Genomic DNA, 453,875 nt, shown 5'->3' with positions numbered 1-453,875 from the left:
CAGGCCCTGGATGCGGCTGGCATCGAAGCCAGCGACCTGGCTGCGTTCGTTCCCCACCAGGCCAACATGCGCATCATCGACGAGATGGTCAAAAAGCTCAAGCTTCCCGAATCTGTTGTCATCGGCCGCGACATCGCCCAGGCGGGCAACACGTCTGCGGCATCCATCCCCTTGGCAACGCACCGCTTGCTCCAGGAGAAACCTGAGCTGAGCGGCGGTCTCGCCCTGCAGATCGGCTTCGGTGCCGGACTGGTGTTCGGCGCCCAGGTAGTGGTTCTCCCGTAGATCGGGACTCGTCCCGGCTACCACCAGCCAACTGAATACGACTTACAAACCCAGACCGCAACCCGCGGTTTGCCCCCTTTCCGGCAGTAGCCGGTACAACGAGAAAAGGAGCCAACAATGGCTAGCAACGAAGAGATCCTGGCCGGCCTGGCTGAAATCGTCAACGAAGAAACCGGCCTCGCCACCGAAGCCGTGGAGCTGGACAAGTCCTTCACCGAGGACTTGGACATCGACTCCATCTCGATGATGACCATCGTCGTCAACGCCGAAGAGAAGTTCGGCGTTCGCATCCCGGACGAAGAAGTCAAGAACCTCAAGACCGTCGGCGACGCCGTCAGCTTCATCGCCAACGCACAGGCCTAGTCCTGACACCAGCTGTGCCGGGCCAGGATTCCTATCCCTGCGCCCGGCACAGCCGCAGTAACACCCAAAGATTTTCTTGCCTCCCCTTGTGAACCGCGCATGCGGGACGGCTATCCGACAGAGAGTGATCGCATGGCACGCAAAGTAGTCATAACCGGTCTGGGGGCCACCACTCCCATCGGCGGCGACGTACCCACAATGTGGCAGAACGCGCTGAAAGGGGTCTCCGGCGCCCGCACGCTCGACGACGAGTGGGTGGCCAAGTACGACCTCCCCGTCCACTTTGCTGCCCGGTGCTCGACTCCGGCACTTGAGGTCCTGAGCCGCGTTGAGGCAAAGCGCATGGACCCATCCACGCAGTTTGGTGTCATCGCAGCCCGTGAGGCTTGGTCTGACTCCGGGATTGAAGAAATCGACCACGACAGGCTCGCCGTAGCATTCGCCACCGGCATCGGCGGAGTCTGGACGCTCCTTGATGCTTGGGACACCCTCAGGGACAAGGGCCCCCGGCGGGTCCTGCCCATGACTGTTCCCATGCTCATGCCCAATGGCGTGGCAGCGGCGGTCAGCCTCGACCTCGGCGCCCGCGCGGGAGCACATACTCCCGTTTCGGCATGTGCATCCGGTACTGAAGCCCTCCATCTGGGCTTGGACTTGATCCGTTCCGGCAAAGCAGACGTAGTGGTGTGTGGTGGCGCTGAAGCTGCCATCCACCCGATGCCGTTGGCCGCGTTCTCCTCCATGCAGGCCTTGTCCCGCCGCAACGACGAGCCGGAGCGCGCCTCCCGTCCGTACGACATCGACCGCGACGGTTTTGTCATGGGTGAAGGTGCCGGCGCCTTGGTCCTTGAGGCCGAGGAGCACGCCATCGCCCGCGGCGCCCGCATCTACGCAGAGCTCGCAGGAACGTCGGTGACCGCTGACGCCTACCACATCACGGCACCGGACCCCGAGGGATTGGGGGCAACCCGGGCTCTGAAGGCCGCCATGTTCGATGGCCGGATCCAGGCCGAGGACGTTGTGCACGTCAATGCACACGCTACGTCCACCCCGGTTGGCGACAAGCCCGAGTACACGGCTCTGCGTGCCGCCTTGGGGACCCACGTGGACAATGTGGCAGTCTCTGCCACCAAGTCGCAGATGGGCCATCTCCTGGGTGCTTCAGGGGCCGTTGAAGCCGTACTGACCGTGTTGGCCGTCTACGAGCGCAAGGCACCTGTCACCATCAACCTCGAAAACCAGGATCCCGAGATCCCCCTCGACGTTGTGACGTCCGTCCGTGACTTGCCCAGCGGCGACATCGTGGCGCTGAGCAACTCCTTCGGCTTCGGCGGTCACAATGCCGTCATCGCAGTCCGGAACGTCTAAGTCCGGCTTTTGCCGCCGTCTCATTGAGACATGAGAAGGGCCCCACCAGCAGGTGGGGCCCTTCTCATTGCTATGGGGAACCGTTTGTCAGCGCTGCTGGCCGACGCTGCTAACCGACCTGGTGCAACCAGCGCACGGGAGCACCTTCGGCTGCATGGCGGAAGGGCTCGAGTTCCTCATCCCACGCTTCACCGAGCGCCAAAGAGAGCTCGTGGTAAACGGCTGAGGGGTCTCCCGCGCCGGACTCGTAGGCGTAGCGGATGCGGTCTTCCGTCACCATGATGTTGCCGTGCACATCAGTGACGGCATGGAAAATACCCAGCTCGGGGGTGTGCGACCAACGCGCTCCATCCACCCCTTGGCTGGGTTCTTCGGTCACCTCGTAGCGCAAGTGGGCCCAACCCCTCAGAGCCGACGCCAATTGCGCCCCGGTACCGGGCGCCCCGGTCCACGACAACTCCGCCCGGAACATTCCAGGCGCGGCCGGTTGAGGGGTCCACTCAAGATCGGTTCGCTTATCCACGACCGATCCAATGGCCCATTCAACATGCGGGCAAAGCGCCGTTGGGGCCGAGTGCACGAACAAGACACCGCGGGTTGTTGCAACAGACATTCCATCCTCCATAGCTGTAGGTACGTCTTCCCCAACGACCTCTGCCTGGATGTTTGCTGTTGCTGCCGGATGCCATGAAACTCATGCGGGCCCTGACAGGCTATTTAGTTCTGTTATTACTAATGACGATATTGGCACAGATCCAACCCTCAACCGTAAATTGAAGGTTTCCCCGTGGTGCTTTCATTTTGCCGTACGCTGCCCGTTTCCGCCAGTGCGGCACTTGCGGGGTCTTGCTTAGGCCCTTGGGTGCGCTTGCTGGTAGCTCTTCCGGAGGCGGTCCACGGATACGTGGGTATAGATCTGCGTGGTTGCCAGGCTGCTGTGACCAAGAATTTCCTGCACGGCGCGCAAGTCCGCTCCCCCGTCCAGCAAGTGGGTGGCCGCGCTGTGCCTGAGCGCGTGCGGCCCGGTGGCAGATGTGTCACCCAACGCCTGCAGCAGCTCGCTAACCACTGCCCGGATTTGGCGCGGATCAACCCGGTTGCCGCGCACGCCCAGGAACAAGGCCGGACCGCTCATGGCTGTCACTACTGCCGGACGGCCCCGCCTGAGCCAATCGTCCACAGCCACGGCCGCCGGAACGCCGAACGGAACGGTGCGCTCTTTGTTGCCCTTACCCAGCACGCGGAGCGTACGTCGATCGGGATCAAGGTCATCGATGTCCAGTCCCGCTAGTTCGCCAACGCGGACTCCCGTGGCATACAAGAGTTCCACCATTGCCCTGTTGCGCAAAGCCATTGGGCTACCGTCAGCGGCTGCAATGTTCAGATCATCCACCATCCGGGACACCTGCTGTTGCTGAAGGACCCCTGGCAGGGACTTGTCCCGTTTGGGCGCCTGCAGACGGACCGCAGGGTCCGTCTCGATGAGTTCTTCCCGGAGTGCCCAGCCCATGAAAGATCGCGCGGTTGCGGCCCTGCGCGCCAGGGTGGCCCGTGCCATGCCAGCCTCACTCTGCGCTCCAAGCCAGCGCCGCAGGGAGCCCAACTTCAGTTGCCCAAGTTCCTGGACTCCCTCCTGCACGGCAAAGCCCAGGAGACTCTCAACATCGGCAAGGTAGGCACGGACTGTGTGCGCAGACCTGGCACGTTCGCCCTCCAAGTAGCGCCGAAAGCCGTCGACTGCATTTTGAAGGGGTGCTGGTAGTGATTGTGCGTCCACCCTTCCCACTGTGCCAGTCGCCAGTACAAACAACGCGTACCAACATGCTTTTACTTGCCAGGCTAGGCATTTTTGGCCCGTTTCCACCCTCCCCGTTCCGAGCTGGCCAAACCCAGCAACCTCAGCCTGCCAAGGCCCGCGCGCACGGCGTCCGTGCTCAGTCCTGCCACCACAGTCAGCTTCTCCACCGAGCTCGTTGACCGGAGAGGAAGAGCGTCCAGGAGGATGAGATCCTCCAGGGACAGGCCATCGTGCACCGCGGCGCCGGAGTCCTTTTCCTCGCTTGCGGTTTCCCCCATGGCCCCGGCAAGCTCGGCAATCTCGCCGACGTCGGTGACACAGACGGCTCCCCCGTCCCGGAGGAGGCGGTGACAGCCTGCCGAGTTGGCACTGTGGATGGGCCCAGGGACAGCGGCAACAACCCTTCCGTTGGTTTCAGCATGGTGGGCTGTGTTGAGGGCGCCCGATCTCCAACGTGCCTCCACCACCACCGTCACTGATGCCAAGGCGGCAATGATCCGGTTCCGTTGGCAGAAACTACAATTAGATGCATGACCCGTTTACACACCACGGCGGCGATGTACACCCGCCAGTCCGAGGACGTAGCGGAAGGTATCGCCAACCAAAAGAAGCGCTGCACAGCGCTGATCGAAGCCCGAGGTTGGTCCACCGGCAGAGTCTACGAGGACAACGACACGAGCGCCGCAAAGCGCCGGGGCCCCTTCGAAAAGGACCCCACCGTACGAATACTTGCAACGGGTCCCGTCCAGGACCAGTGCAACATTAACGGTGCTATTGAAAGATACGCGGAGCGGCCAAAGGGAGCCGAAGCAGCGGAGCCCCGACCGAAGTGCACTGATCACTAACCGACAGCAGCGAACACACTATCACGTGAGCGTTTCCAAGCTGCCTCAACGTCACGGTCAGGCACAGGGATGCGGATGACTGGCAGCAACCCAGCAGCGGGTATAGAAAGGTCTCTCAACGCGTCATAGAAGGCTCGATGCTTTCCCCGGCTCCTAAGCCCGAACGTGGGCGTGTATTTCCCTGCCCATGCAGTGTCGCCCTTTAGAGAATGCCTGCGGCACAGTTCCTTGTACTCGTCTACGTCGAACCCAAGCGGAGCGTCCGGTGGGTAGCCTTCTAACGTTTTCAACCGGTGAGAGGTGAAATGCTGGATCTCGTCCACTTCGATCACGACCCCAGTTTCCTTGTGCATCAGATCGGCTCGTGGCTTTTGGATACGTTTAGCCGTGCGCATCGCTTCTAGATCAGCACCAAGTGCAACAGCGATGGACATGACTGGATCGAAAACAGTGGAGTTATCCGGGAGTCCGTACGGCCCCTTAGTTCCGATCCATGCGAAGCTCGTTCCAGGAGACAAGTAGAGCCCGTCTTTCGCCGCTTCAACAGCGATGCCAACCTCACACTCACACGCCAAATTAGTTCCTCCGATGTAGCTTCTGCCCTCACGGCCTAATGAAACAGTGTGTTTCAAATCGGCGCTTCGAGATATTTATGGCAGTCTAAGCGAATGGGGCAGACAACAGACGCGCGGGTACCGGACGTCAGTATGGCCGGTATCCTGCACGCGATACCCCCTCTTGAGCCCGAAACAAGGCATCTCCCGCCGGGACGGTACAGAACCACTCTTAGCCACATCAAGCATCGGTTCGTCGATCATCCTGAATTCTCGGAATCAACAACCAGACAGGCTATATGGGAAGGCTTCATCAGCTACCTTCAAGCCTGGAAAGAATCCGAGGAACCCTTCGACCAGCCGATCCTTCACACCATCTGGATTGCCGGGAGTTTCATCTCTGATGAGATTGACCCGGACGATATTGACGTATCCCCAGTCTACGATGAAGGCGTAATCAGCGACCTCAATGGCACTCGGGGCATCGGTAAGGTGAAAACCCTGGTCGGTCACCGCAAGAAATTGGTCGAGAAGTACAAAGTGGAGCCCTTCCCGATCCCTTGGCGTAGCCTTGAAACAACGCTCCTACCGACAACACTGCTTGAGCATGAACAGAACTACCTGGCAAAACGAGGTGGACTGGACGACTGGTGGCAAAGGGTTCGGCCACCGGGTCCTAAGGCAGCAGCACTGGCCCCCGACGTAACGTCAGCGCGTGGATATTTGGAGGTGACGTGGTGAGCGAGAGCGTACGTAGCTACCTGGCCCAGCATGTCACTGCCGAAAGGGCTGAGGACGTTCATGCATTTCTGTCAGAGCTGCCGGAGCCTGAGGGCGATGTATTTGAGGTCTTCGAAGAAGCTGAGGACGCAGCCGCCCGCAGAATGCAGCCCGATCTTCCACCTTTCTCTTACCTTGTCATCAAGCTTTCTGGCGACTCCGTTAGAGATGGTGGAGTGAATCACGACATCGCCAACGACTTGCTTGGTCCTATAGGTGCCGAGCTACAAGCTGCCGCTGATCGACCGGCCGAGTCTGAACTGACTTTGGTGCGCATCACCCGAGGCAGCCTGGTACTCCACTACAAACCGAAGCTGCCCCTTACACCGCCTGCTGAGGGACAAGTTGAAGTTGATGTGTCGCCAGTTGATCAGGCTGTGCGCGACACTTTCGACCTACACAACATGCTGGAACGAGGCGAAGCGCCAGCAGCTATCGCGAAGAAGTACGGCGAGAAGAAGAAGCTTCTCAAAACTGCCCGAAAGCTAACGGAGGCACTCGACAAGCACGATCTGAATATGAGCGGAAAATGGCGTTCACCTACGGGCGGGCGCGTGCAATCCAACCTCACTGAGCGTGGCCGCACCTATGCCAAAGGACTCTTCAAGCAGATCGACAAGCCTGAAGAAACGATAGTGACGGGCAGAATCACCGGCCTTGATCTCGATGGCATCGTCACTGTTCAGCAGGTAAGCAAGCGTAAGCGGAAGGTTCACCTAGAAGATCCGGATGACATCACGAGCGGGTTTATCTTGGGCGCGGAAGTCAGTCTTCGAGTCGAAATCGTTGAGGCAACGGATCAGGTGGGTCTTCACGGCCGTGAACATCTGAAGTACATAGAGCACATCCATCAAGAAGAACTGGCTTTTCCTGAGGACGATTAACTAGAAGTAATAGATAATGCCCCGCACATGCAGTGAGGGGCATTTTCTATTCTTACTAGTGATGAACGTCGGTGTCCGACAGCTCTCCGTCTTCGTAAGGACCTAGGAAGCGAGAGCCGTTGAGGTGGATCATGTGGCTTGGTTCGTCTGCCGCCCACGCCTCAGTTTCCCACGCAAGGTCGCTAAGGAACTTACGCATCGTTGCTCGATCCGGGAAGCATGAAACATAGACCAAGCCAGCTGTTGACGATCCAAAGATGGCCTTGAGCTCGTCATAACGCTTGGCATCAACCGGACCGTGAGAGCTAGCTGCTTCCATCAAAATCAACCAGTTGCGGTCAGGCATGTAAACGATCAGGTCGGGGAACTTACCGTGCAGATCTAGCTCGACGCCGAGTCCTGCAAGCTGTTCCTGGTGAAAGATTCCCAGCTTGAGATCGGCATCTCCAATATAGAGAACATGCCCGCCCGGTGTGAACCGAGAACAGAAGTCCTCCACCATGCTCTTGATCAGGACGTTTTGGCCGCCAGCACTCAGCCGCAGCTCAGTGCCATCAGGCATCGTGACCGGCAGGCGTGTCATTTCACGCTCCGCAGCGTACTTGGCGGCAAGCCCTGGAGCACTGACCAAGTACTCCGTAAGAAGGTCCTCGTATTCAGGTGTGCCGTAGGCGCGGATGACTTCAAGGGCTTCAGGAGAGACGCGGTAGTTGTTGTTCTTCGAGTTCGGTGCGCGGTCAGGCATATCGAAGTTGTACTGCACCATGCCCGATGCATAGAACTGATGGAGCGTCTGACGCCGGAAGGTTTCGCGTGTGTTTGGCGCGTAGCGTGCATCATTCCGGTATTCTGCGTTCACCCAGTCGAGGAGCTCCGTCACGCCCATCATGGGATTCTTGGCGTTTGCCCATGAGTCGCTGGGCTTGATCTGCAGCAGCGCCAGGAGAATCGTTGCTGATCGCTCGTTATATTGGTACCTATTAAAACCGAAGCTTCTCAGAATAAGCTGGGCCTCAGCGAGTTTCTGTCCTCGGTCATCTGTGTAATTGAGGTCAATCATTCTCTCAACCAAGTTTTTTTATTCCCCCCAGCCAAGGATGGCCATCACCATCTGATCAATGACTTCCTGTTCCGGAAGCTCACAGGGTTGACCATACCCTAGCTTGCGGAGCTCCTCGGCTGTTGGATAGCGCATTTCACGAAGATCAGTTGCGTTCACTTGAGTGTGACCAGAAAAGGTTCTGAAGTACCGATCGACAGGACCACTATTGAGCCACAGTGAGAGGCCCACCGCAAGGTCACGATCAAGGCCTGCCCCCGCGTGGTGGATGTAATTCAACTTATTGTCGAACGCGACGGCCTTGCCCTTACTGGCTTCTTCCGTCCAGACGCCGGCTACGATTCGCCGCCGTTCTTCCTTCGAAGAGAAGCGCTTCACGAGAACATAGGTTCCGGCTGGAACCAACCAATTCAGATCATCAGGCTTGACGTCATTGAACCACTGGGGCTTCGCGTTCGGCTTTGGATGTTCAACAACACCCTTTTGGACGTTCGTTGGGTACACCATCGGATAACCAGCGGTCGCGTCAGCAAGAAGCATCTCTCGAGAACGGAAATCAACGACACGGCCAGTACTGATGGTCACGCCTAGATCCGCGGGCGTAGTAGGCAGGTCAAGCATCTTCCTGACAATGTCATCGTCTTCAGCACCGACTGGAATGCTGATGAACTGACGCTTGTCACCGGGACGGATAATGCTTGCGTAAGGGACTTCCTTTAGCTTGATCTCGTCCTTGTGGCCCACAGAGATAGAGATCGTCACCATCTCAGCAGGTTCAGCTTTGACGGCATTAATGATGACGTTCTCTTGAAGGACACCCGTGTCAGCGAAAACAGTAGAGCGACTATCGAAGACGTGAATGCGATCAAGAGCCATTGCTCCAAGGAAGAAGGCACGGAACGGTTCAAAGTAGACGCCGTTCATGAAGCTACGCGGGGTGATACCAACGAGCTGTCCACCACTCTTCAGTAGCAGCGCACCTTTACCCAAGAACGCGGCATAGATGTTGGGCGCCTGGACACCTTGCTTCGCCATGACAGCTCGGTGAGGAGATACCCGCGCCAGTTTGGCGTACGGCGGGTTCATGATGACGATGTCGAAGTCATCCGCGAACGGCTCTAGCGGATCAATGAAGTCATCCTGGACAAGCTGAGTGGTCACAGTCACGCCAGCAGCGGCGGCAGAAGTCTCGATGTCCTTGAGCGTAGAGCTCAGCGCTTCGCAGACCTGGATGTCGAGCTCGACCGCAACGAGATGCACTTTCAGCTCGGGTGCCTCCCGGATAATCCTGGCAACCAGCGAGGCGGCAAGCGATCCAGTGCCCGCGCCGGGGTCCAGTACCTTGAGAGTTCCTTCCCTAGGCAAAGCGGGAAGAGACGCAATGAAATCAGCAGCGGCATGGGGAGTAAAGAACTGCCCCAGCGTTGACTGAACCTCCGGGTCCAATTGGCGGATGACGGTCTGCCGTCGTTGTTCAGATTGGACCAGTAGTTCAGTTGCAAGCATGGGTTCCAGTTTACTGCAGACTCTTCAATTCGAACATATGTTCTAATCTTGGTTCCTATGAGACCCAAGCAAGACTCCACCGCCTTCGCCCGCATGATGGTGCAGATAGAAGCCGACACCAACCACCCCAAGCCGGACGACGGCAAGATCATCGAACTGGAGCCTGGCGCTCAACCGCTTGTCCGTGTTGGCGATATTTACGGTCGAGCGATCAAATACACGCGGACCTACGGACTCGTGGAGTGGATGGATGAACGGCGGATCTACCACGTCGAGTGGTTTCCAGCTGATCAGATCAAGCGAGTAGACCAGGAAGCATGGAGAGGGCGACGTATATAGAGAGTGCTCGACACTTCCAGTTGCGCACGGAATAGGGAGCAACGTCAGGCACGCCTTCATCCAAATGAGTCCTATAGGCTCATGTCATGACAACGGTTGGCTTCTTTGACAATGACGAGTTCCGCAACAGCGAAGCGATGCGGGCCATTCGAGAAATGGTTCAGGAGAGCATCGCTCCCGCCCTTGAAAGCATTCGTCAGATCAACGCAGCAACGACGGCACAGATGATGGAGACTCTTCAGCCTGTACTGTCCGCCATGACGGCAGAAGCAACGAAGTCGATCCGCCAGACCGTCCTCTCGGGTATACAGCTGCCGAAGTTTAGCCTCGACCTCGGTACATTGCGGCAGATACCGCTGGGAGACGCAGCGGCAAAAGAAACTGCGCGCTCAATCGACTACACCGGCGTCGCGGCAAGCGTTTCCACGGAACTTGACGAGCCTGCGCCCACGAAACCCGCTGGCCTCGACCCCGACACGATCACCGAACAAAAACTCGATGAGATGACGGCCGACCTCTTCCAGCGCCGGCCAGACCTCGCTCAGAAATTCTACGACGAGTCAAAGCTCACTACGCTAGATCAGACTCAGTTGAAAATCCTGGCGTGGCAGTGGGCGCTGATTGCCCTTTTTGGGATCGCGTTGCTCTTTGCCTGGGCCAAAGCCGATGGGAACATCGACTATGCCATGGACATAGCCTCTACGGCCACGCCGATAGCAGCTGCAGCGTACGTCGGCGCCAGGAAAGAACTTGGTGCCGACGATAAAGATGGCAAGCCAGACGACAAAAAAGAGGGAGCTTAGTTGCTCCCTCTACTTCTCCTGCAAGTCATAGGCCACCCCCGTCTGCACGACCATCATCTTGCAGCTCTCGCAATACCCAGACTCCTGTGCCCGACATATTCGACAGCTATGTTCCTTACGTCCGCATCAGCAATCTCGGTGTTTACGTTCTTATCGCGCAGGGTATACCGCTCATCGTGATTGCAGTTCCCACACCTCACCACAAACTCGAGATGGGTCTTTAGCTTGCTCATGACTTGAGCTCGCCTAGCATTTTGTCGTGGCGGGCTTTCATGGCCTCGTGTTGCTGAATTTCTTATGGGTTCCGTTATTGAATGCCGACCAGGCTGACCATCCGCTGCCCTGGTAGATCCGGTACGCTGCCGCAACGTTCGCCGTTGGGTTGAACCGCTCCTGGTCTCAAATGAGCCGGCCAATGTGCACGCTGTTGACTTGGTAAAGTCCGGCATCATTGCCGCCGTTCGCGTTTGCAGGGTTGCAAGCATCAGCTCGTCCCCCGATCTCCGCGCATGGCACACTGCTACGGCAGTATCGAGATCCCACTCGTACTGTGCGATCAAGTCTCGATAATGTACGCAGCCCCTAGCTTGTATTGGCCCTGTGGCGTCGCCTCGAGCACTCTAAGGCGTCTCTACGGTCTTCGCCGGCTCATTTACCGTCTTTGCTGCTACAACGCTAGCGACGGGCTTTAGCGTTGCCGGTCTTTTGACTGTGCTGCGATTCGGGCGGCCTCATGTTTGATCGTCTGTTCTAGCTGCTGGTTGGCGTGGAAGCCTGCGATGAAGCTTGAAACGATTGCCGCCAGCATGGTGACCGAGATGATGACCGTGCTTACTTTGATTGCCTTAGGTGCCTTTGGTTCTTGTACGCGTGAGTCCTTAGTTGCCTTTGTCATGCCTTGCCCTTTGCCCAAGTGGGCGTTATTTGTTTGTGTTGGCTCGATGAGCCACTTCCGTTCAGGTAAGGGTGGGCATCACCTGAACGGAAGTGGATTATCGAGGAATGGCACAGCTGCAAGGCTGCTAGTAGTAGGGAGTTTTCATCGTTGAGCACTCGCCTTCGACTTGTCTTGATGTCTCCCTTGCGGTGCGATTGCAATCGTTTCGCGCTGTTAAATCTCGCGCTTCAGCGCCCGCCTGATTACTAGCTGACTACACAAGCTCCAAGTGTGACCGATAGCCACTTCTCTAGCGATTCCAATTCTTATGTAGCCAGGCTGCGCACCAGGTAGTTGAAAACAGAAGAACCATTCGAAAAGATTAGTTAGTTTCCTGTTACGCCTGCGTGGTTACCTGGTTTAGAGCCTATGGCGCTAGCAGCAAGGACCTGAACACCGACATCATGATTTTCGTCGATAATAATCGCTTCACACTTGCAGGAAGGGGCCGTCCTCAGGTCTACGGAGCCTTCCGACGCTGTTACTACCAGCACTACTGCGCTCTAATTGTCAATGTGCCGCTCAATGGTCATTACCTAAACACCGTGACGCCATTTCGACTCTTACGTTATCGAGTCTTGGATCGGATCGAACGATCTACTAGGTGGGTTGTCCAGGTAAGGACTATCGAGACTTGATCTTGCCGCTTTGCTGTCCAGCCTTGTTTCGCTGCGCTTTTAGCATGTTTAGATAATAGGCTATTTTAGTTGAATGTTCAATAGTTTTCGTGTTGTGGAATAAGCATCATCAAGGCACCGAGCTCTATTCTGTCTGTAGTGATCAGTACAGTTGAACCATGAGCAACCCCATGTCAGTGCCGGAGATACCCAGCTGGATCAATGACGCCATTGCTGTCACCCCGAGCTCGCTGATGACCCTCGAACAACTTGGGGCCGACGTCAAGAAAATGATGGACACCGGCGGCAACTCGATCTTTGCCGGTATCGATCTCTACGGCGACACTTTCAGTAGCTCCATCGAGAAGCTTGGGCTCGACACCCTGGCTTCAATGGACACTTCGCTGGCTGGGCTGCGTTCTTTCATAGATCCATCACTTGATGTTGTCGGCCTAAACCTCGAGAACTCCCTCGCGGCCTTAGGTGCGGCGGTAGCTTCGACAGTCAACACGAGTTTCATGCAGGATCTGATTGACCAGGCCGAAGCCTTCCGCTCTGAGATCGGAGACTTCGACCTCGATGAACGTGCTGCAGATCTGAAGACTGTTCACCCTGACCTGGCAGCAGCCATCGAGCGTCAACCGTTCATGATCAGCCTCTCCCCGACGGATCGGAAGCTGGTTGCCTGGTTCGTCGGCACCGTTGTAGCTATCTACGTGACCATGGGGATCTTCAACATCAGTATGGACAACGAGGAGTTTGGGCAGCTGCTTAGTGCGTTAGGAGCCGCGGGGCCGCTGGCCGGCGGCGAAGCCGGTAAGGCAACATACAGGGTCTTGAACAAGCTTCCTAAGGCGGAGTCACCGGACGAGTAGACGGTCATGATGAGCAGGGCACCATCCAAGATGTGAACCCCCAGATCCTTGACCGCCAGGACGAGAAAAGCCCCAGCTATGATTGGCCCATGAGCGACAGGGATGGAGATTTGGAGGCCAGGGCAAGACGCATGGCAGAGTCCGAAGAGCGGATCACTACAGCCCGCGCGCGCGCTGAAGAAGCCGCCGCGCGTGCGGAGATCGAGCGAATTCGGGCGTTCGAAATGAAACATGCTCTACAAGACAAAGCGTCGCGAGCAATGGAAGAAATTGGCAGGGCCAAAGCCAGAAGCATCACAACGGTCTATTCGTTCGTGGGTGCATCTCTGCTAGCCATCGCGGTCTACACGCTGATCTCAGTGAGGGATGCACTCCCGACCACTCCTCTTATTGGCATATTTCTGCTCATCGCCTTCTTCGCAGCGTTTGGCACCATACTCTATGGATTCGTCCAGGCACGCCTTACTAGGGAGATAGCCAGTAGTGCTGACTTCCTAATGTCTCTGCAGGATGATGATCCACATGAAGACTCCATTGGTATTCGGCTCCCCCACTCTGGCGGTGAGTACCGCATCGTGACTGTGCCAGGATCGAAATCACGCTACAGCCAGTCTGGTAGTCACGTCGGTGGAAAGTGGACTGTACGGCGCAATGGCTAAGGGCAACCGTAACCGTCGAGAGTTCGACATCTCGAAGATAATGAAGCCGATCAACCCCAACCCCATCATCTGGTTCTTTTTGGTGGGTATTAGCGGCTCCGTAGGCGCTGGCGTTTTGGGCACCGATTTCTGGTCACCCGATTCAGACATCAAGTGTGACGTGGTCATCTCGAAGGCTATCGAGGAACAGAAGGCCGATCCTTTGGTGGATCTTCGATACAGCGGAGCCGCTGAGGAAAAGTGCGGCATCAACAACATCATTGATGAGTGGCCGTAATCTAGAAGTGGGAGCTTAGCTGCTCCCCTCTGGTTCTTCTTTGAATCTCAAAACTGATCGGCAGTTTGCATGCTTACCGTCTATCGATAGCTTCGTCGCGGCTACAACCATTTCTAGGACCGTTTGAAAATCAACATCTAGCATGGTCATTGTGCTCTCGATACGACGATGAAGAACCTGGATGTTTATCAGCACAGCTGCACTCTCGCCTTGTAGCAAGATAGTGTGGCTCATTGCTTTTCCTCCTTATCTTGTTCTTGGGGGCTGGTGAGGGTGGCGCGCACCACATGAACCAATTGCTTCACTGAGTACTCATCGCTAAAGGCGTCTTGCTCGATGAGCTTATTGATGACTTTCTCGGCCATCTCCGTCTCCCGCTGTACGTCTAAACAGGTCTGCGGGCCACTTCCCTGACCTGGTCGTTCTAGTGCCACCAACAAGGGCCAAAGACGGCCTGGGACACCTCCTATGCCCTGAGATAAAGCGAAGATCAGGCGGCACCGTCTCGGCTGTGCAGAAAGACTGGATAGCCGCTCTCAACGGGCTTGGCACTCCCAACATAGAGGCGCGGGTATGTAGAGGCGCTCAAGACGCAATGGACTTTGTGAACGAGCATCTAAAACCAGGACCAAGCTCAGTCTTCTGATCGCGGGGTGAACTCTGTAGCCAACCGGACACAGAGCACATTCCCACGATTAGGAAGTGATTGCAGTGTTCCTCGCTGTGCAAAATTCCCCAGGACGAAGATCGACCGCTTTACAAGGTTGCTATCGAGGGCCTATCAGGGATGAAAGCTGCCGTTGGTGGCTACATCCAGGTCGTTGACCTGACACCGCTCCACGCCTCTCGTCATGGACGAAGAGGGCAAGCTGGCTAGCAAGCCGATAAACCGTTGAGCAACCTTGCTTTTCTGGCTCTTTGTTTCCCAGTGTTCGCCACCGTGACGTAATTGTTGGTGACGCCACCATCGTCGGACTTCCCGACGAGCAGGGCCACACCACAGACGTTCCGGAAGCCGTCACCAAGCTCCTCTTTGCAACCGAGTCTTACAAGGCTGAGTTTCAAACCTATGACGACGCCAACAAGTTCAACGGCAACAGAATGCGGTTCGAGGCTTACTTCGTCGCCGCAAACTACGCACTGGGCAAGGCCGAACCTTGGTCAGCGGTTGAACGCTGCCGAGTAGTTCCGGCTGAGGAGTAGAGCCATGACCGGCGAAAGGCTTACAACGCCCCCACACTGGTGAGATCTCCTCCAGACGGCGCTAGAGCTGCCTGGACAAGCTGGAAGCACGTACAACCGCTTCAGGCGCTTCTCACTGGGCAACCAAGCTCTGCTGATGATGCAGGGCTCATGGAATCAGTGAACACCTACAAGGGCTGGCTTGCGCTGGACCGGCAGGTAAAGAATGGCAGCAAGGCCAAGGTGATCTACGTCCCCATGTTCCGAAAGGAGCTGAAAGATAAGGGCGAGGAAGAGAAACGGCTATCCGGCTTCAAGCTGGTGCCATCAATCTTCGGCGTCTCTGAAACTGAAGGCGAGGATCTACCCGAGTACGAGCCTCCTCACTGGAGCAAAGAGCTAGCGATGAGCAAGCTCAAACTGGTGCAAGTCCCCTACGAATCGCTGGAAGGCAACTCTCAGGCCTACTCCATAGCACGGACGTTCGCGATCAACCCGATTGCGGTCTATCCGTTCAAGACGACGCTGCATGAGTTCTCGCACATTGTGGCTGGGCATACCGTGCCCGACCAGATGGACGAGTACCGGACCCACCGCGGACTTTGTGAGTTCGAGGCGGAAGGTTCGCCCACCTGCTGATGAATGAGCTTGGTTCAACGGCCCAGTTCGATGCAGCAGAAAGCCGTTCCTACATTCAGACAGGGCTCCAAGGTGAAGAACCACCTGAGTCATCCGTGAAGCGAGTCTTTAGTACGGCGGACAAAATCTACCGTGCGGGACTGGAAGAACCGGAAGGAGATGAGCCCGTTGCCGAAAGGACTGTTGATTCCAGTGGACAACTCCAAGCCGCTTGAGGTCTGCGTGTTTGCGGATCTTGAGGAAGCTCTTGGCGGTTCCGTTGAGCGCTTCGCTATCAGTCGTCTGGACGCCTCCCTCATCCAGTTGGAGAGTGGGCCTTACCTTGATCTACCGACCAACCGAAGAGGAACGCTGATCCGATGGGCACATGCCACCTTCACCAAAGGCAAGCATGCAACTGTGGGTGATGTCGTTCTACTAGGGCGGTTCGACGACCAGGGTAACTACGAGGACGTGCCTGAGTGGTTCGAGAAGCTCCTGCTTGAGACGGAACACTTCATAGTGCACGCACAATTCATTGAGGACATGCTTTGGCGACAGCACGAGCGCGTCTTTGATGATTGGCAGCAGGCCTACACCTCAGTCCTTCTACATGCACAGAGGAACGCGTTCGTGAATCATGTGCGTGTCTCCTGCATAAGATCGTGGGATCAGCCTCACTCCCTCTGTGGAGCGGGGCTTTTCTCTTGTCCTGAGGATCATGGAGCAGCTCCTGCTATGGCACAAATGAAAAGACCCCCAACTGCGATAAGAATCGAGCAGTTGGACGGAGCGTGTTGGATGGTTTAGTCAGAGTTGGGCTTGAATCCGTTGCGACGGCCGCGAATATTGTCCGCGTTGGCCAGGACCTCAGCAGTGACAACCTTCTCGAAGTCGGACTTGCTGACAATAATCTCTTCACTCGTGCCGTCAGGCTGACGTAGTTCAAGCTCAACCACGTTCGTCACGCGCTTGAGCCCGGCCAGTTCTTCAGCAGAAGCGTCGAACAGCTTTCCAGCACTACGGACGACGACAGTGATCACCTTGTCGTCGGCCAGGATCTCACCACTGATATCGCTCGTGCGAATTGACTTGCATCCCACCTTTTTCAAGGTATAGGTGCTAGCAATCGCGTTTTGCGATCACTACTGCGCCTATTTATGAACGATGGGCTTCAATTAGTCATGAGAATTTTTATTATATAGAGATAAATGAATAGTTTTGATCTCAGCAACTACCTGAAGCGATCCACTTTTTCAAGCGAAGTTCCTCTTTTAGTTGCAGATCAAAATGCTCTCGCTCGAATAAAGGCGAGGATCAATCCCCAGTAGCCTTCTTAATAAGCCTAGGGCGATAGCCGACCTGCTTCTTCTTTATCCACTTCTTACGATGGCTTGGAACAGCCCGAAGAGGCATAACGCGCTCATTGATCACGACAGGCCAAGCGGCGTAGCCATGTTCCAAAAAGCTTCCATCTAGGCCACAGGATAGGAGAGTGTTGACAGTTGTCTCTTTGCGTACGTCGTCAAGGACAGTTGCACTAACAGCTGATGGGGTGTTGCCCAGGAAAGGTGGCGTCGATATGATCGACTCCCCACTGGCGTTGAACGTCCCTATGCCCTCAGTATTGTACATGAACACGAACGACTGGTAGGCAGAAGGACGGCCAAAATACTTTCGCTCCGCATAGGCGTAGGTAGAGGCACCGCGTGCTTCTATCTGTCCATCTGGCTTTTCTACTACTTCCGCAAAGTTTGTGTGACCAAGCGTTCCCTTGGTGAGACCGAAGGTTAGTTCGCCAAGATCTAACTTGAACTTGCGGTCCAAAACGGTAACGGACCAAGCGGCAACGGCTCCATCCTTCACGCGAGCGACGATCCAGGCATGGTTGGTCAAAAATAGATAGTCGGTCGATCCGCCTTCATATGGCGCGCCGTGTTGCATGATCGGTGTTCCGAACAGCGTTTTTAAGTGGTCGACGGTGACACCGACTGCCATCTTGGTTAGCCGACGCTTCAACTCCTTGCGACTCCCCCAGCTACGCTGGTATCTGTTCCTGATTGAGTTGGCAAAGGGACCAGCTGCAGCCACCGCAGCAAAGACTGTGGCAAATAGACCGAGTGCGTTCCAACCATCCATCAGAGTTTGAATACCTGACGCTTTGACGTATGCCGCCAGATGACGTGGTCAAGCTTCCGCGGCTCTGCGACGTAGAGGTCCGCGATGTCTGTAATCAGTTGTGCTGCCTCCATGGGACTGAGCCTGGTACGGAGCCCAAGGTGTTCGGTCATGAAGCGGATGACCATACGGTCTGGTTTGACTGATTGAAAGCCTGCGAGGATCAGAAAATAATTGAACGTCACGCCCGACGACTGGCTCGGAAGTTTCAGCCATGCCTTCTTGACCCGCTTCAGATGCGGATCTTTCGCGTGCTCCTCATGAATGTCTGCAGTCGTCAAAATGGGGCCACCTTCAAGCGCGCTCAGCGCCAAGACGGCTCGAAGTACGACTTCTGCCTTCAGCATCGCTCCTGGCTTCGTGTGGGCTGGCTTGTGGTTGTTCACGGCCTTAGCCCACCCTGTACTTCCTCCGAGCCTCTCAAATGATGACAGGAGCTCTGTGAAGCCATCTTTGTAGGGATCGGCACCCTCAGCGCGTCTCATGGCCACATAGGCCCGCACTACGTTGATGACGCTCTGATAGCTGGAGCCGGTCGAGAAGATGGAGTCGATCACGCACAGAGCCAAACTATGCGGATATCCGTCGGCTTCAATCCATGTCGATGGTGTGCCAAAGATCGCACGGCAAGCCTCAGTTAATCTCGGCAGCTCTTCGCTGTAGTCATTCCCCATGCTCGGACTCTAACAAGAACCGCTCCCACTCCGGATCACGGCTCAGATAGTGATACCAGCGCAGCTCATCCTGAGCCTTCGGGTTCATGGTAAAGCCCGTCTCAGGGTTGAAAGTGCACAGGGGTTCACTCCCCCACACCTCCAGCGAGTAGACGCCCACCTCTGCCCCGTTTTGAGGATCAGTCATCAATAGCGAGCCCGGGGTGCTTGAATCTCCATGTACCCGGAGTCCAGCTCCTCATGAAGACGTCGTCACCCTGGGTGGTCTCTAGCTCTCCGAGGTTGCTGGCCCTGTTTCTGCTCAGCGAGAGTTCGATAGTCAGCGGCTTCATCGAGTGCAGCACCTCCATAGTGACATGTACTTCCAGTTGGTCCGCTTCGGCCCACAGCTGCAGATTTTCCGGCTTAATCCCCCGGACTGCTAGTTGGTACGGAACTGCGCGCGGCGCTGTGACGGTAACTCCGTCACTTTGCCTCTGGTACTGGATTTGCGACGGACCGGTAGGCACTCTAGCAGCCTCCATTGGTGGCACTACTTGGAGGTCAAACTTGCTGTCTTGAATAGTGACCTGACCGCGCATCCCATGTGCCGGGAAAGTGACGCTGCCTTCACCGTTGTGTTCGACATAGATGCGCAGCTCGCCCGTGCAGTTGAATTCTTGGTTGTTCGGGTTCGTCGCTGGCGGGAAATACTCACCATGAAGACTGGCCTCCAGTACGACAATTTGCGGCAAGCGCACCGCAGGTATGAGTATGCGCAGGAGCTCGTCACGTCGAGCGCTCCTGGTACCAGTACCTTCACGCATAGGCACTTCTAGGCTTGGATTCGCGTTACCAGTCTTCACGACATACGGGGCACGGTCGGAAGCGAAAGCCACGGCAACAACATGTTCGCCGTTCTCCCCAACTGGAACTGAGATATGACGGATCATTTCTGGCGGAGTGTGGTCGAACCGAGGCATTATCTGCCCCCACCAGTCAAGGACGTCCGTACCAGAGACATCGAAAACTTCCGCTGTCTTCTCATCGATTCCGATGATGTAGACGACTGGATCACCGCCAGCTCGGTTAAGACTTCCGGCCAGCTGACGAGCTTTGCTGTCTTGCGGCCAGTCACGCTTGCACTCAATCAGATCGTGCTCAGCCAGCTGGCCAGCACGAATCCGGTCAACAGCGGTGATCACTCGGGACTCAAGGTCAATTGCGCGCATCCACTAACGCTACCTAAAAGCAGTGACGTTCCCGTCGCATCGTTGACTTGCCAGCGTGGTATGTCCTAAATTTGACGCCTCGTCCAGGAACAACACGCCCCGATGTGAACGAGAGGCCGCTCCGGGCCGAGGAAGCCCCGAGCCGCCGCCGAAGATTGCGGCGGCGGTGGCACTGTGGTGGGGATTTTCGAAAGGCGGCCTGCGGACGAGCCGCACCGTAGACGACTGGACAGCGGCCAACGATTGGATGGCCGTAACCTCCATGGCCGCTGTATCAGCTAAATCCGGGAGCAGGCCCGGCAAGCGTTCAGCCAGCATGGTCTTGCCTGCCCCCGGGAGTCTATGTGAGGGGTATGTTTTGGGCTCATAAACGAGGAGAAAAGATCCCTGCTAAATCAGCACAATCGGCCCCATCCCACTGCGATCACCACATGCTCACTAACTGTCGAGTTCCGACAGCACACGCGGGCCAAACTCGCCGTCGAGGGTGAAGGAAAGAGTTGGTGGTGCATCCGCGTAGGTTCCCGGAACTAGAGGCTCGTCCCTGGTTCGCCGCCGCCCGGATTTCGGTGGTGGTCACAGGAGGCTCACGGGCAGAGCGCTCCGATGCCGTTGCCTGCGGTTTTCCACATAGACCAAGACGCTTCTTCCCGAAGTATGGCCGGCCCCTGGTGTACGCACGAGGAGTGAAGTAGTGGGTCGCTACGACTCGAACATCGCCAACGCACGCGAGATGCTGGCAACTGCCGAGGCAGAACTCAGTAGTGCCGTGCAGTCAATGGCGACGGCTGCGTCTGGCGTGAGGGACTTCGTCATCAGCAACAAACAGCAGGCGGTTGACGAAGCCAAGAGCATGATCGAGACCTTCGAAAGGGCCAACGACTGACTAAGTAGGGGCGCAGCAATCATGAAGGCTGGGCCCCTACTGGTCCTGCTCCAAGACTGTCGGCCCCTGTCAGTAGAGTTGAATCATGACTGATGACAGCGCCACCAGCGCTCACCACGCCGCGAAAACCGCCTACTTCAACTTAGGACTTAATCCGGCAGCTGTGACCTCGGGAATCAGCAAGGCGTACTTTGATGCCCTGGCTCCCAGCGTTGGCTCGCTCGTTGGTCCTACGTTTGCAGCTAGCACGATGAACATCGGTTCAATAATCGCTCAATCGATCGACACGCCAGGTATCCGCTCCCACATCGCCGCGTCGTCGCCCTCTTCAATTATTGCCAGGCAGCTGGCACAGAGTTACGAGTCCTTTGGTAAGCAGTTCGCTCCATCCATCGCGCAGATGTACCCCGTGCTCCAGATGGCCGGCCTGATGGGCAGCGACGTCGAACTTCAGAAGACAATCTCATTGCTTACCAACACGGTGGCTCAGTCGATCAATACTTCGTTCGCACGGAATCTCCTGTCCCAAGCTTCGACACTCCGCGACGAGTTAGAGAGCGACGACTTCGATGACATCACCGCGGACTTCTTTGACCAACAGCCTGAGGTCGCTGCATCGATCGAGCAGCTTCCGTTCCTGGTCACCCTGTCAACGGCCGAGCGCAGGCTGATCGTCTGGTTCATCGGAACTATCGTGGCCATATACGTCACCATGGGAGTCGTGAATATCAGCCTGGATAGTGAAGAGTTTGACGCACTGCTGGGCGGTCTCGGGATCGCCGGCCCAGCTAGCGGAGTAGTGGCGGGCAAAGTAACGGGAAAGCTTCTGGATAAGTTGCCGCAAGCAGAGTCATCAGAAGAGCCTGACGATCTGTCCTGATTGTCGGAGGCTCACGCAATGATCCAGTGGTGAACAAGTTTGATCCCCACGGCTTCATCCGCAGAGGCGTTGGTGTAGTGAAGTAGTCAACTGACAGCCAGACCGCATGCTAGCAGGCAGGCCTGCGGTGGAATGAGACATCGATCACCGAAATCGTAATGTCCCAAGCCGCGCGCGCCGTCACCGTCGTTCTGTTCACTCAGCCAGCCGAAGCTCTCAGTGGTGCCGACTGGGTTTGGTGGTGGGTCGATGCCGCAGGTGCGTACGGAATGCTTGTCCAAGCGAAACGCGTGACCGTGACAGGAAGTGGGTGGAGCTTTGGTTTCGACTACCAATCGAAACACGAGACGCACCCACAACGCGAGATGCTCTCATCCGCTGCAAAGTCCGAGAGACGCCGCATAGGATAAGAACCATCGCGAGAGGACCCGACGTGGAAGCTTTCTGGGATATGCCTATTGAGGGTGCCGCACCTGTTCGGGAGGGGAATGAGGCGCATGCTGACGTCGACATGCCATTGATGCGTCGGGCTGCAAGAACACTTCCGCACCTTCAGCCCTCCGATATGAAACTGCTCATGGATGCGCTGCAGCAGCGGCACGGTGCCGAATATCGTATCTGGCAGGAAATCGCAGCGTTTGACCAGGCGACAGTTGAATTCCTGGACGACACTGAGCACAAACCAAATGGCGCGATTTTGGACATCGCCCAGCACATTGGGACAAGCCTTGACGAGATCTTGCGGATCGCCCAACGGGACGAGGAAGAATTTAGGACGCGTGCCCGGGTATCGAACGCCGCGTTCAATATGACAGACCTCGGCGCGCATGCACTTATCGGGCGGCACGCGTTTTACTCGACGGAAGAGATGAGCGAGGTCATTCTCTCCGGTGCCACGCGTGACATCCAACATCTGGCCCTGACACCCGCGGACTTGCCCTCACCACAGGGTTTCCTTTTCATGAGCCGCGCCGACGGGACAAGCGTTGCTCTCTGGTGGGCACCCGGACCGGACAACAGGGTATGGGTGGCAACGAAATCGAACAGGCTCCTCGAGAGATGGCTGACAGCGGAGCCGACAGACAACCCATACCCGCTCCACCCGTACGCCATGGCACAGCTCTCGGATCCCCTGTCCGATGAGGCTCCTGTGGTGCAGGACCTGTCGCTGCCGTTCGCCACACTTGATCCGGTCCCTGACGCAACGCCGTTTGACGACGCCAATGCCACGCATGTGCTTCCGATTCTTCTCTCTTTCGCCCACATGATCCGGCAGGACATCGCAGACGTAGGCACGGTGACGACAAGTCCAGCCCCTGTCATAGATAAGCGTGGCCGGAAACGGTACCGGAAGGACACGATCACCTACCTGTCCGTAAAGCGGCAAAAGGGGTACAAGGCCTCCCCTCCCGGCGGCCGCGAGTATTCCCACAAGTGGATAGTAAGGGGTCACTGGAGGCGCCAGTGGTATCCGTCAGAACAGCGGCATAAGCCAAAGTGGATCATGGAGTACATCGCGGGCCCGGCAAGCGCGCCATTGCTGGTCCGGGACAAGGTCACCTTCGTGAATCGTCCGGGCGACTAACAGCTCTCGTTCCCTGCAGAGGATTCGAACCTACAACTTTCCGGTTCCAAAGACCGGCGTGCTGCCAGTTACACCAACGGGGACCGGCAGTTAGACCGTTGCCGCCTCCAGCTTGGCCGGGGCGGCGCTTGCGAGGTAGTGCTCGACGCTTGGGCTGCGACGCAGCCGGAGGCCGCCGCCGTGATGGCCTGGCGGTATGTGGGATCACACGACGTCGGCCACTGACCCCGACGCAAATTGACGAAGCAGTGCGCCTATATGATTCTGGGGCATCCCTGGCTCGGGTTTCCCAGGAAATCGGGGCGGCTCCAAGAACGATTCAGCTGAGACTGAGGCTGAGGGAGCGGGGGGACCCAGACCGGGATAGGACTGGGCGCAACCGGTAACCCTCACCAATCCCCCGAAGGTGAACTTCGGGGAGATGCTGGACATTGCACTCCGCTCACTTGTCCGGGCCACGGCCAGGCCAGCGTAGGCTATTCGAGCTATAAGTGCCTGACTTTCTTGGTTGGCCAGTAGAGTCATCTTTAGGCCACGAGATCGTCGACTTCGAGGAGCAGATTTGAGGATGGGGGCCAATGTCTGATTTCCAGACCGGCGGGTCTGCGCATCAAGTGCCGGGTCTCCAGCAACCCAGCCTCCTTTCGGGCAAGACGGACGCACTCGCTGAACTCACGTCAGACAGATCTGGGTACGAGACATTTTCAAGATACCGCTGGCAAGCAAAACAGTCAGTGTGGCAATGGCTAACCTGCCTGAGTTCAGTTGATCCGCCCGCGGCAATTGTTTGTGAGCACGTCGAAGACATAGTGATCGTCTATAACTCCAAGCTTCGTTTCGCGCAGCTCAAGACCCGTGACAAGGGATCGTGGAGCGCCAGTAGGGTGTGTTCAGAAGGGCACGGTATCGACGCCTTGATCCGTTCGTTTCTGGAAGCCGAAACGCACGGCCTACACGAGGTGAGTACCTTTGAGCTCTGGCTGGAGGGACCAATGGCCGAGGCACGGGAAACTGTCAGTTTCTTCTCCGCCCCGCCGGTGGCCGGCCCCAAGCTCCGCAGGAAGATCATGGAACTTGGAATGCCTTCCAAAAAACTGGATAGCTTCCTTGACCGACTTGTCATTAAGCCCCAACAGCCGACTCGCCTCCACATCGATGCCGTGATCTTGCAGTACATTGGAGCCCTTTGGCCCACCCTTACGACGCCCGAGCGGGAGAACCTGTTCAGTACGCTTCTTGTGACCGCACAACAAGCTCAAGCTAACGAGCCAAGTCTGTCCAACGTCGTGGCTCGTCTTGCCGAACAGATCCATGATTTACCGGCGAATGCCCGCGACTCCGCGAGCATCGAAATGTTGGGGTTGGGAGCCCTCACTAATCAGACATTAACAAAAACATCCCTTATGTCTATCGTTCCGCCTCTTCCGGACAGTTCTCGAGAGGACCTCCTGACAAGGATCAGAAACGGGGAAGTGACGTCTGCCCTGGAATTAAAAATGCGGGCTGCCGGTGTCTCCAAGCAAAAGATCGATATGGCCCAAGGACTACGCGCGGATGCTGAGATAGGTCGCCAAGAAATCCTTGGAAGTCGGCCGGACGGCGGTGCTGTTCTCGCGGGTCTGGAGAAACGAGTTCTTCAAACGGCCGAAGCAACCGCTGCGCGGGCAAAATTGATGGCCGGGGGCAATCCTGCAATCGCAGCACAGCCTGGGGAGTATGTCGTTGCTGAGCTCTTGAGCCAACCGATGCATCTCGCTTACCTCGACAGCGACAGGATTTTTCAATCGGACAGTAGCCTAGTGTTCGGATTTCTGTGCCACCTTTCTGATACCTGCAAGTATTGGTGGCAAGCATCGTGACCGAAAACCAAGAACCACACCTCGATGAATCGCAGGCAGGCCCGGCCTCGAGGTGGCAGCAGTTCCGCGCAACCCCTGAATCAGAAGCACGCCTACTCCTGCTTATCGACGGATTCAGCAGGAAGACGACGGGCCCTCGGACACTAGAAGGACGAGTAAAACTCGCGAAGCTTGACTTCCTCCTTCGATATCCACACCACCTTGCACGGGTCCTGGAGCGACGAAACGTTGACTCGAGGACGCGAACGGAAGTTGTCGATGTCGAGGACACCGCACCAATAGACAGCCGAATGATGCGCTATAGGTACGGTCCATGGGACCCGGCCTACTACGCACTATTGGGGGCGCTGATAGGACGGAACTTGATTCAGGCCCTGCCCCTGTCGGGAAGCAGCGGATTTGGCTACCGTACGACCGCCGAAGGGGAAAGGGTAACCGCAAATCTAGCAGCGGATGATTGCTTCGGCGAGCTCAACGCTCGCATCAAGATTCTTCGTCGCCATCTCGACTTGTCCGGAACGGCCCTCAAGAACCTGCTCTATGACCTGCCCGAGGTTGCAGATGCCACATGGAAGGAGGACATACAGTGAACACGGCCCCAAGCGGTAACACTCGTGACTCGACGTCCACAGCAGTTTCCGCGTCGAAGGATCATCGTCTACGCATTGTCGAGGTCGAGTTGCTGGGCGGCGGCCGCAATATTCAGCTGTATCCATCTTTGAACTTCGTTCGCGGAGATATCACGACCGGTAAGACAACCTTTGTTCGATTGCTCCGGGCCCTGCTGGGCACAGTGCCAGACGTTCTGCCACCTGAAGTAGGACTCGTCCGGGCGCTGCGAGGGACAGTCCAGCTTCGCAGGAACACTTGGCAGGTCTATCGTCCGCTGGTAACCACACGGACCGCGCCTGTTGAGGTCGCTCGCTTTGATGTCGACGACGACACTCTCTCACAAGAGGCGGTCCGCCTGCCGGCTTCAGGCGCCGAAGCATCCTATAGCCGGTTTCTCCTTGATCAACTGACTCTGCCCGCTGTGAGCGTCCCCGAGGCTCGAACCGACCCCACCTCGAGGTTGTCTGCAGTCAGTATGACCGATTGGCTGGGTTACTGCATCGTCACCGGTGATGAACTGGATTCGGATGTATTCGGTCACAAGGACCGCTTCAAGAACCAAAAGCGACGGTGGATCTTCGAATTAGCCTACGGTTACTACGACGTCGAGCTGGCCGACTTGATCGCCAGGCGACGAGGGGTGGAACTCCGTCTGGACAGCCTTGATAGAGAGGCAGAAGTCATCCGGCGTTTCCTGGAAGACACGCCTTTCTCCGACGAGACCGCGATTCAGCGGGCAATTGCAGACAAGGAACGAGTACGCAATTCTCTCGAGGAGCATCAGTGGACAGTGGCTCAGGAAACCGTAGACGCGGCCGAAGTCGGCGATCTCCGCAAAGCTGTTCTGGAACACCGGAAGGCGCAAGATAACTTACAAGCTGATGAGGCATTCCTCACGACCCAACTTGCCGATCTGCAGGAACTGAAACGTCAACTTATCAGCCAATCAGCGCGTTTGACCCGCGCCATCGTTGCCGACGAATGGCTGGTGGACTTCGACTTTGTCGTCTGTCCGAGATGCGGCAACAGCGTCGAATCGCACCGCGGCAAGGAAGGGCACTGCTATCTATGCTTGCAGCCAGAAACCTCGACGACGTCCCGCGAATCGCTTCTAACAGAGCAAGCCAGGGTTATTAGTCAGGTTTCCGAGACTGAACGTGTTCTGGAATTGCGTCAGCTGTCGCTCGAAAAAGTGCGGGCACATCTCCTATCCAACGAAGCCGTCCTGCATCGCTTGTCCGCTGAGTTGGACCAAAGAACAGCGGCATTTGTTTCCGACGGTGCTGCCATTATTCGTGCGCAAGCCCGAGACCTGGCTACGGTCAGTGTGGAGATCGAAAAACTCAAGGACTACGCCTTACTCGTTTCGCGTCACCAAGATCACGCTCAAGTTCGGAGGGAACTGGAAGAGGAACGTGACGACATCAGCCATGCAATAGACAGCCGGGAAGCCAGCCAGCACGAAGCCGATGAAAACCTGCAAGCGCTTGAGAAACGAATGCTCGACTATTTGGAACGACTACACATTCCACAGTTGGGAGACCTTCTCACGGTCAGGATCAATCGAACGACATACCTACCCGAAATTAGCGGCAGATCGTTTGATGAGCTTTCCAGCCAAGGGCTTAAGACGCTGGTGAATGTTGCTCATGCACTCGCCCACCACACGGTCGCCATTGACAGAGGCCTAACTTTACCCGGGTTGCTCGTACTCGATGGAATCTCAGCCAATGCCGGTCGCGAAGGGTTCGATCGCGATCGGATAGGCGATATGTATCGATTGCTGATTGAAGTCGGCGAGGAGTATAAGGACCACCTCCAACTAATCGCTGTAGACAATGACATACCCGCTTCAATAATCGACGATGTCAGGGATCGTGTTGTTCTCGAACTCAGCCAGCAGGACAGGCTAATCCGCATCGGTCCAATCAACGAGAGCTAACACGGTGGGAAGTTCCGAATCGAGGTCGTCGAGCATGGACCCCGTGCTTGTAAAGCGGCTCTTCGCGGTTCCTCCGCGAACGTCGTGTGCAATCGTTGCGTGGCACGGTTCAGCCGCGGCGAGGTGGGCCCGGCAAAGGTTTCGGTGTGGCAACGCCTGGTCCACACTACATTGACCGTCCCGGTCACCGGGATATCGCGCACGCGCTGGCGGCGTAAATGCGCCTCGGCCGGCCAACACACCGCACTCCGGGCAGCCAGGCGGGAACTGCTCGCCGCCGCCGAAGCGCCAGGAGACGACCGAAAGCACCCGGAACGGCCGAGGCGGTCTTGCGCGAGTCCCGATCCGTCAGTTAAGGTTGCGGACTATTTGACTACCTCAACCTGAACGTCAGTTTGCCGGTCGATGCCAGCGTAGTTGAGATAACCCCTCAGCTCCGGATTGTCCCCCAACTCTGCAAAATGGCTTGATGGGTACGGTGTCAGAATTTGGTGAGCATCCTCGGTCGCGTGGATATAGTCAAAGTTCTCCTGTTTCGCAATGTTGTGATCAAAAACGAAGTATGCCGCCCTGTCACCATCGAGAAACTTGATACCAAACTGGCGCAAGACTTCGCCGCCCCGGCTCTTCCCATGGATTCCTACCAGGAAGGTGTCTTCCTCTGGGACGGGGCCACTCAACTCATATTTCACGAGCACGGATCCGCTGCCTTCGAAAATGGTGACAGCGGTAAGTGTCGGTACAGGGATAGTCATGCTCACAGCCTAACCTTGGAAAGCAGCTGTCATTCCTGCCCCAAGCGCTTCAACTGCAGCTGATGCCCAATCAAAGGCCATGTCGCCCGCACCCTCAGAAGCTCCCTCTGCGGCTCGGGTAAGCAAAGGGGCAAGAAGCCCCTTCACGTAGGTAACGGATCGCTTGATAACGCCCTGGTCCGGCTGCTCCTTGACCACCTCCGCCAAAATCTCGTTACCGGCTTTCTCAACTTCTTCAATGTCACCGAGGTCCAGACCCGACGAACGAATCTCCCGCAGGATACTGACCACAGCCTGACTGAGTGGTTCGAAGCCTGCTGCGATGTTGCCGGATGAACCCATACTCGTCTGATTGACGCTTTGGTTATCCCATGCAAGCTGGGCGTTATCGCCGTTGATGTTGATGATGGGCCCGTGGTAGGTGTCGCCGCTCAGTTTGAGGTCAGGATTATCTGCATTGACGGGAACGCTGATCGGGTGCTTATCAAACTCTTTCTGGATGTCCTTCATCAACCTCTCGACGCCGGACGGGTTTACGCCGTATCTGCTGGCCATGATGGCCTTCCTTCTTGAACTGATGATTTCCCATCATTCTTCCAGTCGAGGTACCCAAAGTGGTGCATAGCCGCACTGACTCTCAGAGCAGGAACACGGAATTTTGGTGACGGACTCCGTCCATCGAAATGTCGCTCACTCCGGTACAGCCGGTTTGTCTCTGAACGAGGCCGATATCCGCCCCTGTTGCAGTGTCAGGGGTCTTGGACAGTGGCATCGTCATTTCGTCTGCCGCTCCAGTGCGCCTAACAGCGGAGGTGATCATATCCCTCACCCGAGAAATCATCGTTGAAAAGTTCTTCAGTCAGAGATAACGCCCATGTTTGACAATAAGCCAGCCACCGCTCGTATGCCTTCACGCATACATAGTTAAGGACATAGACCCGGTGGCCCGGTCAGCAACATGTGGTGACCCCCGGCGGCAGCTACCTCCAGGGCACGTCGCGCCTCTGATTGCCCGGAAACGTCGGAAAGATCAGGCACGATGCCCGCGGCAACGTCATTCTCATCCTCGGGATCACCGCCGGGCGGGTCGTAGTCAAGGGCGAGGTCTTTGGGGTCCGCACCGAAGTCGTAGGCGAGCCGGGCGAGAGTCCTGTATCCCCTGACCCGCGCCCTTGGCACCAGCGCTGCCTCGGCAACGTTCGCTTCGGCTACCACGGTCTCCGGATAGCCAGCCTGAACAGCGGCCATCACGGCAGGAAGTATGCCACGTACCGGCCTCAACCTGCCGTCCAGGCCGAGCTCCGCTATGAACACAGTTCCGCCGATTTCACGGATGTCATCGGCTGCTCGGAGCACAGCCATGGTGATGGCGAGATCGAATCCGGAGCCCCGTTTGGGCAGGGATGCCGGTATGAGGTTGGCCGTGATCTTCCGTCTGCTCAAGGGAATGCCGGAATTCTGGGCGGCAGATCGGATACGTTCTTTGGCTTCGTTCAGGGCTGCATCGGGTAATCCCAGGATTACGAAGTTCGGCAGAGTTTGGCCAATGTCGGCTTCGACCTCCACGATGTAGCCGTTGAGTCCTACCAGGGCAACGCAGTAGCTTCGCCCGACACCCATCAGCCCACACCCCGCAGATGCTCCAGCTGCGGTTCGCCGACGCCGCTGTCAATCACGGACACGACATCAATGCGCCTTCGCGGGGCATTGAGGTCATGCTCCCGGCACCACGATGACGACAGCCGCTGTAGACGGGCCAGCTTGGCCGCGCCCACCGCCTCAAAGGGATGTCCGTAGTCCAGGCTCTTCCGGGTCTTTACTTCGGCAACAACCAAGGTGTCGCCCTCGATCGCCACAATGTCGATCTCGCCGTCCGGGCACCGCCAATTGCGATCGACGATCCGCATTCCCTGGCTCTCCAGAAAATCGGCCGCCAGCGCTTCGCCGTTTCGGCCAAGCAGGTCTTTTGCTCTCATGACCACCACCTCCGCTCACCAGCTTTCAGGCTGGCGGAGTGCGGCGGCAGAGGGTTACGACGCTATGTGCGTAAACCGGAACATATCAGTGCTGTGGAGGAATACTCAGGGCTAAGGCAGCCGCTAGTTACCGAGATCTCCCAAGTCCCCCAGACCGCCATCCTTCGGCAAGGCCAGTTCCTCATTTCGCGGCAGTTCTTCTACGTTGACGTCCTTGAACGTGATAACCCGGACGTTCTTCACGAAGCGGGCCGAGCGGTAAACGTCCCAAACCCAGGCATCTTGCAGGGTCAGGTCAAAGTAGACTTCACCGTCCGCACTGCGGGCCTGCAGATCCACATGGTTGGCCAAGTAAAACCGCCGCTCGGTTTCCACTACATAGCTGAACAGACCGACAACATCCCGGTACTCGCGGTAGAGCTGAAGCTCCATGTCGGTTTCATAGTTCTCAAGGTCCTCGGCGCTCATAGTTCCATCTTGCACTATCAGCCGGGCAGCAAGCGCCATGGGGGCAGCAGCGCCAGTCGGCGGCTGACGTCAGACCAGGTCGGGCCCAGTGAGGTTCCAGCTTGTCCGGTGGTGTGCGCTTGGGCCCTGCAGGCGGATTACGTCCCGGTGGGCAGAGGTGGCGTAACCCTTGTTCTCGTTCCAGCCGTAAGCAGGAATTTCCGAATGCAGGCCCACCATGATGCGGTCGCGGGCAACTTTGGCCAGAACACTGGCTGCGGCAACACTAAGGCAGCTCATATCGGCTTTCACCTTGGTATGGACAGGGGCTTCACACCAAGGTCCCGAGTCGGGTGTGTCGAAGAGAGAGGCTTGAACGTCAGGTGACAACCAGTTATGGCTGCCATCCAGCAGCACAACATCAGGCGTGATGCCGGCGGCCAGGATCTCAAACCATGCCCGGGTACCGGCCAGGCGCAGTGCCGCAATGATGCCGATCTCATCAATCTCCCGGGACGACGCGTGCCCTACGGCGGAGGCGACGGCCCACTCACGAACAAGTGGTTCGAGCCTGTCCCGGTCCTCGGGTTTGAGCAATTTGCTGTCCCGGACGTCTGCCAGCAAGCCGTGGTTTTCGAGGTTGACCACTGCGATTCCCACGCTGACGGGACCAGCCAATGCTCCCCGACCAACCTCATCCACGCCGGCCAACAACCGTACTCCGGAGGACAAGAAGGATCGTTCGACGTCAAGGGTGGGGAAACCCACCAGGCTCTTGGCCTTTGTGGTGGATTTAGCCTTCGTCTTGGCCTGGGCCTTGACCTGCGTCTTGCCCTTGGAGCCGGTAGCCGTTGTTGCCATTACTTTGCCGGGGTGCCTTCAGGGACGTCGCGGAAAACGTCCTGATAGTTATCGAGGATGGTCCAACGGTTGATCGGCCAGGCAATGACGGTGGCTTTGCCTTCAACATCCTCAATGTTAATGAAACCACCGTTGACTTCCTGGTGCGCCCGGGAGTCCTCTGAGTGGTTCCGGTTATCGCCCATCACCCACACCTTTCCTTCCGGGACAACGATGTCGAATGGCATCGGCGAAGGCACTTCTGCCGGGTTGATATAGGTCTCGTTGACCGGAACCCCGTTGATAGAAAGACGGCCCTCTGCATCACAACAGGAAACCCTGTCCCCCGGGAGTCCGATGATGCGCTTAACAAGGTGTTGCTCATTGTCATCAGGAGCCAAACCTACGAACTCCAGACCGTCACCCACCCAGTCCATTGGTCCGGCCGGCTTCTTGGCCACTGGCGGCAACCAAGCCTGAGTATCCTTGAAGACCACGACGTCCCCGCGCTCAAGATCGAATGGCCCGGGAACCAGGAGATTGATAAAGATGCGATCGTTGACGTCCAAAGTGCTTTCCATGGACTCGGACGGAATATAAAACGCCCTGAACAGGAACGTCTTGAGAAGGAAGGACAGCACCAGCGCAATCGCCACCACAGTGACGATCTCCTTGACCCACACGAGCACGGGGTTTTTGCGCGGCTTCTCTGCGGCGTGGGCGCCACCTTCAGAATCACGGGAGCGGGGCTCGTCCGCGGCATCGCGCGAGCCGGAGGTAACGCCGCCAACCTGCCGCGGCTCAGCCACTCCGGCGGCACTTGCCGTTCCGTCCGAGAGCCGGGCGTCGTCGTCGTACCGCTCGGGATTCTCAGGAGCTTTGTCCGGCATTTACTGTCCGTTCTTCGATGGTGTTTCGGCCTGCGCTGAGCGAGGCATCTCTGCAAATCTATCAAGTGGCCAGACGATCTGGACCGGTCGGCCGAGAACGCGGTCGACGGGGACCATGCCGCCGCCCGGTGCTCCCAGCAGTCCACGGGAGTCAGCCGAACGGGAACGGTGGTCACCCATGAGCCATAGGCGGCCTTTAGGAACTACGACGTCGAATTTCTGCTTGCTGGGTTCGTCACCCGAATACAGATATGGTTCCTCAAGAATCTGACCATTCACCGTGAGATGCCCTGCTGCGTCGCAGCACTGGACGTGGTCGCCCCCGACCCCAATGACCCGCTTTACGTATGTCGTGTCACTGCCGGTGAGCCCGAACCATTGGCTTGCAGCTGACACCGCGTCAACGAACGGGCCCTGTCCGCTGCTCAAGGGGGCGAAGGAACCGCGGCCATCGAAGACCACGACGTCTCCGCGGCGGATCGGCTCGGAATTGAAGGCCGTCCGCGAGACCAGGATCCTGTCCCCTTCTCCGAGGAGGGGCTCCATGGACTCGGACGGAATGTAGTAGACATCCAGCCACAAGGACCGGACCAGGCCGCTGATCGCGACGGCCAGCACCAGTGCGAGCAAAACAAAACGCCAGCCCTGTTTCCGGGGCTGGCGTTCTGATGTGTCCATGACTCGTATCCCTGTTGCGTTGCGGATTGCTCCGGAACTACCGGGCACGAATCCTGGACCCGTTACGTAAGTCGCAGGACTTACTTGGCGAAGTCGCGCTTTTCCTTGATCTTCGCAGCCTTACCGCGCAGTGCGCGCATGTAGTAAAGCTTCGCGCGGCGGACGTCACCCTTGGTGACGACCTCGATCTTGTCGATGATCGGGGAGTGTACCGGGAAGGTACGCTCTACGCCGACACCGAAGGAAACCTTGCGCACGGTGAAGGTTTCGCGAACGCCGTCACCCTGGCGGCCCAGGACGAAGCCCTGGAATACCTGGACACGGGAGTTCTTGCCTTCGATGATGTTGACGTGAACCTTGAGGGTGTCGCCCGCGCGGAACTCCGGAACATCGTTACGCAGCGAGGCTGCATCTACGCTATCGAGGATGTGCATTAATCCACTCCTGGTGAACGCCACAGGTCATTCACTTTGGGTTACGGCGGACAAGCCCGGGGCACGAAAGCCAACCGGAAATCTCCGCCGAAGTTTCTTAGTGTCCAACTCCGCCACTGATTGGCGTCGCCGGGTTGTCCGACTGTTGGCTGAACTCCCCCTGTGGCAGGTGTCAGCCCAGCAGACACAAGGGTTAATTCTGCCATAGTCGCCACCATCCGGCCAACTGCCGGGACTCCCGCAACCTTCGACGGCGGAAAGTGGACTTAGTTTTCGACGTCGCCGACCGGCTTGGCACGGAGGCGGCCGTCAACGACGTCGTACCCAAGGTCCGCGAGGGCCATACGGTCCGCGCGACTCAACACACCGGCGTCGAGCCCTTCCATAAGGTCCGGCCTGCGCTCAGCCGTCCGGCGGAACTGCTCGTGGCGCCGCCACTGTGCAATCTTCCCGTGGTTACCGCTGAGGAGGATCGGAGGGACGTCGTGTTCCCGCCACGCCGACGGCTTGGTGTACACGGGATACTCCAGGAGGCCATCGGAGTGGGACTCCTCTACCAAGGACTCGGGGTTGCCAACCACGCCGGGAAGGAGGCGGCCAATGGCCTCGACCATGGCCAACACGGCCACTTCTCCGCCGTTGAGGACGTAGTCACCGAGGCTGACGGGCCGGACCGTGAAGTGTTCCTGCGCCCAATCGATGACGCGCTCGTCGATGCCTTCGTAGCGTCCGCAGGCGAAGACCAGCTGCTCTTCTTCGGCTAGCTCATAGGCCAAGGCCTGGTTGAACTTCTCCCCTGCCGGCGAAGGGACAATCAGCACCGGTTTGGAGCCTTCGCGGGCGGCGGCAACCGATTCGAGGGCCTGCGCCCAGGGCTCCGGTTTCATGACCATTCCAGCGCCGCCACCATACGGCGTGTCATCTACAGTCCGGTGCTTGTCCGTGGTGAAGGTGCGCAGATCGTGGACGTTGAGCTCCAACAACCCGTCCTGGCGGGCCTTGCCGATGAGCGAAAGCTCGAGCGGGGCGAAGTACTCAGGAAATATGCTGACGACATCGATCCTCATTCAGGCATCATCCCCGGCGTCGTCCTTGGGCTCCTTGGGGTTCTCGTCGTTGATCTCAAAGAGGCCCGTGGGCGGCGTGATAAGGATGTACCCTCCCTCGACGTTGACCTCCGGCACAATTTCCTCAACGAAGGGAACCAGGATTTCCTTGCCGTTGTCGGCCTTGACCGTCAACAGATCCTGAACGGGCAGTGTAGTGAGGGCGGCAACCTTGCCCACCACTTGCGAACCTACCCGGGCCTCCAGGCCAACGAGCTCGTGCTCGTACCAGCCCTCATCATCGTCTTCGTCGTCGAGTTCCTCGGTTTCGATGAAGAGCTTCGCTCCACGAATGACCTCGGCGGCATTGCGGTCGGCAATTTCCTCGAAGCCAAGCAGGAGGATGTCCTTGTTCCATCTGGCGCTGCGGATGGTCAAAGGTCCAGCGGAGGCGGGCTCAACGACGAACTCCGTTCCGGCGACGAAGCGCTCGGAGGGGGCATCGGTGAGTACCTGCACCGTAACCTCGCCGCGGATGCCATGGGGTTTGCCGATCCGGGCCACCTGGAGCTGCATGGGTTCCTCTGAATTCTTGTAGTGCCCGCGCCACCGGGCGGCAACGGACAGGAAAATGTGGATAAAGCAATCCGGCCCCTCCACCATATTCGGTGAAGGGGCCGGATCTAAGACAAGTAGTGCTGAGCGCGTTACCGGCGACGATCGGTGTCGACGACGTCGACCCTGACCTGCTCGCCACCAGCCAAGGCTGCAACCACAGTGCGCAATGCACGTGCGGTGCGCCCCTGGCGGCCGATCACCCGTCCGAGGTCCTCCTGGTGAACACGCACCTCGAGGGATTCCCCGCGGCGGTTGTTCTTGGCACTGACCTTGACATCCTCAGGGCTGTCAACGATCCCACGGACCAAGTGCTCGAGCGCTTCTGCCAGCAACTTACTCAGCCTCGGTGGTCTCTGCTTCAGCCTCGGCCGGAGCTTCGGCTTCGTCCTTCTTGGCCTTCTTGGTGATGGCTTCCGGAATGATGACGGAACCCTTCTCCGGAGCTACGAAGGCTTCCTTCGGAGCTTTGGTCTTCAGGGTGCCTTCCTGGCCCGGCAGGCCCTTGAACTTCTGCCAGTCACCGGTGATCTTGAGGATCGCGGCGACCTGCTCGGTCGGCTGGGCACCAACGGAAAGCCAGTACTGGGCGCGCTCGGAAGCGACCTCGATGTACGACGGCTCTTCGGTGGGGTGGTACTTGCCGATTTCTTCAATGGCACGGCCATCGCGCTTTGCGCGGGCATCCATGACGACAATGCGGTAGTACGGTGCGCGCATCTTACCGAAGCGCTTAAGGCGAATCTTTACGGCCACTTTTGTGGTCACTCCTGTTTCTGAAACGAGGTTGAACCCGACGTTCTGCACCCGTGGGGCGGGCCATACTTGACGGTTCGAAGGACAAGATACGAGCACGGAGAGAGGGGCCGCACCGATCGAGTACCTGTCTATTGTGCCAGATGCCCGAAGCAAATACGACTCAGGCCACGTCGAGCGGCGTGTTCTTGCCCACTCCCCAGGGTTAAACGTGCCGCGTTGTCCGAATCAGTGCCTCATTCAGACCAGACGTAAAGCCCGGAGCGCTCCACCTTTTCGACGTCCGTAGCGAGGGCGGCCAACTGCTGGACATACTGGCGCGATTGGTCGGCGTCGAAGGGCATATCGTCCTGTGCAGCCCAAGCAGCAGCAACGTCGTCGAGAACGTTTGCGTCACCTTCGCTCTCATAAGTGAGCAGTTCGGCCAGGGCCCGCACCATGGCTTCCGGCACACCCAAGAGCGCATCACTTGTGACATCAACCAGGGCAAGCTCGTAGTCAGCTCCGGCGGCGTGGACAGCTTTTCCTGCGAGGTCGCCCAGCTGTTCGAATTCGAAGTCGGTAATACCGTCGATCCTCACGGCGGGGCCGGTCACATCCGCACCCTTGTCCAGGGCGGCTGCCCGCTTGAGTGCTTCATCGTGGGTGGCTACAAAAATTTCGGCAAATCCCATGGAAAGTACTCTCATTCCTTCGTGCTGACGGGGCGGCGGCACGAAATCCGAATGGCTCCGTGCCGCACTGCCAAGCCTAGTGCAGGAGAAGCAGCAAGCTGCTAGCGGACGGCAACTCGCAGCTTGTTCCGCCAAGGGTCCTCAAACTGAAGCTCAGCTCCGGTGTGATGATTCTGCACTCCAGCAGTTTTCAGGCGATCCGCCAGCGCAGCTACGTCGTCACTGGCGGGGACTTCGATCAGCACTTCCCCCAGGCCGAGCGTGTCCTTTCGGGGGCCGGCCCCGCGGCTGTTCCAGACGTTCATGGCCATGTGATGGTGGTAGCCGCCGGCGGAGACGAACAGCGCCTGGCCATGCCAGCCCGCGGTTCGCTCGAAGCCGAGGGTTTCCACGTAGAACTTTTGCGCAGTCGCGACGTCGCCCACTTGCAGATGCACATGCCCGACGCCGGCAGCGGCCGCGCGCTGTCCCGTCACTGCCGCTTCACTCAGGTGCTGCTGGAGGAAGCGCTGCGGAGGCAAGGCCACGTTGTCCATCACAACATTCTTGCCGTCCCACTGCCAGAGCTCGCGCGGCTTGTCGTAGTAGAGCTCAATTCCGTTACCTTCGGGGTCAGTGAAATAGAACGCTTCGCTGACCAGGTGGTCGGCACTGCCCGCAAAGGCGCGGGGGTCGTACTCAGCGGCGGTGGCGATGGTGGCAGCCAATGAGGGCTGGTCCTGGAACAGGATGGCTGTGTGGAACAGGCCAGCCTCACCCCTCCCCGGAATCTGCAGGCCGGCCGCCGGGGCAAGGTGGACCACGGGCTTACCCACACGCCCCAGGTAGAGCCCTCCGTCCTGCTCGGCCACGACTTCCAGGCCAAGGGCTCGCTGATAGTAGTCGCTCATGACCTTCATGTCGCCCACCTTGAGCATGACGGTGCCCATGGTGAGTTCGGCAGGCAGAAGATCCTGGCTGAATGATGAGGTCATGTGAAGCTCCCGGTTCTGAGGTGGCCGCGCATCGGCACCTTCCTACCAATCTAAATTACTTGAAGCTTCAATTTATTCCTAACGGACGACATTACCCCTGAGCACGACGTGCTTGAGCGCCGCGATGGTACCCGGATGACGGCGCGGATCGTCACTGCACAGCACGACGTCGGCACATGCGCCTTCGCTGATGCCCTCGACTCCCAGCCACTCACGGGCGCCCCACGCGGCGGCGTCCAGGACCGCCACTGGCGGCAGGCCGGCGTCGTGCAGTTCTTTCATTTCGTCCGCAATCCTGCCGTGCTTGATGACGCTTCCGGCGTCCGTTCCCGCGTAGATGGCAACCCCGGCCTCGAAGGCCTCCAGCACGCGCTCACGACGCCGCTCCCAGAGACGGACCATGTGGTCCGCGTAGTCCGGAAACTTCGGCGCTGCCTGGGCCGCGATATCCGGGAAGGTCGCAATGTTGACCAAGGTGGGGACAATGGGCACTGACTGTTCGACCAAACGGGGAAGGTGCCGCGGAAGGAGTCCGGTGGCGTGTTCGATGCAGTCGATGTTGGCGTCGAGCATGTCGTCGATGGTGTCCTCGCCGAAACAATGCGCGGTGACCCTAGCACCCTCATCGTGGGCCGCTGAAATGGCTTCCTTGACGGTCTTCGCAGGGAACGAGGCAGCGAGGTCTCCAACGCCGCGATCGATCCAGTCGCCCACCAGTTTCACCCAGCCATCGCCGTCGCGGGCTTCCTTCCGGACCGTTTCCACTAGTTCCCGGGGCTCAATTTCATGACCCAAACCGCGGAGATAACGCCGACTCCGGGCGATATGCCGACCCGACCTGATTAGTCGCGGCAGGTCCCTTCGTTGCTGCACCCAGCGAGTGTCGGCGGGCGAACCGCAATCGCGGATCAGCAGCGTTCCGGCGTCGAGGTCTGCTTGGGCCTGGGCGAGCGTGGCCTGTTCGTCCACGGCTCCTCCAACGCCGAGTCCGATGTGACAGTGGGCATCAACCAACCCGGGCAGGATCCAGCCATCCAACACCCTGTCCGGCGTCGCAACGGGACGCTCAAACGTCAGTATGCCGTCTACGGACCAGAGCCCATGGCGCTCTTCGTCTGCCGATACGAGCACAGGTCCGCTGAATTCGATGATGTTGGCCATGGCAAAAGCGTAGCGGGGGGGGTGGTGCGTTGGAGCCTGTTGCATGCATGTGACTGGGAGCGCGTTGGGAGCTGTGGTAGCTTCGTCTACGACCACACGGGGGCCCCTGCAGGGGCTGAGATCGGACTAATGCAGTCTGCGACCGTTGAACCTGTCCGGGTAATGCCGGCGAAGGAAGTGAGTATTCCCTTGAGCACCACGGAAACACAGCACAACCCTGCCCAAAACCAATCCGCCGCTGGCGTAAACGCGGCTGAAACCGCCACACAATCGTTGAAGTCCCACTCCTTGGCGTGGCTGGAAGATCCCGAGAACGGCATACGGGTCCCCGTCACGGAGATCGCGTTGGAGCCCTCCCCCAACGGCCAAGCAAACCAACCTTTGAAGGTGTACCGAACAGCAGGCCCAGGCAGCGATCCCGTGGTGGGGCTGGAGCCGTTCCGTGCACCATGGATCGAAGCCCGCGGAGACACGGAGGCGTATTCGGGCCGGGAACGGAACCTGCTCGACGACGGCAAATCGGCGGTTCGGCGGGGAGCAGCGTCAGCGGAGTGGAAGGGCGCACAACCGGTGCCGCGCCGCGCCGTCGTGGGTAAGACCGTCACGCAGATGCACTACGCGAAACAGGGTGTCGTGACTCCGGAGATGCAGTTTGTCGCGTTGCGGGAGAACTGCGATGTTGAGCTTGTCCGCAGCGAAGTCGCCGCAGGAAGGGCAATTATTCCGAACAACATCAACCACCCCGAATCCGAGCCGATGATCATTGGCAAGGCATTCTTGGTCAAGATCAATGCCAACATCGGAAACTCGGCAGTCACCAGCTCCATCGCCGAGGAAGTGGACAAACTACAGTGGGCAGCCCAGTGGGGCGCTGATACGGTGATGGACCTCTCCACAGGTGACGACATCCACACCACTCGCGAGTGGATCATCCGTAACTCCCCTGTTCCCATAGGAACAGTCCCCATTTACCAGGCCCTGGAGAAGGTGAACGGCGAGGCCAACAAGCTGACGTGGGAGATCTTCCGCGATACCGTGATCGAGCAATGCGAGCAGGGCGTGGACTATATGACCATCCACGCCGGCGTACTTCTGCGGTACGTGCCACTGACCGCCAACCGGGTCACGGGCATCGTGTCCCGCGGCGGTTCGATTATGGCCGGCTGGTGCCTGGCGCACCACAAGGAGAACTTCCTCTACACGCACTTCGATGAGCTGTGTGGGATCTTCGCCAAGTACGATGTCGCATTCTCCCTGGGTGACGGGCTGCGCCCTGGTTCCATCGCAGACGCGAACGACGCCGCGCAGTTCGCCGAGCTGGATACGCTCGCGGAGCTGACGCAACGGGCGTGGGATTTCGACGTGCAGGTCATGGTGGAGGGCCCCGGGCACATTCCTTTCCATATGGTGCGCGAAAATGTGGAGCGCCAGCAGGAACTGTGCAAGGGTGCCCCGTTCTATACGTTGGGGCCGCTCGTCACCGATATCGCCCCAGGCTATGACCACATCACCTCGGCCATTGGCGCTACGGAAATTGCACGCTACGGCACGGCAATGCTGTGCTATGTGACCCCGAAGGAGCATCTGGGGCTTCCCAACAAGGACGACGTCAAGACGGGGGTCATCACTTACAAGATCGCGGCGCACGCGGCCGACCTTGCCAAGGGCCACCCGGGGGCGCACGAACGTGATGATGCCCTTTCAAAGGCACGGTTCGAGTTCCGCTGGAGGGACCAGTTCGCTTTGTCCCTGGACCCGGTCACGGCGGAAGCCTTCCACGACGAGACCCTGCCCGCTGAACCAGCGAAGACCGCCCATTTCTGCTCCATGTGCGGACCAAAGTTCTGTTCGATGCGCATCAGCCAGGACATTCGTGACGAGTACGGTTCGGCGGAATCACAGGCGGCAATCGCAGGACTATACAACGGTATGCGCGAAAAGAGTGAGGAGTTCCTGGCTTCAGGTGGAAAGGTTTACCTGCCGGAGCTTCAGGTCCCGGCGAACCAAGGCGGCAGCACCTCAGGAGGCCTTAACTGACAACGCCCTGCTGACATCCGCAACAAACGATCGGATAGCCTGATCGCCATCAGAGGAATCCTGGGGCCGGTGTCCGCCCGCTGCTACGCGGCGGAGGGCACCGGTCTCCTGGAGGTAGACCGCGATTTCCTCGTACAAAGGTTCCCAACCACCCGTGAGAACCAGTGTGGGGACGCCCGGCACAATGTGAAGCGGGGCCTCCCATGGCGGTGCCTGGAACCGGAGCCTGCGGGCTGACCGCCGGGCCTCGGGAGTGTCCAGCCCGCCGGTCTCGGCAGAGAAAGCACGCCGGTAGAATTCGCGCTGGTAATCGGCGTCGTTGAGCTGGTTTCGCACGTCGAACAGCGGTTCCATCAGGGCCCGGTAGGAAGCAGTCGCCGGAAGCTCAGCGGTCAGGGATAAGCAGGACGGCTCTACCAGAGAGAGTGAGTGCACAAGATCAGGGCGCTCCACTGCGGCAAGCATGGCCGAAATTGCGCCTTGTTCGTGGGCAACGATGTGACCGCCGCCGGAATCGGCCAATGCATTGATCACTATTGCGACGTCAGCAGCAACGTTGGACTCCACCGGTTCAGCAATGGCGTCAAAGCCGTGCCGCCGAAGGAAGAGTGCGTCATAGGCAAGGGCCATGCCATGTTGCTTTGGCCATGCCGCAGCACCGAAACTGCCCAGACCATGGACGAAGACTACGCGCTGCTTATGCATTCGTTCAGCCTATTCCACGGCTCTGACATCCCAACTGCGACGCGGTTGGGATGTCAGCAACGGCTACTTGCCGAGGAACTTGTCGAAGCCCTTGGGCAGGTTGAGCGACGACGGGTCGAAGTCTGCCGCACCTTGACCGAAAGCCGCGCCAGTGGGTGCTGCCGAGGCTGCGTTTGCCCGCTTGGCCTCGGCATCTCGCAGCTCTTGGGCCGCCTTGGCAGGGTTGCCCGAGCGCGCCTTCTTCTTCGGGGCGTTCTTGCCACCCTTGCGTCCGCCGCCGGGACCACCGAGGCCGGGCATGCCCGGCATACCCGGCATGCCGCCACCCTGCGCCAGCTTCTTCATCATCTTCTGGGCCTGGGCGAAACGCTCCAGCAGGCCGTTGACCTCGGACACGTGGACACCTGAACCCTTGGCGATACGGGCGCGGCGTGAGCCGTTGATGATCTTCGGAGCCACACGCTCGTGCGGAGTCATGGAGCGGACGATTGCCTCGACGCGGTCGATCTCTTTTTCGTCGAAGTTCTCAAGCTGCTGGCGGATGTTCTGCGCACCCGGCATCATCATGAGCATCTTCTTCATGGAGCCCATGTTGCGGATCTGCTGCATTTGGGCGAGGAAGTCGTCCAGGGTGAAGTCTTCCTGGTCGGCGAACTTCTTCGCCATCCGAGCTGCTTCGTCCTTATCCCACGACTTTTCAGCCTGTTCGATCAGGGTGAGGACGTCACCCATGTCCAGGATGCGCGAAGCCATGCGGTCCGGGTGGAAGAGTTCAAAGTCGTCCAGGCCTTCACCTGTGGACGCGAACATGACCGGCTTACCGGTCACTGACGCTACCGAGAGTGCGGCACCGCCGCGGGCGTCGCCGTCGAGCTTTGACAGCACAATGCCCGTGAAGTTAACGCCTTCATCGAACGCCATCGCCGTGTTGACGGCGTCCTGGCCGATCATGGAGTCGATCACGAAGAGAACTTCGTTGGGGATGATCGCCTGACGGATCCGGCGGGCCTGGTCCATCATCTCGGCGTCAACGCCGAGACGGCCGGCGGTGTCAACGATCACGACGTCGTGAAGCTTCTGGCGCGCTTCCTCTACACCGGCCTTGGCTACGGCCACAGGGTCGCCGGCAGGGTGCTCAAGCTCGGAGGTCGCACCCGGGTGCGGGGCGAAAACCGGGACGCCAACGCGCTGACCAACAACCTGGAGCTGGGTCACTGCATTGGGGCGCTGAAGGTCACAGGCCACCAACATGGGGCTGTGGCCTTGGGCCTTGAGCCACTTGGACAGCTTGCCGGCGAGGGTGGTCTTACCAGCACCCTGGAGGCCGGCGAGCATGATGATGGTGGGGCCGGTCTTAGCCAAGCGGATGCGGCGGGTCTCGCCACCCAGGATCTCCTTGAGTTCCTCGTTGACGATCTTCACGATCTGCTGGCTCGGGTTCAACGCCCCCGATACTTCGGCACCCAAGGCACGTTCGCGGATGCGGCCAGTGAATTCGCGAACCACGGAGACGGCAACGTCCGCATCCAGCAGGGCACGGCGAATCTCCCGGACGGTGGCATCGACGTCAGCCTCGGTGAGGCGGCCCTTGCCACGAAGATTCTTGAAGGTTGCTGTCAACCGGTCAGAGAGTGAATTGAACACGCGCCGTGCACTTCTTTCGATGGTCTACGAATGGCGGCCAATGCGGCACGCCAGAGTCTTGACGTTTGCCCCAACAAACATGTCTCAACCCAACAAATCTGAATCGACTAGGGGACTCGACTATCTAGGGTACCAAGTCGCACCTGCAAGATGGCATGCTGGCACAGTGACCAGCAAAACAACTGTAAAAACGTTGCTCATCCTCGGCGCGTCCGGGGACCTCACAGGCAGGCTGCTGCTTCCCGGAGTCGCCGGGCTATTGGCTTCAGGCCGGGCGCCCGGCCTGAAGCTGGTAGGCGCAGGTTCCGATCTCTGGTCGCCGGAACAATGGCGGGAAAGGGTCTATGGCGCCTTTGAGGCAGCCTCAAGCGCAGCCGACGCCACCGGGCGTGCCGCTCTGGCTGCCGTAGCGGAAAGCACTAGCTACCACCAGATGGATGTCACAGCGGACGGTCCCTTGGCCGAGTTGCTGACGCAGCTGGGGGGACCCATTGCCATTTATTTCGCACTGCCACCGCACGTCAGCCAGAAAGCGTGCGAAGTCCTGCACCGGGATCAACTGCCCGCCGGGACACGCCTGGTGATGGAGAAGCCGTTCGGTTCAGGCACGGAATCGGCACATGAGCTGAACAAGACGCTGGCCGCCTTGGTCCCGGAGGACCATATCCACCGTGTGGACCACTTCCTGGGCAAAGCCACGGTGCTCAACATTTTGGGGCTTCGGTTCGCCAACAGGTTCCTGGAGCCGGTGTGGAACCGCGAACACATCGAAAAGGTGGAGGTCATTTTCGATGAGGACCTTGCCCTTGAGGGCAGGGCGCGCTACTACGACACCGCCGGGGCTCTTCGGGACATGATCCAAAGCCACCTCCTCCACATCATGGCATTCCTCGCCATTGATGCTCCAGCCACCATCGAGGAACGGGACCTTCGTGACGCCGTGGCCACCGTTTTGCGGGCCAGCAGCATCAAGGCCCCGTACGGCGACTCCACACGGCGCGCCCGCTACACAGCGGGAACCCTCGGCGAAAGGACTGTACCGGACTACGCCGCCGAGGAAGGCGTGGACCCGGCCCGACAAACCGAAACCCTCGCAGAAGTGCAGGTGGAGATCGACAACTGGCGGTGGAAGGGAGTTCCCTTCATTCTTCGCTCCGGCAAGGGCATGGGGCGTAGACGCAAGGAAGCCGTCATCACCTTCCGCCCTGTCCCCCACCTGCCCAAGGGTTTCTCCGGCGTGGACTCCCCCAATCAGCTACGGATCGGCTTTGGTCCGGACGTGCTCCAGCTCGACGTCGATGTGAACGGCCCGGGCGACATCTTTTCCTTGGACCGCGCCAGCCTGGTGGCCGAGCTCAACGCACCCGGAATGCTGCCCTACGGAGAAGTCCTGGAAGGCATCCTCACCGGCGACCCCCTCCTGTCCGTTCGGGGCGACACCGCCGAGGACTGCTGGAGGATCGTCGAGCCGGTCCTGCGAGCTTGGGAAGCCGGTACCGTCCCGTTGGATGAGTACGACGCCGGCAGCGACGGGCCGGCGGGCTGGCCCACCGCCGTCGTGGACTAAGGACAGGGCGGACTAAAGCGACAGCGGCAACGCCACAGCGGGCCGGGTACCTTGACTGGTACCCGGCCCGCTGTTCTGCGTCAGGAACTAGATCGCGGCAGCGCCGCGCTCACCGGTCCGGACCCGGACCGCTTCGTAAACATCCACAGTCCACACTTTGCCGTCACCGGCGCGGCCGGTGTTGGAGCTGGCGATGAGGACATCCAGGATGTCGTCTGCCTGCTCATCAGTGGCGAGGACCTCGATGCGGATCTTTGGTAGCAGATCAACGTTGTACTCGGCTCCGCGATACACCTCGGTGTAGCCGCGCTGACGACCGTAGCCGCTGGCCGCGCTGACCGTCAGTCCCTGGACCCCGTATGCTTCGAGGCCTTCCCGGACTGCTTCAAGCTTTTCGGGACGGACGATCGCTGTGATGAGCTTCATGCCTGGACACTCTCCTTACCTTCTGCGGGGGTCTTGGCTGTGGCGGACTCGGATTTTCCGGTCATCGCCTCGTGAAGTGGCTGGAAGCTTCCGCCGTGGCCGTTGACACCGAACTCGTAGGCCGTCTCAGCATGGAGGCTAAGGTCAACGCCAACGTTCTCCTGCTCGGTGGAGACCCGGAAGCCCATGGTCTTGTGGATTGCGAAGGCAATGATGGCTGTCATGATGGCCGAGAAAGCGATGGCGATACCGGCCGCTGCGAGCTGTGCCCACATCTGGGCCATGCCGCCGCCGTAGAAGAGTCCGCCGCCGACGCCTTCGGTGGGAAGGGCGATGAAGCCCAGTGCCACGGTGCCGATGATGCCTGAAACAAGGTGGACGCCTACAACGTCCAGCGAGTCATCGAAGCCCCAGCGGAACTTCAGGCCTACTGCCAGCGCGGAGGCCACACCAGCAACTACACCGAGGCCGAGGGCACCGACGGGGCTGACGTTTGCGCAAGCCGGGGTGATGGCGACCAGGCCGGCAACCACACCTGAGGCTGCGCCCAGCGAGGTCGGGTGTCCGTCACGGATACGTTCGGTGATGAGCCAGCCGATCATGGCGGCTGCAGGGGCTGCGAGGGTGTTGATCCAGATCAGGCCACCCTGTTCAGCGGTAGTTGCTGCACCGCCGTTGAACCCGAACCAGCCGAACCAAAGGATTGCAGCGCCGAGCATCACAAACGGGATGTTGTGCGGGCGGTGGTTCGGGTCCTTGCCAAAGCCACGGCGGTTACCGATGATGAGGACCAGGACCAAGGCCGCGACGCCAGCGTTGATGTGGACTACAGTGCCGCCTGCGAAGTCAATGGCTGGGCCAAGGGCCTTGCCGATAGCGCCTTCCGGACCGAAGAGCCCGCCGCCCCAGACCATGTAGGCAAGCGGACAGTAAACCAGGGTGACCCAGACCGGAACGAAGATGCTCCAGGCGCCGAACTTGGCGCGGTCAGCGATCGCTCCACTGATGAGGGCAACGGTGATGATGGCGAAGGTGGAGGCGTACCCGACCTTGATCAAGCCATCCGGGGTGTCAATGCCTTCCAGGCCGAAGGTGGCAAACGGGTTACCCACGATCTGCATGAAACCTTCGCCGGAGCTCATCGAGGCGCCCCACAGCACCCAGACAACGCCGACGATGCCGATGGATATGAAGCTCATCATCATCATGTTCAGAGCTGCCTTGGCGCGTGTCATGCCGCCGTAGAAAAATGCCAGACCAGGTGTCATGAACAGCACAAGCGCCGCCGCCACCATGACCCATACGTGACCTGCGGTAAGTTCCATGGTGCACGTTCCTCTCTTGCTAGATCTGCGGTTCAACCGCTGTCCTGACGCCGTTTGCGTCCTGCTTAAGAGTTTTGTGCCGCCGTGTTTCACCTGCGCGGGTTTTATATTGCGGGCCGGTTACAACAACCTCCCCAACGTAAATGGTGCATATCTCCGGTGTTACGGATATGTTTCAGGCGTCGGACTTCACTGGAAATACCCAGTTTTGGCCAACACCCACCCCAGTAGCCCCGGCATTACCAAACAGAACCCCCATCTGAAGGACCAGCACCGTATGACCGAGTCGCCCAGATCCGTCAAAGCCCCGAGGATCCGGCCGGAGAAGGCTCCCCTCCCGCGCGACATCAAGGTGATGTTGGCTGCAGCGTTCCTGATCGCCCTGGGCTTTGGCTTGGTGGCCCCGGTTCTGCCGCAGTTCGCCACAACGTTCGATGTTGGCGCCACGGCCGCTGCGGTGATTGTGAGTATCTTCGCGTTCATGCGGTTGGTCTTCGCCCCTGCGGGCGGCGCCCTGATTGGACGCTTCGGGGAACGGAACGTCTATGTGTCCGGCCTGCTGATCGTGGCCGTCTCCACCGCGGCGTGTGCTTTCGCACAGGACTATTGGCAACTATTGATCTTCCGCGGCCTCGGCGGGGCCGGCTCAGTGATGTTCACGGTTGCTGCCATGGGACTGCTCATCCGACTCGCACCACCCGAACGGCGAGGACGGGTATCCGGTGCCTACGCCTCAGCTTTCCTGATCGGCAGCGTCTTGGGACCAGTAGTGGGCGGTTTACTGGCGGGCTTTGGCCTCCGGGTACCCTTCCTTGCCTACGCCGGAGCGCTGTTGGTGGCCGCCCTGGTGGTGCGCACCATGCTCAGCGGGGAAGGCAACGCGGCGGAGGACGCCACACCTGCCCCGGCCATGACGTTGAAGGAAGCACTCGCCGACTCCGCCTACCGCGCCGCCGTATTTTCGAGTTTTGGCAACGGCTGGGTGACTTTCGGCGTCCGGATGGCCACCATCCCGCTATTCGCCGTTGCAGTCCTGGAGTCTGCGCCTGAGACAGCCGCTTGGGCGCTGGCCATTTTTGCCGTGGGCAACGCCCTGGCGCTGACATTCAGCGGGCGGCTCGCAGACGCTTTGGGACGTAAGCCCCTGCTGATCCCCGGCCTGGTCATCACTGGTGCGGCCACCGGCGTCATCGGACTCACCACGGACCTGACGGCATTCCTCATCGCTTCCGCAGTGGCGGGTTTCGGCTCCGGCTTGCTGGGCCCGGCGCAGCAGGCCGCCGTCGCTGATGTCATCGGCCGCGGACGCTCGGGAGGGAAAGTGCTCGCCATCTTCCAGATGGCGGCCGATACGGGAGCGATCGTCGGTCCGATCGTGGCCGGATTGCTCGCTGACCGCCTCGGCTACGGCTGGGCGTTCGGCATCACCGGAGGCGTGCTCCTGCTCACCGCCGCGGCGTGGCTGTCGGCACGCGAACCGCTTAAACCCAAAAACTGACCGACAGCAGTAGTTGCCCTGAGTGGTCAGAACAACCGCTGCTGCCGGCCAGTTGTGTGCAGCGCTAATTGAGAAGAGCGTCCACGAAGCTTTCGGCGTCGAACGGTGCGAGGTCGTCCGGGCCTTCTCCCAAGCCTATGAGCTTCACCGGAACACCCAGTGACTTCTGGATGGCCACAACAATGCCGCCCTTGGCGGTTCCGTCCAGCTTGGTCAGCACGATGCCGGTGATGTTCACTACCTCCGCGAAGACGCGGGCCTGATTGAGGCCGTTTTGTCCGGTGGTGGCGTCCAGGACCAGCAGTACCTCATCCACTTCGGCCAGCTTCTCGATGACGCGCTTGACCTTGCCGAGCTCATCCATCAGGCCAGTCTTGTTCTGCAGGCGTCCTGCGGTGTCCACCATGACCACATCGACTTCCTGGTCGATGCCGGCCTTCACGGCCTCATACGCCACGGAGGCGGGGTCGGCGCCGTCGATGTCGGACTTGACGGTGGGCACCCCCACACGCTGTCCCCACGTGGCCAACTGCTCGGCAGCAGCGGCTCGGAAAGTATCAGCGGCGCCCAAAAGGACGTCCTTGTCTTCGGCTACCAGCACACGTGCCAGCTTGCCCACTGTGGTGGTCTTGCCAACGCCGTTCACACCAACAACAAGCACGACGGCGGGACGGTCGCCCTTGCGCTCGACGTTCAAGGAACGATCCATGGAAGGATCAACCAGCTTGATGAGCTCCTCGCGGAGCATCGCTTTGACGTCCTCGGGGCTGCGGGTTCCCAGCACCTTGACGCGTTCACGCAGGGCATCAACCAGTTGCATGGTGGGTTCGGTGCCGAGGTCGGCCAACAGGAGGGTCTCTTCGACCTCGTCCCACACGTTTTCGTCGATCTTGTCACCCGACAGCAGAGCCAGGAGGCCCTTGCCGAGAATGTTGTTGGACTTGATCAGGCGGGCGCGAAGGCGGGTGAGCCTGCCTTCCACCGGCGCCGGTGTATCAATGGCGATGGTTTCGAGCCCGGCGGCGTCATCCGGGACATCCGTATCCTCCACCGTACCGTCGAAGGTCGGCGCCGGAGCCTTCACCGCATCCGGGCGGTCCTCCACAAGGGTTCCGCCGCCTGCTGCCGATGACTGGACGGGATCGTTCGCGTCGCGTGTTCCGGGGTACTTGGCGCCGGTCTTCCGGGCTTTCATCAGTACCGGCACGAGTCCGCCGACCACTACGAGCGCAGCGAGAATGGACAGAATTATGGGTAGGAAATCGTTCACTCCCCTACCTTCTCATAAAGCTATGCCCCGGCATCGAGCCTCTGGCTGATGACGGTGGAGACGCCGTCACCCCTCATCGTGACTCCGTAAAGTGCGTCTGCCACTTCCATGGTGCGTTTCTGATGGGTGATCACGATCAACTGGCTGGACTCCCGCAGTTCCTCGAAGATGGTGATGAGCCGGCCCAGGTTGGTGTCGTCCAACGCCGCCTCCACTTCGTCCATGACATAGAACGGCGACGGACGGGCTTTGAATATCGCCACCAACAGAGCCACTGCCGTGAGTGAGCGCTCCCCGCCGGAGAGCAGCGAAAGCCTCTTGATCTTCTTACCCGCGGGCCGCGCCTCTACTTCGATTCCCGTGGTCAGCATGTCGTCAGGATCCGTGAGTACCAGCCTGCCTTCGCCGCCGGGAAAGAGCCGGGAAAAGACGTGATCGAACTGGGCTGAAGTATCAGCAAAAGCCTCGGTGAACACCTGCTGGACACGGTTGTCCACCTCTTTGATGATGTCCAGAAGGTCTTTGCGGCTGGATTTGAGGTCCTCGAGTTGTGAGCTGAGGAACTGGTGCCGCTCTTCCAGTGCGGCGAACTCCTCCAACGCGAGCGGGTTCACTTTGCCCAGCGCCGCGAGTTCGCGCTCGGCCTTCTTCAGCCTCTTCTCCTGCTCTGCCCGGACGAACGGAATTCCCTCAACGATGGCGTCGCCGTTCTCATCAACGGGCGCCCGAAGTTCAGCCCACTTATCTGTGCTGGTCCCGGCAGGCAATGGAACAGGCTGATCGGGGCCGTAGTCTGCAATCAGCTGCTCGCCTGAGAGTCCCAGCTCCTCGATGGACCGCGTTTCCAGGGCCTCGATGCGGAGCCTCTGCTGTGTACGGGCCATTTCATCCCGGTGCACCGAATCGGTCAGGTCAGCAAGTTCCCGGGCCAGGGCCTCATTACCGGAGCGGACCTCGGTCAGCTCCTTCTCCAGCTGCTCCCGCTTCAGTTCGGCAAGGTCGCGATCATAGCCAGCCAAATCCACCGAAATATCGATGAACCCGAGGGTTTGCTCCACCGCTGACGCGACTGCCGCCGCACGTTGCGCATGGCCGCGTCGGCGCTGCGCCCGACGTGCGGCCTCTTCCCGGGCGCGGCGTTCGGTGGCTGCTGCCCTTTCGAGCGATGCCGCCCTGTTAGTGATGGCTCCCAACTGCTCCTCGGAAGTCCGAAGGGCGAGCCGGGCCTCCGTCTCCAATGACCGGGCAGTTCTGGCTTGCGCGGCGAGTTCGTCCCGCTTGTCCGTGGACGGTTCCTCGTCAGGGGCTTCCTGGGCCGCAGCAAGGCGTTCAGCCGCGACTTCAAGGTCCAGTTGGGCTTCAGCAATGTTGGCTTCAGCCTTGGCCATGGACGCAGCGAGCCTTTCGCTTTCGCCAACAGCGCTGCGAAGAACCGAGTTAAGGTGGCCCAAGCGCTCAGCTACCGCCGCAAGGCGGGCATCCGATTCGTGCAGTCGCTCCAACGCGGCGTCGGCGCGCTCCTGCGCTTCGGTGCGGCGCGATTGAGCCCCGGCCAAAGCGAAGCGTCCACGTTCCAAACGGGCCGTGACCTCCTGGAGCCGGGCAACGGCGTCGTCCACTGCTGCCTGGACTTCAAGCAGTGAAGGCGCGGTCGCCGAGCCTCCGGTGATGGTCAGGGCGGTAAGAATGTCACCTTCACGGGTCACTGCCCTGAGGTCCGGATGCTCCGCGATGAGAGCTGCCGCCGCTTCCACATCATCGACGACGGCGGTCCCGCCCAGGAGGGTCAAGGCACCTTGGGCAGCTGGTTCGGAAATTTTCACGACGTCTACGGCCCAGCGGCAGCCCGCGGGAAGCTCCAGGTGGGTGGCCGCATCGTTGCCTGCTGTGGAACCGTCGGCCAGAAGCAGTGCTGCCCGGCCGGCGTCGTCCTCTTTCAATGTCCGGATGGCGGCCACGGCACTGTTGATGTCAGCAACCACCAAGGCGTCCGAGGCACTCCCCAAGGCGGCAGCTATGGCAGCCTCGTATCCCGGCTCGATGGTGACCAGCGCGGCCAATGGTCCAAGAACCCCCTCGGCCGTCAGAAGACTTCCAGACCCGTCCTTGCGGTTGAGCCCAAGTTGAAGGGCATCGCGTCGTGCCGTCAGGGCGTCTCTTTCGCGGACAGCCTCCCGTTCAGATGCTTTGAGTTCCTCAATCTCGGCAAGGACTGCATCCAGGACGTCGTTGGCGTCCTCGTAGTCTGCGTCGAGGCTTTCTTCGCCATCTTCAACGCCCGCCACTTGCGATTCGAGGGCAGTGAACTCGCTCTGCGCCTTGCGGCGCCGTTCATCACCCGCAGCGAGAGATTCCCTGAGGCGACCACGTTCGGCCTCGGCAGCCTCAGCCCGGGATCTGGCCGCCGCCACTTGGCCTGCCAACCTCGCCAGCCCTTCCCTGCGATCGGCGGCTGCCCTCAGCATGGCCGTTAAACGCTTGTCCTCCGCAGCTGCGAGCGCCTCCGCCGAGTCCTTCGCAACTGTGGCTTCCAGGAGTGCCGCTTGTTTGGCGAGGATGTCGTGTTCGAGGGCAGCCTGTTCCTCACGGACCCGCGCGGCCTGGCGTTCGAGTTGCTCGGGGTCCCGTCCGGTATCCGGGGCGGCCTCCGAGGAACCCAGGAGCCTCCTGCGTTCGGTGGCCAAGGATCCGAGGGAGCGGAGTCGTTCCCTGTTTGCCGAGAGCCGGTACCAGTGGTCGCGTGCGGCGTTGAGCCGCGGCGTGGCTTCGGCGGCCTGCTGCTCCAAGGCAGCTTGGCGTCGCCTCCCCGCACCTAGCTCTGCCTCAACCACCTGGCGACGCTCCTTGAGGGCTGCTTCGTCTGCAACGTCCTTCTCAAGGGTGGTTGTCAGTTGCACGAGGTCATCCGCCAAGAGTCGGGCGCGGGCATCCCGGACGTCGAACTGAACTGTCTGGGCGCGGCGGGCTATCTCTGCCTGCTTCCCCAAAGGAGTCAATTGCCGCCGTATTTCCGCCGTGAGGTCACCGAGCCGCGCGAGGTTGGCCTGCATGGCTTCCAGCTTGCGGACAGTCTTTTCCTTGCGGCGGCGGTGCTTAAGGATTCCTGCGGCTTCTTCGATGAAGCCGCGGCGGTCTTCGGGGGTCGCGTGGAGTACTCGGTCCAGCTGGCCTTGTCCCACGATGACGTGCATTTCACGGCCGAGGCCGGAATCGGAGAGGAGTTCCTGTATGTCCAGGAGCCTGCATGGTGCACCGTTGATGGCGTACTCGGATCCACCCGTGCGGAAGAGAGTCCGGGAGATGGTAACTTCGCTGTACTCGATGGGGAGCGCGTTGTCCGCATTGTCGATGGTCAAAGCGACATGGGCGCGGCCCAGGGGTGGCCGGCCTGAGGTACCAGCGAAGATGACGTCTTCCATCTTGCCGCCGCGAAGCGTTTTGGCGCCCTGCTCTCCCATGACCCAAGCCAGGGCATCCACCACATTGGACTTGCCAGATCCGTTGGGACCGACGACGGCAGTGACGCCCGGCTCAAAGTCGAAGGTCGTGGCCGACGCAAACGACTTGAATCCTCGGACAGTCAAACTTTTCAGGTGCAAGGCGCTTCGGTTCTCCTGGGTGGCCCGGGTGTCTGTATCCCCCCAAATCTACTGCGGTTTGTGCGAAATCCCCGGATCTGAAGGCGGAAGCCCTTGCCGGCGGCATTCCGCACTCCTACATCCCCTAGCCCGCTGTAGTTTGCAGGCTGCCCAAAAGTTGGAAGCGGGAGCTGCCGGTACCTGTCGCCGACACTGAAACCGTCACAGTGTCCGTGCCCCGCACGAATCGTTCGGCCAGTGCGCCGTCCGCGGCGGGCACCGCCTCGGACCAGAAACCGTGGGCCGCCAACGCCTTGCGGAAGGACGCCAGCACCTCGCCTTGCGGTTTGGAGATAATTCCGTCCGCGGTTACTTGGAGGACATCGCCCGACTTCGATACTGACGTGGATCCGATTGTTGTTCCTTCGGGCAACGTCAGGAAATCGGCAGGCCATCCGTCCCCTACTTCACCGGCCGCGCTCCCCGGCTCGGGCAAAGTGCCGGTGATCGGAGGCACGGTGGCGCCGGTGCTCGGGCTTGGACTGGACGACGTTGTGCTCTGGGCAGCAGACGGTCCGGGCCTCACTGCCATCTGGTCCAGCACTACGGCTACGATGGCGATCAGCACAGCGAGGCAGATGCCCGCAATGACCAGTCGTCGCGCCATCATGGCATGCCCCTGGTGACTGGTTTGCCGAGGGGTTGGCAGGCCTTTTCACCAAGGACGGCGGATAAGACTTACGCCACCCACTTTGTGGTGGCGCCAGACCGCGCGATGGCGATTCGAAGCGCCAAGCTGCTCATGGGGACAGTCTGCCATCGCGATCCTGATTCCGGAACAGTTTTGGCCCTACCAACGTCCATTCCGCGGCCGCGGTTGGCACACGGGGCAAGTATAGGAAGAACGGTTCATGAACTGCTCCCGCTTCATGATGCTATGCAGGCCATTTGCCTCACAACGGTCGCACAATTCGCCAGCGCGTCCGTAGGCATTGAGCGACCTGGCGAAGTACCCGGAATCGCCGTTGACATTGACATAAAGGGAATCGAAGCTCGTCCCGCCGGCCGCAAGGGCGGCGTTCATGACGTCCTTGACAGCCTCTACCAGTCGCTCGGCATCCGCCCGTCGAAGCGTGTCTGTAGCGCGGGCATAGTGGAGGCGGGCACGCCACAGGGCTTCATCGGCATAGATATTGCCGATGCCAGAGATCACTGACTGGTCCAGCAGCGCCCTCTTCAGTCCTGTCTTGCGGGCCTTGACCTTCCGGTAGAACGCGTCAAACGAAAAATAGGGGTCAAGCGGATCCCTTGCAATGTGGGATGCTTCTTCGGCGATTTCCGGCAGGGGCGTTTCACCTAAGCCGCCCGGGCCGCCGTCGGTAGTTGGCACCAAGGCAGTCACGAACAAACCGCCGAAAATGCGCTGGTCCACAAACCGCAACTGCTCCGGCATACCGTCCACGGGGCTGAGGCTGATTCTGACCTTCAGGTGTTTCTCATCCGGCACCACGGGGTCCTGCATCAGCAGCTGCCCGCTCATTCCCAGATGTGCCATCAATGCCACGTTGGGCAATCTCCCGCCGTCGGCCAGCATTTGGGTCTCGAGAGAGTCGGACATGGCAAGGGGCATCCAGAGGAACTTGCCCCGACGGACAACGTCCAGCACGGTGGCATGCTCAAGATTCCCGACAAAGTCTTCTGTGCCGAGGGCATGGCGTCGGATGGAGCGCGGATCAAGGACATCAACGCCGGTGATGGTACGGCCACGTACCCAACGGGCCAAGCCGCGGCGGACCACCTCTACCTCGGGAAGTTCAGGCATGAGTGTTCAAGCGGAAGCAGGACCGGCAGTAGTGGGATCCAAGGCAGTCAGAGCACGCCATGCATCAGCGGCGGCTTCCTGTTCGGCTTCTTTCTTGGAATGACCCGAGCCCCGGCCGTAGGGAGTTCCGCCGATGTTCAGTACTGCCTCGAACGTTCGGGCATGGTCCGGCCCCGAGCCTTCCACGGCATAGTGTATGGCGCCCAGTTGCCGGCTAGCCGTAAGTTCCTGGATGCTCGTCTTCCAGTCAGTTCCTGCTCCAAGTGCGCCGGCATCCTTGAGAAGCGGGCCCACCAGGCGCATGACCAGTTGGCGTGCGGTCTCGATATCGTTCGAAAGATACGTGGCCCCGATCAGGGCCTCCATGGTGTCAGCCAGTATGGAGGCCTTGTTCTTGCCGTCGGTCAGCTTCTCGCCTTGCCCGAGGTAAATAAACTCGCCCACGCCGATCTCCCGGCCAATACCGGCCAAGGCGCGCGTGCTTACGACGGCGGAGCGCCGCTTGGCGAGCTCACCTTCGGGCAGCGAGGGGTTCTCACGGTAAAGGGAATCGGTAACCGAGAATCCCAGGATGGAGTCGCCAAGGAACTCAAGGCGCTCGTTGGTGGGAATCCCGCCGTTCTCATAAGCATATGAGCGATGCGTGAGAGCAAGACGAAGCGTCTCGGTGTCAATCGAGACACCGAGACGCTTCAGAAGCTCTTCAGTTGAAGACATCCTTTGTCAGCCTGTACGGCAGATTAGGCGTCTGCGACCTTGCGGCCCTTGTATTCAAGGAACAGCGCGGTGCCGGCAGAGTCAGTGACGACCTTTGCCTGGTGCGGCAGGCTGTAGGTAACCTGACCGTTTTCGATGGTCTTGACCAAGTTGGGGGCAGTTGCCTTCCACTGGGCACGGCGGGCGCGTGTATTTGCGCGAGACATTTTCCGCTTGGGAACAGCCACGGCTATCTCATTTCTCTCTTAGACGAACACTTACTAATCGGTTTGCCGGTCAGTCTTAGCCATATCAGCTAGGGCAGCCCAGCGAGGGTCAATGACCTCGTGGTGGTGCCCCGGCTCGTCTTCCAGGCGCGCTCCGCATTCGGAACACAGGCCCTGGCAGTCTTCCCGGCACACCGGCTGGAACGGCAGCATAGTGACAACCGCGTCCCGCAACACCGGCTCAAGATCGATTAGATCGTACTCGACTCGACGTTGCTCTTCATCGTCTTCTTCACCTGAAAGCTCAACGCCTTCATAGAAGAAAAGTTCTTGCACATTGACCTCAAGGTCATACGCAAGGGGATCCAGGCATCGACCGCACTCGCCGGTTACTTCGACGACTACGGTTCCAGATACCAGAATTCCTTCGTGTACGGCCTCAAGACGAAGATCGAGCTCGATATCCGAGCCTTCCTTTACGCCAATGAGCGCCACACCAAGGTCACTTGGCGCAGGTACATGCTCGTTGAGTGTCCGCATGGTCCCTGGACTGCGTCCAAGGTCCTTGACTACCAGCGCCAAGGGCGAACTTGCATCTCGCTTAATGAGAACTCCTGTAGAACATATGACCGACGTACCATCTTAGCCTGATCACGCTTGAGGACTCAAACCGACACCGGGGCGCGCGTAAATGCACGATGGTTTCAGCTTGGGGCACTCCGCATAAGGGCGCGAGGTACCCGTCAAGACTACCCCTTACGGGGCGCTTCGGTTGTCGCCTCGCCAGCGAGGAGTCTTTTCAAGACCGATTTGGGGACGAAATCAGAGATATCGCCACCCAGGACGTTGACCTCTTTGATCAAGGTGGATGAGAGGTGGACATAATGCGCTTCCGCCGGGAGGAAGACGGTTTCGACGCCGGTCAACTGGCGGTTCATGGTGGCCATCGGCAACTCGTAGTCGAAATCCGAGGACGAACGCAGGCCCTTGACTATGGCTGAGACACCCCGGTGGCGGCAGTACTCCGCCAGCAATCCTTCTCCCATGGGTTCCACGATGATCCCGCGGAGTGAAGCCAGGGTCTCGCGCGCCATCTCCATGCGGTCCTCAAGGCTGAACCTGTACTTCTTGGCGTAGTTGGTGGACACGGCCACGATGACTTCGTCGAACAGCCCGGCGGCCCGGGCGATGACTTCGAGGTGTCCATTGTGGATGGGGTCAAAGGATCCTGGGCATACCGCGCGTCTCATGAAACGAACCTACCCCATAGCTTCATCGGGATACCATGACTCCCATGGCATCCGCAGGCAGCAGCACCCCAACCACCGAGACCCAGGCCGGCACCACCGCAGGTACCAACGCGACGCCTTGGCAGCGAGCCGCCCTTGGAGCCAACCTTCTATCGCCTGCCGGAGAACTGGGAGTGACCATCTTCGAGGAGATGACCGCCCTGGCGATCTCCACGGGCGCCATCAACCTCGGCCAAGGGTTTCCGGATGAAGACGGTCCCGCTGAGATCAAGGCCGCAGCCCAGGCCGCCATTGCCTCGGGAGCCAACCAATACGCACCCGGCAAGGGCGTTCCCGCGCTGAGGGAAGCCATCGCCGGGCACCAGCAGCGCTTCTACGGACTGAATCTGGACCCCGACAATGAAGTACTTGTCACAACAGGCGCAACAGAAGCGATCGCAGCCACGTTGCTCGCCTTCATCCAGCCCGGCGATGAAGTCCTGACCTTCGAACCCTTTTACGACTCCTACGGGGCCATCATCGGTATGGCCGGAGCCAAGCATGTTACAGCTCCCCTGCTGGCCCCGGATTTCCTGCCCGACCTCGCGGATCTGGAAAACTCTTTCAGCAGCCGCACCAGAATTGTCCTCCTGAACAATCCGCATAACCCCACGGGTGCCGTCTTTCCGGAACACGTCCTGGCCAGGATTGTGGAACTGGCTGCAAAGTACGGCGCCATCATCGTCAGCGACGAAGTCTACGAGCACCTCACATTCGGCGTACCTCACATCCCGATTACGTCGCTGACTGGCGCCGCTGAACGCACCATCACCATCTCCTCCGCCGGTAAGACGTTCTCATTCACCGGGTGGAAAATCGGCTGGCTCAGCGGACCAGCACACTTGGTGGCGGCAGTGCGCACAGTGAAGCAATTCTTGACCTACAGCTCGGGGACCCCCTTCCAGAGCGCCATCGCCGTGGGTCTTGCTCTTCCCGATGAGTTCTATAAAGGCATCGCCGATACCCTCCGCCACAAACGCGACATCCTCGCCGAAGGCCTCCGCGCCGCCGGCTTCGGCGTCTTCAACCCGAGCGGCACGTACTTCATCAACGTCGACACAGCACCCCTGGGCATCCGCGATTCGGTTGACCTTGCCAGGCGACTGCCCGGGCTCGTTGGAGTGGCAGCCATACCTGTCCCGGTGTTTTGCCACCCGGAAGGAGCCGAGCGCACCCGCAGCCTGCTGCGTTTCGCCTTCTGCAAGAAGACGGACGTCCTGGAAGAAGCCGCCGAACGCCTTGCGACGCTGAAGGACCGGCTCTGAACCCCACAGGCTCCGGCCAGCATCAGGCCACACGCTTCCTCCGAGCCACAGGACAGCACGCCACCATCGAGACGGACACCCTCATTGAGGGCGGCTTCATCCTCAGCATCGGCGGCGCCGAACAATCGCACGTGAACCTGGCCGATCCCTCGGAGATCTTCTACGAGTACCTCCGCAGGATCGGGCACGTGGTGGACTTGGCTGCCGAACCCGGAATACCCATCAGCGCCCTGCATCTGGGCGCCGGCGCCCTCACCTTGGCGCGCTATATCCAAGCCACGCGTCCGGGCTCGGAACAATACGCGGTTGAGCTTGAGCGAGAACTTCTGGACTTCGTACTTCAGAAGCTGCCCATGCCGGATGGCACCACGTTGACCACCCACATCGGCGACGCCCGCGACGCGTTGGGAGAGCTTCCCGTCCAAGTGATGTTCGACGTCGTGATTCTCGATATCTTCTCCGGCCCGGAGGCCCCTGCCCACATCGCCTGCCGGGCGTTCTACGAAGAAGCAGCAGCGCGGCTGCGGCCCGACGGGGTGCTGATCGTCAACGTGGGCGACGAACCTGCGCTAACGCTCGTGCGCAGCCAAGTGGCCGCCCTGCGCCAGGCCATGCCGGACGTCGCCGCGTTCGGTGAAACGGGGATGTTCTCCGGCCGCTACCCGGGCAATATCGTGCTGGTAGGCACCCGCAAGCCATGGTCCCCGGAATGGACAGCGCAGCTGCTGGCCCGCGGACCCCACCCTGCCACCGTCCTCACGGGCGTGGAGCTGGACCGGATTACAGGCTAACGACTCGGCAATCGTGATGCCCTGTTGGGTCGGATCAGCGTTAGGCCGGCTCAGCGAACCACAGCTTGGTCTCGCCGTACTTCTTGTCGGCGAAACATTCCAAGGCCTCGGGCCACACAGGTTCAGGGCTCCGCGAACTCCGCTCCACGATCACCACGGCTGCGTCGTCCAAATGCGGCGCCAACTTTGCAAGCACGGCACTGAGGGCAGGCTCATCCAAGGGATATGGCGGATCAAGGAAGACCAAATCCCACATGTCTGCTTCACCCGCACGCTCCAGGAATGACTCCACCTTGGAACGATGGACCGAGACCCTTTTGCCGCCCAGGAGTTGGTTCACCAGATCCGCATTTCGCTGGCAAACATCGCTTGCCTTGGCATCAAACTCCACCAGATCCACGGTCCGGGCCCCTCGGCTGGCACTCTCAATGCCCAAAGACCCCGAGCCAGCATAGAGATCCAGGGCACGGGCATCGTCAATGACGGCCAACGATTCCAAGCGGGAAAACAACGCCTCCTTGACCCGGTCCGTGGTGGGACGAGTGGCCGTTCCGGGAACGCTGGCCAGCGGGTTCCCGCCACCAACTCCGGCGATGATCCGGCTCACAGGGATTGTCCCTGTTCGCGAATCCATGGATCTCTAACCGCGTTCAAGGAACGCCTCCTTCTCCGGGTTCAAATATTCATCGATCGCGGCGGCAAGAGCCGGCTGGTGGTGCAGCGCCGGGTCTTCCGACACCAGACTTTGGGCGTCCGCACGTGCACGGGCAATGATGTCTTCGTGCTCAAGTACACGGAGCAGCTTCAGTGTGGAGCGTCCGCCGGACTGCGAGGCACCCAAAATGTCGCCCTCACGGCGGAGTTTCAAGTCTTCCTGGGACAGCTCAAACCCGTCCGTGGTTGAAGCAACGGCATCAAGCCGCCGACGACTCGGGTGCCCAGGTTCCAACGTAGTCACCAGCAGGCAAGTGCCCGGCAATCCTCCACGGCCCACCCGGCCGCGCAACTGGTGGAGCTGTGAGATCCCAAAGCGGTCCGCGTCGAGGATCACCATGAGGGTGGCGTTGTGGACGTCCACGCCCACCTCAATGACGGTGGTCGACACCAACACTTTGGTGTTGTTGGCTGCGAACGACGCCATAGTCTCGGACTTGACCTGCGGATCCTGCCGCCCATGAAGCGGCGCCACCGGAACACCGGCCAGTGCCGGCTCCTGCAGGAGGCTTTCGACGACGGCGGTCACCGACGCGAGCTCCCGCGCCGGGCCTTCGTCCGCGAGGTCGGCCTCGCTGGGTTCCGCTTCGCCCGGACTGAAGTCGCCGTCGTCGTCCGAGCCGATCTTGGGGCACACCACGTACACCTGATGACCCGAGTCGACTTCTTCGCGCGAACGCTTCCAAATGCGCTCCACCCAGCCCGGATTTTCCGCGAGCCCCACCACGTGCGTCGAAATCGGTGCACGCCCGGCTGGAAGCTCATCAAGGATGGAGGTCTCAAGATCACCGAACACCGTCATGGCCACCGTGCGAGGAATCGGTGTGGCTGTCATGACCAGCAAATGTGGAGGCCGCTGCGCCTTGGCCCGGAGGGCATCGCGCTGCTCCACGCCAAAGCGGTGCTGCTCATCTACCACAATCAACCCGAGGTCCTGGAAACTGGTTTTGTCACTTAGCAAAGCATGCGTGCCAATGACGATTCCAGCGTTTCCAGAGGCCGCATCCAGCATTGCCTGTTTGCGCGCCGCGGTGGGCATGGAACCTGTCAGGAGGGTCACTTGCACGGCTTCCTGGGTGGAGTCACCGCCAAGCATGCCCATGCCGCCAAAGATGTGGTCACGGGCCAGCGCGCCCAGAGTCTTGCGTATGGAATGGAAATGCTGGGCCGCCAAGACCTCCGTAGGTGCCAGGAGCGCAGCCTGGCCGCCGGCGTCCACTACCTGCAACATGGCCCGCAGGGCGACGATCGTCTTGCCCGAGCCCACTTCACCCTGCAGCAGCCGATTCATGGGAGTGTCGCGCCCAAGCTCTTCAGCCAGCGTCTTCCCGACGGCGGACTGGCCGGCAGTCAGCGTAAAGGGCAGGTTGTGATCAAACGTCGTGAGCAAACCGCCCGCGCGCGGACGGCGCGCAGTGGCTTCCTCCGCAGCCAGCTGGGCGCGCCTGCGTGCCAGAGCCGTTTGCAGCACAAGGGCTTCCTGATATCGGAAGCGTTCCTGGGCGCGTTGCCAATCCTTGGCAACCTCCGGTGAATGGATCAAGCGGTATGCCTCAGCCACACTGAGCAGCCCGTCCCTTCGGACGATGCTTGCCGGAAGCGGATCTTCCAAAGAATCAAGGTCCATGGTTTGGATCAAGGCGGTGATCACTTTGTGGATGGACCAACTGGTCAGCTTGGCCGTTGCAGGGTAGACGGGGATGGGCATGGCAGCGAGCTTTTCGGGATCCACGGCACCCTCGGCCTCCGGGTCCTCATCCAGCAGGAGGAAGTCCGGGTTGGTCAAGCCGAGGGCTCCGCCGTAGCGGGTCACCTTGCCCGAGAACATGGCCCGTCGACCGGCCAGGAGTTCTGCCTTCGCCCGGAACCCGTTGAAGAAACTGACCTTCAACGTTCCGGGAACGCCGCTACCACCAGCCTCGTCCGTCACTACGACATCCGTGATGGAACCTCGCCGGGCCCTCATTTGGCGCGTGCTGTTGGACAGCACGCGGGCAATAAGCGTCACCTCTTCATCCAGCGGAAGGTTGCTGATGGGGGTCAACTCTCCGCGGCTCAAATATCTGCGGGGAAAGTAGTTCAGCAACGCCCCGGCCGTTTTGAGGCCCAAGTGCTTATCGATGACAGCTGCAGACCGTTTGCCGATCCTGCGTTCAAGGGGCAGTTCCAGCTCAGTATTCATGCCGTGACTGGCCCGAGACATTGGAGGCTTCGTTGATACTGGTGGTTTCGCTGGCCGCCGGTGCTTCGCTGGCCGGTTCTTGTGTGGTCGGTTCCTGCTCGTTGTCACGGGGTATCGCCAGCTGGCTTACGGCGATATCAGTCGGTTCCCCCAGCGACCGAATCAGTGCGACGGCCGGCTCCGGATCCGGGACATGCACATGAACGCGCCAACGGTAGCTGACTTCCACGCCGGGTTCGTCGTCGTCATCATCATTGCCTTGGGCACCGCCTACCTGGCTCATGATGACGGAATCGCCCATCTCGTCCAGGCGTTGCCGGAGGATGGCCGCGTTCAAGGGTGAGAGGTGGATGGTACACATGACTTCCACGCCGTCGTCGGCCGGCATGTGCTCATGGATGTGGGGATCCTGCAGTTTGTAGCCGTGGAGGCCATCAAGCAGTTCGTCTTGGAGTTCCTCACCGAGGACTGCAGCACGGAGGCAATCGAGCACCAGCAGCATGCCCACGCCCCCTGCATCCACAACATGTGCTTCATGGAGCTGTGCGAGCTCATCCTCCGTCCGGACAACGGCTTGGTAGGCGGCCTCCACCATGGCGTCGAGCGAGAGCCCCAATGCATGGTTGCTGTCGTCGCCACTTTGGGATGCATCCACCGCTTGTGCAGCATGAGCGGCTGCTTCCAGGACCGAGAGCATGGTGCCTGCCACAGGCTCACTCAAGGCAGACCAGGCCCGAATCTGCGCCCTGTTCAGCGCAGTGGCAAGCAAGGGCGCGCTGAGGCGGGACTTTCCGGCCAAGGGCTCAGCCGCTGCGCACAGGAACACCGCAAAAAGTGTGCCCGAGTTGCCCCGCGCTTGCTCCATGGCTGCCTGCCCGGCGCGGGACAGCACCGCACCGACGTCGTTGCCGGTTTCGGTGGTGTCCGGCGCAGCTCCGCCCAGGGCAGCGACTGCTGCCCGAACAGTGAGATAAAGGTTGGTTCCGGTATCGCCGTCAGCGACAGGGAAGATGTTGATCGCGTTGAGACGGTCGCTGTGGTTGCCGAGAACCACCTCCGCCTTGCCGAGCCAACGCTTCATGGCGTGCGCATTCGCGGCGATCTTAGTCTGCAAAGTGATCCCATCCAACGGTGTCAGCAGTTTGCCCGGCAATCCGGACGCCACTGCCTGGCGGCTCGACAACGGCTTGCACCGAGCCTATCGCAGTGAAGCCCTGCGGCAGCTGAATTCCTGCTGGGAACGTAGCAAGCAGTCCGTGGTCCTCTCCCCCGCCAAGCACCCACCGCATGGCTTCCCCGCCCAAAAGCGCAGCTGCTGGTTCCAAAGGGACCGCGTGAATCTTCAAAGCCACTGGATCGAAATCAAGTACCACGCTGCTGGCTCCGGCCAAGCGGCTGCCATCGCGCAGCAGGCCATCGGAAATATCCAACATGGCCGTGGCACCCGCACGCGCAGCCAGAGGCCCCGCGGCCAGTGGAGGCAGTGGCCGGCATTGGTTGTCCACCAAACTCCGCAACTCAGTTGACAGGCTGTCCAAGGGAAAGTCGCTTTCCAGCAACGCCCAGCCGGCAGCTGCCCTTCCCAGCGTCCCTGAAACGGCCACGATGTCCCCCGGGTTGGCCCCGGACCTCAGCACCGGCGCAACACCGGCAAGCGTTCCGACGACGGCGACCGTCACGGCCAGCTCGCGGCCCCTACCGAGGTCTCCGCCGGCAACGGAGCAGTCCGGGGCGCCCAGTCCAGCAATCGCCGCCGTGAGGCCATCGGCAAACGCTTCAACCCATTCGACAGGCGTTTCCGGTGGCATGGTGAGGCTTACCACCAGACTCGTGGCGCTGCCGCCCATGGCGTTGATGTCGCTCAGGTTCTGTGCGGCAGCCTTCCAGCCGACGTCGTAACCCGTGGTGCGGTAGCCGTTGGGCCACTCAAGCCTGAAGTCCTGGTCCTGCGTCTGGGTGTCGATGGAAATGAGCATCCTGCCATCAGGCGCAGCTATCAGGGCGGCATCGTCACCAGGACCCAGAAGAATGCCGGGGCTCTGGTGAAGGCGCGGAAAGATCCGGGCGAGGAGTTCGGACTCCGAAAGGTCTTGGACGGTCAACTGCTCTGCTGGCACTGCTCTCAACTCTTCTCCTGGCACTGCGCCCGACTCTTCTTATGGCACCGCTCCACGCTATCGCGATCCACCGACAGAATAATGCGGCACTCCGCACGGCAGTTCCGCCCGGGTATGTGACCAGGGCAACGCGAATCTGCCTGCCGGCGCTTGCGGGATAGGCTGGATGAATGCACCGAAAGACCCTCCGCCGGACCGCTCTGGCCATCGCCTTGGCCTCCGCATCCGTCACAGTTTTGTCGGCCTGCGCGCCTGCCGTGGACGTCACGGCGGCTGCCGACGCCGCCAATCCCGCCTGCGCACCAATGATGGTAGCCCTGCCGGACCAGATTGGTGATGCTGCCCTCCGCAAAACCAACAGCCAGGCGACAGCTGCCTGGGGAGACCCCTCGCAAGTCATTCTCCGATGCGGCGTTAACGTTCCCGGCCCCACCACGGACCGTTGCGTCAGCGTCAATGACATCGACTGGGTCATTAAGGAAGGCGACCCCGTCTACACCCTGACCACGTTTGGCCGTGAACCAGCCACGGAGATCTTGATTGATCCGGTCAAACTGGAGGCTGCGAACATCAGTTCAGCAACGGTCCTGACCGAGCTGGCAGCCGCGGTTGGCAAGATCAAGGCAACCGGTAAGTGCGTGGGCCAGGAAGATCTGCAGAACCTGCCTTCCGCGCAGTAGTGCTTTAGCGCAGCCCCGTCTTGCGGGTCAGGGCAAGATGGATCAGTTCGTCGATCAAGTCGCCGTAAGCCAAACCGGATGCCGCCCACATTTGCGGGTACATGCTCTTCGGCGTGAAGCCCGGCATGGTGTTGATCTCGTTGATGATCAGCTCGCCGCCCGGGGTGTAGAAGAAGTCCACACGGCTGAGGCCTTCTGCGCCCACGGCGTCGAAAGCTACGGCGGCGAGTTCACGCACGCGCGCAATTGCCTCATCCGGCATGTCAGCCGGGCAGCTCAGGGCAGCAGCCCCGTCCTCGACATACTTTGCAGCAAAATCGTAGAACTGGTGCTCACCGGCGGCCACCGCAATTTCACCCGGCATTGAAGTGCGGGGCGCATCCGTGCCGCGCCCCTGAAGGACAGCGCACTCGATTTCGCGGCCCACGATGCCTGCTTCAATGACCAGCTTCAGGTCGTGGCGGCGGGCTTCATCGATGGCGGCGTCCAATTCCTCCATCGAATCAACCTTGGAGATTCCCATGGAAGAGCCCGCACGGGCAGGCTTGACGAACACGGGGAAGCCAAGCTTGTCCACGCGCTTACGAACAGCCTCGGCGTCGGTACTCCATTCGCGATCCGTGACGGCCACGTACGGGCCCACGCTCAGTCCGGCGGATTCAAACACCACCTTCATGAAGTGCTTGTCCATCCCGACGGCCGAGGCAAGCACACCGGCGCCGACATAGCGCGTATCTGAAAGCTCCAGGAGACCCTGGATGGTCCCGTCTTCGCCCCATGGCCCATGAAGCAGTGGGAAGACGACGTCCACTGAACCCAGCTCCTGGGGAACGGCATTAGGCTCGGTCACGATGAGCTGATGCTCACCGCCCACTTCTGCCAAGGTCACGGTCCTGCCCGACGGTGCCACCTCGGGAAGCGCAGCCGAGCTCAAGGACCATTCGCTGGTGTCCCCCGAGGCGAGTACCCACTGCCCCGACTTGGCGATGCCAATCGGTATGACCTCGTATTTGTTCTTGTCGATCGCTCCCATGACACCAGCCGCGGTGACGCAGCTGACCGCATGTTCGCTGGAGCGCCCCCCAAAGAGAATCGCTACACGGGGGCGGCCCGTCACGGGGGTGGATTGGTCAGTCACCATCAGTAGTCGCCTTCGGACTTCAGTGCCCGGGCCAACAGTCGCGGCCCCAGGTCATCAACGGACATTCTGCCTTCAAGCACCGCCACAACGGCAGCCGTAATGGGCATTTCAACATTCAGCTTGCCAGCGAGCTCGTGTACAGCGGGGCCCGATTTGATGCCCTCTGCCGTTTGTGTCATCTCTTCGGCAACTTGTTCCAGGCTGAGACCTTCGCCGAGCAACCTGCCAGCGGTGTGGTTGCGTGAGAGGGCTGAAGAGCAAGTAGCAACAAGATCGCCGAGTCCGGCAAGGCCGGCCATGGTATGGGCTTCTCCGCCAAGGGCCAGCGCAAGCCGGGACGTCTCCGCGAGTCCGCGCGTGATCACGGAAGCCTTGGTGTTGTCGCCCATCTGCCGGCCTTCACAAATGCCCACAGCAAGAGCAATCACATTCTTCACGATCCCGCCGATTTCCACCCCTACAACATCAGTGCTGGTGTAGGGCCGGAAGTACGGTGCCGTGCAGCACAGCGCTATGGCAGCAGCAGTGTCGGCGTCACTGCAAGCAACAACCGACGCTGTTGGTTGCTCCCTGGCAATCTCCATCGCCAGGTTAGGGCCCGAGACCACTGCTACGCGCGAAGCGGGAAGACCCAACTCCTGGGCAATGACTTCGCTCATCCGCGCGTCCGTGCCCAATTCCAGTCCCTTCATCAAGGAGACCACCACGGCGTCCGGGGCAAGCAACGGCTTCCACTCACCGAGCTGCGGCCGCAGGGATTGGGCTGGCACGGCGAGGACCACCAGCGTGGCATCTTTAAGCACCTCTGCAACATCCGTGGACGCTGTGACGGATGGTGGAAGCTCAATGTCTTTGAGGTACTGCTCGTTGCGGTGCGAAGAGTTGATCTGCTCCACGACTTCACCGCGACGTCCCCAGATCCGGATGCTGCGCTCGGATCCGGTAGCCGCAGCAGCGTCGGCCAGGACCTTGGCAAACGTGGTTCCCCACGACCCGGCCCCCAAAACAGCAACGATATCCGGGGTGGTGACAGTGCTTTCCACCGCCGTCATTTGCTGTCCTCCCCTTCGTGAGCATCAGGAGAGCCACCTTGAATGAAGCGGCCGTGTTTGGACTGTTTGTGGACAGCCGGATCCCAGCGTTCAGCCGGAGCATCTTCGTCTCGAAGAGTCTCAAGGAGTTCCGTGATGGCGTCCATGATGACTCCCGTAGCCGCGTTCAGCGTTGCGCGATCCAACGGCCGGTCACGGAACGCACTGAGATCCACGGGCTTCCCAACAAGCACACGGACCGTTTTTCGCGGGAATACATGGAAGCGCTTGGCATACCGCGGGAACACCTCGTGTGCACCCCAGTGCGCCATGGGCACCACCGGGGCTCCGGTCAGCAGGGCAAGCCTGGCGGCCCCGGTGTGGCCCTTCATCGGCCACAGATCTGGATCCCGGGTCAGGGTACCCTCGGGATAAATAATGATGGCACCGCCGGCATCCACCACCTCTTTGGCGACTTGAAGCGAGCGGTTCGCTCCCGCCGTCGAGCGTTCAACCGGAATCTGCCTTGTGGCGTGCAACAAGGCGCCCAGCACGGGGACTTTGAAGAGGCTGGTCTTCGCAAGGAAGTGCGGTGGCCGCTTCTGGTTGTACACCAAGTGTCCGATCACGATGGGGTCGATCTCGGTGCAGTGGTTTGGCACTGCGATGAAGCCGCCGGCCGGAAGGTTCTCAGTACCCTCCCACTTCTTGGACATCAGGATGTTCATCAACGGACGTGCGAGGCCCGCCAGCAGCATGAACGTTGCACGGCTCTTGGCCGATTCCTTCAAAGGATCCCCCGCTACTTGATGGTGGTGATGTCGAAATCGGCGCCCAGCCCGGCCAGCTTCTCGGTAAAGCGCTCGTAACCGCGGTTGATGATGTCGATGCCCGTGACCCGTGACGTTCCCGTAGCGGCCAGGGCTGCGATGAGGTGGCTGAAACCGCCGCGAAGGTCGGGAATGTCAATGTCGGTACCCCGGAGCGGAGTCGAGCCTGAAATTACGGCGGAGTGCAGGAAGTTCCGTTGTCCGAACCGGCAGGGAACACTCCCGAGGCATTCGCGGTGCACCTGAATGTTCGCACCCATTCGCGCAAGGGCCTCAGTGAATCCGAAGCGGTTTTCATAGACGGTCTCGTGGACGATGGAGACGCCCTCGGCCTGTGTCAGGGCAACCACCAGGGGCTGCTGCCAGTCGGTCATGAAGCCAGGGTGGACGTCCGTCTCCAGGACGAGCGGGGAGAGCTTGCCGCCCTGGTGGTAGAAGCGGATGCCGTCGTCGCCGATGTCCATGCCGCCGCCAACTTTGCGGTAGGTATTCAGGAACGTCATCATGTCGCGCTGCGAAGCGCCCTCAACGAAGATGTCGCCGCGGGTAACCAATGCAGCAGAGGCCCAGGACGCGGATTCGTTGCGGTCCGGGAGTGCTCGGTGGTTGTAGCCACGAAGGTCCTTGACGCCCTCAATCCGGATGGTCCTGTCAGTCTGGACGCTGATAATGGCGCCCATTTTCTGCAGGACCGCAATGAGGTCGATGATCTCGGGTTCCGTGGCCGCGCCAATGAGTTCGGTGATGCCCTCGGCGCGCGTGGCACTCAGCAGCACTTGCTCGGTGGCTCCAACCGACGGATACGGGAGCGAAATTTTGGCTCCATGCAGACCGTTCGGGGCTGAGATATGAATGCCGCCCGGGCGCTTTTCCACGACGGCACCAAATTGGCGAAGTACGTTCAGGTGGTAGTCAATGGGCCTGTCGCCGATCTTGCAGCCACCCAGGTCAGGGATGAAGGCCTCGCCGATCGCATGGATCAGCGGTCCGCACAGCAGGATTGGAATCCGCGAATCGCCCGCGTGCGCATCAATTGCCGTGCTGGAGGCCGTCTTTGCATCTTTGGGATCCAAGGTGAGGTCGCCCGTTACCGGATCCTTCACGACGGTCACGCCATGCAGCTGCAGCAGGCTGGTGACAACCTCGACGTCCTTGATTTCCGGCACGTTCCTCAGCACCGATGGTTCGCTGCCCAGCAACGCCGCCACCATGGCCTTGGGCACCAGGTTCTTGGCACCGCGAACGGTCACTCGTCCTGTTAACGGGACGCCACCGCGGATTGTCAGAACACTACTCATCTATACCGGTTTCCTCACGACTACTCGCCCCCCAAACTTACAAAGGCTCCAGCTAAGCATAGAAGCTCGCTTTACCGATCCGAAATGGAACCGCCCGACGCCCCGCGTATCGGGCTTCAGCCGGACGCCGACAAAAAAGGACCGGCAGGGCCCCTCGAAGGGGCCCTGCCGGTCCGATATCCGCAGAGATGCGACCTCGCGTCAGGGGCTACTGGGCTTGAACTTGCGCGGGAAGCGTCTTCGGCTTGAAGGAGGGGCGCGTGGCCTCGTAGGCCGTGATGTCTGCCTCATGCTGAAGGGTCAGGCCGATGTCATCGAGGCCTTCCAGGAGGCGCCAACGGGTGTAATCGTCAATCTCGAAGGGCGCCACCACATTGCCGCACTCAACAGTCTTGGAGACGAGGTCAACTTTGACTTCAGTTCCGGGGTGGTTCTCCAGGACCTTCCAGATGAGTTCGATGTCGTCCTGCGCCAATTGGGCCGCCAACAGCCCCTGCTTACCGGAGTTGCCCCGGAAAATGTCGGCGAATCGGGAGGACAGTACGGCTTTGAAACCATAGTCCTTCAACGCCCAGACAGCGTGCTCACGGGATGAACCCGTACCGAAATCCGGACCGGCAACCAGTACGGAGCCGGCATTGAACGGTGCTTGGTTGAGGATGAAAGACTCGTCCTTCCGCCAAGCGGCGAACAAGGCGTCCTCGAAGCCAGTGCGCGTGATGCGCTTGAGGTACACAGCGGGGATGATCTGGTCGGTGTCCACGTTGCTCTGGCGAAGGGGAACGCCGATGCCGGTGTGGGTAGTGAATGCTTCCATGGGATCCTCCTAGACTGCGGTTCCGGTGAGTGTGCCTGTGGCAGCGGACGCGAGGTCCGACGGTGAGCTCAGCGTGCCTCGGACAGCTGTAGCTGCAGCTACGACGGGTGAGACCAGGTGCGTGCGGCCGCCCTTGCCTTGGCGCCCCTCAAAGTTGCGGTTGGATGTTGAGGCGCAGCGTTCCCCCGGCTCCAACTGATCCGGGTTCATGCCCAAGCACATGGAACATCCGGCGAAACGCCATTCCGCCCCAAACTCCTTGAAGACCTTGTCCAGGCCTTCTGCCTCTGCCTCAAGGCGGACACGGGCTGAGCCCGGAACCACCAGCATGCGGACGTTGGGATCCTTGGCACGGCCACGGATGATGTCGGCTGCAGCACGCAGGTCCTCAATGCGGGAATTAGTGCAGGATCCCAGGAAGACGGTGTCCACACGGATATCCTTCATGGGCGTGCCGGCTTCCAAACCCATGTACTGCAGGGCGCGCTCGGCAGCTGCCTTGGCATTCTCGTCGCCGAAGTCCTCGGGCGCCGGTACCTTGGCGGACAGGGAAACGCCCTGACCCGGGTTGGTACCCCAGGTCACGAACGGCTCCAGGGTGTTGGCATCGAGGTCAACCTCGACGTCGAAGGTAGCGTCGGCATCCGTGTTGAGCGTGTTCCAGTACTCGACGGCGGCATCCCAGTCGGCGCCTTCCGGCGCGTGGGGGCGGCCCTGCATGTAGTCGTACGTGGTCTGGTCCGGAGCCACCATGCCGGCGCGGGCACCGGCCTCGATCGACATGTTGCAGATGGTCATGCGGGCGTCCATGGACAGTGCCCGAATGGCGGAGCCACGGTATTCGAGGACATATCCCTGGCCGCCGCCGGTCCCGATCTTGGCGATGACAGCGAGAATGATGTCCTTGGCCGTAACGCCGGGACGCAGGGTGCCTTCCACATTGATGGCCATGGTCTTGAAGGGCTTCAAGGACAGCGTCTGGGTAGCCATGACATGCTCCACCTCGGACGTGCCGATACCCATGGCCAACGCACCGAAAGCGCCATGCGTGGACGTGTGGGAGTCGCCGCAGACCACCGTCATGCCCGGCTGGGTCAGGCCCAGCTGCGGCCCAACGACGTGCACGATCCCCTGTTCCTTGTCACCGAGGGAGTGCAGGCGGACGCCGAATTCCTTGCAGTTGGCGCGCAGGGTTTCAATCTGGGTCCGGCTGGTCAAGTCCGCAATTGGCTTGTCGATGTCCAGCGTGGGGGTGTTGTGGTCCTCCGTGGCAATGGTGAGGTCGACGCGGCGCAGGGGCCGGCCAGCCAGGCGCAGGCCCTCGAAAGCCTGCGGGGACGTCACTTCGTGGACGAGGTGCAGGTCGATGAAGAGAAGGTCTGGCTGGGCATTGGCTCCTTCGCCTTCCCCCTTGCGCACTACGTGCGCGTCCCAGACCTTCTCGGCCAGTGTCTTTCCCACGGCCTTGCTCCCTTCACTGCGGTTGGATGGTCACATCCACTGAATTGTTCGTGATCCACTGATCTCTTCATCTACTGAAGCAGCACGGCCGCAAAATAGGCCAGTGAAACAACTTGCATCTCAGATATTGAGACGGCAATATCATTACATGGACAATTCTAGTGGAGTCGGTGTCATTGATAAAGCGGCCCAGGTACTCGATGCCCTCGAGGCCGGGCCCACGACACTCGCGCAACTCGTAGCGGCCACGGGCCTTGCCCGGCCTACAGTTCACCGGCTCGCGCTGGCGCTGGTTCACCACCGGCTGGTGAGCCGCGACATCCAAGGACGCTTCGTCTTGGGTAGCCGCTTGGTGGAACTCGCATCCGCCGCCGGCGAAGACCGACTCATCGCTTCAGCAGGCCCTGTGCTTATTCAACTCCGCGACGCCACAGGAGAAAGTGCACAGATCTTCCGCCGCCAAGGCGACTGGCGTGTTTGCGTGGCCTCGGCGGAGCGCCCCATCGGGTTGCGCGACACCATTCCGGTGGGCACGCAGCTCTCGATGAAGGCCGGCTCTGCCGCCCAGGTACTGCTGGCGTGGGAGGACCACGACCGCCTCCTCGACGGGCTGCAAAACGCCCGCTTTACACCCACCGTCCTGGCAGGAGTACGACGCCGGGGCTGGGGTCAGAGCCTCGGCGAACGCGAGCCTGGGGTCGCCTCGGTTTCAGCCCCCGTTCGCGGACCGTCAGGCAGGGTCATCGCGGCAGTGTCGATTTCAGGTCCGATCGAACGCCTCACCCGCCAGCCGGGCCGCCTTCACGCCGAAGTGGTTTGCAACGCCGCCCGGGTTTTAACCGAAGCCCTGCGCAAGAACAACGACTAGCATGAACAGCTACGCCGTATTCCTCCGTGGCATTAACGTGGGTGGCATCAACATCAAGATGGCCGATCTCGCATCAGCCCTCAAGGACTACCCGTTTACCAAGGTCAAGACCCTCCTGGCCAGCGGAAATGTGGTGCTTCAAAGTGAACTCAGCGCCAACGACGTCAAGGCGCAGTTCGAGAAGTGCCTACGGGAAACCTTTGGTTACGATGCCTGGGTGGTTGTCCTCACCGCCACACGGGTAGCGGAATTGGTGGACGCGTGCCCGTACCCGGCGGACGACAAAACCACGCACAGCTACATCACCCTCACCTCCGATACAGCCATGCTCGATGAACTCTTTCAGGCAGGCGAAGCGCTGGACGGCGTGGAACAGGTACGGCTGGGTCCGGAGGCATCGGCTTGGCTGGCACCCGCCGGCGGCACCTTGGACAGCCCCTTCAGCAAGCTCTCCGCCAAGGCACGCTACAAAAACAGCACGACTACAAGGAACCTGCGCACGCTCATCAAAGTAAGGGACGCCGCTTCAGCCCTGTAAACTGCACGGCCTTAACCGGAGCGTGCGGCCTTCAGTGCCGCGTTGAACGCCTTCAAACGCGTAATTTCCACCTCGACGGGCTCCACGATCCGCTGCTCGGCAACCGCTGCAACGGCGGCCTTCAACCTCTTTGCTGCCCCGGACGCGCGGACACGGGCTGCCCAACCACCGAGGATCCGTCCGGCAATCGCCAGGACAATACCCAGCACTACTCCCCCGGCAACCATCAGGGTAGGCCACGGCCACCCTTCTGTTCGGGGCACCTCAGGCACTGGCATTTGGAAGTAGCCGAGTACGGCCAACACACCGAGCCACCCCAGGCCGCCAACTGCAAGCAGAAGAGCAATCCACTGAAGGGCATTGAAAAGGATCCACCACAGCGGACGCTTGGTAGCCTTCAGGTCAGTGCCTGCAATGGCTTGGTCCAACGCGTCAGGCAGCTGCTCCCGGCCGTCCCTGGCCACACTGCGGATAGCTGCACGCCAAGGACCGGGGGCGCCAGCGGAAGCATCATCCGCAAAGTCCCTGACGGCGGCATCCGTCCGTGCCCGCTCGGGCGCGCCCGCAGGAGGCAGCGACGTCCGGCTCAGCTCAGGTCTGGTGTCATCCCGGCCCAGGTTCAACCTCCGCAACGGGTCGGGTCGGAAACGCAGCAGCCACCGTGTGACGGGCCACCCCGTCCTCTTGGCCGACTCTCTCTTGAAAGATCGCTGTACGGCGTCAACCACCACCGGCACATTTGCCGCCGTCGACAGTTCAGTCGCGAGGCGGGCTTTCGCGCTTGCCTTGATGCCGCGCGCTTCACCCTCGCCGGAAGCCCGGGCAAGTTCAGCGGCAGCCTTCGTCACGTCCGCTGCCAGGCGTTGTGTTGTTGCCTCCCGCTGGACCACGACGTTCCTGATGACCCCGCGGAGAGTCGGGACGCCGTCGCCGGTTAGCGCTGAGGCACTGAGGACTCGAACCTTGCCCAGTCCGTCCCGCATCAGGATTCCCTCCAACGACTGCATTACCGCGGAGGCGTCGGCTGCACTGAGTTTGTCCACCTGGTTCAGGACAACCAGCGTGACGGCACCGTGGGTGGCCATGGGTCGAAGGAAGTCATTATGCACCGCAGCGTCGGCGTACTTTTGCGGGTCCAGAACCCACACCAGGACATCCACCATGCCGACCATGCGCTGGACAATCTCCCGGTTTTCCACCCTGGTGGAATCGAAGTCCGGCAAATCCAGGAGCACCAGGCCGGTGTGCTCATCTGCGAGCCCGGGAACCGGCGGCAGGGTATGGCGCTCTTTGACATCCAGCCAGTCAAGCAGCGGTCCGCTGCCTTCTTCACCCCAGATACCCGCCAAAGGTGCAGAGGTCGTGGGGCGTCGGGCGGCGGCAGTTGCGAGCTCGCTGGCGGATACAGCATTGAACAACGACGATTTTCCGCTACCGGTCGCCCCGAAGAACCCGACAACAGTGTGCCCTGCGGACAATGATCGCCGCGAAGTGGCGCGCTCCAAGACCTCGTACACAGATTGCAGATCCGGGTCCGGGAGGACGCCTTCGGCCAGTTCCCGCGCAGTGTTGAGCGACTCAAGCCTTCGCTGCAGCTGGGACGACTCGCGGACTTGGCCGTGGCGGCTCATGCGGCTCCTGCCAGGCGGCGCAAGGCCTGGGCATGCCGGGCGATGTCGTCGCCGGAGCTCGGACGGGCCTCCTCAAGGCGGTTGAGGAAGCGCTGCCTCTCGTCGTCCAGGAGCCGTTGGCACTGTGTGTGCAGATCGTCCCTGGCCTGCTGGGCCAGGCGACGTACTGCGTCCTCACCGAACACCGCTTCCAGCAGCTTCTGGCCAACAACGGCCGTTCCGCCGGCAATGCCGATCTCCAAGCCACTCAGACCGGCAGTCATGGAGAACACCACCACCATGAGCGCAGCGCCGAGCCCGTTAACGCCGAAGGACAACCACCGGGCCTGGGTTCGTTTTCCTTGACCCTGCGTGCGGATCATCTCCATCAGTCCTTCCTGCCAGGATCGAATAGCGGCGGCGGCCTTCGCGTCGAAGCCCTCGCTGGTACCCGAGAGATCCTCGGAGCCAAGCAGGTCCCGACCAGCAGCGTCCGAACGCCAGCGCCTGTCCACGTTTTCGGCTGCGTTCGCGGCTTCGTCCAGGATCACCGCCTGCAACCCGGTCTCGATGGCGGTTTCAACCTTCACAGCCGGAGCAGGTTCGCCGCGGAAGAAGGCCCCTGCACGGTCACGCATCCGGCCGATGTTCTGCTCGAGTGCCCGGAAGAACTCCCCGGTACCTACGAAGTCCTGCCAGCGCGCCAACACTTCGCCGCGGAGCAAAGCTCCATCCTTGGTGGCCTCCAGAATGCGCGAGAGAGCTTGCTCATACTCAGCAACACACGTTGCTTTGAGATTGTGGGCAGCGGCATCCTGCGCCGCAGCGGCGCCCGCGATTCCCTCCAACCGGACGCTGACAGCCTTGACGGCTCCATTAAGTGTCCGCCTGGCGACATCCGCCCTTCCGGCTGCATTGGCGGCCAAGGCACCCAGCCAGTGGCGCAAGGGGATCACCGACTCCTTCGGAAGCATCCCCAGTTCATCCAAGGCACTCTCCGGAACGACGAAGAGCTTCGCGTCAGCCAGCCCCTGCCGATCCAGCATTGCCTGGAGGTCAGTCCTGACTTCCTCTTCCGCGGCAGCGGGCACGCGGTCCAGGACTACGGCCACGGTGATATCCCGGGAAGCTGCGTCCAAGAGCAGTCGCCAGGGAACGGCGTCGGCGTAGCGGTTTGCTGTGGTGACAAATACCCATAGGTCAGCGGCAGCAAGCAGCTGACCGGCGAGCCTGCGGTTGTCATCGGAAATCGAGTCGACATCGGGGGCGTCCAGGAGGGCGATGCCCTGTGGTACGCGATCATGTCCCACCAGCACCAGAGACGTGATGGCCTGCGCGTCGGGAGCGGCACCTGCCTGATGCGCCGGCAATGGACTCCTTGGCACAGTACCCCGGATACGGTCCAGGCTCGGGAGTATCCGGTGGCCTTCAAACCATCCTGCGTCCAGAGGATGATGCAGGAGGATGGGCTGGCGCGTGGTGGGCCTGATAGCACCGGCGCGGGTCACCGGATAGCCGATCAGCGCGTTGACCAGCGTGGACTTCCCTGCACCGGTTGAACCGCCGACGACGGCCAGCAGTGGAGCGTCCAGGCTGCGGTAACGGGGAATTACATAGTCGTCGAGCTGGGCAATGGACTCGCGGATCCACTGACGGGCTTCCCGGACGTCCGGCACGGCGAGCGGAAGGGCTGTGGCTGCAAGTTCGGCACGGGCAGCTTCCAAGGTCTCCACGGCGTCTGCCGCACCTTGGGTAACGGGGGTGGCCCGGGGTGCTGTTTCATCATCGTTTGCGGTCACAGCATCATCATGCCAGCCCGATCCCGGTCACAGGGCGGGGGCAGGCTCAGAGGAGAAAAAGAAATCCCCCGGAACCAGGGTTCCGGGGGATTTATTTGTGACCCCAGCGGGATTCGAACCCGCGTTACCGCCGTGAGAGGGCGGCGTACTAGGCCGCTATACGATGGGGCCTTGCACTTTTTGTCACCGTTTCCGGCGATCAAGCTGAATGAGTATTTCATACTTTCAGCTTCACTCCAAATCGACTCAGCGACTTGAAACTTCCGAATTTCCAGCGTGATGACACGGATTTTCAGAGCTGGGATACCAGGACTCGAACCTAGAATGACGGTACCAGAAACCGTAGTGTTGCCAATTACACCATATCCCAAAGTGGCTTTTGGACCGGAGTTCCGCGCTTTGGTTTCCCTTGGCTTTTCCCTCCGTGCCCCTCAGCACGAGTAATGACTCTACCGGAGTCTTGCCACCTGCACAAATCGGAAAGCCGTTACCTGCATCACATGATTCTCACGCTGCAGTAGGAGCCTTAACCAGCAACCGGGACAGGGAGTCCACTTGGTGTCCCGTGAACTCCTCCACCACTTCCCCGGTCCTGTTGAGCCACACGCCAATCAGCCCTGCCGCTGTGGCACCGTCCGCATCGAGCAGGCGGTTGTCTCCTACATAAAGGGTCTCCCCCGGACCTGTGCCGAGCAGGCGCACGCCTTCGAGGTAGATCGCCGGATCCGGCTTTGGCACACCTACTGTGTCAGTACCCACCAGGATCTTGATCCTTGAGAGACCTGCACCATCCAGTTTTGCCCGCTGGTAATCATGCACATTGTTGCTGACGGCGCCGTAGGGGATTCCCGCAGCATCGAGTGCGTCGAGCACGCCTTCAACGTCGGCAAAGGCCCGCACATACGCCGTTTGGCGTTGATGGTACTCAGTTACCCAGGCCTGGGATTCCTCGCCTTCATTGAGCTCCACCCCAAAGTGGCCCAAGGCAGCCCTGCCGCGAAGGAGTCGCTGCTCGTTGAAGGTCAGCTCGCCCGCCAGGTAGCGGTCGTAGAAGTGCGTGGTTTCGTGCGTGAAGATGCGCCCGAACTTCACCCACCCGGCCTGGTCCAGGCCGGGCAGGAGATGTTCGCTGACATCGCGGAGTGCCGTTGTCATGGCGTACTCAAGGTCCACCAAGGTGTCGTCTATGTCGAAGAGGACACCGCGGATGGTGCCGAAAGTGCTTGAGATAGCCATGACTGCTTCCGTTGTTAGCCGCGGAAAGCGCGAATACGTGCGAGTGAGGAATCCCTGCCGAGGATCACCATCGACTCGAACAGCGGTGGGGAGATGCGGCGGCCGGAGATGGCGGTGCGCACAGGCCCAAAAGCCGCACGCGGCTTAATACCCAGGTCCTCAACCAGTGCTTGCTTGAGCGCGGTCTGGATATTCTCGGCTGTCCACTCCCCGATGGGCTCCAACGCCGCCAGGGCAGCGTCCAGTACTTCCTCCAGATTCTGCGGAAGACCCTTACGGGCATCATCCGCAACGTCAATGGCGTCATCTGCCTTGAACAGGAAGGCCAGCATCTCGGGAGCTTCGCCCAAAAGTGTGATGCGCTCCTGAACCAGCGGAGCTGCCTCCGCGAGGATCTCCTCCTGCCGCGGAGTGAGGATCTCCCCTACGAAACCTGCAGCGCGGAGGTATGGAACCAGCCGTTCCTTGAAGTCTTCGGGTGCGAGCATCCGGACATGGGTTCCGTTGATGGCTTCGGCTTTCTTGATGTCGAAACGTGCCGGGTTGCCCAGGACATCGTGGATGTCGAAGTTAGCCACGAGCTGCTCCACGGTGAAGATGTCCTCGTCCGCGCTCAGGGACCAGCCAAGCAGCGACAGGTAGTTGAGCAAGCCTTCGGGGATGAAGCCACGTTCGCGGTGCAGGAACAGGCTGGACTCGGGGTCGCGCTTGGAAAGCTTCTTGTTGCCCTGTCCCATGACGTACGGCAGGTGGCCGAACTCCGGCATGTACTCGGCCACACCGATGGCGTAGAGCGCGCGGTACAGTGCGATTTGGCGCGGGGTGGAGCTCAGCAGATCCTCACCACGCAGCACATGCGTGATCCCCATGAGCGCGTCATCCACCGGGTTCACCAGCGTGTAGAGCGGTGCACCGTTGGCGCGAACCACCGCGAAGTCGGGAACGGAGCCGGCCTTGAAGGTAATCTCACCACGGACGAGGTCGTTGAACGTCAGGTCCTCGTCCGGCATGCGGAGACGCAGGACGGCCTCGCGTCCTTCGGCCTTGAACTGTGCCAGCTGCTCATCCGTCAGGTGGCGGTCGAAGCCGTCGTAACCCAGCTTCGGGTCGCGGCCGGCTGCCTTGTGGCGGGCTTCGATCTCATCAGGCGTGGAGTAGGACTCGTAGATGTGCCCCCCGGCCCGGAGCTTGGCGATGACGTCCTGGTAGATGTCGCCGCGCTGCGACTGCCGGTAAGGCTCGTGCGGTCCGCCAACCTCTACGCCCTCATCCCAATTGATGCCGAGCCACTTCAGGGCATCAAGCAACTGGTGGTAGCTCTCCTCGCTGTCGCGGGCAGAGTCGGTGTCCTCGATGCGAAAGATCAGCTTGCCACCCGTGTGGCGCGCGTAGGCCCAGTTGAACAGGGCAGTGCGGATCAGGCCAACGTGCGGCGTTCCCGTGGGTGACGGGCAAAAACGGACGCGGACCGGAGTCTCGGCGTTGACGGCAGGGATGGCGCTGGAGGCAGCGTTCGACGCAGAAGCAGTAGTCATAGTGGTTCCAACTTTACCGCTTGGCACCACTTCGGTTTCCCGGCTGGAAACGCTCGACGGCGGCACGCACCTTTCGTGTGAAAGATGCGTGCCGCCGTCGAGGTTTTAACGTTCGGCTGGGATCCTAGCGGCGGACCACCGGGTTGGAGAGCCGGCCGATGCCTTCGATCTCCACTTCAAAGCGGTCGCCTTCGCTGACCAGGCCGACGCCGGCTGGAGTGCCGGTCATGATGACGTCGCCCGGAAGCAGGGTGAACGCGTGCGAAACAATCGAGACGAGCTCGCGCACGCCGCGGATCATTTGGTTAGTGCTGCCGTCCTGGCGAAGTTCACCGTTGAGCCGGCCTTGGATGGCCAGGTCCTCGTGGTCCAGCTCGGTTTCAATCCACGGGCCAAGCGGGGCGGAAGTGTCAAAGCCCTTGGCGCGTGCCCACTGAAGGTCAGTTTTCTGGACGTCGCGGGCGGTGAGGTCGTTGCCGCAGGTGTAGCCGAAGATGACATCGTCCGCGCGGTCCTCGGGAACGTCCTTACAGATGCGGCCGATGACTACGCAGAGCTCAGCTTCGAAGGAAACTTCCTCGGAGAACCCGGGAAGGATGATGGGATCGTTCGGGCCGATCACCGAAGTGTTGGGCTTCAGGAACAGCAGCGGTTGCTGGGGAACCTCGTTGCCGAGTTCAGCGGCGTGCTCGGCGAAGTTCCGGCCAACGCCGATGACTTTGCTGCGGGGAATGATCGGGGCGAGGAGCCGCACGTCCTCCAGCTTGTGCTTCACATGGGTACGTTCGACGCCATTGAAGAAGGGGTCGCCATTGATGACAGTGATTTCCTCACTGCCAGGCTCGCCTTCAACAACGCCATAAAGGGGATCAGAATCAACTACAAACCGGGCGATACGCATGGGCTCAAGCCTACAGTCCGGGTTCAGCTTCGGAGGTAATCCAACTGGGCTGCAACGGAAGTCTCCGCCGCCCACCTGACTGAAGGATCGACGTCGGGATACACGGCATCAGTGACCGCCGCAATCGATGCCTCACTTCCCAGCTGTTTCAGCGCTGCCCTAATCTGGTCAAGCCGCTGCTCGCGGTGGTCTCGGTACTCGCGGCACTTCTCGTCCAGTGCTGGGAGCACGGGGCCGTGGGCCGGCAGGAGGATTGCGGCGCCGAGGGATTCGAGGCGGTCCAAGCTAGCGAGGTAGTCACCCAATCGGCCATCCGGGTAATCCAGCACCGTGGTTCCACGGCCCAGAATGGTGTCGCCTGTGAGAACGGATCCGGTGGGGCCGTCATCCGGGAGATGGAAGCAGAGGGAGTCCGATGTGTGACCCGGGGTGGCCACCACGCGGATCTCCACGCCGCCTGCCGTCAGGACTTCGCCGTCCATCAGTGGCTCGCCGCCGTGGCAATACTCTGCGGACGCCGCCCGAACGGGAGCACCGGTCAGCTCGTGGAACCTTGCCGATGCCTCTGTGTGGTCCGCATGCCGATGCGTGATGAGAACTACGTCCACAACACCTGCCGATGCCAACACAGCCAGATGCTGTTCGTCTTCAGGGCCCGGGTCTACTACAGCCACGTGGCCGGAGCTCGGCGCGCCGATCACGTAGGAGTTGGTGCCGTCCAGGCTCATAGGCCCCGGGTTGGGGGCGAGACGGAAGCGGGTCAGCTCACTGCTGCGCTGCAGGGAACTGTCATGGGAGGTCGCCGTTGATTCTGAAGTCACTGTCCCATCTTGGCACTGAACGGATGCTCGTTCACATCCCTAGCCCTTCCCACCAACGCCCTCTCACGTCCCTAGCCCTTCCCACCAACGCCCTCTCACATCCCTAGCCCTTCCCCCGAGAGGTGAAAGAGCGTCCGCCCCAAACCCGAGTGACCTGATAGAGCGTCCGCCCCAAACCCGAGTGACCTGCGAGAGCGTCCGGGGAAGCAGAGCGGCGGCCCTTCCGCTTGTTGCCAAGTCGAAGGGCCGCCGTCGTGCGTTCTGTTGTGCCGAAAACCTAGACCAGGCGGGTCAGCCAGCCGTGGGTATCCTCGACTGTTCCGGTTTGGATACCCAGGAGCTGTCGGCGGATGGCCATGGTGGTTTCCCCGGCCTTCGCGTCCTCGGAGCCGATGAACTCGGTGGCGTCCTTGAGGACTCCGATCGGTGTGATCACAGCTGCGGTGCCACAAGCGAAGACCTCGGTGATCTCGCCGGAGGCAACGCCGTCTCGCCACTCGTCAAGCGTGATCTTGCGCTCGGTCACGTCGCGGCCCATGTCCTTGGCCACCTGGATGACGGACATACGGGTGACGCCCTCCAGGATGGTGCCGCTGAGGGCGGGAGTTACCAGGGAGCCATCCTTCATGACGAAGAAAACGTTCATGCCGCCGAGTTCTTCCACGGCGTCATCGTTGAAGTGGTCCAGGAAAAGTACCTGCTTGCAACCGTTCGCTTCGGCTTCCTGCTGCGCGATCAGGGAAGCTGCGTAGTTGCCTCCGCACTTGGCAGCACCGGTTCCGCCGCGGCCAGCACGGGCATATTCGCGGGAGATCCAGATGGAGACGGGCTTGAGCTCGCCGCCGAAGTAGTTGCCGGCAGGAGAAGCGATGACGCGGAAGGACACTTCGCGGGCGGCACGAACACCAAGGAACGCCTCCGTGGCGATCATGAACGGGCGCAGGTAGAGGGCTTCACCATCGCCGGAAGGAACCCATTCCTTGTCAGCCTGAACGAGTTCCCGGATGGCCCCGAGGAAATACTCCTCGGGCAGCTCCGGTAGGGCGAGGCGACGCGCGGACTTGTTCAAGCGCGCGGCGTTGGCTTCGGGCCGGAAGGTCCAAACGGAGCCGTCAGCGTGGCGGTAAGCCTTGAGGCCTTCGAAGATTTCCTGGCCGTAGTGCAGAACCGCAGCCGAGGGGTCCAGGGAGATGGGTCCGTAAGGCTCGATCCGGGCATTCTGCCAACCGCCATTTCCGTCGGCGTCAACCTTGTAGTCGACGACGGCGGTGTGGTCGGTGAAGTAGTCGCCGAAGCCTGGGTTCGCCAGGACGGCTGCACGCTCCTCAGCAGACTTCGGGGTATCCGAATGCTGCTGGCTGAATTCGACGCCATGGGCAGTCTGAGTCATGTTTCCTCCACAGTCAGCTACCTGGCAGGGCGAACCGGGCCCCCAAAAAAGGGTGTGGTTCAGCGATGGACCAGGGAAGCAGGTAAATAATTCAACACAAGCTTACGCCTGAGAAATGGGCCTAAAGTGCGGCCGCAATGGCATCGCCAATAGCAGCCGTGCTGCGTGGCTCACCGGTGCGGGTTTCGACGTCGGCGACTACTGCCGCTTCAATCTTGCGGGCCGCCGTGGTGTAGCCAAGGTGGTCCAGGAGGAGCACTGCGGAGAGGATGGCCGCGGTGGGATCGGCTTTCTGCTGTCCGGCGATGTCCGGAGCTGAGCCGTGGACGGGCTCGAACATGGACGGTGCGGTGCGGTCCATGTTGATGTTGCCCGATGCCGCCAGGCCGATGCCGCCGGTGATGGCAGCGGCGAGGTCAGTGAGGATGTCGCCGAACAGGTTGTCGGTGACGATGACATCAAAACGGGAGGGATCGGTCACCATGAAGATGGTGGCGGCGTCAATGTGGAGGTAGTCGTGGGTGACCTCTGGGAATTCCAAGGCCACGGCCTCGACCGTACGCTTCCACAAGTGCCCGGCGAAGACCAGCACATTGTGCTTGTGGACGAGTGTGACGTGCTTGCGCGGACGCTCGTTGGCACGGCGGAAGGCATCGCGGACGACGCGCTCCACACCGTGAGCTGTGTTGAGGGAAACTTCCGTGGCCACTTCGTGGGGTGTTCCGCCCCGCAGGGTGCCGCCGTTACCCACGTAGGGACCTTCGGTACCTTCGCGGACCACGATGAAATCGATGCTGCCGGGGTTGGCCAACGGGCTGCCGACGGTGCCGTACAAGCGGGATGGGCGCAGGTTCACGTAGTGATCCAGGCTGAAACGAAGCTTGAGCAGCATCTCGCGTTCGATAATGCCGGAAGGGATGCGGGTATCACCCGGGGCCGCGCCCACTGCTCCAAAGAGGATGGCATCACGCGTGCGCAGGTCTTCCAGGACCTCGTCCGGGAGGGTCTCGCCAGTCTCAAGCCAGTGCTGGGCACCGAGCTTGTAGTTGGTCAGCTCGAGGGCGACGCCTTCGGCGGCGACAGCCTTTTCGAGGACCTTGACGGCTTCGGCGATGACCTCAGGGCCAATGCCGTCGCCAGGGATGACAGCGAGATTGATGGACGTTGCACTCATAGCTCTATCTAGCCAAGCAATCCACATGCTGGTCAAAATTGTCTCACTCCTCGAACACTGGCCGCGCCCGCGACTTGGGTAAGACTCAGACCACGGCATGATGCCCGCGCCGGGAGCGAGCACATAGAGTCATAGCGTGGATAGAAGGCACGAGATATACGAATGGTTCCGGATCAACCGCTTCAAAGTTGATATGACGGCCACGTGCCTCCTCATCCTCCTCTTTGGTCCCGTATATCTGGTCGCGGACCGCCCTTGGCTGTTCCTCTTGTCCTGCAGCCTCCTGCTGCCCCTCGCCTGGCGACGCACCCGCCCGGCCGTGGCGGCCGGCGTCGTCATCCTGGTGTGCCTCATCCAATGGGCAGCTGGCGCTGAACCCGTGGCTGGCCAAATCGCCGTCCCGCTGGTCATTTACGCTACGGCGGCTTATGGGCCCGCGTGGGCGAGCCGGACGGTTCTTCTGGCCGGACTGTTGGGTGGGGTCATGCTCACTACCCGGCTCTTTTCAACCACAGCTGAGTCCGGCATCCTGGGCCTCACCATCGGTGCGCTCTACACCGTGCTTATATGGATGCTGGTGCTGGTGAGCTGGACGCTGGGCGACCTCACACGCGTACGCCGGCTGCAACTTCAGGCTCTTGAGGATCGCACGCGGAGGCTTGAAGTGGAGCAGATGCAGGAGCGCAAGCTGGCCGCCGCCGACGAACGTTCCCACATTGCCCGGGAAATGCACGACATCGTGGCGCACTCGCTGTCCGTCATCATCACCCAAGCGGACGGAGCCCGATACGCTGCCGCAGCGAAACCCGAACTCGCAACCGAGGCTCTGGCCACAATTGCGGCCACGGGCAGGGATTCGCTGGGCGAGATGCGAAGACTGCTGGGCGTGCTCCGCTCCGACGACGACTCCCCTACCCGCCCTCAACCCCGGCTTTCCGATCTTGACGAACTCCTCCTCGGCTTCCGCGCCGCAACACTGCAGGTGGCGTTCGAACAGCGTGGAGTACCCCGCAGGGCCCTACCAGTCGGCGCGGAACTCACTGCTTATCGAATCATCCAGGAAGCCCTGACCAACGTGATGAAACACGCAGGACCGAAGGCGACGGCGAGTGTCACCCTGACGTGGCAGGCCCGCGGCCTGCAACTGGACATCATCGACGACGGCCGGGGCGCCGCTGCTGATCCCCCAACGGCAGGGGGCGGTAACGGACTATTGGGAATGGGTGAGCGCGTCTCCCTCTACGATGGTTCCTTGACCGCAGGCCCGGAACAGGGCGGCGGTTTCCGTGTGTCCGCATTTATCCCTTATTCGGAGGCCTAATCCATGCCTGAAGTTCCCGCACCCATTCGTGTGGCACTCGTTGATGACCAGCAATTGGTCCGATCGGGTTTTGGCATGCTCATCAATTCACAGCCGGACCTTCAAGTGGTGGCCGAGGCCGGTAATGGGATCGAGGCCGTCCAAGCCCTGAATGCCACTGCTGCCGATGTGGTCCTGATGGATGTCCGCATGCCAGGGATGGACGGCATTGAAGCGACCCGCCGCATTCTGGAACAGGCAGCGGCACAGCCCACGGGTTCTCAGCGGGCGGATGTCAAAATCGTGGTCCTCACCACCTTTGATCTTGACGAGTACGCCCTTGCTGCAATCCAGGCAGGCGCCAGCGGATTCCTCCTGAAGGATGCACCGCCGGAGGAACTGCTCGAGGCCATCCGCACCGTTTACCGCGGGGACGCCGTGATTGCCCCTTCCACCACCAGACGACTGCTTGACCACGTGGCGCCACTACTGAGAACTCAGACGCCGGAGCAGACCGAGCATGCCGCCGCCGTCGAGCGCCTTACAGCCCGCGAGCGCGAAGTGTTCCAGCTGATCGCGCAGGGACAATCGAACCCGGAGATCGCGGCGGGGCTGTTCCTTTCCGAGGCCACGGTCAAGACCCACGTAGGGCATATCCTGGCGAAACTTGGCGCACGGGACCGCGTCCAGGTGGTGGTCATCGCTTATGAAACCGGCGTTGTAGCCCCTGGCACCTAGCCGGAACGTAGCTTCCTCATACCGCGAGGGCCGCCGGACTCAGACCACGGTATGAGCAGGCTCCCGGGATAATGGGCCCGCGGCCCGATCCAGCAGGGCTGCCCTGAAACATAGCGTGGAACCATGACAACATTCACGCCTCTCCCCCGTCCGTCAGGAAGCAACCGTCCCGCAGGTTCGGACGTAGCCCAGGCGCGTCCCGCCGTCGAGGCATTTGGGCTGTCCAAGAGTTATGGACGTGCTGATACGACCGTCACTGCCCTGAACAACGTGTCCGTGAGCTTCGACGCCGGAAAGTTCACTGCCATCATGGGACCGTCCGGTTCCGGCAAGTCCACTTTGATGCACTGCCTTGCCGGCCTGGATACGGCCGATTCCGGACGGATCGTTCTGGGCGGCACCGAATTGACGGGGCTCAATGATCGTCAGCTCACCGCGCTCCGCCGCGAGAGGATCGGCTTCGTATTCCAGGCATTCAACCTGGTGCCCACCTTGACTGCCGAGCAGAACATCACGCTTCCCCTCGCCTTGGCAGGAACCACCGCCGACGCCGGATGGCTGGATACCGTTGTCACAACGCTTGGGCTGAAGGATCGTTTGAATCACCGACCGCATGAGCTTTCCGGCGGCCAGCAGCAGCGCGTGGCTGTTGCCCGTGCGCTGCTGACGCGTCCCGACGTCGTGTTCGGCGATGAGCCTACCGGCAACCTGGACTCAAGGGCCGGCGGGGAGGTCCTTGCGTTGCTGCGCCGGAGCAGCCAGGAGATGGGGCAAACCATCATCATGGTCACTCACGATCCCGTGGCCGCCAGTTACGCGGACCGCGTGGTGCTGATGAGCGACGGAGGCCTGGTGGGAGAGATTCACGATCCCACAGCAGACTCGGTGCTGGCCGCCCTCGGCAAGCTGGGGGCCTGACGCATGTTGCGTGTTGCCCTTTCCCAATTGACCACCCATTTCCGGCGGTTCGTCGCAATCGGGCTTGCCGTCATGTTGTCTGTCATGTTCCTCTCGGCCACACTCATGGTGGGAGCGAGCACCAATGCGTCACTGGGCGCGAGCATCGGCGAGGCCTATCGCAACGCGGACGTCGTGGCTACGTCCAAGGGCGGGGAACCGTTCACCCAGGCAGCGGTGGACGCGGCGGTTTCCTCCGCCGCAGTGCAGGACAGCTATGCCGAGCGTTCCACCTACGTTACTTTCGAGGCTGGTGGCGGTGAGCAGTATGGACGGCTGCGGAACGTTGCCCCGGCTTCATTGGAAGGTTCTGTCCTCTCCTCCGGTTCAATGCCAGCCAATGCCTTGGAAGCCACCATTGATGTCAAGACTGCCGAGCATCTTGGCCTCTCCGTCGGCAGCACGTTGGAGTTGCGTGGAGCGGGACCGGTCAAGAACGCAAAGGTGAGGATTTCGGGACTGACGAAGGCCACCAATGATCCTTTCTCCTCGTCGGCGGCCCAACTGGTGGGTTCCGAATCAGTACTGAACGCGGTCCAGGACGCGGGCGCCGGATACTCCGGGTTGCAGTTCGCACTTAAGCCCGGTGAAGACGTCGCCGCGGCCAAGGACTACATCGCACACCGCATGGAAGCCGCAGGTGCGGTTGAGCCCGTGCTGGAAACGGCGCAGGAGAAGGTCACCTCAACAGTGGCCATGCTGAGTGCCGGCCAGGACCAGTTGACGGTGGTGTTGCTCGCCTTCGCAGGCGTCGCCATCCTCGTCTCCACTTTGGTGGTTGCCAACACCTTCTCCGTCCTGGTGGCACAGCGGACCAGGGAGCTTGCTCTCCTGCGCTGCCTTGGCGCCGGACGCTCGCAAATCCGGGGGTCAGTCATGCTCGAAGCCCTCGTGGTCGGGTTCATTTCCTCGGTGGTGGGCGTCCTTGCCGCGACAGGACTGATGACGGCGTTGATTGCCTGGGCGAAGTCCCAGCCTGAGCAAGCGTTCGCTACATTGGCGGTACCGCCGTCGGCCATTATCGCCGGCTTGGTGGCAGGGACGTTGCTGACGATAGTCGCTGCGCTGGTACCCGCGAAGGCCGCCACCGCCGTCGCACCTCTTGCCGCCCTCCGCCCAGCCGACGACGCCTCAGTAGGCAACCGGCGCGGCAAGGTGCGCCTTGTCCTGGGGTTGGTGGCGCTACTGGGCGGGACCGCCTTGCTGGTGTACGGGAGCATTACTGTCTCCTTGCTGGTCGCGATGCTCGGTGGTGCTGCCTCGTTCGTGGGCATCCTGCTGTGCTCCACCTTGTTCATCCCCTCCGTGGTGGCCTTGGCAGGCCGGTTGGCCGCACCGGCAGGTGTGCCCGGCAAGCTCGCTTCCGTCAACGCGACGCGAAACCCTGCCAGGACCTCCGCTACTGCCGCTGCGCTGCTGATCGGCGTCACGCTGGTCTCCCTCATGATGACCGGGGCCGCTACCTCCAGGCACGCATTCAACGACACGTTGGCGGAAAACTACCCGGTGGACCTATCCGCCCTGACCACAGTGGACGGCTCCGGCGATCACTCCCAAGCTGTGTCCCGGATTAAGGCGCTGGACGGCGTCAGCGCTGCCGTGCTGCTGCAGCCCGTGGGGACGCTCAGCGATACGACCACGCCCGACGGCGGCAGTACCATCTACGGGCTCTCCGCCGGTGACGCCGCATCAGTGCTGCGCGACAACAACCTCAAGCCGACGCCGGGCACTGTTTACCTGCCTGAGGACTCCCCCGAAGGCCCGGCAAGCATCACGACGGCGGCTGGCAGCGTTACGCTCGATGCCAAAGTCCTGCGTACCCGCCATGTGCCTGCCTTCGTGGAAAGCTCCAGCATCTCTGCCGGTACGCTGCCGGAAATGCCCGGCATGGTGTGGGTGAAACTGGACGATTCCGTCTCGGGAGATAGGGTTCAGGCCATCCAGAAAGAGGTCGCCTCAGCGTTGGGCGTGCATGAGCGCACGGTCAGCGGCGCCGCAATTGAGCGGGTGACGTTCAACAGCATCATCGACGTCCTCTTGCTGGTGGTCACCGGACTTCTGGGAGTTGCGGTGGTTATCGCGCTGATCGGCGTGGCCAACACGTTGTCGCTTTCTGTCCTCGAACGGACGCGCGAGAACTCCTTGCTCCGTGCCTTGGGGCTGACCAAGGGCCAACTCCGCGGGATGCTGGCCATCGAGGCCGTGCTTGTCGCCGGTGTGGCCGCGATCATGGGTGTCGGCATGGGCATCGTTTACGGCTGGCTCGGCGCGCAGGCAAGCTTGGGCGGCGTAGCCACTGTTGTTCCGGCGGTGCCGTGGCTTCAGCTGGCGGCTGTCTTTGGGGTCGCCGTGGTGGCCGGACTCTTGGCTTCCGTGGTCCCTGCCCGGCGCGCGGCACGCTTGTCGCCCGTTGAGGGTCTGGCCACCGCCTAAGTTGCTCTCTCAGAACACCACCAAACGAGATTCGCTCTCTCACTTCCTTCGGTCAAACCGACGGGAAGTGAGAGAGCGATTCGGGTTTAAGGCTGTTATGTGAGAGTGCCCCTATGTTTTTCGTCAAGGGGTTGTGGGTGTCGGGGGTTTGTAGAGGGTGCCGTCGCGGAGCATTGCGTAGAGGGTGTCGCAGCGTCGTCGTGCGAGGGCGATGAGTGCTTGGTTGTGGCGTTTGCCTTCGGCTCGTTTGCGGTCGTAGTAGGCCCGTGAGAGTGGGTCTTTGAGGGCTGCGAAGGCTGAGAGGAACAGGGTTCGTTTGAGGACTTTGTTGCCTTTTCTGGAGGAGTGGTCCCCGCGGATGGAGGATCCGGATCGCCAGGTCACGGGGGCCAGTCCTGCGTAGGAGGCCAAGTGCCCGGCGGTGGGGAAGTCTTTCCCGGCGACTTCGGTGAGGATTCGTGCGGCGGTCCTGATGCCCACGGCCGGCAGGGACATCAGGACCGGGTGAAGAGGGTGGGCCTCCACGAGAGCTTCGACCTGGGTCAGGACCATGGTGCGGCTTTCATGGAGACCGGCCAGCATGGTGGCGAGTTGGGGCAGCACGATGGTCGCGGCGTTCGTGCCGACAACAATGACTGTTTGCTGGCCCAGGGCCTCGATGATCTCATCGGCCAGGCGTTCGCCCATCCGTGGCGCGAGTTTAGTGAGCCGGTTCCCAATCTTGCGCCGGCCGGCGTGGCGGAGCGCTTCGGGGGTGGGCCAAGTCCGCAGCAGATCATGGACTGCGGGGTGGTCCATGTAAGGTCCCAGCACCCTTTCCAGGGCGGGGTGGATCTGGGTGAGCAGCCCACGGATCCGGTTCGAGGTCGCCGTTGCCTGTTTGGCCAAGTCATCATCGAACCCGCAAAGCATGCTCAGTTCAGCGAGCTGCTCATCGGCTAACCGGACCGAGCGCAGTGTATGGGGCATCGTCCTGGCGGCCTCGGCAATGATGAACGCGTCCCGGGCATCGGTCTTCGCCTCTCCAGGATGCAGGTCCGCGATCCGGCGCATCGCCAGCCCAGGCAGGTACCCGACCAACACACCCGCGTCCTGGGCCACAGCCACCGGCAACGCCCCGATCGTCGCGGGCTGGTCAACGACCAACAGGACCCGCCCGTTCTGCGCTAACCCGGCGAGGATGTCCCGGATACCGGCTTCATCGTTCGGTAAACGCTTGTCCAGCAGCTTCTTCCCGGCCCGGTCCAAGGCAACAGCGTGATGGACGCCCTTGCCCACATCCAAGCCAACGAAAATCTCTGCAGCGTCATGGTCCTTGATCACCTTCGGCACCTCCAACTCAGCGGACTCATTTCCAGCTGGCCTGCCACGGTGTCAGGACCCGGCACCCACGTTACGCACGACGATCACACTGTCCTGCCCCTATCAGCGGTCTCCCGGCACCTACCAACCCCGGTGACAACACTCTCAAGATCATCGATCAACAGAGGGACTCAACCATGCCAGGATCAGCAGACCAGCACACCCATATCCTGCACCAGGAAACAGGCTACGAAAAAGGTAACGAGGGATTACGCCTCGGCGGGCTCTTCGTAGCGTGGGAAGATCGGCGCGGGGGCCGGCAGCTCCGTGCCAGGAACGATCGGTGTGGCGACGGCAGCGAACTGACGCGACTTGCCTTCCGGCTGGCCGAGAACCCCAAGAAGCTTCGCGGACGACGACGGCATGACCGGCTGTGCGAGGATCGCCACGATCCGGACTACCTCCAAGGTGACGTAAAGGACCGTGTTCATGCGCTCAAGGTCAGTCTTGCGCAGCACCCACGGAGCCTGCTCGGCGAAGTAGGCATTGGTATCACCCAACACAGTCCAGATTGCCTCAAGTGCCCGGCTGAATTCCTGCTTGTCGAACGCGGCACGGGCAGTGTCCAGCAACCCGCCGGCCTGCGCCAGCAAAGCATTGTCCTCGGCCGTAAATGCGCCGGGAACCGGAACCTTGCCTTCACAGTTCTTCGCCACCATGGACAGTGAACGCTGTGCAAGGTTGCCGAAGTTGTTGGCCAGGTCCGAGTTCATCCGGCCCACGATGGCTTCGTGGTTGTAGTTGCCATCCGCACCGAAGGGAACTTCGCGGAGGAAGAAGTAGCGGCACTGGTCCAGGCCGTACTGCGCCACGAAATCCTGCGGAGCCACAACATTGCCCAGGGACTTGGACATCTTCACACCATTGTTGGTGAGGAAGCCATGGATCATGACGCGCTTGGGCAGTTCCAGCCCGGCGCTCATGAGGAACGCGGGCCAATAGATGGCGTGGAAGCGTGAAATATCCTTGCCGATGACATGGACGTCTGCCGGCCAGAACTTTTTGAAGGACTCGGATTCCACGTCCGGGTAACCGATGCCCGTCAGGTAGTTCGTCAGGGCGTCAACCCAGACGTACATGACGTGCTTCTCATCGCCCGGGACCGGAACACCCCAGTCGAAGGTAGTGCGGCTGATGGAAAGATCCTCGAGGCCGCGCCTCACAAAGCTGATGACCTCGTTGAATCGGGACTGCGGCGCGCCGAACTCAGGCTGTGCCTCATACAGGGCAAGGAGTTTGTCCTGGTAGTTGGAGAGCCTGAAGAAGTAGCTTTCCTCGGCCGTCCAGGTGACCAGGGTGTCCGTCTCCTTCGAGTAACGGAGCCCGTCCTCCTTCACCACGGTGTCGTCCTCGACGTAGTATGCCTCGTCGCGGACGGAGTACCAGCCTTCGTACTTTGACAGGTAGATGTCGCCGTTGGCTTCCATCTTCTTCCAGATGGCTTGGGAAGCGGCGTAGTGGTCCTGATCCGTGGTGCGGATGAAGCGGTCGTGGGAGATCCCAAGGTCCTGACTCATCTGCTTGAACGCAGCCGAGTTGCGGTCGGCGAGCTGCTTGGCAGTGATGCCTTCCTTCTCGGCCGACTGCTGCATCTTGAGTCCGTGCTCGTCCGTTCCGGTCATGAAGAACACCTCATGTCCGTCAAGGCGCTTGAAGCGCGCCATGGCATCAGTCGCGATGACCTCGTAAGCGTGGCCGATGTGGGGCACGCCGTTGGGGTAGCTGATTGCGGTGGTGATGTAGAACGGGGATTTCTCTGGAGACGTCACTCTAAGAAGTTACCTTTTTTTGGGATGAAATAGCTTAGTTAAGTTCGGTCAGCGTATCGCTGAGCCGGACCAGCTCATGGTCGTGGGAGGCAACCAGGACGGCAATGCCATCGCTGGTGGTGTCCTTAAGAATGCCGATGATGCGGTTGGCCGCGGCGCGGTCGAGGCTCGCCGTGGGCTCGTCCACCACCAGGACACGGGTTCCCAGGATCAGGGCGCGGGCAATAGCTACACGCTGGCGTTCACCACCGGACAGCTGGGCGGGGCGGTGACGCATGCGGCGTCCGAGGCCCACCAGGTCCAGGAGGTCCTTCGCCATTTCGGTGCGCTGTTCCACTTCGCCATCGGGCACGGCGGGAAGCAGCACGTTCTCAAGGGCGCTCATGCCGTCGATCAAGGCGCCGCCCTGGTCCACGTACCCGATCAGGGCACGGCGGCGGTCCGCGATTTCGTCGTCGCCCATGGTGTCCAGCGGCTGGCCCTCCCAAAAGACCTTGCCCGACGTCGGGAGTGTAAGTCCCGCGCTGACCGTCAGGATGCTGGTCTTACCGGAGCCGCTTCGTCCGGCGATACAGTGCATCTCACCGGCGTGCAGGGTGAGGTTGAAGTCGTCCACGACGTCAACTTCCTCGGCTCCGCCTTTGTCGCCACCGTAGTGGATGGTGACTCGGCTCAGCTCCAAGGGAGTTGCGTGGTCGGTGGCCCTCACGATGGTGTTGGCGCGGGTCTGCAGCGACTCGTCCGTGGATTCCGGGGTGGCCTTCAGCTCGGGGTTGAGTTTGTCAGTCATTTGACTACTTTCGTTGCAATCGGAATCCAGCAAATTACGGCCAGCAGACCGGCCAGCCCGGCCCAAAGAGCCGCATAGGGGGCAAGGAGCAGTCCCAGCCCCAGGGCACCAAGGACTCCCAAGGGAAGTGCCACTGTGCCTACAAGTGCGTTTTCGAAGAATCGGACCTGACCCAGCATGTCCGGGTTCCAGCCCATGGCACGCAGGGTACCGAGGTACTCACGTTTGGCGTGGAGCTCGAAGCGACCTGTGACAAGGGTCAGGAGGAGGCCAACAACCACACCAAAGACCGCGAGGATGACGCTCGGCAAGGCGATGCTCGCTGCGGCCAGACCGCTCAACGCGCTGGCGCCTGCGGCCCGGGGAATATCGATCAGGAGTGCGATCAGTGCGCCCACCGCGGCTCCGAACACACCGACTGCCACGGCCAGCGAGATCGAGTTGAAGCGGTTGGTGGTGAGCTGCCTGTTGGCAAACGTCAGGGGCGAATCCACGGTCACCAGGCGTTCATCGTGCTGCGGTTCCTGGTCAATCACCACGCGGTGGCGCAGCTGCTGGGCAGCCAGCAACGCGGCGCCACTGTAGATGACGAGCATGGTCACGGAGACGATCACAGTGGCGACATTCCAGCTCAGCAAGCTGAGGATAATGCCAGCTGCGGCGAGGGCTGCGGCACCCACGGCGAACTCCTCCAGGACCCAGGATCGGATCCGTTTCTGCGTCCAGCCCATGGCCCGGAGGATTCCGGCTTCGCTCCTGCGCTGGCGGATGTAGCTCACGGTGGAAGCGCCCGTCAGGAGCGAGGCGCCCAGAAGTGTCAGGAAGAGCAAGGTGATGTTGGTTCCGGTGAGGGAGCCTGAGACGGCGTCAGCCGCGTCCTGGCGTACCCACGACTGCTGGACGGTGCCCAGGGGTGATTCCTTGCCGGCGTCGTCCTTGCTGTAGCCGGGGACAAAGATATTGGCGTCTTCACGCGCGGAGCCCGCCACGACCGTGGCCTCAAGGCCGAGTTCGCGGATCTGGGTGGCCAGTTTCTCCACCTCGGGCTGTGCAGTCTTCCAGTTGCCGGTGGCTGACGCCTTGACGCGGATGGCGTCAATCACGTCGGCGTTGGTGTCATAACCACGCGCTGCTGCGAGACCGTAGTAATCGGTGATGGCGCCGGCGGACTGGCTGACCAGACCGGTGGCACTGAGTGAGGGCTTCAGTTCCGTACCCTCTACCTCTTTGCCCTCAGAGTCCTTGCTGAGCGTCATTGGGGTGGGGTCATAGCCGCCCAGGGGAAGCTTGTTGACGTCCCCGGCTGCAGACTGAACGTCTGCAGGGTCAAAGGTGCCGTACACCATGGGCAGCGGAGTGGCTGGCTTCTTGCCTGTTTCAAGGTCTTCCCGGTAGGAGCGCTCCTCAACCGGCTTTCGCTGCGTCTGGTCCACGGCGGCCCCGAAGGACGACTTCTCGGGCAGACGGTTGACCGTTACCCAATCCCCTGGTGTGGCACTCTTTTCCGATGCTCCGTTGGCGGCTTCGTCGCCGTCCTGGTACTGCGGCGCGGCGGCAAATGCTGTGCTCCACGTTGCCGGGTTGTACAAGCCTTGGCTGAAGGAGGCGGTGCTGCCCAGCAGTTTGCTGTGGTCAGTGGAACCCGGCCATTCGAGGGCAAACGGGGACTTGGACACGAACGGAAGGTAGTCCTTGTCCAGGGACCGGGTCACGGTGCCCACCTCATTGACCACCTTGCCGCTTGCGTCAAGCTCCTCGATCTTCACCGAGTACTGCAGGTCAAGGGACGTGCCGGAACGGACAATCAGCGGAATTGCCTGGGAGTCGTCAGTCAGCAGGCCGTCGCGCTTTGCCTGCTGGTACTGCGTCATCAGCGGAGCCCAGTGCTTGAGCTTGACGCCCAGGAAATCCGGGCCTTCTTCCAACTGGTCCATGCTGAGGCCTGTGGTGAAGAGACTCTCGAAGTGGCGGCCGATCGCGCCCGCGTCACGCGCATCTGCTGGCGGAGCCTTCTCAAGCGGAGCCAGGAAGTCGCCTGCTGCGCCCAGCAGTGCCCGCTCAGCGGCCGGGTCGACGGCGACGACGGACTCTGTCACCTCAGGCGCCAGGGGAAGCGCTACGGAGAGATTGAAGAGGTTGTGCTCTGAGCCCAGGGCGGGAGCGGGGAACTTAACACCTGTCTCGCCTTCGGGACCGGCGATCCGGACGTTGGTGCCGCCGGCTGTCTGTTCCTGAATCAGGCGGCCTTTGCCCAAGGTGCCTTCAGCGCTGGTTTTGAAAAGGGTTTTCTGGTTAGCTCCGTCCGAGCTCGTGGCCGAGGCAGTCAGGCGGTACTTCTTGGGGGAATCGGACAGGACGGATTCGGCGGCTGGCCACTTGCTGGAATCCATGGCAGAGGGGTCCCCCGCCGTCACTGCGCCGGCAAGGCCTGCGTTGTACCCGAGGTAGTCCATGGCGTTGAGGCGGGGAGCTTCAAGGTTCTGCGATACACGCGAGACCAGGCTGATGGGTGCGGCCACGGCCGTTTGGCCCATGGTCCGGATCTTTTCCAGCTGCTCAAAGCTGATGCCACCTTGGCCGTTGGCGATTTCCGGCTGGATCAATGCACCGCCTTCGCCATCTTGTGATTGGTCAGGCTTTGCCTGGACCAGGATGTCGTAGAGTCCCCGCGAGTTCTCGTCCACTGTCCTGTTCAGAGCCGCCTGTGACTGGCTCTGGACGAGGACGGACAAGCACATGGCGACGATCAAAATGGCCGCGGTCAGCAGCAGCACACGGCTTCTGATGAACCTTTGGACGGCGTTCATTGGGCTCCCTGAGACCTTGATTGCGGGCGCGCACACACGGTCCGTGATTCCTCAAAAGACACAGAGGAATACCGGGCTGTATGTGCAAAAAAGTTGTGGCCGGCCTGCTGCCGGGTCCGAATCCCGGACCCAGCCATTGTAAGCAGACCGGCCACTCCTGCGTGCCAAGGTGTGTCGCCGGCACGCGAACCTAGCTGATAAGGATCAGTCCTAGTCCTCCAGATCCACTTCACGAACCATTTCTGCGCCGATACCAGCCTTGATGGCTTCCAGTACCTGCTGCGGAACAGAGCTGTCGATGGTCAGGAGCGCCAGCACCTGACCGCCTTCGGTCTGGCGTGCCACCTGCATCCCGCCGATGTTGATGTTGTTCATGCCCAGGATGTGTCCGATGGTGCCAATCACGCCCGGACGGTCGGCGTAAGCCACCACCACCAGGTGTTCGCTGATGGGAATTTCGACATCGTACCCGTTGACGCCCACAAGCTTCTCCACCTGCTTGGGACCGGTGAGGGTACCGGCAACAGAGATCTGGGAACCATCGCTGAGCGCACCACGGATGGTCAGGACATTGCGGTAGTCCTCAGCGTCCGGGGTGGTGATCAGGCGGGTGTTGATGCCGCGCTGTTCGGCGATCACGGGAGCATTCACGTAGGAGACCTGCTCGGTGACCACATCGGCGAAGACGCCCTTCAGCGCGGCCAGTTCGAGTACCTTGACGTCAAGTGCGGCAATTTCACCAGCAACCTCGACGTCGATCTGGGTCAGGGATGCATGGGTCAGCGCAGTGAAAATCCGGCCCAGCTTCTCGATCAGCGGTATGCCCGGGCGCACGTCCGGGGCGATGACCCCACCGGCAACGTTCACGGCATCGGGCACGAGCTCGCCGGCCAGGGCAAGGCGAACCGACTTGGCGACTGAGACGCCTGCCTTCTCTTGGGCCTCATCTGTTGACGCGCCGAGGTGCGGAGTGACAACCACGTTGTCGAGTTCGAAGAACGGCAGGTCGGTACTGGGCTCTTTGACAAAGACGTCAACTCCGGCGCCGGCAATCTGGCCTTCCTTCAGCGCGGTGTAGAGGGCTTCTTCGTCCACAAGGCCGCCGCGGGCCACGTTGATGACGTACGCCGATTCTTTCATCTTGCGGAACGCGTCAGCGCCCAGCATGCCAACAGTCTCCGGTGTCTTGGGCATGTGGATGGTGATGAAGTCGGAATTTTCCAGAAGTTCATCCAGGGTGACCAGCTTGACGCCCAGCTGGGCCGCACGAGCTGCCGTGATGTAGGGGTCATAGGCAAGGATCTCGGTTTCGAAGCCCTGCAGGCGTGCTGCCACCAGGGCGCCGATGCGGCCCAGGCCGATGATTCCGATCTTTTTCTCGAAGAGTTCGATGCCGGTGTACTTGGAGCGCTTCCACTCGCCGTTCTTCAGCGCGGAGCTGGCCTGCGGAATGTGGCGCGCGAGGCTCAGGATGTGGCCCACCGTGAGCTCTGCTGCAGAGACGATGTTTGACGTCGGGGCGTTGACCACCATGACGCCTGCCTGCGTTGCGGATTTGATGTCCACGTTGTCCAGGCCCACGCCTGCACGCGCGATGACCTTAAGGTTCTTGGCCGCAGCGATGGCTTCGGCATCCACTTGAGTAGCCGAACGGACCAAGATGGCGTCGACGTCGGCAATGGCGGACAGCAGCTGGGAACGGTCGGCGCCGTCGGTCTGTCGGATTTCAAAGTCCGGGCCCAATGCCTCGACTGTGGCGGGCGAAAGTTCCTCTGCGAGGAGGACGACGGGTTTGCTGGCTGACACGGGGTGGCACCTTACTTTGGACAACTTTGGACAGAACTGGACAAGGAGCGGATGCGTGGCCCGGGTACGGCACCGGGACCAGCCCAGAATATCGAATCAGGGCAGGGATTCCGGTGCCGGGGAGGGATGTTACGGCCGGACCGGTAGCTGTTGTGAAGAAGTTCACAACCCATGTGGCTGAGCAAATCGGTGGAGAAACGATGGTCAAACGACGACGCCCGTCCGGCTGTTTTCGCCGGACGGGCGTCGTAGCGCGCGGGCCGTTAGGCCAGCACCGAAGGATCAGCGGGCTGCAGAACCTTCAACGTAGTCAGCGTCCTGCTGCTGCCAGGAGAACAAGGAGCGCAGTTCGCGGCCGACCTCTTCGATCGGGTGCTGCTCTGCCTTGGCACGCAGTTCCTTGAACTCGGTACCGCCGTTGTCCTGATCGTCGATGAAGCGCTTGGCAAAAGCACCGCTCTGGATGTCAGCGAGGACAGCCTTCATGTTTTCCTTCACCTCAGGGGTGATGACGCGCGGGCCGGAGACGTAGTCGCCGTACTCTGCGGTGTCGGAAACGCTCCAGCGCTGCTTGGCAATGCCGCCCTCCCACATGAGGTCAACAATGAGCTTGAGCTCGTGGAGAACCTCGAAGTAGGCGATCTGCGGCTGGTAGCCGGCTTCGGTCAGGGTTTCGAAGCCGTACTGGACGAGCTGGGAAACGCCACCGCAAAGGACGGACTGCTCGCCGAAGAGGTCGGTCTCAGTCTCTTCAGTGAAGGTGGTCTTGATGACGCCGGCGCGGGTTCCGCCGATTGCCTTGGCGTAGGACTTCGCCAGGTCCCAAGCGGAACCGGATGCGTCCTGCTCAACAGCGATGATGTCAGGGATACCGCGGCCGGCTTCAAATTCGCGGCGCACGGTGTGACCCGGAGCCTTGGGAGCGATCAGGATGACGTCAACGCCGGCCGGAGCTTCGATGTAGCCGAAGCGGATGTTGAAGCCGTGTGCGAAGGCAAGTGCCTTGCCCTCAGTCAGTTTGTCCTTGATGGAGTCGTTGTAGATCGAGCGCTGGTGCTGGTCCGGTGCCAGGATCATGATGACGTCTGCCCATTCGGCCGCGTCCGCAACGTTCTTGACAGTGAAGCCTGCATCCTCTGCCTTGGCGGCCGACTTTGAGCCATCCTTCAGCGCGATAACAACCTCGACGCCGGAATCGCGCAGGTTGAGTGCGTGGGCGTGGCCCTGGGAGCCGTAGCCAACGATGGCTACCTTGCGGCCCTGGATGATCGACAGGTCTGCGTCGTCGTCGTAGAACATTTCAGTCACTTGCGTAACTCCTCTTGAGTGGTTTTTCGTAGATATTGATAGTGGTGCTGCGGTACTGGACGCAACGCTCACGCGGAGCGGAGCGCCCTGTCACTCATGGAGCGGGATCCCCGTCCAACGGCCAAGGTGCCGGACTGCACGATTTCACGGATGCCGAACGGCTCGAGCACTGAAAGCAGCGCGGCGAGCTTCTCGGGGGTACCGGTTGCCTCAATCACCAACGAGTCTGTGGACACGTCGACGACGGCGGCACGGAACAGGTCTGCAGCCTGGGTAACCTGCAGACGTGTCGCGGCATCCGCACGTACTTTGACCAGGATGTGGTCACGTTGTACGGAAGATTCAGAGGTCAGCTCAACGATCTTGATCACGTTGACCAACTTGTTGAGCTGCTTGGTGACCTGCTCGATCAGGTCGCCGTCGGCGTCGACGACAACCGTCATGCGGGACATGCCTGGAACCTCGGTGGGTCCCACAGCCAGGGAATTGATGTTGAACGCGCGCCGGGCGAAGAGACTGGCCACGCGGGTCAGCACACCGGGCTTGTCTTCTACCAGAACGGACAGTGTGTGGCGGCTCATGCCTAGTCCTCCTCTTCCCATTCCGGGGTCATATTGCGGGCAACCTGGATCTGGTCGTTGCTGACGCCCGAGGGCACCATCGGCCACACCATCGAGTTGGGGCTGACGACGAAGTCGATGACCACCGGGCGGTCATTGATTTCGAGTGCCTTCTGGATGGTGGCGTCGATGTCTTCGTCGCGCTCACAACGCAGTGCTGCACAACCATAGGCGTCGGCCAGCTTCACGAAGTCCGGAATCCGGATGGTGTCGTGGCCTGTATTCAGATCCGTATTTGAGTAGCGGCCCTCGTAAAACAGCGTCTGCCATTGGCGGACCATGCCCAGCGAGGAGTTGTTGATAATGGCGACCTTGATCGGGATGTTGTTGATGGCGCAGGTGGCCAATTCCTGATTGGTCATCTGGAAGCAGCCGTCTCCGTCGATGGCCCAGACCACGCGATCCGGTTCACCAACCTTGGCGCCCATGGCTGCCGGAACCGAGTATCCCATGGTTCCTGCGCCACCGGAGTTCAGCCAGGCATGCGGCCGTTCGTACTTGATGAACTGGGCGGCCCACATCTGGTGTTGCCCCACGCCGGCTACATAGATCCCTTCGGGACCCGTGAGCTCGCCGATGCGCTTGATCACGCGCTGCGGGGCAGTGAGCCCGTCTTCGGGCTCCGTCCAGCCCAGCGGATACGTGTCCCGCAGGTTACCTAGGAAAGCCCACCAGGAATCCAGGTCCGGGGTGCCGCTCAGCTCGAACTGCGTTTTCACAGCCTCGGTCAGTTCAGGAATGATCTCTTTGACCGAACCGACGATCGGGACATCGGCCGTACGGTTCTTGGAGATTTCCGCGGGGTCGATGTCTGCGTGGATGACCTTGGCAAACGGGGCAAAGGTCTTCAGCACGCCGGTGACGCGGTCATCAAACCTGGCACCGAGGGTGATCAGGAGGTCGGACTGCTGGAGCGCAGTCACGGCGGAGACGGACCCGTGCATGCCGGGCATGCCTACGTGCTGGGGGTGCGAATCGGGGAACGCACCCCGGGCCATGAGGGTGGTGACGACGGGAGCGCCGGTGGCCAGCGCGAGCTCCATGAGCTCTGCCGACGCATGGCCCTTGACCACACCGCCGCCCACATAGAGGACCGGCTTACTGGCTGCGGCGATCAGCTTGGCAGCCTCGCGGACCTGCTTGTTGTGGCCTCGGACCACCGGACGGTAGCCCGGCAGATCCACCTTCGGCGGCCAGGAGAAGGTCATCTGACCAACCTGGGCGTCCTTGGCGATGTCCACCAGGACAGGGCCCGGACGGCCGGTGGACGCGAGGTGGAACGCCTCCGCCATGACGTGCGGGATGTCATTGGGGTCAGTGACCAGGAACGAGTGCTTGGTGATGGGCATCGTGATTCCCACGATGTCCGCTTCCTGGAAGGCATCGGTGCCGATGACTCCACTGGAAACCTGGCCGGTGATGGCCACCATCGGCACGGAGTCCATGTGGGCATCCATGATGGCGGTAACGAGGTTGGTGGCACCGGGTCCCGAGGTGGCGATGCAAACGCCAACTCGTCCAGTAACCATGGCGTAGCCTTGCGCGGCGTGGCCGGCTCCCTGTTCGTGACGGACCAGGATGTGATTCATGCTGGAGGCCATCAAGGGGTCGTAGGTGGGCAGGATCGCGCCACCGGGCAAACCGAAAATATCGTCCACGCCGAGTTCTTCGAGCGAACGGACAATTGCTTGCGAGCCGGACATCACCGTTGGGGGTACAACGGTGTTCGGCCCAAGTACAGGAGAGAGAGGTGCAGCAGCGTCGACGACGACGGCCTCAGCCGTGCGGTCGACCTTTTCCGGAGCTTTGTGGGCTCCAGCGGACTTTGCAGCCATCAGCGAGGGGCTGATCGGCGATCCTTTGCTCATCGGACTCTTCCTTAGTGGATCTTCAATAGATGGGTCTTGCTTCGGGGAATAAAAAAACCCCTCAGCCTTCCGGCTCTTCGAGGGGTTTGCGCGTGACAGTTCGTTACCAGTCGGGCTAAGCCACGCGCTTGGTAAGGACGACGACGCCGACGGTAACGAATGTGATCATGCGTTCAGTGTTCCCTCTAAGTGAGATACGTGTCAATTGGCCACAATCGTATCTCACTATTTGGACAGTGATGTCCGCCTGCCGGACTCCGCCCGTCTCATGACAGCCGGAGTCCGGAGCAGGAATCAGCCGCAGTAAGCTCCTGTGGAGGCACTGTGGACCAGCTTGGCGTACTTGGCCAGGACACCCTTGGTGAACTTGGCGGGCAGCGGCTCCCAGCCCTCCCTGCGGGCTTCGAGCTCTGCTTCGTCCACCAGGAGATCGAATGAGCGCGCGGCGATGTCCACACGGATCCGGTCGCCGTCCTTCACGAAGGCGATGGGTCCGCCGTCGACGGCTTCAGGCGCAACGTGACCGATGCACAGGCCGGTGGTACCGCCCGAGAAGCGGCCGTCAGTGAGCAGCAGGACATCCTTGCCAAGGCCCGCGCCCTTAATGGCTCCGGTGATGGCGAGCATTTCGCGCATGCCCGGACCTCCCTTAGGACCTTCGTAGCGGATGACCACGACGTCGCCCTTGTGGATTTCACCGTTGTCCAACGCGTTGAGGGCGCCCTGCTCGCGCTCGAAGACGCGCGCAGTCCCTTCGAAAACATCGGCATCGAAGCCGGCGCTCTTCACCACGGCGCCTTCAGGAGCCATGGAACCGTGGAGGATGGTGATGCCACCGGTCTTGTGGATCGGGTTGTCCAATGCACGGAGGATCTTGCCGTCGAGGTCCGGCGGGTTGATCGAGGCAAGGTTTTCGGCGAGCGTCTTGCCGGTAACGGTGAGGCAGTCGCCGTGCAGCAATCCGGCGTCGAGCAGTGCCTTCATGATGACCGGCACGCCGCCGATCTTGTCGACGTCGGTCATCACGTAGCGGCCGAAGGGCTTGAGGTCCCCCAGGTGCGGGATCTTATCGCCGATGCGGTTGAAGTCGTCCAGCGTCAGCTCAACTTCTGCTTCACGGGCGATCGCGAGCAGGTGGAGCACAGCGTTGGTTGAACCGCCAAAAGCCATGGTGACGGCAATAGCGTTCTCGAAAGCCTTTTTGGTCATGATGTCGCGGGCCGTGATGCCAAGGCGCAGCAGGTTTACTACCGCTTCGCCGGACTTGCGCGCGAAATCATCACGACGGCGGTCTGCCGACGGCGGGGCGGCTGAACCCGGAAGGGACATGCCCAGGGCTTCGCCAATGCAGGCCATGGTGTTGGCCGTGTACATGCCACCACAGGCGCCTTCCCCGGGACAGATGGCCTTTTCGATGCGGGTGAGGTCTTCCATGCTCATCTTGCCGGCGGCACAGGCACCGACGGCTTCGAAGGCATCAATGAGGGTGACTTCCTTCTCCGAGCCGTCCTCAAGCTTGACCCAGCCCGGCATGATGGAGCCGGCGTAAAGGAAGACGGATGCGAGGTCCAGGCGGGCAGCAGCCATGAGCATGCCGGGAAGGGACTTGTCACAACCGGCCAGCAGCACCGAACCATCGATGCGCTCGGCCTGCATCACCGTTTCCACGGAGTCGGCGATGACCTCGCGGGAAACAAGGGAGAAGTGCATGCCCTCGTGGCCCATGGAGATGCCGTCCGAAACGGAGATGGTGCCGAACTGCATCGGGAAGCCACCGCCAGCATGGACGCCTTCCTTGGCTCCCTGTGCAAGGCGGTTCAGGGAGAGGTTGCAGGGGGTAATTTCGTTCCACGAACTGGCAACGCCAATTTGGGGTTTGGCAAAGTCGTCATCGCCCATGCCCACCGCGCGGAACATGCCACGGGCAGGCGCCGCGTGAATGCCATCGGTGACCACCCGGCTGCGGGGTTTGATGTCCGGGGCGTTGTCTGTCGCAATTCGGGTGGTGTCACTCATGGTCCAAAGTCTATGTGTTCCGGGCAGCTACCAAGGTTGTCGCACGCCGGGTTAAGCCCAAACCTTCGAATGTTGCGAAATTGCGACCATCCTGCCCGGCAACTATCGCCTGGGTCTCAAATGGTCTGCCTCTCATATGGTGAGGTGAGGCGTGATTCGTTGAGTTCCTTGGCAATGGCTGCAGCCTCGCTCTTGAGCATGTCCAGGACGATGGAAATGGTTGCCCGCGCGGCAACCTCCTGCCGTGACAAGGCAACAATGCTCCTGCTCGCTTTCACCTCTGTGAGCGGCCGAAGAACCAGCCCCCGCCGGGCGCTGGCCCGGGCCGTATAACGCGGCAGGAGACATATGCCGTGCCCCGCGCCAACCAGGGCCTCAAGCACCCTGAGATCCGGATACCGTTGCCCCCTCAAGGCCTGCCTGCCCGCGTGCAGCTCGATCTGGCGAAGGACAGTATCGAAAGGGAACCCCTCAGGGACACCGATCCAGGGGAAATCAACAACGTCCTGGGGACTCAGCCGTTCTTTGGCGGCCAAAGGATGTCCGGAAGGCATGGCGACGTCCAGCGCTTCCTCCAAAAGGGGCACCACCGTCAAGCCCCTCCTGGCGAAAACCTCAGGTCCATCCACGCTGTGCGCAAGCACGATGTCGTAATCCGCCACCAGGGGCGCGAAGTGGGCGGTTCCCGGATCCTCGAAATGGGCATCGAAACTCAGCCCGTCCACAGAGGCAACCCGATGCAGCACTCCCGGAAGCAGCATTTCCGCCGCGCTGGGGAAGAAGGCTGCGGAGACGCGCGTTTGCCAACCCTTCCGGTAGGTGTCGATGGTGGACTCTGCCCGCGCCATGGCAGTGGCAATATCCGAGGCTGCTGCTGCCATGGCCAGCCCTGCTTCAGTCAACTGGACGCCCCGGCCAACCTTCTCCACCAATACAACGCCGATTTCCGCCTGCAGCGTCTTCAGCTGTTGTGAAACCGCCGAGGCTGTGACATTCATGGCCTCCGCGGTGGCGCCAACACTTTGCCGGTCTGCCAATTCGCGCAGAATCTGCAGCCTTTTGAAGTCCATGGAGCCAGACTAAGCGACTCAAGGGAATTACTTGCGCACGGAATATTCCGCCCTCCAAATTAGTAAGGAGGCTGAGAATTTTGCGCGAACCAGCAGGTCAAACGCTGGACAGCCCAATAGCAGGCACGTAACGTCAGGATTATCACGAGCTGCACCCCAGTGAGCAGAAGGGCCACCACCATGGACTGGTTAATTTGGGTCATTGTCATTGTTTTGGTCGTCGCGATTGTTTGGTGGCTAATGAAGCGCAAAAAGGCGGGGAGCACAGCCTCAAGCCAAGCGCCCGCTGATGATCGCGTCGCCGCCACCTCCGGCCGGCCCGCGTCGGCTCCCCCGGCAGCGACGGCGCCCGGCAACACAGCCTCCATACCCGATCCCGGACTAGCCGCAGCAGGCGTGGCAGGGTTGGCGGGGGTAACCAATCTCGGGAAGGCAGCAGCCGAGGGCAGCGGCCCGACCCCCGAGGAACCCAGCGTCACCGAGGACAGCGCCCGGATTGGCGAGGAACCCAGCGTTCCCGACGAAGCACATGGGGCATCCCCTGCCACGAGCGACATGCAGGCTGAGCCGCGTACCGCCGTCGACGATTCACGAGCGGTTATCGCATCCGACGTTCAGCCGGCCGAAACGCCCGGATTGACCGTGACGGAACCAGTCATCGCATCCCCCGCGGTGGACGAACCCGTGGTCGATGAACCCGTGGTGACCGAACCGGTGGTGGACACGGATGCAAAGGTCCACGCGGCTGACGCCGGCGACGTTGACGACTGGGATACAGGTTCCCCGGCAGCAACCTCTGGAACGAATGCCGATGAGGCAGCGGACTCCGATGCGGCAGCAGACAAGGCCGAGTGGGAGTCTTCTTGGACAGATGAGGGCGGCACCCCGGTCCATCGCCACGAGTACACCAACGCGCATTCACCCACCCTGCCCGGCGCCGAGTCCGCGGCCGCCGAAGATTCCGGGGCGTCAGGTCATCTGGCCGTCGAGCACCCTTACGGTACGGGCTCCTCCAGCGCACCAGGGGACGCCTATCCCGTCAAAGCCAGCGCGTCGGCCATGACATACCACGACGAAGACACCGTCGGGTATGACCAAGCTGATGCCGATGTATGGTTCGAATCGTCCGCACATGCCGAAGCTGCCGGCTTCCGGCCGCCCCGCCGCAGCAGGCACTAAGTCCAAGCCAGCGGACAGAACAGCGGCAGGCAAGAACATGGGCAGGCACTCTTCGGAACAGCGCGTGCGCCTGGTGCCTGCCTCTGCGCTTGCGCTGATCCTGGCGCTGTCGGGATGTACGGGCAGCCCATCGTCACCGGGCACAGCCGCGACACCCAACACGGCGGCGACATCGGGAGGGACTGCCTCACCGGCGGCCTCCCGCCCCGGAACCGGCCAGGGGCCGCCCGGTTCATCTCAAACACCTGAACTCGCCCAAAAGCTCGACGTCGGATTGCAGCTGCCCTGGTCGGTCGTCTTCCTGCCGGACGGCACCGCAGTGGTGTCCGAGCGCGACTCTGCGCAAGTCAAGAGCATCCGAAACGACCAATCCACCACCATAGGCGAGGTGTCCGGCGTCGATCCCGGCGGGGAAGGCGGGCTGCTGGGTTTGGCCCTGTCACCTGACTTCGAATCGGACCGCTGGCTGTACGCATACTTCACCTCGCCAAGCGACAACCGGATCGCGCGGATGAGGCTGGCCGAGGATGCAGGCGGTGAGTTGGCCCTGGGCGAGGCCGAAGTGATCTTCTCCGGAATGTCCAAGGCCTCAACACACAACGGCGGCCGGATCCGCTTTGGCCCGGATGGATTTCTTTACGTAGGAACTGGTGACTCGCAGCGCCGGGAGCAACCGCAGGACACGAACGCCCTCGGCGGAAAGATTCTTCGGCTTACACCGGAAGGACGCCCCGCGCCGGGAAATCCCTTCGGCGACAACCCTGTCTACAGCTACGGACACCGGAACGTCCAAGGCCTCGCTTGGGACAGCGAAGGACGACTCTGGGCCAGCGAATTCGGTCCGGACGTGGATGACGAACTCAACCTCATCACCCCGGGAGGCAACTACGGGTGGCCCACCGTAACGGGCGCACCCGGGCGAAGCGGCCTGATCGACGCGAAGGTGGTTTGGCCATCAACGTCAGATGCCTCACCAAGTGGGCTCGAAATTGTGAACGGCGTTGCTTACACGGGAGCGCTTCGCGGCCAACGACTGTGGGCGGTTCCGCTCGACGGCGAGAATGCCGGCACTCCTGTGGCCCATTTCACAGGAGAATACGGGAGGCTGCGGGACGTTGCCCGCGCTCCCGACGGCACTCTCTGGGTCCTCAGCAACAACAGAAACCCTGATTTTGCGCTGATCCTGAGGATTGGGCCCTGAGGTCACAGGCGGCAAGCTGCCGATTTCGTACTTCGGCGGAAGTCGTGTAGAGTTACATGTCGTTGCGGAGATCGCCGGTGAAGGAAAAGCTTCCCGGTCTGATCAAAATCAACAGCTGCACCTCTAGCTCAACTGGCAGAGCAATTGACTCTTAATCAATGGGTTCCGGGTTCGAGTCCCGGGGGGTGCACCAAGGAGAAGGCCTTGGAGTGAATTCACTCCAAGGCCTTCTTTGTTGTTTAATAATCCATTCAAAGGCAAAGCAAATGGCGTCCATCACGCATTGCTCTTTGTGGTCGGCAGCAGTCGAAAAGTGGTGTAGAGTTATTTGTCGTTGCGGAGGTCAACGAGGAATGCGAATTCCCCGAATAGGCCGAAGCAATAACCGCACCTCTAGCTCAACTGGCAGAGCAATTGACTCTTAATCAATGGGTTCCGGGTTCGAGTCCCGGGGGGTGCACCAAAGCGAAAGGCTCCGGATCGTATCTACGATCCGGAGCCTTTCGCGTTTCCAGGTCAGCGTTTCCCTAAGGGAAACCCTGGCCACAGGCTTTGGTCAGACTTGAGGCAAGTCGGTGTCAACCTCATGGGATTCCTGCTCCGGTGCCGGCAACCCAGCCAGGCCCCGAACAACGATCCGGAGTTCCTCGCGAAGACGGGCGGTGTCCACGGCAACGGGCGACAAAACATCCTGCTCAAGCTTGACTGCTTCTGCAAGGGCTGCAATGCCGGCCTCGGTAAGGGTCACCACATGACTTCTGCGGTCGGAGTCACTGCGTTGGCGGGTAACGTGCCCGTGCAGCTCAAGCCTCGCAAGAGTGGTGCCCATTGTCTGGGCCTTGACCCGCGCAACTTCGGCCAATGCCGCTTGGGTAATGGCCCCCTTGGCGGCAAGCACTTGCATGGCAATGACTCCCGCATGGGTAAGGCCGATTGACTTCAATTTTTCGTTCCACGAGATTTCCACCAGGCGTGCAGCTGTCGAAAGCAATCGGGTGGTGGGCCATCTCTCCATATCTGGCATGCCGATAGTATATGCGCGTAAGCGGTGAGGTCGTGGCTTCTCCCCACTAAACTGGGAAGTCGCGATCACTGGCAAGGAGCAAATTTTGGCTGAACGACTTATCCCGGGAGACATCGCCCCGGACTTCACACTTCAGGATGAAACCGGCAAAAGCGTGAGCTTGTCGGACCTCCGACGGCGGAAAACCATCCTCTATTTCTACCCGGCGGCCTCCACGCCCGGCTGTACCAAGGAAGCATGCGATTTCCGCGACACACTTGGGTCCCTACAGGCGGCAGGGTACGAGGTTGTGGGCGTCTCCCCCGACCCCGTCAAGGCACTTGCCAAGTTTGCTGAGGAAGAGCAACTGACATTCCGGCTGCTCTCGGACGAAGACCACTCCGTAGCTGAGGCGTATGGTGCGTGGGGCGAGAAAAAGAACTATGGCCGCAGCTACATGGGGCTAATCCGATCAACCTTTGTGGTTGACCCCGACGGAAAGCTTTCCCTCGCGCAATACAACGTGCGCGCCACCGGCCACGTAGCCAAGCTGCGGCGGGATCTCAAGCTGGACAAGTAGCGGGTACACTGGAGGCCGGTATATGGCAGCTGCCGTCCAACGAGGCGGTCCGGTTGCCAGCCAGCGCGAGTGGTGAAATTGGCAGACACGCAGGATTTAGGTTCCTGTGCCTTCGGGCGTGGGGGTTCAAGTCCCCCCTTGCGCACTGCTGATATCGCAGCCTGAATATGGCAGCACAGTGGCTTGGAGCCATCTGGAATACCCCCGGTTGCAGAACCGGGGGTATTTTTCCCTTCAGCAGCCGGGGGGCTCCTGAAAGCGCCCTGGGAAGTGCACTCAGGACGTTCAACTAGACTGGAATGCGGTCTGGCCGAAGCCGGCCATAGCACTTCCAACCGGCTTGAGGGGACAAGAGTGGCAAGCAGCAAAATGCGGCGCCTAAGCATGCAGTTCGGAGCTGCCGTAGTGGCTGTGGGCCTGGCAGGGTGCACGGGAACACCAGGCCCCGCACCATCTTCATCAGCCAGCAGCACTGCCACCGTTGAGCCCTCGGCAACATTCAATTTCGGCACAGCGTCCATGCCCTTGGGCCTCGATCCTGCCATGACCGCGGATTCCGAGTCCTACCGTGTCACCCGCCAGGTCCTGGAAGGACTCGTGGGGGTAGATGGCGAGACAGGGCAGACGACTCCCCTCCTGGCCACGGAGTGGAAGGACAGCAACAACGGGCTGAGCTACGACTTCACCCTCCGCTCCAACGTGACCTTTCACGACGGTACTCCACTGGACGCGGCAGCTGTTTGCGCCAACTTCAACCGCTGGTTTACTTTCCCCGAGGACCTCCGAAAGCAAGCGCCCGGGATTTCGTTCCAAAGCGTTTTCAAGGCTTATTCGGACCAGCCAGTGTTCTCCATCTTCAAAAACTGCAAAGTGGTCTCGGCCAGCGACGTCCAGATCAATCTGACGCGCCCCTTCACCGGATTCCTTCAGGCATTGACACTGCCGGCCTTCGCAATATCTTCCCCGGCAGCTCTGGAAGCACAGCAAGCCAACGTCCTGAACCAGATCCGGAATGGCCAAGCCGTGTCCAGCTACGCAGGGCATCCCGTGGGAACTGGCCCGTATGAGTTCAGCGGGTGGGACGAGAAGAAGGTGACCCTGTCCAGCTACGACGCCTATTGGGGCAACAAGGGCCAGATAGCAACCATCAACTTCATCCCCTACGATCGCGCGGAAACGCGCCAGCAGGCCCTGCTGGACGGCAAGATCGATGCCTATGACCTGGTGACTTCCGGGACCTTTGACCAGTTGGTCAAAAAGGGCGTCCAGATCATCCAGCGCGACCCGTTCTCGGTGATGTACCTCGGCATCAACCAGGCTGTTGCCCCCTTGGAAAAGCCTGAGGTCCGCCAAGCGATTGAAATGGCGATCGACAAAGAAACACTGATCCGCAAATTCTTCATCGACAACACAGCGCAGGCGTCACAGTTCGTGCCGCCCAAGCTCAGTGGCTTCAACAACAACGCCCCTTCCCTGGGTTACAACCCGGAGAAAGCAAAAGAGCTATTGAAGAAGGCGGGTTACAAGGGCGAAGAGCTGAAGTTCTACTACCCGCTCAACGCCACTCGCGCCTATATGCCCACCCCGGAAAAGATCTACGCCGAGATCAGCCGCCAGCTCGTCGCTGTCGGATTCACCATCAAACCGGTGCCTATCGATTGGGAAGACGGCTACCTCCAAAGGGTCCAGTCTGCAGGGGATCGTGGCTTGCACCTGCTCGGCTGGAACGGCTCTTACGCGGACGCGGACAACTTCCTTGGACCACTGTTCGGGGAAACCCGCGCCGAGTTCGGATACGCCGACTCGGAAGTCTTCCACAAGATAGAACGCGCACGGGCCATGCCGGAAGGAGACGACCGCAACGCCCAGTATCAGGCCATCAACGCAGAGATCGCGGCGTCGGTACCGGCTGTGCCCATTGCCTTCCCCATCTCGGCGCTGGCGCTGTCCAACAGGGTGGAAAGCTACCCGGCTTCCCCCGTCCTCAACGAAGTTTTCACAAACGTCCGCCTAAAGCCTTGACGATTACCCGCAATTTCAGTATTGAGTCTGCGCGGGGATATTCTGTGACAGCCAGTGCCGCCGCTAACGGAGATTGATCGTGACCTTCATTTCCAAGACTCAACATGCCGACGTCGTCCTTATTGGCGGTGGAATCATGAGTGCCACCCTCGGTGCGTTCATCAAGCAACTTGAACCCACCTGGACCATCTCCCTGTTCGAACGACTCGACGAAGCAGGGCTCGAGAGCTCCGGGCCATGGAACAACGCCGGCACCGGACATGCCGCGCTGTGTGAGCTCAACTACTCGCCGGCAGCCAAGGACGGTTCCGTAGACCCGTCCAAGGCCTTGCACATCAACGAACAGTTCCAACTCTCACGGCAGTTCTGGTCCCACCTGGTGGACAGCAAGGTCATTGGATCACCCAAGGGCTTCATCAACACCGTTCCTCACATGAGCTTCGTCATTGGCGATGACCACGCGAACTTCCTCAAGACCCGGTACGAGGCCCTTAAGCCCAACACGCTGTTCCGCAGCATGGAGTACACCGAGGACCAAGACCAGATTGCCAAGTGGGCTCCGTTGATCGTCAAGGGCCGCGACCGCAAGCAGCGCGTTGCCGCAACCCGCGCAGCCGAAGGCACCGACGTCGATTTCGGCGCCCTGACCCGTGAACTGACCGGCTACCTGCAAAGCAGCGGCGCCGAGGTCAACTACGGGCACGACGTCACCAACATCCACCGCGCAGCAGGCGGCGGCTGGGACCTCTCCATCAAGCACCCCAAATCGGGCGAGCACGGCCGCATCCACGCGAAGTTCGTCTTCGTTGGAGCCGGCGGCGGTGCGCTCCACCTGCTTCAGGCCTCCGGCATTCCTGAAAGCAAGGGCTACGGCGGGTTCCCGGTCTCCGGCCAGTTCTTCCGCTGCACGGACGACGCCATTACGTCGCAGCACAGCGCCAAAGTCTACGGTCAGGCTTCCGTCGGCGCGCCGCCCATGTCCGTCCCCCACCTGGACACCCGCTACGTAGACGGCAAGCGCTCCCTCCTCTTCGGCCCGTACGCCGGTTTCTCCACCAACTTCCTGAAGACCTCCAGCTACCTGGACCTCCCGCTGTCCATCCGTCCGGGAAATATCATCCCCATGCTGGCCGTGGCCAAGGACAATATGGACCTCACCGCCTACCTCATCAAGGAGGTTGCCAAGCGGCACGAGGCCAAGGTGGAAGCCCTGCGCGAGTACTACCCCGAGGCAGCCGGCGGCAATTGGGAGTTGATCACGGCTGGCCAGCGCGTTCAGATCATCAAGAAGCACCCGCAGAAGGGTGGCGTCCTCCAGTTCGGCACGGAGGTCATTGCTTCCCGCGATGGTTCCATCGGCGCGCTGCTCGGCGCTTCTCCGGGCGCATCCACTGCCGTGCCCATCATGATCGAACTGCTGCAGAAGTCCTTCCCCAAGAACTTCAAGGGTTGGCAGTCCAAGCTCAAGGACATGATGCCGGGCTACGGCGTCAAGCTCAACGAGAACGCCGACCTGGCTGCCGAGTTGGAAGCCAGCACCGCCAGGTCCCTGCAATTGGAAGTGGCCAACGCCGTCCAAAGCTAGGCCACACCCGGGGCTGCGGCCGGTTCCCGTCAGCCGAATCGTTACGTAGACCGCAGGAGTCAATGCAATGTTCCGCTTGGCCAAACTGTCCCTGGGAAACCGGGCCCTGATCGCGCTGATCACCGTCTTTGCGGCGGTGTTCGGCGTGATCACCATGGGGTCACTCAAGCAGGAACTCATTCCCTCCATCGAGTTTCCGCAGATCACCGTTGTGACGTCCATGCCGGGAGCCTCTCCGGAGGTTGTGGACAAGCAGTTGAGCCAGCCGCTGGAAACAGCGCTGAATAGCGTCGAGGGGCTTGAGTCCACCACATCTACGTCCCGCAACGGCGTTTCCCAGATCACCATGGTGTTCACGTACGGCTCCAACCTGGACCGGGCACGCAACCAGATTGACCGGGCGATTTCCAACGCCAAGCGGGTGCTGCCGGCCGACGTCGAACCCCAGTCCATCGCCGGCAACATCAGCGACTTCCCGATCGTCTATTTGGCGGTCTCATCGGACAAACCGCTGAGCGAGCTCAACGCTGATCTCCTGCGACTCAGCGTTCCTCGGTTGCAGAAGATCGACGGTGTCCGCGGCGCCGACGTGACCGGCGGCTCCAGCCAGCACATCCTGATCCAGCCCCGTCCCGCGGATCTTGCCACCACCGGGACTTCTGTCCAGTCCATCAGCAATACGCTGAAGAACAACGGAGCCTTGGTTCCTGTCGGCACCATCGAGGATCAGGGCAAGACTTTGTCCCTCCAGCTGGGCAGCCCCGTGGATTCCCTGGACATCATCAAGGGACTTCCTTTGGCTGGCGCAAAGAGTTCTGCAACCATCGGGGCCGTGGCCGACGTCAGAATCGAGGACGACGCCCCTACCTCCATCACGCGTACCAACGGCAAGCCCACTCTGGCGCTGTCCGTCACGAAGAAGCCTGAGGGCGATACCGTCGCGATTTCGCATGCAGTGCGGGACGCCGTCGGACCTATGGAAGACGAACTCGGTAATAACGCGGCCTTCACGCCGGTCTTCGACCAAGCACCATTCATTGAGAAGTCCATCAAAGACCTCACCACGGAAGGGCTCCTTGGCCTGGGCTTTGCGGTGGCCGTTATCCTGGTGTTCCTGATGTCCGTACGCTCCACTTTGGTCACGGCCGTCTCCATCCCGCTGTCGCTGCTGATCACTTTCATCGGCATCTCCGCCACAGGCTATTCACTGAACATCCTGACCTTGGGTGCCCTCACCATTGCCATCGGGCGTGTAGTTGACGATTCCATCGTGGTGATCGAGAACATCAAGCGGCATCTCAGCTACGGCGAACACAAGCTGACAGCCATCCTGACGTCCATTCGGGAGGTCGCCGCGGCCATCACGGCTTCCACCCTGACCACTGTGGCCGTGTTCCTCCCCATCGCTTTCGTGGGCGACCTTGCCGGTGAGCTGTTCCGTCCCTTCGCCCTGACTGTGACCATCGCCCTGTTGTCCTCACTGCTGGTTTCCCTGACGATTGTTCCCGTCCTGGCGTACTGGTTCCTGTCCTCCCATCGCAAGGGCGCTGAGGCACAACCATCAGCCAGAGAAGCAGCCGAAAAGGCTCGCGAGGCGGAACAGCGGAGTCGTCTCCAGCGCGGCTACCTTCCCATTCTCGCGAAGACGCAAAAACACCCGGTCATCACGTTGTCCGCAGCAGCGCTGGTGCTGGTGGCAACCATCGCCGTCTCGCCACTTCTGGCCACCGACCTGCTGGGCCGCTCCGGCGAGAACAGCATGACGGTACGCCAAGTCCTTCCGACCGGCACCAGCCTGCAGGCCACCAGCGATGAAGCCTCAAAGATTGAGGACTCCCTCCAGGCCGTTGAAGGTATTAAGGACGTGCAGGTCACCTCCGGAAATGCCCAGACGGGCTTCGCCGCCCTAACGTCAACTGGTTCGTCCAACTCGACTTTCACCATTGTCACCGACGAGAAAGTGAACCAAACCAAACTCCAGGACGAGGTACGCGCCAAGCTGGAAGGGGCTGCCGGGAAAGTCACGGTAGGATCCCAGCAAGGCGGATTCGGTACGTCCTCCACGGTGGACATCACCATCAGGGCCTCGAACTCCACAGACCTGCAGACAGCGAGCGATGCCATGGTGAAGGCCATGGAAGGCGTCCCTGGCAGCTCCGAAGTCGCCACGAACCTTGCTTCCAAGCAGTCGGTGGTCCAAGTCCGCGTTGACCGCGCCAAGGCTGTAGCGGCAGGCCTGACCGAAGAACAGGTAGGTGCCTTCCTGGCATCAACGGTCAGCCCTGTCCCAGCCGGTACAGTCAGGATCGAAACCAACGACTACCCGGTTCAAATCGGCGAGGGAACGCGTTTCACCAGCATTGCCGCGGTGCGCGCGCTTCAGCTCCCGACGACTCGCGGTGGCGTCGCACTGGAGACGATCGCCGCCGTCGAGCAGGTTGACACCCCGGTGTCCATCACCAGCAGCAATGGCCAGCGGACCGCGCGGGTGACCGTGACGCCGTCGGGCTCCAACCTGGGCAGCGTCAGCACCGCGGTCCAGGAGCGGCTCGCATCCGTTGAGCTGCCGGCCGGGGTCACGGCCACCATCGGCGGAGCCACCACGCAGCAGGCTGAGTCCTTCCGGCAGCTCGGGCTGGCTCTCCTGGCCGCCATCGCGATCGTCTACGTGATCATGGTGGCCGCTTTCAAGTCGCTCGTGCAGCCGCTCATCCTATTGGTCTCTGTACCCTTCGCGGCAACCGGCGCCGTGGGTCTTCTGTTGGTGACAGGCGTTCCGCTGGGACTGCCTTCGCTGATCGGCATGCTGATGCTGGTGGGCATCGTTGTCACCAATGCCATTGTGCTCATCGACCTCATCAACCAGTACCGCAAGCCCCATGATGGCAGGCCGGGCATGAACGTTGCCGACGCCATTACGCACGGCGCACGCCAGCGCCTCCGTCCCATCCTCATGACAGCGTTGGCCACGGTGTTCGCGCTGACTCCCATGGCCCTGGGCCTTACGGGTGGCGGCGGGTTCATCTCGCAGCCGCTTGCGATCGTAGTCATCGGCGGCCTGGTCTCCTCCACCGCACTCACGCTGGTCCTCGTCCCCGTGCTTTACAAGTTGGTGGAGGGGCGCCGGGAGAAGAAGCAGTTGCTGAAGGACTTGCAGGACAAACCGACGCCGGAACCTGACGACGGCGCCGGCGGCCCCGGCGGAGCGGACGAGTTCCAGGACTGGACCACAGGGATGATTCCCCGCGTTACTGGGCGCCGCGCGGCGCACAATCCCGCGGAGTAGCGCACTTAGCAACAGACTTTCCATAGATAGGCAGGGCCGGGAACAATTCCCGGTCCTGCCCTGTTACAGATGTCGATACATGCAAATGCATCTAGTTTGAGATACACTGTTTACAGAGCCCGGGACCTCGGGCAGGGAGAAAGGCACATCATGCAGATCGGCGTATTCAGCGTCAGCGACATCACCACTGACCCCACCACGGGCCGCACGCCCACGGAGAACGAACGCATCAAGGCGTCCGTTGCCATCGCCAAGAAGGTCGAAGAAATCGGCATGGATGTCTACGCCCTCGGCGAGCACCACAACCGGCCCTTCTTCTCCTCCTCCCCCACCACCACGCTGGCCTACATCGCAGCCCAGACCGAACGCATCACGCTCTCAACCGCCACCACGCTGATCACCACCAATGATCCGGTCAAGATCGCCGAAGACTTCGCCATGCTCCAGCACCTCTCCGATGGCCGCGTGGACCTCGTCCTGGGTCGCGGCAACACGGCGCCGGTGTACCCGTGGTTCGGCAAGAACATCCAGGACGGCATCGAACTCGCGATCGAGAACTACAGCCTGCTCCGTAAGCTGTGGGACGAGGATACGGTCAACTGGTCAGGCAAGTTCCGCACACCGCTGCAGAACTTCACGTCCACCCCGCGGCCGCTCGACGACGTTGCCCCCTTCGTATGGCACGGCTCCATCCGCACGCCGCAGATCGCTGAGGTCGCCGCGTACTATGGCGACGGCTTCTTCGCCAACAACATTTTCTGGCCCAAGGAGCACTACCAGCAGCTGATCGGCCTTTACCGTGAGCGCTATGAGCACTACGGACACGGCAAGGCGGACCAGGCCATTGTTGGCTTGGGTGGCCAGTTCTTCATGAGGAAGAACTCGCAGGATGCCGTGAAGGAATTCCGCCCGTACTTCGACAATGCACCGGTATACGGGCACGGACCGTCGCTGGAGGACTTCACATCGCAGACGCCCCTGACCGTGGGCAGCCCCCAGGAAGTCATCGAAAAGACACTGACGTTCCGCGAGGCTTTCGGTGACTACCAGCGCCAGCTGTTCTTGATCGACCACGCCGGCCTTCCACTGAAGACAGTGCTGGAGCAACTGGATCTCTTCGGCGAGGAAGTCCTTCCTGTCCTGCGCAAGGAATACGCTGCCATGAAGCCCGCCCATGTCCCGGACGCTCCGACACACGCTTCGCGAGTTGCCGCAGCACTGGAGGCCAAGGTCAGCGAATCCGCAGCAGCCGGTGCCGCGGGGCAGGACGCCTGATGTCCAGCCCGTCGGCGTCCTCCGCCGTCCGCCTCGCCGCCGAAACCTGGGAGTCGTTGTTCCGCTCCCAGGTGGCGGTGATGCGGAAGTTGCAGTCCGGGCCGGCGTTCAAGGCCCTTCCGGTCAAGGAATACGACGTCCTGTTCACGCTGTCCAGGTGCCCCTCGGGCCAACTCCGCTTGAATGAAATCAACGACAAAGTGTTGCTGAGCCAGTCCAGCTTGAGTCGCTTGGTGGACCGTTTGGAGAAGCGCGGTTTGGTGGAGCGCACAATAGCGCCCGACGACGGCCGTGGAGTCCTTCTGTCACTCACCGAAGCGGGCCGCGAGCTTCAAAAGACCATCGGCCGCGAACACGTGCGCGACATCGCCCATTTGGTGGCGCCGGCGCTCACCGCCGAGGAGCAGCGCGAGCTGTTGCGCCTGACGGAGAAGCTCCGCGCCTCAGTGGCGGGACACTAACGCAGGCTGACGAGCTCCCGGGGATCTTCCACCGGGAGCTCGCCATTGATCGAGGCGCTGACCTTGAGGGTCTTCAGGGACAAGCTGCCGCCCACCGTGGACAGGAATGCTGTGTCCGAGGAGTCGCGTCCGGCAGTGATGCGAAGCATTGATTCGCGGGGCGCCAAGCCAGTGGGGTCAATGATCTGCCACCCACCGTCAATGTAGGCCTCAGCCACGGCGTGGAAGTCCATGGGACTCAGGCCCGGCGCGTATACGGCAGCAAGGCGTGCGGGCACATCCTTTGACCTCAGCAGCGCAATGGCAAGGTGGGCAAAGTCGCGGCACACGCCTTTCCGGTGAAGCAGGGTTTCCACGGCGCCGTCAGTTCCCCGCGACGAACCGCTGACGTAGCGGAGTTCCCCATGCACCCAGTTGCGCACGGCTTGGAGCAGTTCGGCTCCCTGCAGGCTGCTGAATTCGGCGTAGGACGTGGGCAGCAGCCTGTCCGACTCGGCATACCGGCTGGGCCTGACGTATCGGATGAGTTCCATGGGGCTCGACGTAACGGGCGTGGCAAAGCCGTGAACAGTGGCCCGGTAATCCACCGTCACCTCACTCGGCTCGGTGAACTCCAGGTAGTGGAATCGGCCACCATGATGGTCGCTCAGTTCAGCAAAGGGAACCTCAACACCTGCGACGGTGATGGACAGGTTTTCAGTCACTGAGTCGTAACCGGGGTTGCTGGCCACGGCAATGGCCATGGCCACCTTCGTGTTGGCCACAGTCTTGAAAACAAGCGAGGCAGCAACGTTGCGTTCCATTGATCTCCGGGTGGGTTGCGGCGGGCAGCCCCCATGCCGCCGTATGGTGTACCAGCCAATCGCAGGACTACAGATTGACCTTCAGAGACAGTAGCATCCGCTGGACATTGGCGAATTCAGAACCATGGACCACGTACTTCGCGGCCAGGTCCAGAGTGTCGAACGCCTTGGCTGGCGCCACCTTCTCATCAGCGGCGAAGGCGTGGATTTCCGGGACATCCCCGAAGGAAATGTCTCCCTTTCCAGCCGGGCCCTGAACCCTGTTCCTGAGTTCGCAGGATTGCCCGTCCTTACCCGCCACCATGTTGGTAATGCCATAGGAGCCGAAGAACTTATATCCCTGGATCACGCGGAAAACCACTCGCGGATCAATAGTGTCCGGGCCGTCGGACTGGGGGACGTCCAAGGGCACGCTGCTGATCACCACATAGGGACGCGGCTGCCCGGCAGGGCAAGCAAGAGGCGCCGCCGGTGGAAGTCCCGTTTGGAGGGTAGCGATATAGCGCCCTTCACCATCCTTGACCTCCACTTTCACGGCCTGGCCCAGCGACCCGGCATCCGGCGTTACCGACTGGGCAATCCACTCCTGCGGCAGCTCGAAGCTGACGGTTTTGGCGGAGTCCGTGTAGGTTTTCCAGGAAACCGCAGTTGCCGCCGGCGTTGGTCCGGAGCTGGCTGAAGCACTCGTCGTGGATCTTTCGCCTGGGCCGGGTGTTGCGGACGGCGAGCCAGCCGCTGAGGCCGTTGCCGGCGTCGTGCTTTCCGGGGTTCCCGTGCCCGATTCCGAACTGTTGGGCTGGGAGCCGGCCGTCGACGTGACTTGGGGGCCTTTGTTTTCGGCGGAGCAGGCTGCTGTGGCTGTGAGTACGGACCCCGCCAGCGCCAACGCAGCGAGCCGCATCGGAATGCAGTGCAGGTTCAGGATGCCCTTCATGAGCACAGCCTAGCGGCGCCGATACCGCGACACGCACAGGACTAGGCTGAGGGTATGGCTCCCGAACAGCACAATGATTTCGAGGACATCCTCCCTACCGTGTCCGCCGTAGATGTAGCTGACTGGCGCCTGCGGACGTTCGCTCTCTACGACAAAGTGCGTCAGCTGGCAGCCACCAACCCGTTCGACGCTCACGTTTTCTGGCGTCAGGAGAGGGACCTGATGTTCGCCACTCATCCTGCGTCCGCCCTGACTGAGGGTATGAAGGCCTCTTTTTCCGGGTTACGCACGGCCGATTATGATCCCGCGTACAGAATGTTCGCCGCATTGTCGCCGGAAGGCGCCGGGCAGGAAATGAATGTGGAGACCGGTACTGACGGCGTAGTGCCGTTTGTACGCCTCGGAACGTTTGAGCTGCCCGGACTCGGTTCGCTGGCGGCTTGGCGGTTACGCAGCTACGGTGGCGGAATCTTCGTGCCATTCCGCGACGCGACGGCCGGCAGGGACGGTGGAAGCTACGGTGCCGGAAGATATCTTCTGGACACGGTCAAGGGCTCCTTCCACGGGACACGGGACATCGGCATGGAGCGGGAATTTGTCCTTGATTTCAACTTTGCGTACAACCCGTCATGCGCCTACAACGAAGCGTGGGCGTGCCCGCTGGCAGGCCCAGCCAATAGGTTGTCCGGGGAAGTGCCCGTGGGCGAGCTGTACAGGTAAGCAGACGGTAAGCATTGGAGCCCCCACGGCGTCCCCTCGAAGCCTAGCCTTGGACCATGAACCGAATCCGGAGACTGATCCGGGAACACAGGATACTTGCGGCTGTGGCAGGGGTAGTGGTCCTTTCACTCGTAGTGGTCGGGGCCTCCCTGTTCCAGCCGTGGCGGCTCTTCACCAGCAGCAGCCTCAACGAAGGGTTGCCAGTTGCTCCAGCTTCGGCGAGCGTGTCTCCTGAGGGTGCGGCCGCAGCGGTGGAAGCCCCGGCACCCTTAGCACCCACACCCCGAGGACCGGTGATTGTCCGCTCGGGCACCTTCCAGTCCCAGGAACATGAGACCACTGGCACGGCCCAGTTGCTGAAGCTCCCGGATGGAAGCCATCTGCTCCGCGTGGAGAATCTGGCAAGCAGCGACGGACCTGATGTAAAAGTGTGGCTGAGCAGTTTGGAAGCCGGTGGCGACTGGTTCAAGTACCGTTCAGGACGCTATGTGGACCTGGGAGCCATCAAAGCAACTCATGGCAACCACAACTACGTCATCCCGGCAGGAACCGACGTGGCGGGCCTGACGTCCGTGGTCCTTTGGTGCGACAGGTTCAGTGTGGCGTTCGGATCGGCCCCGCTCGCCTGACGCGTTGCGAGGCCTGCTCTGCGCGCTAGGGACGGGTCTTAGGGCGTAAAGCGGGCCTCACAACCCGTGGGAGGACGTAGGATGTCATCATGACCTCGTCCCTGCCTCGTCGCATCGCCCGCGTGCGCCCCACCTCGCCCCAGTCAACGGACGAGCAATTCTTCGTGGCGAATGATGCTGAGGACTTCGCAGCTGATGCAGGCAAGGAATGGACTATCATCGACTCGCCCTTTCCAAGTTCACGGGCTAACACCGGCAGTCCCGCTCGCAGGGGCTGGGAGACAGGCGCCTTAGTCAACCAGGACTCCTTTACCTTTTTGGCTCCATCCGTGCCGGTCAATGTCTTCGGCATGGCCCACAACACCGGGCAGCCTGGCCGGGACCTGCCGCCGCAAGCCTTCCACAAAGCCGCGTCCAGCGTTATTGGACCCGGCGAAGCAATCCAACTGAGCTCTACCGTGGGTTATGTAGACCCGGAAGCTGAACTGACCGTCGTCGTCGGCCGTGCAGCGCGAGGCTTGACCCTCGAAACGGCGAGGTCGGCAATTCTCGGATTCACCATCGGCAACGACGTCTCCGCCCGTGACCTCCAGAAGACCGACGAACTCTGGATCAGCGCCAAAAGCCAGGACACGTTCACACCCGCAGGTCCGTGGATGGTCACGGACCTGAATGATTCGGACTTGGAGATCGGAATCGTCCACAACGGCAACGCCCTCAGCACAGCGAGTTCCGCTGACCTCGGCTGGAAAGTGGACGAGATCATGGTCTATTTGACCTCGTTCATGACACTCCGGCCCGGCGATCTTGTGCTCACGGGGTTCCCAGCCGAGTGTGCGCGAATCCAGCCCGGCGATACCGTAGTGTGCCGTGTGGAAGGCATCGGCGAGCTTCAGAACCCCGTCGCCAGCGCATCCTGGGAGGAACTCCCCGCGTAATGTGTCAGGCTTAATGGCATGGAGACAGCCGCGGACGCCACTGAGCTGCGCCCGTCTCCCTCCCCGAAACTCCCACGCAAACGGCACCGCGTGGTCCTCAAATATCCCGTGATGCGGCAATTGCTGCGTTTCACGGGTGTCGGAGTTGTGTGCACGGCGAGTTCGCTGGCGATCTACGCGTTGCTACGTCCTTGGATCGATCCCCAACTGGCCAACGCGATCGCCCTGATTATCACTTCGCTGATGAACACCGCTTTGAACCGCCGATTGACGTTCAAGATCACGGGCAAGAAGAAACGCACCAAGGATCACCTGAGTGGTGTGATCGTCATCGCCATAGCCTTGATCATTACGGGCGGCAGCCTGGGCGTGCTGCATGTTTTCCGACCCGACGCCACGGTCACTGAGGAGCTCTGGACCACTACCTTGTCCGGGTTCGTCGCTACAGCCGTCCGGTTTACCCTGCTGCGCCACTGGATATTCCGGCGCGCACGGCACGTGTAGCTAGCCAGGCTGCGGGGACGCCAGGTTTCGGACACGCCCGACGGCGGTTCCCACGGCTGCGGCGGCTTGTTCCAGTTCGGCGACGGTGACGCTGGAGGTGAAGCTAAAACGAACAGCTGTCTGGGCCGTTTCCGTGGCAATGCCCAAGGCAACCAGCACCGGCGACGGCGCGTCAGATCCGGCAGCGCATGCCGAGCCACTGGAACACATCACGCCGAGCCGTTCGAGTTCCAGCAGTACCGATTCCCCGCTGGTACCAGGGAAGCAGAAGGACGCCACTGAGGGCAGGCGTTGCCTTCGGTGGCCGGTGAGCATGGCATCCGGCACGGTAGCGAGGATGTCGCCTATGAACCACTCCCGCAGCGCCGCAACTCGTGAAGCTTCCTCCGGCTCCTCCGCGTGGGCCAGCGTCAGGGCCGTGGACAACGCCACCGCTCCTGCAACGTTCTCCGTTCCGGAGCGCTTCCCCCGCTCCTGCCCTCCGCCATGGACCAGTGGTTCAACGCGCAAGCGCCCCTTGGTGAACAGCACACCGGACCCCTTGGGCGCACCAAGTTTGTGTCCGGAAATACTCAGTGCATCGACGCCAAGCGCTTTGACGTCCAGCGGCAACCATCCTGCGGCCTGCACCGCGTCAGTATGGAAGGGCACGCCGTGCTCCCGTGACACCGTCGCTAAGGCAGCAATCGGCTGGATGGTTCCGATCTCATTGTTCGCGTACATGATGCTTACCAAGGCTGTTTCGGGCTTTATCACGGCCCGGAGACCGTCAATTGAGACCAAGCCCTCTCCATCGACCGGCAGCACGTCCACGGCGAACCCGTGCACTCGCTCCAGGTAGCGGGCCGACTCTTCAACGGCGGGATGTTCGATCGCGCTGATGACCACGCGGTTAAGCGAAGGATCAGCCGCTTGTCTGGCTAACGCGATGCCTTTGACGGCAAGGTTGTCCGCTTCCGTGCCTCCGGAGGTGAAGGTCACCTCGCCGCCACGGCAATTCAGGGCCTTCGCGACGCCCGAACGGGCCTGAGCGAGCGCAGCTGCTGCCGATTCGCCCAGGCTGTGGTGGCTGGAGGGATTGCCGAACTCGCCGCTCAAGTACGGCCACATGGCCTCAAGGGCCTCACGGCGAACTGGAGTGGTGGCTGCGGCGTCGAGGAAGATCATGGCGGTGGCGCCTTCAGTCCTGTGTCGGTTTGAGTTCGATGTCGAGACCGAGATCGAGCGCGGTCACGCTGTGGGTCAGGCCGCCGATGGAGATGACGTCCACGCCCGCCGAAGCAATTTCGGTGACGGTGTTGACGTTCACGTTGCCGCTGGCTTCCACGATGGCCCGCCCGTCCACCTGCTTGACTCCGGCCCGTAGCCCCTCAATCGAGAAGTTGTCCAGCATGATGGTGTCCACACCGGCCGCCAGCACGGGTTCGATCTGCTCGGCCCGGTCCACTTCAACCTCAAAGTGGGTTGTGTGGCCGAGCTGCGCCTTGGCGGCAACCAGCAGTTCGGTGAGCTTGCTGGAGTCGCCTCCGGTCATGACGGCCAAGTGGTTGTCCTTGGCCAGCACGGCGTCGGAAAGGCTGTAGCGGTGGTTCGCTCCCCCACCACAACGCACGGCGTAACGTTCCAGGACACGGAGGCCGGGCGTGGTCTTGCGGGTATCGGTGATCCGCGCACGCGTCCCTTCCACGAGCTTTACGAATTCTGCGGTCTTGGTGGCAATGGCGCTCATCCGCTGCACCAGGTTCAGGCCCACCCTTTCGGCAAGCAGCACTGAGCGGGCCCTGCCACTGACCCGCGCGAGGTGGGTTCCGGCGTCGAAGGCTTCACCGTCGGCGAGCAGCAGCTCCACCTCGGTATCCGGGTCCACGAGCTTCATGGCGTCGCGGAAAACGGTACCGCCGCTGAAGACTCCGGGGACGCGCGCGTTCAGCACGGCGGTCGCCCGGGCATCGGCGGGGATCAGTAGTTGCGAGGTGATGTCGCCGCTGGGTGCGTCCTCCGCGAAAGCCCGTTCCAGGATGTCCCGGACGGGGGCTGCGGGGAGGGTCAAGTTAGTCATGGACGAGGCTCGCTTTCCGGCTCATGGTGTATCGCTTGTCAAAGTCGTCGACGGCGGTGGGTTCCGTCACGCTGTCACTGCGGTAATGCGCCCCCAGCGATTCGCGCCGCTCCCGAGCCGCATGGACGAGCAGCTGCGCCGCCAACAGCAAATTGGAATCCTCATGCTCCCGGGCATCGAGGGAATCAGGAACATCCAAAGGCACGACGTCGCTCTCCCAAGAAGCCAAAGAGACACCAGCCTCTCGAAGCAGGCCGCCATTACGCAAAACCCCGGCCTTTGCAGTCATCAACCGCCGCAAAGCCCCCCGCGAAAACACCCCCGCCTGCCCAAAGGACGTCTCCCGAACACCCGGCCCCGGCAAAGACTCAAACTCCCAGGAAACCGGAGCAGGCGCGGGATCCATTTCCAAGACCGAACCCAGCAGCGGCGCCGGAGGCCCCGACAGCGCCGTTGTCGCGTGAGCGCCCGAACCGGCCGCCGAGCTTGCGAGGCGATCGCCGGTACGAGGCGCGAGCGCAGGCGCCAAGGGGCCTGCGGCGTCGCGGTCACCAGAGTCGCGGTCACCAGAGTCGCGATCACCAGCGAGGAACGCCTCAACAGCCCGCCGCCCGAACACCAGGCCTTCGAGCAGGGAGTTGCTGGCCAACCGGTTGGCACCCTGCACACCAGTACAGGCAACCTCACCGGCAGCCAGCAGCCCTGGAATCGACGTCCGGCCGTACAGGTCGGTGACCACACCGCCCATCCAGTAGTGGGCGGCGGGTGCTACGGGAACGAGTTCCCGGGTCCAGTCGACTCCGGCTTGGCGGGTCCGTTTGCTGAGGGTGGGGAAGCGCCGGGCCAGGAAGCCCTTGCCTCGCCGTTGCTCGATCACGGTGGCGTCCAGGAAGACGTGGCCGTTGGGGTCGCCGAGTTTTGCGAGGTGCAGGGCGATGCTGCGGGAAACGACGTCCCGGGGGGCAAGCTCAGCATCAGGGTGGTAGTCGGGCATGAAGCGGTGCCCGTTGGCGTCCAGGAGGATGGCACCTTCGCCTCGCACGGCTTCGGAGATCAGGAGCGGGTCAGTGTTGCCTTCAGCTTCGAGGGCCGCAGCGGGGAGCACCATGCATGTTGGGTGGAACTGGAAGAACTCAAGGTCTGCAACGGCGGCTCCAACGCGCCATGCGAGCGCCAAACCATCTGCTGTGGCAACGGGGGGGTTGGTGGTTTGGGCGAAAAGCTGCCCGGCTCCGCCCGTGGCGAGGAGGACGGAGTCGCCGTGGACGCCGAGGTGATGTCCGTCGTGGAGGAAATTGGCTCCCAGCACGCGGCCACCCTGCTGTCCGCCCAGCAAGAGCGATGTCACTTGGGCGTGTCCGATCACCTGGATTTTGCCTGCGGCTTGGAAGTCCAGTACTGTCCTGATCAGCGCCGCGGCCACTCCGGCGCCGGTGGCGTCGCCGCCGGTGTGCAGGATACGCGGAGCCGAGTGGGCGGCTTCGAGACCCAAGGCGGGGTTGCCGTCGTCGTCGAGGTCGAACCGCACGCCGAACCGTCCAAGCCCGGCGATGTCCAGCCGCGCCTCGGCGCACAACACCCGTACTGCTTCTTCGTTGCAGTGGCCTGCCCCTGCTTTGAGGGTGTCGGCGATGTGCGCAGCCACCGTGTCACCGGGGGCTGGCTCGTCCAGCACGGCGGAGATCCCACCCTGGGCGTAGTTCGTGTTACTGTCCGCGAGCGCACCCTTGGTCAGCAATACCACTTCCGCGCCGGCTTCCGCGGCAAGCAGCGCGGAGTACAGTCCTGCAATTCCGCTTCCGACGACGATCAGCCGCTTGGGGGCAGGCCCTTCAGCAACGCTCGCTGTAGTCATGTGAGGCTCGATTCGGCTAGTCCGGGGTGAAGTGCCTGATGAGGTGTGCCGACTGGCTTAGGCCGGCTTGGCTGCCAGCATGCGCTCCAGCGCAATCTTGGCGTTTTCCTGCACGGAGTCGTCCACGGTGATCCTGTTGACAATGCGTCCTTCCACGAGCTCCTCCAGCACCCAGGCGAGGTAGCCGGGGTGGATGCGGTACATGGTGGAGCACGGGCAGATGACGGGATCGAGGCAGAAGATGGTGTGCTGCGGGTTTTCGGCGGCGAGCCGGTTCACCATGTTGATCTCGGTGCCGATGGCGAACGTGGTGGGTTCGGTGGCGGCGGCGATGGCCTTCTTGATGAAGTCGGTGGAACCGGCGGAGTCGGCGGCGTCCACTACCTCCATGGGGCACTCGGGGTGGACGATCACGTTGACCCCCGGGAAGTCCTGTCGGGCTTTTTCGATCTGGCCGACGTTGAAGCGTTTGTGGACTGAGCAGAAGCCGTGCCAGAGGATGACGCGGGAGTCCAGGAGCGCTTGTTCGTCGTTGCCGCCGAGTTCCTTGCGCGGGTTCCACATGGGCATCTGTTCCAGCGGGACGCCCAGTGCTTTGGCGGTGTTGCGGCCCAGGTGCTGGTCGGGGAAGAACAGCACCCGCTGACCGCGCTCGAAGGCCCACTCCAGGACCACCTTGGCGTTGGACGAGGTGCAGACGATCCCGCCGTTCCGGCCACAGAACGCCTTAAGCGCAGCAGAAGAGTTCATGTAGGTGACGGGGATGACGGGTACCCGGCCGGATGCGTCCGGGTCCGTGCCGAAAATTTCCTCGAGCTGCTCCCAGCATTCCTCCACTGAGTCTTCGTCTGCCATGTCCGCCATGGAGCAACCCGCGGCGAGGTTTGGCAATATGACCGCCTGTTCGGGCGTCGAAAGGATGTCTGCTGTCTCGGCCATGAAGTGCACGCCGCAGAAAATAATGGCCTCGGCGTCCGGCTTGGTCAGCGCTGCGTTGGCCAGCTGGAATGAGTCGCCTACGAAGTCTGCATACTGGATGACTTCGTCACGCTGGTAGAAGTGGCCCAAGACGACGGCGCGGTCCCCGAGTGTCGCTTTGGCGGCCCGGATCCGGGCGTCAAGTTCGGCGTCGGTGGCTTTCTTGTAGTCTTCCGGCAGCTGGCCCTGGCGGGGTGTGGCCTTGGGCGCGACGTCGCTGCTCGAGGCGCCGGGGCCGTAGGCGGGCTCACCGGCGAGGGACTCGGCAAGGTCGTACTCCCATGGGCCCCTGGCCAAGGCCGGGCTGCACGTGGACCCTGCGCGGGAGAGGCCCTTTTCGGCTTCTTCGCGAGTGATCAGCTGGACGGCAGTGTTGACGCTGCTCATGGTGTACTCCTGTTATCTGGCCCGAGGCCGGGCGTGCCGGTGAAGCGGTAGAGGCGTGGTGGACGGTGTTTTCCGCCTTGGAGGTATTCACCGGTTTCTTCGATTTCCGGTGTTGCCTTGACGTGCCTGCGGAAGTTCGCGGGATCGAGCTGGCGGTCGAGCACGGCCTCGTAGACTTCGCGGACTTGGGCGAGGGTGAAGAACTCTCCCAGCAGGTGGTACGCAATGGACCCGTAGGCCATCTTGTTGCGGAGCCGCCATAGGGCGTAGTCAACGATTGCGTTGTGGTCGAAGGCCAGTTCGCCGAGCCGGTCTGCCCGGAACCAGCGCACATTCTCGGATTCGTCCGCGAGGGCAGCTTCGGTGGGTTGCACGAGGGCCCAGTACACGATGGAGACGACCCGCTGGGTGGGCGACCTGTGGAGGCCGCCAAAAGCGTAGAGCTGCTCGAGGTATTGGGGTGCCAGGCCCGTTGTTTCGCGGAGGTTCCGTGAGGCCGCGTCCTGGAGCGATTCGTCGTGGGCCAGCGGTCCGCCCGGGAGGGCCCACATGTCTTTGTAGGGCTCGCGGATCCGACGGACCAGCGGCAGCCAGAGCGTGGGGCGCCCGGACTTTTCGCTGGGACGGAGGGCGAAAATCACCGTTGAGATGGCCAACGACGGCGGCGCAAGCCGCCTCTCGGCGACGTTTGCTGAGTTGGTGTTCACGGCGTTCACCTCGCTTCGTCGCCCCCTGAAGCAATCCCCACAAAGTGGAAAGCTAGTTAAAGTCATCTTGACTAGAACTAATGGTACGACTCAACGCGTGCTTGGCAAAATGCTTTACGTCACAATGGCTTTGCGGCCGCTTCCATCAGCGGCAGCGTGCGGCCTTGGATGTGGCTGTTCAAGACAATCACCGACGAGCACCGGACCACGGACTTCGTTGCGATCATGGCATCAAGTACGCGCTGCATGTCCGGGTTGGACCGCGCCGCAATCCTCACCATGAGATCCGAGTTTCCCGTCACTGTATGCACTTCGATAATTTCGGGGATGGCACTCAGGCTTTCGATGATGGCGTCATGTCCAATCTCCTGCGTGATGGTGACCGAGCAGAACGCCACGACGGGAAAACCAAAATTGGCGGGATCCGGCTGCGGAACCCAGGAACCAATGACCCCGTTTTCAATCATTCGGTCAATCCGGGACTGCACCGTGGCCCTGGCGACCCTCAGCACGCGGGAGGCCTCCAGCACCGAGGATCGTGGCGAATCCGTGAAGAAACGTACAATTTTTGCATCAAGCGCATCGACCAGCATCAAAGTTCCTGTCCACGGGGATCCGTACCCATCACATCGCTACAGCTAAAAGTGATGTATCTTACAAACTGCGAGAATTATTCCACGGCTCTTGCTGCGTCGTCGACGCCCGCGTGCCAGGCCCACCCGGCCAGCACGCCAAACCAGCATGTAATCCATAGAAGGTAGACACGTATGACAACGAAGTCCATCGCGGCTCCTGCGCCAACATCCGGCCTCGGCCATTCGCTCAAAACGCGCCAGCTCACCATGATGGGGCTCGGCAGCGCGATCGGCGCGGGCCTCTTCCTGGGCTCAGGCGCCGGCGTACAGGCTGCCGGTCCGGCAGTCCTCATTTCCTACCTTGTCGCCGGTACGCTGATCATCCTGGTCATGTGGGCCCTCGGTGAGATGGCAGCTGCCAACCCCAATAGCGGCGCCTTCTCCGTCTACGCCGAAAAGGCCATGGGCAAGACCGCCGGGGGAACCATCGGCTGGCTGTGGTGGTTCCAACTGGTGGTGGTCATCGCGGCCGAAGCGCTGGGAGCTGCCGGCCTCCTGTTCTCCATCTGGCCGGTCATTCCGGTATGGGTCCTCGCCCTGGTCTTCATGGTGGTCTTCACCGGAATCAATCTGGTGGGCGTCCGCAACTTCGGCGAGTTCGAGTTCTGGTTCGCCATCCTCAAGGTCGCAGCAATCGTCATCTTCCTGCTCATCGGCGCAGCCCTGCTCTTCGGGTGGTTGCCCAATGTCCCATCGCCTGGCTTCTCAGCGTTCGGCGACTTTGCCCCCAACGGCATCGGCGGCATGGCTGCCGCACTGTTTGTCGTGATCTTCGCTTTTGGCGGCACCGAAATCGTCAGTGTGGCAGCAGCTGAAACCGAGAACCCGGCGCACAGTGTGGGCAAGGCCATCCGCACGGTGGTCTGGCGAATCCTCGTCTTCTACATTGGCTCGGTGTTTGTCATCGCCGCCGTCCTTCCCGTGGGCTCTGAAGGCCTGAAGTCCCCCTTCGCCGGGGTACTGGATGTCGCGGGAATCCCCGGCGCCGGGACGGCCATCACCCTGGTGGCCGTGGTGGCGCTGCTCTCAGCATTGAACGCCAACCTCTATGGCGCGTCCCGGATGATCTTCTCCCTGTCCGAGCGCGGGGAGGCTCCCGGCCTCCTGTCGAAGTTGAGCGCCGCCAAGGTGCCCGTGGCCGCCGTCGGGATTTCAGTCGCCTTCGGCTTCATCGCCACGGTCCTTGAACTACTCTTCCCGGAGCAAATCCTGCCCGCACTCCTGAACCTGGTGGGTTCCACATGCTTGGTGGTCTGGGGCACCGCGCTGGTGTCGCAGTTCATCCTGCGCCGCCGGGCAGATCGGGATGGCGTCGAGCTGCCGCTGCGCATGAAGGGCTTCCCCGTCCTCACCATCGTGGGCCTCGTATTGCTGGGCATCATCTTCGTGGTGGGCTTCGCCAACCCGGAGAGCGCCGGGCAGCTGATCGGAACATTCATCCTGATCCTGGTCATCGCCGCCGGCTGCTTCATCAACGCCAAGGCCAAGGCTGCCAAGCAGTCCACGCCCGTCGAGTAACTGGCTGCACACCATCGCCAAGAAGCCCTGCACAGTTTGTACTGTGCAGGGCTTCTTCATGTGCCCAAATTGTACAAAGTGTTTCGTTTGAACTGAGCTGATTGCGTACACCCCGAGTGGGTGACTAGGGTCACAGCCATGACTACCAATCCTGTGCTGGCCGCCGTCGATGATGACGCGGCGCCGCTCACCCACCAACAGCTACGTGAGCTATACACCCTGATGGCAGCCGTCCGCCACCTGGACACCTCAGCCGTTGCCTGGCAGCGCCAAGGCATCATCCCGGGCTATGCCCCGGAGCTCGGGCAGGAGGCCGCGCAGGTAGGCAGCGGCTATGCCGTTGACCGGACCCGGGACTTCGTCTTCCCCACCTACCGCGAAATGGGCGTTGCCCGGGCGATGGGCCTGGACATGGTGGGCTATATGTCCACCCACAAGGCCACGTGGCATGGCGGCATGTACAACCCTTTGGAATCCAGGTTCGCACCCATTCAGGCCGTGGTTGCGGGCTCAGTGCTGCACGCTGTCGGCTGGGCCCACGGACAAACCCTTGCCGGCCACGCCGCGGGTGATATGGGCGTAGCGATGACGTACTTCGGCGACGGCGCCTCCTCCCAGGGCGACGTCCACGAAGCCATGAACTTCGCCGCAGTCATGAAGGCCCCCGTAGTCTTCTTCATCCAGAACAACGGCTGGGCCATCTCCGTCCCCACGGACCGCCAAGTTGCCGGCGGCTCCGTCGCGGCGCGCGCTGCCGGGTATGGCATCCCCTCCCTGCAGGTGGACGGAAATGACGTCGTAGCTGTTTTTGAAGCCACTCGTTCCGCTTTCGCCCACTGCCGCGCCGGCAACGGACCCGTGGTAATCGAGGCCATGACCTACCGCCGCGGTCCGCACTCCACTGCGGACGATCCCGGCCGCTACCGCACGCTGGACGAGGAACGCCTTGATGCCGGCGAGGATCCGCTGGAGCGATTCAAGCAGCGACTCCTCGCGGATGGAGTGGCCGACGAGGCCTTCTTCGCGGAGGCCCACCGCTTGGCAGCAGAAGAGGAAGAGGCAGTCCGGACGGGCATAGCGGACCTGGGCCCCAGGCCCGGCGCTGAAATGTTCAGCCTGGTCTTCCAGGAACCAACGCCCGCCCTTCAATCCCAGGCCACCGTGTGGCGCGAGGAGTCCGAACATGTCTGAGACCATCACCGATCCGCGCATCACTGACACCAGCACGGATACCGGCACAGAGGCCGTTCAACAGCTGTCCATGCAGCAAGCACTCAACCGGGCACTCGACGAGATCCTGGTTGAGAACCCCAAGACCGTCATCTTTGGCGAGGACTGCGGCCGACTGGGCGGCGTCTTCCGCATCACCGACGGTCTCCAGGCAAAACACGGCGAGGACCGCGTCTTCGACACGCCGCTTGCCGAGTCCGGCATCCTCGGCATGTCCGTGGGCCTCGCCATGGCCGGCTTCCACCCCATTCCCGAGGTCCAGTTCGACGGTTTCGCCTACCCGGCCATCAACCAGATCGTCTGCCAGATCGCCCGAATGAACTACCGCAGCCGAGGCACCCTGCCCATGCCCATCACCCTGCGTGTGCCAAGCTTCGGTGGCATCCGCGCGCCCGAGCACCACGGCGAAAGCCTGGAGGCGCTCTTCGCCCACGTCCCGGGGCTCAAAGTGGTCTCACCGTCCAACCCGCACGACGCCTACCACCTGCTGAAACACGCCGCCACCCGGCCGGACCCGGTGATCTTCATGGAGCCGAAGTCCCGCTACTGGCAAAAGGGACCGGTGGACGTCACCACTGCGGTACCCGGTCAGGAAATGCACGACGGCGACGGGGCCCACGGTGGCAGCCTCACCGGCGCCCGCGTGGCCAGGGAAGGCCGACACCTTACCCTCGTGGCGTGGGGTGCCATGGTCTCCCGATGCCTGCAAGTTGCTGAGCTGGCGGCCGAGGACGGCATCGAGATCGAGGTCCTGGACCTGCGCTGGCTGAAACCGATTGACGCAGAAGCCTTGGCGAGGTCCGTCGGAAAGACGCGCCGCGCCGTCGTCGTCCATGAAGCGCCGCTGACCTCAGGCCTGGGTGCCGAAGTGGCCCAACTCATCACGCAGAGCTGCTTCGCAACGCTCAAGGCGCCGGTGGAGCGAGTGACCGGCTTTGACGTTCCCTATCCCTCCGGGGACCTGGAAGACGAATACATCCCCAACATCGATCGCATCCTCTTTGGGATCCAACGCGTACTGGAGTACCGCCGTGGCTGAAATTTCCTTCCCCCTCCCCGACTTGGGCGAAGGCCTGATTGAGGCAACCGTGCTGGACTGGTTGGTGGAACCCGGCCAGCAGGTGGAACGCAACCAGCCCATCGTGGAGCTCGAAACCACCAAGTCGGCCCTCGAATTGCCCAGCCCGCAGGCGGGTAAAGTGGTGCGTATCCACGGGGCGCCCGGTGACACGATCAACGTTGGCGAGCCGCTGATTGTGTTCGAGGTTCCGGATGACACCGCCGGGATCGTGGGCACTGTTCCTAAAGACGAAGCACCCAAGCGCCGGGTCCGCCTGAGCGCCGTACTCGATGAGGACTGACATGATGACCGGCAGGCACACCGTGGAACAGCAGCGGCACACAGTCGAGGGCACGGACCCCGGGCTGTTCGTGGAAGTCCATGAGCCAGCCACCGACGCCGGCCTGCGCCCCGTCCTGCTGATCCATGGCTTCTCATCCTCCAGCAAGCTGAACTGGGTGGACAGCGGCTGGATCACCACCCTTCAGGACGCGGGCCGCCGGGTGGTCACCGTGGACCTGCCAGGTCACGGACGGAGCCACTCCCCCGAGGACCTGGACTCGTACACGCCCAGCCGAATCCGCGCTGACCTTCTCCAGATAGTGACCGACGCCGGAGCGCGGCCCCTGCGCGACGGTGACCCGTCCACAGGACTCGACGTCATCGGCTACTCGCTGGGTTCGCGGCTGGCTTGGGAATTTGGCGCCACCCAGCCGGACCTCGTTCACCGCATCGTCCTGGGCGGGCCAAGCTCAGCAGATCCGCTGGCAGCTTTCGACCTCGTGGCCGCGCAGCGACACCTGGCCGACGGCACTCCCATTGAGGACGCGTCCACGGCCGGGCTGCTGAAGATGGCCCAGATGCTTCCAAGCAACAATCTGTTCGCCATGCTGTCACTCATCGAGGCCATCAAGGGCGAACCTTTTGATCCCGCGGAGGCCGCCCCGCACATGCCTCTATTGCTCGTAGCCGGCGAGAAAGACGAACGGGCAGCCACCATGCCCGAACTGGCATCCATTGCGGGCAGGCGTGGCGGGATGGTGGAGACACTTGTTGTCCCGGGACGAACCCACACCAACGTGATAACCAGCCGGGCATTCAAGGAAGCTGCCGTCGACTTCCTCGGGGTGTAAGAGAGTCCGGGTGTAGGACTGTAGTCCGTTTTGTGGGCGGCTGGCACTCCTGACTGACGTCAGCGGGCCAGCCGCTCCGCGTTAAGGCTCATGCGCTCCAAAACGCTCAATGCGGTCGCATACTCGTCAATGCCGATGCCCATGGACAAATCCTGACGCGCTTCTTCCACCAGCCGTTGGGCCTCGTGGCATTTTTCCCGGCCGCGCTCGCTCAGCGCCAGCCTGTCGTCGATCATGGTGATCATTCCATGCCCTACCAACGCCGCAAGTTCGCGCTCGCGCAGACGGGCATCGCCGCCCCATAGTGGCTGCAGGACGTCCTCCAGGTGATCAGGCAGCATGGCGCCCTCTGAAAGGGTGGTTAACGTGTGCCATTGACGCCTGGTGAGTTTGATCCGGGCAAGGGTGGCGTCGAGCTGGACCTCCAACGCGGCGTCGAGCCTCTTGATCCAATATCCGATGGGCTTATTCACAAGGCCATGCTTTCAGCGGGGGCGCCGCCGGGCAAGATGTGGACGGTACGCTTGGGAGTGCAACGAATTACGTGGAAGTGGAGCAGATGGGCATGCGTTTCAAGGACCGCGCGGAAGCCGGTCGACGCCTGGCTGAAGGACTCCCCCAGCTGAGGGAACGGCCGGACACCATCGTCTTGGGCCTTGCCCGTGGCGGAGTCCCGGTGGCCGCAGCCGCAGCCTCCGGGCTGTACCTGCCGTTCGGCGCTGTACTGGTCCGCAAGCTTGGCATCCCGGGCCGTGACGAGACCGCTTTCGGGGCGCTGGCTTGGTCGCGCGGCGACGTCCTTCGGATCGTCAACAAGCCCCTGAAGGAACTCATCCTCGCCCACGGTATTTCCCAGTCTGCCTTGGATGCCGTGGAAGCCCATGAACGCGCCGAGCTTCTTCGCCGCGCCCGGAGATACCCGGGCATTGGCCACGATCTTCGCGGAAAAACAGTGGTGCTGGCCGACGACGGACTCGCGACAGGAGCCACAATGCGGGCAGCGGTGGAGGCAGTCCGGGCGGGCGGTGCCAGCACCGTCGTAGCAGCAGTACCGGTTGCGTCCCTGGAGGCCTCCACATCGCTCGCCCGGGTCTGCGACTTTGTGATGGCATTGCACACCCCTGGCAAGTTCCATGCTGTTGGCGCTTTCTACGAACGCTTCGAGCAGTTGTCCGACGACGACGTCGTAGGCCAACTGGAAGGTGCCGGGGCCGGCGGACGCCAGTAGCCGTCGTCGTGCATAAACGCGAAAGACGGGTGCGGCCCCGCTGGACCGCACCCGTTTTTTCTACTGTCTTTCCTACTCCGTAGCGGCTTCTAGTGGTGGACGCTGTAGCCCAACGGCCGGCCACGGGTCTCCTTGGCGAGAATCACGCCAATCGCGGAGATGATGCAAAGACCCATGATGTAGAGGCCCACTGAACCGGACCACTTGGTGGTGTCCAGGAGCGCCTGTGCGATCAGGGGAGCGAAGGCGCCGCCCAGAATTGCACCTAGCGCGTACCCAATGGAAATTCCCGAGTAGCGGACCTGGGCCGGGAACATCTCGGCGTACATCGCGGACATCGGACCGTAGGACAGGCCCAACCCGATGGTGAGGACGAACAGTGCAGTTCCGTAAAGCAGGATGTCCTTGGAATCGATCAGCACGAACATGGGAATCATCCAAGCAAAGACCAGTCCATAACCGATCAGGAACGTCTTGACGCGCCCAATCTTGTCCGACAACCAGCCGCCCACCATGGTGAAGATGAGCCAGCCGAACGACGCGATGGTAGTGGCCAGCAGGACTTGCGGCGTGGGCATCTTCAAGGTGCGTGTGGCATAGGAGATGAAGAAAGCAATCAGTAGGTAGCCCGCGGCGTTGTTAGCAATGAAGATCAACGCGGCGAGGACAACTTCCTTCTTGTTCTTACGGAACAGTTCGCCTAGTGGCGCCTTGCTTTCAGCCTTTCGCTGGGCAATTTCCTTGAAGACGGGGCTCTCGCCAACTGCGCGACGGATAAGGTAACCCACCACAATGAGGACCACTGACAGCAGGAACGGCACGCGCCAACCCCATGCGGCGAAATCTTCCTTGGACATGCCCGACTGCAGGAGGAACAGGAGGCCGGTGGCCAGGATCATGCCGATCGGAACGCCGATCTGCGGGTAGGCGCCGAAAAGTCCGCGCTTCTGGAGGGGCGCATGCTCCACAGCCATGAGTGCGGCACCGCCCCATTCCCCTCCGGCAGAAAATCCCTGGACAACGCGCAGGGTAATCAGCAGGATGGGGGCCCAGACGCCGATGGTGGCGTACGTGGGGAGCATGCCAATCAACGCCGTGGCAGCACCCATCATGACCAGTGTCATGACGAGCACGGCCTTACGGCCCATCCTGTCACCAAGGTGCCCGGCAACGAATGCACCGAGCGGACGGAACAGGAAGCTAATGCCAATCGTGGCGAATGACAGGAGCTGGGCGACTCCCGGGTTGGACTTCTCCAAGGGGGAAAGGAACAACGGCGCCAGCAGCGTGGCCGTCAGTTGGGCAAAGATGAAGAAGTCGTACCACTCAATGGTGGTGCCCACCAGTGTCCCGGCCAGAACCCGACGCTCTTCGCGCTTGGTGCTGGGTCCTGACGGTGAGTCGACAGTGGAAGTTTCGGTCATTGGAACTCCATGGGGTGAGAGTGACTGGTCGGCACTTGACTTGCATTAACCGACAGAACGGTCAGTTAGGAAAGAATACTACAACCTGTGACTCAAAGCACAGACCCCTGCAGTGTCGGCCACCATAGAATGGTTCGCATGAATCCCCGCAGCGACGTCAAAGGTCCGCCGGAAGCAGCAACGCAGGTTCCGCCGTCGCAAACCCTCTCACGCGGAATCCGTGCGCTGGAGATTCTCGCCGCCGCCGAACGCCCCCTCAGCATTGCCGAACTCACGGAAGCCCTCGGCGTCCACCGATCCGTGGCCTATCGAATCCTGCGGACACTGGAAGACCATTCGTTGCTGGTGCGTGACGACTCCGGCCGCGTTCAACCCGGCCCGGGATTGTCTGTCCTTGCTCGCGGCGTGTCGCGGAACCTTCAAACAGCCGCGCTGCCGGAGCTCACCCAATTGGCGAACACGCTGCACATGACCGCTTTCGTCGCCGTCTGGGACCATCAGGAATGCATCAACCTGGTCACCGTTGAGCCGCGACACTCAGGTGCCGCCCTCGCCCAGCACCCGGGGAACCGGCACCCCATCGCCACCGGCGCCCCTGGGATCGCCATCCAATCAACAATGACCGAAGAGCGCTGGCAGCAGGTAGGAGCAGGAAACCCCTATAGGGCCGAAGCTCACGAGGCCCGCCGTCTGGGCTATGCAACCAGCCATGACGAAGTGATCGCCGGCCTGTCCTCCATCGCGGCCCCCATCCGGGTTCCGGGCGGGCGGCCAGCAGCGATCGCCGTCGTCTATATCCGTTTGGACCAGGACTCCGACGCTGTGGGGAAGGCACTGGCCGCCAGCGCTGCCCGCATCGAAAGCCAGCTGGCCTGAACCCTTCCTTCCACGCCAAGTGACGTGCCCCACCACACAAGACGCCTGCCGCAGCAACCCGAATACTCGAAGAAGGACCGGACACACCGTCCGGTCCTTCTTTCGAGCACGAGAAGGAACCCATGAGCCTGAATCTCCTTGACACCTCCAACTGGCTGCCATTGGACGGCCTGGCCCCCGGCTTCGACGCCAATAAGGCCCCAACTGTGCAAGACCTGGCAGGACAACAATTTTCCGTTTGCAGTGACGGCGCACCCATGACGTTCAGCTTCGACGACGAAGAAGTCCAATGGGCTGCCGCCAGCCACGCCGGAACATCCACCTACGAGGCTTTCCTGGTAGCCGAAGAGTTGTACTACGCCCAATGGCAGAGTCCCCAGGACCCGGAACTCGCCGTTTCCCTGGTGTTGGACCTCTTACACGGCCGGGCACTCTACATTGGCGCCACGCTCGGCAGGGCAACCCTCTCCAGCGTGGCCGTCCATCACGATTTCCGCCCAGGGACGCTCGATGGATACCGCGCCACGGGGACGGAAATCTCCGAAAGCCGTGCCCTCATCGGCCGCCGCGTCGAATGGGTCTACAGCGAAACGCATGCTTACGAGCACGTCTACCTCAGCCCCACTTGGTACACGTGGCAGTGCTTGGCAGGTCCGGAGCGCGGATTGGCAGACACGGACTCCAACACCGTATTTCAGGTCCGCCCCGGAATTTTCGTCTTCACTTGGCGCGAGAAGGTCATACCCTGCGGCTCGGTCACCGTCGCCGACCACCGGGATCCCTACGCCATCAGGTCCCATGGCAGCCTCTTCGGATGGGACGAGGCAGGAACGGAACCCGTGCACTTCACCTTCGGTGCACACGGCCGCCTGATCAGCATCACCCAGCACAGCCCGGAACTTGATCCGGCAACCGCGACCTAGCCCGGGGAAGGGACGGATGAAGCCCCGGTAAGTGGGAACTTACCGGGGTTTCATCTATGTTCCGCGGGTTATCAGTCCTCCGAGCCGTGGCCGATCCGAGCGTACAAGGCAGGCTGCGAGCGCCGGAGGCGCAAGCCCCAAATGACCCCCGCAACCCCGGGCAGCAGCACCAGCAACGGCAAGACGAACGTAGCGGCCGTTGACTCGGGCTGTCCCAGCAGGACGTTGAAGTTGGCCGCGATGAGTACAAAGACGACGGCCAGGAGCACGAACCCCAGACCTGGAGCGATCACCCTGACCCACAGGCTTGCCCCGTGCTGCTGCCGGCGGAAGAAGCCGATCACAGCTACCGACACCACGGTCATCAGCAGCACCAGCCCCAGGGCACCGCTGTTGGTCAGCCAGGTGAAGATGGTCAGTACGGGGTACAGTTCGCCGAGTTCGGAACCCGAACCTGCAATGGCGAAGCCAAGCGTTACGGCGACGGCGATCACCGTTTGCGCCAGCGAACCGGCGAACGGTGCCCCACTTTCCGCCCGCCCCTTGGCGAGCGCCGACGGCAGGACGCGCTCGCGGCCGAGGGAGAAGAAATAGCGAGCTACGGCGTTATGAAAACTGACGAGTGCGGCGAACAGGCTGGTGACAAAGAGGACCTGGGCGATGTCGCTGAGGAGCACGCCCCCGTGGGCGCCAAGGAAGGCGAAGATCAAGTCCGGACCATTGGTGGTAGCGGCCTCAATCACGGCGGACGGTCCTGCCCCTACGGTCATGGCCCAAGCGGAGACGGCATAGAACACGGCAATGATTCCCACAGCGGCAAACGTTGCCCTTGCAACGGTTCGTTTGGGGTCCTTGGATTCCTCACCGTAAATGGCGGCGGATTCGAAGCCCATGAAGGCGGCTATTCCAAAGGAGAGGACTGCTCCGATGCCGGGAACAAACAGGCTTTCGGGGCTGAAAGTCACTGCGCTGATGCCTTCCGGCGCCACAGCCAGGCTGACGATGTCGTAGACGATCACAACCAGGAATTCGAGGGCCACCAGGACACCAAGCACCTTTGCGGACAGGTCCACCCTGTTCACACCCAGCCACGCGACAACCGCGATGCACAGCAGCACGGGAATCCACCAGGGAACGCTGATGCCAAGCCGCGCGGACAGGAGCGAGGAGACCGTGAAGCCGAACAACCCGTAGATGCCCACCTGCATCAGGTTGTAGGCCATGAGTGCAATGAGCGATGCGCCCACACCAGCCGGTCTGGAGATGCCCTGCGCTATGTAGGCGTAGAAAGCACCCGCGTTGGTGACGTGGCGGCTCATTGCCGCGTAGCCCACGGCGAACAGCGCCAGGATTCCACCGAGGATCAGGAAGGACAACGGCACGCCGGTCACGCCTGTGACCGCAAAGGTAGTGGTCACACCTCCCGCCAGCACGGTCAGCGGCGCCGAGGCCGCGATAATCATGAAGGTTACTGCCGGTACGCCGAGCCGCCTTTTGGTACCGACGGTTCCGGCGGTCCTGCCCTTGACGGGGTTATCCACGCTCATAGTGTGCTCCTGCCTCGGTGCCGCGGAGATTGCTCGGCACGATGTCTGTCATTCCGCAATCTTCCACCGCAGGGAGCGTGCGTGACTTGTCTCACACGGCAGGGTATTTGTCGCTGCACGCAAGCACGGCGGCACGTGGGCCCCGGTGTAGAATCGTGGGCAAGCTCACGTCCGCGTTATCGGCATACCGGCCCCGGAGGCGGCGTCGCCCGCGGGCCATTGAAAGGGAGTTTGATGACCGTCGCGACTGATACGGGCCCCGCAACCGTGGAAACCATCGTGGCGGAGTCGTTCCAGGAGTGGAGCAGGGCAATCTCCACCTCTTTCGTGCCCCTTCTGGCAACGGGCCCCCGTAACGCAACTTTCCACGGAACCATGCGTGCTCGCGTGCTGGGGCAGATCTCCGTGGTGGAGATTACTGCCGGACCCCATACCGTCCTGCGCACACCGGAGCTGATTGCCACGTCCACGGGGCGCTTTTTCAAACTCAGCATCCAGCTCGCTGGATCGGGTCGCTTGGTTCAGGACGAACGCGAGGCCGTGTTACGTCCCGGCGATCTCTCCATTTACGACACCTCCCGCCCTTATCAGTTAACGTTCGACGACGACTTCCGCACTTTGGTGCTGATGTTCCCGCACGTCTTGCTGGACTTGCCGGCCGAGGCCATGGGCCACGTGACTGCCTTGCGGATTCCGGGTGACGAGGGTCTCGGCGAACTCATCAGCCCCTTCCTGGTGAAACTGGCCGACAACCTCGAGGCCCTCTCGGGTACCAATGGGCTCAGGCTGGTCCACAACGCCCTGGATCTGGTCACCACGCTCTTCAACGGCGAACTCGACCAGCTGATCGAGACAGGCCGGGACCCGCATCTCCTGCTGTTGGGCCGCATCCACGATTACATCGAAGCCAACCTCGGTGACCCTGAGCTCTCCCCTGGGACCATCGCGTCCGCCCACTACATCTCCACCCGGCACCTGCACGATCTCTTCCAGGAAATAGGCACCACCGTGGCCTCCTCCATCCGGCAACGACGACTTGAGCGATGCCGGCGCGACCTCCGGGACCCGGTTCTGGCTGATCGGCCGGTCACTGCCATCGCAGCGCGGTGGGGGTTCACCGACGCCGCACATTTCAGCAGGATCTTCCGGGCAGCGTTTGGTAACTCCCCTACCGGCTACCGCAACAGTGTGTAGTACTTATATCTGAGGCCGGCGCTTCATCACCAGCGAAGTGACAGCACCCAGCAGCAAAAGGCCGGCCGCAGCCGCCATTGAAACGACGAATGCCGCACCCGGGCCTTGCGTTTCAGCCAATTGCCCTGCCAGGTAGGAGCCCAGTGCTGTTCCAGCCACGATCCCGCTGGCGAGCGCCGTCATCACCGTTGCCATGCGCCCTGCCGGTGCCACCACTCCGCCGATGCTGAAGACCGTGACCATCACCGGCCCCACGGGAATGCCCAGTATCAGCAGGACAAAGATCATGGGCCAGATACCTGCCGGGAGAAGCAGTAAGAGCGACAAAACGGACATCGCCAACGCTGCGGCAACCCAACGGGACGCCAAGCTGAACCGTTGCGGCCAGAATGCCACGGACAGCGCCGCCACGGCTGAGCTGAGGCCCATCACCGCGTACAGAAGTCCAGCGATCTCGGCTGTGGCGTACTGCGCGGAGAACGCGCTCAGCGCGTTCTGCGTGGCACCGAAGAAGGTGCCCATGCACACCATCGCCACCACCGGCACGGCCACCACGGCGCCTGCCCAACGGCTGCGGCGCGACGGGGCTGCCTGCATGCCCTGCTCTCCGGAAACCACGACGCCGGCAGCCGCCTTGCGCGGCGCCGGCACCACGGCATGCTGGCTGGGGTGGACGGCGAACGCGGGGACCAAGGTGATGGTCATGACAGCAGCAAGCGCGAGCGGCAACCACGGTGCCACCATGCTGGCCAGCACGCCCACCAAGGCCGGGCCAAGAACAAAGGTGACCTCGTCCGCAGTGCCCTCGTAGGACAGGGCGGTGTCCAAGTCCGCCCGGTTGGCGGCGACGCTTTTGCTTCCGCCAGGGACGCTCGGAGACAGGTTACGGGTGGTCAGCGCCATCCAGCGCACGCGCGCCATGGGACCGACCTGGGGGCAGCTGGCGCCTGCGAGGAAGGCTGCGATCAGGACGCCTGTGGCATCGGCCACGGAACTGTAGCCGGGAGTTACATAGGCCGCGGCCAGGAGTCCGGCAACAGCCAGGGTATTGATGACCGCGGCGACGAGCAGGACGATGCGCTGCCCTGCGCGATCAGCCAACGAGCCAAGAACGGGTGCGCCCAAAGCCGAGCCGATGCCGACCGCTCCGGCAGCCATGCCGCCGATTGCATACGAATGACTGACTGCTGTCACCAGCGTCAGAGTGCCAACGGTCAACATGGCCAGGGGAAGCCGGGCGAAGAGGCCCAGCGGCAGGAAACCAGGTCCTGCAAGTTCCGGAAGGCGTGCGAAACGGCCTGGCAGGCGTGAAGAGCGTGTAGGCGCTGATGACAAGGGCTGGGAGGCCACAGAAGATTTTTCCATTAATCCGGTTCGCTAAAGAGTGCGCATCGTCCCTCCTCCCGATGCGCGCGACCCGGTGTAACGGGTTAAGTCTATCGGATACCTGTCAGACCGGAACTGCTTCGGCAATCCGCACGCTGGAACCGTGCCGTCCTTTGACCACTTGAAGCTGGTTGGTGATGCGTTGCTTCATCTCCGCGACGTGACTGACCAACCCCACTACCCTGCCGCCGTCGCGCAGTCCTTCCAAGGCGTCCATCACTTGCTCCAGCGCTTGTTCATCCAGGCTGCCGAAGCCTTCATCGACGAACAAGGTCTCGATGTCGACTCCTCCCACTTCCTGCTGGACAACGTCAGCCAGGCCGAGGGCCAGGGCCAACGAGGCCATGAAGGATTCGCCGCCGGACAGGGTGGACGTGTCGCGCCGTTGGCCGGTCCACTCGTCCACCACCTCCAGGCCAAGCCCGGATTTTTGGTTCCGTGCCGCCCGGGCGTCGGTGTGTTGCAGCGTGTAGCGGCCGTCGCTCATGGCAACGAGCCTTTCCGAGGCTGCGAGTGCGACCTGTTCCAAACGGGCCGCCAGCACATAGGCGTTCAGGCTCATCCGGTAGTTGTTGTCCCCGGCACCCCGAACAGTGTCAGCCAGTTCGGCCAGGATGCGAGCCCGGTTGCGCGGCTCCCTGCCGGCCTCGGCCAAGGTGTTGTACTCGTCACGGAACCGGACAACAGCCGCGGCCGACTTGCCGGCAAGCGCCGCCGCCACAGCTGCGGCCCGCGCCGCGTCCGCCGCGCTGGCCGCGTGAAACTTCGCCTCCGCGAGTTCAGGCTCGGGCAACGGGAGTTCGCCGATATGCACTTCCTTGGCTGCCAGGACCAGGTCCTCACTGGCAAACAACTCATCCAACCGAGCCGTTTCAGTATCGAAATCAGCCACGTCTTTCTCCAGGCCAACCACATCGGCCGGTGGAAGGAGTTCCCGGCGCGCTTCCTCGGCCGAGCCGAACCCGGAGTCAGGCAAGGCGCTCTGGAGCGATACGGCGGCGTCGGCCTGGGCTTGCCCTGCCCGCTCGAGTTCCCGGTCAGCATCAGCTGCCGATTGGAGGAGCTTGCGCTCGGCGGAGAGGGCGTCCAAACGTTCACGCAGGCTCGGGAAATCCTCCCGCAAACCGGCCAGGTCTGCCTGAAGGGCGTCATGCTGCTCCTGCAGGTGAAGGACTGCCGATGACGCCCGGGCAGCTGCGCCGGCGTCCTCTGCGTGTTGCTCCTGCACTTGTGCGAGCCTCTTGTTAATGACCTCCTGCTTGCCCCGAAGCTGTTCCAGGGTCGCTGATGCCTTTTTCGCGGCAGAGGCAGCCGCTTGGGCAGACGCCAGCCGTGAATCCGCCTCTTCAGCATCCAAGGTGCCGCCCTGGGCCGCCAATCCGGCAAGGACCTGGGCTGCTGCAGACATTTGCTCAGCAAGGATCCCAAGGGCCTTCTCGCTGGCGTCGAACCGCTCCCTGGCTTCTTCCTCTTCCTGGGCCAAGGACAGGGCTGACCGTACCGCAGCGGCGGGGTGCGGGTGGTCCACGCTCCCGCACACAGCGCACGGCTGACCGCTCTCCAACGCCGCAGCCAGCTCCCCCGCCGCGTTGGCCAGGCGGAGCTCGCGAACGTCAAGCCATTCCTGGCGGTGATCCTGTGACGTGGCGCGGGCGTGGAGGTGCTTCGCGGAGATCATTTCCAACTCATGGGCTGCCATGGCGTGGCGGGAAACGATGCCTACCAGCTCGGCAGCTGCGGCTGTTTCGCGTTCCAGTTCGGCGAGCCCATCAGCTACCGGTTCCAGGGGTTCGATCAGGCCGCTCACAACTGACGCTTCTTCACGCAGCCGTTCCATCGTGGCCACGGCCTCATCCGCGGATGCTTCATGGTCTGCCTGCTCGCCACGCTTGGCGGCAAGGCGGGCAGCCATGTCCTCCAGGCGCTGTTCGTCAGGAAGACGGGCCTCGAGAACCGCATACGTGGCTTTGAGGCTCTCAAGGGATGCGGTGGGGGTTGCTGCGTCCAAGCCCGCTGCTTCGAGCCTCCCCCGTATCTCCTCAACCTGTGCGACGGCTGCCTGGTACTTGCGTGCGGAGGACTCAACGGCATCAAGCTGGCCGCTCAGAACAGAAGCCCGGCGATGCCTCCCCAGTTTGTCCTTGTTTTCGAGTGCCCGCGGCGCGGCCAGTTCAAGGAGGACGCGCCTCTGCATTGCGGCTCCAAGCCGACCATGCCGCAACGATTTTTCCTGAGCTTGTTGTACCTGTTCAGCAAGGCGCGAGGACAGGGACTCGGCGTGGCTTGCCTCGTCTTTCCTCCGCGTCCATTCAGCGCTCACCATGGCTTCCACCTGGGCCAGCCATGACTCAGGCTCCTCGCCGGCAGCGGTTCCAGCATCCGTATTTCCAGCGCTGGTGCCACCGTCTTCCAACTCAGCGCCGTCGAGCCCCAACTGCTCGCGTTCTGCAGCAACCCGGTCAAGCAACATCTTGAGTTCCGACGCGTTCTCCTGCACGGCACGGGCGGCTTCCGCCGCCTGACGTGCGATCTGGCGCTCGACGGCCTCGAAGCGTTGTGTGCCGAAGAGTTTCTGCAGGAGTTCCAGGCGGTCGTTGGCCTTGGATCGAAGGAACGCCGCAAAGTCACCTTGGGGAAGCATCACCACGCGGGTGAACTGCTCCCTGTCCATTCCCAAAACGTCCGACAGTTCCGCGCCAACCTCGTCGTTCCTTGAGGATTTCTCCTCCCAGCTTCCATCGATCCGTTCCCGAAGGAGGGTCTTCGCTTGCTGGGTGGTGAACCCCTTCCGGCCCCGCGCACTCGGGCGTTCCCATGCGGGCGACCGCGTCACTTCGAAGCGCCGGCCGCGTGCCGAGAATTCACATACGACGCGTGGTTCGGCCGAGGGTGCGGCATGATCGCTGCGAAGCCGCTTTCCTTCCTGGCGTGCGCCGGGCACGGCTCCATACAGGGCAAAGCAGATGGCATCAAGGATGCTGGTCTTACCTGCTCCCGTGGCGCCGTTGAGGAGGAAGAGTCCCTGCGCCCCCAAGTGATCGAAGTCGATGTGCTGGGCAGTGGCGAACGGGCCGAAAGCTTCAATCTCCAAGCGATGGATTCTCACAGTTCCGCCTCCTCCAAGCGAACGGCTTCGAGTGCTTCACGAAGCGCAGCTTCTTCGGCATCCCCGGCGCTACGGTCCCGGACATGCTCCAGAAAGCCGCAGCAGACGCCGAGATCGTCCCGAGCCTCGGCGAGGCGATCACTGTAGCTCGTCGTGGTCCGGGTCCCGGCACCTTCGGGATCGAAGGCCAGGACCAGGGTGTCCGGGAAGCGTGTCCTCAGTTGCTCCATGGCTTGGTTAGGCCGCTGCGCATCAGTAAGCGTGATCTGGCAGTAGGCCCCTTCCGCCCAGGCATAATGGTCGGATCCCAGGAGGTCGTCCAGCGTGCCGCGCAGCACGGCGAGGTTTTTGGGCGCTTCCCACACGAGTTCCCGGACGTCGATCTCGCCAGCTGTACTGATGTCCACCAGCCAAGCACCCTTGAGGTGTTTGGCTTCGGAAAAGGAATAGGCCAGCGGCGAGCCTGAGTAACGGACATTGGCGGCCAATTGCTGCCGGCCGTGAAGGTGGCCCAACGCCGTATAGGTGAAACCTTCAAAGAGGTCCAGGGGCACGGCACCAAGCCCTCCGATGCTGAGGTCCCTCTCGCTCTCCGACGTGATGCCTCCGCTGGCAAAGGTGTGTGCCAGGACCACCGGATAAACGGGCCGGGCTTCGCGCCGATGCTCAACATCGCGCCTGATCCGCTCCACGGCTTCCTGCGTGACGTCGAAGTGGCTTGCGTTGTCCACGCCCAGCCGCTCGGCCACCAGCCTGGGTTCAAGATACGGAACGCCATAGATGGCCACCTGGCCTTGGCTCTCCCCTTCCGCTCCAACAGGGAAAACCACTGGCACGTCCAGATCCTCCACGTGCGTGCGCAAGTGCACTCCCCCGCGCTCCAGCAGGCGGGAAGCGAAACCCAACCTGATGGCGGAATCGTGGTTACCGCTGGTGAGCACCACGCTGGCGCCGGCCTGGGTAAGGCGCACGAGGGCATCGTCCAGCAGTTTGACGACGTCCAAGCCCGGCAGGGCGCGATCGTAAACGTCGCCCGCGATCAGGACGACGTTCACCGAGTTTGCTTCGACGAACGTCACCAACTGGTCCACAAAGTTGCGTTGGGCTTCGAGCATGCCAACGCCGTGGAACGATCGGCCCAGATGCCAATCCGATGTGTGGAGTAACCGCATAATTCCAAGCTAACCGGGGCCACCGACAATAAAGCGCAGACAAGCCGCCAGACGTCGACCCTAGCCGGTTGCTAGCCCTTCTTGCCGTCGAAAAAGTCGCGTGCGTCATCCTTGGCGGGCGCAGCCGGTGCAGGCAACACGGCCTCGGATTTCGGCGTTGCATCCTTGGCCTCGATGTCCTCCGGCAGGTCGTCGGCGTCATCGAAGGCATCGTTGACGCCATCGCTGCTGCCCGGAAGGTCGCCGGTTTCGGCGTCATTGGTCGAGGAAAGGCCACGGAATCCCCGGAAGGCGAGTCCGGCAAGTGCGGCACCCATCAACGGTGCCACCCAGAAGAGCCACAATCCGTCCAACGCCCAAGACGGGCTGAAGAAGGCCTGGGCGGTTGCGCGTGCGGGGTTGAAGGGAAGATTGCCGAGGACCTGTCCGAACTGGAGCAGCACAGAAACCGACAGTCCTACAGCGAAGGGAGCCAAGGCCGGAATGGCTCGGCGACCGGCTGTCGCACCGAGGAACACGGCAACCAGCAGGGCCGAACCCACCACTTCAACCAGCAGGACGCCTGCCATTTGCGTCTGGGCCGCCGCATGCTCGCCGAACCCCGGAGCCGTGGAACCGAAGGCCGCCCGCGCGTCCGTGAGGACCGGTACGGTCATCACCACAAAGTAGACCAAGGCCGCGGCCACCACACTGCCGAGAATCTGCGCCGCGATGTAGGCCAGGGCAGCGATGGCCCGGATGTGGCCCGCGATCAGGTTGCCCAAAGTGATCACCGGATTGAAGTGCCCTCCGGAGACGTAGCCGAAGGCCAACATGGCCACTGTTACCGTAAGCCCCGTTGCCAAGGCTGCCGGCAGTGGCGCACCTGAGGGGTTCGAGAAGATTGCCACACCCACAGCTACCAGCACAACGAACATCGATCCCAGCGCTTCAGCCGACAACCGGGCGATGAGCCCCGGTTGTGGATCGGAAGTGGCCTGCACAGGTGTGGTCATGTCGAAAGAGTCCTTACGGTTGGTTGAAGCCGGCGGCGTAGCGCGCTGCACATGGGTGGGCTCTGGGGATGCCCGGCTTGAGCGCCCAGGCCCCTGAGCATTTTGGCAGCCGAGTCTGGACGGTTGCTGAATCCCGCCTCCGAGCTTAGCCGCCCAGGGCGATGGCCGCGATGGCGGAGGCGCCCAAACCCATCACGGCAAGGGTGCTGACCAGGACCAGCCGCGCGGAGGCGGCCGCATTTCCGGCGTGGAGCTGCCGTGAGCGAACCCACACTACGGATGCGAGGACAACAGTGGCAGCTGCGGCCATCAGGGCACAGATCCCTTGGTAGTCGAGCCCCGGAAGGCCTGCAACGATGTTTCCCGTCGATGGCTCTGATGTGAGCCAGCTCCGCCAGATGAACAAGTCCACCACCACCAGGGAGATCAGTGTCCGGCGCCAAGCCAATGTAGTGCGCTCGGGCTGCAGGCCGGGATCACGGACATCCATGCTCATCGGGGCACTCGGCTCAACGGGCCACCAGGATCAGCACGGCGAAGGCGAAGGCTGCGATAGCCACCACGATGGTCATGAACAGCATGACCCTTGAGAACGGCAATGCTTGGTCGTTGCGCATCGCAGCTTCCATCTGCCCCCAGCGGCGATAGGACAATGCGGCCAGGCCGGCGCCGACGAGGGCCAGCAGGACGCACAGGACCAGCCGGACGGGTGTCGGAGCGATATTCGGAGCTAGCTGGTCCACAGCAACTGCGCCGGCGAGCAACGCCAGGGATGTGCGGATCCACGCAAGGAAGGTACGCTCGTTCGCCAGCGAAAACCTGTAGTCAGGAGTCTTGCCTGTCCGTCGCCAAGCAGGTTCACGCACGTTGTGTCTCCAAGGGTTTGGTCAGTGGCAGGCAGCTTCCCCACCATACCAGCGGCCCCTCACGGGCACGGTAAGTTACTGGCATGAGTGTTGAAGCTTCCTCCCCCGCTGCCCCGTCCTTCGAGTCCCGCGTCCGTGGCTCTCTGTTGGGCGGAGCGTTGGGCGATTCCCTGGGCTACGCCGTGGAGTTCGACTCCATCGCGGCGATTCGCGCACACTACGGCGCCGCCGGGCTGACGTCCTTTGGACAGCTCGACGGCCTCAGCCACTTCTCGGACGACACGCAAATGACGCTCTACACGGTTGATGGCCTTGTAGAAGCCCTCGAATGGGCCAACGACGGTGTAGCGGCGGATGAGATTGCTTGCCTTTGGCTGGCCTACCTGCGTTGGCTCGCCACCCAGGACGTCGCTGTTGCCTCCTCCGCTCCGGTGCCGCAACCGCGCTGGATCGACACCCAGGAAGTCCTGCGTCACCGCCGTGCGCCCGGAAACGCCTGCCTCAGTGGTTTGGCAACGGGCGAGATGGGGACGGTGGCCCGGCCCGTCAATCCCGATTCGAAAGGCTGCGGCACCGTGATGCGCTCAGCACCGTTCGGGCTCATCCCCCACATCTCTCGGGAAGCTGTCTACAAACTCAGTTCCGACGCTGCCTCGTTGACCCACGGACACCCTTCGGCACGACTCAGTGCAGCGGCTTTCAGCCTGTTGATCCACAACCTTGTTGCCGGCAGCGATATCCGCAGCGCCGCCACGGAGGCCCAGGCCTACGTGAACAACGTCCCCACAAAAGCAGCGGAGCTTCCGGAGCGGCTGGAAGCTGCACTGCAGCTGTCCGCGCAGCCCACCGTGCTGGGTCCGGAAGAACTGACGACAGCGCTCGGCGAGGGTTGGGTCGCCGAGGAGGCACTCGCCGTCGGGCTTTATGCCGTCCTGTCCACCAGCGGCACTGAACCGACGGAGCATTTCCGCCGCGCCATTGCCGTGGCCATCAACCACAGCGGCGACAGTGATTCCACGGGATCCATCGCCGGCAACATCCTGGGGGCCTACTACGGCGAGGAGTGCCTGCCGGCTGACTGGCTTGAAGCCTTGGAAGCACCCGAGGTCATTCGCGGCATGGCGGACAGCTTGCTTGCCGTCACCACCGGCTGATGGACCTCAAGCGCTGCGAAGCGTGATGTTATTGCACGCTTCGCAGACCTCAGCCGGTATGAGCCCCCGGCGCTGCAGGAAACCAAAGATGGCGCAGCCAAGGCAAAAACCGACGAATGCTTCCAGTGAAGCAGCCACGATGAGAAGGCCCAGCAGGACCCAAGCGGCTGGCTGGTAACCGATGAAGAACAGCACGACGGCGGCACTCGTCAGCGCGGCTCCGATACCTTGGGCGAAGCGCTTGGGAGGACCGGCGACAAGCTTGGCGTGCCCGATCCTGGGTGCCAGGACCTTGACGGACAGCAGGGCCAGCGGAGAAATCCGGGGGCCGAACAGCACACGCAGCCAGAAACCGACGGCCAAGGCGACCAGCCCCCATGCCCACCCGGTCAGAAGCGTGGCAACCGCCAGCACCACTACCAGCCCGGCGGTGATCCGGGCTGCATATTCATTGACGGGGTTGGGGAACGCGAAGACACTCCGCCAGTCAACCCCACGGTTCACGGGAGCATCCGCTGGCTGGCGCACCGGTGCTGGGGGAAGAGAGGGCTTGGTCATGTACCAAGGCTAGGAGCGCGGCTGATCCGGCGGGAAGCATTGTTGCGCAGTATGACCACATGACACTCTGGTCGGCGGTTATGCGCCGCCCACCATCTGCAGGAACTCGCCCTCGGAGACAACCTCGATTTGTTGGCCCTTGGAATGCAGTTCCAAGACTCGCTTGGCTTTGCCTGTGAGTCGGCCGGCGCGAAGGTCGCCTGCCACGAAGCCATCACCGACGATCAGCACAGTGGTCCGCGCTGTCACCCGGCTTTCCGGGCGTGCCCCCATATCTGCGGCCCGGGATTTCGCCTCCGGCCTCGTGATGGCGAGGTCCCCCGTGAACACCACTGTCTGGCCGAAGAGCGGGTGTCCGGGTTCCGCGGCGGGGTTCGGCAAGGGGTTGGGCCCTTCCTCCGGCCAGGCCGACCAACCGCTGCGGCCGCCCACGGCTCGTTCAAGTGCGCGTTCGGCGGAGCTTCCGGTCCTGGCTGAGAGCGCGGATATGGTCGCTTTTGAGAGGCCTTGCGCAGGATCGAATGCCGGTTGCTTCGGCAGGTCGAGGCCAAGCGAAAGATAGAGTTCGGCGATGCTGTTGGCGTTGTTCCGCCGGGCTATGTCCACCAGGATGCCGGCGCAGGCACGGGCATCTTCTGCGGCGTCATGGTGGTTGACCAGGGGCACTCCGGCCTCTTCGGCGGCATAGGGCAAGGAGTTGGACACCAATGAATAGCAGCGGCGGGACAGCATCACGGTGCAGACATAGTCATAGGAAGGTCCGGCAAGACCTGAAACTTCCAGGCCAGACCGAATAACGCCGAGGTCGAAGGCGGCATTGTGGGCAGCGAGTACGTCGTCCCCGATGAAGGCACCGATTTCCGGGAAGAGCTCCCCGAACCGCGGGCGATCGGCGACGTCTTCGGCACGGATGCCGTGGATACGCGTGTTGTGGAACTCGAAGTGGTCGTGGTTCTCGGGCGGGCGCATGAGCCAAGAGGCTTCCTCCACCACTACTCCGCCGCGGACTTTGCTGAGGCCCACCGAACACGGCGACCCCCGGAAGCCGTTGGCTGTTTCAAAGTCAATCGCCGTAAAGTCCAATGCCACTGGACAAGGTTACAGCCGGAAAAGGCCGCCGCTGCCGATTTCCGCGGCGGGGCGGCCCTTCCGGCCTGCATTGTGGTCAACGCTACATTTCGGCGCCTACGGGGTTGCCCTGCGAAGGGTTGTGTAGGAACCGGCTGCGAGTACGACGCACAGTAGCGCAGCCCACCCGCTGATGCTGAGCGGCGTCTGCTGGACGAACCAGCTTCCAACATGCCCCCATCCTTGGAGCAACGTTGTGAGGGCGGCAATGCCGATCAAGGCTACTGCCGTTCCCAAGGTTGAGACCAGGGTTCCAGTGGTGCCCCAGCGCTTGAAGATGGTGGCGAACCAGAACCCAACGATGAACATGAACATCATCACTACGAAGAAGAACGCGGCTGTGGAGTACCAGGGACCATCCGTGACCCACGGGATATTGAAGAAGTAGCCGTAGACACCCCAGCCGTTGGTTGCCCGTTCGATGACGCCACCCAGCATGTAAAGCCCGGTCATCCCGACCGCGATCAGCGAGAAGAGGCCCAGGGTTCCCAGGTAGAACGCACGTCGGCTGATGCTCAGGCCTTGGGAGAAAGGGAACACAAGGGTCATGCTTTGGATCCCAAGGACCAGGAAGTACCACAGGGGCGCCTGGCTGCCGCCACCATTTTTGCCCTCGGTGACGGGAATGAGAGCGAAGATAGCGAGCGACATCAGGAAGGATGCCGCCAGGATGGTCAACGGCCATCCGATGTACGTCCACTTGTTGATCAGCTGCATCCGGGCAACTGCCAGCGTCCTGCTCATCGCTTTGCCTCCATCGTGTCATCGGCGAAGTCTCCGGTATTTGATGAGAGGCCGGCTTCGGTACCGGCCATGGTCTTCCGCACCACCAGCTGCTGCAAGGAAACCGGCGATAGTTCAAGGCCCAATTCTTGGGCTTCGGTGCGTTCGCGGCCGCTTAGAACCTCGTCCACCGTGACGGAGGCCAAGGAGCCCAACGTTTCGCGGTGCAGGATCCTGCGGCCGGCCAGGAAGGCGTCCACCTTTTCTGCGGAACCTGAAACAGTGACAGCCGAACCCCGGATCTCGTCGGCATCGGCGTCCATGATGATCCGCCCCCGGTCGATCACGATGACGTGTTCAAGGAGGTTCGCTACCTCGTCGATCAAGTGTGAGGAAAGGATGATGGTGCGGGGGTGTTCGGCGTAGTCCTCCACCAGGCGGTCGTAGAACAGTTGCCGTGCGACGGCGTCGAGCCCCAGGTAGGGCTCATCGAAGAACGTCAGTTCTGCGCGCGAGGCGAGGCCAATGATGACGCCGACGGCGGATAGCTGACCACGTGAGAGCTTCTTGATCCGGCGCTTGACGGGAAGCTGGAAGTCTTCGGCGAGGCGGTCAGCGAAGCCTTGGTCCCAGTTCTTGTAGAAGAGCGCCGCGGAGCGGAAGGCGTGCTGCGGCTGGAAGTCGTCCGGGTATTTCTGCGATTCACGGATGAAGCAGATCCGGGACAATACGGCATCGTTCTCGTAGGTGCTGGCGCCAAAAACCAGGGCTTCGCCGGAAGTGGCGAAGGCTTGGGCGGTGAGGATTGACATCAGCGTGGTCTTGCCCGCACCGTTGCGTCCCAGCAGGCCGTAAATGCGGTTCGCCGAGAGGCTGAGGTTAACGTTGTCCAGAGCGTTGAGGTCTTTGTAATGCTTGATCAGGTTACGGGCCTCGACGATGGTGTCGTTCACAGGGCCGCGCTCCTTTCCTTGTCTGTCCCGGTTTCCGGTGCAAGCCCGGAGCTGCGTTCAATCATCGTGTTCAGCTGCTCTGTTGAGATGCCCAGCTTTCGGGCCTCCATTGCGAGCGGCTTGACGTACTGCTCGAAGAATTCCTCGGTGCGGCGTGCTACCAACTGGGCGCGCGCTCCTGTGGCGACGAACATCCCTATCCCCCTGCGTTTATAGAGAATTCCTGAATCCACCAGCAGATTGACGCCCTTGGCGGCAGTCGCCGGGTTGATGCGGTGGAAAGCGGCGAACTCATTGGTGGAAGGAACCTGCGACTCTTCAGCCATGGTGCCGTCCACGATTCCGTTTTCGATGAGTTCGGCGATCTGCATGAAGATCGGCTTGCTGTCATCAATCATGAGCACCACCGCCTTACTGGTTCATTACTCATGTAACTAACCATACAACCAGCAAACCAGCAGTCAAGGGATACCGGGAAAAATTCGACGACGGCCGTCAAGTAGGCTTGATGGGTGATCTTTTCTGCGATAAGCGACCTTGCCGTATCCACATTCGGGGGCGCGGGACCGGTTTCGCCGCCTATGGCTTCGTTCCTGCCGGACTGGCTGAACCCCGATGTCTTCCTCCGCGATTCACCTTTGGGGCCCTGGGTGGTTCTGCTGGTCTGTGCCATTGTGTTCGCAGAAACAGGCCTCTTGGTGGGGTTCTTCCTGCCCGGTGACTCCATGCTGTTTACGGCGGGACTCCTGGTTTCCACCGGCGCCATCGAGTTCAATCTCTGGGCCATGTGCGCCATGATCATCGTGGCTGCCATCATCGGCAACCAAACCGGCTACCTCATCGGGTCCAAGGCCGGCCCGGCAATCTTCAACAAGCCGGATTCACGGCTGTTCAAGAAGGAAAACGTGGAGAGCGCCCACGCGTTCTTCGAAAAGCACGGCGGCAAGGCCTTGATCCTGGCGCGGTTCGTTCCCATCATCCGCACTTTCGTACCGGTGATCGTGGGTGTTGCACAGATGGACAAGCGCAAGTTCTTCCTCTTCAACGTCATCGGCGCAGTCCTCTGGGGCGGCGGCGTTACCTTGCTCGGTGCATGGCTTGGCCAGTTCGAGTGGGTTGGCAACAACATCGACATCATCTTCATCGTCATCGTCCTGATCTCCGTCATCCCGATCTTCATTGAGATCGGCCGTGGATTCATGGCAAAGCGCAGGGCCGCCGCCGAAGGCACAGACCCCGTGGAGGAGTTCATCGAGGAACACGAGGGCGGCAAGCACAGCGAGCACTAGGCTCCCGCGACCCTCAGGGTACAAAAAGGCAAGTACAAAAGGCACCCCGCATGGCGGGGTGCCTTTTTGCATAGTGGAAGAAGCTACGTGGCGTTGGCCTCGGACAACGAAGACACAATCGCGGGAAGCAAAGCACGGAACGCCTGTCCGCGGTGGCTTATGGCGTTCTTCTCTTCTGAACCAAGTTCCGCACAGCTGCGGTCCATGCCGGCGGGTTGCAGCACGGGGTCGTAGCCGAAGCCACCCTCGCCGCGGGGTGCTCGTAGCAGCGTCCCTTCCAGCTGGCCGTACTCCACGGTCTCGTAGGCAATGCCGTCCGGACCGGGGACTGCCAGCGCAGCCGCACAAACGAACGCAGCTCCGCGGAAAGGGTCCGGAACATCCGAGAGCTGCGCCAACAGCAGGTTCAGGTTGGCCACGTCATCACCGTGTGTACCGGACCAACGCGCCGAGAATATACCCGGAGCCCCGCCCAGAACGTCAACAGCCAATCCCGAGTCATCGGCGATAGCCACCAGTCCAGTCGCCTCCGCTACAGCCCTGGCCTTGAGGAGGGAGTTCTCAGCAAAGGTGACGCCGGTTTCGGCAACATCCGGGGCACCTGCCGCAGCAGCGTCCACCACCTGGGTGTCGACGTCGAGCCCAGGGACCTGGCCCCGGAGCAATTCGCGGAGTTCCTTCAGCTTGCCCTTGTTGTGTGTTGCCAGGACGAGGCGTGGAGCCCCGGAGGTCGGTGCGCCGCTCACGGAGCTTCCGCCAGCGTCTCGCGCTGGATGGCGGACAGCTGGGTGGTGCCAAGCAGCGCGAGGTCAAGCAGTGCGTTGAGCTCGTCGCGATCGAAGGGAGCGCCTTCAGCTGTGCCCTGGACTTCAACGAACTTGCCCGAACCAGTCACTACAACGTTCATATCCGTTTCCGCCCGGACGTCTTCCACGTAGGGGAGGTCAAGCATCGGGACGCCATCGATGATGCCCACGGAGACTGCCGCAATGGTGTCCACCAGGGGCTCTGCGTTGCGGGCAATGAGCTTGTTCTCACGGGCAAAACGGATGGCTTCAGCCAGCGCCACGTAGGCGCCCGTGATCGCGGCGGTGCGCGTGCCGCCGTCGGCCTGGAGGACATCACAGTCCAGGACGATCGTATTCTCACCCAGAGCCTTCGTGTCGATGATGGAGCGGAGGGAGCGGCCGATAAGGCGCGAGATTTCATGCGTGCGTCCGCCGATCTTGCCCTTAACGGACTCGCGGTCGGATCGGGTGTTCGTGGCACGGGGAAGCATGGCGTACTCGGCCGTTACCCAGCCCCGGCCTTCGCCCTTGAGCCAGCGGGGCACACCCTCGGTCAGTGAAGCCGTGCACAGAACCCGGGTATTGCCGAACTCGATCAGAGCCGAACCCTCGGCCTGCTTTGACCAGCCGCGGGTGATGCTGATGGGTCGCAGTTGGTCGGGGGTCCGGCCATCGGCGCGGATGACGGGAGTGGCTGTTGCTTCAGAAGTCATGGTTCAAGCTTAGCCAAGCCAGCAGCACTGCCCGACGCCGGGTAGGGCTAGATCGTGTAGTGGACTCCGGCAACAGCTACAGCGACATCTCCGGCGAAGACCGGCTTGGCCTCGGACAACACCTTGGTCTGCGAGGTCCACACCGGAATATGCGTCAGGAGAAGGCGCTTTGCCCCGGCATTCGTCGCGGCCTCGCCTGCACGCTTCCCTGTGAGGTGCACGTCCTTGATATCGTCGTCCCGGCCTTCCTCGAAGGCTGCCTCGCACAAGAACAGATCTGACTCCCTGGCCGCGTCTTCCAGCCCCTGGCATGAGTCGGTGTCCCCTGAGTACGTCAGGATCCTGGTAACTGGAACGCCGTCCTTGCCCGGCTCCGTGGCAGTCACGCGCAGCGCGTACGCTTCTTCCACCGGGTGGTTGACAGCGTACGGGGTCACTGTGAACGGGCCCACAGCGACCGGCTTGAGCTCGGTCCAGTCGGTGAAATCGAACTCCTCATGCATGCCCGGATCCAGGTCCAATCCGTAGGCGGTGGCCATCCTGTCCGCGGTAGCCGCGGGACCCCAGACCGGAAGTCGCTCCCGACCCCACCCACCCGGCTTCCAACGGACCGCGACGTGGAGGCCACAGAGATCCATGCAGTGGTCCGGGTGCAGGTGCGTGAGGAAAATGGCGTCGATATCTTCCAGGTCCGTGTAGCGCTGGATGGCACCCAAGGCTCCGCTGCCCAGGTCCATCACGATCTTCCACTCGCGCTCACCGTCGTGCGCTGTCACCAAGTAGCACGACGCCGGCGAACCAGGACCGGGGAAAGAGCCCGTACAACCCACAATGGTCAGCTTCACAGGTCACGCCCCATGGTTGCGCCGCTGCCGTTGTTGAAGGTGTCCCCGGGCTGCACAAAGTACGAGCGGCGGGACAACCCGGTTCCCGAACGTGCGGCTTCCAGCATCTCGGGGGTGATGCGGGCCAGACTGCCTGTGGGGTACTGGGCCGCGACGTGGTCCACATGCTTCACCGAGAGGACTTCCGGGCCCAGGAAGCGCCGAGCGAGGGTCTCGAACTGGGTGGCATCGCCAGTGGCAATGAATTCATGGCTCGGCGCTTGGGCCTCCGTACGCTGGATGCCGTGGTTGGCCAAGGCCCGGTAGACGTCCTTGGCAGTCTCTTCAGCACTGGAAACAAGCGTGACGTCCTCCCCCATGACGAAAGAAATAACGCCGGTCAGCAGCGGGTAGTGGGTACAGCCCAGGACCACTGTGTCTACTCCGGCGTCCTTGAGGGGCTCCAGGTATTCATTGGCGGCGGCCAGGAGGTCGGGGCCGGTGGTGATTCCGGCCTCCACGAAGTTCACGAACGCCGGACAGGCCACGGATGTGATGGAGAGGTCCGGAGCGGCAGCAAACGTATCCTCGTAGGCTCTCGACCCCACAGTGGCGGAGGTTCCAATGACCCCGATCTTGCCGGAACGAGTAGCAGAGACTGCACGCCGGACCGCCGGTTGGATAACCTCGATGACCGGGATGCCATAGCGGGCGGTATAGCGTTCCCGCGCATCGCGGAGCACCGCGGCAGATGCCGAATTGCAGGCAATGGTCAACAGCTTCACGCCTGAATCCACCAATTCATCCATGACGCCCAACGCATTGGCACGGACTTCGGCTATTGGCAGCGGACCATAGGGGCCGTTTGCGGTGTCGCCGACGTAGAGGATTGATTCATTGGGGAGCTGGTCGATGATGGAACGCGCCACCGTCAACCCACCCACGCCCGAATCAAAGATGCCGATGGGACGCGTCCCTATGAGTTCCCCGTTGCTGAGAGGGGCGCCACTGCCGAACGCGACGCCTGGTGAACCCGATGCTGAAGTCATAATTATTCGAGAATAAGGCTTCCCGAGGTGTGCGGCCATTACCTGTGCTCTCCGCCTCGTGTCTGATTTGTCACAAGGTAAGAGCAGCAACCCGCTGTCCGGATCAGGATTTCGCCTGCCGTGCGGCCATCATCGCCTGCACCAACGACTCCTGGAGCCACGTGGTGAAGTTGTATACCAGGGCCAGGTAGCTCTCAACGTCCTCCGCCTGGCTCCAGTCCTGCATGCTGTGGATGTGCTCCGCGTCCGCTTCGTCCTGAATGTCCAAGCGTTCGGCCAAGACGAGCCGGACGTCATTGAGCGCCATCGACCAGCGGGTGGCGTCCTCCGCGGTCAGAACGAGTTCGCTCTTGTCCAGCCCCAAAGCTGCAGCTTTCAAGGCACCAATTTTGTTTTCCCGAACAGAGCGTTCGGTGAGCTGCCGGAACTCCAGCGAGCCGCCGTCGTCGTCCTTCATAACGTTCGGCAAAAGCCGGAGCAGCGCGCGGTCGCTCGGCTGCTTGACATCCATGTCCAAACCGATGAGCGCCGCCAACGGGTCTTCGTTCTCCCGGACGTCGGATTCCAGCATCGAAATGACATCGTCCAATAATCCGCGCAGGAGGTCGCGCTCGGCGGGTTCGAGGTATCCAATGATGCCCTTGAGACCGTACTTGAATGCCTTAGCCACGCTGGCGGCCGCCCTTTCCAGGTGTTTCGGTGCCGCTGGCAGCCTTCTCCACCGTGGCCCACAAACCAAATCCGTGCATGGCCACTGCGTGCTGCTCCACTTGTTCCTTGCTGCCGTGGGCAACAATGGACCGGCCCTTCTTGTGGACCTCCATCATGAGCTTGTGGGCTTTGGACTCCGAGTAGCCGAAGTAACTCTGGAACACATAGCTGACGTAGCTCATCAGATTCACGGGATCATTCCAGATCACAAGGTTCCACGGGATATCAGGGGCTGTCAGGACATCGGTGGACGACTGCTCTGCAGCTTTCGTCCGCTCATCGATGTCCGTGCCATACGCAACGCTAGGGCTCATCTGTCCATTCTATGGCGGCTCGCACTAGAGTGAATTCGTGAGTAGAGCCTCGTCGTGGGACCACCCCGCAACTTCCTTGTACACAGACCACTACGAACTGACCATGCTTCAGGCAGCCTTGCACTCGGGCGCCGCGCATCGCCGTTCGGTGTTCGAAGCCTTCGCCCGGCGACTGCCGGACGGCCGCCGCTATGGTGTGGTGGGCGGCACAGGACGCCTGTTGGAGGGCATTGAAGATTTCAGGTTTGGCGACGCCGAGCTCGCGTTCCTTCAACAAAACAAGGTGGTTAACCAGGAAACCCTGGACTACCTCGCCGACTACAAATTCAGCGGAGACATCTGGGGCTATGCCGAAGGTGACGCTTACTTTCCCAACTCCCCCATCCTCATTGTCGAATCCACGTTCGCCGAGGCCTGCATTTTGGAAACCTTCATCCTGTCGGTCCTCAACCACGACAGCGCCATTGCTTCCGCGGCCTCAAGGATGACCTCGGCGGCCGGCACCCGCCCCTGCATCGAGATGGGCTCCCGGCGCACCCAGGAAGAATCAGCGACGGCGGCAGCCCGCGCTGCCGTGATTGCCGGCTTCGCCAGCACATCCAATCTGGAGGCCGGCCGGCGCTACGGCATCAAAACCGTCGGCACAGCCGCGCACTCCTTTACGCTCCTTCACGACACCGAGCGGGAGGCCTTCGAAGCACAGATCGCCGCGTTCGGTCCTGGCACATCGCTGTTGGTGGATACCTACGACGTCGAGACAGCGGTGCGTACCGCCGTCGAGCTGGCCGGTGACAAACTGGGAGCAGTCCGGCTGGACTCCGGCGACCTCATTGCGCAGGCACAGTGGGTTCGGCAACTGCTGGATGACCTCGGAAACGTCAACACCCGCATCGTGGTCACATCCGACCTCGACGAATTCGCCATCGCAGCCCTCCAGTCAGCCCCGGTGGACTCCTACGGCGTTGGTACGTCCCTCGTCACCGGATCCGGGGCTCCGACCGCCAGCATGGTCTACAAACTGGTCAGCCGGACCAACGAGGCCGGCGAGTTCATCTCGGTTGCCAAGGCCGCCAAGAACAAGGCGAGCGTCGGTGGACGCAAATACGCCCTCCGCAAGCTCAACGACCGCGGCCGGGCCACCCAGGAAATCGTGGGCATCGGCCACCGCCCGGAAGATGATGGCAACGACCGCGCCCTGCTTCACCAGTTCGTCAAGAACGGCGAGGTGCTGCCTGGATGGACCGGACCTGAAGGTGTCATTCGCGCCAGGGACCGGCACGCGGCCACTATGGCCGAGCTGCCCGCCGTCGTGAACCGCCTGCAGCGCGGCGAGGCGGCCATTCCCACCATCTACGAGGAGAACTGATGTCCAGGGCCCTGATTATCGTCGATGTACAAAACGACTTCTGCGAAGGTGGAACGCTCGCTGTCAAAGGTGGCGCAGCCGTAGCAGGTGCCATCACCGAGTATGTGGACGCCAACCAGCAACACTTTGACCACATCGTGGCCACCCAGGATTGGCACATCGAGCCCGGCGACCACTTTTCGGATGACCCGGACATGGTTGACTCCTGGCCTCCGCACTGCAGGGCAAGGAGCAAAGGTGCCGAACTCCACGAAGACCTTGATCCCGAGTACATCCAGGCTTACTTCCGGAAAGGACAGTTCACCGCGGCCTACTCGGGCTTCGAAGGCGTCCTGGCTCCTGAAGACGATGTCCCCACCGGCGACCTGAAGGCGGGCACCACCGTAGCCGAGGTCCTCGATGAAGACGCGATCGGGCTCGACGACTGGCTGCAGAGCCACGACGTCGAGGAAGTGGTGGTGGTGGGCCTCGCGACGGACTACTGTGTCAAGGCCACAGCGCTGGATGCGGTCCAGGCGGGGTACAACACCACGGTCATCGCAGAGCTCACAGCCGGAATAGCCGACGACCTCTCCGACGCCTACGACGAAATGGAAACCGCCGGCGTCGAAGTCGAACGCGGCTGACGCTGAATCGGCTGGATACACGGGAGGGCGCCGCAACCGCGGCGCCCTCCCGTGTTTCTGCTGACGTTGGAACAGCTTACTGCCTGCCGGTTACCCAGCTACTTCCTGCCGATGAACCAGTCCTGAAGCTTGCGCAGCCGGGCCTGCAATTGCTCCTCGTTCGCCTGTGCCACAGCCGGACCGCCACACACTTCACGGAGTTTGGTATGAACCACGCCGTGAGGGGTGCCGGTGCGGGCGGACCAGGCGGCCACGTTCTTGGCCAGCTCGTTGCGCAGGTCCATCAGCATGCGGTGGTCAGGTACCGCAGGAGAAGCAGCAGCTGCCAATGGCGACTGGCGCTTCTTGCGCGACTGCTGTTCATGCTGGCGCTGGCGCAACAGCGTGCCAACTTGTTCGGCGTCGAGAAGCCCCGGAATTCCCAGGAAGTCCAGCTCTTCATCCGAACCGATATCCGCACCCGTGCCGAACTCGCCGCCGTCGAAAAGAACACGGTCAAAAGAGGCCTGGGAATCCAAAGCTTCGAACTTGCCCTTGGTGAGCTCGTCCGAGGCCTTGTCCTCGCGGTTGGCCTCCGCCATGAGGTTCTCTTCCGGGCTGAAGAGGCCGTCGTCGTCCTTTTCGGGGCGGTCCAAAGCGTGGTCGCGTTCGGCCTCCATGGTGTTGGCCAGCACCATCAGCGGGGGTACGGACGGTAAGAACACCGACGCCGTCTCGCCCCTTTTGCGGGCACGCACAAAACGGCCTACTGCTTGGGCAAAGAAAAGGGGCGTTGAGGTAGAAGTGGCATAGACGCCCACCGACAGACGTGGAACGTCAACACCTTCGGACACCATCCGAACGGCCACCATCCAGCGTTGGTCCCCGGCGGAGAACTCCTCGATCTTGCTGGATGCCTTGGAATCATCGGAGAGAATAACCGTGGGCGACTGTCCCGTAATCTTCTTCAGTTGACCGGCATAGGCACGGGCGTCGTCATGATCCGTGGCAATCACCAGCCCACCGGCGTCCGGCACGGTTCGTCGAACCTCGCCGAGCCGTTTGTCTGCAGCAGCAAGGACGGCCGGGATCCACTCACCCGTGGGGTTCAAGGCAGTCCGCCAAGCCTGCGAGGTGATGTCCTTGGTTACAGCCACCTCCCCAAGGGACGCCGCCATCTCGTCACCGGCGCTGGTCCGCCAGCGCATCTGGCCTGAGTAGGCCATGAAAAGGACGGGACGCACCACGTGGTCCCGCAGAGCGTTGCCATAGCCGTAGGTGTAATCGGCCTTGGAACGGCGTATGCCGTCGCGGTCCTCGGCGTATTCAACGAAGGGAATCGGCGACGTGTCCGAACGGAACGGAGTACCTGTCAAGGACAGGCGCCGCGCAGCAGGATCAAAGGCCTCACGCAGGCCATCTCCCCATGAGAGCGCCTCGCCACCGTGGTGGATTTCGTCCAGGATCACCAAGGTTCGGGCCGCTTCAGTCTTCGCGCGATGCAGCATGGGTTTGCTTGCTACCTGCGCGTACGTGACCGCAACACCCACGAACCCTCGGCCGTGTTGGCCATCGGAGTTCTTGAAGTTGGGATCAATGGCGACTCCCACTTTCGCTGCGGCATCTGCCCACTGCCGTTTCAAGTGGTCAGTAGGCGCCACGATGGTGATGCGGTTGACCACCCCGCTATCCAGCAGCGTGGTGGCGATGCGCAGCGCGAAAGTCGTCTTACCAGCGCCGGGCGTTGCCACAGCGAGGAAGTCCTTCGGATTCCGGGTCATATAGAGGTCAAGCGCCTCTTGCTGCCATGCGCGGAGCTTGGGGGCTGTGCCCCAGGCGGCGCGCTCCGGGTACGCCGGAGGCAGGGATGGTCCACCAAAAAGTGTTTCTGTCATGCTGACTCCCCCGGCCTGCTGGCAGCGACGACTATCTCCGGCCTTCCGGGCACGTCAAAGCGGACCGTAAGCCGGTGATGATCAGATAGGGCCGGTGTTCTCTTCCCACCCACTACTTGGAGTTGCCCGGGCCGCCGTTTTTCCCACCGTCATTGCCGGGGCGGAGGCCTTCGTAAATCTCCTTGCACTCCGGGCAGACCGGGAACTTCTGGGGATCGCGCCCCGGCGTCCAGACTTTGCCGCACAGGGCAATGACGGGCTCGCCGGTCAGGGCCGACTCCATGATCTTTTCCTTGCGGACGTAATGCGAAAACCGCTCGCGGTCGCCGGGTTCCACTTCCTGGCGCGTTTCTTCGCGCTCAATGGTGGCAGTGGACGTTCCGGCTCCGGAAAGCTCGCGCATGGGGTCGTTTTCGAATGGATCCGGAGGAAGCGTAGTCATGCCAAACATCTTACCGTCTACAGGCCCTGCCACTCCGGCTTGTTGTCATAGGTGTGCCGATAATAATCGGCCAGTTTCAGCGACGACGCGGCCGCCTCATCCACCAAAATCGTGGCGTGCGGGTGCATCTGCAGGATGGACGCCGCGCAAATGGCAGCCACCGGCCCCTCCACGAAGTCCCGAACAGCCTGGGCTTTCTGTGCACCTGTTGCGACCAACACCACATGCCGGGCGTCCATGATGGTTCCGAGGCCCTGGGTGACTACGTGATGGGGAACGTCGTCGATGCTGTCGAAGAAACGAGCGTTGTCCTTCCGGGTCTGCTCGATCAGCGTCTTGATGCGCGTACGGGATGCCAGGGAGGAACCGGGCTCATTAAAGCCAATGTGCCCATCCGTCCCGACGCCCAGGATCTGGAGATCTACTCCGCCCACGGCCTTGATGGCGTCTTCATAGGCTTGGCACGCTGCCTCAAGGTCCTCGGCCGCGCCGTCCGGTCCATGGACGTTTTCAGGCTTGATATTGACCCGGTTGGTGAACTCGCGCCGGATGACCTCGCGGTAAGACTCCGGGTGCCCTGCTTCGAGCCCAACATACTCATCCAAGGCGAAACCATGCGCCTGGCTGAAGTCCAATCCCCCGGCTTCGTACCGGCTGGCCAATTCGTCGTAGATCGGCAGCGGGGAGGACCCCGTAGCCAGACCCAAAACTGCGTTGGGCTTCCGGCGTACCAGCGCTTCGATGGCATCGGCTGCAAGTCCACCGATCTGTTTAGTGCCAGGGAGAATGACAACTTCCATCGTCAAGGCCTTTCTACGATATGATCTGCGAGCTATCTGACAAAGACGTTATTCCATGTCCCACCTATGGGCACGGTTGTTACGCGGCTATCGGTTCACACTGAGTTGGGCGAACATCTCCGGACCTCGGGCGTCCAGCCATTTTCCGCCCCCACGGATGCCAACCACGAACAGGATGACGCCCAGCAAAGGACCAACTGCCAGGTTGATCCAACCGGCCTCGGGTCCGCCGCTGAACGCTTGGACAGCCACCAGTGCAAGCTCCGGAAGAAGCAGGAGCGCCAGGAGGCCCATACCGACGGCCTGAACTGCCAGCGTCTGGGCGACATTTCCCGGGGGCTTCTTGAAAGGGCTGTCCCCCGGCAAAGGAACGGCAATGTTATAACGGGCCGATATCACCGACGAGAGCCCCAGGCCCGTAAAGAGAGTGCCCAGTGACAAGCCCAGAAGGTTGGGGAGCCATTGCCAGTCCCCGGTGACGAAAAGTGGCCCTACGGTGAACACCAGCACCACCGGAAGTGAGATCGCCAAGCAAGCCAAGGCCCGGCCGAGGCGATCGTCGATTCCCCGGACGCCCGCCGCAAGGTGGAGCGCAAAAGCTGTGTTGTCATACGAGACATCGGCGCAGATGGACCACGCCATCATGAAGGCTGTCAACGGCCCCAGGATCATCAGCAGGCCGTAGCTGCCACTTTGTGAACCGCTGAAGAAAAAGAGGACGGGAAACAAGGGAACAATCACCAGGGATGCCGCATACCTTGGATCCTTCATCCAATAGATCAAAGCCCGTGCAGCAACTGCCCCCGCGGGCGTCCCGGGGAGGAGTCCGAACAGTCCAAGTTTTCCGCCCTTCCTGGCCGAGCCTCCGGAGTACGGGGGCGTCACCAAAGCGCGCTGCAGCAGAACATGCCAGCACAGGAGGAGGCCAGCAATGGTTGCCGCTGAGATCAGGAATTTGAGCCCTGCGGCGCCCATGTTGCCGGACTCAAGGTCGCCGCCCAAGGACCAGGCCGCACCAAGCGGCGTCCAGGACACAGTGCGGGCCAACACGGGCAGGTAATCGGCACTGCCGCGAACGCCGTCGACGATTCCCACCATGATCGGCCCCAGCAGCATCAGCGGAATGAAGACGATGATGCTGCTGACGTCCTTGAATCGTCGCGAGGAGGCAAGACCGGCCGTCGCCGTCGTTACCACCTTGGACAACACCACGCACGTCAGCACCCCAAGGAGGGCACCCAACAAAGCGCCGGCCACAGCCGGAACACTCCGCCACCAGGTTCCAACAGTGCCCAAAGCGGCGAGCAAGGTGGCCAGTCCCGGAATACCAATGAACGCTGCCAGTGCCAGCCCAGCCAACAGCTGCCTCGGCGGAATGGCGAACGTGGTGAACCGAGCGGGATCCAAGGTCATGTCCGCAGCGGAAGCGACGAGCGGAACGATGGCCCATCCGAGCACGGTGGCCGCACCGCCCAGCACCACCACCGTGTGGGCAATCTCAGCGTCAGCCCAACGCAGTGCAATGAGTCCGCCGATCAGAAGAGACAGGACGCCCAGGGCATAGAGCAAGCCGAGAGCCATGCCCACCAACTGCCATGGGCTGCGTTTGAATCCGTTAAGTAGCAGGCGCCACTTCAGGCTCAGAAGGTGCGCAACCATTCCAGCCCCTCCGTTCGGTGTCCGCCGCCCACCAATTGCACAAACCGCTCTTCCAAGGTGGAGCCGTTACGGACCTCGTCCACGGATCCTGCCGCCAGCACCCGCCCGCCGGCAACCACGGCGACGTGGCTGCACATGCGCTGGACCAGATCCATGACATGGCTGGAAACGATGACAGTGCCACCGGAGGCCACGTAACTCTCCAAAATGCCCCGGATGTTGGCAGCGGACACAGGGTCCACAGATTCAAAGGGCTCATCCAGGACAAGGAGACGGGGTGCATGAATCAGCGCTGAAGCCAGGGCGATCTTTTTGGTCATACCCGCCGAGTAGTCAACAACCAAGGTGCCGGCGTCTGCCTCGAGATCCAGGGCGGCCAACAATTCAGAAACCCTGGAGCCAACCACGTCGCGGTCCATGCCGCGGAGCAGGCCGGAATAAGTGACCAACTGTTCGCCCGTCAGCCTGTCAAACAGGCGCACGCCATCGGGCAGGACGCCCATGAGCTTCTTGGCCTCCAGGGGGCGCTCCCAGACATCCACGCCATGAACCAGAGCCGTGCCAAAGTCGGGCCGCAGCAGACCGGTAGCCATGGACAGCGTTGTAGTCTTGCCGGCACCGTTGGGGCCAACCATCCCATAGAACGAACCCGCAGGAACCTCCAGGCTCACGCCATCGACGGCGATCTTCTCACCGAATCGCTTGGCCAGGCCGCGAATGGACAGCGCAGCCAGCGGCGCGCTCTCAGGAGAACCTTCGGAAGCTAGCGGCAGGGTGCCAGGCAGTGAGTAGTGGTCCTGTGGCAGTCCGGAGGCGCGTGGCGTTGCTGAAGCTTGTGGCTGCGCGGACGCTTGTGGCTGCGCGGAAGTGGGCGTGGTTTCATGGCGTGGTTCCGTCATGAACCCAGCCTAACCTTGCCAACACGAACCTGCGGAGGTCCTAGAAGCCGTGGCGGGGAATGGCCCGCTGGTACTGCGGAACCCACGGAATGTCGTGGCCTAGTTCGTAGGCAGCCCTGAGCCACCAATGCGGATCCCGCAAGGCGGCACGGGCCATGAAAACGGCATCGGCCCTGCCGTTGCCCACAATATCCTCGGCCTGCGTGGCGCTCGTGAGCAAACCAACCGCACCGGTGAGGACGCCGGCGTCGTTCTTTACCTGCTGGGCGAAACCTGCCTGATAACCCGGCACAGCCCTGATCCGTTGATGTGCTACTGCGCCGCCGCTGGAGACGTCCACCAAATCAACGCCACGTTCGGCAGCGGCGCGGGCCAGGCGCACAGAGGCCTCGACGTCCACACCACCGTCAGCCCAGTCCGACGCGGAGATACGAAGCAGAAGCGGCATCGAGTCGGGAATGACTTCCCTGACCGCATCCACCACGGCGAGCATGAGCCGGTTTCGACCCTCTTCGCTTCCACCCCAGCTGTCCGTTCGGGTGTTGATGAGAGGGCTTTGGAACTGGTGCAGCAGATACCCGTGAGCTCCGTGGATCTCCACGGTATCGAAGCCAACCGCCACGGCGCGGCTGGCGGCGGCGGCAAAGTCAGCCACCACGCCGTGGATGTCCACTTCGCTCATGGCTCCTGGCTCAGCATAGCCATCAAACGGATCGCTGGTTGGCCCAACGGTGACCCATCCGCCGTCGGATTCCGGAACAGAGCCGGAGCGATCGGAAAACGGCCAATACGTTGATGCCTTGCGCCCCGCGTGGGCGAGTTGCGCCCCTATCTTGCAGTCGACGGCGCCGTGCCGGTGGACGAACTCCACCATCCGTTCCCATCCGGCTGCCTGCGCGTCGGAGTACAAACCGGCGTCCAGTGGGCTGATCCTCCCCGCCGCGTTCACCGCCGCTGCCTCGCTCAGGATTAACCCGGCGCCGCCGGCGGCAAAAGAGCCCAAGTGCATCAAGTGCCAGTCGTTCGGGACGCCTTCTCCGGTCTCCGGGTGGCAGCTGTACTGGCACATGGGCGATACCCAACCACGGTGCGGGACCGTGAGGGAGCGCAGCCGAAGCGGTGTGAACAGCGCGGACGGCACTAAAAGAGAACCCTCGCCAGTCCCTGACGGGCCTTTGCCACCCGCTCGTCCTGGGTTCCGACAACCTCGAACAGCTCAAGAAGGCGTACGCGGGCGGTCTCACGCTCGGGCCCGAAATTCCTGCCAATGAACGTGATGATGCGATGGAATGCGTCGTCGATGTGACCGCCGGAGATGTCCAGGTCAGCCACACCCAACTGGGCCTGGACATTGTCCGGTTCTTTGGCGGCGAGGTCGCGGAGGCTCTCAGCCTCGGGGGCAGAGAGCTTGTCCAACCTTGCCATCAGCTCGACCTGGGCCAAACCGGCCTTTGCATCTGTGTCTGCAGGCTGCTCGAGGAGCGCCTGTTTGTAGGCTGCGGCTGCTCCGGCGTAGTCGCCGGCCTCGATCGCGTCAATGGCTGCTTGATGAAGTGGTGGAAGTGGTGCGGACTCCGCGTCCTCACCCGCCGCGGCGTCACCTATGTTTCCGGTGACCCCGTTGGCTGCAGCAACCTTGAGAAGTTCCTCCACCAGGTTTCGGATCTGTTCGTCATCCGCGGGTCCCTGGAAAAGCGGGACGGGCTGTCCCTTAACCACAGCAACTGCTGTGGGAACAGCCTGAACCTGGAAGGCCTGCGCCAGTTGCGGGAAGGTGTCCACATCGGCGGCCGCAAGCACCAGACGACCCCCGTAGCTTTCAACAACGCGTTGGGCGGCATCAAGGACGGCGGGTGACTCGGGCGCATAGCGCGACCAAAGAAGGAAAAGCACGGGGACCTGCGCAGACAATTGCACAAGATCCTGGAAATTTGACTCGGTGGCATCAACTCGGAGTGGTGCCATGCCGGTTTCGCCCCTTGGGGGCGTGCCATCCGCAGGCGATCCGCCCTCCACCGAAGCAGAGGCGGGAGGCGCCGGCGGGGCGGCCGGGCGGCGCAGCGACGACAGGTCAACGGCACCGCGAAGATTGAGCTGGCTGGCAGCGGCTGGAGTGGGTCGGTATCCGGGCGAACTCATACCGTCCACTCTAGCCGCTGCCCTGCCATGGGCCTGCCTTACTTGAAGCTGGCTCCGACCAACCCGCGGGTAGCTGCCACCAGCTTCATCGGGTCGGCAGAACCTGCAGGCGGAATGTAAACGGCCACGGATTCGGCGAAGTTCAAAACCATGCCCGTGGTGGTTTCCTTTCCACCGGCGAAGACAGCGGAATCGTCCTCGAGGAGGAGCTTGTCACCGGCGGCCTTTGGGGTGCCTTCAAAGGAGAAGTCCAAGCGGCCCACAACCAATGCACCGCCGTCGGCAGTTCGCAGCACCACCGTCTGGTTGGTGACGGGGGTGTGCGTGAACTTGAAGTTGGCGCTTGTTCCGTTCTTCACGGTGTCCGCTTGGTAGGCCAGTGCCCCTGCGATGTACGGGGAAGACTGACCATCGGCCAGTTTGCTTCGGTTGGGCGACTCAGGGTTGGTCAGCATTTCACTCAAGATATCCAAGGCCTGGTTACCGCTGTAGGCCAGGCCTGTGCTGTCACTCGCCGGTACAGGCTCGGTACCCTTGCGCGGAATCGGGAATGAAGGGAAGTTGGTGCCCGGCTGAAGCGGCGCACTGCCCCACAGCTTGTAGTTTTCACGAGGCGAAAGCTGCACGAGCGTGAGCACCTGCGGCACGACGTTCCCTTCGCCCTCCGTGAGGGCGAAGACCGTACGGGGCCAGTCGCGCTTGGTGCTGATAACGCTGCTCTGAAGCTTTGTGGCACGGACCGGCATGCGCGGCTCGTAGGCAGAGACTGTGGACCGGATCTTGTAGTTCTGCGTCCGGATCTGAAGTTCCATCTTGTCTACGCGGGGAGCCAGCTTTGCCGCGTCCTTGGCGGCGTCGGCTGCATCCACGGTGCTCGCAACCTGCTCAAGGATCCTCTGCAGCTGCGATTCCAGCAGGACAGGCGTCCCGCCGTCGGCAGTAGCTGCAGCAGAGGGGGTAGACGTTGCCTCGGGCGTCGTAGTGGCCTGGGCGGCGATGGCTGTCCCACCGACCATGACGGCTGCCAGGGTGGCAGCGAGTGCGGTGACCCGGAGGGCCGGACCCTCGTTTCCGGCACCACGACGGCGGCCTTCGTCACCCGCAGGGGACTGAACCGGGAGCGCGGTGGTTTCTCCGTCGTCGTGCGGCTCGTCGTCTTCGCCGTCCTTGCGGCGGTTCCTGAGCGCTTTGGCGATGAACGGCAATGCCGCTCCCGCCAGGATGATGATGATGCCCAGAACAATCAGCGGCACTGCCCAAGGGGTGGTGGCGTTGTTCGGGAACGTCATGGAAATCGACGACGGCGCAGGTTGGGTTCCGTCGCCGGCAACCAAAAGGGACCACTCGCCATCAGCGGGCGGGTTCCAGATGTAGTCCAGGTCGCCACTGGCGTCCTCGGTGCTGACCCACAAATCGGATCCAGCCGGGGAAGGAGCCGTGGCCTCGCCGTCTGCAGAGGACACCTCCAGCGACTTCTGGTCCGCAGAGACACCGGTCAATGTGTTGTGGGCAGTCTCGCCGACCCAGGCCTCGACGTCGTCCGGGCGTCCCGTGGCGACGATGAAGTTGCCTTCACCCTGGATCTTGATCTTTACCGGCCCGTCATGGAGGGCGACCAACTTTTGGTCGATCACAGTCAGCGGGGCAGCTTTGGTATCGCTGGGAACCGAAGCCGTCACGGTCTCGGAGGGGGCCCAAAAAGTCAGCTGGCCAATACCGGCCAGCATCGTCAGCAGGCCCAGCAGCACCAGCAAGGCTGCAGTCTTCAAACGCACAGGATCACCTATCATCAGCGGTCGTTGAACTTCAAGGGTAACCGTTTTGTTATCACAGAGTCAGATCGAGGTGATCTCCCCGACATCCCGAAAAGCCCATCACCGCGCCGCTGCGGCGTCATTCCGCGCTCCTGATAGTGTGGCGATGATCATGATATCCGGGCCTTCCAACGCCTGAGTCCACCCTGTACCACCACTGAAAAGGCAGCCAAACCGCGTGAAAGACCACATGGAGCCCCGTCCCGCCGATGAGCCCGGGTCAAGTGCGGTGGATGCCCAGTCCGAGGGCACTCCTGCGACGGTTCCTGTCCGCACCGGACGCCTGGCGGCCCTCAGCCGCAGGCTCAGGCAGCCCATCCCCGGAGCCCGGAACCGCGTCCGCTTCGAGATGCCCCCCGAAGATGAATCCGGCGAGGGCCGCGAAGGATTCCGGCCCGAGGACGATCACGGCTTCGGCGCCCCCGGCCCGCGGATGTCATCCCAGCACCCTGTATATGTCGGATTCATGGGTACCGCCGGCGTCGGTGTTGCCTTGGCCGTGTTCTACATCGTCAGCAACACCACCCAGCTCATTTTGTGGATCGTGGCTGCACTCTTCATCGCCTTGGGACTCGATCCCGTGGTCCGGTGGCTTGAAGGCCGCAAAGTCCCCCGGACCGCCGGCATCCTCATATCCGTCTCCGCGCTTGTGCTCGCAGTGGCCGGATTCTTCGCAACGCTGATTCCCACCATCGTCGAACAGGTAACTGAAATCGTTCGCCAAGCCCCGGAATGGATCCGCGGCTTCCTCGACTCGGACTTCTTCCGCACCGCAGACAGCCAATTTGGCGTACGGGACCGCATCACCACTGAGCTGGACAAGTTCGTCAAGGATCCCGAGGCAATGGGTGGCATCTTCGGCGGCGTTGTCGGTTTCGGTTCCACGGTGGCCAACGGCCTGTTCGGTTCCCTGATCGTCCTGGTCCTGAGCCTCTACTTCCTCGCAGCCCTGCCATCCATGAAGAAATGGGCTTACCGCCTCGCTCCCCGGTCCCGCCGTCCACGTGTTGAGGCGCTGTCCGAAGCGATCACCGATTCCGTGGGTAATTACGTCATTGGCCAGGCCTGCGTTGCCCTCCTGAACGCGATCTTCGCTTTCATCGTCATGACAATCCTGGGCATTCCGTTCAGCGTCCTGCTTGCCTTCGTCGTTGCCCTGCTGGCATTCATTCCCCTGGTGGGCGGCATGATCGCTGCCGTCGTGGTCATCCTGGTAGCACTCACCGCCGGTTGGCAGACAGCCGTGATCTACGCGATCGCATACTTCGCCTACCTGCAGTTCGAGGCGTACTTCATATCACCGCGCATCATGCAGCGCGCAGTGGCCGTTCCGGGCGCTGTAGCAGTCATCTCGGTTATCGCCGGTGGCAGCCTGCTCGGCGTGCTTGGCGCGCTGATCGCCATTCCGACGGCGGCAGCCATCATGCTGCTGATCAAGGAGGTCTTCATCATCCGGCAGGACAGGCACTGACCCGCCGGCACTCGCGACCGGACTAGGCAGTCGCGACCTGGCCCGCCCACTCTCGGGGCAGGCCGTCCACCCCTGCACCTGCCGGAGTGACGTCGTCGACGATTTCGTCCAGGACGCGCGCCGCGTACTTCTCGCCCACCCAGAGGTGTTTGGCGCCGTCGACGCCGACAAGCCGGGCCTGCGGCACAAGACTGAACCGCTGGGCTGCTTCGGCGGGCTGCAGGTAGTCATCGTGTTCCGGCACGAGAACCGTTAGCGGCTTCCCGGACGCGGCCCACTCCTTGAGGTGCACGTCCGTGGCGCGGTGCAACGGCGGCGACAACAACACAGCACCTTCAATCTGAGCGGCCACGGGCTCCACTGCCCCGTACATCAGGGCGAGCTCGGTGCCGAAGGACCAACCCACGAGCCAGCGGTTCGGAAGGCCACGTTCCACGGCAAAACGGACAGCTGCTTCCACGTCGTAGCGCTCACCAATGCCTTCCTCGAACTGGCCATCGCTGGTGCCGCGCGGCGACACTGTGCCCCGCGTGTTAAAGCGGAGTACTGCAACTCCCGCCAGCGCAGGCAATCGGTAGGAGGCCTTGCGGTACACATGCGAATCCATAAACCCGCCATGCGTGGGCAGCGGGTGGAGGGTGATCAGGGTGGCGGTGATATCCCCCGATGCCGGGAGCGCGAGCTCGCCCAGCAACACCTTGCCGTCCTCGGTGGTGAACTCCACATTCTCGCGCCGGGCGGGGAGGACCGTGGAAGCACGAATCTCCGATGGCGCATCCTGTGGGGTGAAAACGAAAGAGGCGGGGTCGAAAGTCATGCATCCAAGCCTAAGGGAATCAGCGGTAGCGGTACGTTCGGGATACCCAGCAGTTGGTATGCCAGTGCCTGCGTTCCGCGAGGCCTGCGGCCTGGCCGAACAGGTGGCTGTCGGACCAGACCACCAAATGGGCTATGCCGGGCAGGATCGCGGTAGAGCAGCCCGGGCAGATGTATTGCTTTTCCGCCTTTTTGGCCGTAATGGTCCGAACCATCCAGTCGCCGTCCGGCGCACTTTCCCGCCGGGCAATACCGCCGCGTGCCCGCTCAAGGTCCAGCTCCGGCGTCGGTTCCGCCCACTTGCCACGGGCGTTGCCGGTGCCTGTGCTGGACGCGTTGCGACGAGGGCGGTTGGAGCGGGGCATGCTTCCATTCTGCCCCAGCCACCCTGTTGTAGATGGTGAGACGGTAATGTGGGGCGGGTGCGACTCGTCATAGCCCGTTGTTCTGTTGATTACGTTGGCCGCCTCAAGGCCCATCTTCCCCTCGCTACCCGGCTCCTGCTGGTCAAAGCGGATGGTTCGGTGTTGGTGCATTCCGATGGCGGCTCCTACAAGCCGCTGAACTGGATGAGCCCCCCTGCGAGCCTTCGGGTGACCTCACCGGAGGAGACCGAGGTGGAGGAGGGCGTGGTTGAACAGTGGACTGTCCAGTCCGCCAAAACGGATGATCGCCTCATCATTAACATCTACGAGCAGTTGCACGACACCTCGCACGAGCTCGGCACCGATCCCGGCCTGATCAAGGACGGCGTCGAAGCAGATCTTCAAAGGCTTCTGGCCGAGCAAATCGAGCTTCTGGGGTCCGGTTACTCCCTCATACGCCGCGAGTACTTCACCGCTATCGGCCCTGTGGACATCCTGGCCAGGGATGCTGAGGGCGCCACGGTTGCCATTGAGCTGAAACGGCGCGGAGACATCGACGGCGTCGAACAGCTCACGCGGTATCTCGAACTGCTCAACCGTGACCCCCTGCTGGCTCCCGTGAGGGGGATTTTCGCGGCTCAACAAATCAAGCCCCAAGCGAAGGTACTGGCCAACGACCGCGGAATCGATTGCGTCACGCTGGATTATGACGCCATGCGCGGCGTGGATGACAGCGAGTCACGGCTCTTCTGAGTTTCCCCCTTCGGGAGACTGTGCCGCAGGCCACTAGAATCAGAATCATGACTGTCGCATCCGGTTTTCCCTCTTCCTCCGCTCCGAGCCATCAGATCATCCGAGGAACGCTTGTCAGCGATGGCGAGGTAGTGGAAGACGGCCTGGTTGCCGTCGACGGGGACAGAATTGCATACGCGGGGCCGGCCAAAGGCTTCGATCCCGAAGATTTTGAGGGTTTCCAGAGCGCAATCCGCTTAGGAATTCCCAGCGGCAGCTACCTCTTCCCAGGACTCGTGGACGTTCATTGCCACGGCGGCAACGGTGGCGATTTCCCCGGCGGCGAAGAAGACTCGGCGCGCAGGGCAGTGGAGTTCCTTCATCGCTCAGGAACCACCACTTTCCTTGCAAGCATGGTCACCGCTCCCCGGGCAGATCTCCTTCGAGGCATCGAGCTGTACGTGAAGCTAGTGGATGAAGGCCTTGTGGCCGGCATTCACTTGGAAGGCCCTTTCCTTTCCCATGCCCGTTGCGGGGCCCAGAATCCGGATTACTTGCTGGACCCGGACCTCGAGCTCATGGACGAACTGGTGGGCGCCGCGGCCGGTAAGCTCGCCACCATGACTTACGCCCCGGAGCTTCCGGGAGCAGCTGCCTTGGTGGACCTGATGACTTCCCATGGCGTCACCCCATCCTTGGGTCACACGGACTGCGACGACGCCACGGCCGCGGCGTCGCTGGCTGCCGCCCGCGAGGGACTTGAGTCAGCAGGGTTCGACGGCGTCAGTTCACTCCCTACGGTCACGCACCTTTTCAATGGGATGCCGCCCATGCATCATCGCGCCCCTGGTCCCGTTGCGGCGTGCCTGCGCATGGCCCAGGAGGGAAAGGCAGTCGTTGAACTCATTGCCGACGGAACCCACCTGGATCCCAGCACGGTGGCTACTGTCTTCCAGCTGGTGGGAGCCAGCAATATCGTGCTGGTAACGGATTCCATGGCTGCAGCAGGACTGTCCGATGGAAGCTACATGCTCGGCCCATCCCCCGTCACTGTCAGCGATGGCGTGGCCACACTGGATGCCACCGGATCCATCGCCGGAGGCACCTCCACACTCCTGGAGGTCGTCAGCAAAACGGTGGCAGCCGGCGTCGCGCTTCCCGATGCGATTTGCTCGGCGACGGCGGTCCCGGCCGCTGTCCTGGGACTTTCCGACGAAATAGGCGGGCTCCGCCGGGGACTGCGGGCCGATGTCGTTGTAACAAACGAGGACCTGGAACTGACGGGCGTAATGCGCAATGGGCAGTGGCTGTCCTAGTTGCACCGGAAAAGGTCCTGGGTGAATTCCAGAAGCTGGCGTTACCTTCTTTTTACCGAAAATTTTCCTGAATTGCCCTAAACACCGTTGACCTCCGGCAGAGCTCATGAAAGTGTTGTAGCAGTCTTTGTGTAGGTGGTTTTCATGCTCGCAAGACCAGTTGCGAGCGTGAAGCTCCTGCGAATCAACCAAGCCCCGGCTTGGGCGGTATTCAGGTCTTCTCGCGGAGTAACAAACCCGGTACGAGGTGTATCGGACTGATGTTCCACAATGAGGAGAAATACATGGCACTGGGAACCGTCAAGTGGTTCAACGCTGAAAAGGGCTTCGGCTTCATCACCCCGGATGACGCGGATGGGGACGTTTTCGTTCACTACTCCGAGATCCAGACCGGTGGCTTCAAGACCCTCGACGAGAACCAGCGCGTTCAGTTCGAGATCGGTCAGGGAGCCAAGGGCCCCCAGGCAACCGGCGTTACGGTCGTCTAGTCTTACTCGTTGATCTCTGCTTGTTGCAGATACAACAAACACGTTGACCCTGGCTTTCGAGCCGGGGTCAACGTGTCTTAACATCGGGAACACCAGCCAAATATACGGCTTGTCAACAACGCCTGTTACTAACCGTGAAGAAATACCAAAAGGGCCTTCCGTATGGGTGTTGACAATTTAACCAACCAAGCTCCGGAGCAGCCGCGCAGAATGCCGGACTGACAATCCTGGAAGGTATGCCCTGCTGAGCGCGCGCCCTATTGCAGGAAGGTGCAGCGGGTCTTGGTAATACATGTACAACGTTCTGTATTCGGGTTGGAATCTCGACTTAAAAGATGCCAACGACCTGAATCCGTAAACAGGCTCCAAAGCCTGCCCGACCACCTCCAGTATCCCTGCCAAGCCTTTCGCCCGCTGCTCGATTTCACCCTCTTCCCGGGCCAAGGGCGATCCGGACAAGGAAATCAGCTCCACGGAATCCCGCAAGTGCAAAACTGCGGAAGCGATCAGGAACTCCATGACCCCTGGGAAGGCATCGCCTCGCCGCCGCATGAAGTCCAGCGTCCAACTGACAATAATGCCGTCCTCGTAAACGGGAAGCCAGCTGGTCACACCATAGACAAACCCCGTGTCATCCACAGCAACGCAGCACAGGACGTCGTCGTCATCCAACTCGTCCAGGCCGCCCATGGTGAAACCCATTTCGGGGATCTTTTTCTGGGCCGCCCACTCCTCCGAGACTTCACTCACCTGGGCACGCACCCCATGCGGGAGTTCGGAGTAGCGCCCCCAGCTGGCCGTGATCCCCATCTTCGCGGCACGGTTGAGGGCTGTTCTGACGTTCTGCCACTCCTTGCCCCTGAATTCCAGGCCCCTGATCCGCAGTCTGGTCTCTTGGGCAACCGACACCCGGCGGAATCCGCGTAACTGCAGCAGGGGCCAGAGCTCGTCTGTGCAGGAATAGAGGCATGGCGTCAATGCATGCTGGGAGCAGTACTCCAGGAACCCCTTCGCAGTAGTCGCGTGATGCTGCCGTGCGCCGAAGGGACCGGCCAACGTCAACGCCACGTGGCTGTGCTGTTGGTAGGCCACTCCCCCTGTGCCGTCAGGAGTGAACCAATATTTATTCGGCTCCCACAGAGCCATCCATGACAATGAATCCCCGCCCCGCTTCACCAAGGCACGGGCCCTCTGGCGCGCCTGACGGTCAAGTCCGCCTGTGTGATGTCCGCGGATCAGCAGTACCCACACGCCAAGCAACGCCACGAGCCAAAACACCGTGCCCGAGTAGGAAAAGAGGAAAACTTCCAACACATCACGCTCGGCGAAGACCTTACGGTAAACGCCAGGAAGTGGAACGGGGAGATACTGCCTGGCCAGCTCAGCCACCAAACCCAGGATGCCGCCGTCGCGAACCAAGCCGCCCGAGGCCAACCACACCACTGTGTAAGCGAGGGCAAGCCCTCCTCCTGTGAGGCCGACCAGCCAGAACACCTTCCGGCGGAGATGATCAGAGGTCACCACCCTGAAATGGCCGCGATACGCGAAAAGTAGAATCGCCAAGGCCAAGGGGACCAGCACAAGCGGAATAATGTGAACTACAGCCGAGTTGAGCATTCCCCCATGCGGGCGCCCCGTGGGCCGCGGCATACCGGCAAAGAGACCAAGGTAGATCGTGGACAAAACGACCACCACCAACTGCACGCCGATGGCAATTCCCAACGCCAACCGGCGTCCGCGCCTCATGCCGTCGGCACAAATGAGGAGCAAGACGACCGGCACGACGGCCAAGGCCAAACCGAACGGACCTGTGTAGCCTTGCCGGGCCATCTCGAGGCAAGCGACGTCGATGGTACCCCCGCAGTTGCTTTCCAGTTGGCTGAGGGTGGGTAGCGGGTTGAGGATGACGTCCCGCAGCAATGCCAAGGGACCGGATGGACTCTTGGCTGCCGCAGTCACGATAGGACCCACGGCGAAAATTGCCATGGTCAGCGAAAGGAGGTTCCGGATTTCCCGGCTGGTTGACCGGTGAAGGTGGAGATGGCCCTGGCTGCTTTGCATCCACCACCCCGCGAGCAAGCCAACGAGCGTGCCCAGGAAGCCAACCACCGTCTCTGCGTGTCCTACATAGAGCACCAGCAGCAAGGAGGTGGAGATCCCCACTGTGCGCAGGCGCCGCTGCCACAACGTGGGCAGGAGCGCACTCGCGGCCAAAGCGGTAGCAAGCACTGCGCCGTAAGGCCCGATCAAGCGCGTATCAGCCATCCCGGAGAGCCACCCGTCGTCGGCGTACTGTGCCACCTGGGTAACGAGGAGGACTGCTGATACACAGGCGAACTGGCTGCCTAGGAACACTCCTGCGGTTTTTAGGGAACCCAGGTGTCGCTCTGCCAGGCCGAGGAGGAACAAGATCATGAGGACGGCCGTGGCATAGGCCAACGGATTGGTGGTGAAGAACAGTGACGTCCAGATAGACCACCATTCCCCCGCCCGCAGCCCTTCCAGCGAGACACTGGCCACTGGAAGCCACAGCTCAGGCGGACCCGTCAGGAAGCTCCCGGAGACCAAAGACAGGACCACAAAAAGGGCAAGAACAAACAGTGTGAACGGCGTTGACCGCAGGTGTCGGCCTGCCTGCCCTATCGCTGGCTCGATCACACCTTTCAGGGCAAGGCTCACCGCGGCAACTCCCACCGGGTGGCCAGGAAATCGAGTCCACCGGGCATTCCACGAATCACTGCGTCCCAGGAGTGCCCGGCCTGAGGAATGGAATGTTCTTCGGTTTCAAAACCCGCTCTTCTTGCCGCGTCGGCAAGCTCATGCATGTAGTCGGTGAACTCGTGGTCCGCCTCACCTGAGACCAAGTACACCCCGCTGCCCTCAAAGCTGCGCTGCTGCATTAACACCAAAGGTGTCCTGGACTCGAACGCTTCGACGTCGCCGTCGAACGAGTCCGAAATGGTCTTGTTTCTATCCTTGGCGAGGGCAGGTTCCCGCTCTGCAGCGAAGGGAAGAATGGATGCAAACAGGTCCGGGTGGGAGGTTCCCATCTGCATGGCGCACGTGCCGCCAAAAGAGAAACCGCCAACAGCCCACTGCTTGTGATCAGTCGCGACATCCAGAGTCTGAGTGATCCAGGCCGGGACATCCTTCGAAAGATAGGTGTCCACCAAGGCAATGTTGCTGTCCATGCACATGGTGTTGGCGTTGGCTGAGCCGTTGGGGTCGACCACCACCGTGACAGGGGCAATACCGTGATGATTTTCAGCGAACTGGTCCAGGAGGGAACGGAGCTGACCGCCAGTCAGCCAGTCCGCCGGACCACCCGGCTGCCCGGCGAAGAGCACCATCACGGGCAGGCTGGGACGGGATTCCGTCTGGTAGGCGGGTGGCAAGTAAATATATGCTTCCCGTGCGTTAAAGCCGGAGACCGTACCGGGGATGTCTGCTTTGCGCAGGACGCCGTTTCGGGGCATGGAATCCGGGGCGTTCCATGCAGAGGGGGCCGGACCGGGCTTTGCATCCGGGGCGCGTTTGAGGCTCGCTTCGAGTGGCTGTATGCGCGCCACTGCAGTACCCAGCAGGTCCGAGACCGTGTTGTTCAGTCCGAAATAGAGATTAATCTGGACCACGCATAAGAGCACAACGCCGAGCATCGCCACCACACTGAACGAGCGGCCGCGCCAGGAGTTTCGGGGGAAGCGTGCAGCGCACAGGAGAAGGGCCGCGACAGCGGGAACCGCCCAGGCCAGGGTCGGAAAGGGCAGGTTCTCCGAGAACGTGGCCATGAGGTCCACCAGAATCCAGTGAATCAGCGCGACCACGCCTACGGCCACCAGCAGGCTGCTCGCAACGAGCAGCGGCCAGGAACGTCGTCGACGCCATAGAAGATAGGCCCCGCCGGCCGCGCCACAGGCGATACTGAACCAGAGGAACGGCCCATCAACCAGACTGACGTCCGAAAGAAAGTCCATGGCGCCTAACGCCAGGTTCCGACGCCGATGACCGGCCCGGCTTCGAGCCATGAGGACAAACCCGCGTAGGCGTCAAAATTCATGGCGAGCATGAACTTACTGCCTTCGTACTGCAGTTCAACCACAACGACGCCGGGTTGTATCCTGACGAGTTCATCTTCCGTGGGCTGTCGGCGGCCAAGCAGTTCAAGGGAGCTGCGTTTGAACTTGTGCTTGGGGATGACGCTCAGGGACATCAACCGGAACCACTCGAGCTCGTTGTCCTGATAACGACAAACCCCCATCTGCCAGCTGTTTCCAGCCATGCAAATGGAGGCGTCGACCGTGCCCAGGGCGCGCCGCAGATTGAAGCGGCGCACCCCGAAAAGGCACAGTGAAATGATCAGCAACGTAAACGCTGTTGCCAGGGCGATGAACGGAATAAGGGAATCGTCCATCAAGGTCGTGCTATCGGATCCCCGCTGTAGCCGCTTCGCCCAATTTGGCGTTGTCAGCAACAATGACCACGCGATCGTTGTCGACGGAGAAGAATCCGCCGTCAACAACTACTGCAATGCGATCACCGGAAACCGGCTGGATTGCCAGCTCGCCCGCGGCCATGATGGCCAGAAGGGGCGAGTGGCCCGGCAGGATTCCGATTTCACCATCGCTGGTGCGGGCCTTCACCATCTTGGCCGCGCCGGACCACACGAAGTGGTCCGCTGCGACAATCTCAACCTCGAGCTCAGCCATACTACTTGGTCTGTTCCTGGATCTTGGCCCACTGACGCTCAACGTCATCCAGGCCGCCGACGTTGAAGAACGCCTGCTCTGCGATGTGGTCCAGCTCGCCGTCACAGATGGCCGTGAAGCCCTCAACGGTGTCCTTGATGGACACGGTGGAGCCCTCGACGCCGGTGAACTGCTTGGCAGTGTAGGTGTTCTGGGAGAGGAACTGCTGGATACGACGTGCACGAGACACGACGATCTTGTCCTCTTCAGACAGTTCGTCAACACCGAGGATGGCGATGATGTCCTGAAGTTCCTTGTTCTTCTGCAGGATCTGCTTGACACGGACAGCCGTGTTGTAGTGATCCTTGCCGATGTACTGGGGATCCAGAATACGGGAGGTGGACGTCAGCGGGTCAACGGCCGGGTACAAACCACGGGAGGCGATTTCACGGGAAAGTTCCGTGGTCGCGTCGAGGTGTGCGAAGGTCGTTGCCGGAGCCGGGTCGGTGTAGTCATCAGCCGGCACGTAGATGGCCTGCATCGACGTGATGGAGTGACCCTTGGTGGAGGTGATGCGCTCCTGGAGCAGACCCATCTCGTCAGCAAGGTTGGGCTGGTAGCCCACAGCGGACGGCATGCGGCCGAGCAGTGTGGAAACTTCCGAACCTGCCTGCGTGAAGCGGAAGATGTTGTCGATGAAGAGCAACACGTCCTGGTTCTGAACATCGCGGAAGTACTCCGCCATGGTCAGGGCAGACAGGGCCACGCGAAGACGCGTTCCCGGCGGCTCATCCATCTGGCCGAATACAAGGGCGGTGTCCTTAAGAACGCCTGCCTCTTCCATTTCAACCCAGAGGTCGTTACCTTCACGGGTACGCTCGCCAACACCGGCGAATACGGAAGTACCACCGAAGTTGCGGGCAACACGGGTGATCATTTCCTGGATCAGAACGGTCTTGCCCACGCCGGCGCCGCCGAACAGGCCGATCTTTCCACCCTTGATGTACGGGGTGAGAAGGTCGATGACCTTGATGCCGGTCTCGAGCATCTCCGTGGAGCCCTCGAGGGAAGCGAAGGACGGAGCCTTGCGGTGGATCGGCCAGTAGGCGTCTGCCTTGATCTCGGACTCTTCGACGTCCAGCGGCTTGCCGAGAACGTTGAAGATGTGGCCCTTGACGCCGTCGCCGACGGGCACGGAGATGGGAGCACCGGAGTCCCGCACAGTGGTGCCGCGGACCAAGCCGTCGGTTGCCTGCAGGGAGATGGCGCGAACGAGGTTGTCACCCAGGTGCTGGGAAGTCTCGAACGTGATGGTTTTCGTCTGGCCGTTGAGAGTGATCTCAGTGGTCAGAGCGTTGTAAATCGAGGGGATTGCGTCAGCCGGGAATTCGACGTCGACAACCGGACCAATAACACGGGCAATGCGGCCGGTAGCACCGGCCGTAGCTACGTGTTCGGTAGCAGTGGCAGTCATCTCTCTCACTTCACTCAGTAGATGGCGTGGGTTTAAGTTTATCTGTTTGGTGCAGGTGCGGCTTCGAGCCGAATCCGTTGGAGGCTAGGACGCGAGGGCGTCTGCGCCGGCCACGATTTCGGAAAGCTCCTGCGTAATCTCGGCCTGGCGGGCCGTGTTGCGAAGGCGCGTGTACTTCTTGATCAAGTCGGTAGCGTTGTCACCGGCCGACTTCATAGCGCGCTGGCGGGCTGCGAGCTCGGAAGCTGCGGCCTGCAGCATGGCTGCGAAGATGCGGGACTCGATGTAACGCGGCAGCAGTGCGTCAAGCACCTGCTCTGTTTCCGGCTCGAACTCGTACAACGGCAACAGCTCGGATTCCGAGGCTGCTTCCTCTTCGACGACCTCCAACGGGAGCAGACGGATAACCGTCGGCTCCTGCGTCACCATGGACTTGAAGCGGGTGTATACAACGTGGATCTCGTCCACGCCGCCCTCTTCGAAGTCAGTGGAGAAGTCTTCAAGAAGTGCAGCTCCGACTTCCTGCGCGGTTTCGAATTCCGGTGCGTCCGTGCCCCCAGTCCATACGCGGGCGTAGGACCGGTTGCGGAAATCGAAGTACGCCTGGGCCTTACGGCCAACCAGGTACGCCTTGACTTCCTTGCCTTCTGCGTGAAGAAGCTCGGTGAGACCTTCAGCCTGCTTGAGCACGCTCGCGGAGTACGATCCTGCAAGGCCACGGTCCGAAGTAATGATCAGGACTGCGGCGCGGCGGATCTGCTCCGGCTCGGTGGTCAGCGGGTGGTCGATTTCGCTCTGAGTTGCGACAGCAGAAACGGCGCGGGTAATCGCGTTCGCGTAAGGCAGTGAAGCTGCTACGCGGGCGCGGGCCTTACCGATGCGCGAGGTAGCGATCAGTTCCATCGCCTTGAAGATCTTGCGCATCGACGTCGTCGAGCTGATCTTCTGACGGTAGACCCGAATCTGGGCTCCCATACTTATCCTTTCCTATGTTCCCGATGTGCTGTCCTGCCGGGGCCCTTGCGGACCCCGGCAGGACAGATAATCGGAACTAGCGCTTCTGCTTGACGATCTTTTCCTGGTCGACGTCGCCGCCGGAGATCGCTGCGTGCTCTTCGTGGCCGGCGCCAACCAGGTGGTTGTCGCCCTCGCCGAAGAAGCCCTTCTTGAAGGAAACAATTGCTTCCTTCAGAGCTGCAGCGGTGTCGTCATCCAGGACGTTGGTCTGCGCCAGCGTGGTCAGGATGGAGGACTGGTGCTTAAGGTGCTCCAGGAACTCGGACTCGAAGCGGCTGATGTCTTCAACCGGAACGTCGTCCAGGTAACCGTTGGTGCCGGCCCAGATGGAAACAACCTGGTTCTCAACCGGGAACGGTGAGTACTGGCCCTGCTTCAGCAGTTCCATCAGGCGTGCACCACGGGTCAGCTGCTGACGGGAAGCAGCATCCAGGTCAGAGGCGAACATAGCGAACGCCTGCATGTCGCGGTACTGGGCCAGATCCAGCTTCAGGGTACCGGAGACCTTCTTCATGGACTTGACCTGTGCAGCGCCACCAACGCGGGAGACAGACACACCAACGTCAACAGCGGGACGCTGGTTGGCGTTGAAGAGGTCCGACTGGAGGAAGATCTGGCCATCGGTAATGGAGATCACGTTGGTCGGGATGTAGGCGGAGACGTCGTTTGCCTTGGTCTCGACGATCGGAAGACCGGTCATCGAGCCGGCACCGAGCTCGTCGGAGAGCTTGGCACAACGCTCCAGCAGGCGGGAGTGCAAGTAGAAAACGTCACCCGGGTATGCTTCGCGTCCCGGCGGACGGCGCAGCAGCAGGGACACTGCGCGGTAGGCTTCGGCCTGCTTGGACAGGTCATCGAAGATCACCAGAACGTGCTTGCCGCCGTACATCCAGTGCTGGCCAATGGCCGAACCTGCATACGGTGCCAAGTACTTGAAGCCGGCGGGGTCAGATGCCGGCGACGCCACGATGGTGGTGTACTCCAGCGCGCCGTGATCCTCGAGGGTCTGACGGACGGCTGCGATGGTGGAAGCCTTCTGGCCAACACCAACGTAGACGCAACGTACCTGCTTGGTGACATCTCCCGAAGCCCAGTTGGCCTTCTGGTTGATGATGGTGTCCACGGCGATGGCAGTCTTGCCGGTCTGGCGGTCACCAATGATCAGCTGACGCTGGCCACGGCCGATCGGAATCATGGCGTCGATAGCCTTGAGGCCGGTCTGCATCGGTTCGTGAACCGACTTGCGTTCGGTTACGCCCGGAGCCTGAAGTTCCAGTGCACGGGTGGCTTCGGCTTTGATCTCGCCGAGGTCGTCGATGGGCTGACCCAGGGGGTCTACAACGCGACCCAGGAAGGCATCGCCAACCGGAACGGACAGGATCTCACCGGTACGGTGAACTTCCTGGCCTTCTTCAATACCGGTGAAGTCACCGAGGATAATGACACCGATCTCGCGGACGTCAAGGTTCTGGGCCAGGCCCAGCGTGCCATCTTCGAAGCGAAGCAGCTCGTTCGCCATGACCGAGGGAAGACCCTCAACACGGGCGATGCCGTCACTTGCGGTGGTCACACGACCAACCTCTACGCGCTCTGCGTTACCGGGTTCGTAGGACGCCGCGAACTCGTTCAACGCATTACGGACGTCGTCGGCGTTGATGGTCAATTCGGCCATCTGCAGTCCCTGCTCTCCTGTTTTCGTGATCATCGTTGCTCACGATGACCGGGTTTTATATCAGTTAAGTTGTGCTTTGTCTTCGCTAGCCAGCGAGCTGGCGGCGGAGTTCGGTCAGGCGGGCGATAACCGAAGCGTCGAGCACTTCGTCACCAACCTGGACGCGGATTCCACCGATCAGTGCGGGGTCAACATTGACGTTGACCTTCAGTTCGCGGCCGTACAGGGCATCCAGCCCGGCCTGCAGACGGCTGGCCTGCGTTTCCGTCAACGGACGGGTAACGCTGACAGTTGCAATCCAGCGCTGCTGACGCTTGGCTGCAAGCTTGGCGAATGACTCGACGAGCTTGCTCGGCTTGACACCGCGCGGCTGCGTAACTGCCTGGCTGATGAGAACCTTTGCTTCCTCGCTACTGCCAGGAACAAGCTTCTCGGCCAGTGCAATCTTCGCCGCGGGGGATGCCTGCGGCTCAGACAGAGCACGTTGTACTTCGTGGCTGGAGGCGACGGCCTGGTTGAAGGCAAACAGGTCGTTTTCCAGCTCTTCCAGCCCCGTGATACCGGAGGCAGAAACGGCCGACTTGTTTTCAGCTACGGCAATGACAACCGTGGCGGCAAGCGTCTCGAGTGCATCGCCGATATCGCGTGCCGATGCCCAGCGCGAGCTGGCCAATCCGCCTGCAATCTCAGCAGCATCAGCGGAGACTTTTCCGCCAACCAGCTGCTTGACCAGCGCCGACTTCTCGTCACCGGAACGGGACGGGTCAGTCAGGGCGCGGCGCAAGCCAGCCGAGCTGTCCACCGTTCCCAGGATTCCGAAGAGGTCCTTAGCCAACTGCAGCGAGGCGAAGGGAAGCTTGGCTTCCAGTTGCGCCAATGCTGTGGTCAGCGATTCGCTCGATATACCTGCCATTACTTAGCTGCACCTGCGCTCTGGGTCTCCAGATCTGCCAGGAAGCGGTCCACGACGCGTGCGGCGCGCTGGTCGTCGGTGAGGGCTTCGCCAACGATGCGGCCGGCCAGCGTAGTGGCCAAAGTGCCAACCTCGGACCGAAGCGAGACAACAGCTGCCTGGCGCTCCGATTCGATGGCAGCGTGTGCCTGCTCGGTGATGCGTGCAGACTCGGCTGCAGCCTTTGCCTTCAGGTCCGCGAGGATCTGGGCGCCCTCGGCGCGTGCTTCTTCGCGGATACGGTTGGCCTCGGCACGGGCATCAGTGAGCTGCTGCTTGTACTCTTCGAGAGCTGCAGAAGCTTCTGCCTGGGCCGCTTCGGCCTTTGCAATGCCACCTTCGATTGCTTCGGCACGCTCTGCGAAGGTCTTCTCGAACATCGGGACAACAAACTTGACCACGATGTACATGAGGACCGCAAAGCCCACGAGGACTACGCCCATTTCCCAGACGTTGGGAACGAGCGGATTAGCCTCCGCAGCGCCTTCAGTGGCGGCTGAGATGATCAGCTGATTCATATTTCACCCGTCCTATCTACTCGTGCTTGGATTCGCTTGGTTCTTAGGACTAGGAAAGAACGAAAGCGAAGACCAGGCCGAGGATGGCAAGAGCTTCAGTCAGAGCCAGGCCAAGGAACGCGATCGGCTGCAGCACGCGCTGAGCTTCCGGCTGACGTGCAACACCGTTGATGTACGCGGCGAACACGAGACCCACACCGATACCACCGCCGATGGCCGAGAGACCGTAGCCGATGAGGTTGAGGGAGCCGTTGATGGTGCCTTCCATTTTTTCTTCCTTTCAAGATGCCGCCCGTGCGGCAGGTTGTTTGGGTTGCTTCATCCCCGCGAGGGGAAGTTTTGGGAGCCTTAGTGGCTGTCGGCGTGCAGGGCGCCTTCGATATAGATCGCGGTCAGCAGTGTGAACACGTAAGCCTGCAGGGCCATGATCAGTGCCTCAAGCATGTACATGGCGATGGCACCTACAAGGACCAGAACCGATGCGCCCTTGAGCAGCACGTTCTCCTGCATGACCAGGAACTCAATGCCGGAGCCGGCGAGCATCACGATCAAGTGGCCGGCCAGCATGGTCGCGAACAGACGGAGGCTGTGCGTGACTGGACGGACCAGGAAGTTGGAGATGATTTCGATCGGAACAACGATCGGGAGGATGTACCAAGGGACACCTGAGGGAACGGTGGCAAGCTTGAAATACTTGAGACCGTTCTTCTTGATGCCGATGATGATCCACGTGAAGTACACGATGCCGGCCATGACGTAGGCGCCGCCGACGTGCGAGAAGCTTGGCAACTGGATCACGGGGATGGCGCCGTAGATGTTGTTCACGAGAATGAAGAAGAACAAGCTGAACAGCAGCGGGACGTACTTGATGAAGTCCTTGCCGCCGATGATGTCCTTGGCGATGCTGTTGCGGACGAAGCCGTAGGCCATTTCGCCTGCAAACTGCAGCTTGCCGGGAACCAGCTGCTGCTTACGTGCAGCGAGGATGAAGAATGTAGCGATAATGACGACCGAAAGGATCACCAGCAACATCTGCTTGGAGAAACCATCGTACGCACCCCAAGGCAGGATTGCCGGCAGGTGCATTTCGTCGATTCCGGGTGGGGTGAATGACCCCGAATCCTGGGCGGGGAGCGCAAGCGCGATCAACGCGTTTCCTCTCTGCTGTGTCCATCATTGGGCATTGGTTGGAAGCCGGACGCGTTGGACGCATCTGTATTCCATGTGAAATTATTTGGCATTACTGTCCCCGTCCGTGGACGGACCGCTGTCTGCGTTGCTCTCGCCAGGAGAGGAGCTTTGCCTGGTGAGGCCGTGCATATGGGAAAGATAGAACCCTCCTGCGGCTCCCAGCAGAGCGCCAAGGAGCACAATCCAGCGGGTCCCCCACAGATTATCCAGACCCCAGCCTATCAAACTCCAGACAATGATCCCGCCAATGATGTAGCTGAAGACGGCGATGCCGGCGTTGTATCCGCCGTCGTTTCCGGCTTCTGCGGATTCATTGCGACTGGCAGCTTGCTGAGCATTCGGGGCCGGGCGTGAATAGCGCTTACGCGGAGACATCCGGGCCACCTTTCTGCTCGGCAGGATCGTTGTAGATCTGCAGGCGCGCCTTGCTGAAGCCGTAGATTTCAGCGGCCTGCCAGAAGACGACGGTGACCACGGCGCCAATAAGGAACCAACGGTCATGGAGCCAATCCGGAGCGCCGAGTACAAGCAGCACAACAGCGAATCCAACCACCTTGATGAAATACGTAGCAACAAAGAGGCCGACCGCGCCGGAGGGGTTGTTACGGCCAACGAAGTGACCGATCAGGAGGCTGATCCCAAAGAAGAGCATGACCAGCGAGGCACCGAACGCTGCTGAGAGCGCGCCCTCCCCGCCATTCATGAAGGCTGCGATCACGCATGTAACGGCAGTCGCCGCCAATGCTGCGGCAGCGCTCAGAAGAAGCAACCCGAGCCATATCGAGGATGGCTGACCAACGGATCCAACACCACGTTTACCGGACGGGCGTCCGGTTTCGGCGTTGGATGTCATGGGGATACCAATCCTCGTGGCACGGGTGCCATATTCTCAAAGTGGGGTTACGGGCGAGTGACTGTCCGCAGAAAGAATTCTACATGAGATAGAACTGTGACCATAACCGGCTGTCACAACTACTCCCCCGGCCGCGTCGAGTTCCGGGTGAAGTAGGGCCACGCAGTCACAGCAGCCATAACGAGCGCTGCGGCTATTACCACGATGAGCACAATTTGCCATGGAAACACGGCGAAGGCGACGCCACCGAAGGCAAGAATGCACGTCCACACGTAAAGCATGACGACGGCGCTGCGGTGCGAGTATCCGAGGTCCACCAACTTGTGGTGGAGGTGCCCGCGGTCAGCCGACCAGGGTGACTGGCCCCTGGCTGTTCTCCGGACAACGGCCATCCCCAAATCAAGAAGGGGAAGGGACAGAACGGCAAAGGGCAGCAATATGGGAACGATCGTGGGGATACCGTTGGCACGGTCATAGAGGCCGGAGCCGATCTGCCCTGTGGCCACGACACCGGCGGAGGCCATGAGCAAGCCGATAAGCATGGCCCCGGAGTCTCCCATGAAAATTTTGGCGGGAAACCAGTTGTGTGGCAGGAACCCGATGCAGCTGCCCACGAGGATGGCCATCAGTAGTGTCGCGAGGTCTGAGTTGTCCGTGGACGGGTTGTTCCGGTGAACCCAGTACGCAGTGAGGAAGAAGGCCCCGCCACCAATGATGGCGACTCCGGCTGCCAAACCGTCTAGTCCGTCAATGAAGTTAACGGCATTCATTGTGGTGACAATGAGACCCGCTGTTAGCACGATCTGGACAACTTCGGACTCAAGGAAAATCGGTTCCGGGATGAAGGGCACCACAGACATCCGCACACCCCAGATGGCCACGATAAAGGCTGCTGCAGCCTGTCCCAGGAGTTTGATCCACCAGCGGATGTCGAGGATGTCGTCCGCGACCCCCACCGCGACAATCACTACGGCACCAGCGAGGATCCCCCAAGGGGCATCGTTGTGCCTGAAGATGTCCTTGACGAAGAAGGAGTTGCTCGCGACCACCAACGCGGCGAAGAAACCCAGAAAGATGCCCAGTCCTCCGAGTTTGGAGATCAGGGCTGAGTGCATGTCGCGGCTACGGATGGGTTGGTACAACCGCAGCTTGTTTCCCACCACGCGGGCGCCCCAGGTCCCGGCGTAGGCCACAACGGCAGCTGTGAGGGCCATCAGCATGTACATGATCATGACGCGGCCCCGGAAAGCAGCCTGCACACCAGTCGGGAAGAAGCGACCATCGAATGCAGCCGGCGGGTTTGAATGCCGTCTGGTTGTGGGCAGCTCAAGGTGTGGAATTCTGTCTTTGGATAAATGGAACTACTCCGTCGCCATGCCTGCACCGGCTGTGCCGAATGTTGCGGGATTTCTGTGGACTCTAGTCACGATACTAATGCCAACGGTCGTGACCACCCTGTGACGCAGCCGCCAAGCCCCAGCGTGTTTGGCTGAGGTTATGCCGCGTGGCTCTCTTACCGAACCGGCTCCTGCACATCGCGCAGTGCGTAGATCCCATCGAGCACCTGCGCATTGGAGCGTGGAGCTTTCAGGCTGTGGCGCAGGGCCTTAAAAAGTCCGACCAACAGCACTTTTCGATTCGGAGAGGCGGCAATGGTGCGGGTCCAGTTGCGCAGCGAAGCGCCGGTGAACAAGATCTTTTCCCACGGTGCCAAGGCGTTCGATCGGGTATAGACCCAGAGCTTGTTTCGCACTTCATAGTAGAAGCGCGGGCCGGGATCCGCTCCAGCATCGCCAAAGACCTTTGTGTGGTGGTTGGCAACCGATGCGTTGGTGGTCAATGCGATCCCCCGACGGGAAATCCTGGCGGTGTACTCCAAGTCGTCGTTCCAGATGAAGTAGTCCGCAATCGGCAGGCCATGCTTTTTGATCTCTTCAGCGCGAATCAGCACCGACACGAAGGAAGCACTCCGGATTTGGGTGGCTCCCAGCCGGGCAGCAGCACTGCGCCCGTTCTGGCTCGCTCCCATGCGCGGCCGCATACGATTCATCGGGTGGTCGCGGCCATCAGTCCACACAACACGACTTGCGATGAAGGCCGGGGCATCCCCTGTTTCATGGTGGTAGGACTCAGAGACGTCCAATGCTTCGCGAAGGGCCTCCGGCTGCGGTTCCGTGTCGTCGTCCATGATCCACACGTAGTCAGCCCCGTGGTCCAGTACGGCCCGCTCCATGCCGACAACGAAGCCTCCGGCACCGCCCACGTTCGTGTTCAACTTGACCACATCAGCGGTTACCGGGCCTTGATACTGCTGCAGGAACTCTGCGGTTCCGTCCGTGGAGGCGTTGTCCACGATGACGACCGCGTCCGGTACTTGGGTACCTGCGGCGATGCCTTCCAAAGTGGTCTGGAGGAGTTCACGCCGGTTATAGGTCACTACAACTGCGACCACGACAGGGTGGGACGTCATTTACTTGCCTTTGGTCTTGGATGGTTGGAAACGGCGCCGAGTCAGCAGGCCTGCCAGCTTCCAAGGTTCAACAAAAACTCTGTAGGCCACGCGGCCCGGGTGAAGGACCAGGCGCCAGGCCCATTCGAGCCCTAAGCGTCCGAGCCAGCGTGGCGCCAGTTTCTGGATGCCTGCAACTTGTTCAATGGCGCCACCAACTGCGCAATAGAGGGCAGGCGGCAATTGTGCGAGCCTACGGTGCAGGACTTTTTCCTGCAGGGGCATGCCCAACCCAAGCAAAACCACCTGGGGTCGGAATTCGCTAAGCCAGTCCACTACGGCATCTTCAAGGGCCTCGTCCCAACCCTCCCCGGGCATACCGTCGACAGTGGCTCCGGGAATGATGGACCGTAACCGGGCGATTGCTTTGGTGTTGGCCTCTCGTCCTGCGCCGATGACTGCCACCCGTTGCAGTCCAGGGACTTTGCCAAGTTCCGGGATCCAGTCCGTGGAACCGAGCCGGTACGCCATGGGTCCTTCGCTGAGCGGCGGTCGTCGTCGCATGCGGTCCAGGCCCCAGAGCCAGGTCGCAGGGGCCCCGTCCAGCAGAACAATCGTGCTCGCTTGGTAAAGCGCACGAACATCCGGACATGAATGGAAAAGAGTAATGCTGTGGAGATTGTGCCCCAGCACGGTACCTGTGGACCCGGCAGCGATGAGTCCGCCCATGGCGTCAATGAGTTCATTGACGCGCATCGGAGTGGCGTCAACGTCAAGGACGGGGACGCGTTGGCGCTCCGGAATCATTCGGGCTTGGCTTCGCTTGAGGCCTCTGGCTTCACCGTTTCCCGGTTTGAATCCTCGACGGCGTGGGCTTCCGTTACTTCGACCGGCGCATCATCCGCTGTTGTGGCCTCTTCCTGCGGCGTGACGGCAGCATAATCCGCGGGCACATCGATGGTTTCGCCAAGGCCCAGAATGGACGGAACGATCTCGCGGAGCCGCTCCAACTCAATGGCTCCTTGGCGCACTACCCGGAACGGGGTGGAGGTGGCGTCAACAATCGTGGAGGGCAGGGCAGCAGTCCCTTTGACCGGTCGGAAGCCGCCTTCAAGGTAGACCTCAACGGACTCCGCCAGTTGCAGTCGCGCTTCCGAGGCTGTCTGTGCTGCTTCCTGACCCGTCCGGTTGGCGGAGGAAACCGCCAGCGGACCTGTAAGCCCCAGGAGTTCCAAAGCGATCTGGTCATCGGGCATCCTGAGGGCGACGGTGCCCTTGGTTTCGCCGAGGTCCCAGTCCAAAGACGGCTGAGCATGCAGGATCAGTGTCAGACCACCAGGCCAGAAGGCCTGAGCCAGCGCCCGGGCATCGGCAGGTACGTCGGTGGCCAGCCCGTCCAAGGCGTTGACCCGTGGAATAAGGACTGGAGGCGGCATCTGCCGACTGCGACCCTTGGAGGCCAGCAACATGGTAACGGCCAACGGCGAGAAGGCGTCAGCGGCAATGCCGTAGACGGTGTCCGTTGGCAGCACGATGCACTTCTTTTCGCTGATGGCACGCTGGGCATGCTGGAGCCCCTCAGTCCGCTGGTCATCGGAAGTGCAGTTATAGGTTGTGGTCACAGCGCTATTCTTTCACTCATCAGGAGTCGGGCTTGCCAGGACAGCACTGGTGGCTCGTTCCTTGCCATTAAGGTCACAGTGCGTGGCGACGTCTTTCCAACGTCCGGTTCGTTGCAGCATGCCGGCGATCCATTCTGCTTGGACTTCCGCATGTTCCATCACAAAGTAACCACCGGGCTTAAGGAGGCGGGCCGCTGAGCCCGCTGCCGCCGTCGGAAGTTCCATGCCGTCCGCTCCCCCACCGTACAGTGCCTCCGGCGGATCATGGAGGGCAACTTCAGGCTCTGTGGGGATCGCTTCGGCCGGGATGTAGGGCGGGTTGGATACGACGACGTCGAAGGTTCCGTTGTGTTCGGGGAGGGCATTCCGCAGGTCGCCTTCAATGAGAATGACACCAAGCGGTTCGAGGTTCTTCGCAGCCCAGGCGTGCGCAAACGCACTGTATTCCACGGCATGAACTTCAGCGCCCGGAACCTCGTGGGCGATGGAGCCGGCAATAGCACCGGATCCTGTGCCGAGGTCCACCACCTTGGGTTTCTGCATTCCTGCGACGTGATCGATGACCAGTTGCACCACCGATTCCGTTTCAGGACGCGGAATGAAAACGCCCGGCCCCACACGCAACGCCAGGTGTCGGAAATATGCGACGCCTGTGATGTGCTGCAGGGGGACGCGACCGGCGCGTTCCTCCACCAGTTCCCGGTAACCTTCGGGAGCGGGGGTGTCGCCGAGCAACATGGCGCGGAGGCGGCCAAGGCCGACACCGAGCAGGTGTTCGGCAAGCAACTCGGCGTCGACACGCGGGCTGGGCACCCCGGCGTCGGATAAGACGGCAGTAGCCTCGCGAACAGCGTCCGCGAGGCTCTGGCCTTGGTAAAACGTCATGGATGAACTCTGCTGTGGTTGTTGTCCGGCAGCGCTATTCGCCGATGGCGTCCAGGCGTGCCTGCTCGTCAGCTTCAATGGCTGACTGGATCACGGGTTCAAGATCGCCGTTCATCACGGCATCGAGGTTGTAGGCCTTGTAGCCGGTGCGGTGGTCCGCAATGCGGTTTTCCGGGAAGTTGTAAGTTCGGATGCGCTCCGAACGGTCCATGGTGCGGATCTGCGACTTGCGCTGTTCAGAGTTGGCAGCGTCGATTTGTTCCTGCTGGTGGGCCAGAAGACGTGCGCGGAGAACGCGCATACCGGCCTCACGGTTCTGCAGCTGCGACTTTTCGTTTTGCATGGCCACAACGATGCCCGTTGGCAAGTGGGTAATGCGGACGGCGGAGTCGGTGGTATTCACGGACTGGCCACCCGGTCCGGATGAACGGTAAACATCGATCTTGAGGTCGTTCTGGCTAATCTCAAGTTCTTCGGGCTCATCAACTTCGGGGAGCACCAGCACGCCGGCAGCCGACGTGTGGATGCGGCCCTGCGACTCAGTGACGGGAACCCGCTGGACGCGGTGCACGCCGCCTTCAAATTTCAAGCGGGCAAAAACGCCCTGTGCGGGGTCGTTGGAATTGCCCTTGATGGCCACGGCGACGTCTTTGTATCCACCAAGATCGGATTCGGTGGCGGAGATCATTTCGGTCTTCCAACCCCGCGACTCGGCGTAACGCATGTACATCCGCAGAAGGTCGCCGGCGAACAATGCAGCTTCGTCGCCACCTTCGCCGCCCTTGACTTCAAGGATTACGTTGCGGGCATCGTCCGGATCACGCGGGATCAGAAGACGGCGCAGACGCTCCTGTGCCGCAGGAATCTGCTCCTCCAACTGCACAACTTCTGCAGCGAATTCGGGATCTTCGTCTGCCATCTCTTTGGCAGCTTCCAAATCATCATTGAGCCCGCGCCACTTGTTGTAAGCCTCCACAATGCCCTGAAGCTGAGCAGACCGCCGCCCCAACTTCCTTGCAGCAGACTGATCGGCATAAACGGCAGGATCGCTCAACTGCGCCTGAATAGCAGCATGCTCATCAAGCAATCCCTGTACGGACTCAAACATTTTCAAACCTCTTTCGACTCGCAGACAAGTCTAGTTGCGACGATTGGTGACTTAACGACCAACCGCTCAAATAAGCCGGCCAGCGAAGGTGACGGCAACGCCCAAGGTGACCTGACCGCCGTCGAGTAATTTTGCCGGCCCGGGAGTGGCATCGGGCCTGTCGTAGCGTTGCTGCCGACGTACGCAGTACGTCAGCAGCAACGCGAAGGGGCGGGGCCGGCAAAATTACTCGACGGCCCCACCCCAGATAACGCTATTTGTCGTTGTCCGACTTCGCTCCGAGCGTCGTCTTCTGAACCTGCATGAGGAACTCGACGTTGCTCTGCGTCTCCCGGATCTTGTTGGTCAGCAGCTCAAGGCTCTGCTGCTGCTCCAAGCCGGAAAGGACGCGGCGCAGCTTCCACATGATCTTGACTTCTTCAGGCGAGAGCAGGTTCTCTTCGCGGCGCGTACCGGACGCGTTGACGTCCACTGCCGGGAAGATGCGCTTGTCTGCCAACTGGCGGGACAGGCGGAGCTCCATGTTGCCGGTGCCCTTGAACTCTTCGAAGATGACTTCGTCCATCTTGGAGCCGGTCTCGACGAGCGCGGTTGCAAGGATGGTGAGCGAGCCGCCGTTTTCGATGTTGCGGGCTGCACCGAAGAAGCGCTTGGGCGGGTACAGTGCTGCGGAATCCACACCACCGGACAGGATGCGGCCGGAGGCCGGTGCTGCCAGGTTGTAGGCGCGGCCCAGCCGTGTCATTGAGTCCAGGAGGACCACTACGTCCATGCCCATTTCCACCAGGCGCTTTGCGCGTTCGATGGAAAGCTCGGCAACCGTAGTGTGGTCGTCGGCGGGACGGTCGAAGGTGGAGGCAATGACCTCACCCTTGACGGTGCGCTGCATGTCCGTGACTTCTTCGGGACGTTCGTCAACCAGCACCATCATGAGGTGGACCTCAGGGTTGTTGGTGGTGATTGCATTCGCGATGGACTGCAGGATGAGCGTCTTGCCGGCCTTCGGCGGGGAGACGATCAGGCCACGCTGGCCCTTGCCGATCGGGGCCACGAGGTCGATGACACGCGGACCGATCTTCTTGGGATCCGTCTCGAGGCGCAGGCGCTCGGACGGGTACAGCGGTACGAGCTTGGCGAACTCGACGCGATCCTTGAGTTCATCCGGCGTCTTGCCGTTGACCGAGGTGACGCGGACGAGCGCGTTGAACTTCTGGCGGGCCGACTGCTGGCTGCGGTCTTCGCCATCACGCGGTGCGCGGATGGCGCCGACGACGGCGTCGCCCTTGCGAAGGTTGTACTTCTTGACCTGTGCCAGGGAAACGTAGACGTCGTTTGCACCGGGGAGATATCCGGAGGTCCGAATGAACGCGTAATTCTCCAGAACGTCCAGGATGCCTGCTACGGGAAGCAGAACGTCGTCTTCGGTGACCTCGACGTCGTCAACGTCCGGCCCCTGTGCGCGGCCACGGCGACGCTCGTTGCGGTCACGGAAGCGGTCGCTGCGAGTGTTGCCATCACGGCTGTCCTGGCCGCCGCGGCGGTCGGTCTGCTCGTTGCGGTCACGACGGTTGCGGCGGTTCCGACGGTTGCCGGTATCGTCGCCGTCGTTGCTGTCTTCACGGCGTCCGCGAGTGTTGTCGCGACGTTCGCGCTGCTGCTCGCCCGAGTCGGACTGTTCGCGCTGTTCGGTGCGATCGGCACGCTGCTCACGCTGCTCAGTCCGGTCGGCACGCTGCTCACGCTGCTCAGTCCGATCGGCACGCTGCTCACGCTGCTCAGTCCGGTCGGCACGCTGCTCACGCTGCTCAGCGCGGTCGGCACGCTGCTCACGCTGTTCCGTACGCTGCTCGGCTGCTGGTGCTTCTGCTGCTTCGGCAGGCGCCGCGGCAGCTTCGCCGCGGCGGCGGTTACGCGTACGCGGCTGGCGACGCTCAGTAGCGGCCTCGCCGGTCTCGACGGCTGCCGGAGCTTCGGCAACCGGTGCGGCTGCGGGCTCGGCAGGCGCAGCAGCGGCTTCAGCAGCTGCTACCACTCCATCGCTGGTGGCGCGGCGGCTGCGACCGCGACCACGTCCGCGCGGTGCTTCCTGGGCCGGGGCCTCGACAGCTGCATCAGCAGGTGCGCTGCTTTCCGCGGCGGCCTTTGGCTCTGCAGCCGGGGCTTCCTTGGCCGCAGTTGCCTTTGCCGTGGCCTTGGCGGGCGCCTTGGTAGTGGATGTCCCGGCACGATGTGCCGAAATAGCCGTTACCAAGTCCCCCTTGCGCATACGGGATCCCCCGGAAATGCCCAGCTGGCTCGCGAGAGCCTGAAGCTGGGCGAGCTTAAGGCCTGCAAGGCCGCTGCTCTTAGTGGTTGCTGCCGTTGACGACTCAGCAGCAGAAGATGTTGTGTCCACAGCTGAAGCCAGCTCAGTGGTTTCTGTCACGAAGGATCCTTCCCCCTCGACGGCGTCCAGAGCGAGAGCTGGACGCGATGATTTGTTCTGGGCTGCAGTTCAGATCTGCAGCCGGTGATTTGGGCCGTGCCTGAAGGATTGTGGCCAACAGGGCCGGATACTGATCGTCATCACTGAATCCAGTTGCCCGGACAGCCGGCGTAGTGTTCAGGGAACAGAGAGATTTCTGCGGCACCTGAGACAGGCCGGAAAGAGACGACACCACCAACGTTGGCACAGTTGACGAAAGGTACGGCGAAACACCGAGATCCAAAATCAGGGAACTGCCCGCGGCTTTACCGGCGGTGCACTTCCACTCTAGCACCTTGTACGTCCACAGCCAGCGTCATCACACGCCAACCGACGGCGGGTGTGTTGAGCTCCGTGAATGTCCCGATGAATTCGACAATCGTGGCGGCTTCGTCGGCACCATTGGCCAACACCATAACGGTGGGGCCTGCGCCGGAGACAACAGCTGCATGGCCCGCAGACCGAAGAGCTGCGATGAGATCGGCGCTGGGGCGCATGGCCTGGGCGCGGTAGCTCTGGTGAAGATAGTCTTCCGTGCCTGGCAACAGCAACGTGGGATCCGCAGTGAGAGCGTGAATCAACAAGGCTGCACGTCCGGAATTCATTGCTGCCGCGTGATGACCAATGGATGCGGGGAGCAGTCCGCGTGCAGTTTCCGTGGATAGCTCATAGTCCGGGACCGCCACCACGGGAATGACCGACCGTGTGACGTCAGCCCGGGTGCTGCTGTACTGCTCGCTGTCCTGCCATGACAGCGCCAGTCCGCCGAAAATGGCGGGAGCGACGTTGTCCGGGTGTCCTTCCATCTCGCTGGTTAGCTGCAGGATCCAGTCGCGGTCCTGCCGGGATTCCGCCGGAACCAGAGCGTTGGCGGCCATAACAGCGGCAACCACTGCGGAGGCTGAGGAGCCCAGCCCCCGCCCATGGGGATTGACGTTGTCCGCAGTGATTTTTAGGCCGGAGTGGCGGAAGCCAAGCCGGTCCAGCGCGAGGTCAATTGCGCGTACTACCAGGTGGTTGGCATCACGCGGGAGAGTGTCAGCACCCTCACCGGAGAGCTCGAACTCGAGCTCTCCGGTGCTGAGCGTTTCCACTGTCAAGGTGTCGTAAATGGACAGGGCCAAGCCGAGGCTGTCGTAGCCGGGGCCCAGGTTGGCACTCGTACCGGGGACCTTGACGGTCAGCCGCTGGCCTGCCGCGACGAGTGCACGATCGGTCGCGGTGGGCTGCGTTGATTCCACTCTTAGTTTTCTTCCAGTCCCAGTTCTGCGGCAACGGTGACGACGTCGTTCGGCACCTTGACGGGCTGGACGTCGCTGCCGTCTTCGGTGCGGAGGGCCCACTGGGGGTCCTTGAGTCCGTGGCCGGTGACCGTGATGACGATGGTTTTGCCGGACGGAACCTCGCCTGCGGCGTGCTTCTTGATCAGGCCTGCGGCACCGGCAGCGGAGCCGGGTTCAACGAAGACGCCTTCCTTGGCGGAGAGCCAGCGGTGGGCGGCCAGGATCTCATCATCGGTGACAGCCTCGATCAATCCGCCCGACTCGTCACGGGCAGCTACGGCAGTCTCCCACGAGGCCGGGTTGCCGATACGGATGGCGGTGGCGATCGTGTCGGGCTCGGTGATGGGGTGCCCTGCTACGAACGGCGCGGCCCCTGCAGCCTGGAAGCCCCACATGACGGGGGTCTTGGTCGAAACAGCCGGAAGTGTTCCCTTAGCGGTCTCGAAGGGCGCGGAGTACTCCTTGTAGCCCTTCCAGTAGGCGCTGATATTGCCTGCGTTGCCCACTGGCAGTACGTGGATGTCAGGGGCGTCGCCCAGGGTGTCCACAACTTCGAAGGCGCCCGTCTTCTGGCCTTGGATGCGCGCCGGGTTGACGGAGTTCACCAGGAACACCGGATAGGCTTCGCCGAGCTTTCGGGCGATGTCCAGGCAGTTATCGAAGTTGCCATCAACCTGGAGCAGGGTAGCGCCGTGGGCGATGGCCTGGCTCAGCTTGCCCATGGAGATCTTGCCTTCGGGTACCAGCACTGCACACTTGAGGCCTGCGGCCGTGGCGTAAGCCGCAGCAGAGGCGGAGGTGTTGCCGGTCGAGGCGCAAACTACAGCCTTGGCACCGGCCTCTACAGCGGCCGTCATGGCCATGGTCATGCCGCGGTCCTTGAAGGAACCCGTGGGGTTCATGCCTTCGACCTTCAGGTACACCTCTGAGCCAGTCAGCTCGGAAAGCTTCTGCGCGTGGACGAGCGGCGTGCCGCCCTCGCCGAGGGTGATGACCTTGGTGGCTTCCGTTACAGGCAAACGATCAGCGTATTCGCGGATTACTCCGCGCCATTGGTGAGCCACTTAGACCCCTTCTACCCGCAGTACGGATGTTACGGAATTGATGACGTCCAGGCCCTTGACGGCCTCGACGGTTGCCGCGAGTGCAGCTTCGGACGCGCGGTGCGTCACGATTTTCAGCTCAGCCGACTCAACGTTCGAGGCTGAGTCGCGGTGGATTGTTTGGCGCATGATTTCGATGGAGACGCCGTTCTCCGCAAAGATGTGGGCAATCCGGGCCAGCACACCGGCTTGGTCAGCGACGTCCAAGCCGATGTAGTAACTCGTTGTGGACGCATCGATGGCCAGTGCCGGGACGTGGCCCGTGGTGGTTTCCGTGCGCCCGGGGCCGCCCAAAACCAAGCGGCGGGCAGCGGACACGAGGTCACCCAGCACAGCGGATGCGGTGGGCGTTCCACCTGCGCCTTGTCCGTAGAACATCAGTTCGCCGGCGTTTTCCGCCTCAATGAAGACGGCGTTGAAGGCACCACGGACAGCGGCCAGTGGGTGTTCGCGCGGCAGGAGCGTGGGGTGGACGCGGACAGAGATGCCGCTGCCGTTGTCCGATGAGTCGATCTTCTCGGCAATCGCGAGCAGCTTTATAACAAAGCCGGCTTCCTTGGCGGAGGCGATGTCCGCAGCGCTGACCTTGGTGATGCCTTCGCAATAGACATCGTCCAAAGAGAAGCGCGTGTGGAAGGACAGTGACGCAAGGATCGCGGCCTTCGCTGCAGCGTCGTGGCCTTCGACGTCGGCAGTGGGGTCGGCTTCCGCGTAGCCGAGGCGCTGTGCTTCGGCGAGGGCGTCGGCAAACTGCGCGCCGGTGCTGTCCATCTGGTCAAGGATGAAGTTGGTAGTGCCATTGACGATGCCCAGCACACGGGTGATGCGGTCTCCGGACAGGCTGTCGCGGATAGGGCGCAGGATGGGGATGGCTCCGGCGACGGCTGCCTCATAGGACAACTGGACCCCGGCTTTGTCGGCCTCCTCATAGAGAGTGGGACCGTCCTGCGCGAGCAGCGCCTTGTTGCCGGTAACAACGCATGCGCCATTCTGGATGGCGGTCAGGATCAGCGAGCGGGCAGGTTCAATGCCACCCATGAGTTCGATGACGAGGTCCGCGTCCTTGACCAACGTATCGGCATCGGTGGTGAACAGTTCACGCGGCAGCTCGACGTCACGCGGGGAATCAATGTTGCGCACGGCGATGCCGGAAAGTTCCAAGCGGGCGCCGCTGCGGGCAGCGAGGGCTTCGGCGTCGTCAATCAGAATCCGCGCAACCTGGGCCCCAACGTTGCCACAGCCCAACAGGGCCACCTTCAAGGTTCGCACTTCAGACATTCGCCACTCCCATGTCGCGGTTCAAGAGATCTTCTTCGGTTTCCCCGCGGACAATCAGCCGGGAGGCTCCGTCGCGTACAGCGACAACGCCAGGCCGGGCCAGGTAGTTGTAGTTGCTGGAGAGGGCCCAGCAGTAGGCGCCGGTACCCGGTACTGCGAGCAAATCACCGGCTGCCACGTCCGCGGGCAGATATACATCTCTAACAACTATGTCGCCGCTCTCGCAATGTTTGCCCACTACTCGGGACAGCTGCGGGGCCGCATGCGAGTCCCGGGAAGCCAAAATTGCCGAATAATCCGCGTCGTAAAGCACCGGACGGGCGTTGTCACTCATTCCGCCGTCCACCGACACATAGCGACGCGGATACGTAACGTTCTTTTGCCCTTCTTCACCCTCAGTAGCGTCAACGCGGACGGTTTTGAGCGTGCCAACTTCGTACAGGGTGAAGGTTGTGCTGCCCACAATGGCACGTCCGGGTTCGATGGAGATACGCGGTGGCGTGATGTTCAGTTCAGCGCACTTGGAGCGCACGACGGCGGCCATCGCCTGCGCGATCTCCGCCGGCGGGCGGGGCGTATCCACCGGGGTGTAGGCGATTCCGTAGCCGCCACCGAGATCCAGTTCGGGCATGACGATGGAGTACTTGGCTTGCATTGCGGCGAGGAAGCCCAGGAGCTTCTCTGCCGCGACGGCGAAGCCGTCGGGCTCGAAGATCTGCGAACCGATGTGGCAGTGCAGGCCCAGGAGCTCGATGCTGGCGTAAGAGGTTGCTGCAGCTACTGCTTCCTCGGCTGCGGACAATCCTGCTTCCTCGGTGGAGTCTTCTGCCATGGAGAGGCCGAACTTCTGGTCCTCGTGGGCCGTGGCAATGAACTCATGGGTGTGGGCATGCACGCCAGGGGTCAACCGGAGCATGACCTTGGCGGTTTCGCCCCGGCCGGAGGCGATCTCGGCTACGCGCTCAAGTTCATCGAGGCTGTCCACCACGATCCTGCCGAGCTTCATGTCCAGGGCGCGGTTGATCTCGGCGTCGGACTTGTTGTTGCCGTGCAGGCCAAGGTTGGGTCCTTCAATTCCCGCGCGGGCGGCAACAGCCAGCTCGCCGCCCGAACAGGTGTCCAAGCGAAGGCCTTCCTGAGCCACCCAACTGGCCACTGCAGTGCACAGGAATGACTTTCCGGCGTAGTAGACGTCCACTCCCCCGCAGATGTCCTCGAAGGCGGCATCAAAGGCGTCTTTGAACGCCCGGGCACGGGAACGGAAGTCCGATTCACTCATGACGAACAGCGGGGTTCCGTACTGTTCCTTGAGATCGCTGACGGACACACCATCAATGGTGACCTCACCGGCGTCGTTCTTTTCAACCCCGGCAGCCCACATGGGAGCCTGCAAGGCGTTGAGGTCTTCGGGAACGGCCAGCCACCCGGGTGCGAGCGGAGAAGCATGTGCAGTGTATGTGTCCATTCCCTACATCCGTTCCGGCGCAGAAACGCCCAGCAGTTCGAGTCCGTTGGCGAGCACCTGACTGGTGGCGTCATTCAGCCACAGGCGCGTGCGGTTGACGTCTTGTACTGGTTCCTCGCCTTGCGGCGAGACGCGGCAAGCGTCGTACCAGCGGTGGTAGGCACCTGCGATGACTTCGAGGTGCCGTGCCACGCGGTGCGGCTCACGCAGTTCGGCGGCCTTCGCCACGATGGACGGGTAGCTGCCTAGGTAGGAGAGCAACTCGTTTTCAGTGGCGTGATTCAGCAGCGATGCGTCAAAGACAGAACGCTCCACCCCGGCCTCGGCAGCATTGCGGGCCGTGCCGCGGGAGCGGGCGTGGGCATACTGCACATAGAACACCGGGTTCTCGTTGCTGTGTTTCTTCAGCAGTTCCGGATCCAGCGTCAGCGGCGAATCGGCCGGGAAACGAGCCAGGGAATACCGGACGGCGTCCTTGCCGAGCCAGGAAATAAGGTCCTTGAGCTCGATGATGTTGCCGGCACGCTTGGACAACTTGGCGCCATTCACGGACACAAGCTGGCCGATAAGGACCTCGATGTTGGCTTCGGGATCATCGCCCGCGCACGCGGCAATGGCCTTCAAACGGTTGATGTACCCGTGGTGGTCCGCGCCGAGCAAGTAGATCTTCTCGGTGAAGCCGCGGTCCTTCTTCGAGAGGTAGTAGGCAGCGTCGGCAGCGAAGTAGGTGGGTTCGCCGTTGGCGCGGATCATCACGCGGTCTTTGTCGTCGCCGAAATCGGTGGTGCGCAGCCAGACGGCACCGCCGTCGTCGAACACGTGGCCCTGCTCGCGAAGGCGGGCGACGGCTGATTCGATCGCACCGGCGTCGTGCAGTTCCTTCTCGGAGAAAAACACGTCGAACTCGACGCCGAACTCGGCCAGTGTGGTTTTGATGTCTGCCATCTGTGCCTCGTAGGCAGCGGCACGGATAACGGGCAGGGCTGCCTCGTCCGTCAGTTCGCGGATGCCCGGGTGGGCCTTCAGGACTTCGTCGCCGAGTTCACGGATGTACTCGCCCGGGTAGCCACCCTCAGGCACGCCACGGCCGTGAAGGCGTGAGAGGACCGAGTTGGCAAACACGTTCATCTGCGAGCCGGCGTCGTTGATGTAATACTCGGCGGTGACGTCAGCACCCGAGGCACGCAGGACACGGGCAATGGCATCGCCAAGGGCAGCCCAACGTGTGTGGCCGATGTGCAACGGACCGGTGGGATTCGCAGAAACGAACTCCATGTTGACAACGCGTCCTGCGAGCGCCTGGTTGGTGCCGTAGCTGGCTCCAGCCTCCACAATAGCCTTGGCGAGGGCGCCGGCTGTGGCAGCATCCACGGTGATGTTCAGGAAGCCGGGACCGGCGATTTCGACACCGGTAACACCGGGAATGTCCTGCAAATGATTGCTAAGGATTCCTGCGAATTCGCGGGGGTTCATCCCTGCCTGCTTGGAGAGTTGCAGGGCTATGTTGGTGGCCCAGTCTCCATGATCCCGGTTCTTGGGTCGCTCCACTCGCACGGCGTCGGGCACGGTAGATTCCGTCAAGGCGATTTCGCCGCTGGAGACGGCGTCCTTAAGACAGGCGGATATGGCAGCAGAGAGTTCTTCGGGAGTCACGCTTCTAGCCTACCGGGGGCCCGCAAAGTCGCGGAATTGAGGCTCCCTTATGTGGATACCGTGGACACAGCCCACTCACAGGAACGGTTATCTGGCGGCACAGGCTGAACCATTACGCTGAATTCAACGTTGTGAACACGTAGGAGGTGGCCTCGATGGTCATCCCGGTACATGCAGTATCCCCTTGACGAAAATGACCATTGACGAATTCTTGTCCAGCTGAAACGAGCAGAACCATGACTACGCCACTCCGCAAGAGCCTCTACGTTGGTTTCGCCGGCCTATCCATCATCGGAACAGCCGCGGCATGCGCCCCCACCACACAAGCCCCCGGCACCCAGACCCCGGCTACCCAAGATGGAGGGCAGGCCGCAGCCAGCAGCCCAACATCTGCAAGCACTTCATCGTCAACGGATGTCGCTTCCACCGGTGCGTCCACCTACAAGGATGGGACCTACAGTTCCGACGGAACTTACACCTCGCCCAACGGCCAGGAAACGGTAGGTGTTGAACTCACGCTAGCCGGGGACACAGTGTCCGCCGTGAACATCACGGTCCACCCCTCCAACCCCAACACCAAGAAGTTCCAAGGCGAGTTCGCCAGCGGCATCGCCGCACAGATCGTGGGGAAGAACATCGACGAACTCAACGTCTCCAAGGTGGCTGGCTCTTCCCTGACATCCGGCGGCTTCAACGAAGCCGTGAAACAGATCAAGTCCCAGGCCAAGTAGCAGCCGTGCCGCACCCTGGCTGGAGCAACTTCCGCTTTGAAGGGATCGGTACGCAGTGGGAGATTTCGACGCCGGAGTGTTTGGTACCCGCTGTCACGCACCAACTGCTCGAGACAGTCGCGGCTTATGACAAGACATGGTCGCGGTTCAGGCCGGATTCCTTGGTGTCCGGCCTGTCCCGTGGTCAAGGCAGCATCACGCTGCCGGAGCATGCAGTCGCCCTCCAAGGGCTATATTCCACGCTGTATCGCCTCAGCGATGGTGCCGTGACGCCCCTGATTGGCAGCAGCCTGGAGCGCTTGGGTTATGACGCCGCATATGCCCTTATTCCGTTGGGAACTCCCCTCGCCCCACCCCGATGGGAGGACGTCCTTGACTGGTCCGGCAGGAAGCTTTCCGCGAAAGCGCCAGTGGTCCTGGACGTTGGAGCCGCCGGGAAGGGCCAATTGGTGGACCTCTTGGGAAAAGTCCTGCAAGAAACGGGTCACACAGACTTCCTGGTGGATGGCAGCGGCGACATGCTGCATGTCGGAAACCACCCGGTCACCGTTGCGTTGGAGCATCCCTATAACCCCCGGGAGGCAATCGGCACTGTGGAGCTGGACAACTCCGCGCTGTGCGCCTCGGCCTCCAACCGACGCGCGTGGGGTGACGGTCTCCACCATGTTCTGGATGGAACCACGGGCAAGCCCATACACACCACGGTGGCTACGTGGACCATGGCTGCCAGCGCCTTGGTGGCAGACGGGGTGGCCACGGCAATGTTCATGATTGACCCCGCTCCGCTGGAGGAGGAATTCGATTTCTCATGGCTGAGGGTGTCGTCGAGTGGTGCTGCCGACTTTTCGAGCGGTTTTGAGGGGAGACTGTTCACATGATTGCCGCTAAGTCCCGTTTGGATACCTGGTTGGGCCGCTTCACCATGTACCGCTTGATTCTTTGGGTTCTGGGCGTGCTGGCGGCCTACAGCATGGTCCTCAACATCCTGGGATGGTTGACCTTTGGCCTGCCCGAGATGCTGGTCCACCTGGTGCTCTGCTTGGGCGTGACCTACGCGTCCAGCCGATTGCTTGCCTTGCTCTTCCGGGTGAAGCCGCACACCGAGTCGTCCCTTATCACCGGATTGCTGCTCTACTTCCTGTTCTGGCCCGCGTTCGGGGTCATGGACATGGCGGGGGTTGCTTTGGCTTGCGTGCTGGCCAGCGTGTCCAAGTATGCCCTGGCCTTCCGTGGACGCCATATCTTCAATCCAGCCGCGGCCGGAGCGTTCGTCACGGGCCTGACGGGGCTGAACATTGCCACGTGGTGGGCTGCCACGCCTGCCATGCTCTGGCTCCTGGTCCCGGGGGTGCTGGTTGTCCTGTACCGCACACGGAAAATGCTGATGGCCACCGTTTTCCTGGTGGCTGCCACAAGCATCATCACCGTAGAGCTGCTAAGCCGCAACATGACGTTGGGTCAGGCCTTATGGCAGTCCCTGGCGCAACGGCCGCTGCTGTTTTTCGTGGGCTTTATGCTCTCGGAGCCTCTCACCTTGCCTCCCCGTCGCTGGCAGCAGCTGGCGCTTGCCGCCGTCGTGGGTGTTGTTTTCGCGGTTCCTTATAACTTCGGTTTCGTTGCCAACTCCCCGGAACTCGCGCTGTTGCTGGGCAACCTCATTGCGTTCTTCCTGGGGCAGCGAGGAGGCGTCCACCTGACGTTCAAGGGCTCGCGACCCCTCACTCCCGCCAGCACTGAATTCAGGTTCGAACCACAGCGGCCAGTACGCTTTGCGGCCGGGCAGTTCATGGAGCTCAACCTGCCACATTCCGGTTCCGACGGTAAGGGTCGTCGACGGGTCTTCAGCATTACCAGCCCACCCGGGGCGGCCGAGGTTACGTTCGGCGTGGGTACGGCCGAGCCGCTGTCTACGGCTAAGAAGGCACTGCTTGCGCTTCGGCCCGGGGACAGCGTTACTGCAACGGCCGTGGGCGGCGACTTTGTTCTACCGCACGACGCCGGGAAACCGGTCCTGCTGATCGCTGCAGGAATCGGCATCACGCCTTTCCTGTCGCAACTGGCGGCCGACGACGCCGTACGCGACACCGTGGTGGTGTACCTCGCGAAGGGTCGCAAGGAGCTGGCTTGTGTAGAACAGCTGGAAGCCTCCGGGGCAAAGGTGATCGCCCGCCTGGCGGACGGTTCCACTCCCCCGGAGTTCATGGTGGACGCCGGTACCTCCAGGATCGATGCCGCGCGCCTAAAGGAGCTGGTTCCGGACATTGGGGATCGGGAAGTGTTTGTCTCCGGCTCCCCGGCGAGCGTGGACTCCCTGCGCGCCGCAGCACGCGGCGCAGGTGCGCGTCGGGTCCATGTCGACTCGTTCGCAGGCTACTGATTCGCAAGGTCCGGACCGGGCTCGCCGCCGCGGCGCCGGGTTTTCATTTGCGGCGCCGGGACTGCTAAGCTCTAGGACGTCCCACCGGCAACGGAGGGAACCCTGGATGCCCTCGTAGCTCAGGGGATAGAGCGTCTGCCTCCGGAGCAGAAGGCCGTAGGTTCGAATCCTATCGAGGGCACTACGAATACCCCGCCAGCCCTGCTGGCGGGGTATTTTTGTGTGCCGGATACCCACTATCAGTTCGGGGCTTGCCGGGCCTGCACCGCAATATTGTCGGCGCCTGCTTCTAGGCTGATTTCAGTTGGTCATACCGATAGCCAAAAGGGGTTTTGCCGTGATGTGTTCAATCGTCCCGCCGTATATGCTGCGCAGGATTGCTGCCCGGCACGAACCACGGCTCCGCGCGGTTGCCCGAGCCGCCAAGGAGTCGTTGCTGCACATCAAGGATCTGCAGGCCATCCGCACCGCCCCCATCCCCGCTGCACCACCGAGCGCGCGCCAAGCCAAACCGGGCCCGCCAAAGCGGACCATCTTTGATGCCGGGTCCTCGGAAGCCCTGCCCGGCCGCATCGTCCGCAAGGAGGGTGCTCCACCCATCGGCGACGTTGCAGCGGACGAGGCCTATGACGGCCTCGGAAGCACGCATCGCCTGTATGGGGACGTGTTCGGCAGGGACTCCATTGACGACGCGGGGCTCGCCCTCGACGCAACAGTTCACTATGGGAAGCTCTACGACAACGCCTTTTGGGACGGGAGCCAGATGGTCTTCGGTGACGGCGATGGCCAGATTTTTCAGCGCTTCACCAAGTCCGTGAGCGTCATAGGCCATGAACTCGCCCACGGGGTTACGCAATACACGGCCAATCTGGCTTACCGGAACCAAGCCGGAGCACTCAACGAGTCCATGTCGGACGTCTTCGGCGTCCTCGTGGAGCAGTACCTGAAACACGAGTCCGCCGGGGAGGCCACTTGGCTCATCGGAGAGGGCCTTTTCACCGATCAGGTCCAGGGCGCTGCCCTGCGCTCCATGAAAGCACCGGGGACAGCCTACGATGACGATGTTTTGGGTAAGGACCCCCAGCCGGACTCCATGGATACGTACGTACGGACGAGTGCTGACAATGGTGGAGTACATATTAATTCCGGCATCCCGAACAAGGCTTTCTACGTGGTCGCCGCAGAACTCAGTGGCAATGCCTGGGAGGCACCGGGCCAGATTTGGTACGGCACATTGACCAGCGGATCCCTGCCGGCAACCTGCACGTTTGGAAAGTTTGCCAGGACTACTGTCGCAACCGCTGAGGAACTCTTCGGTACCGGATCAGCTGAGCATGACGCCGTCCTGAAGGCGTGGGAGACTGTGAAGGTCAAGGTTTAGTCGGGTGGCGGGACCGGACAATTTGGTTCGGTCCCTGCCGGTTGACTGACCACGGAACGTCGAACGAGAAGCAGCCGGTCATGAAGATCACCGTTCAACGCAGTGGGGGAATCGCCGCGATGACACGCGTCTGGAGCGTGGACGCTGTGTCCCCCGATGAAAAGGAACGATGGGTTCCGATCGTTGAGGCCTGCCCGTGGGACGAAGCCAAGAGTCAATCCCGGACTCCCAATGAACCGGACCGGTTCATGTACTCCATCCGCGCCGGGCAACGCCGGGCCACCCTGCCCGACCGCGCCGTCACCGGACCCTGGCAGGAACTGGTGGAGTGCGCCAAGGCCGAAGGCTCAGAGTCACGAGGCCGGCTCGGCAGCCGGCGATAACGCAGCATCCTAGATGGCTTCGGCCAGCTGACCACGGAACGCTCGCCGGTAGCTCTGCGGACTCGTGTCCAGCACTTTGGTGAAATGGTGGCGCAGCAGGACTGAATGCCCGAACCCTGCAACACGAGCGATCTCGTCTATGTTCAGCTCCGTGGTTTCCAACAGTTCCTGGGCGCGCAGCACGCGTTGCGAGTTCAGCCAGGCCGCTGGCGTCGCCCCGGTTTCCGCGCGGAAACGACGCGCGAACGTTCTGGGAGACATGTGGAGCCGTGAAGCCAATTCGTTCACGCTGTGCTCCTCGTCGAGGTGTTCAACCATCCAGCGCAGCAGTTCCTCCATCGGTGCCGAACCACAGCGGGGCATGGGCCTGTCGATGAACTGGGCTTGGCCGCCGTCGCGATGTGGCGGTACCACCATGTCGCGTGCGATCGCGGCAGCCACGTTCGCCCCTAACTCCTCACGGACAAGATGGAGGCACGCGTCGATGCCGGCGGCCGTACCCGCGCTGGTAATGATGGTTCCGTCCTGCACGTAGAGGACATTCTCATCCACGATCGCGGACGGGTATCGGCTGGCCAGGTCCTGCGAGTAGTGCCAGTGCGTAGTGCAACGGCGTCCGTCCAGCAAACCGGCACGGGCCAGGGCATAAGCCCCTGAGCAAATAGACATCACCCAAGCGCCCCTGGCATGTGCTGCACGCAAGGCGTCCATGACCGACTCGGGGACCTCCTGGTCCCGACCGAACGGCGCCATGATGACGAGGTCTGCATCGGCCGCTGCTTCGAGGCCGAGGTTTACGTGAAGGGAGAGGCCGGACTTCATGCGGACATCACCCGGCTCCGGGGTAACCACACGGAAATCGAAAGCCGGAACCCCGGCACCACGGTCCGATCGGTCGATGCCGAAGACCTCGAACGCCGTACCAAATTCGAAGACCGAGAAGTTGGGAACAACGATCACCGCCACTGATTTCAACATATCTCCAGTGTGGCAGAAAATTATCTAAATGGGGCATTTCTGCCACTGTTTCTTCTAGTGCCACAAGAGCAGGCTTGAGGCATGGAAATCTTCGGAATCATCCTCTTCATCGTCCTCCTCACCGCCGTCGCCGCTACTGTTTCAGCCCTGTTGAAGGATGGTCGCGGTCACAACCCGCCCATCAACTCCAAGGAACCCTGGAGCGCCTTCGACGCTCCGAGCAGCCCGTACTGGAATCCCCGCATCTACTAGGGGCATGCCAGTCCACTGCAAAGTCCGCCACGCCACATCCAACTGACGCCCGTCCGTTCAAAGAATTCTGCAGGATTCCCGGAACGGCGGGCGTCCCTGTGTCACCGCCGGCCTCCACATCGAGGATGCATGGGCTAGATTCACTTGCATGATCCAAACGTCTGCCCGGCTCCTCCAGCTGTTGTCACTGTTGCAGGTGCGTCGGGAATGGACGGGTCCGGCACTCGCCAACCGTATGGGTGTGACCGAGCGGACCGTCCGGCGCGACATCGACAAGCTGCGGAACCTTGGCTACCCCATCCATGCCTCCCCCGGCACTGCCGGCGGCTATCAGCTGGGGGCGGGCGCGCAGTTGCCGCCGCTGCTCTTGGACGACAATGAAGCGCTGGCCGTCGCCTTGGGTCTGAATTCGGTGGCAGCAGGGCCAGTGGCAGGCATCGGCGAGGCATCTGTCCGCGCTCTGGCAAAGCTGGAGCAAGTCCTGCCGTCGAGGCTACGCCCCAAGTTCGCCATGCTGAAAGCTGCCGTCACCACCCTTCCCAGCAATGCAGCCACTGTTGATCCCCAACAACTGACCGTCGTCTCGGCCGCGATATCGGACCGGCGCCAAATCTCTTTTGACTACGTGAAGTCCGATGGTGAATCCGCACGCCGGCTGGTGGAGCCATACAGGCTGGTGGACACTGGCCGCCGCTGGTATCTGGTGGCGTGGGATGTCGAGCGGGAAGACTGGCGAACCTTCCGGGCTGACCGGCTTGCTTCCCTGCCCTCGGAACGTAAGAGATACACGCCAAGGCCACTGCCCGCAGAGGACCTGGCTGCCTACGTGCAGGAGTCCATCACCCGCTCACCGTACAGGTTCGACGTCGTTGTGCGGCTCCGCGCGCCACTCGCCGACGTGGCCGCCGTCGTCAATTCCCAGTACGCGACGCTGACTGCCGACGGCCCGGCAGCCACCATCCTGCGGTCCGGATGGGACAACCTGGCCGCCCCGGCAGCGTACCTGGCCGCCATGGACATGGACTTCGAGATTCTCGAGCCTGCTGAATTCAAGTCCTACGCCATTGAACTCTCGCACCGGCTGAGTGATGCAGCGGGGACTGTGACGGGCACAGCGGACGTGGAACCGCAGCCACAGTAGACTGACAGCAGCCATGACACTTCATATTTCCTACCCCGCAGAGCTGCCCGTCTCCGAGCGCCGCGAGGATCTGATGGCGGCCATTGCCGCAAACCAGGTGACCATCATCGCCGGTGAGACCGGTTCGGGTAAGACCACGCAGATCCCCAAGATGTGCCTTGAACTTGGACTTGGAGACAAGGGCTTGATCGGGCATACCCAGCCGCGCCGGCTCGCAGCCCGCACCGTGGCCGAACGCATCGCGTCGGAACTCGACGTCGAGATTGGCCAGGAGGTGGGCTTCCAGGTCCGCTTCACCGGTGAAGTCAGCGCGTCCACCAAGATCAAGCTGATGACCGACGGCATCCTCCTCGCGGAGATCCAGCGTGACAAGCTGCTGCGGAAATACAGCACCATCATCATCGACGAGGCCCATGAGCGCAGCCTTAACATCGATTTCATCCTGGGCTACCTCAAGCGCGTCCTCCCCCAGCGCCCGGACCTCAAGGTCATCATCACTTCGGCCACTATCGATCCCCAACGGTTTGCCAAGCACTTCGGCAGCGAAGAAGATCCAGCGCCGATCATCGAAGTTTCCGGCCGCACCTACCCGGTGGAGATTCGCTACCGCCCGCTGTCGCAGCCCGCTGGTGCGGACGAGGACAGCTCGGACGACGAACTGGAAGAGGACCGCGATCCCCTGGATGCTGTCTGCGACGCCGTGGACGAGCTCGCCAAGGAAGCTCCGGGCGACATCCTCATCTTCTTCTCAGGCGAGCGCGAAATCCGTGATGCCGCGGAGGCCATCAACGGCCGAATCCAATCGAACCGGCGCCTGGCCGGAACGGAAGTGCTGCCGCTTTTCGCACGATTGAGCCTTCAAGAACAACACAGGGTCTTCAACCCCGGCGGCAAGCGACGCATCATCCTGGCCACCAACGTGGCAGAAACCTCCCTGACGGTGCCGGGCATCAAGTACGTGATCGACACTGGCACCGCCCGAATTTCGCGGTACTCACACCGGACCAAGGTCCAGCGGCTTCCCATCGAGCGCGTCTCCCAGGCATCGGCCAACCAGCGCTCGGGTCGCTGTGGACGCGTGTCCGAGGGCATCGCGATCCGCCTGTACTCGGAAGAGGACTTCGAGTCGCGTCCGCAATTCACGGACCCGGAAATCCTCCGGACCAACCTGGCTGCGGTCATCCTGCAAATGACCGCCATGGGCGTTGCCCGCGGACCCAAAGATGTAGAAAACTTCCCCTTCGTGGAACCGCCGGACTCCCGGGCCATCAACGACGGCGTCACGCTCCTGCGCGAACTCGGCGCCTTGAGTTCGCCCAAGGCTGCCGACGCGGGTGGCAACGGTCGCAGCGGCAGTGGCCTGACCGCCGTCGGGCAGAAACTTGCCCAACTCCCCGTGGATCCGCGGCTGGGCCGCATGATCGTGGAGGCGGGCAAGCGCGGCTGCGTCCGCGAAGTCATGATCCTGGCGGCTGCCCTTACCATCCAGGACCCGCGTGAACGGCCAACGGACAAGCAGCAGCTAGCCTCGGAAAAGCATGCACGTTTCCGGGATGAGCTCTCGGACTTCACCGGCTTCCTGAACCTGTGGAACTACATCCAGGAAAAGCAGCGCGAGCTGTCCTCCACCCAGTTCCGCAAGCTGTGCCGCAACGAGTTCATCAACTACCTGCGTGTCCGTGAGTGGCAGGACCTCTTCACCCAGCTCCGGCAGTTGGCCAAACCCCTCGGTATCGCGCTGGACAACAAACGCGAAGCCGATCCCGTAGGAAATTACGAGGGCATCCACATCAGCTTGCTCTCCGGGTTGCTGAGCCATATCGGCCTCCTGGATGAGCGCAAGCGTGAATACGCCGGTGCGCGAGGCAGCCGTTTCGCTATCTTTCCTGGTTCAGCGCTGTTCAAGAAATCGCCGACGTTCGTTATGGCTGCCGAGTTGGTGGAAACCAGTCGTCTGTGGGCCCGTGTTGCCGCCAAGTTCGATCCCCTGTGGGCCGAGCAGGTGGCGCCGGACCTGGTGAAGCGGTCTTACAGTGAACCACATTGGTCTTCGCGGCAGGGGGCCGTCATGGCCCATGAGAAAGTGACGCTGTACGGAGTACCGATCATCCCCAACCGGCGGATCAATTACGGGCGCGTCGATCCCGAGCTGTCACGCGAACTGTTCATCCGCCATGCCCTGGTGGAGGGCGAGTGGAAGACGCATCATAAGTTCTTCCACCGGAACCGCGCCTTGCTCCAGGAGATCGAAGAACTCGAAACCCGCATGCGGCGCCGTGACATCCTTGTGGACGATCAGACACTCTTCGAGTTCTATGACGCCCGCGTGGGCAAGGACGTGGTCTCCGAGAGGCACTTCGATAAGTGGTGGAAAGACGCCCGCCAGTCCGACCCCGACCTGCTCGACTTCGACCAATCGCTGCTGATGAGCGAAGACGCCGAGGCTCTGGACGACTCCGCATACCCCAAGAGCTGGCTGCACAAGGGATTCGAACTCCCACTCAGCTACGAGTTCCATCCCGTGGCACCTGGGTCCGTCCCTAATCCGTCCGACGGCGTTACCGCTGAAGTCCCGGTGCTGTTCCTGAACCAGCTGGACGACGCTCCGTTCCGTTGGCAGATTCCGGGTCAACGGGTAGAGCTGGTCACAGCGCTGATCAAATCACTGCCCAAGCAGGTGCGGAAGAATTTCGTACCGGCCCCGGACGTCGCCCGGCAAGCAACGGCAGCCCTGGAAGCAGATTTTGATCCCGCCACCGACGAACTTGAGCCCTCCTTGGAACTGGTCCTTCGCCGGCTGCGCGGGCACGTCATCCCCCCTGGATCCTGGAACCGGGACGCAGTGCCGCCCCACTTGCGGGTGAGTTTCAAGGTGGTGGACAGCAAGGGCAAGGTGCTCGACGAAGGCAAGGACCTCGCTGAACTCCAGGAAAAGCTGGCACCGGCCACGCGCCGCGCCATCGCCGAATCGCTCGGAGCTACACCCGCGACGACGTCACGCGCCAAGGGTGGCAAGCTAACCGGCCCATCGGGCGCGCCCAATGGTCAAACTCCGGCGCCCGGCGCAGCTCCAGCCGGCGATGCAATTATTGCCGAACGGGGCGGCATTACCACGTGGGACTTCGGCACCGTGGAGCGTCAGGTCACCCGGACGGTCAAGGGCCATGCCGTCACCGGTTTCCCGGCGATCGTGGACGAAGGCAAATCCGTGGCCCTCCGGGTGTTCCAAACCCGGCCAGAGCAGGAAGCGGCCATGCGTGGTGGTGTTATCCGGCTGCTCGCCCTGCGGATTCCCTCCCCCGACCGCTATGTACTGGAACACTTGAGCAACACGGAAAAGCTGACGTTCAGCCAGAATCCTCATGGATCCGTGAGCGCCCTGATCGCTGACTGTGCGCTTGCCGCCATCGATAAGCTGACCCCGCAGGATCTGCCGTGGGACAAGGAGTCGTTCGATGCGTTGTACGAAGTAGTCCGTGCGGAACTGATCGACACAGTGTTCATGGTGACGGCCGTCGTCGAACGTGTCCTGGCCAGCACGCGGCGCATCCAGAAGCAGCTGAAATCCAACGCCAGCCTGCATCTGATCAGCGCCCTCAATGACATGAAGAGCCAGCTGGAGCAGCTCGTGTTCCCGGGCTTTGTGGCACAGACGGGCTACGCGCAGCTCAGCCAGTTGCCGCGGTACCTGCAGGCGATCGAAAAGCGGTTGGAGAAGCTCCCGGGCAACGTCCAACGGGACAGCCTGAATATGGCAATCGTGCAAGCGCTGGAGGACGACTACGACGACGCCGAGGCGGCGCTCCTTCCGGGACGCAGGGCGGGCACCGAGTTAACCCGGGTGCGCTGGATGATCGAAGAACTGCGGGTGAGCCTGTTCGCTGTTGAGCTTGGCACGGCCTACTCTGTTTCGGAAAAGCGTATCCGTACCGTGCTGAACCAGGCACTGGCCCCGGCCTAGCCCTGCCACCAACGGGAAACCCGGCGGTGCTGATTCAGCACCGCCGGGTTAACTCTTCGCCGGAATCAGTCCTCCGGGATTGCATCCCCGTGGCCAGCCGTCCGGAGCGCGGCCCGGAGTTTCACCGCCGTGGCATCCATGACCGCAGGGTCCGGATTGTGGTCCACATTGTGAATCTCAAAATCTGCCGTGGAGTAGGCGGGCCATACGTGGACATGAAGGTGGTCCACCTCGAAACCCTCCATCAGGACGCCCACGCGCTTGGCATCAAAGAGCTTTTCCTGGACTTTTCCGATGCTCTGGGCAACGCCCATGACCTTCGCCAGCAACTCAGGGCTTGCGTGCGTCCACGAGTCGACTTCTTCGCGCGGCACCACCAAGGTGTGCCCTTGGGTGATAGGCGAAATGGTCAGGAAAGCCACCACCTCCTCGTCCTTCCAGACAAAGCGGCCCGGGATCTCCCCATTGATGATCTTGGTGAACAGTGTGCTCATGCGTCTGCCCTTTCGGATGGTTCCTGAAGTGTTGCGGTGTCCAGTACGAAACGGTACTTCACGTCGCCGGCCACCATCCGGTCGTAAGCTTCATTGAGCTGTTCGGCGCCGACAACCTCAATATCGCTCACAACCCCGTGTTCCGCACAGAAGTCCAGCATTTCCTGTGTTTCCTCTATGCCACCAATTAACGAACCCGCATACGCGAGCCGTCGGCGGATGAGCAACCCCGGGCTGACCGGCGGCATCTCGCCGGCGGGAAGGCCCAATTGGAAGAGCGCACCGTCCAGGCGAAGGGTCCGGAAATAGGGGTTGAGATCGTGGGGCGCGGCGACGGTGTCGATGATGACGTCGATGCTCCGGTTGGCTGCCTCCATGGCTTCGGCATCCTTGGAGAGGACCACATGGTCGGCACCCAGTTCGCGGGCGGCGTCGAACTTGGATTCGGAGGTGGTGAAAACGGTGACGTCTGCACCCATGGCCTTGGCGATCTTGACGGCCATATGGCCCAGGCCACCCAGCCCCACAACACCTACGGAGTCGCCTTCTTCGACGTCGAAGTACCGCAGTGGAGAGTACGTGGTGATGCCTGCACACAGCAGTGGCGCTGCTGCCGCCGGGTCCAGGGCATCGGGCACGCGCAGTACGAAGCGCCGATCAACCACCACCGACGTCGAGTATCCGCCTTGGGTGATCGAGTCGCTGTTCCGCGGGTCTGCAGCGCCGTAGGTGCCGATGTTGCCCCGCTCGCAGTACTGTTCCAGTCCTTCGAGGCAGCTCTCGCATTCGCGGCAGGAATCAACCAAGCAGCCAACGCCCACACGGTCCCCGGGAGCGAAGTCCTGTACCGCGGCGCCTACGCGGGTCACGCGCCCAACGATCTCGTGGCCGGGGACCAGCGGGTAAGGAGGAACTCGCCACTCTCCGCGTGTTGCGTGCACATCCGAGTGGCACAGGCCGCAGAACTCAATGGCGATCTCCACGTCATCCTCTTTGGGTGCACGGCGAGCCACAGTCAGGGGTACCAGACCACTGTCCGGAGACGTGGCACCGTACGCGGCAGCCAGCGTGGTTCCGGTCCGGGACTCACTGGTGTCCAAAGTAATGGGCTTGGCAAGGGGCGGGGGCACGGGGCGTCCGGGAGTCATGGTCCGACGCTACTCCCGGCAGCCGCGCTTGTGCCACTTGGGCCGCCACCGTCCCCTTCGAAAGGCTCGCTGCCCACAGCTACGTCATTGGCAACATTGTTGGACCATTGCGAGAACGATCCCGGAAACAGTGCCGCACGGTATCCGGCGATCTCCAAGGCAGCGATCTCATGGGACGCCGTCACTCCGGAGCCGCAATACACCGCAACGTTGGACGACTTATCCAAACCCAACTCTTCAAAGCGCTGCCGCAACTCCTCCACCGGCAGGAAAGTTCCATCGGTCGCGACGTTTCCAGTAGTCGGGGCGCTCACTGCCCCTGGAATGTGCCCCGCCCTGGGGTCAATGGGCTCCACCTCCCCGCGGTATCGCTCCCCCGCCCTGGCATCCAGCAAAACTCCTTTGCGGTGCCACAGTGCCGCTTCCTGCTCGGTGATGGCCGGCATGCTGCCCTTGCCCAGCGCGATATTTCCGACGGCGGGACTTACGTCACCGGACTCCACCACGTAGCCGGCCGAACGCCAGGCGGCCAGACCGCCGTCGAGAAGGTAGACAGAATCAACACCGGCGTCCCGCAACATCCACCAGACGCGTGCTGCGGCCATGCTGCCGCTGTTGTCGTACGCAACCACGGTGTCGCCGTCGTTGATCCCCCACGAGCGCGCGGCGTCCTGGAAACGTTCTGTTGATGGCAAAGGATGGCGTCCGAGTCCGGGCTGGGCGTGGTCGGCCAACTGTGTGGGGAGATCGACGAAAACAGCGCCTGGAAGATGCGCTGCAACGTATTGACTGTGCCCGTCGGCCCGGCCGAGGACCCACCGGACGTCGAGGAGCACGGTCCGCTCCCCGGATTCGAGCCGCTGGTGCAGTTCTGACGCACTCATCAATGTGGCCATGGGTTCTCCTTCATTCGGTCGTCCGGTCTTCCTGAACAGGTTCCAGTGCTTCCGGTGCCCGAATTCCAGCCTAGGCTTATCCGGTGAGCAATTCGTGTATTCAGGACAGGGCATGGGCCAGTGAGGCCATCCGAAAAATCGAGGCCGAGAACAACCGCTCGGCCGACACCCACCTTTACGCGGTTCCACTCCCGGACCATTGGGGAGTCCAGCTTTACCTGAAGGACGAGTCAACCCACAGGTCCGGCAGCCTCAAGCACCGTTTGGCGCGATCCCTGTTCCTTTACGGCTTGGTCAACGGTTGGATCACCGAAGGCACCACCATCGTTGAGGCCTCGAGCGGCAGCACAGCCGTATCCGAGGCCTACTTTGCCCGCCTCATCGGATTGCCCTTTATCGCGGTCATGACCAAGACCACCAGCCCGGAGAAGATCGCCCTGATTGAGGAGTTCGGCGGCGCGTGCCTGCTCGTTGACCACGCTTCGGAGGTCTACGCCGTGGCAGAAGAAACCGCCAGGAAATCCGGTGGTTACTACATGGACCAATTCACCTATGCCGAGCGGGCAACGGACTGGCGCGGCAACAACAACATCGCCGAATCAATATTCGAACAGCTCTCCTTGGAAGAGCACCCGGTTCCGGAGTGGATCGTGGTGGGCGCCGGTACTGGTGGCACCAGCGCCACCATTGGCCGTTACCTCCGGTACAACCGCTACAGCACACGCCTGGCCGTGGTGGACCCGGAGAACTCGGCTTTCTACCCGGCGTGGCGCGATGGCAACGCAGCCGCAGCTACCGGCTTGCCGTCCCGTATCGAAGGCATTGGCCGCCCCCGGTCCGAACCCAGCTTCGTGCCGGCGGTTATCGACCATATGATCCAAGTCCCCGACGCCGCCTCCGTTGCGGCCATGCGGCACCTCAGGCAACTCACCGGCTTGCACGCAGGCCCTTCGACGGGCACCAACCTCTGGGGCGTCTGGCAGTTGGTGGCCCGCATGGTGGCAGAGGGGCGTAAGGGCAGCATCGTTTCGCTTATGTGCGACGGCGGCGACCGCTATGCAGGCAGCTACAACGACGCCGGGTGGCTGGCCGCGCACGGCCTGGATCCGGCACCGCATGAGGCAACGCTCCAGCGGTTCCACGACACCGGGGTGTGGACCGGCTAGACCTCCACGGATTCCCGGGCTGCCAGCCGCGAGTAACTCGTACCATAGCGGGCTCCGATCCTGGTGACGTGTCCCTCGACGATCCCTCGGCCCAGTTCGTTGAGCAGCCCGTCGTGGACGGGGAACGCCTTGGGAGCACGGACGGCGATAACGAAGTCCACTACCTCGCCCACCTTGGACCACGGGGCATGGAGGGGGACCAAGAGGGTGTGGACGTTTATCCCGTCAGGGATAACGAAAGAATCTCCCGGGTGGAACACGTTCTCATCCACCAGGTAGCCGATGTTCGCCACCACCGGGATCTGGGCGTGGATAACGGCGTGCTGCCCACCAAAAGTCCGGATGCTGAACCCTGCGGCTGCAAAGACGGATGCAGGCTCAGCACTGTGCACGCGTGCGGCGACCTCACGGTCTGCTTCCCTCAACGCCGCGGCAACACCCTCCGGCGCGTGGACCTCAAGGCCGGTGTTGCTCCTCATGGCTGCGAGTACGGCGGGACGGTCGATGTGGTCATGATGCTCATGCGTGACAAGTACGGCGTGGGCTCCCGTCAACGCTTCCTCTGCCTCGGAGAATGTCCCGGGATCGATAACCAGGACTTTCCCGTCCTTCTCCAACCGGACACAGGCGTGCGTGTACTTGGTGAGCTTCATGGAGACAGCCTATGGGCGCCCGCTGACAGTTTCCAAGCTCCCCCTACTGGTAAAATTAGGGTTTGCCAGCATCCCCAGGGAAGTGAGTCATTCAATGCCACAGGGCACCAATTCCGCCACGACCGGCAATGCAACGCCGGCCACCAGCGGTGTCAAGGAGCAGCGCGTCACCAAGCAACGCTTGGCAGTCAGCGCCGCCTTGGACGAATTGGATGACTTTGTCAGCACCCAGGAGCTCTACCGCCTGCTACAGAACAAGGGCATTTCCGTGTCCTTGGCCACCGCGTACCGCATCCTGCAGTCCCTGGCGGACGACGGACTCATTGATGTCCTCCGAAACGGTGACGGCGAAGCCGTCTACCGTCGCTGCGCAGTCACAGGACACCACCACCACCTGCTATGTCGCAACTGCGGCAAGGCAGAAGAAGTGGAGGCACCCGCCGTCGAGACCTGGGCTGCCCGGACCGCTGCTGAACATGGATTCACCGAGGTGGCCCACACCGTGGAGATCTTCGGGCTATGCCCGGAGTGCACTGCGAAGAAAGCAGCCGGAAAGCTCTAGAGAGCCCCTGCGGGCTGATCACGCGATACACGACCGTTGAGGCCCCTGTTAGCTCGGACCCGTCCGATCACCCTGCACACCACGTAGATCAAGAAGGACAAGGTGGTGACGTACGGGCTGATGGGAATGCGGCTCCCGAGGGCCAGGAGGATGCCACCCACCGTCGCTGTCATCGCGAATGCCACGCTCAAAAGCACCACTAACCGGGGCGACGTCGTGACCCTCAAAGCGGCAGCCGCTGGCGTGATCAGCAAGGCAAGCACCAGCAGCGCCCCAACGATCTGGATGGATAGCGCCACGCTGACCCCCAGCAGCACCATGAAGCCGATCGCCAGTGTACGGACCGGAACACCCCGGGCCTCCGCCATTTCCGGGTCCACGCTCGCGAAGCTGAGGGGGCGCCAGATGGCGGCCAACGCGACCATCACCACCACCGCTGTTCCGGCCAGAACCTGAAGCTGCACCGTGTCAACGGAAACAATCTGACCGGTCAGCAGACCGAACTTATTCGCCGCGCGGCCCTCGTACAGCGCCAGGAACAAGATGCCCAGACCCAAGCCGAACGGCATGATCACACCGATGATCGAGTTCTTGTCCCGTGCCCTCACCCCCATGAAGCCCAGGAGCACTGCCGCAGCCACCGAGCCGATCAGGGAACCGAAGATGATGTCGGCTCCGATCAGCAGGGCAAACGCCGCACCGGCGAAGGACAGTTCGGAGATGCCGTGGACGGCGAAAGCAAGGTCCCGCTTCATCACAAACGTGCCAACAAGGCCACCCAGAAGCCCCAGTACGGCCCCGGCCCAGATGGAGTTCTGGACGAGGACCAGCAACTCGCCATAGTTCTCGAAGTTGAAAATGGTCTGCAGGATGTTCCCGAGGTCCATCTAGAACTCCTCTCCGGCGGTTGCATGGGCATCGTCGTGGAAGTGCGTGGTTGCGTCGGGAAGACCCACGACGACGATCCTTCCGTTGGTGTGGATGACCTCCACATGGCTGTCGTACAGCTCGGACAAGACTTCTGTGGTCATAACCTCTTGGGGCGTCCCTACCCGGAACTGGCCTCCGGCAAGGTAGAGGACCCGGTCTACGTAGTCGATCACTGGGTTGATCTCGTGGGTCACGAAAACCACGGCACTGTTCCGCTCGTGGCACTGCCTGTTGATCAGCGAACTGACACCCTGTTGATGATGCAAGTCCAGGGAAAGCAGCGGTTCGTCACACAGGAGGACCTGCGGTTCCGTAGCCAGCGCTTGCGCCACCCTGAGCCGTTGTTGCTCTCCACCTGACAACTGCCCTACCGGCACCTTGGCATAGTCCGAGGCGCCCACCTGCTCCAGCAGCTCGTCGATCCGTTGGTTGACCTTGCCGGATGCGAATCGCATTCCCCAGCGGTGCCCGTCAATGCCCAAGCCCACCAGGTCGCGGGCCCGCAGGGGGGTGTCCGGCGCAAACGACTTTTGCTGCGGTATGTAGCCGATCCGCTTGCTTCCACGTTCCACCGGGTGGCCACCCAAGGACACGGTCCCGGAGTGAAGTTCCTGCAATCCGAGAAGGACTTTCAGGAAACTCGTCTTGCCACTCCCGTTAGGCCCCAGAACGGCAAAGAACTCGCCTGGGTTGATGTCGAGGTCGAGATCCCGCCAAAGTGTCCTCTTGCCGAACTGCAGGCTGGCTCCGCGGAGGCTCACTACCGGTGTCAAAAGTTGTCCTCGATCCATGCGCCCCTTGGAACGCAGTTGTTGTACCGCTGGTGTTCGCGACTGTGGTGGTGGCAGGCAAAAAGGCCCCGCGGCCATCCTGAATATCTTAGGACGTGTACGGGGCCCTTCACCGCAATTGGGTGTCGGTAAAGCTACTTCTTGAGTGCTGTCGAAATGGATTCCACGTTGTCCGTCATCCACTGGAGGTAGTCTTTCCCATCAGGCAGCGTCTCGGTAAAGTTCACTACCGGCACGCCGGCAGCTTCGGCGGCGCGCTTGACGGCCTCGGTCTGAGGCCCTTCAGTCTGCTGGTTATAGGCCAGGAACCGGACTGACTTGGCGCTGACGAGGTCAGTGGTTTCCTTCAACACAGCTGCCGGGACATCGGTTTCCTCTTCGATGGCGGCACTGTAAGCCTCAGGAGTCTTGTTTTCCAGACCTGCTGCTTCCAGCAGGTACAGGGGAACGGGCTCAGTGACAGCCACGGGAGCGTGATCGTTCATCGACTTGACGGCAACAAGTTTTCCGTTGAGTTCGGCGAGCTTGGCCTTGAAGGTGTCCGCGTTGGCCGTGAACGTGGATGCGGATCCCGCGTCGAGGCTGCCGAGCTTGCTTGCAACGGCGTCGGCGAGCTTGCCCATGGTGTCCAGGCTGTACCAAACGTGCTCGTTGAAGTCGCCGTGGTTATGGGTGTGGCCCTCTTCGCTGTGTGCTTCCCCGCTGTGGCCCTCTTCTTCCGGAGCGAGGCCGGAAAGCTCGACGGCGCTGATCATATTCTCGTGGCCAACTTTCGTCTCGTCAGCAATTTTGTGGAGAAACTCGTCGTAGCCTCCGCCGTTCTCCACCACGAGTTTGGCTTTGGAGATCACCAACTTGTCCTGGGCACTTGCCTCGTAGGAGTGCGGGTCCTGGCTTGTCTTGGTGATGATGGCACTTACGTTGACCTTCTCCCCGCCAATGGCCTTCACGACGTCCCCGTAGACGTTCGTGGAGGTGACCACCTCAATGGCGCCGGACGACGACGCATTGTTGGCTCCGGCCGTACCGGCACAGGAAGAAAGCAGGAGGGCAGCAAGGGCTGCTGAAGCGGCCACGGACAGGCGGGCGGCGGAACGACGCACGAAGACCTCGGATCTACTCAAAATGAGAATCAAACACAATTACTGGCAGATTCCAGTGTAACTATAAATGGGAATGATTCCTATTTAGACAAGTCTGGCGTCGACCGAATTGGGTCGACGCCAGACTGGATTCACTGTTTTCTACTGCACTTGCTGGCCTCCGTAACGGCGGATGCCGGTTGCCTGGGTGGCATCCCGAATCTCACCGACCAGCTGTTCGATGACATCCTCCAGGAACAGGACGCCCTGAGTCTCGCCGCCTGCTCCGACAACACGGGCCAGGTGCGAACCTGTGCGTTGCATGACTGACATTGCCTGCTCGATCTCGTCATCCGGCGCAAGGTTGGCCAATGACCGGATGCGGCCCTCGGCGATAGGATGGCGTCGGCCCTCGTCCGGAATGGACAGGATGTCCTTCACGTGCAGATAACCAGCGAGTTCGCCGTCGTCGTCGACCATCGGGAACCGTGAGAATCCGGTGCGTCTGACCGCTTTCTCCAGATCCACCGGAGTGGAAGCAGTCTTCAGCACCACCAGCTTGTCCAAGGGAACCATGATGTGCGACGCCGTATGCTCCGAGAACTCCAAAGCGCCGCTCAGCAGGCCCGCTTCGTCATCCACCAAACCATGGCGCGTGGATTCCTGAACAATCGACTGCACCTCCTCGAGCGTGAACGAAGAGGACACTTCATCCTTGGGTTCGATCTTCATCAGCCGCAGGATGTGGTTGGCCAACCAGTTCAGCGTCCAGATGATCGGGTTCGTCAGCCGGGCGATGAACATCAGTGGCGGCGCCAACAAGAGGGCAGCCTTGTCCGCAACCGAAACCGAGATGTTCTTAGGCACCATCTCGCCAAAGGTGACGTGCAGGAACGTGACGAACAGCAACGCGATGGCAAACGCGATGATGTCTGCCAGTTCAACCGGAACACCAACCAGTTCAAGGGGCTCAGCCAGCAGGTGGTGGATTGCGGGCTCGGCAACTTGGAGGATCAGGAGCGAGCAGACGGTAATGCCCAACTGTGCACAAGCGAGCATCAGCGAGACGTTTTCCATGGCGCGCAGTGTTGTTTGCGCGCGCTTGGATCCGGCTTCGGCCAGCGGCTCGATCTGGCTGCGACGCGCCGACATGACTGCGAACTCGGCACCCACAAAGAAGGCGTTGCCAATCAAAAGCACAACGAGCCAAACGATTCCTACCCAGTCGCTCATACGGCACCTGCTTCATGGCGTGTGCTTCCGGCGTCCGCTGGCAGTGACTCGTCCGTCTCCACGTGATGGAAACAGATCCTGTCAATTCTCCGGCCGTCCATCCTGGTCACGGTCAGCGTCCCGCCGACGGTGTCCACAACGTCACCCGCCTTTGCAATGCGGCCAAGCTGGCTCATGACGTACCCACCCACAGTCTCGTAGGCAGATTCGTCAGGAACAGTGAGGTTGGGGATCTGCTCGGACACCTCGTCCGGCCTCAGCAATCCCGGGAAGTACCAGTCGCCGGATGCACTTTGCAGCACTCCCGGCCGGACCTTGTCATGCTCGTCTGCGACTTCGCCCACGATCTCTTCCACAAGGTCTTCCAAGGTTGCGATGCCCGCCGTGCCGCCGTATTCATCGAGCACGACGGCGAGTTGCAGGTTGCCTTCGCGCAATTCAGAGAGGAGGGCATCCAAATGGATTGTCTCGGGAACCTGCAGGATGTCCGTCATGATCGCGCCCGCCTCAAGCTTGGCCCGCCGCTCCGCAGGAACGGCCACAGCCTTCTTGACGTGGACCACGCCCCGGATATCGTCCGTGGAATCGCCAATGACCGGGAACCGCGAGTAGCCGGTTCGCCGCGCGGCGTCCAGGACGTCAGAGACGGGCTGGTCGGCGTCGATGGTTTCCATGCGGATGCGGGGCGTCATGACGTCCGCTGCCGTACGGCCGGAGAAGTTCAGGGTGCGGGCAACGAAGTTGGCCGTCCCGGCGTCCAAGGTTCCCAGTTCGGCCGAGCGCCGCACCAAGGATGCAAGCTCCGCAGGGGTCCTTGCTCCGGAGATCTCTTCCTTGGCTTCGAGGCCGAACAGGTTCAGCACCTTGTTCGAGAAACCGTTCAGGACCACGATCGCCGGCTTGAACACGGCCGTGAACATCAGCTGGGGGCGGGCCAGGCGTTTGCCCAAAGGGAAAGCGAGGGCGATGGCCATGTTTTTAGGGACCAGCTCGCCCAGAAGCATCGACAGGAGCGTGGCGAATGCCATGGCAACAATCAACGCGACCGAATGCGCCAGCTCGGGGGCGAGGCCCAGCAGTCCGAGGGGCCCTACGAGTAACTGCCCAACAGAGGGCTCCATCACGAAACCTGTCAGCAGCGTGGTCAGCGTGATGCCCAGCTGACAACTGGAGAGCTGCGTGGAGAGCGACTTGAGGCACTTCAGCAGCGGAGCGGCAGCGTGGTCGCCGTTGTCGACCGCGCGCTGAACGCTTGCTTGGTCCAGAGCAACAAGGGAAAACTCAACTGCTACGAAGAAGCCGGTGCCAAGAATCAAGGCAAAGCCGGCAAGGAGAAGAATCCATTCCACTTAGCGCATCACTCCAAGAGTGGGCGCCTGCAACGGGGAAGATGCCTTCGGCGCGGGAATTCGCCCCGGCGGAGGCTGGTCGGGTCCCGCGGACGCATGGTCTGCGGCACCACCGGCTGTGAGGGCCGGCGCGTGATGGGCATGTGAACGGGTGTTGCCGGCTCGACGGGCGCGCTGTGCGGGGTTGCCAGTTTGGCTCCCCCGACAGTTCCCAGGCCGGCACCTAGATTTACTGTCCATAAGAATTTCAGTCTACAGTCCACCCGGCCGGGCCGCCTCGCTGGCGTCACGTGCGCTTACATGAATGAGGGACATACTCATTAAGTCAGCCGCAACATGATTTAGGTCACCACTATTGGCAGTTAACCAACGATCCTAACTAGACTGACATGGGTCTGAGTTCGCGGGACCCGGACCCTGGCCCATCGTTGTGGAGAGCATCTGTGGCCAGCGGGAAAACAACACTCATGGAAGAGGCGTATTTCAAGTGCCAGAGCAGCCCAGCCACCGTCTACCAGAGGAATTTGGCGGAAACGAGTGGCTCGTTGACGAATTGTACGAGCGGTACCAACAGGACAAGAATTCGGTCGACGCCAAGTGGTGGCCACTCTTCGAGTCCTTTGCTTCCGGTGACGGCACTTCTTCCAACGGATCCTCCGCAGCTGCATCAGCTGCCAATCCCCCCACCCAAGTACTTCCCGTGGTAGCTCCGGCTGCAGCGGCACCGGCACCGACGCCGGCCGCTCCCCCAGCTGCCCCCGAGGCTGCACCGGCGGCGCCCGCCCCGGCGAAAAAAGCACCCGCCACGGTTGCCCGGGACGGAGCAAAGAAGCCCGTTGCCGGCACCACGGCCCAGCCCATCCCGGCGCAGCTGCCTAAGAGCACCAAGGCTCCCACAGCACCTGAGGAAGACGTCGTTTCCGTCCTCCGCGGCCCGGCCAAGGCCATTGCCACCAACATGGTGACCAGCTTGGAAGTGCCCACCGCCACGAGCGTCCGGGCAGTTCCTGCCAAGCTGCTCATCGACAACCGAGTGGTCATCAACTCAAACCTTGCCCGCGCCCGCGGCGGCAAGGTCTCCTTCACCCACCTCATCGGTTACGCGGTTGTCCGCGCGCTCTCCCAGTTCCCCTCGATGAACGTCTACTACGACGAGATCGACGGCAAGCCGAGCGCCGTGCAGCCGGCTCACGTCAACTTCGGCATCGCCATTGACATGCCCAAGCCCGATGGCACCCGCCTCCTGATGGTTCCGAACATCAAGAAGGCCGAGACCATGGACTTCGCCGAGTTCTGGCACACCTACGAGGACCTCATCAAGCGCGCCCGCAACGGCAAGCTGACTGCTGACGACCACGCAGGCACCACGGTCTCCCTGACCAACCCCGGCGGAATTGGTACGGTCCACTCGGTGCCGCGCCTTTCCAAGGGCCAAGCTGCCATCATCGGCGTCGGCGCCCTTGACTACCCCGCCGAGTTCCAGGGCGCGAGCGAGAAAATCATCGCCCAAAACGCCATCAGCAAGATCCTCACCCTGACGTCCACCTATGACCACCGGGTCATCCAGGGCGCAGGCAGCGGCGAGTTCCTCAAGCTTGTCCATCAGCTCCTTCTCGGCGCGCAGAACTTCTACGACGAAATTTTCGAAGCCCTGCGCATCCCGTACGAGCCTGTGCGCTGGAGCCCGGACCTCCAGGTTGATCCTGCAGACGAGATCAACAAGGTTGCCCGCATCCAGCAGCTGATCCACTCATACCGCGTGCGTGGCCACCTCATGGCTGACACCGATCCCCTGGAGTACGTGCAGCGCAAGCACCCTGACCTTGACGTCCTGACGTATGGCCTGACCCTCTGGGACCTGGACCGCGAATGGCCCACCGGCGGGTTCGGCGGCAAGCCACAGCTCAAGTTCCGCGACATCCTTGGCGTGCTGCGTGACGCGTACTGCCGCACCACGGGCATCGAGTACATGCACATCCAGGAACCGGCGGAACGCAAGTGGTTCCAGGATCAGTTGGAACACCCGTACTCCAAGCCCAGCCGTGAGGAGCAACTGCGCATCGTCTCCAAGCTCAACGCTGCGGAGGCATTCGAGACCTTCCTTCAGACCAAGTTCGTTGGCCAGAAGCGCTTCTCCCTTGAGGGTGGCGAGTCGCTGATTCCGCTGCTTGACGCCGTTATTTCGGACGCAGCCGACGACGGCCTGGACGAGGTTGCCATCGGCATGGCCCACCGTGGCCGCCTGAACGTGCTGACCAACATCGCCGGCAAGACCTACGCGCAGGTCTTCCGTGAGTTTGAGGGCACCCAGGACCCACGCTCGGTCCAAGGTTCCGGTGACGTCAAGTACCACCTCGGCACCGAAGGAACCTTCACGTCGGACAACGGCAAGCAGACCAAGGTCTACCTCGCCGCCAACCCGTCCCACCTGGAAGCAGTGGACTCCGTCCTGGAGGGCATCGTCAGGGCAAAGCAGGACCGCCTTGACCAGGGCGAGTCGTTCCCGGTCCTACCTATCATGGTCCACGGTGACGCCGCCTTCGCCGGCCAGGGTGTTGTGGCTGAGACCCTCAACCTCTCGCAGCTGCGCGGTTACCGCACCGGCGGTACTATCCACGTGATCGTCAACAACCAGGTTGGCTTCACGACGGCACCGTCATCCTCACGTTCGTCCACGTACTCCACGGACGTAGCCAAGATGATCCAAGCACCGGTGTTCCACGTGAACGGCGACGACCCCGAGGCCGTAGTGCGCGTTGCGCAGCTCGCCTATGAGTTCCGTCAGCGTTTCCACAAGGATGTCGTCATCGACATGGTCTGCTACCGCCGTCGTGGCCACAACGAGGGAGACGACCCCTCGATGACCCAGCCGCTCATGTACAACCTGATCGAAGCCAAGCGCTCCGTTCGCAAGCTGTACACCGAGTCACTCATTGGCCGTGGCGACATCACCGAGGAAGAAGCGGAGCAGTTGCTCCGCGACTACCAGGAGCGCCTTGAGCGCGTCTTCGCTGAGACGCACGCTGCACAGACCTCGCCGATCCCGATCATCACGGCGGACTCTGCTGCTGTCTCGGACATCGAGCGTCCCATTGCCCAGCAGGCTGACTTCGGCACCAATTCCCCGGCGTCCACGGCGATTTCCGCTGAGACCCTTGCCCGCATCGGGAAGGCGCACCTGGAAATTCCGGAGGGCTTCACCGTTCACTCCAAGCTCAAGCAGCTCCTGGAGAAGCGCGAGCAGATGTCCCGTGAAGGCGGCATCGACTGGGGCTTCGGCGAAATCGCAGCTTTCGGCTCGCTGATCATGGAAGGTGTGCCTGTTCGTTTGGCCGGCCAGGACTCCCGCCGAGGCACGTTCGTGCAGCGTCACGCCGTGTTCCACGACCGCGCCAACGGCAACGAATGGCTGCCCCTGGGTAACCTTTCCGACGACCAGGCCAAGCTGTGGATCTATGACTCCCTGTTGTCCGAATACGCAGCCATGGGCTTCGAATACGGCTACTCTGTGGAGCGCCCCGACGCCCTGGTTCTCTGGGAAGCCCAGTTCGGTGACTTCGTCAACGGTGCCCAAACCATCATTGATGAGTTCATTTCCTCGGCCGAGCAGAAGTGGGGCCAGCGCTCCTCGCTGGTGCTCATGCTCCCGCACGGCTACGAAGGCCAGGGGCCGGACCACTCGTCGGCACGTATCGAGCGGTTCCTGCAGATGTGCGCCGAGGACAACATGATTGTGGCCAACCCCACCACCGCTGCCTCGCACTTCCACCTGTTGCGCCGCCAGGCGTACAGCCGTCCGCGGAAGCCATTGATCATCTTCACGCCCAAGCAGCTGCTCCGCCTCAAGGGTGCCGCTTCTGCGGTTGAGGACTTCACCACGGGCGGCTTCAAACCTGTCATTGGTGATCCGGAAGTACAGCCGGCCAACGTGGACCGCGTCATCCTGGTGTCGGGCCGTTTGTACTACGACCTCCTGTCCAACCGCCAGAAGTCCGGCGATACCTCGACGGCGATCATCCGCGTAGAGCAGCTGTACCCGCTGCCCAAGGCAGAGATTGATGCCGAGCTCGCCAAGTACCCGAACGCTGACATCGTTTGGGCACAGGACGAACCCGCCAACCAGGGCCCGTGGCCGTTCATGGGCCTGAACCTGGCACCGGAGCTTGACCGCAAGCTTCGTCTCGTGTCGCGTCCGGCTTCGGCATCCACGGCTGCCGGTTCCATGAAGCGCCACGCCGTTGAACAAGATGCCCTGATCAAGCAGGCGTTCGAACGCAAGTAAGCGAAACTGCCCGGCCTGAGGAGCGATGAGCGCGCCTCAGGCCGGGCAGTTCTGTTTAATGGGACAAGTACCCGGTTCCCGAACCGGCCGATGATCCGGAAACCGTGCAAGGACCGTAACGAGTGTGAAGAGGTAACCGTGGAAGACAGGAAGCTGCGCATCGCGGCTGTAGGAGATGAACTGCTCGCGGGCCTGGGGGATCCCCGCGCATTGGGTTGGCTCGGACGAGTGCTGGCCCGCACGCCCCAGGACGCCGTCGTGGTTGAGAGTTTCCCGCTCCCCTGCCCCATGGAAGGCACTGAGGGCCTCGCCGCCCGCTGGCAGGATGAAGCCGGCAGGCGCTTCAGTGATACGCATGAGAATCGATTGGTCATCGGCCTTTCGGGACGCGACCTCGAGTTTGGCCTGTCTACGGCGCGTAGCCGCTTGAATCTTGCCAACATCCTTGACGGTGCTTCGCACAGCAGCGTGGAAGTCTTTGTGGTGGGCCCTCCCCCCACTCTTGATCCCGCTCGCAACAAGCGGCTTGCCGAACTGAATACTGCATTTGCCGATGTCACCACCCGGCGGAACCATCACTACGTTGACACGTTCTCCCCGCTGCTCAATCATGAGCAGTGGAGGACGGACCTCGCAGCCAATGGGGGAACACCGGGCCAGGCCGGCTACGGATTGATTGCGTGGCTTGTTCTGCACCGCGGCTGGTTCCAGTGGCTTAATATCGCTCAACCGGAGTAGCGGCGCTTAGGCGCTTCCGCCCCTCTCGCCTTCAAAGCATTGCCTCCGGGCTAAACGCGATATATCGTGTTGATTATCAACGCGATATATCGCAATCTGGAGGGATCATGTCTGACGAACTATGGACCGTGACGGGCCCGCAAACCATTGATGTAGAGAATGTCCGCTCTCTCAAACTGGGCATCGTAAAGGGCCGCTTTGATGTCGTGACCCACGACGAGCCTTTCGTCCGCATCGAAATCAGCGAGATTACCGGCGACCCGCTGACGGTCACACTGGTTGACGGAAGGCTTGAAGTACGCCACCAACTCCAAGGACCGCAGGGCTGGTTCCGCAACCTGATGGGTACCGTCAACAACACGAGCACCAACTCGGTGATCGTCGGCATTGCGCTGCCGCCCGGCGTCGATGTCGAGGCAGGAACGGTAAGCGGCGACGGCATGGTCTCGGGCATCAGCGGCCGCACCCGACTGAACACGGTTTCCGGTTCTGTCCTGGCGGACGGCACCAGCGGCGAGCTGCACGTAAACACAGTCAGCGGCGAGGTCATCGCCAGAAACCACGACGGCGTCCTGACCGCCAAAAGCGTCTCTGGCGAAGTTACCGCCTCGGGCAAGTTCAAGAACGTCCGGGCGAGCACCGTGAGCGGCGACCTCAGCTTCGATCTCCAGGACTACACCAACGACCTCGGAGCCAACTCAGTCTCCGGCGACCTCACCATTCGCCTTCCGCACGATGTTGGCTTGGACATTGTGGCAAAGTCGGCCAGCGGGACCGTGGTGATCGATGACCAAATGTACGCCCAGCCTGGCAGCAACGTTCACACCATCGTCGGCCCCGATGAAAAGCTGATGCTGGTGCGGACCAACACCGTATCGGGCAAGACCTACATCATTCACGGTTCAGCGCCCGCACCGGAAAACGGCCACCCTGTCCCCGGGGAAGCGGGTCTCTGATGCCTCCGGTGTTCGCGCATGGCGCCCTGCGGCTGTACCTGCTTGCGTTGCTCGAGGCAGGTCCGAAGCACGGTTACGAGCTGATCAAGGCATTGGGTGAACGCTTCGGCGGCACTTACTCCCCCAGCGCCGGAACCATCTACCCGCGCCTGGGCAAGCTGCAGGAGGAAGGCCTCGTCGCCACCGAGACCGAGGGACGTCGCACCAAGTACCTCATCACGGATGCCGGCCGCGCCGAGCTGGACAGCCGTCGCCAGGAGCTGGCCGACGTCGAAGACACCATATCGGCCTCCGTCAGGCGGCTCGCCGACAACCTGCGGGAGGACATCAGGACCAATATGCGTGGCCTACGGGCAGATCTCGCGGCCACCGCTGAGGCTGCCCGCACCAGCGCATCTTCGGCTACGTTTCGGAGCAGGACAGCGGGCTACACTCCCGAAGGCCAGCGCATCCTCAAGGAAGCGGAATTATTGGTTCAGTCGTTCAGGGACGACATCCGTGTTGAGTTACGACACCACGGAGCCTCGCACCCACTGACTCCCGTAGCGCTTGAAACCGTGCGTACTGTGTTGGACCAAGCCCGTATCTCGATCAGGAATTCTCTGCAAAGCTAACCACCTGGCTGGCTCCGAAATACCCCAATACCCGCCCGGTTCGCGGCGCAGCACCCGGATGTGCGAAACTGAGGGGCAGCTTTATTGAGTATCAATCCTTGAAGGAGGCCAGCTATGAGCAAGCGTGCACGTAAGCGTCGTGACCGTAAGCGCGGCGGCGCTAACCACGGCAAGCGTCCCAACACCTAAGCCATCGGCTTAGCGTTACAGGCTTAAAAGCGAAGGCCCCGGAAACCATGCGGTTTCCGGGGCCTTCGATGTTAAACCTGAATAAGTGGAATGGGAGCTGGATCAGGCATCCACAGGTTTGATGGAGTGAATCCTGTCAAGGATGGAATTTTTCAGGTTCTCCGGCGCAGACTCCGTGCAGGACCGCTTGACCATGGTGCGGATGAGGCACTCAAGGTCATACTGCTCGGCACATTCCTCGCAGGAGTCCAAGTGTTGCTTGATCTCAGTTAAATCCTCGCGGGTCAACGCGCCATCGAGGTACTCGTAGATCCGCTGCATTCGCGTATCGTCGCAATCGCCCAATCCCTGGCAGTCGCTCATTTCTCTTTCTCCTGATTGTTGCTTCCGGCCGCGGCCTGATCTTCGGTATGGGCCCTGAAGCCCCGTTCGGCGGCGTAATCCGCCAGCATGTCCCGCAACATCTTCCTGCCGCGGTGCAACCGTGACATGACCGTGCCGATCGGGGTATTCATAATTTCTGAAATCTGCTTGTACGCGTAACCTTCGACGTCCGCGAAGTAGACGGCCAGCCGGAACTCCTCCGGGATCGACTGCAATGCGTTCTTCACGTCGGAATCAGGGAGGTGGTCAAGAGCCTCGGTCTCCGCGGACCGTAAACCAGCCGAAGTATGCGACTCTGCCTTGGCCAACTGCCAATCCTCGATCGTGTCCGAGTTGGACTGCAGCGGCTCACGCTGCCGCTTCCGATAAAGGTTGATGTAGGTGTTGGTCAGGATGCGATACAACCAGGCTTTGAGGTTGGTCCCCGGCTTGTACTGGTGAAAAGCAGAAAACGCCTTGGTGTAAGCCTCTTGAACCAGGTCTTCAGCATCGGATGGGTTGCGTGCCATCCGCATGGCTGCCGAATACAGTTGGTCCACGTACTGCATGGCGTCGCGTTCAAAGCGCGCACGCCGCTGTTCTGGAGTTTCCGTAGCAGGATCGACGTCGGTTACAGCCGCCGCGTCGTCGGCGCCGGTTGCCTGGTACATGGCCGCTGCGGCCGGTTCAGTGGTGCTCATCGTTGCCAAGTCTACTGTCAGCTGCCGGGATTCCGGCTGCATCCCATACGCAGGCTCCGGTGGAACCACCCGGTCCTTAACCAAAGTCAAAAAACCAACTCCGTTCAACAGGCGGCAAACACGATGCCGCAGTCCGGTCTCCACCGCACCTGAAGTTCACAACGGCTGCTGCTGGGTAAATATTCCGCAAAAGTGCAAGACTAGAGCAGACTGCACCCCTTGAACACAACACTTATCGAACTATTGTGGCAAGCCATCCAGGAGGCAAGACATGTCTGTTATCCGTTTTCTCGCACGTCCCATGCTCGCGTCGAGCTTCGTCGTCGCAGGGCTGGATAAGCTAAGGAACGCGGACGACACAGCGAAGCAACTCTCGCCAGTCCTTCGCCGTGCCTCGGAATCCCTTCCCTTCAAAGCTGATGAAAAGACCCTGGCGCGCGTCATCGGCGGGGCGCAGCTGGGCGCCGGAGCCTTGCTCGGACTCGGCAAGCTCTCCCGTTTCGCCGCCACGGTCCTGGCTGTGACATCGGCATTGAACTCCTACGTGGAGTGGCGGTCCGCCGATATCAGCACTAAGGAAGGCCGAAGTGCCCGCAAAGCCCAGTTGCTGAAGAACATTTCCCTCACGGGTGGTGTGCTTCTGGCCTCTGTTGATACCGCGGGCCAGCCCAGCATCGCCTGGCGGGCGGAGCACCTGGCTGCCGATGCCAAAAAGGTGACGGGCAAGCAGATCAAGCGTGCAGACAAAGCAGTTCGCAAGGCCGTTGACAACGCAGTTGGAGCATAAGGAAGCATGACCGGTACCACCGCCGCAAACACCGAATCAACCAAAGCCGCCACCATGCTGCCACTGTGGCCCGCCCCGTACGCCAAGGGGCCCGTGGACGCAACGGTGACGGTCCCTGGTTCAAAGTCGCTGACCAACCGGTTCCTGGTGTTGGCCGCACTGGCGGATGGTCCTTCACGGCTGCGGGCTCCCCTTCATTCCCGCGACTCTGCGCTCATGATCCAGGCCCTCCGACAATTGGGGGCAAGCGTCACCGAGGTATCCGGGGACGGCTCCTTCGGACCGGACCTGGAAATTACGCCCATGGATCCCGCCGCAACAGGGGCTGAAACGGCAATTGACTGCGGGCTGGCCGGAACTGTCATGCGGTTTGTTCCCCCGCTGGCTGCGCTACGCAACGGCGCTACAGTCTTCGACGGCGATCCCCACGCCCGCAACAGGCCCATGGGAACCATCATCGAAGCGTTGATCGCCCTCGGCGTGCCAGTGGCAGCAGACGGCGGCAGGACGCCGTCGTCCCTTCCCTTCGCCGTAGAGGGTACCGGCCAGGTCCGGGGCGGCCACCTTGTGATCGACGCCAGCGCCTCATCACAGTTCGTTTCCGCGTTACTGCTGGTGGGTGCCCGCTTCGTTGATGGCCTGCACCTGGAACACGTGGGCAAACCCGTGCCCAGCTTGGACCACATCACCATGACCGTTGAAGTCCTCCGGAGCGTCGGCGTCGTCGTGGACGATTCCGTGCCCAACCACTGGCGGGTCTCTCCCGGACCCATCCGCGCTTTTGACCAGCGGATCGAACAAGATCTTTCCAATGCAGGGCCTTTCCTCGCCGCTGCGCTGGCCACACGCGGCACCGTCCGCATCCCCAATTGGCCGGCCGGGACCACACAAGTGGGCGACCAGTGGCGAACCATCCTGACCACCATGGGAGCAGAAGTAACCTTCCAGGACGGAACACTGACAGTGACCGGCGGGGCAGAAATCAAGGGTGCCGACTTCGACGAAACAAGCGAATTGGCACCCACTGTTGCCGCGCTGTGCGCATTGGCCAGCAGCCCCTCCCGGCTGACCGGTATTGCCCACCTCCGCGGGCACGAAACGGATCGGCTCGCCGCGCTGGTTGCCGAAATCAACGGCCTCGGGGGCGACGCGGAAGAGACCGCCGATGGCTTGGTGATCCGCCCGGCCGCCCTGCACGGCGGTGTGGTCCACAGCTACGCCGACCACCGCATGGCTACTGCCGGTGCGATCCTTGGGCTCGCCGTCGAAGGCGTACAGGTTGAGGACATCGCTACGACGTCCAAGACCATGCCGGAGTTCCCACAGATGTGGGAGGCAATGTTGCAGCCAACCGATGCCAATGCCGACGCCGATGAGGCCAGCAACTGACCATGGGCCGTGACGCACGTTCCTGGGACGAATCCGACGTCCGGATCCGTCCCAGCAAAAAAGGTTCCAGGCCCCGTACCAAGGATCGCCCCAGCCACGATGACGCCGTCATAGGCAGGATCATCACAGTGGACCGCGGACGGTACAGGGCAATTGTTGGCGAAGATTCCGCCGACGAACGGATAGTTATCGCAGCCCGCGCCCGCGAACTGCGGCGCAACCCCGTTGTCCCCGGCGACTTTGTCGCCTTGGTGGGTGACGTCTCCGGGTCTCCCGATACCTTGGCGCGCCTGGTCCGGGTGGAAGAGCGGAAGACCCTCCTTCGCCGGAGTGCCGACGACACGGACCCCATCGAACGGGTGGTCGTGGCCAACGCCGATCAGCTCGTGGTGGTCGTTGCGGCGGCCAACCCGGAGCCACGCACCGGATTCATTGATCGCGCCTTGGTTGCAGCGTATGACGCCGGCATCGAGCCGTTGCTGCTCATCACCAAGGCGGATGTGAAGGACCCGGCGGAACTGCTGGCCAATTACCTGAGTTTGGATTTCCCCGTGATCATCAGCCGCACGGCTGACTCCGAGGCCGGCGGCATCGATGCCCGCTCCGATGACGGACTCTCCGCCCGCCTGGACAAGGACGCCGTATCCCAGCTCCGCTCACACTTGGGTGGCAAAGTCACCGTCATGCTCGGCCACTCCGGTGTAGGTAAATCCACCATGGTCAACGCCCTGACAGGGGCGGAGCGCGCCACTGGTGGCGTCAACGCCGTAACGGGCCGCGGCAGGCACACGTCATCCTCGGCTTTGGCGCTGAAGCTGGATGACGCTCCGTCCGGCAGCTGGATCATCGATACTCCCGGCATCCGGTCCTTTGGCTTGGCGCACGTGGACCCGGACCGGATTCTGCATTCATTCCCGGACCTTGAGCCCGGCACGGAGACCTGCGACCGCGGCTGCAAGCATGGTGCCACCGCCACGAATTGCGGCCTGGATGCATGGGTGAACGATGGCCATGCAGGTTCGTCAGGAGTGGCGCGACTGGCCTCCTTGCGCCGCTTGCTGGGTGCAGACCCAAGGCTCGAAGCGAAAGAGACCAAGGAATTGGGCACCGTCAACTGATCGTTGCCGGCTTCACGTCCCCACTGCAGGGATTGATTCAGGATAGTTTGGTGGCATGACCCATCCCGTTTCCACCTACAACGATGACCTGCGCCTTGCCCACGTCCTCGCTGATTCAGTCGACGCCCAGACCATGGATCGCTTCAAGGCGCTGGACCTGCAGATCGAAACCAAGCCCGACCTCACGCCTGTCACTGACGCTGACAAAGCCGCTGAGGAAGCAATCCGCGGTCAGTTGTCCCGCTCACGTCCGCGGGACGCCGTCCTCGGCGAGGAGTTCGGGAGCAGCGGTCACGGTTCACGTCGTTGGATCATCGATCCCATTGACGGCACCAAGAACTTCGTCCGCGGCGTCCCGGTGTGGGCAACGCTGATCGCCCTCGTTGATGAAGGCGAACCTGTGGTGGGCGTTGTGAGCGCTCCGGCCTTGGGCAAACGCTGGTGGGCCGCCAAGGACATGGGCGCTTACATGGGCCGTTCCCTCGCTTCGGCAACGCGGCTCAAGGTATCCAATGTTTCCCGCTTGGCCGACGCCTCCATGTCGTATTCCAGCCTCACGGGCTGGAAGGAGCGCGGCAACCTGGATGAATTCATGGGGCTCTCGGAAGACATCTGGCGTACACGGGCATACGGTGACTTCTGGTCGTATTGCCTCGTGGCCGAGGGCGCGGTGGATATCGCGTGCGAGCCCGAGCTGAACCTCTACGACATGGCAGCACTCGTTCCCATCGTTACCGAAGCCGGCGGACGCTTCACGTCGTTGGAGGGCGAAGACGGCCCGTTTGGCGGCAACGCGCTGGCTACCAACTCGATCCTGCACTCCGAGGTCCTGAAGCGTCTCAACCCCGGATTGGACGACCTGCTCTAAGCTTGTTCCCTCGCCTTGCGCACCAAGCGGAGGGCGGAATTTTCGACGGCGGAGGCCCCCGTTAGGGGGGTCTCCGCCGTTTTTTATTCGACATAGCGGGCGTTTCGCAGTCGACGTAACAAAGGACTTAACAAAAGGCGACGGCTTTGGACGGACCCCCGGACGTGCCTTAGCCTTTTTTATAGGTCACGAGTGCCAGTGCTAAACCCCGGTTAGCTGGCCGGCAACCCTCCATTCGCGGCGGGGTGCCCCGGGTGACGACCCGGCCGGTCCGGAACGGATACGGCAAGCGCGGATCCCCCTTTGGGGGTCCCTCTTGAGTGAGGTCCCATGAGCACTATCACGTTCAACTCCAACATCATTCCGTCCTATGTTGAAGATTCCACAGCAGAAACAGCCGCCGCTACGCGTCCGCTTGCGGCGGTCACTGGCGCTGAGCTGCAGGCTCCGCTGATCCAAGGTGGCCACGTCCGCTACGCCAACTTGGACTACGGCGCATCGGCTCCCGCATTGACCATCGTTTCGGCCTACCTCAACGAGGTCCTGCCCTACTACGCCAGCGTTCACCGAGGCGCCGGGTACGCCTCCCAAATCAGCACGTCGGTGTACGAAAACTCACGGAACATCGTCCGTGAATTCGTCGGCGGGCGGGCTGATGACTCCGTGATCTTCACCCGGAACACCACAGACTCCTTGAACCTTTTGGCCGGATGCCTCCCGCACGTGGATGGCGATGTTGCCGGTGAGGTCTTGTACTTGGACATCGAGCACCACGCCAACTTGCTTCCGTGGCAGGGAGTCCCCCACCGCAGCGTCATCGCCGCCACAACCTTGGCCGAGACGCTGGACAAGCTCCGCGTGGAACTCTCCCAGGGTGGAGTGAGCCTGCTCGCAGTCACCGGCGCCTCGAACGTGACTGGCGAGATCCTTCCCATCGCCCAGCTCGCTTCCCTTGCCCACGAATACGGTGCACGGATCGTGGTGGATGCGGCCCAGTTGGCTCCGCACAGACGGATCAACATCGCGGAGGCAGACGTCGACTACATTGTGTTCTCCGGACACAAGCTGTACGCCCCGTTCGGCGCCGGCGTCGTGGTGGGTCGCCCGGATTGGCTCGACGCCGGCATTCCCCATCTGGCAGGCGGCGGCGCTGTTCGTGAAGCCCGCCTGGATTCGGTCAGCTGGGCCACTGGCCCGGCACGGCACGAGGGCGGCTCCCCCAACGTCCTGGGAGCGGCGACCCTGGCGCGCGCCACGCAGGTCCTCGCGGGACTGGACCAGGAAGCCTGGCACGCCCACGAGGCCGCTATCCGCTCTTATCTCGTGGAAGGCCTCGAAGCCATCGACGGCGTGACAGTCCACAAGATCTTCACTGACTCCGTAGACACCATCGGTGTGGTCAATTTCTCCGTGGAAGGATTCGACGCCGGATTGGTGGCCGCTTACCTGGCGGCGGAACACGGTGTGGGCCTGCGTGACGGCCGCTTCTGCGCCCACCCGCTCCTCAAGCGCCTCGGACTCCCCTCAGGGTCCTTGCGCGCCAGCTTCGGCGTCGGCTCCCGGTTGGAGGACGCCACAAGGCTGCTTGCAGGCATCGAAGGCCTCAAGCGCGACGGGCTGGGCTGGGACTATGTGGTGGACGAGGGCCGCTGGGTTCCCGCCAATGACCACCGTAGATACCCGGAGTGGGCGCCCAACACTCCAGGAACTGCGGGCGCAGCGCCCTGCACCGTCGACTAGAAACACTGCGGTAAATTCATAGGGTACTTTTAGCGACCCTGTGAAGGAGCTTTCGTGGCCCTGCGTTCTCCGGCTTCCTCCAGCGGACAGCCACGTACGCCCGGACCAGCCGGGCCGCGTGGTCCAAGGCTCCTTGCGGCCCGCCGGCATGAACTCGGTCAGAGCTTCCAAGACGGCGGAGAACATTATGACCGCGTGCGTCCGGGCTACCCCGCGGATTCCGTGGCCTGGCTGGTTCCTCCCGGGGCGCAGTCCGCGGCGGACCTCGGCGCAGGCACTGGCAAGTTCACGGCCCTCCTGCTCGGCCACGGACTTGAGGTGGCCGCCGTCGATCCTTCCATGGACATGCTGGAGCAATTGCGAAAGACCTACCCCCACGTCAATGCGTTGGAGGGAACGGCCGAGGCAACAGGGCTGGCGGACTCAGCATTCGACGTCGTCAGCGTTGCCCAGGCCTGGCACTGGTGCGAGCCCATCGCAGCGAGTACGGAGATTGCCCGAATCCTGCGGCCGCAGGGAGTGTTGGGGCTGATCTGGAACCAGTTGGACACTTCTGTTCCCTGGGTTCATCGCCTCTCGCGCATCATGCACGCAGGCGATGTCCACAAACCGGGATTCCGGCCAGTTATCGGACCGGAGTTTGAGGGCTTGGAAAGCCACCTGACCAAGTGGCATGACCCATTGTCGCCGGAAGACATCATGGAACTTACCAAGTCGCGCAGCTACTACCTCCGTGCCAACGAGGCCACCCGGGCGAAAGTCATGGGCAACCTCGAGTGGTACCTCTACGAGCACCTCGGGCACACAGCGGGTGAAACACTCCTGGTGCCGTACATGACGCAGACTTGGCGGGCGTTCAAGATCGACCCCGCCGCGCCACGGTAGGCTTGGTGTGTGAAGACCAGTACGCCCTCCTCCTCGATTGAGGACTACGTCAAGGTCATCTACTCCTACACGGAGTGGCAAGACAAGCCGATTACGTCCTCACAGCTTGCCCAGCGACTGGGCGTCGCCAATTCTTCGGTGTCTGAAATGGTCCGCAAGCTCAAGGACCAGGGCTTGGTTGACCACCAGCCCTACAGTGCCATCAGGCTGACACCCGAGGGCATGCGCCTTGCCTTGTCCATGGTGCGCCGGCACCGGCTCATCGAGACGTACTTGGTGAACGAACTCGGCTACAGCTGGGACGAAGTCCACGACGAAGCCGAAATGCTGGAACATGCGGTGTCCGATACTTTCATCGAACGCATGTCCGCCAAGCTTGGCCATCCGGTCCGCGACCCCCATGGGGACCCAATTCCTTCTGCCGATGGCACTGTTGAATTGCCGCATGCTTACCGAATGATCGAGCTCGATCAGGGTCACTCGGGCCGCATCACGCGGATCAGCGACGAGAATCCGGACCTCCTGCGATACCTGGCCGCGGAGGAGATCGCGCTTGACGCACCGGTGGAAGTGGTGGGTCGCAAACCCTTCGGCGGAGCCTTGGTAGTACGCATCGGCAGCGGCGCCCAAGGCCGCGAGTTCGACCTCGCGGACGAGGTCACTTCAGCTCTCTGGGTTCAAAGCGCGGAGACGCACGAAGGCTGCGTTCTTCCCGCCCGCTAACCGGTGCCCCACCCAAGGTCAGCTACGCTGCCCGGCTGCACCGCCGTCGTCGGACGCTGCATCAGGTTCGCTGACAGCGGCGGCCGCCGCCTCGCGGGGCTGGTTTCGGATCCCGACGGCGGACGCCACCGCCCCGATCAGGAACAGTCCCGCTGTGACCACCAAGGCATTGTAGAGGCCCTGCCGGGTAAAGACGGGCCCCACAATCACACCCGCGAAGGCAATCGAAATGAGTCCGGCGATACGGGCTACGGCGTTGTTCACCGCGGAACCAATCCCGGCTTCCTCAGGTGGGACTGCACCAAGGATTGCGGCCGTGAGGGGCGCCACGAGCGTCGCCAAGCCGAGGCCGAAGACAATCTGTCCTGGCAGCACCTGGGTCCAGTAATTGAGTGGTTCCTGAACCGACAAGGACATCAGGAAGCCCGTGCCGCACAGCAAAGGCCCGATCGTCATGAACCATCTAGGGCCGTACTTGCCTGCCAGGCCGCCAAAGTAGGAGGCACTCACCATCAGGATGACGGTGGCCGGAAGCAGCGCCATGCCTGCCACCGTGGCGCCCATGCCGCCCACCTGCTGCAGGTAGATACCTAACACGAAGAAGCCAAGTGAGATGCCGGCATAGATGGCCAGAGTAGAGAGATTACCCCACGCAAAATTGCGGATACTGAAGAGTCTCAGCGGCAGCATGGGTGCGGCAGTGCGGGCCTCGTGGATCAGGAACAGAACCATTGCAACTACGCCCACCGAGAGTGGGGCCCACACTTGGGCGCTTCCCCATCCCATCCTGCCCTGTTCGATGAAGGCATACACCGGCCCGCCCAAGCCGACCATCGCCAGGAAGGCGCCAAGGTAATCAATGTGCTTGCTCTTGTCCCTCGCGGCGTCGGACGCCCGGAGGCCCGCGAGCACGGGCCAGATGGCCACGGCAGGGACGACGTTGATGAAGAAGATCACCCGCCATGAGAGCAGGTCAACAGCGACGCCCCCGATCAGCGGGCCAACAATGGCCGCAGCGCTTGTCCAGCCGGACCATTGCCCAATGGCCTTCGACTGTGCCGGGCCGGAGAACGACGTGATGATCATGGCGAGCGAGCTCGGAACCAGGAGGGCACCTGCGATCCCTTGAAGCGCCCGGGAGACTACCAACACTTCGCCCGTCCACGCCAGCCCGCACATCACCGAGGTAACGGCAAAGCCGGCAAGGCCCCATTCAAGGATCCTTGCCCTGCCGAAATGGTCAGATAGTGAACCGGCAACCAGGATCAATGCCCCCAGTGTGAGCAGGTAGGCGTCCACCACCCACTGTTGGATGACCAGGCCGCCACCCAGTTCCCGCCCTATGGCCGGAAGTGCGAGATTCACCACAAAACCATCAAGGATTGCGATGAAGGAAGCCACAATTGCCACCACCAGCACGCGTTTCTGGAGAGGTGTGCTCGGCGGCAGGACCGCAGCGTCAGTCATGTGCACAGCCTACGCCCGGGAAGTCCCGTATCGTTGAATGGTGATTAGCAGACGTGATGCCGCATTGGCCCTTGATATTTCGATGGAAATGGCCCAACGCCACGGCATTCCGTCCCGCCTCTCCGAGGCCGAACTCCGGGACATCCAGGACAATCCCCCGGCGTGGTTGGTTCAGTCCAGGGCCAACCGCACCGGCAAGCGACCCGTCTGGGTACACCTGACGTGTGCTGTCTGCGGATACACTGAGGCCGTTCGCCCCAAGAAATGGTGGCCGGACTTTTCCTTCGTCTTCTGTGGCACCCACCGGAACAGCGAACTTCCCGAACTGTTCCTCGGCGATGTCCGCAGCGAATATGAAGGCGTGGGAAGCCGTTTCATCGGCGTTGTAGACGTTCGCGAGGGCTAGGCCAGCTGGCTCATTTCGGATGGCACGGCAGTCAGCTTCAGTACTTTGCCTTCCCGGAGCACCGTCAGCGGGAACGGCTGGCCGATAGCCTCGGCAAACAGCAATTTCTGCAAACTTTCAGCACTGGACACCGCACGATCCTGCGCACGCAGCACCACATCCCCCGCTTGGAGCCCGGACAACTCCGCCGGTGAGCCCGGAATGACCTCCACTACTCGCAGGCCTTCCTTCTGCCCTGTCCGCACCACTGCACTGGCATCCAGTGGTATCGGCGTGCTCACCAGGCCCAGGTAGGCGCGGCGCACGCGGCCGTCCCTCAGCAGCGCCGCGATGATGCGCTGGGTTGTGGTGTTAATAGGTACCGCCAGTCCCAGCCCAAGACCCGCAACGGCGGTGTTGATACCCACGATGCGTCCCCTCGTATCAGCCAGTGCACCCCCGGAGTTCCCGGGATTGAGCGCAGCATCGGTTTGAATGACATCCTCGATCACCCGCCTGTGCTCGCCCGCCCTGACGGGGATGGAACGCCCCAACCCGCTCACCACTCCAGCGGTTACCGAACCGGCCAAGCCGAGCGGATTCCCCACGGCGATCACCAGTTGGCCCACCCGCAAGGTATCCGCGTTGCCCAACAACGCCGGTGGCGGGGTGGACTTCAAGCCACGGACGACGGCGAGGTCGGACAGAGGATCTGCGCCCACCAGCTCCACATCAGTGTGCTTGCCATCGGCGAACACTGCCCGGCCGGTCTGGATGCCTGCCACCACGTGGGCGTTGGTCAGCATATACCCGTCGCCGGTGAAGACCACAGCTGAACCACTTCCTCCGCGGACCCGTCCTCGCCGGTCTGTACTTGTCATCTCGATGGCGGCAACGTGGGGCGTCACTGACTCAGCAACGCGTATGACGATCTGCGAGTACGCGTCCAAGGCTTCGTCATCTGATGCCTGTTCTTCGAATGCCGGATTCGTACTCATCACGTGCCTCCTGCCAACTACCTGCCACGCCTTACCTCTAACCTGCGGCAAGGCCCTAACCAGTACAACTGCCAGGCAGTTGCCTGTAGTCCGGAAGTCGCTACGCCGTGGGTGAACGCTCGTGTGTCACGGCAAAAAGAAAGCCCCCGGATCACGAGGATCCGAAGGCTTTCCGGGGTGGAGATGGGGGGAATTGAACCCCCGTACGGCTATGTTTCGGCGCATCTGTTAGGTCTGTACTCCGCATGTTCTAGAGGTTCCTTAGCGATCCTCCCCCGATCCTGCTCTGCCCTTGTTGGCCAGCGCCAACAATAGTTGGCAGCAAAAAGCCCCATCCTCCGCGCTGGAAGATGGGGCTGCTTTTCGGGTTGCTAGTCGCTGTCATCATCGTCATCCTGATAATCAGGATCGCCTACCGTTTCGACATAGTGCGCGGCCTCCCGCATCATCTCGCCAAAGTTGCCTGGCATATTTCCTCCACGCTTGGCCACCGCATCTCCTGCGTCCGCAAGCTCGCGTAGCGTCTGTGAAGCCGAGGCCAAGGCCTGCTCTACGCCACGCCGGCGTGCAGCTTCTAGATCCTCGGATGGTTCGCGCTGAGTGTTCTCTTGGCTCATGGATACCTCGGGCCCCTAGTTAGTCGTCAGAGTTCTTGGCGGCTTCGATAGCTGCGGTGAAGAAGGTCAGAGCGTCCTCCCCCAGCGCGGCGCAAACCGACTCCAGGTCATTGATGGTCATTGGCGCGCCATCGCGTAGACGTTTCCCAAGGTAGCTCTCTGTTAGTCCTGCACGTGAGGCGAGCTCCTTCACTGATATTCGTTGTCGTGCGAGGGCTGCGCGGACTTCTGCCGAAACCGCCCGCGCAAGCGTCCCCGATTCCGGTATTCTCCCAAGTGCCATAAGTTCCATGCTAACTGCTCCCGACACTCAATGTTCGCAACAGGCACCCTCGTGCCAGTCTTGTACATTCTAGCGCGTATATACGCGCTGGGCTTCTATTTTTAACTGATAGATCACTCCATACGATCTATCGTGGCGATTTAAACATGTAGACCCTATGCGACTATGTTTAACACCAGACGATGGCTTAAGCAGAAGGCCACCCCGCCAAGCATGCTCGTAACATGTCGGTGGGGTGGCTTATCGTCTATCTATAGAACATATATTCGAACCTACTACTGGGGGCTACACCTTGAACCGAGAGCAGAACCACCCGCCGTCAATCCGTGACGCCATCAACCTGGAGACAATGACGATCCGGGAGATTGGCGACTTAGCAGAGGCCTATGGAATGAGACTACTGGACGTTTTTACCCTCTAGCCTGCGCTCGGCGCGCTGGATGAGTTCAGTGATGGGCAGATCCAGCGCGTCAGCCATGCTGAAAAGTACGGGTGCGGGGATATCCCTCTCGCCCGAGAGGTAGCGGCTCATGGTGCTGGTCTGCATGCCGATGGCCTGAGCCATATCCTTCTGCTTCATATCCTGCGCAGCCATCTCAGCCTTGACCTGAGTGACGAGAGCGGCCTGGATGTCTGTTCCGTAATTTCCCATGTCCACAATCTAGCGCCCATTTGTGCAGTTAACAAGTCAGTTCGGGAAATTATCTACCAAACTGGGATTCTGGGTGATATTTGCGCGCATACACGCGAGCGCGCAAGTACCACGTAGCAGGACTACTTGGTTTCATCAAATCAGTACTCAGTTTTCGACATACGACTACTTGCACGATTCCCAAATGGGAGCTAAGTTCGATGCATGGGAACCGATCCAGACCGCATCAGCGCGGCGATAAGAACCAACATCGAGAAGGCCCGCGACAACAAGGGCATCACTAAACACGAACTATCCGAACTTACGTGCATACCAAAGAGCACCTTCTACAGGAACATGAAGAACCCCGCAAGGTTCACCATCCTAGAAACAGGCCTGATAGCAGAAGCCCTAGACGTAGGCCTGATTGACATCCTCAGAGTGGAGGACAAGTCATGACAGACCAAGTCTTCCGCACACCAGAGCAAGTAGCCCCAGAGTTGGGGATGAGCAAGACCGAGCTCCGCAACTACTGCCGAATCTCCGGCATCCACACCAGACTCAGCAAGAACCGAATCATGCTACACGAGGACGACGTAACAGCCCTCATCGCATGGGTTCGCGAGCGTAAGAACGCCGCAGCCGACTGGACCAAGGAACCCGAGCAAGACCCCTTCGCCTAAATGGCACCGCCGGCCGCCGGCACGCCGCCCCATTGTCTGGGCAAAACCACACCCCGCACTATTCCCGCTCCAAGGTTCGCCTCGGACGAAGAAACAGGGCGATTTGTTGCGCCCGGAAACAGGTTCGGATGACCATCACCGGCTATCAGAAAAAGATTATGGAAGCCGCCCCGCAGGTGGGCAAGAACAAGGCTGAACGGCTCGCTATCAAGCTCGTCAAACGCCAAGAACGGATGCAGGAGACGTTCGACTTCTACGAATCACTCCGCATCTTCGGCGTCATCACAGACACAACCCCTCGAGACGCCATCCGCAACATCGAACGGCAACAAGAAAAGGAAGCAGCATGAAAACCAATGAGTGGTTCGTACTAGAGGAAACCCCGGCAAGGACGATTGAGATTCGGGCGTGGTCTCCGGGTGACGGGCTGTCTTGCTCAAACCGGACGGTGCGGTCCAAGGTCTACAAGGTTGTCGGCATCACCACCGAAGCGGACAAGGAAGCGCGAGAAGCTGTCCTCGCTGCTCACTGGAACGAGTACCAGGAAGAGCTTGCTCGCCGTGTGAAGGAGAAGAAGGAAGCCCAACTGAGCAAGCTTCCGGAGTCCTTGCGGGAGTCGTTCGTCAAGGCTGCTGAGGCTTCATCCGATGACTGAACTCGCACCCCTTTACAGCCTGATCGATGGCGCAACAGATGAGTACCTGCATGGCAGTACTGACCTTGACTGGATACTGGCCCAGCATGAGGCGCATCCCGGTTCTGTGATCATCATGAAGCGCCGGACCCCAGCCAGTCCGGCAGAGATCAAGGAACGCGACGAGAACTTTGTACCCGGCGACCTAGTGCAAATCTCCGTCGATCATCCTCAGGTTTCCGAGTTCAACGACAGGCAGGGAGTCGTCACCTTTGGGCCTGATGATGACGTTACGCCTGGCTGGATAGTCAGCACCGCGCTTGGTGATATCCGCTGCATAGCCGAAGAGCTCACGATGGTCACCACCCGCGAAAACCGAAGCTGGCCCAACTGATGGCGCATCGTCCCGACGCTATATGCGGAAACAACGATTGTCCTTGCGCCGTCCCTGGCGATGTCTGCGATGAGTTTATCGATTACAGCCCGTCGCCCTATTGCGCCCGGTGCAGTTGGGAGCAGATAGACCACCAGCGCAATCCGCAACATCGAAAAGGAGAAGGCGGTCACCATGCCCGGTGACCGCCTTCAGCAAAACCCATATCAAGGAGAACTTCAATGACGACTATACAAGAGGCTGAGCGCGACGGACTAGCGGCGGTCATTTACGACACTTATTTGAACAACATGGGTGCTGGGCCAAGGGTGTCGCTGAAGGTGACGAACACTGACCTTGCCGAGTCCATTCTTGAGGCTGGTTACCGGAAGCCTCGCATCGTGAGAACTCCGGAGGACCTGGAAGCGCTCCCGTTCGAAGCCGTCATCCGTGACGCTGAGGGGCATGTGCTTGAGCGGTGGGGTGACGCTGCGCATGTGCTGTGGTCAACGCCGGGGTGTAAGTGGTTCGTGCCGGCCACCGAGATCGCCTTTCCGGTGACGGTGCTGTACGAGGTGCAGCCATGAGCCCGAGCCGAGTCCAGCGGAAGCGGACAAAGGGATGGCGGATGCCTGAGAACACCGTGAGCGTATGCCGTCCGGGCCGCTGGGGAAACATCTTCCAGATTGGGTCAACGAACTGGATCCCCGTAGACAGTTCCGGCGCGTGGAGCAAAGAACCTCACCCGCCGCTCACTCGCGAACAAGCCATCCAGTGCTTCCGATACTGCATGGAGTTCAGCCTCCGCGATAACCCGAACTATCTGGAACCGCTGCGAGGCAAGAACCTCGCCTGCTTCTGCCCGCCCAACGTTGCCTGCCACGCTGACGTGCTGCTGGAACTGGCCAGCGCTGAGGACTGGATGACAGTTGGGCGGGAGGTCCTGTACTGGCCTGGCGTCCGGTCCGAACACTACGTACCGAGGCGCGGAACGATCATCGAGGGCGGAATAGCGCTCTTCGGTGGGACGGCATGCGTGAGGATTCGCACCCAGCAGGGACACAGCGACTACATCCAGCTCTCACACATCGAGGACCAGCCATGAGGGCGATGGCGTTTGAGCAGGATAAGGATGCGTGGTTGGAGGATGCGGTGGCGACCATCATCGGGATTGCCGAGAAGCAGGAGACGTTCACGGCTGATGATCTGCGCCGGGAGATGCGTGAGCCGGATGATTCGCATTGGCCTGGGACGGCGTTCACAAAGGCCCGCAGCTTGGGCTACATCGAAGGCTTCGAGGACCGCTATGTGAAGTCAACAACCCCTAGCCGCAATCACAGCGCACTCAAGCTGTGGACGAAGAAGAAGGAAGAGGCAAGGTCGTGATCATCATGATGCTCGCGTTTGTGTGTGCTGCTGGCCCGCTCATGATCCATAAAGCCATGCAGCATGACGCCCGCCTGGAACCTGTGGTGCCGGTGGACTGGGACGCCATCGAAGAAGAAACCCAGACCCGGCATGAGGACGACGCGGATTCCGCGAGAAAGGGCGAGCGATGAGCCGCGCAAGACAACGCATCACAAAGGCGGTTGAATCTCGCGGGTACAAGGTCAAGGAACTGACCTGGGAACCGATCTACAACGCCGGTGAGATGTCCGGGCTGGCTGGCGGCTGGGACCTCGTCCTTGACCGGCCATTCCTCGAACGAACCTTCCCCGGTGATGACATGGGCGCGTTGTCCGTGGAAGAACTGCTGGCGAATATCGACTACTGGCTACGGCCTGCCGACCCATGTGACTGCGACCGTGAGCATTCCGCGATGACTGCGGCCGGGTTGATCAACGACCCACAGAAACCTACGCATGATTCATCTTGCAAGTGGCACATCAAGTACCGGCTGCGTTGGTGGTCGAAGTGATCCGCAACCCTCGCCGCGCCCCTCACATCCGTCAGCGTCCGGCTGAGGGTATGCCGCCAGGTGGTTGGGCTGCGGCTGATTTGAACCTTCCGTGCTGGTGGTACGACCAAGTAGCCAGATGCGCGACCGGCTGCGAATACCCCATCAGCGGCGACCGGCCAACGAACAAGGAGAAGCCATGAGCGACTTCTGGGCACCGAAGAGCTGGCCAGTAGCTCGCAAGCAGCACCAATGCGTGACCTGCTACCGAGCGATTGACCCGGGCGAAAAGTACTGCCGCGGCTTTGGCATCTACTACGGGCAGCCGAACGACTGGAAGCAATGCGCCCACTGTGAAGCGATGCTCCCGTATATCGACTACGACGACACCTACAGCGAAGACGATTACGTGTGCTGGGAACCCGGCAATCTTGAGGAACTACGGGTTCGCGTGCACCTCAATAAGAAGTGGCGCGACAACGCGGGCAACCTCTACCCGATCCCATTCCAGCGAGCCACACCATGACCCCGGATGAACTTGCCGCACTCGCAGTGACATGCCCGCACCTTGCAGCCAAAGCCCGCAACCCCTTGCAAGTTGAACTTGCAACAATCCTCACCAACGCAGAGAAAGAGCAGAGCAAATGAGCAATTGGACGCAGGAGTGGCATGCGAGGATCCATGCGCAGCACGCCGCCGAAGTCGCCGAAGGCTTGCATGACGAGCAATGTGAATGGCGGGCTGTTGGGCATTTCCTTTGCAACTGTTCACCCCGTAAGCGCAAGGCTGAAGGTTACACCGAGCCGCCCGGCGCTTTGGAGTTCAGTAACCCGTCATGCCCTCGCTGCTACACCGAAGTGCAACACGACGGCGACAGCTACCGATGCGATTCCTGTCAGGCGATATGGCCCGACCCGCACGCGCAGGCTGAGTTCTACGACGATCACGGCGAACTCGAAAACATGGATGTCTGGAACGAACGGCAAGCAGCCTACGACGCCGAGCATGCCTGATCTGCTCCCGGGGATGGGCGCGGGCTTCTGGCAACGACAAACCAACCAGTACCCGGGATGTGCATGCCCGCCATCCCGCTACGATCCCCGCACACCCCGCCCCACCAACCCAACATGCCCACAACACGGAGACACCAATGACACATGAACTCAAGTACGAAGTATCCGAACTAGGCGAAGACGGAGACGCCTGGATCGTCAGCCCCGGAAAAGGATGGCTCGGTGGATCCGAAGAGTCCGCCAAGCTCGCCGTCGTGGAATGGCTCCACGAATGCGTGGGAGACGACGCCAACGCACTCGGATACCACGTCGCTGAACTCCTGAAAGTACCGACCACACATTGCTCCCACTGGGCATGGCACACCAACCACGAGGACGATGACCCCGAACTAGTCCGATTGGACAGCGGCCACACCAAAATCGAAACATTCGCAGGCTGGCTATTCTCAGCAACCATCCCAGCCAAGCAGGACACCGGCACCTACCTCGCACGAAAGCAAGCAGCCGATGTGTAGCCTCCAAGAACACACCGAACGCGACACCCGACAACAAACTGCCAAACGGTTAGAACCCATATATGCAGACCTCGCCAAAGAACGAGGCATCCCATACCAAGGCCCCGAACAGGGGCCTTCTTCATTTCCATGCCCGGAAACCCAAGGAGAACAATGAGCACTCACACCTACCCCGAGCTCGAACAAGGCAGCGAGGAATGGCTCCAAGCACGCTGCGGCATCCTCACCGCATCCGTAATCGGCAACCTTGTTTCCTCCCGCCAACCAACAGCAGCCGAAACCGACTGCCCCGAATGCGGCGCCGAAGCAAACAACCCATGCATTGGGAAGCGCTCACCAGAACCGATCAAGACACTCCACCCAGTCCGTGCAGCAGCAGCCCGCGAACTGGACAAGGTCATCACCGCGGACACCACCAGTGAAACAGCGCTAGGCATCATCATGACCCTGGCAGCCGAACGCATCACCGGCTTTGTTGAACCTGTCCAAGTATCCCGAGCGATGGAACGCGGAAGCCTGGATGAGCCGTACGCACGAGACGTCTACTCCACCCACCACGCTCGCGTCACGGAGCTTGGCTTCATGGTGCGCGAGTTCGATGGGTTCAAGATCGGCTACTCACCCGATGGGCTGGTTGGTGACAACGCCCTCATCGAAATCAAGTCACGCGCCCAGAAAGCACAACTCAAGACAGTCCTTGCTGATGAAGTACCCGGCGAGAACATGGCCCAACTGCAAACGGGCCTGCTCGTCTCCGGCCGGGCATGGATCGACTACGTTTCCTACTCCGGAGGGATGAAGCTCTGGACCAAGCGCGTAGACCCGGACCCGAACTGGGGATACGCCATCATGCAGGCCGCCAACCAGGCCGAAACCATCATCGCCAACATGGTCAGCGACTACCTCGAAGCGACTGCCGGCCTGCCCGACACCGAACGCATCGACCACTTCCCAGAGATCGTGATCCACTGATGGCCGGCGCAATGGGATCACACCAATCCGCCCGGGCTGACACCACAACCTGGCTCACCCCTCCATTCGTCCACCAGGCACTAGGGTCCTTCGACCTCGACCCATGCGCCGCACCAAACTGGCCCACAGCCAAACGGCACATCATCCAACCTGACTGCGGAATGATGGCGGACTGGGAGGGCCGGGTTTGGCTCAACCCGCCGTATAAGTCCCGGAGGGACGAACCGTGCCCGGGGATGTGTCCACGTGGAACGCACGGCAATGACGCGTGGGATTGGCTCGCGAAGCTCGCCGAGCATGGGCAGGGCACAGCGCTCATCTTTGCCCGCACCGAAACGGCCGGGTTTGTGGAACAAGTCTGGAAGAAAGCCACGGCCGTCAAATTCCTCTGGGGACGTCTGCATTTCCACTACCCAGACGGCACGCGGGCACCGGCCAACAGTGGCGCACCCAGCGTGCTCGTGACATACGGCCCAGAAGACGCCGCCCACCTCGCCAAGTCCGGGCTGGCAGGCACCTACCTACGAATCAGGGAGTAATCCATGGACATCTCGAAGGCCCTTGTGGCCAAGTCCGACCAATTAAACGCCTCGGACCTGAGTGGCGCGCCCATCGTTGCGACCATCGAAGCCGTGCGCCAAGGCGACGCGGCCAAACCAGTAATTGTGGAGCTCGTAGGCATGAAGGGCAGGCCATGGAAACCATCCAAGGGCATGCTGCGGGTTATCGCCCACGCTTGGGGTGTTGAGTCAGACGCCTGGGTTGGCCGCCTCGTGAAGCTCGTCAACAACCCCGAGGTCATCTACGCCGGCGAGAAGGTTGGCGGCGTGGAAGTTGTTGCTATGTCGCACATCGCCGCTGACTTCACCATCCCCGTCCGCATCAGCCAAAAGAAGGTCAAGCAACACACCGTGACCGTCCTGGCCGAACCGCAGACCGAACCGTGGCGGGCCCAATGGCAGGCAATCACCAACGCACTAACCGCCGCCGGATACGAAGGTGACGGACCCGCCATGCTCGCCACCGCCGGGCAAATCATCGGCACCACATGGGAACACCCCAACAAAATCAGCCCCGAAGACGCACAAAAAATCCTCGCAGCAGTCCGAGAAGACAACCACCAGGAGCCCACCGAATGAGCAAGATCAAAGAAGAAGGCCTCGTGAGCGTCAGTATCCACGCTGGCGAACTGGTAAACACCGGCCACGCAAACGATGACACCCACCAATTCCGTATGGGCTACACCAACTTCATCCACATCACACCCGAAACCGCCCAACAGTGGATCGACACACTCACCACCATCACAAAGGAAGCCTGCGAATGAGCGCTTTCGAGGTCAACAGCGAGGTGACCATCAACCATGCCGAGTTGGGCAGTGAAGTCTGGGAATGGGGATCTGACGAACAAGCAGCGTTCCTCATCAGCCTCGCCTACGCCTTCCGCGCCGACCCGGGAAGCAGCCTCATCCAGTTGCACTACGTCGCCGACGAGATCCGCAAGAGCCCGGGTGGCCTCGGAGCTGTCCGCTGGTTCAACGACCACCTCACCGAATATCTGAAGGACACCGGCGCCCAATGGCTGAAGTAATCATCACCGGCAACCTTGGCAATGACAGCGAGCTGAGGTACACCCCCAGCGGATCCCCGAAACTCACCTTCAGCGTCGCCGACAAGAAATCGAAACGCAAAGACGACGGCTCATGGGAGGACGTCTCCAAGCAGTGGTTCCGCTGCGAATGGTGGGGCGGCATGGCAGAACAGTTCGCCAACGACCTACTCAAAGGCGTCAGGGTCAAGGTTTACGGTACCTACCACGACCGAGCGTATGAGCAGAACGGCGAAAAGCGGATCTCCAAAGACGTCAAGGTGTCTGCTGTCGAGATCCTGACCAGCCTCAAGGATCGGCAGAAACTCGCCAGCCAGAACCAGCCGCCCGAGCAGCCTGACGGCGGCAACTGGGGCACACCACCTGACGTCGAACCGCCCTTTTAGACCCACCACCCAAGGAGAAACATGAAGCAGACCACCAAAACAGTCCTTGCCATCGTCGGCGTCATCGTCGGCATCACCCTCATCGGATGGGCAGGCTGGGCAATCAGCGTCGCAGTGTCCGGGCCGAAAGGTCAGGGTGACGCCATCAAGACCAAGAACAGCGCCGAGAACTGGACCCGCGCACAAGCCAAGTTCGAAGAGCTCCACCAAAGCATCCAGTCCGCGGACAAGAAGACTGAGCTCGCCGCCGAGCGCCTGAAGGTCAACCCGAACGATCTGACCCTTCAGCAGCAGCACGCCGGCGTCCAGTCCGGATGCATCGGTCTCGTCGCCGAGTACAACGCCGAGTCCCGCAAGTTCCTGTCCGAAGACTTCAAGTCCATCGATCTCCCGTACCAGATCGACACAACCGCCCCCGCATTCGACTGCAAGTAGGAGACACCATGAAGACCATCGCAAAAGCAGCAGCACTCGCCCTCGTCGCCGGCCTCGCACTCACAGGCTGCACCGGCACCGAGAACCAGGAACGCAAAGCCGCCCAGCAGGCAGCACAGATCAAAGACTCACTGGAGAAGAAGAACCTCGAAAAGAAGCGGGCCCGCGAGGAAGACCCCGACTCCATCCGCTACCTGTACCTGATGAACTTCGGCCAGATCGTCGGCTACTACGTCACCAAGGGCAAGATTAGTTCCAACGGATCCCAGATAGGACCGGAAAGCGAGATCCTTTACGCCCACAGCGCCCCGAACGTTGTGGACTCTGCGAAGGATGACGGCACGTATGGTGCTGGCGACCCGGGCATCTTCTTCTTCACCACGGATGACGTCATGGTTGAGACCAGCCTGGACTACATCCAGTCAGACCAGCCGCTTGCCATTGACGTCCCCCGCCTCCGCAAATGAAAGCCTGGCTTTGCCGGCGTGGATGGCATGGATGGGACACATGGCTTTGGTGGACCGGTCATCGGTTCATCGTCCGTAAAAGAATGCGCACGCTCTGACTGTGACGCAGTAACCAACAGTAACTAACTCAAGCCGCCAGTGAGCGGCTTTTTTGATGCCCCGCGGCGCCCGGTCATCACAGCCGGGCGCCGCACCGAAAGGACCCCATTGAACATCGCTCAACAACTCATCGCCCAGCACCAAGTCTCCGTCATCCTCTTCTCCAAGCCGCGCTGCGTCCAATGCAACGCCATGGCTAAGAAGCTCGAGAAGCACGACATCCCGTTCCACAAGGTTGACGTCAGCCAGGACCCTGCAGCGTTCGAGTTCGTCAAGTCCCTCAACTACGCACAAGCCCCGGTCACCTACACCAGCGGCGACGAGCACTGGGGCGGTTACAACCCCGCGAACGTCGAAGCCCTCGCTACACCAGCAGCCGCATGACCCGGGCGACGTCCACCGCTTGCTGCTTTCTATGCCGCGGCCCACACGGCCTCTGTCTCAACCACGGCTGCGAACACCACGTCATCGCGGACAAGCAAGACGAAGCCAACGAACGCGCACGCCGCACAGTCCGCCGCCCCACCGAAGACCAAGCCATCAACAACGTCATGCGCGCCCAACGACAACGCACACCGAAACGCCCATTCAACTACCCCAAGGAAGAACGATGACAAACCAACGACTTCAACAAGCAACCCGGGAAGCCTGCACCGACGACCGCCACGGCAAACCAAGCCCAGGCTCCGGACGACACAAAACAATCGACCGTGACAAAGTCCGACAACTCACTGAGCAAGGCCGCACAGCCGAACAAATCGCCGAACAACTCTGCTGCTCAACCAGCTCCATCAACCAAATACGCAAACAACTCGGCATCACACACCCCCGAATGCTCACCCCCGAAAAGCTCGCAGCAATCGAAGCCGCCCTCCAAGACGGCTGGTCACACGCCGAAATCGCCCGCACCCACGGCACCACCCACGAAACCATCGAACGCCATTACCCAGGCACCGCATGGACCACCGAACAACGCGCCGAACACATCCGAAACCTACGCACCGCACGCGTTGACCACTGGGGCGCGCTAAGGAAATCGGCATGAGCGAACCACCAAGAAAGGAGTAAGCCGTGGCGAAGGACAAACGCCCATACTTCACGATGACGAATGAGTACCCGAGACATCGGAAGATCCGGGGGTTGTCAGATGCCGCCTTCAGGCTTCACGTGACCTTGATAGCTCTTGCGAACGAAGAAACACGAGACGGACTTGTGAGCGATGGGGATCTGCTGGCCAAAGGCACCAAGGCCAAGAAGGAGCTCATCACTGCCGGTCTGGTAGTTGCTTTGCCTGATGGGACGTACGCCTTGCACGACTACCTGAAGCATCAGAACTCGGCCGAGGAAATAGCACGCTACCGAGCCGAACAGAAGGAGCGCGGGCAACGTGGAGGCCTCAAGTCAGCACACACTAGGCATCACGTGAACAAGGGCCGCATCGACCCGAATTGCGCTCTTTGCCCTGGCGCTGAACCACCCGAACATGAGCCCGAAGAGCTAAGCGAAATCTAAGCGGCGGCTTAAGCGGGCGCTTACGTTTTGCTTACCAAAAATCTAAGCGGAATCTAAGCACCATTTAACCATTAGTAACTCACCTTCTTTTTTCGGTTGGCTCTTAAAGAAGGGGGTGAAAGTTCTCAATCAATCGTCCAGTAAGTTACGCGAGCCACCGGGACATTTGATTGAAGGAAGGACCCAACATTGATCACCGAAAACCAGGCCAAAGCGCTGGCCACCCTACTCCATGAGCTCAGGCCACGCTGGTCCACCCCGGCAATGCTCAAACTCCTAGAGAAAAACGCGCAACACCCCGCCCAGTTCGCTGACATCACGGTGGCCGCAGTCAACGCAGCCCGTGACCCCAAAGTCGAAACACCCGGCGCCATCTTCATCGACCAACGCTTCTGGCCAGACACCATCAAAGCCATCCTGCCGAAACCACCTCCATGCAGCCTGCACATCGGGCAGTACGCCCACAACTGCATCTGCTGTGCCGCCGACCGTAAAGCAGAACCACCACCCACCCACGAAAGCGAGAACGAGCAATGATTACCGAAAACAAGACCGGAAAGCAGGCCCTAGTAACCATTGAGTGCGAGTGCATACGGACAACCGGAGAAGCGTGCGACCGAGTCATTGACATTCGATTTGACCCGCACCACCCGGTCACAGGCAAGACCTTTACGAAGATCCAGCGCGTAGCCCACGCCCGAAAGCTTGCCAAGGAGAAAGGTTGGCAGACTCCCCGGGGTGTTGATGAATGCCCCCGAGTCCACGGCTTTGTCCCGCTACCCGCTCCAAAGCCTGCCTCGTGAGCAACTAGGCGGCCTCGATCCGGGCCCGATGCCCTGAGCCCACCCACCGAGCAAGAACCCATACCCGAAGCCCCGGCAAACGCTGGGGCTTAGTCATACCCAAGGAGAACGCAATGACCACCATCAACAACATCACCGTCATGTCCCTCGGAGCACTGCAGAACACCTGCTGGCAGAACTCCGAGGACAAAGGCTTCCACGACAACGAGCCAACCGACCCAGCAGAGCTCGCCATCTACAACGGCAACCGACTCATGCTGATCGTCTCCGAGGTCGCTGAAGCCCTCGAAGAGATCCGCAGCGGCAGGGCAGCCAACGAGACCTACTACAACTCGTGGAAGCTCCCCCACTCGCTCGTCGCGGAAGTCGGCGTGCAAAAGGCCCAACAGCTAATTGACCAGGACAACGAGGGGAAGTTGAAGAAGCCCGAAGGCGTCCCGTCCGAAATCGCGGACATCGTAATCCGCTGCTTCGACTTCGCAGGATCAAACGGCTTCAACCTCGGCCAGATCATTCAAGAAAAACTCGCATACAACAGCACCCGCGAACCCATGCACGGAAAGAAGTTCTGATGAAGTTCCGACTGGGCGAGTCCGTCCGGGTGATCAACGACAAGAGCCGCTGGTTCGATCAAGTCGGCCGCGTCACCACCATTGACAAAAGCCAACCCTGGCTCCCCTTCGCGATCACCGGCCTAGCCGCCACCCCCGTCTGGTACGGGCCCGAAGAGCTCATCCTCGCCGAGAAAGAAGACAACCGATGATCCGCAAAGAAGGCAAAGCACGCTGGGTGTATACCTGCGAGCCATGCAACGAACGCATCGAAGCCGTAGACCAGTTCCGAGCCATAGAAGGCATGCACCGCCACCAACGCGGCAACATCACCCACCTGCAGAACGCTCTTGCAGAGGCTATGAAGCCGGTCGTTGACTTCTTCAATCGAATGGCCACTCAGGCGGAGGACTTCAACAACTTCCTCAACCAGCCAGCGAAGAACCTCCCGCATGATCCCAGCCTCCTGAAAGACCGCCGGAAATGGGGCGGACGATGAGTCAGAAGCGTCGAATGCTGGTCGAATACCCACCTGCCATGCACTTCATGCGCGGAGCAATCGCCGGTGTGCTGCCCGAGGTCATCCAAGCCATCCCACCCGCCGCTGACGTCACCATCACCGAAACCCGGGATGCAACCGGCAAGAAGGCACTCACCATCACCGCCACATGGAACGAGGACCAATGAACCCGCTCAGGATCATCGCCCATGGTGCACCCGCCACCCAAGGCAGCAAGAAAGCCTTCATCCGAGGCAAGAAGGTTGTCCTGGTGGAGATGGACGAGAAGCTACCCGCCTGGCGTGAAGCTGTCGAAGCAGCGGCACGGTTAGCGGCCGGACCCAACTGGGAGACCATCGATGGCGCCGTGAAAGTCAGCGGCGAAATCAGGCTACGCAAACCGGCGACAACCAAGTTCCCCGACTACCCAGCAGGACCGCCTGACTCAGACAAGCTCATGAGGGCTGTAGGCGATGCCCTCACGAAGTCAAAGGTCATCACGGATGACGCACGGATCGTTCATTGGGATGTCAAAAAAGTCTGGGCAACCGACGTGCCCGGAATGGACATCACCATCACCGCAAAGGAGACGCCCCATGCCGTGCTATGACGACGAAGACGAACTCTGGGTAGTCGAATGCCAAGTCTGCACCTACCAAGCCAGCGGCCGAGTCGAACACCGCATCAACGACCGTGCCGACGCCCACGAAGCAGACACCGGCCACAAGACCGACGTCTTTAGCGAGGACCGATGACCGCCCCGCACATCTCGGACACCACGCACGGCGCTATCCGTTGGTTCCAAGGCAAAGGACCCATACCAGTCCAGCCATACCAAGGCGACTGCCAACACTGGGGCCAAACCGTCATCGCCTGGGGCTGGGACGAAAAACACTACGAACTAGTCACATGCGACCTCACAGCAAACGGACAACCCGGCTGCGGATCCCGCGCATGGACCAACCCACGCGGCACAGCAACCACACCATGGATGCAACCCAAGGAGGACAAAATGACCGAGCAAGAACACCACCACCACCTTGAGTTGGACGTCCACAAAGGCTGGAAGTGCACCCTCTGTGGCGAAGAATTCCCACTCGACTACCGAGGCGGTAAACCATGAGCCATGAGTGCACCACGGACGGCTGCCTCAACCACACAGACACCTACCTCTGCCCGCAATGCGTACGGGACCTGCAAGCATGGCTAGACAAGGTCCCCACCCTCATCACGGCACTCACGGTCACCATCGCCAAACTAGACCACGTACGGCCCGTAGGAGGCGGCTGGAACGGCGGCGGCAAACCAGGATCAGCCGCACCACTAAACCTCGACGCCCTGCAGCTACAAGAGAACCTCAAGAGCGTCGGGACAAGCGCCAAGGACTACGCCCATGACGAACGGGCAGCAGGGTTGGCATGGCTCATCCAAGACTGGGTAACCAAAGCCGAACTCTTGGTGTCCGGCCCTGAAGCGGAGATGGTGGACCACGCAGCCAACAAAGCCAAACTCAAACAAGCAGACCTCCAACCCATGCCCACACGGCAACTACTCCCATGGCTCCGAGAGAAAGCAGGAGTCCACCTCATCAGCCAACGGATCCGCGACTGGGTACGAGACGGACACCTCCGAGCAGCCAGCAACGACGGCCAACCCACCTACCACCCATCCGAAGTCATCGACGTCTGGCAACGCATAGGAAGGAAATGACACGTGATAGCCGGTGATCGCATGTGATTGCCGAGCGTTGTAGAAGCTGTTAAAGTGTGGGTAGAGCACGGCACAGCTGGCTCCACACACAGGTTCCACCACACGGTGGGACCTTTTTTGTTTGTCCTCTTCCCCCAGGAGGTCAGCATCTCCCGCGCAGGGTCAAGCGCACAGCCGCTCGTCGTGACGACGCCGGCGCAAGGGGTAGACGCTCAACGGGAGCAGCAACACGAAGGCGCATTCGTGGCGGCAAAGCAGCGGTTCGAATCCGCACTACTCCACTGATCGAAACGCACGCCGACTAAACCATTGAGGACCGCGGCCTCGCAAAGTAGATCACCAACTCAAACACTTGACCGTCCAACGGTCCGGCCCGGCGCCGATCCCGGGAGACGAGACGGCAACGCTGGGCGGCGGTTCGGTGCACCTGCCGCCGTCTGGCACTAATGACTTCAGAAGGAGCGCGCAATGGAAGCCAAGGTACTCATCCAATTAGGCGATAGCGAACCCATTGAGGTTGGCACTATCGACTTCGATCTTGTGGTCAACGCCAAGCCAGACGCCCGCAGCAACGAGATCCGCGTGGTCCTAGACACGCCAGCCACCATGGCCAACGCAGGCGAACAAGTAGCCAAACTCGGCAACGCATTGGCACTGTCCGCTTGTTGAAGCCGTAGCAAACAGCAGGAGGTATGCGATGGGTGATGGGCAAACCTCACGCCGCTACCGCAAGCAACGCCTCGACTTCCGTGGACAAGGGCAAGACAACAACGAACCCTGCTGGCTCTGCGGCATGGACATCGACTACACCCTCGCATGGCCCGACGAGCAAGCATGGGAACTCGATCACCTCTACCCACGCAGCACACACCCGCAACACGCAGAAGACCCCGCAAACTTCCGCCACAGCCACTCGCTCTGCAACAACCGCAGATCAAACCGCATGCCAGACGCCGACCTCGGAGAACCCAGTGAGCAATGGTTCACATAGGGGCAGAGGGGGCGGTCAAATCACCGGCGCCCCCACACCCCGGACAGGTCCTCGCCGCTCCTGTCCTCTCCCCCCGTTCTTCTGAGAGGGGGTCGCGCACGCGTGCGCGTGTAGCAGGCCCTTGAGGAGGCAGCGTGAGCGTCTATGAGGCCACTGAGAGATCTGTGGCGCAGGCTATCGCTTCTGGGGCCTTAGACGCTGATTTGAGCGCTGGCCCTGTGGCTGCTGTTCTTGCGCTGGCCCGGAAGATTGATGGTTGGGATGCCGTGGTTGAGGCGGCTATGGAGGGTCGGGAAGACGGCGCTAAGTTGCCGATCCCCCTGCATGACAACACGTCGATTCCGACGTATCTGAGGTATTGCGAGGCGCTGCAGTTGACGCCTTCCAAGATGCCGGCCAAGGCCGCTGCGGAGGTTGACCCGATTGACGAACTCAAAGCGAAGCGAGGCAAGCGCGCCCAGGCTGGGTAAGACTGAGCCGAGGTTGTGGACTCAGCCGTTGCGTGAGTTGACGCCGGAGACTTCTCTGGGGTTTGAGGCTATTGAGTCTGCCCGCATCGCAGGCCGGCATCTGCATCCTTGGCAAGAGTGGTTCCTGATCCACTCCCTTGAGCTGGCCCTTGGTTCCTTCTCGACTGACGATTTCCCGGTGCTGCGGTTCAAGACTGTGTTGCTGTTGGTGAGCCGTCAGAACGGCAAGAGCTTCATCATGTCCACTCGTCTGTTGTGGCGGATGATGATGTGGGATGGCCCTGAGGCTGAACCTGCTTTGATCCTTGGCGCCGCTCACAAGTTGAATGCCGCCGAAGAGATCCTGGACCTTTCCGCTAAGGCGCTGCAGCGTTCCGCCGGCCGGAAGTACATTGCCCACAAGTCCAACGTGAACGGCAACAAATACCTCGAGCTGACGAACGGGACGCGCTACAAGTGCGAGGCGGCATCCGATGACGGCGGCCGTGGCCTGTCCGTGACAGACCTTGCCTTTGATGAGCTCCGCCAGCAGCGCGACTGGGAATCTTGGTCCGCGTTGACGAACACCACGAACGCCCGCTTCTCTTCACAGATCATTGCGGTTTCGAATGCTGGCACGTCCAAGTCTGATGTGCTGCGCGGTCTCCGCAAGCAGGGTCTTGACCGTATCGCGGACTGGGAAAAGTACGTCGAGTCTGGGATCTCCTCCATTGAGGAGTTCGCGAACTCGCACGATACGACGATGGGCCTTTTTGAGTGGTCCGCCCCTGACGACTGCGATATTTGGGACCGTGACGGCTGGGCTCAGGCTAACCCCTCCATGGGTTACGAGGATGAGAACGGCATCGCGTACGTCACTGAGGCGATGCTTGCGTCTAAGGCTGCTCTCGTTGGTGTCGGTACGGCTGAGGGTGTGCCTGAGCATGTTTTCCGTACTGAGAACCTTTGCCAGTGGGTTGCGCTTGCTGCTGAGGGCCCGTTTGGTCCTGGCGTGTTTGAGGCCTGTGTTGATCCGGAGTCGCGGATCGCGAAGGATTCCCCGCGGGTCTTGACGATTGACACTTCCCATAACCGGGCGTACACGTATCTGGCTGTTGCTGGTTGGCGTGATGATGGGTTGCCTCACTGTGAGGTCATTATGAAGCGGCCCGGCACTGAGTGGGTTGTGGATGCGGTCAAGAACAAGCTGGCGTTTACTCCTGACGCGGTGATCGTGCAGGGACGTGGTGCTCCTGCCTCATCTCTGATCGAGTTCCTTCGTCTCGCTGACATTGAAGTGACTGAATGCCAAGGCAATGACCTTGGCAGCGCTCACGGCCAGTTCAACGACCGTGTTGTGGGTAAGTCCATTCGCTTCCGCGACCAGGGCACGTTGACGCTGGCGGCCGCTGACGCGGTCAAGAAACCTTTGCAGGAAGTCTGGGTGTGGAACCGGGCTAAGTCTCCCGTGGATGTCGCGCCTTTGTGCGCTGTGACGTTCGCGCTGTGGGGCTTGGAGATGTTCAAAAACGGTGCTGTCACTCAGACGGCCTATGGCGATGATTACGAGAAATGGTGGTGAGTACGTGGGATTCCTGAACTCCATCACCAGAGCCATCCTTGGCGGCTATCCGTCTAAGCAGACGTTCCGCATTGATTCCGAGCACACTGGAACTTTTCTGTTGCACGGTAATGGTGACGCGAACAGTGTGGAGGGAATGAGCCCCGCGGCGATGTGGGCTTCTCAGCCGCATCTTCGGACGGTGATTGACTTCCGCGCCCGTAACTGCGCGCAGCTTGGTCTGCATATGTTCAAGGCTGAGGGTGAGCAGAATGTGCGGGTCCGCGGTTCTGTGGCGCATGGGGTTCTGAAGAAGCCCAACACGCACATGACTGGCCCGGAGCTGGTTTATGACTTGGTTGCTACCAGCTCTCTGCATGATGTGGCCTACTGGCTCATTTTGTCGCGGACTGACGGTGTTGCCGGCAAGCAGATTCAGCCAGTCCCACCGGATTGGGTGACTCCCGGGGATCCTGTTGAGTTCGAGATCCGCGAATGGACTGTGTCACCGCCGTTCACTGACAAGTACATCAAGGTCCAGGCCGATCAGATGGTTGTCTTCCCTGGGTGGAATGCTTTGTCGCCGTTCACGGCTTCTTCGCCTGTAGAGGCGCTGCGCTTGATCCTCGAGGAGCAGCACCACGCTCGCGTCCACCGCAAGCAGTTGTGGAAACGTAACGGCCGGGTGGGGACGTACATTTCCCGCCCGAAGGATGCCCCGTCTTGGGACGGGACTGCACGCAAGCGCTTCAGTGAGATGTTCGAGGCGTTCACCGGTGACAAGGGTGAACGTGCCGGCGGTTCTCCGCTCATGGAAGACGGCATGGAGCTCAAGCGTGTTGGCTTCGCTTCCGCTGATGAGCAGTGGTCCGATTCGGTCAAGCTCTCGCTCGAAACCGTGGCGCAGGTCTACCAGGTAAACCCGACGATGGTCGGTGTTCTGGACTCGGCCAACTACTCGAATGTGCGGGAGTTCAACAAGAGCCTCTACACGAACACTCTTGGCCCGATTCTGCGTCTCATTGAGGCCAGGCTGAACGCGTTTGTTCTGCCGCTGATTGGTGCCGCCGAGGGCGAATTTGTGGAGTTCAACGTTGAGGAGAAGCTGCGGGGTTCCTTCGAGGAGCAGGCGGCCATCATGTCAGCTTCCGTGGGTGGACCGTGGATGACCCGTAACGAGGCCCGCAGGATCCGCAACTTGGCCCCAATTGATGGCGGTGACGAGATCATCACGCCGCTGAACGTCCTTGTGGGCGGGCAAGCTTCACCCCAGGACGGTGGTGAGCCTGTTGTTGAGGCTGAACCAAAGGTCATTGCCGAGGTGTGGCGCAAGACGCTCATACGTCAACAGGCAGTGGTCCCTGGCAAAGGCTGGGAAACCGAGCGCTGGGACCGGGAGCTGACTGCGGACCTGACTGCGGCAGGAGTTCCTGGCGCCGAGAAATTGGCATCTCACCTCAACGCCAAAGTAAACGCCATCTGGCATGACGAGGGCGTGACTCCCATGGAGCTCGTTGCGCGTCTCGACCAAGGAATCATAAAGCCCGATCTTGAAGGCATTGAGGAGTAACCGTGAAGCTGAAAACCAGCCCCGTGACCATCAAGGCCGCCGGCGTCGATGACGGCTTGGAAGAGGGGCAGTTCACCGGGTACGCCTCAGTGTTCGGCAACAAGGACTCTTACGGTGACGTCGTCGTGAAGGGCGCATTCGCTGAGTCCCTGGCCGCGTATGGCGAGAAGGGCGCTGGCGTTCCGGCGTACTGGTCTCACCAGATGCAGGACCCGGACATGAACATCGGCAAGACCGTCGAAGCCTACGAGGACGATCACGGTTTGTTCGTGAAGGTCCAGCTTGATCTTGAGACTGCCAAGGGCCAGCAGGTCCACCGGCTGATCAAGGATGGCCGCGTCTCTCAGATGTCCTTCGCCTATGACGTGCTTGAGGGTGCGTGGGTTGATGAGAAGGACGCTGACGGGAACTACAAGGGCCACTACGAGCTCCGCAAGATGAAGCTCCACGAGGTGTCTGTTGTCCCTGTGGGCGCGAACCAGGAAACCGAACTGCTGGCCGTCAAGGGCGGGGCAGTTGAAATCTCAGGTACGGGCAATGACCTGCACCTGAGCCTGAAGCTTGGCCGTGCAATATCGGCCAAAACGGAGTCCAAGATCGTCGCGGCGCGGGATGCGCTGAACGAGATTTTGGAGTCCACCAAAGAGTCTGACGAATCGGAAGTCAGCGACGAGGAACCGAAGAGTGGCAAGCCTGAGGAGCTGGAAACGGCCAAGGGTGAGGACCGCACGGAGGTCAAGGCGCGTAACGGCAACCCTGACGTAGCACTCGCAAACCTTTCACTACTCGACATCTAAAGGAGATGCCATGAATTTGAAAGCACAGCGCGAGACTGCGGCTAAAGCTGCACGCGCAATCGCTGAAGGCGCGAAGGCCGCAGAGCGCGACCTGACCGCTGACGAGGTCACCAAGATCAACGGTCTGGTTGAAGAGGTCAAGGGCCTTGATATCCAGATCAAGGCTGCCGAGGAAGCTTCGGCGCTGCTGGACACCATCGGCACCGGCCCGGAGGTCAAGCAGACCCCCGCCCAGACCACCGCAGCAAAGTCCCTGGGTGAGCACGCCGTCAAGGGCTTCGGCGAACAGCTCGCCAAGGTCAAGGGTAGCTCCGAGCGCTTCTCGTTCGGCACGTCCGAATACAAGGCTGCAACGGACTCCCACGCCCGCGCTGACGGCGGCGCACTGCACGCACAGATCGATGAGACTGTGGTGCAGGGCTTCCGTGAACGCCCGACAGTGGCTTCCTGGCTGGGCAGCGGCACCCTGACCGCTGCGTCCATCACGTACTACGTGGAAGCGCTGAAGGAAGGCGCGTTCTCGGCCGTAGCTGAAGGTGGCCTCAAGCCGCAGCTTCACTACACCTACGACCAGGTCAACGACGCGCTGACCAAGATCGCCGGCCGCGTCAAGATCAACGACGAAATGGCAGAAGACCTGCCGTTCCTCGTCTCCGAGATCAACGGGCGACTGCTCTACGATCTGGTCATGTTCGAGGAAGCTCAGCTCCTCAACGGCAACGGCACCGCCCCGCAGCTCCGCGGACTCCTGAACCGCTCCGGCGTCCAGGTTGAGGCGTCCACTGCTGCTGCGGACAACGCTGACGCCGTCTTCCGTGGCATCACGAAGGTCCAGACGGCCACAGGTCTGACGGTTGATGGCATGGCCATCAACCCGCTGGATTACCAGAAGTTCCGCCTGTCCAAGGACGCCAACGGCCAGTACTTCGGCGGCGGTATCTTCACCGGCCAGTACGGCAACGGTGGCATCCCGCAGCAGCCCGGTCTCTGGGGCCAGAACACCATCGTTACCTCGGCAATCGCCGCGGGCACGGTGCTGGTTGGTGCCGGCAAGCAGGCCGCAACCGTTTACCGCAAGGGCGGCGTGCGTGTTGAAGCGACGAACTCCAACGAGGACGACTTCAACTACAACCGGATCTCCATCCGGGCAGAAGAGCGCATCGCTCTGGCCGTCCGTAAGCCTTCCGCTTTCGTGAAGGTCACCCTTTCCAACCTGTAGGCACTCGCTGATGGTGGCGCGTTCATCACGCGCCACCATCGCTTTCCCTGAGGAGGGGACATGGAAGTTTACGAAGTGTTGATTAACGGCATCCCGCATACTGTCCAGCTGGATAAAGCGCCCAAGGATGCCAAGCCTGGCAAGGCTGGCACGGAGGACCCCAAGAAGTCCGAAGAAGCTGCCAAGGCTAAGGAAGAGGCAGAAGCGAAGGCGGCAGCCTCAGCAGCGGCGGCCGCAAAGAAGGAAGCGGAAGAAGCTGCCAAGGCTGCCGAGTCCGAGAAAGCCAAGCAGCCAGCCAACAAAGCATCTACTCCGGCCGCGAAGTAGCCACAAAGGAAGGGAGTTGCCATGCCAATACCACCCATCGTGGAACTGACTGACGGCTCCCTTCCCAAGGGCCCACAGTTCTGGCTGGATGCAGCCACAGCCCAAGTCCGCCGCTACTGCGAATGGCACATCACCCCCGAAGTCCAAGAGGAACTGATCCTTGACGGCTCTGGCACGCGGTCACTCCTGATCCCGTCCGGGCATGTCAAGAGCCTTGTCTCCTGCACTGACCAAGGGGTTGATGTCCTTGCTGACGTTGATGTCTCCGAAAAGGGAGTGTTGACGCGCAGGTCCGGATGCTGGTCTAAGCGGAACGGTAGCGTTCGCGTCACTGTTCTGCATGGCTTTGAGTCCGCCCCGGATGTGGCCGGCGTTATCGCCGAGGTCGCGGCCCGCGCTGCAACCTCGCCGGGAAACGTCGTGCGACAGAACACAGGGCCCATGGGCGTCGGATACGCAACAGTTGGCGGGGCTCCTATCAGCCTGCCGTTATTGCAGTCCGAAAAGGACATCCTCGCGCCGTACAAACTCGTTTGGGGGCCATGACATGGGCATTGTGAGCAGCTTCCCAAGGACTTGGCTCACCGACGTGACCGTGTTGCGCGGTGGCGGCCGTGACCCAAAGGGCAACCCGTTGCCGGTGACTGAGATTCCCGTGTCTGACTGCATCATTGCGGCCCGGGCGACGTCGGAACCCACTGACCGGGCGGACCTGATCGCAAGCACAGCGGTTCTGTACCGCGACCCTGACCCAAGCTTCTCGTTCCTCCCGAAGGATCGTGTGCGTGTCCCTGTTGGCGCGCTGATGGCTGGTGAGTGGTCTGTTGATGGCTTGCCGGGTGAGTGGCCGCTTGGTGTTGAGGTTGGGTTGGTGAGGCCCTGATGGCGCTGCGGAGGCTCCGCGGTTCGAAGAGCTATTCGGCTGATGATGCGGGGCTGAGGGAACTTGGTTCGACGCCGAAGGTTGCGGCTGCTGCTCTTGAGGCTGGTCAGCGTCTGGCTGGGAATGCTGAGGCTGTTGGCCGTGGGACGTATGAGGCTAAACCGGCGATTGTCACGGTTGGTTGGCAGAACGAGAAGCGTGCTGGTGCTGTGGTTCGGGAGGTTGACCCGGATTTCAGGGATGCGCGTGATTCGATTCTGCTCCGTGTGATGGCGTCTATGAAGGCGGTGTCCGGTGATTGATGGTCTTGTCTTCCCTGATGTTCGTGAGTGCCTGACTGACCTTGTGGACGGCACAGAGCATCTGGATCAAACAGTCCGGATGGTCTGGCATTTGCCGGCTGATAAGTACGGAGCGCTTGAGGGACCTTTCCCGGTTGTGCTGGTGTTCACGAACGGCGGCACCCAAGGGTTCATTGACCGCGTGGACCGGGTGACGCTGGAATGCTACGCACCAGGCACGCAAGCCGTGAACACTCTGGAATCCATCAAAGCTTTCATTTGCGGCACTGACATTGAGACAGATCACGGCTACTTGGACAGCATCGAGTCCGACCAGGTCCCCGAGGATGTCCCGTACACCTCGGACACCTTGAATAAGGCGACGGCGACTTTCACGGTCACGTCCCGCCCCCTCTAGCCCCTACTGGGGACAAACAATTCACATTGCCCTTGAAAGGGGTTCATTGCCATGCCAACATTCCAGACAATTCAGCAGGAATCGGATGAGCGCGCTCTTATCCGCAAAATTCAGCGAGCCATCGGCTTCATTGCCCCGACGTCGGTAGATCTTCCGGACACTCTTTTCACCGGCGCCGGCGCGCTGGTGGATCTGAAGGCCGCAGGGTTCCTCCCCATCGGCATGGTCACACCAGACGGCTGGGAATTCGGCCGAGACGTGTCCAAGGAAGACGTGGCCGCTCTCGGCTATGCCGGGGCTGTCCGCTCCGACGTGACAGAGGTTGCCCGCTCGGTGACCGTGACCGCGTTGGAGTCCGGCCGCAAGCACATGCTTGAGCTCACCTACGGCACGGACCTGACCGCGACGACTCAGGAAAATGCCACCGGCGAGATCGTCTTTGACGAGCCTGACCTTCCCGTTGGCCAGGAGTACCGGTTGCTCGTGATCGGCTCTGACGGGCCGGCTGCTGAGAACTGGATCTTCGGCCGGGGGTTTGGCCGCGTGAAGCTGTCTTCGACGGATTCCCAGAAGTGGGGTTCCAGCGATCCTGTGTCCAGCGCGTTGACGTTCGATGTCTTCACGGATGACGAGATCGGCACGCCTGTCCGCCATTACATGGGCGGCACTGGTGCTGTGCTGCACAAGACGGTCCTGGGCTTCACCGCAGTCACGCCGTAACCAATAGACCGCGGGCCGTGCCACTTTTCCGGGTGGTAGTGGCGCGGCCCGCTTCAAGCCTTCCAACCACCCGCATTGCACGAGAGGGATAGATCATGCCCCGATTCATTTCCAAGGACGGCCAGCACGCCGTTGAGACGCCTGTTCCCCGAGAAGCTGCTGAGCTTCGCTCCCAGGGGTTCACGGAGCAGAAGGCCAAGACGGCCGCTGTGAAGGAATCCGACGCGGCCAAGCCCGCAACCACGCCCAGCAAGTAAACCAAACCACCACCACCCGGAGGTAACACCATGACTGACACCCCGAAGATCAATCTTGTACTCGCTGACCTTGAACAGGAGATCGCCAAGCCTGAACCTTTCACGGTTGTCCTGTCGAAGAACAAGCGGATCACGTTCAAGGATCCGTTCGGTTTCAAGCTCTCCGAGCGTGCCGAAATTCTGGGGATCTACGAGGCAACGCAACGCGGGGAAGCTGATGACCTTGATCTCCTAAAGAAGATCCTGTCCCCGGCTGACTTCGAGAAGTACATTGCCGAAGATTTGCCGATGCGGACACATGAGGCGCTGACCCAACGGGTCATGGCTCACTTCCAGGGCTCTCTGGGTAGCGCGGAAAAAGGCAACGCCTCTGCGGGCTCCTAGAGCGCTACCTCCGCGAGATCCGCTGTGACCTGATGCAGGTTTATGGCGTTGATCTTGCGGCTTGGTACGCCGCTGGCCGGTGGGTGGCCTTGCTCGATTACATCGACGGGCTGCCCGCCGCTAGCCGGCTCAACGAGGCGATAGCGAATGACCCTGAAGCCGCTAAGGCTATTGCAGCCGCGCATCAGGGTAAAGACAGTGAACCGTGGGCGCCGCGCACTGCTGAGTGGGATCTCCACGCGTCCATTCTCAGCCGGATCGCAGACGGCATCCAAGTGCTAACGGCGGCGACTATCAAGGTCAACGGTGGCAAGCCTGGCGATGTTAAGCCGTTCCCCACCCCGAAGTCTGAGATTCAGGCGGCCATGAAGGCTGCCGAGCGTGAATGGGCTGTGCAGTTCGCCAGCCAGTTTGGTTTCTCCGCGGAGGACCTGTGACAACTCAATAGGAGGCCCCATGCCCGTCATCGGCGTAGCTGAAGTATTGGTCAAGCCCTCTTTTCAGGGCGCTCAGCAGGCCGTTGGGCGAGAGCTTGACAGTATCGCAGTTATCGAGGGCGACAGGGCCGGCAAGACCATGGGCCAGCGTCTCGGCGGTGCGCTAAAGGTTGGTGCTCTGGCTGTCAGTGGGGCAGCGATCAGCGGACTTGGCGTGGCTTTGACGAAGGGGTTCGGCCGGCTTCAAGCCATCGAGCAGGCCAAGGCCAAACTGTCAGGGCTGGGCCACGATGTGCAGTCCGTGACAACGATCATGAATGACGCGATGGCCGCCGTGAAAGGCACCGCGTTTGGGATGGATGAAGCGGCCACCGTTGCCGCTGGCGCCGTGGCTGCTGGCGTGAAGCCGGGCAAGGAACTTGAGCGGACGCTCCGTCTGACCGGCGATGCTGCAACTATTGCCGGCGTTGGCATGTCTGATATGGGCGCCATTTTCAACAAGGTTGCGTCTTCCAACAAGGTCCAGGGTGACGTCATTGCCCAGCTCAACGACGCGGGCATTCCCATTGTGCAGTTGCTCGGCAAGGAATTGGGTACCACCGCAGAGCAGACGCTGAAACTTGCTTCTGAGGGCAAGATCAACTTCGAGACCTTCCAGAAAGCAATGGATGCTGGCCTTGGCGGCGCAGCACTTAAGTCTGGCGATACGCTCCAAGGCGCTTTCAAGAACGTCATGGCCTCGGTTAGCCGTATCGGCGCGAACCTGCTCTCTGGCGTGTACCCCATGTTCACTAAGTTCTTCCAAGGGCTCATCAAATGGATGGAGCCGCTGGAAGCGACAGCGAAGGTTGCTGGTGTCGCTATCGGGCTGTGGATGCAGTCCGCCGCGGACAAGCTCGTGGGCTTGCATGATGTCCTTATCAAGGGCGACTTCACAACCGCGTTCAGGGAAGCATTCAACGTCGAGGAAGATTCTGACCTTGTCGGCTTCCTGTTCGGGCTCCGTACCTTCTTCATCGATACCTTCACTGAGATGCGTGGCGGGCTGTCCGCGTTCGGCGCTGCATGGCGGGCGAACGATGGAGACGTGACATCTTCCGGCTTTCCAGGCTTCATGGAACGGGCGGCTTACTTCACTCACCAACTGGTGGACGCTGCCAGGCAATTAGACTTCAGCTCCGTCGAAGGGTTCTTTGCTTCATTGAGCACGGCCGGCGGAACGGCTGGTGGTGCTTTTGCGAGCATCGGCGACTCTTTGCAGGCGCTGACTCCGGCGTTTCAGGAGTTCTTCAAGATCCTCCCTGAGGTCAGTTCGGCTATGACCAAGGTGGCAGGCGTGGCACTGAACGTCCTCGTGGGCGCGCTGTCATTCCTCGCTGATCACGTTGACACGATCATCGCGTGGATGCCTGCCATTGTCGCCGGATTTATCGCGTGGCGTATAGCTCAGAGTGCCCTGACTAGCGGCACGCTGGCGATGCAGGGGGCCCAACTTCTGATGACGCCTGTCATCACGTTGAACAACATCCTGCGGATCGCCGCTATCCGGTTGGAGAACCAGCAGACACAGGCGACTATCGCCAACACGCTTGCTCAGAGCTCTAACAATGCAGCCGCAAATACGGGTGTTTTAGCTCAGATGCGCGGTGCTCTTGCATCTGCCGCGTTGCGAGTCAGCACGGTTGCTTCCACAGTCGCTATGTGGGCCCAGACTGCGGCGCAACGAGCACTTAACCTTGCGATGTCAGCGAACCCTATTGGCCTCGTTGTCGTCGCTATCGCGGCCTTGGTGGCTGGGCTTGTTTGGTTCTTCACTCAGACGGAGCTTGGCCAGCAGATCGTTCAGAACGTGTGGGGCGCTATCCAGACGTTCATCGGCGGGACTGTGGCGTGGTTCCAGACGTATGTGTTGCCTGTCATCCTCACCGTCTTCCGGAACGTCGGCGCTGTGTTCGAGTGGCTGTGGCTCAACATCATTCAGCCGGTCTTCGGGTTCATCGGCGCCGTGATTGGCGCTTGGTGGACTGTCACTGAGTGGATTTTCAGCGCGCTCGTAGCGGTCATACAGAGAGTCATCGCCCCGGCCATTATGTGGCTGTGGACGAACGTGTTCCAACCCGTTTTTGGGTTCATCGGGGCACTGATTTCAACGTGGTGGAACTTCATCGTGAAGCCGATCTTCGACGGTGTTGTGTGGTTCGTGAACAACGTTCTGGGGCCGGCATTCAACTGGCTGTACCAGAACGTGATCAAGCCTCAATTCGAGGCTATTGGCGCGATTATCAAGTGGGTGTGGGAGAACACCATCAAGCCGGTGTTCGACTTCCTCAGCGATGCCATCACGAAAACCATCCCGAAAGCCTTCGAAGATGGCGTGAATTTCATCAAGACGCACTGGGACAAAATCCAAGACATCGCCAAAGCTCCGGTGAAGTTTGTCGTGGACACGGTCATCAATAAGGGCCTAATTGCAGGGCTGAACGGGATTGGCTCTTTCCTTCAACTCCCAAAGCTTCCTGACGTTTCGCTCAACGGATTCGCTAACGGCGGTTACACGGGCCCGGGCGGGAAGTACAAGCCGGCCGGTATCGTGCACGCCGGCGAGGTTGTGTGGTCGCAAGATGACATATCCCGCTGGGGCGGTGTCGGTGTCGTGGAAGCGCTCCGCAAGGCTAAGGGCTACTTCACTGGTGGCCTTGTACACCCACTCCCGGGGAGCGTTGTTTCGCAGCCGTTCCATGGCGGTCACAACGGCATGGACTTCGCTGCGGGGACCGGCACGCCTATCCGGGCTGCTGGTCCTGGCCGTGTGTCTTCTGCTGGCTGGTCATCGTATGGCGGCGGTAATGAGATCCATATCGATCACCCGAACGGGTTGCAGACGTGGTACGCCCACTTGTCGTCGTTCGCGGTGAAGCTGGGCCAAATGGTCACGGGCGGTTCCAAGATCGGCGAAGTCGGCTCTACAGGCAACTCCACCGGCCCGCACTTGCACTACATGGTGCTGAACGGTGGGTGGCCGAATTACCGGAACCCGGCGGAGTATCTGGCGGGAGGTGGTGCTGGTGGGGATGGCGGCTTCAACCCCATCGCTGGCATCGTGGATGGCCTTGTTGACCAGTTCAAGAAGGCATTCCCGGGTGCTGGGATGTTCGCTGACCTCGCTATCGGGGCTGGCAAGAAGATCCTGGACGGAGCCGTTGATTTCGTCACCGGTCAAAGCGGCAAGGACAACATGGGCGCCACAGGCCTCCCGTATCTGCATGATCAGGGCGGCATCCTGCCTCCCGGGTTGTCGCAGGTTGTGAACCGCACCCGCAAGCCGGAGTACATCCTCAACCCGCAGCAGTGGAACGACATCCACAGCTTGGCGTCTGCGGGCGGCCGCGGCGGGGTCAACTTCAACGGCCCTGTGCATGTCCGCGATGAGAACGAGCTCGCGAGGATTCTGCGGACTTCGGAGCTCGACGCAATGGCGGTCTACCACTAGGCAAGGAGTCTCATGGGTATCAGTTATGCGACGCCTTACCGGCCTCCAGCGCCGGCCGCTAGCCCTTGGAAGGGTGCGGCTATGACGTGGACCGCGAAGGGTGTGACGTGGCCGCTGACTAGCCCGGCATCGGGGTTGTTCCTGATGCCGGGCGTGCGTGGTCTTGGCTCTATCGCCACGGAGCGTCATGCTACGTCGTCCCCGGCTGTTGCTGGGTCACGGCATGAGGGCAACTCGGTGCTTGACCGTGAAGCTTTTTGGCCGGTTCACATCTTCAGTGATGAGAGCTCCGCCGCTTGGGTGCTGCGTGACCGGGCGTTCTGGCAGGGCATGGACCCTGACGACACGGGCGTCTGGGAGATCACGTTGCCGGATAGCACGAAACGGCGGATGCGGTTGCGTTTCCGGAGCGACGGCGACCACACGGTGACATATGACCCGATGAAGCACGGCTGGCAGTCGTACGGGATCACGTTCGTTGCTGAGCAGCCGTTTTGGGAGGGTGACCCGGTTGTTAGGTCTTGGAAGAACGCGGAGTATCAGCCGTTCTTCGAGCCGACTGGGCCGCACATGTTCAATATCGGTTCTGGTGCGGATGTTTCGACGGCGACTATGGATAACCCTGGCGATGTTGAGTCTTATGCTCAGTGGTTCATTGATGGTGAGACAACGGCGGCTGCGGTTGGTGTTGGCGGGCTTGTGGTTGAGGTGCCGTTCAATGTGCCGGCGGGTAAGTGTCTGTTGATTCATTCGGATCCTGATCTGATCGGGGCGACGATGTACGACATTGTTCCGGGGTCTGAGGGTAAGAAGCCGTCTGAGCGTGTGCTTGGTTTGGACATGGTGAACCCGGTGGATCGTTCGGCGGACCTTGGTGAGGCTGATTTCGCGCCGATCCCGGCTGGTTCGAAGGTGAAGCTTTCCTTGTCTCTGACTGGTTCGGGCGTGGTTGAGGCTCTTCTGCCTACGTTGTTCAGGAGGGCTTGGTGAGTATCTTCCGGATTGGCGTGTATGACAAGGACCGGTTGTTTCGCTGCCAGATCGGTAACCCTTCCGCGTTGTCGGTGACTGTGCGTCATAACCTTGTGGCCACGATGGGCATCACTGTCCCGTTGGCGCATATCCGGATGTCAGAGCTAATGAAGGATGGCACCCGGTTGAAGGTCAGCTTCAAGGGTGGTCACCTGATCTCCGGCCCGATTGTGTCCGATGGGGGCGAATCAGACGGAGTCGCAGGACATGTGACATTCAACGTGGAGGATGACTTCCGCATTCTACGGAAGATCCTGGGCTGGCAAGTGCCGACTGCGGTACCTGTGGGTGGCTTCATTGACCAGTCAGCAGCCGAGTACCGGACGTACACGGGGGACGCTGAGACGATCATCAAGACGGCAGTCGCGGAGAACGGTGTGAACCGCTCGGCAATCCCCGGGTTGACTGTGGCGCCCAACTTCCACCGTGGCGCTGTAGTCCCGGGTGGCGTGCCGCTCCGCATGCACCCACTCACGGACCAGATGTTCCCGGCCCTTGAAAAGGCCGGTATCGGCGTGACCGTGAAGCAGGTCGGCGCAGATCTGGTCCTTGATGTTTACGAGCCCCAACTGTACCCCCGGAAACTGTCGGTGAAGGGTCGAACCCTGAAGAAGGCCTCGTGGACAAGGGCAAGACCCGATGTATCCCGCGTTGTGATTGGCGGCCAGGGCGAGGGTGTGGCTCGGAAGTTCCGCCAACTCATTGATACCGAACGCGAAGACCAGTACGGAGTGTGTGGTGAGGCGTTCCGGGATGCCCGGGATGACAACACTGATTCGGTTCTGGATGCACGTGGCCGGGAAACCTTGGACGAGAACGGCCCCAAGAACGGCCTGGCACTCGACCTTGTCGGAACTGGCATCTTCCAGTACGGCGGCCCGGACGGGTTCCATGTCGGCGACCGTGTCCCCGTGGATCTCGGCAACGGGCTCATCATCACGGAGACCATCCGCGAAGTCACCCTCAATTGGGTGTCGAAGGATTACGCCCAGATCAATCCGGCCATCGGAGAACTCACTAACCAGCCTGCGCGCATGTTCGCGCAGCGTATTGCCGCCCTTGCTAAGGGTGTGCGGAATCAGGAGCGTCGCTGATGCCTGTTGAATTCATTTCTCGCGGTTATGACACGACTCCGGAGAAGCCTTATGGGGAGGGTGCGTGGGCGAACGCTCACCCGTATATTGGTTCGGCCAAGTATGGGGTGGCTGGCGCGGATGACTGGAAGGTGTCCATTGTTGCCGGCGCTACCCGTACTGTGTCCATCTCGGCCGGTGTTGGCTGGGGTTGTGGTGTCACGGACACGACGACGGAGAACGAGACGCTGCAGTTTACGCCGTCCGCTTCTGGTACTCGTTGGGACACTGTTGCTGTCCGCCGTGATTGGACTCCCTCGGCTGGTTTGTCGAAGTTCGTTGTCATCCCGGGCGGATCCACGAAAGCCATTTCGGGGTCACGCCAGGCTGGTCCGGGAACGATCGATGAACAGCCCATTGCGTTGGTGCCGATTGTTGAGAACCAGTCACAGCCCGGCCCGATTGTGGATATTCGTTGTTGGGCGGCCAGTGGTGGGGTGTTCGCTAAGGACATCAACGCGTTGGCTTATCTGGCGCGGGTGGGCGCGATGGTCACTGTTGGTTCTGAGCAGTGGCAGTATGTCCTGATCGACAACGATATGCCGGACTGGGTGAGTGTTGGCGGTGTCCTCCGTGGGCCTGTGACGCTTGGTTTTGATTCGAATGTGTATCGGCAGATGGGGACGTGGATGGGTAACCCGGTCAAGGATGCCGCGGTGTCCAGGATCGGGAAGCGTGTCTCTTTGCAGGGTGGCTTGTCGAATAAGGTCACCATCCATTACGACACTCGGGACCCTGCCAAGCCTTTGACTGAGTACACGTTGGCTACTGTGCCTGCGGAGTTCGCGCCCAAGGAAAAGAGCGAACCGCTCACCCCGTTGCTGGTCAACGCGTATCAGTGCGACCTGCGAGTGAACACCTCGGGTGAAATCAAGATCAGCTTCCAGTCCGGCGTCCCACCGCAGACGGTCGGCAAGATGGTCTTCCAACTCGGCGGACTGGGGTGGAACGTATGAGCGTGAAATCCACCCTGCACGAGATTTGGCTGAAGGTCCAAGAGCCGCGGGCCCTGTCCGTGATCTATTTCTTCGCTTATCTGGCCATGGGGCTACTCGGCATGTTCGTGGCAACAGACCCGCCAAGGAACGTCGCATCAAGCCTGGGAACGGGCCTGTTCACGTTCTGGGGCATCCTGCTACTCGCGGGTGGCGCCCTCGGCTCGTTCTCTGTCTTGCCGGGCATTTGGTGGCTGGAACGTGCGGCAACCCTGATGTGCATGACAGCAGTCAGTATCTATGGGGTCACGATGGCAGCCGCGCCCGTAACTCAGCTGAGTCTTCGTATGGCCTCGCTCTGCTTTATTGCTTTCTCGATTCTCGCTTTCGCTGCCCGTCTGGTGAAAATACGGCATTACGCCTACGACCCTGAAAAGTAGGCCACCCATGGACACAACCCAACTGATCGTGACGCTTGTTGGGGCTGGTGGCGGTGGTGCTGCGCTGCTGGCCCTGATCAACGGTGGCGTCAAGTACCTGAGTGGTTCTGCTGGTCGGGAGCGGATCCGGAACACGACGTTGAAGGATCAGCGGAATGAGGCGTGGGCGGACGCGGAGAAGGAGCGTGCCCGTGCTGATCGTGAGCAGGCGCGTGCTGACCGTGAGGCTAGGAACCGCAGGCTGACTGAGGAATACGCATCCCAGCTTCGCCGGGACTGCACCGAGCATGGCATGGCCCCGCAGTCGCTCCGACCTTGGCCGCACCTTGAAAGTGACCCACCCAAAGGAGACACATCATGACTCGTCAGCTACGGATGCCGAATCCGAACATTCCGTGCAGGCCGGGCTGGTGCCTTCAGTACGTGCGGGAGGCGTTCGGAATCTACCCGGGCGTGTACCCGTCGGCTACGTCCGGATGGGCCAACGCGCAGTACAAGCACCAAGACCATAACTTCCCCAATGCGTGGGTGCCGCTGTGGTTCTTCATGGCTAACGAACCGCTGGGCCACGTGGTGCTGCGTGCCCCCAATGGCTCTATCTATTCGACGTCCGACCCGTCCACGGTGCCACACCATCACCCGAACCTTGCCGACCTGATGGCGTATTACGCCTACTGGGGTCTGCCGCTCACTTATCTCGGCTGGTCCGAGGATATCGAGACCGTCCGCGTTGTGGAGCTCAATGACTCCATCGAGTACGCCGGCGACACCAAGCCGACTCCCGTTTACACCGCAGACCAGTTGGTGCTGGTCAACCTTGGCATCCCTCTCCCGTAAAGGAAAAGATCATGAGCAAACTCCCCGCAGGCATGAGCAACGAACGCTACTTGCGGTTCACTCCGGAAGCGTTGGTGGAGGGTGGCCCGGCAATGAAGGGCGGCCTGTCCATTGAGCAGCAGATCGAGAAAATGCCTGTCGATGCTCTGTGGAACCCTCAGATTGACTGGGGCAAGTACAAGACCAGCGCCTACGGGCAGCTCGCTTTCAACGCCCAGGCACTCGCCCGGATCGAGGCGAATCAGCGGGCGGACCGCGCCATCCTGCAGCAGATCCTGGCGGCCACCGCGTCCGGCGCGGCAGTGGTCATCGACTATGACCGAATTGAGAAGGCCATCGCGGACAACATGCCCACCTTCGAAATCGTCCCAGTAACCAAGGAGGACTAGGCCATGGCTGAGCATCGTGCCCTGTCTACTCAGGAGCGTAACCCGCGTTCTGCTGTGCTGCGGACTGTCCTTGTGGCGGCTGTGGCGTTGTTCCCGCTGCTGAATGTGGCTCTCAAGATCGTTGTTGAAGAGCTCGAGCCGTACCGGGTGTACCTGCCTGAATGGCTGTTCGCTGCCCTGAACGTTTCGATCACGGTTGTGGTGGTGCTCATCGGCGTCTTCACCCGTGTCATGGCGATCCCGGGCGTGAATGAGTGGCTGCGGAAGTACGTGCCACTGTTCGCCCCCGAAGACGACAAGGGCGGCGAATTGCCGTCTGGTCTTGTGCGCGTGCAGAACCTTACTGGTCGCAGTGAGGCTGTCCTGACTGCGGATCAATGGGACGACGTAACCAAGACTTCCCGCTCTGACCCTAACGACGACCCCAAGCACAGCGCCTAACCACCCACCTGTTGCGGGGCGGACCTTACACAAGGGTCCGCCCCTTCACTTTTAAGGAGTCGCCACCGTGACTGATTACCCCTTTGAGATGGGCTTGGTTGTTGACCCGGACAACCCCGCTAACATCTCAGCTGGCGGCTCCGTCGCCATTTACGCCCCGGATGACCTCGCAGGCAACACGCTCCTGCCATTGAAGGACGCTAACGGGTTCGGGCTCGCTAACCCTTTGACGTCCAACGCCAACGGTTACATCCCGGCTTTCGTGGCGCCACACCCGCAGGTTCGTTGGCAGTCCGGCGACTTCTCCGGGTTCTTCAACTCCTTCACTGGTCTCCGGAACGAAGCAGTGGCCGCGAAGAACGCGGCAGAAACGTCAGCCGCCGCTGCTGAGGCTGCCGTTGAGTTGGCCCAAGCACCCACCGACGAGCAGGTAGACGCGGGGATCTCCAGGGCCAACATCCCCGGGCAAGTCGGAGCTGTCGTGCCTGGCTTGGTCAACGCACAAGTTCCGCCGCTTGTTGGGCCGCTCGTAGCCGATGCTGTGGCCAACGACCCCACAGTGATCAGCTCAGCCGCGAACATGGCACAATCCACTGTTGGCCTCGTGCCAGTCTGGAAAGCCAACACGGTGTACACGGCAGGGCAGAAGGTCATCGCGCCTGATGGTGATGTTGTGTCGGCTAAGGTCAACTTCACCAGCGCAGCGACCTACAACGCAGCAAACTGGAACCCATCCCCCAACGGCTCAACGCTGGCAACGATGTTCGGTCGCGAACTTCCGGACCGGGGCCGGGCAACAGTAGCAACCCACGGCAGCGTTGATAACATGACAGCGAACGGCATCTATCAGGTCACCCTATCCACTGACGCCAGCGGGTTGGGGCTACCATCCCCCAACGCAAGCGAAGTGAAGGTCTACAACGTTGGCACCATCGTCCACCAAGTACAAACAGTTCTTGGCGCGTCCTGGCAAACGTTGTACAGGCGCCGTGCAGGTGGCGTGTTCTCAACATGGGTTGACCCTCTGGCGACAGTCAACAACGCATTGAGCAACCGCATCGCGCCTTTCGAGGCGACAACCAAAGCCTATGTTGCCCAGTCCCGCTCTGCCGGAACCGCGTACTTCCTCAATGGGCCCCTGGCGATTACACAGCGGCAGCCGTTCCGCACGGGTGGCAATTGCAAGAGTTTCCGTCAGTGGTTTCAGAACTACGACGAGCGATCCAACACGCCCTACACAGGACAATGTGATATCACTGGTGTCTGGGTTGGAAAGGCAGCACTGGACTCGTTCGGAATACCCACGGGTCAGTTTGCATCCGCGCCAGTCCAGGTCAGCGGGGCGATAACGGGACCTACGGATGGTTCGCCGTTCTGCACCTCCCTTATCTTCCCGGCAACCATCGCCATTGACCCGACTGCCATGTACATCAGCAGCTACGGGGTGGTCACCGCCACGGGCATCCAGCACCGCACTCAGGGGATATCGTGGTCAACGGCATCCACTGCCAATGCTGGCCAAACCACAACTACCGCAACGCTCACGCGCAGCAACTTCTCCGCGTTGAACAGCTGGATCGAAGTCAACACCACGTCTTCCATCGTGGCCCAAGTCGGAGACTCCCATGTCGCCTGCGGAGCTGCGGACATGGCCGTCTATGATTCGGTCATCAACAAGTTCTGCTTCGCCAACGGCATGGTTCCAGTGAACATGGGGGCCGGCGGTTCCACCTTCGCAGAGTGGTCCAACATCGCCGAGCGTCGGTGGCAGAGGTACCTGACCAATAACGTCAAGCCGGATGCCTGGATTCTGTCGCTTGGACAGAACGATATCTACAACGCCGGGCTCACCTTCGAAGCGCTAAAGGAAGGCTTCTACGCGGTGGCGGCTATCGGGCGGCAGGTACTCGGCCCCAACATGTACCTGACCACGGTCAAACCGAGGAATGGGGAGTTCCAAACACCAGCGCAGAACGCTGTCCGTATCCAGTTCAACGACTGGCTTCGGACCCTGCCAGGCGGTGCTGTCGGGCTCTTCGACCTTGCGGCAGCAGTGACAGATGCGACGGGGGACAACCTCGATCTGCGTTACGTCACGGGCGACAAAGTCCACGCGCCTACAGCTGGCACTGACGCTGAAGCGAAGTCCATCAACCAGCGCATCGGATCTAAGAACGTCTAGCAACAGAAGAAGGCCCCTGCTCTCGTGTTGAGAGTGGGGGCCTTCTTTTCGTGGTTAACCGAGGTTTGATGCTGGCAGTGTCACTCTAACTTCGACTTCGAAGTCCGTCTCCGGCTGGCCAGTGAGGGCAACGACAGCGGCAGTGACGGCGTCCCGAATGTCACCGACATGCTCAACAGCCACCGAAACTTCAGGCATTTCTTTTGTGCTGGCATGCCACTGCATGTCCTCGATCCACCCGTAGGCTGAAATTGTCTGTCCCATGCCCCGTATCTTATCGCGAGCTACGTGGATGGTTCGGCGGCAGCGAGCACGTCCGCACCGTAGAACAACGTGTTTGGTCCATAGAACGGCCACGTCGCGGCGCAAACCCACTCGACCCCGTCTTCATCCACGCGGCGACCTTCAGAGTCGATATGGTTTGGGCAGTCACAACAATCGCAGCGGTGTAGCCCATTGTGGCCCTGCTCAAGGTCACAACCATGAGTGCCCCAGTAGACTTCGCAGCCTGTCATGTTCGCCATTTATCCAGTCTGGCACATCTTGGCATGATGGTTGGCATGAATATCCTCCCGCCGACGTCGTTCCTGCTCGAGGGCGTCACGTACGAGTTCATCCACCCGGAACGTGTAGGGTCCGTGGAGGACGTCCGCTCATGGGAGATGAGCAATCGGCCCAAGGTTCACGCACAGATACCACTGAAGGCAGGCGGCGTGGTTGCTGTCTACGCCCACGCAACACGCTGGAACCAAACCCAAATCAGCGTCCAATGGTACGACGACGACAACAACAGCCTCACCGCCTGGCTACCCAAGAACGACGTCCGGCCAGTCACCGAATCCGAATGGGACATCGACCAATACAACCGGTGCCCCGAATCGCTACGTGGCGTGCGATGGGGCAATAGATTCCCGGGCTTCCTGCCAGAGTGAGCTATCCCAACGCTTCAGCAGCAGCAAGGCCGCTGTTCTTACCGATCCTGGCGTAGATCTTGAGGGTGGTTTTGGGATCCTCGTGGCCCATGCGTGCTTGGACCTCATGGACGGGGATGTTCTTCTCAAGGAGGTGGGTGGTGTGAGCTGCCCGGATGTCATGGATCCGCGGCTTGCGCTCTAACTTTCCCTCATCAATGAGGCGGGCCATGAGTGGCTGCCAGTGCTCTTTGTGGAACCACGAGTTCCGTAGGTATTCGCCGTTCGGCCGGCTAAATAGTAGGTCGTCGCGTTCAAGCTTGGCCATGTGTTCGACCAGCTCTTCCGACAGGCTCATAGAGCACGGAATGTTGCGGACGGCCTTCTTGGACTTCGGCGGCCCCACAACCTCGCCTATGCCGGTACCGCCGTCCTTCCATGCGCGGGTGATGCGGAATATGCAGCGGCCATTGTCAGCCACCCGGACGTCTCGCTTACGGACAGCGGTCGCCTCGGCGTAACGCATGCCCGTCAATCCCAGTGTTCGGATGAAGAGCTTGTACTCGTCCGCGATTTCTCTCACGAGCATCTTTAGGTCATCCTCAGAGAGGTAGACCATATCTTCTTCGGCCTCTTCTGTGTCTGCCTCCGCTAGGCCGCGGGCCGGGTTGCTGCGCATGCGGTTGGCGGCCACAGCCGTTTTGAACGCATCCGAAAGCAGGGCATGTATGTTCGCTTTGGACTTCCGAGAGAGCGGTTGCCCGGTCGCCTGGTTGGCCCGTGGCATGGTCACAAGCCCGTCCATCCACAGGATGACCGCTTCGCGGTCCACGCGGTCCACAGGGGTCTTGCCAAGGTCACTGGAAGCAATGTGGTTGGCGAGGTGTCGGCGGTACTTGCTGATGGTGCCTGGCTGAGGCTTACGCAGCAGGTTGATATGGTCCTCAACCACTTCAGTCACAGTTGGTGCTGTAGAGTCCTTGCGCGTCTTGGCTTTGGCGGCCAGCTTGAAGCTGTTGCCGTTGGAGTCTAGGAAGTCCTTGAGTTCCACGGCTTTCGCTTTGGCCTCCCCTGGCGCGTAGTCCACGTCTTTGAAGGTGCGGGACTTCAGGCCTTGCTCGGGGTCCCGCCATGCCACAGTATGTGAGGCGCCCTTCTTGAGCTCACGCGTACGGATGCTAGCCACGGGCCCAAGCCTCCTGGTAGTCCGGGTGGTCAGAGTAGACGGCGGCGAGAGCGTAGAGCACGGCACTGCCAAGCTCAACTGTGTCATCGTTGCGCGTCAATGAGTCTTCGTGGTCTTCACGGCACTCCGCGATGATCGCCCGTTTCGCGTCGCACTCGGCAAGAACGCGAGCAGGGTCGTGGCGAACAATATGTTCAGCGACGATCTCGGGGCTATCAACATGCAAGCCGTCTACCCAGAAGGCATCCTGCCCGCTGGCCACGCAGGTTCCGTCATTGCCCCACACCCCGCCACTCATCATTGCGGCCGCGGCGTGGGCTGCCTGCTCATCCTCGGCAATCCTGGCTTCAAGGAACTCCGTGATGCTAGGCACTGGCCATCACAGCCTCGTGCGCGGCGTTCACTGACTTCTGCGCGTCCTTGAGTTGCGCCCGGTAAGTAGCCACGGAAACTGTCTTGTCTGGGTACTCGATGAGGAAACTGAGCCACTGCTGCGCTCCCTCGTACTGTTCCACCGCTTCTGCCCTGTCCTGTAGCTGAGCCAACTCGATACCCTATCTATGCCGTTTCTCGCCAACAAAATCGGGGTTCTGGCCAACAGCCAAAAAGAAAACCCCGGAAACACAAGGCTTCCGGGGCTAACTATAGTGGAGATGGGGGGAATTGAACCCCCGTCCGATGTCGTTTTGTCAGGGCTTCTCCGGGCGCAGTTCGCGTCGGATTTTCTCGGCCCCAGCCATCCTGCGAACAGGTGGCTGATCCGGGCCCAGTCATCTAAGAGTCCCGTTTACCTCAATGACGAAGGCAAACAGCAGTGGCTATCTAAATGACGCCAGGAACCGGGGCGATAGCAACCCCGGGCTGACGGACTGTCTTACTGCTTAGGCAGCGAGAGCGAAGTCAGTGCGCTTAGATTCGGCACTTATTGGTTTGCAGACAGCGTTTACGAGATAATTCTGCATCCTCGGCCCGCTTCACCTGTCGCGACTAACATCGTCGAAACCGATCATCCCCGTATTTTGTTACCAAACCCGCCAAGAGCCTTTCAACTCCTGTCGGACTACTTATCATAACGCATTCAATCGGCGAGTGATTCCCACCTGGTCCTAGCGTCGGTTGCGCTCCCGCAGCTCACGCAGGGATTCACGCTTGTCCTGCTGCTCACGGAGGGTCTGGCGCTTGTCGTAATCCTTCTTACCGCGGGCGATTGCGATTTCCACCTTGGCCCGGCCGTCCAGGAAGTAGAGCTGAAGGGGCACAACAGTGAACCCGGACTCGCGGATCTTCTGCGAAATCTTGTCCAGTTCATCGCGGTGCAGCAAGAGCTTCCGACGGCGACGCGCAGCGTGGTTGGTCCAGCTCCCCTGGTGATACTCGGGGATGTGGATGCCCTCCATCCACAGTTCGTCGTTGTAGAAGGTGCAGAAGCCATCAACCATGGAGGCATGGCCTTCACGGAGGGACTTCACTTCTGTTCCCATGAGGGCAATGCCTGCCTCATAGGTGTCCAGGACATGGTAGTTATGCCGGGCCTTCCGATTGGTGGCCACTACCTTACGGCCACTTTCCTTGGGCACGGTAGAACTCCTTGTTAGATGCGGATTTCAACTAGTGTACGCCAGCACCGGGTATTCCCCGCGCACTTCCCTGCGCGCTAGAGAAGGTTCATGGGATCCTCGGCAGCGCCGTTCAACCACGTTTCGAAGTGAGCGTGGCAACCCGTCGAGTTACCTGTGCTGCCCGAGTATGCGATGAGCTGCCCCGCCGATACCTGCTGGCCGTTCGCCACCACAATGCTGCTGTTGTGGTAGTAGATGGTGGTCAGCGAGTTGCCCTGCACCACACCATGGGAGAGTTTGACTCGCCATCCGCCGCCGTCGGCCGAGTTCCATCCCGAGTTGAACACCTCGCCCGCGGCTGCCGCGTAGACGGGGGTTCCGCACGCCGCTCCGAAGTCGATGCCGGTGTGCATGTAACCACCCGTGCCATAGAAGTCGATGGTGCCGGGCGGTGTCGCACGCCAGCCGAATCCGGAAGTGATGGGGACATAGCTTGCGAAGGGGTGACGAAGACCGAACGCTGACGGCGAACCAGCCGCCGGAGGTGAATATGGGGGCTCCGGAGGTGCCGGGCGTCCTTGGGCGGCTGCTGCAGCAGCCGCCGCAGCAGCAGCTTCTTCGGCGATCCGACGTTGTTCCGCTTCCCAGGCCTCCCTCAGCTTCCGGTCACGCTCAACGATTTCGGCGGCAACCGTACTCTGTTCGGCCTTCACCCGGGCAAGGTTGGCTTCGATACCCGGCTTGGCGGCCTGCAATTGTCCGTTGAGGCGGGTGGTGTCCTCGATCAGCTTGTCTACTTCGGCTTTCTTGCTCGCTGCCTCGTCCCTTGCCGACTTTTCGCGTTCAAGTGCGGCGTCCGCCTTGGCCTTCAGGTCTTGAATTTCTTCCTCGACGGCAACAAGCCTCGCCTGGGAGTTCACGTTGGTGGCGTTCTGCTGGGTAAGTTTGGTCATCGCAGCGTTCTGGCTGCGCATGGCCTGGTCAGCCAAATCCATGGACTCGGTCAGGCTGCCGGACTCACTGGACCCGAACAAAAGCGCAATATTGGTTGGAACACCGCCGGATTTGTACGCCTGGGAGGCGATTTGGCCGATCAGCTTCTTCGTGTCGGTGATCTTCTGCTTATCACTCTCCAACTGCTCGGTGATCTTGGCCTTGTTCTGCTGGGCAAGCTCAACCCTGGCAGCAAGTGCCTCGACTTCCTTGACTGCACTGGCCACCCGCCCCTGCGCCTCGAGCAGTGCCTGCTGGGCTCCAGGAAGCCGGCCTTGGTAAATCACCAGGTCACCCGCAGCCTTTGCGATGTTTGAGTCGACAAATTCGAGCGACGCCTGTACCCGGGCCGCTTCTGCTTCCAGCGCCGCTTGCTGATCCTCCAGGTTGTCGGCTTGGGCAACGGGGACGCCAGAGAGGAGACTGACAGCCAGACCCACAGCAAGAACCGCCCCCAGAATCCGAGCATGGCCTGACGCAAGGCGCCGGCGCAGGGGGTTCGGGTCCAACGTGGTCATCAGGAGTCCTTTTCGCTTGTCAGCATGGTTGTTCGTTGAGTCCAGGCCATCATGGCTAGACCTTCAGGTAACGCCGGAGGGTCAGTAGGGAAGATATCCCAGCGAGGCCGGCGCCAAGTGCAATCAGCACCGGTGCAATCACCAGGACCTGGGTGGACGAGATGAACGGTGTGTTCAGGAACTGCCTCGACAGGTCTCCGTTGAGCCAGAAGTGTGCCATGAGCCAGAGGGTGACGGAGGCCAGCAACGCGCCCACAACGGCAGCTATGACACCTTCCAGGATGAACGGCAGTTGGATGACTGTCTTTGACGCGCCCACGAGTCGCATGATCCCTGTCTCCCGCCGTCGACTGAACGCCGACAGCCGGATGGTGGTGGTGATCAGCAGGACCGCGCAGAAGATCATCACCGCGGCCACACCCATGGCTGCAACCGATGCCCCGTTCATCCAGGAAAAGATGCGTTCCAGCACTTGCCGTTGGTCACTGACCGTCTCAACACCCGGTTGCGAGGAAAACGTCTCGCTGATGATTTCGTACTTCTCGGGGTTCTTCATGTTGATCCGGAAGGAGGCCGGCAACTGGTCTTCAGACACCGAATCCACAATGGGCGAATTGGAGAACTGCTCTTTGAAGTGGGTGTACGCCTCGGCTTGGGACTCGAACTGGAATTCGTTGATGTACTGCTTGACTGCCGGGGATTCGAGCATTGCCTGAAGGTTCGCCTGCTGTTCCTTGGTGGCCGAACCCGAAGCGCAGCCTACCGCCGTCGAGCCGTCATTACAGAGGAAGACCGCCACCTGGACTTTGTCGTACCAATAGCCCTTCATCTGGTTGATCTGCATCTGCAGCATTCCAGCCGCACCGACGAACGTCAGGGAAACAAAAGTCACGAGGACCACGGAAATCACCATTGAGAGGTTTCGGCGCAGACCGCTGCCAATCTCCCCCAGGATAAACAAGAGCCTCACAGCTGTGCCCCCTGCGCACGGTTGAGTTCCTCGCCGCTGGCGTCCCGCAGTCGGCGCGATTCGCCAACCACGGGGATCATCGACGTATACAGCGCCTTGGCTTCGTCGCGAATGACCTTGCCGTTCTTGAGTTCCACCACGCGGCGGCGCATTTCATTGACGATGTCGTCGTCGTGGGTTGCCATGACCACTGTGGTGCCGTTCTGGTTGATTTTGTCCAGGACTCCCATAATTCCCATCGAGGTAATCGGGTCCAGGTTTCCGGTCGGTTCGTCCGCCAGCAAAATGCCGGGGCGGTTCACGACGGCGCGGGCGATTGCCACGCGCTGCTGCTCACCACCGGAAAGTTCATGGGGCATGCGACGTTCCTTGCCCTCAAGGCCAACCGTCTTCAGGACCTCGGGCACGGTCTCCCGGATAATGGAACGGCTCTTGCCGATCACCTGCATCGCGAAAGCTACATTCGCGAAGACGTTCTTCTGCGGGAGCAACCGGAAGTCCTGGAACACAACGCCGATTCCACGCCGGAGCTTTGGGACGCGCCAGCTCGAAATGTTGGCAACATTCTGGCCCGCGACGTAAACGGATCCGGTCGAGGCTTTGTCCTCTTTCAGGATCAACCGCAGGAAGGTGGACTTGCCTGATCCTGAGGCACCCACCAGGAAGGTGAATTCGCCGCGGTTGATCTCAAGGCTCACAGAATCGAGCGCCGGTCGGGCATTCTGCTCGTAGACCTTGGTGACATTCTCAAATCTGATCATGGCCCTTTAGAACCCCGCCGGACATGACATAGTCGCCCAGTCCAACAGCCGGAGCGCGGGCTTTCGTTGGGGGAAGTGAGAGCACCGGCCACTCGACTATACGCACGGGCCAGCCGCTATTCCGCGGCTTTCAAGGGCGTGTCGCGGAATCCGAAGCCTCAGGTGACCCGGGCCACTTTATCGGGTTCCTAGTTGGCCGCTGCGTTTCGGTTGCCGGTACGCCAGCGAATGCCGGCGTCGATGAAATCATCGATATCGCCGTCAAGCACCGCCGAGGTGTTGCCCACCTCGTGTTCCGTCCGCAGGTCCTTGACCATTTGGTAGGGATTGAGGACGTAGGAACGCATCTGGTCGCCCCAAGAGGCTTTGACGTCTCCGGCCAACGCCTTCTTTTCCGCGTCCTGCTGTTCCTTCTTAACCAGCAGCAATCGGGACTGGAGCACCCGCATGGCGGCTGCCCGGTTCTGAAGCTGCGATTTCTCATTCTGCATCGAGACCACAATGCCCGTAGGGATGTGCGTCAGCCTCACTGCGGAGTCAGTGGTATTGACCGACTGGCCGCCCGGACCCGAGGAGCGGAAGACGTCGACGCGGATTTCGTTGTCCGGGATCTCGATGGAATCTGTCTGCTCGATCAAAGGGATGACTTCGACAGCTGCGAAGGATGTCTGGCGGCGCCCTTGATTGTCGAAAGGACTGATGCGGACCAGCCGGTGCGTGCCGGCTTCGACGCTCAATGTGCCGAAGGCGTAGGGTGCCTTGACTTCGAACGTGGCGGATTTCAGGCCTGCTTCTTCGGCATAGGACGTGTCCATCACAGTGGTCGGGTAGCCATGGCGTTCAGCCCAACGCAGGTACATCCGCATCAGCATCTCGGCGAAATCGGCTGCATCAACGCCGCCGGCTCCAGCCCTGATGGTGACAACAGCTTCACGTTCGTCATACTCGCCCGACAACAGCGTTGTTATTTCGAGCTCAGCGAGTGCTTTGCGAATGGAGGAAAGTTCTTTCGCCGCTTCCGCCATTGAGTCCTCGTCGCCCTCGTCCTGGCCCAGTTCCACCAGGACTTCGAGGTCGTCAATCCGGGAAGCGAGCTTGGAAAGGCGCTCTACTTCGGACTGCCGGTGCGACAACCGTGAGGTGATCACCTGGGCAGAAGCAGGATCGTCCCACAGGTCCGGGGCCCCGGCCTGCTCGCTCAGTTCAGCGATCTCAGTCTTTAGGGCATCAACATCGGTGACGTTCTCGATGGAGCTGTAAGTTGCTCGAAGTGCGCGGATTTCCGCGGGAAAATCAATTTCAGCCATGATCATCCCAGCGTACGCTATCCGTCGCACTCCCCGATGGCTCCCCCTCCCCTGCCTGTGGGGGCTCTCCTTACGGGGCCAGCTCCTTACTGGGTCAGTCGGGACCTGGCCGTTGACCTCGCCTCTATGAGAATCCCATCGGGCAGCAGAAAGCTGATCACGGGAGGATGAGCCACGGCCGTGAGGACTACCACCGCAGTACCGCCAGGCTCGCTGCCCGTACCCGCAGCGAGGGCCAGGTGGTCATGCCGGGAAAGGGCATTACTTGCATCGAGGTAGGATCGGGCGGCAGCCAGCACCCTCGCATCCACCAGCGACGTGGAAGGAAGACTGCTTCCCCCGACATCCCCCACCGTGTAGGAATCCGCGGCTGCGAGCGCCGCCCCGTCGGCCAAAGACAGCAGTTTCTTGTGCTCCAGGTAGACAGCTGAAGCAGCAATGACCACTGAAGCCAGGAGGAGGGACAACAACACGAACCCGACGATGAGAACAGCTATTTGGCCTTCTTCGCGTGGGCGCTTGTTCGATGGCACCACCGTCATTGGTACCGCCCCACGACCTGCGATGCCGACGCACTTAATCGGCTGGCGTTCAGTTGCAGCAAGTCCCCGAACGGCATCAATGGCAAGGGAACGTCCAGACGCACAGTCACAGTCACCGTTGTGCCGGCGGACAAACAACTCGCTCGATCACACTCAATGGTGACGCTGGCCAGCTCAGGTGAATGACCATAGTCCGTGAGGGCAACAAGCACACTGTGCTCGGCCGCAATCCTTGCACTGGCTGGGTCCTGCTGCGTCACGAAGACTTTAGCTGCTTGATCGGCAGCACCCACCACTGCAAACGACCCGCCCTGGATTTGGCCTACGGTCACGACGAAATAGACCACGGGGACCATGAGAAGCAACGCCAGAAAGGCGAATTCCACCACGGCGCTGCCCTTTTGTGCTTCAGGAGTTGGCGCGCAATCCGTTACTTTGCCAGCCGACCCCGCCGGTAAGCACAGCGCCTCGCGCACCCTTTGCCGGACCGCGGTCAGCAGTGGCCTTGGCGCGTCAACCAAGGAGATCTGCATGGCCCTTGACCTCCAATAATTTGGCGGGCCCGATCAGACCCACAACCGGCAGTGGTGCCTTTACTGTCACTTCCAAGGCTCGGATCCCATCGATGGTGACTTCAGTCGAGGTGACATCGCGGGAAAAATCACCGTTCAACGCAGCATCAATCAACTCCGCAGTCCGGGCCCGGGCGTCCATGGACGTGCGATCCGCCAATGCCCCGTACCTCGCTCCCGAAGCGGCGGCATCAATGAGCGTGTTTCGAACGTGCAGCACCACCGTGAGTTGAACCATCGACATAAAAAACAAGGTCAGCAATGCACCAACCAACACGAAGTCGACCACAGCAGATCCGCGCTCGTTCGCGATTCTCGCAGGCCCTGAAGGAGGAGAGCCGTCTACGATGCAGCAATGGAGCATCCCGTGTCCTACTTACCCACTTTGCTCATTGCTTGATTAAAAAGGTCGCCCAACGCCGGCGTCGCGATGGCCAGAAGTCCTGCTACGAGGATCGCGGACATCAACGTGATCATCACCCATCCAGGTACGTCACCGCGCTCTCGCTCTTCCCTCGGGGGCATCGCTCTGAGGGCAATTGCCACGAACAACCACGCGGAGCAAAGGAAGAGCCTAGAGACAGCGGACAGTTGGTTTTCAATTCGTTTCATGGTTTTCCCCAATGTATTTCGAGCGGGTGCTGACGTAGCGTGGCTGGTTGAATGGACTTATAGGGCGGTTCGATGTGTGGGAGTTAAAGGCTCATCTCCAAAGCCGCAATGGCAGGGAAGGCCGCGAAGACTACGGTCAGGGGAAGCACGCCGAAAACGAGCGGGACCATCATGGCAATCTCTTTTCGGCCTGCGGATTCCATGAGGTCACGTTGTGCGGCGTCGCGGACGTCCGCCGCCTGCGCCCGGAGGACGTCTGCCAAGGGCGTCCCGCGTTCAACAGCGACCACCAGACCGTCAATGAACCTGACCAAGGGCGGCAATTCCGCCCTTGATGAAAAGGTCTGGAGTGCTTCCGTCAGCGGTTTCCCGGACCGTGTATCCGCCAAGATTGTGGCGAACTCCCTTGAGAGTTCACCATTCGAGCTGCGGCTAACCCTGTCCATTGCGCCCATTGCGCTCTCTCCCGCGGCAACAGCGAGCGCCATCAACTCCGCGAGGCTGGGAAACTCGGACAACATCCTTGACTCCCGCCGTTTGATCCTCAACCCCAACACAAAGTCGCGAAGCAGGTAGCCGCCCAGCGCGCTTCCAAGGACTGAAATACATGACGCGACCGGACTGAACTGGCCGGCGGTTGCGCCGGCGACAACCACAAGGACAGCAAGCACGAAAGCGGCGCCAGCCCACAGAAGCTGCTCTGCCCTGAAATCCAACGTTGATTTTGTCGAACCGGCGCGGGCAAGCCGTTTGCCTAAGGCAGTGGAGCCGACGTTGAAGCGGGACATGGACGTGATTGCATCCCGGAGGATGGGGCGGAGTATTCGTTCCAACGGTCCAAACGGCGTGAGATTGTGCGTTGGGGCGCGGAGTAGGCGCGAATCGAGATTCAGCGCCTTCAACTGCGGTTCAATGCGATCTGAGAATCCCGTGCCCCGCATAAACGGGAGTCGCACCAGGATCAACCAGCATCCGGCGCCCAGAAACAGGCCGCACAACAAGGCGAAGGCAGTGGATGTGTTCATCGAAGAACCCGTTCGTCCTCTGGCAGGGCGCCAACGCGAAGCATCACGGAGTAGCAGAAAACTGAGATCAACAGGCCTCCGAGCAACACCACAGCGCCCATGCCGGAGTTGAATGCCAGCATGGCTTCAGGCCTGCTTGCCATAACCACCAAAACTATCCAGGGCGCAGCGACAGCGAGCCGGGCAGCATTTATGGTCCAAGACTGCCGGGCCTCGAGCTCACTGCGCGTCCGTGCGCTGTCACGCAGGAACCCTGACAGGGTACCCAGCATGCGCCCGAGGTCGGAGCCGCCCACTTCGCGGGTCATTCGCAGGGCCTCTATGATGCGGTCGGCCACCGGATCTGCCAGGCGGTCTTTGAGTCTGTTCACTGCAGCCTCAAAGTTCCCGGCGGCTCTGTAGTCGGCCCCAAAATCCAGGAACAATTCCCTTAGCTCTTCCGGTCCATTGTGTCCCAGTTGGATCAGTGCCTCCGGCAGTGCGAGGCCGGCACGAATTGCTGAGCGCAAGTGGTCCACTACGTCCGGCCACAGCTGCCGTAGCGCGGTCCTGCGCTTCCGTGCCCGCCAGCGCACGGTCGCGAATGGAATCCAGGAACCGAAAATGGCAAAACACGAGGCCACCTGCGGCGATCCGGTCAGAACGTAGAACGCCAGCAGCGCAAACAGCCCCAAGCCCACGCAGGTGGCAAGCAGTCCGGCCCCCGTCACTTTCTCGATTCCTGCTGACATAAGGAGGAGGTCCAAGCGGCGGGGCTTGCTTCTTTTTGGTTCAGCCGCTGGCTGGGCCCATGCAGACCACCACACGAGGAACACCCCCAAACCACACACGATCCCAAGTAGTGGCCCCATCAGTTCAGCTCCAGGAGGGCAGCCACATCAAAGCCTGCACGGGCAAACTTTTCCGCTGCCGGCATGGAGTTGGCTCGAGGCTGCAACTGCCCTGCAACCATGCCGAATACCCCTGAGGATTCGATGATCCCGTTTTCCACCCTGCGCCCCAGGGAGAGGATTTCGGTCACCTGCCTACGCCCGGTTGAATGGCGGCCGCAGTGCACCACAAGGTCGATACAGGACGCCACTGTCGGCACTACGAAAGCACTGGAAATATTTGCCCCGGCCAAGAGAGGGAGGGTGCAGATCTTAGTGACGGCGTCGTGGGCAGAGTTGGCGTGCACTGTACACATCCCGGGCAAGCCCGAGTTCAGCGCAATGAGCATGTCGAGGCTTTCCGCTTCGCGGACCTCTCCCACCACCAAGCGATCCGGACGCATGCGAAGCGCCTCCTTGACAAGCCGCCGCAGCGGAATTTCGCCTTCACCTTCGAGATTCGGTTGGCGGCACTGCAACCCGACCACGTCACGCAGCGGAAGCTGCAATTCGAAGATCTCCTCAACGGTGATGACCCGTTCCCGGGACCCGATGCTTGCGGCCAAGCAGTTCAACATGGTGGTCTTCCCCGCCTGGGTGGCTCCCGAAACCAAGATGTTGAGACCGCTGGCTACCGCCGCACCAAGGAATCTGGCCGCTTGGGGCGTCAGGCTTCCAAGCTCTACGAGGTGTTCCAGCCGGCTTGCCCTCGCGATGAATTTCCTGATGTTGACAGCCCAGTGCTTCCGGGTGATGTCCGGGATGGCTACGTGCAACCTTGATCCGTCCGGCAGGGCAGCGTCCACGAAAGGGGTTGAGAGATCCAATCGTCGCCCCGAGCTCTTGAGCATCCGTTCAACAAGGTCGCGCACCTGCTGCTCGCTGAGAGTTATGGCCGTCAGCTCGGATTCCCCATTGCGGGCCACGTAGATCTCGTGTGGCGCATTGATCCATACCTCTTCGATTCCGGCATCATCCAGGAGTGGCTGGAGTGGCCCAAACCCCGCTACTGCATCGAAGATGTGTTGTCGGGCGGTCTCAAGGTGTCCGAGAGAAGGGAGGGAGCCCAGAAGCGCCCGTTCATCGTAATCGTTGACCGCCGCATCTACGAGAAGCCGGACATCCCTTGTTTGTTCCAGCGGATCCAGCCCGCGGCGCCTTATGAGTTCCCGGACTTCTCCTTCGACGATTTTTACAGCATCCACGTCTCTCCCCATGATCCCGAGCCCGTAAACGAGAGGTGCATCTCGAGTCATTCACGCTAGGCGAGCGGTTTCTGTGCCTCAAGTCCATCGGGACCACATGTGGATAACCCCCATCATCAGTCACGCCAGCACCGTCAATCCCACTAGTCACTCCAGTTTCGGAATGTTAGGGTAAGCCCGTTAGGAGCTGGCCTTTGGTCCCATGCGCAGGCGCCCGCCCCGGAGCTTGCCCGCAAGCCACACCATGTGCCGCTGAGCCGCGGTACAGGGCCGGATGTGAAAATGAAAAGTAATTCGATGGACCCGGTCCGCCGCATCCCGCTCGCACGTGCAGCCCTGGCGCTTACCATCGCACTGGTGGGTGGCAGCTGCCTTGGAGCGCCCGCGTGGGCCCAGACTTCCGGACCGCTACCCGCCCCGCATTCGGAGACTCAGGAACAAACGCCGTCGCAGGGTCCCCGGCCAGCCGGAAACGGCTCGGGTTCGGCTGCCCCCGGCAGCGAGTTGCCGACGGGGGCATCGGTACCCCAGCAGCAAGAACGGCCGCCCGCCGTCGAACTCTCACCCACAGACGCGCCGCTGCCAACCGCAAAGGCCTCAGGACAGGCCGAAGCCCAAGTCCCAAAGACTCAAGCGATGCCGGGCAACGCCCCCGACGCCGAAGCTATGAAGGCGGCTATGCGAGCCGCCATTCCGGCCGGTGGCGCTGAAATGGGGCAGCAGTCGCCACGAGTAGTGGCAACGAAGCAGCAGAGCGCGGCTTCCCACCCTGCCGAAGCCAGGGCAACCGGCGGAGCAGCGGATTCAGCGGTCCCCATGGCAGCCGACCCGGGGCACTGGCGCCCAACCATCGGCATCGCCGGACAGGACGTCAGCGCCCACCAGCCCAACATCAACTGGCAAAGCCAATGGAATCAAGGTTCCCGATGGGCATACGTCAAGGCCTCTGAAGGCAACTACTACCTCAATGAGAACTACACACAGCAGTACAACGGATCCCGCAACGTAGGCATGGTCCGGGGCGCCTACCACTTCGCTATACCCAACTGGTCATCGGGTGCGGATCAAGCCCGATATTTTGTGGCAAACGGTGGTGGGTGGACGGCCGACGGGTACACGTTGCCTCCCGTCCTGGACATCGAATACAACCCCTATGCAGGCCGCACCATCAACGGGTTTTACTTCGGCAACACGTGCTATGACATGTCTAAAGCGCAGCTCGGACAGTGGGCCGCCGACTTTGGCAACACAGTCAAGGCCCTAACCGGCCGCTTCCCAGTGATCTACAGCACTACGGACTGGTGGAATACCTGTGTGGGAAACTCCACCTTCGGAAGCTACCCCCTGTGGATCGCGTCCTACTGGAACAACCCAACCAACTCCCCGGGTAACCTGCCGGTCAGTTGGGGCAACTACACCATGTGGCAGTACAGCAGCACCGGCCCCTTTGAGGGCGATTCAAACATTTTCAACGGCACCTATGACCAGCTTCGGACATTTGCGCGTGGAGTCCCCCGTCCATCCAGCCCTTCCATCCGGTCCGGGGCTGACGTGCTCGCTGCCATGCCCTCCGGACGCCTGGACAATTTCCCGGCAGACGGCCAAGGCCGCATCACGGGACCGGTAACGATTGGGGCCGGTTGGGGAACCGCGCAATCCGTCCACGTCGTTGACTGGAACCAGGACGGGGTCCAAGACATCCTCGCCCAGTGGCGGGACGGCTCGCTCCAAGTCTTCCGCGGTGCCTCCGGCGGCGGATTCCTTTCACCCTTGCTGGTGGGAACCGGGTGGCAGGAGATGTCGCTAACGGTTGGGTGGTGGAACTCGAGGGACGGTTATCCGGGTGTCATCGGCCAGGATGGCAAAGGAAACCTTTACCGGTACACGAATGCGGCAGGAGGTGCCCTCAGCGGAGGTGTGATGATCGGAACCGGATTCGGAGGGCACCAATTTAACCAACTGGACTTCGACGGCGACGGCAACCAGGACATCGTCTCCCGGACGGCCGACGGCATCATGCGTCTATACCGCTCCAACGGTGTGGGATCGTTCCTCGCCGAATCGAGCCGCGTGATTGGCAACGGCTGGTCCGGCATGACATCAGTCAGCTCCGCAGCGGGTTTCAACGGCTCCGGTTCGCAAGGGCTCCAAGCCCGGACTGCCAATGGTGACCTGTACTACTACCCGGCTGTCTCCGGTTCCTGGGGCAACCGCTTCCTCATCGGAGTGGGATGGAATGACGCGAACGTGATCAGCGGCGCACCCGTCAACGTAGAGACCACGCTCGGGGTGGACGCGCAGGACGTCGTGGCCGCTCGTCAAGACGGCAACCTGTACCGTTACCCCGGGTCGGGGTCTACTTCCTTGCTACCAGCCGAGCTTATCGGCACGCAGTGGACCGGCCTTAAGGCCGGTTTCCTCGCAGACTGGAACAACGACGGCGCCTTGGACATCGTTGCGCAGTGGACCGATGGGCGGCTTAGCGTCTACCCGGGATTCAAGGGCAGAGGCTATGGGGCTCCGATCAGCCTTGGTACAGGTTGGAAGGACTGGACCCTCACAGTCGGTTCGTGGAAAAAGTCCGATGCCCGGCCGAGCATCGTTGGTTACGACTCCGCGGGTCGCTTGTTCCAAATCAGTAATCCGTCCGGCACCGGCTTAGGCACCCGTGTCCAGATTGGCACAGGCTGGGGTGGTCTGGACATCGTCCAGATGGACTTCGACAAGGACTCCAACATGGATCTCCTGGCGAAGAACGCCGTCGGCGATTTGGTGCTTTACCGGTCAAATGGTCGCGGAGCCTTTGTGCAGGAAGCACCCGACACCGTGGGGATCGGTTGGAACGTCGTCAACAGTTATGGAGCCATCCATGGATTCGCTGGAGCCGGATCAACAGGAATCCTGGCGCGGACAACTGCCGGCGATCTGCGCTACTACCCGGTTGGGCTGAACCGCAGCTGGGGTTCGCCCATCAAGGTTGGCACTGGCTGGGGCGGGCTGAGAATCCTCGCTCCCGCCGGAAGTTAGACCCGGACGGGCTGCGACTCCGAAATTCGCCAAGGGCCTGCACACTCTGAAAAGGAGTGTGCAGGTCCTTTCACATTTGGCAAAAACTACGTAGAGGAAACAAATAATGTTTATGCCAAGGGACAGGTCTAAATCCCGGGATTGCGTGATCTAATGAAGGTGGTCTCACGTATTGGCTGTCAGCGCATTCGGGAAACGGACTTTGTTTGGGGGCAAGCGAAGGTCACCAATGCGCACAATCAAGGAGTGATCTTTCATGGCGTTTACCGTTTCAACGGCCAAGGTCAGCATTTCGCCGCCGCTTGATGTCAATCCCTACATGGCGGGGTACGGGACCCTCGACGGCGGCCGGGAGGCTACCAGCAGCGCCCCCTACGAATCACTATGGGTTCGGGCGATCGTGCTTTGGGAAAACGGGTCCCCCAACCTGATCATGAGCGTGGACATTCTTGCCCTGCCCAGATCCATCCACCAGCGGGCCAGGCAACGGATCTTGGAGTTGGCGAGCTGGTCCAACGGCGACATCCTGATCCAGTCCACCCACACCCATAACGGCCCAGCCATCGTGGACACCCTCCATCCGTTCATGTGCTACGGACTGTCGGATTTGTCGATGGTGGAGACTTACAGCCAGCACTTGGAGAACGACCTTGTCGATGCTGCCAGCGAAGCGCTCAACGCAGCCCAGACCGCCGTCGCCCTGGATTACAAGGTCACAACGGCCAGCATCGCGTACAACAGGGTAGGTCTTCCCTACCTTGAGAACACCGTCCCAGTCATCGTGGCACGCAAGCCAAACGGAAACGCCGCGGCGGTGATATTCAACTACGCATGCCACCCGGTCGCGGCGGGCATGCGCACACTTTTCGACGGCGATTTTCCGGCCGGGGCATGCAACTACATCGAAAACACCAACCCCGAGTGTTTTGCCTTGTTCCTGCAAGGAGCGGCTGGCGACCAGAATCCCATGGGAGTACCCAGTTGGGAGTTGAGGGACGAGTACGCGACCAGGCTGGGCGCTGCTGTTGACAGGGCAATGCAGACCCCCGGAAGGTCGATTGGCAGCCCCCTCCAGACCAGCTACCGGGAAGTGCAGATCCCCTTGGACATCACGCCCACAGCCGGAAACATGGCCGCTGTACGCGCCGCCTATGTGTCCCGGCTACCCAACCTGGACGGCAATCCCGCCTGGTACGGACGCCACGCCCAAGTCATGATTGGGCGGATTGACAGCGGCAGTTATGAAACGTCGGTCGCCTGTCCTTTCCAGGTGTGGAAATTTGGAGGCAGCCCTCAACTGCGGATCGGAATCGTGGGCGGCGAGTTGGTAAGCGGCTACGCGGCGTACTTCCGCGCAAGGTTCGGCGGTGCGAATGGCGTGATCGTGGGTGGCTACGGAAATGAGTCGTGCTACTACGTGCCTAGCGCACAGTTCCTGCCGCCATATTCAGCCGGGGGTAGCTACGAGGGCGGCTGGGACCCGGACCATCCCGGCATCGCGGGTGGCTCCATGACCGTTTATGGACACATCGGTCATTTCCGGGGCGGAACAACGGGCGTGGAAGCCACCGTCATCAACACCTTGAACTCGATGTTCGCCTAGGGACCGTCAACATCGAAGGCCTTGGTCCTGGACCAAGGCCTTCGATGTTCGGGCATCACCATTTTGTAGCGGTATCGATACCTGATTAGCAGTCAATTTCATTGACCGGCATTCTGGTTTTGACAACCATGGAGGTGGAGGTCACCATGCGACACCTGTACCCGGCCGCTGCGGCGCTGCTACTGCTAATTTCCGGTTGCTCCGGTACAACGACACCTTCGACCTCGGCAACCTCCGTTCCCTCCGCATCAGCAACTCCCACCACAACGCCTTCATCATCGGCCACATCGACTCCGGAACCGACGGCGCCGGGCGAGGGCAGTGGGCAGGGTGCCGGTGCGATTGATGATTCAGGCCGGTTCTCGTACGTATGCTCCAGCCTTAATGAGGCCGTTCCAGACGTTACGTACACAAGCCTCGCGGAGGTTTGGGCTTCCACGGGATATGTCCGACTGGCTTCCTGCACGGCAAACTACGAGGGGCCCGTCCCGTTCGAGCCCACCGAAGATGAGGCCAGGATTATCTCCATAGCTGAGCCGGGCGTAACACCATCCCAAGGACTCGACGCCTACTTGACTGCGTTGACCCTCTGCACCCGCGTCAGCGACGAAGCCGCTTCCGAGCTCTTCGGACGCAGCAGCCGGCAGATGCTGCAGGCCGCCAGTGATCTATGCCCCAGGGCGCCACAGGGAAGAATCATTGGACTGTGGGCGTCCGGCGAAAGAGCCGGGGACGGCGAGTATGCGGTGACCAACGGTGCCTTGGTTCCCGGAAAGTTCCATCTCCGGAAGACCCCGCCAGAGGGCTGCACGTGGTCGGTGTCGGCTTCTGACGGCAGCACGAAGGCCAACGGCGGCGCAGCTGAAGGTCAATCAGGAATACTCCTTGAAGAAAAAGACGTACTAACTAGTGACAAATGCGGGATTTGGGAGAAGATAGAGTAATGCAGCCGGCAACGGCTGGGGCGAAAATCCAACTGCATGCGGAGCTGGGGAGCATCCGAATGAAGTGGGGATCCCTCGGTGGACATGCCAAGACGCGCTATCGTCCAGCTTGGCCTAGCCGGTCTCGTTCTTACAGGCTGCTCGGTCAAGGTCGTTGAAAATGTTGAGCCATTCAGGCTGGGCGTGACGAATGCCGGCGATGTCGACAAACCACGCGTCGAAAGACCCGAACCAGTAAAGCGCTACCAATTCGAGTGCCGCGGAGCGAATGGAAATCCGCTCATCATCTTGTCGAGCCTTGAAGAGGTTTGGGCAAACACTCAATATAAGAAATTCGCAGATGTCGTTGTGACATATGTGGGTCCTCAGCCCCAGGTGTTGGCAGCGGAAGAAAATGCCGCGGTTAATGTCGCTATAGAAGCGGGTGCCGTTGGCACGCGCAATGATATTTGCCTCGCGATTATCAAAGCCTGCACCAGAAACAATCCACCCACCATCAGTACGGCACTTTATGGGCTTGGCGGCGTTCCCATCGTCAAGGGAGCGCTCACGCTGGCGCCCATGGCGCCGCAAGCCGCAGTCCTGACCAAGTGGCTGAAGGAAGTGGCGTGATGGAACAGCAGACACGGCGCGACGCCGGTAGGCGGCTTCGCGGACACAGGATCACCACGGCCCTGGCGGCGGTTCTTCTAACGGTTGCAGGCATGACAGCGGTGGTCTCCAGCACTCCCGCCCATGCAGACCAACAGAAACAAATCATAGGTATCGGGCTCACCAAACCGGCTGGAGCGGTTCTGGACCCCATCGGCAGGATGTGGGTTTCAGACAGCGTGGCCGGATTCTGCCGGATGTCCGAACCAGTTAATGGGAACGCGGGCACTATTGAGGAAGACACGTGCTTGGGCGGAAGTCTGCCGGGAGCCGGACCGGGTCCCAAAGTGCCCGGGGTTTCAATCGTGCTCGATCCGACGCCGGGCTCCATTGGTAGCGGCGACGAAACAGCCTTCATCCCGGACTCAGCTGTTGGGAGTTCTCATCTTGTACGGGCCGTATGGAATCCACCGCTGGACCTCTTCGAATACAGCAGCACGCTGACGGTCCTCGATGGCGACGTCCGCCCGAATGCAGTTTCGGACGGCCCGGACGGTAACATCTATCTGTCGTTCGCCAATGCCCGCTCAATCATAAAAATCGTTGATCCGACCATCATGCACCCAAGCATCGAATCCATAGCATCGGTCACCACCCGTGCGCTGGGCCTTGTAGCAGCGGGCTGGGACAGCAACGGGCATGTCAGTGTCTATGTCCTGGAAACCACTGGCCTCAGGGCGTTCTCTGCCCCGGGCAATGGCGAAATGACAGACTACGTGCCGCTGACGTCCTACAACGTAGGCATCGCCTCGTCGATCTTCTACGACTACGACGCCCACGTCATTTATACGGGGACGAACAGCGGCACGACAGCGGGCACAGACAAGGTTTCACGCCTGAACCTCACAACTGGTGCAGTAGACAACCAGTGGGCTCTGGGCTTCAGCAAGATCAGCGGCCTGGGTATGCGCGGCGGCCAACTGCTGGTCCTGGATGATCCCGGCCAGTTGGGCTCCACTCCGGGAAGCGGCCGGGGCAGTATCAGCATCCTTGGCGGTGCTGTTGCCAAAATTACTTCCGGCCCCACTCTGGCCAGTGGTGCACAAGCTCCCAACCCCGAATTCACCAACGACACCACTCCAACGTTCGGTGTGGCCGCTGAACCGGCCGGGAGCGCTTTGGAATGCTCCATGGGCGGCGCTTGGGTGGACTGCACTGGCGGAACCTACACGTCAACTCCACTGACCAACGGCCCGCAGACTTTCTCCGTAAGGCCTGCCCCCGGCGGGATTCCCGTTTCAAGGAGCTTTACAGTGGACACAGTCGCACCTGCGGTGCCGGTGTTCACCTCTCCGAACAGTGGGCAAGTAGTCAACGGCAAACCTGTCCTTGGTGCCACTTTTGAGACAGGAACAACACTCAGCTGTTCAGTTGACTCCACTGTCAATGCCGCATTCCAGGTCTGTGTACCGGGTGACACATTCACGCTCACCACGGCTGGTGTGCATACATTGAGGATCCGCAGCACAGACTCCGCCGGGAACGTCGGTCCTGCTGCTGCACAGACCGTAACAGCCGATCTGACGGCACCACAGGTGGCCATCACGGCACCGGCCAGTGGGGCCACCGTGGGAGCCGGATACCAGTTCCAATTCACCTCCACCTCTTCGGATGTGGCGGGATTCCGCTGCCGATTGGGAACCGATGCGTTCACCGCATGCACCTCACCAAAGGTCTATGCTGACATCGCCAATGGTCCAAACAGGTTCGAGGTAGAGGCCCGGGATGTTGCAGGCAACTCCACCGTTGCAGGCGTCAACTTCACGGTCTTCGTAGCTGACACGACACCACCTACAGTGACAGCCAGTCCTGTCGGTGGAACGTACGGTCCTGCAACCAAGGTCACTCTGACGCCGAATGAGGCCGACGCCAAGATCTACTACACGGAGAATGGCACGACTCCCACCACGGCCAGTACGCTCTACACCGGCCCAATCGCCATGGGAAGCAAGACCGTGAGGTACATTGCCGTGGACGCAGCCAACAATGCCTCCGCACCCCAATCCCAGGTGTACGTGTTGGACAATGTTGCGCCCACCGTGACGGCAAACCCACAGGGTGGAAACCTCACCCTTGGGCAAAAGGTCACTCTGACAACAGAGTCCGGGGCGAAGATCTACTACACCACGAACAACACGACACCAACGGTTTCCAGCCCGACCGGCACCACAACGGTGACGGTGACACCGACGACGACCACAACCGTCAAGTACTTCGCCGTTGACGCGGCAGGAAACCAATCAGCTGTAGCCTCGCAGACATACACCTTGCCTGCGGCGCCAGCCAATACCTGGAAGGACTTCAACTCCGACGCCAAGAATGACGTCCTGGCCCGCGACGCGGCCGGTACATTGTGGCTCTACCCGGGTAACGGCGTGGGCGGGTGGCTAGGCAAGGTCAACACCGGCACGTCGTGGAACAACTACAACCTGATCGTCCCAACGCGGGACTTCAGCGGCGATGGACGAAGTGATGTCCTGGCCCGGGATGCGGCCGGGCAAATGTGGCTCTTCAAAGGAAACGGCATGGGCGGGTGGCAGCCTGCAGTGGTTGCCGGCAGCGGCTGGAGCGGAATGACATCCGTGATCGCACCCGGCGACTTCAGCGGGGACGGCAAATCCGATGTCCTTGCCCGGGATTCCTCTGGAGTTCTGTGGCTCTACAAGGGCGACGGCCTGGGCAAGTTCAGCACTGGTCGAACACAGGTCGGAGCAGGGTGGAACGTCATGAATGCCATATTCAGCACCGGTGACTTCAACGGCGACGCGAAGACCGACGTGATGGCCCGCGATACAGGGGGTGCCTTGTGGCTCTACCCTGGCAATGGCAGCAGCGGCTGGGGCAGCCGATCCCAGATCGGAAGCGGCTGGAACGGCATGACGGCGCTGCTTGGACCGGGCGATTTCAACGGAAATGGCAAAGCTGATGTCCTCGCCCGGGACGCCAGCGGAAATCTGTGGCTCTATCCCGGCAACGGTTCCGGGGGTTGGCTCGCTTGGGGCCAGGTAGGCAACGGATGGCAAGGATTCACTTCGCTCCCCTGATAGGGACCGGACGTAGCTTGCCGTTTCGAGGGGTGCATCGGAGAATTACCGGTGCACCCCTTTCGTCTGCTGCCAGCGCTGAAGCTGCTGCCCTTCCACAGAAGGTGTCCAACAATGAACTAGACTGAGGGTTTGCAAGGAACTCGTGACAACAGCGTTGCGGGCTGCGGCTGGCGTTCAAGAATTCGTCGGCACGAACTACCGAGGAGAGTCTTGACTTTCGACCAGGCAGGCCAACCGGATCTCTCCGTTGTGATCCCGGTCTATAACGGAGAACGGATTTTGGCGGCCACAATGGCCCGTCTTTCCGACTACTTGACCAGTGGCACCTCCGAGATCATCATCGTGGAGAACGGTTCTTCCGACAAAACACTTGAGGTCGCCCTCAAGCATGCGGTGGATACTCCCAACGTGACGTTCCAGGTTCTCCAAAGCCAAAAGGGCATGGGAAATGCCTACCGCAGGGGCATCGAAGCCAGTTCCGGCCGCAGGGTACTTCTCACGGCGGACGATCTTCCCTTCGGCACGGACGATCTCGACGAAGATAAAAAGCTTGAAACCAAACCGCACGTTGTCATCGGTTCGAAGGCCCATAAGGACTCGATCACCGAGCGCAGTGCGATCCGCGGAATTACCACCTACGGTTTTAAGACTCTGCGACAGGTAATCCTTGGGTCCAAGGTTGGCGACTCCCAAGGAACCTTGATTGTCGACGGCGACTGGCTTCGGAGTATGGTTGACCGCTTCGATGACCCCGGGTTCCTCTTCAGCACCCAAGTCGTCTACGCCGCTGAAAAGCAAGGCTTCAAGATCGTCGAAGTGCCCGTCACGCTGGCTCCCGACGACGAACCGGGCGAAACCACAATCCGGACTGCCGACGTCGTAAAAATGTTCAAAGGACTGGTGGCCATGCGCCGCCGCCGGAGTGAATTCGCCGTGGCACCCAGCGCGGGAACGCACGCCTCATGACCGGTTCAATCGCGGAAACACCTTCGAACGACAATGATGTCAATCAGGAACAGCCGCCCGTGAAGAGCACCAAGGCCAAGCTGGTTGACTTCGCCCGGCGCGCCTTGGTGGTGATCGTGTTCGCCGCCGCCGTGTACTTCATTGCCGTCCAATGGCCACAGGTCCAAGCCACTGTTTTCGCCTTGCAATGGTGGCAGGTCCTGCTGTCCCTGCTGGCGCTCATCCCTGGCGTCCTCCTCGGGATGTACATGTGGCGGGTCGTCATGGCGAGCCTGCTGAGGTCGGTAGACGTTGAACCCCAAGGTTTGGTGCTGAACCAGATCTACCTCGTCGGCCAAATCGGCAAGTACCTGCCCGGTTCCGTGTGGGCGTTCGTGCTTCAGATGGAGCTAGGCCGCAAGAACGGCATTGCGCGTGCACAGGTCTTTGTAGCGTCCCTCGTAAGCACCGGAATCACTATTGGCGCAGCTCTGGTGGTTGGGGCTTCAGCTCTTCCAATCCTGGTCCAACGGCAGCCCAATCTGCAGTGGCTTTACGTCATACTCCCGGTCGTGATCCTGGCGATGAACCCGAACGTCGTGACGTTCCTCGTCAACATCGTCCTGAGAGTGTTCCGCCGCCCACCGCTTCCCGAACGTATTCAGGCCAACACCATGGTGAAGGCCTTCATCCTCGGCGTCCTGATGTACCTGTGCTTTGGCCTGCACCTGTGGATCCTGGTTGGCCACGAGGCGACACTGGACCTCGCAACGTTCCTTGTCTTAACTGGTGCGTTGGCTCTTGGGATGACGCTGGGAGTGCTGGCATTCCTGCTTCCCGCTGGCGTTGGTGCCCGCGAAGCCATCTTGATCCTGGCTCTGGCGGGAATGATGAGCGCCGGTGCTGCGACGGCAATCGCCGCCCTTTCAAGGATCATGTTCACGATCGCTGATCTGCTGTGTGTTGGCATCGCTTACGTTCACTTCCGGTGGCGGCAACAGTCCTCTTCCAAGAACTCCGTGGATTCCACTTCCGAGGCCAATTAGCGGGTGATGGCTGGCGCCCCCGCCTTCCCCGGAATCCCGGCAGTCTTTCAGGCCAATATTCATACTTATGCCGCGCGCTAAGGAGCAAGGTACGACCATGACAGCAGGAACCTCCGGGGCTACTGCCCAGCGCCCGCCGGTGACCCGACGGCGCTACTTCATGCAGCACGACTGGCATTGGGGCATTGTTACTGCCGCAATAGCAGCCGTCGCCTCCATCATTCCCCGACTGTTCAATCCCACGTTCTACTACTGGGACGACATGATGCAGTCCTTCCTCCCCTTGTGGCGGCACATGGGTGAGGAGATACGATCAGGCCGATTCCCGTTAATGGAACCCGGTGGCTGGGTGGGCGGCAATATCGTGGCCGAGGTGGGTTACGGTATTTTCAACCCTGTCAACATCGTCAACTCTGTCATCGTTTCGAACTTCGAGAACCTGTCTCTGGCAAGCTATTTCATCATCGTCCAGTTCATCGCGTTGCTGGCGTTCGGTACGTTCATGCTTGCCCGCGACTACGGTTCCAACAGGCCGCTCGCCCTGGCCGCCGGTGTAGCCATCCCCTTCAGCGGCTTCACGCTGTTCTACGAGGCTGCACGCTGGCCAGGCGGCCTGATGGCCTTCGCTTGGATTACCGTTTTCTGGTGGTCTGTCCGCCGCTATGCGCGTCGCAACACGTCGCCGTTCCTGCCGTTCCTGTTGGGCTTCCTCACGATGACTGCCGGAAACCCCTACGGTGCCATTGGCGTCATCTTGGTTCTCGCGGCCGTCGCCGTCGAGTTGATGCTTATGAGGCACTGGCGTCGGCTTATTCCGATCGTCATTGTCGGTGCGCTTGTGGGTCTGACCGCTGTCCTGGTCTATTTCCCCTTGCCCCTCAGCTCAGCCGTTACAGTACGGCAGCAGAACGAGATCCTGAATGACCTCTTCCTTTCCCCGGATATGTCGTCGCTGCTGACCATGAGCACATCGTCCATGACGCCTCGGATTAACAACTTCTGGGCCCCCATCGACAACGTCCCGTCAAGTTACCTGGCGTGGTTCGTCCTGCCGTTGCTTCCTTGGCTTGATTTCCGAAGCTTCAGGAACCGCTCGCGTCAAATATTCAGCATCTACATCATCACGGGAATCTACTTCCTGCTGACGTTCGCTCCTTCCCAGGTGCTCGTTTTCCGCTGGCCCATCCGCCTCATCGAGTACGTGTACCTGGGCGTCATCGTCCTCGTCGCAGTCGTTGCCTCTGCGGGCTTGAAGACCACATCGTGGAAGAAGCGGCTGTTTATTACCGTGGCCATTCTTGGGTTCGGAACCTACAGGGCATGGTCCATGGTGCCTGGAGGCGGCAAATGGCAGGTCTTCACCTTGGCCGTAACGTTGGGCCTTGTGGGTCTGGCCGTTTTTGGCTGGAAACGCTTCGGTTACCGGGGCCTCGCAGCGGTGATGGTGATCGGAACCATTGCCACCCTGGGAATGCAATCCAGGCAGTTCGTCCCCAACAATGCCGTTGCCGGGATCGGTTCCCCCGTGGATGCGGACACGCTCCGCGACTCAACCAGCAGCTACAGGGGTAACACCATTCAGATCTTCAACACTATGAAGATCACAGGACAGGAATTCACTGAGGGCCGCCTTCTTTATGGCAATCAGATCCTCAATGCCGACGTCAACAACAGCATGGGCCGGTACAGCGGGATCAGTTTCACCACGTACGTCAACGCTCTGTGCATGAACTATCGCGGGGAGACTTGCCCGCTGGCCTACACCGAGCTGTTCAAGCAGGCGTCCGGGGAAATTGACGTTACTTTAGCAGATGTCCTCCAAGTCGAGACTGTCGCCGTCCAAAAGACGTTGATCGCCCCGGACCAACTCACCGTAGCCCCTGGCTGGTCGATTGTGGCCTCGGATGAGACCAGGACAATCCTTCAGCGGGAGGACCCGCTGCCCTACCCTGGCACTGTTTCCTGGGCCTCCGCCGGCATCTCCGTGCAGGATGCGGTCCGGAACGGCAACGATGAACACATCACGCTGTCCGGCGATGGCAGCGCCGGGAAACTGACCCTCGCCCGTCTCGCGTGGCCCGGCTACACCGTTACGGTTGATGGAGAACCGCAGAAGCTGACGCAGGGCCCAGCAGGAGTAATACTGGTGGATGTTCCGGCCGGCGCAAAGTCTGTGGACGTAACGTTTACGACGCCGGGCCTCACCATGGGCCTCGGTGCTCAAGCGGCCGCGTGGTTCGGAATCTTGGTGTTCACTGTTTTCCATTATGTTCGTCGGCAACGCCGCACCAAGTCGGAAGAACACGTCATTCAGAAGCCAGCCGAAAAGGTTTCTGTCTAACCAGCCGGCATCGCCCCGGAGGCACCCGCAGCTCAGAAGAGCGTCCGTCCCGCCACAGGGACGGACGCTCTTTTGCATTGGCCCTCAAAGGCTCCGCCACAGCCTTTCGGACGGAGAGAGGTGTGATGGCAGGATGCGTGTCTCAGGGCAGGTCAGACCGATCCGTACCGGTACACCTTCTAGTGCAGCAACTCGGGTACGGCAAAGGCCACCTCCCATCTATTGGACAAGATGGGAGGTGGCCTTGTTGCTGCCCTCTTGCGGGTCACATAAGCGCTACCAGGCTAGTTGCTATCGCGCAGCCAAGCTACAGCCTCGTCAGCGGGGCCCTCGAACTGCACCGTACCGGAGCCAAGCACAACTCCCCTGTCGCAGATCCGAGAGATCATGTCGAGGTCGTGGCTGACCACAACCAGTGTCCGTCCTTCCGCAGAAAGTTGTTTGATCTTAGCCAAACACTTTTTCTGGAACGGTTCGTCGCCCACAGCCAGAATCTCATCCACCAAGAAGATATCCGGCTGTGTGTGTACCGCAACTGCGAAAGCCAGCCTCAGGAACATTCCGGAGGAATAGAACTTCACTTCGGTGTCGATGAACTGTTCTATTTCGGAAAATGCAACGATCTCATCGAACTTCTCGTTGATTTCCTGCTCAGTCATTCCCAGAATCGCGGCATTGAGGAATACGTTTTCACGCCCGGACAAGTCCGGGTGGAATCCTGCGCCAACTTCGATGAGCCCAGCTACGCGACCCTTCGTGCGGACTGTCCCCTTGTCCGGCAGAATAACCCCCGATATGAGCTTCAACAGCGTTGACTTTCCTGAGCCGTTGAACCCCAACAATGCCACGGTCTCCCCCGGCTGAATCTCGAAGCTCACATCATGGAGAGCATCGAACTTCTTGCTGAGGTCGCTTTTCCGACCCTTGGCCAACCAAACGAGAGTCTCCTTCAGGGAGTGCGAATGGCGGAGATTGAACGTCTTCTTAAGGCCCTTGACGATTATTGCCGCGCCCATCTAGACCTCCTGCGCAAAGTGGCCCTCAAGTCGTCGGAAGACGAGTTGGCCGATGATAAGGAACAGGGCTGCCATGCCGAGACCAATCAATCCCGTCCACATGAGATGCGGAGGTAGTTCGACTGGACGGTCAACAGTGGGATACCAGAAGGCCCAGTGGAACAACTCGACAGCTACAGTGATCGGGTTCAGCTGATAGATGACCAACACCCAAGAAGGCGCCAGCCGGCGGATCATGGTCCAGTCATAGAGCACCGGCGACGTCCAAGTAACAATCATCATCAGCATATCGACGATGTTTTCGGCGTCACGGAAGAAGACATTGATGGCGCCAGCCAACAGGCCCAAACCCGTTGCCGTAATTGCCACAATGACGAAGCCCAGCGCAGCTCCGATAAGCTGCATAATGTCCGGTTTCCACCCGCTCAACAGCGCAGCTGCCAACAAGACCACCAGTTGTGGGAGGAAATGAACCGCTGCCACCCACACCGACGCAACGGGGAACAACTCCCTTGGCAGGTAGATCTTTTTGACCAAGGCAGCATTCGAGACGATAGATCTCGTGGCATTCGAAAACGCTTCGGAGAAAAAGTTGATGACGATGACGCCGGAGAACATGTAGAGCGCGTAATTGGGAATCTGGTCCCCCACGCGCAGGACAATACCCAGAGCAAAGAACAGCACGACGTACTGAACCAACGGCTTGACGTAGGACCAGGCAAGGCCGAGGACGGAACCCCGGTACCTTACACGGAGTTCCTTACGGACTATCAGTTTGAGGAGGTACCGGCGCCGGTAGACGTCCAGCAGCCCGGCACCTACCCCAGGAACAGCATAAGTATCAGTGGAAGTCGTCATTGCTACTTGCTGGGCTCCGAAGCTTCGAATGTTTCCCGCCACGACTCCATGGAGGTGATTTCGGGAAGGGCCTCACGGTATTGAGCCCGGAGGGTCTCCCAGTTGGAGAAGAGCTGGGCGTGGAGTTTGGCCGATTCGACCACCAACTGACGGGCCATCTTGGGGTCTCGCAAGTGCCATGAAGCGCCTGTGCCGTCGGCATTGGACACCACGGCGCTGTCCAGGTGCGCCAAGCTCCACCACTTGCCGTCCTGATGGGCGACGTGAGCCTCGGGGTTGGCCTTAGCGGTATCGCGGACCGGAGCCATTGTCTGCTTGAGAACAGTCTTAACTGCCCAAGGAAGCAGTCCCAAGGCGCCTGGCTGCTTGTAAGACTGGGGCTTCTTGGGGGGACGCTTGCGGAAGACTTCCGGGAAAGCTGCAGGGTCGGTCTTGACCTGCGAGTCCCGGAACTCCTCGCGCATGGCACGGAGTTTCGGCATCGTCGTCGGCAGTTGCTTGTGCAGATTGCCTGGTCCGGCGAGAACATCGCGGAGAGCCATCACGCGGGCTTGCTCCGGGTAGTACTGCATGGACACCAGGTGCTTGACATCCGTGTTCAAGCTCTCCCGCAGGATGCGCCCGCCCTTGGGGAACGGGGAGTGCAAGAGGGTCGCGATAAGTCGGTTGCGCTCGTGGTAGTAAGCCTGCCAGTCCACGGAATCGTCCTTGTCAGCCCAGGACACGTGCCAGACTGCTGCTCCGGGAAGGGTCACGGTGGGGAAGCCGGCTGCGCGGCCACGGAGTGAGTACTCAGCGTCGTCCCACTTGATAAACACAGGAAGGGACAGACCGATGGTTTCCACAACAGTCTTGGGAATGAGGCACATCCACCATCCGTTGTAGTCCGCGTCCCAGCGACGGTGCAGTTGCGGAGTGGAGCGCAAACCTGCAGTAGAGAAGTCATGATTTCCGAGCCCTTCCACAGGACCCCAAAGGAACCGGTAGAAGTTGACTACCTCTGAGTACGCGTGCAGGACGGACTTGTTGTACATATCGAACATGTGGCCGCCCACAATGGTCGGCTTCCGGCAGAGGTCTGCGAACGCCACTGCACGCATGACGCCCTCTGTTTCCAGCTCAATATCGTCGTCCAGCAGCATGACGTAGTCGCTCCTGTCTGAAACGACCATCTCGTACATGTTCCGGGCAAAACCGCCCGAGCCGCCCAGGTTGCCTTGGTTGATGATCCGAAGTTGATCGCCCATGGAATCCGCAACTGCGTCGAAGCCAACTTCGTCGGCAACCTTCTTGTTGCCCTGATCCACAATGATGAGTTCCGCAAGAATTTCCCGCAAACCAGCGTCAGCATCAATGGACTTGATGGTCTCGAGGCAGTAGTCGGCGCGATTGAACGTCGTTACGCCCAGCGTCACGCGACCCTGTGGGCGGCCCTCATCCGGGACAGCCCAGTGAGCGCTCTTGAGCGTCATTCCATCGCCGCCGGCAATGAGGTCGAACCAGTACCAGCCGCCGTCGCCGAACGGGGCGAGTGTCAGTTCGAAATCATTGGTGGAAGAGCCCTCAACCAGAATCGAGTCAACGCGCTGAGACGCACCACGAGCATTGGAGCGATAGACGATAACCGTCCCCTCGCCCTCGGTTTCAATGTGAAGCACGGTTTTGGTGGCGATGGTCCACTTGCGCCAGTAACTGGCAGGGAAGGCGTTGAAATAGGACCCGAATGAAAGACGTTCACCACGGCGGACCTGGACGGAGCCGCGGTCCAGGATGTCCTCGGGGTGGAGTTTTCTGGCCATGCCAATGGCCTGTACATCGGTGTTGCTGCCACTCCTTTGGACCTTGTTAGTGTCAGGATCCACATACAGGGGCAGCGTGTCGAGGTCACGGTTGGCCGGGAAAATCACGCGTTGGACAATCCGCAGGTTCTGTTCCGTCGAAGCCGGGATTTCAGCAGCAGTAGTGGCCGTCATGGCGATCTCCTGGCTTTCGTTTGTTGTAGCGGTCATGCGTCTACTCCCCCACTTTCAAGCTTGGCGCCGCCGGTGAAGTGCGGCTTGATCTTGTTGTCGAACATGGACAAGGCAGAACCTATGGCCATGTGCATGTCGAGGTACTTGTAGGTTCCAAGACGGCCACCAAACAGGACCGACTTCTCGCCCTTGGCAAGATCTCGGTAGGCCAGCAACTTCTGACGGTCATCAGAAGTGTTGACGGGGTAGTACGGCTCGTCCCCCTTCTCAGCAAAACGCGAGAACTCGCGCATGATGACAGTGGCGTCCTTGGTGTAGTCCCGCTCGGGGTGGAAGTGACGGAACTCATGGATGCGCGTGAAAGCGGCATCGGCGTCAGGGTAGTTCATTACCGAACAGCCTTGGAAGTCCTCAATGGGCAGGACCTCTTCTTCGAGATCAATGGTGCGCCACGAGAGATCACCTTCGGCGTAGTCGAAGTAACGGTCAACCGGACCCGTGTAGATGACCGGTACCTGGCCAAGGACAGAAGACCTACCGTACTCACCGTCGTCGAAGAAGTCCGAGTTCAGGACCACCTCAATGTTCGGGTGATCCGCCATGCGTTCAATCCAGGCGGTGTAACCGTCTACCGGGAGGCCTTCGTAGGTGTCGTTGAAGTACCGGTTGTCATAGTTGTAGCGCACGGGAAGCCGCGAGATGATCTCGGCCGGCAGGTCCTTTGGGTCCGTCTGCCACTGCTTTCCCGTGTAGTGCTTAATGAAGGCCTCGTAAAGGGGACGGCCGATGAGCTGGATGCCCTTGTCATTAAGGTTCTGGGGGTCCGTTCCCGCCAGTTCGCCAGCCTGCTCGGCAATGAGTGCCTTTGCTTCGGTCGGGCTCATGGCCGATCGGAAGAACTGGTTGATGGTACCCAGGTTGATGGGCATTGGGTACACCTCGCCTTTATGGCTGGTGTAAACCTTGTGCTGGTAACTCGTGAACTTGGTAAACCGGTTCACGTATTCCCACACACGTTCATTTGAGGTGTGGAAGAGGTGGGCGCCGTAGCGGTGCACCTCGATTCCGGTCTGCGCCTCATTCTCGCTGTAGGCGTTTCCACCAATATGGTGGCGGCGATCAAGCACCGCAACCTTCAGCCCCAACTCGGTAGCGGCGCGTTCTGCAATGGTCAGGCCAAAGAAACCCGAGCCGACGACGACGAGATCAGCGTTCACAAACTCTCCTGTGTATTGGCGTGCGGGCACAGAGATGCCCACGTCTACTGGTCAAGGCTACCCGACGTTACGATCGTTCCCCGATTCGGCGGCACGCGGCAGCAAGGCAGCAATTGTCCGAAAAAACGAACGGGAAGCTTGGCCCATAGCCAGCCTCCCGTTCAATACTGCAAAAGAACAAAGCTAGAGCGAGATCACGGAGCCTGTCCCTGCAGACTCGAGCACGGCCTCGGCAACGCGAAGGGTCTCAAGCCCCTCCGCCATTGTGACAATGTTCATGGACTTTCCGAGTACAGCATCACGGAAAGCTTCATGCTCCATCTTCAGCGGCTCGCGCTTGGCTAGGGCAAAGCGTGTGGATGATCCCTCAGACACGCCACGGAATGCCGCGACGGAGTCCCAGTCTGTCTGGAAGGTGCCATTCTCAATGAACGTCAGATCAGCCGAGATGGTGTCCGCGATGTACGCACCGCGCTCACCGAGGACAACCGTGGTGCGCTCCTTCATGGGCGACAGCCAGTTGACGATGTGGTTGGTGACTACGCCGCTCTTGAGGTGGCCGATGGCGGTGACCATGTCCTCGTGCTCGCGTCCGCTCCTGGACGTTGTGTGTGCCACTACGTTCACGAAATTGCTCTGTGCAAGCCATGCAGTGAGGTCGATGTCGTGAGTTGCAAGGTCCTTGACTACGCCGACGTCCGCGATGCGTGAAGGGAATGGACCCTGGCGGCGGGTCGAAATTTGGTACACCTCTCCGAGGTCGCCGTTGCCGAGCCGTTCGCGGAGGCTTTGCAAAGACGGGTTGAAGCGCTCGATGTGGCCTACTGCCCCGATCAATCCCCGCGAGTCGAAAGCCTCGGCGATCCTGCGGCCCGACACAGAGTCGTTGGCAATGGGCTTTTCCACCAGGCAGTGCACGCCGGCTTCAGCCAACTTCAATGCCACTTCCTCGTGAAGCACGGTTGGCACTGCGGCTACAGCCATGTCAATGCCTTGTTCGATGAGCTGTTCAACCGAGCTGCACACCTCGAGGCCGCTGGCTACGTTGTGAGGGTCCCCGAAGGAGTCAGCGACGGCTACTAGGTCGACGCCTTCAAGCTCGCGAATAACGCGGGCGTGGTGGCGGCCCATCATCCCCAGTCCGATGAGGCCTGCACGCAGATTTGCCACTAGCTTCCTGCCTTCGCAATGGCGTTGACCGCGGCAACGATGCGCTCAAGATCGTCCTGGCTCAGCGACGGGTGAACGGGCAGCGACAACACGCTGGCCGCGGCTTCCTCCGTGACGGGCAGGTCATCAGAAGTCTGGAAAGGAGCGAGACGGTGGTTCGGGATGGGGTAGTACACGCCACACCCCACGTTGTATTCCTCACGCAGTGCCTTGGCGAAACCATCACGGTCCTCAGCAATGCGAATGGTGTATTGGTGGTACACGTGCTCATAGCCTTCAGTCACCTTGGGAGTGACAACGCCTTCGATGTTTGCATCGAAGAAGGCTGCATTCTCCTGGCGGGTCTTGGTCCAGGCATTGATCTTGGTCAGCTGCACGCGACCAATGGCAGCATGGATGTTGGTCATGCGGGCGTTGAACCCAACAAGCTCATTTTCATACTGGCGTTCCATGCCTTGGTTACGAAGCAGCCGGAGCCGACGCTCGACATCGGCCAAACCGGTGCTGACCATGCCACCCTCGCCGGAAGTCATGTTCTTGGTGGGGTACAGGCTGAACATAGCGAAGTCACCGAACGTACCCACCTTGCGACCGTTGACGGCCGCACCGTGGGCTTGGGCGGCATCTTCGAAGACCTTCACGCCGTGCTTGGATGCGACTGCGCCGATTCCGTCGACGTCGAAGGGGTGGCCGTACAGGTGAACCGGCATGATGGCGGCCGTCCGGTCCGTGATTCTCGATTCGACGGAGGCGGGATCGAGCGTGTAGTGGTCCAGGTCCACGTCAGCGAAGACAGGAGTCGCCCCCGTCAGAGCCACGGAGTTGGCCGTGGCTGCGAAAGTGAACGACGGAACAATGACTTCGTCGCCGGGGCCAATTCCCGCAGCCAACAGGCCGAGGTGCAATCCGGAAGTGCCGGAGTTGACCGCTACCGCAGCCCTGCCGTCGAGGAGGACCTGCGAGAATTCCTGTTCGAACGACGCAACCTCCGAACCCTGTGCGAGTTGGCCGGAAGCCAAGACGGCCTCTACTGCCTTGCGCTCGTCATCACCGATGATGGGCTTGGCGGGGGGAATGAATTCGGGGCTCATGCCTCTACCTCTCGAAGGGTCTCGTTCTGTTCAACATATGTGGCGCCGGTCTCAGGGCATACCCAGTTCTCACCGCTGCGCTGCAACGGGAAACCAGCTTTACCGACCCAACCATGGCGCTTGGCCGGAACTCCGACCATCAAGGCAAAATCAGGGACATCTTTGGCGACAACAGCACCTGCAGCTACAGTGGCCCATCGTCCGATGGTCACTGGTGCGACGCAAACGGCGCGGGCACCGATTGATGCGCCTTCGCGAATGGTGACGCCGACGGGCTCCCAGTCGTGAGCGCTCTTCAAGCCGCCATCCGGGCTAACCGCCCGGGGGTAAGTATCGTTCGTGAGTACTACAGCCGGGCCGATGAAGACGCCGGCCTCCAGTACTGCGGGCTCGTAGACAAGTGCATAATTCTGAACTTTGCAGTTGTCCCCCATCTTGACTCCGGTGCCAATGTAGGCTCCTCGTCCCACGATGCAATTGACGCCTAATTCGGCCTGCTCGCGGACTTGGGCAAGATGCCAAATCTTTGATCCATCACCAATTACCGCCTTGTCTGAAACATCGGCGCTCTCCGCAACCACTATCACCGGTGAAGGTCCTTCCTCATTGAGCACACGCGACAACGAGATTCATCTTAGCTGAGACACCATGCCCCGGCGTCAAGGCCGCGTCTGCATGAGCGTGGCAAGAGTTGTCCACATAGGCCACTGCTGTCGCAGCGCTTCCATGTCCAGGGACGTAGCGTGATTTTGTCAGCCCGACAATCACTACCCGCCAATATGCAGAGGAAAACCCTATGGCCTTGGAGTGCACCTTGGTACGCGCCCCTGGTGCCGCTAAAACAACGGACCCCGAGGAACTGAGCATCGCCGTCCCGGAAGGCTCGTCCGGCGCCCAACTTCAGCAGCTTCTCGCTGAAGCGCGTGGAACCGGCCTCCTCTCCGTTGGTGGACGGCTCTTGGCCACTCTTACGGTGGGACTGCCGCCGCTTGTCTCGGGTGCCGTCATTGTGGATGATGGTCCGTCGCGTCCAGCCACGAAGACCATGCTCTTGCCCCTGATGTTGCTTACCCACTCAGGTCCCGGCGCAGGCTCTATCTTCCGCATTCAACGGGGCCGGTTCCGAATTGGCAGGGGTTCTGCCGATATTTCATTGCCGGATCCCGGGATGTCCAGGGAACACGCCGTACTGGAGGTTTCCAGCACAGCCCTGACGTTAAGGGCCGTTGGGGGCGCGAACCCTGTTTTCGTGGACAATCAGCCCACGCATCGGAAATTGGTAACTTCATCGTCAACGGTGCGCTGTGGGAACTCCACCTTCACTGTGGTCACGGACACTGGTCCCGTTCCGACGATTTCAGCCGCCGCGGGCTGTTCGGTGGAAGAACCACTCGAAGTACCTCACGCCAGTCGCCCCGGAAGCGGTCTCGTAATGGCATCGGCGGCCGGACTGCCGTTGATTGCCGGCATCGGTCTTGCTTTTGCCACAGGAAACTGGATGTACTTGGGATTTACCGCCATCTCAGCCCTAAGCCTTCTTTTCCCGCTGATCGCCGGACGGAAGGGCCGCAGGGACCGCAGGCTGGCCGTCGCGCATGCGGTGCAGGAAGACATCGAACGTCGCCGTCGGTGCTCGCCATCGGCTGCAGAGATCATCGTGGCAGTTCACGGCGCTTCCGCGGTGGGAAAGACGGCTGCGGAAGCCTCCACAGGAGATGCGCCTTTCATTCCGGCTACAACCTCGGCGGCAGGGAGCCTTGCTCAAGTGCACGGTGTGTGGCTCCGTCTCGGAACAACGCAAACGGTCGCAAACGTGCGGCTGGTTCCCGACGCTCCTCAGTTCCGGCCCCCGCCCATTGGCACCGCGGCAATGACTTTGGATCCCAAGCATCCCGTAGTGACACTCTGTGGCCAACCCGACCACACGGACGCCCTGATTCGTTTCGTACTGATGCAGCTAGCGAGTTATCCCGGCTCCGCAGAGGCGCCCGTCATTATTCTTGGCCGGGTCGGAAGGCTGCCCTTGAGCGCCAGGTTCCTTCCCCGGGTAACACTCACAAGCAACCTGGCCTCCGCCCTCGCTGCCCTACAGCAATCGAACGGGAGGCTCATCATCGTCGATGACCCAGAGGATGATGAAGCAGAACTCCTGTCGTCCCTCTTGAAAACCGCCCGAAACGCCGCGTGGCAAGTAATCAGGTGCTCCGTTGCGTCCCAGCGTGCCGGGGTCGTCATCGAAATTTCTCAATCAGGAACAGCAGGCTTCTTGGAGACCCCCGGCGAGCGCCGACCCTTCGTCCCGGATCTCGTGCCAGCCGAAGTTTTCGATAGGTTTTGTCGTAGCATGCGGGCCTCAGCTTTCGGTGAAGGACCAGAAACCGGCAGTGCGATTCCCAAGAATTGTTCCCTGGCTGAGTTGCTTCCCTCCGGGCAACGCAGAGTACTCCGGCGGTGGACCGACGCATCCAGGCAAAACGGCCTTACCGCTGTTTTGGGCAAGGGCCACGATGGGCCGTTGACCTTCGACTTCAAGCTTGACGGTCCTCACCTATTGGTTGCTGGAACCACAGGCTCCGGTAAGTCAGAACTTCTCCGGACACTTGTGGCTTCCATCGCACTGAGTGATTCACCGGATCGCACAACGTTTTTGTTCTTTGATTTTAAGGGTGGGTCGGGCTTGCGGCCTCTTGCAGGCCTACCGCACTGCGTTGGTCTCCTGACGGATCTCAGCAAGCACCACTTGGATCGTGCTCTTGTTTCCCTCCGTGGAGAGATCCGGCATCGAGAAGAGCTATTCGCTGCTGCCGGCGTCTCAGATCTCGTCCAATATCAACGCACGGCCTCGCCGACCGATCCGATGATCCCACATTTGGTCCTGGTGATTGATGAGTTTCGCATGTTGGTTGACGAAGCTCCGGGCACTCTTCGCGAGCTCATGCGTGTCGCAACCATCGGACGTTCCCTGGGTATCCATTTGGTCATGGCTACTCAAAGGCCCCAAGGAGCGCTAACCGCAGATATCCGGGCAAATGTGACCTCAAGCATCGCCCTTCGCGTGCAATCCGAAGCCGAGTCCATGGACATCATCAATACGAAGGCTGCCGCCTCCATCCGCGTGGACGCCCCGGGTCGTGCATATCTTGCCAAAGCTTCGAGCAGTGCCGAAGAATTTCAAACAGCGTCACTCGCCGCTCCCCCCAACGTCCGGGGAGCTGGCGCACGGTGTGAGGGTGGCTTGCCGGTTGTGCAGTCGGCGTCTGAGGCGTTACAGCAACGTTCCGGTGTCCGGAATACGGTCAGCAAACAGGATTCCCTCTCAGATTCTGACGCCGCGTGGGTGGTGGCCACAGTCCACGAAGCATGGTCACGGCTCAGCAAACCTCTCCCCCGACGTCCCGTAGCGGCTTCACTGCCTACGTCGATCCAGTGGCTTGATGAACTGCCGGACGTCGAGGGAAACCTGGCCGTGGAGTCCGGGGCGGGAGGCCATTGGGCCGTAGGACCGTTGGCAATGCTGGACAGACCTACGCGCCAAGTTGTGGACCCGCTGGTGTGGTTGCCGTCCGCGCACGGACATCTGGCAATGATCGGCAGCGCTTCGAGTGGCATGCGGGACTGCTTCAGGGCAACGTCCGCCATGCTCGCAACCCAGAGACCCCAACCGTACGTCTATATCCTCGACGCAACCGGCATCCTGGGCGACCTCTCTGACGGGGGCCGAATCGGCGCTGCAGTGGGCCTCCACCAACTGCACCTCGCAGTGCGGGTCTTGAAGCGCCTCGCCACGGAAATGGAACATCGACGGAGTGCCGGTGAATTCGGGAGGTTCAGCCCACCCCTGGTTTTGATCGTAGCCGGGTGGTGCTCGTGGGCTACCGCGCTCCGGAGCGGGCCCTTCGGATGGGCAGAAGGAATGTTGCAGGACATTGTCAGGGATGGTTGCTCTCTAGGCGTCACCGTATTGATTTCAGGGGAGCGGGAACTCGTCAGCTCACGCTTTTTTGCTGCAATACAGAATCGCGCCTACTTTCCTTCCGCATCCACTGAAGAGTCGCGGTTCCACTGGCCACGCCTTCCTGAGGTGGAATCCCTTCCAGGGCGCGCCGTCGTCATGGGAAGTTTTGCTAAGGAACACCTCAGCGTGGCTCAGTTTCGGGAGGCTCCAGGAAATGGACGCTGGCCGTTTGGTGACCTCATGCCATCTGAACCGCCGTTCCGGGTACGGCCACTGCCTGAGCTTCTTCGCGCTGAGGATTTCCATGCACTCGTGGCGGCGTTCCGGACACAGGAATTTCCGTTAGGATCAGGTTCTGGTTCGGCGGCATCCCGTGGAGCAGGTGCCCACCCGACGGACGGCAACCTGGAGAGCCCACTGTGGATCGGCGTCGCAGGAGACGCAGCCAGCCCGGTGTCCATGCCTCTCCGTGAACACGGAGTCAGCGCTATCCTCGGTAGCCCTCGCTCCGGAAAGAGCTCAGCTCTGGCATCGCTTCATGCCCTGAATCCTTTGGTTCCATGGGTGTTTCCGCCGGATGCACCGTCAGCCAGCTCTTTCTGGGCTTCGGTCGCATGCGAGGCCGCAGCGGGTACCCTTTCCTCCAACAGCATCCTCCTCGTCGACGACGCCGATTTGCTGAATACCCAAGGCAGACAGGCTTTGGCTGGCTTGGTCGGCAAAGTCCGCAGCATCATCCTGACAGCAACATCTGGACCGTCCCTCCTTCAAGACCTGCCGCTTGCGAAGGAAGTGCGGGCTTGCAGCATGGGTTTGGTATTGGCGCCCGGAACGCCACATGACGGCGATCTCCTGGGCGTGAGGCTGGAAGCCTATCAGGCCGGCCGCCCAGGTCGAGGCTTTCTCATCGACGGGACGGAGGTAGCGCCCTTTCAAGGTGTACTCACTACAGGTTTCCCACCGCCGGCTCGACCGCACTGAGTCGGAGCCAGACTTTGTCTAGAGCGCCCCGGTCGTGCCCCCGGTACGTGAGGCATAAGCCACGACGTCCTTCTGAAAAAGGAAAACAATTGCAGCCGCTGCCGGAATAAGCATCGCCAGCCCCGCCAGCACCAGCCCGCCGGTTATCGTGGGAAAACCAATGGTGAGAACAAACAACTGTGCTACCAACGCGGCCGCACGCGTCCATCTATACCCGCGGAACAGGAAGTGGCCCACGGCAAGCAGCCACGCCGAGAAGGCCAACAGCAGCCCAAGAGTGAAGACTGCCCCCCAAAAGGTCAGCACTGGAGCCCCGGTCAGCAGTTCGAATGCGTACCATGCTGCGGCGCCGAGGAGTGCCAGTCCTTCCAGCACAACAACGATCGAGATGACAATGATTCCCAGTGGGCGGCCGCTGGCCCCCCTGCTGTTTGCCGCGAAGGGCGCCGTAGCATCAGAATTGTCGCTTCCATCGGGGCCGGAGGCGGGTTGGGCAGGGTTCACGGGAGGTCTTGACACACTGGCACACTACCGGACATAGTCATCTAGCAGTGAGGGCACTGGCGGCTGATGTGATGCATCGCTCACGGATTCCGGGCATTTCGACCACTAACACCCCTTGTTTACAAGGCGTTAACATGAAACGCTTGACTCAGACGACCAAGGGGGCCCATGCGGGCCCCTTTCCTTTGGAGCCTCTCGTGAATGTTTTCACAAAAGGCCCTTCTAGTTCTCACGAATGGAGTGACTGATCAGCATGGATTGGCGTAATCGCGCAGCCTGCCTCGACAAGGACCCGGAGCTCTTCTTCCCAGTAGGCAACACGGGACCAGCACTTCTGCAGATCGAGGAAGCCAAAAGCGTCTGCCGCCGCTGCCCCGTCGTAGACACCTGCCTTCAATGGGCGTTGGAGTCCGGACAAGACGCCGGTGTTTGGGGCGGCATGAGTGAAGACGAACGCCGGGCACTCAAGCGTCGCGCTGCACGCGCGCGCCGCGCTTCCTAGCCCAGGAAACGAGGAAAGGCCGCGGACCATTCGGTCCGCGGCCTTTTTCTTGTCTCCTGCTCCCGGGAGTCCGTTGCTGGGCTCCCGAGGCTACGCCCTGGCGAGGTTGAGGATGATCTCGACGGCGGTGCCTCCCCCTTCGCGGGGGCTCCACTGAATGGACCCGCCGAGCTCGCTGGTCACGAGTGTACGGACAATCTGCAGGCCCAATCCCTCGGTGTACTGGCCATCCGGCAGACCAACGCCGTCGTCGGCAATGGTCACAGTCAGGAATTCATCGTTGCCATCGCCATCTGCCCGGTCGGCCAGCAGCCATACCGTTCCTGTACGTCCCTCCAGTCCGTGCTCAACGGCGTTGGTGACCAGTTCATTGATGACCAAAGCCAGTGGAGTGGCAAAATCGCTGGGCAACTCGCCGAACATACCTGAACGCTCTGTTCGTACTTGCTGGGACGGTGAGGCCACTTCCGCAGACAGCCGGAATTGTCGCCCGATCAATTCGTCGAAGTCGACGCTCTGCGTCAGCCCCTGGGAGAGGGTCTCATGCACGAGTGCGATAGTGGCCACGCGTCGCATCGCTTGTTCCAGACCCTGTTTGGCTTCATCGCTGACCATTCGCCGCGATTGCATTCGAAGAAGAGCTGCCACTGTCTGAAGATTATTCTTGACCCGGTGATGGATTTCGCGAATGGTGGCGTCCTTGGTGACAAGTTCCATTTCCCTGCGCCGCAGTTCCGAGACATCACGGCACAGGACAAGGGCTCCGAAACGATGCTGCTCATCGCGCAAAGGTATGGCCCGAAGTGAAAGACTGACGCCCCGGGACTCAATCTCGCTGCGCCAAGGCATCCGCCCGGTCACAACCAAGGGCAATGTCTCGTCCACCATCCGCCTGTCCTTCAGAAGGCCGGCAGTCACTTCCGCAAGCGAGCGTCCCTCCAGGGACTCAACTTCACCGAGTCGTCGGAAGGCAGACACGCCATTGGGGCTGGCATACTGCACGATGCCCTCAGCATCGAGCCTGATGAGTCCGTCGCCGACTCGTGGCGCTCCTCGACGAGAGCCCGTCGGAGAGGCGAAGTCCGGCCATAGACCCAATGTTCCCATTCGCAGGAGGTCATAGGCGCATTGGCGATACGTCAGTTCCAGCCTGGACGGCATGCGCGAGCTGGACAGATCCATGTGGGACGTTACAACTGCGAGTGTTCTGCCGTTGCGCACCATGGGAACGGCCTCCACGCGAAGTGCCATCTCGCTGCTCCAGCTCGTTTCACTAGAGCGCTCGATCGACCGGCTGTTCCATGCCTTATTCACAAGGGGGCGCAGATCAGAGCGGATGCCCTCCCCCACGAAGTCCGCGTGGAACACCGTATGTGATGTCGACGGACGGACGTGGGCGAGGGCAATGTAGCCGAACTCCGGATGCGGGAACCACAATGCGAGGTCCGCAAAAGCCAGGTCAGCGACCATTTGCCAGTCACCGACGAGGAGGTGCAGCCATTCGGCATCTCCAGGCCCGAAATCAGCGTGTTCCCTGATGGGGTCTGTAAAGATTGCCACTGCACCTCCATTTGCGACGCCGGGATTGCCCTAGCGTCGAACGATTGACCTCAAGAGCCTTAATGCTACCGACAGCGAAGCCATGTCGTCGGCTTCGAGCGCGTTGACCTCATCAAACATGGTCTTGGCACGTCCCAATTGTTCGGCGTTCTGCCCTTCCCATGCCTTCAGTCGATCTTCCGCCAAGGCGCCGGACTCCGTCGACTCAAGGACCGACGTCGTCATATCCGCCACCGTCGAGTACAAGTCATCCCGCAGGGCTGCACGTGCCAAGGCCTGCCAACGGTCATCGCGCGGCAACGAACTGATGCGTTCCAGGAGCGAATCCACGTGGAAGCGGTTGAACACCGTGTAGTAGACATGCGCAACGTCCTCGACGCCTTCGCTTCCGGTCTGGGCAATCCGCGCGATGTCCAAAAGTGCGTAGCTCTCGAACAGCTCCGCCCACCTGTGGGCAAGATGCTCGGGCAGTTCCCAGCCACGGGCCTTGTCCAACCAACCCGTGATGCGGATCTTGTCTTCGCCCCGGAGGTAGTCCAGAAGCCTGGCCCGCAGCGGAGCCAACATCGGCTTGAACGATTCCACGACGTTGGAAATAGGCTGTGACGCCATGCCTTGCCCCAACACCCACCGCACTGCCCGATCAAGCAGCCTCCTGATATCCAGGTGGACTTCGCTCCAGTGTTCCGTCGGGAATGATGCGGGGAGCGCGTTCAATTCCGCAACCATCGGATCGAGATCATAAATCTCCCGCAGCGCTACGAAGGCCTTGGCAACTGCAACCTCATTGGCCGACGTCTCTTCGATGGCCCGGAAGGCAAAGGTGATACCGCCGAGATTGATGATGTCGTTGGCCACTACCGTGGCGATGATCTCGCGCCGTAGGGGATGGGTGTCCAGCTCAGCGTCAAAGCGTTCACGCAACTGCGTCGGGAAGTAATTACGTAGTGTGTCCGCGAACCAGGGATCGTCGGCAAGGTTGCTGTCCCGCAACGCTGCCCCAAGCTCGATCTTCGCGTACGCGGCCAGGACGGCGAGCTCGGGAGAAGTCAGACCTTGCCCCTGTTCCAACCGTGAACGGAGCGTCTCTGTGGTGGGCAGGGCTTCCAGGTCACGCTTGAGGTCGGCAGATTTCTCCAACCAGTCCATGAGACGTTCGTAACTTGGACTCCAGTCCGCGACGCGCGTCCGGTCGTTCAGGAGCAGGATGTTCTGGTCGATGTTGTCCTGAAGGACAAGCCGTCCCACCTCATCGGTCATGGCGGCCAGGAAGTCCGCCCGCTCCGCGGCATCAAGCCTTCCGGCCGCTACCATCCGGTCAACGAAAATCTTGATGTTGACCTCATGGTCGGAGCAGTCCACGCCGGCGGAGTTGTCGATTGCGTCTGTATTCAGAATGACTCCCTGGAGGGCGGCTTCGATGCGCCCCCGCTGGGTCAGTCCCAGGTTTCCACCTTCGCCAACCACCTTCACCCGCAGGTCGCGACCGTCTACGCGAATGGCATCGTTGGCTTTGTCGCCCACGGCAGCATGGCTTTCCGTGCTTGCCTTGACGTAGGTGCCGATACCACCGTTGTAGAGGAGATCCGCGGGTGCCAGCAAAATCGCACGAAGTAGTTCCGGAGGACTCAGCTGCGTGGTTCCTTCGGGCAGGCCCAGCGCCTTGCGCACCTGGTCCGAGACCGGGATGGTCTTGGCCTGGCGTGGATAAACGCCGCCACCCTCGCTGATGAGAGTCCGGTCATAGTCGTCCCAGGAAGAGCGGGGCAACTCGAAGAGCCTTTGACGCTCGGTAAACGAAGCCGCGGCGTCAGGGGCGGGATCAAGGAAAATATGGCGGTGGTCAAAGGCGGCCAGGAGCCGGATATGGCGGGAAAGCAGCATGCCATTGCCGAAGACGTCGCCGGACATGTCACCAACGCCCACAACTGTGAACTCTTCGGTCTGCGTGTCGAGGTCGAGTTCGCTGAAGTGTCTCTTGACCGATTCCCATGCTCCACGCGCAGTGATGCCCATGGCCTTGTGGTCATAACCGACCGACCCGCCCGAAGCAAACGCGTCGCCGAGCCAGAATCCGTACTCCGCCGCCAACCCATTGGCGGTGTCGGAGAACGTGGCCGTGCCTTTGTCCGCTGCTACCACCAGATACGAGTCGTCGCCGTCGTGCCGAACAACGTCCGACGGCGGCACAAGCCGTTCGCCGTCCGCTGAAGTAACGAGGTTGTCCGTGATATCCAGCAAACCTCGAATGAAGGTCTTGTAGCTCTCGATCCCTTCGGCCATCCAAGCTGCCCGGTCCGCTGAGGGATTGGGCAATTTCTTGGCAAAGAAACCTCCCTTCGCACCCGTCGGAACAATAACGGCATTCTTGACGGTCTGTGCCTTCACGAGCCCAAGGATCTCCGTGCGGAAATCTTCCCGCCGGTCGGACCAGCGAAGGCCACCGCGGGCTACCTTCCCGAAGCGAAGGTGCACGCCTTCCACCCTCGGAGAATAAACCCAGATCTCAAACATGGGGCGCGGGAAAGGAAGACCGTCAATCGACGTGGGGTCCAGCTTGAAGCTGAGGTATTCCTTGTTCTGGTAGTAATTGGTCCGCAGAGTTGACTCAATAAGGTTCACGAAGGTGCGCAGGACGCGGTCGGCGTCCAACGTGGCCACCTGCTCGATGGACTCCGCAAGGGCTGCCCGCGCTGCGGCTTGGCGTTCCGGCCGCTGTTCTTCCGCGACGGCCGGGTCGAAGCGCGCAGCGAAGAGGTCGTTGAGCCCACGTGCAACATCAGGGTTGCCCAGGAGCGTGTCTGCGATGAAGCCGAAGGAGTTGGTGTTGCCCATTTGCCGCATGTACTTTGCGTAGGCACGGAGCACCACCACTTGACGCCAATGGATGCCTTCACGGAGCACGAGTCGATCAAAGTTGTCCGATTCGACAGCGCCCGTGATGGCTGCTCCGAAGGAGTCCCCCAGAAGATCCCCGGTAGCCAAGGGGTCCACCCCCGCCGGGTACTTGAGGCCGAGATCGTAAAGGAAGAAGTCGCGGTGATCTGAGGTTTCGATCTCGAAGGGACGCTCATCCAATACCTCAAGACCGAGATTGTGGAAGTAGGGAAGGATCTGGCTGAGGCTCTTGGGCTCCATCAGATAGAGCTTGACGCGGGCATCCTCTTCCAAAGCCTCACCGGCGCCCTCGGGAAGATACACATGGACACCGGGCCTGATGTGCTTGGTAACCCGTCCTGCCCGTTCTGCCTCCGCTCCGTATTTCTCGAAGCGTTCAATGTCCTCAAGGGCATCTTCCACTTCGTAGTCCACACGGTAGCCCGCTGGGAATGCCTCGGCCCACAGCGCAGACAGAACATCAGCGTCACCGGCAGTCCGGTGCTCGCGGAGAACCTCTGCGATACCTTCGCTCCAGGACCGCGACGCACGCATTAGCCGATGTTCCAGCTCTTTTACATCGACTTCCGCCAATTCCGCGGTGCGGGGCAGTCTGATCCTGAAGAAAACACGGGCCAACGCGGATTCGGTGATCCGGGCCTCATAGTCAATGCTCTCGGCGTGGAAGGTTTCGCGGAGTTCCTGCTCGATCCGAAGGCGGACGCTGGTGGTATACCTGTCACGGGGCAGATACACCACAGCGGACATAAACCGACCGTAAATGTCCGGGCGCAGGAACAGCTTGGTCCGCCGGCGTTCCTGGAGTCGTTGGATTCCGGTGGCTGTTGCGGCAAGATCCGGTATTTCTATCTGGAACAGTTCGTCGCGGGGATACGTTTCAAGGATTCCCAAAAGATCCTTGCCCGAGTGGGAGTCGATGGGGAACCCGGCGTTCCGCAGGACAGCGTCCACCTTGTCCCGAACGATCGGGATGCTGCGCACAGATCCGGTATAAGCGCTGGTGGCGAACAGGCCGATAAAGCGCCGTTCACCGTTAACGTTGCCCAGCGCGTCGAAGCTTTTGACTCCGATGTAGTCGAGATAGGCGGGCCGGTGCACGGTGGAGCGCGAGTTCGCCTTCGTGATCACCAAAGCCCGCTTCTCCCTTGCCCGCTTCCGGCCTGCATCAGTGAGGTGCTGGACTTGACGAGTGGTGTCGCTTGCGCGCAGCAGGCCTAGTCCACTGTCCTCACGGAGCTGAAGAACGTCCTCGCCGTCTTCATTGACGAGGTCGTATTCGCGGTACCCGAGGAAAGTGAAGTTACCGTTATCCAGCCATCGCAAAAGGTCCTGTGCTTGCCTGAGTTCGGCGACTTGCTCCGGATGGGTAATGCCGCCCAAGGCCTCGGCCAGCTCGAGTGCTTTGCTGCGCATCTTCGGCCAGTCTTCGACCGCTGCCCTCACGTCACCGAGGACGCGTCGAAGCCCAGCGATCAGTTCTTCGCGGGCGTCATCGCCTACACGGTCAATTTCGACGGCGATCCATGACTCCATGTGCGATGCGTTATCGCCATCGCCCAGAAGATGGGCAACACTGGGGAGTGCGGCTGTGTCGCCACTGGAAATGCCGACATTGGAGGGGACCCTCGAGATACTGCTCAGCTCACCCGACAGCCGGTCACGGGTAACCACGAACAACGGGTGCATGACCAAACGGATCGCGCAGTTCTGACGAACGAGTTCGGCATTGACAGAGTCGACTAGGAACGGCATATCGTCCGTGACGATGTAGACGACGTTTCGCTCAGGTTCACCCGCGATTTCGACGACTGCATTTCCGGGCTGACGGGACTGGGCCGCATTCCTGTGCTTGGTTGCCCGCGAAATCAGGAGTTCAGGCGAATACGCTCGTGAATCCTCCTCTGCGAGGTGCTCATAGTAGTCACCGAAGAACCCTTCACGGACAACTGTTGCATCGGACCGATCCTCCACGCTGGATCCTGACGACATCTACAAACGCCTCCATCACATGTTGATTGCTGCGACTCTGCAGCCCACATGGCGAGCCTAGCGCTTAAGAAGTCGCAAAGCTCTGATAGTTCGACCAAAGGAATTCCGATTTTGCTGGGCAGGTGCACAGACCAAAGTGGCTATTGCCAATCGCAGGGCCGAAGCCGGCGCAACTTCCAGCAGGACCGAGCCCGACAGCAAGGCGGCATCACACGCTACGTGATCAGCCGGAAGGTAAGCATCTACGCCCGCTCCCGGGCCATAGCGGACCCACGCGTCGTCCAATTGCCGCTTGGGCGAATGGCCCACTGCCGAGCGCTTCACCTTGTTCAGCACGACACGGGGAGACACTTGCGGAACCGCAGACTCAAGCTCCGCCAGCCCCCGCACCAAGCGCGGCACGCCAATGGCATCCGCCGCCCCCACGGCGAAGACAACATCAGCCATTTCCAAACTGCGAAGTGTGGCGGCGTTCCGCCGCGGGGCCATGGTGTCAAAACTGAGTTCTTCATCTGATTCAAGGCAGAAACCTGTATCCACCACGACATGGTCCGCCAGTTGTCTGGCCCTCTCCAGGACCGTCGAGACGGCTCCCGCCCTGAGTTCGGTCCAGCGATCCGCCCTGGTGGTCCCCGTGAGTATTCGAAAAGTCCCGCCTTTGGTGAAGACAGGAATGGCCACCGCCCTGAGGGCTTCACTATCGAGCAGGCCTTGGTCCGCCAGCCTGCAAGCCTGAGCCAGGCCCGCCGACTCGTCCAGCAGGCCGAGCACCGCCGAAACACTGGCCCCATAGCTGTCAGCATCCACGAGGATGACGGACTTGCCGACGGCGGCCAACTCCGCCGCGATGTTGACCGCAAGGAGAGTCCTGCCAGGGGCACCGATCGGTCCCCACACGGCTGTTATCTGACCTGCCCCTTCCGGCACTTCATCGACGCAGTCCGCCACAGGCGCCAAGAGCAAGTCTGCCCCTGGATCTGCAAATCCAATGTCTCGAGCGGACACAGGGTGGCTTCGGCGACTGTCGCGGCCAACAGCCTCCGATATTTTGTCCGCGAGCTCTGCAGCCTCAATGCCCGTCGCAGCTGGCACGGCGCCGATTGAGTGCAGGCGTATGGCCTCCATCGGATCATCCGTCAGGGCGACGATGGAGACGCCGACCGCCCCGAGGCGATCAACCAGCGTGGTGGTGAGTTCCTCGCAACCTTCCGCTACGACAGCCGCCACCGCAAGGCCGCTTTGGCAAGCAGCAATGAGTTCAGCAAGCTCTGAACAACGGCGAACCACGGTTACCGGGCCGTGCAGGCGCTCCAAACCGCCGACTACAGCCTCCTGCGCCGCGCCAACGGTAACAACAGGAATGCTCATCGGACGACGCCCGCAGGGTTCCAAACAACCGACACCTTGGCTTTGTTTGCTTGCGCACCAAGCAATGTTGGCATTTGCTCGTCCGTTACCAGCACCATCACCACAGTCGTCTTTGCCGAGCCCAGGGTGGTGGAGCCGGTAGTCATCCCGGCGATTTCCGCACTTGGCAGAAGTAACTGCGGTTCCTCAAAAGCTCTGTCCGAGCCCGGCATGGCAATCCAGACGTCAACCCTGGCGCCTGGAACGGCCTGCGCGGGGAGCTCTTCCTCCATGGCAATCGCCACTGGTTTCCGGTCCAGGGCATCGGCAGCCCCGAGGCTTTCCTGAGGAACCAACTGGTTCTTTGCCACCCGCTGCAGCGCAACCTCGCCCCCGGCAAGGCCCTGTTCGACTGTGACATAGCTGGACTCGACATCATCCAGGCGGACCTTGACAATGGACAGGTCCGCCTCGGTGACCGACTGACCTACCGCGATGTCTTCCCGAGCGGTGTAGACCTGGGTGGTCCTGTCGGCTGTACCAACCAGTGCAATGACGCCGGCGATGGACCCCAGAACCAGCAGAAGGCCGATAAGAAGCCGGGGGTCTTTCCACGATGGCTTCTTGAGTCTTGGAGCGGCGATGCTCGTGCTTTTACTCATTTCCTGCTCCCCCGCTATGAGTTACGGCATGGGTCGATGACACCTGCCTCCTCATTCTTACCGGCGACTTTCGCGGAACCAAAGCCATCGCCCTCAAAGAGGCCGAAACTGTGGATAACTACACCAAACGGCAGCAACGGTGGCAAAATGAAGCCATGCCCCGATTCCTGACTCTTGCGGACGTCGCTGAACAACTACAAATCAATTCACCCCAGGCCTACTCCTTGGTTCGAAGCGGCGAGCTGAAAGCCATTCAGGTGGGAGGGCGAGGCCAATGGCGCATCGAGGAAACGATGCTTGAGCAATACATTGAGGACCGCTACGCAGAGGCCAGCCGCATGATCGAAGAGGCCAAGACCAAGACCGGCCAGTCTTAGTTCCCGCCGCCCCGGAAGTCCCGGCTCCCCGCCGAACAAAGCGCTGCCAGTGAACTAAAAGGGACAGTCATGACTGCGGCAACATTGCCGGCACGGCGCACTTCACCGTGCGGGACGACTGCGAGGTCAAAGTGGTCCCGGCCTACCCTGTCTATGACTCCATGCAGCTTGTATCCATCACCTGTCCGCACCTTCAGATGAACAACCAGTTCAGAGCGGTCCTTGGACAGCACCCTCAGCGCGGAGGCGATGCCCAGTGTCTGCTGTACCCGTGACGAAGACTTCAGCGCCACCCTCCCCAGTCCTTGGTAGGAGAGCACCGACGCGTATGGCACCAGCCACTGCCTCACACCCTCCGTCAAGACCAGCCACTCGCTGCCCACATGACTTAGCCCTCCTCGAATGACGTTGCCGTCAACCAAGACGATCTTGATTTCGGCACCAGCGGCACCACGGAGGCGATCGCCTAGTTCGATGCCCGCCAGCTCAACTCTGGCTCGGTCCGTTATCTCAGATTCCCTCTGCAGGGCACGCCCGTCCGAGAATTGCGCTTCCAAATCGCCAAAAAGAGAGTCCCATCTCATATGGTCAGACTAGGCTGCAGTATGGAACATTGCCAATCCCGACGGCAAGGGATCGCGTGATTGGACAAGACGAAACAAGTGTGCTCAAAATAGAGCAAATAGGTCAAATTGCATCAAACCACATCAAATGAAGCTTGGGGGCTTTGTATGGCTCGAAGATTGCGTAGCGACTCCGCCCTCGCTGCCTCGATTCTTGGTCTTGGACTGTTCCTGGTTCTTGTGGGCAATTTGCTCTTCGCCCAATGGCAGGCCGCCGAGCGACATAAGCAAAGCTTCACGTTTGAACATCTTCTCGGTTTCCTTGCCAGTGCTGTGGGGATTGCGATTGTCGCGTGGTGGGTACTCTCCTTGTTCATCGCCTTCCTGGCGTCGATACTGCATCGGGTTGGGCACAGGAAACGTGCCGACTTTCTCTCTAAGTTCAGCCCGGCCTTTATGCTGCGACTCGCGGTGGCAGTCATAAGCCTGAATCTTCTGGGCACGGGGATAGCGCAAGCAGCTGCTGCCCCGCCGGAGCCAGGTTGGCATAGCGCGTCCCCCAGCAACCGGGCGCCCGCGCCTGTGGCGTGGACGCCTGCTTCCTCTGACAGTGCCGGCTCCTCCCCACCACCGGTCGAAGCCACCCACGAATCAGGGACCCGCCTGAAGGATCCGCGCTGGAAGCCCCGACCCCCAGTGATTGATCCTGGCCTTCTGAGCCGCCAAAACTCACGTTCAACGACGCCGCCGGGCGAAACCGGAGTCGTGGTCAATGATGGTGACTCCCTTTGGTCGATTGCGGCGTCCAGGCTGGGACCCTTCGCAACTGACGTGGACGTCGCGCTGAACTGGCCCAAGTGGTACGCCGCCAACCACGCAACCATTGGAAGTGATCCAGCCATTCTGCTTCCGGGTCAGGTCCTGCAGCCGCCCTCACCGGGCTAACAGTCAAGGGCCCCGTGCCCGCCGTCTCCAAAGGACGCCCGCTCAGGGGCAATGTCCACACCTCAAAGCCGATTCCTAGCGTCATCCCAGCAGAAGCCACCGAGCAAAGCGTCCCCGCGCCTGCAGCTCATGTAGTGAATGCCAGAGGTATGACCATGACCGTTGCAACAGCAAGCCGACCGGCGAGCCGTCGGAGCACCAAACGTACAGCCCCCACCTACGGCCCGGGCGCCTCGGACATCGATGTCCGACTTGTGGCGCGGAGCATCGCGCAGGCCGCTTTGGAGGTTCTTGCCGGGACCCGCCCAGTGCATCAGCTCTCCCGCTCCCTGGATTCGGAGTGCTACCTGTCTCTCCAGCACCGGGCAGCCCTCACGCGAAAGCACGCAGCAAGGAACCGGGGGAATCAGCAGCCACACCGCAGCCCAATGGTCCGATCCGTTCGAGTGTGTTCGATATCGCAGTTCATTTGTGAGGCAAGCATCGTGGTGGCGGAAGAGCAGCGATGCCGTGCTGTAGCCATGAGGCTGGAGCGGTTCGATGGAGTATGGCAGGTGACCGCGTTGGAAATTGGGTAATGCAATCCATAGCTTGCGACGGCGCAAAAAGGGTGGACCCCGGGCGATCAGCCCAAGGTCCACCCTTTCATTACCGCGTTAGGGAATCGGTTCAGCGGCGCTTCTTCTTGGCCTGTTTGCGCTGATCCTGGCTTGCCGCTTTAGCAGGATTCCCGGAACGACCTGAGCCGCGACCCTCAATGCGTGTCTGGGTTGCCCCATCTTCGCCGGGGGCGGTGTACTGCAATTGCGCCGGCTTTTCCGGCGCTTGGAGGCCTGCTGCCCGGATTTGCGGATCGTGATGCTCAGTGTGAGCGCCAGCAGCAGAACTGTCCGCCACTACCACGTCTTCGGCGGGGGTTACTTCAACTTCGAGGTTATAGAGGAAACCGATGCTCTCCTCACGAATGGCTTCCATCATGCTCTGGAACATCACGAACCCCTCGCGCTGGTATTCCACCAGGGGATCCCGTTGTGCCATTGCACGGAGACCAATTCCCTCCTTGAGGTAGTCCATCTCGTAGAGGTGTTCCTGCCACTTGCGTCCAAGGACCGATAGCACAACGCGGCGCTCGAGCTCACGCATGCTTTCTGAGCCAATGGCCTCTTCGCGTGCTTGGTAAACAAGCCGGGCGTCCGAGAGGATTTCCTCCCTCAGGAACTCCGCAGTGACTTTGGACTTACCGCCCGCTTCATCAATGATTTCCTGAGCAGTTACGGTTGCCGGGTACAACGTCTTCAGGTTTGCCCATAGCTGGTTGTAGTCCCAGTCGTCGCCTGATCCCTCGGCAGTAGCGGCATCAATAAGTGAGTTGATCGTGTCTTCCAGGAAGAACTGGACCTTTTCGTGCAAATCATCGCCCTCAAGGATCCGACGACGGTCGCCGTAAATGGCTTCGCGCTGGCGGTTGAGGACGTCATCGTACTTGAGAACATTCTTGCGCTGCTCGGCGTTGCGGCCCTCCACTTGGCCTTGCGCCGATGCGATGGCACGGGAAACGAGCTTCGATTCAAGGGCAACATCGTCAGGCACGGAACTGTTCATTAGCCGTTCGGCCGCACCTGAGTTGAACAATCTCATGAGGTCATCTGTCAGCGAGAGGTAGAACCGGGATTCGCCGGGGTCTCCCTGACGTCCGGAACGTCCACGCAACTGGTTGTCGATCCGGCGGGATTCATGGCGCTCGGTGCCAAGCACGTAGAGTCCGCCAAGGTCCAGAACTTCTTCGTGTTCATCTTTGACCGCCTGTTTTGCTGCCGCAAGCGCCGCCGGCCATGCGGCCTCGTACTCGTCTGAATTTTCCTCAGGATCAAGCCCGCGCTTGGCAAGTTCGGCGATTGCAGTAAATTCGGCGTTGCCGCCAAGCATGATGTCGGTTCCTCGGCCCGCCATATTGGTTGCCACGGTAACCGCGCCTTTTCGTCCGGCCTGCGCCACGATGGACGCTTCCCTTGCGTGGTTTTTGGCGTTCAGGACTTCGTGCCGGATGCCTTCTTTGGCCAAGAGCTTGGAGAGATACTCACTCTTTTCAACGCTAGTGGTACCCACCAGCACAGGCTGGCCACTCTCGTGTCGTTCAGCAATGTCTTGAACGACGGCATCGAACTTCACAACCTCGTTCTTGTAGACGAGGTCCGGCTGGTCAATGCGCTGCATGTCGCGGTTCGTGGGGATGGGTACGACGCCGAGCTTGTAAGTGCTCATGAACTCTGCGGCTTCAGTCTCGGCCGTACCCGTCATGCCGGCAAGCTTCGAATACATGCGGAAGTAGTTCTGCAGCGTGACTGTGGCAAGAGTCTGGTTCTCTGCCTTGATCTCCACATTTTCCTTGGCCTCAATGGCCTGGTGCATGCCTTCGTTGTAGCGACGTCCGGCCAGGATACGGCCGGTGTGTTCGTCAACAATCAGGACCTCGCCGTCAAGGATGACGTAGTCCTTGTCCCGCTTGAAGAGTTCTTTGGCCTTGATGGCATTGTTGAGGAAGCCAATCAGCGGTGTATTGGCAGATTCGTAGAGGTTTTGTATTCCGAGGTAGTCCTCTACCTTTTCGATCCCCGCTTCCAGCACGCCCACGGTTCGCTTCTTCTCATCGACCTCATAGTCAACGTCAGGCTGCAAGCGGAGGACCACTTTGGCAAATTCGCTGTACCACCGGTTGGTGTCACCTTGCGCGGGACCGGAAATAATCAGCGGAGTACGTGCTTCGTCGATCAGGATGGAGTCGACCTCATCCACGATCGCGAAGTTGTGCCCGCGCTGCACGAGTTCGCTGGCGTCCCAGGCCATGTTGTCGCGCAGGTAATCGAAGCCGAATTCGTTGTTGGTTCCGTACGTAATGTCAGCGGAGTACTGCTCCCGGCGTACGGTGGGGTCCTGGTTGGACAAGATGCAACCACTGGTAAGACCAAGGAACCTGTACACGCGGCCCATGAGTTCGGACTGGTACTCAGCAAGGTAGTCGTTCACGGTGACAACGTGGACACCCTTACCCGAAAGCGCGTTGAGGTAGGCAGGCGCTGTAGCAACGAGGGTCTTGCCTTCACCCGTTTTCATTTCCGCGATGTTTCCCAGGTGGAGGGCGGCGCCGCCCATGAGCTGCACGTCAAAGTGCCGCATGCCCAAGGTCCTGGACGAGGCTTCGCGAACAGCGGCGAAGGCTTCCGGGAGGAGAGCTTCCAGAGTTTCGCCGTCTTGGTGGCGGGACCTCAGCCGGTCCGTTTCCTCGCGGATTTCAGCGTCCGAGAAGGACTTGAAGGTGTCTTCCAGGGCATTGATGGAATCGGCATAGTTCCGCAGTGTCTTGAGTGTCTTTTTGTCACCCGTGCGGAGAAGTTTTTCGATTAGTGATGCCACGTGAAATTGCTCCCAGTCTCATGCTGCCGAATTCTGGCTGTTTCAGTCTACGGGAGAGACCAGCGCCACGTTGCCGGGTTCCCCTCTGAGCGGACTGCTCGGCTGGACGCGTTTTCCTTGGGCAACATCGTCTTTTGCCACTGCCTCGGAAAGCACTCCGGCGAGGTCCCCTACCGGCCACACCACCACTTCCTGAAGGCCGAGCCACGCAGCCATTAGCTTAAGTTCTTCGGCAAGTTCGACGGCGGTATCCGCCGGCGCGTTTATCTCACCAAAAGCGGAGCGCACCAGGAGCTGACCGGATGCACGGTCCGCTTTCAGGTCCACTCTGGCAACGATGTCCTCTCTGAGTAGGAACGGCAGAACGTAGTAGCCGAACCGTCGCTTGGCGGCAGGGGTGTAGATCTCAATCCGGTAGTGGAATCCGAACAGCTCCTCAAGCCGCCGCCTTTCGAAGACCAAGGAATCGAAAGGGCTCAGCAGCGCCCGGCCCGCAGCCTTTCGTGGCAGCCTGGCGTCAACATGCTTGTAAGTCTCCCTGTCCCATCCCTTTACCACAACAGGCTCAAGGCGGCCTGCCCGGACCAAGCGTCGGACAGAATCTGCACCTGCTTTCAAGGGTGTCCGGAAGTAGTCGGAGAAGCATCGCACCGTTCCAATGCCATGGGCTTGAGCGGCTGCTTCCATCAGACGGTCAAGGGACGCTTCGGCATCGACCTCGGACGGTGTGAGGTGTGGAATAACCCTTGAGGCCAGGGCGTACTTTCGTTCAAATTGCGAGGTCCGCGAAGCAGCGGATATCCGCCCTTCTTCGAAGAGGTGCTCCAGCACGCGCTTGACGATGTTCCAGTTCCAACCCCAGTTATCACGTTCCGGGTCTTCGTCGTGTCCGAGCATTACAGTTAGTTCGGATGCCGTCATCGGGCGTCCTGCGGTGAGGGCCATCAGGATACGGTCCTCCATGTCTTGGCGTACGGCCGGATCCAGACGGTGGGCTCCCACCCAAGCGCGCTTTTGCCATACCAGCAAGTCCTGGAAGTGCTCCGGGCGGATAAAGCTCGCCTCGTGTGCCCAGTACTCCAGCATTTTGCGTGGATTGCGGCTGGCCATCGACTGGAGGATGAGGGGATCGTAGTTACCCAGCCGGGAAAAGAACGGAAGGTAGTGGCTTCGTGCCACCACGTTAACCGAATCGATCTGGACAAGCTGGAGTTGGGCAAAGGTACGGCCCACCGCCCGTGGAGTCACGGGGCCAGTGGGCCGGACCTTTGCCAATCCTTGAGCTGCCAATGCGATCCGCCGTGCCTGTGACAGGCTCAGCGAAGCGGTCATGGAAGTCCCTTCGTGTTTAGGATGAGGCTTTACTTGGCTGTGGCGGCCTGATCATCGGAGCGGTAGGCGTGGATCTTTTCTTCCACGGCTTCCTGGCCGGGCTCGCATGTGGAGTCGAGGGTGATTACACCGTAGGTCCAGCCACTGCGCCGATAAACAACCGATGGTGCGTTGGTTTCCTTATCCAGGAACAGGTAGAAGTTGTGTCCGACGAGCTCCATGTTATCCACAGCGTCATCAAGGGTCAGCGATGCTGCGGGGAAAACTTTCCGGCGGATCAAGACGGGAGAATCACCTGCCGGAATATCGTTCTCGATGTCATAGGGTGACCGCTCGTCTGCCTGCGGCTCGGACTCCTGATGGTTGCTGGCCTCTACGTAAAGCGGCTCACTAGCACTGGCTGGCTCAAGTGTTGCCGTAGCTTCCCGCACTGCCTTAGGCGTGTGGCGGCCGTGGTGCACCTTCTTGCGGTCCTTCGCACGACGAAGCCTCTCAAGCAGCTTGTTGTACGCGAGATCGAAGGCAGCAAACTTGTCAGCGGCTGTGGCCTCGGCACGGATAACGGGGCCTCGGCCCAGGACAGTCACTTCAACGGTGAGTTCGCCAGGCGTCTGCCTGGGATTGGTTTCCTTGGAAACCTTGGCGTCAACCCGCTGGACCTTATCCCCCAGCGATTCAATCTTTGAGATTTTTTCGCCGGCATATTCGCGAAAGCGGTCAGAAACTGTCAGATTTCGTCCGCTGATCATGAACTCCATGGTGCCCTCCAAATAACTCAGGTGACACGACAACGGCGCTGTTGGGGGCTTGTCTGACGGACAGTCGAGCCCCTTTCCGAGCCGCTATCGACAGGTACATCTGTTCTTGGTACCCACAACCGACGTTAGTTCATCGCCACCCGTTATTCATCCTTTAGCCACTTATTTTTTGATTGAGTCTTAATGACTGCATGGGGGTCGTCCTTGGCAGCTATGGAAGCGTAGGCTGGTGGCCTCGTGGCCGCGAGGACAACAGCGCCGGAGACCAAGCCGCCAGCAGCAGTGACCGCCCGTGCTGCCTCGGCGAGGGTGGCCCCCGTGGTGAGGACATCGTCAACCAGGATGCATCTCCTGTCCCTTAGCTCTTTGGTCCGTAGTCGCCGTACCCTCATGGATCCTCGGACCCGACGAGCGCGTTCACCTCTTCCCAGCCCCTTTTGGCCTCCGCCTCCATGATCCACGGGTCCACGGCCCGACACCTCGTCAAAAAGCCAGGCGGCCATTCTTCGCACGGATTGGGGGCTTGCCATAAACAGAGGTGACTCCCCCGTTTTCTCCAGCACATCAACGATTGGGCAAAGTGGCAGCATCCGGCGCATGCGCATGAAAAAGAGCAGAAGATGTACCGGGCTGAATCCGCGCCTGCGGTATGCCTTACCGCTACTGGGAACGGGGACAAGGCAGTAGCCGGCCCGGCCACCGAGGGCAGTCTCCACGGCCTTGCCAAGGCAGGGAGCCAGAACAGACGCAAGGCGCCATTGACCATGATGCTTGAAGGAGAGTAGGCACCGCGCCAGCTCATCCCGGTAAGGCCCCGCTGCTACCACGCCGATCTTCGCTGTTCCATCGACATCAACCAAAGCGGGCGACTCCTGCTCGGCCCGAAACGGCTGCCTGCACAGCTGACGGACTCTTTTTGCGCAATTGCCGCAAAGTACCGTATCTTCCATCTCACAGCAGACACAGTCGACGGGAATCAGCACAGTCAGCAGCTCAACCACTGCCCCCTGCAGTGCGGCGATGACCCGGCCGGTTCTGTGTCGGTCCGGGCCACGACGACGCGCTCCGGCAGGTTCCGGGTTATAAAGGTCGGGATCGAAGTGGCGCCGGATCTTCAATGTACGGAGCCATGAGCCGAGGACGAAATAGGTCACCCTGACAGCCTGACGGTACGGTATCCCCGGCAGAAGGAACGCTGCACGCTATGTGGAGAACGGGGATGAAGCTGCTCACAGCGAGGTCAACCCGGGAAAGCCGGTTCTGTAGGTCCTTTGAGCTGAAGCTCCCAACCGTTTCCGACGCGTTGGAAGATGCCGGCCGACGACTGTCCGTAGATTTGCTCCGCCCCATTTCCAGCGCTGAGGCTGGTCAGCCCATCCCAAGGGGCCAGTTGCTGCGGTTCACCGGATGCCAGTGACAGCAGCTCCGGAACCACCGTTGAAGTAGCCGAGCCGGACATCACCACCACCGTTGAGCCGTTGACCCAGGCACCTTGATCAGCCGCGGTATTGCTGAGCAGTGTGACGGGAAGAGTCAGGTCCTTTGGAACGCCGTCGGGGTTCCGGACTACTCCCGTAATCTGCACGGTGGACTTACCGTTTGCCTCTGAAATGACTACCGCCCTGGTCCCCTCCCGGGAGACCCTGAAGTCCTTGACTGTTCGTCCCGTCAGCCAGGCCGGAGTCATGGTGACGCTGGGAATTGTGGCACCGGGTGCGATGCCTGTGGGCTTGTAAGCCACGACCTCGGCGGCCCCATTGGCGCCCGGACCCGCTGTCCACACCCAATCGTTCGGGCTGAAAGAAGGACCGGTGAGGGTGCTTCTGGTGGTCAGTTGTCGCGCGGGTTGCCCCGGTTCGATGGAGTAGAGGGTGGTTTTATCGCCGTTGAGGAACGCGGCCGTTTGAGAGACCGGCGATTCAGCGGGCGAGTGCGGTCCCAGCCCGGCAACCGATTGTATGTCCGGCAGCGGTGTGACCCTGTTGTTCTCGTAGCGCACCAAATCGCCGTTGTTTACAGCTATTTGGCGGGCAGGAACACTTTTGTCCAGTACCGGCGGCAATACGGTGCCGTTGTCTTCCACACGTACCAAGTCCTGGTCCGCTCGAAGTTGAACGTTGATGACATCGGGCTGGCTACGGAAGGTCAGTGCCAGCTGGTTTTGCATCCTCTGGCGGTCCTCGGCAGAAGCGTCAAACAGCTCCTTGGCAGAGAGGTCCACCTGCGCTGCGCCAGAGACAACGGGAACGGATTCGCGCGCGAGCTTCATCCCGGATGGGAAAGCACTGACCACTGCCCCACGCAGATAAGGAGCGGGGCCGGCAAGCAGGGCGCTGGTCATGGACTTGACTGTGTTCTTCTTGATGAACCAACGGTAGTCCGGCACTGCGTAGGTGAACGTGGGGTCATAGAAATAGATGGGATTTGCCCCGTAGATAACCTTGAACGTCTCCTCCGGGATGGCGGTACCATCCGGCACCTTGGAGATCCGCCATTCTCCTTCCACCTGCTCGAGCGTTACCGGAATGGTTTCCTTGGTACCCGGCGGGAACTGTGTTGCAACGCCGTCAGCATCCACCGAATAGGCGAGGTCGAGTTCGTAGAGGTATTCGTTCTCCCCCGATGACCTGACGACTTGTGCCTCACGGAAGACGATAGCCCGCTTGTCAGGCTTCCACGTTACCGACTGAGCCTGCGTCAGGTACTGACGTGCCACAGGGTAGTCGTCCTCATAGCCGCTGCCAGCCATGTAGAAGTCCTCGATCACAGTCTCCGGACTTGAACCTGCACGCGGCCCAACAGGAAAAAAGACCGGTGCATTGGGATTGCCGGCGCCTTCGTCCTTGCTCTTGCCGACAGGTCCGGAGCGGGGAATCTGCGCGCAGGAAGCCAGCATGAGAACCAGCACAGCCAACAACGCGACGACGGTCCTTGTACGCCGGGGACGGACTGTTCTCACGGCAGCTCCCCCGCTCCTCCATCGTTCGGTACAGGCTTCCCGCCTGCGGCCTGAGGCCGCTGTGGAGTGCCTCCGGAGTCCGGGCCCAGTACGAGCATCTGCCGTTCGCTTGGCCCCCCGGGGAATCCTATGTCGGCAGGCTCCAGTTGAAGCGGGGACTTCACAATAGTGCCTCCTTGCCGCAGCGGCAGCGTCAACCGGAAATTGGAACCGGATCCCTTTCGGCCCCACGCCTGGAGCCAACCGTTGTGAAGCTTGGTGTCCTCGGCCGCGATGGAGAGGCCCAGGCCGCTTCCTCCGGTGGTCCGGGCCCGCGCGGGGTCCGCCCGCCAGAAGCGGTCGAAGACCCTGGCTGCCTCAGCTTGGGTCATCCCGATGCCGTGGTCCCTTACGGACACCGCTACAGCCTCGTGGTTGGCCGCAACCGATATATGGACTGGTCTGCCCTCGCCGTGTTCCAACGCGTTAAGCAGCAAATTGCGGAGAATGCGGTCGATCCTGCGGGAATCCATTTCGACAATGATGCTCTTCTGCCGCGCGTTCAGCCGGACTTCCGACCCGTACTCCGCTGCCACAGGAGCCGCACCTTCCACAACGTGCGAGAGCACCTGGAAAATGTCTTGAGGTTCCGCATCAAGGACGGCAGCACCCGCGTCAAACCGTGAAATTTCGAGCAGATCCGAAAGCAGCGACTGGAAACGCTCAACCTGGTGATAGAGCAACTCCGCCGATCTCTTGTTCATGGGATCGAAATCCTCCCGTGCTTCGAACAGGACCTCGGCTGCCATGCGTACCGTGGTGAGCGGCGTGCGCAGTTCGTGGGACACATCGGAGACAAAGCGTTGTTGCATCTGCGACAACGTGGCCAATTGGGTTATCTGCTCCTGGAGGCTGGCGGCCATATGGTTGAAGGACGCGCCCAATCTCGCCACCTCGTCTTCTCCCTTGACCACCATGCGTTCCTGTAGCTGGCCGGCCGCGAGCTTTTCCGATACGACGGCCGCATGGCTTACGGGACTGACGACGTTGCGCGTCACGTACCAGGCAATGGCACCGATCATGAGGACAAGTGCCACACCGCCTGCCCATAGGACGTTCTGGATCTCGTCCAGTGTTTGCTGGGCGGTGTTGAGGTCGTAAATCAGGTAAAGCTCGTAGGCCGTTCCGTTGAAGGTGACCATATTCCCAACAGCAATACCAGGCCTGTCCTCATTGCCCACCGGGAACTGCGTGGAAGCCCAGAACTGCTGCTTGCCACCGCTTTGAACGGCCTTACGCAGCTCCGGGGGAATGACGCGAACGGTCAGCTGGTCCGAAGCGCGCGACTCAACCCAGCGGTTACGTGGCTTGGTTTGTTCCGGCGCCGCTTCGAAGACATATCTACGCTGGATTACCGAGCCCCGGCCCTCCACGGCAGTCAACGTGTCATAGACCAAAGTGATGACACTTGACTGGTCGGTGACCTGCGCGCCGTCGAACGTGTCCTGGACTTGCTTGACGTTGAAGCGCGACTCGGATTCCGCCTGCGCCAACCGCTCCTGGAAGAGGTTGTTGGCGATCTGGTTGGACAAGTACGCGCCAACAATCGCGAACGACGTCACGGCGAGCAGCAATGTGGTCAGGACTGTACGGAACTCCAAGGAGCGCCGCCAGCGCCGCAACAATGAGCGCCAAACGATGCGCAGTCCTGGCCTGATCTGCCGCACGCCGATAGACACGAGTCGCGAAACACGAAGGACCAGGATAAGGCCGCGTCGTGTCCAAATCCGTGCCCGGAACAGGATCCACGGCAGGTTCCTGACCCCCCGGGAGGATTCCTCAAGGGACGCTTCCGGGGACTCTGACGGTGCCGGGGTCACCTGCTGGACACCGGCCGGATCGGGAATTTCGGGACCCGAACCCCTGCCTGCCGCGCCGGCCTTGCCGACCGGGGACTCAGGAACCTGCTTTATATCCGACACCACGCACCGTCAAAACGACCTCGGGCGCTTCCGGATCGCGTTCAATCTTGGAGCGCAGACGCTGGACGTGAACGTTGACCAGCCGGGTGTCAGCGGCGTGGCGGTATCCCCAGACCTGCTCAAGGAGCAGCTCGCGTGTGAACACCTGCCACGGCTTACGAGCCAGCGCAACCAAGAGATCAAATTCAAGGGGTGTCAACGAGATGCGCTCTCCGCCACGGGTCACCAAGTGACCTGCGACGTCAATGGTCACGTCGGCAATGCGGAGGGTCTCGGGAGCCTTCTGGTCGCCCGGCCGCAACCGCGCACGTACGCGGGCTACAAGTTCAGCGGGCTTGAAGGGCTTGGGCACATAATCATCGGCACCGGATTCAAGCCCGCGAACTACATCTGAGGTGTCCGACTTCGCGGTGAGCATGACGATGGGAACGTCCGACTCGCCACGGATCTGCCGGCATACCTCTATCCCGTCGGAGCCCGGAAGCATCAGGTCCAGCAGCACGAGATCCGGCTTCGAGGAGCGGAAGACCTCCAGAGCCTGGCCGCCGTCTGCGCAGAACACCGGCTCGAAGCCATCGTTGCGCAGGACGATGCCAATCATCTCTGCGAGTGCTTCGTCGTCGTCAACTACCAGAATGCGTGCCTTCATAGTTATATATTCCCTTATCGCCAAGTCTTTGTCCCGTTGGGCGCGGCGCACGGCATGGCGTCCCAAGGGCACTTCCACCGTACTGCACCCTGCCGTGCCCGCGCCCCGGGAAGGCATCCCGGGCGGCAGGCTATGAGGGACGACGACGGGACTATAGGCTGGGTGCGAAGGTCCGTATGGGGGACGTCGGGAGTCGGCGGGCCGGATCTTATGGGGAGGAAATCGTGTCACAACCAGAGCACGGCCAGAATCTACCGCCGGGCGGTCAGCCGGCCTGGGGCAACCAACCGCAGTGGGGCAACCAACCGCAGTGGGGCAACCAACCGCAGTGGGGAGGGCCCCCGGCATGGGCCGCCCCGCAGAGTGGTGGGCAAAACCCTCAAGGCCAACCTGCTCCGGGCTGGCCTCCCGGGCCTCCCTATGGACAGCCCCTCTATGTCGCTCCCCCCAAGCCCGGAGTCATTCCCCTGCGTCCGTTGCAGTTCGGCGAGATTCTGGATGGTTCTTTCCAGACGATCCGCCGCAATGCTGCGTCCATGTTTGGCTCCGCGCTGATCGTACAAGCCATTGGGGCAATCTTCATTGGCATCGTCACGGTGGGAATGTTCCAGCTGTCGACGTCCCTTGAATCCGTCAGTTCAGAGGCAGAGTTTGCCGATGCGATGGGCCCATTCCTTGCCATCATGGCTGGCACCCTGGGCGTTTCCGTGCTGATCGGATTCCTGGGATCCGTGCTCCAAGGAGTTTTGGTTGTACCCGTCTCCCGGTCGGTTCTGAACCGGCGCACAGGCTTCAAACAGATGTGGAAGCTTGCGGGCCCGAGAATCCTGCCGCTCCTTGGCGTCGCCGCTCTGCTCACGCTGGGTGGCCTGCTCGCCGCTGCCGCGGTGATCGGGATTGCGATCTTGTTATTTACGGCCTTGGGGCCTGCCGCCTTGCTGATCGTCCTGCCCCTGGGGCTCGGTTCCGTTGTGGTCTTCGTTTGGATCGGCCTGAAGTTGATGCTTGCACCTGCCGCCATCGTGGTGGAGCAGACCGGCGTTTACGACGGAATGCTCCGGTCCTGGCGATTGACCAAGAATAATTGGTGGCGCATCTTCGGCATCACGCTGGTGGTGGCCATCATGGTGGGAGTCATCGCTCAAATTGTCCAAATTCCTGTGTCCTTGGCCTCTGCTGCCATCGGTTCAGTAGTTGCTCCCCACCCGGATCCCGAGTCGATGACCTCCACGTTGGTTCTGACCACCGTTATCTCCACGGCGATCGGGGCGTTGGTGGGGTCCGTGACCTTTGCCTTTCAAGCATCCGTTTCGAGCTTGATCTATATGGACCTTCGAATGCGTCGCGAAGGCTTGGACGTTGAGTTGATGCGGCTGTTGGAAACCGGTGCCGATCCGGACGGAATACCCGGCCGGACCTCCACCTTGCCCCGAAGCAACGTCTGGCCACCGAACGGCGGACAGTTCCCGTCCGCTCCCCCCGGGCAGCAGCCTCCGGCATGAGGGTAGCCCCAACTGACGTGGCTGCGTCACTGGCTTTGAAGGAACCGCCTGTGATGCCGGACCGCGACGAAGCCCGCCGATGGGCCGCTGAGGAGCTTTCCAACCCCCGGTATCCGGACGCGAGGCCCGGCTGGCTGGACCAGATGTGGCGCGATTTCCTGGATTGGCTGGCGTCGTTGGAAGGTGATGGACCAGGCAACGGACCCAACCTTGCCGTTCCGTTGATCGTGGTTCTGGCTTTGGCGCTCATCATCGCGGCCATCGTCATCGTTCGGCCAAGGCTGAACGCCCGGAGAACAACAAAGCCCGGAGACCTTTTTGGCGAAGACAATACTGTTGACGCCGAGGGCTACCGGAGGAGGGCGGCAACTGCAGCCGACGGCGGCAACTGGCCTGCCGCCGTCGTCGATCAGTTTCGCGCTCTTGTTCGATCGGCCGAAGAACGGGACATCATTGATGTTCGCGCCGGCAGGACGGCAGACGAAGCGGCCGGTCAACTGGGCCAGGTCTTTGGTGTAGCACAAGCCGGGTTGCTCGCCGCTGCTGGTGTTTTCGACGCCGTGCGCTACGGCGAGCAGGCTGCAACGCGGGCGGACTACGAGTCCGTCCGCCGGCTGGATGCTGACCTTCTTGCGCTGAAACCTGACTTCGCAGGACAGGCCCTTGCCGGATTCGCGGTGCCCCGATGACAACGACGGTGGACAGGAAAACCCTGCGCCGCGACGATGCCGCTCCCGAAGGGCTGTCCGCGGGGCAGGGTTTCAAAGCCTGGTTCCGGAAACACCAGGTGTGGATTGCCCTCGCTGCCCTGCTTGCTGGTTTGGTGACCTATCTGGCCATCAACAGCATGGCTGGCGCAACCGATTCCCGACGGTTGTCCGCGCGGAATCCAGCACCGGATGGAGCCATGGCGGTAGCCGAAATCCTCGGGCGCCACGGTGTGTCTGTCACGCCAACAGACTCGCTCGAGGACACCTTGGAAGCGTTATCAGGCAAAGAGGAAGCCACAGTCCTCCTCTTTGACGCGCAGGGCTTTCTTGACCGGTCCCAGCTGGAGGAGATCACTGCCGCAGCAGATCGTGTTGTGGTGGTTACTCCACGGCTGAGGACACTCAACGGTCTGGATCAAGGGATCCGGCCCGGCGGGGTGGTTCCAGAAGCAACACAAGCAATCGAACCCGGCTGTGACCAGGAAGATGCCAGGGTAGCGGGCCGGCTGTCCGCACAGGGATCCGTCTTTTCAGGGCCCGTAGTTTGTTATCCCACCCGTGAGGACGGACCGGGGTTGTACGCTGCATCAGCCGATGGGCGGGTCATAGTCCTGGGCAGCAGGGAAATTTTGGACAATCAACACCTCGCCACGGAGGGCAATGCCGCCCTCACCCTCCGAACCTTGGGAAACAACGCGGACCTCGTGTGGTACCTCCCGGGCGTCGCAGACATCTCCGCCGCCAATTCGAGTCCCACCCTGAACGAGCTTGCTCCCCGATGGCTGGCATTCGCCGGCCCCTGGTTGGGCTTCGTGGCCCTCCTGGTCATCGCATGGCGAGGCCGGCGCATGGGCCCCTTGGTCTTCGAGCCGCTGCCCGTAATTGTCAAAGCCGCTGAAACAGCAGAAGGCCGGGCACGCCTCTACCAGGATTCGCGGGCTGTGGGGCGTGCCGCCGAGAACTTGAGGGCAGGAACCCTGGCCCGATTGGCTCGGCACTTCAACCTCGGAGCTGACGCCGCCCCCGGAGCGATAGCGGACGCCACAGCCCGCCATGTGGTGGGAGCAGCCCCGGAGGTCCGCTCCGTCCTGATCGACTTCATGCCGGAAAACGAAGGACAACTGGTGCAGTGGGCACAACAGATCGAACAAATCGAACAGGAGGCGACCTCCCGATGAGCAGCCAGCCGAACAGCTACACGGACAGCAACAGCCACTACGCGGGCGGTACGACGCCCCAGCCGCATGAATCGCAGCAAGATGCGCCCCAACAAGCTGCAAGCCAGCATGCTGCACCCCAAGGAGCCGGGCAGGCAGAAAACGGGCGGCGCCATCCAAGTGAGGACCCGGCCCGACAGTCGCTGCTGAGTGTCAGGACGGAGGTGGGCAAGGCTGTGGTCGGTCAGGACCCGACCGTGACTGGAATGCTCATCGCCCTGCTCTGCGGTGGGCATGTTCTTCTGGAGGGTGTTCCTGGTGTAGCCAAGACCCTCCTGGTGAGGGCCTTGTCTACTGCACTGAGCCTGAATACCAAGCGTGTTCAGTTCACTCCGGACCTCATGCCCGGTGACGTCACGGGATCATTGATTTATGACGCGCATACGTCCGAGTTCACTTTCCGCGAGGGCCCAGTGTTCACGAACATCATGCTGGCCGACGAGATTAACCGGACCCCGCCGAAGACCCAGGCCTCACTCCTGGAAGCGATGGAAGAACGCCAGGTTTCCGTGGATGGTGTGTCCCGTCCGCTTCCGAGTCCGTTCATTGTGGCGGCCACCCAGAACCCCGTGGAGTACGAAGGCACCTATCCATTGCCCGAGGCCCAACTGGACCGGTTCCTCCTCAAGCTGACCATGCCCCTGCCCGGACGGGCCGAGGAAATCGAGGTAATCCGACGCCACGCCAGCGGCTTTGATCCCCGAAACCTGTCCGCAGCCGGTGTACGGCCGGTGGCGGGCGCCGTCGAACTTTCCAACGCCCAAGCGGCTGTCGCGCAAGTGGCCGTTGCCCCGGAGATCCTCGCATACATCGTTGACGTTGTGCGTGCTACGAGGTCTGCGCCTTCTTTCCAACTGGGCGTTTCGCCTCGTGGGGCCACCGCGCTGCTCAACACTTCCAAAGCATGGGCATGGTTGTCCGGCAGGTCCTTCGTCACTCCGGACGATGTCAAGGCGTTGTCGTTGCCGTGCCTTCGGCACAGGGTGGGCCTGCGGCCGGAAGCCCAGATGGACGGCATCCAAGTGGACGATGTCCTGGGCAGCATCCTCGCGTCCGTTCCGGTGCCGCGGTGATTTCCGGACCAGCCTTGGCTGAGGGGGCCTAAGTGGCCATAACTGGTCGTTTCGTATTGCTGGCCCTTCTGGGCCTGGTACCCCTGGTGGTGTTTCCCGCGTGGAGTACCGTCTTGTTCGTGGGCGCGGGCCTGCTCCTTGTGCTGGTCGTGGATCTTGTGGTGGCGGCATCGCCCGGAAAACTTACCCTGCATCGCATGGAACCCGGCAACGTGACGCTTGAGGGCAGTGTGGACTCTGTTGTAACCGTGACCAACCCCACCCGGCGCAAGCTGCGGGCCGAGGTAAGGGATGCGTGGCAGCCTTCCTCAGGTGCGGTCAACCCTTCACAGGCTCTTGTAGTCCCGCCCGGCGAGCGTCGCCGCATGACCGTCACTCTGGTACCCCATCGCCGTGGCGACCTCAAAAGCCCGCACGTGACGATCCGATCATTGGGGCCTCTGGGCATGGCGGCCAGGCAGCGGACCCGCGTCCTCCCCGGCCAGCTGCGGGTCCTGCCGCCGTTCCACTCGAAACGCCATCTGCCCTCCAAACTCCGGAAGCTCAGGGAACTGGATGGCAAGGCTGCCGTGCAGATCCGTGGGGCGGGTACCGAATTCGACTCACTACGCGACTACGTCCGCGGTGACGATGTCCGGTCCATCGACTGGCGCGCCACCGCGCGCCGGACATCCGTAGTGGTACGGACATGGCGCCCGGAGCGTGACCGGCGTGTGGTCGTCGTGCTTGATACGTCACGAACAGCGGCTGCCAGAATCGGGGATGAACCGCGGCTCGATACCGGAATTGAGGCGGCGCTGCTACTCGCCGTGCTGGCCGAACGCGGAGGCGACCGCGTGGACTTCCTCGCCTACGACCGACGGCTCCGCGCACGGGTGGAGTCGGCATCAAAGGGCAATCTGCTGGGTCAGCTCGTCCAGGCCATGGCACCCTTGGAAGCTGAACTGATCGAACTGGATTGGCAGCAGATTCCGGGGCAGGTGCGGGCCGTCTCAGCGCACCGCTCGCTGGTGGTGCTGTTGACAGCACTCGACGGCGGCGCCCCCGAGGAAGGGCTCCTCCCCACTGTGGCCCAATTGTCCCGCCAGCACGTTGTGGTGGTGGCATCGGTTCGGGATCCCATGCTTTCTGCCATGAAAGAAGAGAGAACCACGGCAAGCCAGGTTTTCCGTGCGTCAGCCGCCGAACGCGCCCTGTTGGAGCGCTCCGCGGTTACGGCGCAACTCCGGCAGCTCGGAGCCGAAGTGGTGGACGCCGAACCCCACGATGTTCCGCCCCTGTTAGCTGACACGTACATCCGACTCAAAGCAGCCGGGCGGCTTTAGTTCCAGGCTTTAGTTCCAGGTACAAGGAAGGACCGCCATGAATATACCCATCTACCAGCTTGCACTCGGTGATGAGTTCACCAGGCTTACCCCAGAGCTCCAGGAGTATTTTTCGTTGGCGGCCGGCTCCGGCAGGTACGGAATTGGCGAAGGAATCTTTGACGTAGTGGGTTGCCGGCAGAAGTGGCTGCGGCCGTTTCTCGCACTTACGGGAAGCGAGGAGGCTTTCTTCCCCGAATACGGTGAGGGCATCCCGTTCCGGATTGAAAACCACGCCCATGTGGATCCCTTCGGGCGCCCCGCCCTGACCGCTCGTCGGGAGATCTACTTTCCGTCGGGTACACGGCTTTTCCACGATACGACGAGCGCCATCCCTTCGACCCGGGAAGATCGGAATGCCCGCTTGGTGGACCACGTGGGCCGTTATCGCCGCATGGTCACGGACTTGGACGTCAGTGTTACCCCGGAGGGCCGGCTCCGTGGTGTATCCAGGGACAGCAGGCTGTTCCTTGGACCCCTGCGGATACCGTTGCCGGCAGCACTCGACGCACGTGCGTACGCCGAACAGTGGTGGGACAGCGCAGAGGGCAAGCACCGCATCCAGGTCAAGGTCATCCAGCCACAGATCGGCTTGGTGCTTGTGTATGCAGGACGCTTCAACTACCGATTGGCACCGTATCTGCCAGGAGCCATCTCCGGTACTATGCTCCCCCGTTACGCGGAACCAGACCGCTGGGAAGAGAGAGTTTGATGTTCCTGCAGTCAGCCCTGAGCCAGCTGGTCAAGTCCGTCAGCCACTTGTGTGAGTTTCTTCAGCACGTCCTTGGCCGTTGAAGGCTTGAAGCCTGCTAACCCGGTGGAGGGAGTGACGCGGAGCCCTGCCAAGCCCGAAGCACGCAGGCCAAGCTGGCGCCATGGCTTCCAGATGCTTTCAACAAGATCAGCCGTGCGTGGCAGTTGCGTCTGCGGGTCGCTGGTGGACAGCGCACCGGCCCACAGGCGTTTTCCGTCCTCGACAGCAGCAGCCAGCTGCTCCCACTGGCGGCTGGTCAGGGCCCTAAGGGGCACGGCGACGCCATCTGCTCCGGCGGCGAGGATCCGCTCGATGGGCGCTTCAATCTCGGGTACTGAGACCACGGTTTCGACGGCGCCCGCAGCCTTAAGAGCCTCGATCACCACCCGCCATGCCCCTGTCACTTCCTCGCCGGAAATGGACCGCAACGTTCGGTAACCACTCGCCGTCGGGATGGTCCCGGCCATGACCGAGGCGATGTCCGGCTCGTCAATCTGAACCACCAGTTTGGCGCCCGGGACGGCCGCGAAGACGCGTCTGAGGTGCTCTCCGACGCCGGCAGCCAAGGATTCGGCAATGTCGCGGCGGGCGCCGTAGTCCAGAAGTGCCCGTTCGCCGTTGTGCAGGTGAAGATTCGCGGCAAGGCTCATGGGGCCCAACAACTGGATCTTGAGCTCCGTTGCGGAAACGTCCTCGGCGCCTGCGATGTCGGCCAAAATGTTGATGTCCGTCATTAGCGCCGAGCGGGCGCGCTGAGCGTCTTTCCCCGGCCTGTCCACCAGGCGCCAGCCGTGCGGTTGGACGTCAATTGCCAGGTCAACCAGCAGGGAGCCTGTCCGGCCAACGGCATCCGCGCCCACCCCGCGGTCAGGTAGTTCGGGAAGGAACGGAAGGTGGGGGTTTCCCAATTCGCCACGAATAATTCGGGTTGCTTCCGCGGGATCGCTTCCGGGCCACGGCCCCAGTGCAGTGGCGCTGGCGCGCAAGTTATCCAATTCCGTCACGGATCAGGCCTGCTGGCTGGAAATCTGGTGATCCTCGGCGATTGCCTCGTGGTGGCGGATCACTTCGCTGATGATGAAGTTAAGGAATTTCTCTGCGAAGGCCGGATCAAGGTGCGCGTCCTCGGCTAGCCGGCGCAGGCGGGCGATCTGCGCCGACTCGCGGCCAGGATCTCCAGCGGGAAGCTTGTGCGTGGCCTTCAGGATCCCCACCTTCTGGGTTGCCTTGAACCGTTCCGCGAGCAGGAATACAAGTGTTGCGTCAATGTTGTCGATGCTTGACCGGATGGACAGCAGCTCATCCATGACGGCGCGGTCCACTTGACCGGCCAAGGAGCTCGCTGCCGGGTTGAAGGAATCGGCGTCATCAGGGAGGGCGTTGTTCTGCTCGGTCATGCACCCCAGTCTATGGTGTGGGACGGTTCCGCCGCGGGTGTTACCTGCCGGCCAGGACGGCGCACCGCACGGGAACGATGACAGTGGGTTGGTACCGCATCTCTTAGCGCGGAGAAGTACGCCCCGCATGGTGAGGGGCGTACCTCCGCCGCGTTTTACGGACTTCCCGTGGACGGTCTAGCCGCCCAACAGTGTGCGGTGCGCTTCCCGCCGTCGTGCTTGTTCGTCGGGGTCCGGCACCGGCAGCGAGGCGATGAGCCTCTTGGTGTACTCATGCTGCGGTGAGCCCATCACATGGTTTCCGATCCCCTGCTCCACCAACTGGCCTTTGTACAGCACGCCGACCCAGTGGGACAACATGTCCACTACTGCGAGGTCGTGGCTGATGAAGAGAGCCGCGAAACCGTACTGCTCCTGGATGTCCTTGAACAGGTCCAGGACCTTGGCCTGCACCGAGACATCCAGGGCGGACGTCGGTTCGTCGGCGATCAGCAGGCGCGGGTTGAGCGCCAGCGATCTCGCCAAGGAAGCGCGCTGCCGCTGCCCACCGGACAGCTCGTGCGGGTAACGCTCCGCGTACGACGCCGGCAGCTGGACTGACTCGAGCAGCTCACCTACCTTTTTCCTCGCCTCAGCGGCGCCCGGCTTGGTGTGGATGAGCAGTGGCTCAGCGACGCACTCGCCGATGGTGAGGTGGGGGTTGAAGGACGCTGCCGGATCCTGGAACACGAAGCCGATCTCCTTGCGAAGCGGACGGAAGGTACGCTCCTTGAAGTCCAACATCTCGTAGCCAAGGACCTTCAGGCTGCCTCCCGTGGTCCGGGTCAGGCCGGCGATGGCCCGTCCGATGGTGGATTTTCCGGAGCCGGATTCACCCACCAGCCCAAAAACCTCATTCTCTGACACCGTGAAGCTGACATTGTCCACGGCCTTGAATCCGTGCCTGCCGAAACGCCCGGGGTATTCGATGGTGAGGTTCTTTGCCTCCACGAGGATTTTGCCTTCCTGGTGGAGCCGGCCACGGGCGCCCTCGGAGGCTGAGTTTCGTCCGAGGTGCGGCACTGCGGCCAGCAGCTTCCTGGTGTACTCCTGGCGGGGTTCAGCAAACAGGTCCCTGGACGAGGCCTCCTCCACTACGTCGCCCTGGTACATGACCACTACGCGGTCGGCCAGATCCGCAACTACACCCATGTTGTGCGTGATGAGCACGATCGAGGTCCCGTAGTTGTCCCTCAAGTCGCGCAGGAGCTGGAGAATCTCGGCCTGGACTGTGACATCCAATGCAGTGGTGGGTTCGTCGGCCACAATCAGTCCCGGATTCAGTGCCAGCGCCGCAGCGATGACGACGCGTTGTTTCTGGCCGCCTGAGAACTGGTGCGGGTAGTAATTGACCCGCGTTTCAGGGTCCGGGATGCCCACCTTGCGGAGTGCCTCGATTGCCCGGTGCTTGGCCTCCTTGGCGGAAATGCGCCGTCCGCCTGTTGAGTGTGCCCGGATGCCTTCGGCAATCTGCCAGCCCACGGTAAAGACCGGATTCAGGGCTGTGGAAGGTTCTTGGAACACCATGGCGACGTCACGCCCGCGGATTTTACGCAGGGTGGATTTGCTGACGCTGATGACGTTATTGCCATTGATCACCACGGCGCCGGAACTAATGGCTGTTTCCGGAAGCAGGCCCAGGATGGTTTTGGCGGTCACGGTTTTGCCGGAACCCGATTCCCCCACAATGGCCACAACTTCACCGGCTCCAACATCCAGGCTGACATCTTTTACAGCGTGGACGTCCCCGCCGTCAGTGGCGAAGGTGACTTGGAGCCGATCGATGGTGAGTACCGGCTGATCGGTGCCTGACTGGTCTGACACATTTCCAAGGTTGGTGGTCATGGCTTGCCTGCCTCTGCCGGGGTTGACGGCGTTCCTGGTGCCGCGGGGGTTCCTGGTGTTGGAGATATTGGCGCGGGCGTACCGCCCGCGCGTTTGCGTCCACGGATTCGGGGGTCGTTTAGGTCGTTGATGCTTTCGCCGACCAAGGTCAGCCCCAGGACGGTAAGAACGATCGCGATGCCCGGGAAGACGCCGGTCCACCAAATACCGGAAGAGGTATCAGCCAGTGCCTTGTTGAGGTCAAAGCCCCATTCCGCGGCGGAAGTGGGCTCGATACCGAAGCCAAGGAAGCCCAAGCCTGCGAGCGTCAGGATCGCCTCGGAGGCGTTGAGGGTGAACATGAGCGGCAGGGTCCGGGTGGCGTTCTTGAAGATGTGGCGCCCGATGATGCGCACGCTGGACGCCCCCAGCACCTTGGCCGATTCAACGAACGGCTCCGCCTTGAGTCGGATGGTCTCTGCACGTATGACCCGGAAGTACTGCGGGACGAAGACAACGGTGATGGAGAAAGCACAGGAGAAGATACCGCCCCAGAAACTGGATTGTCCCCGGCTGATCACGATGGAGATCACGATTGCCAGAAGCAGGGTGGGAAACGCATAGATGGCGTCTGCTACGACCACCAGAATCCTGTCCAGCCACCCTCCGAAGTATCCGCTGAGGAGGCCAAGCGCGACACCCAGGAACAGGGACATCGCCACGGACACAATGATGACTGTTACTGCTGTTTGGGAACCCCAAACGACCCGCGACAGGACGTCGTAGCCGCCAACGGTTGTCCCCAGCAGGTGTTTGGAGCTCGGAGCTTCCTGTGTGGGGAACGAACCGGATGCATCGCTTAGTTGGGAGTAGCCATAGGGAGCGAGGAGCGGAGCGAAGATGCTCGTGAGGATGAAGAGCCCGCTGAGGACAACACCCACAATGAGCATGCCGCGCTGGAGACCCACGCTTTTCTTCAGGTGGCTTATGACGGGAAGTCTTGAGAACAAAGGCTGTTTGGGTCGGGTCAACTGAGGAGTGCTCATGGTCAGTACCTCACTCGAGGGTCGATGAGCGCAGCAATGATGTCCACGATGAAGTTGGTGACGGCCACAATAATGGCCAGCAGCACAACGATGCCTTGAACGGCCACAAAGTCGCGGGCGTTCAGGTACTGCACCAGCTGATAGCCCAAGCCTTTCCATTCAAAGGTGGTTTCGGTGAGGATGGCGCCGCCCAGCATCAGCGCAATCTGCAGGCCCATGACAGTAATGATGGGAATCAGTGCCGGCTTGTAGGCATGTTTGGTTACTAATCGGAACTCACTGACGCCGCGGGATCGCCCGGCCTCGACGTAGTCCTTTCCCAACGTGCCAATAACGTTGGTGCGCACCAGGCGAAGGAACACGCCAGCGGTGAGCAAACCGAGGGCGATTGCCGGGAGGACTGCGTGGGCGGCTATATCTCCAAGCGCCGCGAAGTTGCCGCTGCGGAGCGCGTCCAACCAGTAGATACCTGATGGCGCGGCCAAGCCACTCATGGTCAGCTCAGTTCGGGTGGAAGCGCGGCCTGCCACAGGGAACCAACCAAGCCATACGGAAAAGGTCAGCTTGAGCAGCAGTCCCGAGAAGAACACGGGTGTGGCGTAGCAAAGAATTGCGAAGAACCTCAGAAACGCATCAGGAGTCTTGTCCCGGTGCTGTGCAGCGATGAGCCCGAACGGGATGCCTACTGCGAGCGCCACAATCAGTGCGTTGATTGAAAGCTCCAGCGTGGCCGCGCCGAAAGTGGTGAGTACCTCCACCACAGGTCGCCGGTCGGTGATGGTGCTGCCGAAATTGCCAGTGATGAGTTGGCCAAGGTACTCGAAGTACTGGACGAGAACGGGCCGATCGTAGCCGGCCTCCTGTATTCGCTGGGCCAGGACGTCCGGGGGCAGCCGCCCGCCTTGGGATGCGGTGATGGGGTCTCCAATGACCCTCATCAAGAAGAAAACGAGTGTTACCAGTATGAAGACGGTGGGGATGATCAGGAAAAACCTGACCACGATGTATCTGCCCAACCCTCCCCCGGCTTTGGACTTGCTCTTGGGAGCAACGATGCCGGGCTCAGCCTCGGGGACCTCTATAAGTGTTGTCATTGTTACCTGCATTTCCTGCCCGTGGATTGCGCGGGGTGTCTCATGCGTGCCGGCCACGCGGGTGGTCAGCAAAGGAGGCGGGACACCGGATCAGTGTCCCGCCTCCCTTCTCATCGCAAAGGTGCGGTTACTTGGAAATTACTCCAAGACGGAACTTGAAGGATGGGTCCAGCGTCTTCTCGACACCGTTCACGCCGCTTCCGACTACGGCCACCTGGGCGCCCTGAAGCAGGGGCAGGGTGGAAATGTCCTTGGCAAGTGCGTTTTGGACGTCCTTGATGGCAGCCTCGCGGCTGGTCTTGTCCGCATCCGTCAGCTGCTTGGCGATCAGCTCATTGACTTCGGGGTTGTTGTAGTGGTTCTTCAGGAAGCCGCCTTCCGGGAAGAACGGAGTCAGGTAGTTGTCGGCATCGCTGAAGTCGGGGAACCAACCGAACTGGAACAACGGGTACTCGTCCGCGCGGCTGGCCTTGCTGTACGTAACCCATTCAGTGGACTGCAGGTTCACGGTAAAGAGGCCGGACTTCTCCAACTGCTCCTTGACCATGGCGTACTCGTCTCCGGACGATCCGCCGTAGTGGTCCGGGTTGTACTGCAGGTTCAGGGCCACGGGTTCCGTGATGCCGGCATCCGTCAGGACTTTCTTGGCCTTGTCCAAGCTGGGCTTTCCGGCGTCGCCGTAAGCATCCTTGAAGGACTCATTGGCGCCAAGGAAGCCGCTGGGTACGTTGGAATACAGGGGCAGGTAGGTGCCTTTGTAAACCTGATCGGCGATTGCCTGGCGGTCGACCAGGTTGGCCACGGCCTGGCGAACAGCCAATGCCTTGGCGGGATCCGCGCCGGCTGCCTTGGTTCCGTACGGCATGGTGTCGAAGTTGAACGTGATGTACCGGATCTCGCCACCGGGCCCGGTCAGGACCTTGACTTTGGAATCCTTGCGGAGGTCATCGATGTCCGTAGCGCTCAAGCTGCGGAAGGCAACGTCAATGGCACCTTGCTGGATTTCGAGCTTGAGGTTGGTGGGGCTGGCGTAGTACTTGATGGTTGCTGCGTCATTCGCCGGCTTGCCAAGAACACCTTGGTAGTCAGCGAAAGCCTTGAAGCTGACCAGTTCGTTCTTCTTGTAGCTGTCGATCGTGTACTGCCCGTAGAACGCGTTGGCCTTGATGATTTCATCATCGGAAAGGATCTTGTCTGCCGGGAAGACTTCGTCGTCAACGATCGGCGCAGCAGGACTGCTGAGAATCTGGCTGAAGGTTTGGTCGTTGGCCTTCTTGAGCTTGAACACCACCGTATTGGCGTCCGGCGTACTCACGCTCTCGATATTGGTCAACAGCGAGGCAGGTCCGGCAGGATCGTTGATGGCCACTTGCCGGTCGAAAGAGTGCTTGACATCCTTGGAATCCAAAGTGTGCCCGTTGGCCCACTTGAGCCCGGATTTGAGCTTGACTGTGTATTCAGACGGTGCCGTGAACGACGACGACTCGGCGAGGTCGGGAACGGGTTCCGCACCGCCGGGTTTGGAATTCAGCAGGAATGAGTAGACCTGGTTCATCACCATAAACGAACCGTTGTCATAGGATCCGGCGGGGTCCAGCGACGTGACTTTGTCAGTAGTGCCGTAAGCGATGGGGCCCGTGGCAGCCGGGGCGGATGTTGAGCCGCCGCCGGAGGGCCCCGTGCAGGCCGTCAAGGCGAGCGCGGAAATGCCCGCCAGCGCGATAACGCCGTGCAGGGCCTTCTTGTTCAGTGCCATCTGGTGAACCTTCTGTTCGATGGATTCGGCGCGCCGCCGTGGGATATTTGTGACGGCGCGCACTCTTGATTCCATGATTCAACCAGACTTCGAGGACAGCGAACCCTTCATTTTGTGATTTGAGACACAAAATTTACTTTCCAGTAGCTTTCAGCGCGAGGGCACTGGCTCCTAGAGAGCTTCCCGCTGAAGTGAACGGGCGGCATCAATGGTTGCCTGCCCCAGGACACGGCTGCCCTGGTAGAGAACGACGGTCTGACCCGGGGCCACGCCCCTCAGGGGATCCGTCAGCGTGACGACGAGTTGGGCCCGCTCCACGCCGGATTCGTCAGCAACGGCTTCCACACGCGCGATTGCCGGAACGGGATCGCCGTGGGCCCGGACCTGCGCATGGCAGTCGAACTCAGCGCCCGTGGCAACTTCGGAAATTGGCAAGCCGGCCCACGAAACCTTGATGCCGCGGATCTCGTCGATCGCCAGCAGGGCTTCCGGCCCCACAACCACCTTGTTTTCCTTGGGGCGGATCTCGAGGACGAACCGGGGCTTGCCATCCGCTGCGGGAGTCCCCAGCTTCAAGCCGCGCCGCTGCCCCACCGTGAAGGCGTTCGCACCCGGATGTTCGCCGACCTTGGCGCCGGTTTCGTCAACTATGTCTCCAGTGGTCATGTCGATCTTTTCCGCCAGCCAACCACGGGTGTCGCCGTCCGAAATAAAGCAAATGTCATGGCTATCCGGCTTGTTTGCCACGGACAGGCCCCGCCGCTCCGCCTCGGCACGCACCTCGGCCTTGGACGGGGTATCCGCCAGCGGAAACATGGAGTGCTTGAGTTGCTCGTGGGTAAGGACACCAAGGACGTAGCTCTGGTCCTTGGCCCAATCGGCGGCGCGGTGGAGTTCCCGGTTGCCGTCGGCGTCTTCAATGACCTTGGCGTAGTGCCCCGTGCATACGGCGTCGAAGCCCAGAGCGATGGCCTTTTCCAGGAGGGCGGCGAACTTGATCCGCTCGTTGCAGCGCATGCAGGGGTTCGGCGTCCTGCCCGCGGCGTACTCGTCAATGAAATCCTGGACGACGTCTTCCTTGAAGCGCTCTGAGAAGTCCCACACGTAGTAGGGAATGCCCAGGACGTCGCAGGCACGCCAAGCATCGCGCGAATCCTCGATGGTGCAGCAGCCCCGGCTTCCTGTGCGCAGGGTGCCGGGCATCCGCGACAACGCAAGGTGGACTCCGACGACGTCGTGTCCTGCCTCGACGGCCCGGGCTGCGGCCACGGCGGAGTCAACTCCGCCGCTCATTGCTGCAAGTACTCGCATGCTGGCTTTCTGTGTATATGGGAGTTGGAGTCACTGATCCGACTGAGAACAGCCGGTGTGCCCATCTATTCTAGCCTGCGGTGCCACCCCTGCCCTAAAACCCCTTGACTGCCCCAATCCATGCTTCTAAAGTCAAAATAATTGGTTTTAGAATCGAGCTGACATGGCAAATGAACATATGGTTATCGTCGGCGGGGGGCTTGCCGGCGCCAGCGCAGCCAAGACCCTGCGCGCCGAAGGCTACGATGGGCTCCTCACCTTGGTGGCCGCCGAGAACCGGGCACCCTATATACGCCCTCCCCTTTCCAAGGAATTCCTCTTGGGCAAAGCTGATGCAGATGCCACCCTAGTGGTGCCGGATCAATGGTACGGAGAAAACGAAGTCGAGCTTCTGCTCGGCAGCCCTGCCAGCCGGATCGACCCGGACGGTCATGCGGTGGCACTGGCCAACGGCCGAAGCTTGTCCTACTCCAAACTGCTCCTTGCCACTGGGGCCCAGCCTCGAACGCTCCCACTTCCCGGTGCGGACCTCGACGGGGTCATGACCTTCCGGACATTCGATGACAGCCTGCGACTTCAGTACCTCCTCAAGGAAGGAGGCCGGAAGGTGGTCATGATCGGGTCCGGGTGGATCGGCATGGAACTGGCCGCGGCTGCCCGCTCGTACGGCAACGACGTCGCACTGCTGGGACTGGAAGTCATTCCCCTGAGTGCCGCCATTGGCACTGAACTTGGCACGTACTTCCAACGGCTCCATGAAGACCGGGGCGTGAGCTTCCGTCTCCCGGCGGCCGCGGCCGGAATTGACGGACAGAACGGAAGGGCGACGGCGGTTCGCACCAATACCGGCGAAACGCTGCCTGCCGATGTCGTAATCGTTGCCGTCGGCGTCCTACCGGACACAGCACTTGCCGAAGCCGCAGGGCTTGAAATACGCAATGGAATACTGGTGGATGCCGGACTGAGGTCCAGCGCTCCGGATGTGCTGGCCGCCGGAGACGTCGCCAACGCACTGCATCCCTTTACCGGCGAGCACCATCGCAGCGAGCATTGGGCCAATGCGCTCAACGGCGGCAAAGTGGCGGCAAAGTCCATGATGGGCCAGGACACCAAATTGGATGTGGTGCCCTACTTCTATACGGACCAGTTCGACCTCAGCATGGAGTACTCGGGCTTTCCGGCGCTGACCTCCGGAATCACGCCGGTGATCCGGGGCTCACTGGATGACGGCAGTTTCATCGCGTTCTGGTTGAAGGAGGGCACGGTAGTTGCCGGCATGAGCGTCAACCAGAGCCGGGTTCAGAAGCCCATCAAGGCTTTGATTTCGGCTCGCGTCCGCGTGGATGTCGCGAACCTCACGGATCCCGGGGTGCCGCTGGACGAGCTGTTGCCCGGCTAGCAGCAATCGCTACAAAGGTTCGGATGAGGCCTGCCGGGCTACTGTTGCCGCTGTTTGAATGCTGGATTCGTGACCGGCCATTCCAGCCTGCCGCGCCCTGAGGCATGCCTCGGGAAGGGCTTCCAGGAGCGCGTCCACATCCGCATCGGTGGAACTGTGGCCCAAGGAAAAGCGCTGTGCGCCGCGGGCAGTGTCTTCATCCAGGCCCATGGCCAGCAGGACATGGGAAGGCCGGGGCACTCCAGCCGTGCACGCCGAGCCAGTAGAGGACTCAACACCTGCCAGGTCCAGGAGAAAGAGCAGTGAGTCGCCTTCACAACCAGGGAAGGTGAAGTGGGCGTTTCCCGGCAGCCGACCATCGCCGGGAGCACCCCTCAGCACCGCGTCCGGAACCGTTTCGAGTACCCCGCGGATGAGGCGGTCACGCAACATGCTGAGACGTTCCCGCTCACCCGCAAGGTTTGCAGTGACAGCCTCCGCGGCTGCGGCAAAAGCAGCAATTGCGGGTGTATCCAATGTTCCCGAACGTACATCGCGTTCCTGGCCGCCCCCGTGCTGCACCGGCGTCAGCTTCACAGCCCTCCCCAAAAAAAGGGCACCGACTCCCACAGGACCACCAAGCTTGTGCCCCGATACGGACATTGCGGAGAGCCCGGAACCACGGAAATCCACGGGAACGGAACCGAATGCCTGGACAGCGTCGGAGTGGACCGGGATGCCATGCGGCTTCGCCAGCTCCACGATCTCCGTAACCGGCTGGAGGGTGCCTACTTCATTGTTGGCCCACATCACGGTAACCAAGGCAACCGATTCCGGATCCCGTTCGATTTCCTGCTTGACGACCTCCAGCTGAACAGTGCCGTCACTGTCAACGGGAAGCCACACAACGTCCGCGCCGTCGTGCCTCTCTAGCCACTCGACAGTATCCATGACGGCATGATGTTCGACGGCGGAGCAAAGGATGCGGGTCCGGCGCGGGTTTTCGTCCCGCCTGGCCCAGAACAGGCCCTTGACGGCCAAGTTATCTGCTTCCGTCCCGCCTGAGGTGAAAATGACCTCTGATGGATGCGCCCCGGCCGCAGCAGCCAGCGTCTCCCGGGCATCCTCTACAGCCCGCCTGGCGCGGCGACCTGCGCCATGCAACGACGAAGGATTGCCGGTCCGCGCCAGCTCGCGCGTCATGACGGCGAGCGCTTCGGCCGACAAGGGCGTGGTGGCAGCGTGGTCGAGGTATACAGGCACCTTGTAATTCTACCGACGCCGGGCGCTCAGGAGCCGCCCGCTCAGGAATCGCCCTCAAGCAGTGGTGATGCGCGCACAGCAGTGTCCCGGGCCATGGTCCGGATCCGGCACGACGACGTCGGCGCTGAGTCCGGAGGCCGTCGCAGCACCGCTGAGGAAGGCGCCGTTCATGGCGCACACCACGTCCTTATGGTCCCGCGACAGGCGATGGAACGGACAGTTCAACAGGCGATATCCCCCGAAGACATCGGGGGTGGGTTGGTACCCAAGCTCGGCGATCGCCCCCAGGAAATCGCCATGCCTTCCCAACTCGCTTCCCCTGGCTGAAGCGACGTCACGCAGGGCAGCCTCAACGGGAGCGCCCTCGGCGTCAGCCCGCTGGATGGCTGCTGCCATGAGGTGGGCGGCGAGGTCATAGTGCCGCTCCGGGATGGAGACGCCAATCTCATCCACCATTGGCCTGTAGAGCTTGGATGGCCGCCCCGAGCCTGGACCCGCCCTGTCGGGCGACTTCCTGAACTCGACTTGCAGGAGTCCTTCCCGAACCAAGCGGTCCAAATGGAAAGACACCGAACTGCGGGGCAAGTCCAAAGTCAAGGCCGCCTCATCCCGCCCCACGGCGCCGCCGGCATTCAAAACGTATTCATACAACTTGCGGCGGTTCTCATCACCCAAGGCAGCGATGGCTGCGATTTTGCGGATCCACGGGAGGTCGAAAGTGCCCATGCATAACGTTAACTCTAAAAACAAGAATTGCTGCTTTATACGCTGACCGGATCAGGAGGGTGGAACCACCACAAGCCGGGCCACGGTCTCTGCACGCGCTTGGGCCAAGGTGTTGTCATCCGGGCATGCCAGGGACACATACACCGAGGATGCAGGAGCGCTGAACAACCTGGCCAACACAACGGCCGCCTGGCCGCCGGAGCCGGCCGAGGATTCCAAGCTCAGAAACTCCACGCCGTGCTGCGGCTTGTCGGAGTCCTGGCCCCAACGCAAAGACGCTGGCTTCAGACTCTCCAGTGCAATGCCGGCACCCAGGTAGGTGAACAATTCCTTGGTTGAAGCGGTGTCGTCGCCGGCCACCACCAACGGGCCCTGATTCACGCTGACCCGGAGTGCGAGCGTGCATCCGTTTGTCTTGTTGTATCTGGTTTCACCCTGCAAAGCGGAATGAACCACCGACCATCCAGGCACCTCCTCCAACCGCGTGGAGACTGTGACGGGCTCCCCGGGGACCAAAGTGCCCCCTGCCGCCAGTGGCAGGTCCTTCGCGGCCACCGCGGCCGCATCGTGTCCGGGCGTAATGGTGGGAGTCGCAAGCGTGGATACCGATGGCGACGGCTTCGGCGCTGCGGGATCCGGAACGTTGACACTGCAGCCCACCAGCAGGACGCCTGCGGCTCCGGTGGCAACCAAGCCGGCCAGTCGTCGTCGAACGTTGTTCGCCACTATGTCTCCTTGCCTTGCTGCCTGATTTGCCGCGCTCTCCACCGCAGCTTGTGTCGCCGCGATCGAGTCTAACCGCCTGCAGCAACGTGGCTCCGCCAGCAACGCGAACGCACTAGGCAAGCACCCATAAGCCGGCGGGAACAAGGTCGACGACCACCGGCAATGCAGCGATGCGCTCGCCGTCGGCATATGCCACCACCCCTTCGGCGTCCAGATGCACTTTCCGGACGCGCCTGATCTCCACGGCGGGATGGCTGGTGTGTTTCCCGGCGAAAACCTTGGGAAACACGGCAAGGAAACGGAGCCTGGACAAAGGCTTCACCACAAACATGTCCAGCCACCCGTCGTCGGGCACTGCCTCAGGGGTAATCTTCATGCCGCCGCCTATGAACTGTCCGTTGGCCACGGAAATGAGCAAGGCAGGCTGGCGCCAGGTCACGTCGTCGGCGGTGACGGTGTAGGTAATCCGCCGGAAAGAGCCCAGTTCCCTGAGCATCGCGAGGTTGTAGCGGCTCTTTCCACGGGGCCACCGCCAGGAATTGGCCCGTTCGTTGACGGCGGCATCAAACCCGGCGGAAAGGACGCCGGCGAAGTACGTGGTCCCACTACGCGCGGTAACCCGGCCGGCGTCGATCCTACGCCCGCCTGTCTCCAGCGCAACCAGCAGCCGGCGGCACGCCGCACCAGTGTCGTTCAGCGGCAAAGCCAACAGCCGCGCGACGTCGTTGCCTGTTCCGGCGGGAACAATGCCGAGGGGAATGTCCAGCCCGGCGAGCGCATTGACACCCAAGTGGACCATGCCGTCACCACCCACCACTACCAAGGCCTCCACTCCGGCAGCCAAGGTCACGTCGACCACCCGCCGCAGGGCGTCGTAATCGTCCGCCTCGAGTACGACGACGTCCCGGCCGGCGGCGCGGAGTAACGCTGCGGCTTGGTGCCCGGCATGGCGGGTACGACCAAAAGAGGCAGCAGGGTTGATGGCGACGGCGATTTTCTTCGGCATGCTGGAGGGGTTCTCGGCTGCCGGAGGATTCACAGCCTGAATTATGCCAGCGGGAACCACGGGCCCTGTCACCGACGTTCACATAGTGGCTGGATAAACTTGCCAGTACCACGCCTCTTCAGGAGCGCACCGTCATCATAGAGAAGGGCCCGTGCTTGGCCGAGGGCAGCAGTTCGCACTATCAGGTACTCCGTGTTTCCGTCACCGCTACGGATAAGGAGATCAAAGTGGCCTACCGCAAGGCTGCCCGAAAGGCCCACCCCGATCATGGTGGAGAAGCGGAGATGTTCCGGCGCGTAACCCTCGCGTACGAAACCCTCATCGATCCCCAACGGAGGGCCGAATACGACCGACGGTACGCCCGGGGAGCTTCAGGGGTAAGTCAGCCGCGGCCCGGCGATTACACAGGCACTGCCGCGCCGGGTCCCTCCGCCACTACAAACGTCAAGCGGCCCCAAGCCCAGCGCAATACTGCAGGCGACCCCCCGGTCTATGTTCCTGCCTTTGACGATCCCAACGAAGTTCCGCTCATTTCAGCGGCGGAAGCGGCGCAGCAAGTCCACGGGCTCCCCCGCAAACGGGGCATTTTTGGTGCCGAGGCCCGCATCCAACGCGAGATGCGCACGGTCCAGCTCATCAGCCGGCAGGTCCTGCCCGCCATACCCGCTGCCCGGCTGATCAACGGGCTGCGCTCGCCGTCGGATAACAACCACATCGACCACGCTGTCCTTTCCGGCTACCGGCTGGCTTTGGTCGGTTCCATGCTTCTGCCCAAGGGCGCCTATGCATGGGACGGCCATTCGCTGCGGCATGGCGGGCGTTCGGTAGCCCCTCCACAGCTCGCCCACATCGTCCGCCACATGCAGGACCTCTTTCCCGAACTCAACGTCACAGGCTGGGTGGTTCTGCACAGTCCTGACGGCAACCTCCACGAACCTGTGATCGACCAATACGGCAAGGGCCAGTCGAGCCACAATGCCGTGGAGGTAGTCAACGCTGCAGGGCTGGTGAGGGGGCTCAAACAATTCCTCAGCTCGGGGCCAGCGCCGAATACCGTGGTGGTGCCTGTCCTGGCGCGGTTGCTTCGAGGAATGCACTAGGTTCTCGTCTGTGTGCGTAACTGCACGCGGACGTACCTGCAGCGACAGCAGGCCCGCACGGGGCTGACTAAGATGGGACCGTGTTCCGCATCCTCTTCCACACTCCAGAAATCCCGGGCAATACGGGCAACGCCATCCGCTTGGCCGCCATCACGGGGGCCGAGCTTCACTTGGTAGAGCCCCTCGGCTTTGATTTTTCCGATGCCAAGCTTCGCCGCGCCGGTCTTGATTACCACGATCTCGCAGTAGTTACTGTCCACAAGGACATCGAGGCCGCTTGGGCTGCACTCAAGCCGGAACGGGTATTCGCATACACCTCCGACGGGGAGACCTCCTATACGGACGTCAGCTACCGCGAGGGCGACGTCCTGATGTTCGGTCCCGAATCGGTGGGCCTGCCGGACTGGCTCAAGCAGGATCCTCACGTTACCGCCCGTGTTCGCCTTCCCATGAAGCCTTCTCTTCGCTCGCTCAACCTGGCCAACGCTGCTTCAATCGCTGTCTTCGAAGCCTGGCGGCAGAACGGATTTGCCGGCGCCAAGGTGTAGCCCATCCAACGGCGCCACAGCACCGAATACCTTGTGCAGGACGATTCCTGCCTTGGACATTCGTTGAGGGAGCCTACGTGAGCGCGCTGCAGACCAGGGTGATGACGGCAAGCCGCTGCACCGCCGCGCCTTCGACGCAATCCCGTTATGCTGCCGGTTTCAAACGGGACGACATATGCTGGACGGTGATGGACATCCCCAACAATCCCGGCCCCCGGGTCTTCGAAGCTTCCGGCTCTGCGACTGATCTAAATTCGCAGCTGGCTGGCTTGCTCGAACTCGTGGCAGCAGGCGACCAGCAGGCGTTCGCCGAGTTCTATCGCCTCACGTCGCGGCGTGTCTTCGGTATGGCCAGGCGCGTCCTGATAGACCCCGACCTCAGCGAGGACGCCACCCAGGAGGTCTATATCCAGGTATGGCAGGGCGCTGCCAAGTTCGACCGGGCCGCGGGGAGCCCGCTAGCCTGGCTCATGACCATTGCCCATCGCCGGGCCATTGACCGTGTCCGCTCCGTGCAAGCGGCAACTGACCGGGAAGCCAAATACGGCGCAGCGAGCCAGGACCCGGACCGGGACCTGGTGGCGGAGGAAGCCGACACCAACCTGGAGGCCGAAGCGGTCAGCCGGTGCCTCGGTACGCTGACGGACACGCAGCGCGAATCCGTCCGCCTCGCATATTACGGCGGACTGACCTACCGGGAAGTCGCCGAGCATCTCGGTGCCGCTATCCCGACCATCAAGTCCCGCATCCGCGATGGATTACTGCGCCTGAAGACTTGCCTGGGGGTGGGTTGATATGAGTGAAAACACCAGTGGAGGCTTTATCCGCAAAATGTTTGCCAACGACATCGCTACCGACCTCGCCGAGGGCCGGGTCCTCGAATTGGCGGAAATCTATGCCCTGGACGCCGTCAGCGACGACGAACGAGCCATGATCGACCACTACCTTGAGGACGCTCCGGAAGGTCCTGAATTCCTGGAGCGGGTCCGCGAAGCCCGCGAGACCTTGGCAGTCAGCTTCGCGCCCGAAGAAGCACCACCGGCCGGGCTCTTGGACAACATCATGGAACGCATCACCAAGGATGCTGCCGCCCATCCCCCTGCTGAGCCGGCGGCACCGCCGGTGGCGAGTCCCGCCGTCGACGACCTTGCGGCCGCCAGGGCTAAGCGCGAAGAACGCACACGCGCCGGTGGGGCACGCAGATGGATGGTCGGGGCAGCCGCTGCAGCCGTCATTGCACTCGGTGGCATCGGAGTGGGCGCCTACGTTTCTGCGCAGAATGACCCCGTCAACCAAGTGCTGCAGGCACAGGATGTTCAGAAGAAGTCCGCGCCGGTTCCGGGCGGTGGTACGGCCACCATCTCCGCATCATCAGCCAAGGATTCCTTCGTGGTCCTGATGGATGGCGTTGCACCCGCCCCGGAAGGAAAGGTCTACCAGTTGTGGACCCTCCCCAAGGACGGCTCTGCCCCCGTACCGCAGGGCACCATGGATGCCGAGACGCTCTCCAAGCCCGCTGTTGTGAAGGGGCTCTCCTCAGCTTCTTCCGTGGCCATCACCGTGGAACCCACGGGCGGATCGAGTGCACCCACCACAGACCCGGTCCTGGTGGTGGGGCTCAGCGCCTGACTGGTGACGATTTAACGCACGACGGCGGCCGCCCCAGTTAAAGGGACGGCCGCCGTCGTGTTTGTGCCCGTGGCTTCTGCAGCTACAACACAAGTGATAGAAGCATCACAAAGCCGAAGCCCACTACGGAGATCAGCGTTTCCATCACGGACCAGGTTTTGAACGTCTGCCCAATGGTAAGCCCGAACAGTTCCTTCACCAACCAGAATCCAGCGTCGTTGACGTGGGACAGGAACAGGGAGCCGGCGCCGATGGCCAAGGCCAGCAGGGCAGCGTGCGTCGGGCTGAGGCTGCTGGCAAGGGGTGCCACAATGCCCGCCGCGGTCACAGTCGCAACGGTCGCTGAGCCCGTGGCCAGGCGGAGAGCCACTGCCACGATGAAGCCGAGCACCAGGACGGACATATTGGCGCCCTCGGCCCATTTCTTGACGGCGTCACCCACGCCCGCGCCGATCAGGGTCTGTTTGAAACCGCCGCCGGCGCCCACGATGAGGAGGATTGCCGCGATCGGCCCCAGGCTTTCACCCAGCTTGGCCGTGATCCTGCTGCCCGTGAAGCCCACGGCGTAGCCGAAGGTCACGATCGCCAGAAGGACCGCCAGCGTCATTGCCACCAAGGGCTGGCCGACGAAGTCGAAGAAGATCCGGATCGCGGGTGCGGTCTCGGCGTTCGGCCAGATGATTCCGCCCAACGCTTTCAACAGCATCAGGACCACGGGGAAGATGATAGTCAGCAGGGTCACCAGGAACGACGGCTGGCGCTTCACTTCACTCAGATCGGCTGCGTGCTGGGTGTCGATGCCACCTGCTACGGCAGGCGCGTCAACAGGGACCCACCTGGCAGCGAGCCGCGAGAACAGCGGGCCACAGATGATGACCGTGGGAATCGCGACGAGGATACCCAGGCCAAGGGTTGTTCCGAGTTCGGCCTTCACTGCACTGATGGCAATCAGCGGACCCGGATGCGGCGGCACGAGCCCGTGCAGTACGGACAGTCCAGCCAGAGCCGGGATCGCGATTCGCATTAGCTTCATCTTGGATCTCTGGGTCACCAGGACGATCACGGGAAGCAGAAGCACGAGTCCGATTTCGAAGAACATCGGCAACCCGATGATCACCGCAACGAGCGTGATCATCCAGACGAGCTTGTTGCCGCTGGCCTTGGCCAGCAAAGTATCCACCACCCGGTTTGCACCACCGGAATCAGCCAACAGCTTGCCGAGCATGGCTCCGAGCGCAATGAGCAGTCCAACCTCCTTAAGGACGCCTCCCACGCCGTCTTCGAAGTTGGTAATGACTTTGCCCAGTTCAACACCGGACGCAAGGCCAACGAAGGCGGAACCCAGCACCAGGGCCAGGAACGGATGAAGCTTGAGCTTGGCGATCAGCACCACAATCAGGGCAATGCCCAGCGCCGCCACCACAAGGAGTTGGGTGTCGTGCGCTGTCCATTCCTGTACCTGCGTCGCTGTTTCCAGGACCTTCACGAGGCGGTCGCTTCGGTACCGGCGCCGACGGGCCGGAGACCGAGCCGTTCAATGACTTCGTCGGCTTCTTCGGCCGGCGAGGCAGAAACGCACAAGGAGATGTAGTTCTCGTCGTCCGTAGGTTCCTCAAGGGCGTCGAACTGCGATTCCAAGAGCGACGGCGGCATGAAGTGGCCGTGCCTGGAGGCAAGGCGATCCGAGATCTTGTCCTTGCTCCCCTGCAGGAAGACGAACACAACACCTTCGCCCCGGAGGACGTCGCGGTACTTCTTTTTCAGTGCAGAGCAGGTGATGATCGCCGGGGTTCCGGCGTCCACGTGCGCGCTGATCCAGTCCGAAATGATGCCCAGCCAGGGCCAACGGTCCTCATCGCTGAGTGCCTGCCCCGAATGCATCTTTGCCACGTTCGCTTCAGGATGGAGGTCGTCGCCTTCGGCAAGGTCCCATCCAAGTTTCCCTGCGAGTACGCCGGCTACAGTCGATTTGCCCGAACCGGAGACTCCCATAATCACCAGTACAGGTTGTTGCGCAGTCTTCGCCATCAAAGTCTGCCTTCCTCGAATAAATATGATTTAACCGAGATCAAGCATATGACACGGGTTACACCACGGCAACGTTAGAAACCGGCGATGGTGCTGGAACCATTGACGGACACCACATGGAAGCTCTCAGCGCTGGCCCCGGCAGGCAGGCTGGCACGTTGGCCGTTAGCCAGCATCATGCTCCGGACTACGCGCTCCATGCCTTCAATATCCGGGTGCTGGCTTGCATGGACACGGATGGCGTCAAGCTTTGCATCCACGTGGTCCGAGACGTTCACAAAGTGGTTCTCCCGGGCCTCCGGGCTGGAGATAAACCACAACCACGGCAGCTTGTACGCACTAAGTCCTGCTTCCGCCAACTCCGGGTAGGCGAAGGGGTTTTCCACTGCCGGGTAGACCGCCCGGGTTACGGCTTCGCCAGCCGCGAGATGGTCAGGGTGGCTCTTCTGGAGGCGGTCCCAGTTCCTTTCCGGGTGCATGGTCAGCACGATGTCCGGGCGGATTTCGCGAATCAGCTTCACTACCTGCTTGATGACGCCATGTGTCGGCGCAAGGTAGCCATCCCGCTCATGCAGGTAATGGATGTCCGTGACACCCACCAAGGCGGCCGCCCGCTGTTGCTCCTCAGTGCGAAGTTCGGTGATCCGTTCCCTGTCCACCGGATCGAAGCCGCCAGCGTCGCCGTCGGTCATGATGCAATAGCTGACCTTGACGCCAGCTGCCGTCCACGCCGCGATGGTTCCCGCGGCGCCAAAGTCGATGTCGTCAGGATGGGCAGTAAAACAAAGCACCCGCTCAATGCGCTCCGTAGAGGCATCGAACGGGCTCTTTGCTGACGTAACGTCAGTGGACAAAGGGATCAGCCTCTCCGCTTCTTGATCTCTGCAGTAGCCTGCGGGAGAACCTTGAAGAGGTCACCGATGATGCCGTAGTCGGCAATCTCGAACACCGGCGATTCTGCGTCCTTGTTGATGGCCACAATGACCTTGGAGGTCTGCATTCCGGCCTTTTGCTGGATGGCCCCTGAAATGCCGGCAGAAATGTACAGCTGCGGTGATACCGTGACGCCGGTCTGGCCCACCTGTGCATCATGGCCAATCCAGCCTGCGTCGGTAGCAGCGCGGGATGCGCCAACTGCAGCGCCCAAGGCGTCGGCAAGCTCTTCGAGCGGGCCGAAGTCACCGTCCACGCCACGGCCGCCAGCCACGACGATCCTCGCTTCGCTGAGGTCCGGCCGGCCGCTGACAGGCTTCTCGGTCCGCGCGGCAATGCGTGCGGAGTTAGCCAAGCCGTCGGCGGGAACTTCAACCGTAGCGGTGGCCGGCGCAGCGGCGGCGCCAGCCGGTGAAGGCTCCACATTGTTGGCCTTGATCGAAAGAACCGTCACCGGAGTGGTGGCCTTCGCTGTGGTGTTGTAGGAGCCTGCCAGGACGGATTTGTGCGCGGTGCCGTCAGCCTCAACGCCCACGACGTCGGTGATAACGCCTGCGTTGAGCTTGATGCCAAGCCTGCCCGCGATTTCTTTGCCCTCAGGCGAGTTGTCCAGGAGCACTGCCGTAGCGCCCGAGGCTGCCACAGCAGCGGCAAGGTAGGCGGCCTTTGGCCCCACCAGGTAGTTGTCGAGATCGTCCACCGACGGCTGATAAACCGTGGTGGCGCCGTAGGCACCCAAGGTGGCGGCGACGTCGTCGTGCAGCTCTCCGGTGAACGCGACGGCGGTCTCCCCCAGGGAGCGGGCGATGGTCAGGAGCTCCAGGCTGCTCTTCTTGAGAGCTGCTCCCGGGTTGTCAATGAAAACAAGTGCATTTGCCATGGTTGGAGTCCCCTTTAGAGCAGCTTCTGTGCGGCGAGGAAGTCGACCAGCTTGATGCCGGCGTCGCCGTCGTCGGTGATGATGGTCCCTGCTGTCCGCGGTGGGCGGGCCTCTGCAGACTCCACCACTGTCCAGGAGCCGGCCAAGCCCACCTGCGAGGCGTCCACGCCGATGTCCGCCAGAGACAGGGAGGCGATCTTCTTCTTCTTGGCGGCAAGGATGCCCTTGAAGTTGGGGTAGCGCGGCTCGTTGATCTGGTCGGTGACCGAGACAACTGCAGGGAGCTGCGCTTCAACCGTCTCGGAGAAGGCGCCAGCGTCGCGGCGGGCGCTGACCTGGCCGCCCGTAACCTCAAGGCTGGAGGCAAAGGTGACCTGCGGGACCGACAATCGCTCGGCAAGCTGAGCCGGAATCAGCGAAGTCTCGCCGTCGGTGGAAGCCATCCCCGTCAGGACCAGGTCCACAGGGCGGCCATCGGCCGAGATGTGGCGAATGGCAGCGGCAAGCGCCAGCGAGGTAGCAGCAGCATCCGAACCAGCCAAAGCGTCGTCGCTGAGGTGGACGCCGGAATACGCGCCGATCTGGAGTGACTTCTTCACGGCATTGACCGCACCGGACGGGCCCATGCTCAAGGCAATAACCTCGTTTCCGGCCTTCGGGCCGCCGCGTTCCTCCGCCAGTTGCAGCGCTGCCTCGAGGGCGTACTCGTCCAGCTCGGACAAGATGCTCTCATCGCGGTCAGTTGTGTTGCCAGGTCCGGTGATGTGCCGGTCGAACTGGGCGTCCGGGACGTGCTTGACCAGAACGACAATCTTCAATGTCTCTTCCACTGTCTTCGAAGCAGCCTTCCATGCTTGTGGACGGCCAACCGCAGCAGCGTGGCCGTGAATTGCCCAGCGCGTGGGCTCGTCCTAGCTAAGCATATTGCCCGCAGAAAACCACTCCCAGCGTTAAGCCCTGTTTCAGCTACACGCGATGCACATCGTTTGTCACTTGCCGTGCCGGGAACAGCAATTCGGCGGGCGACACCTGTGAGGAGCCGCCCGCCGTCGTGCGTTGTTCTTGCCGCCTACTGTTGGGCGGCGTCGAGTGTGACCTCAACTTCTTGCGTCTGGCCACCGCGCTGAATGGTGACTTTGACCTTGGCGCCGGCCGGTTGTTCCCGGACCGCCGCCGTCAGCTGGTTGGGATCGGTCACCGCGTAGTCGCCGAACTTGGTCACGACATCGCCAACCTTGAGCCCCGCCTTGGCAGCAGCCGAACCCGAAGTCACTGAGGCAACCTCGGCCCCGACGGAGAAGCCTGAATCGCTGCCCGTGGACGACTTCGAACGAACGGACACACCGAACTGTCCATGGCTGGCTTTGCCGGAGTCGATGATCTCCTGCGCAACGCGCTTGGCGTGGTTGATGGGAACGCTGAAGCCAACGCCGATGTTCCCGGTGGACGACTCGGACGTTCCGCTGCCCGCCGATGCAATGGCTACGTTGACGCCGATGACTTCGCCCTTGCTGTTCACCAGCGCACCGCCGGAGTTACCGGGGTTGATCGCGGCATCGGTCTGGATAACGTTGATGGCAATCGAGCCCTCATTGGCTGTTCTCTGGCTCTGGCCACCATTTGGTGGTGCGAACTGGAAGCCTTCGTCGTCGCCCTGGCTCTCGTCCGGCGTACCTTCCGGCACAGCAGACGACGCGACACTGATGGTGCGGTTGAGCGTGGACACGATGCCGTCCGTTACCGTGCCGGTGAGGCCCAACGGAGAACCGATGGCGACGGCGGTGTCCCCCACGTTGATCTTGGACGAGTCACCGAGCGTTGCCGGGACCAGGCCTGATGCGTCGCTCACCTTGATGACGGCAAGGTCTGACAACGGGTCCGTGCCCACCACGGTGGCCTTGAGGACCTTACCGTCATTCGTGCGGACCTCGATGGCGGCGTTGGCGGTGGCTCCATCAAGCGTCACGACGTGCGTGTTCGTAAGAATGTGGCCCTGATCATCGAGGATGATACCGGAGCCCGTTCCGCCCTCGTTACCGCTGGTCGCCTTGATGGTCACCACGCTGGGCGAGGCTTTGGCTGCCGCAGCAGTAATCACGTTGACGTCGTCCTTGTTGTTCACGATGACCGTGCTGGACTGTCCGCCTGTTGAAGCAGCCGGGGCGGGGTTATCCCATAGCGCGTCACTGCCGGCTACCACGCCGCCACCGATCAGGCCCGCCGCAAGCATGCTTGCCACAAGGGTGCCTACACCGAATGCCGGCTTGCGTTTGGTGGCCACCGCAGAAGAGTGGCCGGGGGCGTGCTGCATTCCGGGGCCGTTGTGGCCTTGAGCGTTGTGGAATCCCTGCGCGTTGTGGAATTGCGAACTGGCATTGCTGCTGGTCCCCGGGTTTGAGCCGCCGTAGAAAGGCTGGTGCTGGGGGTAGCTCGGGCGGTGACCCGGGTCCTGCTGCTGCGGAGCGCCGTAGTACTGCGGCTGCTGCGGGGCTGCTGGCGGCTGGAAGGCCGGCAGAGGAGTGGTGGGGTGCGCCGTGTTTTCCGTCCCGGCACCTTGCTCTGAAGTCCAGGCAGACTGCTGCTGGGTGGCGTTGGCATCGCCCTGCTCCCCCGTGGTGTTCCGCGACTCTGATGGCTCGCGGTTCTCTGGTGCGGTGCCCTGCGCTGGGTTCTCCGTCATGGGTCTTCCTTTCATCCTCGTCTCCAACAACTATGTACCCAATAACTGGAACAAAAGCGGACGTTCGCTGGGAGCTTCCTGAAAGGGCTGGGCCACTCGGTCTGTCCCTCCAGAAAAGACCCTCAACGCCTCAACAATCCAGCTCTCTCCTATATTTCGCTGGTGGCATATTCACCCCTGTGGACGGGCCATGGGGTGCACCATAGAATCAAGAGGAATTGCCACAGCGACCTGCGGCTTTACACCATGCGTGGGGGCGCTGAGCATTCTGTGACGATTGGTACGCCTTGTTCCAGTCGCAGACGTGCTGAAGGGTTGCACATGCGGTCAATAGTTAAACGCGTACTCGCCGTGATTGGCCTGGTTGGAATGCTGGCCCTCCCGGCCACCTCCGCTTGGGCCGAAAGTCCGGTAACCATTCCGTCCGGCCAAAACATCGTGGACGACGCCAACGTCCTAGGTAGCCGAAAAGGCGAAGTCCAGGAAGCCATCCAAAAGACCCTCAAGGACCACAAGTACAACCTGTACGTGGTAACGGTGGACAAGTTCGAGAATCCGACCGATCCTGCTGCATGGGTTGCGACCGTTGCCAAGAACAGGGGCATGGGCAAGGCAGACGCCGTTTTGGCGATCTCGACAGCCGGCCAGTACAACTTCACCCTTAACTCGGGCAGCTCCATCTATTCCAAACAATCTGCCATCGCGCAGAACGCCGTCGTTGCCAATCTGGCCGGCGGCAAGAAGGACTACGCCCAGGCAGCCATTGACACTGCTGCTGCCATTGGCGACGCCGCAGGTGGAGGCAGCGGCACAGTGCCCAGCGGCAACGCCGGCGTCGGCGTCCTTGTCGGGGTGGGCGTGGTCGCAGCAGGCGGCGCCGGTACGTACCTCTACCTCCGAAACCGCCGCAAGAAGGGCGGCACCAAGGCCGTCAGCGCCAGCTACGGGCCGCAGGGTGCGGAACTTGATCCTCTGGCTGGTCTCAGCATTCCAGAACTGCGTCAGAAGAGCGGCTCGCTGTTGATCGAGGCGGACGACGCCATCAAGTCCAGCGAGCAGGAACTCGGTTTTGCGCAGGCGCAGTATGGTGATTCCGCGATTGGCAACTTCACCAAAGCCTTGGAAGAGGCGAAGGGCCACATGACGGAGTCGTTCAAGCTGCAGCAGCAGCTGGACGACCACATTCCTGATACCGAAGAGCAGCAGCGGAGCTGGCTTGGCGAAATCATCCGCCGCTCAGAGGCCGCCCTGGCGTCACTGCGTGATCAGAAGGCTGACTTCGACTCTTTGCGCGAGCTTGAGAAGAACGCCCCTCAGGCTTTGGCAGCAGTGACTGCGGGAGCCAGGGAGGCGGATGCGAAGATCGCCAGCGCAGAGCAGTCCCTTGAGGGATTGCGCGCCAAGTACGCCGAGTCCGCCTTGGCTCAGGTCTCAGACAACATTCTGCAGGCCAAGGAGCGACTCGCATTCGTTCAGAACGCCGCCTCCGCCGCCCAGGAGAAGTTGGCAACCAGCGAGAACAGCCTGGCTGCTGTGGCAGTGCGTGCCGCCGAAGAAAGCCTGCACCAGACCAACGTTCTGATCGATGCCATCTCCAAGACGGCAGGCAGCCTTGATGAGGCACGCTCCTCCTTGGAAGGCGCCGTGGCGGAGACCAGCCAGGACCTTGCCCAGGCCCGTGCGATGATCCAGTCCGGCGAACACCCGGAACTCGCCGGTCCCGTGGCCGGCGTCGAAGCCGCCCTGGCACAGGTGAAGACCGAGATCGAAGGCGGAAAGATCGATCCCATCGCGACGCTTAGCCGCGTAGAGTCAGCCCACCAGGCGCTCGATCAGTCCTTGTCCGGCATCCGGGACCAGCAGGAGCAGGCCCGCCGAGCACAGGCCTCGCTGCAGCAAACAATCATGGCCGCACAGGCACAGATCAGCGCAACATCGGACTACATCACAGCCCGCCGCGGTGGCGTGGGCACGGAGGCCCGGACGCGGTTGGCGGAAGCCCAGCGCAACCTCGACTACGCGCTTTCGATCTCACGCAACGACCCCGTGACCGCTCTTACTTATGCACAGCAGGCGCATTCGCTTGCAGCCCAGGCGGCGCAACTCGCACAGTCTGACGTCGACCAGTTCGGTTACGCCGACCAAGGCTACGGCCGCGGCGGAATGTTCGGCGGGGGCGGCGGAGGTGGCGGCCTCGGCGGCGCAATACTCGGCGGCATCCTCATCAACTCCATCCTGAACGGTGGAGGAGGCGGTTGGGGCGGCGGCAATGACGGCGGAGGTGGCGGTGGCTTCTTCGGCGGCGATTCCGGCGGCGGTGACTTTGGCGGCGGTGGGGGCGACTTTGGCGGTGGAGACTCCGGCAGCTTCTAGCCAGACAGACTAGGCGGGGTCCATGCCCCGCATAGAAGCGGTACAACAACTGATCACTGATTTCAGTGTCACCACTGAGCAGGACGAAAGGCAACACCATGGTTAAGCAGTCCATTTTCGGTCGGATCTCGCAGCTCGCCAAGGCAAACATCAACGCCTTGCTGGACCAGGCTGAGGACCCGCAGAAGATGCTGGACCAGATGGTCCGCGACTACACGAACAACATTGCCGAGGCCGAATCAGCCGTGGCCCAGACCATCGGCAACCTGCGGATGCTGCAGGCGGACTACAACGAGGACGTCAAGAACGCTCAGGATTGGGGCAACAAGGCCCTGGCAGCATCCCGGAAAGCCGATGAGTACCGCGCTTCCGGCGATTCCGTTGATGCCCAAAAGTTCGACAACCTTGCCAAGGTAGCCATCCAGCGCCAGATGACGGCGGAGTCCGAGGCAAAGGGAGCAGAGCCGAGCATCGCGTCCCAGACCGAGGTAGTGGACAAGCTCAAGACCGGGCTTGACCAGATGAAGAACAAGCTGAACCAGCTCACCGCCAAGCGCAACGAGTTGGTGGCACGCTCCAAGACCGCTGCCGCGCAGTCCCAGGTGCACGATGCCCTCAAGAGCATTGACATCATGGATCCCACCAGCGAGGTGGGCCGCTTCGAAGAGAAGATCCGCCGCGAGGAGGCCAAGGTCCTGGGTCAGCAGGAACTCGCCAGCTCCAGCCTCGATGCGCAGTTCAACCAGCTCGAAGACCTCGGAGAGCAGACCGAGATCGAGGCCCGTCTTGCAGCCCTGAAGTCGGGCGGTTCCAAGCCTGCCATCGGCGCGGGAGCTCCGGCGTCAACCGGCGCAACTGTCGACGAAGCTGACTTCGACAAGCTCTAGGAAGTAAACCGGGCTGTAACCGTCCATTGGGCGGACTTCCCACAACATACCGCTGGACCGCAAAATGGGCCGGATCCTCGCAGGGATCCGGCCCATTTTGCGGTTTCACCTAACCTGCCGAAGGAACTGGCGAATCCTGGCCGGGGCTGACGTCGGTTGCCACTTCAGCGCGGATTTCGAATCCCTTGGGGTGGAAGTAGGTCACCGTGCACTCCAGAACCTCTCCATGCGGGCCTAAAGTAGTCCGCTCCAAGCGTGGCACCATAGCAAACCCGCGGACGTTGAGAGCGTCTGCCAGGTGCTCGGGCGGTGCATGCATTGTCACGGTGATCTCCGCCCGGTGGAGGGGCTTCAGCGTCCTGTCCTGGATGACCTGGTAAATAGAGTTCCGCTCAGCATCGGCGAGGCTGATGTGACGGCCGATATGCGACGGGATGAATATCTCCGCAATGGCATAGGGCCATCCGGCACTTGAGTAGGAGCGGCGGATGACCAGAACCAGGTTGTCGTCGGAAACCAGCTTGGCTGGCACCGATTTGTCCTTCTCCATCCACTTGTATTCGATGAGTCCCTTGACAGTCTTCATGCCGGCCGCCGTGAACGTCTCCATGAACGGTGCCAGACGATTCAGCATCTTGACGGGGCGCTGAGCCATCACGAACGTCCCTTTGCCCTGCCTACGGACCAGCAGGCCCTTCACAACCAGTGTTTCGATCGCCTTCCGGACGGTGGTCCGGCTAATGCCGTACGCATCCATCAGGAACTCTTCTGTGGGGATCCGGGACCCAGGTTCCAGGCGGCTGACCTGATCCGTCAGAACGTCAGCCACCTGCTGATACACAGCAACCGGGCTGTCCCTTTGAAGGACTTCACGGTCGAGGCCGGAATCGTAGTCTCCATTGACCATGTGGTGTCCCATCCATTTCTTGCCTCAGCAAATCCGGATTTGATGCTAGCACCGGTGTCCAAACGACCTGTTAAACAAAAGATCCGGATCAGGTTTACTGATCCGGATCTTTCTCCAGTTGCGGGGACAGGATTTGAACCTGTGACCTCTGGGTTATGAGCCCAGCGAGCTACCGAACTGCTCCACCCCGCGTCGCAAGAACAACTCTACCGCACCCTCCGGGATGCCCTTGACCATATGGTGCCGAAGGTGCTGCAGATCACCCCCGCTCCTGAACGCTCGGCGGTAGCCATGGCCCCGGGCGGGGCTGGGGGCTGGGGGCTGGGGGCTGGGGGCTGGGGGCTGGGACGAGCTTCCGCGTCCGACTGCCGCTGTCGTCACCGCTCACGATCCAGACGCGATATTCGAACGGCTCACTCCCACCCCCGACTGAACGGAGAGAGGGTTCGGCGCAAGCCCGAGGGACCCGAGAGAGGGATCGGCGCAAGCCCGAGGGACCCGAGAGAGGGTTTCACCTGGCAAGATGCCGGCTTGGGGCTTTCAGGGCAAAACAAAAGGTCCGGATCAGTGTTTACTGATCCGGACCTTCTCTCCAGTTGCGGGGACAGGATTTGAACCTGTGACCTCTGGGTTATGAGCCCAGCGAGCTACCGAACTGCTCCACCCCGCGTCGCAAGAACAACATTACCGTCCGGTGAATGGCAGACCAAATCGTGGCGACGTGATGTGTGTCTCGCCTACGGAAAAGGCCGGTGCCCGCCCCCGGGAGGGAGCAGGCCCGGCCTTTCAACCGCCTACAGAACTAGCTGCTTGGCGACGGCGACGGTGTCGCGCTGGGAGTAGCTCCCGGCGTCGCTGTTGGAGCCGGAGTGGCGTCCAAACGGGCCTGAGCGTCGATCGCCTTCTTCAGTGCCTCAGACAACTTGGTCTGCTGCGCACCGTAACCGGCGAAGTCGCCCTTGGCCAATGCGGCCTGGCCGTCCTGGATCGCCTTGTTGGCCTCATCGAGGGCTGCCTTAAGATCCGCCTTGGCGTCAGTGGGGCCAGCAGGCGGTGTGGTTGTTCCGGGCGGGGCCGTGGGTGTTTGGCCGTTGTTGGCAACATCGCCGGCCGCAGCGCCCGAGTCTCCGCCGAACAACTGGTCAAGAGCTTCATCCAGTGTGGCCGCGAAGCCGATCTTGTCACCGAATGCCACAAGCACACGCTGCAATGTGGGGTAGGACGTCTCACCTGTGGACTTCAGGTAGACAGGCTGCACGTAGAGCAGGCCACCACCCACGGGAAGAGTCAACAGGTTGCCGTTCAGTACATCTGATGCGCCCTGTCGCAGAAGGTTCAGCGCCTGAGACACAGTGGGGTCAGAGTTGAACTTGTTTTGCGCCTGTCCGGGACCAGGCACCTGGGTATCGGTGGGGAGCTCCAGGAGCCGCAGCTTTCCGTAACTCTCCCCCTTGACGCCCTTGACGTTCCCGGCGTCGGAGTCAGCCGCGAGGAAGCCGTACAGGATGTTTCGGGCGCTCCCGTTGACCGTCTGAGGAATGAAGGATGAGGTCAGCTGGAACGCCGGCTTCTCCTGGTCAGGCATCTGCAGTGACATGTAGAACGGAGGCTGTTTGACGGCTTCCGAAACGGTGGGATCGTTCGGAACGCTCCAAGCATCGTTGTTCTGGTAGAAGCTGTCCGGATCCGTCACGTGATAGCGGCCGAGCAGTTCACGCTGAACCTTGAACAGGTCCTCGGGGTAACGGACGTGGCTCATGAGGTCGCCGGACATTTCCGAGTAGGGCTTGATGACCGTCGGGAAGACCTTTTGCCATGCCTTCAGGATGGGGTCCTGGTCATCCCACGCGTAGAGATTGACGGAACCGTCATAAGCATCCACGGTGGCCTTGACCGAGTTGCGGATGTAGTTCACCGAGCTGTTCGGCAGAGCCACGGTACGTCCGGCACTGGTTTGCGAGTCCACAGTGGCATTCTGCAACTGTTGAGGCTGGGAGTAAGGGAAATACTGGCTGGTGGTGTAGCCGTCAACAATCCACTTGACCCGGCCGTCAACGACCGCCGGGTATGCATTGCCATCGACAGTCAGGTACGGGGCCAGCTTCTCTACGCGTTCGCGCGGATTGCGTTCGTAGAGAATCTGGGATTCCGCATTAACACCGTCCGAAAGCAACAGATCCGATGACTGGAACTTGATGGAGTAGAGGATTCTGTTGAGCCAGTTGCCGACGTTTGGTCCGCCATTCCCGCTGAAGGTGTACTGCGTCTCCCCGCCACCTTCACGGCCCGCCGGCCGGTCCTGCTCGCGGTTCGGGGCACCATCCGGCGCGCCGACGATGGAGTATTCCGGAGAGTTCTCGCCGAAATAGATACGGGGTTCGTATGAAGTGTCATTGCCGAGGACGCCGTTGGACGGAATGCCCGACTGCAGGAACTCCGGCTTGCCGTCGGCCGTGAACTTGTTGCCCTTGGCTGCGACAACGCCATAACCATGGGTGTAAACGATGTGCCTGTTGACCCATGTCTGCTGGTTCGCGCTTAGGCCATCCGGGTTCAGTTCCCGAACCGCAATAACGGTGTCCTGGACTTTGCCGTCAACCATGTAACGGTCAACATTCAGGGTTTGCGGGAACTGGTAGTACGGGCGGTACTGCTCGAGCTGCGCGAACGCCGAGGAAATCAGGTTCGGGTCAAGGAGGCGAATATTGGCAGTAGTCTGCGCGTCCGCTGCCAAGGCTCCGGTAGTCGCTGTGGTGGTGGCGTTGTAAGCCGACACATCGATCTTGTCCAGACCGTAAGCAGCCCGCGTCATCTTGATATTTCGATCAATGAACTCCTTTTCCAAGGTGTTCTCCGACGGACGAACTTGGAACTGCTGAATAACCCACGGGTATACGCCGCCGGCCAGAATGGCCGTGATGACCAGCATTGCCGTGCCGATCACCGGAAGGCGCCAACGACCAATGATCGCGGCAATAATGAACAGGATGGCAACAAGGCCCGCGGCTACGGCGAGGATCGCCTTGGTGGGTACAACGGCATTCACATCCGTGTAAAGGGCGCCGGCCCAGCGGCCGGAGTTGCTCTGGACAGTTGTGTACCTGTCCAGCCAGAAATTGATGCCCAGCAGGACCAGGAAAAGAGCGCCGGTGACGGCTATGTGGATTTGCGCTGCCCTGCTTGTGAAGATGCCGCGTTCCATGAGGCGGATGCTGCCGTAGAGGTAGTGCGTCAGGATGCCTGCAATACCGGCAACAACGGCGATGCTGATCAGGAACCCGGTGACAAAACCCAGGAACGGCAGCGTCATCAGATAGAAGCTGATGTCCATGTTGAACAACGGGTCGGTCTGTCCGAACGGCTCCTGGTTGAAGAACAACAGGGCCTTCTGCCACTGGCTGGCTGCCGCGCTGCCGGCGAAGAGCCCGAACAGGATGGGCAGGCCGATCATGACAACCCGACGGACGGGCTCAAGCTGTGCCTGGTAACGGTTGAGGTTGTCCCGGGCCTCAGCATCCGGAGCGTAGACGGGCCGGGAGCGGTAGGCGATCCTGATAGCGAAGAAAACAGCGGCAAACATCATGGCGAAACCGATGAGGAACGTAATGATCCTGGCGAGGTTTTCGCGGATATAAACTTCGAAGAAGCCAAGCTGCTGGTACCACAGGACGTCAGTCCACACATTGGCGAAGAAAATGAACCCGACGACGGCAACTGCCACGACAATGAGCGTCGGAGTCAGGGCACCTCGTCTCAGCGGTGATCTTCCGGGCGGGTTGGAGCTGGCGGGACGGGACAAACTCTGTACCTCATTGGTGTCAGTGAACAGTCGGTGTGCGAGTGTTGACTTTCCCTGCCGCTGGGATGTGGCAGGGGCCGTCATCTATGCCACGAGTGGCGGTGAAGCTAAGTTCCACCGTCAGTCTAGTTGTTTGTGCAGGTGGGAAGGCTCCCCGTGTCCTGACCGGATCCGAGTCGCTCCACGGCGGCGGTGGCGTCGGCCAGAGTTTCCACTTTGACAACCTGAAGCCCGTCCGGAACGTGGCCCACGACGTCGGCACAGTTGGATGCCGGTGCGAGGAACATGGTGGCACCCTGGTGACGGGCGCCTATCATCTTTTGGGCAATGCCCCCGATGGAGCCTACGGCGCCATCGGCGGTGATCGTGCCGGTGCCCGCCACGTGTTTGCCGCCAGTGAGGTCCCCCGGCGTGAGGTTGTCCACGATCCCCAAGGCAAACATCATCCCTGCGCTGGGTCCGCCAACATTGTCCAAGGAAATGCTGACGTCGAACGGGAACGTGAAATCGCTGGCCAGCAGCACACCCAGGACGTACCGGTCTGCCTGGTTCCTGGTGGGGGTTATCGTTTCAGAAACTGCAGTGCCGTTCCTGTCCACGCCGACGACGGCCGGGGACCCGGCGCCCGCGGCCAGTTCGGCTTGGACCACGCTCATGGACGTGATTGCCTTGCCGTTGATGGAGACCAGCCGGTCACCTTCCTGGATTTTCCCGGCGGATGGCGAAGGGTCTGATAGACCTGCGACGTTGAGCCGCTGCTCAAAGGGGATCTCGAGCTCACGCAAGGCCGCGGCCACCGCATTCTCCTGCGAGGTTTCCATGGCTATCTCGCCTTGTTGAACGGTCTGCTCGGCGGTGGTGCCCTTGGGATAGATGAGTTCTTCGGGATAAATGGCCCTGGAGGGATCCAACCAGGCGCGGAAGACATCAAAGATGGAGGCCGGACTCTTGGGACCGCCGGTCATGACCACGGTGGTCAGGTCAAGGTTGCCATTCGCTGGAAATGACTCACGGCCGGAAATGTTGATGACAGGCTTGTCGCCGTCCTTGCCCAAGGTATTGAAGGTAGGACCTGCTGACTCTATGACATATGGAACCGGCAACGCTGCCGCCCCAATGCCGAGGCCGAGTGCGAGGAGACCGGAGATCACCATGATCATGTAGCGACCGTCACGGGGCGGTGCCGGCGGCGTGGAGGTGGAATCGGCGTCGGGCGTTTGACGCGGGTCCAATGAGCCCTCGGGGCTGGGCGAAGTAAGCATTGAGGCCTCTCTATGCCGGCATTTGCGTGACCGGATCCATGGCTCCTGCCGCCGAAGACGGCGGCGGCACATACCAAACATCAACACTACGCGGTCTGACGTTGCAGGGCTGCTTTGCCTACAGCGAACGGCACCGCCTCCGGGCAGACAGCCTTCCGGCCGCGCGGTACGGTGAAAGAGATCACCAGCCAGTTCGACGATCGGCGGCACCATGACTTCCAACCCCAACAATCCGTCCAACGACGACGAAACCCCTAAGGATCCGCTGGCAGAAATGCTCCAGAACCTGATGGGCGGCCAGGGCATGGGCAACATCGATCCCGCTGAGCTGGCCAAGGCCGCAGGCCTGCCCAACGATCCCCAGCTCCTTCAGCAGATGTTCGCGCAGGTACAGGCGATGATGAGTTCTACATCCGAAGGTCCCGTGAATTGGCAGCTCGCCCACGAGAATGCACGACGCGTCGCCGCCGCCGGCAGCGATCCCTCGGTCAACGCCCAACAGGCCAGGGAGATCGACGAAGCGCTCAGGCTTGCAGAACTTTGGCTGGACCCGGTTACTGATCTATCGGCGACCGGTCTGATTGGTAGAGCATGGTCAAGGGCCGAATGGGTTGAAGCGACCCTGGGGACGTGGAAGCGCCTGACTGAGCCCGTGGCCAACAGCATTGCCAATGCCTTGTCCAACGCTCTCACACAGCAAATGCCCGAAGAAATGAAGTCCATGATGGGCGGTGCCTCGTCCATGCTGCAGAACATGGGTGGAGCGATCTTCGGCATGCAACTGGGACAGGCCATCGGCGCACTCTCAGCCGAGGTTGTCAGCTCCACCGACATCGGTGTCCCCCTGGCAGACCTGGAAATGGCGCTGTTGCCGGCAAACGTGGCCAAATTCGGGGAAGGCCTCAGCCTCCCCGAGAACGACGTTCGGCTCTTCCTTGCCGTCCGTGAAGCCGCCCACGCGCGGCTGTTTGTCCAGGTCCCATGGTTGCGTGGCCACCTCCTCGGAGCCATCGAGGCATATGCCCGCGGCATTCACATTGACATGTCCCGCATCGAAGACCTCGCCCGCGACCTCGATCCGAGCAACCCCGAGGGTATCCAGGAAGCACTGTCCCAGGGAGTCTTCACACCGGAACGCACGCCGGTCCAGACGGCCGCGTTGGAGAAGCTCGAAACAGCACTTGCCTTGGTGGAGGGCTGGGTAGACGAGCTCACCGCCGAAGCCACCGACAAGGTGCTGCCGTCAGCGACAGCGCTGCGCGAAACAGTGCGTCGTCGTCGGGCCACAGGCGGACCGGCCGAGCACGCGTTCTCGTCCCTCGTCGGCCTGGAACTTCGCCCCCGCAGGCTCCGGGAAGCAGCAACACTGTGGGCAACCCTGAAGGAAGAAAGGGGCATCGCCGGCCGCGACGCGATTTGGCACCACCCGGATCTTCTGCCCACCGGTGAGGACCTCGACGATCCCAAGGGCTTCTCCGAACGTCGACGCCTTGCCGAGGCAAGTGACACCGAAGTTGATGACGCCCTGCAGAAGCTTCTGAGCGGCGGTTACGACTCCACCAAGGCCGATGAAGCTGGACCCGAAGCCTCCAGGGCTGATTCCGCGGAGAACGAGTCCGGCAATGAAACAACATCGGACGACACCGACCCCGAGGCGCCGACCAAGTAAGCAAGCCCTCGGAAGAAACACGCAGCAAAGCGGCCGCCATCTCATGGCGGCCGCTTTGCTGTTGATGACCGGTGCAGGGCAGGTGCGGCAAAGAGAAGCTGTGCGGCTAAGCCTCTGACATCTTTAGTCAGTCAGTTCCACAGCCGAGTCACCGGAGTCCTCGGAGCCTGAATCAGGCGGGAGTCCCCGGGACGTAGCGAAGGCAACGCCCTCCAGGAAGGCCTTTGCCCGCTGCGTATCAGGGTAGGCCTCAACCAATCTCCAAAATTCGGCATTGTGACCCGCCACCAGCAAGTGCGCGAGCTCGTGGACCAGAACGTAGTCAATAACCCATTGCGGCATGGGCTGAAGCTTGTTGGATAGCCGGATGGTGCCGTCCGCAGGAGTTGCCGAACCCCACCGGGAGTTCTGGTTGGCTACCCAACGGACCGACGTCGGGACCGCCCGCCCGCCGAGATACGTCTTTGAAAGGTGCTCGGCATGCTTGGCCAGGGCTTGGTCCGTCGCAGGACGACGCCTGCCCGCACCCGTTTGCCGCTCCCCCTGCTTCTTCAGCTTGACCAGCATCCGCCGGACCCACTCCTGTTCCTGGGACTTGGTGAAGCTGGCAGGGATGGCGACCACGGCATTGCCGTCTTCCCAGAAAGCGGCAACGGTTCGCCGCCGTCGGGCTGATCTACGCACCACAACGGGAGCGCCGTCGTCGGTGATGTGCGGGATGGCGGTGTCGGAGGAAGATCGGCGGGTCATCAGAGCTCACTGCTCTCAGCGAGTACTGCCAGGACAGCCTCGCCGTAGCGTTCGAGCTTGGACGGGCCGATCCCCGCGAGGCCGGCCAGTTCCTCAAGCGATGACGGCTTGGCTTCCGCGATGGCCGTCAGCGTAGCATCCGTGAAGACAACATACGCCGGAACATCGGCCGACTGGGCCTCGTCCCTGCGCCACTGCCTTAGCGCATCAAACGTTTGTTCCTCATATGTGGGCGGGCACTGGTTGCAGCGCCCCACTTTGCGTTCAGCCCCACTGGCAAGCATGCTGCCGCAGACCTTGCACGACGCCGGGGCGGCGGCTTTCCGTCGTGTGGGACCTGTCTTGCTGCGCGCGTTGGCGGACGCCACGGAATTGGGGCGAAGTCCGTCGAGGAAGCGGGACGGCTTGCGGTTGGCCCGGCCACCCGGCGTTCGGGCTGTGGACCACGAGAGATTCAGGTGCTCGCGCGCCCGGGTGATGCCGACGTAAAGCAACCTGCGTTCTTCGTCCACATCCTCGGGGGTGTCTGCGAAAGAAATGGGCATGAGGCCTTCGCTAAGGCCCACCAGGAACACTGCATCCCATTCCAAGCCCTTGGCAGCATGCAGGGAAGCAAGGGTCACACCTTGAACAGTGGGCGCGTGTTGCGCGACCGAGCGCTCCTGTAGCTCGTTGACGAACTCAGCCAAGGTGAAGGACTCCCCGCGGCTGACAGCAAGCTCATCAGCCAAGGCGACCAACGCTGCCAGGGATTCCCAACGCTCACGCAGTGCTCCCCCGCTGTGGGGAGCGGCATCCGTATAGCCAAGTGACGCAACGATGTCCCGAACGATTTGGCCCAGTGCTTCGTGGGGTCCCTCAGCCACGGCGCGGGTTGCCGCACGCAATTGGAGGATTGCATCGCGGACTTCCTTGCGCGCGAAGAACCGCTCGCCTCCCCGGAGCTGGTAGCCGATCCCGGCGGAGGCCAGTGCTTGCTCATACGCTTCAGACTGGCCGTTGGTGCGGAAAAGGATGGCAATCTCGCTGGCTTTAACTCCGGTGTTGAGCAGTTCCTGAATTCTGCCTGCCACCACAGCTGCCTCCGCTTCGTCATCCGGGCACTCCATGAAGCGCGGTTCCGGACCAGAAGGCCGCTGCGCGACGAGCTTGAGGGGCGGCGCCCACGCGGCATCTGCCACTGGGCCACCGCTTCGCCGGGAGCCAAGGAGCTCGTTGGCCAACTTCACCACTTGCGGGGTGGACCGGTAGTCACGAATGAGCTTAACAACGGTTGCTCCAGGGAACTGTGATTTGAACCCCAGAAGGTGCTTGGGTGAAGCGCCAGTAAAAGAGTAGATGGTCTGGCTGGCATCGCCCACCACACACAACTCGTTTCGGCCCCCGAGCCACAAATCCAGAAGCCGCTGCTGCAGGGGCGAAACGTCTTGGTACTCGTCCACCACGAAATGGCGGTATTGCTCCCGGACTGTTGCCGCTACTTTTGGGTCCTCCTGGAGGATCCCCACTGTGATGAGCAGGACGTCTTCAAAATCGATAACGTTGCGGTCGGTTTTGATGTCCTCATAGGCCTGGAACACCCGGGAGACCGCAGTGAGGTCGAAACCTCCGGGAGTTCCCCGACCTTGGGCATTCTCCAAGTAATTGGCGGGGGTCAGCATGGACACCTTGGCCCACTCGATTTCGGCCGCCAGATCCCGGATGGATGCACGGTCAGTGCTGAGGCGAAGCCTGCGGGACGCTTCGGCGATCATGTTGGCCTTGTGGTCCAGCAGATTGGGCAAAGTCCCCCCGATAGCCTGCGGCCAAAAGAACTGCAACTGCCTCAACGCCGCGGCGTGGAAAGTGCGGGCTTGAACGTTGGCAACGCCAAGATCGCGAAGCCTACTGCGCATCTCAGCTGCTGCCCGGGCAGTGAACGTCACAGCCAGCAGCCTCTGGGGGCTGTACACCCCGGAGTGAACCCCATAAGCAATGCGGTGGGTGATGGCGCGTGTCTTTCCCGTGCCTGCACCCGCGAGGACACACATGGGGCCCGTCAAGGTACTGGCTACTTCGCGCTGCTCTTCGTCCAAGCCGCCAAGGATGCGGTCCTCAAGTGAGCGACCCCCGTCGAAAATCCCTTCGGTCACGGCTGGAGGTCTTCGATGACGCCGCCGTACCAATGCTCAATCAATGAACGCGCGATGGACAAGCGCGTTGAGATGGTGATCTCCCCGCTCAACACGGCCTCTTGCAGTTCCTCACGGCTGAACCACCGCGCCCGGGTGACCTCTACGCCGTCGGGCCGTGCAACGGCGTCGTTTGTTCTGGCTGTGAACCCAAGCATCAGGGAGGCCGGGAACGGCCAGGACTGTGAACCGAGGTATTGGCAGGCAGTCACACGGACGCCCACTTCTTCCCCGATTTCCCGAACGACTGCCTGCTCCAGCGATTCACCGGGCTCAACAAATCCCGCGAGCGTCGAGTAATTCTTGGCGTCGACGGGCCCTCCTCCTCCGAGCAGGAGCCGGCCGTCAGGACCTACCACCGTGACAATGATGGCGGGATCCGTCCGCGGGTAATGCTCGGAGTTGTCCTTGGGACAACTCCGAACCCAGCCCCCGGCCTCGATGTCCGTGGGTGTGCCGCACTGAGGGCAATGCGTGTGGGTTGCATGCCAGTTGGAGATCGCGCTGGCCTCGATGAACAAAGCGGTGTCCGCGGCATCAAGACGCGCCGCGACATCCCGAAAACCGGCCCACTCGGCACCCAACGGCACCGTGGACGTGCCCGGAGCCGGCGGCTCCGCAACCGTGAACAGCACAACCGAAGTGCCTTCCGGTAATGAGGATGACGTCAAGGTGGTGCCCAGGTAGATGGCCGCAACAGCACCGCTATCAGACCCACTAAGAGCGTTCCACAGCGGAGCGGCGTCCCCGAACCACAGACCGTCAGCAGTCACCAACGCTTTGCGCTGCGAAATGACCATGGCCTTTGCCATACCGGAGGCTATGAGATCTTCAACCATTCCGGGCTTCATACGCACGCCTGAGCCGCGATCCACCATGGCAGGGGGGACGGAAAGAACTGTCTCCATCAGGTGATTGGCAAGCGCCGGTGACTCCGTATGACTCATGTATCTACCGTACTGACTCGTACCGACAAAAAACATTTGGAAATGTCCCCCGTTGTAAATACCTGCCCATGGGTTTGCCGGGTTGTGCACTTATGCTGTGTATTGCTCCACATTTGCTGCGGATCTGAAGACTCGCCGCACTGCATCATGGCCACAGGCCTCACTCAATCTACCGTGGAGAACGTGAGAAGAACACCGCTCGAACTGGCCGCCATAGCAACCGCGGCGGTGCCTGGCCTGGCGCCGACGGCCGCAGCCTATTCCCCCGACGATGACGCCGACTTCGACTCGGCGATGCTGCTCGACGCGGAAGGCAAACGCTGGCGGGTCCGTTCACCGCGCCATCCGGAAGCCAGCACGCGACTGGAAACCGAGTTCATGGTGCTGCGGGCCTTCGCGCCGGCCATCCGCGCTGAACTGCCTTTTCATGTACCTACTATCGCCGGCACAGTGCGGCAAGGCGCCCTGACGACGTTCGTCTACGCCCACCTGCAGGGCTCCATGCTTTCCATCGAAGAACTTTCGGCCGGCAGTCCCGCCTTGGCCCAGGAAGTCGGCGCAGCCCTGGCGGCCATTCATGACTTGCCACTGACCTTGGTCACCAACGCCGACCTTCCCAGTTACTCGGCCAATGAGTTCCGGCAACGCAAACTCAACGAACTCGACCAAGCGGCAACCACGGGCAAGATTCCGGCGACCCTGCTGCGCCGCTGGGAGCACGCTCTCGAAGACGTTGCCCTTTGGCGTTTCAATCCTTCAGTGGTCCACGGGGACCTTCATGAAGACAACCTGATGGTGCAGGATGACACCGTGACGGCCTTAACGGGTTGGACCGATCTCCGAATCGGCGATCCTGCAGACGACTTCGCCTGGTTGGTTGCGTCCAACGAAGCCTCGTTTGTTGAGGCCGTTTTGAGCCACTACACCCAAGCACGCCGCGAGCTCCCTGACGCCCACCTTCTCCGCCGTGCCGCTCTCCTTGCCGAGTTTGCCTTGGCGCAGTATCTGGTTAAGGCCATGGCAGCCGGGCACCAGAGCATGACGGTAGAAGCAGAGTCCATGCTTCATACACTCGCCGATGACATCGACGAGCAGGTACGCCGCGACGAAGAAGCTGCACAGGCCGCTGAGGACGAGGCCGCCGGGAACGAAGCCGCTGAGCACGAGGCCGCTCAGCTGAGGGCAGCGGATTCACGGGCGGACAAGCCTGCAGTCAGTGTGGCGGCAATTCCCGACGCTGATGCGTCAGAAAGCTCCGAAGAAAGCGGCTCCGGCACGGCGTCACACCACGACGACACCTCCACTGCCGCTATCAGTGTTGTCAGCGTAACGCCGCTTCACGCGGCCGAACGATCCTAGAACCCGGAACCCAGCTCCTTCCCGGGTTCCAAGGCGTTCCTACAGGTCCGCGTTGTTCTTCAATGCCTTGGCCACGATCAGCTCCAGTTCCTCGGCGTTACCAAGATCGTGCGGACGCACAACGGCGTCATCGGCCACATAGTAGAACGCGGCGCTGACGTCCTCAAGGGGAACATCCTTGAGTCGTGCCCACGCGAGCCGGTAAACGGCCAGCTGCACTGCCCGAGTCGCCAGTTGCCGACCTGCTGGGCGTCGCCCGGTTTTCCAGTCGATGAGTTGCCAGCGGCCGTCGGCATCACGGAACACGGCGTCGATGCGCCCACGGACTACGACGTCGCCGATCCGCGTTTCCACAGGTACTTCGACGAAAGCCGGAGCGCGCTGGGCCCACTCGGACTGCTTGAATGCCGCCACCATGTCATCCAAGCCATAGGCCTCGTCGATGTGTGAGTCCGAACCCGGCGCTTCATCAAGGTCCAGCATGCCGGTTGTACCAAAGTACTCCTCGACCCATGCATGGAAGGCGGTACCTTTGCGCGCCGATATGCCCGGTTCGCGGGGAACGGGCCTGCGCAGCCGGGACAGGACGGCGGCAGGGTCAGCACCGAGGTCAACGAAGAGTGAGGCAGAAATGTGGCTGGGCAGGTGGACGTCTTGAACGGCCTTGAGTTGCCGTCGGCGATCCAGCAGTAGTTCGGCTTCCTGGGACCATTTCCCGGCGGCACCAGTCAAATCACCTGAAGGGGCCTGGTGGGGTTGCTCGATGTATCCGCGGACCATGACAGCAGCCCGGTCCATGGCAAGCCGCCTGCCGGGAGTCAGCCTCAGGCGGGCACCGGTCCGTGGGTCCGAAGGCCCTTCCAACGGGTCATAGGGGAATTGGGCAACTTCGAGCGCTGCGGTCAAGGGGCTTTCCTCAGGCAAGGCCTCTTCGGCCACCGATTCCGCATGGACCACCGCACTGCCGAGCGGCTGCGGCCGGCCGGCGTCGTTTTCCTTTCCATCAACTCCGGCAAGCGGTGCCAGTTCGGAGAGAAAAGCAGACATGCCGGCCATTCCCGATCGAGAGCCATTCCAAGCAGCGCTGGAGGCCCACAGGACGAACTTCGCCCGGGTGTAAGCGACGTACGCGAGCCTCCTCTCTTCGGCCTCACCATGATGCTGGACCTCGGATTTGAAGTCCTTCTCTGCGTCCAACCATCCCTTTTGGTCAGGCTGTTCGAGGTCCCACTGGGGAAGATCGGCGCGATCGCCCCGCAAGGGCCACGGCAAGGCCGCGGCACCGGTGCTCCACCGGGAATCCCTGTTGCTGGGGAACGAACCAGCGTTGAGGCCCGGGACAAAAACAACGTCCCATTCCAATCCCTTCGAAGCGTGAACGGTCAGCAATTGCACTGCTTCCCGATTGGCCTCAACGGGGGCAACATCCAAGCCGCCTTCCTCGGAGGCTGCAGCTTCCAGCCACGACAAAAACGCCAGCAGGTCAATGCGTTGCGATGTCTGCAGGAACCCGGCTGCCGCATCCTGGAAAGCATCCAAATTGCGGCGCGCCTGGTGGATGCTGATTCCCGGCTTGGCCGCCACTTCGATGTCCAGGAGCATCGCACGTTCCACTTCGCCAAGGAGTGTGGTGAGGTCGTCGCCGATGTAGCTCCTCAGGGAGCGTAGTTCCGAAGCAAGGCGGGTCAGCCGATCCAGGGCAGCAGCGCTCAGGCTCCTCCCATGACCGGACGTCCAGCCTGGCCGAGGAAGGAAGTCAAGGGCCTCCACGAGGCTTGCGGCATCCGTGATGTCGCTTTCAATCACGGTCCCTGACGGTTCTTCGTTGTCATCAAAGGACTCAGGCCGGGCTTCCGGAGCCGACCGTCGGCGAGCCAGGAAGCGGGACCAGTCACTGAAGGCCATCAAGTCTGCCGGGCCGATCCTCCACCGCGCCCCGGCCAACAACCTCATCAGGGCATCGGAACGTCCTGGATCGGCAAGGACCCGCAAGGTCGCCACCAGATCCACGATCTCCGGTGTGTCCAGCAAGCCGCCAAGTCCAACGATCTCGTAGGGAATCCCCTGGAGCTCGAACTCGCGGCGGAGGCACTCCATCTGCGCCCGTCGGCGGCAGAGGACCGCCATGGTGGGTTTGACCGGAGTGCCGTCCTTCTCTTCTTCGAAGACAGTCCGTTGGTAGCGACGGACATCGCGGGCTATCACCGCGGCTTCGTCTTCATCCGTGCCGAAGCGACCGATCACCACACTTCCATCCACCGCAGCGGGGCTTGGAACCAACGCGGGGACTGAGACATTACTCGCTGTTTCCCTCTCCCCCGCCGGACCATCCAGTGCCGCCGACCTGTTTAGGGGCGCTGCGATGGTGTTGGCGGCCCGGAGGATGTTCCTGCCGTTCCGCCAGGCGGTGGTCAGATACGAAGTGGGGGCGACGGAATAGGATTCAAGGCCGCCGGAGGGGTCCCCATGCCGGACGGGAAACTCCTGCACAAAGTGGAAGAGCTGGCCCGCGGAAGCGCCTCGGAAGCCGTATATCGATTGGTTGGGGTCGCCCACCGCAGTCACTGCGTGGCCCTGACCGAACAGACGGGAGAACAGAACAAGCTGGGCGTGGGAGGTGTCCTGGAACTCATCCAGGAGCACTACTTTGTAGCGGGCACGTTCAGTGGTGGCAGCGAGCGGAATGTCGCTCGCAATTCGGGCTGCGAGCGCCACAAGGTCGCCGAAATCAAGGACACCGCGCTGACGCTTCGCTTCTTGGTAACGGACCACCATGTCGGCAACGCTGGCACGTGTCCTTAGCATGGCCGCAAGTTCTCCTGCGGCCTGCGCAGGATTCTTCTTGGCACCGGCTACGTAGGGAAGCTGCTCAAAGGCGTGAACGCGCTCCAGGACCCAGTCCCGGACTTCCCCGGGATTCCGAAGGTGCTCTGCGCACTCCCCGGCCAGCTGGATGACTGCATTGACGAGTGTGGATTTGGCGGCAGTAAAGTGCTCGTAGTCGCCGTCATATGCTTCCACGACTTCGCTGGCCAGCTGCCAGGACTGTGCGCCTCCCAGCAAGACAACGTCCCGCTCGATGCCCAACCGCAGGCCGTAGTCAGACACGATGCCGCTTGCATAGGAGTGGTACGTGGACACTTTGGGTTCGAGGTCGTCTGCGCCGAGAAGTCCTTCCGGGAAGCCTATGCTGCCATCATCGGCCGCCGCTATCCGCTGGAGCGTGGCCAGCTTGGACCGTATCCGGCTCGCCAGCTCTCCGGCAGCCTTGCGGGTAAACGTCACGCCGAGGACTTCTTCAGGGCGCACCCAGCCGTTGGCCACCAGCCACACCACACGGTCCGCCATGGTGGCCGTCTTACCCGAACCTGCCCCGGCAATCACCAGGCGCGGTGAAAGCGGGGAGGCAATGATGGCCGCCTGCTCAGGCGTGGGGTGGTTCTTTTCGCCAAGGATGTTGGCCAGCTCAGAAGGAGAGAACCTTGGCTCGGGGACTGCCTCCACGCCCAGGTTGCTGGTGGCAAAGCCGTCCAGGAGTTCGGTTGTCATTCGGTGACCTGCTTTCCTCTGGCGCACAACGGGCAAACGTCCGGTAGACGGCATCCATGGCCGCCATGCCCACCCTTGCCGGGGTCGTGCCGTGCTTCGAACGTTGCACCGGCCATCAGCGCAGCTGCCTCGTTCACCAGCCCCTCGGCCCAGTTGTCCGCGGGATCCAACGGATCCTGCTGCTGTACCGCCGGGCTCTTGGTCTTGGTCCCAAGTTGGGCCAGCACGGCGCCGCCGGGGACAAAGCCGACCGCCAACGCCGCTGGAGAGCCGGCGTCGGGCGTTTCCGCCCTCGTTCCAGCGTCCTGGAAGGCACCCTTGAGGACTGCAGCCTGATAAGCACCCAGTTGTGGGTGCTTGGCAACCTCTGCTTTGCCGGGTTGCCGCTTGCCTGTCTTGAGGTCCACGATGACGAGCCTGCCCTCCGGATCTATCTCGAGCCGGTCCACCTGGCCGCGGAGTACTGCGTGGCGAGTGGCCTCCCCTTCAGGAGCAGGGGAACCACTGACAGCGCCGGCGTCCAAGGTGACATCAGGTAACTGAACTTCAAAGTCGTGCTCCACGGCCAGCAAGCTTCTTCCGTCGCCGCGCATGATGAGCACATACTGGGCCAACTTCCGAACCATCAGTTCCGCCCGCTGGTAATCGAGCTTTCCTTCCCAGTTGTCCTTCATGCCCAAAGTAGGCCAACGGCGTACGAGCTCAGCCACGTACTCGGCTCCTGAAGCATCGGGAAGCTCTTGGGCAATGCTGTGAACCAAGGTGCCCAGGCTGCGTGCGAAGTCGGTGGCAGCTTCCCCTCCGGCTGCTTGGACGAACCAGTCCAACGGGGACTTATGTACGGCCTCCACCTTGGAAGGCGAGACGGAAACGGTACCGCCGGGTGGCACCACGGCTTCCTGTGAACTCAGCGCCGCCAAACCCCACCATGTGTCCGGATGTGCACCCGGAACGGGTGGTTCCGTGCTGGCGAGCCTGGCCAATATCCGGGCGGCCTCGTGCGAGGTATGGGCTTCGCAGCTACCGGCGTCTTCCGACTGTGCGTGTTGCCGCAGTTCCGCGACCAGGGCCCTCAAGGTCATGGGACGGTCAACGGGGGTGTAGTCACGCTTGTACTCACCTGCCTCCAGGGGCGCCACGTAGTCCAGGAAAGCCGAGGGTTGCTCATCCTCGGAAGACACCGCGGTGCAGATCAATACTTCACGGGCTCGGGATACGGCGGTCGAAAAACTCCTGAGTTCGTCGTAACGAATATCCCGGAGCCTGCTCAGGGGCCCGCGTCGAAGGGCGTAGTCCACTCCATGCTCCACTGCGTCGGCATAGACAGTGCTGCCCAGCAGCTCTCCACGCAAACGGGTGTTGGGCCATACGCCTTCTTGGAGACCCGCAACGATCACCACTGGCCATTCCCGCCCGGCTGCGCTTGCGGGGGTCATGATCTCCACGCAGGCCTCCAGCTGTGCCCGTGCGGCAAGGGTGTCCATGGGAAGTTCCTGGTTCAGCAAGTAGTCCAGGAACTGTTCGGGACCTGAACCGGGCAGTTGGTCCACGAAACGTTCGGCTGTATGGAACAACGCCATCATGGCGTCAAGGTCCCTATCGGCACGTGCACCGGCGTTGCCGCCTTCAAGTGCCATGTCTGCCCAGCGGGAAGACAAGCCGGTGGCGGACCACAAGGCCCACAGAACAGATTCCGCGTTGGCACCGGGTTCCGCGGCGGCAGCGGAACCGGCCGCGATCATGCGGGCGAGCCGACGGGCAGAACTGCCTTCAATACCCAGCGACGCCAGGGCGCCCGGCTGAAGCAGGGCCTCAACCAGCAAAGCGTCGCTGGAGCGGCCGCCACCGCCCAGAAGCTCCTCGCGGCGCAGGGATTGCCGGAGCCTGCGCAGTTCGATGGCCGTGGCTCCGCCGATGCGGGACGTCAGGAGGGAAACCGCAGTTTCCGGCGTCAGCTTTGCCGGGTCCAGGACAATGGCAAAGGCCTCCAAGAGGGGACGCACCGCGACTTCGTCACGGACGGCCGAGTCTGCCACCGGAACACGCACCGGAATCCCCTGGCCGCTCAGGTAGCGCTGCAACTGCGAAATTTGTCCGCCGTTCCGTACAATCACAGCGATGTCGCTGAACTCCCGCGATTCCCGCAACTGCGCTTCGAGGATGCGCTGCGCGACGTACCGCAGCTCGTGGACAGCTGACGGCAGCACATGACCCTCCACGCGACCATTCCCCGCAGATGCAGGATGCATGCCTTCCGGATGTTGTGGTTGTTCCATTTGCCTGGCCAACTGGCCACCCGAGCGCTGCGAGATGTGGCTCGCGACCCGGATCCACGCCTCAGCTACCTCAGGCGCATGCCTGTGGGTAACCGACAATGGGCGTTCGAGAACATTGTGCTGTGTGCCGCCCAGCAGTGTTGGCAGCTCTGACACCAGGTCCGGGCGTGCGCCGCGGAAGCCTTGCACCACGGTATCCGGTGAGTAGGTCACCACGACGTCTTTGCCTTCGCCGATGTCGGCAAGCAGCTCGAACACGGCAGGATTCGATTCCTGGGCGTCGTCCACGAGGATGAGTTGGAGTCGTTCCCTCTCGGCAGCCAGGAAGGCCGGCGAGTCTTGGAAAATCTGCCGCGCCGTGGTGATGATTCCAGCAGGGTCAAAGGCCTCAGGCATACGGAGGTCCAAGACATCCCGGTACTCGCTGTACAGTTCGGCAGCCGCCATCCAATCCGGCCGTCCGCACTCGTAGGCCAGCCCAACCAGGTCCTCTGCGGTGCGCCCCGATTCAATGATGCGGTCGAACAACTGCCGGATCTCGTGACGGAAGCCGCGGGTGGGGAGTGCCGCTGCGAGATCGTCCGGCCAAGGCAGCTGGAATCCCGGACGGGAGTGGCCTTCCAGCAACTCCTTGATGATGAGGTCCTGTTCGGGGCCCGACAGAAGCTTCGGTGGCCGCGTCAGCGGCAGGATGCCTTCAGCCTTTGCCCGCCGGATAACGTCGAAAGCGTAGGACGCCCAGGTGCGTGCCGGCGTCGTACTGAGGCTGCGGTCCAACCGTCCCGTAAACGTGTCACGCAAAGCCGCGGCGGCGTGGCGGCCCGGAGCAAGAACGAGAATCTGTTCCGGGTCCAAGCCATCTTCACGAACACGGCGGACTGCGGATTCCACGAGCACAGTTGACTTGCCCGTTCCCGGCCCCCCGGGCACGAGGACAGGGCCGCTCCCCTGTGAGAGGGTAACGACCGCACTTTGGTCCGGAGACAAAACAGGCGCCGCATAGTGGGTCTCACGCGGCGGGAGCAGCCGGAGGGCTGCCGGTGCTTGGCGGGTTTTGGCAGGAGTCGCGGTCACACAGTCATTTCATCATCGGGCACCGACAATTTATGGAGTTGACGCTCCAACTGGTCCGAGATCACATCCAGTTGGTCGAAATCGGAGTCGGTAGGCGCCCATCGGGCGGCTGTCAGATCGACGCGCCAACGGCCTTCGCCCGTCCTCAGGAAGGCCTCATATGCGCCATGCAGCGGGGTGGCTTCCTCCACGTAATGCCGCAGAGCGTCGGCCTCATGGGCGGGAGGTGCTTCCCCACTTGCCCGCAGGACGCGCCACCAGGCGACCGAGCTGCCATAATGGCTCATCACTGCGCCGACCTGCCGCGGCCCGCCGGCTCCCAATAGCTCTGCCACGTCACCGTAGGAGACCGCCGAACCCGATGGAACAAGGTCCACAACGGCCAGAACCGCCGTCACATACTCCATCCGCATGTGTTCAGCGTAACGGCAGGAGTGTCGTGCCCAAATAGTGTCGGACCCAGCCGGTAGCTTGAAGACATGAGCTCCTGGAACACCCTCTCCCGCGCCGCATTCGACCTCGAGACCACCGGGAAGAACTCACGGTCGGCGCGGATCGTCACCGCTTCCATCACTGTCGTGGATGCCCATGGGGAGCTCATCGCAGAGCACGAGTGGCTGGCAGATCCCGGTGTTGAAATCCCGCTCGAAGCCAGCGAGGTGCACGGCGTCACTACAGAGAAAGCCCGTTCAGAAGGCTGCCCGGCAGCCGAGGTCACGCGCGAGGTGGCCGGGGTGCTCCAAGGGCTGTTCGACGACGGCACTCCCGTCATTGCTTTCAACGCCAGCTACGATTTCACCGTCCTCGCAGCCGAGTCCGCCCGCTACGGCGTTCCCCAACTCAGCCGCTTCCCCGTGCTGGATCCCTATGTGATGAACAAGCAGGTGGACCGTTACCGCAAGGGAAAGCGCACGCTTACCGCTTTGTGCGAGGAATACGGTGTGGACCTGACGAACGCACATACTTCCGCTGCGGACGCTCTCGCTACGCTCCGTGTACTGGATGCCATGGCCGGCAAATTCCCCAAGTTGCAGATGCCGGCCTCCACCTTGCACCAGCTGCAAGTAGACTGGGCGGCATCCCAGGCCGCTGATTTCCAGCAGTACTTGCGGCGCAGTAAACCCACTGCAGTCATCGAGGGCGAGTGGCCGGTCCTTCCCCCCGAAGACGCAAGCCGGGGCGGCTTCTAGCCCCGGAGAGCAGGCGACTGCTTCCTTTTGCGACGCAAGTCACAGCAATTTCGGGAACCTCATTTTCAGGGTTGTCCGCCCGCGGATTCCACGCGAGCCTCCGCCGCCGGAATAGTCCGGAGCCCGAAGGTCCATTGATGGGAACTTTGTTCGGTTTATTCGAGTGCTGGCAACCATTTCTTCGATTCACCGTGCGCTAGCGGGCTGGTGACATAATTAAGTTTGGCGGGTTGAAGTCTGCTAGAGCAGCCAACCTTCGTATTGCTGCCGCCTTCCCCGCCCACCGCGAAACGTCTCCGTGACCCGATGAAAGTGATTTCTTCATGAAATTCAAAGCCCCTAAGTGGCTGTCTGTTGCCCCCGTGGCTGCAGCCTTGGTGATTTCCCTGGCAGCATGCGGCGGAGGAACCTCCGAGCCCGGCGGCTCCCCCACCGACGCCCTCGCAGGTAGCGACCAGAAGTCGCTGGACACGTTCACCACTGCTGACGTGACTCCGCTGGACAAGATCGACAAGTCCAAGCTGGGCCTTATCACCGACGGCACCCTGCGCGTGGGCACCCTTTCCGACGCCCCGCCGAACATCTTTATTGATCCTTCCGGCAAGTTCACCGGCTACGACAACGAACTCCTGCGCGCCATTGGTGACAAGCTGGGCCTCAAGGTGGAGTTCGCCTCCACCGACTTCTCGGCGCTCCTGTCCCAGGTGGGCAACAAGCAGTTCGACGTCGGATCCTCCTCGATCTCCACCACGGACGCCCGCCGCAAGACTGTTGGTTTCACCAATGGCTACGACTTCGGCTACATGGCAATCGTGACCAAGAGCGACTCCAAGGTCACCGGCTTCGCGGACGTCAAGGAAGGCCTGCGCATCGGCGTTGTCCAGGGCACCGTCCAGGATGACTACATGACCAACACGCTGAAGATCGAACCGGTCCGTTTCCCTGATTACAACACCGTTTACGGCAACGTAAAGAACGGCCAGATCGATGCTTGGGTTGCACCGTCCCAGCAGGCCGAAGGCCAGGTCAAGGAAGGCGACAACACCAAGATCGCAGAGAAGGTTGTCAACACCCAGAACTTCACCGCGTATGCCGTGAACAAGGACAACCAGCCGCTGATTGATGCCCTGAACTCCGGTCTGGACGCTGTCATCGCTGATGGAACCTGGGCCAAGCTCACGGCCGAGTGGTACAAGGACCGTCCGACTGCCGCCGAGCAGACCCCCCAGGGCTGGAAGCCGGGCAGCAAGGCCGTCCAGCTCCCCGCCAAGTAACCAAGGCGTTCCATGGATATCCTCAATCAATTAGCCGACACCTTCTTTGACTGGGAGGCGATGGGCGAAGTCATCCCCAAGATGTTCGCCGTCGGTCTGCCCAACACCATCGTCCTGGCTGTCGTCTCGGGCATCATCGGGACCGCGCTCGGGATGTTGCTCGCCCTGATGGGGATCTCCCGGAATGCAGCAGCACGGTGGGTGGCCCGCATTTACACGGACATTCTCCGCGGGCTCCCTCCGGTGCTGACCATCCTGGTGATCGGATTCGGCTTTGGCCCGATCATTCGTGAACTAACCGGCTCCACCAGCCCTTACCCCATGGCGATCGCTGCCTTGTCCTTGATGTCCGGCGCGTATATCGGCGAGATTTTCCGCTCAGGCATCCAAAGCGTGGACAAGGGCCAGCTGGAGGCGACCCGGGCCCTCGGGTTCAGCTACGGCTCGTCCATGCGCCTGGTGGTAGTGCCGCAAGGCATCCGCCGCGTTCTTCCTGCGTTGGTCAACCAGTTCATCGCGTTGATCAAGGAATCGTCACTGGTCTTCATGCTTGGCCTCCTGGCAACAGAGCGTGAGATCTTCCAGATTGGTAAGGATGCAGCTGCCAACAGCGGCAACCTGTCCCCCTACGTGGCAGCAGCCATCTTCTATCTGGCGTTGACCATCCCGCTCACGCATTTTGTGAACTTTATTGACGCCCGCATGCGCGCTGGACGCCCCGAGAAGAAGGAACCGGACGAAGCCGCGGCCGTCGTAGGAAAAGGAGCGCAGGCATGAGTGAATTCGCATCAGGCACGTTGACGGCGAAGAACATCCACCTGTCGTTCGGCAGCAACCATGTATTGCGGGGCATCGACCTGCACGTCGAGAAGGGCACCACGGCCTCCGTGATCGGCCCGTCCGGCTCAGGCAAGTCAACGCTGCTCCGAGTAATGAACCGGCTTATCGAGCCGGATCAGGGCGACATTCTGCTGGATGGACGTTCGGTCCTCAAGGACAACCCGGACGAACTGCGTCGCCGCATCGGCATGGTCTTCCAACAGTTCAACCTTTTTCCGCACAAGACGGTAGCCGAGAACATCTCGCTGGCACTGCGCAAACTCCGTGGCATGTCCAAGGAACAAGCGCGCGACGAGGCATTGGCCCAGCTGGACCTGGTCGGTTTGAAGCACAAGGCGGATTCCCGTCCGGCAAACCTCTCGGGCGGACAGCAGCAGCGTGTGGCGATTGCCCGCGCGCTGGCCATGAAGCCTGAGGTGATGTTCTTTGACGAAGCTACCTCCGCGCTGGACCCGGAACTCGTCAAGGGTGTCCTTGCGCTCATGACGGACCTGGCCCAGGGAGGCATGACCATGGTGGTGGTAACCCACGAAATGGGCTTCTCACGCAACGTCTCGGACATCGTGACCTTCATGGACGCCGGCGTGGTGGTTGAATCCGGGCCTCCGGAGCAACTGTTCACGAATCCGCAAACGGAACGCCTCCAGGGTTTCCTTTCGGACGTCCTCTAAGGACCCCTTAGCAGGGTTACACCCGCTACAAAGAACCCCGCCTTCCAAGCGAAGGCGGGGTTCTTTGCCGTTCACACTGCCTTGGGGCCGCTACTGATTGGCCTTGACGCGCAGCACCGTGAGCGCGGCGGCGTCCACCTTTGCCCGGAAGGCAGGATCTGCCGTGGCCTTCTGCACCACCGCCTGGTGCATCGCCGGAATGCTCGCGGGATCGGCACATACCAGCATGGTTCCGCCTGCGCCGAAGAAGTTCAGGGCACGCTCGGCATCGGACCATGCTTCCAGCTGGGCCGCACTGCAGAGGTCATCCGAAAGAACGATCCCTGTGAAGCCGGCGTCAGCACGGAGCATCGTGTCCATCACAGTAGATGAGAATGGTGCGATGTTGGCGGCGTCGATCTTGTCGTAGTAGGCATTCGATACCATGACCCACCGGGCGCCTGATTTGATGGCTGCGCGGAACGGCTCCAGTGCGGGATCTTTCCGGGTGGTGGCCGTGTCACGGACATCGCTGGTGACGTCCGTGTTGGGAACTACCCTGCCAAGCCCTGGGAAGTGCTTCACTACCGGGGCCACGCCGGCATCTTTCATGCCATCGGCAAAGGCATTGCCCAGCAGCGAGACGTTGGCTGGGTCGTAGCCATACTCCCGCTGGAAATGGCCGATGGGGGCATTGGAGGGTGCAAACTGTGGGCTGGTCACTGTATCCAAGACCGGCGCGAGGTTCACGTTGACGCCTACGCTGCTAAGTTCCTTCCCCCACGTTGCAGCATCCGCGCGAAGTTTTGCCGCCCCGGAGGACGCTTGGACCAGGGCCGTGGGAATGGTGGAGAAACCCGGACCGGAGAGAACCTGGACATATCCACCCTCTTGGTCGGTGGCCACAAAAAGGGGTACCCCGCCGGTTGTGGCGGCAGAGACCGTGCCTGTCAGCGAAGACACAAGGGACGCCGTCGGGGCAGTTCCGGCCTTGCTGCGTCCGCTGAGGTAGACGTTCCCGGCGTGATACTTCGTCAACGCTTCCATGGTTCCCGGTTCGGGGCCGCTGGCCTTGGCTGCCACCATGAACAGTTGTCCCACCCGCTGCTCAAGGCTTAGAGCGGCGAGCTGCTGCTCCGCAGCGGACGGCGTGCTCGGCGCCGGCACAGGCGCTACGGAGGGAGCCGGGGAAGGAACCGCTGGCTTGGTAACTGACGTCGGCGGGGACGAGGGAGCCTGCGTGCCTGACGGCGAAGAAGGAGCCACCGATGGTGTCCCCTCCGCCGAATTTTGGCCGGAGTTCGTTGGGCCAGTGGAACATCCGGCCGCCGAGACCAGAAGCACTCCGGCGGTTGCGATGCTGACGCTCAGTGATGCAATGGAAGGGGACTTGCGCATGGTAAACCGTGAATTCGTTGGGGGTGGGTTTCCACCTACGAGCCTACCCCGATCGGACACAACAATGCCCCGGACAATTGCGTCAAGCAGTCGCCCGGGGCATCACCAAAGATCAGGCCGAGGCGCCCGCTGCGGCCTTCGCTGCTGCCGGAAGGGCATCGATGATCCGGTTCATCGCTGCGTCGTCATGGGCAGCGGAGAGGAACCAGGCTTCGAAGACGGACGGCGGAAGGTAAACGCCGGAGTCCAGCATGGAGTGGAAGAACGGGGCGTATCGGAAGCTATCCTGCCGCTGGGCGTCGTCGTAGTTGTGCACGCCGTGGGCAGAGGTTCCAAACGCAACCGAGAAGAGGTTGCCCGCCCGCTGGATGGAGTGGTCCACGCCGGCGTCATCAAGGGCGGAGGAGAGCGCAGCTGAGAGTTCCAGCGAACGGGCATCAACATAGGCGTAGACCTCAGGAGTTGCATTGGTCAACGTCGCCACACCTGCGGCCATGGCCACGGGGTTTCCGGACAGCGTACCGGCCTGGTAAACCGGGCCCACGGGAGCGAGGTAGTCCATGACGTCGGCACGGCCGCCGAGTGCCGCCGTCGGCAGTCCGCCGCCGATGACCTTGCCGAAGGTGAGCAGGTCCGGAGCCCAGCCTTCCTGGCGACCGGTCAATCCCCAGTAGCCGGCGTAGCCGGTACGGAAGCCGGTAAGGACTTCGTCGAGGATGAGGAGTGCACCGTGTTCCTTGGTGATGCGGGACAGGCCCGCGTTGAAGCCTTCGCCCGGAGTGACGACGCCCATGTTCGCCGGAGCCGCTTCCGTGATGACGGCAGCGATGTTTTGGCCGTGGGCAGCGAAGGCAGCCTCAACGGCAGCAAGATCGTTGTAAGGCAGAACCAGAGTCTCAGCTGCGGTGGCCTCTGTGACACCGGCAGAGCCGGGCAGTGCCAACGTGGCCAGGCCGGATCCTGCGGCTGCCAGCAGTCCGTCAAGGTGCCCGTGGTAGCAACCGGCGAACTTGATGATCAGGTTGCGGCCGGTGAAACCGCGGGCCAGGCGAACGGCCGTCATGGTGGCTTCGGTTCCGGTGGATACCATCCTCAAACGTTCCACGGCGGACACCCGGTCCTTGACGATCGCGGCAAGGTTGGCTTCATCCGGCGTGGAGGCTCCGAAGGAAAGGCCGCGGTCCACAGCTGCGTGAACGGCGTCGAGCACGGCGGGGTGGGCGTGGCCCAGCAGCGCCGGCCCCCAGGAGCACACCAGGTCTACGTATTCCTTACCGTCTGCGTCCGTCAGGTAGGCGCCCTTGGCGGACACCATGAACTTCGGGGTACCGCCCACTGACCCGAAGGCGCGTACCGGCGAGTTCACGCCGCCGGGCATCAGGGACCGGGCACGGTCGAACAGTTGATCGGACACGGGGGTGTTTGACGTCATGGTTCCTATTCTTTCAGTGATTCAGGAGCGGCATGGCCGCCGCCTAGGATGCAGCCAGCAGCTCAGCAACCCTCGGGGCCACCTCGGTGCCGTAGAGCTCGATGCAGCGCATCATGGACTGATGCGGCAAAGTTCCATTGCTGTATTTGAGGTCGAAGCGGTCCACACCGAGGTTTCGCTTGAGCAAGACAATTTTCTGCGCCACGGTTTCCGGGGAGCCAACGTAGAGGGCCCCTTCAGGGCCGCACATGGCATCGAACTCGCCACGGTTGCCCGGACCCCAGCCACGCTCGGCACCGATCCGATTGCGCTGTTCCAGCCAGTGCGGGAAGAGTTCCTCGCGGGCAGCCTCCTCCGTGTCCGCGATGTATCCGGGTGAGTGCGTTGCGATCTGCCGCATCGGATGGCCATACTTGGCCATTCCCTCACGGTACAGGTTGACGAGCGGGGCGAAGCGGCGGGGCTCTCCCCCAATAATGGCGAAAATGACGGGGTAGCCATATTCGGCGCAGCGCAGCACGGACTCGGGCGTTCCGCCGACGCCAATCCAGGCCGGCAGCAAGTGGTGCTGCAATTTCGGGTACACCTGCAGGCCGTTGACGTTCGGCCGGGTGCGGCCTTCCCAATGAACGGGCTTCTGCGCGCGCACCTTGTCGAACAGCTCCAGTTTTTCCTCGAACAGGACTTCGTAGTCCGCCAGGTCCAAGCCAAACAGGGGGAAAGACTCCACGAACGAACCCCTGCCGAGCATTACCTCAGCCCTGCCGTTGGACAACGCATCCACCGTGGCAAAGCGCTGGAAAACCCGGATTGGATCATCGGAGCTGAGCACGGTGACGGCCGACCCCAGACGAATCCGTGAGGTCACCGCGGCTGCCGCTGCAAGGAAGACCTCGGGCGCGGACACAGCGAAATCGCGGCGGTGGTGTTCCCCCACACCAAAGGCATGGATTCCGACGGCGTCAGCCAGCTTCGCTTCCTGCAGCAACTCACGCAGGACGCGCGCATGCTCCTTCGGGTTCCCATCGGCATCCACGCCGGCGTCGCCAAAAGTGTTCAGTCCGAGCAGGATCTCGTTGGCCCCCACCGGAGCGGTGGGGTCGGAGGAAACGGATGTCATCAGGACTCCTTCAGCCAGCCTGCCAGTTCGGAGGCCCAGTAGGTCAGGACGGTGTCTGCTCCGGCACGCTTGATGCCGAGGACGGATTCGGTAATGGCACCGCGCCTGTCGATCCAGCCGTTGGCCGCGGCCGCTTCGATCATGGCGTACTCGCCCGAGATTTGGTAGGCCGACACCGGCACCGGGCTCATGGCTGCGACGTCGGCCAGGACGTCCAGGTAACTCATTGCGGGCTTGACCATGACCATGTCGGCGCCCTCTTCGAGGTCCAGCTCAACTTCCAGGATGGCTTCCCGACGGTTGGCCGCGTCCATCTGGTAGGTCCGGCGATCGCCCTTGAGCTGGGAATCCACGGCCTCACGGAACGGGCCGTAGAAGGCTGACGCGTACTTGGCAGCATAGGCAAGAACGGCCGTGTTCTTGTGTCCGGATTCCTCAAGGGCTTGACGGATCACAGCGATCTGGCCGTCCATCATTCCTGACGGGCCCAGCACGTGGGCTCCGGCGTCGGCTTGGGCGACTGCCATCCGGCCATAGATCTCCAGCGTGGCGTCGTTGTCCACGTAGCCGTTAGCGTCAAGCACGCCGCAGTGGCCGTGGTCCGTGAATTCGTCGAGGCAAACGTCGCCCATGATCACCAGGTCATCGCCGACCTCGGCCTTGACGTCGCGGATGGCCTTGTTCAGGACGCCTTCAGGATCCAGCGACGCGGTGCCTTGCGCGTCGCGTACCGCGGGCACACCGAACAGCATGATGCCTCCGACGCCCAACTCCACGGCTTCCGCGGCCGCGCGCTTCAGGGACTCCGTGGTGTGCTGGACGACGCCCGGCATGGAGCTGATGGGACTGGGCTCGGTGAGGCCCTCGCGAATAAAGGCAGGGAGGATCAGGTCGGCGGGCGCCAAACGGTTTTCAGCAGTGAGCCTGCGCATTGCGGGTGTGGTGCGCAAGCGGCGCGGACGGTGGTTTGGAAAGCTCATTGCAGGTTCCCTTCATTAGCGAAAACAGATTCCAGGGCGGCCACGATGCCGTCCGGGGTTGGCTCTTTGGCGGTAGCTGCCACGGTGAGGCCGACGCGGGAGGCCTCTGCCGCCGTCGGGCGCCCGATGGCGACGAAGCGGCAGGTGCCCAGTGCAGGAAATAGTTGGGCTATGCGACGCACAGCGCTGGGAGAAGCAGCCACTAATGCGTCCAGAGTTCCTGCGTCAAGTGCGGTGCATGCCTCTTCAGGGCTCAGCGTTGTCGGCACGTCGGGGCCGGTAACCACGACGCCGGACGGAAGCTCCGATGTCAGGCGGAGTTCCGCCCGGGCAGGGTAATCGACGGTGTGGTAGGCGACAACGGACGTCACGTCCGCACCGCTGGCGGTCAAGCCTTCCCGCAGGCCGGGCGCGGCAATATCGGCCTGAGGCAGGAAGACCCGCCCATCGGATGCATCCCACACAGCAAGCAAACCCTCGGCCGACTGGACTTCCGCAGGCGCCAAGGCTACAGCGAGGCCGACGGATTCAAGGACCTGACGGGAGGAGGGGCCGATGGTGGCCACCTTCGTGCCGGCTGGGACAAGGTCCGCGAGGGCAGTGCCGCGCTGCGCAGCCTTCTCCAACAAAACCCGCACGGTAGTGGTGCTGCTGATCACAAGCCAGTCGAAGTCGCCAGCCACCAGACGGTCCAAGGCGGCGTCCAAGGGCGATTGGTCCACGGCCCTTTCAAAGTCGATAAGCGGCAGGACCAGTGGCTCCGCCCCCAAGTTACTCAGGAGCGACGCAAGTGGGCGCGCACGGTCGGCGCTCCTGGTGATCAGGACACGCCGACCGTTCAGCCCGTTCGATTCCTGCGGCTCAGGACGCGGCAAGGTCCGCGATCTCCGCGGCGCCGGCAGCGAGCAAGAGCTCCGCCACCTCGATGCCGAGCAACGTGGCGCCAACTTCCGTGAGGCCATCGGTGGCTTTCTTCTCGCGGACAGTCTTGGTGCCGTCCACGGCGCAGACGACTGCTTCCAGGTGCAGCATGCTGCCCTTGCGGAAGGCGTAGGCACCCACGGGCGCTGCGCAACCGGCTTCGAGCCTCGCCAGGACGGCGCGCTCGGCCGTTACGGCTAGGCGGGTGTCGTCGTCGTTCAGTGCCGCGAGGGCCTGTGCCAACACCCCGTTGGACCCTTCGGCGGAACCGGCCAAGCGAGGGGCGTCGTCGGTGCGGCATTCAATGGCCAACGCTCCCTGCCCGGGGGCGGGCAGCATGACGTCGGTTTCAAAGAACTCGCTGACTGTGTCCAACCGGCCCATCCGCTCCAAGCCCGCGGCGGCCAACACCACGGCGTCAAGGTCGCAGGACTTGCCGGGGACAACAACATCGGTGATGTTCCCCGGCAATCCCGGGACACGGCCAAGGCGCGTGTCCACGTTCCCGCGGATATCGAGTACATCAATATCCGGACGTGCAGCCCGAAGCTGCGCGGCACGCCGTGGCGAGCCGGTGCCGACTTTGGCGCCGCCCGGCAGTTCAGCGAGCGTCATACCATCACGTGCACAGAGAACGTCCCGGACATCCACCCGCTTGGGTGTTGCGGCGATACTCAGGCCGAGCGCGGCTCCCGTGGGCAGGTCCTTCAGGGAGTGCACAGCGACATCACAGGTGTCAGCCAGCAGGGCATCCCGCAGGGCAGCGACGAACACGCCTGTACCGCCCATCTGGGAAAGGGATCCGGTTTTGACGTCGCCCTCGGTCTTGATGTGCACGAGCTCCACCGGGAAGCCGCCCACGGCAGCCAACTGGTCCGCTGTTTGCTGCGTCTGCGTCAGGGCAAGTTTGCTCGCCCTGGTGCCGATGCGAACAGTCACTTGGCAGCCTCCGGAGCGGGGTAGGCGTCGTGGCCGATACCGATGCCGGCGCCAACTTCGGAGATGACGGGTTTTGCCCCGCGGAAGTTCTCGCAGCAGTTGGGACGGCAGACGTCGTACCAGGGGCCAAGGTCCGTAACGTGGGGACGCTCGGCGATGTTGTTTTCCACCGTGCGTTCGCAGATCAGGTCCACCAGGCCGGACACGAAAGCCGCGTGCGTGCCCGGGGTGGGAACACGGGTGGCCTCGATGTCCAGGTTCTTGCAGGTTTCCAGAGCCTCAGTGTCCAGGTCCCAGGCAACTTCCATATGGTCGCTGACAAAGCCAAGGGGAACGATGACCACACCGCGGACGCCTTCGGGGGCGATCTCCTCAAGGTGGTCATTGATGTCCGGTTCAAGCCAGGGAATGTGCGGCGCGCCCGAGCGGGACTGGTACACGAGGTCCCAAGCCACGTTCGGTGCCACGGCGTCCATGATGGCTTTGGCATTGGCAAGGTGCTGTGCAGCGTAGGCGGAACCTTCCGCAAATTCGCGCGGCTCGTCTTCTGACCTGCCTGCGGCCTCTGCATCCCGGGTAGGAATGGAGTGGGTGGCGAACAGCACTCGAATCTTCGAATCCGGGTCGGCTTCGCCTGCCGCGGCGAGCTTCCCACGGATCTCCTCCAGGCCTGCGGCGGTGCCCTCAAGGAACGGCTGGACTACGCCGGGGTGGTCGAAGTACTGGCGGATCTTGTCCACCTCAAGCTTGCCGTCCAAACCGGTTTCGGTCAGCGCGATACCAATGTCTTCACGGTACTGGCGGCAGCTGGAGTAACAGGAGTAGATGCTGGTGGTGAGCATCAGGATCCGGCGGTGTCCGGCGTCGTAAGCGTCCTGCAGGACCGGGGCGATGTACGGGTCCCAGTTCCGGTTGCCCCAAAGGACGGGCAATTCGATCCCCCGCTGTGCCAGTTCAGCCTCGATCGCGGCCTTCAGCTCACGGTTCTGCTGGTTGATGGGGCTGATCCCGCCGAAGGCGCGGTAGTGGTGCGAGACCTCTTCGAGGCGCTCGTCCGGGATGCCGCGGCCACGGGTCACGTTGCGCAGGAAGGGAATCACGTCGTCCTGGCCTTCAGGACCACCAAAGGATGCCAGCAGCACGGCGTCGTAGTGTTTGGCTTCCTGGCGGCCACGCTCCGTGACGGCGTTCGGTTCCGTGGTGATAACAAGCTCAGTCATGCCAGAACCTCGGCAATCTCGGCAGCCGAGACGCGGCGGCCGGTGTAGAAGGGGATCTCTTCGCGGACGTGGTGGCGCGCTTCGGTGGACCGCAGGTGGCGCATCAGGTCCACGAGGTCCACCAGTTCAGGTGCTTCGAGGCCGAGGATCCATTCCCAGTCACCCAGGGCAAACGACGAAACAGTATTGGAAATGACCTGCGGGAATTCGCGTCCAAGCAGGCCGTGGTCACGGAGCATCTTGCCGCGCTCGTCCGTGGGAAGCAGGTACCACTCGTAGGAGCGCACGAACGGGTAGACGCAGAGCCAGGTGCTGGGCTCGACACCCCGCGCGTAGGCGGGTACATGGCTCTTTGCGAACTCGGCTTCACGGTGCACGCCCATGGCGGACCATACGATTTCGGTTCCCGCAAAGAGCTTGCTGCGGCGGATGGAGCGGACGGCGGACTGCAGTTCCTCCGGCTTGGGCCCGTGGAGCCACACCATGATGTCAGCGTCCGAGCGCATGGCCGAGACGTCATAGCTGCCGCGGAGGATCACGCCGCCCTCCGCGAGCTTCTCCGCAAGGGCTTCGAATTCCTGGACAGCATCGCCGCTGCGCAGGACGTCGGCCGAGCGCTTGAAGACCGTCCACAGCGTGTAGAACTGTTCTTCGGTTTCAGCAGTTTTAGTGACAGATTCGGCAGAAGTGTGGCTCATGGTTCAAGTTTGCCCCGTGCCAGCCGCTAAGTCGAAACGGATCAGTTCTACAAGGCGTAGAAGTGATGTAAATCACTCAGCAAGCGGTCTGTCGGCGCGTACCGCAGCAAGTTGCGCCCGCGTATCAGCCACTACTGCGGCAAGGCCGTTTCCGGCCAACCAGCCGCCCACCACGGTAAGTCGGTCCACAGCGGCGCACATCTGGCGTACTTGCGCCACGCGCTGTTTGTGACCGACGGCGGCGAACGGCAAGGCGCCCGCCCACCGCACCACATCCCAGCCAACGATGTCCGTCCGCGACACCGGTACCGTCAGCAGCGCGGAAGCGTCTTCCAAGGCAGCGGCCAACAGCGATGCATCATCCAAGACAAGATCCGCTCCCCCGTCCGCCTCTTCGCGTCGACCATAGGAGAGACGCAAAACGTGCGTGCCGGGACCAGCTTCGTCAGCCAGCCAATCCCACTTGGCCGTTGCATGTGTTAGGGCCTTGGCCTTGATCCCCGGGGTTTCAGGTGCCACCAGGATCCCCGTCCCCCGCGGCCTGCCATCGAGCTGGGGCAAGTCCACCACTATCGTCACAAGGCTCACCAGCGGTCCGGGAGCCGGGCGGAGGCTGGACAGCTCAGGCAAGGACTTCTCCAGCAGCCCAACGGCTGCTGGACCGTCCAGCGCAACCACCAAACGCCCGGCGTCGTACGTGGCATTCCCGGCGGTGACCCGCCAACCCTCCGGGGTCTTCACGACGTCGTCGGCGTGTTGACCGGAGAGCAACTCAACTCCGCGTTCCCGCAGGTCCGCTACCAGCGCGTCCACCAGGGTGTTCATTCCACCCTTCAAGCCCGCGACGGCGGACCCCGCTTTAACCGGACCCGACGCGGAGCCGTTGGCGGTTTTGCGTTGAGCCGCTACCGCGGCAGCGAGAGAGCCGTGAGCACGGAGTCCCGCGCGCAGGCCCGGCGCGACCATGTCAACATCCAAGAGTGCAGGGTCCGCCGAGTGAACGCCACCCACCACCGGCGAAACAAGCCGTTCAAGGACTCTCTTGCCCATGCGGGCACGAACCAAGGAGGAAACGCTGGTGACCTCCGAGGACGTTCCAACAGAGGCAGGGAGCCAGCGGTCCAAAGAGGCCCTGATTGCTCCGGCGAGGCCCAAAGACCGCCGTACCTCGGGGTCCCAGGGGTTCGCAGGAATCCCAAGCACTCCCGTTTTTGGGAGCTCTTGCGGGCCGTCCGGCAGTTGCACCCAGGCACCTCCCGGGTGCGGGGCCACGATCCGGTCCGCCAGTCCAAGCTCACGCGCGAGGTCGGCCACAGCTGTGGACCGTGTGGCGAACGACTCCGCCCCGCTGTCCAACTGCAGCCCGGCAACAACATGGCTTCCTACGCAGCCGCCCCAGGTGTTGCTCGCCTCGAGGACAGTGACGTCCGAACCGGCAGCGGCCAGTTCCCGCGCGGCGATCAGGCCTGAGATGCCGCCGCCCACTACGACGGCGGTTGGCCGTGCAGCGTTTGCCTTGGGCGTTGAGTGTCCCCCGCGCACTGCTCCTACTCCGTGGGGATGGAGTGGATGAGTTCCACGACGCGCGTCAGGACCGTGGGATCCGTTTCGGGAGGAACTCCGTGGCCAAGGTTCAGGACGTGGCCGGGGGCATGGGAACCGGCGGAGATGACCTCACGAACGTGGGCTTCAAGGACCTCCCACGGGGCAGATAGAAGAGCGGGGTCGATGTTGCCCTGCAGCGGCACGGTCCCACCGAGTCGACGGTTGGCCTCGTCCAGGGGCAGCCGGTAGTCGACGCCCACAACGTCCACGCCGACGTCACGCATGGCAACCAGGAGTTCGGAGGTGCCGGTGCCGAAGTGGATCAACGGCGCCCCGAGTCCGCGGACATGGTCAAGCGCGCGGGTGGATGCCGGCGCCACGTACTTGGTGTAGTCAGCCAGGCCCAGGGATCCGGCCCAGGAGTCAAACAGCTGCGCTGCCGAAGCCCCTGCCTCAAGTTGGGCCTGAAGAAACATGCCGGAGGTATCGGCAGCCCAGTTGGCCAGTGCGGCCCACGTCTCGGGATCGGCGTGCATCATGGTCCGCGGGCCGAGGTGGTCACGCGAGGGCTTCCCTTCAACCATGTAGGCCGCAAGGGTGAAGGGTGCACCGGCAAAGCCGATAAGCGGTGTCCTTCCGAGTTCGGCAACCGTCAGGCGGACGGCTTCACGGATGGGCTCGAGGGCCTCCCAGGTCAGCGTGGGCAGGGCAGCAACGTCGGCTGCCGTCCGGACCGGCTTGTCCAAGACGGGTCCGACGCCGGGGACGATGTCCACGCCGACACCCGCCAGCTTCAGCGGAATGACGATGTCCGAGAAGAAGATGGCGGCGTCCACATCGTGACGGCGAACAGGTTGGAGGGTGATCTCGGCGGCGAGTTCCGGGCGGAGGCAAGAGTCCAGCATGGCCACGCCCTCCCGCACCTTCAGGTACTCAGGCAGGGAACGGCCGGCCTGGCGCATGAACCAGACTGGCCTGCGGGACGGTGTGCCACCGCGGTACGCCGTGATCAGCGGGGAGTCCGAGGTGCGACCATCCTTCAGCGGGTGGTTGGCGTCGAGGGTTCCCGCCGGGGCGTTGGAGGCCGTACTGTTGGATGCTGCCGCGCTAGAAGTCATGCCTTCGATTGTGCCGAAAATCGGGGGCAAAAGATAACGACAAGCTGTCACGTCGCGCCCCGCCCGGGCCGTTGTGGCCGGGATCACTCACTTGCGTGTGGATCGCCACGGCGCCACATTGTTCTACCGGGCTACGAAAAAGCTATGATTGGGGTGCTGTGGTTCTTTTCTCATTGGTGGCTACACACGCCGACATCGACCTCGAAACTGTCGCTCAGTTGAGCAACGGTTCCTCTGAGCTTGCCTCGGCAGCCCTGACGGACTCCTCTGTGGTCTCCGGTGCGGTGGTCCTTGCCACGTGCAACCGTTACGAGGTTTACGGCGAAACTGCCAACGGCGCCGACCTTGAGGCAGCCCGTTCGGCCCTCGTGTCACAGATCAGCGAACTCAGCGGCCTCAACGAGCAACTCGTCTCCCGATCCTTTGCCACCCACACTGGCCCGGACGTCACCCGGCACCTCTTCGCCGTGAGCGCCGGACTGGATTCAGCCGTGGTGGGTGAGCGTGAAATTGCAGGCCAGGTTCGCCGGGCACTGATCACGGCCCAGCAGGAAGGCACCGCCAGCTCCGGCCTCGTGCGTCTCTTCCAGGCAGCGTCGAAGACCGCCAAGGACGTAGGCGCGCAAACCGCCCTCGGCTCGCGTGGGCTTTCGATCGTCTCGGTCGCACTGGACCTCGCCACTGACCTCGCCGAAAATGACGACTGGTCCACCAAGAAAGTGGTTGTGTTCGGAACCGGGGCCTACGCCGGCGCTACCATGTCGCTTCTCCGTGAGCGCGGCTGCACGGATGTTTCTGTTTATTCTTCTTCCGGCCGCGCCGAAGGCTTCGTCGCAACACGCGGCGGAACAGCGCTCGACGCCGACACTCTTCCCCCTGCCGTTGCCGCGGCTGACGTCATGATCGGCTGCAGCGGTTCCGACAACCGGGTGGAGGCCGCAGATCTAGCCCGTGTCCGGGCGAATTCGGGCAAACCCCTGATCGCTATCGACCTCGCCCTTACCCATGATTTCGATCCTGCAGTGGGCGAACTCGACGGCGTTGAACTCCTGACGCTCGAATCCGTACGGCTCGCTGCGCCTCAGGAACAGGCAGAGTCACTCTCGCAAGCCAGCGCAATCGTCAACGGCGCTGCCACATCATTCGAGTCCGAACGCGAAGCCCGCTCCGTGGACACCGCCATCGTGGCGCTCCGCCGCCACACCATGAACGTCCTGGACGCGGAAATGGAAAAAGTCCGCGCCCGCCACGGTTGTACTGCCGCTGCCGAAGAGGTGGAGTTCGCTTTGCGCCGGATGGTCAAGCAGCTCCTGCACATCCCCACCGTCCGTGCCCGCGAACTCGCAGCCAACGGCCAGCAGGATGACTATGTTGCCGCGCTCGAGGCCCTCTACGGTATCCAGGTGGAACAGCCCCAGGCTGTTGCCCCGGCCGCCGAGTGCCCGGTGGATCACGAGCAACTCCGCTCCGAAAGCGCCTGACCGCCCTCCTCTGCTACTTGGGCGCCCACCCCTCCGCTTAGTAGACGGGCTTTTGCGGCTCCACATCCCGCACCCAGGCGAGAATACCGCCGTCGAGATGGCTGACGCGGGTGTAGCCAGCCTTTTGCGCCGCCTCCAGAACGGCAGCCGAGCGCGTGCCTGCCTTGCAGTGGAACACAATGTCTTTGTCCTGCGGCAGCTCCACCCACGCCTCGCCGGAGAGGATGCGACCCTGCGGAATGAGGCGGGAACCGTCGATGCTGACGATGCTGTGCTCCCCGGACTCACGGACGTCCACGAGTTCGAAGTCCCGCTCCCCCGACTCCCGCTCAGCAATCATGGCGGCGAGCTCCTTGGCCGAAACAGTGTGATCCTGGTCCGTGGCCGCAAGTGGCGTCACGCCGCAGAATGCCTCATAGTCGGTCAGTTCCGTGATGGGTTCGGCTTCAGGGTCCTTGGAGACCTTGATCTCGCGCCAACTTCCACCCAAGGCGTCGAACAGCGCCACCCGGCCCAGCAATGTACGCCCGACGCCGGTGATCAGCTTAACGGCCTCCGTCACCATGAGCGATCCAACCGCGGCGCACAGCATGCCGAACACGCCACCCTCACCACAGGACGGCACGGAGCCGGCGGGAGGAGCTTCAGGATAGAGGTCCCTGTAGGTGGGACCGTGTTCGGCCCAGAAGACGCTCACTTGGCCGTCGAACCGGAAGATGGAGCCCCAGACGTAGGGCTTACCGAGGATGGCAGCGGCGTCGTTTACGAGGTACCTCGTGGCAAAGTTGTCGGCGCCGTCCAGGATGAGGTCATACTGCGCAAACAGCTCCAAGGCATTGGAAGAGTCGAGCCGGATGTCATGCAGGACAACGTTGACCAAGGGGTTGAGCTCGGCGATGGCGTTGCGTGCGGATTGGATCTTGGGCGTGCCCACGTCCTTCACGCCATGGATGACCTGGCGTTGCAGGTTGCTGAGGTCCACCACGTCGTCGTCCACGATGCCGAGGGTCCCTACACCGGCGGCAGCCAAGTACAACAACGCAGGAGAACCAAGTCCGCCTGCTCCTATGACGAGGACTTTGGCATTCTTAAGCCTGCGTTGGCCCAGGGCGCCAATTTCAGGAATGATGAGATGCCGGGAGTATCGCTCCACCTCTGCCGGCGTGAGTTCGGCGGCCGGTTCAACGAGGGGCGGCAGGACAGCGGGCGCAGCAGTGTGGGCAGCAACAATTGAGGCCATACCCCAATGTATGCCTGCCGATGCCGCCCGGTCATATTACCCCCCGGTAGAGTAGTCATAACTGCAAAGGAAAGGCGGCAGACTGTGGCTGACGGCACACGGGCAAACGATGGGGCACCGGCCAAGCAGGAACGGGCAGGTACAACGCGTTCACCAAGGTTGCCGCGGGACGAGCGCCGCGCACAGTTGCTGAACGCGGCATTGGAAGTTTTCGTCTCCAACGGTTTCCACGGGGCGGCCATGGACGAAATCGCAGAAGCTGCCCACGTGAGCAAACCAGTGCTTTACCAGCACTTCCCGTCCAAGCGTGAGCTTTATATGGCCCTTTTGGACAGCCACTTGGCAACCCTGACGCAGCTGATGCTCGACGCCCTGAACTCCACCACGGACAACAAGGAACGCGTCAAGGCCGTCATGCGCGCCTACTACAGGTTCATTGCCGACGACGACCAAGCACACCGCCTGGTATTCGAGTCGGACCTCATTAACGACCCCGACGTCAGCTCGCGTTTGGAGACTTTCAACAAAACCTTTGCTGACGCCGTGGCCCACGTCATTGCCGAGGACACCAAGCTGCCCCCGCTTGAAGCGCAGCTTCTTGGGCGTGGTTTAGCCGGAATGGCGCAGGTCAGCGCCCGGTATTGGCTTGAAACGGATGGAAACCTGGACCTCGATGTGGCCAGCGATCTGATCTATCGTTTAGCTTGGCGCGGAATCAGTCGATTCCCCAAAGAGTCCTAGGCTACAAATAGAGGACTGACTTAACCCTTGATTGGCTTGGAGGCCTTGCTGTGGAAGTAAAGATCGGCATTCAGAACGTTGGCCGTGAGATCGTGCTCGAATCCTCTTTGGATGCCGACGCGGTTGCCAAGATCGTGGCCGAGGCCGTGACCAAGGGCTCCGAACTTCGCCTTACGGACGAGAAGGGCCGCCAGATCATCGTTCCCGGCAACGTCCTGGGCTACGTGGAGATCGGCGCCGAGGAAGTTCGCCGCGTAGGCTTCGGCGCCCTCTAGCCCAGCCCCACGTCTCGTCGTCCGCTAAGGAGTTTTCATGCTTTCTCTCGTCGTGGTGGTTTTGGCCACCATTGCCACCGGATTCATCGTGTGGGCCAACGACAAGCGGCACGGCAAATACGGGATCGCGCTGCCTGCCGGCGTCTCAGCAGCTGTCGGCACCCTGAGCTGGATCGCATTCATCAGCGCCGGGTTGGGCTACCAGCCTGGCGCCACATGGATTCCGTGGGTCCTGCCGATTGTTCTCGGCACTGTTGCGGCGGTTGCCGTGGTGCTCTTCTTGGGCCGGACCCGGACGAAGCACGATACTGCGGCGCTCACCAAGGCGCTGCGGCTTTGAGGCGCGAGATGGCAGTTAACACCAATGGTCGAGCTTGGGATTGGTGTTAATTGCCATCTCGGCTCTTCACGACGCCGGATACCGCTCAGGCTGCGCGGCTGCACCTATATTTGCGGCCGCTTCGCTGACAGCGGTGGCAGCGGCAACGTCACGTTTGGTCACCTGGCCGCCCGCATCGTGGGATACGTAGCGGAGAAAAACCCTGTTGTAGCGCCACTCCAGGTCCGGATGATGATTTTGATCCTCGGCGATTTCTCCAACCGCGGCGATGAGTGCAAGCGCGTCCGCCGCCGTCGAGGTTTTATAGACAGTCACCAGGCCACCCTGGTACTTCCAGTCCGGCAGGTCCCCGAGAGCAGCGTTGATGGCCGCTTGAGTCAGTTGGTCTTCCGTGCCTGCCATGACTGCTCCTTCATCAGAGGAACTCTGCCCGGCCCTCCATCGCCGAGGATGCGAGCGCGTGCTCCCGCCGTGGAATCCGGCCTGCCTGCTTGGCCAGCCTACCGGCGATCACAGCATGTTTGAAGGCTTCGCCCATCTGCACCGGGTTCTGCGCCCGTGTTACAGCTGTGGCTAGCAGGACGGCGTCGCAGCCCAACTCCATGGCCAAGGCAGCATCGGAAGCTGTCCCGATCCCCGCATCGAGGACCACTGGTACAGAGGCTCGGGACACTATCAGCTCAATGTTGTGCGGGTTCAGGATGCCAAGGCCGGTCCCAATGGGCGATCCCAAGGGCATCACTACTGTGGCACCCAGATTCTCAAGCCTCAGCGCCAGGACGGGATCGTCATTGGTGTAAGCGAAAACCTTGAAGCCACGGTTGACCAGTTGTTCCGTTGCGTCCACCAGTTCCACGGCGTCGGGAAGGAGTGTGTGTTCGTCGGCAATGACTTCCAGCTTCACCCAATCGGTTTCCAATGCCTCCCGAGCCAGTTCAGCGGTCATCACGGCGTCCTTGGCAGTGAAACAGCCCGCCGTATTGGGCAGCACGCGGATGTTGTGGTCCACCAGCAGCTGGAACAGCGATCCGGTTTCGGCGGGCGAATAGCGGCGCATCGCCACTGTGGTGAGCTCCGTTCCCGAAGCAAGGAGCGCAGAACCCAAGCCGTCCAGGCTGGGCGCACCGCCGGTACCCATGATCAGGCGGGACCCAAATTCGACACCGTCGATCACCAAGGAATCGGTACGGACCTCAATGTTTGCTGTTGTCATGATTCAGCCTCCTTGGACTGCAGTGACGAGTTCGAGTTCATCTCCGTCGGCGAGTGCCGTCGCGGCCCATTGGCTGCGCGGCACTACCTCGGAATTACGGGCGACGGCGACTCCCAGCTTCCCGCCATCGGCTGCCTGTCCGCGGGGGTCCAGGACGCGACCGGTGATGGCCGTGACGAGAGTGCTGACGGATGCGTTGTCCTCCACTGCGTGATCGGATCCGTTGAGTTTGATGTTCATGCTGTTTCCTTGGTGGGAGCGTGTACAGCTGGCGTGAGGCCCCGGTGTCCAGAGGCGTTTGCGGCGAATCGATCGGGTCGGAAATGCACCCATCGGGGGTCGACCGAATCGTTGATCAGTTCCCCCACGATCCTGGCGGTTACCGGATTCAGGAGGACGCCGTGGCGAAAGAATCCCGTCGCGATTACCAGACCTGCAATGTCGCCGTCGGAACCGGTGACCCGTCCGAGCAGCGGTGCGTTGTCCGGAGTCCCAGGGCGGGCGCGGGCGGTTGCTTCCAAGAGTTCCAGTTCCGCTACTGCGGGGACCAATGCTTGGGCATCCCTCAGCAATTGGTAAACGCCACCCGCCGAGACCGCGTTGGAAGAGGCTGACAACCCGTCTTCGCGTTGCGTGGCTCCAATCACCACAGTTCCGTCGTCCCGGGGCACGATGTACACAGGCACCCCACGAACCATCCCGCGAACAGTTGACGTGAGCAAGGGCATGAGGTGCCCGGGGACGCGTAGCCGAAGGATGTCGCCATATACCGGCCTCACCGGAAGGCTCAGGCCATCAGGGAGACCGGAGAGTTGGGACGCCCCGAGCCCGTTGGCCACCACCGTTTCTCCGGCGTGAACGGTGACTCCTGAGTCCAGCGCCACGCCGGTGACACGCCCGCTTTCCCACAGCAAACCGCGCGCCCGGGAAGCAACTGCGAATCCGTCATCGGCGTCCGGCACCCAGGAACTGTCACTTGGCGAGTGGGCTGCCAGTCCTGCCAGGAGGCATGCCGCGAGATTCCTCGGATCGACTTGGTGGTCGGCAGGGATGTCAAAAGCACAGGAGATCTGCGGGCTGAGGAACGGCTCCCGTTGCCTCGCGTCCCGCAGAGCGATAGGTTCGACTTCCAGGCCAGCCGCAAGCTGGACCGACCTTAAGTCTGCGAGCGCCCTGCGGTCGGCTGCATCGGCACCCACGGCGAGGGTCGGCGTCGTGCGATATCCACTGTCCCCTCCCCCCGGGTGCAGGCCGTCCGCGAAGGAGGGCCAGAGCCGGGAAGACTCGAGCATCAAGTCAAGAAGATCTTCTTCCTGGTGGTGCAGTTCGCTGACGGGTGCAAGCATGCCGGCAGCGGCAAACGTCGCGCCGGACGCGGGCGCTGGATCGATGAGGGCAACTGAACGGCCAAGTCGTCGGGCTTCGTGCGCGATGCCGAGGCCGATGACGCCGCCACCAATGACGGCCACGTCTGCCTGGATGGCAGTATGGCGGGGATCTGCCATGCGTTTCCTTCCCTACGCCGGTACTAGCCGGATCAGGTCAAGCGGTCGGCGCTGAAGCCCTCTCAGCCGGACAGTCATATGACGAACGTCGCGGCTCCCGCAGTACGTGCCCAGTTTAGAGGAACTACTCTGGTTTCCATGACCCAGCCTGATGCCCTCGCCTCCGCCCGCCTTTACCTGTGCACCGATGCCCGTAAACGGCAGGGCGATTTTGAAGACTTTGTGGACGCCGCTTTTGAAGGCGGCGTGGACATCATCCAACTCCGCGACAAGGCACTGGAAGCTGCGGAGGAACTGGATATTTTGGCCGTCCTGCGGAGCGTGGCACAACGGCGTGGTCGGCTCTGGGCAGTCAACGACCGGGCCGATGTTGCCAGTATTTCCGGGGCTCCCGTATTCCACATCGGCCAGAAGGACCTGCCCTTGACGGCCGCCCGCACCCTCTTGCCGAACGTCACCGGCATCGGCCTTTCCACCCACACACCCGGACAAGTCGACGCTGCAATCGCCACCTCCCAAGGTCCCATGGGACTGGATTATTTCTGTGTGGGTCCGGTCTGGGCAACACCCACCAAACCCGGCCGCGAAGCCGTCGGTCCGGATCTGGTCACATATGCCGCGGAAGCGTGCAAGCGTTCAAGCAACGGTGTGACGCTCCCCTGGTTTGCCATCGGTGGCATCGACCTCAGCAACGTTGAACAGGTAGTGGCCGCGGGAGCCAGCCGGATCGTCGTCGTCCGTGCCATCACCGAGGCGACGGACCCGACGGCGGCAGCAAAGTCGCTGCTGCAAGCGCTCGACACCGTCTAGCGAAAGTCAGGCAGCCAGGCGGTTACGCGGTCAGGCCAAGGCCTGTCATCCGGCGCGCGTGCTTATCAGCGAGTTCCGTCGTCAGCCTTTTGACCGCAGCACGCGCGTCCCCACCACTCTTTAGCGTTGGGCCCAGCAGGGGGTGCTCCATGCCGACGCGCTGCGCCTGCGTCAAGGCTTCTCCCACCAAGCGGCGGCCCCACAACGCCAGCCGCGAGGCCAGGCGCGGGTCATCGGCCAAGGCCCGTCTCAGCAGGACGCGAAGGACTTCCGTTGCCTGATCGGGGGAAGCCACACGCTCAACGAAATGCTGCGTTGTTGGGTCGAGGAACATGGAGACGGCCCTGTAGAAGTCCGATGACACAGTATCGATGACATAGGCCTTCATCAAGGACTCGAACCAGTCCCCCGGTTTGGTGCGCTCATGGAAATGATCAAAGGAGCGCTGAAACGGCAGCATGGCTTGTTCGGGATCGACACCCATCTCGGACAATCGGTCGCTGAGGAGGGCAAAGTTGCCGTAGGCCCCGACGGCGATCTTCCCGAGCACCGACCTGTCGTGAAGCGTGGGTGCATAGCGGGAATCAAGGGAGAGCCGCCCGAAGGCGGACAGCTCGCCATATGCCATGGCTCCGAGCAACTCCGTGGAGAGTTGCCCCGCAGAGATTGCGACGTCCGGGGAAGTGCCCATGATCCAAGATTATCCCTGGCCGTCCACAACCTCCTCGAAGCCGGGTTCCTGCTTCCAGCGCCACTCCTACTAGGCTGGCTCGAAGTGAGTTGACTGCCGCATGCCCGCATGACGCAAGTCCTCCTCCTCGCACCCACTTCACCGAAGGATCATTAATGAGTCACCCGAGTTACCCGCCCTCGCCCCAGAACGAGGCCGGAGCAGGAGTTCCACCGGTCCCCTCAGGCCCCTCCACCTTTGCAGGCCAGTTCCAGGGTGGAGCCCCGACCGGTTACCAACCCGGGCCGGATTTCGGTCCCTACGGAACCCCGGGAGCAGGTGCTCCGGCCAAGTCCTTCATGACCACCTGGATTCTGTCGCTGCTCCTGGGTGGCCTTGGTGTCGACCGCTTTTATCTGGGCAAGATCGGCACCGGTGTGGCCAAGCTGCTCACCGCGGGCGGCTTCGGTATCTGGTCCATCGTGGACCTCATCATCACGCTGACAGGAAACGCGCGGGACAAGCAAGGCCGTCCGCTGGTGGGTTACCCGGAGAACAAGAAGAAGGCGTGGATCATCACCGTCGTCGTCTGGTTTGCCGGCCTGATCCTCGGAATCGTGTCCACGGTGTTGTCGTTGACTCTAGTGGCTGCTGCGGTCCAGCAGGGCCGAACCACACCTGTCGCGCCGCTCCCTTCGGCCAGCCAGGGGCCGCTGTTGCCGTCTTCGGGAACTGCCAGCGAGGCGAACTCCTTCACTGTTAACGTCGATGACAGCACCACAGTGAAGGTCGGCGTCGTTGACTCCCTTTACACCAAAGAAATTCCCTCCATGTCATACATGAAGCCCGCCAACGGAGGTTTCCTCGTCCTGGAGGTCTCCTGGGAGACACTGACGGGGACGAGCTTCGCCGCGTCAACGAACTTCGAGGCCTACGATGCTGACGGCAAAAAGGGAGAACTGCTTTTCCTCGAGGAAGGACTGGGGAGCCTGCCCATGGGCACTGTTGCCCCTGGAGAAGTGCAGCAGGGAGTTATCGCGTTTGACGTCAAGAATGGCCCCACCACCATTGTGGTCACCGATGTCTATGGCGATGAAGCCGCAACCTTCACGCTGACACCTCCGCCGGGCCAGTAGCCCCGGCCACATACGTGCTTCGAGAAATAACCCGCCATCCCTCACGGACGGCGGGTTTTTTCGCCAGGGCGTCCAAGACTATCGGCCCATTTCGGGCTAACCTGATTTTCGTGTCACATCATAGGATTGCGCCCAACGTCGACGATTCGTCTGACCAGCTCGCCGCGGCCCTTGCCGCCCTGAGGACAGAGCTGGAACTCCCTGGCGAGTACCCGGCAGCGGCCGTTCAAGAGGCCCGGGAGGCAGTGGAGACCCTCGAGTTGCCGGTCCAGGACCTGCGGGACATACCTTTTGTAACCATCGACCCTGCTACGTCCACCGACTTGGACCAGGCACTGTTCATTGAGCGGGCCGGTGACGGATACAAGGTCTTCTATGCCATCGCCGATGTTCCGTCCTTCGTGGCGCCCGGTGGTGCGCTGGATACCGAAACGCGTCAGCGCGGGCAGACGTTCTACGCCCCTGACGGCCGGATCCCGCTGCATCCGGAGGTCATCAGCGAGAACGCCGGCAGCCTGCTGGCTGACCAGGACTGCAGTGCTTTTGTCTGGGACTTCGACTTGGACGCGGATGCTGAAGTGCTTGCCGTCACCGTTGCCCGCGCCGCCGTGCGCAGCAGGGCAAAGCTGAGCTACAAGGGGGCCCAACAGCAGATCGACGACGGTACTGCCCCACCGGTTCTTCAGCTCCTCAAAGAAGTGGGACTAAAGCGCGTCGAACTGGAACGGCAGCGCGGCGGCGCGAGCCTCAATATGCCGGAACAGGAAATAGTCCAAGCGACCGACGGCGGCGGGTACAGGATCGCTGCTGCCCCGTCCCTGCCGGTTGAGGACTGGAACGCGCAGATCTCCCTCATGACCGGCATGGCCGCCGCGCAGATGATGCTCGATGGAAAAGTGGGCATCCTGCGCACCATGCCCGCACCTGACGATCGGTCACTACTTCATTTCAAGCGGCAGACGTCTGCACTCGGCAAGCCCTGGGATGGCCAAGTCACCTACGGCGAATACCTGCGGACCCTGGACGCATCCGATCCCAAACAGCTGGCCATCCTGCACTCGGCCGGAACGTTGTTCCGGGGCGCCGGCTACACCCCCTTTGACGGCGATGTGCCAGCCAACGTGATCCAAGCAGCCATCGGGGCGCCCTATGCGCACACCACAGCACCCTTGCGACGCCTCATTGATCGCTTTGTCCTTGTGATCTGCGAAGCGCTCAGCAATAACCACGACATCCCGGCGTGGGCGCGTGAGGCCCTCCCCTCATTGCCCGAGATCATGGCATCCTCAGACCAGCTGGCCGGACGCCTTGAGCGCTCGGCGCTGGACACCGTGGAAGCGGCGCTCGTGGCCAACCACATCGGCCAGGAGTTCGAGGCTGTGGTCATTTCCGGTTCCAAACCGTCCAACGGTAACGCCAGAGGAAACGGGAACGGCAATGGAAACGGGAACGGGAACGGACCCTTTGGCGTCATCCAAATTGCAGACCCTGCCGTTACGGCCCGATGTGACGGCGAAATGGAGTCCGGAACCAAGGTTCGGGTGCGCCTGTTGAAGGCAGATATCGCGAGCCGGGAGATCAGGTTCGAGCTGCTGCCCTGACGCCGTTCATCCGCCGATCCGGGGTTTCCGCCCCCCAGAGGATAGACTGGGCTTGTAGTAATGGATGCCCGGTCGTTGATTCAGTTAATTTTTGAACTCAACAAGCCCGCCCCTACGCGATCTTGAGATGTACCAACTGGTCACCAGTGCCAGTACTTAGATAGCCCGCGATCGGCTTCCACTGGACTTGCTTGCGCGCCCGTTCGTGCTCCGGTACGGCTCCGCCGCCGCCGTTGAGCATGCAGCGCCAATGCCCAAATGAATAAGGAAACTCCCTGTGAGTGAATTGCATACCCACGAAGTCTTGACCGACTCCACCGGAACCGAATCCATTGAACCCGAGGAAACGATCATCTCGGATGAGACGCCCCACGAGATCGAAGAGAAGTCGTTCGCTGACTTTAATGTCCGCGCCGACATCGTTGAGTCCTTGGCCGACGCTGGAATCACCCATCCCTTCCCCATCCAGGCCATGACCCTCCCGGTCGCCTTGAGTGGCCACGACATCATCGGCCAGGCCAAGACCGGTACCGGCAAAACGCTTGGCTTCGGCATTCCTGCCCTGCAGCGCGTCGCCGGACGGGATGACGCGGGCTACGCAAAGCTTGCTGTCCCCGGCGCCCCCCAGGCCCTGGTCATCGTCCCCACGCGTGAACTTGCCGTGCAGGTGGCCAACGACCTCCAGACCGCATCACGGAAGCGCAACGCCCGCATCGCCACGATCTACGGCGGCCGTGCCTACGAGCCCCAGGTTGATGCCCTGCAGAAGGGCGTCGAAATCGTAGTCGGCACGCCTGGCCGGCTGATCGATCTCTACAAGCAGAAGCACCTCAGCCTCAAGAACGTCAAGATGGTGATCCTTGACGAAGCCGATGAAATGCTGGACCTCGGCTTCCTCCCGGACGTTGAGACCCTGATCGCCGGCACCCCCGCGGTTCGGCAGACGCTCCTCTTCTCGGCAACGATGCCCGGCCCCGTCATCGCGATGGCACGCCGCTACATGACGCAGCCCACCCACATCCGCGCCGCGGATCCGGACGATGAAGGTCTGACGAAGCGCGACATCCGCCAGCTCATTTACCGTGCACACAGCATGGACAAGTCTGAGGTGGTGGCCCGTATCCTGCAGGCCCGAGGACGCGGCCGTACCATCATCTTCACCAAGACCAAGCGCACCGCCGCGAAGGTTGCCGAGGAACTCGTTGACCGCGGATTCGCTGCTGCAGCCATCCACGGCGACCTCGGCCAGGGTGCCCGCGAGCAGGCCCTCCGCGCCTTCCGCAACAACAAAGTGGATGTCCTGGTGGCTACCGACGTCGCCGCCCGCGGCATCGACGTTGATGACGTCACGCACGTCATCAACTACCAGTGCGTCGAAGACGAGAAGATCTACCTGCACCGCGTTGGCCGTACCGGCCGCGCCGGCAACAAGGGCACCGCAGTTACCTTCGTTGACTGGGACGACATGCCCCGCTGGGGCCTGATCAACAAAGCCCTGGGACTCAGCGTTCCCGAGCCCGTGGAGACCTACTCCTCCTCGCCACACCTCTACGCCGACCTCGACATCCCGGAGGGCACCAAGGGCCGCCTGCCGCGCAACAAGCGCGTCCTCGCGGGCGTCGACGCCGAGGTCCTTGAGGACTTGGGCGAGACCGGCAAGAAAAACGCCCGCTCCGGCGGCTCAGGCCGCGACGGCGGACGTGACGGCAAGCGCGACGGCGGTCGCGACGGCGGCCGAGGCCGCTCCGGCAGGTCAGGTGACGCCGAATCCAGTGAATCCAAGGGCGAGAGCGGTCGCAACCGTACGCGCCGCCGTCGTACTTCTGATGGCGAGGGAGCCCCCGCTGCCGGGGCCTCGGAAACCCGCACTGCCAGCGCTGACAATGCAGAGAAGCCGGCTCGGACGCGTCGGACCCGCACGCGCCGCCGCAACGGCGAAGTGGTTTCCGGTGAGACCGCCGCTGCCCAATCCGGCAGCACCGAGGCCTAAAAACCTCAATGACTGAATCTGTTTGGGCGCCGGACGGCGGCAACTTGGTGGTGCACGCGGACAACGCGGAATTCCTCCCTACGCTGCCGGACGGCGCCTTCACACTCATCTACGTGGACCCGCCCTTCAACACGGGCCGGGTCCAACGCCGCCAGGAAACCCGTATGGTCCGCAATGCGGACGGCGACGGCGACCGCGTCGGCTTCAAGGGCCGCTCTTACGACACCATCAAGGGCGCCCTGCACAGCTACGATGACGCCTTCAGCGACTACTGGTCCTTCCTGGAACCCAAGCTCGTGGAGGCCTGGCGCCTGCTGGCCGACGACGGCACCCTGTACCTGCATTTGGATTACCGGGAAGTCCACTACGCCAAGGTAATGCTGGACTCGATCTTCGGCCGGGAGTGCTTCCTCAACGAGATCATTTGGGCCTACGATTACGGCGCCCGCGCCAAGAACCGCTGGCCCACCAAGCACGACAACATCCTGGTGTACGTCAAGAACCCCACCAGGTATCACTTCGACAACGCCGAAGTGGACCGGGAACCATATATGGCACCTGGCCTCGTCACGCCCGCCAAACGCGAGCTCGGCAAGCTGCCCACGGATGTCTGGTGGCACACCATCGTTTCGCCTACCGGCCGCGAAAAGACCGGCTACCCCACCCAAAAGCCCGAGGGCTTGGTCCGCAGGATTGTCTCCGCATCAAGCCGTGAGGGCGATTGGTGCCTTGATTTCTTCGCCGGTTCAGGGACACTCGGTGCTGTGGCAGCCAAACTGGGCCGCAACTTTGTCTGCGTCGACCAGAACGAACAGGCCATCGAGGTCATGCGGAAACGGCTGGGCAGCAAGGCAGATTTCCACCAAGGCGAGGCCTTGCCTGACACCGGCCTGGATCAGGCAGCACCCTTCACGAAGGCCTGAACGGCGTCCGCGATCATCTGAACGGCAATGGCTGACAGCAGCAGGCCTGCGATCCGGGTGACAAGCTCCACCCCGTTTTCGCCGAGCACGCGCTGCACTACGCCCGCGAACCGCATCGCCAGATACAGCGAGGCCAGCACCACAGCAATGCCGAGTCCCACCGCCAGGTACTCCGACAGCTGGGTGGACTGCTGCACGAACACCATGACGGCTACGATCGCGCCAGGACCAGCCATGAGCGGCGTTCCCAGCGGCACGAACGCCACGTTCTTGTACTTGGCGGCGTTTTCCTCGCCGCTGGTGGACCCGGTCAGCAGCTGCAAAGCGATCAGGACCAAAAGCAGGCCACCCGCACCCTGCAAGGCCGCCAGCGAGATATGCATGTAGTTGAGGATTGACTGGCCAAAGATGGCGAACACCACGATCACGCCGGTGGCCACCAAGAGTGCTTGGAACGCTGAGCGGTTCCGGTCCTTGGCCGACATCTGGGCCGTCAACGACATGAAAATCGGCACGGTACCCGGTGGATCCATGATGACGAACAGCGTGACGATCACGGATGCGAGCAATTGCAGATCCATCAGCGGACCCCCTTCACCGAATGACCGTGCTGCCTGTTGCCAACTCCTCAATCCGCGCCAAAACTTCGGGCGAGGTGGTGTTTTCGCCCAACAGGTTAGGCTTGCCCGCTCCGTGGTAGTCGGAGGAACCCGTGATAAGCAATCCATGTTCGGCGGCCAAACCGCGGAGGAACGTGCGGCCCTCTTCCGGATTGTCGCGGTGTTCAACCTCGAGTCCCAGCAGTCCTGCGTCAACCATCTCCCGGTATGTGCGCTCCCCGACGATACGTCCCCTCGACGAAGCAACGGGATGGGCAAAGACGGGAACGCCGCCGGCTGCACGGACAAGCTCGACGGCGACTGCAGGGTTGGGCGCATAGTGCTGCACGAAGTACCGCGAATGTGAGGTGAGGATGGAGGTGAAGGCCTCCGTTCGATCTGCGACGACACCGGCGGCGACCAAGGCATCTGCGATGTGCGGCCGACCCACCGTGGCGCCGGGAGCCACGTGGTGGATCACATCGTCCCACGTCAACGGATAATCCTCGGACAACAAAGTGACCATGTGCTCGGCACGAGTGAGCCGGGCATCCTTGGACTTGGTGATTTCCTCCAGCAGGCCCGCATGTGCAGGGTCGTGGAGGTAACTCAGCAAGTGGACGCTGATGCCCTGCTCTGTTCGGCAAGAGATCTCCATCCCAGGGACGAAGGCAATGCCGTGTTCCCCGGCGGCCGCGGCGGCGGGTTCCCAGCCATCCGTGGAATCGTGATCGGTCAGCGCTACGGCGTCCAGACCGGCTGACACGGCGGAGATGATCACGCCGGCCGGTGTCTCGGTTCCGTCGGAAACATTTGAGTGCGTATGCAGGTCTATCCTCACTTTCCCAGCCTATGGGATGCGGGCCTGCTTGGAGCGTTGCGCCGTTGGCCTCCTCACGTAACTGGTGGGACGATGTAACGGTGAACGATGCCGAAAACACCCAGAACTCGTCCTCCCAGCCACTGCAAGAGCGGGTCAACAACCGCTCGCAAAGGCCCACATCCGATGCCTTCAAGGCATTTATGGCCAGCAACTGGGCGCCCGCCCCGCAGGTGACCCCTGCGCGTGACGCCGTTGCAGACCACGCCGCGCGCCGCCGTCGTACTATTTCTGAACTGTTCAAGGGCGAACGGCTTGTTATCCCGGCCGGTCCGTTGAAGGTCCGTTCCAACGACTGCGACTACCGTTTCCGCCCCCACTCCGGTTTCGCCCACCTCACGGGTCTGGGCCTGGACCACGAGCCCGACGCCGTCCTCATCCTTGAGCCGGTCGCTGAAGGAAAGGGCGACGACGGCGGCCACCACACAGCCACCCTCTACTTCCGTCCGCTGGCCGGCCGGGATACAGAGCAGTTCTACGCTGACTCACGTGCAGGTGAGTTCTGGATCGGTGCACGCCCAACGCTGGCCGAATTCGAAGCCCGCCTCGGCCTCCCCACCGCACACATCGCCGAGCTCGAAATGGCGATCACCAAGAACGTTGGCGCTCCGGAAATCGGCGGCATCTCCATCCGCTTGGTCCGCAAGGTTGACGAGAACATTGACGCGCTGGTGGACACCGCCCGCTACAACACCGCCAAGGACCCCGAAACCTTGGACCTTGGCGAACTCGACGCCCTGGATGAAAAGCTCAGCGAAGCACTGTCCGAGCTGCGCCTTATCAAGGACGAGTGGGAAATCGAGCAGATGAAGATCGCCGTTGCGGCTACCGTGGAGGGCTTCGCTGACGTGGTCCGCGCGCTTCCCCGCGCCTTAACCCACAAGCGCGGCGAGCGTGTTGTTGAGGGAGCATTCTTTGCCCGTGCCCGCGAGGAAGGCAACGAACTCGGCTACGACACCATCGCCGCGTCCGGCAACAACGCCACTGTGCTGCACTGGAACCGCAACTCCGGAACCGTAAATGCCGGCGAACTCCTTCTCCTCGATGCCGGTGTGGAGGCAGACTCCCTCTACACGGCTGACATCACCCGCACGCTGCCGGCGACGGGTACGTTCACCGATGTCCAGCGCAAGGTTTATGAGGCCGTGCTTGACGCCGCTGATGCCGGTTTCGCTGCCGCCCAGCCGGGCGTTAAGTTCCGGGACATCCATACGGCGGCAACCACGGTCCTGGCCGAACGCCTGGCCGAGTGGGGACTGCTGCCTGTATCCGTCGAGGAAGCCATCAGCCCGGAAGGCCAGCAGCACCGCCGCTGGATGCCGCACGGTACCAGCCACCACCTGGGCCTCGACGTCCACGACTGCGCGCAGGCAAAGAGGGAGCTCTACCTCGATGGAATCCTCACCGAGGGCATGGTTTTCACCATCGAACCTGGTCTTTACTTCAAGAATGAAGACCTCGCCATCCCCGAGGATTACCGCGGGATCGGTGTCCGGATAGAAGACGACATCCTCATGACCGCAGACGGCCCCGTTAACCTCAGCGCCGCGTTGCCGCGCAAGGCCGACGACGTCGAGTCCTGGATGGCCGGCATCTACCAGGAAGCCCAGGGCTAAGAGCCCGCCGTTTGAGCTAAAGCACAAGTTTGAGCTGGAGCAAAAGGGAAGGCCGCCGGAAATCCGGTGGCCTTCCCTTTCTACACTACGGAGGCTTGTGCTCTGCTGCAGCGTCTACTGCTTGGGCGAACCCTCGGAGCCGGACTGCTGTCCATCTTCCTGCGATGCGTTCCGGGCTTGGCTCTGAGCGTCGGCCACTCGGACGCCGTACTGCGGACGACCATCCGGGAGATCCGGGTAACGCACAGCCGCGGGCGCCGGGTTCTGTGCGGGCGGGTTCACCGGGGCAGATGTGCCGGCAGGTGCGTTCTGTCCCTCAGGAGCACTTGAACCATTGGACTCCGGGCCGCGCTGGCCATAGGGGTCGTTCCAAGTGGAAGGCCGCTCGGGCGCCTGGCCAGGCTGCTGGAACGGTGCGTTCTGCTGGTTGTAGTTAGTAGCCTGCGGTGCGGCTGCCTGCGCCGGGTTCATCGGCAGCTGGTGGAGCAAGCGGCGGGCCTCCTGGGCTGCCTCCACAGCGACGATGACGTCGTAGTTGGTGGCCACCACCTGGCTGGTGGAGGTGAAGTCACGCTTCCCGCGCTGCGTGGCGTAGGTGACGATACCGAACAGCATGAAGAAAGCAGCACCCATGAGCACCGATGTGATGATGGAGAACGGACCCCCGGCGGGAGTGAAGAAGGACAGCATGACGCCGACGAAGAGACCGAACCACATGCCGCTCAGAGCACCGGACAACGCCACCCTCGGGTAGCTCAGGCGGCCGGTTACCCGCTCCACCATTTTGAGGTCGTTGCCCACGATCGACACCAGCTGAACAGGGAACTGCTGGTCTGCGAGGTAGTCCACCGCCTTCTGGGCATCCAAATACGAGGTGTACGAGCCCACGGTGTCACCTTGGGGGACACTGCGGGATTCCTCAACGGCTTTGGGAGCACCAAAAATGTTTGACATAGCCCCATTGTGTCTCATGGACATGTGTAGCGGCTGGAATTCAGCTAAAAGAGAGCAGACTCGGTAGCCTGTAAACATGAGCACACATCCCTCACGCGTCTTTGTCGCGCGCTTGCTCGGCTTGGACGTCTTCGACCCCCTGGGCGATCGTCTGGGCCGGTTGCGCGATGTCGTGGTGCTCTCCCGCGGCACGCGTGGCGCTCCCCATGTAGTGGGCATCGTGGTTGAAGTTCCGGGCAAGAAACGGGTCTTTGTTCCCATGACGCGCATTACGTCCATTGACCAGACGCAGATCATTTGCACCGGCCTGGTCAACTTGCGCCGCTTCGAGCAGCGCGGTGCCGAAACACTGGTGGTCGCCGAAATGTTCGACCGCCGCGTGACGCTTGCCGATGGCAGTGGAGACGCCACGATCGAGGACATCGCCATGGACCAGCACCGCTCCAAGGACTGGTTCGTCAGCAAGCTGTTCGTCCGCCGCGGACACTCCCTGTCACCCTTTGGCAGGCTCCGCCGCAACGAGACCCTGATCATCGATTGGGCCGATGCCCAGACCGGCGCCCACAACGAGCCTCAGGCTGCCACCCAGTTCGTTGCCACACACGAAGACCTCAAGCCCGCCGACTTCGCCGAGGCCCTGCAGGAAATGAGCGACAAGCGGCGTTTTGAAGTGGCAAGTGAACTTCAGGATGAGCGCCTCGCCGATGTCCTCCAGGAACTCCCGGAAGACGACCAGGTGGAGATCCTCTCCGCGCTGGATGTGGAACGCGCAGCTGACGTCCTCGAAGAGATGGATCCTGACGACGCCGCCGACCTCTTGGCCGAGCTTCCTACTGCCCAGGCGGAAGAGCTGCTGCAACTCATGGAACCCCAGGAAGCCGAGGACGTCCGCCGCCTCCTGGAATACGACGAAGACACCGCCGGTGGCCTCATGACTCCGGTCCCGGTCATCCTGCCGCCGGAAGCCACAGTGGCCGAGGCCCTGGCCCATGTCCGCCGCGAGGAGCTCTCCCCCGCTCTGGCCTCGTCCATCTTTATCGCCCGTCCTCCCCTGGAGACGCCCACCGGCCGTTTCCTGGGCGTAGTGCATATACAACAGCTTCTGCGCTTCCCGCCGCCGGAACCGCTGGGCAACCTCGTGGACAAGAACCTTGAGCCTCTTTCGGACCAAGCGCACATCAGCGAAGTAGCCCGGACCCTGGCCACGTACAACCTGAATTCACTTCCAGTCGTGGACGACGACGGCCGCCTTGTGGGGGCGGTGACTGTTGATGACGTGCTGGATCACCTGTTGCCGGATGACTGGCGCGCCCATGAGGACGACGCCCCAATAAGGAAACTTGGAGGCCGCATTGGCTGATAACAACGCCACCCGATCCCCCAAGTCCACAGGACGCTCGAGCAGCAGCCTTGACACGCCACTGAGTGGCCGCCAACGTATCCTGCCCAAGTTCTCCCCGAACCCGGACGCCTTCGGAAACGCTACGGAGGGCTTCGCCCGCTTCATGGGGACGCCGACGTTCCTCGTCTACATGACGGTGTTCTGTGTGTTCTGGCTTGCCTGGAACACGTTCGCGCCCACGGACTGGCAGTTCGACCGCGTGGAGCTGGGCTTCACCCTGCTGACCCTGATGTTGTCCCTTCAGGCTTCCTACGCGGCACCGCTCCTGCTGCTCGCCCAAAACCGGCAGGATGACCGCGACCGTGTCTCGCTCCAGCAGGACCGCCAGCGTGCTGAACGCAATCTCTCCGATACCGAGTACCTGACGCGGGAGCTGGCCTCACTCCGCATCGCCTTGCGCGAAGTAGCCACCCGTGACTACGTCCGGACCGAGCTCCGGAGCCTGTTGGAAGACATCATCGATGCCCAAGAGGAACTTCGGGAGAACGAAGCTGCCGCTGATGGCACGGAATCGCCGGGCGAGAAGGTCAAGGAGAAACTGAAGGAGAAGCGCGACAAATCGCGCGGGCCCCGCACACAGCAGATCCCGAAGGTCCGCCCGCCGCGGGCAGCAGGTCCGCAACATTCCACTGGCAAGCCATCGCCTGACAATCCTGAAAGCCGAGCCTGACCCTATGAGCATCGCAACTGCCGAGGCGCTGCATGCTGCCCTGGCAACCGTCATTGATCCCGAGCTCCGGCGCCCCATCACGGAACTCGGGATGGTGGAATCGGTGTCTGCCGGTGACGACGGCGCCGTTCACGTCGCTGTTCTGCTGACCATCGCCGGATGCCCGCTGCGCGAGACCATCACCAAGGACGCTACCGACGCCCTCACCCGCGTAGAAGGCGTCACAGGCGTGGACGTGGAACTGAAGGTCATGACCCCGGCCCAGCGCGAAGCCCTCAAAGAACAACTCCGCGGGCCCGGTGGACAGCGCGGCATACCCTTTACCAAGCCGGGCTCCCTGACCAAGGTGTACGCCGTCGCCAGCGGAAAGGGCGGTGTTGGCAAGTCATCCGTCACCGTCAATCTGGCCTGTGCATTGGCCGCTCAGGGTCTCCGGGTGGGCATCGTAGATGCCGACGTGCACGGCTTCTCAGTCCCCGCCCTGATGGGGATCAACCAAAAACCCACGCAGGTGGATGACATGATCCTTCCGCCTGTCGCGTATGGCGTGAAGGTCATCTCCATCGGCATGTTCGTTGCGGGCAACCAACCGGTAGCGTGGCGCGGACCGATGCTGCACAGGGCCTTGGAACAATTCCTCACCGACGTCTACTTCGGCGACCTCGACGCCCTCTTCCTGGACCTGCCCCCCGGCACGGGCGACATCGCCATATCCGTGGCGCAACTACTGCCCAACGCAGAAATCCTGGTAGTGACCACGCCGCAGGCGGCTGCTGCGGACGTCGCCGAACGGGCCGGCACCATCGCCACCCAGACAGGGCAGAAGGTGGCAGGCGTCATCGAAAACATGTCGTACTTGGAAATGCCCGACGGCGGCCGTATGGAATTGTTCGGAAGCGGCGGGGGTGCCATCCTGGCTGAGCGGTTGAGCGTTGCCGTGGGCAGCGACGTTCCGCTCCTCGGCCAGATTCCCTTGGATATCCTTTTGCGCGAGGGCGGCGACGCCGGGAAACCCGTGGTTTTGGCGGAACCTGAAACCGCTGCCGCCAAAGCGATGGAAGGTATTGCTGCCGCTTTGGCCACGCGACCACGCGGACTGTCCGGCATGCCCTTGGGAATCCAGCCCCGCTGAGCAGCGGCCCTTAGGGGGCGGTCAGGTGTTTTGAATCAGGTTGCTTCGGAATCGAACGGGGCAGCTTCGCCCTCGGCGAGCCGTTCAATGACCCGCACAGGAGCCTTGGGCTTGGCATCTACAGCTGCGGCGGCAGCGGCGGGCGCTCCAGCACTGACCGGCTTGGAATCGTCATCAAGGAGCGCGTCCTTGATGATACGACGGGGATCGTACTGGCGGGGATCGTATTTCTTCCAGTCGACGTCATCGATGTCGATGCCGACTTCTTCTTTGATTTGCTCGCGGGCGCCGGAGGCCATCCGACGCACTTCCTTGACCAGGTTGGCGAGCTTTTGAGTGTATTCGGGCAAACGGCTGGGACCGATGACGAGTACGCCGATAATCAGAAGGAGGATGAACTCCGGGCCGTTGATTCCAAGCACGCTACGAAGATTACCTTGTCTGTGGTGCCGCTCATAAACCGGCAGGGCGGAGCAGGGTCTGGAGGCCGCGTAGCAGCCTTCCGTACCAAGCCTCTGGATCTTCGTCGGCAGACACCCACGCCATGGACTCCCCTGCCCGGACGATTTCCGGGACGGCGTCGTCTGCACTGTCTGCCGGGAGGTCTGAGGCATAGCTGATGACGGCTGCCGGCATGGTGTAGACAGCCTTCCACGGGGTTCCCTGCGTGACAGAAAGCTGCGCAGACGTAGAGTGTCCCGGTCCGGGCCGATCCGCCGGCAGGTGTTCCTCCACGATGGTGGCGTAGTGACCATTGTTTTCGAGCCTGAGTTCCACAGCCGGGTTTCCGTTGTGCATGGTGGCTTGGGCGGACACGACGTGGAAGCCCATCCCGGACAGCTCAGGGCAGGCCCACCCCTCTTCCCGCAGTGACTCCAACTGGGAAGAGCTCAAACTGACTGTGCTGCCGGCCCGGAACGCGGGTCCCACCATGGCTTCAGCCGGGCTTCCCGTCCAGGCACCGGCAAGCGCGCCGACGTCGCTGGCTTCCGCGAGGACCTGTGATTCTTCATCGCAGGCGATCACGTAGGCGGATACCGCCAAGGCTCCTGCGCTGACCACCAGGGTGCCCACAGCTACACCCGCGACGCGAAGGGCCTGCAACCGACGGTACGAATGCTGCGGTGTGGCGTATGGCTGGGCCGGCTCGTTGGCCAGGCGTTCGGTGTGCTGGATCAGCCGTGCCGCAAGATCCTGGCTGGCTTCGGGCACGGCTGCACCGCGGAGGCGCTCAAGGTACTGCCGTTCCCGGCGGAGCGAGATTCGGCAGTCCGCACAGTCCTGCAGGTGTTCCGGGCTGCGCGTATGGCGCAGCGCAGCCAATTTGCGCCGGGACAGGGCTCCCGGACGAAGGGGACGTCGAGGCATCGACAACCTAAAGAATGCTGGCGATGCGGGGCATCTTCAACCGCGGCTTGCGGGCCTCTGCCGGGCGGGGGTCACGGTGGGCAAGTTTCTCGCGCAGCATGGTCCTTCCACGGTGGATACGGGACCTGACGGTCCCCAGCTTCACACCCAGCGCCTCCGCAACTTCGTCATAGGACAGGCCCTCAAGATCGCACAGCACGACGGCGGCGCGGAAGTCCGGCGGGAGTTCTTCCAAGGCCCTTTGGACATCAAGGTCAAGGTTGTTGTGCTCGAAGCTCTGCTCCGGTCCTGGCTCGCGGCCGGGCAAGCGGGATTCGGCATCCTCAGCGAGTGCGTCGAAGCGGATCCGGCTCTTGCGGCGGGCCTGGTCCAGAAACAGGTTGGTGGTAATGCGGTGCAGCCAGCCGTCCAGCGTTCCCGGCTTGAAGTTCTCGAGTGAACGGAACACCCGGACGAAAACCTCCTGGGTGAGGTCCTCGGCGTCGAACTTGTTGCCTGTCAGGCGATAGGCGAGGCGATATACCTTGGCGGAGTGGTTCGAAACCACTTCCTCCCAGCTGGGCATGACCCAATCAGTAACGGCCTCAAGGCTTTCCGATGTTTGGACTGGCGCAGCATGCGATGCCGGCATCGTCCACTCCCCTCAAACTGTGGTTCACCGAATCTTCGGTGCCGCCCACCTCATGGATGACCGGAGCATTATCATCCCAAGTTTGTCTGGGAATTTCCTGACTGGCGGAGGATTTCCCCGCAAGGCTGAAATCGGCCATGGACACAGGTGCGGGGAGGCTTCCCTGCAACGGGTTTACGGGGGCGGACACAGTAGTCTTGGTACAAACACCCCTACCCGCGGAAAGCGAACCCCTTCATGAGTGCCGACAAGTCAAGCAGCTGGTCCTACGCAGAAGATCTGCCGGCTGAGGATGACGTGTTGTTGCGCGCCCGGGAGCGGTCCTTCGAACTCGGTGTTACGCCCATCAGCCCCGGCGTGGGCGCCGTGCTGACAGTGCTCGCTGCCGCTTCCAAAGCGCAGACAGTGGTGGAAGTTGGCTCAGGTGCCGGAGTGTCCGGGGTTTGTCTCCTGCGTGGCTTAAGCCCCCATGCTGTGCTGACCACCATCGACGTGGACGTCGAACACCTTAAGGCGGCAAGGGAAGCGTTCTTGGAGTCCGGCAGCCCGGCCAACCGCACCCGCACTATTTCGGGCCGTGCAGCCGATGTGCTGCCTCGCCTCACCGACTCGGCATACGACCTCGTCTTCATCGACGCCGACAAGCCAAACTTCCCCAAGTACGTGGAACAGGCCATCCGCCTCCTCAAATCCGGCGGCGCCCTGGTCATCAATGATGCCCTGGACAAGGACCGCGTCTCCAACCCGGCAGCGCGGGACGCCACTACCGTGGTTTTGCGTCAGATCGTCAAGTCCATTCGCGACGACGAGCGGCTGGCATCCGCGATGCTGCCCACCGGCGATGGACTCCTGGTGGCTGTCAAGAAGTAGTCAGGGCTTAAACAAAAGCAGGGCCCCGGCTTGCCGGGCCCTGCTATGTAACTCTATTCAGTGACGCCTACGAGGCATTCCTTGAGGTTTGCCGCTTCCGCGGCATTGAGCTCCACTACGAGCCGCCCTCCGCCTTCGAGCGGCACACGCATGATCAAGCTGCGTCCCTCTTTGGTAACTTCCATAGGGCCGTCGCCGGTACGTGGTTTCATAGCCGCCATTAGGAAAATCCCCTCCATTTGTCCCAAGTCACGCCAACCCGGCCGGGCTGGTTACGCGTCGCAATTGCAGCCGGCGGCACCGCTGGGGAGGCCGCCTTGGCCGGGCACTTTTCGGTGCTTTGTCCTTGCTCGTAGTCCATTATCCCGTAATTACCCGTCCGTAGCGAATCAAACGCCCATTTGTCCGGGCTTTGTACTTACTGCTCTTGCGCGGCAAAGGTCCACGTCAGGGCGGATAGTCCCCGCCTCCGGGCAGCGGGGCCCACGCCCACAGCCACACAACCCACACGATCTGGAGGAGGAGGAACATCACCACAACGGTCCCCCGGTACGCTTTCGACTTGGACAGCAGTGCCACACCCAAGGCCAGCGGGAAAAGTGGCAATAACATTCTGAAGGTACTGGTCTGTGGATGCAGGAAGACCAGCAAGTAGCCCATGTAGCAGGAGCACCAGAGCCGCAACTCCGTCCCCAGCGCACTGACGGGCTTTGACATCATGACCAGCACGAAAAGGGCGGTGAAGACGAAGGGAGCCAGCACGCCCAGCACAGGACCAAACAGCATCCGGCCCGTATCGAACCACGGCTTGAATGGCACCAGATCGTGTCCCCGCCAGGCCGTTTCGGTTCGGGTGTAGGCCGCCGGGTCGCCGGTCACTGCCCACGCTATCCCTGGCCATGCCAAGGCACCGATTCCAGTGACCACCACAAGGGCCCCCAGCCTCACCAGGTTCCGCACCGACGTCGCTTCAACGTCCTCATGGACCGGCGTCGGAGCTGACAGCCCCCTGGATGGACGGAACCGCTGCCACAACCGCCACAGCAGAAGCGACCCCAGCATGGCTGCGAACGGCACTCCCGTGGGTCTGGACAGGCACATCAAGAGCACCACGGGAATGGCGGCCAGGTAGTGGCGCCGGACCACAAGCAATAAGGAGGCCGACAGCAGCAGCAGGTTCAAGGACTCGGCGTAAGGGACCTGGAGGATTGGCGAGATGGGAAAGGTGGAGACAAAAACAACTCCCCACATGGCTGCACGTCTGCCTGTGAACTCGCCGAAGAGCTTGAATATGACCAAGGCGGCGCCCAAGCCGGCAACCATCGCAATGGCCGTAAGGGCAGGTAATGTTCCTATCCCGGTGATAGCAGTCAGCCCGCGGGCCAGGAGGGGGAAAAGAGCGTAGAAAGCCCAGGCGTTTTCCGTAACCACGCCGTTCGCGTCTACCGGGAGATCCGCAGGGTAGCCCTTGTCAGCCGCTTCCTGGTACCAGCGTCCGTCCCAGATAGTGATGAAACTCCAGTAATCCGGAGCTGGCGGGAACCAAGGATTGGTCCCTTGGTGAATCGCCGCAGCCATGAAAATGCAGGCGCTGACGAGTCTGGCCGCCACGAAAATCAGGGAAACCTGAAGCCACCACGGCCATGCGGCTACCCTCACGCCGACGCGGGAAACTGCGCGGGACAACCTGGCGGTCACGCCCTCCCCGCCAGGAGCCGGTGTGCGGGTAGTCACGCTTCGGTCCGGCCGGTTTCGCCGTTCTGCAAACGCGGCTGCACCAACGCGCCTAGTCGTTCGATCTCGCGGTCCTTGGCCTGCAGCTGGTCCCTCAGCTCGTCCAGAACCTGGTCAACCTGGTCCATACGGTACCCACGGAGCCCCAGGGCAAAGCGTAAGGAATCGACGTCGGCAGGCTTGGCGTCCTCCGGCAGCAGGACAGCCGGAAGGTTGGGGACGGGTTGGTCAAGTCCCGATCCGATCGACCGCCCCCGTGCGATCCCGGCACCGAGATACAACGCCGCGCCGATGAGGACTATCGCAAGAAACACCAGAAAAAAGCTCACAGGGTCCATCGTGCCAGAACCGCCTGCCTACTCCGGGCGCTGGTTTCCGTTGGTGGTCGGCGGAAGAGGTGCGCCGTGAAGGACGCGATGCACGGCGTCGGCGGGGTCATCCACCAACTGGATCAAGTCAAGGTCCTTCTCAGACACCATGCCTTCTGCCACCAGGGTGTCCCTGATCCACTCGATCATGGGACCCCAGAACCGAACACCCAGCAGCACAATGGGGAACGATGTCACCTTGCGGGTTTGGACCAGCACCATGGCCTCGAACAACTCATCGAGGGTGCCAAGTCCTCCAGGAAGCACGACAAAGCCCTGTGCATACTTGACGAACATGGTTTTGCGGGCGAAGAAGTACCGGAAGTTGATGCCCAGGTCCACCCACTGGTTGAGTCCCTGTTCGAAAGGCAGTTCAATGCCCAGGCCCACGGAAACTCCATTGCCTTCCACGGCACCCTTGTTGGCAGCTTCCATGGAGCCGGGTCCGCCGCCGGTGATCACTGCAACCCCGGCTTCGGCGAGCTTGCGCCCCACGTCGACGGCCATCTCGTAGTACTCGGTTCCCGGCTTGGTCCGCGCCGAACCGAACACACTGACGGCAGGACCCAGATCAGCCAGGGCTCCGAAGCCCTCCACGAATTCACTCTGGATCCTCAGGACGCGCCACGGATCGGTGTGGATGAACTGCCCGGCACCGCTGGTATCCAGCAAATGCTGGTCCGACATTCCTGTGTCCGCTTGTTTGCGTCGGAGCTCGAGGGAGCCTTTGTGCTTGGCGGGCGCGATCTCCGATGGAAGAGGCACATGGGTGCCCGTGACGCGACCGTTGGCATCCGGGTGGGGAACGGGGTGCTGGCTGATGCTCATTGCCCAAGGCTAGCGCGGATGAAGGCGCGCTCCACTGCTGCGACCCGCTTCTTGCATTGCAGTCTGGTATATCGCCGGGGGGCAGGTTTCTGTTCAGTCACGATCTTCAGGAAGTTGCCGTGACCGTGGTCATATTTGCTTCTTTGTTCGCTAGATTCGTCGTATGACTACTCAAGCGTCCGGCGATGCCCTCGTCTCCCTGAACGGCGTCAATAAGCACTACGGTCAATTGCACGTCCTCAAAGACATCAACCTCCAGGTTCAGAAGGGTGAAGTCGTGGTGGTTATCGGACCTTCCGGTTCCGGTAAGTCCACGCTGTGCCGTGCCATCAACCGTTTGGAAACAATCGACGACGGCGACATCGCCATTGACGGGAAGAAGCTTCCCGAAGAAGGCAAAGACCTCGCGCACTTGCGTGCCGACGTCGGAATGGTGTTCCAGTCCTTCAACCTGTTCGCCCACAAGACGATTCTTGAGAACGTCACGCTGGGACCCATCAAGGTTAAGAAGGTGGCCAAGGGCACGGCTGACAAGGAAGCCATGGCCCTCCTTGAGCGAGTAGGCGTAGGGCACCAGGCCCCGAAGCTTCCTGCCCAGCTATCCGGCGGCCAGCAGCAGCGTGTGGCTATTGCCCGCGCTCTTGCCATGAAGCCGAAGGTGATGCTGTTCGACGAACCCACGTCCGCGTTGGACCCCGAGATGATCAACGAAGTCCTGGACGTCATGATCCAGCTGGCCAAGGAAGGCATGACCATGATCGTGGTGACCCACGAGATGGGCTTCGCCCGCAAGGCTGCTGACCGCGTTGTGTTCATGGCAGACGGTCAGATCGTGGAGGACTCAACTCCCGAGGAATTCTTCACCAACCCGAAGAGCACCCGCGCCAAGGACTTCTTGTCCAAGCTCTTGACCCACTAGCTCCTTACCGCCCGCACCCCCGGCCGTAAGGCGGCCACCCAATGAAAGGAACATCATGAAGTCTCTTATTACCCGGAGGAAGTCACTCCTGGTGGCCGCATCGGCTGCGCTTGCCCTCTCGCTGAGCGCTTGCGGCGGTGGCGGTAGCACAACCACTCCCCCTGTTGCCTCGGCGAGCTTTGAAGCCGGTACCACCATGGAGAAGCTGAACAAGGCCCAGACGATCAAAATCGGGACTAAGTTCGACCAGCCGCTGTTCGGCCAGAAGGGCCTGGACGGCAAGCCTGTCGGTTTCGACGTCGAAATGGGCAAGGCAATCGCCGCAAAGCTTGGAATTCCCGCTGACAAGATCGAGTGGGTAGAGACGGTCTCCCAGAACCGTGAGTCGTTCATCGAGCAGGGTCGCGTCGATCTTGTGATCGCCACGTACACCATCAACGATGCCCGTAAGGAAAAGGTCGCCTTCGCCGGGCCGTACTACGAAGCAGGCCAGGCGCTGTTGGTGAACAAGGACGATACCTCCATCACCAAGCCTGAAGATGTCGCAGGCAAGAAGGTCTGCTCCGTAACGGGTTCCACCCCGGCCAAGACCATCGCCGAGAAGTACAACGCCGAGGTAGTCCCGGCGGCCACCTACACCGCTTGCCTGGAGCCGCTGCGCAACAAGCAGGTTGTCGCCGTCACCACTGACAACGTCATCCTCGCCGGCTACGTCGACAAGGAGCCTGACGCCTTCAAGCTCGCCTCGGATGAAACCTTCACCAAGGAGCCTTATGGCATCGGCCTGAAGAAGGATGACACTGTCTTCCGCAACTGGATCAACGACCAGCTTGAGGAATTCGCCAAGGACGACACCTACAAGAAGGCTTGGGAAGCCACTGCAGGCAAGGTCATCAAGACCGCCCCTGAACTTCCTGCGATCAACCGCTACTAGTCGGGACCCATCAACTGCCGCCGTCCATCCGGACGGCGGCAGTTGACGAATCCAGGACCCTGTTCCCTGATTAGCTGCAGCCAAAGGAAGCCATGGACGCCGTCATAGCAAGCCTCCCCGAATATTGGGACGGATTTCTCCGAACCCTCTATCTCTCCGTAATTTCAGGAATCATTGCCCTCATTGTCGGCACACTCCTGGCGGCCATGAGGGTTTCCCCCGTGGCAGCACTTCGCGGTTTCAGCATGTTCTATGTTGAAGTGGCGCGTAACACCCCGTTGACCATCATTTTCTTTTTCGCCGCCATTGTTTTACCCCGGTTGGGCGTTAAGTTTGAACAATTCGAAGTCGCGGCCATCATCGCGCTGAGCAGTTACACGGCCGCCTTCATCGCCGAAGCGGTCCGTTCCGGCGTCAACAGCGTGCCCGTGGGCCAAGCAGAAGCTGCACGCAGCGTCGGCATGACCTTTACACAGGTCTTGGGCTTCATCGTCCTCCCCCAGGCCGTGCGCACCGTCATACCTCCGTTGATCAACATCCTGATTGCACTGGTCAAGAACTCCTCGGTGGCCGGCGCGTTCTTCGTCCTGGAGCTTTTCGGCTACGGCCGCCAGCTCTCCAACGACTACGGCAACCAAGTCCTCTGGATCCTCCTCGGGGTGGCTTTCTTCTACCTCCTGATCACAGTTCCCCTGGGACTTCTGGCGCACTTTGTTGAACGAAAGGTGGCGATTGCCCGATGACATCGGTCCTTTACGACGTCCCCGGGCCAAAGGCCCGCCTCTATTCGCTCCTGGGCTCCGCCGCCGGAATCCTGATCATCCTCGGCATCCTCGCCATCGCCGTCACGACGCTGGCACAGCAAGGCATCTTCGACGCCGACCGCTGGGCGATCTTCTACGGTCCTATGGCGCCGGATGTCTGGAACCTGATCGGCCAAGGCATTCTCTCCACCTTGGCAGCAGCCGCCGTGGCAGCCGTGATCGCGTTTCCCTTGGGCATCGCGCTCTGCCTGCTGCGTATCTCCCTGATTCCCTGGATCCGGATTCCCACGCAGGTAGTGCTTGAGTTCCTCCGCGGCATGCCCGTGGTCCTCATGATGTTGTTCGTCCTCCTGGTTTTCGCCACAGGTCAGTTCCAGGCCGTCGTGGTTGGCCTGGTTCTTTACAACGCCGCCATCTTCGCCGAGATCCTGCGCGCAGGCATCCAGTCCCTCCCCAAGGGACAACGCGAGGCCGGCCTGGCCATTGGGCTCCGGAGCTTCCAGTCACGGATGTCCATCGAGTTCCCCCAGGCCGTACGCCGGATGCTTCCGTCCCTGGTGGCTCAGTTGGTGGTTCTGCTCAAGGACACCTCGCTCGGCTACATCGTCGGCTACGAGGAACTCCTGCGGAAGATCCAAATCATGGCCGACTTCCTGGGCCCGGACTTCCTGTTTCCTGCGTTCTTCGTGGGCGCTGCGATCTACATCCTGATCAACCTGACCGTGTCACGGATTGCGATCATGATTGAGCGTCGCGGCTCCAAGAAGGCTGCCGGCGGCGTGGCTTCCGCCATTAAAACCGTGGATCTCGAAGTCAACGTACCGGGTACGGACAGGAAGTAGTCCTGCACCTAAAGAAGAAGGTCCGCAGCCATCAGGCTGCGGACCTTCTTCTTCGTCCAGGGTCCGGGACTACGGCGTCAGCCACGTCCTCAGTGCACGGAGGCACTCACGCACGGCATCGGCGTCGACGTGCTCGTTGTCCTTGTGCGCCAGCAGCGGATCGCCGGGTCCGAAGTTCACCGCCGGGATGCCCAGCTCACTGAAACGTGCGACGTCGGTCCATCCGTATTTCGGCTTGGGCTCTGCACCGACTGCGGCCACGAAGGACGCCGCGGCGGGGTGATTCAGTCCGGGCCTGGCGCCGGCAGCCGCGTCCGTACGGACGACGTCTAATCCTTCCAGTAGGTCCCGGACGTGGGCCTCGGCCTGGTCCGGCGTTTTATCCGGAGCGAAACGGTAGTTGATTTCCACCACGCAGCGGTCCGGGATCACGTTGCCCGCAGTTCCGCCGTTGATCTTCACCGCGTTGAGGCTCTCACGGTAGTCGAGGCCGTCCACGTTGATGGTCCGCGGCTCGTAAGCGGCAAGCCGGGCCAGGATGGGTGCTGCGGCGTGGATCGCGTTGACGCCCATCCATGCCCGCGCAGAGTGGGCCGTTTCGCCAAGGGTAGTGGCTTCGAAACGGCTGGTGCCGTTGCATCCACCTTCAACCGTGCCGTGGGTTGGCTCCAGCAGGATCGCGAAGTCGCCCTTCAGAAGATCCCCATGGTTCCGGACCAGCCTTCCGAGGCCGCTCTTGACCGCTTCCACTTCTTCATGGTCGTAGAAGACGAAGGTGACGTCCTTGTCCGGCTGCCGGCCGTCGTCGAACAGTGTTGCCGCCAGCGCCAGCTGCACCGCAACGCCGCCCTTCATGTCAGTAGTCCCGCGTCCGTACAGCACGCCTTCACCGGGAACACCGGACTCCCACGTTGCCGGAACAGTGCCGAGCGATCCCTCAACAGTGGGCAGCGGAACCGTGTCCAGGTGCCCGGCCAGGATGACGCGCTCGGAACGGCCAAGTTCCGTGCGGGCAATGATGGCGTCTCCGTCCCGGGTCACGGTGTAGGCGGGGATGGCGCGCAAAGCAGACTCGACGGCGTCGGCGAGTTCGGTCTCGTTTCCGGAAACGCTGTTGAAGTCAATCAGCGCGGCTGTCAGCAGAGCAACGTCCTGGCGCAGGTCAAGGAGGGCGGGAGCAGGGTTCAGGGTCACCCGTCCAGCATATCTACATCTACCATTATTGGTGCTTGCGGTAACCAAGATTCACCGCAAATGCGACTTCTATGGCATGAGACGGGTTTTAACCGACCTCTGCCTGCTGGATAGACTTGGCCCATGACTGAAACTGCTTCCTCTGCTGTGCCTGCAAACGCGACCGAAAACCACCGATCCGCCTACGGCTTCGGCCTCGCCACCATCGCCACCTCGGCTTCCGGGGAAGCAACCGTGCTTGATGTCTGGTACCCAGCACCCGCGCTGGGCGTTGCCGCCGAGACCCTGCGCGACGTTGATAACGCCGATCCGGCGCTCACTGCACTTGCCGAGGAAGGCAAGGATGCTGACCGCGGCACCGAGCAGAAGGTTGTCTTCGCACAGATCGACCTCGACGCCGCCCCTGCAGACACTGCCGATGCTTACCTGCGCCTGCACCTCCTCTCGCACCGCCTGGTCAAGCCGAACAGCATCAACCTGGACGGTGTCTTCGGCAAGCTGCCCAACGTGGTGTGGACCAACTTCGGCCCCGCCGCGGTTGACAGCTTCGAACTGACCCGCGCCCGCCTGCGCAAGCGCGGCAACGTTGTGGTCTTCGGCGTGGACAAGTTCCCGCGGATGGTTGACTACGTCGTTCCCACCGGTGTGCGCATTGCCGACGCCGACCGCGTCCGTTTGGGTGCCCACCTCGCCGAAGGCACCACTGTGATGCACGAAGGCTTCGTGAACTTCAACGCAGGAACCCTGGGCACCTCCATGGTGGAAGGCCGGATCTCCGCTGGCGTTGTTGCCGGCGACGGCACGGACGTCGGAGGCGGAGCGTCCATCATGGGCACGCTCTCCGGCGGCGGCAAGGAGAAAATTGCCCTGGGCGAGCGGGTTCTGCTCGGCGCCAACTCCGGAGTGGGCATCAGCATCGGCGACGACTCCGTAGTGGAGGCCGGCCTGTACGTCACCGCCGGCACCCGTGTACGCGTTCCGGGACCCAAGGACGAGAACGGCGAGGACACCAGCAAGATCATCAAGGCCGTAGAACTCTCCGGCGTCCCGAACCTCCTCTTCCGTCGCAACTCCACCACCGGCGGCGTGGAAGTCCTGCCGCGCAAGGGCCAGACGGTGGAGCTGAACGAGGCTCTTCACGCCAACTAGCAGGAGACACCCAATGCGCCGGTTCCGCCGCGCCATCGTTGCGGTGCTGGCTTTGGCCCTCGTAGCAGGTGCCATTTACGCAATAGTTGCCGTGCTGCAGCGCTCCGAGACCTTGGTCACGGAGCGCTGCTTCGCCGTGGTCGGCTCTGAAAACCATGAGCTTGCCACGGACCAGGCTGCCAACGCATCGCTCATCTCGGCGATCTCTGTCCGGCGTGGGCTGCCGCCCCGGGCGGCGAGTATCGCTCTTGCCACAGCCATGCAGGAATCCAGGCTGCGCAACATCAACTACGGTGACGACGCCGGACCGGACTCCCGCGGTTTGTTCCAGCAACGGCCCTCGCAAGGCTGGGGAACCGAGGAACAGGTGATGGACCCCGTCTATGCAAGCAATGCCTTCTTTGACGGACTGGTCAAAGTGCCCGGCTACGAGGCCATGGAGATCACCCAGGCTGCCCAAGCGGTCCAGCGTTCCGCTTTCCCCCGCGCGTACGCCCAGCATGAGGGAATGGCTCGGGCTTTCGCTTCCGCCCTCACCGGACACTCCACCGCTTCTTTGAGTTGCGAGTTGCGCATGCCGGAGGCGGCGGGTGACCCTGCCGTCGTTGTCGATGAACTCACGACGGCGTTCGGCACCCAGGCGGCCACCGTTCAGGGCCGCTCGGTTCAGCTGGAGATTGGCGGGACACAGGCGTGGGCCGTGGCTCACTGGGCGGTGGCGAACGCCAAGACGCTGTCCATCACGCAGGTGGACCTCGCAGGCCAGACGTGGAACCGGGAGAAACGCGACGGCTGGCAACCGTCTGCCGCTCCCACTGAGACGGTCACCATTACTGTTTCAGCGCCGGCCACCTGAGTTTGTGTAGAGCTCCCTCAGGCGAGCAGCTCAACCACCGGCTGGACGTAACTGCGGAACACATCGGGCTCGGACAACAACTGGTGGCTCATGATCATGGTGTCCGGTTCCAGATACCAGGCTCGCGGCTCGTTAAGTGGCAGCTCAATGATGGTGAGTTCGAAGTCGCGGGAACTGCGGCCGACTTCAAGGAGCCGGTCCTCCACCATTTCGTTCAGCACATGTGTCACGCCGTTGGCTTCACGGGCGGCCTCAAGATGGGCATACTCATCGATCCTGTCCGTGGCCCATCCCAACGCAGAGCCAAAGTGTGCCTGCAGGACGCGCTGGAGTGCCGGTGAGTTGCCAAAAGCCTTGAAGCTGGGCGGCGATAGCTCGGGAGCCGGATTGGGATAAGACTTCACCAGGCTCTCCCACCAAGCCTCCCACTCGGTCTTTAGCGCCGGGAGACCCCCAACGTCAGAGGTGAGGTGCTGGTGGTCTGCATGCCGGACTTTTGGAGCTGCGTGGGAGAGGATGGGTTTTCCAGCACCATCCAATCCGGCTACGTCGCGCAAGTACAGGGCAATGAGCATAGGCCCGGACGTATCCATGGTGATGCGCCATCCCGGGCCGCCTGACTCGTGCATGCGAATTCCTCCCTTTGGCAGGTCCCCGACATGTTCCAGTCTATTCCCGATGACTCCGGACGGTAATGGCGTTGTCTGCTGCTTGTGGCCTGGCCGGCCCTTAGCGGCCGGCGGGCACTGCTCCCAACGAACGCAGGTGAGCTGTGAGGACGTCGCTGCACATCTCTGCGGTCATCCACTCGGGCTGCAGCAGCGCATGCATGCACAGCCCGTCCATGGTGGCCAGGAGCCTTTCCGCCTCAGTCACGAGGGTTTGCTGGGCGTCAGCTTCACCGGGGCTCAGGAGCATGATGAGGCGACCGACGACGGCGGCTACGGTGCGGTGGCTGCGCTCGGCTTCGGCCGCCAGGACAGGCTTGATCCGGGCAGCGTGCCGGAACGCCATCCATACGCAAGCATCTACTGCGAGCTCCTCGTCCAAGGGCAGGAGCTGTCCGAGGAGATTCAGCACAGCGTTGTGCTGCTCGGGACTACGCGGTGACGCTTCTTCGACGGACGCGAGCGACTCCTCAAGACGCCCTGTGATGCGATCGATGACTACTCCAAAGGAGAAGACCAGAAGTTCATCACTGCTGGCGAAGTAGTGCCGCACCGAGCCAACAGCGAGCCCTGCTTCGTCAGCTACTTCCCTGAGGGACGCCCGTTCCAAGCCGTCGCTGGCAATGATCCGGAAGACGGCTTGGACAACTTCATGGCGCCGGGCTTCGGCATCAACAATTTTGGGCACCAGTAGTTTTTAGCACGAACGTGCTTCAACACCGCTCAACACAGAGCGGCGTGGCTCCGATTTCCGATAGCGTAGGAACCATGAAAATTCTTGTCACGGGTGGCACCGGCTACATCGGTTCCCACACCGTTTTGTCCCTTCAGGAAGCCGGCCACGACGTCGTTGTGCTCGACAACCTCGTGAACTCCAGCGAGGAATCCCTCCGCAGGGTTTCGGAGCTCACCGGCAAGACCGCCGCCTTCCACAAGGTGGACCTGGTGGATGAGCCCGCCGTTGAGGCCGTCTTCGACCAGCACCGGATCGACGCCGTGATCCACTTCGCGGGACTGAAGGCCGTAGGAGAGTCCGTCCAGGAACCCCTCGCCTACTACTACAACAACATCGTGGGCACCCTGAACCTGCTCCGCGCCATGGACAAGCACAACGTGCGCTCCATCGTCTTCAGCTCCTCTGCCACGGTATACGGCGAGCACAATCCGATCCCCTACATCGAGAAGATGGAAATCGGCGCCAACAACCCGTACGGCCGTACCAAGGAACAGATCGAGGACATCCTGTCGGACCTGGGCAACGCCGACGACCGCTGGCATATCGCACTACTGCGCTATTTCAACCCCGTGGGCGCACACCCGTCCGGCCGCATCGGCGAGGACCCCCAGGGCATCCCGAACAACCTTGTCCCCTTCATCGCCCAGGTAGCCGTGGGACGCCGCGAGAAACTCATGGTCTTCGGCGGCGACTACGACACTCCCGATGGCACCGCCCAGCGGGACTATATCCACGTGGTGGATCTGGCCGATGGCCACGTAGCAGCCCTGAACTACATCGCCGAGCGTGCCGGCGTCCGCCGCTGGAACCTTGGCTCCGGCCGCGGCTCCTCCGTTCTGGAGGTCCTGCGTTCCTTCGAGAAGGCCGTCGGCCAGCCGATTCCCTACGAGATCACCGGCCGCCGCGCCGGCGACCTCCCCGCCTTCTGGGCCGACGCTTCCTCCGCCCTTGCGGACCTCGGATGGTCCACCACCAAAACCGTGGACCAGATGTGCGAGGACCACTGGCGCTGGCAGAAGAACAACCCCTACGGCTACAACGCTGCCGAGCCTGCCGCGGCGACAAACGCCTCAGCAACTACAGGCCGGGCCAGCAACGCCTAGGCAACCAACGACGGCGGCCGCCCACCTCGCGCGAGGTGGGCGGCCGCCGTCGTTATTGACGCTTTTGCCGTATCAGTTGGCCGGGTAGTTGCGCTCCGGCTCACCTGTGTAGAGCTGCCGCGGACGGCCGATCTTGGTCTGGGGATCGTTGATCATTTCGCGCCACTGGGCAATCCAGCCCGGGAGGCGTCCAATGGCGAAGAGGACTGTGAACATCTTCTCCGGGAAGCCCATGGCCTTGTAGATGAGGCCGGTGTAGAAGTCGACATTCGGGTACAGCTTGCGCTGGATGAAGTATTCGTCAGCCAGTGCCTTCTCTTCAAGGCGCATGGCGATGTCCAGCAGTTCGTCGTTGCCGCCGAGCTTGCCCAGAACTTCGTGTGCCGTTGCCTTGATGATCTTGGCGCGGGGATCGTAATTCTTGTAGACGCGGTGTCCGAAGCCCATGAGGCGGACGCCGTCTTCCTTGTTCTTGACCTTCTCCATGTAGTCCTCGGGCTTGATGCCGTCGGCCTGGATCTGGCGGAGCATCTTCAGCACGGCCTCGTTTGCGCCACCGTGGGCGGGGCCGAAGAGGGCGTTGATGCCGGCGGACACCGACGCGAAGAGGTTCGCGTTGGATGAGCCCACCAGTCGCACGGTGGACGTGGAACAGTTCTGCTCGTGGTCGGCGTGCAGGATCAGCAGAAGGTCCAGGGCCTTGACCACCACAGGGTCCATTTCGTACTGCTCGGCAGGGAGGCCGAAGCTCAAACGCAGGAAGTTCTCCACGAGGTTCATGGAGTTGTCCGGGTACAGCATCGGCTGGCCGATGGACTTCTTGTGCGCATAGGCAGCGATAACCGGCAGCTTGGCCATGAGGCGGATGGTGGAAACTTCAACGTGCTCCGCGTTGAAGGGATCCAGCGAGTCCTGGTAGAACGTGGACAGCGCTGAAACAGCCGAGGAAAGCACCGGCATGGGGTGGGCGTCACGCGGGAACCCGCCGAAGAAGCCCTTGAGCTCTTCGTGCAGGAGCGTGTGGCGACGGATGCGCTGATCGAACTCTTCCAGCTCCGTGGGAGTGGGGAGGTTGCCGTAGATCAGCAGGTAGGAAACTTCGAGGAAGCTCGAGTGCTGCGCGAGCTGCTCAATGGGGTAACCGCGGTAACGCAGTACGCCTGCGTCGCCGTCGATGTAGGTGATGGCCGAGGTGGTGGCCGCTGTGTTCATGAAGCCAGGGTCATAGGCGACGGCGCCCGTCTGCTTCAGCAGCTTGGAAACGTCATAACCTTCGTTTCCTTCTACAACCTTGATGCGCGGCAGTTCGAGTTCGCCGCCGGCATGGCGCAGTGTCGCGCTGGTGGTCTCAGTCATGGAGTCCCCTTCATGAGGCCTCAGGGCCTCTATCGAACGCTTGTCCAACAACCTTCTGGTGCCGCCGCCTTCGGCCCTACTGTTGCAGGGCTCCAACGGCCGAAGTGCTTTCTTAGAGAAGGCCACCATTGATAGTCAGTTAAAAAGTTACCGCCAGTAACCCTCCGGAACTAATCCGTACCGTCCGGTTACTGGCGGAATGACGCTATTAGTGGTGCAAGTCACAGCATTGTTATGAGGCCGTGCCAAGCCGTTCGACAGCGGCATCAATTCGCTCGTCGCTGCCCGTGAGGGCCACACGGATGAAGCCGTTGCCTGCGTCTCCGTAGAAAACGCCCGGACCCACCACAATGCCAAGCTCAGCGAAGCGTGCCACCGTGTCCCAAGTGGCTTCGCCGGCTGTGGACCACAAGTAGAGCCCTGCCTTGGATTCGTGGATCTTCAGTCCGAACTTCTCCAGCGCCGGCACAATCCTCTCGCGCCGCCCGCGGTACAGGTCCTTCTGCGCCAGGACGTGCTTGGCATCGCCCAACGCAACGCGCATGGCTTCCTGCACCGGGTAGGGAACAATCATGCCCGCATGTTTGCGGCTGTTGACCAGATTGGCCATGATGGCCGAATCTCCAGCTACGAACGCGGCACGGTATCCGGCAAGGTTGGACTGCTTGCTGAGCGAGTAGACGCACAGCAAGCCATCAGTGGAACCACCGGTAACCCGGGGATCCAAAATGCTGGGGACAGCTTCGCCGCCACGCTGGGCATCCCATTCGCCCCAGCCCAGCTCTGCGTAGCACTCGTCGGAGGCCACCACTGCTCCGAGCTCACGGGCCTGGCCGACGATCCGTTGCAGCGATTCGATGTCACGGACGCTGCCTGTGGGATTGCCCGGTGAGTTGATCCAGATCAACCGGACCTTCGCTCGGGTGGCTGGATCGAGCTCATCCAGGTCGTCCGCGGCAACGGCCGTGGCACCAGCCAGTGAAGCGCCGATGTCATAGGTCGGGTAGGCAACAGTGGGACGCACAACGACGTCGCCTGCGCTCAAGCCCAGCAGGAACGGCAACCACGCCACGAGCTCCTTTGAACCCACGGTGGGCATGACGTCCTGGGGGTCCAGCCCCGGGACGCCGCGACGGCTGGCGAACCAGTCCACAACCGCCTGCCGCAAGGCCTCCGTACCGTGAACCGTGGGATAGCCGTGGGCATCGGCAGCGTTGGCCAGAGCCTCGCGGATCAACCCGGGGGTGGGGTCCACCGGAGTTCCGATGGAGAGATTCACTGCGCCACCGGGGTGCTTCGAAGCCGTGGCGACATACGGCGCCATGGCCTCCCAAGGGTAGTCAGGCAGGTTCAGGCCGAAAGCGGGCGCCGCTGAAATCACCGAAACTACCGCCTAGTGGTCTTGGTTCTGCGGGGGCAGTGCGGCGATGTACGGGTGGTCCTTGCCCGTGTTGCCGATTTTGGCCGCACCACCCGGGGAGCCGAGATCGTCAAAGAACTCCACGTTGGCCTTGTAGTAGTCGGCCCATTCTTCCGGAGTGTCATCCTCGTAGTAGATGGCCTCAACCGGGCACACGGGTTCGCAGGCACCACAGTCGACACATTCATCGGGGTGGATGTAGAGGGAACGCTCACCTTCGTAAATGCAGTCGACAGGGCACTCTTCAATACATGCCTTGTCCTTGACATCCACACACGGCTGCGCGATTACGTACGTCACGTCCCAGACCTCTCCACGGTTTGTCCCGGCGATGGCCGGGGTAATACGGCCGGCATCATGCCGGGCACTCAACTTCCGAGCCTATTATCCAACAGTGCGCTGACGCCAACCTAGCCCGCGTCTTAGTATGAAACGGTGACTCCCCCGAATTTGCCGCCGCGACAATTCCTCCTCGACGCAGAGCCAGGTATCCGGGTGGTGGTCCGGTACAGGATCGACGACGGACTGACGGACGCGCTGGGCTATCTGGTGGGTACCACGGAAGGCTCCTGCACCATCCGGACCCGTACCGCCGACGTCGAGATTCCGTTGGCAATGGTTATCGCGGCGAAAGAGGTTCCACCGCCACCGCCGCGGCGGCAGTCCGTTCGCGTCGCAGCCGACTAGCAACCAGCCGCTTAACAACAATAAGCATGATTAACGTCACTACGCCGATGCCGAAGACCCACACGTTGCCCACGGCGTCGCCGAGAACCAACTGCTTGGCAGAACCGGCCGAGGACAGTACGCCGACGGCGGCATAGCTCACCACGCCTGCCACCGCCGTCGGTATCACCGAGCGGGACCACGCAGCGAGCCACAACTGCACGGACGCAAGCAGCAGCAAGGCTGCAGCCACACCCCAGGAGACCTCGACGCCCGACCAGAGTACGGTCTGCCGGTGCAGTACGGTGCCCGCCAGGGCAACGAAAAGAGCCGCCAGTACGGCCGTGGCAATGCCACGAACCGAACCGGCGGCTCCTTTCTTCATTCAGCTGTTCCGAACTGGATCAGGCCAGTTAGGGCTAGGACTTGGCGCGGGCGCGGTTTGCCTTGGCGCGCTCGTTGGAGTCCAGGATGACCTTACGGATACGGATGGCATCCGGGGTTACCTCGACACACTCGTCTTCGCGGGCGAATTCGAGCGACTCTTCGAGGGTGAGATCGCGCGGCGGCGTCAGGTTTTCGAAGGTGTCGGAGGAAGCGGCACGCATGTTGGTGAGCTTCTTTTCCTTGGTGATGTTGACGTCCATGTCATCAGCACGGGAGTTCTCGCCAACAATCATGCCTTCGTAAACCTCGGAGGTGGGCTTCACGAAGAAGGAACCGCGCTCTTGCAGGTTAATCATGGCGAATGGCGTAACAACGCCTGCGCGGTCGGCAATCATCGAACCGTTGGTACGGTATTCGATCGGTCCGGCCCACGGCTCGTAACCTTCCGAGATGGAGGCAGCGATACCGGCGCCACGGGTGTCCGTCAGGAACCGGGTACGGAAACCAATCAGGCCACGCGCAGGGACGATGAATTCCATGCGGCACCAGCCGGTGCCGTGGTTGGCCATGTTGGTCATGCGGCCCTTGCGGGCAGCCATGAGCTGCGTGACGGCGCCGAGGTATTCCTCGGGCACATCGATGGTCATGTGTTCCATCGGCTCGTGCAGCTTGCCGTCGATGGTCTTGGTGACAACCTGCGGCTTGCCCACGGTGAGCTCGAAGCCTTCGCGGCGCATCTGCTCAACGAGGATGGCCAGCGCGAGCTCGCCACGGCCCTGTACTTCCCAGGCGTCGGGACGCTCGGTGGGGAGCACCTTGATGGAGACGTTACCGATCAGTTCCTTGTCCAGGCGATCCTTCACCTGGCGGGCCGTGACCTTGGCACCCTTGACCTTGCCGGCCAGCGGCGAGGTGTTGATACCGATGGTCATGGAGATCGCGGGATCGTCCACGGTGATCAGCGGCAGCGGCTGCGGGTTCTCGGCGTCGGTGAGGGTCTCACCAATGGTGATTTCCTCGATGCCGGCGACGGCGACGATCTCGCCGGGACCTGCGGACTCGGCAGGAACACGAGTGAGGGCCTTGGTGGCCAGCAGTTCGGTGATCTTGACGTTCTTGAGCTCACCATTGGCGCGTGCCCAGGCCACGGTCTGGCCCTTGCGGAGCGTGCCGTTGTAGATGCGGAGCAGGGCGAGGCGGCCGAGGAACGGCGATGCGTCCAGGTTGGTCACGTGTGCCTGCAGCACGCCGTCCGGGTTGTACGTCGGAGCGGGGATGTGCTCGATGATGGTCTTGAAGAGGGGCTCGAGGTCCTCGTTCTCCGGAGCCGAGCCGTTGGCCGGCTGGTCCAGGGACGCGCGGCCAACCTTGGCGGCGGCGTAGACGACGGGAACTTCGAGGACCTTGTCCAGGTCCAGGTCCGGAACTTCGTCGGCGAGGTCCGAAGCGAGGCCCAGGAGCAGGTCCATGGACTCGTGGACAACCTCGTCGATGCGGGCGTCGGGACGGTCGGTCTTGTTGACCAGGAGAATCACCGGGAGGTGCGCGGCAAGGGCCTTGCGGAGCACGAAGCGGGTCTGGGGCAGGGGGCCCTCGGATGAGTCGACCAGCAGGACGACGCCATCAACCATGGAAAGACCGCGCTCTACCTCGCCACCGAAGTCAGCGTGGCCGGGGGTGTCGATGACGTTGATGGTGATGGTCTCGCCGTTGGACGACGGGCCGTTGTAGGCAACCGTGGTGTTCTTCGCGAGGATGGTGATGCCCTTTTCGCGCTCCAGGTCACCGGAGTCCATGACACGGTCCTCAACCTCACCATGGGAAGCGAAGGAGTTGGTCTGCTTGAGCATGGCGTCGACCAAGGTGGTCTTACCGTGGTCAACGTGTGCGACGATCGCGACGTTGCGCAGATCGCTCCGCGACGCAGTGTTGGTGATGGTTTCAGACATGCGTTAATGACTCGTTTCAGTGGTGAAGTCAGCTGTTTGTATCCGCGCGCATACCTGATCGACTTGATCGGAACACACAGCGAAAAGACCCCGGGACACAGGGCACCTGCATCCAGTCTAAACGCAGTTGCATTTCTGAGCCTAAAAAGCAAGCTATTCAGTGCCGTATTGTGGTGCTGCTCACAGTTCGATGTTGTTACGTAAACGCAAGTCCAGATGCTGGATTTTGCCTGTCTTGTGCACCATGATGGGCTGCAGAACCAGTGCCACGTGGAGAACAACGATGCGACAAGCTCCGGCCGTGTTCCGCATGCTCGCACCATTGATCGCCATCGGCGTTCTCTCGGTAGGCTGCGGGCCAAGCCCAGCACCAATCACCACCCCCTCTGGATCAACCGCGCCCGGGCCGGCGCAGACGGCCGCCGCGGATAATCCGCTGAGGATTGCCCCGGCTCCCAGCTCGCTCAACCTGCCGGTGGGCTCGCTATATAAGAACCCCACGAACAATCGCAGCGAACTGGTTCTCGCCGACGTGCGCCACACCGCGGTACTCATCGGCGATTCCCAGTCAATGCCGAAGGATTCGTGGCCGCAGCAGGGCATCGCAGCCATGGGCTACAAGTTGCACGTGGTTGGCATGGGCGGCACTGGCTACGTAGCAACCAATGGGAAGACCGGCAATTACATCGACGCGCTGCAGCGCGGAGACTGGGTGCTGCCTTTCGGCGACCCACCGCTGATCGTGATTCAGGGTGGCGGCAACGATGCCACCCAACGCGCCACCGACGCCCAGATCACCAGCAACGCAGAGCGGCTTCTCGCCGCCCTGAAGAAACGTTACCCGGGCACCACCTTGGCCATGATTGGAACCCTTGCCAGGGGCGTAAGTAACGGAGGCGGACGCCGCACTGAAATCGATGCCCTCCTGGGACGCATCGCCGGCAAGCACGGCATACCGTTCGTCAGCGCGGGCGACTGGCTCACGCGCTACAACGCGATCGGCGATCTCCAGGACGGCGTGCACTTGAAGCCGGCCGGGCACGCGAAGCTGAGTACCGCACTAGCCCGCGAATTCACTGCCCTTGGCCTCACGGCACGCCCGGACAGCGCCGACCCCGGAAAGTAGCCCGCGCCGTCGTCGATTTCGGCGTTGCGGGGCCGGCTCTGCGCGCTTCGCGAGCTTTATGACGTGCACAGCAGGCCTCGCAACACGAAGTTAACGGCAGGAGCCGGTGGTTCCCTTCTCGAGGAACCACCGGCTCTGTTGCTAACCGGGGTTGATGCTCGACGCCGGTCAGGCCACCTCTGGGGGCAACAGCAGTGAACCACCCGGGATGGCGTCCAGAAGTGCCTGCGTGTAAGCCTCTCGAGGGTTGTCGAAGACATCATCCGTGCTGCCCGTTTCCACGAGCTTGCCCTTTTGCATGACGCAGACGTGATCCGCGATCTGCCGCACTACTGCAAGGTCGTGCGTGATGAAGAGGTACGTCAGGCCAAGGTTGTCCTGAAGGTCAGCCAGCAGGTTCAGGACCTGGGCCTGGACGAGGACGTCCAAAGCCGAGACCGCTTCATCGCAGATGATAACTTCAGGATCCAAAGCCAAAGCACGCGCAATGGCAATGCGCTGGCGCTGACCACCGGAGAGTTCGTTAGGGTACCGACGCATGGTGGACTGTGGCAGCGCCACCTGGTCCAGAAGCTCCCGGACCTTCTTTTCACGACTGGCCTTATTGCCGATCTTGTGGGTCCTCAACGGTTCTTCAATGGTGCGGAAGATGTTGTACATGGGGTCGAGGGAACCGTAAGGGTCCTGGAAGATCGGCTGCACCCGGCGTCGGAACTTGAACAAGTCCTTGCTGCTGAGCGTGGACGTGTCTACGCCGTCGAAGATGATCTTTCCAGATGTCGGTTCCAGCAAGTTGAGGACCATTTGTGCCACTGTGGACTTGCCTGATCCCGACTCGCCGACGATAGCCGTGGTGGTTCCTCGCTTGACAGCAAAAGAAACAGAGTCCACGGCGGTGAAGTCAGTGGACTTGCCAAGGCCTCCGCGAAGCTTGAAGACTTTGGTCAGGTCTTGGACCTTCAGAACCTCCTCCGGCAGAGCCGTCTCAACGACGGGCTCAGTCGGAGCCAGCAGCTCCTCCGATTCGATGCCCTGCTCCTTGGCAACCTGGATACGACGGGAAGCCAGCGACGGCGCCGAAGCAACCAGCCGCTTTGTGTAGGGGTGCCGTGGGTTGCGGAGAAGCTCGAGCGATGGGCCGGACTCCACAACCTGGCCCTTGTACATAACAACCACTTTGTCCGCGCGCTCGGCTGCAAGGCCGAGGTCGTGGGTGATGAGCAACACGGCCGTGCCCAGCTCGGAGGTCATCTTGTCCAAGTGATCCAGAATCTGGCGCTGGACCGTGACGTCAAGGGCTGACGTCGGCTCATCTGCGATCAAGAGGCGGGGCTGGCACGAAAGCCCGATTGCAATGAGCGCACGCTGGCGCATGCCTCCGGAGAATTCGTGCGGATATTGCTTGGCCCGGCGTGAGGCATCGGGCAGTCCTGCCTCGGACAGCACCTTGGCGACGTCATCAGGTCCGGAAGGAAGGCCGTTCGCTTTCAACGTCTCCTTGACCTGGAAACCGATTTTCCACACCGGGTTCAGGTTGGACATGGGGTCCTGTGGAACCATGCCGATGGAATTGCCGCGGAGCTCGATCATCCGCTTCTCGCTGGCATGGGCTATGTCTTCGCCGTCAAAGAGAATTTCTCCGCCGGCCACCCGCCCATTCCCGGGAAGCAATCCAATGGCCGCCAGGGCTGAGGTCGATTTTCCTGAGCCTGACTCCCCCACAATCGCCACCGTCTCGCCGGGCATGACCGTGAGGTGGGCATTCCGCACCGCGTTGACTTCACCATTACTGGTGGTGAAGTTGATTGCCAGGTTCTTGATCTCCAGCAGCGGACGCTCCGAGCCAGCGACTTCTTCCTTAATGTGAACTGAAGAGTTCATGGCTTCGCCTTTCATCGTTTACGCGCCTTGGGGTCCAGGGCATCCCGCAGGGCATCGCCCAGCATGATGAAGCTCAAGACTGTTATGGAAAGAGCAATGGCCGGGTAAAGCAGGGGCATCGGGTTGGACCGCAGTGATGCCTGCGCGGCCTGAATGTCATTGCCCCAGGACATAACGCTCGGCGGCAGCCCAATTCCAAGGAAGGAGAGGGTTGACTCGGCGACGATAAAGGTGCCCAGGGAGATGGTGGCCACAACAATGATCGGAGCCAGCGAGTTCGGCAGCACGTGACGCAGCAGCGAACGGAAGCGCGAAACGCCCAAGGACCTGGCGGCCATGACAAAGTCCGCGTTCCTGACCTCGATCACAGCGCCTCTGGTGATACGCGCGATCTGGGGCCAACCGAAGACAATCAGAATCAACACCAAGGTCCATACGGTGCGGTTGGCGCGGAATACGGGAAGCTGCATCATGACGATTGCGCCCAGGATAAGGGGCAATGCGAAGAATATGTCCGTCAGACGGGCCAGGAGGGCATCAGCCCAGCCGCCGTAGTAGCCGGCAAGTGCACCCACTACACCGCCGAACAGAACCACGCCGATGGTGGTGAAGAGGCCTACCGTCACTGATGAGCGGGTACCAAAAATAACCCGCGCATAGACGTCACAACCCTGCTGCGTGAAACCGAGCGGGTGCCCGC

444 protein-coding genes, 9 tRNA genes, 1 other RNA gene, 5 pseudogenes and 3 riboswitches (2 of these 462 cut by a window edge) are annotated in these 453,875 nt (G+C 61.5%); of the genes and pseudogenes, 203 read left to right on the top strand and 256 right to left on the bottom strand.

What is annotated here, in order from left to right; genetic code table 11:
• From AC0J5Z_RS11900 to AC0J5Z_RS11890, 3 genes are all read left to right on the top strand, one after another.
• A protein-coding gene (locus tag AC0J5Z_RS11900; protein WP_475032314.1) for a beta-ketoacyl-ACP synthase III crosses the window boundary here: on the top strand, positions 1–285 show its final stretch. It extends 777 nt beyond the left edge of the window; the window shows 285 of its 1,062 coding nt (coding positions 778–1,062); its start codon lies off the left edge, out of view; it ends in the stop codon at positions 283–285.
• Between the two features lie 117 nt (positions 286–402).
• On the top strand, positions 403–648 hold the full coding sequence (locus AC0J5Z_RS11895; RefSeq protein ID WP_011692310.1) for an acyl carrier protein: 246 nt from the start codon (positions 403–405) through the stop codon (positions 646–648).
• Positions 649–780: 132 nt separating this feature from the next.
• Positions 781–2,016, top strand: coding sequence for a beta-ketoacyl-[acyl-carrier-protein] synthase family protein (locus AC0J5Z_RS11890; protein ID WP_475032312.1), 1,236 nt, complete (start codon positions 781–783; stop codon positions 2,014–2,016).
• 109 nt (positions 2,017–2,125) lie between these two features.
• On the opposite strand, the gene AC0J5Z_RS11885 is transcribed toward AC0J5Z_RS11890, so the two are convergent.
• The 3 genes and pseudogenes from AC0J5Z_RS11885 to AC0J5Z_RS11875 form a co-directional block, all read right to left on the bottom strand.
• The gene (locus AC0J5Z_RS11885) at positions 2,126–2,629 is read right to left on the bottom strand and encodes a DUF3145 domain-containing protein (protein ID WP_018776197.1); all 504 of its coding nucleotides are present in this window, start codon (positions 2,627–2,629) and stop codon (positions 2,126–2,128) included.
• A gap of 237 nt (positions 2,630–2,866) precedes the next feature.
• On the bottom strand, positions 2,867–3,793 hold the full coding sequence (locus AC0J5Z_RS11880) for a tyrosine recombinase XerC (protein WP_475032310.1): 927 nt from the start codon (positions 3,791–3,793) through the stop codon (positions 2,867–2,869).
• A 62-nt stretch (positions 3,794–3,855) separates the two neighbouring features.
• A pseudogene (locus AC0J5Z_RS11875) lies at positions 3,856–4,329 on the bottom strand (DNA-processing protein DprA); the annotation flags it as partial.
• Between the two features lie 15 nt (positions 4,330–4,344).
• Between AC0J5Z_RS11875 and AC0J5Z_RS11870 the strand changes: the two are divergent.
• A complete protein-coding gene (locus AC0J5Z_RS11870) occupies positions 4,345–4,659 on the top strand; it encodes a recombinase family protein (protein ID WP_475032306.1) in 315 nt (104 codons plus the stop codon).
• Here AC0J5Z_RS11870 and AC0J5Z_RS11865 read toward each other — a convergent pair.
• Complete coding sequence (locus AC0J5Z_RS11865; protein ID WP_475032304.1) at positions 4,656–5,093, bottom strand: DUF7255 family protein; 438 nt, start codon at positions 5,091–5,093, stop codon at positions 4,656–4,658. The two genes, AC0J5Z_RS11870 and AC0J5Z_RS11865, sit on opposite strands and share 4 nt — an antisense overlap.
• A 234-nt stretch (positions 5,094–5,327) precedes the next feature.
• Here AC0J5Z_RS11865 and AC0J5Z_RS11860 point away from each other — a divergent pair, with 234 nt between their 5' ends.
• Both AC0J5Z_RS11860 and AC0J5Z_RS11855 read left to right on the top strand, forming a co-directional pair.
• Positions 5,328–5,954 (top strand): DUF6932 family protein, encoded by a 627-nt coding sequence (locus AC0J5Z_RS11860; protein ID WP_475032301.1) that lies wholly within the window; start codon positions 5,328–5,330, stop codon positions 5,952–5,954.
• On the top strand, positions 5,951–6,877 hold the full coding sequence (locus tag AC0J5Z_RS11855) for a hypothetical protein (protein WP_475032299.1): 927 nt from the start codon (positions 5,951–5,953) through the stop codon (positions 6,875–6,877). Before AC0J5Z_RS11860 ends, AC0J5Z_RS11855 begins: the two co-directional genes overlap by 4 nt.
• 55 nt (positions 6,878–6,932) lie before the next feature.
• On the opposite strand, the gene AC0J5Z_RS11850 is transcribed toward AC0J5Z_RS11855, so the two are convergent.
• A complete protein-coding gene (locus AC0J5Z_RS11850) occupies positions 6,933–7,937 on the bottom strand; it encodes a BsuBI/PstI family type II restriction endonuclease (RefSeq protein ID WP_475032297.1) in 1,005 nt (334 codons plus the stop codon).
• A gap of 18 nt (positions 7,938–7,955) precedes the next feature.
• Complete coding sequence (locus AC0J5Z_RS11845; protein ID WP_475032295.1) at positions 7,956–9,443, bottom strand: Eco57I restriction-modification methylase domain-containing protein; 1,488 nt, start codon at positions 9,441–9,443, stop codon at positions 7,956–7,958.
• Positions 9,444–9,500: 57 nt separating this feature from the next.
• Between AC0J5Z_RS11845 and AC0J5Z_RS11840 the strand changes: the two genes are divergently transcribed.
• Positions 9,501–9,782, top strand: coding sequence for a hypothetical protein (locus AC0J5Z_RS11840; RefSeq protein WP_475032293.1), 282 nt, complete (start codon positions 9,501–9,503; stop codon positions 9,780–9,782).
• A gap of 86 nt (positions 9,783–9,868) precedes the next feature.
• Positions 9,869–10,585 carry a hypothetical protein gene (locus AC0J5Z_RS11835; RefSeq protein WP_475032291.1) on the top strand — a complete coding sequence of 239 codons (717 nt, stop codon included), beginning with the start codon at positions 9,869–9,871 and terminating at the stop codon, positions 10,583–10,585.
• Positions 10,586–11,273: 688 nt separating this feature from the next.
• Here the strand turns inward: AC0J5Z_RS11835 and AC0J5Z_RS11830 are convergent.
• Positions 11,274–11,480, bottom strand: a complete 207-nt coding sequence (locus tag AC0J5Z_RS11830) for a hypothetical protein (protein ID WP_475032289.1) — start codon at positions 11,478–11,480, stop codon at positions 11,274–11,276.
• Positions 11,481–12,318: 838 nt separating this feature from the next.
• On the opposite strand from AC0J5Z_RS11830, the gene AC0J5Z_RS11825 reads away from it, so the two are divergent.
• From AC0J5Z_RS11825 to AC0J5Z_RS11815, 3 genes are all read left to right on the top strand, one after another.
• Positions 12,319–13,014 (top strand): hypothetical protein, encoded by a 696-nt coding sequence (locus AC0J5Z_RS11825; RefSeq protein WP_475032287.1) that lies wholly within the window; start codon positions 12,319–12,321, stop codon positions 13,012–13,014.
• Positions 13,015–13,103: 89 nt separating this feature from the next.
• A complete protein-coding gene (locus tag AC0J5Z_RS11820; protein ID WP_475032285.1) occupies positions 13,104–13,673 on the top strand; it encodes a hypothetical protein in 570 nt (189 codons plus the stop codon).
• 40 nt (positions 13,674–13,713) lie between these two features.
• Entirely contained in the window at positions 13,714–13,950 is a 237-nt protein-coding gene (locus AC0J5Z_RS11815) for a hypothetical protein (RefSeq protein WP_475032283.1), read from the top strand.
• A gap of 230 nt (positions 13,951–14,180) precedes the next feature.
• Here the strand turns inward: AC0J5Z_RS11815 and AC0J5Z_RS11810 are convergent, their stop codons facing one another.
• The gene (locus AC0J5Z_RS11810; protein WP_475032278.1) at positions 14,181–14,315 is read right to left on the bottom strand and encodes a hypothetical protein; all 135 of its coding nucleotides are present in this window, start codon (positions 14,313–14,315) and stop codon (positions 14,181–14,183) included.
• Positions 14,316–14,868: 553 nt separating this feature from the next.
• On the opposite strand from AC0J5Z_RS11810, the gene AC0J5Z_RS11805 reads away from it, so the two are divergent.
• The 3 genes from AC0J5Z_RS11805 to AC0J5Z_RS11795 all read left to right on the top strand — a co-directional run bounded on the left by AC0J5Z_RS11805 (position 14,869) and on the right by AC0J5Z_RS11795 (position 16,560).
• Positions 14,869–15,153 (top strand): hypothetical protein, encoded by a 285-nt coding sequence (locus AC0J5Z_RS11805; RefSeq protein WP_475032275.1) that lies wholly within the window; start codon positions 14,869–14,871, stop codon positions 15,151–15,153.
• A 150-nt stretch (positions 15,154–15,303) separates the two neighbouring features.
• Entirely contained in the window at positions 15,304–15,771 is a 468-nt protein-coding gene (locus AC0J5Z_RS11800; RefSeq protein WP_475032272.1) for a hypothetical protein, read from the top strand.
• A 132-nt stretch (positions 15,772–15,903) separates the two neighbouring features.
• On the top strand, positions 15,904–16,560 hold the full coding sequence (locus tag AC0J5Z_RS11795; protein WP_475032267.1) for a hypothetical protein: 657 nt from the start codon (positions 15,904–15,906) through the stop codon (positions 16,558–16,560).
• Here the strand turns inward: AC0J5Z_RS11795 and AC0J5Z_RS11790 are convergent.
• The 5 genes and pseudogenes from AC0J5Z_RS11790 to AC0J5Z_RS11770 all read right to left on the bottom strand — a co-directional run.
• The gene (locus AC0J5Z_RS11790) at positions 16,557–16,853 is read right to left on the bottom strand and encodes a hypothetical protein (RefSeq protein ID WP_475032265.1); all 297 of its coding nucleotides are present in this window, start codon (positions 16,851–16,853) and stop codon (positions 16,557–16,559) included. The two genes, AC0J5Z_RS11795 and AC0J5Z_RS11790, sit on opposite strands and share 4 nt — an antisense overlap.
• A gap of 214 nt (positions 16,854–17,067) precedes the next feature.
• Entirely contained in the window at positions 17,068–17,889 is an 822-nt protein-coding gene (locus AC0J5Z_RS11785) for an ETEC_3214 domain-containing protein (protein WP_475032263.1), read from the bottom strand.
• Positions 17,889–18,602, bottom strand: a complete 714-nt coding sequence (locus tag AC0J5Z_RS11780; RefSeq protein ID WP_475032261.1) for a hypothetical protein — start codon at positions 18,600–18,602, stop codon at positions 17,889–17,891. The genes AC0J5Z_RS11785 and AC0J5Z_RS11780 overlap by 1 nt, the downstream gene beginning before the upstream one ends.
• 179 nt (positions 18,603–18,781) lie before the next feature.
• Positions 18,782–19,813, bottom strand: coding sequence for a hypothetical protein (locus AC0J5Z_RS11775; RefSeq protein ID WP_475032258.1), 1,032 nt, complete (start codon positions 19,811–19,813; stop codon positions 18,782–18,784).
• 39 nt (positions 19,814–19,852) lie between these two features.
• A pseudogene (locus tag AC0J5Z_RS11770) lies at positions 19,853–20,149 on the bottom strand (ATP-binding protein); the annotation flags it as partial.
• A 358-nt stretch (positions 20,150–20,507) separates the two neighbouring features.
• Between AC0J5Z_RS11770 and AC0J5Z_RS11765 the strand changes: the two are divergent.
• The 4 genes from AC0J5Z_RS11765 (at position 20,508) to AC0J5Z_RS11750 (ending at position 23,164) form a co-directional block, all read left to right on the top strand.
• Positions 20,508–20,699, top strand: coding sequence for a hypothetical protein (locus AC0J5Z_RS11765; RefSeq protein WP_475032256.1), 192 nt, complete (start codon positions 20,508–20,510; stop codon positions 20,697–20,699).
• Between the two features lie 85 nt (positions 20,700–20,784).
• Positions 20,785–21,579 carry a hypothetical protein gene (locus tag AC0J5Z_RS11760; RefSeq protein WP_475032254.1) on the top strand — a complete coding sequence of 265 codons (795 nt, stop codon included), beginning with the start codon at positions 20,785–20,787 and terminating at the stop codon, positions 21,577–21,579.
• A gap of 158 nt (positions 21,580–21,737) precedes the next feature.
• Entirely contained in the window at positions 21,738–21,989 is a 252-nt protein-coding gene (locus tag AC0J5Z_RS11755) for a hypothetical protein (protein ID WP_475032252.1), read from the top strand.
• A 23-nt stretch (positions 21,990–22,012) separates the two neighbouring features.
• The gene (locus tag AC0J5Z_RS11750; RefSeq protein WP_475032250.1) at positions 22,013–23,164 is read left to right on the top strand and encodes an AcrVA2 family anti-CRISPR protein; all 1,152 of its coding nucleotides are present in this window, start codon (positions 22,013–22,015) and stop codon (positions 23,162–23,164) included.
• Between the two features lie 9 nt (positions 23,165–23,173).
• Here the strand turns inward: AC0J5Z_RS11750 and AC0J5Z_RS11745 are convergent.
• A tRNA-Gln gene (locus AC0J5Z_RS11745) sits at positions 23,174–23,247 on the bottom strand.
• Positions 23,248–23,254: 7 nt separating this feature from the next.
• Positions 23,255–23,370, bottom strand: a pseudogene (locus tag AC0J5Z_RS11740) (thioredoxin-disulfide reductase); the annotation flags it as partial.
• 372 nt (positions 23,371–23,742) lie between these two features.
• On the opposite strand from AC0J5Z_RS11740, the gene AC0J5Z_RS11735 reads away from it, so the two are divergent.
• Genes AC0J5Z_RS11735 through AC0J5Z_RS11725 form a run of 3 tightly spaced genes read left to right on the top strand, consistent with a single transcriptional unit; the run spans position 23,743 to position 27,577 of the window.
• On the top strand, positions 23,743–25,023 hold the full coding sequence (locus tag AC0J5Z_RS11735; RefSeq protein WP_475032247.1) for a dsDNA nuclease domain-containing protein: 1,281 nt from the start codon (positions 23,743–23,745) through the stop codon (positions 25,021–25,023).
• Entirely contained in the window at positions 25,020–25,613 is a 594-nt protein-coding gene (locus AC0J5Z_RS11730) for a hypothetical protein (protein WP_475032245.1), read from the top strand. The genes AC0J5Z_RS11735 and AC0J5Z_RS11730 overlap by 4 nt, the downstream gene beginning before the upstream one ends.
• Positions 25,610–27,577 carry a hypothetical protein gene (locus AC0J5Z_RS11725; RefSeq protein WP_475032243.1) on the top strand — a complete coding sequence of 656 codons (1,968 nt, stop codon included), beginning with the start codon at positions 25,610–25,612 and terminating at the stop codon, positions 27,575–27,577. Before AC0J5Z_RS11730 ends, AC0J5Z_RS11725 begins: the two co-directional genes overlap by 4 nt.
• Positions 27,578–27,942: 365 nt before the next feature.
• Here the strand turns inward: AC0J5Z_RS11725 and AC0J5Z_RS11720 are convergent, their stop codons facing one another.
• The 16 genes and pseudogenes from AC0J5Z_RS11720 to AC0J5Z_RS11645 form a co-directional block, all read right to left on the bottom strand.
• Positions 27,943–28,332, bottom strand: a complete 390-nt coding sequence (locus AC0J5Z_RS11720; protein WP_475032241.1) for a hypothetical protein — start codon at positions 28,330–28,332, stop codon at positions 27,943–27,945.
• Between the two features lie 9 nt (positions 28,333–28,341).
• Positions 28,342–28,887, bottom strand: a complete 546-nt coding sequence (locus AC0J5Z_RS11715) for a hypothetical protein (RefSeq protein ID WP_475032239.1) — start codon at positions 28,885–28,887, stop codon at positions 28,342–28,344.
• Between the two features lie 381 nt (positions 28,888–29,268).
• Positions 29,269–29,952, bottom strand: a pseudogene (locus AC0J5Z_RS11710) (magnesium chelatase domain-containing protein); the annotation flags it as partial.
• On the bottom strand, positions 29,952–30,317 hold the full coding sequence (locus AC0J5Z_RS11705; RefSeq protein ID WP_475032237.1) for a YraN family protein: 366 nt from the start codon (positions 30,315–30,317) through the stop codon (positions 29,952–29,954). The gene AC0J5Z_RS11705 and the pseudogene AC0J5Z_RS11710, both read right to left, overlap by 1 nt.
• Positions 30,318–30,431: 114 nt before the next feature.
• A complete protein-coding gene (locus tag AC0J5Z_RS11700; RefSeq protein WP_026005632.1) occupies positions 30,432–30,776 on the bottom strand; it encodes a DUF2469 domain-containing protein in 345 nt (114 codons plus the stop codon).
• A gap of 69 nt (positions 30,777–30,845) precedes the next feature.
• Positions 30,846–31,616: a ribonuclease HII gene (locus AC0J5Z_RS11695; RefSeq protein WP_475032235.1), complete on the bottom strand. Its 771-nt coding sequence runs from the start codon at positions 31,614–31,616 to the stop codon at positions 30,846–30,848.
• Entirely contained in the window at positions 31,616–32,485 is an 870-nt protein-coding gene (gene lepB / locus AC0J5Z_RS11690) for a signal peptidase I (RefSeq protein WP_475032231.1), read from the bottom strand. The genes AC0J5Z_RS11695 and lepB (AC0J5Z_RS11690) overlap by 1 nt, the downstream gene beginning before the upstream one ends.
• Positions 32,486–33,163, bottom strand: coding sequence for a signal peptidase I (lepB, locus tag AC0J5Z_RS11685; protein WP_475032227.1), 678 nt, complete (start codon positions 33,161–33,163; stop codon positions 32,486–32,488).
• An 80-nt stretch (positions 33,164–33,243) separates the two neighbouring features.
• A complete protein-coding gene (gene rplS / locus AC0J5Z_RS11680; RefSeq protein WP_014922079.1) occupies positions 33,244–33,597 on the bottom strand; it encodes a 50S ribosomal protein L19 in 354 nt (117 codons plus the stop codon).
• A gap of 266 nt (positions 33,598–33,863) precedes the next feature.
• On the bottom strand, positions 33,864–34,664 hold the full coding sequence (trmD, locus tag AC0J5Z_RS11675; protein ID WP_475032224.1) for a tRNA (guanosine(37)-N1)-methyltransferase TrmD: 801 nt from the start codon (positions 34,662–34,664) through the stop codon (positions 33,864–33,866).
• Positions 34,665–35,219, bottom strand: coding sequence for a ribosome maturation factor RimM (rimM, locus tag AC0J5Z_RS11670; RefSeq protein ID WP_475032220.1), 555 nt, complete (start codon positions 35,217–35,219; stop codon positions 34,665–34,667).
• Between the two features lie 131 nt (positions 35,220–35,350).
• Positions 35,351–35,593, bottom strand: a complete 243-nt coding sequence (locus AC0J5Z_RS11665) for an RNA-binding protein (RefSeq protein ID WP_011775119.1) — start codon at positions 35,591–35,593, stop codon at positions 35,351–35,353.
• 1 nt (position 35,594) lies between these two features.
• The gene (gene rpsP, locus AC0J5Z_RS11660; protein WP_017199647.1) at positions 35,595–36,014 is read right to left on the bottom strand and encodes a 30S ribosomal protein S16; all 420 of its coding nucleotides are present in this window, start codon (positions 36,012–36,014) and stop codon (positions 35,595–35,597) included.
• 236 nt (positions 36,015–36,250) lie between these two features.
• Positions 36,251–36,688, bottom strand: coding sequence for a hypothetical protein (locus AC0J5Z_RS11655; protein WP_475032218.1), 438 nt, complete (start codon positions 36,686–36,688; stop codon positions 36,251–36,253).
• Positions 36,689–36,789: 101 nt separating this feature from the next.
• Complete coding sequence (locus tag AC0J5Z_RS11650) at positions 36,790–37,662, bottom strand: VOC family protein (RefSeq protein ID WP_475032215.1); 873 nt, start codon at positions 37,660–37,662, stop codon at positions 36,790–36,792.
• 78 nt (positions 37,663–37,740) lie between these two features.
• Positions 37,741–38,823, bottom strand: coding sequence for an amidohydrolase family protein (locus AC0J5Z_RS11645; RefSeq protein ID WP_475032211.1), 1,083 nt, complete (start codon positions 38,821–38,823; stop codon positions 37,741–37,743).
• Positions 38,824–38,909: 86 nt separating this feature from the next.
• A riboswitch (TPP riboswitch) is annotated at positions 38,910–39,017 on the top strand.
• Between AC0J5Z_RS11645 and thiC the strand changes: the two genes are divergently transcribed.
• On the top strand, positions 39,013–40,860 hold the full coding sequence (gene thiC, locus AC0J5Z_RS11640; RefSeq protein ID WP_475032207.1) for a phosphomethylpyrimidine synthase ThiC: 1,848 nt from the start codon (positions 39,013–39,015) through the stop codon (positions 40,858–40,860). It overlaps the preceding riboswitch by 5 nt.
• On the opposite strand, the gene AC0J5Z_RS11635 is transcribed toward thiC, so the two are convergent.
• Both AC0J5Z_RS11635 and ffh read right to left on the bottom strand, forming a co-directional pair.
• On the bottom strand, positions 40,843–41,565 hold the full coding sequence (locus tag AC0J5Z_RS11635) for an alpha/beta fold hydrolase (protein ID WP_475032205.1): 723 nt from the start codon (positions 41,563–41,565) through the stop codon (positions 40,843–40,845). The genes thiC and AC0J5Z_RS11635 overlap by 18 nt on opposite strands.
• Before the next feature lie 63 nt (positions 41,566–41,628).
• Complete coding sequence (gene ffh / locus AC0J5Z_RS11630) at positions 41,629–43,209, bottom strand: signal recognition particle protein (protein ID WP_475032203.1); 1,581 nt, start codon at positions 43,207–43,209, stop codon at positions 41,629–41,631.
• 166 nt (positions 43,210–43,375) lie between these two features.
• Between ffh and AC0J5Z_RS11625 the strand changes: the two genes are divergently transcribed.
• The gene (locus AC0J5Z_RS11625) at positions 43,376–44,776 is read left to right on the top strand and encodes a glucose-6-phosphate dehydrogenase (protein WP_475032201.1); all 1,401 of its coding nucleotides are present in this window, start codon (positions 43,376–43,378) and stop codon (positions 44,774–44,776) included.
• 87 nt (positions 44,777–44,863) lie between these two features.
• On the opposite strand, the gene AC0J5Z_RS11620 is transcribed toward AC0J5Z_RS11625, so the two are convergent.
• Positions 44,864–45,202 carry a P-II family nitrogen regulator gene (locus AC0J5Z_RS11620; RefSeq protein WP_017199639.1) on the bottom strand — a complete coding sequence of 113 codons (339 nt, stop codon included), beginning with the start codon at positions 45,200–45,202 and terminating at the stop codon, positions 44,864–44,866.
• Positions 45,199–46,527 (bottom strand): ammonium transporter, encoded by a 1,329-nt coding sequence (locus tag AC0J5Z_RS11615; RefSeq protein ID WP_475032198.1) that lies wholly within the window; start codon positions 46,525–46,527, stop codon positions 45,199–45,201. Before AC0J5Z_RS11615 ends, AC0J5Z_RS11620 begins: the two co-directional genes overlap by 4 nt.
• A 277-nt stretch (positions 46,528–46,804) precedes the next feature.
• Here AC0J5Z_RS11615 and AC0J5Z_RS11610 point away from each other — a divergent pair, with 277 nt between their 5' ends.
• The gene (locus tag AC0J5Z_RS11610; RefSeq protein WP_475032196.1) at positions 46,805–48,025 is read left to right on the top strand and encodes an MFS transporter; all 1,221 of its coding nucleotides are present in this window, start codon (positions 46,805–46,807) and stop codon (positions 48,023–48,025) included.
• Between the two features lie 64 nt (positions 48,026–48,089).
• Here the strand turns inward: AC0J5Z_RS11610 and ftsY are convergent, their stop codons facing one another.
• The 8 genes from ftsY to coaD form a co-directional block, all read right to left on the bottom strand.
• Positions 48,090–49,295, bottom strand: coding sequence for a signal recognition particle-docking protein FtsY (gene ftsY, locus AC0J5Z_RS11605; RefSeq protein ID WP_475032194.1), 1,206 nt, complete (start codon positions 49,293–49,295; stop codon positions 48,090–48,092).
• Between the two features lie 20 nt (positions 49,296–49,315).
• Positions 49,316–52,894: a chromosome segregation protein SMC gene (gene smc, locus AC0J5Z_RS11600; protein ID WP_475032191.1), complete on the bottom strand. Its 3,579-nt coding sequence runs from the start codon at positions 52,892–52,894 to the stop codon at positions 49,316–49,318.
• 124 nt (positions 52,895–53,018) lie between these two features.
• Positions 53,019–53,543 (bottom strand): hypothetical protein, encoded by a 525-nt coding sequence (locus AC0J5Z_RS11595; RefSeq protein WP_475032189.1) that lies wholly within the window; start codon positions 53,541–53,543, stop codon positions 53,019–53,021.
• A gap of 180 nt (positions 53,544–53,723) precedes the next feature.
• Entirely contained in the window at positions 53,724–54,695 is a 972-nt protein-coding gene (mutM, locus tag AC0J5Z_RS11590) for a bifunctional DNA-formamidopyrimidine glycosylase/DNA-(apurinic or apyrimidinic site) lyase (RefSeq protein ID WP_475032187.1), read from the bottom strand.
• A 6-nt stretch (positions 54,696–54,701) separates the two neighbouring features.
• The gene (gene rnc, locus AC0J5Z_RS11585; protein ID WP_475032185.1) at positions 54,702–55,412 is read right to left on the bottom strand and encodes a ribonuclease III; all 711 of its coding nucleotides are present in this window, start codon (positions 55,410–55,412) and stop codon (positions 54,702–54,704) included.
• Between the two features lie 23 nt (positions 55,413–55,435).
• Positions 55,436–55,639, bottom strand: a complete 204-nt coding sequence (rpmF, locus tag AC0J5Z_RS11580) for a 50S ribosomal protein L32 (protein ID WP_011775139.1) — start codon at positions 55,637–55,639, stop codon at positions 55,436–55,438.
• 33 nt (positions 55,640–55,672) lie between these two features.
• The gene (locus AC0J5Z_RS11575) at positions 55,673–56,200 is read right to left on the bottom strand and encodes a YceD family protein (RefSeq protein ID WP_475032183.1); all 528 of its coding nucleotides are present in this window, start codon (positions 56,198–56,200) and stop codon (positions 55,673–55,675) included.
• Between the two features lie 167 nt (positions 56,201–56,367).
• The gene (gene coaD / locus AC0J5Z_RS11570; protein ID WP_475032179.1) at positions 56,368–56,868 is read right to left on the bottom strand and encodes a pantetheine-phosphate adenylyltransferase; all 501 of its coding nucleotides are present in this window, start codon (positions 56,866–56,868) and stop codon (positions 56,368–56,370) included.
• A gap of 35 nt (positions 56,869–56,903) precedes the next feature.
• Between coaD and AC0J5Z_RS11565 the strand changes: the two genes are divergently transcribed.
• Positions 56,904–58,172, top strand: a complete 1,269-nt coding sequence (locus AC0J5Z_RS11565) for an aminotransferase class I/II-fold pyridoxal phosphate-dependent enzyme (RefSeq protein ID WP_475032175.1) — start codon at positions 56,904–56,906, stop codon at positions 58,170–58,172.
• Positions 58,169–58,963 carry a spermidine synthase gene (locus AC0J5Z_RS11560; protein ID WP_475039671.1) on the top strand — a complete coding sequence of 265 codons (795 nt, stop codon included), beginning with the start codon at positions 58,169–58,171 and terminating at the stop codon, positions 58,961–58,963. Before AC0J5Z_RS11565 ends, AC0J5Z_RS11560 begins: the two co-directional genes overlap by 4 nt.
• A 40-nt stretch (positions 58,964–59,003) precedes the next feature.
• On the opposite strand, the gene rsmD is transcribed toward AC0J5Z_RS11560, so the two are convergent.
• The 4 genes from rsmD to AC0J5Z_RS11540 are packed head-to-tail and all read right to left on the bottom strand — an operon-like array spanning position 59,004 to position 63,976.
• Positions 59,004–59,597, bottom strand: coding sequence for a 16S rRNA (guanine(966)-N(2))-methyltransferase RsmD (gene rsmD, locus AC0J5Z_RS11555; RefSeq protein WP_475032170.1), 594 nt, complete (start codon positions 59,595–59,597; stop codon positions 59,004–59,006).
• 6 nt (positions 59,598–59,603) lie between these two features.
• On the bottom strand, positions 59,604–61,859 hold the full coding sequence (locus AC0J5Z_RS11550; RefSeq protein WP_475032168.1) for an ATP-dependent DNA helicase RecG: 2,256 nt from the start codon (positions 61,857–61,859) through the stop codon (positions 59,604–59,606).
• On the bottom strand, positions 61,849–62,940 hold the full coding sequence (locus AC0J5Z_RS11545) for a DAK2 domain-containing protein (RefSeq protein WP_475039669.1): 1,092 nt from the start codon (positions 62,938–62,940) through the stop codon (positions 61,849–61,851). The genes AC0J5Z_RS11550 and AC0J5Z_RS11545 overlap by 11 nt, the downstream gene beginning before the upstream one ends.
• Before the next feature lie 22 nt (positions 62,941–62,962).
• A complete protein-coding gene (locus tag AC0J5Z_RS11540) occupies positions 62,963–63,976 on the bottom strand; it encodes a thiamine-phosphate kinase (protein WP_475039667.1) in 1,014 nt (337 codons plus the stop codon).
• 170 nt (positions 63,977–64,146) lie between these two features.
• Here AC0J5Z_RS11540 and AC0J5Z_RS11535 point away from each other — a divergent pair, with 170 nt between their 5' ends.
• Positions 64,147–64,656 carry a DUF3515 family protein gene (locus AC0J5Z_RS11535; protein ID WP_475032163.1) on the top strand — a complete coding sequence of 170 codons (510 nt, stop codon included), beginning with the start codon at positions 64,147–64,149 and terminating at the stop codon, positions 64,654–64,656.
• A gap of 4 nt (positions 64,657–64,660) precedes the next feature.
• On the opposite strand, the gene AC0J5Z_RS11530 is transcribed toward AC0J5Z_RS11535, so the two are convergent.
• From AC0J5Z_RS11530 to leuC, 6 genes are all read right to left on the bottom strand, one after another.
• Entirely contained in the window at positions 64,661–65,797 is a 1,137-nt protein-coding gene (locus AC0J5Z_RS11530; protein WP_475032159.1) for a D-alanine--D-alanine ligase family protein, read from the bottom strand.
• Positions 65,797–66,849 carry an NAD(P)H-dependent glycerol-3-phosphate dehydrogenase gene (locus AC0J5Z_RS11525; RefSeq protein ID WP_475032155.1) on the bottom strand — a complete coding sequence of 351 codons (1,053 nt, stop codon included), beginning with the start codon at positions 66,847–66,849 and terminating at the stop codon, positions 65,797–65,799. The genes AC0J5Z_RS11530 and AC0J5Z_RS11525 overlap by 1 nt, the downstream gene beginning before the upstream one ends.
• Positions 66,846–67,619: a lysophospholipid acyltransferase family protein gene (locus AC0J5Z_RS11520; protein ID WP_475032153.1), complete on the bottom strand. Its 774-nt coding sequence runs from the start codon at positions 67,617–67,619 to the stop codon at positions 66,846–66,848. Before AC0J5Z_RS11520 ends, AC0J5Z_RS11525 begins: the two co-directional genes overlap by 4 nt.
• An 11-nt stretch (positions 67,620–67,630) precedes the next feature.
• Positions 67,631–68,956 (bottom strand): UDP-N-acetylglucosamine 1-carboxyvinyltransferase, encoded by a 1,326-nt coding sequence (gene murA / locus AC0J5Z_RS11515; RefSeq protein WP_475032149.1) that lies wholly within the window; start codon positions 68,954–68,956, stop codon positions 67,631–67,633.
• Positions 68,957–69,164: 208 nt separating this feature from the next.
• On the bottom strand, positions 69,165–69,773 hold the full coding sequence (leuD, locus tag AC0J5Z_RS11510) for a 3-isopropylmalate dehydratase small subunit (RefSeq protein ID WP_475032147.1): 609 nt from the start codon (positions 69,771–69,773) through the stop codon (positions 69,165–69,167).
• A 9-nt stretch (positions 69,774–69,782) separates the two neighbouring features.
• Positions 69,783–71,234 carry a 3-isopropylmalate dehydratase large subunit gene (leuC, locus tag AC0J5Z_RS11505; RefSeq protein WP_475032144.1) on the bottom strand — a complete coding sequence of 484 codons (1,452 nt, stop codon included), beginning with the start codon at positions 71,232–71,234 and terminating at the stop codon, positions 69,783–69,785.
• Positions 71,235–71,382: 148 nt separating this feature from the next.
• On the opposite strand from leuC, the gene AC0J5Z_RS11500 reads away from it, so the two are divergent.
• Both AC0J5Z_RS11500 and AC0J5Z_RS11495 read left to right on the top strand, forming a co-directional pair.
• Positions 71,383–72,102 (top strand): IclR family transcriptional regulator, encoded by a 720-nt coding sequence (locus AC0J5Z_RS11500; protein ID WP_258437664.1) that lies wholly within the window; start codon positions 71,383–71,385, stop codon positions 72,100–72,102.
• Between the two features lies 1 nt (position 72,103).
• Positions 72,104–72,640 (top strand): DUF1697 domain-containing protein, encoded by a 537-nt coding sequence (locus tag AC0J5Z_RS11495; protein ID WP_475032142.1) that lies wholly within the window; start codon positions 72,104–72,106, stop codon positions 72,638–72,640.
• An 11-nt stretch (positions 72,641–72,651) separates the two neighbouring features.
• Here the strand turns inward: AC0J5Z_RS11495 and AC0J5Z_RS11490 are convergent, their stop codons facing one another.
• The 10 genes from AC0J5Z_RS11490 to AC0J5Z_RS11445 form a co-directional block, all read right to left on the bottom strand.
• Positions 72,652–74,271, bottom strand: a complete 1,620-nt coding sequence (locus tag AC0J5Z_RS11490; protein WP_475032139.1) for a GTPase — start codon at positions 74,269–74,271, stop codon at positions 72,652–72,654.
• Entirely contained in the window at positions 74,268–76,049 is a 1,782-nt protein-coding gene (locus tag AC0J5Z_RS11485; RefSeq protein WP_475032136.1) for a dynamin family protein, read from the bottom strand. Before AC0J5Z_RS11485 ends, AC0J5Z_RS11490 begins: the two co-directional genes overlap by 4 nt.
• Before the next feature lie 98 nt (positions 76,050–76,147).
• Positions 76,148–76,220 (bottom strand) — tRNA-Glu (locus AC0J5Z_RS11480).
• Positions 76,221–76,347: 127 nt separating this feature from the next.
• A tRNA-Gln gene (locus tag AC0J5Z_RS11475) sits at positions 76,348–76,419 on the bottom strand.
• A 137-nt stretch (positions 76,420–76,556) separates the two neighbouring features.
• Complete coding sequence (locus tag AC0J5Z_RS11470; RefSeq protein ID WP_475032132.1) at positions 76,557–77,285, bottom strand: HAD family hydrolase; 729 nt, start codon at positions 77,283–77,285, stop codon at positions 76,557–76,559.
• 14 nt (positions 77,286–77,299) lie between these two features.
• Positions 77,300–78,820, bottom strand: a complete 1,521-nt coding sequence (gltX, locus tag AC0J5Z_RS11465) for a glutamate--tRNA ligase (protein WP_475032128.1) — start codon at positions 78,818–78,820, stop codon at positions 77,300–77,302.
• Positions 78,821–78,944: 124 nt separating this feature from the next.
• Entirely contained in the window at positions 78,945–79,721 is a 777-nt protein-coding gene (locus tag AC0J5Z_RS11460) for a fumarylacetoacetate hydrolase family protein (RefSeq protein ID WP_475032125.1), read from the bottom strand.
• A 23-nt stretch (positions 79,722–79,744) separates the two neighbouring features.
• Complete coding sequence (locus tag AC0J5Z_RS11455; protein WP_475032123.1) at positions 79,745–80,542, bottom strand: MBL fold metallo-hydrolase; 798 nt, start codon at positions 80,540–80,542, stop codon at positions 79,745–79,747.
• Between the two features lie 277 nt (positions 80,543–80,819).
• Positions 80,820–81,932: a branched-chain amino acid aminotransferase gene (locus tag AC0J5Z_RS11450; protein ID WP_475032121.1), complete on the bottom strand. Its 1,113-nt coding sequence runs from the start codon at positions 81,930–81,932 to the stop codon at positions 80,820–80,822.
• A 121-nt stretch (positions 81,933–82,053) separates the two neighbouring features.
• The gene (locus AC0J5Z_RS11445; protein WP_475032118.1) at positions 82,054–83,106 is read right to left on the bottom strand and encodes a 3-isopropylmalate dehydrogenase; all 1,053 of its coding nucleotides are present in this window, start codon (positions 83,104–83,106) and stop codon (positions 82,054–82,056) included.
• A 136-nt stretch (positions 83,107–83,242) separates the two neighbouring features.
• Between AC0J5Z_RS11445 and AC0J5Z_RS11440 the strand changes: the two genes are divergently transcribed.
• From AC0J5Z_RS11440 to AC0J5Z_RS11425, 4 genes are all read left to right on the top strand, one after another.
• Positions 83,243–84,427 carry a sensor histidine kinase gene (locus tag AC0J5Z_RS11440; RefSeq protein WP_475032116.1) on the top strand — a complete coding sequence of 395 codons (1,185 nt, stop codon included), beginning with the start codon at positions 83,243–83,245 and terminating at the stop codon, positions 84,425–84,427.
• Between the two features lie 3 nt (positions 84,428–84,430).
• A complete protein-coding gene (locus AC0J5Z_RS11435; RefSeq protein ID WP_475032113.1) occupies positions 84,431–85,144 on the top strand; it encodes a response regulator in 714 nt (237 codons plus the stop codon).
• Between the two features lie 123 nt (positions 85,145–85,267).
• Positions 85,268–86,062 carry an ABC transporter ATP-binding protein gene (locus AC0J5Z_RS11430; protein WP_475032111.1) on the top strand — a complete coding sequence of 265 codons (795 nt, stop codon included), beginning with the start codon at positions 85,268–85,270 and terminating at the stop codon, positions 86,060–86,062.
• Between the two features lie 27 nt (positions 86,063–86,089).
• The gene (locus tag AC0J5Z_RS11425) at positions 86,090–88,534 is read left to right on the top strand and encodes an ABC transporter permease (RefSeq protein ID WP_475032109.1); all 2,445 of its coding nucleotides are present in this window, start codon (positions 86,090–86,092) and stop codon (positions 88,532–88,534) included.
• Positions 88,535–88,657: 123 nt separating this feature from the next.
• On the opposite strand, the pseudogene AC0J5Z_RS11420 reads toward AC0J5Z_RS11425, so the two are convergent.
• From AC0J5Z_RS11420 to AC0J5Z_RS11375, 10 genes and pseudogenes are all read right to left on the bottom strand, one after another.
• A pseudogene (locus AC0J5Z_RS11420) lies at positions 88,658–89,886 on the bottom strand (IS110 family RNA-guided transposase).
• A gap of 219 nt (positions 89,887–90,105) precedes the next feature.
• Positions 90,106–91,665, bottom strand: a complete 1,560-nt coding sequence (gene metG, locus AC0J5Z_RS11415) for a methionine--tRNA ligase (RefSeq protein WP_475032107.1) — start codon at positions 91,663–91,665, stop codon at positions 90,106–90,108.
• A gap of 34 nt (positions 91,666–91,699) precedes the next feature.
• Positions 91,700–92,455, bottom strand: a complete 756-nt coding sequence (locus tag AC0J5Z_RS11410) for an ABC transporter ATP-binding protein (protein WP_475032104.1) — start codon at positions 92,453–92,455, stop codon at positions 91,700–91,702.
• The gene (locus AC0J5Z_RS11405) at positions 92,452–95,262 is read right to left on the bottom strand and encodes an ABC transporter permease (RefSeq protein ID WP_475032102.1); all 2,811 of its coding nucleotides are present in this window, start codon (positions 95,260–95,262) and stop codon (positions 92,452–92,454) included. The genes AC0J5Z_RS11410 and AC0J5Z_RS11405 overlap by 4 nt, the downstream gene beginning before the upstream one ends.
• A gap of 210 nt (positions 95,263–95,472) precedes the next feature.
• Positions 95,473–97,068: a phosphoglycerate dehydrogenase gene (gene serA, locus AC0J5Z_RS11400; protein ID WP_475032098.1), complete on the bottom strand. Its 1,596-nt coding sequence runs from the start codon at positions 97,066–97,068 to the stop codon at positions 95,473–95,475.
• A gap of 282 nt (positions 97,069–97,350) precedes the next feature.
• Complete coding sequence (gene ilvC, locus AC0J5Z_RS11395) at positions 97,351–98,376, bottom strand: ketol-acid reductoisomerase (protein ID WP_141285198.1); 1,026 nt, start codon at positions 98,374–98,376, stop codon at positions 97,351–97,353.
• 68 nt (positions 98,377–98,444) lie between these two features.
• Positions 98,445–98,957 (bottom strand): acetolactate synthase small subunit, encoded by a 513-nt coding sequence (gene ilvN, locus AC0J5Z_RS11390; protein ID WP_011775174.1) that lies wholly within the window; start codon positions 98,955–98,957, stop codon positions 98,445–98,447.
• A gap of 2 nt (positions 98,958–98,959) precedes the next feature.
• The gene (locus AC0J5Z_RS11385) at positions 98,960–100,864 is read right to left on the bottom strand and encodes an acetolactate synthase large subunit (protein ID WP_475032095.1); all 1,905 of its coding nucleotides are present in this window, start codon (positions 100,862–100,864) and stop codon (positions 98,960–98,962) included.
• A gap of 294 nt (positions 100,865–101,158) precedes the next feature.
• Positions 101,159–102,880: a dihydroxy-acid dehydratase gene (gene ilvD / locus AC0J5Z_RS11380; protein WP_475039468.1), complete on the bottom strand. Its 1,722-nt coding sequence runs from the start codon at positions 102,878–102,880 to the stop codon at positions 101,159–101,161.
• Positions 102,881–102,996: 116 nt separating this feature from the next.
• On the bottom strand, positions 102,997–103,950 hold the full coding sequence (locus tag AC0J5Z_RS11375) for a LysR family transcriptional regulator (protein WP_475039466.1): 954 nt from the start codon (positions 103,948–103,950) through the stop codon (positions 102,997–102,999).
• 180 nt (positions 103,951–104,130) lie between these two features.
• Here AC0J5Z_RS11375 and AC0J5Z_RS11370 point away from each other — a divergent pair, with 180 nt between their 5' ends.
• The 4 genes from AC0J5Z_RS11370 to AC0J5Z_RS11355 all read left to right on the top strand — a co-directional run bounded on the left by AC0J5Z_RS11370 (position 104,131) and on the right by AC0J5Z_RS11355 (position 106,793).
• A complete protein-coding gene (locus tag AC0J5Z_RS11370) occupies positions 104,131–105,129 on the top strand; it encodes a sunset domain-containing protein (RefSeq protein ID WP_475039464.1) in 999 nt (332 codons plus the stop codon).
• Positions 105,130–105,166: 37 nt separating this feature from the next.
• The gene (locus AC0J5Z_RS11365) at positions 105,167–106,330 is read left to right on the top strand and encodes a PQQ-dependent sugar dehydrogenase (RefSeq protein ID WP_475039666.1); all 1,164 of its coding nucleotides are present in this window, start codon (positions 105,167–105,169) and stop codon (positions 106,328–106,330) included.
• Positions 106,331–106,447: 117 nt separating this feature from the next.
• Positions 106,448–106,523: transfer RNA gene (locus tag AC0J5Z_RS11360), tRNA-Lys, on the top strand.
• Between the two features lie 194 nt (positions 106,524–106,717).
• Positions 106,718–106,793: transfer RNA gene (locus AC0J5Z_RS11355), tRNA-Lys, on the top strand.
• Positions 106,794–106,886: 93 nt separating this feature from the next.
• Here the strand turns inward: AC0J5Z_RS11355 and AC0J5Z_RS11350 are convergent.
• Positions 106,887–107,354 (bottom strand): MarR family winged helix-turn-helix transcriptional regulator, encoded by a 468-nt coding sequence (locus AC0J5Z_RS11350; RefSeq protein WP_475039461.1) that lies wholly within the window; start codon positions 107,352–107,354, stop codon positions 106,887–106,889.
• An 85-nt stretch (positions 107,355–107,439) separates the two neighbouring features.
• On the opposite strand from AC0J5Z_RS11350, the gene bcp reads away from it, so the two are divergent.
• The 7 genes from bcp (at position 107,440) to AC0J5Z_RS11315 (ending at position 116,542) form a co-directional block, all read left to right on the top strand.
• Positions 107,440–107,913 (top strand): thioredoxin-dependent thiol peroxidase, encoded by a 474-nt coding sequence (bcp, locus tag AC0J5Z_RS11345; protein WP_475039459.1) that lies wholly within the window; start codon positions 107,440–107,442, stop codon positions 107,911–107,913.
• Between the two features lie 63 nt (positions 107,914–107,976).
• Positions 107,977–108,058 (top strand) — tRNA-Leu (locus AC0J5Z_RS11340).
• Positions 108,059–108,267: 209 nt separating this feature from the next.
• On the top strand, positions 108,268–109,935 hold the full coding sequence (locus tag AC0J5Z_RS11335; protein ID WP_475039457.1) for an ABC transporter substrate-binding protein: 1,668 nt from the start codon (positions 108,268–108,270) through the stop codon (positions 109,933–109,935).
• Between the two features lie 79 nt (positions 109,936–110,014).
• Entirely contained in the window at positions 110,015–111,520 is a 1,506-nt protein-coding gene (locus AC0J5Z_RS11330) for a malate:quinone oxidoreductase (RefSeq protein ID WP_475039454.1), read from the top strand.
• A 67-nt stretch (positions 111,521–111,587) separates the two neighbouring features.
• Positions 111,588–114,806: an efflux RND transporter permease subunit gene (locus AC0J5Z_RS11325; RefSeq protein ID WP_475039452.1), complete on the top strand. Its 3,219-nt coding sequence runs from the start codon at positions 111,588–111,590 to the stop codon at positions 114,804–114,806.
• A 150-nt stretch (positions 114,807–114,956) separates the two neighbouring features.
• The gene (locus AC0J5Z_RS11320) at positions 114,957–116,081 is read left to right on the top strand and encodes an LLM class flavin-dependent oxidoreductase (protein ID WP_144649657.1); all 1,125 of its coding nucleotides are present in this window, start codon (positions 114,957–114,959) and stop codon (positions 116,079–116,081) included.
• Positions 116,081–116,542: a MarR family winged helix-turn-helix transcriptional regulator gene (locus tag AC0J5Z_RS11315; RefSeq protein ID WP_475039450.1), complete on the top strand. Its 462-nt coding sequence runs from the start codon at positions 116,081–116,083 to the stop codon at positions 116,540–116,542. Before AC0J5Z_RS11320 ends, AC0J5Z_RS11315 begins: the two co-directional genes overlap by 1 nt.
• On the opposite strand, the gene AC0J5Z_RS11310 is transcribed toward AC0J5Z_RS11315, so the two are convergent.
• The gene (locus tag AC0J5Z_RS11310; protein ID WP_475039445.1) at positions 116,539–117,345 is read right to left on the bottom strand and encodes a transglutaminase-like domain-containing protein; all 807 of its coding nucleotides are present in this window, start codon (positions 117,343–117,345) and stop codon (positions 116,539–116,541) included. The genes AC0J5Z_RS11315 and AC0J5Z_RS11310 overlap by 4 nt on opposite strands.
• A gap of 67 nt (positions 117,346–117,412) precedes the next feature.
• Positions 117,413–118,279, bottom strand: a complete 867-nt coding sequence (locus tag AC0J5Z_RS11305) for a hypothetical protein (RefSeq protein WP_475039443.1) — start codon at positions 118,277–118,279, stop codon at positions 117,413–117,415.
• Positions 118,280–118,333: 54 nt separating this feature from the next.
• Between AC0J5Z_RS11305 and AC0J5Z_RS11300 the strand changes: the two genes are divergently transcribed.
• From AC0J5Z_RS11300 to AC0J5Z_RS11285, 4 genes are all read left to right on the top strand, one after another.
• Complete coding sequence (locus tag AC0J5Z_RS11300; protein WP_475039441.1) at positions 118,334–118,999, top strand: DUF1684 domain-containing protein; 666 nt, start codon at positions 118,334–118,336, stop codon at positions 118,997–118,999.
• 56 nt (positions 119,000–119,055) lie between these two features.
• On the top strand, positions 119,056–119,628 hold the full coding sequence (locus tag AC0J5Z_RS11295) for a DM13 domain-containing protein (RefSeq protein WP_475039439.1): 573 nt from the start codon (positions 119,056–119,058) through the stop codon (positions 119,626–119,628).
• 89 nt (positions 119,629–119,717) lie between these two features.
• Positions 119,718–120,566: a fumarylacetoacetate hydrolase family protein gene (locus tag AC0J5Z_RS11290; RefSeq protein WP_475039437.1), complete on the top strand. Its 849-nt coding sequence runs from the start codon at positions 119,718–119,720 to the stop codon at positions 120,564–120,566.
• Positions 120,567–120,584: 18 nt separating this feature from the next.
• Positions 120,585–121,070, top strand: a complete 486-nt coding sequence (locus AC0J5Z_RS11285; RefSeq protein WP_475039435.1) for a GtrA family protein — start codon at positions 120,585–120,587, stop codon at positions 121,068–121,070.
• On the opposite strand, the gene AC0J5Z_RS11280 is transcribed toward AC0J5Z_RS11285, so the two are convergent.
• The 6 genes from AC0J5Z_RS11280 to AC0J5Z_RS11255 all read right to left on the bottom strand — a co-directional run bounded on the left by AC0J5Z_RS11280 (position 121,071) and on the right by AC0J5Z_RS11255 (position 127,649).
• Positions 121,071–122,237, bottom strand: coding sequence for a cysteine desulfurase family protein (locus tag AC0J5Z_RS11280; protein WP_475039433.1), 1,167 nt, complete (start codon positions 122,235–122,237; stop codon positions 121,071–121,073).
• A gap of 13 nt (positions 122,238–122,250) precedes the next feature.
• A complete protein-coding gene (gene nadC / locus AC0J5Z_RS11275) occupies positions 122,251–123,129 on the bottom strand; it encodes a carboxylating nicotinate-nucleotide diphosphorylase (protein WP_475039431.1) in 879 nt (292 codons plus the stop codon).
• Positions 123,122–124,984: an L-aspartate oxidase gene (locus tag AC0J5Z_RS11270; RefSeq protein ID WP_475039429.1), complete on the bottom strand. Its 1,863-nt coding sequence runs from the start codon at positions 124,982–124,984 to the stop codon at positions 123,122–123,124. Before AC0J5Z_RS11270 ends, nadC begins: the two co-directional genes overlap by 8 nt.
• A gap of 57 nt (positions 124,985–125,041) precedes the next feature.
• Positions 125,042–126,349 carry a quinolinate synthase NadA gene (gene nadA / locus AC0J5Z_RS11265; protein WP_475039427.1) on the bottom strand — a complete coding sequence of 436 codons (1,308 nt, stop codon included), beginning with the start codon at positions 126,347–126,349 and terminating at the stop codon, positions 125,042–125,044.
• A complete protein-coding gene (locus AC0J5Z_RS11260; RefSeq protein ID WP_091468273.1) occupies positions 126,346–127,065 on the bottom strand; it encodes an NUDIX hydrolase in 720 nt (239 codons plus the stop codon). The genes nadA and AC0J5Z_RS11260 overlap by 4 nt, the downstream gene beginning before the upstream one ends.
• A gap of 110 nt (positions 127,066–127,175) precedes the next feature.
• Positions 127,176–127,649: an Lrp/AsnC family transcriptional regulator gene (locus AC0J5Z_RS11255; protein WP_475039425.1), complete on the bottom strand. Its 474-nt coding sequence runs from the start codon at positions 127,647–127,649 to the stop codon at positions 127,176–127,178.
• Positions 127,650–127,823: 174 nt separating this feature from the next.
• Between AC0J5Z_RS11255 and AC0J5Z_RS11250 the strand changes: the two genes are divergently transcribed.
• The 5 genes from AC0J5Z_RS11250 (at position 127,824) to AC0J5Z_RS11230 (ending at position 132,632) form a co-directional block, all read left to right on the top strand.
• Positions 127,824–129,209 carry an amino acid permease gene (locus tag AC0J5Z_RS11250; RefSeq protein ID WP_475039423.1) on the top strand — a complete coding sequence of 462 codons (1,386 nt, stop codon included), beginning with the start codon at positions 127,824–127,826 and terminating at the stop codon, positions 129,207–129,209.
• Between the two features lie 138 nt (positions 129,210–129,347).
• Entirely contained in the window at positions 129,348–130,400 is a 1,053-nt protein-coding gene (locus tag AC0J5Z_RS11245) for a thiamine pyrophosphate-dependent enzyme (RefSeq protein WP_475039420.1), read from the top strand.
• Positions 130,393–131,478: an alpha-ketoacid dehydrogenase subunit beta gene (locus AC0J5Z_RS11240; protein ID WP_475039417.1), complete on the top strand. Its 1,086-nt coding sequence runs from the start codon at positions 130,393–130,395 to the stop codon at positions 131,476–131,478. Before AC0J5Z_RS11245 ends, AC0J5Z_RS11240 begins: the two co-directional genes overlap by 8 nt.
• Entirely contained in the window at positions 131,471–131,800 is a 330-nt protein-coding gene (locus AC0J5Z_RS11235; protein WP_017200407.1) for a biotin/lipoyl-containing protein, read from the top strand. The genes AC0J5Z_RS11240 and AC0J5Z_RS11235 overlap by 8 nt, the downstream gene beginning before the upstream one ends.
• 1 nt (position 131,801) lies before the next feature.
• Entirely contained in the window at positions 131,802–132,632 is an 831-nt protein-coding gene (locus AC0J5Z_RS11230; RefSeq protein WP_475039413.1) for an alpha/beta fold hydrolase, read from the top strand.
• A 59-nt stretch (positions 132,633–132,691) separates the two neighbouring features.
• On the opposite strand, the gene AC0J5Z_RS11225 is transcribed toward AC0J5Z_RS11230, so the two are convergent.
• Positions 132,692–133,105: a MarR family transcriptional regulator gene (locus AC0J5Z_RS11225; protein WP_475039410.1), complete on the bottom strand. Its 414-nt coding sequence runs from the start codon at positions 133,103–133,105 to the stop codon at positions 132,692–132,694.
• A 71-nt stretch (positions 133,106–133,176) separates the two neighbouring features.
• Between AC0J5Z_RS11225 and AC0J5Z_RS11220 the strand changes: the two genes are divergently transcribed.
• Positions 133,177–133,860: a phosphoribosyltransferase gene (locus tag AC0J5Z_RS11220; protein ID WP_475039406.1), complete on the top strand. Its 684-nt coding sequence runs from the start codon at positions 133,177–133,179 to the stop codon at positions 133,858–133,860.
• Positions 133,861–133,949: 89 nt separating this feature from the next.
• Here the strand turns inward: AC0J5Z_RS11220 and AC0J5Z_RS11215 are convergent, their stop codons facing one another.
• On the bottom strand, positions 133,950–135,284 hold the full coding sequence (locus AC0J5Z_RS11215) for an MFS transporter (protein WP_475039403.1): 1,335 nt from the start codon (positions 135,282–135,284) through the stop codon (positions 133,950–133,952).
• Positions 135,285–135,413: 129 nt separating this feature from the next.
• Here AC0J5Z_RS11215 and AC0J5Z_RS11210 point away from each other — a divergent pair, with 129 nt between their 5' ends.
• The gene (locus tag AC0J5Z_RS11210; RefSeq protein WP_475039399.1) at positions 135,414–136,160 is read left to right on the top strand and encodes an IclR family transcriptional regulator; all 747 of its coding nucleotides are present in this window, start codon (positions 135,414–135,416) and stop codon (positions 136,158–136,160) included.
• A 122-nt stretch (positions 136,161–136,282) separates the two neighbouring features.
• A complete protein-coding gene (locus tag AC0J5Z_RS11205; protein WP_475039396.1) occupies positions 136,283–137,083 on the top strand; it encodes a MoaF C-terminal domain-containing protein in 801 nt (266 codons plus the stop codon).
• Positions 137,084–137,154: 71 nt separating this feature from the next.
• Here AC0J5Z_RS11205 and AC0J5Z_RS11200 read toward each other — a convergent pair whose 3' ends face one another.
• On the bottom strand, positions 137,155–138,630 hold the full coding sequence (locus AC0J5Z_RS11200; RefSeq protein ID WP_475039394.1) for an APC family permease: 1,476 nt from the start codon (positions 138,628–138,630) through the stop codon (positions 137,155–137,157).
• A gap of 234 nt (positions 138,631–138,864) precedes the next feature.
• On the opposite strand from AC0J5Z_RS11200, the gene AC0J5Z_RS11195 reads away from it, so the two are divergent.
• Entirely contained in the window at positions 138,865–139,824 is a 960-nt protein-coding gene (locus tag AC0J5Z_RS11195) for an AraC-like ligand-binding domain-containing protein (protein ID WP_475039389.1), read from the top strand.
• Positions 139,825–139,827: 3 nt separating this feature from the next.
• On the opposite strand, the gene AC0J5Z_RS11190 is transcribed toward AC0J5Z_RS11195, so the two are convergent.
• The 6 genes from AC0J5Z_RS11190 to AC0J5Z_RS11165 form a co-directional block, all read right to left on the bottom strand.
• Positions 139,828–141,189: an MFS transporter gene (locus AC0J5Z_RS11190; RefSeq protein ID WP_475039387.1), complete on the bottom strand. Its 1,362-nt coding sequence runs from the start codon at positions 141,187–141,189 to the stop codon at positions 139,828–139,830.
• Between the two features lie 85 nt (positions 141,190–141,274).
• Complete coding sequence (locus tag AC0J5Z_RS11185; protein ID WP_475039385.1) at positions 141,275–144,316, bottom strand: AAA family ATPase; 3,042 nt, start codon at positions 144,314–144,316, stop codon at positions 141,275–141,277.
• Positions 144,313–145,488 carry an exonuclease SbcCD subunit D gene (locus AC0J5Z_RS11180; protein ID WP_475039383.1) on the bottom strand — a complete coding sequence of 392 codons (1,176 nt, stop codon included), beginning with the start codon at positions 145,486–145,488 and terminating at the stop codon, positions 144,313–144,315. The genes AC0J5Z_RS11185 and AC0J5Z_RS11180 overlap by 4 nt, the downstream gene beginning before the upstream one ends.
• Before the next feature lie 71 nt (positions 145,489–145,559).
• Positions 145,560–146,483: an MIP/aquaporin family protein gene (locus AC0J5Z_RS11175; RefSeq protein ID WP_475039381.1), complete on the bottom strand. Its 924-nt coding sequence runs from the start codon at positions 146,481–146,483 to the stop codon at positions 145,560–145,562.
• Positions 146,484–146,628: 145 nt separating this feature from the next.
• Positions 146,629–146,979 carry a DUF202 domain-containing protein gene (locus AC0J5Z_RS11170; RefSeq protein ID WP_475039379.1) on the bottom strand — a complete coding sequence of 117 codons (351 nt, stop codon included), beginning with the start codon at positions 146,977–146,979 and terminating at the stop codon, positions 146,629–146,631.
• Between the two features lie 13 nt (positions 146,980–146,992).
• Entirely contained in the window at positions 146,993–147,349 is a 357-nt protein-coding gene (locus AC0J5Z_RS11165; RefSeq protein WP_144649729.1) for a YidH family protein, read from the bottom strand.
• A gap of 83 nt (positions 147,350–147,432) precedes the next feature.
• Between AC0J5Z_RS11165 and AC0J5Z_RS11160 the strand changes: the two genes are divergently transcribed.
• Positions 147,433–148,503 carry an ADP-ribosylglycohydrolase family protein gene (locus tag AC0J5Z_RS11160; protein ID WP_475039377.1) on the top strand — a complete coding sequence of 357 codons (1,071 nt, stop codon included), beginning with the start codon at positions 147,433–147,435 and terminating at the stop codon, positions 148,501–148,503.
• 6 nt (positions 148,504–148,509) lie between these two features.
• Here the strand turns inward: AC0J5Z_RS11160 and AC0J5Z_RS11155 are convergent, their stop codons facing one another.
• The 5 genes from AC0J5Z_RS11155 to AC0J5Z_RS11135 form a co-directional block, all read right to left on the bottom strand.
• Positions 148,510–149,061 (bottom strand): DUF4395 domain-containing protein, encoded by a 552-nt coding sequence (locus tag AC0J5Z_RS11155; RefSeq protein WP_475039375.1) that lies wholly within the window; start codon positions 149,059–149,061, stop codon positions 148,510–148,512.
• A gap of 78 nt (positions 149,062–149,139) precedes the next feature.
• Entirely contained in the window at positions 149,140–150,150 is a 1,011-nt protein-coding gene (locus tag AC0J5Z_RS11150) for a 3'-5' exonuclease (RefSeq protein ID WP_475039373.1), read from the bottom strand.
• Between the two features lie 96 nt (positions 150,151–150,246).
• On the bottom strand, positions 150,247–150,933 hold the full coding sequence (locus AC0J5Z_RS11145; RefSeq protein WP_475039369.1) for a hypothetical protein: 687 nt from the start codon (positions 150,931–150,933) through the stop codon (positions 150,247–150,249).
• Positions 150,930–151,865: an ABC transporter ATP-binding protein gene (locus tag AC0J5Z_RS11140; RefSeq protein ID WP_475039367.1), complete on the bottom strand. Its 936-nt coding sequence runs from the start codon at positions 151,863–151,865 to the stop codon at positions 150,930–150,932. The genes AC0J5Z_RS11145 and AC0J5Z_RS11140 overlap by 4 nt, the downstream gene beginning before the upstream one ends.
• Positions 151,862–152,263 (bottom strand): GntR family transcriptional regulator, encoded by a 402-nt coding sequence (locus AC0J5Z_RS11135; RefSeq protein WP_237715837.1) that lies wholly within the window; start codon positions 152,261–152,263, stop codon positions 151,862–151,864. Before AC0J5Z_RS11135 ends, AC0J5Z_RS11140 begins: the two co-directional genes overlap by 4 nt.
• Before the next feature lie 129 nt (positions 152,264–152,392).
• On the opposite strand from AC0J5Z_RS11135, the gene AC0J5Z_RS11130 reads away from it, so the two are divergent.
• The gene (locus AC0J5Z_RS11130) at positions 152,393–153,154 is read left to right on the top strand and encodes a DedA family protein (RefSeq protein WP_178997619.1); all 762 of its coding nucleotides are present in this window, start codon (positions 152,393–152,395) and stop codon (positions 153,152–153,154) included.
• An 83-nt stretch (positions 153,155–153,237) separates the two neighbouring features.
• Here the strand turns inward: AC0J5Z_RS11130 and rdgB are convergent, their stop codons facing one another.
• The 6 genes from rdgB to clpS all read right to left on the bottom strand — a co-directional run bounded on the left by rdgB (position 153,238) and on the right by clpS (position 157,553).
• Entirely contained in the window at positions 153,238–153,900 is a 663-nt protein-coding gene (gene rdgB / locus AC0J5Z_RS11125) for an RdgB/HAM1 family non-canonical purine NTP pyrophosphatase (protein WP_475039364.1), read from the bottom strand.
• Positions 153,897–154,655, bottom strand: coding sequence for a ribonuclease PH (gene rph / locus AC0J5Z_RS11120; RefSeq protein ID WP_011775233.1), 759 nt, complete (start codon positions 154,653–154,655; stop codon positions 153,897–153,899). Before rph ends, rdgB begins: the two co-directional genes overlap by 4 nt.
• Positions 154,656–154,702: 47 nt before the next feature.
• Positions 154,703–155,500 carry an MBL fold metallo-hydrolase gene (locus tag AC0J5Z_RS11115; RefSeq protein ID WP_475039360.1) on the bottom strand — a complete coding sequence of 266 codons (798 nt, stop codon included), beginning with the start codon at positions 155,498–155,500 and terminating at the stop codon, positions 154,703–154,705.
• On the bottom strand, positions 155,497–156,567 hold the full coding sequence (gene murI / locus AC0J5Z_RS11110; protein WP_475039358.1) for a glutamate racemase: 1,071 nt from the start codon (positions 156,565–156,567) through the stop codon (positions 155,497–155,499). Before murI ends, AC0J5Z_RS11115 begins: the two co-directional genes overlap by 4 nt.
• A 64-nt stretch (positions 156,568–156,631) precedes the next feature.
• Complete coding sequence (locus tag AC0J5Z_RS11105; protein WP_475039356.1) at positions 156,632–157,198, bottom strand: DUF2017 domain-containing protein; 567 nt, start codon at positions 157,196–157,198, stop codon at positions 156,632–156,634.
• Complete coding sequence (clpS, locus tag AC0J5Z_RS11100; RefSeq protein ID WP_475039354.1) at positions 157,191–157,553, bottom strand: ATP-dependent Clp protease adapter ClpS; 363 nt, start codon at positions 157,551–157,553, stop codon at positions 157,191–157,193. Before clpS ends, AC0J5Z_RS11105 begins: the two co-directional genes overlap by 8 nt.
• A gap of 37 nt (positions 157,554–157,590) precedes the next feature.
• On the opposite strand from clpS, the gene AC0J5Z_RS11095 reads away from it, so the two are divergent.
• Positions 157,591–158,919 (top strand): nicotinate phosphoribosyltransferase, encoded by a 1,329-nt coding sequence (locus tag AC0J5Z_RS11095; RefSeq protein ID WP_475039350.1) that lies wholly within the window; start codon positions 157,591–157,593, stop codon positions 158,917–158,919.
• Complete coding sequence (locus AC0J5Z_RS11090) at positions 158,919–159,545, top strand: isochorismatase family protein (protein ID WP_475039348.1); 627 nt, start codon at positions 158,919–158,921, stop codon at positions 159,543–159,545. The genes AC0J5Z_RS11095 and AC0J5Z_RS11090 overlap by 1 nt, the downstream gene beginning before the upstream one ends.
• Before the next feature lie 98 nt (positions 159,546–159,643).
• Here the strand turns inward: AC0J5Z_RS11090 and AC0J5Z_RS11085 are convergent, their stop codons facing one another.
• The 8 genes from AC0J5Z_RS11085 to AC0J5Z_RS11050 form a co-directional block, all read right to left on the bottom strand.
• Positions 159,644–161,419, bottom strand: a complete 1,776-nt coding sequence (locus AC0J5Z_RS11085; protein ID WP_475039346.1) for a DEAD/DEAH box helicase — start codon at positions 161,417–161,419, stop codon at positions 159,644–159,646.
• A 112-nt stretch (positions 161,420–161,531) separates the two neighbouring features.
• Positions 161,532–161,870 (bottom strand): DUF3039 domain-containing protein, encoded by a 339-nt coding sequence (locus AC0J5Z_RS11080; RefSeq protein ID WP_089595519.1) that lies wholly within the window; start codon positions 161,868–161,870, stop codon positions 161,532–161,534.
• Between the two features lie 8 nt (positions 161,871–161,878).
• Positions 161,879–162,661, bottom strand: coding sequence for a glucosamine-6-phosphate deaminase (nagB, locus tag AC0J5Z_RS11075; RefSeq protein WP_475039344.1), 783 nt, complete (start codon positions 162,659–162,661; stop codon positions 161,879–161,881).
• An 87-nt stretch (positions 162,662–162,748) separates the two neighbouring features.
• Positions 162,749–164,320: a transporter gene (locus AC0J5Z_RS11070; RefSeq protein ID WP_475039342.1), complete on the bottom strand. Its 1,572-nt coding sequence runs from the start codon at positions 164,318–164,320 to the stop codon at positions 162,749–162,751.
• Positions 164,302–165,219: an ABC transporter ATP-binding protein gene (locus tag AC0J5Z_RS11065; protein ID WP_475039340.1), complete on the bottom strand. Its 918-nt coding sequence runs from the start codon at positions 165,217–165,219 to the stop codon at positions 164,302–164,304. The genes AC0J5Z_RS11070 and AC0J5Z_RS11065 overlap by 19 nt, the downstream gene beginning before the upstream one ends.
• A 40-nt stretch (positions 165,220–165,259) precedes the next feature.
• Positions 165,260–166,360, bottom strand: a complete 1,101-nt coding sequence (locus AC0J5Z_RS11060) for an NADH:flavin oxidoreductase/NADH oxidase (protein WP_475039338.1) — start codon at positions 166,358–166,360, stop codon at positions 165,260–165,262.
• Complete coding sequence (locus AC0J5Z_RS11055; RefSeq protein ID WP_475039336.1) at positions 166,360–167,358, bottom strand: co-chaperone YbbN; 999 nt, start codon at positions 167,356–167,358, stop codon at positions 166,360–166,362. Before AC0J5Z_RS11055 ends, AC0J5Z_RS11060 begins: the two co-directional genes overlap by 1 nt.
• A gap of 38 nt (positions 167,359–167,396) precedes the next feature.
• Positions 167,397–169,148: a DUF8094 domain-containing protein gene (locus AC0J5Z_RS11050; RefSeq protein ID WP_475039334.1), complete on the bottom strand. Its 1,752-nt coding sequence runs from the start codon at positions 169,146–169,148 to the stop codon at positions 167,397–167,399.
• A 202-nt stretch (positions 169,149–169,350) separates the two neighbouring features.
• On the opposite strand from AC0J5Z_RS11050, the gene AC0J5Z_RS11045 reads away from it, so the two are divergent.
• Positions 169,351–170,643: an AI-2E family transporter gene (locus AC0J5Z_RS11045; RefSeq protein ID WP_475039332.1), complete on the top strand. Its 1,293-nt coding sequence runs from the start codon at positions 169,351–169,353 to the stop codon at positions 170,641–170,643.
• 22 nt (positions 170,644–170,665) lie between these two features.
• Here the strand turns inward: AC0J5Z_RS11045 and AC0J5Z_RS11040 are convergent, their stop codons facing one another.
• Together AC0J5Z_RS11040 and AC0J5Z_RS11035 are read right to left on the bottom strand one after the other, a co-directional pair.
• Positions 170,666–171,460 carry an alpha/beta hydrolase gene (locus AC0J5Z_RS11040; RefSeq protein ID WP_475039330.1) on the bottom strand — a complete coding sequence of 265 codons (795 nt, stop codon included), beginning with the start codon at positions 171,458–171,460 and terminating at the stop codon, positions 170,666–170,668.
• Between the two features lie 19 nt (positions 171,461–171,479).
• Entirely contained in the window at positions 171,480–171,824 is a 345-nt protein-coding gene (locus AC0J5Z_RS11035; protein ID WP_475039328.1) for an ATP/GTP-binding protein, read from the bottom strand.
• A 57-nt stretch (positions 171,825–171,881) separates the two neighbouring features.
• Here AC0J5Z_RS11035 and nucS point away from each other — a divergent pair, with 57 nt between their 5' ends.
• The 3 genes from nucS (at position 171,882) to AC0J5Z_RS11020 (ending at position 174,360) form a co-directional block, all read left to right on the top strand.
• Entirely contained in the window at positions 171,882–172,577 is a 696-nt protein-coding gene (gene nucS, locus AC0J5Z_RS11030; protein WP_475039326.1) for an endonuclease NucS, read from the top strand.
• A gap of 47 nt (positions 172,578–172,624) precedes the next feature.
• Positions 172,625–173,872: an N-acetylglucosamine-6-phosphate deacetylase gene (locus AC0J5Z_RS11025; RefSeq protein ID WP_475039324.1), complete on the top strand. Its 1,248-nt coding sequence runs from the start codon at positions 172,625–172,627 to the stop codon at positions 173,870–173,872.
• Between the two features lie 284 nt (positions 173,873–174,156).
• Positions 174,157–174,360: a cold-shock protein gene (locus tag AC0J5Z_RS11020; protein ID WP_017199737.1), complete on the top strand. Its 204-nt coding sequence runs from the start codon at positions 174,157–174,159 to the stop codon at positions 174,358–174,360.
• A 177-nt stretch (positions 174,361–174,537) separates the two neighbouring features.
• Here the strand turns inward: AC0J5Z_RS11020 and AC0J5Z_RS11015 are convergent, their stop codons facing one another.
• The 25 genes from AC0J5Z_RS11015 to argS form a co-directional block, all read right to left on the bottom strand.
• Positions 174,538–177,054 carry a bifunctional lysylphosphatidylglycerol flippase/synthetase MprF gene (locus AC0J5Z_RS11015; protein ID WP_475039322.1) on the bottom strand — a complete coding sequence of 839 codons (2,517 nt, stop codon included), beginning with the start codon at positions 177,052–177,054 and terminating at the stop codon, positions 174,538–174,540.
• Positions 177,036–178,334 carry an alpha/beta hydrolase gene (locus AC0J5Z_RS11010; protein ID WP_475039319.1) on the bottom strand — a complete coding sequence of 433 codons (1,299 nt, stop codon included), beginning with the start codon at positions 178,332–178,334 and terminating at the stop codon, positions 177,036–177,038. The genes AC0J5Z_RS11015 and AC0J5Z_RS11010 overlap by 19 nt, the downstream gene beginning before the upstream one ends.
• A gap of 5 nt (positions 178,335–178,339) precedes the next feature.
• The gene (locus tag AC0J5Z_RS11005) at positions 178,340–178,771 is read right to left on the bottom strand and encodes a DUF2550 domain-containing protein (protein WP_475039316.1); all 432 of its coding nucleotides are present in this window, start codon (positions 178,769–178,771) and stop codon (positions 178,340–178,342) included.
• A 10-nt stretch (positions 178,772–178,781) separates the two neighbouring features.
• The gene (locus AC0J5Z_RS11000) at positions 178,782–179,066 is read right to left on the bottom strand and encodes a F0F1 ATP synthase subunit epsilon (RefSeq protein ID WP_014922172.1); all 285 of its coding nucleotides are present in this window, start codon (positions 179,064–179,066) and stop codon (positions 178,782–178,784) included.
• A 1-nt stretch (position 179,067) separates the two neighbouring features.
• A complete protein-coding gene (atpD, locus tag AC0J5Z_RS10995; protein WP_431115631.1) occupies positions 179,068–180,519 on the bottom strand; it encodes a F0F1 ATP synthase subunit beta in 1,452 nt (483 codons plus the stop codon).
• An 84-nt stretch (positions 180,520–180,603) separates the two neighbouring features.
• Positions 180,604–181,494: a F0F1 ATP synthase subunit gamma gene (locus tag AC0J5Z_RS10990; protein ID WP_011775258.1), complete on the bottom strand. Its 891-nt coding sequence runs from the start codon at positions 181,492–181,494 to the stop codon at positions 180,604–180,606.
• 76 nt (positions 181,495–181,570) lie between these two features.
• Positions 181,571–183,208: a F0F1 ATP synthase subunit alpha gene (gene atpA / locus AC0J5Z_RS10985; protein WP_026005655.1), complete on the bottom strand. Its 1,638-nt coding sequence runs from the start codon at positions 183,206–183,208 to the stop codon at positions 181,571–181,573.
• 85 nt (positions 183,209–183,293) lie between these two features.
• On the bottom strand, positions 183,294–184,121 hold the full coding sequence (locus AC0J5Z_RS10980; RefSeq protein ID WP_142938632.1) for a F0F1 ATP synthase subunit delta: 828 nt from the start codon (positions 184,119–184,121) through the stop codon (positions 183,294–183,296).
• Positions 184,121–184,678, bottom strand: a complete 558-nt coding sequence (locus tag AC0J5Z_RS10975) for a F0F1 ATP synthase subunit B (RefSeq protein WP_011775260.1) — start codon at positions 184,676–184,678, stop codon at positions 184,121–184,123. The genes AC0J5Z_RS10980 and AC0J5Z_RS10975 overlap by 1 nt, the downstream gene beginning before the upstream one ends.
• A 49-nt stretch (positions 184,679–184,727) precedes the next feature.
• Positions 184,728–184,946 (bottom strand): ATP synthase F0 subunit C, encoded by a 219-nt coding sequence (atpE, locus tag AC0J5Z_RS10970; protein WP_011775261.1) that lies wholly within the window; start codon positions 184,944–184,946, stop codon positions 184,728–184,730.
• A gap of 80 nt (positions 184,947–185,026) precedes the next feature.
• Positions 185,027–185,827, bottom strand: coding sequence for a F0F1 ATP synthase subunit A (gene atpB / locus AC0J5Z_RS10965; RefSeq protein WP_475039314.1), 801 nt, complete (start codon positions 185,825–185,827; stop codon positions 185,027–185,029).
• An 81-nt stretch (positions 185,828–185,908) separates the two neighbouring features.
• Positions 185,909–186,244, bottom strand: a complete 336-nt coding sequence (locus AC0J5Z_RS10960; protein ID WP_475039312.1) for a hypothetical protein — start codon at positions 186,242–186,244, stop codon at positions 185,909–185,911.
• Complete coding sequence (locus AC0J5Z_RS10955) at positions 186,231–186,722, bottom strand: hypothetical protein (protein WP_475039310.1); 492 nt, start codon at positions 186,720–186,722, stop codon at positions 186,231–186,233. Before AC0J5Z_RS10955 ends, AC0J5Z_RS10960 begins: the two co-directional genes overlap by 14 nt.
• A 119-nt stretch (positions 186,723–186,841) precedes the next feature.
• Positions 186,842–187,954, bottom strand: a complete 1,113-nt coding sequence (locus AC0J5Z_RS10950; protein ID WP_475039664.1) for an MraY family glycosyltransferase — start codon at positions 187,952–187,954, stop codon at positions 186,842–186,844.
• A gap of 281 nt (positions 187,955–188,235) precedes the next feature.
• Positions 188,236–189,192, bottom strand: a complete 957-nt coding sequence (locus tag AC0J5Z_RS10945; RefSeq protein ID WP_475039306.1) for a glycosyltransferase — start codon at positions 189,190–189,192, stop codon at positions 188,236–188,238.
• Positions 189,193–189,978: a WecB/TagA/CpsF family glycosyltransferase gene (locus tag AC0J5Z_RS10940; RefSeq protein ID WP_475039304.1), complete on the bottom strand. Its 786-nt coding sequence runs from the start codon at positions 189,976–189,978 to the stop codon at positions 189,193–189,195.
• On the bottom strand, positions 189,975–190,793 hold the full coding sequence (locus AC0J5Z_RS10935; protein ID WP_475039302.1) for an L-threonylcarbamoyladenylate synthase: 819 nt from the start codon (positions 190,791–190,793) through the stop codon (positions 189,975–189,977). The genes AC0J5Z_RS10940 and AC0J5Z_RS10935 overlap by 4 nt, the downstream gene beginning before the upstream one ends.
• Before the next feature lie 12 nt (positions 190,794–190,805).
• A complete protein-coding gene (prmC, locus tag AC0J5Z_RS10930) occupies positions 190,806–191,678 on the bottom strand; it encodes a peptide chain release factor N(5)-glutamine methyltransferase (RefSeq protein ID WP_475039300.1) in 873 nt (290 codons plus the stop codon).
• Positions 191,679–191,712: 34 nt separating this feature from the next.
• Positions 191,713–192,786 carry a peptide chain release factor 1 gene (prfA, locus tag AC0J5Z_RS10925; RefSeq protein WP_309072963.1) on the bottom strand — a complete coding sequence of 358 codons (1,074 nt, stop codon included), beginning with the start codon at positions 192,784–192,786 and terminating at the stop codon, positions 191,713–191,715.
• Positions 192,787–193,039: 253 nt separating this feature from the next.
• The gene (gene rho, locus AC0J5Z_RS10920; protein WP_475039298.1) at positions 193,040–195,211 is read right to left on the bottom strand and encodes a transcription termination factor Rho; all 2,172 of its coding nucleotides are present in this window, start codon (positions 195,209–195,211) and stop codon (positions 193,040–193,042) included.
• A 305-nt stretch (positions 195,212–195,516) separates the two neighbouring features.
• Positions 195,517–196,491, bottom strand: a complete 975-nt coding sequence (gene thrB / locus AC0J5Z_RS10915; protein WP_475039296.1) for a homoserine kinase — start codon at positions 196,489–196,491, stop codon at positions 195,517–195,519.
• Positions 196,492–196,493: 2 nt separating this feature from the next.
• Positions 196,494–197,597 (bottom strand): threonine synthase, encoded by a 1,104-nt coding sequence (thrC, locus tag AC0J5Z_RS10910; RefSeq protein ID WP_475039295.1) that lies wholly within the window; start codon positions 197,595–197,597, stop codon positions 196,494–196,496.
• Positions 197,598–198,914, bottom strand: a complete 1,317-nt coding sequence (locus AC0J5Z_RS10905) for a homoserine dehydrogenase (protein ID WP_475039294.1) — start codon at positions 198,912–198,914, stop codon at positions 197,598–197,600.
• Positions 198,907–200,379 (bottom strand): diaminopimelate decarboxylase, encoded by a 1,473-nt coding sequence (gene lysA / locus AC0J5Z_RS10900; RefSeq protein ID WP_475039293.1) that lies wholly within the window; start codon positions 200,377–200,379, stop codon positions 198,907–198,909. Before lysA ends, AC0J5Z_RS10905 begins: the two co-directional genes overlap by 8 nt.
• A 3-nt stretch (positions 200,380–200,382) precedes the next feature.
• The gene (gene argS, locus AC0J5Z_RS10895) at positions 200,383–202,032 is read right to left on the bottom strand and encodes an arginine--tRNA ligase (RefSeq protein ID WP_475039291.1); all 1,650 of its coding nucleotides are present in this window, start codon (positions 202,030–202,032) and stop codon (positions 200,383–200,385) included.
• A gap of 236 nt (positions 202,033–202,268) precedes the next feature.
• Between argS and AC0J5Z_RS10890 the strand changes: the two genes are divergently transcribed.
• From AC0J5Z_RS10890 to AC0J5Z_RS10865, 6 genes are all read left to right on the top strand, one after another.
• Positions 202,269–202,763, top strand: a complete 495-nt coding sequence (locus AC0J5Z_RS10890; RefSeq protein WP_475039289.1) for an FMN-binding protein — start codon at positions 202,269–202,271, stop codon at positions 202,761–202,763.
• 5 nt (positions 202,764–202,768) lie between these two features.
• On the top strand, positions 202,769–203,641 hold the full coding sequence (locus tag AC0J5Z_RS10885) for an FAD:protein FMN transferase (protein WP_475039286.1): 873 nt from the start codon (positions 202,769–202,771) through the stop codon (positions 203,639–203,641).
• A complete protein-coding gene (locus AC0J5Z_RS10880; RefSeq protein ID WP_475039284.1) occupies positions 203,638–205,140 on the top strand; it encodes an FAD-dependent oxidoreductase in 1,503 nt (500 codons plus the stop codon). Before AC0J5Z_RS10885 ends, AC0J5Z_RS10880 begins: the two co-directional genes overlap by 4 nt.
• A 108-nt stretch (positions 205,141–205,248) precedes the next feature.
• Positions 205,249–205,321, top strand: a tRNA-Arg gene (locus tag AC0J5Z_RS10875).
• Positions 205,322–205,480: 159 nt separating this feature from the next.
• The gene (locus tag AC0J5Z_RS10870; protein WP_475039662.1) at positions 205,481–206,521 is read left to right on the top strand and encodes a M4 family metallopeptidase; all 1,041 of its coding nucleotides are present in this window, start codon (positions 205,481–205,483) and stop codon (positions 206,519–206,521) included.
• 80 nt (positions 206,522–206,601) lie between these two features.
• Entirely contained in the window at positions 206,602–206,904 is a 303-nt protein-coding gene (locus tag AC0J5Z_RS10865) for a protealysin inhibitor emfourin (protein WP_475039282.1), read from the top strand.
• Between the two features lie 9 nt (positions 206,905–206,913).
• On the opposite strand, the gene AC0J5Z_RS10860 is transcribed toward AC0J5Z_RS10865, so the two are convergent.
• Positions 206,914–207,882 (bottom strand): GlxA family transcriptional regulator, encoded by a 969-nt coding sequence (locus tag AC0J5Z_RS10860; RefSeq protein ID WP_475039280.1) that lies wholly within the window; start codon positions 207,880–207,882, stop codon positions 206,914–206,916.
• A gap of 81 nt (positions 207,883–207,963) precedes the next feature.
• Here AC0J5Z_RS10860 and AC0J5Z_RS10855 point away from each other — a divergent pair, with 81 nt between their 5' ends.
• The 3 genes from AC0J5Z_RS10855 to hrpA all read left to right on the top strand — a co-directional run bounded on the left by AC0J5Z_RS10855 (position 207,964) and on the right by hrpA (position 213,236).
• Positions 207,964–208,134 (top strand): hypothetical protein, encoded by a 171-nt coding sequence (locus AC0J5Z_RS10855; protein ID WP_309994503.1) that lies wholly within the window; start codon positions 207,964–207,966, stop codon positions 208,132–208,134.
• 148 nt (positions 208,135–208,282) lie between these two features.
• A complete protein-coding gene (locus tag AC0J5Z_RS10850) occupies positions 208,283–209,275 on the top strand; it encodes a helix-turn-helix transcriptional regulator (protein ID WP_475039276.1) in 993 nt (330 codons plus the stop codon).
• Between the two features lie 13 nt (positions 209,276–209,288).
• Positions 209,289–213,236 (top strand): ATP-dependent RNA helicase HrpA, encoded by a 3,948-nt coding sequence (gene hrpA / locus AC0J5Z_RS10845; protein ID WP_475039274.1) that lies wholly within the window; start codon positions 209,289–209,291, stop codon positions 213,234–213,236.
• Between the two features lie 65 nt (positions 213,237–213,301).
• Here the strand turns inward: hrpA and AC0J5Z_RS10840 are convergent, their stop codons facing one another.
• Genes AC0J5Z_RS10840 through AC0J5Z_RS10830 form a run of 3 tightly spaced genes read right to left on the bottom strand, consistent with a single transcriptional unit; the run spans position 213,302 to position 215,774 of the window.
• Positions 213,302–213,730: an HIT family protein gene (locus tag AC0J5Z_RS10840; protein WP_475039272.1), complete on the bottom strand. Its 429-nt coding sequence runs from the start codon at positions 213,728–213,730 to the stop codon at positions 213,302–213,304.
• Positions 213,727–214,878 carry an NAD(P)-dependent alcohol dehydrogenase gene (locus AC0J5Z_RS10835; RefSeq protein ID WP_475039270.1) on the bottom strand — a complete coding sequence of 384 codons (1,152 nt, stop codon included), beginning with the start codon at positions 214,876–214,878 and terminating at the stop codon, positions 213,727–213,729. The genes AC0J5Z_RS10840 and AC0J5Z_RS10835 overlap by 4 nt, the downstream gene beginning before the upstream one ends.
• Positions 214,875–215,774: a sulfurtransferase gene (locus AC0J5Z_RS10830; protein ID WP_475039266.1), complete on the bottom strand. Its 900-nt coding sequence runs from the start codon at positions 215,772–215,774 to the stop codon at positions 214,875–214,877. Before AC0J5Z_RS10830 ends, AC0J5Z_RS10835 begins: the two co-directional genes overlap by 4 nt.
• An 83-nt stretch (positions 215,775–215,857) precedes the next feature.
• Between AC0J5Z_RS10830 and cds1 the strand changes: the two genes are divergently transcribed.
• Positions 215,858–216,940: an L-cysteine desulfhydrase Cds1 gene (gene cds1 / locus AC0J5Z_RS10825; protein WP_475039264.1), complete on the top strand. Its 1,083-nt coding sequence runs from the start codon at positions 215,858–215,860 to the stop codon at positions 216,938–216,940.
• Here cds1 and AC0J5Z_RS10820 read toward each other — a convergent pair.
• The gene (locus AC0J5Z_RS10820) at positions 216,937–217,593 is read right to left on the bottom strand and encodes an MBL fold metallo-hydrolase (protein ID WP_475039262.1); all 657 of its coding nucleotides are present in this window, start codon (positions 217,591–217,593) and stop codon (positions 216,937–216,939) included. The two genes, cds1 and AC0J5Z_RS10820, sit on opposite strands and share 4 nt — an antisense overlap.
• 94 nt (positions 217,594–217,687) lie before the next feature.
• On the opposite strand from AC0J5Z_RS10820, the gene AC0J5Z_RS10815 reads away from it, so the two are divergent.
• The gene (locus AC0J5Z_RS10815) at positions 217,688–218,155 is read left to right on the top strand and encodes a Fur family transcriptional regulator (protein ID WP_475039260.1); all 468 of its coding nucleotides are present in this window, start codon (positions 217,688–217,690) and stop codon (positions 218,153–218,155) included.
• Here AC0J5Z_RS10815 and AC0J5Z_RS10810 read toward each other — a convergent pair.
• The 5 genes from AC0J5Z_RS10810 to AC0J5Z_RS10790 form a co-directional block, all read right to left on the bottom strand.
• A complete protein-coding gene (locus AC0J5Z_RS10810) occupies positions 218,152–219,042 on the bottom strand; it encodes a metal ABC transporter permease (RefSeq protein ID WP_475039258.1) in 891 nt (296 codons plus the stop codon). The genes AC0J5Z_RS10815 and AC0J5Z_RS10810 overlap by 4 nt on opposite strands.
• Complete coding sequence (locus tag AC0J5Z_RS10805) at positions 219,043–219,876, bottom strand: metal ABC transporter ATP-binding protein (protein WP_475039256.1); 834 nt, start codon at positions 219,874–219,876, stop codon at positions 219,043–219,045.
• A gap of 134 nt (positions 219,877–220,010) precedes the next feature.
• Complete coding sequence (locus AC0J5Z_RS10800) at positions 220,011–221,012, bottom strand: metal ABC transporter solute-binding protein, Zn/Mn family (RefSeq protein ID WP_475039254.1); 1,002 nt, start codon at positions 221,010–221,012, stop codon at positions 220,011–220,013.
• A 108-nt stretch (positions 221,013–221,120) separates the two neighbouring features.
• Complete coding sequence (locus AC0J5Z_RS10795) at positions 221,121–222,191, bottom strand: hemolysin family protein (protein WP_475039253.1); 1,071 nt, start codon at positions 222,189–222,191, stop codon at positions 221,121–221,123.
• Positions 222,188–223,540 carry a hemolysin family protein gene (locus AC0J5Z_RS10790; RefSeq protein WP_475039251.1) on the bottom strand — a complete coding sequence of 451 codons (1,353 nt, stop codon included), beginning with the start codon at positions 223,538–223,540 and terminating at the stop codon, positions 222,188–222,190. The genes AC0J5Z_RS10795 and AC0J5Z_RS10790 overlap by 4 nt, the downstream gene beginning before the upstream one ends.
• 487 nt (positions 223,541–224,027) lie before the next feature.
• On the opposite strand from AC0J5Z_RS10790, the gene AC0J5Z_RS10785 reads away from it, so the two are divergent.
• The 5 genes from AC0J5Z_RS10785 (at position 224,028) to AC0J5Z_RS10765 (ending at position 230,319) form a co-directional block, all read left to right on the top strand.
• Positions 224,028–227,822 carry a multifunctional oxoglutarate decarboxylase/oxoglutarate dehydrogenase thiamine pyrophosphate-binding subunit/dihydrolipoyllysine-residue succinyltransferase subunit gene (locus AC0J5Z_RS10785; protein WP_475039249.1) on the top strand — a complete coding sequence of 1,265 codons (3,795 nt, stop codon included), beginning with the start codon at positions 224,028–224,030 and terminating at the stop codon, positions 227,820–227,822.
• A gap of 90 nt (positions 227,823–227,912) precedes the next feature.
• Positions 227,913–228,560 carry a GDSL-type esterase/lipase family protein gene (locus AC0J5Z_RS10780; protein WP_475039245.1) on the top strand — a complete coding sequence of 216 codons (648 nt, stop codon included), beginning with the start codon at positions 227,913–227,915 and terminating at the stop codon, positions 228,558–228,560.
• A 107-nt stretch (positions 228,561–228,667) separates the two neighbouring features.
• Entirely contained in the window at positions 228,668–229,516 is an 849-nt protein-coding gene (locus AC0J5Z_RS10775) for a DUF4097 family beta strand repeat-containing protein (RefSeq protein WP_475039242.1), read from the top strand.
• Positions 229,516–230,130 carry a PadR family transcriptional regulator gene (locus AC0J5Z_RS10770; protein ID WP_475039240.1) on the top strand — a complete coding sequence of 205 codons (615 nt, stop codon included), beginning with the start codon at positions 229,516–229,518 and terminating at the stop codon, positions 230,128–230,130. The genes AC0J5Z_RS10775 and AC0J5Z_RS10770 overlap by 1 nt, the downstream gene beginning before the upstream one ends.
• 114 nt (positions 230,131–230,244) lie before the next feature.
• Positions 230,245–230,319 carry a 50S ribosomal protein bL37 gene (locus AC0J5Z_RS10765; protein WP_369299106.1) on the top strand — a complete coding sequence of 25 codons (75 nt, stop codon included), beginning with the start codon at positions 230,245–230,247 and terminating at the stop codon, positions 230,317–230,319.
• 102 nt (positions 230,320–230,421) lie between these two features.
• Here AC0J5Z_RS10765 and rsrA read toward each other — a convergent pair whose 3' ends face one another.
• The gene (rsrA, locus tag AC0J5Z_RS10760) at positions 230,422–230,682 is read right to left on the bottom strand and encodes a mycothiol system anti-sigma-R factor (RefSeq protein ID WP_017198486.1); all 261 of its coding nucleotides are present in this window, start codon (positions 230,680–230,682) and stop codon (positions 230,422–230,424) included.
• Positions 230,679–231,473, bottom strand: a complete 795-nt coding sequence (locus tag AC0J5Z_RS10755; RefSeq protein ID WP_475039238.1) for a sigma-70 family RNA polymerase sigma factor — start codon at positions 231,471–231,473, stop codon at positions 230,679–230,681. Before AC0J5Z_RS10755 ends, rsrA begins: the two co-directional genes overlap by 4 nt.
• Before the next feature lie 181 nt (positions 231,474–231,654).
• On the opposite strand from AC0J5Z_RS10755, the gene AC0J5Z_RS10750 reads away from it, so the two are divergent.
• The 7 genes from AC0J5Z_RS10750 to AC0J5Z_RS10720 all read left to right on the top strand — a co-directional run bounded on the left by AC0J5Z_RS10750 (position 231,655) and on the right by AC0J5Z_RS10720 (position 238,893).
• Complete coding sequence (locus tag AC0J5Z_RS10750) at positions 231,655–232,170, top strand: DoxX family membrane protein (RefSeq protein ID WP_475039235.1); 516 nt, start codon at positions 231,655–231,657, stop codon at positions 232,168–232,170.
• 6 nt (positions 232,171–232,176) lie between these two features.
• Positions 232,177–233,559, top strand: coding sequence for a 3-phosphoshikimate 1-carboxyvinyltransferase (aroA, locus tag AC0J5Z_RS10745; RefSeq protein WP_475039233.1), 1,383 nt, complete (start codon positions 232,177–232,179; stop codon positions 233,557–233,559).
• A gap of 2 nt (positions 233,560–233,561) precedes the next feature.
• On the top strand, positions 233,562–234,677 hold the full coding sequence (rsgA, locus tag AC0J5Z_RS10740) for a ribosome small subunit-dependent GTPase A (protein ID WP_475039228.1): 1,116 nt from the start codon (positions 233,562–233,564) through the stop codon (positions 234,675–234,677).
• Positions 234,678–234,732: 55 nt separating this feature from the next.
• Positions 234,733–235,545 carry a histidinol-phosphatase gene (hisN, locus tag AC0J5Z_RS10735; RefSeq protein ID WP_475039226.1) on the top strand — a complete coding sequence of 271 codons (813 nt, stop codon included), beginning with the start codon at positions 234,733–234,735 and terminating at the stop codon, positions 235,543–235,545.
• Positions 235,546–235,729: 184 nt separating this feature from the next.
• A riboswitch (SAM riboswitch) is annotated at positions 235,730–235,843 on the top strand.
• A 32-nt stretch (positions 235,844–235,875) separates the two neighbouring features.
• A complete protein-coding gene (locus AC0J5Z_RS10730; protein WP_475039224.1) occupies positions 235,876–237,285 on the top strand; it encodes an aminotransferase class V-fold PLP-dependent enzyme in 1,410 nt (469 codons plus the stop codon).
• Between the two features lie 60 nt (positions 237,286–237,345).
• Positions 237,346–238,170, top strand: coding sequence for a class I SAM-dependent methyltransferase (locus AC0J5Z_RS10725; protein ID WP_475039658.1), 825 nt, complete (start codon positions 237,346–237,348; stop codon positions 238,168–238,170).
• A 9-nt stretch (positions 238,171–238,179) separates the two neighbouring features.
• Positions 238,180–238,893 (top strand): metal-dependent transcriptional regulator, encoded by a 714-nt coding sequence (locus AC0J5Z_RS10720; RefSeq protein WP_475039221.1) that lies wholly within the window; start codon positions 238,180–238,182, stop codon positions 238,891–238,893.
• 18 nt (positions 238,894–238,911) lie between these two features.
• Here AC0J5Z_RS10720 and AC0J5Z_RS10715 read toward each other — a convergent pair whose 3' ends face one another.
• A complete protein-coding gene (locus AC0J5Z_RS10715; RefSeq protein WP_475039219.1) occupies positions 238,912–240,366 on the bottom strand; it encodes an MFS transporter in 1,455 nt (484 codons plus the stop codon).
• A gap of 31 nt (positions 240,367–240,397) precedes the next feature.
• Here AC0J5Z_RS10715 and AC0J5Z_RS10710 point away from each other — a divergent pair, with 31 nt between their 5' ends.
• Positions 240,398–240,766, top strand: coding sequence for a hypothetical protein (locus AC0J5Z_RS10710; RefSeq protein WP_256870808.1), 369 nt, complete (start codon positions 240,398–240,400; stop codon positions 240,764–240,766).
• Here the strand turns inward: AC0J5Z_RS10710 and AC0J5Z_RS10705 are convergent.
• The 4 genes from AC0J5Z_RS10705 to AC0J5Z_RS10690 form a co-directional block, all read right to left on the bottom strand.
• A complete protein-coding gene (locus AC0J5Z_RS10705; protein ID WP_475039216.1) occupies positions 240,763–241,743 on the bottom strand; it encodes a S1C family serine protease in 981 nt (326 codons plus the stop codon). The genes AC0J5Z_RS10710 and AC0J5Z_RS10705 overlap by 4 nt on opposite strands.
• Before the next feature lie 371 nt (positions 241,744–242,114).
• Positions 242,115–242,360, bottom strand: a complete 246-nt coding sequence (locus AC0J5Z_RS10700; protein ID WP_475039214.1) for a hypothetical protein — start codon at positions 242,358–242,360, stop codon at positions 242,115–242,117.
• Between the two features lie 19 nt (positions 242,361–242,379).
• On the bottom strand, positions 242,380–242,643 hold the full coding sequence (locus AC0J5Z_RS10695; protein ID WP_475039211.1) for a helix-turn-helix domain-containing protein: 264 nt from the start codon (positions 242,641–242,643) through the stop codon (positions 242,380–242,382).
• A 397-nt stretch (positions 242,644–243,040) separates the two neighbouring features.
• Positions 243,041–243,295, bottom strand: a complete 255-nt coding sequence (locus tag AC0J5Z_RS10690) for a helix-turn-helix domain-containing protein (RefSeq protein ID WP_475039209.1) — start codon at positions 243,293–243,295, stop codon at positions 243,041–243,043.
• A 204-nt stretch (positions 243,296–243,499) separates the two neighbouring features.
• Between AC0J5Z_RS10690 and AC0J5Z_RS10685 the strand changes: the two genes are divergently transcribed.
• From AC0J5Z_RS10685 to AC0J5Z_RS10580, 22 genes are all read left to right on the top strand, one after another.
• A complete protein-coding gene (locus AC0J5Z_RS10685) occupies positions 243,500–243,733 on the top strand; it encodes a hypothetical protein (RefSeq protein ID WP_475039206.1) in 234 nt (77 codons plus the stop codon).
• Positions 243,730–243,957: a hypothetical protein gene (locus AC0J5Z_RS10680; protein WP_475039203.1), complete on the top strand. Its 228-nt coding sequence runs from the start codon at positions 243,730–243,732 to the stop codon at positions 243,955–243,957. The genes AC0J5Z_RS10685 and AC0J5Z_RS10680 overlap by 4 nt, the downstream gene beginning before the upstream one ends.
• Positions 243,958–244,085: 128 nt before the next feature.
• Positions 244,086–244,307, top strand: a complete 222-nt coding sequence (locus tag AC0J5Z_RS10675; protein WP_475039201.1) for a hypothetical protein — start codon at positions 244,086–244,088, stop codon at positions 244,305–244,307.
• Positions 244,304–244,612 (top strand): hypothetical protein, encoded by a 309-nt coding sequence (locus AC0J5Z_RS10670; RefSeq protein WP_475039198.1) that lies wholly within the window; start codon positions 244,304–244,306, stop codon positions 244,610–244,612. Before AC0J5Z_RS10675 ends, AC0J5Z_RS10670 begins: the two co-directional genes overlap by 4 nt.
• Entirely contained in the window at positions 244,605–244,985 is a 381-nt protein-coding gene (locus AC0J5Z_RS10665; RefSeq protein ID WP_475039196.1) for a hypothetical protein, read from the top strand. Before AC0J5Z_RS10670 ends, AC0J5Z_RS10665 begins: the two co-directional genes overlap by 8 nt.
• Positions 244,986–245,206: 221 nt before the next feature.
• Complete coding sequence (locus AC0J5Z_RS10660) at positions 245,207–245,551, top strand: hypothetical protein (protein ID WP_475039193.1); 345 nt, start codon at positions 245,207–245,209, stop codon at positions 245,549–245,551.
• Between the two features lie 41 nt (positions 245,552–245,592).
• Positions 245,593–246,069, top strand: coding sequence for a DUF4326 domain-containing protein (locus AC0J5Z_RS10655; RefSeq protein WP_475039191.1), 477 nt, complete (start codon positions 245,593–245,595; stop codon positions 246,067–246,069).
• The gene (locus tag AC0J5Z_RS10650) at positions 246,066–246,350 is read left to right on the top strand and encodes a hypothetical protein (RefSeq protein WP_475039188.1); all 285 of its coding nucleotides are present in this window, start codon (positions 246,066–246,068) and stop codon (positions 246,348–246,350) included. The genes AC0J5Z_RS10655 and AC0J5Z_RS10650 overlap by 4 nt, the downstream gene beginning before the upstream one ends.
• Positions 246,347–246,523, top strand: a complete 177-nt coding sequence (locus tag AC0J5Z_RS10645; protein ID WP_475039186.1) for a hypothetical protein — start codon at positions 246,347–246,349, stop codon at positions 246,521–246,523. The genes AC0J5Z_RS10650 and AC0J5Z_RS10645 overlap by 4 nt, the downstream gene beginning before the upstream one ends.
• Positions 246,520–246,882 carry a hypothetical protein gene (locus AC0J5Z_RS10640; RefSeq protein WP_475039183.1) on the top strand — a complete coding sequence of 121 codons (363 nt, stop codon included), beginning with the start codon at positions 246,520–246,522 and terminating at the stop codon, positions 246,880–246,882. Before AC0J5Z_RS10645 ends, AC0J5Z_RS10640 begins: the two co-directional genes overlap by 4 nt.
• A 178-nt stretch (positions 246,883–247,060) precedes the next feature.
• Complete coding sequence (locus tag AC0J5Z_RS10635; RefSeq protein ID WP_475039180.1) at positions 247,061–247,387, top strand: hypothetical protein; 327 nt, start codon at positions 247,061–247,063, stop codon at positions 247,385–247,387.
• A 118-nt stretch (positions 247,388–247,505) separates the two neighbouring features.
• Positions 247,506–247,874: a hypothetical protein gene (locus AC0J5Z_RS10630; protein WP_475039175.1), complete on the top strand. Its 369-nt coding sequence runs from the start codon at positions 247,506–247,508 to the stop codon at positions 247,872–247,874.
• Between the two features lie 137 nt (positions 247,875–248,011).
• The gene (locus tag AC0J5Z_RS10625) at positions 248,012–248,389 is read left to right on the top strand and encodes a hypothetical protein (RefSeq protein ID WP_475039172.1); all 378 of its coding nucleotides are present in this window, start codon (positions 248,012–248,014) and stop codon (positions 248,387–248,389) included.
• A 153-nt stretch (positions 248,390–248,542) separates the two neighbouring features.
• A complete protein-coding gene (locus tag AC0J5Z_RS10620) occupies positions 248,543–249,361 on the top strand; it encodes a YqaJ viral recombinase family protein (protein WP_475039169.1) in 819 nt (272 codons plus the stop codon).
• Between the two features lie 11 nt (positions 249,362–249,372).
• Positions 249,373–249,900, top strand: a complete 528-nt coding sequence (locus AC0J5Z_RS10615; protein WP_475039167.1) for a DNA N-6-adenine-methyltransferase — start codon at positions 249,373–249,375, stop codon at positions 249,898–249,900.
• 3 nt (positions 249,901–249,903) lie between these two features.
• Positions 249,904–250,500 (top strand): hypothetical protein, encoded by a 597-nt coding sequence (locus AC0J5Z_RS10610; protein WP_475039165.1) that lies wholly within the window; start codon positions 249,904–249,906, stop codon positions 250,498–250,500.
• Positions 250,497–250,688 carry a hypothetical protein gene (locus AC0J5Z_RS10605; RefSeq protein ID WP_475039162.1) on the top strand — a complete coding sequence of 64 codons (192 nt, stop codon included), beginning with the start codon at positions 250,497–250,499 and terminating at the stop codon, positions 250,686–250,688. Before AC0J5Z_RS10610 ends, AC0J5Z_RS10605 begins: the two co-directional genes overlap by 4 nt.
• Positions 250,685–250,951, top strand: coding sequence for a hypothetical protein (locus AC0J5Z_RS10600; protein WP_475039160.1), 267 nt, complete (start codon positions 250,685–250,687; stop codon positions 250,949–250,951). Before AC0J5Z_RS10605 ends, AC0J5Z_RS10600 begins: the two co-directional genes overlap by 4 nt.
• A complete protein-coding gene (locus AC0J5Z_RS10595) occupies positions 250,939–251,355 on the top strand; it encodes a single-stranded DNA-binding protein (RefSeq protein ID WP_475039158.1) in 417 nt (138 codons plus the stop codon). The genes AC0J5Z_RS10600 and AC0J5Z_RS10595 overlap by 13 nt, the downstream gene beginning before the upstream one ends.
• Positions 251,356–251,376: 21 nt before the next feature.
• Positions 251,377–251,790: a hypothetical protein gene (locus AC0J5Z_RS10590; RefSeq protein WP_475039156.1), complete on the top strand. Its 414-nt coding sequence runs from the start codon at positions 251,377–251,379 to the stop codon at positions 251,788–251,790.
• Between the two features lie 8 nt (positions 251,791–251,798).
• On the top strand, positions 251,799–252,257 hold the full coding sequence (locus tag AC0J5Z_RS10585) for a hypothetical protein (protein ID WP_475039154.1): 459 nt from the start codon (positions 251,799–251,801) through the stop codon (positions 252,255–252,257).
• 207 nt (positions 252,258–252,464) lie between these two features.
• A complete protein-coding gene (locus AC0J5Z_RS10580; protein WP_475039152.1) occupies positions 252,465–252,740 on the top strand; it encodes a glutaredoxin domain-containing protein in 276 nt (91 codons plus the stop codon).
• 29 nt (positions 252,741–252,769) lie between these two features.
• Here the strand turns inward: AC0J5Z_RS10580 and AC0J5Z_RS10575 are convergent, their stop codons facing one another.
• Positions 252,770–252,973 carry a hypothetical protein gene (locus AC0J5Z_RS10575; RefSeq protein ID WP_475039150.1) on the bottom strand — a complete coding sequence of 68 codons (204 nt, stop codon included), beginning with the start codon at positions 252,971–252,973 and terminating at the stop codon, positions 252,770–252,772.
• Between AC0J5Z_RS10575 and AC0J5Z_RS10570 the strand changes: the two genes are divergently transcribed.
• The 36 genes from AC0J5Z_RS10570 (at position 252,967) to AC0J5Z_RS10395 (ending at position 278,604) form a co-directional block, all read left to right on the top strand.
• Positions 252,967–253,401, top strand: a complete 435-nt coding sequence (locus AC0J5Z_RS10570; RefSeq protein ID WP_475039148.1) for a hypothetical protein — start codon at positions 252,967–252,969, stop codon at positions 253,399–253,401. The two genes, AC0J5Z_RS10575 and AC0J5Z_RS10570, sit on opposite strands and share 7 nt — an antisense overlap.
• A gap of 167 nt (positions 253,402–253,568) precedes the next feature.
• A complete protein-coding gene (locus tag AC0J5Z_RS10565) occupies positions 253,569–253,868 on the top strand; it encodes a hypothetical protein (protein WP_475039146.1) in 300 nt (99 codons plus the stop codon).
• A 189-nt stretch (positions 253,869–254,057) separates the two neighbouring features.
• Complete coding sequence (locus AC0J5Z_RS10560) at positions 254,058–254,405, top strand: hypothetical protein (protein ID WP_475039144.1); 348 nt, start codon at positions 254,058–254,060, stop codon at positions 254,403–254,405.
• Positions 254,406–254,784: 379 nt separating this feature from the next.
• Positions 254,785–255,243: a hypothetical protein gene (locus AC0J5Z_RS10555; RefSeq protein WP_475039141.1), complete on the top strand. Its 459-nt coding sequence runs from the start codon at positions 254,785–254,787 to the stop codon at positions 255,241–255,243.
• Positions 255,243–255,434 carry a hypothetical protein gene (locus AC0J5Z_RS10550; protein WP_475039138.1) on the top strand — a complete coding sequence of 64 codons (192 nt, stop codon included), beginning with the start codon at positions 255,243–255,245 and terminating at the stop codon, positions 255,432–255,434. The genes AC0J5Z_RS10555 and AC0J5Z_RS10550 overlap by 1 nt, the downstream gene beginning before the upstream one ends.
• Positions 255,431–255,721 (top strand): hypothetical protein, encoded by a 291-nt coding sequence (locus AC0J5Z_RS10545; RefSeq protein ID WP_475039135.1) that lies wholly within the window; start codon positions 255,431–255,433, stop codon positions 255,719–255,721. The genes AC0J5Z_RS10550 and AC0J5Z_RS10545 overlap by 4 nt, the downstream gene beginning before the upstream one ends.
• Positions 255,718–255,909, top strand: coding sequence for a hypothetical protein (locus tag AC0J5Z_RS10540; RefSeq protein WP_475039133.1), 192 nt, complete (start codon positions 255,718–255,720; stop codon positions 255,907–255,909). The genes AC0J5Z_RS10545 and AC0J5Z_RS10540 overlap by 4 nt, the downstream gene beginning before the upstream one ends.
• Positions 255,906–256,331 carry a RusA family crossover junction endodeoxyribonuclease gene (locus AC0J5Z_RS10535; protein ID WP_475039131.1) on the top strand — a complete coding sequence of 142 codons (426 nt, stop codon included), beginning with the start codon at positions 255,906–255,908 and terminating at the stop codon, positions 256,329–256,331. The genes AC0J5Z_RS10540 and AC0J5Z_RS10535 overlap by 4 nt, the downstream gene beginning before the upstream one ends.
• Positions 256,318–256,476: a hypothetical protein gene (locus tag AC0J5Z_RS10530; RefSeq protein ID WP_475039128.1), complete on the top strand. Its 159-nt coding sequence runs from the start codon at positions 256,318–256,320 to the stop codon at positions 256,474–256,476. Before AC0J5Z_RS10535 ends, AC0J5Z_RS10530 begins: the two co-directional genes overlap by 14 nt.
• 364 nt (positions 256,477–256,840) lie before the next feature.
• The gene (locus AC0J5Z_RS10525; protein WP_475039125.1) at positions 256,841–257,431 is read left to right on the top strand and encodes a hypothetical protein; all 591 of its coding nucleotides are present in this window, start codon (positions 256,841–256,843) and stop codon (positions 257,429–257,431) included.
• A gap of 468 nt (positions 257,432–257,899) precedes the next feature.
• Positions 257,900–258,100, top strand: a complete 201-nt coding sequence (locus tag AC0J5Z_RS10520) for a hypothetical protein (RefSeq protein ID WP_475039122.1) — start codon at positions 257,900–257,902, stop codon at positions 258,098–258,100.
• 28 nt (positions 258,101–258,128) lie between these two features.
• A complete protein-coding gene (locus tag AC0J5Z_RS10515) occupies positions 258,129–258,422 on the top strand; it encodes a hypothetical protein (protein WP_475039120.1) in 294 nt (97 codons plus the stop codon).
• A gap of 134 nt (positions 258,423–258,556) precedes the next feature.
• Complete coding sequence (locus AC0J5Z_RS10510) at positions 258,557–258,892, top strand: terminase small subunit (protein WP_475039117.1); 336 nt, start codon at positions 258,557–258,559, stop codon at positions 258,890–258,892.
• 28 nt (positions 258,893–258,920) lie between these two features.
• Positions 258,921–260,453 (top strand): hypothetical protein, encoded by a 1,533-nt coding sequence (locus AC0J5Z_RS10505; protein WP_475039115.1) that lies wholly within the window; start codon positions 258,921–258,923, stop codon positions 260,451–260,453.
• Positions 260,431–262,002, top strand: coding sequence for a phage portal protein (locus tag AC0J5Z_RS10500; protein WP_475039112.1), 1,572 nt, complete (start codon positions 260,431–260,433; stop codon positions 262,000–262,002). The genes AC0J5Z_RS10505 and AC0J5Z_RS10500 overlap by 23 nt, the downstream gene beginning before the upstream one ends.
• Positions 262,003–262,004: 2 nt before the next feature.
• On the top strand, positions 262,005–262,799 hold the full coding sequence (locus AC0J5Z_RS10495) for an HK97 family phage prohead protease (protein ID WP_179018555.1): 795 nt from the start codon (positions 262,005–262,007) through the stop codon (positions 262,797–262,799).
• A 10-nt stretch (positions 262,800–262,809) separates the two neighbouring features.
• Positions 262,810–264,018: a phage major capsid protein gene (locus AC0J5Z_RS10490; protein ID WP_475039109.1), complete on the top strand. Its 1,209-nt coding sequence runs from the start codon at positions 262,810–262,812 to the stop codon at positions 264,016–264,018.
• Between the two features lie 60 nt (positions 264,019–264,078).
• Complete coding sequence (locus tag AC0J5Z_RS10485) at positions 264,079–264,345, top strand: hypothetical protein (protein WP_475039106.1); 267 nt, start codon at positions 264,079–264,081, stop codon at positions 264,343–264,345.
• A gap of 21 nt (positions 264,346–264,366) precedes the next feature.
• Positions 264,367–264,891 carry a hypothetical protein gene (locus tag AC0J5Z_RS10480; RefSeq protein ID WP_475039103.1) on the top strand — a complete coding sequence of 175 codons (525 nt, stop codon included), beginning with the start codon at positions 264,367–264,369 and terminating at the stop codon, positions 264,889–264,891.
• Position 264,892: 1 nt separating this feature from the next.
• Positions 264,893–265,228 (top strand): hypothetical protein, encoded by a 336-nt coding sequence (locus tag AC0J5Z_RS10475; RefSeq protein ID WP_475039100.1) that lies wholly within the window; start codon positions 264,893–264,895, stop codon positions 265,226–265,228.
• The gene (locus tag AC0J5Z_RS10470) at positions 265,228–265,530 is read left to right on the top strand and encodes a hypothetical protein (protein ID WP_475039096.1); all 303 of its coding nucleotides are present in this window, start codon (positions 265,228–265,230) and stop codon (positions 265,528–265,530) included. The genes AC0J5Z_RS10475 and AC0J5Z_RS10470 overlap by 1 nt, the downstream gene beginning before the upstream one ends.
• Positions 265,523–265,927, top strand: coding sequence for a hypothetical protein (locus AC0J5Z_RS10465; RefSeq protein ID WP_475039092.1), 405 nt, complete (start codon positions 265,523–265,525; stop codon positions 265,925–265,927). The genes AC0J5Z_RS10470 and AC0J5Z_RS10465 overlap by 8 nt, the downstream gene beginning before the upstream one ends.
• Before the next feature lie 51 nt (positions 265,928–265,978).
• Positions 265,979–266,647 (top strand): hypothetical protein, encoded by a 669-nt coding sequence (locus tag AC0J5Z_RS10460; protein ID WP_475039088.1) that lies wholly within the window; start codon positions 265,979–265,981, stop codon positions 266,645–266,647.
• Positions 266,648–266,742: 95 nt separating this feature from the next.
• On the top strand, positions 266,743–266,904 hold the full coding sequence (locus AC0J5Z_RS10455) for a hypothetical protein (RefSeq protein WP_475039084.1): 162 nt from the start codon (positions 266,743–266,745) through the stop codon (positions 266,902–266,904).
• 30 nt (positions 266,905–266,934) lie between these two features.
• Positions 266,935–267,288, top strand: a complete 354-nt coding sequence (locus AC0J5Z_RS10450; RefSeq protein ID WP_475039080.1) for a hypothetical protein — start codon at positions 266,935–266,937, stop codon at positions 267,286–267,288.
• 32 nt (positions 267,289–267,320) lie between these two features.
• Positions 267,321–267,725, top strand: coding sequence for a hypothetical protein (locus tag AC0J5Z_RS10445; protein WP_475039075.1), 405 nt, complete (start codon positions 267,321–267,323; stop codon positions 267,723–267,725).
• Positions 267,726–267,744: 19 nt separating this feature from the next.
• Positions 267,745–271,215: a peptidoglycan DD-metalloendopeptidase family protein gene (locus tag AC0J5Z_RS10440; RefSeq protein WP_475039070.1), complete on the top strand. Its 3,471-nt coding sequence runs from the start codon at positions 267,745–267,747 to the stop codon at positions 271,213–271,215.
• A gap of 237 nt (positions 271,216–271,452) precedes the next feature.
• Positions 271,453–272,205: a hypothetical protein gene (locus AC0J5Z_RS10435; RefSeq protein ID WP_475039066.1), complete on the top strand. Its 753-nt coding sequence runs from the start codon at positions 271,453–271,455 to the stop codon at positions 272,203–272,205.
• The gene (locus tag AC0J5Z_RS10430) at positions 272,202–273,341 is read left to right on the top strand and encodes a Gp37-like protein (protein WP_475039062.1); all 1,140 of its coding nucleotides are present in this window, start codon (positions 272,202–272,204) and stop codon (positions 273,339–273,341) included. The genes AC0J5Z_RS10435 and AC0J5Z_RS10430 overlap by 4 nt, the downstream gene beginning before the upstream one ends.
• Positions 273,341–274,336, top strand: coding sequence for a hypothetical protein (locus tag AC0J5Z_RS10425; protein ID WP_475039058.1), 996 nt, complete (start codon positions 273,341–273,343; stop codon positions 274,334–274,336). The genes AC0J5Z_RS10430 and AC0J5Z_RS10425 overlap by 1 nt, the downstream gene beginning before the upstream one ends.
• Complete coding sequence (locus tag AC0J5Z_RS10420) at positions 274,333–274,755, top strand: hypothetical protein (RefSeq protein WP_475039053.1); 423 nt, start codon at positions 274,333–274,335, stop codon at positions 274,753–274,755. Before AC0J5Z_RS10425 ends, AC0J5Z_RS10420 begins: the two co-directional genes overlap by 4 nt.
• Positions 274,756–274,762: 7 nt before the next feature.
• The gene (locus tag AC0J5Z_RS10415; RefSeq protein ID WP_475039048.1) at positions 274,763–275,116 is read left to right on the top strand and encodes a hypothetical protein; all 354 of its coding nucleotides are present in this window, start codon (positions 274,763–274,765) and stop codon (positions 275,114–275,116) included.
• Entirely contained in the window at positions 275,113–275,592 is a 480-nt protein-coding gene (locus AC0J5Z_RS10410) for a hypothetical protein (protein WP_475039044.1), read from the top strand. The genes AC0J5Z_RS10415 and AC0J5Z_RS10410 overlap by 4 nt, the downstream gene beginning before the upstream one ends.
• A gap of 11 nt (positions 275,593–275,603) precedes the next feature.
• A complete protein-coding gene (locus AC0J5Z_RS10405) occupies positions 275,604–275,981 on the top strand; it encodes a hypothetical protein (RefSeq protein ID WP_475039039.1) in 378 nt (125 codons plus the stop codon).
• Positions 275,982–275,984: 3 nt separating this feature from the next.
• Positions 275,985–276,422, top strand: coding sequence for a hypothetical protein (locus AC0J5Z_RS10400; protein WP_475039036.1), 438 nt, complete (start codon positions 275,985–275,987; stop codon positions 276,420–276,422).
• 67 nt (positions 276,423–276,489) lie between these two features.
• Entirely contained in the window at positions 276,490–278,604 is a 2,115-nt protein-coding gene (locus AC0J5Z_RS10395; protein WP_475039032.1) for an SGNH/GDSL hydrolase family protein, read from the top strand.
• Positions 278,605–278,658: 54 nt separating this feature from the next.
• Here AC0J5Z_RS10395 and AC0J5Z_RS10390 read toward each other — a convergent pair whose 3' ends face one another.
• Positions 278,659–278,868 (bottom strand): hypothetical protein, encoded by a 210-nt coding sequence (locus AC0J5Z_RS10390; protein WP_475039029.1) that lies wholly within the window; start codon positions 278,866–278,868, stop codon positions 278,659–278,661.
• A 296-nt stretch (positions 278,869–279,164) separates the two neighbouring features.
• Between AC0J5Z_RS10390 and AC0J5Z_RS10385 the strand changes: the two genes are divergently transcribed.
• Positions 279,165–279,536 carry a hypothetical protein gene (locus tag AC0J5Z_RS10385; RefSeq protein WP_475039027.1) on the top strand — a complete coding sequence of 124 codons (372 nt, stop codon included), beginning with the start codon at positions 279,165–279,167 and terminating at the stop codon, positions 279,534–279,536.
• A gap of 1 nt (position 279,537) precedes the next feature.
• On the opposite strand, the gene AC0J5Z_RS10380 is transcribed toward AC0J5Z_RS10385, so the two are convergent.
• From AC0J5Z_RS10380 to AC0J5Z_RS10305, 16 genes are all read right to left on the bottom strand, one after another.
• A complete protein-coding gene (locus AC0J5Z_RS10380) occupies positions 279,538–280,701 on the bottom strand; it encodes a tyrosine-type recombinase/integrase (RefSeq protein WP_475039025.1) in 1,164 nt (387 codons plus the stop codon).
• Positions 280,694–281,074: a DUF6221 family protein gene (locus tag AC0J5Z_RS10375; RefSeq protein WP_475039021.1), complete on the bottom strand. Its 381-nt coding sequence runs from the start codon at positions 281,072–281,074 to the stop codon at positions 280,694–280,696. Before AC0J5Z_RS10375 ends, AC0J5Z_RS10380 begins: the two co-directional genes overlap by 8 nt.
• A complete protein-coding gene (locus tag AC0J5Z_RS10370) occupies positions 281,067–281,246 on the bottom strand; it encodes a hypothetical protein (RefSeq protein WP_475039020.1) in 180 nt (59 codons plus the stop codon). Before AC0J5Z_RS10370 ends, AC0J5Z_RS10375 begins: the two co-directional genes overlap by 8 nt.
• 100 nt (positions 281,247–281,346) lie before the next feature.
• Positions 281,347–281,715: a transfer-messenger RNA gene (ssrA, locus tag AC0J5Z_RS10365) on the bottom strand.
• Positions 281,716–281,807: 92 nt separating this feature from the next.
• Complete coding sequence (smpB, locus tag AC0J5Z_RS10360; protein ID WP_017198498.1) at positions 281,808–282,278, bottom strand: SsrA-binding protein SmpB; 471 nt, start codon at positions 282,276–282,278, stop codon at positions 281,808–281,810.
• Between the two features lie 77 nt (positions 282,279–282,355).
• A complete protein-coding gene (locus AC0J5Z_RS10355) occupies positions 282,356–283,771 on the bottom strand; it encodes a peptidoglycan DD-metalloendopeptidase family protein (RefSeq protein WP_475039015.1) in 1,416 nt (471 codons plus the stop codon).
• A 55-nt stretch (positions 283,772–283,826) separates the two neighbouring features.
• Complete coding sequence (gene ftsX, locus AC0J5Z_RS10350) at positions 283,827–284,741, bottom strand: permease-like cell division protein FtsX (protein WP_475039013.1); 915 nt, start codon at positions 284,739–284,741, stop codon at positions 283,827–283,829.
• Positions 284,738–285,502, bottom strand: a complete 765-nt coding sequence (ftsE, locus tag AC0J5Z_RS10345) for a cell division ATP-binding protein FtsE (RefSeq protein ID WP_475039011.1) — start codon at positions 285,500–285,502, stop codon at positions 284,738–284,740. Before ftsE ends, ftsX begins: the two co-directional genes overlap by 4 nt.
• A 188-nt stretch (positions 285,503–285,690) precedes the next feature.
• Positions 285,691–286,809 (bottom strand): peptide chain release factor 2, encoded by a 1,119-nt coding sequence (prfB, locus tag AC0J5Z_RS10340; RefSeq protein WP_043471348.1) that lies wholly within the window; start codon positions 286,807–286,809, stop codon positions 285,691–285,693.
• Between the two features lie 86 nt (positions 286,810–286,895).
• Entirely contained in the window at positions 286,896–287,351 is a 456-nt protein-coding gene (locus AC0J5Z_RS10335) for a pilus assembly protein TadG-related protein (protein ID WP_475039008.1), read from the bottom strand.
• Positions 287,348–287,884 (bottom strand): hypothetical protein, encoded by a 537-nt coding sequence (locus AC0J5Z_RS10330; RefSeq protein ID WP_475039006.1) that lies wholly within the window; start codon positions 287,882–287,884, stop codon positions 287,348–287,350. Before AC0J5Z_RS10330 ends, AC0J5Z_RS10335 begins: the two co-directional genes overlap by 4 nt.
• Positions 287,865–288,287 (bottom strand): TadE family protein, encoded by a 423-nt coding sequence (locus AC0J5Z_RS10325; protein WP_475039004.1) that lies wholly within the window; start codon positions 288,285–288,287, stop codon positions 287,865–287,867. The genes AC0J5Z_RS10330 and AC0J5Z_RS10325 overlap by 20 nt, the downstream gene beginning before the upstream one ends.
• Positions 288,288–288,295: 8 nt before the next feature.
• The gene (locus tag AC0J5Z_RS10320; RefSeq protein ID WP_475039002.1) at positions 288,296–288,535 is read right to left on the bottom strand and encodes a hypothetical protein; all 240 of its coding nucleotides are present in this window, start codon (positions 288,533–288,535) and stop codon (positions 288,296–288,298) included.
• 83 nt (positions 288,536–288,618) lie between these two features.
• Positions 288,619–289,560, bottom strand: a complete 942-nt coding sequence (locus AC0J5Z_RS10315) for a type II secretion system F family protein (protein ID WP_475039000.1) — start codon at positions 289,558–289,560, stop codon at positions 288,619–288,621.
• Positions 289,557–290,411, bottom strand: coding sequence for a type II secretion system F family protein (locus AC0J5Z_RS10310; protein WP_475038998.1), 855 nt, complete (start codon positions 290,409–290,411; stop codon positions 289,557–289,559). The genes AC0J5Z_RS10315 and AC0J5Z_RS10310 overlap by 4 nt, the downstream gene beginning before the upstream one ends.
• Complete coding sequence (locus tag AC0J5Z_RS10305) at positions 290,411–291,634, bottom strand: CpaF family protein (RefSeq protein WP_475039656.1); 1,224 nt, start codon at positions 291,632–291,634, stop codon at positions 290,411–290,413. The genes AC0J5Z_RS10310 and AC0J5Z_RS10305 overlap by 1 nt, the downstream gene beginning before the upstream one ends.
• Positions 291,635–291,916: 282 nt before the next feature.
• Between AC0J5Z_RS10305 and AC0J5Z_RS10300 the strand changes: the two genes are divergently transcribed.
• The 8 genes from AC0J5Z_RS10300 to AC0J5Z_RS10265 all read left to right on the top strand — a co-directional run bounded on the left by AC0J5Z_RS10300 (position 291,917) and on the right by AC0J5Z_RS10265 (position 305,238).
• A complete protein-coding gene (locus tag AC0J5Z_RS10300; RefSeq protein ID WP_475038996.1) occupies positions 291,917–294,661 on the top strand; it encodes a GH25 family lysozyme in 2,745 nt (914 codons plus the stop codon).
• A gap of 256 nt (positions 294,662–294,917) precedes the next feature.
• Positions 294,918–296,264, top strand: a complete 1,347-nt coding sequence (locus AC0J5Z_RS10295; RefSeq protein ID WP_475038993.1) for a hypothetical protein — start codon at positions 294,918–294,920, stop codon at positions 296,262–296,264.
• A 128-nt stretch (positions 296,265–296,392) separates the two neighbouring features.
• Positions 296,393–297,208, top strand: coding sequence for a hypothetical protein (locus AC0J5Z_RS10290; protein ID WP_475039654.1), 816 nt, complete (start codon positions 296,393–296,395; stop codon positions 297,206–297,208).
• 84 nt (positions 297,209–297,292) lie between these two features.
• Entirely contained in the window at positions 297,293–297,820 is a 528-nt protein-coding gene (locus tag AC0J5Z_RS10285; RefSeq protein WP_475039652.1) for a hypothetical protein, read from the top strand.
• On the top strand, positions 297,820–300,903 hold the full coding sequence (locus AC0J5Z_RS10280; protein WP_475038989.1) for a chitobiase/beta-hexosaminidase C-terminal domain-containing protein: 3,084 nt from the start codon (positions 297,820–297,822) through the stop codon (positions 300,901–300,903). The genes AC0J5Z_RS10285 and AC0J5Z_RS10280 overlap by 1 nt, the downstream gene beginning before the upstream one ends.
• A 213-nt stretch (positions 300,904–301,116) precedes the next feature.
• Positions 301,117–301,872, top strand: a complete 756-nt coding sequence (locus tag AC0J5Z_RS10275) for a glycosyltransferase (RefSeq protein ID WP_475038987.1) — start codon at positions 301,117–301,119, stop codon at positions 301,870–301,872.
• Complete coding sequence (locus AC0J5Z_RS10270) at positions 301,869–302,897, top strand: lysylphosphatidylglycerol synthase domain-containing protein (protein ID WP_475038985.1); 1,029 nt, start codon at positions 301,869–301,871, stop codon at positions 302,895–302,897. The genes AC0J5Z_RS10275 and AC0J5Z_RS10270 overlap by 4 nt, the downstream gene beginning before the upstream one ends.
• A gap of 97 nt (positions 302,898–302,994) precedes the next feature.
• Positions 302,995–305,238, top strand: coding sequence for a hypothetical protein (locus AC0J5Z_RS10265; protein ID WP_475038982.1), 2,244 nt, complete (start codon positions 302,995–302,997; stop codon positions 305,236–305,238).
• 284 nt (positions 305,239–305,522) lie between these two features.
• Here AC0J5Z_RS10265 and AC0J5Z_RS10260 read toward each other — a convergent pair whose 3' ends face one another.
• The 7 genes from AC0J5Z_RS10260 to AC0J5Z_RS10230 form a co-directional block, all read right to left on the bottom strand.
• A complete protein-coding gene (locus tag AC0J5Z_RS10260) occupies positions 305,523–306,254 on the bottom strand; it encodes an ABC transporter ATP-binding protein (RefSeq protein ID WP_475038980.1) in 732 nt (243 codons plus the stop codon).
• Positions 306,255–307,112, bottom strand: coding sequence for an ABC transporter permease (locus AC0J5Z_RS10255; RefSeq protein WP_475038977.1), 858 nt, complete (start codon positions 307,110–307,112; stop codon positions 306,255–306,257). It lies immediately after the preceding gene.
• Positions 307,113–307,114: 2 nt separating this feature from the next.
• Complete coding sequence (locus AC0J5Z_RS10250) at positions 307,115–309,121, bottom strand: glycosyltransferase (RefSeq protein ID WP_475038974.1); 2,007 nt, start codon at positions 309,119–309,121, stop codon at positions 307,115–307,117.
• Complete coding sequence (gene glf / locus AC0J5Z_RS10245; protein WP_026005450.1) at positions 309,118–310,302, bottom strand: UDP-galactopyranose mutase; 1,185 nt, start codon at positions 310,300–310,302, stop codon at positions 309,118–309,120. Before glf ends, AC0J5Z_RS10250 begins: the two co-directional genes overlap by 4 nt.
• A gap of 183 nt (positions 310,303–310,485) precedes the next feature.
• On the bottom strand, positions 310,486–311,472 hold the full coding sequence (locus AC0J5Z_RS10240; protein WP_475038972.1) for a Gfo/Idh/MocA family oxidoreductase: 987 nt from the start codon (positions 311,470–311,472) through the stop codon (positions 310,486–310,488).
• A complete protein-coding gene (locus AC0J5Z_RS10235) occupies positions 311,472–312,563 on the bottom strand; it encodes a DegT/DnrJ/EryC1/StrS family aminotransferase (protein ID WP_475038970.1) in 1,092 nt (363 codons plus the stop codon). Before AC0J5Z_RS10235 ends, AC0J5Z_RS10240 begins: the two co-directional genes overlap by 1 nt.
• The gene (locus tag AC0J5Z_RS10230) at positions 312,560–313,177 is read right to left on the bottom strand and encodes an acyltransferase (RefSeq protein ID WP_014922230.1); all 618 of its coding nucleotides are present in this window, start codon (positions 313,175–313,177) and stop codon (positions 312,560–312,562) included. Before AC0J5Z_RS10230 ends, AC0J5Z_RS10235 begins: the two co-directional genes overlap by 4 nt.
• A 182-nt stretch (positions 313,178–313,359) precedes the next feature.
• Between AC0J5Z_RS10230 and AC0J5Z_RS10225 the strand changes: the two genes are divergently transcribed.
• Positions 313,360–317,499, top strand: a complete 4,140-nt coding sequence (locus AC0J5Z_RS10225; RefSeq protein WP_475038968.1) for an FtsK/SpoIIIE domain-containing protein — start codon at positions 313,360–313,362, stop codon at positions 317,497–317,499.
• An 18-nt stretch (positions 317,500–317,517) separates the two neighbouring features.
• Here AC0J5Z_RS10225 and AC0J5Z_RS10220 read toward each other — a convergent pair whose 3' ends face one another.
• Complete coding sequence (locus AC0J5Z_RS10220; protein ID WP_475038966.1) at positions 317,518–318,018, bottom strand: hypothetical protein; 501 nt, start codon at positions 318,016–318,018, stop codon at positions 317,518–317,520.
• Positions 318,019–318,256: 238 nt separating this feature from the next.
• Here AC0J5Z_RS10220 and AC0J5Z_RS10215 point away from each other — a divergent pair, with 238 nt between their 5' ends.
• On the top strand, positions 318,257–318,505 hold the full coding sequence (locus tag AC0J5Z_RS10215) for a WhiB family transcriptional regulator (protein WP_003804966.1): 249 nt from the start codon (positions 318,257–318,259) through the stop codon (positions 318,503–318,505).
• 90 nt (positions 318,506–318,595) lie between these two features.
• Here the strand turns inward: AC0J5Z_RS10215 and AC0J5Z_RS10210 are convergent, their stop codons facing one another.
• Genes AC0J5Z_RS10210 through AC0J5Z_RS10195 form a run of 4 tightly spaced genes read right to left on the bottom strand, consistent with a single transcriptional unit; the run spans position 318,596 to position 326,961 of the window.
• Complete coding sequence (locus AC0J5Z_RS10210) at positions 318,596–320,065, bottom strand: sensor histidine kinase (protein ID WP_475038964.1); 1,470 nt, start codon at positions 320,063–320,065, stop codon at positions 318,596–318,598.
• Between the two features lie 30 nt (positions 320,066–320,095).
• Positions 320,096–324,952, bottom strand: coding sequence for an NAD-glutamate dehydrogenase (locus tag AC0J5Z_RS10205; protein ID WP_475038962.1), 4,857 nt, complete (start codon positions 324,950–324,952; stop codon positions 320,096–320,098).
• Between the two features lie 57 nt (positions 324,953–325,009).
• Positions 325,010–326,320: a CpaE/TadZ family protein gene (locus tag AC0J5Z_RS10200; protein ID WP_475038959.1), complete on the bottom strand. Its 1,311-nt coding sequence runs from the start codon at positions 326,318–326,320 to the stop codon at positions 325,010–325,012.
• Positions 326,317–326,961, bottom strand: coding sequence for an SAF domain-containing protein (locus AC0J5Z_RS10195; protein WP_475038955.1), 645 nt, complete (start codon positions 326,959–326,961; stop codon positions 326,317–326,319). Before AC0J5Z_RS10195 ends, AC0J5Z_RS10200 begins: the two co-directional genes overlap by 4 nt.
• A 155-nt stretch (positions 326,962–327,116) precedes the next feature.
• Between AC0J5Z_RS10195 and AC0J5Z_RS10190 the strand changes: the two genes are divergently transcribed.
• Positions 327,117–327,338, top strand: a complete 222-nt coding sequence (locus AC0J5Z_RS10190; RefSeq protein WP_475038953.1) for a helix-turn-helix domain-containing protein — start codon at positions 327,117–327,119, stop codon at positions 327,336–327,338.
• Here the strand turns inward: AC0J5Z_RS10190 and AC0J5Z_RS10185 are convergent.
• A complete protein-coding gene (locus AC0J5Z_RS10185; protein ID WP_475038951.1) occupies positions 327,335–327,922 on the bottom strand; it encodes a hypothetical protein in 588 nt (195 codons plus the stop codon). The two genes, AC0J5Z_RS10190 and AC0J5Z_RS10185, sit on opposite strands and share 4 nt — an antisense overlap.
• 147 nt (positions 327,923–328,069) lie before the next feature.
• Between AC0J5Z_RS10185 and AC0J5Z_RS10180 the strand changes: the two genes are divergently transcribed.
• Together AC0J5Z_RS10180 and AC0J5Z_RS10175 are read left to right on the top strand one after the other, a co-directional pair.
• The gene (locus AC0J5Z_RS10180) at positions 328,070–328,846 is read left to right on the top strand and encodes a LysM peptidoglycan-binding domain-containing protein (protein WP_475038950.1); all 777 of its coding nucleotides are present in this window, start codon (positions 328,070–328,072) and stop codon (positions 328,844–328,846) included.
• Between the two features lie 155 nt (positions 328,847–329,001).
• On the top strand, positions 329,002–329,424 hold the full coding sequence (locus AC0J5Z_RS10175; RefSeq protein ID WP_475038949.1) for an Rv3235 family protein: 423 nt from the start codon (positions 329,002–329,004) through the stop codon (positions 329,422–329,424).
• A 91-nt stretch (positions 329,425–329,515) separates the two neighbouring features.
• Here AC0J5Z_RS10175 and secA read toward each other — a convergent pair whose 3' ends face one another.
• From secA to mtrA, 7 genes are all read right to left on the bottom strand, one after another.
• Complete coding sequence (secA, locus tag AC0J5Z_RS10170; RefSeq protein ID WP_475038948.1) at positions 329,516–332,257, bottom strand: preprotein translocase subunit SecA; 2,742 nt, start codon at positions 332,255–332,257, stop codon at positions 329,516–329,518.
• 42 nt (positions 332,258–332,299) lie between these two features.
• Entirely contained in the window at positions 332,300–333,589 is a 1,290-nt protein-coding gene (locus tag AC0J5Z_RS10165) for a winged helix-turn-helix domain-containing protein (RefSeq protein WP_475038947.1), read from the bottom strand.
• Positions 333,590–333,618: 29 nt separating this feature from the next.
• Positions 333,619–334,347 carry a ribosome hibernation-promoting factor, HPF/YfiA family gene (gene hpf, locus AC0J5Z_RS10160; RefSeq protein WP_475038946.1) on the bottom strand — a complete coding sequence of 243 codons (729 nt, stop codon included), beginning with the start codon at positions 334,345–334,347 and terminating at the stop codon, positions 333,619–333,621.
• A gap of 143 nt (positions 334,348–334,490) precedes the next feature.
• A complete protein-coding gene (locus tag AC0J5Z_RS10155) occupies positions 334,491–334,739 on the bottom strand; it encodes a phosphoribosyltransferase (protein WP_475038945.1) in 249 nt (82 codons plus the stop codon).
• Between the two features lie 848 nt (positions 334,740–335,587).
• The gene (locus tag AC0J5Z_RS10150) at positions 335,588–337,306 is read right to left on the bottom strand and encodes an LpqB family beta-propeller domain-containing protein (RefSeq protein ID WP_475038944.1); all 1,719 of its coding nucleotides are present in this window, start codon (positions 337,304–337,306) and stop codon (positions 335,588–335,590) included.
• Complete coding sequence (mtrB, locus tag AC0J5Z_RS10145) at positions 337,303–339,270, bottom strand: MtrAB system histidine kinase MtrB (protein WP_475038943.1); 1,968 nt, start codon at positions 339,268–339,270, stop codon at positions 337,303–337,305. The genes AC0J5Z_RS10150 and mtrB overlap by 4 nt, the downstream gene beginning before the upstream one ends.
• A complete protein-coding gene (gene mtrA, locus AC0J5Z_RS10140; protein ID WP_014922244.1) occupies positions 339,242–339,916 on the bottom strand; it encodes an MtrAB system response regulator MtrA in 675 nt (224 codons plus the stop codon). Before mtrA ends, mtrB begins: the two co-directional genes overlap by 29 nt.
• A 224-nt stretch (positions 339,917–340,140) precedes the next feature.
• Here mtrA and AC0J5Z_RS10135 point away from each other — a divergent pair, with 224 nt between their 5' ends.
• Genes AC0J5Z_RS10135 through AC0J5Z_RS10110 form a run of 6 tightly spaced genes read left to right on the top strand, consistent with a single transcriptional unit; the run spans position 340,141 to position 346,494 of the window.
• Positions 340,141–341,418, top strand: a complete 1,278-nt coding sequence (locus AC0J5Z_RS10135; protein ID WP_475038942.1) for a DUF7847 domain-containing protein — start codon at positions 340,141–340,143, stop codon at positions 341,416–341,418.
• Positions 341,415–342,107 (top strand): DUF4129 domain-containing protein, encoded by a 693-nt coding sequence (locus tag AC0J5Z_RS10130; protein ID WP_475038941.1) that lies wholly within the window; start codon positions 341,415–341,417, stop codon positions 342,105–342,107. The genes AC0J5Z_RS10135 and AC0J5Z_RS10130 overlap by 4 nt, the downstream gene beginning before the upstream one ends.
• The gene (locus tag AC0J5Z_RS10125; RefSeq protein ID WP_475038940.1) at positions 342,104–343,306 is read left to right on the top strand and encodes a DUF4350 domain-containing protein; all 1,203 of its coding nucleotides are present in this window, start codon (positions 342,104–342,106) and stop codon (positions 343,304–343,306) included. The genes AC0J5Z_RS10130 and AC0J5Z_RS10125 overlap by 4 nt, the downstream gene beginning before the upstream one ends.
• Positions 343,303–344,418 carry an AAA family ATPase gene (locus AC0J5Z_RS10120; protein WP_475038939.1) on the top strand — a complete coding sequence of 372 codons (1,116 nt, stop codon included), beginning with the start codon at positions 343,303–343,305 and terminating at the stop codon, positions 344,416–344,418. Before AC0J5Z_RS10125 ends, AC0J5Z_RS10120 begins: the two co-directional genes overlap by 4 nt.
• Before the next feature lie 32 nt (positions 344,419–344,450).
• On the top strand, positions 344,451–345,743 hold the full coding sequence (locus AC0J5Z_RS10115; protein WP_475038938.1) for a DUF58 domain-containing protein: 1,293 nt from the start codon (positions 344,451–344,453) through the stop codon (positions 345,741–345,743).
• A 37-nt stretch (positions 345,744–345,780) separates the two neighbouring features.
• On the top strand, positions 345,781–346,494 hold the full coding sequence (locus AC0J5Z_RS10110; protein ID WP_475038937.1) for a DUF4166 domain-containing protein: 714 nt from the start codon (positions 345,781–345,783) through the stop codon (positions 346,492–346,494).
• An 11-nt stretch (positions 346,495–346,505) separates the two neighbouring features.
• On the opposite strand, the gene AC0J5Z_RS10105 is transcribed toward AC0J5Z_RS10110, so the two are convergent.
• From AC0J5Z_RS10105 to mnmA, 7 genes are all read right to left on the bottom strand, one after another.
• Entirely contained in the window at positions 346,506–347,540 is a 1,035-nt protein-coding gene (locus tag AC0J5Z_RS10105) for a uroporphyrinogen decarboxylase/cobalamine-independent methonine synthase family protein (protein WP_475038936.1), read from the bottom strand.
• Between the two features lie 3 nt (positions 347,541–347,543).
• Positions 347,544–347,933: a chorismate mutase gene (locus AC0J5Z_RS10100; protein ID WP_054808477.1), complete on the bottom strand. Its 390-nt coding sequence runs from the start codon at positions 347,931–347,933 to the stop codon at positions 347,544–347,546.
• A gap of 177 nt (positions 347,934–348,110) precedes the next feature.
• Complete coding sequence (locus tag AC0J5Z_RS10095; RefSeq protein WP_475038935.1) at positions 348,111–349,817, bottom strand: ABC transporter ATP-binding protein; 1,707 nt, start codon at positions 349,815–349,817, stop codon at positions 348,111–348,113.
• Positions 349,814–350,842: an ABC transporter permease gene (locus tag AC0J5Z_RS10090; RefSeq protein WP_475038934.1), complete on the bottom strand. Its 1,029-nt coding sequence runs from the start codon at positions 350,840–350,842 to the stop codon at positions 349,814–349,816. Before AC0J5Z_RS10090 ends, AC0J5Z_RS10095 begins: the two co-directional genes overlap by 4 nt.
• 2 nt (positions 350,843–350,844) lie before the next feature.
• On the bottom strand, positions 350,845–351,936 hold the full coding sequence (locus AC0J5Z_RS10085; protein ID WP_475038933.1) for an ABC transporter permease: 1,092 nt from the start codon (positions 351,934–351,936) through the stop codon (positions 350,845–350,847).
• A gap of 127 nt (positions 351,937–352,063) precedes the next feature.
• A complete protein-coding gene (locus AC0J5Z_RS10080; protein ID WP_475039650.1) occupies positions 352,064–353,692 on the bottom strand; it encodes an ABC transporter substrate-binding protein in 1,629 nt (542 codons plus the stop codon).
• Positions 353,693–353,863: 171 nt separating this feature from the next.
• Positions 353,864–354,985: a tRNA 2-thiouridine(34) synthase MnmA gene (gene mnmA / locus AC0J5Z_RS10075; RefSeq protein WP_475039647.1), complete on the bottom strand. Its 1,122-nt coding sequence runs from the start codon at positions 354,983–354,985 to the stop codon at positions 353,864–353,866.
• 181 nt (positions 354,986–355,166) lie between these two features.
• Between mnmA and AC0J5Z_RS10070 the strand changes: the two genes are divergently transcribed.
• The gene (locus tag AC0J5Z_RS10070) at positions 355,167–356,402 is read left to right on the top strand and encodes an NAD(P)/FAD-dependent oxidoreductase (RefSeq protein WP_475038932.1); all 1,236 of its coding nucleotides are present in this window, start codon (positions 355,167–355,169) and stop codon (positions 356,400–356,402) included.
• A 9-nt stretch (positions 356,403–356,411) separates the two neighbouring features.
• Here the strand turns inward: AC0J5Z_RS10070 and AC0J5Z_RS10065 are convergent, their stop codons facing one another.
• The 4 genes from AC0J5Z_RS10065 to AC0J5Z_RS10050 all read right to left on the bottom strand — a co-directional run bounded on the left by AC0J5Z_RS10065 (position 356,412) and on the right by AC0J5Z_RS10050 (position 360,102).
• On the bottom strand, positions 356,412–357,644 hold the full coding sequence (locus tag AC0J5Z_RS10065; protein ID WP_475038931.1) for a cysteine desulfurase family protein: 1,233 nt from the start codon (positions 357,642–357,644) through the stop codon (positions 356,412–356,414).
• A 54-nt stretch (positions 357,645–357,698) separates the two neighbouring features.
• Positions 357,699–358,370: a helix-turn-helix transcriptional regulator gene (locus AC0J5Z_RS10060; protein ID WP_475038930.1), complete on the bottom strand. Its 672-nt coding sequence runs from the start codon at positions 358,368–358,370 to the stop codon at positions 357,699–357,701.
• Between the two features lie 51 nt (positions 358,371–358,421).
• Positions 358,422–359,096 carry a hypothetical protein gene (locus tag AC0J5Z_RS10055; protein WP_475038929.1) on the bottom strand — a complete coding sequence of 225 codons (675 nt, stop codon included), beginning with the start codon at positions 359,094–359,096 and terminating at the stop codon, positions 358,422–358,424.
• Positions 359,097–359,208: 112 nt separating this feature from the next.
• Entirely contained in the window at positions 359,209–360,102 is an 894-nt protein-coding gene (locus AC0J5Z_RS10050; RefSeq protein WP_475038928.1) for a diacylglycerol/lipid kinase family protein, read from the bottom strand.
• Positions 360,103–360,257: 155 nt separating this feature from the next.
• Between AC0J5Z_RS10050 and AC0J5Z_RS10045 the strand changes: the two genes are divergently transcribed.
• The 4 genes from AC0J5Z_RS10045 (at position 360,258) to AC0J5Z_RS10030 (ending at position 363,379) form a co-directional block, all read left to right on the top strand.
• The gene (locus AC0J5Z_RS10045) at positions 360,258–361,202 is read left to right on the top strand and encodes a J domain-containing protein (protein WP_475038927.1); all 945 of its coding nucleotides are present in this window, start codon (positions 360,258–360,260) and stop codon (positions 361,200–361,202) included.
• Positions 361,203–361,282: 80 nt separating this feature from the next.
• The gene (locus AC0J5Z_RS10040; RefSeq protein ID WP_475038926.1) at positions 361,283–361,750 is read left to right on the top strand and encodes a tRNA (cytidine(34)-2'-O)-methyltransferase; all 468 of its coding nucleotides are present in this window, start codon (positions 361,283–361,285) and stop codon (positions 361,748–361,750) included.
• 188 nt (positions 361,751–361,938) lie between these two features.
• Positions 361,939–362,544: an ECF RNA polymerase sigma factor SigK gene (gene sigK, locus AC0J5Z_RS10035; RefSeq protein WP_475039645.1), complete on the top strand. Its 606-nt coding sequence runs from the start codon at positions 361,939–361,941 to the stop codon at positions 362,542–362,544.
• A 1-nt stretch (position 362,545) separates the two neighbouring features.
• On the top strand, positions 362,546–363,379 hold the full coding sequence (locus AC0J5Z_RS10030) for an anti-sigma factor (RefSeq protein WP_475038925.1): 834 nt from the start codon (positions 362,546–362,548) through the stop codon (positions 363,377–363,379).
• A gap of 82 nt (positions 363,380–363,461) precedes the next feature.
• Here the strand turns inward: AC0J5Z_RS10030 and AC0J5Z_RS10025 are convergent, their stop codons facing one another.
• The 6 genes from AC0J5Z_RS10025 to AC0J5Z_RS10000 all read right to left on the bottom strand — a co-directional run bounded on the left by AC0J5Z_RS10025 (position 363,462) and on the right by AC0J5Z_RS10000 (position 369,900).
• Positions 363,462–364,865, bottom strand: a complete 1,404-nt coding sequence (locus tag AC0J5Z_RS10025; RefSeq protein ID WP_475038924.1) for a GntT/GntP/DsdX family permease — start codon at positions 364,863–364,865, stop codon at positions 363,462–363,464.
• Entirely contained in the window at positions 364,862–365,407 is a 546-nt protein-coding gene (locus AC0J5Z_RS10020) for a gluconokinase (RefSeq protein WP_475038923.1), read from the bottom strand. The genes AC0J5Z_RS10025 and AC0J5Z_RS10020 overlap by 4 nt, the downstream gene beginning before the upstream one ends.
• Positions 365,408–365,481: 74 nt before the next feature.
• Positions 365,482–366,261 carry a PIG-L deacetylase family protein gene (locus AC0J5Z_RS10015; protein ID WP_475038922.1) on the bottom strand — a complete coding sequence of 260 codons (780 nt, stop codon included), beginning with the start codon at positions 366,259–366,261 and terminating at the stop codon, positions 365,482–365,484.
• Between the two features lie 5 nt (positions 366,262–366,266).
• A complete protein-coding gene (locus AC0J5Z_RS10010; protein WP_475038921.1) occupies positions 366,267–367,220 on the bottom strand; it encodes an electron transfer flavoprotein subunit alpha/FixB family protein in 954 nt (317 codons plus the stop codon).
• A gap of 14 nt (positions 367,221–367,234) precedes the next feature.
• Complete coding sequence (locus AC0J5Z_RS10005; RefSeq protein WP_475038920.1) at positions 367,235–368,038, bottom strand: electron transfer flavoprotein subunit beta/FixA family protein; 804 nt, start codon at positions 368,036–368,038, stop codon at positions 367,235–367,237.
• Between the two features lie 251 nt (positions 368,039–368,289).
• On the bottom strand, positions 368,290–369,900 hold the full coding sequence (locus AC0J5Z_RS10000) for a S1C family serine protease (RefSeq protein ID WP_475038919.1): 1,611 nt from the start codon (positions 369,898–369,900) through the stop codon (positions 368,290–368,292).
• Between the two features lie 321 nt (positions 369,901–370,221).
• On the opposite strand from AC0J5Z_RS10000, the gene AC0J5Z_RS09995 reads away from it, so the two are divergent.
• Both AC0J5Z_RS09995 and AC0J5Z_RS09990 read left to right on the top strand, forming a co-directional pair.
• On the top strand, positions 370,222–372,273 hold the full coding sequence (locus AC0J5Z_RS09995; protein WP_475038918.1) for a TPM domain-containing protein: 2,052 nt from the start codon (positions 370,222–370,224) through the stop codon (positions 372,271–372,273).
• Positions 372,274–372,371: 98 nt separating this feature from the next.
• Positions 372,372–373,160 carry a PspA/IM30 family protein gene (locus tag AC0J5Z_RS09990; RefSeq protein WP_054808911.1) on the top strand — a complete coding sequence of 263 codons (789 nt, stop codon included), beginning with the start codon at positions 372,372–372,374 and terminating at the stop codon, positions 373,158–373,160.
• Between the two features lie 109 nt (positions 373,161–373,269).
• Here the strand turns inward: AC0J5Z_RS09990 and AC0J5Z_RS09985 are convergent, their stop codons facing one another.
• From AC0J5Z_RS09985 to AC0J5Z_RS09965, 5 genes are all read right to left on the bottom strand, one after another.
• Positions 373,270–374,067, bottom strand: a complete 798-nt coding sequence (locus AC0J5Z_RS09985; protein WP_475038917.1) for a GntR family transcriptional regulator — start codon at positions 374,065–374,067, stop codon at positions 373,270–373,272.
• A gap of 118 nt (positions 374,068–374,185) precedes the next feature.
• Positions 374,186–374,259: transfer RNA gene (locus tag AC0J5Z_RS09980), tRNA-Met, on the bottom strand.
• A 404-nt stretch (positions 374,260–374,663) separates the two neighbouring features.
• Positions 374,664–374,737, bottom strand: a tRNA-Met gene (locus AC0J5Z_RS09975).
• A gap of 132 nt (positions 374,738–374,869) precedes the next feature.
• The gene (locus AC0J5Z_RS09970) at positions 374,870–377,950 is read right to left on the bottom strand and encodes a UPF0182 family membrane protein (RefSeq protein WP_475038916.1); all 3,081 of its coding nucleotides are present in this window, start codon (positions 377,948–377,950) and stop codon (positions 374,870–374,872) included.
• 41 nt (positions 377,951–377,991) lie between these two features.
• On the bottom strand, positions 377,992–379,128 hold the full coding sequence (locus tag AC0J5Z_RS09965; protein WP_475038915.1) for a YlbL family protein: 1,137 nt from the start codon (positions 379,126–379,128) through the stop codon (positions 377,992–377,994).
• A 211-nt stretch (positions 379,129–379,339) separates the two neighbouring features.
• Between AC0J5Z_RS09965 and AC0J5Z_RS09960 the strand changes: the two genes are divergently transcribed.
• Positions 379,340–380,797: a zinc-dependent metalloprotease gene (locus AC0J5Z_RS09960; RefSeq protein ID WP_475038914.1), complete on the top strand. Its 1,458-nt coding sequence runs from the start codon at positions 379,340–379,342 to the stop codon at positions 380,795–380,797.
• 123 nt (positions 380,798–380,920) lie between these two features.
• Here the strand turns inward: AC0J5Z_RS09960 and AC0J5Z_RS09955 are convergent, their stop codons facing one another.
• From AC0J5Z_RS09955 to nudC, 3 genes are read right to left on the bottom strand one after another with little or no spacing between them, the layout of a single operon-like run.
• A complete protein-coding gene (locus tag AC0J5Z_RS09955; protein ID WP_475038913.1) occupies positions 380,921–381,547 on the bottom strand; it encodes a M48 metallopeptidase family protein in 627 nt (208 codons plus the stop codon).
• Positions 381,547–383,679 carry an ATP-dependent DNA helicase UvrD2 gene (locus tag AC0J5Z_RS09950; RefSeq protein WP_475038912.1) on the bottom strand — a complete coding sequence of 711 codons (2,133 nt, stop codon included), beginning with the start codon at positions 383,677–383,679 and terminating at the stop codon, positions 381,547–381,549. Before AC0J5Z_RS09950 ends, AC0J5Z_RS09955 begins: the two co-directional genes overlap by 1 nt.
• Positions 383,676–384,665 carry an NAD(+) diphosphatase gene (gene nudC, locus AC0J5Z_RS09945; RefSeq protein ID WP_475038911.1) on the bottom strand — a complete coding sequence of 330 codons (990 nt, stop codon included), beginning with the start codon at positions 384,663–384,665 and terminating at the stop codon, positions 383,676–383,678. The genes AC0J5Z_RS09950 and nudC overlap by 4 nt, the downstream gene beginning before the upstream one ends.
• Positions 384,666–384,848: 183 nt before the next feature.
• Between nudC and AC0J5Z_RS09940 the strand changes: the two genes are divergently transcribed.
• The gene (locus tag AC0J5Z_RS09940) at positions 384,849–386,024 is read left to right on the top strand and encodes a macrolide 2'-phosphotransferase (RefSeq protein WP_475038910.1); all 1,176 of its coding nucleotides are present in this window, start codon (positions 384,849–384,851) and stop codon (positions 386,022–386,024) included.
• 39 nt (positions 386,025–386,063) lie between these two features.
• On the opposite strand, the gene AC0J5Z_RS09935 is transcribed toward AC0J5Z_RS09940, so the two are convergent.
• The 3 genes from AC0J5Z_RS09935 to AC0J5Z_RS09925 are packed head-to-tail and all read right to left on the bottom strand — an operon-like array spanning position 386,064 to position 393,336.
• Complete coding sequence (locus AC0J5Z_RS09935) at positions 386,064–389,573, bottom strand: ATP-dependent helicase (RefSeq protein ID WP_475038909.1); 3,510 nt, start codon at positions 389,571–389,573, stop codon at positions 386,064–386,066.
• The gene (locus tag AC0J5Z_RS09930; RefSeq protein WP_475038908.1) at positions 389,570–392,923 is read right to left on the bottom strand and encodes an ATP-dependent helicase; all 3,354 of its coding nucleotides are present in this window, start codon (positions 392,921–392,923) and stop codon (positions 389,570–389,572) included. Before AC0J5Z_RS09930 ends, AC0J5Z_RS09935 begins: the two co-directional genes overlap by 4 nt.
• Positions 392,920–393,336: an MGMT family protein gene (locus tag AC0J5Z_RS09925; RefSeq protein WP_475038907.1), complete on the bottom strand. Its 417-nt coding sequence runs from the start codon at positions 393,334–393,336 to the stop codon at positions 392,920–392,922. The genes AC0J5Z_RS09930 and AC0J5Z_RS09925 overlap by 4 nt, the downstream gene beginning before the upstream one ends.
• Positions 393,337–393,402: 66 nt before the next feature.
• Here AC0J5Z_RS09925 and AC0J5Z_RS09920 point away from each other — a divergent pair, with 66 nt between their 5' ends.
• The 4 genes from AC0J5Z_RS09920 to AC0J5Z_RS09905 all read left to right on the top strand — a co-directional run bounded on the left by AC0J5Z_RS09920 (position 393,403) and on the right by AC0J5Z_RS09905 (position 396,898).
• Complete coding sequence (locus AC0J5Z_RS09920) at positions 393,403–394,113, top strand: exonuclease domain-containing protein (protein WP_475038906.1); 711 nt, start codon at positions 393,403–393,405, stop codon at positions 394,111–394,113.
• 323 nt (positions 394,114–394,436) lie between these two features.
• Positions 394,437–395,387: an ABC transporter substrate-binding protein gene (locus AC0J5Z_RS09915; protein WP_475038905.1), complete on the top strand. Its 951-nt coding sequence runs from the start codon at positions 394,437–394,439 to the stop codon at positions 395,385–395,387.
• A 12-nt stretch (positions 395,388–395,399) separates the two neighbouring features.
• Positions 395,400–396,164 carry an amino acid ABC transporter permease gene (locus AC0J5Z_RS09910; protein ID WP_091468678.1) on the top strand — a complete coding sequence of 255 codons (765 nt, stop codon included), beginning with the start codon at positions 395,400–395,402 and terminating at the stop codon, positions 396,162–396,164.
• On the top strand, positions 396,161–396,898 hold the full coding sequence (locus tag AC0J5Z_RS09905; protein WP_017198579.1) for an amino acid ABC transporter ATP-binding protein: 738 nt from the start codon (positions 396,161–396,163) through the stop codon (positions 396,896–396,898). Before AC0J5Z_RS09910 ends, AC0J5Z_RS09905 begins: the two co-directional genes overlap by 4 nt.
• A 90-nt stretch (positions 396,899–396,988) precedes the next feature.
• Here AC0J5Z_RS09905 and AC0J5Z_RS09900 read toward each other — a convergent pair whose 3' ends face one another.
• The 10 genes from AC0J5Z_RS09900 to hemE form a co-directional block, all read right to left on the bottom strand.
• Positions 396,989–398,275, bottom strand: a complete 1,287-nt coding sequence (locus tag AC0J5Z_RS09900; protein WP_475038904.1) for a glycoside hydrolase family 3 N-terminal domain-containing protein — start codon at positions 398,273–398,275, stop codon at positions 396,989–396,991.
• Positions 398,276–398,387: 112 nt separating this feature from the next.
• Positions 398,388–399,707: a glutamate-1-semialdehyde 2,1-aminomutase gene (gene hemL / locus AC0J5Z_RS09895; protein WP_091468683.1), complete on the bottom strand. Its 1,320-nt coding sequence runs from the start codon at positions 399,705–399,707 to the stop codon at positions 398,388–398,390.
• 43 nt (positions 399,708–399,750) lie between these two features.
• Positions 399,751–400,827 carry an LLM class flavin-dependent oxidoreductase gene (locus tag AC0J5Z_RS09890; protein WP_475038903.1) on the bottom strand — a complete coding sequence of 359 codons (1,077 nt, stop codon included), beginning with the start codon at positions 400,825–400,827 and terminating at the stop codon, positions 399,751–399,753.
• Positions 400,827–401,807, bottom strand: a complete 981-nt coding sequence (hemB, locus tag AC0J5Z_RS09885; protein WP_475038902.1) for a porphobilinogen synthase — start codon at positions 401,805–401,807, stop codon at positions 400,827–400,829. Before hemB ends, AC0J5Z_RS09890 begins: the two co-directional genes overlap by 1 nt.
• Entirely contained in the window at positions 401,804–402,682 is an 879-nt protein-coding gene (locus tag AC0J5Z_RS09880) for a uroporphyrinogen-III synthase (RefSeq protein WP_475038901.1), read from the bottom strand. Before AC0J5Z_RS09880 ends, hemB begins: the two co-directional genes overlap by 4 nt.
• The gene (gene hemC, locus AC0J5Z_RS09875; RefSeq protein WP_475038900.1) at positions 402,669–403,667 is read right to left on the bottom strand and encodes a hydroxymethylbilane synthase; all 999 of its coding nucleotides are present in this window, start codon (positions 403,665–403,667) and stop codon (positions 402,669–402,671) included. The genes AC0J5Z_RS09880 and hemC overlap by 14 nt, the downstream gene beginning before the upstream one ends.
• Positions 403,664–404,887, bottom strand: coding sequence for a ferrochelatase (locus AC0J5Z_RS09870; RefSeq protein ID WP_475038899.1), 1,224 nt, complete (start codon positions 404,885–404,887; stop codon positions 403,664–403,666). Before AC0J5Z_RS09870 ends, hemC begins: the two co-directional genes overlap by 4 nt.
• Positions 404,884–405,585: a hydrogen peroxide-dependent heme synthase gene (hemQ, locus tag AC0J5Z_RS09865; protein WP_475038898.1), complete on the bottom strand. Its 702-nt coding sequence runs from the start codon at positions 405,583–405,585 to the stop codon at positions 404,884–404,886. Before hemQ ends, AC0J5Z_RS09870 begins: the two co-directional genes overlap by 4 nt.
• Positions 405,586–405,657: 72 nt before the next feature.
• On the bottom strand, positions 405,658–407,127 hold the full coding sequence (gene hemG, locus AC0J5Z_RS09860; protein WP_475038897.1) for a protoporphyrinogen oxidase: 1,470 nt from the start codon (positions 407,125–407,127) through the stop codon (positions 405,658–405,660).
• Positions 407,128–407,132: 5 nt separating this feature from the next.
• Positions 407,133–408,248, bottom strand: a complete 1,116-nt coding sequence (gene hemE, locus AC0J5Z_RS09855) for a uroporphyrinogen decarboxylase (protein WP_475038896.1) — start codon at positions 408,246–408,248, stop codon at positions 407,133–407,135.
• Positions 408,249–408,406: 158 nt separating this feature from the next.
• On the opposite strand from hemE, the gene AC0J5Z_RS09850 reads away from it, so the two are divergent.
• Positions 408,407–409,729, top strand: a complete 1,323-nt coding sequence (locus AC0J5Z_RS09850; protein ID WP_475038895.1) for a glutamyl-tRNA reductase — start codon at positions 408,407–408,409, stop codon at positions 409,727–409,729.
• Between the two features lie 37 nt (positions 409,730–409,766).
• Here AC0J5Z_RS09850 and moeB read toward each other — a convergent pair whose 3' ends face one another.
• Positions 409,767–410,969 carry a molybdopterin-synthase adenylyltransferase MoeB gene (moeB, locus tag AC0J5Z_RS09845; RefSeq protein WP_475038894.1) on the bottom strand — a complete coding sequence of 401 codons (1,203 nt, stop codon included), beginning with the start codon at positions 410,967–410,969 and terminating at the stop codon, positions 409,767–409,769.
• 6 nt (positions 410,970–410,975) lie between these two features.
• Here moeB and AC0J5Z_RS09840 point away from each other — a divergent pair, with 6 nt between their 5' ends.
• Genes AC0J5Z_RS09840 through AC0J5Z_RS09830 form a run of 3 tightly spaced genes read left to right on the top strand, consistent with a single transcriptional unit; the run spans position 410,976 to position 412,325 of the window.
• Positions 410,976–411,710 carry a TetR/AcrR family transcriptional regulator gene (locus tag AC0J5Z_RS09840; protein ID WP_475038893.1) on the top strand — a complete coding sequence of 245 codons (735 nt, stop codon included), beginning with the start codon at positions 410,976–410,978 and terminating at the stop codon, positions 411,708–411,710.
• Positions 411,711–411,760: 50 nt separating this feature from the next.
• Complete coding sequence (locus AC0J5Z_RS09835) at positions 411,761–411,985, top strand: DUF3107 domain-containing protein (protein ID WP_091468712.1); 225 nt, start codon at positions 411,761–411,763, stop codon at positions 411,983–411,985.
• A 37-nt stretch (positions 411,986–412,022) separates the two neighbouring features.
• Entirely contained in the window at positions 412,023–412,325 is a 303-nt protein-coding gene (locus tag AC0J5Z_RS09830; RefSeq protein WP_475038892.1) for a hypothetical protein, read from the top strand.
• Between the two features lie 66 nt (positions 412,326–412,391).
• Here the strand turns inward: AC0J5Z_RS09830 and AC0J5Z_RS09825 are convergent, their stop codons facing one another.
• The 4 genes from AC0J5Z_RS09825 to thiO all read right to left on the bottom strand — a co-directional run bounded on the left by AC0J5Z_RS09825 (position 412,392) and on the right by thiO (position 415,043).
• Entirely contained in the window at positions 412,392–412,727 is a 336-nt protein-coding gene (locus tag AC0J5Z_RS09825; RefSeq protein WP_475038891.1) for a 4a-hydroxytetrahydrobiopterin dehydratase, read from the bottom strand.
• 13 nt (positions 412,728–412,740) lie between these two features.
• Positions 412,741–413,538, bottom strand: coding sequence for a thiazole synthase (locus tag AC0J5Z_RS09820; RefSeq protein WP_475038890.1), 798 nt, complete (start codon positions 413,536–413,538; stop codon positions 412,741–412,743).
• A 3-nt stretch (positions 413,539–413,541) separates the two neighbouring features.
• On the bottom strand, positions 413,542–413,778 hold the full coding sequence (gene thiS / locus AC0J5Z_RS09815; protein ID WP_475038889.1) for a sulfur carrier protein ThiS: 237 nt from the start codon (positions 413,776–413,778) through the stop codon (positions 413,542–413,544).
• Entirely contained in the window at positions 413,775–415,043 is a 1,269-nt protein-coding gene (gene thiO / locus AC0J5Z_RS09810) for a glycine oxidase ThiO (protein WP_475038888.1), read from the bottom strand. Before thiO ends, thiS begins: the two co-directional genes overlap by 4 nt.
• Positions 415,036–415,154: riboswitch (TPP riboswitch) on the bottom strand. It overlaps the preceding gene by 8 nt.
• A gap of 27 nt (positions 415,155–415,181) precedes the next feature.
• Between thiO and thiE the strand changes: the two genes are divergently transcribed.
• Positions 415,182–415,853, top strand: a complete 672-nt coding sequence (gene thiE / locus AC0J5Z_RS09805; RefSeq protein WP_475038887.1) for a thiamine phosphate synthase — start codon at positions 415,182–415,184, stop codon at positions 415,851–415,853.
• A 22-nt stretch (positions 415,854–415,875) separates the two neighbouring features.
• Here thiE and AC0J5Z_RS09800 read toward each other — a convergent pair whose 3' ends face one another.
• Positions 415,876–416,544: a ferritin-like fold-containing protein gene (locus AC0J5Z_RS09800; protein WP_475038886.1), complete on the bottom strand. Its 669-nt coding sequence runs from the start codon at positions 416,542–416,544 to the stop codon at positions 415,876–415,878.
• A gap of 155 nt (positions 416,545–416,699) precedes the next feature.
• Between AC0J5Z_RS09800 and AC0J5Z_RS09795 the strand changes: the two genes are divergently transcribed.
• From AC0J5Z_RS09795 to AC0J5Z_RS09780, 4 genes are all read left to right on the top strand, one after another.
• Entirely contained in the window at positions 416,700–417,659 is a 960-nt protein-coding gene (locus AC0J5Z_RS09795; protein WP_475038885.1) for a TM2 domain-containing protein, read from the top strand.
• 110 nt (positions 417,660–417,769) lie between these two features.
• A complete protein-coding gene (locus AC0J5Z_RS09790) occupies positions 417,770–419,260 on the top strand; it encodes an RNB domain-containing ribonuclease (RefSeq protein ID WP_475038884.1) in 1,491 nt (496 codons plus the stop codon).
• A gap of 277 nt (positions 419,261–419,537) precedes the next feature.
• Positions 419,538–421,250, top strand: coding sequence for a DEAD/DEAH box helicase (locus AC0J5Z_RS09785; RefSeq protein ID WP_475038883.1), 1,713 nt, complete (start codon positions 419,538–419,540; stop codon positions 421,248–421,250).
• 8 nt (positions 421,251–421,258) lie between these two features.
• Positions 421,259–422,173, top strand: coding sequence for a DNA-methyltransferase (locus AC0J5Z_RS09780; RefSeq protein ID WP_475038882.1), 915 nt, complete (start codon positions 421,259–421,261; stop codon positions 422,171–422,173).
• Here AC0J5Z_RS09780 and AC0J5Z_RS09775 read toward each other — a convergent pair.
• Together AC0J5Z_RS09775 and AC0J5Z_RS09770 are read right to left on the bottom strand one after the other, a co-directional pair.
• Positions 422,146–422,754, bottom strand: coding sequence for a MarC family protein (locus AC0J5Z_RS09775; protein WP_475038881.1), 609 nt, complete (start codon positions 422,752–422,754; stop codon positions 422,146–422,148). The two genes, AC0J5Z_RS09780 and AC0J5Z_RS09775, sit on opposite strands and share 28 nt — an antisense overlap.
• Before the next feature lie 13 nt (positions 422,755–422,767).
• Positions 422,768–423,613 carry a PHP domain-containing protein gene (locus AC0J5Z_RS09770; RefSeq protein WP_475038880.1) on the bottom strand — a complete coding sequence of 282 codons (846 nt, stop codon included), beginning with the start codon at positions 423,611–423,613 and terminating at the stop codon, positions 422,768–422,770.
• Positions 423,614–423,693: 80 nt separating this feature from the next.
• Between AC0J5Z_RS09770 and AC0J5Z_RS09765 the strand changes: the two genes are divergently transcribed.
• Positions 423,694–425,268, top strand: coding sequence for an aminopeptidase P family protein (locus AC0J5Z_RS09765; protein ID WP_475038879.1), 1,575 nt, complete (start codon positions 423,694–423,696; stop codon positions 425,266–425,268).
• A gap of 114 nt (positions 425,269–425,382) precedes the next feature.
• On the opposite strand, the gene AC0J5Z_RS09760 is transcribed toward AC0J5Z_RS09765, so the two are convergent.
• Positions 425,383–426,222, bottom strand: a complete 840-nt coding sequence (locus AC0J5Z_RS09760) for a YflT domain-containing protein (protein ID WP_475038878.1) — start codon at positions 426,220–426,222, stop codon at positions 425,383–425,385.
• Positions 426,223–426,298: 76 nt separating this feature from the next.
• Between AC0J5Z_RS09760 and AC0J5Z_RS09755 the strand changes: the two genes are divergently transcribed.
• From AC0J5Z_RS09755 to AC0J5Z_RS09745, 3 genes are read left to right on the top strand one after another with little or no spacing between them, the layout of a single operon-like run.
• The gene (locus AC0J5Z_RS09755; RefSeq protein WP_475038877.1) at positions 426,299–427,582 is read left to right on the top strand and encodes a magnesium transporter MgtE N-terminal domain-containing protein; all 1,284 of its coding nucleotides are present in this window, start codon (positions 426,299–426,301) and stop codon (positions 427,580–427,582) included.
• A complete protein-coding gene (locus AC0J5Z_RS09750) occupies positions 427,563–428,294 on the top strand; it encodes a DUF1003 domain-containing protein (RefSeq protein WP_475038876.1) in 732 nt (243 codons plus the stop codon). Before AC0J5Z_RS09755 ends, AC0J5Z_RS09750 begins: the two co-directional genes overlap by 20 nt.
• A gap of 4 nt (positions 428,295–428,298) precedes the next feature.
• The gene (locus AC0J5Z_RS09745) at positions 428,299–429,426 is read left to right on the top strand and encodes an Mrp/NBP35 family ATP-binding protein (protein ID WP_475038875.1); all 1,128 of its coding nucleotides are present in this window, start codon (positions 428,299–428,301) and stop codon (positions 429,424–429,426) included.
• Between the two features lie 35 nt (positions 429,427–429,461).
• On the opposite strand, the gene AC0J5Z_RS09740 is transcribed toward AC0J5Z_RS09745, so the two are convergent.
• From AC0J5Z_RS09740 to sigE, 3 genes are read right to left on the bottom strand one after another with little or no spacing between them, the layout of a single operon-like run.
• Positions 429,462–429,848: a twin-arginine translocase TatA/TatE family subunit gene (locus AC0J5Z_RS09740; RefSeq protein WP_475038874.1), complete on the bottom strand. Its 387-nt coding sequence runs from the start codon at positions 429,846–429,848 to the stop codon at positions 429,462–429,464.
• Positions 429,849–429,879: 31 nt separating this feature from the next.
• Complete coding sequence (locus AC0J5Z_RS09735) at positions 429,880–430,794, bottom strand: hypothetical protein (protein ID WP_475038873.1); 915 nt, start codon at positions 430,792–430,794, stop codon at positions 429,880–429,882.
• A gap of 7 nt (positions 430,795–430,801) precedes the next feature.
• The gene (gene sigE, locus AC0J5Z_RS09730; RefSeq protein ID WP_017198611.1) at positions 430,802–431,425 is read right to left on the bottom strand and encodes an RNA polymerase sigma factor SigE; all 624 of its coding nucleotides are present in this window, start codon (positions 431,423–431,425) and stop codon (positions 430,802–430,804) included.
• A 237-nt stretch (positions 431,426–431,662) separates the two neighbouring features.
• Between sigE and AC0J5Z_RS09725 the strand changes: the two genes are divergently transcribed.
• On the top strand, positions 431,663–432,295 hold the full coding sequence (locus AC0J5Z_RS09725) for an O-methyltransferase (protein ID WP_475038872.1): 633 nt from the start codon (positions 431,663–431,665) through the stop codon (positions 432,293–432,295).
• A 53-nt stretch (positions 432,296–432,348) separates the two neighbouring features.
• Here the strand turns inward: AC0J5Z_RS09725 and AC0J5Z_RS09720 are convergent, their stop codons facing one another.
• From AC0J5Z_RS09720 to AC0J5Z_RS09705, 4 genes are all read right to left on the bottom strand, one after another.
• Positions 432,349–432,516, bottom strand: coding sequence for a DUF3117 domain-containing protein (locus AC0J5Z_RS09720; RefSeq protein WP_009357720.1), 168 nt, complete (start codon positions 432,514–432,516; stop codon positions 432,349–432,351).
• Positions 432,517–432,742: 226 nt separating this feature from the next.
• Positions 432,743–434,029 (bottom strand): hypothetical protein, encoded by a 1,287-nt coding sequence (locus AC0J5Z_RS09715; RefSeq protein WP_475038871.1) that lies wholly within the window; start codon positions 434,027–434,029, stop codon positions 432,743–432,745.
• The gene (locus AC0J5Z_RS09710; RefSeq protein ID WP_475038870.1) at positions 434,026–434,367 is read right to left on the bottom strand and encodes a DivIVA domain-containing protein; all 342 of its coding nucleotides are present in this window, start codon (positions 434,365–434,367) and stop codon (positions 434,026–434,028) included. Before AC0J5Z_RS09710 ends, AC0J5Z_RS09715 begins: the two co-directional genes overlap by 4 nt.
• Positions 434,368–434,385: 18 nt before the next feature.
• Positions 434,386–435,225: an LOG family protein gene (locus AC0J5Z_RS09705; RefSeq protein ID WP_475038869.1), complete on the bottom strand. Its 840-nt coding sequence runs from the start codon at positions 435,223–435,225 to the stop codon at positions 434,386–434,388.
• 163 nt (positions 435,226–435,388) lie between these two features.
• Here AC0J5Z_RS09705 and AC0J5Z_RS09700 point away from each other — a divergent pair, with 163 nt between their 5' ends.
• The 4 genes from AC0J5Z_RS09700 to AC0J5Z_RS09685 all read left to right on the top strand — a co-directional run bounded on the left by AC0J5Z_RS09700 (position 435,389) and on the right by AC0J5Z_RS09685 (position 438,684).
• Complete coding sequence (locus AC0J5Z_RS09700; protein WP_475038868.1) at positions 435,389–436,144, top strand: amino acid ABC transporter ATP-binding protein; 756 nt, start codon at positions 435,389–435,391, stop codon at positions 436,142–436,144.
• 55 nt (positions 436,145–436,199) lie between these two features.
• Positions 436,200–437,078, top strand: a complete 879-nt coding sequence (locus tag AC0J5Z_RS09695; RefSeq protein WP_475038867.1) for a glutamate ABC transporter substrate-binding protein — start codon at positions 436,200–436,202, stop codon at positions 437,076–437,078.
• Positions 437,079–437,170: 92 nt separating this feature from the next.
• On the top strand, positions 437,171–437,821 hold the full coding sequence (locus AC0J5Z_RS09690) for an amino acid ABC transporter permease (protein WP_011775440.1): 651 nt from the start codon (positions 437,171–437,173) through the stop codon (positions 437,819–437,821).
• Positions 437,818–438,684 (top strand): amino acid ABC transporter permease, encoded by an 867-nt coding sequence (locus tag AC0J5Z_RS09685; RefSeq protein WP_475038866.1) that lies wholly within the window; start codon positions 437,818–437,820, stop codon positions 438,682–438,684. Before AC0J5Z_RS09690 ends, AC0J5Z_RS09685 begins: the two co-directional genes overlap by 4 nt.
• Before the next feature lie 69 nt (positions 438,685–438,753).
• Here AC0J5Z_RS09685 and dapE read toward each other — a convergent pair whose 3' ends face one another.
• The gene (gene dapE, locus AC0J5Z_RS09680) at positions 438,754–439,878 is read right to left on the bottom strand and encodes a succinyl-diaminopimelate desuccinylase (RefSeq protein ID WP_475038865.1); all 1,125 of its coding nucleotides are present in this window, start codon (positions 439,876–439,878) and stop codon (positions 438,754–438,756) included.
• 123 nt (positions 439,879–440,001) lie between these two features.
• Between dapE and dapD the strand changes: the two genes are divergently transcribed.
• Together dapD and AC0J5Z_RS09670 are read left to right on the top strand one after the other, a co-directional pair.
• Positions 440,002–441,027 carry a 2,3,4,5-tetrahydropyridine-2,6-dicarboxylate N-succinyltransferase gene (gene dapD, locus AC0J5Z_RS09675; RefSeq protein WP_475038864.1) on the top strand — a complete coding sequence of 342 codons (1,026 nt, stop codon included), beginning with the start codon at positions 440,002–440,004 and terminating at the stop codon, positions 441,025–441,027.
• A 13-nt stretch (positions 441,028–441,040) separates the two neighbouring features.
• On the top strand, positions 441,041–441,883 hold the full coding sequence (locus AC0J5Z_RS09670) for a hypothetical protein (RefSeq protein ID WP_475038863.1): 843 nt from the start codon (positions 441,041–441,043) through the stop codon (positions 441,881–441,883).
• Positions 441,884–441,900: 17 nt separating this feature from the next.
• Here the strand turns inward: AC0J5Z_RS09670 and AC0J5Z_RS09665 are convergent, their stop codons facing one another.
• Complete coding sequence (locus AC0J5Z_RS09665; RefSeq protein ID WP_475038862.1) at positions 441,901–442,512, bottom strand: hypothetical protein; 612 nt, start codon at positions 442,510–442,512, stop codon at positions 441,901–441,903.
• A gap of 100 nt (positions 442,513–442,612) precedes the next feature.
• Entirely contained in the window at positions 442,613–443,239 is a 627-nt protein-coding gene (locus AC0J5Z_RS09660) for a TetR/AcrR family transcriptional regulator (RefSeq protein ID WP_475038861.1), read from the bottom strand.
• Between the two features lie 80 nt (positions 443,240–443,319).
• Between AC0J5Z_RS09660 and galE the strand changes: the two genes are divergently transcribed.
• Positions 443,320–444,390, top strand: coding sequence for a UDP-glucose 4-epimerase GalE (galE, locus tag AC0J5Z_RS09655; RefSeq protein WP_475038860.1), 1,071 nt, complete (start codon positions 443,320–443,322; stop codon positions 444,388–444,390).
• 72 nt (positions 444,391–444,462) lie between these two features.
• Here galE and AC0J5Z_RS09650 read toward each other — a convergent pair whose 3' ends face one another.
• The 3 genes from AC0J5Z_RS09650 to fdxA all read right to left on the bottom strand — a co-directional run bounded on the left by AC0J5Z_RS09650 (position 444,463) and on the right by fdxA (position 447,466).
• Entirely contained in the window at positions 444,463–445,746 is a 1,284-nt protein-coding gene (locus AC0J5Z_RS09650) for a citrate synthase (protein WP_475038859.1), read from the bottom strand.
• Between the two features lie 232 nt (positions 445,747–445,978).
• Positions 445,979–447,127: a succinyldiaminopimelate transaminase gene (dapC, locus tag AC0J5Z_RS09645; RefSeq protein ID WP_475038858.1), complete on the bottom strand. Its 1,149-nt coding sequence runs from the start codon at positions 447,125–447,127 to the stop codon at positions 445,979–445,981.
• Between the two features lie 12 nt (positions 447,128–447,139).
• Entirely contained in the window at positions 447,140–447,466 is a 327-nt protein-coding gene (gene fdxA / locus AC0J5Z_RS09640) for a ferredoxin (RefSeq protein WP_017200392.1), read from the bottom strand.
• A 135-nt stretch (positions 447,467–447,601) separates the two neighbouring features.
• Between fdxA and AC0J5Z_RS09635 the strand changes: the two genes are divergently transcribed.
• The gene (locus AC0J5Z_RS09635; RefSeq protein ID WP_475038857.1) at positions 447,602–447,853 is read left to right on the top strand and encodes a putative acetyltransferase; all 252 of its coding nucleotides are present in this window, start codon (positions 447,602–447,604) and stop codon (positions 447,851–447,853) included.
• Here the strand turns inward: AC0J5Z_RS09635 and AC0J5Z_RS09630 are convergent.
• Both AC0J5Z_RS09630 and typA read right to left on the bottom strand, forming a co-directional pair.
• Entirely contained in the window at positions 447,786–448,217 is a 432-nt protein-coding gene (locus tag AC0J5Z_RS09630) for a hypothetical protein (RefSeq protein ID WP_475038856.1), read from the bottom strand. The two genes, AC0J5Z_RS09635 and AC0J5Z_RS09630, sit on opposite strands and share 68 nt — an antisense overlap.
• A 34-nt stretch (positions 448,218–448,251) precedes the next feature.
• On the bottom strand, positions 448,252–450,168 hold the full coding sequence (typA, locus tag AC0J5Z_RS09625) for a translational GTPase TypA (protein ID WP_089595701.1): 1,917 nt from the start codon (positions 450,166–450,168) through the stop codon (positions 448,252–448,254).
• Positions 450,169–450,328: 160 nt separating this feature from the next.
• Between typA and AC0J5Z_RS09620 the strand changes: the two genes are divergently transcribed.
• A complete protein-coding gene (locus AC0J5Z_RS09620) occupies positions 450,329–451,294 on the top strand; it encodes an SGNH/GDSL hydrolase family protein (RefSeq protein ID WP_475038855.1) in 966 nt (321 codons plus the stop codon).
• A 168-nt stretch (positions 451,295–451,462) separates the two neighbouring features.
• Here the strand turns inward: AC0J5Z_RS09620 and AC0J5Z_RS09615 are convergent, their stop codons facing one another.
• Together AC0J5Z_RS09615 and AC0J5Z_RS09610 are read right to left on the bottom strand one after the other, a co-directional pair.
• The gene (locus tag AC0J5Z_RS09615) at positions 451,463–453,175 is read right to left on the bottom strand and encodes an ABC transporter ATP-binding protein (RefSeq protein ID WP_475038854.1); all 1,713 of its coding nucleotides are present in this window, start codon (positions 453,173–453,175) and stop codon (positions 451,463–451,465) included.
• Between the two features lie 11 nt (positions 453,176–453,186).
• Positions 453,187–453,875 carry the 3' portion of an ABC transporter permease gene (locus AC0J5Z_RS09610; protein ID WP_475038853.1) on the bottom strand. 295 nt of this gene lie beyond the right edge of the window, so the window shows 689 of its 984 coding nt (coding positions 296–984); the start codon falls outside the window, past its right edge; it ends in the stop codon at positions 453,187–453,189.

Source organism: Paenarthrobacter sp. TRD_SC_7 (genome assembly GCF_056156245.1).
This window is presented reverse-complemented; position numbering and strand designations above follow the sequence as displayed.

Bases quoted from the DNA above. Each gene is read 5' to 3' on its own strand.
- AC0J5Z_RS11895 (WP_011692310.1), top strand. From the start codon at position 403: ATGGCTAGCAACGAAGAGATCCTGGCCGGCCTGGCTGAAATCGTCAAC.
- AC0J5Z_RS11890 (WP_475032312.1), top strand. From the start codon at position 781: ATGGCACGCAAAGTAGTCATAACCGGTCTGGGGGCCACCACTCCCATC.
- AC0J5Z_RS11885 (WP_018776197.1), bottom strand. From the start codon at position 2,629: ATGTCTGTTGCAACAACCCGCGGTGTCTTGTTCGTGCACTCGGCCCCA.
- AC0J5Z_RS11870 (WP_475032306.1), top strand. From the start codon at position 4,345: ATGACCCGTTTACACACCACGGCGGCGATGTACACCCGCCAGTCCGAG.
- AC0J5Z_RS11865 (WP_475032304.1), bottom strand. From the start codon at position 5,093: ATGTCCATCGCTGTTGCACTTGGTGCTGATCTAGAAGCGATGCGCACG.
- AC0J5Z_RS11860 (WP_475032301.1), top strand. From the start codon at position 5,328: ATGGGGCAGACAACAGACGCGCGGGTACCGGACGTCAGTATGGCCGGT.
- AC0J5Z_RS11850 (WP_475032297.1), bottom strand. From the start codon at position 7,937: ATGATTGACCTCAATTACACAGATGACCGAGGACAGAAACTCGCTGAG.
- AC0J5Z_RS11845 (WP_475032295.1), bottom strand. From the start codon at position 9,443: ATGCTTGCAACTGAACTACTGGTCCAATCTGAACAACGACGGCAGACC.
- AC0J5Z_RS11840 (WP_475032293.1), top strand. From the start codon at position 9,501: ATGAGACCCAAGCAAGACTCCACCGCCTTCGCCCGCATGATGGTGCAG.
- AC0J5Z_RS11835 (WP_475032291.1), top strand. From the start codon at position 9,869: ATGACAACGGTTGGCTTCTTTGACAATGACGAGTTCCGCAACAGCGAA.
- AC0J5Z_RS11830 (WP_475032289.1), bottom strand. From the start codon at position 11,480: ATGACAAAGGCAACTAAGGACTCACGCGTACAAGAACCAAAGGCACCT.
- AC0J5Z_RS11825 (WP_475032287.1), top strand. From the start codon at position 12,319: ATGAGCAACCCCATGTCAGTGCCGGAGATACCCAGCTGGATCAATGAC.
- AC0J5Z_RS11820 (WP_475032285.1), top strand. From the start codon at position 13,104: ATGAGCGACAGGGATGGAGATTTGGAGGCCAGGGCAAGACGCATGGCA.
- AC0J5Z_RS11815 (WP_475032283.1), top strand. From the start codon at position 13,714: ATGAAGCCGATCAACCCCAACCCCATCATCTGGTTCTTTTTGGTGGGT.
- AC0J5Z_RS11810 (WP_475032278.1), bottom strand. From the start codon at position 14,315: ATGGCCGAGAAAGTCATCAATAAGCTCATCGAGCAAGACGCCTTTAGC.
- AC0J5Z_RS11800 (WP_475032272.1), top strand. From the start codon at position 15,304: ATGGAATCAGTGAACACCTACAAGGGCTGGCTTGCGCTGGACCGGCAG.
- AC0J5Z_RS11785 (WP_475032263.1), bottom strand. From the start codon at position 17,889: ATGGATGGTTGGAACGCACTCGGTCTATTTGCCACAGTCTTTGCTGCG.
- AC0J5Z_RS11780 (WP_475032261.1), bottom strand. From the start codon at position 18,602: ATGGGGAATGACTACAGCGAAGAGCTGCCGAGATTAACTGAGGCTTGC.
- AC0J5Z_RS11775 (WP_475032258.1), bottom strand. From the start codon at position 19,813: ATGCGCGCAATTGACCTTGAGTCCCGAGTGATCACCGCTGTTGACCGG.
- AC0J5Z_RS11760 (WP_475032254.1), top strand. From the start codon at position 20,785: ATGACTGATGACAGCGCCACCAGCGCTCACCACGCCGCGAAAACCGCC.
- AC0J5Z_RS11755 (WP_475032252.1), top strand. From the start codon at position 21,738: ATGTCCCAAGCCGCGCGCGCCGTCACCGTCGTTCTGTTCACTCAGCCA.
- AC0J5Z_RS11735 (WP_475032247.1), top strand. From the start codon at position 23,743: ATGTCTGATTTCCAGACCGGCGGGTCTGCGCATCAAGTGCCGGGTCTC.
- AC0J5Z_RS11720 (WP_475032241.1), bottom strand. From the start codon at position 28,332: ATGACTATCCCTGTACCGACACTTACCGCTGTCACCATTTTCGAAGGC.
- AC0J5Z_RS11715 (WP_475032239.1), bottom strand. From the start codon at position 28,887: ATGGCCAGCAGATACGGCGTAAACCCGTCCGGCGTCGAGAGGTTGATG.
- AC0J5Z_RS11700 (WP_026005632.1), bottom strand. From the start codon at position 30,776: ATGAGCGCCGAGGACCTTGAGAACTATGAAACCGACATGGAGCTTCAG.
- AC0J5Z_RS11695 (WP_475032235.1), bottom strand. From the start codon at position 31,616: ATGGCAACAACGGCTACCGGCTCCAAGGGCAAGACGCAGGTCAAGGCC.
- lepB (WP_475032231.1), bottom strand. From the start codon at position 32,485: ATGCCGGACAAAGCTCCTGAGAATCCCGAGCGGTACGACGACGACGCC.
- lepB (WP_475032227.1), bottom strand. From the start codon at position 33,163: ATGGACACATCAGAACGCCAGCCCCGGAAACAGGGCTGGCGTTTTGTT.
- rplS (WP_014922079.1), bottom strand. From the start codon at position 33,597: ATGCACATCCTCGATAGCGTAGATGCAGCCTCGCTGCGTAACGATGTT.
- trmD (WP_475032224.1), bottom strand. From the start codon at position 34,664: ATGAGGATCGATGTCGTCAGCATATTTCCTGAGTACTTCGCCCCGCTC.
- rimM (WP_475032220.1), bottom strand. From the start codon at position 35,219: ATGCAGCTCCAGGTGGCCCGGATCGGCAAACCCCATGGCATCCGCGGC.
- AC0J5Z_RS11655 (WP_475032218.1), bottom strand. From the start codon at position 36,688: ATGGGATTTGCCGAAATTTTTGTAGCCACCCACGATGAAGCACTCAAG.
- AC0J5Z_RS11650 (WP_475032215.1), bottom strand. From the start codon at position 37,662: ATGACCTCATCATTCAGCCAGGATCTTCTGCCTGCCGAACTCACCATG.
- AC0J5Z_RS11645 (WP_475032211.1), bottom strand. From the start codon at position 38,823: ATGGCCAACATCATCGAATTCAGCGGACCTGTGCTCGTATCGGCAGAC.
- AC0J5Z_RS11635 (WP_475032205.1), bottom strand. From the start codon at position 41,565: ATGCATAAGCAGCGCGTAGTCTTCGTCCATGGTCTGGGCAGTTTCGGT.
- AC0J5Z_RS11620 (WP_017199639.1), bottom strand. From the start codon at position 45,202: ATGAAGCTCATCACAGCGATCGTCCGTCCCGAAAAGCTTGAAGCAGTC.
- AC0J5Z_RS11615 (WP_475032198.1), bottom strand. From the start codon at position 46,527: ATGGAACTTACCGCAGGTCACGTATGGGTCATGGTGGCGGCGGCGCTT.
- AC0J5Z_RS11610 (WP_475032196.1), top strand. From the start codon at position 46,805: ATGACCGAGTCGCCCAGATCCGTCAAAGCCCCGAGGATCCGGCCGGAG.
- AC0J5Z_RS11595 (WP_475032189.1), bottom strand. From the start codon at position 53,543: ATGATGGCGCGACGACTGGTCATTGCGGGCATCTGCCTCGCTGTGCTG.
- mutM (WP_475032187.1), bottom strand. From the start codon at position 54,695: ATGCCTGAACTTCCCGAGGTAGAGGTGGTCCGCCGCGGCTTGGCCCGT.
- rnc (WP_475032185.1), bottom strand. From the start codon at position 55,412: ATGTCTTCAACTGAAGAGCTTCTGAAGCGTCTCGGTGTCTCGATTGAC.
- coaD (WP_475032179.1), bottom strand. From the start codon at position 56,868: ATGAGACGCGCGGTATGCCCAGGATCCTTTGACCCCATCCACAATGGA.
- AC0J5Z_RS11565 (WP_475032175.1), top strand. From the start codon at position 56,904: ATGACTCCCATGGCATCCGCAGGCAGCAGCACCCCAACCACCGAGACC.
- rsmD (WP_475032170.1), bottom strand. From the start codon at position 59,597: ATGGATTCGCGAACAGGGACAATCCCTGTGAGCCGGATCATCGCCGGA.
- AC0J5Z_RS11550 (WP_475032168.1), bottom strand. From the start codon at position 61,859: ATGAATACTGAGCTGGAACTGCCCCTTGAACGCAGGATCGGCAAACGG.
- AC0J5Z_RS11545 (WP_475039669.1), bottom strand. From the start codon at position 62,940: ATGAAGCGTTGGCTCGGCAAGGCGGAGGTGGTTCTCGGCAACCACAGC.
- AC0J5Z_RS11535 (WP_475032163.1), top strand. From the start codon at position 64,147: ATGCACCGAAAGACCCTCCGCCGGACCGCTCTGGCCATCGCCTTGGCC.
- AC0J5Z_RS11530 (WP_475032159.1), bottom strand. From the start codon at position 65,797: ATGGTGACTGACCAATCCACCCCCGTGACGGGCCGCCCCCGTGTAGCG.
- AC0J5Z_RS11525 (WP_475032155.1), bottom strand. From the start codon at position 66,849: ATGACGGCGGTGGAAAGCACTGTCACCACCCCGGATATCGTTGCTGTT.
- murA (WP_475032149.1), bottom strand. From the start codon at position 68,956: ATGAGTAGTGTTCTGACAATCCGCGGTGGCGTCCCGTTAACAGGACGA.
- leuD (WP_475032147.1), bottom strand. From the start codon at position 69,773: ATGGAAGCATTCACTACCCACACCGGCATCGGCGTTCCCCTTCGCCAG.
- AC0J5Z_RS11500 (WP_258437664.1), top strand. From the start codon at position 71,383: ATGGACAATTCTAGTGGAGTCGGTGTCATTGATAAAGCGGCCCAGGTA.
- AC0J5Z_RS11495 (WP_475032142.1), top strand. From the start codon at position 72,104: ATGAACAGCTACGCCGTATTCCTCCGTGGCATTAACGTGGGTGGCATC.
- AC0J5Z_RS11490 (WP_475032139.1), bottom strand. From the start codon at position 74,271: ATGAGCCGCCACGGCCAAGTCCGCGAGTCGTCCCAGCTGCAGCGAAGG.
- AC0J5Z_RS11470 (WP_475032132.1), bottom strand. From the start codon at position 77,285: ATGGCTATCTCAAGCACTTTCGGCACCATCCGCGGTGTCCTCTTCGAC.
- gltX (WP_475032128.1), bottom strand. From the start codon at position 78,820: ATGACTACTGCTTCTGCGTCGAACGCTGCCTCCAGCGCCATCCCTGCC.
- AC0J5Z_RS11460 (WP_475032125.1), bottom strand. From the start codon at position 79,721: ATGCGTATCGCCCGGTTTGTAGTTGATTCTGATCCCCTTTATGGCGTT.
- AC0J5Z_RS11450 (WP_475032121.1), bottom strand. From the start codon at position 81,932: ATGACTCAGACTGCCCATGGCGTCGAATTCAGCCAGCAGCATTCGGAT.
- AC0J5Z_RS11445 (WP_475032118.1), bottom strand. From the start codon at position 83,106: ATGAGTGCAACGTCCATCAATCTCGCTGTCATCCCTGGCGACGGCATT.
- AC0J5Z_RS11435 (WP_475032113.1), top strand. From the start codon at position 84,431: ATGCCTGAAGTTCCCGCACCCATTCGTGTGGCACTCGTTGATGACCAG.
- AC0J5Z_RS11430 (WP_475032111.1), top strand. From the start codon at position 85,268: ATGACAACATTCACGCCTCTCCCCCGTCCGTCAGGAAGCAACCGTCCC.
- AC0J5Z_RS11410 (WP_475032104.1), bottom strand. From the start codon at position 92,455: ATGACTGACAAACTCAACCCCGAGCTGAAGGCCACCCCGGAATCCACG.
- AC0J5Z_RS11405 (WP_475032102.1), bottom strand. From the start codon at position 95,262: ATGAACGCCGTCCAAAGGTTCATCAGAAGCCGTGTGCTGCTGCTGACC.
- ilvN (WP_011775174.1), bottom strand. From the start codon at position 98,957: ATGAGCCGCCACACACTGTCCGTTCTGGTAGAAGACAAGCCCGGTGTG.
- AC0J5Z_RS11385 (WP_475032095.1), bottom strand. From the start codon at position 100,864: ATGAGCAAAGGATCGCCGATCAGCCCCTCGCTGATGGCTGCAAAGTCC.
- ilvD (WP_475039468.1), bottom strand. From the start codon at position 102,880: ATGAGTGACACCACCCGAATTGCGACAGACAACGCCCCGGACATCAAA.
- AC0J5Z_RS11375 (WP_475039466.1), bottom strand. From the start codon at position 103,950: ATGGACTTCAAAAGGCTGCAGATTCTGCGCGAATTGGCAGACCGGCAA.
- AC0J5Z_RS11370 (WP_475039464.1), top strand. From the start codon at position 104,131: ATGGACTGGTTAATTTGGGTCATTGTCATTGTTTTGGTCGTCGCGATT.
- AC0J5Z_RS11365 (WP_475039666.1), top strand. From the start codon at position 105,167: ATGGGCAGGCACTCTTCGGAACAGCGCGTGCGCCTGGTGCCTGCCTCT.
- AC0J5Z_RS11350 (WP_475039461.1), bottom strand. From the start codon at position 107,354: ATGCCAGATATGGAGAGATGGCCCACCACCCGATTGCTTTCGACAGCT.
- AC0J5Z_RS11325 (WP_475039452.1), top strand. From the start codon at position 111,588: ATGTTCCGCTTGGCCAAACTGTCCCTGGGAAACCGGGCCCTGATCGCG.
- AC0J5Z_RS11320 (WP_144649657.1), top strand. From the start codon at position 114,957: ATGCAGATCGGCGTATTCAGCGTCAGCGACATCACCACTGACCCCACC.
- AC0J5Z_RS11315 (WP_475039450.1), top strand. From the start codon at position 116,081: ATGTCCAGCCCGTCGGCGTCCTCCGCCGTCCGCCTCGCCGCCGAAACC.
- AC0J5Z_RS11310 (WP_475039445.1), bottom strand. From the start codon at position 117,345: ATGGAACGCAACGTTGCTGCCTCGCTTGTTTTCAAGACTGTGGCCAAC.
- AC0J5Z_RS11305 (WP_475039443.1), bottom strand. From the start codon at position 118,279: ATGAAGGGCATCCTGAACCTGCACTGCATTCCGATGCGGCTCGCTGCG.
- AC0J5Z_RS11300 (WP_475039441.1), top strand. From the start codon at position 118,334: ATGGCTCCCGAACAGCACAATGATTTCGAGGACATCCTCCCTACCGTG.
- AC0J5Z_RS11295 (WP_475039439.1), top strand. From the start codon at position 119,056: ATGAACCGAATCCGGAGACTGATCCGGGAACACAGGATACTTGCGGCT.
- AC0J5Z_RS11290 (WP_475039437.1), top strand. From the start codon at position 119,718: ATGACCTCGTCCCTGCCTCGTCGCATCGCCCGCGTGCGCCCCACCTCG.
- AC0J5Z_RS11285 (WP_475039435.1), top strand. From the start codon at position 120,585: ATGGAGACAGCCGCGGACGCCACTGAGCTGCGCCCGTCTCCCTCCCCG.
- AC0J5Z_RS11280 (WP_475039433.1), bottom strand. From the start codon at position 122,237: ATGATCTTCCTCGACGCCGCAGCCACCACTCCAGTTCGCCGTGAGGCC.
- nadC (WP_475039431.1), bottom strand. From the start codon at position 123,129: ATGACTAACTTGACCCTCCCCGCAGCCCCCGTCCGGGACATCCTGGAA.
- AC0J5Z_RS11270 (WP_475039429.1), bottom strand. From the start codon at position 124,984: ATGACTACAGCGAGCGTTGCTGAAGGGCCTGCCCCCAAGCGGCTGATC.
- nadA (WP_475039427.1), bottom strand. From the start codon at position 126,349: ATGAGCAGCGTCAACACTGCCGTCCAGCTGATCACTCGCGAAGAAGCC.
- AC0J5Z_RS11255 (WP_475039425.1), bottom strand. From the start codon at position 127,649: ATGCTGGTCGATGCGCTTGATGCAAAAATTGTACGTTTCTTCACGGAT.
- AC0J5Z_RS11250 (WP_475039423.1), top strand. From the start codon at position 127,824: ATGACAACGAAGTCCATCGCGGCTCCTGCGCCAACATCCGGCCTCGGC.
- AC0J5Z_RS11245 (WP_475039420.1), top strand. From the start codon at position 129,348: ATGACTACCAATCCTGTGCTGGCCGCCGTCGATGATGACGCGGCGCCG.
- AC0J5Z_RS11240 (WP_475039417.1), top strand. From the start codon at position 130,393: ATGTCTGAGACCATCACCGATCCGCGCATCACTGACACCAGCACGGAT.
- AC0J5Z_RS11230 (WP_475039413.1), top strand. From the start codon at position 131,802: ATGATGACCGGCAGGCACACCGTGGAACAGCAGCGGCACACAGTCGAG.
- AC0J5Z_RS11215 (WP_475039403.1), bottom strand. From the start codon at position 135,284: ATGACCGAAACTTCCACTGTCGACTCACCGTCAGGACCCAGCACCAAG.
- AC0J5Z_RS11210 (WP_475039399.1), top strand. From the start codon at position 135,414: ATGGTTCGCATGAATCCCCGCAGCGACGTCAAAGGTCCGCCGGAAGCA.
- AC0J5Z_RS11205 (WP_475039396.1), top strand. From the start codon at position 136,283: ATGAGCCTGAATCTCCTTGACACCTCCAACTGGCTGCCATTGGACGGC.
- AC0J5Z_RS11200 (WP_475039394.1), bottom strand. From the start codon at position 138,630: ATGAGCGTGGATAACCCCGTCAAGGGCAGGACCGCCGGAACCGTCGGT.
- AC0J5Z_RS11195 (WP_475039389.1), top strand. From the start codon at position 138,865: ATGACCGTCGCGACTGATACGGGCCCCGCAACCGTGGAAACCATCGTG.
- AC0J5Z_RS11190 (WP_475039387.1), bottom strand. From the start codon at position 141,189: ATGGAAAAATCTTCTGTGGCCTCCCAGCCCTTGTCATCAGCGCCTACA.
- AC0J5Z_RS11180 (WP_475039383.1), bottom strand. From the start codon at position 145,488: ATGCGGTTACTCCACACATCGGATTGGCATCTGGGCCGATCGTTCCAC.
- AC0J5Z_RS11175 (WP_475039381.1), bottom strand. From the start codon at position 146,483: ATGACCACACCTGTGCAGGCCACTTCCGATCCACAACCGGGGCTCATC.
- AC0J5Z_RS11170 (WP_475039379.1), bottom strand. From the start codon at position 146,979: ATGAGCATGGATGTCCGTGATCCCGGCCTGCAGCCCGAGCGCACTACA.
- AC0J5Z_RS11160 (WP_475039377.1), top strand. From the start codon at position 147,433: ATGAGTGTTGAAGCTTCCTCCCCCGCTGCCCCGTCCTTCGAGTCCCGC.
- AC0J5Z_RS11155 (WP_475039375.1), bottom strand. From the start codon at position 149,061: ATGACCAAGCCCTCTCTTCCCCCAGCACCGGTGCGCCAGCCAGCGGAT.
- AC0J5Z_RS11145 (WP_475039369.1), bottom strand. From the start codon at position 150,933: ATGAGCAGGACGCTGGCAGTTGCCCGGATGCAGCTGATCAACAAGTGG.
- AC0J5Z_RS11135 (WP_237715837.1), bottom strand. From the start codon at position 152,263: ATGATTGATGACAGCAAGCCGATCTTCATGCAGATCGCCGAACTCATC.
- rph (WP_011775233.1), bottom strand. From the start codon at position 154,655: ATGACTTCTGAAGCAACAGCCACTCCCGTCATCCGCGCCGATGGCCGG.
- murI (WP_475039358.1), bottom strand. From the start codon at position 156,567: ATGGCCGCACACCTCGGGAAGCCTTATTCTCGAATAATTATGACTTCA.
- clpS (WP_475039354.1), bottom strand. From the start codon at position 157,553: ATGAGCCCTAGCGTTGCGTATGGCACGGACATCGATGAGCGGACGAAA.
- AC0J5Z_RS11090 (WP_475039348.1), top strand. From the start codon at position 158,919: ATGTCCAGGGCCCTGATTATCGTCGATGTACAAAACGACTTCTGCGAA.
- AC0J5Z_RS11085 (WP_475039346.1), bottom strand. From the start codon at position 161,419: ATGACAGAAACACTTTTTGGTGGACCATCCCTGCCTCCGGCGTACCCG.
- AC0J5Z_RS11080 (WP_089595519.1), bottom strand. From the start codon at position 161,870: ATGTTTGGCATGACTACGCTTCCTCCGGATCCATTCGAAAACGACCCC.
- nagB (WP_475039344.1), bottom strand. From the start codon at position 162,661: ATGGAAGTTGTCATTCTCCCTGGCACTAAACAGATCGGTGGACTTGCA.
- AC0J5Z_RS11070 (WP_475039342.1), bottom strand. From the start codon at position 164,320: ATGGTTGCGCACCTTCTGAGCCTGAAGTGGCGCCTGCTACTTAACGGA.
- AC0J5Z_RS11065 (WP_475039340.1), bottom strand. From the start codon at position 165,219: ATGACGGAACCACGCCATGAAACCACGCCCACTTCCGCGCAGCCACAA.
- AC0J5Z_RS11055 (WP_475039336.1), bottom strand. From the start codon at position 167,358: ATGAGTTCGCCCGGATACCGACCCACTCCAGCCGCTGCCAGCCAGCTC.
- AC0J5Z_RS11050 (WP_475039334.1), bottom strand. From the start codon at position 169,148: ATGATAGGTGATCCTGTGCGTTTGAAGACTGCAGCCTTGCTGGTGCTG.
- AC0J5Z_RS11040 (WP_475039330.1), bottom strand. From the start codon at position 171,460: ATGACTTTCGACCCCGCCTCTTTCGTTTTCACCCCACAGGATGCGCCA.
- AC0J5Z_RS11035 (WP_475039328.1), bottom strand. From the start codon at position 171,824: ATGCCCCGCTCCAACCGCCCTCGTCGCAACGCGTCCAGCACAGGCACC.
- AC0J5Z_RS11025 (WP_475039324.1), top strand. From the start codon at position 172,625: ATGACTGTCGCATCCGGTTTTCCCTCTTCCTCCGCTCCGAGCCATCAG.
- AC0J5Z_RS11020 (WP_017199737.1), top strand. From the start codon at position 174,157: ATGGCACTGGGAACCGTCAAGTGGTTCAACGCTGAAAAGGGCTTCGGC.
- AC0J5Z_RS11010 (WP_475039319.1), bottom strand. From the start codon at position 178,334: ATGGACTTTCTTTCGGACGTCAGTCTGGTTGATGGGCCGTTCCTCTGG.
- AC0J5Z_RS11005 (WP_475039316.1), bottom strand. From the start codon at position 178,771: ATGGACGATTCCCTTATTCCGTTCATCGCCCTGGCAACAGCGTTTACG.
- AC0J5Z_RS11000 (WP_014922172.1), bottom strand. From the start codon at position 179,066: ATGGCTGAGCTCGAGGTTGAGATTGTCGCAGCGGACCACTTCGTGTGG.
- atpD (WP_431115631.1), bottom strand. From the start codon at position 180,519: ATGACTGCCACTGCTACCGAACACGTAGCTACGGCCGGTGCTACCGGC.
- AC0J5Z_RS10990 (WP_011775258.1), bottom strand. From the start codon at position 181,494: ATGGGAGCCCAGATTCGGGTCTACCGTCAGAAGATCAGCTCGACGACG.
- atpA (WP_026005655.1), bottom strand. From the start codon at position 183,208: ATGGCCGAATTGACCATCAACGCCGACGACGTCCGTAATGCGTTGAAC.
- AC0J5Z_RS10980 (WP_142938632.1), bottom strand. From the start codon at position 184,121: ATGGCAGGTATATCGAGCGAATCGCTGACCACAGCATTGGCGCAACTG.
- AC0J5Z_RS10975 (WP_011775260.1), bottom strand. From the start codon at position 184,678: ATGAATCAGCTGATCATCTCAGCCGCCACTGAAGGCGCTGCGGAGGCT.
- atpE (WP_011775261.1), bottom strand. From the start codon at position 184,946: ATGGAAGGCACCATCAACGGCTCCCTCAACCTCATCGGCTACGGTCTC.
- AC0J5Z_RS10960 (WP_475039312.1), bottom strand. From the start codon at position 186,244: ATGTCTCCGCGTAAGCGCTATTCACGCCCGGCCCCGAATGCTCAGCAA.
- AC0J5Z_RS10955 (WP_475039310.1), bottom strand. From the start codon at position 186,722: ATGACATCCAACGCCGAAACCGGACGCCCGTCCGGTAAACGTGGTGTT.
- AC0J5Z_RS10950 (WP_475039664.1), bottom strand. From the start codon at position 187,954: ATGATCATGTACATGCTGATGGCCCTCACAGCTGCCGTTGTGGCCTAC.
- AC0J5Z_RS10945 (WP_475039306.1), bottom strand. From the start codon at position 189,192: ATGACGTCCCACCCTGTCGTGGTCGCAGTTGTAGTGACCTATAACCGG.
- AC0J5Z_RS10940 (WP_475039304.1), bottom strand. From the start codon at position 189,978: ATGATTCCGGAGCGCCAACGCGTCCCCGTCCTTGACGTTGACGCCACT.
- prmC (WP_475039300.1), bottom strand. From the start codon at position 191,678: ATGACGTTTTACCAAGGCCAGAGCCTCGCGGACGCTGTTCGCGAGGCT.
- prfA (WP_309072963.1), bottom strand. From the start codon at position 192,786: ATGTTTGAGTCCGTACAGGGATTGCTTGATGAGCATGCTGCTATTCAG.
- AC0J5Z_RS10905 (WP_475039294.1), bottom strand. From the start codon at position 198,914: ATGTCTGAAGTGCGAACCTTGAAGGTGGCCCTGTTGGGCTGTGGCAAC.
- lysA (WP_475039293.1), bottom strand. From the start codon at position 200,379: ATGGACACATACACTGCACATGCTTCTCCGCTCGCACCCGGGTGGCTG.
- AC0J5Z_RS10890 (WP_475039289.1), top strand. From the start codon at position 202,269: ATGACTACGCCACTCCGCAAGAGCCTCTACGTTGGTTTCGCCGGCCTA.
- AC0J5Z_RS10880 (WP_475039284.1), top strand. From the start codon at position 203,638: ATGATTGCCGCTAAGTCCCGTTTGGATACCTGGTTGGGCCGCTTCACC.
- AC0J5Z_RS10870 (WP_475039662.1), top strand. From the start codon at position 205,481: ATGTGTTCAATCGTCCCGCCGTATATGCTGCGCAGGATTGCTGCCCGG.
- AC0J5Z_RS10865 (WP_475039282.1), top strand. From the start codon at position 206,602: ATGAAGATCACCGTTCAACGCAGTGGGGGAATCGCCGCGATGACACGC.
- AC0J5Z_RS10860 (WP_475039280.1), bottom strand. From the start codon at position 207,882: ATGTTGAAATCAGTGGCGGTGATCGTTGTTCCCAACTTCTCGGTCTTC.
- AC0J5Z_RS10855 (WP_309994503.1), top strand. From the start codon at position 207,964: ATGGAAATCTTCGGAATCATCCTCTTCATCGTCCTCCTCACCGCCGTC.
- AC0J5Z_RS10850 (WP_475039276.1), top strand. From the start codon at position 208,283: ATGATCCAAACGTCTGCCCGGCTCCTCCAGCTGTTGTCACTGTTGCAG.
- hrpA (WP_475039274.1), top strand. From the start codon at position 209,289: ATGACACTTCATATTTCCTACCCCGCAGAGCTGCCCGTCTCCGAGCGC.
- AC0J5Z_RS10840 (WP_475039272.1), bottom strand. From the start codon at position 213,730: ATGAGCACACTGTTCACCAAGATCATCAATGGGGAGATCCCGGGCCGC.
- AC0J5Z_RS10835 (WP_475039270.1), bottom strand. From the start codon at position 214,878: ATGACTCCCGGACGCCCCGTGCCCCCGCCCCTTGCCAAGCCCATTACT.
- AC0J5Z_RS10830 (WP_475039266.1), bottom strand. From the start codon at position 215,774: ATGGCCACATTGATGAGTGCGTCAGAACTGCACCAGCGGCTCGAATCC.
- AC0J5Z_RS10820 (WP_475039262.1), bottom strand. From the start codon at position 217,593: ATGAAGCTCACCAAGTACACGCACGCCTGTGTCCGGTTGGAGAAGGAC.
- AC0J5Z_RS10815 (WP_475039260.1), top strand. From the start codon at position 217,688: ATGCCACAGGGCACCAATTCCGCCACGACCGGCAATGCAACGCCGGCC.
- AC0J5Z_RS10810 (WP_475039258.1), bottom strand. From the start codon at position 219,042: ATGGACCTCGGGAACATCCTGCAGACCATTTTCAACTTCGAGAACTAT.
- AC0J5Z_RS10805 (WP_475039256.1), bottom strand. From the start codon at position 219,876: ATGGATCGAGGACAACTTTTGACACCGGTAGTGAGCCTCCGCGGAGCC.
- AC0J5Z_RS10795 (WP_475039253.1), bottom strand. From the start codon at position 222,191: ATGAGCGACTGGGTAGGAATCGTTTGGCTCGTTGTGCTTTTGATTGGC.
- AC0J5Z_RS10780 (WP_475039245.1), top strand. From the start codon at position 227,913: ATGATCCGGAAACCGTGCAAGGACCGTAACGAGTGTGAAGAGGTAACC.
- AC0J5Z_RS10775 (WP_475039242.1), top strand. From the start codon at position 228,668: ATGTCTGACGAACTATGGACCGTGACGGGCCCGCAAACCATTGATGTA.
- AC0J5Z_RS10770 (WP_475039240.1), top strand. From the start codon at position 229,516: ATGCCTCCGGTGTTCGCGCATGGCGCCCTGCGGCTGTACCTGCTTGCG.
- rsrA (WP_017198486.1), bottom strand. From the start codon at position 230,682: ATGAGCGACTGCCAGGGATTGGGCGATTGCGACGATACGCGAATGCAG.
- AC0J5Z_RS10750 (WP_475039235.1), top strand. From the start codon at position 231,655: ATGTCTGTTATCCGTTTTCTCGCACGTCCCATGCTCGCGTCGAGCTTC.
- aroA (WP_475039233.1), top strand. From the start codon at position 232,177: ATGACCGGTACCACCGCCGCAAACACCGAATCAACCAAAGCCGCCACC.
- rsgA (WP_475039228.1), top strand. From the start codon at position 233,562: ATGGGCCGTGACGCACGTTCCTGGGACGAATCCGACGTCCGGATCCGT.
- hisN (WP_475039226.1), top strand. From the start codon at position 234,733: ATGACCCATCCCGTTTCCACCTACAACGATGACCTGCGCCTTGCCCAC.
- AC0J5Z_RS10730 (WP_475039224.1), top strand. From the start codon at position 235,876: ATGAGCACTATCACGTTCAACTCCAACATCATTCCGTCCTATGTTGAA.
- AC0J5Z_RS10710 (WP_256870808.1), top strand. From the start codon at position 240,398: ATGGTGATTAGCAGACGTGATGCCGCATTGGCCCTTGATATTTCGATG.
- AC0J5Z_RS10705 (WP_475039216.1), bottom strand. From the start codon at position 241,743: ATGAGTACGAATCCGGCATTCGAAGAACAGGCATCAGATGACGAAGCC.
- AC0J5Z_RS10700 (WP_475039214.1), bottom strand. From the start codon at position 242,360: ATGAGCCAAGAGAACACTCAGCGCGAACCATCCGAGGATCTAGAAGCT.
- AC0J5Z_RS10695 (WP_475039211.1), bottom strand. From the start codon at position 242,643: ATGGCACTTGGGAGAATACCGGAATCGGGGACGCTTGCGCGGGCGGTT.
- AC0J5Z_RS10690 (WP_475039209.1), bottom strand. From the start codon at position 243,295: ATGGGAAATTACGGAACAGACATCCAGGCCGCTCTCGTCACTCAGGTC.
- AC0J5Z_RS10685 (WP_475039206.1), top strand. From the start codon at position 243,500: ATGGGAACCGATCCAGACCGCATCAGCGCGGCGATAAGAACCAACATC.
- AC0J5Z_RS10680 (WP_475039203.1), top strand. From the start codon at position 243,730: ATGACAGACCAAGTCTTCCGCACACCAGAGCAAGTAGCCCCAGAGTTG.
- AC0J5Z_RS10675 (WP_475039201.1), top strand. From the start codon at position 244,086: ATGACCATCACCGGCTATCAGAAAAAGATTATGGAAGCCGCCCCGCAG.
- AC0J5Z_RS10670 (WP_475039198.1), top strand. From the start codon at position 244,304: ATGAAAACCAATGAGTGGTTCGTACTAGAGGAAACCCCGGCAAGGACG.
- AC0J5Z_RS10665 (WP_475039196.1), top strand. From the start codon at position 244,605: ATGACTGAACTCGCACCCCTTTACAGCCTGATCGATGGCGCAACAGAT.
- AC0J5Z_RS10660 (WP_475039193.1), top strand. From the start codon at position 245,207: ATGACGACTATACAAGAGGCTGAGCGCGACGGACTAGCGGCGGTCATT.
- AC0J5Z_RS10655 (WP_475039191.1), top strand. From the start codon at position 245,593: ATGCCTGAGAACACCGTGAGCGTATGCCGTCCGGGCCGCTGGGGAAAC.
- AC0J5Z_RS10650 (WP_475039188.1), top strand. From the start codon at position 246,066: ATGAGGGCGATGGCGTTTGAGCAGGATAAGGATGCGTGGTTGGAGGAT.
- AC0J5Z_RS10640 (WP_475039183.1), top strand. From the start codon at position 246,520: ATGAGCCGCGCAAGACAACGCATCACAAAGGCGGTTGAATCTCGCGGG.
- AC0J5Z_RS10635 (WP_475039180.1), top strand. From the start codon at position 247,061: ATGAGCGACTTCTGGGCACCGAAGAGCTGGCCAGTAGCTCGCAAGCAG.
- AC0J5Z_RS10630 (WP_475039175.1), top strand. From the start codon at position 247,506: ATGAGCAATTGGACGCAGGAGTGGCATGCGAGGATCCATGCGCAGCAC.
- AC0J5Z_RS10625 (WP_475039172.1), top strand. From the start codon at position 248,012: ATGACACATGAACTCAAGTACGAAGTATCCGAACTAGGCGAAGACGGA.
- AC0J5Z_RS10620 (WP_475039169.1), top strand. From the start codon at position 248,543: ATGAGCACTCACACCTACCCCGAGCTCGAACAAGGCAGCGAGGAATGG.
- AC0J5Z_RS10615 (WP_475039167.1), top strand. From the start codon at position 249,373: ATGGGATCACACCAATCCGCCCGGGCTGACACCACAACCTGGCTCACC.
- AC0J5Z_RS10610 (WP_475039165.1), top strand. From the start codon at position 249,904: ATGGACATCTCGAAGGCCCTTGTGGCCAAGTCCGACCAATTAAACGCC.
- AC0J5Z_RS10605 (WP_475039162.1), top strand. From the start codon at position 250,497: ATGAGCAAGATCAAAGAAGAAGGCCTCGTGAGCGTCAGTATCCACGCT.
- AC0J5Z_RS10600 (WP_475039160.1), top strand. From the start codon at position 250,685: ATGAGCGCTTTCGAGGTCAACAGCGAGGTGACCATCAACCATGCCGAG.
- AC0J5Z_RS10595 (WP_475039158.1), top strand. From the start codon at position 250,939: ATGGCTGAAGTAATCATCACCGGCAACCTTGGCAATGACAGCGAGCTG.
- AC0J5Z_RS10590 (WP_475039156.1), top strand. From the start codon at position 251,377: ATGAAGCAGACCACCAAAACAGTCCTTGCCATCGTCGGCGTCATCGTC.
- AC0J5Z_RS10585 (WP_475039154.1), top strand. From the start codon at position 251,799: ATGAAGACCATCGCAAAAGCAGCAGCACTCGCCCTCGTCGCCGGCCTC.
- AC0J5Z_RS10570 (WP_475039148.1), top strand. From the start codon at position 252,967: ATGACAAACCAACGACTTCAACAAGCAACCCGGGAAGCCTGCACCGAC.
- AC0J5Z_RS10555 (WP_475039141.1), top strand. From the start codon at position 254,785: ATGACCACCATCAACAACATCACCGTCATGTCCCTCGGAGCACTGCAG.
- AC0J5Z_RS10550 (WP_475039138.1), top strand. From the start codon at position 255,243: ATGAAGTTCCGACTGGGCGAGTCCGTCCGGGTGATCAACGACAAGAGC.
- AC0J5Z_RS10545 (WP_475039135.1), top strand. From the start codon at position 255,431: ATGATCCGCAAAGAAGGCAAAGCACGCTGGGTGTATACCTGCGAGCCA.
- AC0J5Z_RS10540 (WP_475039133.1), top strand. From the start codon at position 255,718: ATGAGTCAGAAGCGTCGAATGCTGGTCGAATACCCACCTGCCATGCAC.
- AC0J5Z_RS10535 (WP_475039131.1), top strand. From the start codon at position 255,906: ATGAACCCGCTCAGGATCATCGCCCATGGTGCACCCGCCACCCAAGGC.
- AC0J5Z_RS10530 (WP_475039128.1), top strand. From the start codon at position 256,318: ATGCCGTGCTATGACGACGAAGACGAACTCTGGGTAGTCGAATGCCAA.
- AC0J5Z_RS10525 (WP_475039125.1), top strand. From the start codon at position 256,841: ATGAGCCATGAGTGCACCACGGACGGCTGCCTCAACCACACAGACACC.
- AC0J5Z_RS10520 (WP_475039122.1), top strand. From the start codon at position 257,900: ATGGAAGCCAAGGTACTCATCCAATTAGGCGATAGCGAACCCATTGAG.
- AC0J5Z_RS10515 (WP_475039120.1), top strand. From the start codon at position 258,129: ATGGGTGATGGGCAAACCTCACGCCGCTACCGCAAGCAACGCCTCGAC.
- AC0J5Z_RS10500 (WP_475039112.1), top strand. From the start codon at position 260,431: ATGATTACGAGAAATGGTGGTGAGTACGTGGGATTCCTGAACTCCATC.
- AC0J5Z_RS10490 (WP_475039109.1), top strand. From the start codon at position 262,810: ATGAATTTGAAAGCACAGCGCGAGACTGCGGCTAAAGCTGCACGCGCA.
- AC0J5Z_RS10485 (WP_475039106.1), top strand. From the start codon at position 264,079: ATGGAAGTTTACGAAGTGTTGATTAACGGCATCCCGCATACTGTCCAG.
- AC0J5Z_RS10480 (WP_475039103.1), top strand. From the start codon at position 264,367: ATGCCAATACCACCCATCGTGGAACTGACTGACGGCTCCCTTCCCAAG.
- AC0J5Z_RS10475 (WP_475039100.1), top strand. From the start codon at position 264,893: ATGGGCATTGTGAGCAGCTTCCCAAGGACTTGGCTCACCGACGTGACC.
- AC0J5Z_RS10470 (WP_475039096.1), top strand. From the start codon at position 265,228: ATGGCGCTGCGGAGGCTCCGCGGTTCGAAGAGCTATTCGGCTGATGAT.
- AC0J5Z_RS10460 (WP_475039088.1), top strand. From the start codon at position 265,979: ATGCCAACATTCCAGACAATTCAGCAGGAATCGGATGAGCGCGCTCTT.
- AC0J5Z_RS10455 (WP_475039084.1), top strand. From the start codon at position 266,743: ATGCCCCGATTCATTTCCAAGGACGGCCAGCACGCCGTTGAGACGCCT.
- AC0J5Z_RS10450 (WP_475039080.1), top strand. From the start codon at position 266,935: ATGACTGACACCCCGAAGATCAATCTTGTACTCGCTGACCTTGAACAG.
- AC0J5Z_RS10445 (WP_475039075.1), top strand. From the start codon at position 267,321: ATGCAGGTTTATGGCGTTGATCTTGCGGCTTGGTACGCCGCTGGCCGG.
- AC0J5Z_RS10440 (WP_475039070.1), top strand. From the start codon at position 267,745: ATGCCCGTCATCGGCGTAGCTGAAGTATTGGTCAAGCCCTCTTTTCAG.
- AC0J5Z_RS10425 (WP_475039058.1), top strand. From the start codon at position 273,341: ATGCCTGTTGAATTCATTTCTCGCGGTTATGACACGACTCCGGAGAAG.
- AC0J5Z_RS10420 (WP_475039053.1), top strand. From the start codon at position 274,333: ATGAGCGTGAAATCCACCCTGCACGAGATTTGGCTGAAGGTCCAAGAG.
- AC0J5Z_RS10415 (WP_475039048.1), top strand. From the start codon at position 274,763: ATGGACACAACCCAACTGATCGTGACGCTTGTTGGGGCTGGTGGCGGT.
- AC0J5Z_RS10410 (WP_475039044.1), top strand. From the start codon at position 275,113: ATGACTCGTCAGCTACGGATGCCGAATCCGAACATTCCGTGCAGGCCG.
- AC0J5Z_RS10405 (WP_475039039.1), top strand. From the start codon at position 275,604: ATGAGCAAACTCCCCGCAGGCATGAGCAACGAACGCTACTTGCGGTTC.
- AC0J5Z_RS10400 (WP_475039036.1), top strand. From the start codon at position 275,985: ATGGCTGAGCATCGTGCCCTGTCTACTCAGGAGCGTAACCCGCGTTCT.
- AC0J5Z_RS10390 (WP_475039029.1), bottom strand. From the start codon at position 278,868: ATGGGACAGACAATTTCAGCCTACGGGTGGATCGAGGACATGCAGTGG.
- AC0J5Z_RS10385 (WP_475039027.1), top strand. From the start codon at position 279,165: ATGAATATCCTCCCGCCGACGTCGTTCCTGCTCGAGGGCGTCACGTAC.
- AC0J5Z_RS10355 (WP_475039015.1), bottom strand. From the start codon at position 283,771: ATGACCACGTTGGACCCGAACCCCCTGCGCCGGCGCCTTGCGTCAGGC.
- ftsE (WP_475039011.1), bottom strand. From the start codon at position 285,502: ATGATCAGATTTGAGAATGTCACCAAGGTCTACGAGCAGAATGCCCGA.
- prfB (WP_043471348.1), bottom strand. From the start codon at position 286,809: ATGGCTGAAATTGATTTTCCCGCGGAAATCCGCGCACTTCGAGCAACT.
- AC0J5Z_RS10335 (WP_475039008.1), bottom strand. From the start codon at position 287,351: ATGACGGTGGTGCCATCGAACAAGCGCCCACGCGAAGAAGGCCAAATA.
- AC0J5Z_RS10330 (WP_475039006.1), bottom strand. From the start codon at position 287,884: ATGCAGATCTCCTTGGTTGACGCGCCAAGGCCACTGCTGACCGCGGTC.
- AC0J5Z_RS10325 (WP_475039004.1), bottom strand. From the start codon at position 288,287: ATGCTCCATTGCTGCATCGTAGACGGCTCTCCTCCTTCAGGGCCTGCG.
- AC0J5Z_RS10320 (WP_475039002.1), bottom strand. From the start codon at position 288,535: ATGAAACGAATTGAAAACCAACTGTCCGCTGTCTCTAGGCTCTTCCTT.
- AC0J5Z_RS10315 (WP_475039000.1), bottom strand. From the start codon at position 289,560: ATGAACACATCCACTGCCTTCGCCTTGTTGTGCGGCCTGTTTCTGGGC.
- AC0J5Z_RS10310 (WP_475038998.1), bottom strand. From the start codon at position 290,411: ATGGGGCCACTACTTGGGATCGTGTGTGGTTTGGGGGTGTTCCTCGTG.
- AC0J5Z_RS10300 (WP_475038996.1), top strand. From the start codon at position 291,917: ATGAAAAGTAATTCGATGGACCCGGTCCGCCGCATCCCGCTCGCACGT.
- AC0J5Z_RS10295 (WP_475038993.1), top strand. From the start codon at position 294,918: ATGGCGTTTACCGTTTCAACGGCCAAGGTCAGCATTTCGCCGCCGCTT.
- AC0J5Z_RS10290 (WP_475039654.1), top strand. From the start codon at position 296,393: ATGGAGGTGGAGGTCACCATGCGACACCTGTACCCGGCCGCTGCGGCG.
- AC0J5Z_RS10285 (WP_475039652.1), top strand. From the start codon at position 297,293: ATGCCAAGACGCGCTATCGTCCAGCTTGGCCTAGCCGGTCTCGTTCTT.
- AC0J5Z_RS10280 (WP_475038989.1), top strand. From the start codon at position 297,820: ATGGAACAGCAGACACGGCGCGACGCCGGTAGGCGGCTTCGCGGACAC.
- AC0J5Z_RS10270 (WP_475038985.1), top strand. From the start codon at position 301,869: ATGACCGGTTCAATCGCGGAAACACCTTCGAACGACAATGATGTCAAT.
- AC0J5Z_RS10265 (WP_475038982.1), top strand. From the start codon at position 302,995: ATGACAGCAGGAACCTCCGGGGCTACTGCCCAGCGCCCGCCGGTGACC.
- AC0J5Z_RS10260 (WP_475038980.1), bottom strand. From the start codon at position 306,254: ATGGGCGCGGCAATAATCGTCAAGGGCCTTAAGAAGACGTTCAATCTC.
- AC0J5Z_RS10255 (WP_475038977.1), bottom strand. From the start codon at position 307,112: ATGACGACTTCCACTGATACTTATGCTGTTCCTGGGGTAGGTGCCGGG.
- AC0J5Z_RS10250 (WP_475038974.1), bottom strand. From the start codon at position 309,121: ATGACCGCTACAACAAACGAAAGCCAGGAGATCGCCATGACGGCCACT.
- AC0J5Z_RS10235 (WP_475038970.1), bottom strand. From the start codon at position 312,563: ATGAGCCCCGAATTCATTCCCCCCGCCAAGCCCATCATCGGTGATGAC.
- AC0J5Z_RS10225 (WP_475038968.1), top strand. From the start codon at position 313,360: ATGGCCTTGGAGTGCACCTTGGTACGCGCCCCTGGTGCCGCTAAAACA.
- AC0J5Z_RS10215 (WP_003804966.1), top strand. From the start codon at position 318,257: ATGGATTGGCGTAATCGCGCAGCCTGCCTCGACAAGGACCCGGAGCTC.
- AC0J5Z_RS10205 (WP_475038962.1), bottom strand. From the start codon at position 324,952: ATGTCGTCAGGATCCAGCGTGGAGGATCGGTCCGATGCAACAGTTGTC.
- AC0J5Z_RS10200 (WP_475038959.1), bottom strand. From the start codon at position 326,320: ATGAGCATTCCTGTTGTTACCGTTGGCGCGGCGCAGGAGGCTGTAGTC.
- AC0J5Z_RS10195 (WP_475038955.1), bottom strand. From the start codon at position 326,961: ATGAGTAAAAGCACGAGCATCGCCGCTCCAAGACTCAAGAAGCCATCG.
- AC0J5Z_RS10190 (WP_475038953.1), top strand. From the start codon at position 327,117: ATGCCCCGATTCCTGACTCTTGCGGACGTCGCTGAACAACTACAAATC.
- AC0J5Z_RS10185 (WP_475038951.1), bottom strand. From the start codon at position 327,922: ATGAGATGGGACTCTCTTTTTGGCGATTTGGAAGCGCAATTCTCGGAC.
- AC0J5Z_RS10180 (WP_475038950.1), top strand. From the start codon at position 328,070: ATGGCTCGAAGATTGCGTAGCGACTCCGCCCTCGCTGCCTCGATTCTT.
- AC0J5Z_RS10175 (WP_475038949.1), top strand. From the start codon at position 329,002: ATGACCGTTGCAACAGCAAGCCGACCGGCGAGCCGTCGGAGCACCAAA.
- AC0J5Z_RS10165 (WP_475038947.1), bottom strand. From the start codon at position 333,589: ATGACCGCTTCGCTGAGCCTGTCACAGGCACGGCGGATCGCATTGGCA.
- hpf (WP_475038946.1), bottom strand. From the start codon at position 334,347: ATGGAGTTCATGATCAGCGGACGAAATCTGACAGTTTCTGACCGCTTT.
- AC0J5Z_RS10155 (WP_475038945.1), bottom strand. From the start codon at position 334,739: ATGAGGGTACGGCGACTACGGACCAAAGAGCTAAGGGACAGGAGATGC.
- mtrA (WP_014922244.1), bottom strand. From the start codon at position 339,916: ATGAAGGCACGCATTCTGGTAGTTGACGACGACGAAGCACTCGCAGAG.
- AC0J5Z_RS10130 (WP_475038941.1), top strand. From the start codon at position 341,415: ATGAGGGTAGCCCCAACTGACGTGGCTGCGTCACTGGCTTTGAAGGAA.
- AC0J5Z_RS10125 (WP_475038940.1), top strand. From the start codon at position 342,104: ATGACAACGACGGTGGACAGGAAAACCCTGCGCCGCGACGATGCCGCT.
- AC0J5Z_RS10120 (WP_475038939.1), top strand. From the start codon at position 343,303: ATGAGCAGCCAGCCGAACAGCTACACGGACAGCAACAGCCACTACGCG.
- AC0J5Z_RS10110 (WP_475038937.1), top strand. From the start codon at position 345,781: ATGAATATACCCATCTACCAGCTTGCACTCGGTGATGAGTTCACCAGG.
- AC0J5Z_RS10100 (WP_054808477.1), bottom strand. From the start codon at position 347,933: ATGACCGAGCAGAACAACGCCCTCCCTGATGACGCCGATTCCTTCAAC.
- AC0J5Z_RS10095 (WP_475038935.1), bottom strand. From the start codon at position 349,817: ATGACCACCAACCTTGGAAATGTGTCAGACCAGTCAGGCACCGATCAG.
- AC0J5Z_RS10090 (WP_475038934.1), bottom strand. From the start codon at position 350,842: ATGAGCACTCCTCAGTTGACCCGACCCAAACAGCCTTTGTTCTCAAGA.
- AC0J5Z_RS10085 (WP_475038933.1), bottom strand. From the start codon at position 351,936: ATGACAACACTTATAGAGGTCCCCGAGGCTGAGCCCGGCATCGTTGCT.
- AC0J5Z_RS10080 (WP_475039650.1), bottom strand. From the start codon at position 353,692: ATGGCACTGAACAAGAAGGCCCTGCACGGCGTTATCGCGCTGGCGGGC.
- mnmA (WP_475039647.1), bottom strand. From the start codon at position 354,985: ATGAGCGGCGGAGTTGACTCCGCCGTGGCCGCAGCCCGGGCCGTCGAG.
- AC0J5Z_RS10070 (WP_475038932.1), top strand. From the start codon at position 355,167: ATGGCAAATGAACATATGGTTATCGTCGGCGGGGGGCTTGCCGGCGCC.
- AC0J5Z_RS10060 (WP_475038930.1), bottom strand. From the start codon at position 358,370: ATGGGCACTTTCGACCTCCCGTGGATCCGCAAAATCGCAGCCATCGCT.
- AC0J5Z_RS10050 (WP_475038928.1), bottom strand. From the start codon at position 360,102: ATGCCGAAGAAAATCGCCGTCGCCATCAACCCTGCTGCCTCTTTTGGT.
- sigK (WP_475039645.1), top strand. From the start codon at position 361,939: ATGGACATCCCCAACAATCCCGGCCCCCGGGTCTTCGAAGCTTCCGGC.
- AC0J5Z_RS10030 (WP_475038925.1), top strand. From the start codon at position 362,546: ATGAGTGAAAACACCAGTGGAGGCTTTATCCGCAAAATGTTTGCCAAC.
- AC0J5Z_RS10020 (WP_475038923.1), bottom strand. From the start codon at position 365,407: ATGGCGAAGACTGCGCAACAACCTGTACTGGTGATTATGGGAGTCTCC.
- AC0J5Z_RS10010 (WP_475038921.1), bottom strand. From the start codon at position 367,220: ATGGCAAATGCACTTGTTTTCATTGACAACCCGGGAGCAGCTCTCAAG.
- AC0J5Z_RS10000 (WP_475038919.1), bottom strand. From the start codon at position 369,900: ATGACGGAGAACCCAGCGCAGGGCACCGCACCAGAGAACCGCGAGCCA.
- AC0J5Z_RS09995 (WP_475038918.1), top strand. From the start codon at position 370,222: ATGCGGTCAATAGTTAAACGCGTACTCGCCGTGATTGGCCTGGTTGGA.
- AC0J5Z_RS09990 (WP_054808911.1), top strand. From the start codon at position 372,372: ATGGTTAAGCAGTCCATTTTCGGTCGGATCTCGCAGCTCGCCAAGGCA.
- AC0J5Z_RS09985 (WP_475038917.1), bottom strand. From the start codon at position 374,067: ATGGTCAATGGAGACTACGATTCCGGCCTCGACCGTGAAGTCCTTCAA.
- AC0J5Z_RS09970 (WP_475038916.1), bottom strand. From the start codon at position 377,950: ATGACGGCCCCTGCCACATCCCAGCGGCAGGGAAAGTCAACACTCGCA.
- AC0J5Z_RS09965 (WP_475038915.1), bottom strand. From the start codon at position 379,128: ATGCTTACTTCGCCCAGCCCCGAGGGCTCATTGGACCCGCGTCAAACG.
- AC0J5Z_RS09960 (WP_475038914.1), top strand. From the start codon at position 379,340: ATGACTTCCAACCCCAACAATCCGTCCAACGACGACGAAACCCCTAAG.
- AC0J5Z_RS09955 (WP_475038913.1), bottom strand. From the start codon at position 381,547: ATGACCCGCCGATCTTCCTCCGACACCGCCATCCCGCACATCACCGAC.
- nudC (WP_475038911.1), bottom strand. From the start codon at position 384,665: ATGAGTCATACGGAGTCACCGGCGCTTGCCAATCACCTGATGGAGACA.
- AC0J5Z_RS09935 (WP_475038909.1), bottom strand. From the start codon at position 389,573: ATGACAACCGAACTCCTGGACGGCTTTGCCACCAGCAACCTGGGCGTG.
- AC0J5Z_RS09925 (WP_475038907.1), bottom strand. From the start codon at position 393,336: ATGCGGATGGAGTATGTGACGGCGGTTCTGGCCGTTGTGGACCTTGTT.
- AC0J5Z_RS09920 (WP_475038906.1), top strand. From the start codon at position 393,403: ATGAGCTCCTGGAACACCCTCTCCCGCGCCGCATTCGACCTCGAGACC.
- AC0J5Z_RS09915 (WP_475038905.1), top strand. From the start codon at position 394,437: ATGAAATTCAAAGCCCCTAAGTGGCTGTCTGTTGCCCCCGTGGCTGCA.
- AC0J5Z_RS09910 (WP_091468678.1), top strand. From the start codon at position 395,400: ATGGATATCCTCAATCAATTAGCCGACACCTTCTTTGACTGGGAGGCG.
- AC0J5Z_RS09905 (WP_017198579.1), top strand. From the start codon at position 396,161: ATGAGTGAATTCGCATCAGGCACGTTGACGGCGAAGAACATCCACCTG.
- AC0J5Z_RS09900 (WP_475038904.1), bottom strand. From the start codon at position 398,275: ATGCGCAAGTCCCCTTCCATTGCATCACTGAGCGTCAGCATCGCAACC.
- hemL (WP_091468683.1), bottom strand. From the start codon at position 399,707: ATGACGTCAAACACCCCCGTGTCCGATCAACTGTTCGACCGTGCCCGG.
- AC0J5Z_RS09890 (WP_475038903.1), bottom strand. From the start codon at position 400,827: ATGACATCCGTTTCCTCCGACCCCACCGCTCCGGTGGGGGCCAACGAG.
- hemB (WP_475038902.1), bottom strand. From the start codon at position 401,807: ATGAGCTTTCCAAACCACCGTCCGCGCCGCTTGCGCACCACACCCGCA.
- AC0J5Z_RS09870 (WP_475038899.1), bottom strand. From the start codon at position 404,887: ATGACTGAGCTTGTTATCACCACGGAACCGAACGCCGTCACGGAGCGT.
- hemQ (WP_475038898.1), bottom strand. From the start codon at position 405,585: ATGAGCCACACTTCTGCCGAATCTGTCACTAAAACTGCTGAAACCGAA.
- hemE (WP_475038896.1), bottom strand. From the start codon at position 408,248: ATGACTTCTAGCGCGGCAGCATCCAACAGTACGGCCTCCAACGCCCCG.
- moeB (WP_475038894.1), bottom strand. From the start codon at position 410,969: ATGGCCTCAATTGTTGCTGCCCACACTGCTGCGCCCGCTGTCCTGCCG.
- AC0J5Z_RS09840 (WP_475038893.1), top strand. From the start codon at position 410,976: ATGTATGCCTGCCGATGCCGCCCGGTCATATTACCCCCCGGTAGAGTA.
- AC0J5Z_RS09830 (WP_475038892.1), top strand. From the start codon at position 412,023: ATGCTTTCTCTCGTCGTGGTGGTTTTGGCCACCATTGCCACCGGATTC.
- AC0J5Z_RS09825 (WP_475038891.1), bottom strand. From the start codon at position 412,727: ATGGCAGGCACGGAAGACCAACTGACTCAAGCGGCCATCAACGCTGCT.
- AC0J5Z_RS09820 (WP_475038890.1), bottom strand. From the start codon at position 413,538: ATGACAACAGCAAACATTGAGGTCCGTACCGATTCCTTGGTGATCGAC.
- thiS (WP_475038889.1), bottom strand. From the start codon at position 413,778: ATGAACATCAAACTCAACGGATCCGATCACGCAGTGGAGGACAACGCA.
- thiO (WP_475038888.1), bottom strand. From the start codon at position 415,043: ATGGCAGATCCCCGCCATACTGCCATCCAGGCAGACGTGGCCGTCATT.
- thiE (WP_475038887.1), top strand. From the start codon at position 415,182: ATGACCCAGCCTGATGCCCTCGCCTCCGCCCGCCTTTACCTGTGCACC.
- AC0J5Z_RS09800 (WP_475038886.1), bottom strand. From the start codon at position 416,544: ATGGGCACTTCCCCGGACGTCGCAATCTCTGCGGGGCAACTCTCCACG.
- AC0J5Z_RS09795 (WP_475038885.1), top strand. From the start codon at position 416,700: ATGAGTCACCCGAGTTACCCGCCCTCGCCCCAGAACGAGGCCGGAGCA.
- AC0J5Z_RS09780 (WP_475038882.1), top strand. From the start codon at position 421,259: ATGACTGAATCTGTTTGGGCGCCGGACGGCGGCAACTTGGTGGTGCAC.
- AC0J5Z_RS09775 (WP_475038881.1), bottom strand. From the start codon at position 422,754: ATGGATCTGCAATTGCTCGCATCCGTGATCGTCACGCTGTTCGTCATC.
- AC0J5Z_RS09760 (WP_475038878.1), bottom strand. From the start codon at position 426,222: ATGTCAAACATTTTTGGTGCTCCCAAAGCCGTTGAGGAATCCCGCAGT.
- AC0J5Z_RS09755 (WP_475038877.1), top strand. From the start codon at position 426,299: ATGAGCACACATCCCTCACGCGTCTTTGTCGCGCGCTTGCTCGGCTTG.
- AC0J5Z_RS09745 (WP_475038875.1), top strand. From the start codon at position 428,299: ATGAGCATCGCAACTGCCGAGGCGCTGCATGCTGCCCTGGCAACCGTC.
- AC0J5Z_RS09735 (WP_475038873.1), bottom strand. From the start codon at position 430,794: ATGCCTCGACGTCCCCTTCGTCCGGGAGCCCTGTCCCGGCGCAAATTG.
- sigE (WP_017198611.1), bottom strand. From the start codon at position 431,425: ATGCCGGCATCGCATGCTGCGCCAGTCCAAACATCGGAAAGCCTTGAG.
- AC0J5Z_RS09725 (WP_475038872.1), top strand. From the start codon at position 431,663: ATGAGTGCCGACAAGTCAAGCAGCTGGTCCTACGCAGAAGATCTGCCG.
- AC0J5Z_RS09720 (WP_009357720.1), bottom strand. From the start codon at position 432,516: ATGGCGGCTATGAAACCACGTACCGGCGACGGCCCTATGGAAGTTACC.
- AC0J5Z_RS09710 (WP_475038870.1), bottom strand. From the start codon at position 434,367: ATGGACCCTGTGAGCTTTTTTCTGGTGTTTCTTGCGATAGTCCTCATC.
- AC0J5Z_RS09705 (WP_475038869.1), bottom strand. From the start codon at position 435,225: ATGAGCATCAGCCAGCACCCCGTTCCCCACCCGGATGCCAACGGTCGC.
- AC0J5Z_RS09700 (WP_475038868.1), top strand. From the start codon at position 435,389: ATGACTACTCAAGCGTCCGGCGATGCCCTCGTCTCCCTGAACGGCGTC.
- AC0J5Z_RS09695 (WP_475038867.1), top strand. From the start codon at position 436,200: ATGAAGTCTCTTATTACCCGGAGGAAGTCACTCCTGGTGGCCGCATCG.
- AC0J5Z_RS09690 (WP_011775440.1), top strand. From the start codon at position 437,171: ATGGACGCCGTCATAGCAAGCCTCCCCGAATATTGGGACGGATTTCTC.
- AC0J5Z_RS09685 (WP_475038866.1), top strand. From the start codon at position 437,818: ATGACATCGGTCCTTTACGACGTCCCCGGGCCAAAGGCCCGCCTCTAT.
- dapD (WP_475038864.1), top strand. From the start codon at position 440,002: ATGACTGAAACTGCTTCCTCTGCTGTGCCTGCAAACGCGACCGAAAAC.
- AC0J5Z_RS09670 (WP_475038863.1), top strand. From the start codon at position 441,041: ATGCGCCGGTTCCGCCGCGCCATCGTTGCGGTGCTGGCTTTGGCCCTC.
- AC0J5Z_RS09665 (WP_475038862.1), bottom strand. From the start codon at position 442,512: ATGCACGAGTCAGGCGGCCCGGGATGGCGCATCACCATGGATACGTCC.
- galE (WP_475038860.1), top strand. From the start codon at position 443,320: ATGAAAATTCTTGTCACGGGTGGCACCGGCTACATCGGTTCCCACACC.
- AC0J5Z_RS09650 (WP_475038859.1), bottom strand. From the start codon at position 445,746: ATGACTGAGACCACCAGCGCGACACTGCGCCATGCCGGCGGCGAACTC.
- AC0J5Z_RS09630 (WP_475038856.1), bottom strand. From the start codon at position 448,217: ATGAAGAAAGGAGCCGCCGGTTCGGTTCGTGGCATTGCCACGGCCGTA.
- typA (WP_089595701.1), bottom strand. From the start codon at position 450,168: ATGTCTGAAACCATCACCAACACTGCGTCGCGGAGCGATCTGCGCAAC.
- AC0J5Z_RS09615 (WP_475038854.1), bottom strand. From the start codon at position 453,175: ATGAACTCTTCAGTTCACATTAAGGAAGAAGTCGCTGGCTCGGAGCGT.